Below are 449791 nucleotides of genomic sequence, written 5' to 3'. Positions count from 1 at the left end.
GACGGGACGATTTCGGCGGCGGCATCGATCGCCTGGAAGAACGGTATCGCACTAGGCGTCGTACCGGCCGGCACCATGAACCTCTTTGCCCGTTCGCTGCGCGTGCCGCTCGATATCTGGCAGGCTCTCGACGTGCTTGCATCAGGCGAGATCGACAATGTCGATATTGCCAGCGCCAACGGCCGCCCCTTCATTCATCAGTTTTCCGCCGGCTTGCATGCCCGCATGGTGCGCTATCGCAATTCCTACAGCTATCGCTCGCGGCTGGGCAAGATCAGGGCAAGCACGAAGGCGGCCCTCGGCGTTATCTTCAATCCGCCCGAATTCGAGGTTGAGTTCGAAGCGGCCGGCATGCGCGAGCGTCGCCGGGTTTCGGCAGTCTCGGTCTCCAACAACCCGTTTGGCGAAAATGCACTGCTGTATGCCGATAATCTGAGAAGCGGCGAACTCGGCTTCTATACGGCAAATCCGCTGAAACCGCTCGGTGTCGCCCGCCTCGCCTTCGATATGATGCGCGGCAAGGTCCGCGAGAACGCGGACGTCATGGTGATGCACCCGGCCGAGGTGCGCCTGCATTTCCCGAAGCTGCGCTCCAAGGCCAATTGCGTGATGGACGGGGAACTGCTGCCGCTCGAACGCGACGTCTTGATCCGTCTGCATCCGGGCGAACTGAAGGTTCTGGTCAAGCAGGGTCTGGCGGCTCAGATCGATGCGGACGAACGCCGCGAACCCGCGGCGTAACGGAAGGATTCAGAGACGCGGTAGGTAGGTGCGATAGTCGAAATCGGAGACCGTGCGAAGATGCGCCAGCGCTTCCTTGCGCTTGGTGTCCCCATAGAGCGCCTGATATCGGCTGCCGAAGATATCGGCGATGAAGGGCGAGGTGCGGAAGGTCTCGACCGCGCTCAGGAAATCATGCGTCAGTCGCCTCGTATCTGCGGGCGTGTGCGCGGGCGTCGTCTCCTCGCCGGGATCGAGCTCGCGGTCGAGACCGGTGAGCATGCCGCCGAGGATCGCCGCCAGCAGCAGATAAGGATTGGCATCGGCGCCGGCGACGCGGTGCTCGATGCGTGCGGCCGGCCCGTCCTTTTCGGGTATGCGGATTGCCGTGCCGCGATGGCCGTTGCCCCAGCTCAGATCGACGGGCGCGAAGGAGCCCGGCTGAAAGCGCCGGTAGGAATTGGCGAAGGGGGCGAAGATCAGTTGCGCCTCGCGCATGCTGTCGAGCATACCTGCCGTGACCGATTTCAGCAGCTTCGGCTCGCCGCCTTTGGCGTCGAGAATGTTGCGGCCCTGTTCGTCGATGACGCTTACATGCACATGCAGGCCGGAACCTGCATGGTCGGAATAGGGCTTGGCCATGCAGGTCGATTTCAGCCCGTGGCGGCGCGCCGCCTGTTCGGCGATGCGCTTCAAATAAAGGCAGTCGTCGGCTGCCGCCAGCGCACTGGGTCGGTGCATGAGATTGACCTCGAACTGGCCGGGTCCGAATTCCGCAGTCGTCGCGTCCGCCGGCAGCCCCTGCGCCTTGGCATAGGCCCTCAGCGTCCGCAGATAGCTGTCGAGCGCGTCGACGGCGCTCATGTCGTAGAGCTGGAAACCATTCGGCTCGCCGCGATAGGTGAGGCTTTCGGGCGGGGAAGGCCGTCCGGTCTCGCGCCAGTCTGCGGACATCACATAGAATTCCAGCTCGGTGGCGATGACGGGCGTCAGCCCGCGCAGCCTGTAGCGTTCGACCACCGAGGCGAGGATCGCGCGCGGATCCATGAAGCTCGGGGTGCCGTCGAATTCGCACATGGTGGCGAGGACCTGCATCGAGCCCTCCGGCGCCCAGGGCATTGGCGCGAGGCTGCGTCGGTCTGGAACGACCATCCCGTCGGGATCGCCGATGGTCAGCGACAGGCCGGTGATGTCGTCATTGTCGTCGCCCCAGATGTCGAGCGACTGTGTCGATGTCGGCAGGCGGATCTCACCGGCCCAGACTTTGCCTTCGGTGCCGGGCGGAAGCTGTTTGCCGCGGAGCTCGCCATTCATGCCGACGATCAGGATATCGAAACGTGGGTCTCCATCGGCCTTGCCGTCCATCCTGTCGCTCACCATGACCTTGAAAATCCTCCGGGACAAGGCCAAGCTCCTATCCCATCGACAGCAGCCTTTCAATCCGCGAGGATCTTTTGCCAGTCATGCCCGATACTTACCCGCCCTCCAACCTTGCTGCGGTAGACGCCGCGCACCATCTCCATCCCTTCGCCGACATGAAGAAGCTGAACGCCGAGGGAACGCGGATCATTCAGCGCGGCGAGGGCGTCTACATCTTCGATAGTCACGGCATAAAATATCTTGACGGCTTCGCCGGCCTTTGGTGCGTCAACATCGGCTACGGCCGCCGAGAGATCGCCGAAGCGGTTGCAAGGCAGATGAACGAGCTGCCCTATTACAACACTTTCTTCGGCACGACCTCCACGCCGACGGCGCTGCTGGCGCAGAAGGTGACGTTGCATGCGGGCGAACGGTTCAACCATATTTTCTTCACCGGCTCCGGTTCGGAAGCGAACGACACCTGGTTCCGCATGGCTCGCGTCTATTGGAGCGCCGTCGGCAAGCCGTCCAAGAAGATCGTGATCGCGAGGAAGAACGGCTATCACGGCTCGACCGTCGCCGGCGCCAGCCTCGGCGGCATGAAGTACATGCATGAGCAGGGCGATCTGCCGATATCAGGCATTGTCCATATCGGGCAGCCCTATTGGTACGGCGAGGGCGGCGATCTCTCACCCGCCGAATTCGGCCTGAAAGTCGCCCGCGAGCTCGAAGCCAAGATCGACGAACTCGGCGAGGAAAATGTCGCGGCCTTCGTCGCCGAACCGGTGCAGGGGGCTGCCGGCGTCATCATTCCGCCCGAGACTTACTGGCCTGAGATCGACCGCATCTGCAAGACGCGCAATATCCTGCTGGTAACCGACGAGGTGATCTGCGGTTTCGGCCGCCTGGGCGCCTGGTTCGGCCATCAGCATTTCGGCGTCGAACCCGATCTCGCGCCGATCGCCAAGGGGCTTTCCTCCGGCTATCTGCCGATCGGCGGCGTGCTCGTCAGCGGCCGCATCGCCGATGTGCTGATCAACGAGGTTGGCGATTTCAATCACGGCTTCACCTATTCCGGCCATCCGGTCTGCGCCGCCGCCGCACTCGAAAACCTGCGCATCATCGAGGAGGAAAAACTGGTCGAGCGCGTGCGCGACGATATCGGTCCCTACTTCGGCAAGGCCTGGGCAGCACTGGCCGAACACGATCTTGTCGGCGAGGCGGTCAGCATTGGCCTCATGGGCGGCCTGCAGCTTACTGCCGACAAGAGCGCGCGCACCCGTTACGAAAAGCCCGATCAGGTCGGCGCGCTCGTCCGCAATCACGCATTGGCGAACGGCCTGGTGCTGCGCGCCACCGGCGACCGCATGCTCGCCTCGCCACCACTCGTCATCAGCCACGCTGAGGTGGACCAGATGGCGAGAATCACCAGGCTGGCATTGGATGCGGCCTGGAAGGAGCTGAAATCATGAAGTCGTTCAGTTGGCCTGGTTGATCCAGGCATAACCGAAGCGATAACGGTCGTCGCCGCGCCCGTAGAGATATGGCACATCGATCACCGCGGCGTCGGGCGCGGATACGCCGAGATTGACCTGGAGCCATTGCGCCATGGCCGGCGGCAGCCCTTCGTTTTTCTCCCTCTGCAGCATGAGCCACACGAGGAGAAGCGGGCGGCTTCCCGAGACATCCGGCTTGAAGCCGGGATAATCGACCGAAAGCACGGGAATACCGGGAATGTCCTGTCTGAGATTGCCGGCGAGCAGGCTGTCGCCGGCAAGGATCGCCGCCGGTTCGGCCTGCCTGCGCAAGGTTTCCAGCATATCAGCATATGGCCTGTTCAGGCGCTCGTAGTGACCCGTGAAGCGCGCGCTCGCCACACTGCCGTAAAGGGCGGCCGGCACGCCGATCATGATGACGGCGACGATGAGCATGAAACGCCGCAAAGCCTTGTCGGTCTCCACCCCTGCCGCCTCGATCTTTAGGCAGAGATAAAGCGGCACTATGAACAGCATCGGCACCAGCCAGCGATCCTTGATGCCGGCCGCGCCGCCGAAGACGATCAACAGCAGGATGCCGATGACGAAGACGAGCATCATCCGCTCGAGGAGCCGTGTCCATTCCGATTGGGCAGTCAGCGCTGAGCGGAGCTTCTTGCCGAAGACGATCGCGAACACTGCGATGGTCAATCCGGCGAAGCTGATGACGGCGAGAGCGAGCGAGCCGATGCCCATGGCGACCTGCATCGGATAGCTCGCATGGCCGCTCGCCGTCATCTTCTCCAGCGTGCGCGCGGTTGCGAAATCGAGATTGTCCTTCAGCCAGAAGAGATGCGGCAGGATGATGACGAGGGCCACGATCACGGTCAGCGCCAGCCGCCGGTCGAAGATTCGCGGCCGCAGGCGTGTATCCGCCAGCGCGGCAATCAGGGCAGCGGCCGGTAGGATGGCGAAATTATACTTGGCAAGCAGACCGAAACCGATGCCGATGCCCGCGATCAGATAGGAGGCAAGGCTCGGCTGCTTCAGGCTGCGGATGAAACCGTAGAAGAAGATGCTGGCCGAGAAGAAGACCGCGACCGTGTGCGTCAGGTCACGCTGCATCTCGAAAACCATCTGCGGAATGGTGAGCAGCCCGAGTGTTGCGATTGCCACGAGCGCCTTGTCACGCAGGACGAGCCGCGCCGTCAGGCCATACAGCAGATAGGAGATAAAGAGCAGAAGGTTCTTGACGACGGACAGGGCGGCAAGCGAGACGCCGGCAAACTGGAAGACGGCATACTGCAGCCAATTGTAGAAGGGCGGCTGCGGGCCATAACCGGCGGCGAGCCATTGTGAGCGAAAGGCCTGTTCGGCCTCGTCGAGATCGAGCGAATGCGATGTCGCCAGCCTCACACCGATCTGAAGGGCGAAATAGGCGGCCAGCAGGATGAAAATCCACCTGACGTCGCGAAGGCTGGTCTCGCTCATCTATCTCGCTCCCGGCCGAACCCAGGCATAGCCGAGTGCGAAATTATCGCCCTGGCGACCGAAATGATAGGGAAGCGACAAGGCGCCGATCTCCTGCGGTGCGATATCGGCCGCCGCCAGCGCCGATGAAAATCGCTCCGGCATGACCGCATCGGCGGCCGTCGCCGTCTTCTTGCCGCGCCAGACGATGAGCACTGGTCCGTCCGATGTCGCATAGGCCGGGATGCCGGGTGCAGGGAAATCCGGGATCACCACGGGCACGCCGGGAAACTGCAGCCGCATGTTCCCGCCGACATAGGTATCCGAGGCGATCACCAGCGCAGGTTCGGCCTGTCGCGTCATTCCGCGGGCGAGATCGGCCATCGGCACATTCGGCCTGCTGTAGGTGTCGATCAGCCCGGCGCCGACGACGCGGAAGCCGAGCGCCACCAGGACGCAGGCCATCAGCACCGGCACGACGGGTCGGAAGCGGCGCAGTCCGGCGGAAAGGTCGAGCCCGGCCGCCTGCATCTTTGCCAGGAAATAGATCGGCAGCACCAGCAGGAATGGGTCGAGCCAGCGTTCACGCACCGTCGTGGAGCCGGTGAACAGAACAATCAGAAGGATTCCGGCGAGGCTGGCAAGCATCATCCGCTCCATCATCCCCGTCCAGCGGTTTCCGGATGCGAGCGCCCTGAAAAAGTTCCGGCGGAAGGCGGCGGCGAAAATGGCGATGGGCAGCGCCGCAAAGGCGATGATGGCGATGACAAAGGCGACAATGCCCTTGCCGATACGCAAGGCTCCGGCCGGTTCATTGCCGGCGGCCATTTTGACCAGAGTATCGGAGGAGGCGAATTCGAGGTTGCTCCGCAGCCAGATCGCGTGCGGCAGCACGATGATGAGCGCGACGGCGATCGCTGCCAGGATACGCCAGTCCAGCACCCTGCGCCGCCATTCGGCATTGGGCAGGACGGCGATCAGCGCCGCGACGGGCATCAGCGCGAAATTATATTTCGAGATCAGCCCTATGCCGGTCGCAAGCCCGAGCAGGAGGTAGCTGCCGATGCCGGGCCGCTCGAGCGTGCGGAAGAAGCCGTAGAGGAAGAGCGAACTGGCAAAGAGCAGCGCCGTCGTGTGGGTCAGATCCTGCTGCGCCATGTAGGAGACCTGGGGCAGGGTGATCAATGCCATCATTCCGACGGCGGCAAGCTTCTCGTCCTTCAGTGCCTCGCGTCCGGCAAGGCCGTAAAAGAGGTAACACAGGAAGAGCAGGATGTTCTTCGGGATGACAAGCGCGCCCATCGACAAGCCGGTCACCGAAACGATGGCATATTGCATCCAGTTGTAGAAGGGCGGCTGCGGGCCATAACCCGCCAGCAGATATTGCGAGAAGAAGGACTGCTCGGCCTCGTCGAGTTCCAGCGCGTGCGGAAGTACCAGCCTGAGCGCGATGTTCAGCACGAAATAGGCTGCAAGCAGCAGCGCCGCGGTTTTGATCGTCCTCGTCGCCCGGTTCAGCATCGTGCTGCCGGTTTATGCTTGGCTTTGATCGTCGAAGATCTCCCGGACGATGTAGTTCGGGGAGGCATCGTCACGATAGTAGGTGCGCGCGATCATTTCCGCCAGGATGCCGGTGGTGATCATCTGTACCGACGAAAGCAGGAGCACGACGCCGACCATCAGCATCGGACGTGTGCCGATATCGTTGCCCATGATGAACTTGTCGAACCCGAGATAGAGCAGGATCAAGATGGCAACCGCGCCGAGACCGAGACCGAGCGAGCCGAAGAAATGGCCGGGCCGCGCCTTGTAGCGCATGAAGAACATCACCGACAGCAGATCGAGGATAACGCGGAAGGTGCGCGAGATGCCGTATTTCGAAACACCGTGCTCGCGCGCATGGTGGGTGACGGCCATCTCGCCGATGCGCGAACTCGGGACGACGCCGGCGACCCAGGCTGGGATGAAGCGGTGCATCTCGCCCATCAGCTTCACCTGCTTGATGATCGAGGCCCGGTAGATCTTCAGGCTGCAGCCGTAGTCGTGCAGCTTGACGCCGGTGATGCGGCCGATCAGGTAGTTGGCGCACCAGGAGGGAATCTTGCGCAGGAACAGACCATCCTTGCGGTTCTTGCGCCAGCCGACCAGCAGGTCGAGTTCGCGCCGCTCGAGCTCCGAGACCATCGCAGGGATGTCCTTCGGGTCGTTCTGCAGGTCGCCGTCCATCGTCGCGATCAGCCGCCCCCGGGCGGTATCGATGCCGGCCTGCATGGCGGCGGTTTGGCCGAAATTACGCTGCAGCTCGACGATCCGGAGCGCCAGGCCCTTGCGGCCGACGAATTTTCGGGCGTTGACGAGCGTCGCATCCGTGCTGCCGTCGTCGACGAGGATCAGTTCCCAGCGATGAGGATACTCGGCCATCGCCGCAACGATGCGCTCGACCAGCGGGCCGACGCTTTCCTCTTCGTTGAAAACGGGCACGACCAGCGACAGCTCGAGCGATTGTACCGGATCATTCGTGCCGCGAATGGGCTCTACCGTTGTCTGCAACTTTGCATCTCCAAAAGGCCGGGCGGCCTTGCAATCTTACTGCCGCCACCGCGCTTGCGGAAGCCTACTACATGAAGTGTCCGCCCGTTGCCAGCGGGCAATGCCGCTTTCCCCGCAATCGGCCGACTTGCCGCAACCCTACTTCGCACCGCCTTCTACCCAGGAATAACCAATCGAGAACGTATGTTTGCCGTCACCGAAAAGATAGGGAAGGGTCAGCGTCTTCACCTCCTGCAGATGAATACCCGACTTCACGAGATCATCGGCAAAGTCGGGAGAAATGGTGGGGTCATTTGCGGTTTCTCCGCGCCAGACAACGAGCACAGGACCCTTCGCAGCCGCATATTCAGGCACCCCGTGGCCTGGAAAGAATGGGATCACGACGGGGACGTCGGGGAATTCCAGCTTCATGTTGCCGGCCACGAACTTGGTTCCCGCCACGATGAGAACCGGCTTGCGGGTCGCGGTCAGCTCGTCAACGAAATTCGCGAAGGGCACGTTCGTTCTCGTGTAAACGCCGGTATATTGCATGCCGACGATCCTGAGCAGAAGGATCGCCAGGATGGCGACCATGAAGACCGGCACCACAGGCCGGAAGCGTGCTAGGCCGGCGGAAAGATCGACGCCGGCGGTTTCGAGCTTCAGGAACAGATAGATCAACATGACGAGCAGGCACGGGTCGAGCCAGCGCTCGTGGATATCGCTCGCGCCGGCGACGATGACGACACCGACGAAGGCGAGCAGGCTCACGATCATCATTCGCTCGATGACCCGGATCATCGGACTGGACGCGGAAAGCGCACGGAAGAAATCCCGTCGGAAGGCTGCTGCGAAGAGAACGATGGGCAGTGCGACGAAGCCGAGGACGGCGATGACGAGGGACAACAGCCCCTGACCGATGCGGGGAAGGCCAGCGGCGGCCTCGTGTTCGGCGGTCATCCGCTCCATGGTCGGGGCCGAAGCGCTGATGAGATTATCGGGCAGCCATAGCGCATGCGGCAGAATGATCAGAATGGCGATTGCGAACGCCGGCAGCAGACGCCAGTCCAACAGACGGCTGCGCCACTTTCGGTCCACCAGGACCGCGACGAAGGCGGCAAACGGCAGGATGGCGAAATTGTATTTTGAGATGAGGCCGATGCCGGTGGCGATGCCGATGACGAGATAGCTCCCGATCGTCGGCTGCCGAAGTGTGCGAAAAAAGCCGAAGAGGAAGAGCGAGGTCGCAAACAGCAGGGCAACGGTATGGGTCAGTTCGCGCTGCGCCATCAGGCCGACCTGTGGCAGGGTAATCAGGCTCAGCATAGCGACGGGTGCGAGCAGACGGTTCTTCAGCACCTCGCGGGCAGCCAGCCCATAGAAAAGATAGCAGCCGAAGAGAATGATGTTCTTCGGAACCGAGAGCGCCCACATCGTGATTCCGGTGACCGAGACGATGGCGTATTGGATCCAGTTGTAGAAGGGAGGCTGCGGACCGTAGCCGGCCAGAAGATATTGCGAGTAGAACGATTGTTCCGCCTCGTCGAGATCAAGCGTATGGGGCAATGCGATGCGGAGCACGATGTTCAGCAGGAAATAGACTGCCAGAAAAATGCTCGCGCTCGTGATGTTTCTGGTAATGCGCTCCAACATCGATCTCCAAGTCAAGCCGGCAAGACGCCGTGATCTGTCGGTCTGCCGCGGCGGTGGTCGGCCTTAAAGCGATCTCGCCGCCGTCGCTTCAACTCCGCCGTTGTGCCCAACCTTCATTTCTCCTAAAACGCCTGGCAATGGAGCCGAGGCTCATGCCGACGCCAAGCGAGGAATGCCTACTACATGAAGAGTTCGATCGTTGAAAGCCAGCAGTCCTGGTTTATGCGCAATCGCATGACGGCGCTGACGGTCGTAATTGTCGCAGCCTATGCGCTCTTCGTACAATGGTTCTGGGGTTGGCCCGTCATCATCAGCCAATGGGCCGATGTCGGGGCAGGCCCGGTGATCGGCGCGCTCGTGGCGTTGACGAGCACCTATTTCCTGCGTACCTGGCGCATCTACGACTATTTTCCCAAGGAGACGGCGGGCCGCTTCGCGATTCTCTTTCGCGTTACGCAGATCCACAATCTCCTGAACATCATGCTGCCCTTCCGCACCGGCGAGACCAGCTTTCCCTTGCTGATGCGCACCGAGTTCGGCATTCCGCTGACCCGCGGAACCTCGGCGCTCCTGGTCATGCGGCTGCTCGACCTGCACGCGCTTCTGGCTGCCGCCGGTATCGGCTTTGCGCTTGCCGCGGCCGATGCATTCGTCGCATGGTCGCTTTGGGCAGTCTTCCTGCTGCTGCCGGTCGCAGCTTTCGCCGCGCGCAAGCCGCTGTTCCGGCTCGCTGCCAGGCTGTTGCCTGATAAGGCGCAGAAATTCGTCGTTGAGATCGAAAACGGGCTGCCGCTCGATGCCGCAGCCTTCGCGCGCGCCTGGGCGATGACCATCGTCAACTGGCTGGTGAAGGTGATCGTGCTCGCATGGGCGCTCGGCCTGATGGGCGTGCTGCCGATGGCGGCAAGCTTCGGCGGCGCGCTCGGCGGTGAACTCTCCTCCGTTCTGCCGGTGCACGCGCCGGGCGGCGTCGGCACCTATCCGGCCGGCATCACCGCCGGCGCCATTGCGCTCGGAGCCTCCAGCGAGCGGATGGCTCTGGCCGCGCTGGCGCAGGCAAGCGTCAATGCGCATCTCTTGATCATCGTCTCGGCGCTGACGGGCACCGCAATCTCACTGCCGCTCGGGCGCCGCGGCAAGCTCTGAAATCCGTTTCCGCAAAAAAGCCTGCTCCGGCTCCTGCCGACAGAGCGACAGTGCCGTCTGATAGGCGGCGATCGCCTCTTCGGTGCGGCCAAGCCTGCGCAGGAAATCGGCGCGCGCCGAATGGGCGAGGTGATAGGACCTGAGCTCCTGACGCCCTAAAATGGCATCGACCAGATCCAGTCCCTTCGCTGGCCCTTCCGCCATTGATATCGCAACGGCGCGGTTGAGTTCCACGATCGGGGAGGGCTGCGCCGCCAGCAGCAGATCATAGTAGAAGGCGATGCGCCGCCAGTCGGTCTCTTCGGCGGTCGGCGCCCTGGCATGCTCTGCAGCGATCGCCGCCTGCGCCGTATAGGCGCTGATCTCCGCCACCCGCATCGCCTCGGCGAGCAGCGCCAGGCCTTCCGCGATTTTTGCACGGTCCCAGAGCGACCGGTCCTGGTCGGCAAGCAGCACCAGCGATCCCTGCTCGTTGCTGCGTGCCAAGCGGCGGGAATCCTGCAGCAGCATCAGCGCCAGAAGACCGCGGGCGTCAGGATGCGGCAGCAGCGCCAGAAGCAGCCGCGCCAGCCTAATCGCCTCGGCGGTCAGGTCGGCGCGGACAACATCCTCGCCGGATGAGGCGGAATAACCTTCGTTGAAAACGAGATAGATGACGTGCAGCACCTGATCGAGCCGCTGAGGCAGTGCGTCGCGGCCCGGCACTTCGTAGGGGATATTCGCGGCGCGTATCCTGTTCTTGGCGCGCACGATCCGCTGGGCGACCGTCGGCGCCGGAACGATAAAGGCATGGGCGATCTCTTCGGTGGTCAATCCGCAGATTTCGCGGAGCGCCATCGCCGTCTGCGCATCGGATGGGATAGCAGGATGGCAGCAGGTGAAGATCAGCCGCAGCATGTCGTCCTCAATCGCTTCCATATCGCCGATCTCCGTTGTGTCGACGCTGTAGAGGCTGTCCTCGATGTGATGCTGCGAGGCGTCGAAGCGCGCTCGCCGCCGGATTGTGTCGATCGCCTTGAAACGTCCTGTCGAGACGAGCCAGGCGAACGGGTTGCCGGGAACGCCATCCGTCGGCCATGACCGGGCGGCCGCGGCAAAGGCATCCTGAAGCGCTTCCTCCGCTCGGTCGAAATCCCCGAGCAGGCGGATCAGCGTCGCCAGCACCCGGCGCGACTGGGTTCGATAAATCTCTTCGATCACGCTCTCCAGCGGCGCACCTCCTCAGTACGGCGCGGGGAGTGTCCGCACGGGCCTGAGCTCGACCGCGCCGAAACGCGCCGAAGGGATCCGTCCGGCAATCTCTTTCGCCTGCATGAGGTCGGGCGCCTCGATGACGTAGAAGCCGGCGAGATGTTCCTTCGTCTCGACATAGGGGCCATCGGTGGCGGAGAGCGTGTTGTTACGAACGCGCAGCACCGTCGCCTGGTCAGGCATCTCCAAGGCATCGGCGTGGATCATGATGCCGTCACGGCGTAGCTCCTCATCGAAGGCGAAATGCGCTTTGATGAGTTCATCGGTCTCACCAGGCGTCAGCCTGCCATCCGTGTCGGCGCTGTTGTAGATCAGGCAGATATAGCGCATGGCTATTTCCCATCCTGGATCGCGTAAGTCGGGCGCACTTCGATCGAGGAATATTTGAGGATCGGAAAACTCGACGCGATCGTTTTCGCCTCCTCGATACTGCTGGCTTCGATAAGCACAAAACCACCGAGGTGCTCCTTGATTTCGGCAAACGGGCCATCGGTCGCAGAAACTTCGCCATTGCGCAGGCGGACCGTGACCGCTGTTGACGGTTCATACAAGGCGAGCGCCACCTGGAGGTGACCGCTCTCGCGCCAGCGATTGTCGCTGATGATGCACTCCTGTGTGAGCGCATCCCATTCGCTCTGAGGGACCAGCTTGCTTTTTTCCGTGTCGAACCAGATCTGGCATAGAAATTTCATCGCTCTTTCCTCATTTGGTTCCGAATTCATGGATCGGCCGCACTTCGATTGCGCCGAGCTTCGCAAGCGGGATGCCGGCGGCAACGCGGATCGCATCGTTAAGGTCCTTTGCCTCGATCAGAATGAAGCCGCCGAGCGCTTCCTTCGTCTCGGCAAAAGGACCGTCTGTTACCGATGTCTCGTCGGCCCGCACACGGACCGTCACCGCCGATGTCGGCGGCTGTAGCGCCTGGGCAATGATCATATGCCCGCTTTTGATGAGATCCCGGTCATAGTTCAGGGAATTCGCGTCGAGGTCGGCCTTCTCCTCATTCGTCATGGCGTCGAGTATCGCGCCATCGAACCAGACCTGGCAGAGATATTTCATTGCGGGCAGCCTCCTTGCAGGGTTTCAATACCTCTGGACGAACGGGGTGCGGGCATTTCGACAGCGTCAGGAAAAATCTTTTGTGCCGGTCACCTGTCGAAATGACAAGTGAGCACTCGACAAGGCTTCGTCGAAACCTGTCGAGGAGAATGGCAATGAGTATTCTTGAAATCGCGCTGGCAAGCCAGATCTGGGCGCGCCGCCATGAGAAGCGCGGGCTGGTATTTGACGAAAGCGCTGGGCTGAAGGCCCTTCTGCGCGTCGCTTTCGTCTTCGTCGCCTTCACTCTGTTGATTGCAGGGCTGAACATCGCTGCCGGCAGGCCGCAGATGCTTGCGCAGAGTTCGGCGCCTATTGCGACCGGCCGATAAAGAAACGGCTTATTGGAATGCCGTCTCGAAGAAGCTGCGCAGTTTGCGCGAATGCAGCGCTTCCTTCGGCATGGCGGCCAGCTTCTGGACGGCTCGGATGCCGATCTGCAAATGCTGGTTCACTTGCGTGCGGTAGAAGGCGGTCGCCATACCCGGCAGCTTCAACTCGCCATGCAGCGGCTTGTCGGAGACGCAGAGGAGCGTCCCGTAGGGCACGCGGAAGCGGAAGCCATTGGCGGCGATCGTTGCCGATTCCATGTCGAGTGCGATGGCGCGCGCCTGCGAGAGCCGCTTCACCGGCCCGCGCTGGTCGCGCAGCTCCCAATTGCGGTTGTCGATCGTACCGACGGTGCCCGTGCGCATGATGCGCTTCAGCTCGAAACCTTCGTAACCGGTGATTTCGGCGACGGCCGCTTCCAGCGCCACCTGCACTTCAGCCAGCGCCGGAATCGGCACCCAGACCGGCAGGTCGTCGTCGAGAACATGGTCCTCGCGCATATAGGCATGGGCGAGAACGTAATCGCCGAGCCGCTGGCTATTGCGAAGCCCGGCGCAGTGGCCGAGCATCAGCCAGGCATGCGGGCGGAGCACGGCGACGTGGTCGGTTATCGTCTTGGCGTTGGAAGGGCCGACGCCGATATTGATCATGGTGATCCCGGCATGGCCCTTCTTCTTCAGATGATAGGCCGGCATCTGCGGCAGACGGGAAAGTGTCGCATCCGTTTCCGGCACGCTTGAGCCGGGCAGGGTTACGATGTTGCCGGGCTCGACGAAGGCGGTGTAGCCGTCGCCGCCCTCCGCCATCAGCTTGCGCGCCCAGCTGCAGAATTCATCGATATAGAACTGGTAGTTCGTAAACAGCACGAAGTTCTGGAAATGCTCGGCATGCGTCGCCGTATAATGCGACAGCCGGGCGAGCGAATAGTCGATGCGCTGGGCGGTGAACGGCGCAAGCGGCGAGGGCTCTCCTGGCGGCGGGATATATTCGCCGTTGGCGATTTCGTCGTCGGTGGTGTTGAGATCGGGCGTGTCGAAGATATCGCGCATTGGAAGGTCGACAAATGCTGAGGCCGATGCTTCGACATGGGCGCCCTCGCCGAAGGCGAAATGCAGCGGGATCGGCGTTGACGATTCCGAGACGACGATCGGAACATTATGGCTCTTGATCAGCAGCGACAACTGCTCCTTCAGGTAATGCCTGAAGAGCTTCGGCCGGGTGACCGTCGTCGTGTAGATGCCGGGCGCCGTGACATGGCCGTAGGAGAGGCGCGAATCGACATGGCCGAAGCTCGTCGTCTCGATGCTGACCTGCGGATAGAAGGCGCGGTAGCGCGAGGCGATCGGAGCACCCTGGGCAAGGTCGGTGAAGCTCTGGATCAGGAACGCCGTATTGCGTTCATAAAGCGCTGTCAGCGTCTCGACGGCCTTGGCCGGATCATCGAAGCTCTCGGGCTGGAAAGGGGGCGGAGAGGAAATGTCGAGGGGCGACAGAGGGGAGATTCGTTTGTTCATGACGCATTATAGAGAGTTGTTTTTGACAAGCAAACGACGCGCGCCGGCCGAATCCGATTTTTTATCCTCTTGCGAGCTTGTTGCCCTCACCGCACCGTGGGCGCGCAGAAGGTTCCGCTTCTCTCCAGGCAGGTATAGTTCGCACCGAAATGCGACTGCGTACCGCCCCCGCCATTGTGCACGACGACCGCCGAAAATGTGACGGCGAAGACCGCCGCAAACAGCGTGATGATGGTGAAACGTCTTGCCAGAATATAGAAGTTCATCCCAGGCCCCCGATACGCAACCTAACCGTGACATGAGTTTTGCCACACCTCGGCTGAACGAGTGCTGAGATGCCGGTTCATCCACCGTTCAGCTTGCGGGGCAGGGTCTGGCGATTGCAGTGACGATTGGCAAGTCGGGAAGACTTCGAGGGCATGCCGGCTTTTCGACCGGCATGATTATACGTTTGGGATGATTGTTGCGCCTGGTTTTATCTCGTCAGAGCCGCGTCCAGGTCTGCGTCTTGCAAAGGATCTTCATCACGCAGCCCTGCATCTTCAGTGAATTGCCGGAAATCTTTCCTGAGCCGCTATAGGTCTTGTCGGCGGCGGGGTCGGTGATTTCGCCGGCGTAGCTGCCGCCGGTCCCGGCAAGTGTGCCGATCTTGCGGCCGGTATATTTGCCAGTTTTCAGCGTCACGCAATAACTGCCGCCGCAGGCGGCAATCACCGCCGTTTCGCCGGAGGCGGTCTTCCAATTGCCGACGATAGGTTCCTCAGCATTCGCTGTGCCCGCCATCACGGCGATAGCGCCGGCAAGAATGAGACTGCGGATCATCTTTTCCTCCCTGATGTCCTCTGACCGACCGCGAAAATAACTGACGCGAACGTAAAGATAAATAGAGCCAGCTGCCGGTCGCTGAAAGCAGCCGAAAAGCCGACCGTAGAGCTTTTAAACTCGTCGCCTGCTGTTTTCATGATGAACGATCCGTTTATTTTCAAATCTGAATCTTTTGTAAAATTCGAACGAAAGTCCTTAAATCGCAGGCAATCCGATGTTTAACAAAAACCCAATTTTACCAAGCGTTTGCAGTTTGTTTGTCTCAAATTAATCATGCATTTTAGGCGTTTTTTGAAAGCAGTTTGGCATAGTCAAACCATCAGATGAGCGGGGTAAACCCGCCGGACCGGAAGGGCCGCAAAGCCGCGTAGACGGCAGGGTCCGAAGGTAAAACAGGGTAAGTCGTAAACAGGCTAACAGGGATAAAACCAATGGCACGCTTTGAAATGCACAATGCTGAAACGGCCACCATGGGTGGCGACAACAACAGCGCCGATGTCTTCTGCGAAATGGGTCTGATGTATGCGACCGGCCGCGGCTGCGCCGTCGATCTCGTTGCCGCCCACAAATGGCTGAACATCGCCGCGATCAAGGGCAACGACCGCGCCGCCGAGCTCCGCGCCGACGTGGCCGCCGCCATGAACAAGATGCAGCTCGTGGAAGCACTGCGCGCTGCCCGCGAATGGATGACGGTTCACTAACGCATCAACCGAAAATCCGAAACGATTCCGGACAGAACGATACCTCAACTCGACGTGTTGGAGCGCCGCGTGTCCAAGGACGCACGGCGCTCCAACAGACGTTCGAAATCGGAATGGCGATTTGAGCGGGTCCATGATTCAAATTTCTGAGGTTGTCGGTGTTGGGACGCCTCAGACGTCCTTCGTTAGACGAGGCAAGACCTCGTCGATTGCAACGACACCTTGGGGATCAAAACATGGCGCTCAAGCGAATGGACAATGTCGGAATCGTCGTCGAAGACCTCGGAGAGGCGATTGATTTCTTTCGCGAGCTCGGCCTCGAATTGGAAGGGCGGGCGACGGTCGAAGGCGAATGGGCCGGACGTATCACCGGACTGGGAGATCAGCGTGTCGAGATCGCCATGATGCGCACACCGGACGGCCACAGCCGGCTTGAGCTCTCCCGCTTTCTGGCGCCGCCTGTCGTCGCAGATCACCGGAACGCCCCGGTCAACGCCCTCGGCTACCTCCGCGTCATGTTCGCAGTCGATGACATTGACGAGACGCTTGAGAGACTGCGCGGGCGCGGCGCGCAGCTCGTAGGGGAAGTCGTTCAGTATAAGGATGCGTATCGGCTCTGCTACATTCGCGGACCTGAAGGGATTCTGATCGGCCTCGCCGAGGAACTCCGCTGAACGCAATACGCGGACAAAAGGGGAAGACCGACCAATGTCGGCGGACAGGGATAAAAACCTCAGGCGAGCGTCTTCAGGACCTGCGGCAGCGCTTCCTCGAACAGCGCCATCTCAGCCTCCGGTCCGACGCTGACGCGGATGCAGCGATTGAGCGGCGCGACGCCCGGCATGCGGATAAACACGCCATGCTCCATCAGGCCATCGACGATCGCCCGCGCATAGGCGCCGTCGCGACCGGTATCGATCGCCACGAAATTCGTCGCCGAGGGCAGCGGCTCAAGACCATTTGCCCGGGCGATGCGGCCGATCCGCTCGCGTGCCGCATGGATCTTCCCGACCACCTCGGCCAAATAGGCCTGGTCCTTGAGCGCCGCCAGCGCTGCAACCGTCGCCAGCCGGTTCATGCCGAAATGATTTCGGATCTTGTCGAAGGCCTGTGCCGTGCCCGAGGTCGAGATCGCGTAGCCGGTGCGTGAACCGGCGAGCCCGTAGGCCTTGGAAAAGGTGCGGGTGCGGACGATGTTCGGCAGATCGATGAGCGAGGGGATCGACGGCAATGAATTTGCCGGCCCCGTTTCGCTGTAGGCCTCGTCCAGCACCATCATCGTGGTCTCGGGCAGCGTCCGGGCGAATGCGACGATGCTGTCGGCGTCCCACCAGCTTCCCATCGGATTGTCAGGATTGGCGAAATAGACAAGCGGCGCATTCTCGCGCCTGACGGCATCGAGCAGCCCGTCCAGATCCTCGCGGTCGTTGACATAAGGGACGGTCACCAGCCGGCCGCCGAAACCGGCGACATGGAAGTTGAAGGTCGGATAGGCGCCGAGCGAGGTAACGACGGGCGACCCCGGCTCGATCACCAACCGGACGATGTGACCGAGCAGTTCGTCAATGCCGCCGCCGATGGCGATATTGGCGGGCGCCACACCGAGATGTGCGCCAAGTGCTTGCCGCAGCGCGAAATTGTCCGGGTCGTTGTATTTCCAGATATCGTGCGTCTCTTCGCGGATCGCGGCAAGCACGGAAGGGGCTGGGCCAAAGCCGTTCTCATTGGCGCCGATTCGCGCCAGGACGGCGCGACCGCGCTCGCGTTCGATGGCCTCGGGGCCAACGAAGGGAACTGTGGAGGGCAGGGCGCTGATGAGGGGTGTAAAGCGCGAGAAGGCGGACATGCGAAAGCGGTTTCCGGACATGTTGAGATCAGGCGCAACAATAGGCCCGGGCCCAGCCATGGCAAGCAAGATTATTCCGCAGCCACGGCGCTCCTGATGCGTCCCTTTCAATCGACAAGGCGACGAGTGATTTGAATTGCTGGACGATTTTTCCTCGGACAGTTTCCCATCCGGGGACTTATACCGGGCTGGCGGCAAGCCTCGTCTCGCGGAACATCGGTGCACGCCTGGCGTCGATCGCTTCCATATTGCCGACAAGGAAGTCGGCGCGGACGACGCGTCGCAGAACCTCTGGATCCAGGAGGTTGATGAACCTTACCCCGATGCGTTCCTTATGGCGGTAGACCTCGGCGCAACCGATGCGATAAGCCAGGCCGAGGATGTTCAGATAATAATGTTTCGGCAGACCGGCGGTTGTCGAGACGATGAACGTCGCACCGCCCTGCGATATGTCGATGATCTCGGCGCTTCGCATCGACACGCCGGTGAGGCACGGCCGCACGGCGACGATGCGGGCCGGCCGCTTGACGTGGAACTCTTCCCAGCGCAGGTCGTAAATGGCGGATTTGACCGTCGCAAGGTGTGTGGCGCGGAGCATAGTCATCTTACATTCTCCGTCAGACAGGGCACAGTTGGGGTTCTTGCTCTGAGCAAGCTGATCTTGCTCCAGTCACGGTCCCATGAATGTTTTGCACATTCGTCAAACATATGATGACAATTTTAACGAGTTTAAATTTTGATCCCAAGCGGGACTCCTGATGTTCACAATCGGCACGCAGGCTGTCATGCCAAGCTCGATGGCGGATTGCGCCGCGATCATTTCCGGCGCTGTTTTCTCGAACTCTTTCAATGGCCGGGCGTTCTGTCTAGATCGGCGAGCAAGGGGCGCGTCGATGACGACAGCGAGGAGTTGAAGATGACCGACGTCAGAATCCCCGGAAAATCATGGATCGTAGTCTGCAATGGAGCCAAGGCCCTGATCATGCAGAACGCCGGCGATGCCCAGCTGATGAACCTGAAGGTGTTGGAAACCCTGACGCAGCCGAACGAGCCCGATCGCGAACTCGGCGCCGACAAGCCCGGCCGCAGCCATGCCGCAGACGGATTGAGCCGCAGCGCTGTCGAAGAGACCAGCTGGCAGGAGCAGGCCGAAGCGCAATTTCTGAAACATGTGGCGGAGCGAATGGACGAGCTGACGCAGGCAAAGGATGCGCGCCGTATCGTCCTCATCGCACCGCCGAAGGCGCTCGGCACCTTGCGGCCGGCGCTGAGCGCCGAGACGCAGGCAGCGATATCGGCGGAATTGGCGAAAGACTATACCAATCTGCCGATCGACGAGATCGAGCGGCATCTCGCAGCATGATGAAACCGATCGATGAACTGACGCGGGCCTCTGGCCCGCATTTCTTGTTCGCTTCAGACCAACGGTCTCTCTCCGGCAAACAGATCCTCATGATCGGCAAACAGTGTGGCCAGGCGATCGATGACCGTCTTGACTTCCGGCCTTTGCCGCTCGTCGTCATGCGCGACGATCCACATCTCGTAGGTCAATTCATCGATGACAGGCCCGGCGCGGACGAGTTTGCGCTCCTGGTCGGCGATGAAACAGGGCAGCACGCCGCGGCCGGCGCCGCCTCGGATCAGGTAAAAGAGCATATGCGGCGTGTTCGTCCAGCTGGTGATCCAATAATCCGGCTGTTCGAAAGTCCACTTGTCCGCCGGTGTGATGGCGATGTCCGTTCCGAGTGAGATCCAGTTGCAATTGGTCTCGTCGTAATCGGCCGCCTGATAAACCGCATGCGCCACCTTGACTGAACGGCGGATCGCGACGTTGCCGCCGTCCGGCCGGCTGTGGCGAATGGCGATATGCGCCTCGCGATAGGTGAAATCGACACTCGCGTCACAAGTCTTGTAACACATGCGAAAACAGTCTTTCGGCGTCCAGACGCTGGCCAGGTGGTCGGCGATAAAGCGCGACGTCCAGCTGTCGACGACCGTCGACACAATCGGCAGCGTCAGCACTTCACCGCGCCAGTCGGAAATCGCCCGGGCCGCATCCTGCATCAGCCGGACGCGATCGAGCAGCTCCTGACCGTCCTTGGCAAGCAAGTAGCCTGTGGGACCGCGGTTGAACAGCGACCGGCCGGTCACACGTTCGAGCGCCAGCATACGCCGGCCGATCGTCGGCGCACTGAGCCCCGTCCGCGCCGCCGCCGCCGATAGACCGCCGCCGGTCGCGACATGGAAGAAAAGCTGCAGGTCGTCCCAGCTCGCCTCTTTCATGGATGAAAACCCCCTTTCCTCCATGCCTCTACATAACGGGGGCGTGAAGGCTTAGCTCAACTACTCCAGCAATAGATGGAGGATAGGCAATGCTTCTCAACTGGGTAGTTCTCTTCAACGAGGTCGCGTCCCGCAATTGCCGGATGCGCCGCGATCCCATGGCCGATCCGCTCGATGGCCCGGAATGGCGCGGACTTCTCTGGATCATAGCGATCATCGCGCATCTCTCGGCAACAAGAGGCGAGACGAGGAGGCCGCGCCGGGACCGGGCGGTGATTGGAAGACGCCTCAGTTTTCGAAGCTCAGTCGCAGCACGTGGTGCAGGAATTCCGGATTGAGCAGCATGTTGAAGCTGATCGTCACCAGTTCGTTTTCGCGCTTGACCAAGGTGGCGCCGATTTCGTCATGGATGCCGAGTATTTCGAGAAAGAAATGACTCGGCATCTCCAGGCTCGGACTGACTTCGAGCACGGCGCCGGCAAGTGTGATCGTGCGGATCAGGCAGCGTACCTGCGTCCCGGTGCTGAGATGGTGGCCGACGAAGATGATATTGCCCGGCCTGTCGAGATTGAATTCCCGGTAAGCACGTTCCGGCTTGGGGTGTTCTGTGTCGAGGTGCATCTGAAAGGCCCTTTTAGCCTCCGCTCATCGTAAGCAGAGAATAATGCAAGAGTGCTGACGATTGCTGAAGATTGTCGTTAAGTTTGAAGGTTTTTGCCGAGATCGGCTGAAAATCGCACCGATTCCGTCCAGATCTGCTCCAAATTCGCGCAATTCGGGGGGCAGCCGCGCCATTCTTGACATGCCGACAGCGATCGCGCATACAAAGCCCCGGTTCGAGGCACCAGCCGCTCGCGGATGAAAATCCATGGTGAAGCCCTCGCGATCATGGTCACGGCCCCTTGTGCATGCTGACTGACGGCAATGCGAGCTCCCATTGACAGTCGAAGAGCATGCCTTGCGAAGGCTCACTCCATGACGACCTATCCCGGCATTGAAGAACTGAAGGCCCAGGCCAAGCGCCTGCGCCAGGCGATGAACGATCGCGGCAGCGCGCTGACCCACAGTGCGGCCTTGGAAATGATCGCCCGCCAGCACGGCGCGCGTGACTGGAACACGCTGGCGGCTCTGGCGGCAAAACCCAATGCGGCTGCGAAGACGCCGCTCTTCGTCGGCGCCCATATTCGCGGCCGCTATCTCAATCAGCCGTTCACTGGCGAAATCCTCTCGCTTTCGGCTCTGCCGGGTGGCCTCTACCGGATCACCATCCATTTCGACGAAGCGGTTGACGTGGTCACCTTCGAGAGTTTTTCAGCCTTTCGGCGGCGCGTGAGTGCACAGATCGATGCCGACGGCGTCTCCCCCAGGAAGACCTCGAACGGCGTGCCTCATCTGGCGCTCGATCTCTGATTTGCTCCTCATCCTTTCCTGGCTGCCCGCATGCGCTTGTTCAAGCGCAGCGGATGTCGCCCGATATCACACGGATTTCTCCATGACCGATCCTTCCAAAGGCAATGACTTCCTCACCGGCTGGCTGCCGGGCGTATTCATCAGGACTGCGGCGCCGATCGTCGCGATCACTACCGTCAACGGCCTCTTTGCTGTCGTCGACGCCTATTTCCTGGGCGCCTATGTCGGCCCCGACGCGCTCTCAGCCGTCAGCCTGATCTTCCCGGGGTTGATGCTGCTGGTCGCCCTGCAATCGCTCGTCTCAAACGGCATGGGAAGCATCCTCGCCCGCCGGCTCGGTGCCGGCGATCGCCAGGGCGCGCGCCGGGTATTTTCCGGCGCCCATACGCTGGCGCTCGCCGTCGTCGTGATCCTCATCGTGATCTACTGGACCCTCGGCGAGCGGATCATCGATGCCGGCGCCGCCGAGAACACGGCCGTGGCCGACGGCGCCATGCTTTTCATGGGCGCGATGATCGCCGCGACGCCGGTGAGTTTTTTCCTGTCGCTGCATCTCGACGGTCTGCGCTGTGAAGGCAGGATCGGTTTCATGACGGCGGTCACGCTCTCGGCCTCGCTGCTCAACATCCTCGCCAACTGGCTGTTCATGGCGGTGATGCATTGGGGCGTGCTCGGTTCGGCCGCAGGCTCCATCGCTTCGCAATTCGTCTGTCTCGCCGCCGTGCTCGTCTATCGCTGGCGCCGGCCGGCGACGCTCAGGCCTTCTCCCGCATTCGCCCTTGTCGAATGGCGCGGCATTGTCGCCTTGGGCGCTCCCATGAGCCTCGGTTTCATCGGCATATCGCTTGCCTCGGCCGCGATTCTGGTCAACGTCTCGCTCTGGAGCACGCGTGATCATACCGCCACCATTGCCGCCTACGGCATCATCACCCGTATCCTGACCTTCGCCTATCTGCCGCTGCTTGGTCTCAGCATCGCCCTACAGACGATCGCCGGCAACAATCACGGAGCCGGCCTTGGGTTGCGCGTCGGCCGCAGCCTGCAGATCGCCATGCTCTCGGCGCTCGTCTATTGCAGCTTGGTGGAGATCACGGTGGAATTGCTGGCTGGCCGCATCGGCGCCGTCTTTGTTGGCGATCCCGCCATTATCGCCGAGGTCAGACGAATTCTGCCTTGGACGATCGGCGCCTATTTTCTCTTCGGGCAGATGCTGATCCTGTCGTCCTATTTCCAGTCGATCGGCGATGCGCCGCGCGCGGCGATCTTCGGTCTGTCGCGACCCTATCTTCTCACCCTGCCTCTCACATTCCTGCTGCCTTTCGTCTTCGGCGAGCAGGGAATCTGGATGGTGCCTATTTTTGCCGAGGCAGGCATGGTGGTGTTTGCCTTGCTGGTGCTGTCTGAGAATGCCAGGCGCCGCGGCTGGCGATACGGGCTTCTGCCCACCTGAGAGACGGAAGCCGCGCCTTCCTGCGCGGCTTCCGTCGATTGGCTTCTATTCCTTGCCGCTCTGAGCAGCCGATGTCGAAGCCTCCGCCTCGTTCAGTGCCTCGGCGCATTCCCGGCAGCAGACTTCGACGGTCTTGCCGCCGAGCTTGACGGTGATGGTCTCGGCGCCGAGTTCGCAGTCGCAGGCAGCGCATGTGGTCTTCTTCATCGGGTAATCCTCCATTGATCGTCTCCGGATCGGGACAGCATCATAAGAGCATCGAAGACCGCGTCATCGCTGTCGAAAACTTTAGCGATTATCAACTCGGAAAGGCTCTAAGGTCGGCGTCGAAGTTGCGCCGAGCGCTGGAATTCGGCCGGAGTCTGACCGAAGGCCTGTTTGAAGGAAGCGCTGAAATGACTGTGGCTGGAAAAGCCGAGATCGAGCCCGAGCGCGGTCAGATCCTCATACTGGCCGAGCAAATCGAGCGCCCGGGCAAGCCGCAGCCTCAGCTGATAGCGATAGAGCGGCGTGGCCTCGACCTGCTGGAAGACCTGGGTGAGGTAAACAGGGGAAACGCCGACTTCCGAGGCGATTTCCGCAAGCGTCCAGCGTCGCGCGAGATCGGAGGAAAGCACCAGCTTTGCCCGGTCGACGAGTTTCTGCCGGCCGAGGCTGGCGCCGGCCGCATGCGAGGTGCGCTCGCCGAGCGAGCGGCGAACCAGCGTCAGGGCCAGCGTTTCCGCCTCGAGCGTTTCGGCGACGTTGCGTCTGAGACCGTGGCGCAGCAGGGCGACCAGCGCTTGCGCGCGCGGGTCGATCCGCCGGCGCTGGCGGCGGAAGGAAAAGGCCGGGCCGGGCTGGGCCTGCTCCTTCGGCGCCAGCTCTTCCAGCATGGATTCGTCGATCGACAGGTCGATGCAGCCGTCGCCGCCCGCGATCGGATGGCTGATCCGATAGCCCTGACCGGCATTGAAGAACAGCACCTGATTGGCTTCAGCCACCGTATCCGTGCGGCCGACATGGCGCATAAAGACGCCGCGATAGGGATAGACGAGGCTTGTCTTGTGAGCACATTCCTCGTCGCTCTTGTGGCGGCACTCGCCATTGCAGACGACGTCACGAATGGTGACGGTCTTGGTTTTCAGGAGCAGAGCTGTTGAAAACTGCGACATTGTATCGTCCGGTTCAGGCAGGCAGCCGGACAAGGCTGCGCAGGGGCACAGTACCACAGTGAGTCTGATGTTTCAGTAGCGGCTGTAAACGTGCACGTCGCTTTCTGTCTGCCCCCGGGAGAGGCCGACATCCTTCAACTGATCGTCGGAAAGTTCCATCAGCGCATTGTAGTTGCGCCGTTCGCTGATCTTGCGCCCCAGCCAGCGGACTGCTGCGGCGGCTGCAGAACGAAGGCCGGGCCGCCGCGAAGAGCGGATATTGCTGGCCGGTATCGTGAAATGCGAGCTGTGCATGATGATCCTCCATCCTCATTGGATGGAGGCAGTGAACCATCACCGACAGTTTGGCGCTGTCAGATTATTTAGCGATCGAGCGCGGCCTTCATGCCTTCAGCAGCCATTCGTGCTCGGCGGCATTGTGGAATTTCCATATCCGCTTCGGCCCGGCCATGACGTTGAGATAATAAAGATCATAGCCGTGCGTTGCCGCGCAGGGATGATAGCCCTTCGGCACCAGCGTCACGTCGCCGTCCTCGATGGCCATCGCCTCGTCCAGCGAGCGGTCGTCGGTGTAGACGCGCTGGAAACCGAAACCCTGCGGCGGGTTGAGGCGGTGGTAGTAAGTCTCCTCCAGGAAGCTCTCGTTCGGGAGGTCGTCCTGATCGTGCTTGTGCGGCGGATAGGAGGAGGTATGGCCACCCGGTGTGATCACCTCGACGACGAGCAGCGAATGCGCCGAATTATCGTCCTCAGGCATGATGTTGTTGACGTAGCGCACATTCGTGCCCTTGCCGCGCGTCACCTGCGGATGCGTGCCGGGCGGGATCGCCTTTGCCTCATAGCCGCCGCCGCCGGGCGCCGAGCAGACAGCCAGTTCCAGATCGGTCTCCGCCGTGACCGACCACGTCGAGCCCATCGGGATATAAAGCGCATGCGGCGCCCCGTCGAAGGGATTCATCCGCTCGCCGAGCGTCCCGAAATCCTTCGCGCCGGCCGACGCCTTGCCTTTGCCTGTCACCCAGACCAGGCAGACTTCCCGATCGCCGGTCTCTCCCGAAACCGTCTCGCCCGGCTTGATGCGGTGCAGATCAAAGCCGACATAGGTCCAGCCGGCATTTTCCGGGGTGACATGCGTGACGCGGCCATGTGTGCCGGATGGTTTCACCTTGAGGTTTGGCATTGGTGTTTCTCCTCGTATGTTGGTGGGCGCAGCCCCCTCATCCGGCTACCGCCACCTTCTCCCCGAGGGGAGAAGGGATATGCCGCGCCGTCGCTTTTCGCTTCTCCCCTTACGGAGAAGGTGCCCGAAGGGCGGATGAGGGGGCCGCTTGCTCCAGCGGTCCGGTCAGTTCGTCCCTCTTGTGGGGTCTTTCGTCCCGTTACCCCTTCGGAAAGCCTTCCGTTTCCACAGTATAACCAGCCGCGGTCATGACGCGCATCAGTTCGGCATGGCCGATCTCGGCCATTTTCTGCGGCGGCGCCTTGCGCGGATCCTGTTCGGCCTCGACGACGAACCAGCCTTCATAGCCATGGTCGGCGAAGCGTTGGACGATGGCGCCGAAATCGAGCGAGCCGTCGCCCGGCACTGTGAAGGCGCCAAGCGCCACGGCGTCGAGGAAAGACTGCCGGCTGCGGTCGAGCCCATCCACGACGGATTGACGAATGTCCTTGACGTGGACGTGGTTGATGCGCGCGTGGTGATTGTCGATGGCGCGCAGCACATCGCCGCCGGCAAAGGCCAGATGCCCGGCGTCGAGCAACAGCGGAATACCTTCGCCCGAAGAGCGCATGAAGGCGTCGAGTTCCGGTTCGGTTTCGACGACGGCGGCCATGTGGTGGTGATAGGAGAGCGGCATGCCCTTCTCAGCGCACCATTCGCCGAATTCCGTGACGCGGCGCGCATAGGCCTTCATCTCGTCGTCGGAAAGGCGCGGCTTGGTCGCGAGCGGCTTGGAGCGGTCGCCCTGAATGGAGCGGCCAACTTCGCCATAGACGATGCAGGGCGCGTTGACGGCCTTGAACAGCTCGATCATCGGCGCAATGCGGTCCTTGTTGGCCGAGAGCTCCTCATTGACAAGCGTGCCGGAGAACCAGCCGCCGCACAGCGTCACGTCCGCGGCGCGCAGGATCGGCAGCATCTCTTCCGGGTTACTGGGGAAACGGCGGCCTTGCTCCATGCCGGTGAAACCGGCGCTGCGCGATTGCCGCAGGCATTCTTCGAGCGACACATCGTCACTAAGCTCAGGAAGGTCGTCGTTCCACCATGCTATGGGCGACATGCCGAGTTTGGCCTTCATCAATATTCTCCTTAAAGACATTGCGGAGGAGCGGGTCGGCTCCTCCGGAAAAACGGGTTAACCTGTTCAGCCAATGCGCTGGGAGCCGCGGGCTTCGACATAACCCTTGCGCGCCTGGTTGACTTCTTCGCGCGGGCTGACTTCCGGCACCGCGACATCCCACCAATGGCCGCCGGCCTCAGTGGTGATCAAGGGATCGGTGTCGATGACGAAGACGGATGTACGATCGTTCTTCTTAGAATCGACGATCGCCTGCTCGAGTTCGGCGATGGAACTAACCTTGACAGCGATGGCGCCCATGCTTTCGGCATGCGCGCGAAAATCGATCTCAGGCATCACCTCGTGATAGGAATCCTTGAGCAGATTGTTGAAGTTGGCGCCGCCGGTTCCCATCTGCAACCGGTTGATGCAGCCGTAGCCGCGATTGTCGAGCACGACGATGTTGAGTTTGACCCCAACCATGACCGAGGTCGCAATCTCGGAATTCATCATCATGTAGGAACCGTCGCCGACCATGACGACGACATCCCGTTCAGGGCGCGCCATCTTGGCGCCGAGCCCGCCGGCGATCTCGTAACCCATGCAGGAGAAGCCGTACTCCATATGATAGCTGCCCGGCGCCGTCGCCGGCCAGAGCTTGTGCAGTTCGCCGGGCAGACCGCCGGCGGCGCAAAGCACGGTCGTGTTCTCGCCGCCGAGCGTGCGGGCCACCGCGCCGATCACCTGCGCATCGGAAGGCAGGGCGGTGTTGGTCGCCGCCATAGCTTTGGTGGCAGCCTCCATCCAGACCTTCTTTTCCGCCGTTGCCTTCTCGGTAAGTGCCGCCGGCGCCTTCCAGCCGGAAAGGCCTGCCGAAAGCGCCTTCAGCCCTTCGCGCGCATCAGCCACCACAGGGTGGCTGTCGTGCTTCACCGCGTCATAGGCGGCGATGTTGAGGCCGACCATCTTCAGGCTGTCATTTTTGAACAGCGCCCAGGAGCCGGTCGTGAAATCCTGGCAGCGCGTGCCGACGGCGATGACGAGATCCGTCTCTTCGGCGATTGCGTTCGCCGCCGAGGTGCCGGTGACGCCGACCGAGCCGAGCGCCAGCGGATGGGTCTCGTTGATCGACGACTTGCCGGCCTGAGTGACAACGACGGGGATGGCGTGAGCTTCGGCAAAGGCGGCGAGTTCCTTCGTCGCCTGCGAATAGAGCACGCCGCCGCCGGCAACGATCACCGGCTTCTCAGACGCCTTGATCAGCGCGACAGCATTTGCCAGCTCGTCCGCATCCGGTTGCGGCCGCCGGGTCGTCCAGACTTTTTCTTCGAACAGGCTTTGCGGATAATCGAATGCCTCAGCCTGAACGTCCTGGCAGAGCGACAATGTCACCGGCCCGCAATCGAGCGGATCGGTCAGCACCTGCATGGCGCGCTTCAGCGCCGTGATGATCTGCTCCGGCCGGGTGATCCGATCGAAGTAGCGCGAAACCGGGCGGAATGCATCATTGGCTGATACGGTGCCGTCGCCGAAATCCTCGATCTGCTGCAGCACCGGATCCGGCGCGCGGTTGGCGAAGACGTCGCCGGGCAGGAAGAGAACGGGAATGCGGTTGACATGCGCGACACCCGCGGCCGTCACCATGTTCAGTGCGCCGGGACCGATCGAGGTCGTGCAGGCCATGAAGCGCGTGCGGAAGTTTGCCTTGGCATAGGCGATCGCGGCATGCGCCATGCCCTGCTCGTTATGGGCGCGGTAGGTCGTCAATTCCCCGCGCACCTGATAAAGCGCCTCGCCGATGCCGGCGACGTTGCCGTGGCCGAAGATCGCCCAGACGCCGCCGAAGATCGGCACTTTTTTGCCGTCGACAACAGTCATCTGTACTTTCAGGAAATGCGCGACGGCCTGCGCCATCGTCAACCGTATCGTCTTGCCCATCGGGGCCTCCCGCAATCTTCGTTCTAGTTGGTTTCCCCTCCCCAACCTCTCCCCACAAAGGGGAGGGGCCACTCGTTGGGCTCGCCGCATTTCACCGCAACCTTGCGTCCGCACCAGAGCTCGTTTGTGGTGTGAAGCGATGCCTCAACTTAAGTCCCTCCCCCTTGTGGGGAGGGGTTGGGGAGGGGTCTAATTCTCAGTGAAGCCCACGCGTCTTAAGCCAAGCCTCTGTCAATTGCCGGAAGCGGCCGGCCATGTCGGCGATTGCCGCCTCGTCGCTTATCTCGCCGGAGAGCCAGGCGCGCGCCGGATCGGCAAAGATTGTCCGGCCGACGGCGAAGCCCTTCACCGAGGGAGCCGCCAGCGTCGCCTCGAAACAGGAGATCAGTTCCTCTGCGGGCGCTTCGAGCCCGAGAAGGACGATACCACGGCACCATGGATCATTTTTGGCAATCACCGCATCGATCTTCTTCCAGGCTTCGCCGGAAGCCTGTGGCTCCAGCTTCCACCAGTCAGGCTTGATGCCGAGCGCGTAGAGTTCCTCCAGCGCGGTGGCGATCGTATCGTCGGTGAGCGGCCCGTTCTTGCCGGCGATGATTTCCACCAGAAGTTCGCGGCCGACCTTGCGTGCGGCCTCGAATAGCGTGCGCAGCTTCTCCTGCTGCTCCGTCTTCAATTCGGCTGGATCGTCGGGATGATAGAAGCACAGGCACTTGATGCAATGGCTGAGCGGCCATTCGACAAGCTGCGAGCCGATATCCTGGCTGAATTCGAAGCGCAGCGGCTTCGAGCCCGGCAGTTCGACAGGCCGGCCGATCCAGGAGAAATTCTTCGTCGCCGCATCGAAGAAGGCGTCGCGGCCGAATCGCTCGTCGATCAGCATGCCGTAGCCGTCGCGGCCGTTCGAAACGCGTGCTGCCGCCTCGACCGCCAGTCGCTTGAAGGCGACGATCTTCTTGTGGTCGACGCCGAGCTCGTCGGCGACGCTGACGAGCTGCGAGCGGTGGTCGATCGCAAGCGCCATCAGAAGCGGGATTTCGCCGCGGCGGGTGGATGCCCAGTGAATATGGTTGATCGACTCGTCCTTGCGCAGCGCCCGATGTTTGCTGCCGGTCTTCAGGAAGAAGTCGAGTTCGGCCCAGGTCGGATATTCCGGCGAGCATAGCAGGCGAGAGACCGCGAAGGCGCCGCAGGCATTGGCCCAGGTGGCGCAGGTCTGCAGCGGCTCGTCGCGCAGGAAGCCGCGCAGGAAGCCGGACATGAAGGCGTCGCCGGCGCCGAGAACGTTGAACACTTCGATGGGGAAGCCCTGGCCGACGATGCCGGCTTCGAGATCGTCGGCAATCGGCCCGTCATAGACGATGCAGCCCATGGCGCCGCGCTTGAGCACGATCGTCGCCGGCGTCAGCCGCCGGATCTCCTTCAGCGCGCCGAGCACGTCATCGGCGCCTGATGCGATGAGGATTTCCTCTTCAGTGCCGACAATGAGATCGCAATCGGGCAGCGTTTCCTTCATCTTCGAGGAGACTCGGTCGGATTTCACATAGCGTTCGAAGCCTTCCGCATGGCCGGCAAGGCCCCAGAGGTTCGGCCGGTAGTCGATGTCGAAGATAACCTTGCGGCCGTTCTCCTTAGCGATGCGGATTGCCTTGCGTTGCGCGGCTTCGGTGTTGGGCCGCGAAAAATGCGTGCCGGAAACGAGAACGGCGCGCGACGATTTGATGAAGTTCTCGTCGATATCGCCTTCCTCGAGCGCCATATCGGCGCAGTCGGAGCGATAAAAGATCATCGGCGACACGCCCTCGGCCTCGACCGCCAGCAGCACCAGCGCCGTCAGCCGTTCCTTGTCGGTGACAATGCCATCGGTCGCCACGCCCTCGCGTGCCGCCTGCTCGCGGATGAAGCGTCCCATCTGCTCGTCGCCGACGCGGGTGATGAGGCCGGACTTGAGGCCGAGCCGCGCCGTTCCGATGGCGATATTGGACGGGCAGCCGCCGACGGATTTGGCGAAGGAGGCGATGTCCTCCAGTCGCGAACCGATCTGCTGGCCGTAAAGATCGACCGAGGAGCGGCCGATGGTGATTACATCAAGCGCCGGCTCCGGCTGTGAACCCGGATTCGATTGTACCATGATGTCCTCCCACTAGATTTTGCGCGGCTTCCAGTGCCTGCGAATGTCGATAATGAAACATTGGTTCCGATATTTTGTCAATTCGGAATGTTTATTCCATTTTCTCTTTTCCAGCTTTGAGATGCTGACGCTTGCGGCGCCGCTCGGCAATTGCGACCGGCAGCGCCATGGTGAGCGCCATCGACGCTGAAAGCGAGCGGAACCCGGCGAAATCCGCTTCCGCCACCTCGAACCAATGCGTGGCGCAGGCGGCGAGCGGCGAAAAGGCCGAATCGGTAATCGCAATAACGGGGACGCCGCGATCGGCAAGCTCCTGGCTTTGGCTGAGGCTGTCGGCTGCATAGGGCGAGAAGCTCGCAGCGATCGCCGCATCCCTCGGCGATGCGAACTGCACCATTTCAGGATCGACTCCGTTCGGCGAGGCGACGATCTGGTGGCGGATGTTGAGCTTGGAAAATGCGTAGCTCATGTGCGCCGTCAGCGGATAGGAGCGGCGCTTGGCGATCAGGTAGATCGTTTCGGCGGTGGCGAGGATATCCACCGCCTTCGTGAACGTCTCGCTTTGAACCGTCGCAGCCAGTCGGTTGACCGACTGGTTCGCCGCGGCAATGAATCCGGAAAGCAGGTTGGCGTCTTCGTCGTCGCCGCTCGTTTGCTCCAGCGTGACGAGCCGCTCTTCATAGCTCAGCGTCCGGTCGCGCAGTCTTTCGCGGAAGATGCTCTGCAGATCGGAAAAGCCTTCATAACCGAGATGATGCGCGAGGCGTACCAGGGTCGAAGGCTGGACGTCGGAGGCGGCCGCGATGCTCGCCGTCGTGCCAAAGGCGATTTCGTCGGGATTGCCGAGCGCGAAGGCGGCGACCTGCGCCAGCCGCTTCGGCATGTTCGCCTTACGCTCGATGATGGTGCTGCGCAGGCTTTCGAAATCGCGCGGCACGCGCGCGTGCCTTTGGGGATCATTATCCATGCTTGCGGCTCACGGGATGAAACAAATATTCCATATCGCCGAGCATAGACGATTTCGAACGGCGCGCCTAATTGTTTTTAATCACCTGAAATTGAATGGGTTTTATACAATCGCACCGAGGAATGAAGGCCATATGCCTGCCGACGGTCTCTTGTCAAAATGATCCAAATATTCCAAAAATCCGCGCACACTTCTGGAGGAGACGGAAATGAAGCCACTTGGCATCGGTTTGATCGGCACGGGTTATATGGGCAAGTGCCACGCGCTGGCCTGGAATGCGGTGAAGACCGTGTTCGGCGATGTCGAGCGTCCGCGGCTCGTGCACCTGGCTGAAGCCAATGCCGGGCTTGCCGAGGCCCGTGCCGGCGAGTTCGGCTTCGAGAAGGCAACGGCCGACTGGCGGGCGCTGATCGCCGACCCCGAGGTCGACGTCGTTTCCGTCACCACGCCCAATCAGTTCCATGCCGAGATGGCGATTGCAGCCTTGGAAGCCGGCAAGCATGTCTGGTGTGAGAAGCCGATGGCGCCCGCCTATGCCGATGCCGAGCGCATGCTGGCGACGGCGGAGCGTTCCGGCAAGGTCGCCGTTCTCGGCTATAATTACATTCAGAATCCCGTCATGAGGCACATCAGGAAGCTTGTCGGCGACGGTGCCATCGGTACGGTCAATCATGTCCGAGTCGAAATGGACGAGGATTTCATGGCCGATCCCGACGTCTTCTTTTATTGGAAGAGCGAGCTTTCCGCCGGCTATGGTGCGCTTGACGATTTCGCCGTGCACCCGCTGTCGTTGCTCTGGTATCTTTTTGGCCACGTCGAGGCCGTCATAACAGACATGGTGAAGCCCTACGCCGACCGTCCGCTCTACGAGGGTGGCCGCCGTGCCGTCGAAAATCACGATGCCGCCAACGTGCTGATGCGGCTCGGCGGCGGCATCTCCGCGGTGTTGATGGCGAATCGCGCCGCCTGGGGTCGCAAGGGGCGGATCGCCCTGCAGATTTACGGCTCGAAAGGCTCGATCCTCTACGACCAGGAGCGCATGAACGAGTTCGAACTCTATCAGGCAGAAGGCCCCGGTTCGGAGCAGGGCTTCCGCAAGATACTGGCGGCGCCTGCCCATCGGCCCTATGATCGCTTCATCCCGGCTCCTGGCCATGGCCTCGGCTTCAATGATCTGAAGATCATCGAGTGCCGCGAGCTGATCCGGGCAATATCGGGCGAGCCGTCGTCGATCGTAACATTTAAAGACGGTCTCAGGATAGAAAAGTCGGTGCATGCCATGGCACAGTCCTTCCACGAGCGTCGCTGGATCGAAATCGGCTGAATGTAAGAAGCCGCTTTCCGTTGACGGCGCATGGGGCAGGGGATAGGCCTTGGCGTAAGTGTCGAGCCTAGTTTCAGGAGTGAGATCGTGACGGATAAAGTGGTGATCATCGGCGCGGGACAGGCGGGTTTCGCCTTGGCGGCCAAACTGCGTGCTTTGAAGGATACGCGCCCGATCACCCTCATCGGCGCCGAGGATGTAGCCCCCTATCAGCGCCCGCCGCTTTCGAAGAAATATCTGCTCGGCGAAATGAGCTTCGACCGCCTGCTGTTCCGCCCGGAACACTGGTATGCCGACAACGACGTCGATCTTCGCCTTTCGACCTGGGCCGAGCAGATCGAGCGGGACAGCAAGCAAGTTCTGCTGCAGGACGGCTCCGTTCTCGACTACGGCACGCTGGTGCTCGCCACCGGCTCGACGCCGCGCCGGCTGCCGGCGGCAATCGGCGGCGATCTCGAAGGCGTCTATGTCGCCCGCGACAAGCGCGATGCCGATCTGCTGGCCGATGAAATGCGCCCCGGCCGGCGCGTCCTCATCATTGGCGGCGGTTACATCGGCCTCGAGGCTGCGGCAGTCGCCCGCCATCGCGGCCTTGAGGTCACGGTCATCGAAATGGCCGATCGCATCCTGCAGCGTGTCGCGGCGAAGGAAACGGCCGACCTCATGCGCGCCATTCACGAGAGCCACGACGTGGTGATCCGCGAGAAGACCGGCCTGAAACATTTGATCGGCAAGGATGGCCGGGTTTCCGGCGCCGCCCTTTCCGACGGATCGGTCATCGACGTCGATTTCGTCGTCGTCGGCATTGGCGTGGTGCCGAACGACCAGCTTGCCAAGGAAGCCGGCCTCGAAGTCGCCAACGGCATCATCGTCGATGAATTCGCCCGCACCTCCGATCCGGCGATTTTTGCGGCCGGCGATTGCGCAGCACTTCCATGGCAGGGTGGGCGCATCAGGCTCGAATCGGTGCAGAACGCTGTCGACCAGGCTGAAGCTGCGGCAGCTCTCATCGCCGGCGGCGACGAGCCCTATCAGCCGAAGCCGTGGTTCTGGTCCGACCAGTACGACGTCAAACTCCAGATCGCCGGTTTCAATCTGGGTTATGACGACACGCTTTTGCGTCCGGGCGCCCGCGAAGGTGCTCATTCGATCTGGTACTTCAGGGAAGGTCAGCTGATCGCGGTCGACGCGATCAATGACGCAAAGGCTTATGTGACCGGCAAGAAGCTGCTGGAATCTGGCACCAATCCCGATCGAGCGATCCTCGCCGACCCCTCGGCCGATCTCAAGAGCCTATTGAGCTGAGTCCGCAAGCGGGCGCCGCCAGGCTCATGCGCTTGAAGGACGATCGGCCGAGCTCTCCGAGGAAGGGCGCAGACGAGCGATTGTTCTCGTCTGTCCGTCAAAAGCCGAAACGCCGGCCCCTGCATTTCTTCTGGTGAAAACTCAAAAAACCCTTGCATTCAAAGACCGCTCACCCTAGTTAGGCCGCACCGGAGAGGTGGCCGAGTGGTCGAAGGCGCTCCCCTGCTAAGGGAGTATACGTCAAAAGCGTATCGTGGGTTCGAATCCCATCTTCTCCGCCATAATTCCTTAGAAATCCCGAAATTGCTGGCTTTTCGGTCTTTGGCCGAAGGTTTTGTCGCCAACTGCTACACAAACGTGCTACACGCGCGGGCATGGACGACATGGCAAAACCTCCGGGCCTCGTGCAGCGTGGCCGCATCTGGTACTATCGCAAGCGTGTTCCGAAAGACCTTGTTGCGCGCTACGGCAAGCGTGAAATTCCCATCAGCCTCGATACCGAAGACTACAAGACTGCTCTTGGCCGCTTTCACGAGGAAGCCGCCAAGCTTGAAGCGGAGTTCGCCGAGATACGCCGCCGCCGCGAAATATTCACCACTCCCGTAGCGGCGGATGTTCCGGCAAACGTTTTGACCGTCAGCGAGGAGGAAGCGATTGCCGTCGCGAGGGCGCTCGTCGCGGAACGGCTCGCCAACTATGACAGGATCACCGCAAAAGAGAAAACACCGCCCTCGCAGGATGCGCTCGAAGACCTTCGGCACGAGATCAGCGGTGACATTGGTCATTTGCGGGATCGGGGCAGTGAGGAAGCCAATCAGCTTGTTTATGGTGCCACGATCGATGCACTTAAGAGGAGCGGCTACGTTGTCGCTGACCGTCAGCGCATCGATAGCCGCGTTCTGGATTTGGTTCGCCGAGCGCTGGTGGTTGCCAACGAGATCGAGTTGGCGCGGATCGACGGCGATTTCGCGGACGATCCCGGCGATGTGTTGTTTACAGGGTTGAGCAGCACCGATCTTTCAAAGGTCGCCGATGCGCGAAAGCTGAAGGTTTCCATATCCTCGGCCATCGAAACGTTCTGGGATCGAGTGATTTCCTTGGAGCCCAAAGCGCCGAAAACGGAGGTAAAATACAAGGCGATCTTAGGCGTCATCAAATCCTTTTTCGGCGCGGATACGGCGATTGAGACTGTTACCCGCGAGCAGTGTTTCGCCTTCCGGGATACCATTGCTAGATTGCCGCCGAATTACGCCAAGAAAAGGGATGCGCCACCCGAAGGAGCCTCGCTGGACGACGTTATCTTATATGCTCGCGTCAATGAGCTTCCTGTGATGTCTTACGGCACTCAGGCGCTCTATGTAGCCTTGATGGTACGCCTGTTCACGTGGGCGGGCCACGAGCGGCTGACCAAAGACTTGGTGGTGGTCGATATCAAACCGCGCGGCAAGCGCCCGGCCAAGGACGAATTAAGAGGTTCATTTGATGGAGACCAGCTTACAGCGATTTTCAATGCTCCGATTTACCGAGGCTGCAAGGACGACGGATACGGCTTCTCGACGCCGGGGCCAAACATATTCAAGCGCAGCCGCTACTGGCTGCCGCTGATCGCTCTTTTCGCGGGCATGCGTGAAGGCGAAATTCTGCGCCTCTCCGCAGATAATGTGCGCGTCAGCGAAAACGGCACCTCCTATTTCGACCTGAGCAAACACAAGGGGAAGAATACCTACAGCCGACGTGAAGTCCCGGTGCACTCCATGCTCATCAAGGCGGGTTTTCTGACGTTTGTGGAGGAAAAGCGCAAGTCCAAGGACCGCGCCCTTTTCCCGGACGTTCCTCCGGGAGCCGATGGCACCCAGACGGCCATTTTCTCCAAGCGCTTCGCCACCTTCCTGAAGGCATGCGGCATCAAGGATATGGATACGAAAACTTGTTTCCACATGTTGCGCCACACCCTCAAGGATGCTCTTGATAGAGGCCAAGTGCCGGAAAACTACAGCGAAGCCCTGCAGGGCTGGTCCCGCAGCATGAAGACCAGCCGCTCTTATGGACAAGGTTTTGAGGCAGAAACATTGAAGCCTTGGATCGAGAATGCCATTTTTCCGAAATTTGACCTGTCCCACATCACTGGGAAGGATTGATATCTCTGCGATGCCAATTAATGCGGCTCGACAAATCCGCTCGTGCCCCCATGAGGCTATTGGCGATGACGGCGTGGGTGAGGGGCAAGAGCCAGCTGTAATGACGCCGGCAGGATTTGGCATCGGCTGGCAACGCTCGGTTCCTTCGACCTCGCTTATCTTCTGGACATGTAGTCTTCGCCAGTAGAACCACATGCTACACCAATTGCGCGCGTGTATCTCGCAGACTATATGGTTGGTGAGTTGCATGGAGGGCACATGAGCAATCAGAAAAAGGTCATATCGGGGGAGAAGGCAACGACGGGTGCATGGGTCCTTCACCACGATCAAAAATTGACGGCAGTAAGGTCTTCAGATTTTGGGAATATCTCTCTTGCAGGCAGGGCTGGACGGCTTTTGTCAGTAATGTCTAAGGAGGATGAATGGGACATAAACAATGACAGGCTTACGGAACTTGCCAGAGTAAATGGCATCGAGAAGTTCGCTCTACCCGGCTTGTTAGATGAGTTGCGTAAAGCAGGATTGATAGACCGGGGGAAGGACGGTGTTTCCGTTTTGGGGGTCACCCAAGCAAGTCTCTTGGGGCATACGGCTGATTTATTTGAGGTGCAACAGCCGGAAAAACTCGAACGGGCGGTCATCGATCTTGCAGAGCGGGCCAGCCAATCACCCGTTGCTCGGTCAGACTGTGAAGAGGAAATATCTGACACCCACAAGCTCAGCAGAGCCGAACGTGACGATCTCTTCTCACTCTCCGAGCAGATTGGCTTCGTCGACTTCGAGAACGGCAAATTGGATAGGCTTTATTTTAACGGTTCGTTGTTCTCTCGCGAGAATGCTGAGAAGGCTAAAAGCGTACTAGAGGGCCTGAATTCTGAAGAACAAAAGCTTTTGCTGGAGGCTGACAACCTGCTTTCTAGGATGGGATGCGCGCCGGCAGAAACGCTGAAAAAGCTACTTGGCCCAATCCTGTGGAGCAAACTTCACCAGATAGCGTACTTCGAGGTGAGTGTTGTCGCAAATGAACAAGGTGCAACGGAGTTCGTCATGAAGCCCGCTTCGTTGGCAAAGTTCGTGCCGGGTGGATTGGCGGACATGCTGGATGACGCCAAGGCGCTTGCGAGTAGCCTGACCTATGGAATTGTGAAAAGCTCGCACGTCAGGGGTGCTATTCGCGATCCGGAGGTGCTGATAAAGGTTTTCATCAATCGTGGCTACGTGGAGGGGTGGGCCGAGGCGCTTCGCGAAGATTACAAATTGTTGGAGCGCAGAGGAGTTGTGACCGTAACCTCCTCCAGCAGAGGACACCGGTTGACGTTGAACAAGCCGGAAGTTGCAGAAATGGCGCGAGAGTTAATTCTAAAGGGGGACGCGACGCAGGCGGCAGTTCATGTTGCGGCAAGTCACTCAGCGGCACAATTTTATGGACCTAAACATACTCGGCAAGCGGAGCGGCTGAAAGACATCCCCGAAGCCAAGAGTGGCGCTGCTCGCGCCCTAAGCGTACTTCGAAAGACAAGATGATGAATGAGTTCGCGCAGAAAAACGTCGACAAAGGAGGAGCGCTTGAGGAAGCGCTACGTCATTACTTTCTCGGGATGGGAGCCTTTGTCATTAGGGGCGTTCCTTTTAAGCAAGGCAAGGAAGATATCACCGACATAGATCTCTGGGTCTACACAAGGGCTAACGTTCACGCCCGCCACGTTTCGATTGTTGACATAAAGAACAAAAAGCGCGCCAAGGCTTTTGAGCGCATTGTCTGGGTAAAAGGATTGCAGGCGGCGGTCGGGGCGGATGATGCGGTTGTCGCTACGACAAGTTCCGTCGATGCGGTTGCTCCTTTTGCCAAGCGCTTAGGGGTCAAGCTCCTTTCCAAGGGCTCCCTCGCGCCAATTCAAGCGAGATACGGCAATAGTGTTAGGCTGTCGAACGAAGATATTCTCGACCGTTGGCGCAATGTTAACATTCGAGGTGCCGAAACCCTGAAATCACGCTGGCTGACATCGCTGGCGGAGCTAAGCACAGGTATCACGTTCGCTGCGCTGAACATTTGGGTAGACGACGCTGCCGAGCTTTATGCACTGTCGATTGATCGAGAGCGAAAGCCCGGCGAGCTTGCTCGCGCAGCTTACTTTTTCTCTGCGCTGGTCGCGATTGCGGCGGATTTCCTCGGCAAGGGAGAGGTCTTCAGTGAGCATGAGGTGCGCCGCTCATTTTTCAAGAACGGATTGCTTTTTGGCCGCCCCGATCCCGATGCTAGCAAGAAATTTACAGATTTTGCCGAACAGCTAGTCACAGAATATTTGGACCAAAGCGGTGCCTCGGCGGCCCGAATACGAAGTGGGTTCGAGCGCTCACTTGAAAATCTCTCAATCAACAGCTTAGTAGAGTTCTTTTCTAAGCCCGCAGCGGGACGAGAACTTGTCGACGGAGCTATAGCTTTGGAGGCAGCCTCATTTCGCCCCGACCTTCCGCAGCCATCGGAACTCGGTCGTGAGGCCAGAACTATCATCGGATTGATCTTAGACTACGCAGGTCTTCCCCGCGCACATTTTCTTGGAGCTGGGAAAGAGGCGGACCGTGAGGTTAAGACCAACGTAAAGGACGGCGATAAATCCAGCACATTGGAATTTCCGTTTGATAAAACATCCACTTAAAAACAACAGAGCAGCTACTACCGTATAGATCCGGCAATTGAGGGGACGACATGCCGATAACCAAGGGGGCGGGAAATCCGGATTGGACGTGGGATGAAACGCTCTTAGCGCTCGACCTGTTCTACCGGCATGGCGGGCCAATTGATCGAAATCACGCGGACGTGCACGCGTTGTCAGCAGCATTAAGAGCAGCGGTGATTTTCCCAAAAGACGGACGCAAAGATAATTTTCGGAACCCCGATGGAGTGAGCCTTAAATTGCAAAACCTGCAATCGGCAATTGACCCGTCTCGCGGGTTATCCTCTTCAAAGCGGGATCGAGAAGTAGTTGCGGAATTTCCGCACTCAAGGCGGGAGGAATTAGCTCGGATTGCGGCGGCGATCTTACATTTGATATCAAATGAAGTGCAGCCGCTCGAATTGCCGGACGATGAAGTGTTCATCGAAGGGCAATTGATAACCGCTTCGCATAGGCGTCGCGACAGCCGCATTCGGCGCAAGCTCCTTGAGAAGAGTGGTGACAAACTGGTATGTCAGATCTGTGACTTCTCCCCGCCCACTCTGGCTCGGCCATTGCAAGAAAGCTTCTTTGACGCGCACCACATTGTACCTCTGTCGAATGCCTTGGGAGACGTTCGCACCCGTCTAGCGGACGTGGTCCTACTATGTGCCGGATGCCACAAGTTCGTCCACAAGCTCATTGCCAGCCAAAAGCGCTGGGTGAGTATTCCGGAGGCGCGGTCGGTGTTCTCCATTAAGGACGGACCAATTCGAAGCAGCCTCACGGGCGGGTGACCCGGGGACTTTCGATGCTGCTGCACACCCCGAGCCGGTCTGTCGACGAAGGGCCAGCGCTGGATTTTGGCCTAAGCGAAGACAATTGCCGGTCGCCGGAAATCTTGAGCATTCACAATTTTGGGTTGAAGCGCGCACAAAGTGTTCTGCTGATATTGTTCGCGAAAGAGGGCGCAGTGGCACATCGTTCACGACGAAGTTCCCGCCTCGCTCGGCCCGCGTTGCGCGAAGCGAGAGCGAGATGGCTGAAGGCATTGTCGCCGAGGTGAACGATTGAGATCGTGAACGTCCGATATCTCCTGCGACGCCTGAACGATCAGGAACCGGCCGCCTTACCTAAGGTGGAGACTATAGGATGTGCAGGCATTTGAGCAGTCCGCGGTGGATGCATAGGTTCTCTCGCAAATTTACAGATTTCTTGTGCGTATTATATGCAAAAACTTGATGATTTCCTGTGGTAACATTGCCAATCACGTTGAAATGATAAAGAAGTTTGAGTATTTCCACAGAAGAAAGTGGAGCTTTATTTCCATTACTATTGTACATCATCTCGTATGATGCATCAAATTCTTCTTTTGAGAAGATTGGCTTTCGCATTTCGGAAAACAGATCCAAAATCTCGGCGATATCGTCCACGATAGAATGCATTTCGTCGATTATCTCTCGACGCATATACTCAGACTGCAGTTCGTCAGCTTTCTTTATGATGTCAGCGTTGATCTTGTGAGAGCCCCGCTTCAGCGCCATTCCAGCGCATTCTCTGACATAGCTGATTGCATCGCGGGGTCGGTAGAATGTTGAGCGAAGCATATATTTGAACGCATCCTCAGAACGGCGATGGCGGTTATTCTGTCTGATCTCGGAAGTTTCAAACACCGTGTGCCACGCATCCTTGAACGATTGCACAGGCGCTTTTGAGTTAGTGGCTCGCGAAATACGAAATGCTATCAATGCCTCAAGTGAGTTTATGTCCCATTGGAGCTTCAACGATCTATCAAGCCACTTGTTCTTATCGGGGTCGCGACAGAGGTCAAAAATATCGTCACGTATAAAGATCACCGGAATGATTTTCGTGTTGGTTCGCGAAGCTGAATGGCGAACGTTTTGTGCGGCCTTGAACAGACCGACGAGCAATTCAAAGTATTTCTCGCGGCGATCTGGCTGTAGTATGTCTTTATAATCCTCGTCGAGAGCATCGAACATAATGTAGTACGTCGACTGGTCGATCTTATTTTCAATAAATTCGGCTATGGCGTCTGATTTTTCTTTCCACGTCGACGTTGTCTCGACCGGAACTCCCGCAGTCTTGTTAGCGCCCACACCAAAGATACTAAAGCCAAATCCCGGCGAGGTAATGGTTTTAATTGACTTTGAAAGCGCCTTTTCGATGTCAACATTCAATGCTTTTGCTAGGTCGAACTCGATTTTCGAACTAACAGCATGGTTTTCGGCCATCATAGAGCAAATGCATGTATTTATAACATATTCCCATATGGTGATGTACTGGTTTGGCGCTGTGTATGATGTGTCCTTTAGATCGTATAATATATTGAATGGGAAGCTGCCGAATGACAGTACTCTGGAGAAGTGATCGTGTGATTTCTTATTGCTAAGGTACTCAGCAATGGCTGTTTTCCCGGTGCCCTTTCTGCCGATAACGAAATTTTTCAGCCCGCGTTCGATTAGATTAACGTCATTGTAATGGTAGAAATACCTTTCGGTGTCCTCCTCCTTTGCCTCGATTGACCACGAAGCGATTTCGGACATAACGTCTTTGTTAACCACTTTATTTTTCCCCAAGCCCAGTTCCGTCGAGAAAATCAGAGGTATCACTTCCGGCCGCGACTAATCAATCATTCGTCCGGCGTCTCGAACAACCTTGCCCCAGTTGGACAGCGTCATGCATTTATCTTCCGTCTCACTGAAGTTATCCCTTGAGTTTTTGAGGCAATTTCTCATTATGTCTAAAAAGCATATGAGAAACAGAGGCTTATCTCATGATTATAGGCTACGCGAGAACCTCCACGGCGGAACAGGAAGCGGGGCTTCAGGCGCAAATCCGCGATCTCGGTGCAACGGGTTGCACTAAAATATTCAGCGAGCAGGTGTCTTCTGTCGCCGAACGGCAGCAGTTGAAAGCCGCCATGGAGTTCGTCCGGGAGGGCGACACGTTGTGCGTAACGAAGCTGGATCGTCTTGCCCGATCCACGGCTCATCTGCTGTCTCTGGTCGAGCAGTTGGAGAAGAAGGGCGTGGCGCTACGCATTCTCGATTTCGGCGGTGGCGAGGTCGATACAAAGTCCCCTTCCGGCAAGATGTTATTGACCGTGTTTGCGGCCATGGCCGAGTTCGAACGCAGCATCATGCTCGTTCGGCAGCGGGAGGGCATCGCGGCGGCAAAGGAAGCCGGAAAATACAAGGGTCGTGCTCCTACCGCCCGCCGCAAAGAAAAGGAAATCCTCTCCCTGAAGCACGCGGGTATTGGCGCGAGCGAGATTGCTCGTCAACTTCGGATCGGTCGGGCGTCGGTTTATCGTGTGTTGGCGACACCGACCTAACAGTATCGGCACCGTTGCAATTCTATTTGCGCTTCCGCCCACCCCTTAGAGGTTGAGGCGGAGCGTCGCCAGCGGCGGGCTCGCGGAAGAGTTCTTCCAAAGGCACAGCCAACGCCTCCGCGATTTTGTCAAGCAAATCCACAGTCGGATTTTCAGCCTGCCGCTCTAGTCCCCCAAGATATGCGCGATCAACGCCAGCGTCGGCCGCCAGCTTGTCTTGGGAGATAAGCTGATCCACCCGCAATCGTCGCAAGTTCCAAGCAACAAGAGCTCGACCATTCATCCTTGGAGCTGGACTATTTCTGTGCCTAAAAAACCACTGGCTATAGCCACATGAAATGTTTTCCTTTTTACCGGTTGTTGTATTGTCCTCGCTGTTCAAGTGCGCGTCGGAGGTAGTCTCCGATCATCAGAGAAAGACAGGGATTGCGAGCTTCGCAGGACGTACCGCGAGATCGCCCACCGGGGAGCCAGAATGTTTTCCAGAAGTCAGGCAGACTATGAAGAAGGCGCAGCGAGTAAACGTCACCGCCCGGTTGGGAGGGGCCTTTTAGCCATAGGCGCGGCAATCGGATTAACGGCATGTGATCTGGCCCACAGTCAAACTTCTGCAGAAAACGCAGTCACATCTGATGCGGCTGTTCCGAGTTTCGGGAAATGGAGCGTCTACAGCGAAACCGATCCAATGACAGACAAGAAGATCATCGCGATCCGACTTGCTGCCGAGAATGATGGGGGAGGTTCAGATGTGCTCCTGAGCGTCTATTGCAGCAAATTCAATGGCTGGTCCACTGTCAGATGGAACAAGTTTCTAGGCGGCGAGCGCGAAGGAGGCGTCGAGATGAAAGAAGTGACTTACCGGCTGGGCAATGCGCAGCCTGTGGTAGTCGAATGGCCTGTGTTGGAAAATCGGTCCACTACCCGGATTGCGGATGCTCCGAAGTTTATCACGCAAGTGCGCGAAACGGAGAAGCTTGTGCTCCGGATTGAGCCATATCAAGAGTTGGCCGTGACAGCCGTGTTTGACACAAAAGGGTTGAAGGCAGCCTTGCTGGCGAATTCGCCTGAGTGCGATTGGTATGTTCGCGATATTCGATGGGCGGAATATCAGGCTAAGCAAAAAGCGCAAGCTGGCAAGACGGGGTTGCAACAATGAGCGAAATCCTTTTCGCTCACATCGCCAGCTCCGTTGTCCCACCGCTTGAAAATCTGCTGGCACGACGGCAATAACGGCGAGCCCATGATCGGCTGTCCACACGATTTTGGTCTCACCTTGCCACCCTCGTTCTTGTCAGTGTTCAACTATGAGGCATTAGAGCAGCGGTGGTGAAAGGACTTCGGAGATGGGAATGGGGAGAGCTCCCCTCATATAATGGCTTCGTTCATCAGGAACGCGTGCGCGGCTGGCAACTACTTCATCTTTTGATCGACAATGGGTGGGCGCAGCGCGGGGCAACCTGTTGCATCTCTGGACAGACGACGCAGCTCAGGCTCCATAGCGAAAATTATTACGACTGGCACCCCTACACTTTGGCCCATTCCATCCATTTGGTCTTGCACGCGCGTTTCAGACAGCCGGTTGCTTGGCGCCGTATTGTCGATCGATATGCGGTCACAGGCGAGGAATGGTTTGCCCGGCTGTCTCTGGTCCCCGTCGAGCTCGCGGGCGAGTTACGGGCCAAACATGGGCCGCAGATTGCCGATATCTTTGCCCGCGCTCCGATCCCTGAAGGCATCAGCGTTCCGAGCCGTCAGATCTGCCGCACGGAGTGAACGGGGATCGGGAACCTAGAACTGTCTGTCTCTTGGAACCCGCTTTCCTCGGACCGGCTCGGATTTAATCTCTGGCTTCAAACATGAAGGGGCTCCCGGTGCTGGCAAGAGGGGCAACTCGCGGCCTCGCTGCCGTGCTTGCAGGTCGGATAGTCTGGTCAAACGGTGCCAGTCAGACCCTTCGAGATGAAGTCAAATCTGAGAGCAGCCCAGACATCGGAGATGCCCCAATACCTCTTCTTCGATCGGTCAATAGCTTCTCTTTTTTAAACTTCACTTCAATAGCTTTCTTCGAAACTGCAAAGTGGGTCGATAGAAGCGAAAGTAGCTCCTCATAGGGTTGGTAATTGCAGGGCTGGTCATCGACAAATATGTATCCATGGCCTCGATCTCTCATGTCTAGATCGCGTCGGAATAGCGCCGTCTTCCATAAGAAATTTTCATCTGGCAGGATAAGTTCGGCTGCGAAGGCATTCGCCTGATACTCGAGACGTTCATAATTGAAGCTGTTGGCTTTTTCGCGGGTGATGAAAAGATCTTTTTCAATGATCGTCTCGGATCGCAGATATCTTTCGTGCTCTAAGCAGAAATGACCAATCTCGTGGCCAATTGTAAAGCGCTCTCGCGTTTCCCGTGTATGGGTGTTTATTTGTATCGTCTTGCGCCCGAAGTTTGCCGAGCCCAAGACGGCGACGCCGTCAGTGTCAAACTTAGCGTGATCAACGAACTGCAAATCGATGGATAGCCTCCGGCAAATGGTTGAAAGGTCCACCGGTCCGGTCTTGTAGTCAGTGAGTTCAAGCACCTTCGCAGCTGAGGCTTTTATTTCACCGAGTGAAAGGAAAGGTACTGATAGACTGCGGCCTTCATTGTTGTGCCGAGCATGGTCTGGCGGCTCAGGATCGAGATTTGTTAAAAGCTCGTGGATCGAGCCGAAGTATTTCCCATCGTGATAGGCGGAAAATTTCAGCGATTTTGTAGGATCATCACTTCGGAAAATTTGAGAGCGGACGAAACCATGCTCAACGCAAGCCCCCCTGCGGTCGGCGATAATTTCCAGACCAAGCTCATCAAACTTGATAATACCCATTCGTGCATGTCTGGCGACCTTCTCGGCCCCAGACTGCAACCTCGAAGTTACGACGAGAATGCCCTTGACCGCATGCGGAAACATGCGACCAATTTTCGATGAGAAGTCATTTACGTGAACTTCGGAGATGTTCGCATCGTGGTTTTTGCACTCGAAAATGACATAGAGGTGAGGAGTATCTCTCCCAGTCCGATAGAGCTCTAAAACAATATCGAATTCGACATCCGCCTCTCGTTCTCGACAGTAATAACTTTTCTTCCTCTGAATTCTGCAGTTCCCCGGTGGGTACGCTCCAAACACGAGTTCTCCACGATCTTGTTGATCCACGAGATATTGATGGAAAGCGTCCTCCAGCCGGTCGCCTTTGCTTGTCGAACTCACCATTCGCCTCGACGCTGGAATTTTCAAAAACCATCTTCATTCTAGAGCGAAAACAGGTTTCGAGAAGCTAATATTCTAGGAAAATTGCATTCGTAAACAGTTTATCGCGCGAAAGATTGGGTTCTGCCAGAACTAACAGTTTTGCCGCCGGTGGCCGGGGTTGAGAAAACGGAACTGTTCTTGTAGCAAATTATGCTCATGAGTGTCGAAAGCGCCGGGGGATCATGTGCTTCCAATTTCATGCGAGAATGCGCGCGTAATCTTTGACAATATTTGCCGTAGCATAGACGGCAAGAAGGCCTCAGCTTGGACATCTCAGGCAGCTCCCTTCCTCGACTTAGAGACCATCGAGGCGTGGGCACAGGAAGCGAACAACGCCAAGAACGAAACGTCACGCACGGACGCGTTTCTATTTGGTTACACGCTTTTCACGGGCGGCAGGATACCAATGAAAGGCATCCAGTTTAGTGACGGGTACGTTAGGCCAGATGCGTGGGTTGTTGGAGCATTGCTAAAAACAGACCGGATTTTTTTCGATCCATCAGCCAAAATGTTCGAACTCACGGAACATGGGTGGGAGCGATTGTCCGGGCTCTCGAAAGAATTTGGGCATATTATTTATCAGGAAGGTGGAAGATAAGCCATTAGCTTCCCGCTGTGGAAGCAATTGCTGCGATTGATAAGAGGTATCTTTCCAAACTTGAGGCCGCACATATCCGCTGTCCCGCTGTCATCCCAATCTGCAACATGTTGCAAGGACGGTAATGTCGCATCAGTCACAGTCACTCCTAACGCAAACGCTCTTCCATCGTTTAGCATTGTAAAGATGGCCATCGAGAAGATCGAGACCATGGCCTTCCAGCGTCGTCGCAATGAAGTGCTGATCCTCGAAATCTCATCCGTCCGCGAAAAGGGCCGTCCGATCATGGGCATGCAGGGCCGTCCCGCTTCCGGTCCCGGCCCGCTCATGGGCGCTATCGCCTCCATCGCCAAGCTTCGCGATGCTGGCATGCAGCCGTGGCGCGCTGCCATGTACGCCGACCACTACGCCGACGAGTGCGTGCTCGTAGGCGGTGCCCGCCGTGCCGCTCGCATGGCGACGAAGCACTGGAAAGACAAGACCATCTTCGGCTTCATCGACCTGAAGCGCGGTGGCTTCCTCTGGTCCTCGAACAACTCAGTGGCTATCGATGACGAGTTCCGCGAGCGCGTCACCAAGGTCGTCAAGCTCATCGGCTCGCAGGACGCCCCCGGCTCTGTCGGCTATGCAACGATCCTTCGCGCTTCCGGTCAGATCGATGAATGGGACTTGCACGCCTACAAGGTTCTCTGCGAACTGGCGAAGGCCGCATACCACGACAAGACCGGCGAGCCCGGCCTCATCAACGTGGACAAGCTCACCCAGAAGAATGAGGGCGTTGCCTCCTACGTCGATGGCCTTTATGCCGAGGGCAACAAGTACGCTCCCGACGAAGACACCCGCAGGCTGATGGTCGAGATCGCAGAGGTGGTCATCACTCTCCGCTACACGATGATCACCAACCCATGCGGGGATCAAGCTATCCTCGTTTCCGAACTAGTTTAGGCAGTCAAATGGCCGTTGCCGCTGAAACATACATAACGACTACCCTGGGACCAAGGCGAGCTTCTAGCCTCATCGAGGCGTTCAGGGTTCATTCCGCTGATCTGGAGGTCACTCATCAGGCACTACGAGAAATTGAGGTTCCCTCATTGTTGAGAGTTGCCACCGATCGTGGCTACGAGATCACCCTTAGCCCCGATCAGGAGGTGCTTGTTGAGGTCGCAAGAGGCAGAGTGTCCGGAGGAGCTTCCGTAGGTCAAAAGGCATGGGTGCCAGCAAATTCGATAGGGGCGGGAACGGTGCTGGTGATGGCCAACAACCGGGATGCGATAAGTGAAATCAGCTCAAAAGATTTTGAGCGGGGCTGGTTGCTTGGGCAGGTAACAGGCAATGGCGGGCATAACCCACATAACAGTAGCGGCACGTATCTGCGGTTTTGGATGCCACATCATGCAGACCTAGCGGATCGCGCCGACCGTATCATACGCACCATGGGAGTTAGCAAAACCTATTCCGGCGGAGCCTACAATGATTTCCACCGCACACTCTCCATTCAGACAAGAGCGCTTGAGGATTTCGCCGCGCAGTTTCTGGAAAGCCAGACCAAGTTGATTAAGCCCCAACTTATCGAAGGGAATGCGTCTCTGGTCCGAGGGTTTCTGAGGGGTTTTTTTGATGCCGACGGAACTGTCGCTGGCAACAGGGAAAAGGGTCAATCCGTGCGCCTTAATCAATCTTCTCGGCCAAATTTGATAGCCGTTCAACGAATGCTTCTTCGTTTTGGGATTGCCTCAACCATTTACCTGCGCAGGAAAGCGGGAACCTCGCGGCTTCCGAACTCAAAGCGTGAGTACCGGGACTATCAGACGAAAGCGAACTACGAATTAATCATAAGCAAAGACAATATCGGTGTTTTCGAACACACGATCGGCTTCGAAGACAGTGAAAAGAAGGCGCGTCTGGCAGAATTCACGCGCACATCCGCGAGGAAGCCCTACGCGGAACGGTTCACCGCCAACGTGACTGCGATTGAAGCCATTGCACTACAGAGGGCTTATGAAGCGATCGGTCAGCGCAAGTCCGAAGTCGACGCCCACGGATTTCGGATAAGGCTGTGACCTCTGCTCACCTCCTTAGTGACCTCTGTTGCGTGCTCGCTGCGCTCGGGCTATTGCTACACATCACTGCTACACAAACCGAGCAGCGCGACGAGATAAAGACAGAGATTGCGGGGGTGCCGGGGATGTGAAGGGTTTTCCCATCTTCTCCGCCACTTTGATTTCCACCGCGTGTCTCTGGTCTCAACTTCCGTCGGCGAAACACGGCCGCTTAATCGGCTATCCCTGCCAGTCGCGGCAAGGGAGAATCGCTTCGAAGAGAGAGAATCGCTGGCGGGAATCAGGTCCCGCGCTTCAGCCCTCAGGCGGCAGCGAGAGCGGATCGGTGAACGTCCGGTTACGCTTTCGGAACTGCCATTTCTCCCGCAATAGCCCGAACTTGTCAAAAACGTGTCGCAAATGCGTCGGAAGAAGCATGTCCAGCTCTTTGTCGACTTCGGCTAAGCAGCGGCAAAATCAGGCTTTTCTTAACAAAGCATAAAGGAAATCGGGGCCGGTTGCCCGACTTGTGTCCTTTCGGCAACAGAATTTCGGGAAGGCTCCCGCAAACCACCCATTCGAGTAAGTTGGTGATTGCGTGACGGCCGCCGTCTTGTATTTTCACCCTCGGAAGCAAGGGCGACGGATCGTCCACTTCTTAAAACACGGGGATGGGGCAGGGAACGCTGCTCAGCGAAAGATCCCAAACCCGATCGAAACTTTGAATTGGAGGTCATTTATGAACATCAAGAGCCTACTTCTCGGCTCCGCTGCTGCTCTCGCAGTAGTTTCCGGTGCTCAGGCTGCTGACGCTATTGTTGCTGCCGAGCCGGAACCGGTTGAATATGTTCGCGTCTGCGACGCTTACGGCACCGGCTACTTCTACATCCCGGGCACCGAAACCTGCCTCAAGATCAACGGCTACATCCGTTTCCAGGTCAACGTTGGCGACCAGCCGGGTGGTGATAACGACTCTGATTGGGATGCAGTTACCCGCGGCCAGGTTCAGTTCACGGCCAAGAGCGACACCGAGTATGGTCCGCTGACCGGCGTCATCGTCATGCAGTTCAATGCTGACAACGCTACCGACCAGAGCGCCAAGCTCGACTCCGCTTACCTCGACATCGCAGGCTTCCGCGCTGGTCTGTTCTACAGCTGGTGGGACGATGGTCTCTCGGGCGAAACCGACGATATCGGTTCTCCGGTCACGCTGCATAACTCCATCCGTTATCAGTATGAAACCGACGCCTTCTACGCTGGTATCAGCGTCGACGAACTGGAAGACGGCTTCTTCAAGTCTGACGAAGATCCGAACAACGTCGGCGTTGCCGTCGGCCTCGGTGGCAAGGGTGGTATCTTCAGCTACCAGATCACTGCCGGCTACGACGTCGACAACGAAGAAGGCGCCGTCCGCGCTATGGGTACGGTTGACATCGGTCCCGGCACGCTCGGCCTCGCAGCCGTCTACGCCACCGGCCCGAGCTCCTACTACACCGCAGCTGAATGGGCTATCGCTGCCGAATACGCTATCAAGGCAACCGACAAGCTCAAGATCACCCCCGGCGTCCAGTACTACAGCGACTACGGTGTTGACGGCAACGACTTCGCCGACGGCGATGCCTGGAAGGTTGGTCTGACGGTTGATTACCAGATCGTCGACAACTTCTACGCCAAGGCTTCGGTTCAGTACCTCGATCCGGAAGACGGCGACGACTCCACCTCGGGCTACTTCCGCCTGCAGCGTTCGTTCTAATCTGGTCTGACTTCGGTCGATCAGGAAAGCCCGGCTCTCGAGCCGGGCTTTTTGCCTTGTGCAGGGTGGTGTTTGAATCTCCCGGCCCTTGGAAGCGAGACGATAGCACGATCGCGGAGCCCGCCACGCCGCGGTGGCTGGCGACAGATCACCTCAGGCATAGGCAAAACCCTTGGTTACACTCACCGCCGGAACATTTCGTGCCATGACTTTCAGATCCTCGCGGACCATCTCCGTAACCAGCTGATCAAGACTGGTCTCGTGTTTCCAACCAAGCTTCGTATGCGCCTTCGTCGGATCGCCGATTAGAAGGTCAACTTCAGTCGGGCGGAAATAAGCCGGATCAATCTCCACCACGCACCGACCGGATGTCTTGTCATACCCCTTTTCCTCGACCCCGTTGCCACGCCAATCAATCGGCATGCCCACCTTGGCAAAGGCTTTGTCGACAAAGGAGCGAACCGAGTGCGTTTCGCCGGTTGCAAGGACATAGTCCTCCGGTTCGTCCTGCTGCAGCATGAGCCACATCCCACGGACATATTCTCGCGCATGTCCCCAGTCGCGCTGTGCATCCAAATTGCCGAGATAGAGCCTCTCCTGCAGTCCAAGATGGATCGCAGCCGCCGCCCGGGTGATCTTACGGGTCACGAAGGTCTCGCCGCGGATCGGACTTTCATGATTGAACAAGATGCCGTTCGAGGCGTGCATGCCATATGCCTCGCGATAGTTGACCACGATCCAATAGGCGTAGAGCTTGGCCGCTGCGTAGGGTGATCGAGGGTAGAAAGGCGTCGTTTCGCTTTGCGGAACTTCCTGAACTTTGCCGTAGAGTTCCGAGGTGGACGCTTGATAGAAGCGCGTCTTCCTGGTCAGTCCCAGGAGGCGAATTGCTTCAAGCAGCCGAAGTGTGCCGGTTCCATCCGCGTTGGCCGTATATTCCGGCGTCTCGAAAGAGACTTGAACATGGCTCTGTGCTGCGAGGTTATAGATCTCGTCCGGCTGCGTTTCCTGAATGACACGGATGAGATTCGTTGAATCGGTCATGTCCCCGAAATGCAAGATGAACCGGGGATTCTCGACATGCGGATCCTCGTATAGATGCTCGATGCGGCTGGTGTTGAAGGACGATGAGCGTCGCTTGAGGCCGTGAACAATATAGCCCTTCTCCAGGAGAAACTCGGCCAGATACGCACCGTCCTGACCTGTTATACCCGTAATCAGCGCAACCTTGTTTTTATTCTTCACTACGGTCTCCGTAATTTGTTTCGGCGGAATCAGATGTGAATGCTGTCTCGGTTCAGGTGAATTCGTGGTATTTCCTCAATGATTTCACAAACAATTCCGAATCGCTGAAGTTGTACATGGCGTGTTGTTTCGGATTGACGTTGTTTATGGCAACGCAAAGCTCCGCGTTGCGCACGGTCCTCAGCTGATGTAAGCAAAATTCGACGGCGCGACGGCTCGTCTTACCCCATTTAACCACCACGAGCGTTCGTTCTGCTAAGGCCGTCAGATGCATCGTATCAGCCGAGGCGAGCACGGGTGCGCTGTCGAAGATGACGACTTGGCCCAGCGAGGCGGCCATCGAGACGATGTCAGCCGCATCCGTCATACGGGCGCGCCGATGGAGAGTGGCATTGCCGGCCGGAATGAAGTCGATGCCGCTCGGATGGTGATCGATGATGTCCCGGATTCCAGCCTGTCCACACAGGAATTCGTTCAATCCCTGCTGTAGCTCTGACTTGAAAAACGAGTCGAGATTTCCGTGTCTGAGGTCGCCATCAACAAGCAGCACGGGAATTCCGTTGGCGGCGAGATCGATTGCCAGTGATCTGGCGACAAGCGACTTGCCCTCTCCGCTGTGAGCCGACGTCACGACAATACTGTTAGGCAGCTTTCCACCGTTGGACTGTTTAAGCGAAGTTATGACAGAGCGAATTGCTTCGTCAAACATCCCGTCTTGAATGTACCCAAAGAGCATAGATGGATCCCCCCGGTCCTTCCGTTTCAGGCGCGGGATGAATCCGGCCGGCGCAACGCGAGGCATTCCGGCCATCTGATCGAAGCTGCGGACCGAGTTATCCAGCATCTCGACCACGAAAGCGGCTGTTACCGCGATCGATATCGAAGCCAGGAGGGCGCCGACCAGATAGAAAAGTCGTCCGCGCCCCTGCGGTGCCAGCGGTACTGCCGCCGGTGACAGAACTTCCAGTTCCGCTCCCGGCAGCATGGCTTGCGCAGCCAGGCCACGGCGCTGCTCCTCGAGCTTATCAAGCGCGGTCTGCTCCTTGTCAGCCATGCGCTGCAGTCGCGCCAGCTCCGTTTGCGCCAGGGCAGAGCGAGCGCGTTTCTCATGAGCAGCCGCCAAGGCCGACCGGACCGCGTCGCCTTCATGATCGAGCGCTGCAAGCTTGGAGCGGATGGATTGAAGGTATCGCTCGGCGGCAAGCTTGAGATCGCTGCGGGATTTGAGAATCTTCGCCCGCATATCGATCACGGCTTGGGCCGTGTTGCCATATGTCTCGAGAAGGCGTTCGAGATCTTGCTCCTGCGCACGAAGCTCCCGCTGCATTGCGCCAATGCTGTCGGGAATAACCATATTCTGCAGGGCAAACGAGAGGTCGTCGGCCGCTTCCAGTGCAGCTATCGTTGATCTTGCTTCAGTGCGGCTTTGTTCGATTTTCGTTTGCCGCTCGCCCAGCTCCATTATCGACTTGATCTGTTCAACCTGATCATTGTCATTCGAGACGACGTCCATCGTTTTCTGATACGCGTCGGCGGCATCGCGTGCTGCTGCAGCGCGCTCCTTCTGTTCGGCGATACGCTGCAGAAGCCATTCTTCTGCCGCGTCCAGGCGCCCCCGCAGACCGTCCTTCCGCTCTTCGAGATAGATGCTGATGAGTCGGTTCGGGACCGAGGCCGCCAGTTGGGGGTCGCTCGCATCGAATCCGATCTGAATAACGTCACCCTGGCCATCGCGCCATACGCGCAATGCCTTGTAGTATTTCGGGATGATCGGCTCGATGCTGTTTTGTATCGGCCGGGATTGTTTTTCATTGTCAACCAGACCGCGCAGCATTCCTTGGATCCTGTCGATAAACGACCTCTCCCGCAGCGCCGGATTGAATTCGGCCCACTGATCGAGACGCACGTCGCGGATTACCCGCTCTGCAATGCTTCTCGAAAGAAGCCGTTCGGTCTCCGATGTGGCGTCCAGCGGATCGTTGCGGCCGGATTCCTCCGGGCCGAGTTTCGTCGCCAGAGGCGTGTGGATAATCAGCCGGGACTCGGCATGAAAACTCGGCTTCAATCCCGAAACCATCATTGCGGCGATCGCCATAAACAGCGTGATGATAGCCACGATCATCACCATCCTTCGCCGGATAAGACGCAAGCCCGAAGTGAGGTCAAAGTCGTCCGACCTGGTTTCTACCTGAAACCGGGGATCGTAGCGCATCGACGATAGCGAGGTGTTGCGGTCTGGCGGGATAGTTGAAATGGTCATCATTCACCAACCGACGTTTGAGGTTGCGCGGAGACGGCGTCATAGAGTTTTTCCAGCGATCGCATGTAGGCCTTCATACTGAACTGATTGAGATAATGAGCCCGGGCCTTGGCTGAGAGGCGGTTGCGGATTTCCGGATCGCTGACGAGTTTCGCCAGCGCCGCAGCCAGGGCATCCTGGTCTCCGACAGGCACGAAGACGCCCGTTTCACCGTCGGAGATGACTTCGCCATGCGCGCCGACGCGCGTGGTAACGACCGCAAGCCCGTGGGCGAGCCCTTCGACCACAGCCATTGCCAAGCCCTCGGCATGCGAAGGTAGGACCAGGATATCTGCCCGTGCACACAAAGCTTGCGCCTCGTCGGCGCCGAGCCAGCCCGGCATTTTCACTAGATCTGAAAGGCCCAAGGCTGCGGCTTGGCGTCGGTAGTCTTCCACAGGTCCGTCGCCGGCCAGCACGGCCCGCCACTGGAGCGCCTTCATAATCGGATGACTTAAGGCAAGCAGAAGCTCCCCAACGCCCTTGCGTTCGCTCAGTCGGCCGAGAAAGACGATCAAGGGCATCTTGCCGACGTGAACACTGCGCGCCCCGGGATCGGGAACACAATTACGGATGACGGCCACGCGGCGCTCGTCTACGCCCAGAAGCGTCGTTAGCGTCATGCGGTCGCGCTGTCCCAGCGCTACGACCTGGTCGGCATGTTGGAACATCCGGCGTATGAGCATTTGTTGCCGTGGCGAGCGTGCGGCAAAGTCACTCGCATAATCGTAATCGTGCAGGTGTAATATATGAGAGCACCCGAGGAAGCGGGCAGCCTCAGTAAGGATCAGTTTTCTTGCGGTGCTGCCGCGACCGGCGATATGGATATGGTGAATGCGTGTCGGAGCAATTATCCGATCCTTGGCCATCATCAGGATGGCGCCGAGCAGGCGCATCGGCGACGTAACCAGGGACCAGCGAGGCCCTCTGGTGTCGGTGACGAGGTGCTTTTCGCCAGCCTCCTTCGCCGTGCTTGATATATAACCGACCAGCCTGCCAATTCCGCCGCCGTTCTCGCAACCACCCGGGACATAGTGGCGCACGGTTGCTGCGGCATTCCGCACCGCTATCCGATTCCCCTCCGTGAGCGTCGTCATTCGCATGCTCCGACCACCTCACGATAAACGGCCGCAGCCTGCGCCCCGACCTGTTCAGGCGAATTAGGACCTCTGGCCCAGGCGAGCGCGCTGGTTCCGAAGCTGCTTCTCAGTTCGTTGTTATCTGCTAGTGTTCGGATGGCGCTGGCGAGCTGTTCGACGTCCCCTGGCCGAACCACCATTCCCAGTCCGTTCGGCAGAACGGTGGCGCGCAATTCGCCGACATCGGTCACGATGACCGGTTTGCCAAATGCCGCGGCAAGGTTGAGTACACCGCTCTGCGAGGCTTCCGTGTAGGGAAGAACAACGATATCGGCGTCCAGAAAAAGCTGGGCGACCTCCATATCCTCGATAAAGTGGTTGCGAATATCATAGCGGCCGGCTTCGCCCATAAGAGGTTGGAAGATCCAGGGATCATCGCCGCGGCCGGCGACCGTGATCCGCAGATTGGGGAGCTGGTCCTTCAGCATCGCCTCGGCACGGATCAGTTGCTCCAACCCCTTATAAGCAAAAATCCGCCCGAAAAGCAGGACGCGCAAGGTTCCATCTGCGTGGCGCCGCGTCATCTTGTGCTGTCGAGCAAGTTCCGCGTAGCGATGAATGGCCGGATGCGACAGGACATGGACGCACTCGGGCGATTTTGAATATCGCTCGAGAACCATTCGTTTCAGCCCCTCGCCATGGACGACGACATGGCCCGATTGCCGCACGATCAAGCGCGGAGCCCAGGCCGGCAGCGTTCGGGTGTCGGAATCGCCGGGATGCACGTCAACATCATGGACGGTCGTCACGAGCGGGATCGGCCGCCAGAATGGCGCAGCAAAGTTCAGCCAGAGCGTGGAATTGCTCAGAAGGTGAATGACATTCGGCCGCTCGTGCCGGATGAGACGCGTGAGTTGGTGTAGGAACCAGGGATTGGAGAGCGAGCGGTGCCGTGGCCAGTCCAAAAGGTGCAGATCGACCGCCGGGTCGAAAGAGGAGACAAGGTTGGCGTAGCGCCGACGCGGGACTGCGAGCACGACTTGCAGGTGTTGCGCCACACCACTGGCGAAGGAGATTGTGTAGTCTTCGAGTTCGGAAACCAGCATCAGCGCCTTCATCGTGCTGACTCCGACAAGCTAACCGCCTGACCGCGTCGAGGAAGGTCGCGGGCTGTCCGCAATGCCTCACGCATACGCCTCAGCAAGTTTGGTTCTCCGGCGAAAAAAAGACCTTCCGCGGCAAGTCTGAACCGGGTGCGTGCATCTGCGCCCTCCAGCCTGGCTGAGGCGACCCGATACGGAAAGTGATCGGTCAGACGCAGCCTTCCGGCTAAACCGTGCGCGGAAAGAAACTGGTTCGTCGCGTCAACGACAGTCCGCCAATGGGCCATCCGCTTTCGCAGCATGGCGGCGTCATCGACTGGCCGATACCAGTTATTGTTGTGAATCCGGTAGAATCCGAGTGAATCCGACAGGGCGACAACATCCCCCAGAAATGGGTAGAGGCCCGTGAGCCAGGCATCGGCGGAAATGTGGAACTGCTCGGGAATATCTCCTGCCGCATCCCAGGCGCTGCGTCTTACAGCGATGGCTGACGTCAGTGGGAAGGGCCACCAGCCAGCCGATCTCGCAAGCCGCGACGACAAATCTCCCGAACACAAGGTCCGAGGAATTGGCTTGAAAGCTATTGAGCCATCGGTCTGCGTTGGCTGAAGTCGGTGATAAACAAGCGATGCATGAGGATTCGACTGGAACGCAGCGGCTGTTGCCGACAGCTTGCCAGGCGCCCACCAGTCATCGGCATCGAGAAAACAGAGGATGTCGCCACTGCTTGCTTTCACAGCGGCATTAATGGCGGCGGCCTGTCCCTGGTTCTCCTGGAAGAGCACCTTCACCTGCTTCTCATAACCTTCGAGAACCGAGCGCGACTGATCGCTCGAGCCGTCATCGACGACGATGATCTCGGCATCAGACGCTCTTTGGCGCAAGGCGCTGTCGATCGCCCGAGGAAGAAAACAACCATAGTTGTAGTTGTTGATGAGGACGCTGATCGTCGGTCGCTCCATGACACCCCCTCTCAAGCGCGTTGCTGCGCGACACATCGGTACGCCGGAGCTGCGAATGCTCGTTCGTTCGGCAACGCGAATTGATGGAAAGAAATGAGAGGCGGACAGGGATCATTCTGCGCGATCAGGCCTTCGCCCTGAGCTCGTAGGATCACCACCGCAACGCGTGACGCTTCCGTTATAGTGCATACGAAACCAGGACCATGACGCAGAACCATAAGAATCCCAACCCTTCCAAGCGTCACCTGCCAACAGCCAGCTGCGCCAGAATTATTGCCTCGCTTCACCACCAACTGCAGCTCAGCGCGATCTTCGCGGTATGTTTTCATAGCCAAGCTACCGGCGATTGGTCACGGGTGACATCTGCTCTTATGGGCAATGCCGTTGGTCCAAGCACCAACTTTTTGGGGGAGGGGTAGGCCGTGAGCTTTAACCCAACCAACGTCCTTGGACGGTGGGTATGCGCGTTAGGCTTAGCTGCGCCTTCGTTTGCGTCAGTTGACTGGGGAGGTGGCGGGATGTTCGTTGGTAAGCAGCGCAGCTGTGAAAGGGGACCCATGTCTTTCCAAATTGCCGCGATCAAAAGCCTCTCATCTGTCCAGGCAAATCGGGACCGATAATGAGAGCCGATACGCTTAGAGCCGCGAATGGGCCGACCGTCAGTTGGCGAGCGATAGAGTGCTGGGGCGCGGGCTTCTGCCTTTTCCTTCAGACGGGCGCCCTTTTCCCGCTCATGCTGGCGGACGCCGACGGATCCCTTGGCGATCACGCCAGGTCTATATTGCGTCTGCTTTGTCTACCCGTATACGGCTTTACATTGTTGATGCTGGTACGGAATTTTCCGCACTTTCTAACGGCGCTCAAGCGAAATTGGTTTGTCCCCATGATAGTCGCCATGCCGTTTGTGTCCGTCTTCTGGTCGGTGGGCCCATCAACGACATTCAGGCGCGCTATCGGCCTGCTCTTTACGGTGCTTCTGGCTTACGTGCTGGCGATACGCTTCACACCACGGCAGTTGCTTCTGCTGGCATTTGCCACCTTCGGAACATGCATAGTCCTCAGCCTGCTGGTCTTCGTGGCGTCGCCGGGTCTCGCTCGCATGCCGATGGACGGCGCCGTGCGTGGCATATTCATCCATAAGAACAGTCTCGGTTGGTATGCCGCGATGATGATACTGGTGTCAACGGCCGTTTTAATGGACGGTAGCCGGGGTTTACGGCGAACCGCTTTGCTTTTCTTGATCGCGGCTGGGGCCTGTCTCATGGGCTCCGGATCGATGACCGCGATCATTGCGACGGTATCGGCCTATTGCTTGATAGGGTTCTATTCCCTGTTGCGGCGGATCGGTGGCATCAGCCGCATCGTCCTCATCCTGTTTTTTGTCCAAATGTTCATGGGGCTCCTCCTTTTGCTTCACGAATTCCTGGTTCCATTCCTGGAGGCGCTTGGCAAGGATGCCACTTTGACGGGCCGAGTGCCCTTGTGGGAACTGGTCGATGGTCAGATTGCCGATCATCTGCTGCTCGGCTTCGGCTACCAGGCCTTTTGGACAGAGGCGAACCCCGAGGCCTGGATTATCTGGTCGAAGATCCAATGGATGGCTCCCCACGCCCATAGCGGATTCCGCGATACACTGCTGAACTTCGGAATAAGCGGAATGATTTTGTTCACTCTGATGCTTCTACAGGCATTGCGCCAAGGGGCGATCCTCCAATGCCGGGACCCGCACTATTGCTGGCTCTGGCTGAATGTCTTCACAGTCGTCATTTTGGTGATGAACATGACCGAGACCATCTTCCTGATCCAGAATGACGCGATTTTCGTTCTGTTTATGTCGGGCATCATCATGTTCTCTCTATACGAGCCCGTTGTTTCAACGAGTCCCGGCCAGAAAATGCGGGCATCGGCGCGCAGAAAAACGGCGGAGCTGCAGACTTGAGACTGCATTTCGCACCGATCTTGAGCATTCTGTTTGCGACGCTCTTTCCGCAGCCGAGCAACCTGGCCTCAGTGACCTCGGACGCAGATGCGCCCGATAAGCTGCAGACGGCGCTTAGGGAAGCGACTTGCGCGGAGGCGTCGCCGGCGACCTTTTCCGACAGGCTGAAGGGGACTTCACTGAGCAATGTACCAACGGGCACATCTGCGGCCCGGGCGGTATTCTATGTTTCTCCTGATGGCAAGGACGGTTGGAGTGGGCGTCTTCCCAAACCCAATCCTCAGCATACCGACGGTCCTTTTGTCAGTATCGAGAGAGCTCAGGATGCTGCGCGCAAGAAGGGCGGCGAAAACACGATCGCGTTGGGCGGCGGCGACTATTATCTCTCTGAACCGATAGTCTTCGACGCGCGCGACGCGGGTCTGGTCATCACGGCGAGGTGCAACGAAGCGCCGGTTCTGCACGGCGGCCCGCTTGTACGCAATTGGACGGCACAGGCCGATGGCCGCTGGACGGCATCACTGAAGCTGCCTCCAGGCAGGGCCGTGGGCGACCTTTTCGTCAAGGGCGCGCTGCAGACGCAGGCACGCTTTCCCAACGCCCCGTTTGATGGAGATCCGCGCAAAGGATGGCTTTTTGCGGCCAAGTGCACAGAGGATGACGACATATGGCATGGCAATACGCGCTTTTGCTTCCATGCCGGCGATCTTCCGATCTCGAAAAATACGGCGGGGCTTGTCGCCCATATTGTCGGTGGTTTTAGCCCCGGTAGCCAATGGGGCAGTGACACCCTCCCGGTAGTTTCAATCGACACCGGCAACCGGACCATCAACACCAGAGGCACTGCCTACTTCTTCACCGCGGAAGGCAGCCGCTATTTCCTGGCGGGGGCGGCGGCCCTGCTCGATGCTGCTGGCGAGTGGTGGTATGACCGCGCCAAGGAGCAACTCGTCTATATTCCGACCGATGGATTGCCAATCAGCTCTACGGCTGTGGCCGGCATCCTGCCGACATTCTTCAGGCTGGATGGAGCCGATGGAATGGTTGTATCCGGGCTCCAGTTCAGGGATGGGGATCCGCGCGGCAGCGGCAAGTTCGGTACCGACACCAGGAGCTTCGGTGCCATACGGCTCGACCGGGCGGACGGCGTCCGGCTGCTCGGCAATTCCATCGACAATGTCGGCGTAGGCATCCACGTTTCCGAGAGCAAAGATGTCCTGATTGCCGGTAACGTGATTGCGGATGTGGCCGGCAACGGGATTTATGTCGGCACGACCTATGGCACCTTCCTCAAATCGCACGGTGCGACCATCCTGTCGAACCACATCCATGACATCGGTAGGGTCTATTTCGAAACGGCTGGGATATGGTTCCAGGCTGCCGACAATGTCAGAATTGCTCATAATCTCATCGAAAACGCAGCCCAGTTCGGTATCGCCGGTGGCTCGCTATGGGGAGATCAGGACGCAGTTCATGACGCGATCATCGAACACAACGTGGTCCGCAACGCCAATCAGCAAACGGCAGACGGCGGCGCCATCAAGATGATGGGTGAACAGACCGACCCTTTGAACAGCAGCATTCGCTACAATCTCGTCACCGGAACAGGTCAGCTTATGAACAGGGTCGATGGGACATTCTGGCCCCCTGGATATGAAAATACCAGTGAATGGCCTTCTCCTATCAGTTGGGCGATCTATACGGACGGCAAGGCCAGTGGAGTGCGCATCGAAGGAAATACGCTTTCGGATAATATATCGGCGATCGGCATAAACGGCGGCTGGAGCAACCTGGTGACGGGGAACATCATTACCGGCGGATCTGGGGCTGCCTTTCGCGTCGATGACGGTACGGGCCGGGGGTGGCATCCGCCTTGGGCGGGCCCCAATCGCATCGAGGATAATATCGTGTCGGTCGACAGCGGCAATGGGTTGGCGGCATACATTTACGTGCCTGACCACAAGCTTGGATCGGTGCAATTTGCGCGTAATCGCTACAACGGCAATCTGAACGACAAGAGCTTCAGGATACACCCGGAGATCATGCCTTCGGGAGAGTTTGGCAGTCTAAGCGATCTTCAGAAGGCTGGGATCGACGTAGGCAGCGTAGCGTCGCGCTCCAATTGACAAGAACGGCAACGTGACGGGCTATATCGCTGCTGGCGGGAGTATTGCGCTCCACACGAAGCTCAGACCACTCGCCGGCGGTTGCTCGGCGCAATAGCGCCCCGATCGTGACGCGAAAATGACTACTGCCGGCAAGAGCTATGACGTCATGGCTTCGGCGAGCGTGCCCAGAGCGAAAATTCCAACGGATCCTGCGCCACGACGAATCCTGCGCCGACGCAGGTGCGCGCATCAAGTTCCCGGCGCGGAAGCCTGCTAGGGTTGGTTTGTCGGGCAGTTCTGACGGTTCGTCAGCCCAGTCATCTCGCCTGTTGGGTTAATCATCTCTCCCCCGCTTTATTCGCGCGCAGGTCCGCCCAGGCTTGGCGCGAGAGTGACTATCTTCTACGGCCTTGTGAAGGTCAAACCGCTCTTTCGGGGTCGCACTCATCAAAAAGAGCAACGCGGCAAGCCGTGGGGTACGCCGCCTTACTTCGAATATTGTAACTTATCTCGGCCGAAGGCGTAGGAATATGAAGTGTCTTCTACGTCCAATAGTTGGAACTGAAAGTATGGAGACAATCGCTCTGCCGGCTTATTCTGATGACAGTTTAAATCGCGAAAGCGTAGGTCATGGGAAAGCAACCGACAGACAGAAGCCAAACTTCAGTTCTTAAACAAAAGGACTCCCTGGAATGGACTAATGTTCTTGGTGTTCGCATTTCGGCAGTTAATCTTAAAAGCGCGACCGGTTTTATTCAAAAAGGGATTGAAGACGGCAGGAGGGAATATGTGTGTGTTCGCGACGCACACGGTGTCGTCCGATGTCAAGATGACCCAGAGCTCCGGTCGATACATAACCGGGCATTCCTCGTGACCCCCGACGGCATGCCGTTGGTATGGGCGTTGAAGCGTGCTGGCCATGTGGACAGCGACAGGGTGTACGGACCTGATCTGATGTTGTCTGTTTTCGAGGCCGGTACATCGAAGGGAATACGCCACTTCCTTTATGGCGCAACGCCCGAGACGCTGCAGCACTTGCAGGCGCAGCTTCTCGCGAAATTCCCGGAAGCTGAGATAGCCGGCTCCTATGCACCGCCGTTTCATAAACTGTCACCGCAAGAGGAAGCCGATATTGCGAACCGGCTCAATCGATCCGGCGCCGATATCATCTGGGTGGGGCTGAGCAGCCCCAAGCAGGAACTCTGGATGGCGCGCATGCGTGACCGTCTGGATGCATCGATGCTTATCGGCGTCGGAGCTGCATTCGATTTTCACGCCGGCCTCAAGCGGCAAGCTCCAAGGTTCATTCAAAGAAGCGGCTTCGAATGGGCCTTTCGTCTTTTGTGCGAGCCGCGACGGCTGTGGCGGCGGTATGCCCTCGTCGTGCCGACCTTCATCTCACTGACAGCATTCCAGAGACTGGGGCTTCGGAAGTTTCCGATCGAAGACGAGGTTTTTGGATCGAGTGCGCCAAAAGCAACAGCCGTAAAGGTGTGAAGCGATCATGTCCCTATTTGCGCCGTCAGCAATCACGTCCGACCTGCGGAAGACGAAACCTTTCGTGGCAAACCCCACACCGACCGCCGAATTCAGCAAGCGGGCAGAGCTGAAAATACCGGTTCCATTCAGGCGCAGGTTGCCTCGGCTCGCTACGTCGTCATTTCTGATTGCCGGCGACATCGCAAGCTACCTGATAGCCTATCTTCTTCTCCTGCCGTTCCTTTCGAACTCTTCGGAGAACATGGTGCTGGAGCGCGCTTTCGCCGTCGCAGCGCTGGCAGCAATCGTTCTTTATGCATCGAACGCGCTCTATCCCGGATATCGGCTTCACGACCACGAACATCTGCGCCGCCGCACGACAGCATCCTTCAAGGTGGTGGTCATCGCAGCGCTTGGGGCGATCCTTCTGCCGGAAGGACTAGGAGTGCTGCTTCCAATCATCGCCTTCATGGGCCTCGGATTGGTTGTTCAACCTCTTATGCGTGTGGCCGCACGAGGACTGTCCTGGAGGCTTGGTATATGGGGTGAGCGGGCAGTGATCGTCGGTGCCCGCAATCGCATCCCTGCGCTTGTGGCGTATTTCTCAGAGCATTGGCACTATGGCATTCGGCCGGAATTCTCTTCTCCCGATACCTCGGAAGTATCACCCGACGGCGGGCCGTCAATTGCCTTGATAGCTGACGATACGGGCTCATTTGTCGCCGACTTGGCAACGATGCGTCGCCAGTTCGCCGAAGTCATCCTCCTCTCCGACACGCCGAACTTCAAGATAACCGGTTTGCGACCGGCGGACGTCGGCGGAGAGATCGGTGTTCGCTTGGCCGTCGGTGGGAAATCGGCAAGCTCGAACCTGGTTCGTCGGGTCCTCGATCTCGTGATCGCTATCCCGGCAGCGCTGGTGCTGATGCCCTGCATTCTGGTTGCTGCCGCCGCTATCTATGCCATCGATCCGGGTCCAGTCTTCTTCAGACACGCCAGGGAAGGCTTGTCCGGCAAACCGGTGCGCGTCCTGAAACTGAGGACGATGTACAGAGATGCGGAACAGCGCCTCGAAACATTGTTCCGGGACAATCCGGACATACAAGCCGAGTGGTCGAACCACTTCAAGCTTCGGCAGGACCCGCGCATCCTGCCGGTGATCGGGCATGTCCTTCGCTCATCGAGTTTCGACGAACTCCCGCAGCTGGTGAACATCATTGCAGGAGAGATGTCCTTCGTGGGACCGCGTCCCTTCCCGGAATATCACCTTTCGGCGATGGATAGCGAGTTTCGTGCCAAGCGGCGCTCGGTAACGCCGGGGCTGACGGGGCTTTGGCAGATATCCGAACGAAGCAACGCGGATATCGAACTGCAGCAGCAACTCGATGAGTTCTACATCGACAATCGATCCTTGTGGTTCGACTGGCACATCCTTCTCAGCACAATTCCTGCGGTCCTGAAAGGCAAGGGAGCCTGCTGACATGTTCTCCATCCCTGTGGGCAAACATTAACAACGGAGCAAATCAATGCACGGACAGAAGCGAATTATGGTTACCGGCGGCACCGGATTTCTGGGATCATTCCTGTGCGAAAGGCTTTTGCGAGAGGGCAATGACGTCCTCTGCGTGGACAATTTCTATACCGGCTCGCGCGATAACGTACTGCACCTTCTTGACGATCCTCGTTTTGAAATACTCCGCCACGACATCACATTCCCGCTTTATGTGGAGGTCGATGAGATCTATAACCTCGCCTGCCCAGCATCTCCGGTCCACTACCAGCACGATCCGGTGCAGACCGTGAAGACCAATGTGCATGGGGCGATCAATATGCTCGGCCTGGCCAAGCGCACAAAGGCAAAGATCTTCCAGGCATCGACAAGCGAGGTCTATGGCGATCCGGCGGTTCACCCGCAGCCTGAGGAGTATCGCGGAAGCGTCAGTCCGATAGGCCCGCGGGCATGCTATGACGAAGGCAAGCGGTGCGCCGAGACACTGTTCTTCGACTATCACCGTCAATATGGCGTGGAAATCCGGGTGGCGCGGATCTTCAATACCTACGGGCCACGAATGCAGACCAATGACGGCCGCGTCGTCTCCAATTTCATTGTTCAGGCGCTTCGCAACGAGCCGATTACAATCTTCGGCGACGGCAGGCAGACACGGTCGTTCTGCTACGTGGACGACCTGATCGACGGTTTCATCCGATTGATGGCGGCGCCCGCCGGGGTTACAGGACCGATCAATCTCGGCAATCCAGGAGAATTCCAGGTTCGGGAATTGGCAGAAATGGTGGTGGAAATGACCGGATCGAAGTCGGGCATCGTCTTCAAGCCTCTGCCGATTGACGATCCGACACAACGCAAGCCCGACATCAGCCGCGCAACGCAACAACTGGGCTGGCAGCCGAAGGTGAACCTTCGTGAGGGGCTTGAGAGAACGATCGCTTATTTTGAGTGGAAGCTTTCCGGCGGAGTAAACAACAGGTTCAACGTCAAGTCCCGGCAAGTGCCCTATCCGCATCTGGCCTCTGCGAGCGTCGAAGTCAATGCTCCCGAAGCCATTCGATAAGGACATGAGCAGCAAGGCCGATCATCGGAAACCGCGGCTCGTTTTCTTTCAATGGGACCATCAGCCCAATGCGAACGCGGCCGGTTACCTGCTGCTGCACATGCAGCAGCAGGTCAAATGCCTCGCCACACATTTCGATGTCTTCGTCGTTAACCGCGACTGCGATTATGCCGAGATCTGCGACAGATACCAACCGGATCTGACGTTGTTTGAAAGCGGTTACCGATCGCATGGCTCACGTCGGATAAAAATCAGCAACACCAATACCCATCTCGCCGTTCCGAAACTTGGTCTTCATAACGCAGATGCATGGTGCGATCGACGCGCCGGCTTCCTTTCCGACATGGAGCAGTGGGGCATCGAGACGTATTTCGCGATCGCAACCATGGCGCCGGAGTATATGCCGGCGGTGAGGGAGAATCTGTTCGTCTGGCCAAATTTCATCGATCCCGAGGTCTATCACGACTACGGGCAGCAAAAGGTCATCCCGGTCACGCTCACGGGTCAGGCCTATGGCCTTTATCCCTGGCGACAGACAGTTTTTCCGATGATCCGCGACCGGTATCCCTGTCTGGTCTCGCCGCAACACGCCTATGAGAGCAAGCTGGCTGCCCAGCTCCTCTCTGGAGAAGCTTATGCGCGGGCGCTCAACGCGAGCTTTGTCGTCCCCACCTGCGGCACCATGGGCGGCGAGGTCGTACGCAAGCATTTTGAGATCCCCGGAGCAAAGGCCTGTCTCGTGACGGAGCGTACGGCAGCAGTGGAGGCAGCCGGCTTTGTCGACATGGAGAACTGCCTCTTTGTTGACGGCCGCAACGTGGTCGAGCGACTGGATTATCTTTTTGCCCATCCCGACGAAATAAGACGCATCACAACAGCCGGTTTCAACTTGATCCATTCACGTCATACGTTGAGCCACAGGCCGCAAATATATCAGTGGTTCATGCTGAACAGAGGCCTGCAATTCGGCGAAAAGATCATCCAGTCCGGCCCGTTCGGCGATCTTACAAAGGTCAGGCGTATCTCAAAGCAAGAGAGCGTCCATATCGTCGGGCAAGCAAGCGATCGTGTCTTGCTGAAGCAGGGGGACCTGCTTCTCCAACAGGGTAGGGTGGAGGAGGCCAAGCACTGCTACCTCAGCTGCCTCGACTATGTAACTTACCTGCCCGAAGCGAAATTGCGCCTTGCCGTCTGCGCATTGCAGGAGGGTGACGCCGATCGCGCCTATGACCTTCTGGTGGACCTGATCAAGGTGACCACCATCGAATATGGGGCACGCGATCCGGATCCGGTCGAGTGGGCCTACTTCCTTCTTGCTTTGATCTGCAGAGGCCAGTTTGAGCGGGCGCGGAGGCTGCAAAACTTCTATCCTTCTCTGTCGCATGACGAGTTCAGACGCGCGCGCCTCGTGATCGCTGAACTCGCTCGCTCAGCCGATGGGGTCGTCTCAGGACGGCATGGCATTGATCGGAAAAGCATTCATCAGCTTCCTGATCGAACCGATTCCGAGTGGCTTGCTTGGTTCGCCGATACTCTTGAACAGTGCCGGCAGCCAGATTTTGCAAGCGTTGTTCGTCAGGTTCGGGCTGGCGCAAGCGGTGGTGAGAAAGTAGCACCGCCACAGTTCAAACCTGATGCTGGTTGGCGCCTGCGAGTCTATTCGGGCATAGATGGCCTAATGATCAAGCTGCGCCTGAATGGGTTGAGGCCGAATGTGCCGCCTCTGCCGGAGTTCCGATATTTTTGGCATCTTGCGCGGCGTCTGGTCCCCCATTCGCAGAAAGCTCAGTTGAGCAAGATTCGGCTGGCGCTTTCCAAGCGTCCTTTGGGCACCGGCAATTAGCTGTGGGGAAATGCCACTGCGATAACAAGCACCTAAAGCGTGACACGCGAATCCGGAAGATCGCGGCACGCTTTAGATGATCGACTCGGTGGCGTATTTCCGTGCCGCCACCTCTAGAGAGAAAATGTGCTGGCGATGCGAAGCAAGGTCTATCGGCTGACCGCATCGGCACCGTCAGTTTGCTGCTAAGCCGCCCGAAAGATTACTTTGAAAAAGATCGTTGAGCTTGAACACGACTTCCGTTCTGTTAGTCGCCTTGACCTTTTTCATGATATTGCGGACATGCACTTTCACCGTGCTTTCTCTGAGATTGAGCTCGTAGGCGATGATCTTGTTCGCCTTTCCGCGTCGGAGCGCCTCCACCACTTCTGCCTGACGATCGGTGAAGATGCCGGAGAGCGGACGGGCGGTCGAGTTGCTCGAGTCTAGCAGGTGACGCATGGCGAACAAGGCGCTTGCAGGCACGAATATTCCTCCTGCCACCGACAGCGCGATCAGCTCCATGCAGACGCTGACGCTGACCGAGGCGGGTATGAACCCTTTGGCGCCGTACTCAAGAGCCCTAACGATTTGGCCGAAGTCGTCGCTATCGGCCAATACGATAAGGGGTGTAGACGCGAATTCCGAAGAAAGTTTGCGGATTTGCTCCGAAACGGCTGGTTCATCGACCTTTTTGCCGCCGATGTTCAAGAGGATTGCTGCAAGCGGAGCGTATTCGTCGCGCTTCTGCTTCCACTCCTCAATCGATCCAAACGCCAGAATCTGCAGGTCCGCTTTTTGCGCAGCCATGCATTGCGCCAGGCATTGGCGATCAAGTTCACGATTGTCGAGAATGACAAGCGAATGCGTTTGTCCCGCCGACAACGCGAGTGTGTGCGCGTTATTTTCTATCCTATGAAGAGGTACGTGTTCCTGCCTGAGGTCCAAATTCGGTATAAGTGCTGAATTCACAGCTTCACCCTCCCACTAACACGTTACGCTTCACTACGACCCGAGTACCGACCCCTCTCAATACGGGGGTTTGGGAAACTCTAAAGTAGGAATCGAATACCACAATTCGCGGAACGTTACAGTAGCTAATATAGGCTAAGTACAGCACAACTTACCGTATCGAATTTAAATCCGAAGATAAGCCTGAGTATAGACTTAGGTCTTACTACGATGTCTTCCAGATAGTCTATGTTATTATATTTCCGATTTGCCGCGGGCCACTAAACACATGGAAACAATCGCTGTCTTCGGCGTAGGCGCGGCGACGGGTAGGGAGGATGAGCCCGCCACCAATGCTGGTGCAGGGCATACACCAGGGCGTAAGTCGTCATAAGTAGATACGCCTTTAGGTGAGTAAGCTTAACCGTTTTGTTTCTTTACTCGGATGACGAAAACAATTCTCTTTGAAGTGTAGAGAAATATTTGTCCTGTTGGTTTGAAACCTTGGACGCAATCGCCCGATTGTTTGTTTTAACTGAAAATCGGGCCCTGTTAGGAGTAGTAGGGGTTTTCAGGGATGATTGCATCAAATGTCAAGCTGGGTGACGGTAGCGTCATCCACCATCGAGATCTCGTGAATCTGTATGGCTGCACGATCGGCGCAGGAACGCGCATCGGCACCTTTGTCGAAATTCAGAAGAATGTCGTAGTCGGGAGAGACTGCAAGATTTCCAGCCATTCCTTCCTCTGTGAGGGCGTGACACTGGAAGACGGCGTGTTCATCGGCCACGGGGTCATGTTTACGAACGACACCTACCCGCGCGCCATTAATCCGGACGGCAGCCTGCAGACGGAGACCGACTGGATACTCATCCCTACACTCGTCAAGCGCCACGCGTCGATCGGCAGCAACGCCACCATCCTGCCCGGCGTGACCATCGGAGAGGCTGCGCAGGTCGGCGCCGGAGCGGTTGTAACAAAGGACGTGCCAGACGGCGCCATCGTCGCGGGCGTTCCGGCCAGGGTAATCGGCCGCGTCAATGACGGACCGGTAGACATGTTTGCGTTGGGAGAAATGGAATGATCGGTATCGCTGTTGTCGGATACGGGTATTGGGGTCCAAATCTGGTTCGTAACATCTCTGAAGCGGCCGGCGCCCACCTTGTTTCAGTCTGTGATCTCAATGTCGAACGGTTGGGGGCCGTCAAAAGCCGGTACCCCGCAATAACGGTCACCGACAATTTCGAGGAAGTTTTGCGCGATCCGAGAGTCGACGCGATCGCCATCGCGACGCCGGTCTCGACGCATTTCAAGCTTTCAATGCAGGCGATGATGGCCGGAAAGCATGTTTTTGTCGAAAAGCCGATGGCAGCGACGGCGGACGAAGCGTCACGAATGGTCGACGAAGCTGCGCGCCGACGCCTCGTGCTGGCCGTGGATCATACCTTCGTCCACACCGGCGCCGTGCGGAAAATGCGCGAACTGGTCGAAAGCGGCCTTGGCGACATGTATTATTACGACTCGGTTCGGGTCAATCTCGGGCTCTTCCAGCATGATGTCAGCGTCATCTGGGACCTCGCGGTGCACGATCTTTCCATCCTGGACCACGTCCTGCAGGAAAAACCGGTGGCCGTTTCCGCGACGGGCATGAGCCACGTGCTCGGCGAGCCGGAGAACATCGCCTATCTGACGCTCTTTTTCGAGAGCAAGCTCATCGCGCACATCCACGTCAATTGGCTGGCGCCGGTCAAGGTGCGCCGCACGCTGATCGGCGGCAGCAACAAGATGATCGTCTATGACGATCTCGAGCCCAGCGAAAAGATCAAGGTCTATGACAAGGGCATCACCATGTGCCCCAATTCCGATGCGTACGGCGAGAAGGTGCATCAGATGCTGGTCGGCTACCGCAGCGGCGATATGTGGGCACCCAAGCTCGATATGACCGAGGCATTGAAGCGCGAACTGGATCACTTCGTCGAGTGCATCGAGCAGAATTCCCGGCCCATTACGGACGGGCATGCCGGGTTGCGTGTCGTTCGAGTCCTTGAAGCCGCAAGCCGTTCGCTCGCGCAGCGCGGTCGTATCATCGAGCTCGAAGAGGCGAGGCGCATCGCATGATCCCCTTTCTGGACCTCAGAGCACAATATCAATCCATCAAGAGCGAAATCGACGCCGCCGTGCTCGGCGTGCTCGCCTCTGGGCAATACATACTGGGCGAGGAAGTCATCCGCCTTGAGCAGGAATTTGCGGATTATTGCAACGTCAAACACGCGATCGCCGTCAACACCGGGACGAGTGCCCTGCATCTGTCCTTGCTTGCGGCGGGTATTGGTCCCGGCGATGAAGTCATCACCGTGCCGTTCACCTTTGTCGCGACTGTGTCGGCGATCTGCTATACGGGCGCAACACCGGTATTCGTCGATGTCGAGCCGGTGACGCTTACGATGGATCCCGCTCAGCTCGAGGCGAAGATTACCTCCCGGACCAAGGCGATCATTCCCGTCCATCTCTACGGCCAGATGGCGGATATGGATGGCATCATGGCGGTCGCCGATCGCCACCGGATCCCGGTCATCGAGGACGCCTGCCAGGCACATGGCGCCCGGTATAAGGGCGCGCGCGCCGGCAGCATCGGCGCGTCTGGCTGCTTCAGCTTCTATCCGGGCAAGAACCTCGGCGCCTGCGGCGAGGGCGGCATCGCCGTCACGAACAGCGATGAGCAGGCCAAGACAATGCGCATGCTGCGCGACTGGGGTCAGGAACAGCGCTATCACCATCTGCTGAAGGGCTTCAACTACCGCATGGATGCCATCCAGGGTGCAATCCTGCGCGTCAAGCTCCGGCATCTCGAAGCCTGGACCGAAGCTCGCCGTTCGCATGGCCGCCGCTACTCCTCGCTGCTTGCAGGATCGCCGCATTTGCGAACGCCTGTCGAGGCTGCCGAGCGGCGGCATGTCTACCATGTCTATGCCGTCAGAAGCAGCGATCGCGACGGCCTGCAGCGTGTGCTCACAGCAGAGGGCATTCCATCCGGTCTGCACTATCCTATTCCCGTTCATTTGCAAAAGGCCCATGCCGACCTCGGTTACCAAGCAGGGGACTTCCCGGTCTCGGAAGCCGCCGCACGCGAGGTTCTCTCCTTGCCGATCTACCCTGAAATGCCCGTACAGCACGTCGATCAGGTCGCGGCTGCGCTGGAGTATGCCTATGTCAGCTAGTCCACGCGAGGCTCGTGTCGTGCAGGCCGTCCACGGCCGCAGCCAGAAGCCGGCAGATCCAGCCTATCAAGCGGGGCTCGCCGAAGAGCTCAGGCAAGCATATGGGCGCGCCGGCCTGATCGAACTCTACGGCCGCTTCGCGACAGGCGACGGCGTCGTCGACGCGCTGATGCGCAAAGCCATCTGGCGGGCTATCACGCGCAGCTGCGGCGAAGGTCTGCAGGTCGCAGGCGGCGCCGGTTTCAAACATCCGGAAACCTTCGAAATCGGCAATGGCGTGTTCATCGGCGCTCAGGCCTACATCCAGGGACGTTACGATGGCACCTGCGTCATCGGCGACAATGTCTGGATCGGCCCGATGGCCTATTTCGACGCGCGCGAACTTGTGATCGAGGATTCTGTCGGGTGGGGGCCGGGCGCCAAGGTGCTTGGCTCGACCCACACCGCACTGCCGATAGACGTGCCGATCATCCGTACGGATCTTGAAATCAAGCCGGTCCGCATCTGTGCCGAGGCCGATATCGGAACGAATGCGACCATTCTTCCCGGCGTGACCATCGGGAAGGGGGCGATCGTTGGAGCGGGTGCAGTTGTCGTTTCCGACGTCGAGCCGTTCTCGGTTGCCGCCGGTGTACCGGCGAAATTCATACGTTGGCGTTCGGAGAATGATCCGATGACGAACATGTCGCGTAAGGAAAGATCATGAGAAACAAACGGGTGCTCATCACCGGCGGTGCCGGTCTGATCGGTTCGCATATTGCCGATCTTGTTGCATTGGAAAAACCTCGCGAGATCATCGTCCTCGACAATTTCGTGCGCGGGCGCCGGGACAATCTCAGCACGGCAATATCAAGCGGCTCCGTCAACATCATCGAAGGTGATATCCGCGACAGGGCACTGCTGGCGAAAACCTTCGAAGGCGTCGACGTCGTCTTTCACCAGGCGGCGATCCGCATCACGCAATGCGCGGAAGAACCGCGGCTCGCCTTCGATGTTCTGGCCGAGGGCACGTTCAACGTCCTCGAAGCTGCCGTGAAGGCAGGCGTGTCGAAGGTCGTTGCTGCTTCCTCCGCCTCGGTGCTGGGGCTGGCCGAAAGCTTCCCGACGACCGAGCAGCATCATCCCTACAATAACCGGACGATCTATGGTGCGGCGAAGACGTTCAATGAGGGGCTGCTGCGCAGCTTCGCGGAAATGTATGGCCTGCGCTATGTGGCGCTGCGTTATTTCAACGTCTACGGACCGCGAATGGACGTTTACGGCGCCTATACGGAAGTGCTGATCCGTTGGATGGAGCGCCTGGCGGCTGGAATGCCGCCGCTCATTTATGGAGATGGCAGCCAGACGATGGACTTCGTCGATGCACGCGACATCGCGCGCGCAAACATTCTCGCCGCAAAGAGCGACGTCACGGACGAAGTATTCAATGTCGCGAGCGGGCAGGAAATAAGCCTCCTGGAACTCGCTCAGATGCTGAGCAGCGTCATGGGCGTTTCACTCGAGCCACAGCACAAAGAAGCCCGGACCGTCAACGGCGTAACCCGTCGTCTCGCTGATATCAGCAAGGCCGAACGGCTCCTCGGTTTCAAGGCAGAGATATCAATGGAACAGGGGCTTCGCGATCTCGTTGCCTGGTGGCAGCAACAGACCGCCGCGGGAGGGGCGGCAGCATGAGCTCACCTCAATCCACAATTCCAGTCGCCAAACCCGTCCTCGGAGAGGAAGAGGCCGAGGCCGCACGCCGGGTCATCCTGTCGGGGTGGGTCACGCAGGGGCCGGAAGTCGCGGCATTTGAGAAGGAATTCGCGGCGTTCGTCGGCACTGAGCACGCCTGCGCCGTTTCCAACTGCACGACCGCGCTTCATCTCGCCTTGATGGCGGTTGGCGTAGGTTCCGGTGACGAAGTCATCACGGTCAGCCATTCGTTCATCGCCACCGCGAACGCTGTTCGATACTGCAATGCGGTGCCCGTCTTCGTCGATATCGAGCCGGATGGCTACAATATCGACCCCAGCTTGATCGAAGCGGCAATCACGCCCCGCACCAAAGCAATCCTGTGCGTGCATCAACTCGGCATGCCCTGCGATCTCCGTTCGATCGTGGAGATCGGCAAGCGCAATTCGATACCGGTTATCGAGGATGCGGCCTGTGCGACGGGAAGCGAAATCCTGTGGGAAGGGCGTTGCGAAAAGATCGGCAAACCGCATGGCGATATTGCCTGCTTCTCTTTCCATCCCCGAAAGGTCGTCACCACCGGTGATGGCGGCATGCTGACGACTCTGAATCCGGAATATGACCGAAAATTCCGGCTGTGGCGCCAACATGGCATGAGCGTCACCGACGCTGTCCGCCATGGCTCCAAACAGGTGATCTTCGAGGACTATGATGAGCTCGGCTATAACTACCGTATGACCGACCTACAGGCGGCGGTCGGACGGGTGCAACTGCGGCGGCTGCCGGAGCTGGTTGCACAGCGACGGCGATTTGCCTCGCAATATTGCGAGAGGCTATCCACGATCCCAGGTCTGTCGGTTCCGACCGAGCCCCGCTGGGCTCGCAGTAACTGGCAAAGCTTCTGCGTGAGATTGTCGGACGAAATCGACCAGCGAGCCGTCATGCAGGCGCTGCTCGATCAAGGAATATCGACGCGGCGCGGCGTGATGAACATTCATCTCGAGGGCGCCTATTCCGGTCAAAACTCCCATCGCATCGCCACCAACCTGCCGAGAAGCGTTTCTGCGCAGCAGCAAACCGTCATCCTGCCGCTTTATGCTCAGATGACGGAGGCGGATCTCGTCAGGGTCGTCGACACATTGCGCCGGGCCATCATCGACGTCAGCACCGGGCGCGCCGCCCATCAGCCCATTGAGCACGTCGTACCTGCCTGAAGTGACGCCTGCACGAGGCGGCATGTCGATACAACATCAGAAAAGCGCGCATCATCTGAAGCGCGCTTTTCTCATGCGAATTTCGTGATCCATCCTCTGACGATTGCGGGCACCGATTCCGGCGGAAGCAGTTTGACCAACATGCGTAGCGAGTAAAGCCCTGTCACGACTGCTGCGACGCAGCCGATCACCATCGCCGCCCATGACGGTAACAGGAAAAAGGCTGAGACGACCAGTCCCGATGCCGGCAGGAAGAGAAATGCGTGCCTGCGATTGGCGCGCGACCAACGAAAGCCGGTGAGGCGATACACGATCACGTAAATCAGAATACTATGCCAGACGTAGAGGCCGAAGAACGCCGCGCCGGCTCCTGTCGTGCCGAACTTTGATACGAAGAGCCACGCCAGCCCCACATGCACCAGCGTTGCTGCGACCTCGGTCCAGAAGAAGATCGTCTGCGCACCCTTCGCCAGGACGATGAAGCCCATCGGCCAAGCGACGATCCTGAGCATCATTCCAAGGCAGATCCATCGCAGAAGCTCCACGGCCCCATGAAACTCCGCGGAATAGAACATGCTCATCACGAGCGGGGCGAGGGTCAGGGTGGCGATCAGACCGGGGCCGGCCAGTAGCATGCTGATTTCCGCCTGCTCATTGACCAGCCGATTGCACTCGACATCGTTGTCCACGATTGCGGTCAAGCGCGGATAGAAGTCTGTCCCCATCGCCTGCAGGATGAAACCGGCGTAGAGGCCGCCAAGCGCCCAGGCTGCCTGGTACAACCCCGCCGCCACAACGCCTCCTTCATTCAGCACGATGATGCGGATAGCATAGGCCGCGCCGAAGGTCAGAAGTCCGCTTGCCATGAAAGCGACGCCGAGCCTGAACAGGGCTTTCGCTTCTCGGCCGAACTGGCGCGCCGACATCGGCGGTGGCTGCGTGGATATTTGTTTGCTGTACCACCAGGTGGGAAGAACCGAGACGGCCGCGATCGCCACGAGAGAGGGTACAATCGCCTTTTCGCCGAACAGATAAATCAACGGGATGCTGACAATCGTGCCGAAGAGTCCGGAGAGCACGTTGATGCGGGCAAGATTCGCAATGCCCCGCAAGCCCTGGATCAAAGCAGCCTGTCCGGCAGACACAATGCGAAAGAATACGGCGAGGGAGAGCAGCACAATGCCGCCGACGTGCTGGTAGTCGCCGAAGGTGAGATTGGAGACCGGAAAGGCCAGCACCGCAAGCAACAGCCCGCCGAACAACCCGAGCACCAGCGAGATGCGTCTGAGCGCTGTCGCCGACCGCGCGATCCTCTCTCCGTCGTCGGCGCCCGCCGCCTCGGCGACCCGGCGCACACCGCTGCTGCTCACGCCCAGACCAGCTATTGCCTGCGCGATATCGAGGATTGCCCCGTAAAGGCCGATAAGCCCCACTCCTTCCGGCCCGAGCAGAACAGCCAGGGCTTTGTTGCGAACGATGCTGAGAGCGACATTCACCAGCGAGGAACCGCCCATCAATATCGTCGACTTCAAGATTTGGGTATAAGACTGACCGCTGGGTGGGATCATGCGCAAGGTCATCAGATATCCCTAGCTTTTATCCTGTCGGGCAGCATCTCCGACGCTTTACCCCGGGCCCGGCGCCCAACGCAGCTTCGGAGATGCGCGGCGCGCGCGGTCTTCTTGAGACCGTCATATCGCTCATGATATTCGAGGCGGCGGGATCTCACATCTCTCGGTCTCACGGCCGCTTTCACCGTGATCGTGCTTTCGCCACAGGTCACTGGCTTGCCCGATTTGCAAGCGTCTCTGGCTCCATCTCCCCAGATTGATCGGAGGTGGGCTCGGACGGCTCGTCCGAAATTTGCGGCCGAACAACTCTCACGACGTCACCCGGCGCTAGCGTCGTCGTTTCTGAGGCTTGGAATTGATCGATTCGTCCTTCGTTACGCCGGCTGACGGTAAAAGTGATCGGGAGCTCCACGCTGCGGTTTTTCAAGCCGTCGTCGGCAGCAAGTTCATCGATAAGCAGCTTCTGCGTCATCTCACGCTTCATTTTGAGCTGATCGAGATTTGCCCGTTCCGCCTGCGCTTCGACCGCGACTTCGCTCCGACGCGTGTCGGACAGGCCCTCGAGGTTCCGCGTTGTCTCGCTAACTGCCTGACGACCCCGCATGATGGCGGTAACCAGGTCGAGCTTGTCGGAACGGTAGGTCGTCAGCAACCGTTCCAGGTCCAACTGCCTCGACGAGATCGTGAGGCCTTTCTGCACCAGGGACTTGACGCTGGTCAGCTGGTCCTCAACTGATTTGATATTATCGTCTGCGCCCACCAGTTTCTCTTCCAAAGTCGAGATTTCGGTGGTCAAAAGTTCGCGCAGTTCCGTGAGCGCCTTTGACTGCCGCTCCAGCGCATTTGCACGAGCTTGAAAAATGACCCTCTCCTCGCTGTATATCCCAGCGGAAAATTGCTGATCGGCGCCCGCCGCCTGATCGAAGGTAATTTCCTTCGCACCGGCCATCTCGGCCTGGAGTCGCGACAGTTTCGCCGTGCTGCGCAGGATGGAGTGATCGATTTCCCGCAATTCGCCGACGAGCTTGATCGACTCCGTTTGCAGCGGAGTTTTAGAGCGAAACGGGCCGCCGCTCATAGCCAGGGATTGCAGAACGGTAAGCCCGGGACGAAATTTATATTCTCCGGGCGTGGTGACGTCTCCCACAACATAGATTGGTGGATATTCGAGAATTTCGATCGTGACCGCGGGTGGCTGAACCAACCCGATTTTTTCCTGCAGGCGCTTGGCGATCTCGTTTATGAGATTGGTTTTTTCGAGATTGCCGACGGAAAGGGATCCGAGAAAAGGCAAGAAAAGCGTGCTCTCATCCGAGACCGTGTATTCGCCGCCAAGCGCATCCCATCGTTCATATTGGCCTTTGGATTGCACCCATTGGACGATCGTCAGACGGATTTTCGTTTGCGGAGGCAAGGACGCGCTATCGGCGAGAGCCGGCGACATCGCTCCGCCAAGAAAGGCGAGTGCGCCGATGGCAAACGTCGTGCGAAAGAGCAGCTGGAGGATGCGGTGCGATGAATTCATATACATATCTCGCCTGCGAAACATTCTTCAACGGATGCTGATCCAATCCCTTGACGCTGTTCGACCGCCGGCCGGCAGGTCCGAAGCCACATCGTTAGTGTGCAGTCTGGCGAAGGCTTGAGGAAGGTGAAGGTCGTTTGCTTTGCCTCATCACTATTGATGAGATAGGGTGGGTGCCTCAGTCTAAATCGAGCAGGAGCGTATATCTCGGAGAGGTATCATCCTGAAAAATCACGCGATCATGCACGCAGGAATAGGCGCACTCGCATCGAAGGATTGAGATCGCATGCTCGTGCCCGATTGTAGTCCCCAGATGCAGACGGCCTTTGTCATCGCTTGGTCGATCCGGTCCGTTGCTTCCTGCCCGGGCGTTTCCAGCGTCAGTGCCGCCATGTGGCGATGATGGACGAAGCCGTCGCCGCGGCTTGAGGCCCTGCACCGAGCGCAGCGAGCTTTGCGGCCCGTCGCACCCGTCATTAGTTCATGCAACACGGCTGTTGCCCAAAGGATGCCGCCCGTAGAGCGAAAGGCGTAGGATATACTCGCTTATTTTTCGACTATACTTCCCAGAGTCGTTTTAAACGATCCTCATAGATTTGATCCGATAAATATAGCGAGAGGTACCCGCCATGTATCGCAACGCTCGCCGGTGGATTTCGCACTCACTTCTGGTGGATTCGTTGGTGCCCCGATGGCTGACCGTCGGGGGAAAGGAAAGACCGCGCAAGCCGGCCGAAAAAAGTAAGGATAGAGCTCAACTTGCGGCATCGGCGCAAACCGCCGACGGACACAAGCAGGGCGCCCTTGTCGACGATCCCTATACGGATGCGGCCCTCAACGAGCATGATGGCGGGCAGAAAGCGCACGTGAACGGCGAGGCGGACAACAGCCTCGAAGAGCGGTCCTTGCCTGACACTTTCGCAAAGCCTGGCGAAATGGGAATTCGAAGCGGTGATGCGGCCACGCTGTCGGATCTTATGCCGGAGTTTGCGAATTTCCAGGGGCCCGCGAACGGAGTTGCGTTCGGGGGTGCAGCGTCCCTTCAGCGCACCTATACCGCAATGAGCTCCATGGGCGACGATCCTCTGGCTCCCTATCTGCCGCAAAGTCCTGCGTCGACAGATTCGGGGCAAGGTGCTCCTAAGGTGGCGGCCGGGCGTGCTCATTCGGGCAAGGTAGTCATTCTCGAATCGAGCCCGTCAGGGCAGACGACAGCGCACGACGCCGGCGCGAATTCGCTGGCCTTCGGCATGCCCTTTGGCGTGTGCGGGTGCGGCTACTTTACCTCCCCCACTCGGATTCTCGATTGGGCTCATGGCGGCGCCCTGCTTCAACAGGACGGTCAATTGCCGGGGACCAGGCTGACCGAAGGGCCGGACTATGTGGCTATTAAGCAGGCCATCGGCGCCTCGGTCAGCGATCCGCTTCTCGATCGTGACTTGTCCCCACTCTCGGGGTGGCCCGGCACTGCAACATGGTCGGACGCGGCGCTCACCAATGGAACCCTGCCAGGGGGGGGAGAGACGGGAACGGGAACAAAATCCAAGGATATCGGTATCCTGTCCGGCTCTGTGACGAAGCCACCTAAGCCTTCTACGCAGGGGTCATCGACAACGCAGAGCCTGGCGGCCGCGGCGGTGGCCAGCAACGCAATCGTGCTGGAAAACCAGAAGCAGGGCAATCCGGAGAGCGAGTGGGGCATCGTCGGTGCCGGTAGCTCCAACATCGAAGGCTTTGCGACTGACATCAGCGTCGACAACGGCAAGACGATCAGCTTCAAGATCAATACCAACTCAACCAACTACCGGATCGACATCTATCGGCTCGGCTATTATGGCGGCATGGGCGCCCGCAAGGTCGCGACCATGCAGCACACCGGGTTGCAGACTCAGCCCAGTCCGTTGCGCAATGCCACGACCGGCACAGTGGACGCCGGCAACTGGGCCGTCTCGGCGTCATGGACCGTACCTGATGATGCCGTCTCGGGCGTCTACATCGCCAAGCTCGTGCGTCAGGATGGCACCGCTGGCTCGAACCACATTCCGTTCATCGTGCGCGACGACGACAGCCACAGCGACGTCGTCTTCCAGACCGCGGATGAGACCTGGCAAGCTTACAACGGCTGGGGTGGCGCAAACTTGTATGGCGGCAACGGGCCGGCGACGGGGCAAGGTGCCGGTCGCGCCTATGCGGTCAGCTACAACAGGCCGATTGCCACCCGCGGCGGGGTCGGCACTTACGCCGGTCCCCAAGACTATCTGTTCGGCGCCGAATATGCGGGAATCTATTGGCTGGAACAGAACGGCTATGACGTCTCCTACTTGTCGGGTGTCGACGCCGACCGCTATGGCAGCCTCTTGCTCAATCACAAGACCTATATCGATGCCGGGCATGACGAATACTGGTCGGGACAGCAGAGAACCAATGTCGAGGCCGCGCGCGATGCGGGCGTCAACCTGATGTTCTGGAGCGGCAACGAAGTCTATTGGCGTACCCGCTGGGGCAACGCCTATAGCGCCGACGGCACGCCTTACCGCACCCTGATCACCTACAAGGAGACATGGGCCGGCGGCGATATCGATCCTTCCGACCAATGGACAGGCACCTTCCGCGATCCACGCTTCAGCCCACCGGCTATTGGCGGCGGCAATCCCGAGAATTCGCTGACCGGTCAATTGTTCAAGGTCGACGATGTCGGCAGCAACCTCGGCGCGATCACCGTTGGCTATGATGATGCCAACCTTCGCTTCTGGCGCAATACGAGCGTTGCCAATCTTCAGCCCGGGCAGACGGCGACGCTCACCAAGAACTATCTCGGTTACGAATGGGACGAGGCGCCCGATAACGGCTTCGATCCTGCCGGCCTGGTGAAGCTGTCGTCGACGACACTTCCGGTCAGCACCTACTTGCTCGATTACGGAAACACGACCGGCAATGCGACCGCGACCCACAATCTGACGCTCTATCGCGCCCCCAGCGGTGCGCTGGTGTTCGGCGCTGGCACGGTCTACTGGACATGGGGGCTCAGCGACAATCACGACCTCACAGCGACTCCGACGGATCCTCGCGTGCAGCAGGCAATGGTCAATTTGCTTGCCGACATGGGCATTCAGCCTGGAACACTGCAGTCGGGGCTCACCGCCGGGACCGCGTCGTTGGACCACACTGCGCCGACATCGGTCATCACGGTGCCCGCCACGGCGACCGTTGGATCCACCGTGACGATTACCGGCACCGCTGCCGATACCGGAGGCGGGGTTATCGCCGCGGTCGAGGTTTCGACCGACAACGGGGCGAGCTGGCATCCGGCGACGGGCGATGAGAACTGGACTTATACCTGGCAGCCGCAAACCACGGGCACCTATACCATCCGGTCTCGTGCAGTCGATGATAACGTCAACCTGGAAACGCCCTCGGCGGGACGAACGGTCACCGTCAGCGGGCCGAATTACACCTCTCTCTTCGGTTCGGCGACGCCGGCGGTTGTCAACACCAACGATACCTCGGCGGTTGAACTCGGCGTCAAATTCCAAACCTCCGTGGCAGGCACGGTCACCGGCATTCGTTTTTATAAGGGCAGCCAGGATACCGGCACGCATACAGGTTCATTATGGTCGAGTACCGGCACGCGTGTTGCGACCCTCACCTTCACAAGCGAGACCGCCAGCGGCTGGCAGACCGCCTATTTCACCAGTCCGGTATCGCTGACGGTCGGACAAACCTACACTGCATCTTACCATACCAATACCGGTCACTATTCGTCGACCACCGGCTACTTCACCTCAAATGTAACCAGCGGTCCGCTCACGGCGCCGGCCAGCGGAAATGGCGTCTATGCCTATGGCAGCAACAGCCTATTCCCCACGAGCACCTTCCAGTCGACGAATTATTTTGTCGATGTGATGTTTACCACGTCGAGCTCGAATACGACGCCGACGGCGGTTGCCGATACGGGGGATGCGACCGAGAAGGGCGGCGTGGCGAATGGCTCGGGCGGCGTGGCCGCCAGCGGCAACGTCCTGACCAACGACACCGATCCGGATGCCGGTGACACCAAGACCGTCACGGCGGTCCGCTTCGGGGCGACGTCAGGCACGCTCGGCTCGGCGCTCACCGGCGCCTATGGCAGTCTCGTGCTCAACGCATCGGGCGCCTATAGCTATGCCATCAACGAGAACAATGCGACCGTCCAGGCGCTGCGACAGTCGACCAACACGCTGAGCGATGTCTTCAGCTACACGATGCGCGACGCTGCCGGCGCCACGGCCACGGCGAACCTGACGATCACCATCCATGGCGCCAACGATGCGCCGGTGCTGGCCGTCCAGACGACGACCCAGAACGCCACTGTCGGCTCTGCCTTCTCCTTCACGCTGCCGACGACCACCTTCACCGATGTCGACAGCGGCGACACGCTCGCTTATGCGGCAACCGCTGCCGACGGCACGGCACTGCCTTCCTGGCTGAGCTTCAACGCCTCGACACGGACCTTCTCCGGCACGCCGACGACGTCAGGCACATACGGCGTCAAGGTCACGGCGACTGACCTCGGCGGCCTTGCCGCCAACGAGACCTTCAATATCGCCGTGTCGACATCAGGCAATACGACGCCGACGGCGGTTGCCGATACGGGGGATGCGACCGAGAAGGGCGGTGTGGCCAATGGTTCGGGCGGCGTGGCCGCCAGCGGCAACGTGCTGACCAACGACACCGATCCGGATACCGGTGACACCAAGACCGTCACGGCAGTCCGTTTCGGGACGACGTCAGGAACGCTCGGCTCGGCGCTGAACGGCACCTATGGCAGTCTCGTGCTCAATGCATCGGGTGCCTATAGCTATGCGGTCAACGAGAACAATGCGACCGTCCAGGCGCTGCGCCAGTCGACCAACACGCTGAGCGATGTCTTCAGCTACACGATGCGCGACAGCGCTGGCGCCACGGCCACGGCGAACCTGACGATCACCATCCATGGCGCCAACGATGCGCCGGTGCTGGCCGTCCAGACGACGACCCAGAACGCCACTGTCGGCTCTGCCTTCTCCTTCACGCTGCCGACGACCACCTTCACCGATGTCGACAGCGGCGACACGCTCGCTTATGCGGCAACGTCCGCCGATGGCACGGCGCTGCCTTCCTGGCTGAGCTTCAACGCCTCGACGCGCACCTTCTCCGGCACGCCGACGACATCTGGCACTTACGGCATCAAGGTGACGGCAACCGATCTCGGCAGCCTTGCCGCCAACGAGACCTTTAATATCGCCGTGTCGACGGCACCGACGACCTACAGCCTGTTCTCTGCTTCCAGCACGCCGAGCCGGACCTTCAACGATGGTCAGCAGCTCGAACTTGGCGTCAAGTTCACGTCGAACGTTGCCGGAGATGTCACCGGCATCAGGTTCTATCGCAGCGCCAATGACAACGGCCAGAATGTCGTCGACCTTTGGACCGCGACAGGCACCAAGCTTGCCACCGCCACCTTCACCACCACCACCGCGAGCGGCTGGCAGACGGTGAACTTCACAAACCCAGTCACCATCGCCGCCAATACCACCTATGTCGCCTCCTATCACACGACAGGCGCTTACGTGGCGACCAGCAATTTCTTTGCGGCCGCTGTCAGCAACGGTCCGTTGACGGCGCCGGCCAGCGGCAATGGCGTCTATGCCTATGGCGGTTCCGCCACCGCAGGTCTTTTCCCGACCAACAGCTACAATTCAACCAATTACTACGCCGACGTCGTCTTCCGGCCGCAACTGGTCGCGTGATGCAAAGGGGATCGGTTTCGAATGAGGCTGACACGACGCAAATGCGGATCGCAGAGAGGAACGCGGCCTCCGCTCCCATTCAAGCGACAGCGATGAACAAGGGCCGGCTCCCTGTGACAGTGCTCGCCGGCTTTCTCGGCGCCGGCAAGACGACGCTTCTCAGCCACGTGCTGACCAATCGTCAGGGCCTCAGGGTCGCTGTCATCGTCAACGATATGAGCGAAGTGAACATAGACGCCAGTCTCATTCGAGACGGCGGCTGCAACCTGTCGCATACGACGGAGGCATTGGTTGAACTCAGCAATGGCTGCATATGCTGTACCCTGCGCGATGACCTCCTGACGGAAGTGCGGCGACTGGCCGAAGAGGGGCGATACGACTATCTGCTGATAGAGGGAACCGGCATTGCCGAGCCGCGCCCCATCGCTGCCACCTTTTCCTTCCGCGACGAGAATGGTGTTTCGCTCTCCGATTTTGCCAAACTTGACACGATGGTGACTGTCGTCGACGCCGCCAGCCTCTTGGCTGATTACAGCAGCGCCGATCTGCTTCGCGATCGCGGCATGCAGCGGGACGGCGAGGACCGGCGGACCCTCATCGACCTCTTGGTGGACCAGATCGAGTTTGCCGACGTTGTCGTGATCAACAAGATCTCGGACGCGACCGAGGAAATCCGCGCAGAAGTTCGCAAGACGGTGGCTGCGCTCAACCCGGATGCGCACCAGGTGGAGACGGACTTCGGCAAGGTTTCTCTTGCAACCATTCTCAGTACGGGCCTCTTCGACGAAGCAAAGGCCGCCGCTCACCCGTTATGGCACAAGGAACTGTACAGCCCGGGTGCTCATGTTCCGGAGACGGAGGAATATGGGGTATCGAGCTTTGTCTATCGCACGAGGCGTCCCTTCGACCCGATACGGTTTCGGGCATTCCTGGACGAGCCCTGGCCAGGGGTCATCCGCGCCAAAGGTCATTTCTGGCTGGCCACGCGACCGCGTCACGTGGGTCTGATGTCGGCGGCCGGAGCGCAACGACGCTGTGAACCCATGGGGCTCTGGTGGGCGGCCGTTCCCCGGCAGGACTGGCCGAGCCACCACCAGTTTCGCCAGCATATCGAGCGCCGATGGGACAGCGCTTGGGGCGATCGTCGGCAGGAACTCGTGTTCATTGGTGTTGACATGGACGAGACAGGCGTCCGCAGCGCGTTGGACGACTGCCTGGCCAGCTCGGATCCGCGGGACTGGTCGGCTCTCGAAGATCCCTTTCCGGCCTGGTAGCACGGGGCGACGCCGGAGTTTGCCGGCTCGACCAGCCGGACCGGCAACACAAGACCGACCAGCTTCCTCTTACACAGCGTCCGCCGCTTAGCGGAAGCACCAGACGGCTCCAGAACCGGATATGCGGTGAGGATCATCATATCGGCGTATGGAGTACCACCCACATACCCAAGATTGCTGTCGTACGTTCCGCTCCGAAAGCTGGCAGGATGAAGCTATTCAATGCTGGTCGACGGGAATGGGGACGCCGCTCTTGCTGAGATTTCATGTGAGGAATCGCAAATACTTGACTGCTGCCGGCGGCACGCCGTGCATCAGTCACGCAACCTCGGCCTGGGCCGCGCTGCTTGGAACTCCGACCGTCGTGTCTTCGAGCACTCAGGGTTCTTCCGACTTTGCCAATCAAGGCAGCGCAACCGTTCAATCATCCCTCACCGGCACCGTTACATCTTCCTTGATATCATCAGGCGACATGCAGTCGTCGCCTGCATCGTCGACGCCGATGTCGGCGACTGCCGCCGATGGCGGCGCGCAGGACACATCCACGAAGACGGCGTCGGCTGCGACGATCTTCGACACGACTTCCTCGGCATCGCAAGACATCGTACTTGCCCCGGATCCCTATGAAGAGGCTGCTACACTGCCTGCCGCCCCCGTGCTGACGGGTATTGCCAGCGATGCTGACACCGGAAGCGCCACGACGGCGGCGCCGGTGACGTCTTCCAGCAGTCTCGACACGGCTTCGTTGCGGCTTCATACCTCGATAGCATCCCTCACGGTGGAGCCGAGCCAGGACGCTTCCGCCGATACGACCGCGGTCTCAGCGCTGGCCGCACCGGCGGCGGCTCCGGCTGCGGTCACGCTCAACAAGATCGCACTGGAAAACCTGAAACAGGGCAACCCGATCAGCGAGTGGGGCCTGGAGGGCGATGGCAAGGGCACCATCCAGGGCTTCGCCACTGAAATCAGCACAAATATCGGCCAGACGGTCGATTTCAAGATCGCCACCGATTCCACGCATTACCGCATCGATATCTACCGGATGGGTTATTACGGCGGGGCCGGTGCGCGCAAGGTCGACTCGATCGAGCAGCAGCTGACCACGGCGCAGATCCAGCCGCATCCGATCGTCGACATGTCGCTCGGTCTCATCGACTGCGGCAACTGGTTGGTCTCGGCGAGCTGGCAGATTCCGACTGATGCCGTCTCCGGGGTCTATTTCGCCAAGCTGGTGCGTGAGGACGGCACCGAGGATGCCAGCATCATCCCCTTCGTCGTGCGCGACGACTCCTCGCACAGCAATATCGTTTTCCAGACCTCGGATACCACGTGGCAGGCCTATAATGCCTGGGGCGGCGCCAGCCTCTATTACGGCGATGTCCCCGTCGATCCCGCTGACATGATTGGCTACTTGCCGCCGAACTGCAGCTGCGGCCTGACCGCAATCGGTCGCGCCTCGGCGATCAGCTACAACAGGCCGATCATCACCAATACGAGCCCGGTCGGCGGCTCGCACGACTTCATTTTTGGCGTCGAGCATTCAGCCATCCAGTGGCTGGAGCAGAACGGTTACGACGTCTCCTATATTTCCGGTGTCGATGCGACGCGTAGCGGTAGCCTGCTGCTGAACCATGATGCCTTCCTGTCGGTCGGCCATGACGAATACTGGTCGGCCGAGCAGCGCACCAATGTGGAGGCCGCGCGCGATGCCGGCGTAAACCTCGCCTTCTGGAGCGGCAACGAAGTCTATTGGAAGGTTCGCTGGGAAAGCAGCATCGATGGCAGCGGCCAAGCCTACCGCACCATGGTCTGCTACAAGGAGACCTACGGCACGAGCACGGACCCGAGCAATATCGGCACCGGAACCTGGCGCGATCCGCGTTACGCCGATCCGGGGCAGGAGCCGGAAAATTCGCTGACGGGCACGATGTTTCAGGTGGACGGCTACCGCCAGGATACGATCTCCATCCCCTACGACTATTCGAACCTTCGCTTCTGGCGCAATACCGATGTGGCAGAGCTGCAGCCGGGCGAGACTTACAATCTGGTGCAGAACCTGCTCGGCTATGAATGGGATTCGGATGTCGAGAATGGATTCCGTCCGGCTGGACTGATCAACCTGTCGCTCTCCTCGGTGGCGGTCAACACTTATCTGCGCGATTACGGTTCGACGGTCGGCGATGCGGTGGCGACCCACAGCCTGACCATGTACCGGGCGGCAAGCGGCGCACTCGTCTTCGGCGCCGGCACCGTATTCTGGTCCTGGGGGCTGAACGATCAGCATCAGGGGCCGGCAACGTCAACCGATCGCAACGTGCAGCAGGCGATGGTCAACATGTTCGCGGACATGGGCATCCAGCCGACGACGCTCGATGCGAGCCTGATCCTCGCGACCCAATCGACCGACACGCTGAAGCCCACCTCGTCGATTACCTCGCCCATCGTCGGCGCAAGCTTCCTCGAAGGGCAGCATGTGACGATATCAGGAACGGCGCAGGATTTCGGCGGAGGCATCATTGCCGGCGTCGAGGTCTCCACCGATGGCGGCCAGCACTGGTTCAAGGCCACGGGCCGCGAGAACTGGAGCTATAACTGGGTCGTCCAGGCGAGCGGCACCTATACGATCCTGTCACGCGCCGTCGACGACAGCGTCAATCTGGAGGCGCCATCGGCCGGCAAGCAGGTCACCGTCACGCTGCCGGGCACGCAGGGTCTGTGGACGCTGGCGGAAAAGCCCGCGACCGAAGTAGCGGTCGATCGCGATTCAGTCGAGCTCGGCCTGCGCTTCCAAGCGACGACGGCAGGCTCGGTGGAGGGCATCCGCTTCTACAAGGGCTTCTATAACATCGGCGAACACGTCGTCAGCCTCTGGAGCAGCACCGGAACGCTGCTGGCGACCGGCGTAGCGACAGGGGAATCGCTCTCAGGGTGGCAGACGGTGATGTTCTCCAGCCCGATCCAGATCGCGGCCGGCACGACCTATGTGGCCTCCTATCACAGCAATGGCTACTACTCGCTCACCCAGAACTATTTCAACGAGCCCTATGCCAGCGGCCAACTGAAGGCCGTCGATGGCGGCGGCGTCTTCGCCTACGGCACTACGCCCAGCACATTCCCCGGCCAGAACCCCGGCGGCAGCAATTACTGGGTGGACGTGGTCTTCGATGCCGGCCCCAACAGCCAGCCGGTCGCGACCGACGACAGCGGGCTGATCACCGGCCACAACGGAACGCTTGTTATCTCCATTGCCTCGCTCCTGGCAAACGATACCGATCCCAATGGCGATGCGATGACCATCACGGCCGTCGGCAATGCCGTCAATGGCACAGTCGCTCTCAACAAGCAGACCGGCGCCATCACCTTCACGCCGGCCAACGATTATTCAGGACCGGCGAGCTTCAGCTATACGCTGTCGGACGGGCGCGGCGGCACGGATCAAGGCAATGTCAGCCTGACCGTCCAGACGGGTTCGGCTGGCGAGACACTGTTTACGGCAAGTGAGGGACCGACCGGCGGCAGCTTCAACGACAATACGGCGTTGGAACTCGGCATGAAGTTCGTCGCTTCCTCGACCGGCACGATCTCGGGCATCCGCTATTACAAGGCTGCCGACGATACCAGCCTGCATACCGGCTCCATTTGGAGAGCCGACGGCACGCTCGTCGCAACGGTCACCTTCACCAACGAGTCGCTCTCCGGCTGGCAGACCGCGAACTTCGCCATGCCGCTGCAGATCACGGCGGGTGCGACCTATGTCGCCTCCTACCACACGACCGGCACCTATGTGGCGACGTCGAATTATTTCAACACGGCACATACCAATGGCTCGCTGACGGCGCTTGCAGGCAGCAATGGCGTCTACTCGGTCGGATCAAGCTCGATCTTCCCGACGTCAAGCTATCAGTCGACGAATTACTGGGTTGACGTCGTCTTCAATCAATCGACGGGCAATACGGTGCCGGTCGCCGCCAATGACAACGGCTATACGACTTATACCAATACGGCTCTGTCGATCGCCGCTGCAAATCTGCTCGCAAATGACAGCGATGCGGATGGCAACCCGCTTGTCATCACCGGCGTCAGCGGAGCGGTCAACGGTTCGGTGTCCTACGACAACCAGACGCAGACCGTCACCTTCACGCCGACGGCAGGATATACCGGGCCGGCGAGCTTCAGCTATTCCATCGCCGACGGTCAGGGCGGCACGGCATCCGCCCAGGTTGGGCTTACCGTCAACGCCCAGGGGAGCGAGCAGAACCTCTTCAGCGCCAATGAAACGCCTGCAGTCGTCTCGGTGAACGACAATCATCCGGTTAATCTCGGCATGAAATTTCAGGCGGACACGGCCGGCTGGGTCACAGGGATCCGCTTCTATAAGGGCGCCGACAATACCGGCCCGCATAATGGTTATCTCTGGACCGCCTCGGGCACGCTGCTTGCAACCGTCACCTTCAGCAACGAAACGGCAAGCGGCTGGCAGACTGCCACGCTCACCCAGCAGGTCGCGGTCGCAGCGGATACGACCTACGTCGTTTCCTACAGCACAAACGGCAATTACTCGGCGACGGGCAATTATTTCAGCACTGAGAAGACCAGCGGCGACCTCAGGGCGTTCAGCGGCGACAATGGCCTCTATGCCTATGGATCGAGCGGGTTGTTCCCGACCAGCAGTTACAACAGCACAAACTACTATGTGGACGTGGCGTTCAAACCGCAGCTCGCGGCGTAACGCCCACAAGGATGCAAGCCGACCATCGAGCAAAGAGTGAGAGTATCGATGATGCGTGCAGACAACAGATTGCCGGTTACGGTTCTCGCCGGGTTTCTCGGCGCAGGGAAGACGACTGTCCTCAATCATGTCCTGAGTAATCGGGAGGGCCGTCGGGTTGCGGTCATTGTCAACGATATGAGCGAGGTTAACATTGATGCGGATCTCGTGCGCGAGGGAGGTGCAGACCTTCTGCGCACCGATGAGACGCTGGTAGAGCTCACCAATGGATGCATCTGCTGCACGCTCCGCGAAGATCTCCTCAGCGAGGTGCGGCGGCTGGCGGCCGCCTGCCGTTTCGACTATCTGCTGATCGAGGGCACGGGGATCGCCGAGCCTCTGCCTGTAGCAGCGACATTCTCCTTCCGCGACGAGAGTGGAGCTGCCCTTTGCGACGTGGCAAGGCTCGACACCATGGTCTGCGTCGTCGACGCGGTCAATCTGCTTGCCGATTACCGCAGCGACGAGTTTCTTGCCGATCGCGGCGAAAGGCGTGACGGGGACGATGAGCGCAAGCTCGTGGAACTGCTCGTCGAGCAGATCGAATTTTCCGATGTCGTCATCATCAACAAGGCGGGCGACGTGCCCAGCGCCGATCTCGCCGAAGTTCGCCGGGTCGTCGCAGCACTCAATCCGGATGCCCGTGTCATCGAGGCGGTCTTCGGCCAGGTGCCGCTCGGCGCGATCCTGGATACCGGCTTTTTCAGCGAAGCCAAGGCCGCCCGCCATCCACTCTGGCACAAGGAGCTTTACGGCTGGGGCGATCATGTGCCGGAGACCGAGGAATACGGCATAACAAGCTTCGTCTATCGCAGCCGCCGCCCCTTCGATCCGGCGCGGCTGGGCCGCATGCTCAAGCAGCCATTGCCCGGCGTCATCAGGGCGAAAGGCCATTTCTGGCTGGCGACCCGGCCGGACGAGATCGGTCTGCTGTCGATTGCCGGTACGCAATGCCGCATCGACACCAGAGGGTTCTGGTGGGCCTCGGTGCCGCGGGCGCACTGGCCGCGCCATCCGCAATTCCGCCAGTTACTCGACCGGCATTGGGACGATGTCTGGGGCGACCGCCGTCAGGAGCTGGTCTTCATCGGCTCCGGCTTCGACGAGGGCGCCATCCGCATCGCGCTCGACGATTGCTTGACCGGTGACGAGACGGGTTTCGATCCTCAGACCGCCGTCGGTCTTCGCGATCCGTTTCCGCCATGGCGGCACGATACGCACGCATCGAACGGAAAAATGTGAAGCGAATTTCGGATAATCCGATGCGCCGACTCAAAGGTGAACAGGTTTTGATTATCAACCAGAGGAGAGAACAATGAGCAGCGAACTTTATGCAGACGGTATCGGCGAAATCACCGTCACAGGAACGATCGTGCGCATCGACCTGATGTCGCTCTCGGCCACCGATCGGGACGCCAACAACAATCCGAAGCCGGTTTTCCGCCAGCGCATCATCATGCCTGTCGACGCCTTCGCCAATGCGGTTGATCTCATGCAGAAGGCGCTTGGCGGCTTGGTCGAGGCGGGCGCGGTCCGTCGCATCGGTGACATGTCGGCTGCAGCCGCCACCGATATCCAGTCGGTGCAGGGCGCTTCAAACGCCTCGCCGAATTTCAACTGACAACAGGGACAGCCTCGGTCTCGTAGTGTTTCGGGTGGGCCATGAGTGGTTTTCTGCATACCAACCTGCATTGTCTTGCGCTCGTCGCGCGTCACCACGGCGTCGACCTTTCTCCTGAGCGATTGCAGCACGATTATTGCGTCGGCAACGATCCGGTGGCGGTGCGGCAAATGCTCAGAATGGCCAAGGATGCCGGTCTGAGGGCCAGGCATCTGGCCCTCGACTGGCGAAGCCTGTTCCAACTCGGCGAGGCTTTCCCGGTGCTTGCCGAACTTTCGAACGGCAACTGGGTGGTCATCGCCGGCGCTCTCGGAGAGGGCGAGGATGAGCGGATCCGCGTTCTCGACCCGCTCGCCACGCGCCCCGAAGTCATGCTGCTGAGCGAGGAGCAATTCGCCAAGGCCTGGCTCGGATCGGTGGTTCTGCTGAAGCGCAACTACCGCATGTCGGATGAGGACCGGCCCTTTGGCTTCCGCTGGTTTGTCCCCGAAATCATCCGGCAGCGCAGCTTCTTCCGCGATGTGGCGCTCGCAGCTTTCGTGCTCTACGGGCTGGGTCTGACGACGCCGATGTTCTTCCAGCTCGTCATCGACAAGGTGCTCGTGCATCAGAGCTATGCGACGCTGACGGTTCTGACGGTCGGCATCGCGGTGGCGCTCGTCTTCGACGCGACCTTCAGCTTCCTGCGCCGCTATCTGCTGCTCTACGCCACCAACAGGATCGACATTCGGGTGGCGACGCGCACCTTCGGCCATCTGCTCAACCTGCCGATCGCGCTCTTCGAGCAGGCATCGGCCGGCGTTCTCGTCAAACATATGCAGCAGACGGGACGGATCCGCGAATTCCTGACCGGCCGGTTGTTCCTGACGCTGCTCGACGGCGTATCGCTCTTCGTCTTCGTGCCGATCCTGCTCCTCTACAGCGTCAAGCTGACGCTCGTGGTGCTCGGCTTCGCAGCGCTCGTCGGGCTTGTCGTGATGATGCTCGTCGGGCCGTTCCAACGCCGTCTGCAGGCGCTCTACCAAGCCGAAGGCGACCGGCAGGCCCTGCTTGTCGAAACCGTGCACGGCATGCGCACGGTGAAATCACTGGCGCTGGAAGCGCGACAGCGCAAGGTCTGGGACGATTATTCGGCGCAGTCGATCTCGGTGCGTTTCCGGGTCGAAAAAATCTCCACCATCGCCCAGTCGATGACCGGGCTTCTGGAAAAGCTGATGAGCGTGGCGATCATCGGGCTCGGCGCGCTCGATGTCTTCAGCGGTTCCATGACGATCGGCGCGTTGGTCGCCTTCAATATGCTCGCCGGCCGCGTCTCGGGGCCGCTGGTGCAAATCGTCACCATGGTGCACGAATATCAGGAAGTGGCGCTTTCCGTGCGCATGCTCGGCGAGATCATGAACCAGCGGCCGGAACAGGCCGGACGCGGCCGAGGTGTGCGGCCGCATCTGCATGGCCGCATCGAATTCGACAGGGTCACCTTCCGCTATGCTCCCGATGCGGCGCCTGCGCTCGACAATGTGTCCTTCGCCATTCCGGCGGGCTGCGTCTTCGGCGTCGTCGGCAAGAGCGGCTCGGGCAAGACGACGATCACCCGACTGATCCAGGGCCTCTATCAGAGCCAGGAGGGGCTGGTGCGCATGGACGGCTACGACAGCCGCGAAATCGATCTCGTGCATCTGAGAACCAGCATCGGCGTCGTGCTGCAGGATAATTTCCTCTTCCGCGGCACGGTGCGCGACAATATCGCTGCCGCCAAACCGGATGCCAGCATCGAGGAAATCATGGAGGTCGCCCGCATCGCCGGCGCGGAGGAATTCATCGAGCGCCTGCCGCGCGGCTTCGACACGATGCTGGAAGAAAACGCCGCCAACCTCTCCGGCGGCCAAAGGCAGCGGCTTGCCATTGCGCGCGCGCTGATCACCGATCCGAAGCTCCTGATCTTCGACGAGGCGACGAGCGCGCTCGACCCCGACAGCGAGGCGATCATCCGCGAAAATCTGAGCCGGATCGCCGCCGGGCGCACCGTCGTCATCGTGTCGCACCGGCTTTCGACGCTTGTGGATGCCGATGCCATTCTCGTCATCGATCGGGGCAAGGTCGCCGATATCGGCCGGCACGACCAACTGGTGTCGCGCTGCATGACTTATCGCCACCTGTGGGCGCAGCAAATGAGGCAGGTCGCATGAACGCGCGTGTCAGAAAATCCAGCGAGAACCTGCCAATTTCATCAGACAAGGGCGCCTCGGACCATGGCCCCTCGAATAAGGGGCCAGACGGAAGGACCGGGTTGCTCGTCGCCCGCCCGCCGCTGCCGCCTGTTATCGCGGAATTTCAGTCCGATGCCGTCGAGCTCGAGGAACGTGCTCCGCCGCGCGTTGCGCGCATGACGCTCTATTGCGTAACGGCGCTGATCGCTGCGACCATCATCTGGGCCTCCGTCTCTGAGATCGACGAGGTGGTGATCGCGCCCGGCAAACTCGTCACCACGCAACCGACCATCGTCGTCCAGCCGCTGGAAACCTCGATCATCCGCACGATCGATGTGAAGGCCGGCGAGGTGGTGCGTGCCGGACAAACGCTCGCAACGCTCGACGCCACTTTCAGCCAGGCCGATGTCGACCAGCAGCAGGCGAAGTTCTCCGCACTCGACGCCCAAGTGAAGCGCATCGAGGCGGAACTTGCCGGCGATGACTACACAATGATGGCCGGATCGACGCCCGACGAGATGCTGCAGTTGCAGCTCTTCGGCCAGCGGCGGGCCTTCTACACGGCGCAGCTGCAGAATTTCGAGCAGCAGATCGCTGGCCAGTCGGCAGCGCTTGCCGCGGCCAAGAACCAGGAAGCCGTGCTCATCGACCGACGCGACACGCTCTCGCAGATCGAAGGCGCGCGCGAGCGGCTCTTTAACACGCAGAGCGGCTCGCTGATCACCATGCTCGGCTCGCGCGACGCCCGCCTCGACGTCGAGTCCGATCTGACGGCCGTGCGCGGCAAGGCCGACGAAGCCGCGCATACCTTTGCCAAGCTGAAAGCCGACCGGCAGGCCTTTATCGAGGATTTCCGCCGCGCCGCGATGGAACAGCTGGTCGAGCTGCGCGGCCAGCGCGACATGGCGGATGAAGAGCTGAAGAAGATGGAGCTGCGCCGCAACATGGTGTCGCTGACAGCACCTGCCGACGCCGTCGTGCTCGACCTCGCCCAGCGCTCCATCGGCTCCGTGGTACGCGAAGCCGAACCGATCGTCACACTGGTGCCGATCAACGTGCCGCTCGAAGCCGAAGTCTCGATCAACACCCGCGACATCGGCCGCATCGCCGTGGGTAAGGAGGCCCGCATCAAGCTGGACGCCTATCCATTCCAGAAATACGGCACCGCGTCGGGCGAGGTTCGCACCATCAGCCAGGACACGTTCATGACCGGCCAGCAGCAGGAACAGACCGCCACCCCGGGCCAGCCGGCCGCGCCCTTCTTCAAGGCTCGCATCCTGCTTGCCGATACGAGGCTGAACGTCTCGGACGTGCCGGTCAGGCTGCTGCCGGGCATGACCGTCTCCACAGAGATCAAGGTGGGCAACAGAACGGTGATCTCCTATTTCCTCTATCCGCTGCTGCGCGGCCTGGATGATGCCATCCGGGAACCGAACTGAGGGGGGCCGCAGACGAGGTGTGGGCGAGGGGCGTCCTACGCACGCCGGGGATGGAGGTGGCGCCAGGCCTCCAGGCGGCCGCCCCCAAAAGCGTCTGTGTATCAGCGGAAGCCGCATCCGTTTGCAGATACAGCCTACCGGCAAGTGGCCAGAAAAGCGCGAATTGCTGCAGAGATATTGCCGAGATGGAGGAGGGGCGCATGTCCTTGCCCTCCGGCGGTATGAAGGACCAATCCGGGATGCAGTCGGGCCATTTCGTTCACTGTTTCCTGCGACAGCAGCGGTGAATTTTCACCGCGGATCAACATCAGCGGAAAGCGGCTCAGGCTTTCGAATTGTGCCCACAGATCGGGTAGCGGCTGGCTGAAATCGATCGATCTCAGTGCCTCGGCGATAGCCGGATCGAAGTCGGCGACCGGCCTTCCGCCGACGTCGCGATATAGCGCAAGCGCCATTTCGCGCCAGTCCTCGCCCGTAAGCGCAGTAAACGAGGCGCCATGATTCACCCGCAATATATCGGCCGCCTCTTTCCAGTCGGCCGGCTTCCTGCCGCTGTTTAGGTAGTCACGAATGAGCGCCAGCCCTCCCGCCTCGATCGCCGGTCCGATATCGTTCAGGACCACGGCTTCGAGAAGATCCGGCCGTGCCGCCGCGATCAAGTGCAGGATCAGGCCGCCACGCGACGTGCCGATGAAAACCGCCCGCTCGATGCCGAATGCCGTGCAGGCGGCAATGATGTCGCCGGTCTCGACAGCGAGATTGTAATTGGCCTTGTTCTCATCCCATGCGGAATTTCCGCGCCCGCGCGAATCGAGGGCGATCACTCTACGCGGGCCAGTTCTGTCGCGGCTGAGAAGCAGCGCAAGCGGATGAAAGTCCCGGGCATTGCGGCTCAGACCGGGCAGGCAGATCACCGGCAACCGTTCGGCGGCTGCCGCCTCCTCGGGCCGGTAGTCGCGGGCATAAAGCCTCAGCCCATCGGAAGAAGCGTAAAATCGTTCCTGGAAACTGCCTGCATCCATGTCCGGCATCGCATCCTTCAAGACCGACGATGTAAATTGCCTTTCAAGCCGCGCCAACGACTTCAGGAGGCGCTGCGTCCGCCGATCAGATCGCGCTCGATATCCGTCGGCTGGCCGAGGCGAGCCTTGTAGACTTCATAATTCTCCATCACCCGCTGTACGTAATTGCGCGTCTCGGGGAAGGGGATGCGTTCGATCCAGTCGACGATTTCGTCGATCGGCCTGCCGCGTGGGTCGCCGTAGCGTCCGATCCATTCCGGCACGCGCTTCGGCCCGGCATTATAGGCGATGAAGGTGAGGATATAGGAGCCACCGAAGGCTTCGATCTGCTCGCCGAGATAATGCGCGCCGAGGGTCGCATTGTAGCCCGCATCGGCCGTCAGCTTGTCCTTCGAAAAGGTGATGTTGTGGCGCTTGGCCACCGCCTGAGCCGTGCCGGGCAGAAGCTGCAGCAGGCCGCGTGCATTCGCTGCCGAAACGGCGGCCGGATTGAAGGCGCTTTCCTGCCGGGCAATGGCATAGGCGAGCGCCTTGCCGGAGCCGGAGATATTGGCATTCGGCGGGATTACGCCGACGGGAAAGGCGAGCGCGGCGACATCGATGCCTCGGCCATAGGCGATTTTGCCGACCTGCAGTGACAGATGATGATTGCCTGATTGCTCGGCCTGCGCCGCAAGGATCGCCAGTTCACCGGGACTTTGCAGCTGATCGGCGAGTGCGAGATAGAGGATGTCGGCCCGCCAACCGTGGCCGGCTGCCTCAAGCCGGGCGATTGCCTGCACGGCCTCGCGCGCCTGGAAACGCTGGCGGTCGGCTGCGCTCGGCGTGGGATAGCTGACGTTGAGCGTCTTGCGTCCAAGCCTTTCGGCAGCGAGCTGTCCATAGAAGGTGCCGGGAAAATTCGCGGCCTTGCCGTAGAATTCGCCGGAACTGCCGGGGCCGCCGGCCTCGGCTGCTCGCCCGAGCCAGTACCAGGCGCGCGACACCGAGATGGGACCGTTCGAAGTCGCCAGAATCTTGCGGAAATGCTTTTCCGCCGTTGTCGGGTCCTGCAGTCCGCGCAGCGCATACCATCCGGCATGGAATTCGGCCTCGACGATATCAGTCGGGCTGGTTGCCGCGGAGCTTGCGACGACGCGATAGGCCGGTCTGAATTGTCCCTGGTCGAAGAGGCCGCGGCTGACGATCCGCTGCTCGTTCCACCATTCTCCGGAATTGACAAGTTCGCCCGGCTCGCGCGGCATCTTTTCCAGAAGCGCCGCCGCTTCGGCATATTTGTCCTGCCTGCGCAGATATTCGATGCGCGCGAACAGCAGGCCGGCATCGCCACGCCATTTCGCCTCGACGCTATTGAGCAGCGCGTCGGCATTGGCAGCTTTGGCGTCGACGGCGGCCCAGGCTTTGTAGAGGGACTGCGCCTCGCCCATGTCGCCGAAGCGCTTGGCCTGCGCCACCCGACCACGATACATCAGATAGTCCATCCGCGCCTTGTGGTCGGCTGGCGTCAGCAGGGCGGAAAACTCGAGGAGGATCTTGTCTTCGCTCGCCTTGTCGAGCGCCTCGGTGCGCCAGACCTTGCGGATATACTTTGCTGCCTGCGCCTGCTTGCCTGTCGCAATCAGCGCCCGCCCGAGAATGATGGCGCCCTGCATCGTCTCCGGCGCGGTGTCGCCGAAGGCGGCGAGCACGGCTGACGGGTCGGGGTTTTCGTCGTAGAGCGCGCGTTCGGAATAGGCGCGCAGCCTGGAAAGGCCAGGCCATCCCTTGAGCTCCTGCGCAGCACTGGCGATTTGATAGGAGGGAACGCCCTTCAAGCCGGAGACGGCGATCGCCCAGGTGAGGATATGGCGATCGAGCGTATCCTGGCGCATGCTGTCGCGGATTGACAGAGCCAGTTGCGGGTTCTTGGCAGAAAGCGCGTCGAGTCCGGTTTTCAGATCATTGGCGAGCGGCGCAACGGCCTGATTGCGCGGGATGGCGCCGGTTGTCAGCGCTTCCGGTATGGAGGTCTCTGGGACGAAGCCGATCGGCTTGACTTCAGGCGTCGGAATGCTTTCGCCGGGAAGCGGGGACGCAACGCTGCCCCACGCGGCGGCAACGAAGCCGAAGGCGGTCAGAATCAGGACAGCTTTCTTCATCCGGGATCTCGCAACGGAAAACACGCCCTGTTCATTTGGCTAGAGGCTTCTTAACGAAACCTTACCGTACCAGGTAAAATTCATTCACATCTGCTATCGGAATTTGCCCTAAACCGAACTCTCCGCGCTTGTCGCGATGATTTCAGCGCTTTATGGTGCGCAAAATATTCATGGAATGCGGCCGAAGCAAGGATTTGGTCGTGAGGAGCTTTGCATGTTCAATGGGTCCATTCCCGCCCTCGTCACCCCCTTCACCGATGCCGGACTGATCGACGAAGCGAGCTTCGCTGCCCATGTCGACTGGCAGATCAAGGAAGGCAGCAGCGGTCTCGTTCCGGTGGGAACGACCGGCGAATCTCCGACGCTGTCGCATGCCGAGCACAAGCAGGTCGTGGAACTCTGCATTGAAGTGGCGGCAAAACGCGTTCCGGTCATGGCCGGCGCCGGTTCGAACAATACGCGTGAGGCGGTCGAACTCGCCCAGCACGCCGAAAAGGTCGGCGCCGACGCCGTGCTCGTCGTCACGCCCTATTACAACAAGCCGACGCAGAAGGGGCTGATTGCGCATTTTTCTGCGATTGCCGAGGCCGTCGCCCTGCCGATCTATATCTACAATATTCCGGGCCGTTCGGTGATCGATATGACGCCCGAAACGATGGGTGCTCTCGTCAAGGCACACAGCAATATCGTCGGCGTCAAGGACGCGACGGGCAAGATCGAGCGTGTTTCCGAGCAACGCATCACCTGCGGCAAGGATTTCAGGCAATTGTCCGGCGAGGACGCGACAGCCCTCGGTTTCAACGCCCATGGCGGCGTCGGCTGCATCTCGGTGACGGCCAATGTCGCCCCGCGCCTCTGCGCCGATTTTCAGGCCGCGACGTTGGCCGGTGAATACGCCCGCGCGCTCGAATATCAGGACCGCCTGATGCCGCTGCACAAGGCAATTTTCCTTGAGCCGGGTCTCTGCGGCGCCAAATACGGTCTCTCCAAGCTCGGCCGCATGAGCCGTAACGTCCGCTCGCCGCTGCTTTCGACGCTGGAGCCGGCAACCGAAGCAGCGATCGATGCCGCCATGCGTCATGCAGGATTGCTGAACTGAGGAGACCGGCCGCCTTCACAAGGCCGGCTCGTTCCCTTACATAAGGGGTAAGCAATGAGGGCGCGGCTTTTCGCGCCCCGAAGGGAATATCGTCATGGCCCCCAAAGGCAGCCAGCGCGTGGTGAACAAGGTCGTGGCCGAAAACCGCAAGGCCCGCTTCAACTACGAGATCATCGATACTTATGAGGCAGGTCTGGTGCTGAAGGGCACGGAGGTCAAGTCGTTGCGCGAAGGCAAGGCCAATATCGCCGAATCCTACGCATCGGATGAGGACGGCGAGATCTGGCTGATCAATTCCTACCTGCCGGAATATCTGCAGGCGAACCGTTTCAATCATGAGCCGCGCCGGCGCCGCAAGCTGCTGCTGTCGGGCCGTGAAATCCATCGCCTGCGCTCCGCCGTCAACCGCGAAGGCATGACGCTGGTCCCGCTGAAGATCTATTTCAACGATCGGGGTCGGGCGAAGATGGAGCTGGCGCTCGCCAAGGGCAAAAAATTGCACGATAAGCGCGAATCCGAGAAGGAGCGCGACTGGAACCGGCAGAAGAGCCGCTTATTGAAGGATAACGGCTAACCCATCACGCCGCAGCCGATCGGCTCGCGACGCTTCGATTAGTCCCCGAAATCGCTGGCTGGGGCGACTTCGACCGGGCGCGGCGCCCGTTCCGCGGGATCGCGACCGATCTCAGCTTTCAGCGACAAGAGATCAATGAAATGATCGGCCTGCCGGCGCAGGTCGTCGGCGATCATCGGCGGCTGCGTCGCCATGGTCGAGATCACCGAGACTTTGCGGCCTCTGCGTTGCAGCGCTTCGACGAGGTTCGTGAAGTCGCCGTCGCCGGAGAAGATGACGAGATGGTCGACGGTTTCCGACTGCTCCATGGCGTCGATCGCCAGCTCGATGTCCATGTTGCCCTTGATCTTCCGCCGGCCCATGGAGTCGGTGAATTCCTTGGCGGGCTTGGTGACGACTTTGTAGCCGTTATAGTCGAGCCAGTCGATCAGAGGACGGATCGATGAATATTCTTGGTCCTCGATCAACGCCGTATAATAGTAGGCGCGCAGGAGGTAGCCGCGTTTCTGGAATGCCTTCAAGAGCTTGCGGTAATCTATGTCGAAACCGAGGCTCTTGGATGCAGCGTAGAGGTTGGCGCCGTCAATGAAGAGTGCAATTTTTTCGCGTGGGTCAAACATCGCTTATCAATTCCAATGAGAGAAATCGAAATTCGCAGGGCATCAAATTGCAATAAATACAATGGCTTATTGTGATCCTTGATCTGATGCTTACTTTACCATCTATTCATATAAGAGAGATTTAGGGCACGATTCCGCATATTCCAAGCAACCTTTGGTAGAATTGTCACATTCTCCATGGAAATTTAGCTCGGCACCGGATAAAGACGAGGGGAGCCGGAACGAAAAACTTGTATTTGCCCGGTTTTAATTGTATCGGGCGTGCTAATCCCGAAATGACGACCGTAAAGGACAGGCAATGGCCCGTGTCACAGTTGAAGATTGCATCGACAAGGTGGAGAACCGCTTCGAGCTGGTTCTGCTCGCCAGCCACCGCGCCCGGCTGATTTCCCAGGGTGCCTCGATCACCATCGATCGCGACAACGACAAGAATCCTGTCGTGGCGCTGCGCGAGATCGCCGACGAGACGCTTTCCCCCGATGATCTCAAGGAAGATCTGATCCATTCGCTGCAGAAGCACGTCGAAGTCGACGAGCCCGAGCCCGATCCGGCCAGCATGATCGCGGCCGGCGGCGCTGCTGCCGCCGATAGCGAGGAGCAGGATGACCTGCCGGAGACGATCACTTTCGACCAGATGTCGGAAGAAGAGCTGCTTGCCGGTATCGAGGGCCTGGTGCCGCCGGAAAAGAGCGACGATTATTAAGCGTCTCGACCGGATCTGAACCGGAAAAGAGCGACGATTACCAATCGTCAATCTTGCGCCTTTATTGCTTAGGCATATTATTGCCCATGTGTGCGCCAATCGTTGATTGGCGCGCTTTTATTTTTGTCGGAGTGGCTTTGGAATGATGCGGCAGTACGAGCTCGTGGAGCGGGTTCAGCAATACAAGCCCGATGCCAATGAAGCACTGCTGAACAAGGCCTATGTTTACGCCATGCAGAAACATGGCCAGCAGAAACGCGCGAGCGGCGACCCATATATTTCCCATCCGCTCGAGGTCGCTGCCATCCTGACCGATATGCATCTCGATGAATCGACGATCGCGGTCGCCCTTCTGCACGACACGATCGAGGATACGACGGCGACGCGCGCCGAAATCGACGAACTCTTCGGTGAGGACATCGGCCGCCTGGTCGAGGGGCTGACGAAGATCAAGAAGCTCGATCTGGTCACCAAGAAGGCCAAGCAGGCGGAGAACCTGCGCAAGCTGCTGCTCGCCATATCAGATGACGTGCGGGTGCTCCTCGTCAAGCTCGCCGACCGCCTGCACAATATGCGTACACTCGATCACATGTCGGCCGACAAGCGTGCCCGCATCTCCGAGGAGACGATGGAAATCTATGCGCCGCTCGCCGGCCGCATGGGCATGCAGGATATGCGCGAGGAACTCGAGGAGCTTTCCTTCCGGCACATGAACCCGGAGGCCTACGAGACCGTCACGAAAAGGCTGGAAGAGCTCTCCAAACGCAACGAAGGCATCGTCAAGAAGATCGAGGCCGAATTGCGCGACCTGCTGGTCGCAAGCGGCCTGACGAGCGCCTATGTCAAGGGCCGGCAGAAGAAGCCCTATTCGGTCTTTCGCAAAATGCAGTCGAAGTCGCTCTCCTTCGAACAGCTTTCCGATGTCTACGGCTTCCGTCTGATCGTCGAGGACATTCCATCCTGTTACCGGGCGCTCGGCATCGTCCATACGCGCTGGCGCGTCGTGCCCGGCCGGTTCAAAGATTATATCTCGACGCCGAAGCAGAACGATTACCGTTCGCTCCACACCACCATCGTCGGCCCCTCCAGCCAGCGCATCGAGTTGCAGATCCGCACGAAGCGCATGCACGAAATCGCCGAGTTCGGCATCGCCGCCCACACGCTCTACAAGGATGGCGCCACCAATGCCGATGGCGACATTCTTTCGCGCGAATCCAATGCCTATTCCTGGCTGCGCCATACGATCGAGGCGCTCGCCGAGGGTGACAGCCCGGAGGAATTCCTTGAGCACACCAAACTCGAACTCTTTCAGGATCAGGTCTTCTGCTTCACGCCGAAGGGCAAGCTGATTGCCCTGCCGCGTGGTGCCACCCCGATCGATTTCGCCTATGCGGTGCACACCAATATCGGTGACACGACGGTGGGCGCCAAGATCAACGGCCGCATCATGCCGCTGGTGACGCGGCTGGCGAATGGCGACGAGGTCGAGATTATCCGCTCCGGCGTGCAGGTTCCGCCGGCGGCGTGGGAAGAAATCGTTGTCACCGGCAAGGCGCGGGCTGCCATCCGCCGCGCCACCCGCATGGCGATCCGCAAGCAATATGCAGGCCTTGGCCACCGCATTCTCGAGCGCACCTTCAACCGGGCCGGCAAGATTTTCTCGCGCGAGGCGATGAAGCCGGCGCTGCACCGTCTGGGCCAGAAGGATGTCGAGGATGCAATCGCCGCCGTCGGTCGCGGCGAGATGTCCTCGCTCGACGTGCTGCGCGCCGTCTATCCTGATCACCAGGACGAGCGCGTCACCGTCAAGCCTTCCGGCGATGACGGCTGGTTCAACGTCCGCAGCGCCGCGGGCATGATCTTCAAGATTCCCGGAAAGGCTAAAACAGGGGCCGAAGGCGGCCATTCGGAACTCGATGCCGATGTCGATGTCGGCCCGATCCGCGGCCTGTCCGGCAATGTCGACGTCAAGTTCGCCTCGACCGGCGCCGTGCCCGGCGACCGCATCGTCGGCATCATGGATCAGAGCAAGGGCATTACCATCTATCCGATCCAGTCGCCGAGCCTGCAGCGTTTTGACGATCAGCCCGATCGCTGGATCGACGTGCGCTGGGATCTCGACGAGGCCAACAAATCGCGTTTCATGGCGCGTATCATGGTGAATGCATTGAATGAGCCCGGCACGCTTGCCAAGGTCGCCCAGACCGTGGCCGGGCTCGACGTCAATATTCGCATGCTGAACACGGTGCGCGTGGCAGCCGATTTCACCGAGATGATGCTCGAAGTCGAGGTGTGGGACCTGCGGCAGCTCAACCAGTTGCTCGCCCAGATGAAGGACCTGGATTGCATCGCCACGGTCCGGCGGCTCTATGAGTAGGCTTTTGTCAGGCCTGCCATGGAGCTGATCGACCAAAATGCACATTTTATCATCGGTCTCTACTCGCGACGGCGCAGCAATAAGGCAAGGAATGCGTTGAGCGCATAGCTGTGTCCATGTTGCGGCGGTGGTAATTAACCTTTGCCGGGACTATCTTCTGGTCATCGAAAACGTAAACAGAAGATGAGACAAGGTAATGTTTGATCCTATCAGGAAAATCGCTCGCGCCTTTCGCGCGCCGACGACGCAGGAACGTGAAATGGCCTATCTGAACGGCTCGCTGGATCGTATCGATCTCGAGTTTCGTCAGCGTCAGGTCGATCGCGGTCTGTTCCGCAATCGCTGACACCGCCTTTATACTTTGTCGAGTGAGGGACGTTACGTATAATGAGCGCCCCTCGGCATGAAGATGCTCCTTTGCAAGAAAGATAAGGGGGCTGTTTCGGGCGGTACCATTGCCGCTCTTGTCATGGTCCGGTGCACTGCACTAAATAGCGGCCATGTTGTTTCGCCGTCGCAAGCCTGCGGGTTTCAAGGAAAAGATGCGGGAGCTTCTATGGCCCCGAAAAGGTTTCCTTCGCCCGATCCGTTACCTGACAATGCGCATTCTGCGCCTGAGCGCTTCGCCGCATGCGGTTGCGGCCGGTGTTGCCGCCGGCGTCTTTGTCTCGTGGACGCCGTTCATTGGCGTGCATTTCGTCATGGCTTTCGTCATCACCTATTTCCTCTCCGGCAATATGGTGGCCGCGGCTCTCGGCTGCGCGGCCTTCGGCAATCCGCTGACCTATCCTTTCATCTGGGGTATCACCTGGGAAATCGGCCATCTGCTGCTCAGCCGTGAGGATCATCTGGCCGGTCAGGCGGTGGATCTCGCCGCGCTCTTTCACAAGCTCAACTTCACCGAATTGTGGAAGCCCGTGCTGGAGCCGATGTTGATCGGCGCCATCCCACCGGGAATCGTAACCGCCGTTGCGCTCTATGCGCTGACGTTCTACACCGTCAAAGGTTTTCAGGCCCGCCGCCGCACGCGACTGCTGGAGCGGGCACGTCTGCGCCTGGCGGGTACGGCCAGCGACATGCCGAGCGTATGAACCGGTACAGAATTCTTGAGCGACGGAAGGTTCCGGCATGATCATCGGCATTGGCAGCGATCTGATCGACATTCGTCGTGTCGAAAAATCGATCGAGCGCTTCGGCGAGCGCTTCACTCATCGCTGCTTCACCGAGATCGAGCGCGCCCGTTCCGACCGCCGGGCAAACCGCGCCGCATCCTATGCCAAGCGTTTCGCCGCCAAGGAGGCCTGTTCGAAGGCGCTCGGCACCGGCATAGCCCAGGGCGTCTTCTGGAAGGACATGGGCGTCGTCAACCTGCCGAGCGGCAAGCCGACCATGCAACTGACCGGTACCGCCGCCGCGCTCCTGGAAGCGATGCTGCCCGCGGGCCATAGACCCGCCATTCATTTGACAATAACCGATGATTATCCCTTGGCGCAGGCCTTCGTTATCATCGAGGCGTTGCCCGAAAGGCCATGATGGCGACCCCGGGGAGCGTTTCAACGCGACCCCGGGAGCGTTTGGTAGCGACCGCAGAAGCGTTTCAACGCGACCTCTCGTCGCTTTTCATGTTGTCGCCATTGCCGCAACCGGCCGAAGCCGCTAGAGAGAACGGCAGAAGGAATTGCGCCTTTACGGCGTCTTGAAGGAATAAGACTGCGTGTCCGAAAAAGTCGATACCAAGCCGAACGCCCTCTGGGAAAACATCAAGGTCATCATTCAGGCGCTGATTTTGGCGATGGTGATCAGAACCGTGCTGTTCCAGCCCTTTACCATTCCGTCCGGTTCAATGATGCCGACGCTGCTCGTCGGCGATTATATCTTCGTCAATAAGTTCGCTTACGGCTATTCGAAGTATTCGCTGCCCTTCTCGCCTGATCTCTTCAGCGGCCGCATCTTCGGCTCCGATCCGAAGCGCGGCGATATCGTCGTCTTCCGCTTCCCGCCGAATCCCGATGTCGATTATATCAAGCGCTGCATCGGCCTGCCCGGCGACCATATCCAGGTCACCGACGGCGTCCTCTACGTCAACGGCAAGCCGGTTCCGAAGGTGGCGGATGGCAGTTTCACCTCGGACTACAAGCTCGATCCGGGCGAGGACGTACCGGTCTTCCGCGAAACCCTTGATAACGGCAAGACTTACGACACGCTCGACCAGTCGCCGGTCTCGCGCGGCGACAACACCCGTGAGTTCATCGTGCCGGAAGGCCATTATTTCATGATGGGCGACAACCGCGACAACTCGCTCGACAGCCGCTTCGACGTCGGCTTCGTGCCGGCTGAAAATCTTGTCGGTCGCGCCAGCGTCATCTTCTTCTCGCTCGGCAACGACACGTCTTTCCGCGAAATCTGGAAGTGGCCGACCAACATGCGCTGGGACCGCCTTTTCAAGGTCGTTGAATGAGTAAGGCGCAGACGCTTTCTGCGGCGGACCGCGCAAAGCTCGAAAGCCTGATCGGCCATGACTTCGCCGAAAAGGCACGCCTGGACCGGGCACTGACCCATGCCAGCGCCCGTACCGAAAAGGGCGGCAACTACGAACGGCTGGAGTTTCTCGGCGACAGGGTCCTCGGGCTCTGCATCGCCGAGCTTCTGTTCCGCACCTTCGGCACGGCCGGGGAAGGCGAGCTCTCGGTTCGCCTCAACCAGCTCGTCAGCGCCGAAACCTGTGCAGCGGTCGCCGACGAACTCAATCTCCACCTTTATATCCGCACCGGCGCCGATGTGAAGAAATTGACCGGCAAGCGCATGATGAATGTGCGCGCCGATGTCGTCGAGAGCCTGATCGCCGCGATCTATCTCGATGGCGGTCTCGAAGTCGCCCGCCGGTTCATCCTGCGCTATTGGCAGGGCAGGGCGGTCAGGGCCGACGGCGCCAAGCGCGACGCCAAGACCGAGCTGCAGGAATGGTCACACGCGAAATTCGGCGTCACACCGATCTATCGGGTTGATGAACGCAGCGGACCGGATCATGATCCGCGCTTCAAGGTGACGGTAGAAGTTGCTGGCATAAAGCCGGAAACCGGCGTAGAGCGGTCGAAGCGTGCCGCCGAACAGGTTGCGGCGACCAAGATGCTCGAGCGTGAAGGCATTTGGCAGCAATCGTCTGCCGGAAACTGACGGGACAATGACACAAGAAGAAGATATCGCGGCCGAAGCTGCCGTAAAAGCCAATGGGCCGACACATTCGGGTTTCGTTGCGCTGATCGGGCCGACTAATGCCGGCAAGTCGACGCTGGTGAACCGCCTCGTCGGCGCCAAGGTGTCGATCGTCAGTCACAAGGTGCAGACGACGCGCGCGATCGTCCGCGGCATTGCCATTCATGACAATGCCCAGATCGTCTTCATGGATACGCCCGGCATCTTCAAGCCGCGCCGTCGGCTCGACCGGGCCATGGTGACTTCTGCCTGGGGCGGCGCCAAGGATGCCGATCTGATCATGCTGCTGATCGACAGCGAGCGCGGTTTGCGCGGCGACGCCGAAGCCATCCTCGAGGGCCTGAAGGAAGTCCAGCAGCCGAAGATCCTGGTGCTCAACAAGATCGACCGCGTCAACCGCGAGGATCTGCTGGCGCTGGCCGCCGCCGCCAATGAGAAGATTGCTTTCGATCGCACTTTCATGATCTCGGCCGAAACCGGTTCCGGTTGCGACGATGTCATGGACTATCTGGCCACCACCTTGCCGGAGGGGCCGTGGTACTATCCGGAAGACCAGATCTCCGATCTCCCCATGCGTCAGCTCGCCGCGGAGATTACCCGCGAAAAGCTGTTCCTGCGCCTGCACCAGGAGCTTCCCTATTCCTCGCATGTCGAAACGGAAAAGTGGGAAGAGCGTAAGGATGGCTCGGTTCGGATCGAGCAGGTGATCTATGTCGAGCGTGATAGCCAGAAGAAGATCGCCCTCGGCAAAGGTGGCGAAACCATCAAGGCGATCTCGACTGCCTCCCGCAAGGAATTGTCGGAAATATTAGAGCAGCCGGTCCATCTCTTCCTCTTCGTCAAGGTCCGCGAGAACTGGGGCGATGACCCCGAGCGCTTCCGCGAAATGGGCCTCGAATTCCCTAAATAAGGACGGCAACGATTTTATCGAGAAGCCTCCAGCCCCTTGTTTCTTAGGAAAAAATCCGTCTCGTTGCGGAACGAATCCGAGCTTTGCGCATTCCTCGGTCAACGGCGGCCAGACTGGCCGTCGTTTGCGCGACCGCGGGGCAGGCATGGCGACGTCGAGACGCATCCATTCATTCAAGACCCCTTGCGAATTATGTCCATTGCGGCCTCTGCCGCATTTCAGGGAGTTCAGCCGAGACGAGCTGGAATTCGTTTCACGTTTCAAACGCGGCGAGCTTGCCGTCGATGCCGGCTCCACCATTCTTGTCGAAGGCGCCCACAGCGCTCATCTTTTCACCGTGCTGTCCGGTTGGGGCTTCCGCTACAAGATGCTGGAGGACGGGCGCCGCCAGATTCTGAATTACATCATGCCGGGCGACCTGATCGGTCTTCAGGGAACGATCGCCGGCGAAATGCAGCATTCCATCGAAGCGCTGTCTCCCGTTTCCCTTTGCGTCTTCGAGCGCGACCGGCTGATGACGCTCTACAACAAACATCCTTCGCTCGCCTTCGACATCACGTGGATTGCCGCGCGCGAAGAACGAATATTGGATGAGCATCTCCTCTCCATCGGCCGTCGCACTGCATTGGAAAGAGCGGCCTATCTGATCGCTTTCTTGTATGAGCGCGGCAGGAAGCTCGATCTCTTCAACGGCCGCAAATTCATCCCCATCACTCAACAGCACATCGCCGACACTCTCGGTCTTTCCATCGTTCACACTAACAAGACGCTGAGAAAGCTTGGAGAACGCGGTTTGATCCGCTGGCAGGAACGCGGCTGCGAAGTTCAAAACGGTGAGGAGTTAATGGCGATCGCCGGTTGGGAAGGACTTGGAGAGGGCAAGCGTCCCTTCATTTAGCCCGATGGCCTATGTCTTTTTTAAATGCAGTTAAGCTTTTCGGAAAATAAGGTCGGTCGTCATCTTTCCTCCGATTTTGATTCTTATCGACCGGGCAGAAAAATGGTTTATTCAGAACTGGTGGCGCAATTCACCGATAGCGTGCCATGCGGGGCACCGGAGGGCAATGATGTTGGCGAAAGGGCCAGGGCGCTGCGAAAAGCGCCCGACGAGGGGCGCGGAAGCATGAACGCACTCCGTGTTTTGGTTCTCGAGGACAGTCTGATCATCGCGATGGAGGCGGAGGATATCCTGCGCATGGCCGGTGTCGAGAGCATCGATATTGTCGGCAGTCTCGATCAGGCAAGAGCCGCCATCGCTGCGGAGACGTATGATTTCGCTCTTCTCGACGTCAACCTCGGCGAGGGCATGAGTTTCGGATTTGCCCGCCATCTTCTCGATGCCGGCATACCCTTCGGTTTTGTCAGTGGCTATTCCGATATACGTGACTTCCCGTGCGACCTTCAGCACATACCGCTGCTGGTGAAGCCGTTCGACGAAAAGGCGATGCGCGAATTCCTGCAGAGGCTTCTGCCGGCTGCGGCCTAACATAGTCCGTGACGGACGCGGGATCTGCTTGAGAGCGCCTGATGCTATCACTTTGAAACTGCGGGCAATCCTTCGGGAAATCGATTCCGGTTTCCCGATTTATGCGCTACGATAAGGTAATCGGTCGCAGGAACTTCTTATGCAGTGGCAGGACCAGGCAATCATTCTGGGTGTCAAACGCCACGGCGAGACGAGCGTCATCGCCGAGGTTATGACGCGTGGTCGCGGCCGTCACCTCGGCCTGGTGCGTTCCGGCCGTTCGCGCGCCATGCAGCCGGTGCTGCAGCCGGGCAATGCCGTCGAGGTCGTCTGGCGCGCCCGGCTCGACGAACATCTCGGCGAATTCCGCCTCGAGCCTGTGACGCTGCGCGCCGCCCGTCTGATGGAAACGGCGACCGCCGTCTACGGGGTCCAGGCGATGGGCGCTCTGCTGCGGCTGCTGCCGGAGCGAGACCCGCATCCGCATCTCTTCGACGCGCTGGAGGTGATCCTCGATCATCTGCACAACCCGGCCGATGCCGGTGAGCTTTTCGTACGTTTCGAGCTGGCGGTGCTGAACGATCTCGGCTTCGGGCTCGATCTTGCCGAATGCGCGGCGACCGGCGCCCGCTCTGATCTCGTCTATGTCTCGCCGAAGTCCGGCCGCGCCGTGAGCCGTAGCGCCGGGGCGCCGTGGGCCGACAAGATGCTGGTCCTGCCGCCCTTCCTCGGTGTCGAAGGCAATCACGCGGCGGACTTCGACAGCCTTGCTGCCGCGTTCCGTCTGACCGGGTTCTTCCTGCATCGCCATGTTTACGAGCCGCGCGGCATCGAGGCTGCGGCAGCCCGTGACGGTTTCGTGCGGGCCGCGCTCAGGGCGCTTGATCCAGCCTCGCGGACGCTTTCCGATCCGAACGGCGTCCCCGCCTGACCTGATTTTTTACTGCTGCAAAATATCCTCCGGATTTGGCGGTTTACCCGCTGATCGGTGGCTCCTATCTCTTGATTGCCAATCAAGGAGGATTCCATGCTGACCAAGACCGCATCACCGACGACGATCACGCTCTGGAACGGTCGCGAAATCCCGCGCCTCGGCATGGGGTGCTGGGCAATCGGCGGCCCTTTCTTCGCTGGTGACACGCCGCTTGGTTGGGGCGAAGTCGACGACAATGAATCCGTCGAAGCGATCGATCGCGCCATCGCGCTCGGCATCCGCTTCTTCGATACTGCCTCGAACTACGGCGCCGGCCACTCGGAAGAGGTGCTCGGCCGGGCGGTCGGCAATCGTGACGACATCATAGTCGCCACCAAATTCGGCTTCGCGACCGATCCGGAGACGAAGCAGGCAATTGGCGCCTTCGCCGATGAGGCGTTCATTCGCAGCTCGGTCGAGACATCGCTGCGCCGTCTCAAGCGCGATCGACTTGATCTGCTACAGTTTCACATCAATGATTTTCCGCTGGAACAGTCGGATGCTGTCTTCGATACGCTGGAGGCGCTGCGAGCCGAAGGCAAGATCGACGCATTCGGCTGGAGCACCGATTTTCCCGATCGCGCCGCCCGCCATGCCGGCCGCGCCGGCTTTGTCTCGGTCCAGCATACGATGAACGTCTTCGATCCGGTGCCGGAGATGATCGCTGTGATCGAAGGGAAGGGCCTGATTTCCATCAATCGCGGTCCGCTGGCCATGGGGCTGCTCACCGGCAAGTTCACCTCCGACAAGGTAGTGGGCGCCAAGGATGTCCGCGGCGCGGCACTCCCCTGGATGGTCTATTTCAAGGACGGGCGCATGGCTCCGGAATTTGCCGCAAGGCTCGATGCCGTCCGCGATCTCCTGACGTCAGGCGGCCGCACGCTGACACAGGGGGCGCTCGCCTGGCTCCTGGCGAGGTCGCCGCGCACTTTCCCCATTCCGGGCTTCCGCACCATCAGCCAGGTGGAGGAAAATGCCGGCGCACTGGAAAAGGGACCGCTGTCGGCTGACGTCATGGCGGCTATCGACGCCGCACTCGGCATGGGTGAGAGACGGTGAAACTCTCCCCACGCTCCCTCATTCCTGTGCCTGTCACAGCAATGAGGGAGAATGTTGCGATGTATAAGGGACAAAGCGCCCTCAGCCCTTCCGCAATTCAACCTACTCTCGTGCGCGAACCTTCATCGCCCAGCCCTCCGGCCGCGCCTCGATGATCTTCACCTCGTCGCCGATGGCGATCCGTCCGCTGCCGCGAGGCGTGACGTTCCAGCCAAAGAGCGGCCCTGGCACACGCCGGTCGGCAGACATGCGGATGCGACCCATGGCCGGCATCGGGTTCGGCCCCTCGCGTGAACCGGTCAACTGGTCCTGCGTCGTCATGATGCAGCGGGAGCAAGGTTTGACGAGATCGAAACGAACGCCTGATATTTCGATCGCCGCCCAGCGATCCTCCGGCCATGCCCCATCGATGTCTATGACGATGTTCGGACGGAAACGTTCCATTCCGACGCTGCCTTCGCCATGCGCGGCGAGATCGGCATTCAGCGCCTTCAGTGAGCCCGTCGTAGTCACCAGGATCTGGTATCCGTCGGTAAAGGTGACGGGCGAGCCTTCGCCGGCCCATTCGGCGTTCGCCGTCCGCCGTGCCTGCCCGTCGAAGAAGACCAGCCGCACCTCGCGGCCGAGCCATTCGGAAAGCTGCCTGTTGCTGTCGGGATCGGCGACCGCGGCGCTGACGGTCGATTTCCATACGGTCACATCCATGCGGACTTCAGGCCGAGGCGGAGGCACCGCTAGCTCAGACTTTCCCTGCATCAGCAGCCGAAAGGCGCCGGGTTCCGGACGGATCTCGATGCGCGCGAGGTCCGGCAGTTCGCGCTGGGTGATGAAGTGACCGTTCAAATCGGTAATCATCGCCCGCCGGTCGCCGGCAAGCCCCTCGGCGCCAATATCGGCGGCGGGCAGCGCAATGGCGCGAGCGCTCTTGAGCGGGTATATGAAGAGGTCGCTGATGCGCATGCCGTTCTCCCTGGATATAGTTCTCTAGATTTCATCCATGAACGCCGCGAGAAAATCGCGCAGGCTCTTGTCGCGCGCGGCCGCAATCCGGCGGCCGGTCTCGGTCTGGAATCCCTCCGCCAGTTTGAACAGCTTCGTCTGGAAGTGGTCAATGGCATAACGCTTGTCGTCGAAGGGCCGGTTCGTTGCCGCGGGGTCGAGCGGATCGTAGAGCCCTGACCCCATTCGTCCGCCGATATAAAAGCAGCGTGCGACGCCGACCATGCCGATCGCGTCCAGCCGGTCGGCATCCTGCAGGATCTTCGCCTCGAGCGTCTGCGGCGCCACCCCGGCGGAAAAACTGTGAGCGGTGATGGCGTGGGCCGCGGCTTCGATATCCGCTTCGCTCCAGCCGAGTTCGGAAAGGATCACCGAAGCCTTTTCCGCCGCCAAGGCCGATGCTTTTGCCCGCAAGGGTGAGTTCTTCTCGACGGCGACGCAGTCGTGCAGCAGCACGGCGGCGGAAAGGATGCGCCCATCTCCGCCTTCTCCCGCATGGATGCGCATGGCGTTCCTGAAGACGCGCAAGATATGGGCAAGATCGTGTGAGCCGTCGTCGCCTTCGGCGGCGTGTGCGATCAGCGCCGCTGCGAGCGTTTCATGAGGGGAGAAGGCTTCGGCCTCGAACATTGTGCCACCTCTTGTCGGAAGAAAGACGTCGAAGAGCGCCGGCCGAAAGCAAAGGGAGCTTCACAGGAAGACGCCGCTACGAAAAACGGAGATCTCGAAGCCGGTTTGTAGCGGCTCAACGTGCGAGTCGCAATCGAGGGAGGTCAGCGCTCGAGCGTCTGAAAGGCTGTCGCGCCGCTGCTCTTCGGCGGCGGGGAGAGAAGATGGGGCACGTCACGGATCGGGCGCGGCGGACTGATGTGATAGCCCTGGATCTCGTCGCATTCCTCGCTTTCGAGCAGCGTCAGCTGGGCCGCCGTCTCGACGCCTTCGACGGTGACGCGCATGCCGAGCGCATCGCCGAGCAGGATGATCGCGCGCATGATCGCATGCGCTTCCTTGCTGTCGACGATGTCGTTGACGAAGGATTTGTCGATCTTGATCTTGTCGAAGGGAAAGCTGGAGAGATAGCTCAGCGAAGAATATCCGGTGCCGAAATCGTCCATCGAGATGCGGATGTCGCGGTCCTTCAGGGCATGCAGGATCGGCAGCACCTCGCTGAGGTTTTCCATCAGCACGCTCTCGGTGATTTCCAGTTCGAGCCGCGATGGCGACAGCCCGGCGGCGGCAAGCGCTTCGCTGACGTCCTGCGTCAGGTTGCCGCTGCGGAACTGGATCGCCGAAACATTGACTGCGACCTTGATGTTTTCCGGCCATTGGGCCGCATCCCTGCAGGCCTGGCGTAAAACCCAGCGTCCGATATCGACGACGAGGCCGACCTCCTCGGCAAGCGGAATGAAATCCATCGGCGGCACTCGGCCTCGGAACGGATGGTTCCAGCGGATCAACGCTTCGAAACCGCAGATCCGCCGCTCGGCAAGATCGTAAAGCGGCTGGTAATGCAGCTCGAATTCCCCGTTCTCGACGGCGGCTCGAAGATCTGCCTCCAGCGCATGGCGCAACTGCATTTGCGCTTCCATTTCGCCGGTGAAGAAGCGCTCGCGCTTGCGTCCGTCCGCCTTGGCATGCGACAGCGCCACGCCGGCATTTTTCAGCAGGATATCGGTTTCCCCGCCGTTCTCAGGAGCGATTGCAATACCCATGGAGACGCTGAGCGTCACCTGCTTCTCGCCGTTCAGGAATGGCTCGGAAAGCGCGCGGCGGATTTGGTCGGCCAGCGCCGTCACGTTTTTAGGCTGCTGCTTACCCGTCTGCAGGATAGCGAATTCGTCCGAACCGAGGCGCGCCAGCGTGTTTTCCGATCCAGCCGAAGCTCGGATGCGCTCCGCAACCTGCTGCAGGATCTTGTCGCCGACCGATACGCCGATCGTGTTGTTGATCGATTTGAAGCGGTCGAGATTGAGATGGACAAGGGCGATCTGCTCGTGCGGCTTGCGCTCGGCGAGCGTCGCATCGACCTGCTCGCGGAAATACATCCGATTGGGAAGACCCGTCAGGGGATCGTGATGGGCGAGATAGGTGATGCGCTGGGCGGCCTTTCGATCCTCGGTGATATCGGCATGAATGGCGATGCTGCTGCCGTCGGAGAGGATGGTCACCACGCTTTGAATGATGCGGCCATCATGCATCTGCCATTCGCGTCGGCGGATGCTGCTGCTTTCTGCCTTGGCGAGGGAAGGTCGTGCTGTCTGCCGGACGCTTTTGGAGGCGGTGCTTTCGTTGCCGCGCATTTTGCCGATGAGTTCGGCAATCGTCGCGCCCGCGGCGATATCTTCCGGCGTCAGTCCGAAGAGCTGAGGGAAGCGGATATTGTAAAGCGTCAGCCGCTGGCCGGCGTCGAAAACGCTGAGGCCGAGCGGCAGGTTGTTCAGGACGATCTCGAAGAGCTTTTTCTGTCCGTCGAACGCTTGACTGAGCGCCGACAGATTCCCTCTCAGCGTCTGGTTTTCCTTTTGAAGGGTTTCCGCACTTCTCTCGATTGCATCATAGTCGCTTTCATGGCCGCGGTAGGTTGCGATCACCAGCTCCATCAGACGCTGCGCGTCAATTGATCCGTCGGCCATGACAGCCTCTGTGCATTGCCGCCAGAAGAGCGCTTCAGCCTTCATGGGAAAGCATCTTGGCTGACGGCAATAGCAAGAGCCGTCCGCGTCTGATGGACGTGCCTCAAAATACCGGACATGAAAACCTTTCTCAGAGAAACCATTGAAATCAATTTTTATGAGTGACGTACGGGTAATGCCTGATTGACTATTTTGGAGCGGGCGGATTAATATTCGGTTGCAGTGCAGCAGAGGTGCACGTCGTCAGACAGGTTGCTTTCCATATTGGAAATTACTGGAATACCGGGGCGGGCAGCAGCGGAAACCCGGTTCGAGCGCGCTCCATTAATTTCTGTCAACCATTGTTAACGAGTAGTTAACAACTTATTGACGCACTGCGCAAATCAGTTTAACCACCGAGTCAACAGTGATTTCCCACCTCGTATTGCGTACAAACACCACCGGCAAAAGGCGGTGAATGGAGGTTTGTATGACCCGCACCACATTCGTTTCAGACACGTCATATGCGTATCTTGCGACACTTTCACGGCTAGATCTAAACGGCGACGGCGTATTGAGCCGCGGCGAACGTGCCGCCGATGAGAAGCCAGGCATCATCAAGGAACTCCTGGAGGAAGACATGGGCAGCGAGACTCAGCCCAAATTTTCCGGCAGTCTGATTGCGCTGATGATGGATACCCACGACAGCGGCACGACAAGCAGCATCGCCGTGCCCTATCCGCTGCAGCAGAGCGCGTCTGCGACCGGCAGCCAATCCGACGATCTCTACCGCAACACCTACGGCCAGTTCGATTTCGACGCCGTCGCCTGACGATAGCATCGTTCACGTGATCTGAAGCCGGCCCGTTGGTCGGCTTTTCTCATTGGATGCTCCGCAGAGGAACACCTTCCGGGCTGAGACGTTCAGAAGGACATCCGGACGGAAGGAGATCTCCATGAAAGCCATGCGCATCATCGCCGCCCTGAGCCTGCTGGCCCTTGCCTTGCCGGCAAGTGCCCAGGACAAGCAGACGGCGGTCGCCAATTTCGTCGGCGAGGACGGCAAGGAAAATGGTCGGGCCCAATTGACGGCCGCCGCCAATGGCGGCGTTCTAATCGAAGTGGAGATATCGGGGCTGCCGGCGAATAAATGGGTAGCCTTTCATGTCCACGAAACCGGCCGCTGCGACGCGGCAAGCCATTACGAATCGGCAGGCAGTCATTTCAACCCGGGCTCTGCCGAACACGGCATTCTCGCCGCCAAGGGGCCGCATGCCGGCGACATGCCCAACCAGTATGTTGGACAGGATGGCGTGCTCAGAGCTCAGATCTTCGATGGCATGGTCACGCTCGATGGCAAGAAAGATGGCATTCGCGGCCGCGCATTGATGGTGCACGCCAATTCCGACGATTATCGCAGTCAGCCTTCCGGTGGCGCCGGGGAAAGACTTGCTTGCGGCGTGGTCGAATAGGCCGACGATCGCCCCGCGCTGCAATGTTTCACTGCCGTGTTGGCTCTTCCGCCGCCGTGCCGTTAGACCTTTTTCCCAGCGCGGAATTTCCACCGTCCCGCACAGCGGCCGGATCGCCCTTTTCGTCAAAGGCAAGTTTTACCCGCTTCACCATGTCGCGGCTGACCTGCCACCAGTCACCGGTCTTTGCCCAGTAGCGTAGCGTTAGCGATATCGTGCTGTCACCGAGCGCGTCGATGAAAACGCTGGGTGCCGGTGACGGCAGCACCCTTGGGTTGCCTTTGGCAATGCCCATCAAGGTCTCCATTGCCTGATCGAGGTCGTCCTCACGAGAAATGCTGATTTTCAGGTCGTTCTGCCGCGTAGGCTCACGGCTGAAGTTGGTTATCGGCGTGTTCCACAGCGTTGAATTTGGCGCCAGCCGATAGAGCCCGTCGCCGGTTCTGAGTTCTGTCGCAAACAATCCGACCTCGCGCACCGTGCCGGCCACGCTGCTGGTTTCAATATATTCGCCGACCCGAAACGGCCTGAGGATCAGGAGCATGATGCCGGCCGCGATATTCTGCAGTGTCCCTTGCAGCGCCAGCCCAATCGCCAGGCCGGCTGCGCCGAGGGCGGCGATGATCGAGGCGGTCTGGACGCCGAATTGGCCGAGCACGGTGATGAACACCAGAATCAGAAGCGCATAACGCACCACATTGGTGAAGAATCGCGCCAGTGTCTCGTCGATGCCATGGATGCGTGACAGGCCCTCATAGGCCCAGCGGCTGACAAAGCCGGCCAGCGTCCAGCCGATGACGAGCAGGATCAACGCCCCGAGAATGGAGAAGGAATATTGGACTGCAAGTGCGCTTGCCTGGCTGAGTGCCGTGCGGGTGGCGAGAAGGACATCGGCTGCTTGTTGTTCCATGATCTGGCCCTGTGGCTATTGCGGGGTCGAGGCCAAGATGGAGCAGACGCCAGCAGCGTCAACCGCAGGCAGGGTTCCGGATCGCCAGCAGGAAGGGCGCATTGCCGTCCGCATCGGCGCCACGCCCGATCGCCCTTACCGCCGCAACCAGCCGGCCGCCGCGGCTAAGCAAGGTGTCACCGATCTCGATTAGCCGGGTGTTCGGAGTTGCGAAAGGTGAAGCGGCGCGCAGCCGACGGACAAGCTCTTCCTCGTCCTGATCCGGCGCGATCGACAGAGCGGCGATGAGTGCCGCGGCCGGTGATCGCGACACGCCCATCCAGCAATGGATGAGCAGCGGGGTCTCCTGCCGCCACGATGCGGCAAACTCGATGATCGCCTGTACATGCGTTTCGTCAGGCGCCACGAGACCGCCTGTGCCCTTGAAGGTGATGTCGTTCATCGAAAGCGTCAGGTGACGATCGGGCGCGATCACACCCGGCCGATGAAAGGCCTGTTCTTTGGCGATCAGGCTGATCATGTCACGCGCCTTGTGGCGCACCGCCATTTCGGCGATGCGCGAGAGCGGCGACACGACGATGAAGCTCACGATACCATCCCCCGCTCGGCCTCGATCGCCGCAAAGCGCTCGCAGAACAGCCGCTGGGCTTCCAGCGCCGGCAAGGGTTCGATCAGCAACATCTCCTTGCTGATGCCGCGCGGCTGGCCGAAGAATTTCTGCGCTTCGGCGGGCGTGAAGCCGGCAAGTACCGTCGCCTCGAAATAGGCCGCGATCGTGTCGGCCTTCTTGATCCGGTCCTTGAGATCGCGCGATGGGTGAGGCGGCAGGCCGAAGCGCAGGTGCACGGCGGCCTCCAGCCGCATTTCCACCGCCTTATAGCCGCCGCCGACCACGGATTTGAACGGTGAGATCATGTCGCCGATCACATATTCAGGCGCGTCATGGAGCAGCGCCATCAGACATTCCTCCGGCCGCGCATTGTTGAAACGGCGGAAAATATCTTCGACGACGAGGCTGTGCTGCGCCACCGAAAAGGCATGATCGCCCGATGTCTGGCCGTTCCAGCGTGCTACGCGCGCGAGACCATGGGCGATATCGGCGAGTTCGACATCGAGCGGCGAGGGGTCGAGCAGGTCGAGCCTGCGCCCGGACAGCATGCGTTGCCAGGCACGCGGAGCTTTGGCCGTCACGCGCTGGCCTCGTCTGCGCTGGTGGGAAAGACAAGGCCGGACCATTGCGGCAGGGCGAGAGAAACCGGCGTTTGGCCGGCAAGCAGCGGCGTGCCTTCCGCCATTGCAGCACCGGCGCGGTCGATTCGCACGATCGCAAGCCCGCTGCCGCCCTCGACCGAACCGAGTGTCCCCACCGGCTTGCCGGCGGCGGTGATCTCCGTGCCCGCTAGAGGCAAGGCCGTAGCGGCGGACACGGTGACAACGCGCCGGCGCGCAGTGCCGCGGTGCTGCATGCGCGAGACGACCTCCTGGCCGACATAGCAGCCTTTCTTGAAGGAGAGGCCGCCGTTCAGATCCATCAGCACGTCATGCGGGAAGGCGTCCTGCAGGGCAAAGTCGGATCCCGAGGTGACGATACCGTGGCGGATGCGCAAGCTCTCATAGAGTGACGGCGCATCATCGCCATGCTTTCCTGCCCGGCGGCGCAGCGGGACACCTGCCTTGGCGAAGCGGCTGTCTCGGGCACCTCCGATGCGATCGGCATCCTCGCCCCAGCAAACGGTAATGCCATTCTCAGGCTGAGGCGTAAGCGTAACGGCGGCCCGCAGCCTGTACATCGTCAGCCGCTTCGCCAGCCCTTCGAGCTGGGCCGCATCCGTTTCAATCAGGTAGCCGTTGCAGTCCCGCCAGACCATGAAGTCGAACAGGATCTTCCCCTGCGGCGTCAGCAGTGCTCCAGGCCGCGCCTCATCGGGCGCAAGCGAAACAATATCGGTGGTGATCAGGTTCTGCAGGAAAGATTGGGCGTCCGCGCCGCCGACGGAGAGCAGTGAGCGGTCTTTCAGGAATACGGCTGGCATGGCGGAACCTGTCGCGTTGGTCGTCGCTCAGAGGTATGACTTCGTGGAGTGGATCGCAAGGTCATGCGACATGCGGAAGGCGCATGCGAGGCGGCGTCAGTCGCCCGCTGTGAAGAACTTCCACTTGCCGTCAGGCGTAATGCCGAGGCGGTAGAAATTATAGCCACCGAATTCCTGCATGTCGGAAAGGTCGCCGGCGGTCACGATGCGCAACAGCTCGACCCGTTCCGGCGGTGTCAGCGACTTCAGATCCTTCTCGGCGAAATAGGGCCAGACATACATATCGTCGGCTGTGCCTTGGCCGACATGAACGAAACCGGTCGAGACGATATCGAGCATGATGGCTAGAATTTCATCTCCGTCGGGATCGCCGGAGAGATCTTTCAGCGTGCCGATCGGGTCGTCGGTTGCTTCACCCACCGTCACCTGCGTCTGGTCTTTGCCGGTGCCCATCAGCGGTCGCAACCGTTCGAGATCGCCGGAGGCGGCGGCCTCGACAATCTGTTGGCGCATTTTGCGAACCGGCTCGGGCGCCTTGTTGATGTCGTAAATTACCTCGACCGGCTTGGATGCGTCCTGGGCGCCCGGCGTCTTGTCGACGCCCTCACTGTTCTGGCTGTTGACCAGCGGCTCGGCCATGGGAACGCCGGGGGTGGTGCCCTGGGGCTGGTTCTGCCCCTCAGCACTTCCCTGTGCGGGCGGCGCCTCGTTGGGGGCTTGGCCGGGGATCTTATGGAGTTCGGAAAGCGCATAGGCCGAGGGCGCGAGGAAGGCGTTGCCGGCGGCAAGGCTGAACGCAAGCAACACCGGCGCGAGCCGAATTCGCGAAACTTTCTCTTTACCGATGGGCATCGAACTCTCTGAATATTTATTGCAGGGTGCGGTTGGCGGAGAATTCGCCGGCAAGCATACGGTCGCGCAGCGAATCGAGCAGAGCTTCGGCGCTGTTTTCCCCGTGCAATCGGATGGTTTCGCGCAGGGCATGCGCGATGGCGGCATCAGCTATGATCTCCGGCTCGATCCCATCGGCCATGCCGTCGGCCCAAGCCTCGTTCTGGTACTCCAGAGCCGCCTGCATCTTTTCGTGGACGATCATGTCGTCGATGTCGTTGAGGCTTGCTTCCATTGTCTTTTCCTCAGAACTTCTCATGTCTTACTGCACCGTTAATAACACTAACAGCCTTTTCCCAAAACGACACGTCCGCATGCGAAAACAGGTTAATTAAATGTCAATTTCCAAAGCGCGAGGTAATTTCTGTGGCGAGTGTTGCACCTTCGTTACGGTAGCGCTCTTCTGCCACGATGGCCGCCGGGGTGCAATCCGTATAGACGGAGGCGAAGGCGCGATACCCGCGATTGAAGGCCGCGGTCAACCTTTCCTTGCGCTGCGGCTCGTTACCCGTCTCCGAATCGAGCAGCTGCTTCATGCCTTCCCGCCACTCATCGCCGCCCGCCGCCTTGCAGAGCGTCCTCAGATAATGCACCGAACCCAGCACTTCGGCGAGCCGCGCCAGCTTGTCGTCATAGGGCACGGGCACGGCCGCGACCGGCGGCGCAATCTCCTCCTGCGCAGGCGCCGTATTTTTACCCTGAGCCATGGTGGGCCCGGCAAGCACGAGCAGGGACAGGACAACGCGTCGAACGGGAATCATGCTTCCACTTGATACGTTGAGCGTGACGGCAACAAGGCGCGTCTGAAAGTTTCCACTTCTATTCACCGCCCGCCAGCCGTTCCGCGCATTCGAGCACGCTTTGCGGCACAGGCAGTCGCCGGATCTCCTCTACCGTATACCAGCCGAGCGCCGCCGCATCGTCGGCGGCTTCCGCCACCATTTCCCGGTCGGCGTCGACGCAAAAGACTGACAGGAAGAAATGGCTCCTGATGCTGCCATCCGGCCCATGCGTCTTGAGATCATAGGTAGAGAACAGCCGCGGATTGTGCGCCGAGATGCCGGTTTCCTCGCGGAACTCGCGCAGCGCGGTCTGCTCCGGCGTTTCGCCCGGCTCGGCGCGGCCGCCGGGAAAGGCATACATGTCGGCAGAGGGCGGGTTGCGTCGCAATACCAGAAGGAATCGCCCGTCGCGTTCGAGAATGGCGGAGGAGGCGGCTTTAGCGGTGGAGGTCATGGCTGCTCTTGCTGTGACGGCCTATTCGATCTGACGGGCTGATGATTGCGGATCGCGGCTGCGGGACGGCCCGATTTTCCTGTGGGATAGCTCCCAAGACAAGCCCCAAAAAATTGCGCAGCGGTTCGCGAAATATCGACATCCGTGCAACAAGGAGGCAAAAAATATTCGAAAGGGCTTTGCGTGACCTATAGCATTTACGCGTTTGCCGCCGTTTTCGAGATCGCCGGCTGCTTCGCCTTCTGGGCGTGGCTCAAGCTTGAGAAGCCGATCTGGTGGCTGGCGCCGGGCATGATCTCGCTTGCGCTTTTCGCCTGGCTTCTAACGCTGGTGCCGAGCGATGCCGCCGGTCGAACCTTCGCAGCCTGTGGCGGCATCTACATTCTTGCTTCGCTCTCCTGGCTGTGGCTGATCGAAGGCCGGGTGCCCGATCGTTATGATATCGGCGGCGGACTGATCTGCCTTGCCGGGGCGAGCGTCATCCTCTTTGCGCCGCGCGCCTGAAACCGTCACGCAAAAGCATGCAACGCGCCTTGACCGGACTCGGGCCGGCTGCAAAGACAGGACAATGTGTGGACGTTTCGCCCTGACAAGTTCCAGCGCCGACCTGCGCGACTTCTTCTCCGGTCTCGATCTCGAGGACTTCCCGGCGCGCTACAACATCGCCCCGACGCAGCCGATCCTCGTGGTCATGGCAGGCGAGGGCCGGGAGCGGGGCAGCAATCTGCCCGATCGTCGCGCCGTTCTCGTGCGATGGGGCTTCACGCCGGGTTGGGTCAAGGATCCGAGGGATTTCCCGCTGCTGATCAACGCGCGCGCCGAGACCGCGATCGGCAAGGCCTCGTTTCGAGCGGCGATCCGTCATCGCCGCGTGCTTATTCCGGCCTCAGGTTTTTACGAATGGCATCGCCCCTCCAAGGAGAGCGGCGGCAAACCGCAGGCCTATTGGATCAGGCCGCGCCGGGGCGGGGTCGTCGCCTTTGCCGGGCTGATGGAGACATGGTCCTCGGCCGATGGCTCGGAGGTCGATACCGGTGCGATCCTGACGACGTCAGCCAATGCGGGCATCTCCGCGATCCACGATCGCATGCCTGTCGTCATCAAACCGGAGGACTTCTCGCGCTGGCTCGATTGCAAGACGCAGGAACCGCGCGAGGTGGTCGACCTGATGCAGCCTGCTCAGGGCGATTTCTTCGAGGCGATCCCGATTTCCGACAAGGTCAACAAGGTTGCCAATATGGGGCCGGACCTGCAAGAGCCGGTTGTCGTCGAAAGACCGCCTGAGGCGCCTGCGAAACAAAGGCCGGATCACGGCCAGCTGAGTTTTTTCTAAAACGACGTAGGCACTTCCGGTACTGCGGTCTGTTCGGCTCACCCGCAATGCCGGAGGCATGTCAACAAAGCATGCCGCAGTCTTGGGATGACGGCATGCCGCAAAACGTGAAGCGCGGATGTGCCGTTCGAAGCTCGGCGCCTCAAGCGGATTTCTTGACGCCGTCCGGCTTGTTCTTTGTCATCAGCGATGCCGCGGCAACGGCCTTCAAGCCGACCGGGCGATAGTTGGCGGCGAGGTCTGGCTTGGCCGCCTGTTGTTCGCCGGTAATGCTCTTCTTCGAAGTCACGATACTCTCCTTGCGTGTTGCTTCCCTGGGTATTTTGTATTTTGCTGTTTGGTCAGAAATAGCGACAAAACGGCGGCGTCGCTTATCAGGATTTGTGAACGCCCACCATAATTCGCGAGGCTTAACTGAAGCCTACGTTGGTTAATACTTACTGAAGGGAGCGGTTCCATAAAAACCGCAGAGCGGTTTTCCCCGGGAAAACGTGGGCGTATATCCGGGAACAGTTGACAACAGGGAGAGATGCAATTCCGTGGCCCGGAGAATCCGGAAGCGCGCGCAGGTCAGATGTGCCGGCCGATATCGTCGTCGCCGACGCCAGGTTCCTCGATCGTCAGGGTCCCGTATTTCCGCCGCCACCTGCGTGCGCCGAAGGGGAGCGATATGAGATAGGCGGCAACGGTAAAGACCATCACCTCCCAGGTGTAGCTCATCAGCAGAGCCACATAGAGCACGACGCCGAGCATCATCGGCAGCACCAGATCACGCCGCAAGCGGTTGCCTTCCGACTTGCCCGACCAGACCGGCAGCCGGCTGATCAGCAGGAAGGCGATGGCGACGGTGTAGATCGACGAGAGATAGGCGAAGGTGCGGTCCGTCGCCAGACCGAGGAAGCCGAGATAGACTGGCAGCAGCACCAGCATGGCGCCGGCCGGCGCTGGCACTCCGACGAAATATTCCGATTGCCAGCTCGCCTTGTTTTCGCGCTCGGCCATGACATTGAAGCGGGCAAGGCGAAGCCCGGCGGCAATCGCATAGATCAAGGCGGCGATCCAGCCGAGCGAACGAGCCTGATCGAGGGCAAAAACGTAAACGACGAGCGCGGGCGCGACGCCGAAATTGACGATATCGGCAAGCGAATCCATCTGCGCGCCGAATTTCGAGGTCGCCTTCATCAGCCGCGCCACGCGCCCGTCGATGCCGTCGAGGAAGGCGGCGAGCAGCACCATCGCGACGGCGAGCTCGTAACGGTTCTCGAAAGCGAGCCGGATGCCCGTCAACCCGGCGCAGATCGCCAAAATGGTGATGAGATTCGGAAAGACGAGGCGGAACGGAATCTCGCGCAGGCGCGGACCGCGGGCGGAATCATCCGGCCCGTTTGGCTCGAAAGGCGGAAAGGGTGTTTCCATGTCGCGTTCCAATCGTTCCTAGAGCAATTCCGGCAAGGGCTCGGAGGTTCCGCGCCTTAGCTGCGGCGGCTGATGACCGGACCCTTGGCCGAGGCGAATTCAGCGATGACCGTTTCCCCGGCAATCGCCGTCTGACCGAGCGAGACTCGTGGCGCCGCACCGGCAGGCAAGAATACGTCGAGCCGCGAACCGAAGCGGATCAGTCCGAAACGTTCGCCGGCGTCCAGCGGCTCGTTGGTGTTTGCCCAGCAGAGGATACGCCGCGCCACGAGGCCGGCGATCTGCACGACGCCGATCTGGCCGTGCCGTGTTTCGATCACCAGTCCGTTGCGCTCGTTGTCCTCGCTCGCCTTGTCGAGTTCGGCGTTAACGAAGCTGCCGGAGCGGTAATTGATGCTGACGATGCGACCACGCATCGGCGCCCGGTTCACATGGCAGTTGAAGACGTTCATGAAGACCGAGATGCGCAGCATCGGCTCGGAGCCGAGGTCGAGCTCTGCCGGCGGGGTCACCATCTGGATCGCCGAGACCTTGCCGTCGGCGGGAGAGATCACGAGATCGTCGTCCTGCGGCGTCACGCGCTCGGGATCACGGAAGAAATAGGCGCACCAGAGCGTGAAGATCATGCCGATCCAGAAGAGCGGCTTGAAGATCCAGCCCAGCACCAGCGATGCGACGAAGAAGGCGGCGACGAAGGGGTAACCCTCCTTGTGCACGGGCACGATCGTGTTGCGAACCGTGTTGAACAGGCTCATGGCTGCCGGTCTCCTTGCGTTGTCGTTTTTTGCTGGTTAGCGAAAAACCAGCTCCTGAGCAATGCTGCGACCCTGACCGTGGTTCCGCCGTCGTGGTTCTGAACAACAAAAGCCGGTAACGCTACCAGCAACAGAAAGCTGCCTCGAAGTAGCTTGCGAATCACATAAGTATGTGCTTATGTGTTCGCATGATCGAGAATGACTTCTTCCGAGCTTTGGCAGACCCGACCCGCCGTGCGATCTTTGAGAAGCTGGCGGGAGGGAGCATGAACGCTACTGCCTTGCGCGAGGGCATGGGGATTAGCCAGCCGGCAATGTCGCAACACCTCGCAGTTCTGCGCAGTGCAAAGCTCGTGAGGGAAGAGCGACAGGGACGTTTCGTGAATTACGAGGTCGATCCCGATGGGTTGGCTCTCATCGCCCAATGGCTCACAAAATACCGCGCCTATTGGCCGGAGCGTATCGCAGCACTCAAAGTCTTGCTGAAGGACATGGATCAATGAGCGAAGGGATGACCAAGGAGCAGGATAGCGGCGTCGAGTTGCAGTTTGACTTGCGCGATCCGCCGCAGAAGGTCTGGCGTGCCGTCACCATTCCCGAACTTCGGGAAAGGTGGTTGCCGAAGGCAGCATTGGCTGATCCCGATGCAATCACCGTCACCCCCGGCCACGAAGTTCGCTACAAGCTGCGTGACGATAACCCGCCATTCCTCGAAAGCACCGTTACGTTCACCATCACCCCGAATGCCACCGGCGGCACCTGCCTCCGGATCGTCCACGAACTGACAGACGCAAGATTCGGTGGAGTGGCAAGAGCGTCGGCGAACAGCAACAGCCCGCCCCTCATGCTCGCCGCCTGACACGGCGAGCCTCCCCCTTAAATTCTGAAAGTCAGGAGGATCGCCGATGCGTGAAGCGATGCAACTCGTCCCTATGGTCATAGAACAGTCCGGCCGGGGGGAGCGATCCTTTGACATCTATTCCAGGCTTCTGCGGGAGCGGATTATCTTCCTCAATGGCGAGGTGAACGATACCGTGTCGGCGCTCGTCTGTGCGCAACTGCTGTTTCTGGAAGCGGAAAACCCCAAAAAGCCCATTAACCTCTATATCAATTCGCCGGGCGGCGCCGTGACCAGCGGCCTGGCCATGTACGACACCATGCGCTTCATCCGTGCGCCGGTTCATACACTTTGCATGGGGACAGCCCGTTCAATGGGATCGTTCCTGCTGATGGCAGGCGAACCCGGCGAAAGAGCTGCATTGCCCAATGCCAGCATCCTCATTCACCAGCCCTCCGGCGGCTTTCAAGGGCAGGCTTCCGACATGCTGATTCATGCCGAGGAGATTCTAAAGACCAAGCAACGCATGACACGGCTCTACGCGGAGCATTGCGGACGTTCCTACGAAGACTTTGAACGCGGGATGGATCGCGATCGCTTCATGACGGCGGAGGAAGCGCTTGAATGGGGTCTTATAGACCGTATCCTGAAGGTTCGGAAAGACACGAGCAGCCTATAAAGCCTTGCCGCAAAAAAAACGATTGCTGGAGATCGTTTCAACAATTTCACCTTTACGTTAGTGGCTGGCAACGCTACCGCCTCCCGCTTCAGCTTGCCGGGGCAAGCCGGGTGATCACGCCCATCTCGTCGCTTTCGCGCACCTGCTTCAGATGCTCTTCGGCCTGCGTCGCCTCGCGCTGGCGGTTCCACATCGAAGCATAGAGGCCGTTCCTTTCGAGGAGGGCTGCATGGGTGCCGCGCTCGGCGATCTCGCCGCTTTTGAGCACGATGATCTCGTCGGCGCCGATGACGGTCGAGAGCCGGTGGGCGATGACCAAGGTCGTCCTATTCTTCGAAACCACGTCGAGGGCGGTCTGGATTTCCCGTTCGGTCGTCGTGTCGAGCGCCGACGTCGCCTCATCGAGGATCAGGATCGGCGGCGCCTTGAGGATGGTGCGGGCGATCGCCACACGCTGTTTCTCGCCGCCGGAAAGCTTGAGCCCGCGCTCGCCGACCTTGGTCTCGAAGCCTTCGGGCAGCGCCTCGATGAAATGGGCGATCTGCGCCACCTCGGCGGCTGCAAACACCTCGCCATCGCTCGCCGATGTGCGGCCGTAGCGGATATTGTAGGCGACCGTGTCGTTGAACAGCACGGTATCCTGCGGCACCATGCCGATCGCCGATCGCAGGCTTTTCTGCGTCACCGTGCGGATATCCTCGCCATCGATGGTGATAGCGCCGCTCTGGATATCGTAGAAACGATAGAGCAGGCGCGACAGCGTCGATTTGCCGGCGCCCGACGGCCCGACGACGGCGATCGTCTTGCCGGCCGGCACATCGAAAGAAATGCCTTTCAGGATCGGACGGGCCGGATCGTAAGCGAAGTGCACATCCTTGAAGGAGATCGCGCCCTGGCGGATTCGAAGCTCGGCAGCGTCGGGGGCGTCCTTGACCTCGGCCTTCACCTCGAGCAAATCGAACATCTGCTCGATATCGGTTAGGCCCTGCCGGATTTCCCGGTAGACGAAACCGATGAAATTGAGCGGCACGGAAAGCTGCAGCAGCATCGAATTGACGAAGACGAAGTCACCGACCGTCTGCTCGCCGCGCTGCACCGCCAGCGCCGAAAGCACCAGCATGATGGTCGTGCCGATGCCGAAAATGACGCCCTGGCCGAAGTTCAGCCAGCCGAGCGAGGTCCAGACATCGGTCGCCGCTTTCTCGTAGCGCTCCATCGACTTGTCGAAGCGTTTGGCCTCCATTTCCTCATTGCCGAAATATTTGACGGTTTCGAAATTGAGGAGAGAGTCGATCGCCTTGGTGTTGGCGTCGGTGTCGCTGTCGTTCATCGAGCGGCGGATGGCGATGCGCCAGTCGGATGCACGGATCGTGAACCAGATATAGGCCCAGACGGTGAAGGCGGTGACCGCAAGATAGGAAAAGCCGTAGCCCCACCAGAAGATAACCGCCGTCAGCAGGAATTCGATCACGGTCGGAACGGAATTGAGGATCGTGAAGCGCACGATCGTCTCGATGCCCTTGGTGCCGCGCTCGATGATGCGTGATAGGCCGCCGGTCTTTCGCTCCAGATGGAAGCGCAGCGACAGCTCGTGCATGTGCACGAAGGTCTTATAGGCGAGCTGGCGCACCGCATGTTGCCCGACGCTGGCAAAGAGCGCGTCGCGCAACTGGTTGAGGCCGAGCTGGATCAACCGGGTGACGTTATAGGCAATGACAAGGGCTACGGCGCCGGCAAGCAGCGGCGGTACCGTGCCGGCGAGGTCCATCCTGCCGTTCAGCGCATCGGTGGACCATTTGAAGAAGTAGGGGACGAGCAGCAGGACGAACTTGGAAATCAGCAGATAGACCGACGCCCAGACGACCCGCATCTTGAGGTCAGTTCGCCCGGCCGGCCACATATAGGGCCAGAGGTTGAAAAGCGTCCGCAGCAGGTGGGATTCCGAGACTGTCTTGCCGTTTGCCATGCCGTGTCTCCAGTCCGGATGATTTTCTTCGATGTCCGGCAAGGCGGGGGCAGGGGCGCACCTGAAGCGCTTACCTGAATCCCGAACCGCCACCGGCAGATAGGGCGTCGGGCCGAGGAATACAACACGTGCGGGGGCCGGGAAAAGTGAGGCCGGGCGTTTCTCCTGCCCGGCTTCATCAACTCGCGTTGCGCTTAAGGAGCGGCCTTTCAGAGGTGCTGCTTGGAGAGCCGCTTGCGGTGCAGCTCCTCGGCGTTCGGCAGCGCGTCCTTCGGCAGGCCGAAAATCTGCCCGGGACGGATACGATCCGGGTCGATGATCTTGTCCTCGTTGGCGATGTAGATCGTCGTATAACGCACGCCGAGCCCATAGGTCCGGCGGGAGATCTGCCACAACGTATCGCCGCGGCGGATGATGACCGCCGCATTGTTTGCCGTCAGCGGTGCCTGCTCGATCGTCTTCGGCTGATTGCTCGCAGTATCTTTTGCGGCGGGCGCGGCCGGTGCGGGCGTGTCGGTCAATTCACCGATGATTGCACCAAGTCCGTCGAGCCCGGCGCCGACCGATTTTGCGTCCTTCGGCAGATCCTGCAGCAGTTTCAGCGCCTTGGCGGCGGTCTGCGAGGAGGCGCCTGAGGCTTGCTTGAAGCTGTCGGACGCATCCGCCGCCGGGCGGAAGTCTGCGACAGAGCGCAGCGCGAATTCCGTTGCTGAGCGCGCCGCCGCCAGCTGTTCGGCGCCGGGCAGCTGGCCACCGGCAAACAGCCCCTTCAAGAGCCCGAACGCCTTGCCGGCTTCGGCCTTGAGCTTGCCGAGTTCACCCTCGTCGAGCGGCACCATCGAGGCAGCACCATTTGCATCGGCGGGGCCGGCTTGAGCGGCAACCCGCACCTGGTCGCCCGCCGGGCGATTGAAGTTCACTGCGGCCCGCACGATCACCTTGCCCGCGGGATCGACGACGTCGACGCGAATCCTATGATCGCCGACCGACAGCGCCGCGACGCCATCGATGACGAAATGGCCGTCGGGACCGGCCGTGTCCTGGCCGACAAGGCTGTCGTCGGCATAGCCGAGGACCTTGGCGTTGGCGCGCGCCGTGCCGGCAATGAAGATCTTGTTGCCCTCGATCTCGACGGCGTTGACCATCACATCGGGCGCGGTGGCCTTGTCGGTTTCGCCAGCACCTGGAACGGACGGTGTTGCATCTGTGCCGGCGGCGGATGCGTCGGCCAGACCAGGCGTCTGCAGCGCCAGCTCACCGGTCGGCGCTGCTGTTGCGGCAGGCGCGTCGGCTGCAGCGGTCTCGCCAGTTGACGGCTTGTCCGCAGCCGGCGCTAACGGATTGGAGGCGTCGGCGACTTCGGTGTCCCCTGTCGGCGCCGTGATGATGCGGCTCGCCGCGCCGGGCTTGGAGACCATGGCGAGCAGATTGGCGGCATTGCCGTCCTTCGGCACGGAAATGGTGGCGACTTCTTCGGAAAGCGCGGTCTTGCCATCCTTGTCCGTTACCTTGAGCACGAGCTGGTGGTCGCCGGCCGGGAGCGGATCGTCGAGGACGGCCGCGAAATCCCCGCTCGGACCGACGTTGGCCGTTGTCACTACCTTTTCGCCGTCGAGCACTTCGAGCTTGCCGTTCGGCTCGGCGGAGCCGGCGATGACGGTCGATCCATCAGGCTCGACGCGCAGGACGTCGAAGGCCGGAAGTTTCGGGCCGGCATTTGCGGCCGCCGGGGTCGCGGCAGAGGCTGGTTCGGGCGCACCGGTCAGCGCAGCTTCGGCCCTGGCAATCGCGGCAGGCGCATCCGCCATATTTTCCGGCAGCGATTGCACGATGGCAAGTGCCCTGGCGCCGCCTTCCTTAGCCTTGGCGGCAATGGCTTGTGTTGCGGGATCGATGCCCTCGGGAACGGTGAAGCCGACAAGTGCGGTGAGCGCGTTGACGGCCTTGGTCTTGGCGGCCGTGAAGACATCGATGGCCGGGCCTTTGCCGTCCGCAAACAGCGCCTTCAGCTCGCCGAGCGCCACGCCGGCGTCTGCCGAAAGGCGTCTGACCTGATCGACCACCCCAGCCGAGTCGGCCACGGCAGAGCGTGATGTTTTTGCCGCTTCGTTAACCGTGTTCTTGAGCTCCGTGCCCGCCTGGTTGATGGCGTCGCCGACTTTGGATGCATCGCTGCCGATGCGCGGCATGACGAAGAATACCATCAGTAGGATTGCGATTACGAGCACTGCAAGGGCCAGCAAGCCGGCACGGTTCTTCATCATTATGTCTCCCAAGGCGGCAATTTGCCGTAGTAACCGAAATTGCTAGCGATTTCCGATGCTTTTCACAAGCATTCAACGCAATTTCGCAAGCTCGGCACGCTGCTTTTCAGTCAATTTTCTTGACTGCATTGAAATGGAATAGTTGTTTTGCCGTATGACCGAACAATCTGTATCGATTCGATCCATCTGCGTTTACTGCGGCTCAAGGCCTGGACGCGATCCTTCCCATATGGCGGCCGGGCGGGCTCTCGGAAGAGAGATCGCCGAATACGGCCTGCGCCTCGTCTATGGCGGAGGTACCAAAGGCATCATGGGCGCGGTTGCAAGCGGGGTGCTTTCAGGCGGCGGTCAGGTCACGGGCATCATCCCGGAATTCCTGATCGATATGGAAGCGACTCGCCATTCGCTCGGTCAGCTCAACGAACTTATTGTAACCCCTGACATGCACGCGCGCAAACATACGATGTTCGAGCGTTCCGATGCCTTCGTCGCGCTGCCCGGCGGCATCGGCACGCTGGAGGAGATCGTCGAGATCATGACCTGGGCGCAGCTCGGCCGCCATGAAAAGCCGATGGTCTTTGCCAATATCAACGGTTTCTGGGATCCGATGATGGAACTGATGCGCCATATGACTGAAGAAGGCTTCCTGCACACCGCTCATCGGGTGCAGCCGCTCGTCGTCGACGACGTCGCCGGCATCATTCCGGCGATCATGGCCCAGGCAGCCCAGCTTGCGGCCGATCGCGACGGCGAGGACGAGGTAATTTCGAAGATGTAGGCGGCGGGCGCGTTTAGCGCCCGCGGCTTCCCTTCAGCATCGACCAGCTATAGAGGAACAGCCCCGCCCAGATCAGCGGGAAGGCGATCATCCGCGCCGTGCCGAGCGGCTCATGAAACGCGAAGACAGCGATCAGGAAGATCATCGTCGGCGCGATATACTGCATGATGCCGATCGTCGAGAGCTTCAGGAGCTTGGCGCCGTTGGCATAGATCATCAGCGGCACGGCGGTGATGACACCGCAGCCGAGAAGTAGGGTCGTATCGGCAAGGCCGGTACGGTAGAAATGGCCGAGTCCGTTGCCGTATTCGAGATAGAGGATGTAGACGAGGGCGGGGCCGCTGAGGATCAGAACCTCGAGGAAGAAGCCCTGATTGGGTCCGAGCGGCAGCGTCTTGCGCAGCAAGGCATAAAAACCCCAGCTGATCGCAAGCGTCAGCGCCACCCAGGGGATGCCGCCACTGTCCAGGGCCAGAATGGCGACGGCAAGTGCCGCAAGCGCGATCGCTGCCATCTGCAGCGGCTGCAGCTTTTCCTTGAGCAGCACCGCACCGAGGAAAATGCTGAACAGCGGATTGATGAAATAGCCTAGTGCTGCATCAAGCGAATGGCCGGCGCCGATCGCCCAGACATAGGTGCCCCAGTTGACGGTGATCAGCGATGCGGTCAGGGCCCCCATCGCCAGCATGCGCGGCGAGCGCAACGCTGCGCGGATGTCCGCCGTGCGTCCGAGCACGACCAACACGATGCCGGCCAACGGCAGCGACCAGACGATGCGGTGGGCAATGACTTCGGCCGGCGGAATATGCGCCACCGCCTTCATGTAGAAGGGCAGGAAGCCCCAGAGCAGATAGGCTGTCAGCGCGAAGGCGAAACCGCGTGGACTATCTTCGTTCTTGGCCAGTGGAACGGATGCATCGGTCGACATCGGGTGTTTCCATGTTTGTTCTTCTTCTGATCCGGCCTAGCTTAAGCACCGTGAATAGGCCAATTCATTTCGTTGAATGAAGGCTGAGAGGATTTGAAGCGAAAACCCGAGCGATAGACGAATCCCGGCGGCACAGACTTATTCCGCCGCGATCTTCCCCGCCAGCTGCCGGTTCTTCATCAGCTTGTAGATGACGGAATCCATCAGCGCCTGGAACGAAGCGTCGATGATGTTCTCGGAGACACCGACCGTCCACCAGCGCACACCGTCGCTGTCGGTGGATTCGATCAGCACGCGGGTGATTGCCGCCGTGCCGCCATTGAGGATGCGCACCTTGAAATCGGCGAGAACCAGATCGTCGATCTCGTGCTGGTACTTTCCGAAATCCTTGCGTAGCGCCAGGTCGAGCGCGTTGACCGGACCCTCGGCGTCGGCGACCGACATCAGCGTCTGGCCATCGATGGTGATTTTGACCACCGCCTCCGAGACGATCTTCACACGGCCAAGACTGTCGAAGCGGCGCTCGATCATCACGCGGAAGCCTTCGATGGTGAAAAATTCCGGGATCGTGCCGAGCGTGCGGTGCGCCAAGAGTTCGAAGCTCGCATCCGCGCCCTCATAGGCATAGCCGATCGATTCACGATCTTTGACGATCGAGATCAGGAGATCCAGCTTCGGATCGTCCTTGGCGACGATAATGCCGCGCCGCTTCAGCGCATTGATGAAGTTCGCCTTGCCGCCCTGGTCCGAGACCATGACCTTGCGGAAATTGCCCACGCTTTCCGGCGGCACGTGTTCGTAGGTGCGAGGATCTTTCAGCAGAGCGGAAGCATGAATGCCGGCCTTGGTGGCGAAGGCAGAGGCGCCGACATAAGGCATCTGGTGATCCGGCGAGCGGTTGAGGAGCTCATCGAAGGCGTGCGAGAGCCGGGTGAGGTTGAGCAGCCTCTCCTCGTCGATCGCCGTTTCGAAACGGGTGTTGTAGGCGCTCTTCAGCGCCAGGGTAGGGATCAGCGTCACCAGATTCGCATTGCCGCAGCGCTCGCCGATGCCGTTCAAGGTGCCCTGGATCTGCCGGACGCCGGCTTCAACGGCAGCAAGCGAATTAGCAACGGCCTGGCCGGTATCGTTGTGAGCGTGAATGCCGAGACAGCGGCCGGGCACGCCGGCCGCGATCACTGCCTCGACAATGGCGCGCACCTCCGGCGGCTGCGTCCCTCCATTGGTGTCGCAGAGCACGACCCAGCGAGCACCGCTTTCATAGGCCGTCTTCGCGCAGGCGATCGCATAGGCCGGATTGGCCTTGAAGCCGTCGAAGAAATGTTCGCAGTCGACGATCGCCTCCTTGCCTGCGCCGACCGCCGCCTTGACGCTTTCGGCGATGGATTCGAGATTTTCCTCGTTGGTGCAGCCGAGCGCCACGGCGACATGATAGTCCCAGCTCTTGGCGACGAAACAGATGGCGTCGCTTTTGGCCTGCAGCAGCCCGGCGATGCCGGGATCGTTCGAGACCGAAACGCCTGCCCGCTTCGTCATGCCGAAGGCGACGAAGGTTGCCTGACGGGTGCGCTTCTCGCTGAAGAAGGCGGTGTCCGTCGGGTTGGCGCCGGGATATCCGCCTTCGACGTAATCGAGGCCGAACTCGTCGAGCATGGCGGCGATCGCAATCTTGTCCTCGACGGAAAAGTCGATCCCGGGCGTCTGCTGCCCGTCCCGGAGGGTCGTGTCGAAGAGGTAGATGCGTTCTTTCATGTCGTTTCCTCCCGGCGAGCGGGTGTTGTTGTACTGCGGATGCTGCCCCTCATCCGGCTGCCGCCACCTTCTCCCCGTTCTGACGGGGAGAAGGGGAATGCCGCACCGTATCGCGGGGCACGTCCCGTCTCCCCGCGAGCGGGGAAAGGGCTAGGGTGAGGGGCTGCCCCAAATGATCAGTCCGGCTTCCCGGCGAACTTATCCGTCGCCCGAATCAGCCGATCGAGAATTCCCAGCTCCGAATAGGCATGGCCCGCACCTTCGATCAGGTGGAACTCCGCCTTCGGCCAGGCCTTGTGCAGCAGCCAGGCATATTTGGCAGGGCAGGGCATGTCGTAGCGCCCATGCACGATCACGCCCGGGATATCCCTGAGCCTGCCGGCATCGCGGATCAGTTGTCCCTCGTCCATCCAGCCGGCATTGACGAAGAAATGGTTCTCGATGCGGGCGAATGCATAAGCGAATTCCGGCTCTTCGAATTTGCCGCTGGTCGACGGTTCCGGCAGCAGCGTGATCGTTTCGCCTTCCCAGATGCTCCAGGCCTGCGCGGCTTGAAGGCGCACGTTCCTGTCCTCGTGAGTCAGACGGCGATGATAGGCATGCATCATCTCATGCCGCTCTTCCGGGGGAATGGGAGCGACGAAACGCTCCCACTTGTCGGGGAACATTTCCGACACGCCGAACTGGTAGTACCAATCGAGCTCCGCTTTGGTCAGCGTGTAGATGCCGCGCAGGATGAGCTCGGACACGCGCTCGGGATGGGTCTCGGCATAGGCGAGCGCCAGCGTCGAGCCCCAGGAGCCGCCGAACACCTGCCATTTCTCGACGCCGGCCATTTCGCGCAGGCGCTCGATATCGGCGACGAGGTGCCAGGTGGTGTTGGCATTCAGTTCGGCATGCGGTGTCGACTTGCCGCAGCCGCGTTGGTCGAACAGCATGACATCGTAGAGTGCGGGATCGAAAAGCCGGCGGTGGGAAGGCGAGATGCCGCCCCCCGGGCCGCCATGCAGGAAGACCGCGGGTTTGGCGCCGGGCGTTCCCGACCTTTCCCAGTAGATCACATGGCCGTCGCCGACATCGAGATGGCCGGAGGCATAGGCTTCGATTTCGGGATAGAGCGTGCGCAGGATTTCGGTCATATTTTCACGCCTTTTGCGGGCCAGGCCTGGGTGTCGTGATCGGGATGCTGAAAGGAGATAATCGCCTCCTGTCGGGCATAGAAATCCGGGTCTTTGTGCACGGGCGCATCGAATATCGTCTCGACCCATGGCAGTCGGGCGTCATAATTGACCTGGATCTGCGGTGCGAGATCGCTGCGGTCATCGAAGGTGCCGATCGCAAGCTCCAGTCCGCCCGGATGACGATAGGTCATCGGCGTGCCGCAATTGCTGCAGAAGCCGCGGTCGATATTGACCGAGGATTGAAAGTAGCTCGGTTCGCCGCGTGTCCACTCCATACCTTCTTCGGGTGCGGTGACGAGTGCGGAGAAGAAGCCGCCGAACTGCTTCTGGCACATGCGGCAATGGCAGATCGAGGGCCGTCCCAACTGGCCTGATATGCGGAAGCGCACGGCGCCGCATTGGCATCCGCCTGTCCTGATCTTATCCGTCATGGAATTCTCCGTGGCCAATGGGAAGTGTCGTGATCCGGGTGCTGATGATTGCTTGCGGCGATCGCGTTCTCGCGGTCGTGCGTATCTGGCTCGGCCTCCACCGGCAGCCCGTCGATGGCATGGAACCAGGACATCTTGCGGCCAGTGTTGGATTGCATAACGGGCCTGACCGCATCGGGATCATCAAGCGAGCCGAGCGCGATGTTGATGAAATCCTCTTCGGGAATATCGTAGAACAGCGGTGTGCCGCAATCGCCGCAGAAGCCGCGCCGGACGAGATCGGAGGAGCGGAACCACTTGGGATCGCCGCGCGTCAGTTCGAAATGCTCGCGCTTGGCCGCTGCAAGCGGCAGGAAATAATTGCCGGCCGCCTTCTGGCACATGCGGCAGTGACAGATATGGGGATAACCGAGTTCGCCCAGCGCGCGATAACGAACCGCGCCGCACTGGCACCCGCCGGTCTGTCTCGTCTCGTGCATCAAGTGCGCTCCTCCGGCGGCCAGACCTGCGTGTCGTGGTCGGGGTGCTGATAGGAAATCAGTTCGTGCAGGAAGGAGCCCGCCGTCAGATCCGCCTCGGTCCGTTCTCCCGGCAGTTCGTGCAGATGATCGACGAAGTCGATCTTGCCTTCCAAACCCCATTGAACGGTCGGCGGCAGCTGCGACGGATCGTCGAACGCGCCCGCCGCAATCGCCATCCCATCCGGGGCTTCATAGGTCAGTGGCGTGCCGCAATCGCCGCAGAAACCACGCTCGACGAAATTCGACGAGCGAAACCTTTTGCGCTCCCCCCGCGTCCATTCGAAATCGGCGACGCGCACCGAGACCAGCGGTGCATAATAGGCTCCGAACGCCTTCTGGCACATGCGGCAATGACAGATCGACGAATCCTTGAGGTCGCCGCTGACGCGAAAGCGGATCGCGCCGCACTGGCATCCGCCCGAGTAGGTGGTCATGGCAGGTCCTTTCCGATGGTGCGGATGATATGGCTGCATACATTGTCCAGATCCCGGAGAATATCGTCATTCCAGAAGCGCAGGACGGTCCAGCCATCTGCCTTCAGGCGCTCAGTCCTGATGTCGTCGTAGAAGGCATTTTCGGCAATGGCATGCTGCGAGCCGTCTACCTCCACGACAAGCCGATGGCTGGGGCATGCGAAATCGACGATATAGCCCGCAATCGGCAACTGCCTGCGAAAGCCAAGACCCATTAGGCGATGGGCGCGAAGTTCGTTCCAGAGCTTTAGTTCGGCATCAGTCATAGCCTTGCGCATACGCTTGGCATTCGCCCGCCGTTGCGGCGGGACTGGTGTATGCGACATATTTAGCCTCTCGCTCTGGGCTACACCCCCCTCTACCACCCAATCCATCCTACCGCTTGACCTCCCACGTCGTCACCCGCTCGCCCGTTGCCGGATCCTTGCCGTCCTTCAACTGGATGCCCTTTGCGGCCAAGTCGTCGCGTATTTTGTCGGCCTCGACGAAGTTCTTCGCCTTCAGCATTTCGAGGCGCATGGCGACCAGCGCATCGACCGCCGCTGCGAAGGCTTCGTCGATTTCGACTTTCTTCGGCTGCACCCCGAGGAGCGCCGCACTTGCGGCGAAGACGGTATCGTTGCCGGATTGCGCCAGCGCATGCAGCGCCTGCACGGCGGCGACGGTATTCAGGTCATCGGCCAGCGCGTTCAGCACGCTGTCATCGGCTGCGGCATCGCCGGCCTCCAAGGTCGGCCATTTGGCGAGCAGGCGTTCGGCCTCTTCCAACCGCTTGATCGAGAAATCGATTGGTTCGCGGTAGTGCGTCATCAGCATGGCAAGGCGCAGCACCTCGCCCGGCCATTTGCGGCCGCCGAAGGTTTCCGTGTGGAGCAGATCGTGGATGGTGACGAAATTGCCCTCCGACTTCGACATCTTGCGGCCTTCGACCTGAACGAAGCCGTTGTGCATCCAGACATTCGCCATCACCTCGGTCCCGTGGGCGCAGCGCGATTGGGCGATCTCGTTTTCATGATGCGGGAAGATCAGGTCCAGTCCGCCACCGTGAATGTCGAAGACATCGCCGAGATAACGCCTGCTCATCGCGGAGCACTCGATATGCCAGCCCGGCCGGCCGCGGCCCCAGGGGCTCTCCCAGCCGGGCTCGTTGTGGCTCGACAGTTTCCAGAGCACGAAATCGCCCGGATTCTTCTTGTGCGCGTCGACGGCGACGCGGGCGCCGGCCTGCTGCTCGTCGAGCGGCCGCTTCGAAAGCTGACCGTAATCGGCCATGGATTTGGTGTCGAACAGCACTTCGCCTGCCGCCACATAGGCGTGCCCGTTGCCGATCAGCTTGTCGATGAGTTGGATCATCTCCGCGATATTATCGGTGGCGCGCGGCTCGACATTCGGCTCCAGGCAGCCGAGTTCGGCGACATCGGCGTGAAACTGCGTCTCGGTCTTTTCGGTGACCGCGCGGATCGCATCGTTGAGCGGCAGGCCGGGATGATCTCTCAGCGCCCGCGCATTGATCTTGTCGTCGACGTCGGTGATGTTGCGGGCATAGGTGACTTGATCTTCGCCATAGAGATGGCGCAGCAGCCGGAACAGCACGTCGAAGACGATGACCGGGCGGGCATTGCCGATATGGGCGAAATCATAGACCGTCGGGCCGCACACATACATGCGGACGTTCTCGGCATCGATCGGCTTGAAAACCGATTTCTCCCGCGTCAGCGTGTTGTACAGCTTCAGTTCCGGCGTGCCGCCCATTTCACTCTCCCAAATGCACGATCAGAAAAATCGCGACCGGCAGGCCGGGGCGTTTCGCATCTTGACAATTGGGGAGACGAAAACGGCCAGGCCAGCGCGTGCGCTAGCGAATAATCTTTCCGCAGATAATGCAGATAACCGTTTTCATGCCGCGTTTTATGGCGCGGGAATGGCGTTTGGTCAAGAGGGGGAGGGGAGGATCGGCGGCAACTCGAGCGACCTATCCGGTGCGCTGCATCCCCTGAGGCTCGTCTGCCATTTTCGTGGCGCAAATCGCGTATAGCCGGTTCGGAAGCTGCTGAAAATACGGGAGGAATGAGTGGGAAGCGTTGTTCGAAGGACGATCGGTGCGGCTGCAATTCTGGTGGTCGCGGCCGCATATTTCGCATACGATTTCGGCATGCTTCGCTTCAACAATCCGACCTTGTCGCGTTATCCGATCCAAGGCATCGATGTCAGCCATCACCAGGGCGACATTGATTGGAAGACGGTGGCCGCCCAGCCGAACGTGCGTTTTGCAATCATGAAGGCGACCGAAGGCGGCGATCACAAGGATTCCAGGTTCGCCGAGAACTGGCAACGTGCCGGAGATGCAGGGCTGGTGAGAGGCGCCTACCATTTCTTCACCTTCTGCCGCCCGGGCAAGGACCAGGCGCAGAATGTCCTGGCGACGGTGCCGAAGGCGCCGCGAACACTTCCGATCGCCATCGATTTGGAATTCGTCGGCAATTGCAACAAGGTCCCGACGGTCGAGGAAATGGTGACGGAGGTCAAAGCCTTCGTTACCGAGCTGAAAGCGATCTTTCCGGAAAAGCCGATCTTCTACGTCACGCAGGAATTTTTCGATCAGTATCTGAAGGGCAACGAGGCTCGCTTCCCCGAGCATTACCTTTGGCTGCGAAGCGTGCTCAAGGAGCCGACGCAGGTAGGCTGCAGTCGTTGGTCGGTCTGGCAATTTGCCGACAACGGCGCTGTGAACGGCATCCGGGGAGCGGTGGACCTCAATGTCCTATGCCCCGCCGAAACAGGGTTCGCACATCTGTTCCCGGCTGTTGCCGCGAACTGAAGCGTCTGTTTATTCCGGCAGGCGGTAGTCGACGAGTTTGTTCTCGCGCAGGATGAACAGCTTGCCAGTCTCTGTCACACCGGGACCGACCAGCGGCAGGATCGCCTTGGCGACCTCGGAGGGATGCGGGAGCGTCTGCGGATCTTCGCCGGGCACAGCCTGCGCCCGCATCGCCGTGCGGGTCGCGCCCGGATCGACGCTGGTGATACGCAGTGGCGTCGACTGCGTCTCGCCGGCCCAGGTTCGGGCCAGCGCCTCAACAGCGGCTTTTGATGCGGAATAGGCGCCCCAGAAGGGACGGCATTTGTGGGCGGCGCCAGAAGACAGGATTACGGCGCGGCCGGCATCCGAGCGGGCGAGCAGCGGATCGACCGACCGGATCAGCCGCCATGTCGCCGTCACGTTGATCGTCATCACCTTCTCGAACACCTTCGCCTCGATATGGCCAATCGGCGAAATGACACCGAGCACGCCGGCATTGGCAACGAGGATATCGAGCTTGCCCCAGCGCTCGAAGATCGAGCCGCCGAGTGCGTCGATCGCATTCATATCGGCAAGGTCGAAGGGCACGAGCGTCGCACTGCCGCCGACGGCTTTGATCGCATCGTCGAGATCCTCGAGTCCGCCGACCGTGCGTGCGCAGGCGATCACATGGGCGCCGACTTTGGCAAGTTCCAGGGCTGTGAAGTAGCCGATGCCGCGCGACGCACCGGTGACGAGTGCGATCCTGCCCTCAAGATTGATGTTCATCTGTCCGGTTCCGGATTTGCTTGCAAAGGTGAGGGGCGCAATAGGCCCCTCGGAAGCGAAAGTCAAAGCGGCAGCGGCTCAGCCGTTGCTGGCAAGCATCGAAAGCTTGTTGCCCATGGACTCGCCGTTCTTGTCGAGCAGGCGGGTCGGATAGTCACCGGTGAAGTAGTGGTCCGTGAACTGCGGGCGGGCCGGATTGCGGTCCTCGCCGCCGACGGCGCGGTAAAGTCCGTTGATCGACAGGAAGGCAAGCGAATCCGCCCCGATATATTTGGCCATGGCTTCGACATCGGCGTACTGGTTTGCCAGCAGCTTGTCGGCGTCGGGGGTATCGATCCCGTAAAAATCCGGGAAGAAGATCATCGGGCTTGCGACGCGAATATGGACTTCGCGCGCACCGGCCTCGCGGATCATCTGCACGATCTTCAGCGACGTCGTGCCGCGCACGATGGAATCGTCGACCAGCACGACGCGCTTGCCTTCGATCATCGCCCGGTTGGCGGAATGCTTCAGCTTGACTCCAAAGGCGCGGATCTGCTGGGTCGGCTCGATGAAGGTGCGTCCGACATAGTGGTTGCGGATGATGCCGTATTCGAAGGGGATGCCGCTTTCCTGCGCATAGCCGAGAGCCGCGGGCGTGCCGCCATCCGGCACCGGCACGACGACATCGGCATCGACAGGCGATTCCTTGGCGAGGTTCATGCCCATGTTCTTGCGCGTCGTATAGACGTTGCGGCCGCCGACGACCGAATCGGGACGGGCGAAATAGACATATTCGAACAGGCAGAGGCGCTCCGGCTGCGGCTTGCTGGGCTTGCGGGCATCGATGCTGATCGAGCCGTCAGTCTGGATTTCGCAGATGATGACCTCGCCGTTTTCGACATCGCGGATGAACTTGGCGCCGATGATGTCGAGCGCGCAGGTTTCCGAGCAGAAGATCGGCTTGCCGTCGAGTTCGCCCATGACAAGCGGGCGGATGCCGGTGGGATCGCGCGCGGCAATCAGTTTCGTGCGGGTCATGGCAAGCATCGAATAGCCGCCTTCCATCTGGCGGATGGCGTCGATGAAGCGGTCGGATGTGGAAGCATGGCGCGAGCGGGCGATGAGATGCAGGACGACTTCGGTATCGGATGTCGACTGACAGATGGCGCCGGTGGCGATGATCTGGCGGCGCAGCGTCAGGCCATTGGTGAAATTGCCGTTATGGGCGATGGCGATGCCGCCTTCTTCCAGTTCAGCAAACAGCGGCTGCACGTTGCGCATCGCTACTTCGCCTGTCGTGGAATAGCGTGTGTGGCCGATCGCTATGCTGCCGGGCAGGCGGGCCAGCGTCATTGGATTGGTATAGTGGTCTCCCACCAGCCCCATATGGCGTTCCTGATAGAAGCGCTTGCCATCGAAGGAGACGATGCCGGCTGCCTCCTGTCCGCGGTGCTGCAGGGCGTGCAGGCCGAGAGCTGTGAGAGTTGCGGCATCGGGATGTCCCAGAATTCCGAAAACGCCGCATTCCTCATGCAGCGTATCTCCGTCGAGCGGATCGTCGATTGGGAAGGAATGGGACTGGTTCATTTCTGCGGGCCTCTGCTCTCACAAGAATGGATCGGCATTACCAATAGCACGATACCGGAAATCTCACAGGTTTCCGAGAGCTTCGTGCTGAACGACATCTGCTTTCAAAGCCCGTTCAGCGGGCTCTGAAACGGCTTAGGTCCGGCGGAGCTGGAATGCCCGGCCGGACCCTTATTTCACGTCCCGCTCAAATGGCAATTGCCGCGAGGCGAGTCAAGCTGCTGAACACTGTGTCAATTCGCCGGCTGCTGCGCGCCGCCTGCGGGCGCGTCGTCCGCCGGCGCTTGATCGGCCGCCGGCGGCGTGGCGCCTTCGCTGCCCTGTGCCGGCTGCATCTTATCACGGAAGCTTGCCTGTATCATCTGGGCAAACTGCTCCGGCAGCACCGCCTTCAGCTTCACGACCATCGAATCCAGGAAGGGCTTCGACTTGGCCTCGTTGACCCAGGCCGGCCGGTGGTCGACATCGACCAGCCAGTTCCAGAAGGCGACGGCAACGACCATCAGCAGCAGGCCGCGGGCCGCGCCGAACAGGAAGCCGAGGGTGCGGTCGAGAGCGCCGATGCGGCTGTCGATGATGAAATCGGCAATCTTCATGGTGATGAAGGAAATGACGATGAGCGCGATCAGGAAGACGACGGCGGCCGAACCGGCGATCGCGATGCGATCGTCATCGGTGTACTTCTTCGCATAGGGCAGCAGGTACGGATAGAGGTAGTAGGCGGCGGCGGCCGAACCGCCCCAGCTCGCGATCGAAAGGATCTCGCGCGAGAAACCGCGGACCATTGCCAGCACGGCGGAGAAGAGCACGACGCCGATGACAATACCGTCGAAAATCGTAATGGGCATGAAAATTCAACTCCAGGACTGCCGCTCGGCGGCCGTGTCGGCCTTATCGTGTGCCTCCTATAACATTACCATTCGCGGCAATGAAAGGATCAAACCTCGTCTTCCACACGCAGCGCTCCCTTGGACCCGGCGATGCGCGCAACCAGATCCGGCAGGCTTTCGACCTCGCTCCATCGCCCGCCGGAGCCCTTCGGCAGCTCGGCGGAGGCGGAAGGAAGCAGCGCAGCGGAAAAGCCCAGCTTCTCGGCTTCCTTGAGGCGCTGGGCGGTGTGCGCAACCGGCCGGATGGCGCCCGACAGGCTGACTTCGCCGAAATAGACGCAATCGGCGGGAAGGGCAATACCGGCAAGCGACGAAACCAGCGCCGAGGCGACGGCGAGATCGGCCGCCGGTTCGGAGATGCGGTAGCCGCCGGCAATGTTGAGATAGACGTCGTGCTGGCCGAGCCTGACGCCGCAATGGGCCTCCAGCACCGCCAGGATCATCGACAGCCGGGCTGAATCCCAGCCGACCACGGCGCGCCGCGGCGTTCCAAGCGATGTCGGCGCCACCAGCGCCTGCACTTCGACGAGCACCGGGCGGGTGCCCTCCATGCCCGCGAAGACGGCAGCGCCAGGTGATTTCTCGTTGCGCTCGCCGAGGAAGAGTTCGGAGGGATTGGCGACCTCGCGTAGCCCTCTGTCGGACATTTCGAAGACGCCGATTTCGTCGGTCGGGCCGAAGCGGTTCTTGACCGTGCGCAGGATTCGGTAGTGATGGCCGCGGTCGCCTTCGAAATAAAGCACGGCATCGACCATGTGTTCGACGACGCGCGGCCCGGCGATCTGCCCGTCCTTGGTCACATGCCCGACGAGCACCATGGCCGCACCCGTCTGCTTGGCGAAGCGGATCATCGACTGCACGCCGGTGCGCACCTGCGTCACCGTTCCCGGCGCGGACTCCGCCAGTTCGCTCCACAGGGTCTGGATTGAATCGATGATGACGAGATCGGGGCGTTTACCCTCGGCAAGCGTTGCCAGAATATCCTCGACATTGGTTTCGGCCGCCAGCATCACGTCGGTATCGGCGGCGGCAAGCCGCTGCGCTCGCAGGCGGACCTGCGCCACCGCCTCCTCGCCGGAGACATAGATGATCTTATGGCCGCGCCGGGCAAGGGCGGCGGCTGCCTGCATCAGCAGCGTCGATTTGCCGATGCCGGGATCGCCGCCGATCAGCACCGCCGAGCCGCGCACGAAACCGCCGCCAAGCGCGCGGTCGAGTTCCGACATGCCGGTATGGATGCGCGGCGCCTCCTCGATCTCACCCGACAGCGCCGTCAGAGCCACCGGCCGGCCCTTCTTCGGCGTCTTGCCGGGACCGGAGCCGATGCCGCCCATCGGGTCTTCCTCGACGATCGTATTCCACTCGCCGCAATTATCGCATTTGCCGGCCCAGCGGTTGTGAACCGCGCCGCAATTCTGGCAGATGAACTGTGTCCTCGCCTTCGCCATCAATCTTTCTTTCAGTCGCGTTCCACAAATGAAGCCGTCGAAAGCTTCACCGAATCATTGTCGTGTCCGAGATAATGGCTATCGCAATGGATCAAAACTAATGATTTCCCCATCAGCCCTAGCGGTGCCTATGCTTTTCGCCTCTGATCATCAGGAACGGTGAAGATGTTCGACTACTCGCTCGCGCACTGGCTTGCATTTCTGTCGGCGGCGATTTTGCTCAACCTCTCGCCAGGCCCGGACATCGCCTTCATCCTCGGCCATACGATGAGAGGCGGGAAACGCGCCGGTTTTTCCGCATTGTTCGGCGTCTGGTCAGGCGCCTGCCTGCACGTTCTGATGGCGGCACTGGGTCTTTCCGCCGTGCTCGCCGCCTCTGCCCTGGCGTTCTCTGCGGTCAAATGGCTCGGTGCTGCCTATCTCGTCTGGCTGGGTATTCAGGCTCTGCGCGGCGGCGACAACGGCCCGATGAACGCGACTGGTGAGGAAATGGCGGCCGCAAGGATCTATCGGCAAGGGATATTGGTGTCGCTGCTCAATCCGAAAGTGGCGATATTCTTCCTGGCATTCCTGCCGCAATTCGTCGTCGAGGGGGCAGGGCCGGCATGGGCGCAGCTGATGCTGCACGGCGGACTCATCATCGCCGTCGCCGCCTTCATAGAACCGCCGCTCGTGCTTCTCGGAGGACGCCTTGCCGATGCGCTCAGGCGTAATGCGAAAATCGGACGATGGCTCGATCGCAGCCTCGGCGCGCTTTTCGTGGCGCTCGGTGTGCGTCTTGCCCTCAGCAGTCGATGACCGTAGGCCTATTCCTCGGCGACGTAGCGCCGTTCGTGGCGCAGCCCCATGCTGGTGAGGATCTCGTAGCCAATCGTGCCCGCCGCCCGTGCCACGTCGTCGAGGGGCATGTTCGTTCCGAACAGCTCGACATAATCGCCGGCGCGCACGGCGTTCTCGGGCAGGTCGGTGATATCGAAGATCGTCAGGTCCATAGTGATCCGGCCGGCAACCGGCACCTTGTGTCCGGCGATGAAGCCTTGCCCGCCCTGCGGCAGAGCCTGGCGCAGCGGCACGCCGGCGCTCGATAGGCTGCGCATGTAACCGTCCGCATAACCGGCAGACGCGATTGCCAGCCGGCTTCTGCGGCAAAGCTGCAGTGCCCTGCCGTAGCTGACGGTCTCGCCGGCCTCGACGGTGCGCACCTGGATGATGCGTGCTTCCGCGGTCGCGACCGGCCGCATAGGGTTCGCCATGCCACTGACCGCCTCGCCGCCATAGAGCGCGATGCCCGGCCGGGTCAGGTCGAAATGATAATCCTCGCCGAGAAAGATGCCGGCCGAGGCGGCAAGACTTGAATCGATGCCTTCATAGACGGCCGTAACCCTACGGAATGATTCGAGTTGCTGTCGGTTCATCGCATGGCTGGGATCGTCGCCGCAGGCGAGGTGGCTCATGACCAGCACCGGCGCAAAACTGGCCGGCCGCGAGACGTCGTCGGCAAGCGCGATAGCGTCGTCGATGTGCAGCCCGAGCCGATTGAAGCCGGTATCGACATGCAGGGCGCAGGGGTAATCGCCGTAATCGGCAAGCACCGCCATCCAGAAGGCGAACTGCTCGTCGGAGGAAATCACCGGTACGAGATCATTGTCGAAGAACCGCCGTTCCGTGCCCGGCCATATGCCCGAGAGCACGAAGATGCGTGCCTCCGGCGCATAGAGGCGAAGGGTGACGCCCTCATCGACGGTCGCGACGAAGAAATCCCGGGCGCCTGCGAGATAGAGCGCTTCGCCGACGTCCTCGATGCCCGTGCCGTAGGCGTCCGCCTTGACGACGGCTGCGGCGCGCGCTGCACCCGAGCGGCGCGCCATGTCGCGCCAGTTTTCCGTGAGCGCACTGAGATCAACGGTCAGCCGCAGGCCTGCGGAAGTGAAAAGATCATCATCATCGGAGGGGATAGGAAAATCTGTCATGAATCGCCGTGAGGAAATGGAAGGAACCGTCCCGCTCAGTCTAGAGAGCATTGTGGCCAAGGAAAAGCGCAGGCGGTCACATATCACCCTTTGCTTCTTGTACGATCACTTTTGTTCAAGACGCATGCAGGCTTTCGCGCTAATTCTATTGGATGCAGAATGTATCGCAGAAAGAGGCGGCGGAAGCCATGCCGCTGGCCAATGTGGAATCGGCCCGCTTCTGGCGGGATAGCCGCTTCCGCGACATGGAATGCCTGAGCGCCACTTTTCTCACCCATGAATATGCGCCGCATGCGCATGATACGTTCAGCATCGGCGCGATAGAAAGCGGCACCCAGATCGCCACCCTCAGCGGCAGGCGGGAGGAAACCGGGCCCGGCGATCTTTATTTGATCGACCCCGGTGTCATCCATGACGGCGCTCCGGGCGGTAACGGCTACCGCTACCGCATGATCTATCCCGACACGAAGCTGTTCGTCGATATTCTGGAGGATGTCACCGGCAAGGCCTTCCATGCGACGCCCTCTTTTTCCGGCGCGCTTCCACGCGATCCCGAGCTCGCCAATGCCTTTCATGCCGCTCACCGAACGCTGGAGAGCGGCGCAGGCGCTCTCGAGTCAGATGAAGGAATGTTCTCGGTGCTGGCGGCGATCTTTGCGCGTCACGGCAGCACGATTGTCGTGCCTGTCGATACCAAGGAGCGAAGCGCCGTCGCCCGCGCTCGCGAATACCTGATCGAGAATTTCGACCTCGATGTTGGCCTCAAGGAACTGGCCGAAGTGGCGGGATTGAGCCGGGCTCATCTCATCCGCGCCTTCCGCAAGGAATATCACATCACACCGCACGCCTTCCTGACGGATCGGCGGGTGCAGGTGGCCCGGCGGCTGCTGCGGCAGGGTCGCATGCCAGCCGACATCGCGCTGGAATGCGGTTTTGCCGATCAGGCGCACTTTACTCGGCACTTCAAGGCACGCACGGGCGTGACGCCCGGCCAGTTCCGCCTGGGCTGATCACTTTCGTTCAATACAGCCGTGGCGGCCTGGGCTAACCCTCCGCGATCTTAATCAGGAGGTTGCCATGTTGCAGCACAGCCGGCCATCCGGCGAATTTCGTCTTGGCGAATTTTTTGCCGGAATGCGTGCCATCTTTCCGCTCGTCGTCGCCGTCTTGCCGATCGGCCTAGTCTTCGGTGCAGTCGCGGCCACGAAGGGCCTTTCCCCGCTGGAATCGACGCTGATGAGCGCACTTGTCTTTGCAGGCGGCTCGCAATTCGTGGCGATGGACATCTGGACACATCCGGCAAGCTGGATCGGCATTGGCTTCGCAGCCCTGCTGGTCAACATCCGCCACATGCTGATGAGCGCGTCGATCGGCACGAAGATGCAGTCCTTCTCGGGCATCAAACGCTATATCGCCATGCTCTTTCTTGCCGATGAGCTCTGGGCCATGGCGGAATTCCGGGCCGGCAGCACGCGGCTGAGGCCCGCCTGGTATGCCGGCATCGTCACGCCCTTTTACCTCGCTTGGGTCGGTTCCTCGCTGACAGGCGCACTGCTCGGCGTCTTTCTCGGCAATCCGGCCGTCATCGGCCTCGACTTCGCCTTTCCGGCCGTCTTCGTCGTGCTGGTCATGGGCTTCTGGAAAGGGCCGGAAACCGGCGCCGTGCTTGCCGCAAGCGGTGCCGCTTCCGTTGCTGTCCACCATTTCGTGCCAGGGGTCTGGTATATCGCCGCCGGGGCGCTGGCTGGGCTGGCAATGGCCCTCTGGCAGGGCAAGGCGCGGGAGCAGGCGGCATGACGCTGCATTTCGATATCCTCATCGCCATCCTCGCGATGGCAGCCGCAACAGTCTTTACCCGCATCAGCGGTCTCGTCCTGATCCGGCATGTCGAGATCGATGAGCGCCGGAGAACGGCAATCGAAGCCATTCCGCCGGCCGTGCTGATGGCCGTCATCGCCCCGACAGCCTTTGCGACCGGCTGGGCGGAGACGCTGGCATGCGCGGCAACCGCGATCGCCGCGCGCCGCCTGCCGATGCTTGCAAGCGTCGTGGTTGGCGTCGCAACGGTCGCACTGTTGCGGGCTGCTGGACTCTGAAGAAAATCGACGCGGGAAAGCGCGTCAATGTTCCTCATACTGGATGAAGGAAGGATCTGCGAGATCGGCAAAGCGGGTGAATTCCGCCTGGAAGGCGAGCTTCACCGTGCCTGTCGGCCCGTGGCGCTGCTTGGCGATGATGACGTCGGCCGTACCCTTCACCTTGTCGAACAGCGCTTCCCATTCCGGATATTTCGGGTCGTGAGGATCGCGCGGCTCCTGGTTCTTGACGTAATACTCCTCGCGGAACACGAAGAGCACGACGTCGGCATCCTGTTCGATCGAACCAGATTCGCGAAGGTCGGAGAGCTGCGGACGCTTGTCGTCGCGGCTTTCGACCTGACGCGAGAGCTGCGACAGCGCGATGATCGGAACATTGAGTTCCTTGCCGAGCGCCTTGAGGCCGGTGGTGATCTGGGTGATTTCCTGGACGCGGTTGTCGCTTGATTTGCCCGAGCCGGTCATCAGCTGCACGTAGTCGACCACGAGCACGTCGAGGCCGCGCTGGCGCTTGAGGCGGCGCGCCCGCGCTGAAAGCTGAGCGATGGAGATGCCGCCGGTCTGGTCGATATAGAGCGGCACCTTCTGCATCATCATCGAGCAGGCGACGAGCTTTTCGAAATCGGCATCGTTGATGTCGCCGCGGCGGATCTTCGAGGAGGAGACTTCCGTCTGCTCCGAGATGATACGGGTGGCGAGCTGTTCGGACGACATTTCGAGCGAGTAGAACCCGACGACGCCGCCGTTCTTGGCTTTCATGCTGCCGTCCGGCTGCACCTCGCCCTCATAGGCGGCAGCGATGTTATAGGCGATGTTGGTGGCAAGCGAGGTCTTGCCCATGCCGGGACGCCCGGCGAGAATGATCAAGTCCGAACGCTGCAGGCCGCCCATCTTCGCATCGAGCGAATGGATGCCGGTAGAAATACCGGAAAGGCCGCCGTCGCGTTCCTTGGCGACCGCCGCCATGTCGATGGCGAGCGCGACGGCGTCGTTGAAGGACTGGAAGCCGCCGTCGTAGCGGCCGTTTTCGGCGAGCTCGAACAGCCGGCGCTCGGTATCCTCGATCTGCGACTGCGGCGGCATGTCAAGCGGCGCGTCGTAGGCGATGTTGACGACATCCTCGCCGATTGTGATCAGCGCCCGGCGCAGGGCGAGATCATAGATCGCCCGGCCGTAATCCTCGGCATTGATGACAGTGACGGCATTGCTGACGAGGCTTGCCAGATATTGCGAAACCGTCATGTCGCCGACTTTCTCGTCGGCCTTCAGAAAGGTCTTAATCGTCACCGGATTGGCGATCTTGCCCATGCGGATGATGTCGCCGGCGACTTCGAAGATCTTCCTGTGCAGCGGTTCGTAAAGATGGATCGGCTTCAGAAAGTCCGACACCCGGTAATAGGCGTCGTTGTTCATCAGGATGGCGCCGAGAAGCGCCTGCTCGGCTTCGATATTGTTGGGTGCTTCGCGGTAGTGCTGCTCCGACGGAGCAACGGCTGCAATCTTTCGAGCGGCGTCGTTCATCATCATCCGTTCTGTCTTTTTCCACCTCCGGATTTGCAATTCCGGATGGAGAAAATCAAGGGGCTGCCAAAGGAGCGGGGCTCGTCTCGCCTAAATCCTGAACGCTGTGCCCATTGTTCGACTTCTCCACAGTCCCGGGCGCCACAAATGCGAAATACTGGCAGTGTCACCTGCAGGACACGGTACGGAGCCGACTCAGCTCATCCGTTCCGGAGAAGGATATGTTAGCCCGATGACATCGGGCACGCAGCAAAAACATCCGGGTAATCCCCCGCTAAAAAGGCGACCCGAGGGCTGCGCGGACCCGAAACGTACGAAAAGAAAAAGCCCGGCACGGTGGCCGGGCTCTCCCTATCGAGGAATATCCGTCGAGAATTATGCTTCGTCTTCGTCGAGGCCGTCGGCTTCCGGATCGAAGAAATCTTCCGGACGCAGTGCGTCTTCGTCGACGCCGTAGATCGCGTCGACCGAGGTGAGTTCTTCGCCCTTGGCCTGACGCTCTGCCTCTTCGGCAGAACGGGCAACGTTCAGCTCGATGTTGATTTCGACTTCGGCATGCAGTTGCAGCTCGACCTTGTGCAGGCCAATCGCCTTGATCGGCGTGTTGAGGTGAACCTGGTTGCGGCCGATGTTGAAGCCTTCCGCGGCGAGAACTTCGACAACGTCACGGGCAGCGACCGAGCCGTAGAGCTGGCCGGTTTCGCCGGCGGAGCGTACGACGATGAAGGACTTGCCGTCGAGGACGTCGGCGACCTTCTGGGCTTCCGACTTGCGCTCGAGGTTACGGGCTTCGAGCGTTGCACGCTCGGATTCGAAGCGGGCCTTGTTGGCGGCGTTGGCGCGCAGTGCCTTGCCGAGCGGCAGCAGGTAGTTGCGGGCAAAGCCGTCGCGAACCTTTACGGTTTCGCCCATCTGGCCGAGCTTGGAGATGCGTTCGAGAAGGATGACTTCCATTTTCTTGTTCCTTTCTTGTGTCTCAGATTTTCGTGTCGGATTGTTTGGAGGTATCGGCATCTTTCGTCGGGGTCAGAGCGATCGCTTTGCGCGTATCGCTAAGACCCACGACCAGGATGAGGAGAGCTGGCAGCAGCATGAGCATCGAAGCCAGGTAGCAGAGGATGAGGGCCGGTATCCGCCAGTCCTTGCCGCGTGAGCGGAAATGCAGCGAGGCGAAGCCGGAGAGCATGAAACCGGCGCCGAAGGTGCCGATCACGGTCGCGCCGACGAGCGCCGGAACGCCGCCGAAGAAGCAGGCGCCAAGCCCGGCCAGGAAGATGAAGATCGAATTGCGGTTCATGCGCAGCGACGAAGGAATATCCTCGCGCGGCCGAAGGCCGCGGCCGGATGCGGCGACGATGCGCACGGCGAAATAATAGGCGGCAAACAACATGCTGACCCACATGCAGCCCTGCACGGCCGGCAGCATCAGCAGGATCAGCGATTTGGTCTGCGCGGTTGCCGCCGGATCGGGCATGAATTCCGGCTGCTGCTGCTTGACCGAGGTGATCAGGAGATCGACGATCGGGTCGGTGATATCAGGCCCATAGCCGATCATCACGCCGATGACGATGACGGCAAGCGTCACCAGGCCGCACAGATGCAGCAGGATATCGGAGAGCGGATACCAGGCAAGCAGATGGTCTGGGCCGCCGAGTTCGGAGGCGGGACGCGCGAGATTGGCGAGATGGCTAAGCCAGCCGGCCGGCAGCAGCGTCACCAGCGTCATGATGAGCGCGAAAGACGGGGAGATGAGGACAGCACCAAGCGCCGCTCCCGTGACGACGGCTGAAATTGCGGCGGCATTGCCCCAGCCGAGCCCGACGAACAGGATCGGCAGCGCCGAGGCCGTATAGAGAAGCGCGCTGAAAAACGACGGCTGCATGCTCGCGCCCAGCACCAGCAGGGCGGCGGTCAATCCGGCGAGTGCGCCGATAAGCAGCGTTTTAAGATCGGGTCGTTTCAAGGTCGCTGTCCTGCTTCATCAAGCAGTTAGAGGCTGTTGCTGAATCAAATTCAGAAACATCTCAACATGGGTTTTAAGAATTCCGATCCGCGCCCATCGCGGAAGGGAGTAGGGAAGGCACGAATGCCTTCCCCTAAATGTCATCACATCGGCCGATTAAGCGACGACGTAAGGCAGCAGGCCGAGGAAACGAGCGCGCTTGATCGCCTGGGCGAGTTCGCGCTGCTTCTTCTGGGAAACGGCCGTGATGCGGGACGGAACGATCTTGCCGCGCTCGGAAATGTAGCGCTGCAACAGACGTACGTCCTTGTAGTCGATCCGCGGAGCGTTTGCGCCGGAGAACGGGCAGGTCTTGCGGCGGCGATGGAACGGACGGCGGACCGGAGCGGAGGAAGCTTCAGACATTCTTATATCTCCTTATGCACGGTCTTCGCGGGGAGCGCGGTCCGGACGAGGGGCGCGCTGGAACTCGCCGTCACGGCGCGGCGGACGGTCGCCGAATTCGCGGCGCGGGCCGCGGTCGCCGCCTTCGCGCGGGCCGCGGTCGTCGCGGTCACGCTTCTGCAGCATGGCAGATGGGCCTTCTTCGTGCTTTTCGACGGCGATGGTCATGTAGCGAAGAACGTCTTCGCTGATGCGCATCTGACGTTCCATTTCCTGGATCGCTGCTGCCGGTGCATCGATGTCCATCAGGGCGTAATGCGCCTTGCGGTTCTTCTTGATGCGATAGGTGAGGGACTTGAGGCCCCAGTTTTCGATGCGCCCGACCTTGCCGCCGTTAGCTTCGATCACACCCTTGTACTGTTCTACGAGGGCATCGACCTGCTGAGCGGAAATATCCTGCCGGGCAAGGAATACATGTTCATAAAGAGCCATGACAGCTTTGCCTTTCTTGCGTTTGGTTCAACCCGATATTCGGCGGCTAAGCCTCAACGACTGCTCCTGATTGGGCGGACCCAGGCAAGAAAAGCGTTTCCGAGACGGTCGAGAGCGGAGACACGGGAGGCTGGAACGCTTCCGTTCCGAACGATTTCCAGACAGGAAACCGGCCCTCCGTTCAGCCACCAGCCAGAAGACCGGGTTAACGAACAGCGCGGCTTATACGGATTTTTTGGCGAAAGGCAAGCGCAATCGGAGATTCGAACCCGACGCTGCCGATCGGCAGCGTCCGGACGATGCGGGGATAGATCAGAGCGTCAGCGGATACTGCCGGTGCACCTTGGCGATCTCCGTCAGGATATCATCCGAAAGCGTCAATTCGGCCGCGCTGATATCGAGTTTCAGCTGCTCCATCGACGTCGCGCCGATAATGATCGACGTCATGAAGGGCCTCGATCGGCAGAAGGCGAGCGCCATGACTGCCGGATTGATGCCGTACCGAGCCGCGAGCGCGAGATAGGCCTTGGTCGCCGGCTCCTGCAGCGGCTGCAGCCGGCCACCGATATCGGGATTGATCGACGCGCGCGAACCCTTCGGCCTCAGACCATCGACATATTTGCCGGTCAGAATGCCGCCGGCGAGCGGCGAATAGGCAAGCAGCCCGACATCCTCGTGATGCGAGAGTTCGGCAAGGTCAAGGTCGAAATGGCGGTAGAGCAGATTGTACTCGTTCTGGACGCTGGCAACGCGCGGCAGGCCCTTCTGTTCTGAGAGCGTCAGATATTTCTGGATGCCCCAGGTAGTCTCGTTGGAAAGGCCGATCGCCCGGATCTTGCCTTCCTTCACCAGTGCGCCCAGTGTTTCCAGGATTTCGAGCATATTGGCGACGGCCTGGTCTCGATCCTGGGTGAAGGGATTGTAGCTCCAGTTCTGGCGGAAGTGGAAATGGCCGCGGTTCGGCCAGTGGACCTGATAGAGGTCTATGTAATCGGTCCTCAACCGCTTCAGGCTGGCCTCGAGCGCCAGGCGGATGTTCTTTGCGTCCGCGCCTTCGCCGCCGCGCAGATAATCGCGGCCGCGGCCGGCGACCTTGGTCGCAAGCACGATATTTCGGCGCTTGCCGGATTTGCTGAACCAGCTACCGATATAGTCTTCAGTCCAGCCCTGCGTTTCGGGCGAAACCGGCGTGGTCGGGTAGAGTTCGGCGGTATCGAAGAAATTGACGCCCTTCTCGACGGCGTAGTCCATCTGCGCATGAGCGTCGGCTTCGCTGTTCTGCGAGCCCCAGGTCATGGTGCCAAGGCAGATTTCTGAAACGGAAATGTCGGTTCGGCCTAGGGAATTGTACTTCATGGAAAAACCTTGGGAGAGAGAGGGAAGCCTTGCAAGGGTCTGGGCGAATCTAGGCTGGATTTGACGGAGCGCAAGAGCAAAATCCGGGCTTTTGCGCGGGCGCGAAAGGCTTTGCGGAGAATGGAGCGCCACTTGACTCTGCCGGAAAGAATGTCAATTGGAGGCAAAACAGCCTTGAGGGGCACAGTCAGGGACATGAACATGACCATCGCTTTCACTTTTCCCGGCCAGGGCAGCCAGGCCGTCGGCATGGGCAAGGATCTCGCCGAGAATTTCGCCGAAGCCCGCGCCGTTTTCGAAGAGGTCGACGAAGCGCTCGGTGAAAAGCTTTCCGACGTCATGTTCAACGGTCCCGAGGACACGTTGACCTTGACGGCGAACGCCCAACCGGCGCTGATGGCGGTATCAATCGCTGTCGTCCGTGTTCTTCAGGCCAAGGGGGTGGATCTTAAGTCCAAGGTCGCCTATGTCGCCGGCCACTCGCTTGGCGAATATTCGGCGCTTTGCGCCGCCGGCACCTTTTCGCTCGCGGATACGGCGCGGCTGCTGCGTATTCGCGGCAATGCCATGCAGGCGGCCGTCCCAGTCGGCGTCGGCGCCATGGCCGCGATCATCGGCCTCGAACATGCCGACGTCGTTGCCGTCTGCGAGGAGGCCGCCGCTACCGGCGCCTGCCAGATCGCCAACGACAATGGCGGCGGCCAGATCGTCATCTCGGGCGAGAAGGCAGCCGTCGAAAAGGCCGCCGGCCTTGCGACCGACAAGGGCGCCAAGCGCGCCATTCTGCTGCCGGTCTCCGCTCCTTTCCATTCCAAGCTGATGGCGCCTGCGGCCGAGGCCATGCGCGCGGCGCTGGCAGCGGTCGCCAAGTCCGATCCCGCCGTGCCCCTGATCGCCAATGTCCGCGCGGCGCCAGTGACCGGCGCCGACGAGATCGCCAGCCTCCTGGTCGAGCAGGTGACAGGTCAGGTCCGCTGGCGCGAGACGGTGGAATGGTTTGCGTCAAACGGCGTCACGACGCATTACGAGCTTGGTTCCGGCAAAGTGCTGACCGGCCTTGCCCGCCGCATCGACAAGACAATCAACGGCGTCTCGGTCAATGGTCCTTCGGATATCGACGCGACCGTCGCCGCCCTCATGGCCTGATTGATATCTCCAGATATAAGGAACCTTTCCATGCTCGATCTTTCCGGCCGCAAGGCTCTCGTCACCGGCGCATCGGGTGGTATCGGCGAGGAAATCGCCCGCCTTCTTCATAAGCAGGGCGCCATCGTCGGTCTGCACGGCACCCGTGTCGACAAGCTGGAAACGCTGGCGGCCGAGCTCGGCGAGCGCGTCAAGATCTTCCCGGCCAACTTGTCGGACCGTGACGAGGTCAAGGCGCTCGGCCAGAAGGCCGAGGCCGATCTCGAGGGTGTCGATATTCTCGTCAACAATGCTGGCATCACCAAGGACGGTCTGTTCGTGCGCATGAGCGACGAGGACTGGGATGCGGTCCTCGAAGTCAATCTGACGGCGACCTTCCGCCTGACGCGCGAGTTGACGCATCCGATGATGCGCCGCCGCTATGGCCGTATCATCAACATCACCTCCGTCGTCGGCGTCACCGGCAATCCGGGGCAGGCCAATTACTGCGCCTCCAAGGCCGGCATGATCGGCTTCACCAAGTCCTTGGCGCAGGAAATTGCCACCCGTAACGTGACGGTCAACTGCGTCGCGCCCGGCTTCATCGAAAGCGCCATGACCGGCAAGCTGAACGACAAGCAGAAGGAAGCGATCATGGGGGCGATCCCGATGAAGCGCATGGGCACGGGCGGCGAGGTCGCTTCGGCTGTTGCTTACCTTGCATCCTCCGAAGCCGCCTACATGACCGGCCAGACGCTGCACGTAAACGGCGGCATGGCGATGATCTGAAACGACAAACTGTCGGCACGGAGATATTTCCCGCAATAGCATGTTGAGCAATCACGAAGCGTTGATTTTCTGGCTTTGCGGCAGACTTAAACCATGTTAAGCGGGCCAATGACTGTGAACAGTCGTCCCGAGAAAGCAGACGGACCGGCGGGCTTTTCGCAAGCCTGGGACATCTCTGAAGCCGGGTAAACGAGTTTGCCGAGGATGTCTGAAAACATCGCAGGCTGAAACAGGGTAAGGGTGCCGCAACGGCACTCCGATCAGGACATAAGGTCGAGGAAACCGACATGAGCGATATCGCAGAACGCGTAAAGAAAATTGTTATTGATCATCTTGGCGTCGATGCCGACAAGGTCGTCGAGAGCGCCAGCTTTATCGACGATCTGGGCGCTGACTCGCTCGACACGGTCGAACTTGTCATGGCTTTCGAAGAAGAATTCGGCGTTGAAATCCCCGACGACGCTGCCGACTCGATCCTGACGGTCGGCGATGCGGTGAAATTTATTGAGAAGGCCCAGGCCTGATCCTATATATTTGAGAAAGGGCGGGCCTGGAGTCCGCCCTTTTCTTTTCGGCATATTTCTCCATAGAACATAAGAGACGGGGGAAAGCACGCGATGAGACGTGTCGTCATCACCGGTACCGGCATGGTATCACCCTTGGGATGCGGAACTGAGGTGACGTGGTCGCGGCTGCTTGCTGGCCAGAACGGCGCCCGTCTGGTCACCGAATTCGAAGTCGACGACCTTCCCGCCAAGATCGCCTGCCGTATCCCGATCGGTGACGGTACCGACGGCACCTTCAATGCCGATCAGTGGATGGAGCCGAAAGAACAGCGCAAGGTCGATCCCTTCATCATCTTCGGCATGGCCGCCGCCGATATGGCGCTTGCCGATGCCGGCTGGCATCCCGAGACGGATGAGGATCAGATTGCCACCGGCGTTTTGATCGGTTCCGGCATCGGCGGCATCGAAGGCATCGTCGAGGCGGGTTACACCCTGCGCGACAAGGGCCCGCGCCGCATCTCGCCCTTCTTCATTCCGGGGCGTCTGATCAATCTCGCCTCCGGTCAGGTTTCCATCCGCCACAAGCTGCGCGGACCCAATCATTCGGTCGTCACCGCCTGCTCGACAGGTGCGCATGCGATCGGCGATGCCGCGCGGCTGATCGCGCTTGGTGACGCCGACGTCATGGTCGCCGGCGGCACGGAATCTCCCGTCAGCCGTATTTCGCTGGCAGGATTTGCCGCCTGCAAGGCGCTGTCGACCCAGCACAATGACGATCCGCAGAAGGCTTCGCGCCCCTATGACCGTGATCGTGACGGATTCGTCATGGGCGAGGGTGCCGGCATTGTCGTGCTCGAAGAGCTGGAGCATGCCAAGGCGCGCGGCGCCAAGATCTACGCCGAGATCGTCGGCTATGGCCTGTCGGGCGACGCCTACCATATTACCGCGCCTTCCGAAGACGGCGAGGGTGCCGGCCGCTGCATGGCGATGGCGCTGAAGCGCGCCGGATTGACGCCGGCCGATATCGATTACATCAACGCCCACGGTACTTCGACTATGGCCGACACGATCGAGCTCGGGGCGGTCGAGCGCCTGGTCGGCAACGCGGCGTCGAAGATCTCCATGTCCTCGACCAAGTCGGCGACGGGACACCTCCTCGGAGCTGCCGGCGCGATCGAGGCGATCTTCGCGACACTTGCAATCCGTGACAACATTGCGCCGCCGACGCTCAATCTCGACAATCCCGAACGCGAGACAGCGATCGATCTTGTTCCGCACAAGGCTCGTGAGCGAGAAATCGATGTGGCGCTGTCGAACTCGTTCGGATTCGGCGGTACGAACGCATCGCTCGTGCTGCGCCGCTACGCACAGTAAGGGTCCCGTCGTAGCAGGCCGTGTGAAAGCACAGGGACCGGCAGCGGCTTCGTTGAACGGTGGCAGAACCTGCTTTTTGCCGCATTGCTTCGCGAGATAGCGAAATGACGGCCGAGTTATAGAGGATTGCCGGTGAGCGATACGACGAACCAGAGCAACGATACCCAGGCGCAGAAGGGACCGATCATCCCGAAGTCGCCGAGCGAAGCCCTGCGTCCGGAACGTGTTCCCGAGCCGCCGAAACGCTCCAAGAACGCTCGCAGCCAGATCGTCCTTTTCCTGAACTTCATCATGACGATGACTGTGCTGGTCTGCGTCCTCGCCGTCATCGGCTTCTACTACGCGACCTCGACCTATCAGAGCCCGGGCCCGCTGCAGACCAACACCAATTTCATCGTCCGCAACGGTGCGGGTCTCGCCGAAATCGCCTCGAACCTGGAGCGCAACGCGATCATCTCCGATGCACGCATCTTTCGATATCTAACGGCGACTCATCTTTCCGCCGGCGAGAGCTTGAAGGCCGGCGAATATGAGATCAAGGCGAGAGCCTCCATGAGCGATATCATGGAGCTGCTGAAATCGGGCAAGTCCATCCTCTATTCGGTGTCCTTTCCGGAAGGCCTGACGGTCCGCCAGATGTTCGACCGCATGCTGCAGGATCCGGTTCTGGAAGGCGACTTGCCGGCCGCACTACCGGCCGAAGGCAGCCTGCGTCCGGACACCTACAAATTCTCGCGCGGCACCAAGCGCTCGGAAATCATCGAACAGATGGCGGCTGCACAGCAGAAGCTGGTCGATCAGATCTGGGATAAGCGCGACGCTTCGTTGCCGCTCCGATCCAAAGAAGAATTTGTGACGCTCGCTTCAATCGTCGAAAAGGAGACCGGCATTCCCGACGAACGTGCCCATGTCGCTTCGGTGTTCCTGAACCGGCTTGGCAAGGGCATGCGCCTGCAGTCCGATCCGACGATCATCTATGGGCTGTTCGGTGGCGAGGGAAAACCGGCCGACCGGCCGATCTACCAATCGGACCTGAAACGGGACACGCCTTACAATACCTATGTCATCAAGGGCCTGCCGCCGACGCCGATCGCCAATCCCGGCAAGGATGCGCTGGAAGCCGTCGCCAACCCTTGGAAAACCCAAGATCTCTATTTTGTGGCCGACGGCACCGGCGGCCACGTCTTTGCCGCTACGCTCGAGGAGCATAATGCCAACGTCAAGCGCTGGCGCAAGCTCGAGGCCGACAAGGGCTCGGACCCGAACATCGCAGTCGATGGCCAGCCGGAAGAACAGCCGGGCGACAATGGCGCGACCGTCGTGCCGCCGAAGAAAAAGAAGATCAACTGACAGTTTCGGGAGGCTCGCATGGCTTTGCAGTCGATGACCGGTTTTGCGCGGCGCGAGGGAACGAGCGGCCGCTGGCGTTGGGCGTGGGAACTGCGCTCGGTCAACGGCAAGGGTTTCGACCTGCGCCTGCGCCTGCCGCCCGGTCTCGAACGCATGGAGGCGGAGGTACGCCGCCTTGCCGGCGAAACCTTCAGCCGCGGCAACCTGCAGGCATCGCTGTCGGTCACCGCCGACGAGAACCGTTTCGAGGCAGTTCTGAACAAAGAGGCGCTCGCTGCCGTGCTCGCCATGCGCGAGCAACTGGTTGATGTGATCGATCCGGCGCCTTTGAAGCTCGATACGCTGCTTCTCGTGCGCGGCATCGTGGAGTTCCGTGAAGGCGAGGATGGCGAGGAGGCGCTTGCCGCCCGTGATACCGATATTGTCGCCGGCCTGCTCGCCGCGCTTGCCGATCTCAAGGCAATGCGCGCACAGGAAGGGGCGGCGCTTTCCCGCATCCTTCTCGATCATGTCGCGACGATAGAGAGCCTGACGCGGACGATCGAGATGGATCCCTCACGTTCGCCGGCGGAGATCTCGGCCCGGCTTGCGGCACAGGTTGCCTTGCTCATGGACGGCATGGCCGCCCTCGACCGTGACAGGCTGCACGCGGAGGCCGCTTTGTTGGCGACCAAGGCGGATCTGCGCGAAGAAATCGATCGTCTGAAGGCGCATATCGCCGCCGCGCGCGATCTCCTGGCGAAAGGCGGGCCTGCCGGGCGCCGACTGGACTTCCTTGCACAGGAATTTAACCGCGAATCGAATACCATCTGCTCGAAGTCGAATGCCTCGGCGGTCACCGCCGCCGGCATCGAGCTGAAAGTCGTGATCGACCAGTTCCGCGAGCAGGTCCAGAATTTGGAGTAGGACATGAAACCGGCGAAATCCTCGCCCGTGCAGATCGCCCGCCGCGGTCTGATGCTTGTCATTTCGTCGCCGTCGGGCGCCGGCAAGTCCACCATTGCGCGCACGCTTTTGGAGACCGACAAGCATATCGGCCTCTCCGTCAGCGTCACCACGCGCCAGCGCCGCCCGAGCGAAGTCGAAGGTGTGCATTACCATTTCAAGAGTGTGCGCGAGTTTGAGCGGTTGCGCGATAGCGACGCACTGCTCGAATGGGCCGAAGTGCATGGCAATTTCTACGGCACGCCGCGCGAGCCGGTCGAGCAGGCCATGGCCGAAGGCCGCGACATGCTCTTCGATATTGATTGGCAGGGCGCCCAGCAGTTGCAGGAGAAGATGTCGGCTGACGTCGTCTCGATCTTTGTACTGCCGCCGACCATGACGGAGCTCCAGTCGCGGCTGCATCGCCGTGCCGAGGATTCCGAGGAGGTGATTCAGACGCGTCTGGCCAACAGCCGCGCCGAGATCGCCCACTGGCGCGAATATGATTATGTCATCGTCAATGACGATCTCAACACCGCCTTCGACGCCGTCCAGTCGATCGTCAAGGCCGAACGCCTGCGCCGCGACCGCCGCCATGGCATGTTCGATTTCGTCCGAGAGCTGCTGGAAGAGACGCCGTCGCTCTGAGGCGCGTCCTCTGTGCTTCCATAAGGAAATGTGGCGCTAAAGGCTATTTGCGAGAAGGCAGAATTCTTCGACTGAGAGGGTCTCCGCCCGCCGCGCCGGATCGATTCCCGCCTTGATGAGCAGGCTCTCGCCGCCGAGTGGCTTCAGGCTCTGGCGCAGCATCTTGCGGCGCTGGCCGAAGGCGGCCTGCGTTACTTTTTCCAGATTGGCGATGGCGCACGGGATGGGGTTCGCCCTGGGGACAAGATGCACTACCGTCGAAGTCACCTTCGGCGGCGGCGTGAAGGCTTGCGGCGACACGTCGAAGGCCATGCGCGCCTCGGTCCGCCAGCCGCAGAGCACGCCGAGACGACCGTAATGGTCATCGTCCTCGCCGGCAACGATCCGGGCGCCGACTTCCTTCTGGAACATCAGCGTCATCGATTGCCAGAATGGCGGCCAGGCCCTCGGCAGCAGCCAGTTGACCAGCAGCTGCGTACCGACATTGTAGGGCAGGTTGGCGACGATCTTGACGGGTCCTTCCGGCGCCAGTGCTTCGAAATCCGTCTTCAGCGCATCGCCTTCAATCACCTCCAGTCGGCCGGGATAGTGGTCGGCGATCTCGGCAAGCGCCGGCAGGCAGCGCGCGTCCCGCTCGATGGCGATGACCTTCTTGGCGCCGAGCGCCAGAATCGCCCGGGTCAGCCCGCCGGGGCCGGGGCCGACCTCGAAAACGGTGGTCTCTTCGAGCGCGCCTGCGGTGCGGGCGACCTTCTGCGTGAGGTTGAGGTCGAGCAGGAAGTTCTGCCCGAGCGCCTTGCGCGCATCGAGGCCGTGACGCTGAATGACGTCGCGAAGCGGCGGCAGGCCATCGAGTGCTGCCATCAGCGGCGGCCTTCGGCGGTGCGGCCGAGCTGGGCGGCAAGCTTCAGTGCTGCAACCAGGCTCTGCTCGCGCGCCAGTCCCTTGCCGGCAATGCCGAAAGCGGTGCCGTGGTCCGGCGAGGTTCGCACGAAGGGAAGTCCGAGGGTCACGTTGACGCTGTCGTCGAAACCGAGTGCCTTGGCGGGGATCAGCGCTTGGTCGTGGTACATGCAGATGGCGACATCATATCGCGCCCGCGCCTCGTCATGGAACATCGTATCGGCCGGCAGGGGGCCGATCGCGTCGATACCCTCGTCACGCAGTTGCTCGATCGATGGGCGGATGATGTCCTCATCCTCCGTGCCGATCGCTCCGCCTTCACCAGCATGCGGGTTGAGGCCGGCGACGGCAAGGCGCGGCGCGTCGATACCGAAGCGCTGCCTGAGATCCGCATCGGCGATCCGGCAGGTTTCGATCATCAGTTCGCCGGTCAGTGCTTGCGGCACATCGCGGACAGGAATGTGGATGGTAACTGGAATGGCCCTCAGTTTCGGTCCCGACAACATCATGACCGGCGTCACCGGCCTGCCGGTCGCCCTGGCGGCAAGATCGGCGAGAAATTCGGTATGGCCGGGAAACCGGAAACCCGCCTCGTAGAGCACGCCCTTGGCGATCGGATTGGTGACGACTGCGAGTGCCTCGCCGCCGATGACAAGCGAGACTGCTTTCTCGATCGCCGCGATCGTGCCCTTCGCCGTTGCCGCATGCGGCTCGCCGGCCACCACCTCAATGCCGGCCGGCACGCTCATGACGGGCAGAGCATCGGCAAATATGCCGGTGGCCTCGCCGGCCGTGTCGATCTCACGTATGGAAACCGCCAGATTGAGCTGGCGGGCCCGTAGAGCCAAAACATCCGGATCGCCGATCAGGAAAAAAGGCGGAAGCCCGAGTTCACGCCGCTGGAGCCAGGCCGTCAGGGTGATATCCGGTCCGATGCCGGCGGGATCGCCCTGGCTCAGCGCAAGCGGTCGTGAGAAGGGTATCGCCATCGTCGGTCAGCGATAGGCGATCTGCGCCTTCTTGCGCAGTTCGTCCAGGTATTTCTTGCTGTTTTCGTTTTCCGGTGGGCCGCTCTTGCCGGCCTTGGACTTGTCGAGATCCTCCTGGCGGAAGACCATTTCGGCGGCCTGGTCGTCGGAGACCTGGCGCTGGCTGCAGATCGCCAGATATTCGACGCCCTTCTCGGTAACGCGGGTGCCTGTCGTGTTGCCCTTGGCCTGCTCGACCAGAGGTTTCCAATCCGGCGGGATCTCGGGAGCAAGCATGCGGCCGAGATCGCGCACGGAAACATCGCGCATCGTTGCGGCAAAGGTCTTTGCCTGATCGCAGCCGGGGAATTTCGAGCGCGATGCCTCGGCCTCGCCCTTGCGCTTACCGGTGATGGCGCCGCGCTTGGCCTCAGGAATGACGAAGATGATCTGCTGCAGCATATATTCCGTTGTCACCGGCTTTTGCTTGTTGTTCTGCATCATGCGCGAGACGAGATCATAATTCGACAGCCGCGAGGTCGAGCCGTAGCGCGCGTTGACGACGCGCGGCCAGCTCATCTGCACGGCGATGAAGCCTTTGAAATGGTCGACGCCGACGCCGGCGCGATCGAGGATCTGCGACATCTGCTCGACGGAAAGTTTGTTGCCGGCCGAAAAGCGTGCGAAAGACGCATCGACGTCCTGCTGCGAAACCGACATATGGACGCGGGCGACCTCCTGGCGCTTGAGCGTCTCGTCGATCAATTGCTCCGTGGCGGTCTTGGCGTCGGCCTTGGTATGCTGCAGGCGCAGGAAGGCCTGACGCTTGGCGACGTCGCCGCTGGTAATGGCTGTACCGTTCACCACGGCCTGGACTCCGCTTGCAGCAAGCGCCGGGCCGGCAAGGCCCGTCAGCAAAGCGATCGCTGCGCCGGCGAGAAAGGCGGTTATAGCTTTTTTCGCGTCAATCATCTGTTGACCTCCCAATAGCGCCGCGAGACTTTGATCGCGGCGTCCTTACCACAGTGCGAGACACGCGGAAATCGCTTCCATCGCGGTGCGAAACTCCTATGCCTCGGATATCGACTGGCGGCAATGTCCTGCACAGGCTTACGGCGAAAGAATGACTTGAGGCCATGTTTACGCCGTCCGCCGGCTAGTTGGAGAGAGTGTCGGAGCCGATCTTGATGTCGCCGAGCGTGCGGAACGTCAGCCGCGCGCCGATCGTCCAGTCGCTTGCCGACTCGTCGTCGGAATCCCTGCTATCCGTATAGGCGATCGTGAAGATCGTGCATTCGTCCTCATACGAAAGGCCGAGTGTCCGGCGGCTGATCACATCGTTGTTCAGATCCCAGGCGATGCCGCCGAAGATCGACCAATAGTCCTTGAACTTGACCTTGCTGCTGGTCTGGATCTCGTCGTTGTCCTCGGCGAAGCCATAGGCCGGCTGAGCGCTGAGATGCGTGTAAGTCACCTGCGTCTGGAAGGTGTCGTTCTGGTAGGCTGTCGTCAGGTCGCCACGGCGAAATTCGAAATCCTTCTCGTCGAGCCGGTAGGAGGCCGCAACGGAAACACCGTACGGCGTTTCGACGCCGCCGAGGCCGACATAATCGGAGCGGTCGGTTTCGAGGCCCGAATCCGCGCCGACATTGACGAGGTCATCGGTCGCGAACGAGTTCTGGCCGGCGATCTGATAAGACTGGCCGAAAATGCCGTGCAGCTTGTAACCGCTGTCGAACGTCCCGGTATACTGGAAGCCGACATTGGCGCGGGTGCCGCCTTCGACGCGGTCGTAACCAGAGAATTTATCGCGGTCGAAGAGCGAGGTGGCATCGAAAACGAAACTCTGTGCATCCTCGTTCGGCAGCCGGCCGGCGAGCTGCTCGTCGGGGCGCGCATAGATCTGGACGATCGGCTCCAGAATATGCGTGCTGTTATCAGTCGTCATCAGGATCGGATACCGCATCTCCAGCCCGGCGGTGAACATCGAGCGAGTGGCGGATTCGTCGTCAAGATAATTGCCGGCGTAACCGGTCGGGTCGTTCATGTTCAACGCGAAAGCGTCGCCGCGCGCGGCCAGAAGCGGCGTGATCACCAGACCGGTCGGCGTGACATAGGTGCGTTTCCATTGAAGTTCGGCCGTCAGACGCGAAGTCTGGCCCTTCAGGCCACGGAACCGGTCGAATCCGTCGACGGTATAGAAGTCGTCGTGTGTGCGCGAAATATTCGTCAGGTTGACGTCCGCAGAAAGTTCACCGCCTGCAAGCGGCTGAGGCGCGACATAGTGATAATCAAGCGCGGGATAGACGATGGCCTGCTGCTTTTCGGCCGTGTTCGTCCGATCGGCATCCTGGACGTCGAAATAAAACGCCCGCATGTCGAAATAATTCCGTTTCCCGAGCCCCGTCAGGTAGATCTGGTTCGTGCGATCGGTGCTGCTCAAGCCGCGCAGCTTGTAGGTTTTCGAGAAATTGTTGTCGCTCTGCACCATGACGTCCCAGCCGAACGTCCAGCGCGGATTGATGCGGAACTCCGCCTTTGACGCCACCATGCCGCGCTGCTCGGCTTCGGCATCGCTGGTGCCCGAGCTGAAATTGTCCGGCTTTGCCTGGTCGATGCCGGCGACGCGCAGGATATGCGTGCCGTTTTCGAATCGCTGACGGAATTCGCCTTCGACCAGGAAGCCCTGGGCCGTGTAGCCGGTCGCCGTGACCGTCGCATCCATGCTCGGCGAGATCACGTAATAATAAGGAATGGAAAGGCCGAAGCCGAGGTTCTGCGACAGGCTCATCGTCGGGAACAGGAAGCCGGACTTGCGCTTCACCGTATTGTCGGGAACCTCGATGAACGGCACGAAGGCAATCGGGTAACCAAGCAGCTCGAAACGCGCCCGCTCCAGGCGGATCGTATGGGTTTCGCCATTCTGGATCACGCGCTTGGCCTTGACCTGCCAGAACGGTGCGCGCTTCGGATCTTCGGCGCAGGGAAGGCAGGCGGTATAGACGCCCTTGTTGAGAATCATCTTCGTGCCGCCGACCCGCTCGCCGCTTTCGGCGACGATACGCGTATTGTCGGAAGTTTCGATGCGCAGCGAGTTCAGGAACCCGTCGGCGAAATTGTCGGTCACGTCTAGGTTGTCGGCATAGATGCGGTTGCCGTCCGGACTGACGAGCTCGACATTGCCGAGCGCCATCATCCGGCCGGTCTTCTGGTTGTACTCGACCTTCTGCGCGACCATTTTGTAGCCGCCATAGTTGATCTGCACGCCGCCGATCGCCGACACGAGTTCGGCGTCACGGTTATAGACGAGTTCATTGGCCGAAAGCAGAAGCTTGGCCCCTTCGGGAATCTTATTCTCGATATTTTGTTCAGGCGTGTTGGCCTGGCCATAGGAGGCCGGGGCGCTGCCGAAATAGGAACATAGAGCCGCACCGACAAGCAGGGCAACCAACTGTTTACTAAAATACTTGCGGTCGCCTACCGCCACTAGCCGTCCTCCTGATGAAGCAAAATAGTCGCGCCCAAGGCCAACGCGACGACAACCGGTATCCAGGTCGCCACGAAGGGAGGCACGACTCCACTGCTTCCGAATGCTTTAACAAGCACGGTGACGACATAAAGCATGAAGCCTGACAGGATTCCACCCAGAATCACGGAGCGGGATTGGTTGAACCGGCTAAATTTTAGGGACACTGTTGCAGCAATGAGAGTCATGGCCACCAGCAGCAATGGCTGAGACAACAGGGAGTTGAATTGCGTCTCCAAGGCCTTGGTCGAGATGCCGAAGGATTTGGCCGCCGCAATGCGATTGGAAAGGTCAAAGAAACCAATTGTTTCCGGCGCTGTCAGCCGCTCCTGAACGAAATCCTGTTTCAGATTGGTGCGAAGTTGGACCGAAGCTTTGCGCAGTGGGATTTCGCCAGGCTTGCGCTCGACGACGCCGTTAAGCTGCCAGTAACCATCTTCCAACTTTGCCGTGGCGGCATCCTGTCTCAGAATGACTCGGCCGCTTGAATCGAAATGGATCAATACGGCGTCGATCAGCTTGGTTCCGTTCTCCTGGACCGTCTGGGCGCCGATGATGACATCGTCGCGGCCGCTGATCTGGCGCAGCCACGGAATCTGCGGCGCCTTGCGCAAAACCGCGTTTTCACCACGCCAGTCGGACTCGACCAGCAGCGCCTGGCGCTGTCCCCAGGCGGCAAGCGGGTTGAGCGCCGTCATCGTCAGCACGCCGAGTGCAATTGAGCCGGCGATGAACGGAAACATGAATTGCCAGACCGAGATGCCGGCCGCGCGCGTGACCACGAGCTCATATTTCCGGTTGAGCCCGATCAGCACCGTCATGCCGACGAAGAGGGCGACGAAGGGGATTGTCTGCTGCAGGATGAGCGGCAGGCGCACGGCGGTCATCACGATGCCGCCGCCGATCGTGTAGCCGGGCAGGCCGGACATGCGCCCAGCCGTCTCGCTGAAATCAAGCAGGAAGGCGATCGCCGATACGCCGATCAGAAACCAGCAGGTCGTCGCCAGATAACGGCGAAAGAAATAACGCGACAATGTCCCGAACATCATTGGGCCGCGCCCCCGCCGGACCTGCTGGTCGCGGTAAGCAGTCTTTCCTGCATGCGTCTCCAGGAAACCGATATCCGGTCCCAGACGAACGAAGGCATGACCAGTCGCTTGTGCAGGCCGAGGAAGATGATCGAGATGATGCTGCTGACGATCGGGATGGCGTAGAGAACCGCGATATATTCCGGATCGGTGTCGATTTGGTTTGCCGCGTAGAAAGCAGCCCATCGTAGCGCGAAAGCATAGCCGAGCGCGCTCACCATCGGATGCAGCCGAGCCTCCCGGTGCGAGCGCGCGTCGCCGGCGATCGCCAGTGAGAACAATGCAAAGACGACGGGCAGGATCCAGTCCGTCAGCCGTCGATGCAATTCGGCGCGGTAGCTCTGGGGGCGGATCGTATAGTCCTTGTCGTTCGGATCCGGATTGAACAGGAACCACAGGTCACGGTCGCTGGCTTTCAGCGTCGCCTGACCGCGGCTCTCCGTCATGTCGGAGAGGTCGAAGGAATAGGAATCGAAATTGATGACCGAGACGTTGCCGTCGGGCGTTTTGCGATGCACCTCGCCGTCGTGCATGATCAGCGTCGTGCCGGTATCGTCGACGGCGCCCTCCTTGGCGTAATAGATGAGCTCGTAGGCCGGGTCCCGCTCGTCGGCGACGAATAGGCCCTTCAGCATCCGCCCCGCCAGGCGTTGTGAGATCTGCACATAGAGACCTTCGTCGAGCTTGCGGAAGGTCTTTTCTTCGATAACCGAGGAGAGGAGATCGGCGTAGGTTTCGGCGATCATCTGACGCGCCACCGTCTTTGCCCGTGGCTCGACGATGTTGTCGACGAAAAAGGAAAAGACGCTGATGACGGCGGCAAGCAGCAGGATCGGCCGGACCAGAATGGTTCGCCGTGCCCCGGCCGCGTCGATGACGGTCAGCTCGGAATCGTTGTTCATCGTCGTCAGCGTCTGGGTGATGGCGATGACGAGCGCGAAGGGCAGCACCACGGGAATGATCGACGGCAGGATCATCGTCGCCAGCTTGGCAAACGAGCCGATCGACTGGCCGCTGTCGGTGACGAGATTGATGCGCTGCAGGACCTGTGTCGTCCAGATGATTGCCAACACGGGCAGGAGCGCCACGAGAAACATCTGGCCGACGCGCCGCAATATGTATGTCTCGAGTAGTTTCATGCCGGCCCTTGAAAGCACCTGCACGCCAAAACGGCTTGCAGGAGAATCCCTCTACGCTCTTTGTCGCGCTTTTGCGACAAGCAGGTGTCAAAAATTCATTCAATTTTCAGAATTTTTTTGGCCCTGTTGCGACTCAGTTAACGCCAGCAGCGCTGCGAAGATGACAAGCGAGGAGAGCCATCCGAGCGTCACGTCGGAAAGATAATGCGCGCCGAAGGATAGCCGCATGGCGGGCGTCAGGAGCGAGATCGCGGCGACCGGTGGCCCCAGCGCATAACGCAGCGATTTCGGGACGAAGAGCAGAAGGCAGAACAGCCATCCAGCGCTCGCCGCCTCGCCGGACACGAAGGAGCAGTTCGAGACGCATTTGCCGGCAAGTGAGCCGGCCTCGACAAAATGCAGGCTCCCGCCGAAAATATCCGTCTGCACCGGCCGCGGCCGGCCCCAATGTTCCTTCAGGATAACATTGACGAGCAGCACCGGCCCGATCAGCAGCGTTCCGAGCGCGACCTTGAGCTTACGCGCCCGCTCGGCGTTGAAGGTCGCGCCGTGCTGCTGGTAGCATTCGATCAGCTTCCACGCCATGACGATCGCCACGACGTAAGGCAGGCGGAAGAAGATGGTTCGCAGCAGGTCGAAATTCCCCGAGTCGCGATAGGGAAAGCCGCCGCAGATGCTCCCGGCAGCGGCAGTCGCGTCACAATCTGCGCCCACAAAAAAAAGCTGGGAAAAATAAATGTCTATTCCAGGGAAGGCGCGAAAGATGGCAAGCAGCGCCCACCACGCCCAGAACAGAAACAGGAATGCACCGAAAGTCGTCTTCGGCAGGCGGATCACAGGGCCCTGCCATCGATTTTTCGAAAAAACTGTCAACGCGAATATCTACGAAACTGACGAAAACACGAGAGCCTGGACGGCCGCGGGCGACCATAACAATAGTCGCGAGCCATTGACAGACCCGCCAAACGCGAAATTATCCGCCAGGGACGGATTTCAAGAATCCCAGCGGAGAAGACATGTCAGTAAAGTTCGAAATTTCATTCTCGAAGTCGGTAAAGCTCAATGGCGGGCTCGCGATCCTGCTGAAAACTGCGGAGGCCGACAGCGCCGCAGGCACCGAAACGGCTGATCCGGCAGGCGTGATCGCCAAGGCTGCCAAGATCGCTCGATTCTCCGCTAAATCAATGGCCGCGCTCGATATTGTCGCCCCGGAAGGAGCCCCCGTCGAGCGCATCGTTGTCGTCGGGCTTGGCAAGGCCAGCGAACTCACCGCTCACGACTGGCTGAAAGCCGGCGGCGCCGCGGCGTCGAAAATCAAGAATACCGACAAGGCCGCCATCTTCGTCGACGTGCCCGGCCTTGAGACGAACGCGCGCGCCGCCGCTGATTTCGCGCTTGGCATGCTGCTGCGCGCCTACAGCTTCGATACCTATAAGACAAAGAAGAATGATGACGAGGAAAAGCCGGCAAAACCCGTTAAGGTGACGATCGTCACCGGCGACGCGAACGGCGCCAGGAAGGCGTTTTCCGATTCCGAAGCGATCGCAGGCGGTGTCAATCTCGCCCGTGACCTTGTCAACGAACCGCCGAACGCGCTTGGACCTGTCGAATTCGCCGCCAAGGCGAAGGAACTGGAAAAGCTGGGCGTCGAGGTGGAGATCCTAACAGAGAAGGAAATGCGCCGTCTCGGCATGGGTGCGTTGCTCGGCGTTGCGCAGGGCTCCGTGCGTCCGCCGCGTCTGGCGGTCATGCAGTGGAAGGGCGGCAAGAGCAAGGACCGTCCGGTCGCCTTCATCGGCAAGGGCGTCGTTTTCGATACCGGCGGCATTTCGATCAAGCCGGCCGCCGGCATGGAGGATATGAAGGGGGATATGGGCGGTGCCGCCGCCGTGACCGGCCTGATGCACGTGCTTGCCGCCCGCAAAGCCGCCGTCAACGCGGTCGGCATCATCGGCCTGGTCGAGAACATGCCCGATGGCAACGCCCAGCGCCCGGGCGACATCGTCACCTCCATGTCCGGCCAGACGATCGAGGTGATCAACACCGATGCCGAAGGCCGCCTCGTGCTCTGCGATGCGCTCTGGTATTGCAATGATCGCTTCAAGCCACAGTGCATGATCAATCTGGCCACCCTGACCGGTGCAATCGTGGTGGCGCTTGGCAACGTGCACGCGGGCCTGTTCTCCAATGACGACGAGCTTTCGGCACAGCTGACGGCGGCCGGCCTTTCCACAAACGAGAAACTCTGGCGCCTGCCGCTCGGCAAGGATTATGACAAGCTGATCGACAGCAAATTCGCCGACATGAAGAACACCGGCGGCCGTCAGGCCGGCTCGATCACCGCGGCGCATTTCCTCAAACGCTTCGTCCAGGAGACGCCTTGGGCGCATCTCGATATCGCCGGCACGGCGATGGGCTCGCCGCAGGATGAGATTAACCAGTCCTGGGGTTCCGGTTTCGGCGTGCGCCTGCTCGACGAGCTCGTTCGCGCGCATCATGAATCCCGATGACCGACGTTCTCTTCTATCATCTGACCGAAACCAGGCTGGAAGACGCGCTTCCACCGCTCCTCGACAAAAGTGTCGAGCGCGGCTGGCGCGTCGTCGTCCAGACGCGCGAGGCGGCGCGGCGCGATGCACTCGATGCGCATCTTTGGACGTTCCGGGAGGAGAGTTTCCTGCCGCATGGGACCGACGAAGGCGATTTTGCCGAAAGCCAGCCGGTGCTTTTGACGGTGACGGGGGACAATGCCAATGCGGCGACGGTTCGTTTCGTTGTCGACGGTGCCGAGCCGCCGCCGGCCGATGCCTATGAGCGCGTCGTCTTCATGTTCGACGGTCACGATCAGGAGCAGTTGGAAACTGCCCGCGCGCAATGGAAGAAGCTGAAAGGCGAGGGGCATAACCTCACCTATTGGCAGCAGACACCGGAAGGGCGGTGGGAGAAGAAGGCTTGAGCGGGTCCTTGCCGTCGGAGCCGACAGGCAAGGACCTCAAATGGCTCAGTCGTGGAACGCCTCGACGAATTTTCGCTTGCCGAGCATGAAAGCATCGGCGACGTGGCGCAGGGGTGCGAGATCGACATCCGATTTGCCCGCCTTGATGATCTCAGCGAAGCGGCGATAGAGCGAAGGATATTCCTGTTCCGGTTCGGCGAATGTCAGCGTGCCGTCGATGGAAAGCTTGGCGCCGCCCTCGGAGAGGACCATCTGGCCGGCTGCCGTTTCCGCAACGATGTCCCAGCTCTGCTTGCCAGTCTGGCGCCAGTCGAATTCGGCATGAACCGGCAGGCCGTCTGCATCGCGGAAGTGAATGTCGGCGGCGATCGGCGCATCACGATTTTCTGGGAATTCCAGCACAGCCCCGGTGATGAAGACCTGCCGCGGCAGGATATGGGTGACGATCGACAGCGCATTGATGCCGGGATCGAAAACGCCGAGGCCGCCGGCCTGCCAGATCCAGTCCTGGTTCGGATGCCAGTGGCGGACATCCTCTTTCCAGATCACATGCACGCTTTTGATCGTCGTCGAAGCAAGAAAAGCCTTGGTGGATTCGACGGCCGGCGCATAACGCGAATGCCAGCTGGCAAACAGCGACGCACCCTGCTTGTTCGCCAGCGCCTCGAGGTCGGCCACTTCGCTCAGCGTTGCACCCGGCGGCTTTTCCAGGAAGACATGCTTGCCGGCAACGAGCGCCTTGTAGGCGGCTTCATAGCGGTATTGCGGCGGCATGCAGAGCGACACGGCATCGATCGAAGGCTCGGCGTCGAGCATCGCGTCGATCGTGGTGTAGCTGTTGATGCCTTCGACCGTGCCGTGACGGCTTGCCGTGGCGACGAGCTTGAAGTCCGGGTTCTTGGCGATGGAAGGGAGGTGCTGGTCGCGGACGATCTTGCCGACGCCGACGATGGCGAGGTTGATAGGGGACATGTGTTTCGCTCGTGCCTGTATGAAAAGTATGATTTATTGGGCGTGTTGTAGCAGAAAGAAGAGCGCCGACAAGCTCTGCTCCTCCATTCCTTTCCATCCTAACGCATGATGGTCTCGCGAAGGAAGCTGTAACCCATCGCCGCGCGGGCGGCGCGCTCCTCGGAACTGCCGTCGCCGCCATGCCCGCCCAAACCGAATTCGTGGAAGAGCAGCTTGTGTCCTTCTGCCTCCAGTTTCGCAGCAAAACGGCGTGCATGCGAGGGGTGCACGCGGTCGTCATTGCTGGAGCTTTCAATGTAGATCGGCGGATAAGTGACCTCGCCGGCCGGCCTGATATTGTGAAGAGGCGAATAGCCGAGCATGAATTCCCGGTCCGCCGGCGTCTCCGGATCGCCATATTCATCCATCCACGCCTGGCCGGCGCTGAACAGGTGGAAGCGTGTCATGTCGAGCACCGGCACCTGGCACCAGACCGCGCCGAAATCATGCGGGTAGCGCGTCAGCATCACGCCCGTCAGCAGGCCGCCATTGCTGCCGCCCTGGCAGGCAATTCGGGATGGCATGGTGTAACCGCGAGCGACGAGATCGCGGGCGATGGCGACGAAATCGGCAAAGGCCCGGTCTCGCCCCTGCCGTTTGGCGCTGCGATACCAGTCAGGCCCGAATTCACCGCCGCCGCGGATATAGGCCTGCACATAGGCGCCACCTTGCTCCAGCCAACGGCCGGTTACGCCGGAATAATTCGGCGACAGCGCAACGTCGAATCCGCCATAGCCGTAGATCAGCACCGGCAGTGCGCCCTTGGTCCACTGTCGCGGCAGCACCAGCCGGTAGGCGACCCTGGTCCCGTCCTCGGACACAGCCTCCAGCAACTCAGACGACATACCGGTCGCATCGAAATAGCTCGGCGCCGCCGCTGTGAAGATCGGCTCGGGCTCTCTGCTGCGATCGGAGAGTTCGAGACGGTAACAGGTCGGCGGCTGCAGGAAACCCTGGCCGACGATGTGGAGTGTGTCGTCGCCATGATGCAGATCCGCATAGAGGGGCCTGACATAAGCCGTCTGCATCTCCGCCGGCAGCGCGATTTCCCGCTGTTCGGCATTTACCTTTGTCAGGTCGAGCACCATAAGACGTGGGCGCAGCCGGTCGGAAACGATGAACACGCACCATTCGCGCATCAGCATCATCTGCGCGACGGACTGACCTTCGTCGGGCTGAAACAGGATTCGCTCCGGCCCCAGCAGCATCGTCTCCGAACTGGGGTCGAAGCGTTGGAGCACCAGGCTGCCGGTCGCAACGCGCTCCTCCGTCTTAGCCCGCCAGAGGCAATGATTATGATTGAACTGAAAATCGGCTTCCTTGGGCAGATCGATGCGCCGTTGCGCGCCATCATCGGCAATGAGGAAAGCGCTGGCCACGCCGATTTCATGGCTGGCGACGAAAATGTCGATCAGCCCGGTATCTGTCGAACCGCCCGATAGGGCAGGGTCGATGACGAGATTGAAGCCATAGACATCCTCATCAGCGGCTTCGAACATGATGGCGGCTTCTTCCGGCCGCTGCCCGCGCTTCAACCGCCGCCCGACGCGCGGCCATCCCGAGCGGGTCGCCGAAAATCGGTCGATCGAACCGAAGTAACAGATCTCGTCGCGGCTGAGCCACGTGGCATGCGACCGCGCGGCGGGCGTGTCGAAACCGCCCTTCACGACCTGTTTGCGTTCGGCGTCGAATTCGAGCAGGCGGATGAGGTCGGAACCGCCGTCCGAAAGCATGAGCAGGATGCGGGTCGGTTCCCACGGGCAGGTGACGGCGCCGCGCCAGTTCCAGCGCTTGCCTTCGCCGGCGCAGAAGGCATCGAGATCGAAGACCGGCTCCCAGGCTGCATCGGGCAGGGGAGCCTGGTCCGCCGGCAGGCGGAGCCAGACGCCGAGCGGATTGTCCTTGCTCTGCCGGAAATCGAACAGCCAGCCCCCGCGGCGCATCGGCACGATCAGCCTGTCCTGCCGCTCGATAAGCGCTTTGATCGCGTCGCGATCTTCGGCAAATTGCTGCGTTCTCAATGTCGCGTCGGAGAGCGCATTGTGTTCAGCGATGAACTGGCGGGTCCGCGGATCTTCGTCCGTTTCGAGATGAAGGTTCATATCTGAGCTGCCGCTTGCATTGACGTCGCCCCAGATCTAGGCAGCCGGCTCCGCCTTGGCAAGGCGCGTTAGCGGGTCATCACCATATCGGCCGAGGCGACGAGATCGTTCGGTACCTGCGGCTTCTTGAACTTCAGCGTCACGACTTTGTAGCCTTCGGCTTCGAGTTTCGAAAGCAGGGTCGGCAACATCCTCGCGGTGCGCTTGTGGATGTCGTGCATCAGAACGATGCCGCGGCCGCGCTTGTGCAGCAGGTTCATCGTCCGTTGCGTCACGGACAGGGGTGTGCTGGTGAAATAGTCCTTGCTGTCGATGTCGACATCCATGACGACCATGTCGCGCATGGCGATAGCGGCGCGCAGCCTCTGGCTCTCGGCGAGATAGGGGAAGCGGAAGAAGGAGACGTCTGTTCCCGTCGCCTTGGTCACCGCCAGCTCGCCCTTGAGCACCTCGTCCATTGCCGCATCGAAGCTCAGCGAGGTCAAGTTGGCATGGTCATAGGTGTGACTGCCGACCGCATTGCCCTCCATTGCCACCTTGCGCGCCAGCGCCGGATGCATCTCGGCCATCTCGCCGACCATCATGAAGGCGCCCTTGACGCCGAACTGGTCGAGAATCGCCAGCACTTTGTCCGTCCGGCCGGGGATCGGGCCATCGTCGAAGCTCAGGATCACTTCCTTGTCGTTGAGCTTGAAATCGGCAAGCGAAGAGACCTCCAGCGTCCTCCCGGAAAGGTGATGCGGGCCGACAAAGAGCGGCGTTGCATCATCATTGGCGGGCTTGCCGGAAGGCATTCGTCCCTCGGGCGCAACCACCGAAGCTGTTTTGATCGAGGTGTCGGGAGCTTGTCTGGTCGTGCTGCAGGCGGAGAGGGCGGCCGCAAGGGCGATGCAGGAAAGGACGAAAAATCGATGCATAGAAAGGGCTCAACAAATCAGTAATGAATGTTGAGACAACCTTTCGAATTATGGTTAACGATCGGTTGAGCTCGGCAGGAATTCTCGTAACGCGTGGCAGCCGCGGCGTTTCCTAAAAGACTGTGGCTATCCTGCCATTGCCTCTTCATATTCGGACGACAGCATCAGCCACTCTTCCTCGGCAGCAGTGAGTTTTGCCGCGGCCTCGCCGCGCTGTTTTGCCTTTTCGGCGGCTTTGGCGGGCGTCTTCTCATAAAGAGTCGGATCCGCAAGCTCCGCATCAAGAGCCCGAATCTGTTTCTCCAGCTTCGCCGTCAAGGATTCGATTTCGTTGATCTTTTTCTTCAGCGGCGTCAGCGAGGCGCGCTTTTCCGCGTTGAGCTTGCGCTGGTCGGCCTTCGAAGTCGTATCGTCGCTGGTCTGCGGCCTGTCTTCCTTCTTTTTACCGGAACTGACGATGAGGTCGCGATACTCGTCCATATCGCCTTCGAAGGTGGTGACAGTGCCGCCGTTGACCAGCCACAGCCGGTCGACGGTCGCCTCGATGAGGTGGCGGTCGTGCGAGATCAGGATCACGGCGCCGTTGTAATCGTTCAGCGCCTCGATCAGCGCACGGCGGCTGTCGATGTCGAGATGGTTGGTCGGCTCGTCGAGAATGAGCAGGTTCGGCGCATGGAAGGCGGCGAGCCCCATCAGCAGGCGTGCCTTCTCGCCGCCGGAAAGATCCTTGGCGGCGGTAGCCATCTTTTCGGTCGCAAGCCCCATCTGCGCAACGCGGGCGCGCACCTTGGCCTCCGGTTCGGCTGGCATCAGCCGGCGCACATGTTCCACCGCCGACTGCTCGGGGATCAGATCGTCGAGCTGATGCTGGGCGAAAAAGCCGATCTTCAGGCTCGGCGCGAGCTTCACTTCGCCACTCTCCGGCGACAGTCGCCCTGAGATGAATTTGGCGAAGGTCGACTTGCCGTTGCCGTTCGAACCGAGCAGGGCGATGCGATCGTCATTGTCAATGCGCAGGTTGAGGTTCTTCAGGATGGGCTTGCCGGGCTCGTAGCCGACGGCGCCGCCCTGGATTGCGACGATCGGCGAGGCCGGCTGCTTCTCCGGCTCGGGGAAGGTGATCGGCTGCACATGATCCTCGATGACGGCTGCGACCGTCCCCATCCGCTCGAGCGCCTTGACGCGCGATTGCGCCTGCCGGGCCTTGGAAGCCTTGGCCTTGAAGCGATCAATGAAGCTCTGCAGATGTTTGCGCGCTGCCTCGTTCTTCGCCTTGGCCTTCGTCTGCAGCTCGTCGGCTTCCGCCTTCTGCCGCTCGAACTGGTCATAATTGCCGCGGTAGAAGGTGAGCTTCTTCTGGTCGAGATGGACAATGGAATTGACCGCATTGTTCAGGAGATCGCGGTCGTGGCTGATAATGATGACCGTGTGCGGATAGCGGCGGATATAGTCCTCCAGCCACATCGTGCCTTCGAGGTCGAGGTAGTTGGTCGGCTCGTCGAGCAGAAGCAGGTCCGGCTCGGCAAACAGCACGGCGGCGAGCGCTACGCGCATGCGCCAGCCGCCGGAGAAGGAGGAGGCGGGGCGGGCTTGCGCCGCCTGGTCGAAGCCGAGGCCGGCGAGGATGCTCGCAGCCCGCGCCTCGGCCGAATGGGCATCGATATCGATGAGGCGCATCTGGATTTCGGCGATGCGGTGCGGGTCGCTTGCCGTTTCTGCTTCGGCAAGCAGGGCCGCGCGTTCCTTGTCAGCGGCAAGCACGATCTCGATCAGGGAATCCTCGGTTCCCGGCGCTTCCTGGGCCACCTGACCGATACGCGCCGCCTTCGGAATCGACACCGAGCCGGTCTCCGAGCCGAGCTCGCCGGTGATGACGCGAAACAGCGTGGATTTGCCGGCGCCATTGCGCCCGACCAGCCCCGCTTTCGTACCTGAAGGCAGCGAAACGCTGGCATTGTCGAGAAGCAGGCGTCCGGCGATGCGGGCGGAAATATCGGTAATCGTGATCATGGCCGGCGTTTTGGCCGAAACCGCCCGCCAAGGCAAGACCGCTTATCCCCCGACGAGCTCGTCCGGCGGCGAGCTTGCTCGTCCGGCCGCGAGCTTGCTCGCCCGCACCGACAGCGGTCATACGCCTCAGCGGCCGAAAGCTTGTACCGGCAGGCGGGGGTTCGATTTCGCGGCAAGCAGCGCGACCCGGGCGTTGGCCTGGAGATGTCCCGGTGTCGCCGCATCGGCGCTGAGCGCCACGCCGACCGAGATGGTCAGCCTGCCGCTGTCACCTTTGTCTGAGGTGGCGAAGACAAGATTTTCTTCGACCGAGGCGCGCAGGCGCTCGGCGATAGCGATCGCATCCTGCATGCCGACATTGGCAAACAGCAAGGCGAATTCGTCGGCCTCTGTGCGCGCGACGAAGTCGTTCTTCTTCACCGATTTCCGAAACAGCGCGGCAAGCTTCTTCAAGAGCTTGTTGCCTGCCTGAGTGCCGTATCTGTCGTTGAGCTCGGTGAAATCGTCGATATCCACCATGATCAGCGCGCTGCCGGCGGCACCCTCTTCACGTTCGTAGAGTTCGGTGATCTGCCGGTTCAGCGCGATGCGGTTCGCAAGGCCGGTGATCTTGTCGGCGACGGTGGCCGATTGCATCGCCGAAATGCCGCGCTCCAGCGTGTCCAGCCTGTTGATGTCGTCCTGCAGTCTGGCGCTGATTTCCATCTCCGCCGACATTACAGTTGCAAGCGAGGCGGAGAGGTAATCGACCTCGCCGATGAAGGCGGCAAGGCTCTGGTCCTCATGACCGTCGACAGATCTCAGGATCATGCCGCAGGCGCGGGCAAAGGCGTCTCTGTGCCGCAATCCTTCGGCAAGCCTTTCCGCCACCGCGCGCAGCGTTAGGCTGGCCTCGTTGCGCGACGTCTCGCCCGCCAGTCCGCAATGGCCGACAAGCCGGTATTTCAGTCCGAGTTCGTCGAGCATCGCCTGTTGCGGCTGCGGTCCGAGCGCGGCGATATCCTGCGCAAGACCAGGATTGTGCCCGATGATGGCCTCATGAAAGAGTTCGTAGTTGCGCGGCAGCGCGGCAACGTTGAGCCGCGCCATGTGATGCGCGATCTTTTGGATATCCGTCATTGGCCCTGGGCGTACAGCCTCGCGCGCCACCAGTGCGTTTGTGCTTGCATTCTGCATGACGATCCCTCGCGCCCGGCCTGATTTGTCACTTCCGCTATGCTCTCAAGCTTTTAAAAGAAGCTGAACTTGCGAAGGGAAGCGCCGGATTGGCGATGGGAACCGGCGAAGGCGGTTAATTCAGTCTTGATGAAGCCGTTGCCTCACAGCCACTCGCGCCTTCGCTGCGCAGAAAATAAATAAGGTCCAGCCCGAGGCTCGGTTTGCCCAGCGCCGTCAGCGTCATGTGGCACTGGCCGCGGTGATGCGTCTGGTGATTGAAGAGATGCGCGAGCGCGCTCGACAGCGGCTGAGTGATCTGGATCGGCTGCGTCACCGGGACATACGTGAAGTTGCCGGCGAGGCTCGCCTCATCGAGACTACCCGTCCAGGCAATGATGCGCTCGTCCTCCGCCTTGCGCGCGGCTGCAAGCGCGTCCAGCTTTTCGAAAAGCACGGCATCGAGGGTCACCGGCGCTTCGCCGATGCCGGTGAAGCGCTTCATCCATATGCGGTCGGCGACGAGCAGGTGATTGAGCGTGCGATGCAGCGAGCCGAAAAACGCGCCGCTGTCGCTGCGGAACTCCGCCTCGCTCAGTTCGGCCGCAGCCGTATAGACTTGGGCATTGGCCCAGCGGTTATAGGCCGCGAGCATCCTGAAATGTCTAAGCATATGGTCCCCTGGCGTTGTTGGCGAAGTCTAGCCGCTTTCCCGAGAAATCCGAGTGATGGCGCCATGAAAATTCCTGATTTGATCGCGTTCGCTTTCTGTCGTCGAATGCAGGCAGATAAGACCTCGAAAGGATTGTCATGACTAGAGCCCTCTATTCCCTCTGCGGCGCCGATGAACGGCGCTTCTTTTCGCCCCATTGCTGGAAGGCGGTGATGGCGCTCGCGCATAAGGGGCTCGATTTCAAGGAGATCCCGACGACCTACGCCCGCATCCGCGACATCGGCGGCGGCGTATCATCGACCCTGCCCGTGCTCGACGATGATGGCCGGCTGATCTCGGACAGTTTTGCTATCGCCCTCTATCTCGAAGAGGCATATCCGGAGCGGCCGTCGCTGTTCAATGGCGAGGGCGGCAAGGCGCTGTCGCGCATGGTTGAGGGCTATTCGCAGATGATCATCCACCCGGCGATCATGCGGATCGCCCTTCTCGATATCCACGCGATCCTCGACGAAGGCGACAAAGCCTACTTTCGTCAGAGCCGCGAGGTCAGGCTCGGCAAGCCGCTGGAAGTCTTTGCCGCCGACAGCGAGGCGGAGAAGGCTGCCTTCGGCGCCAAGCTGGAGCCGCTCCGTCACATGCTGAGGTTTCAGCCCTTCATCGGCGGGCAATCGCCGCTCTTTGCCGATTATATCGTCTTCGGCGCGCTGCAATGGCTGCGGGTGTCCGCAGGACTGGCCATGCTTGCCGCCGACGATCCCGTGATGGCCTGGTTCGAACGCTGCCTCGATCTCCACGAAAGCCGCGGCAGGACTGTGACAGCGGCGTGAAATTGCCGCCAGCCTCTTGTTTTCGGCCGTTGGGGCGGGTAAAGACCGCCCACTTTTCCCGAGAAAACAGAGGATTTGACTATGGCGATTGAACGCACCTTCTCGATGATCAAGCCTGACGCAACCAAGCGCAACCTGACGGGCGCCATCACCAAGATGCTCGAAGATGCCGGCCTGCGCGTCGTCGCCTCCAAGCGCGTCTGGATGAGCCGCCGCGAAGCTGAAGGCTTTTACGCCGTTCACAAGGACCGTCCCTTCTTCGGCGAACTCGTCGAAGGCATGACCTCCGGCCCGACCGTCGTTCAGGTCCTGGAAGGCGAAGGCGCGATCCTCAAGAACCGCGAAATCATGGGCGCGACCAACCCGGCAAACGCTGCCGAAGGCACGATCCGCAAGGTTCACGCCCTGTCGATCGGCGAAAATTCCGTTCATGGCTCCGACGCTCCGGAAACGGCTGCCCAGGAAATCAAGTACTGGTTCTCCGACACCGAAATCGTCGGCTGAGGCCGCGCTTCGGCATTGCTGCGCAATGCGTTGAATTGACTCTCGAAAGCCGGGCCTCGCCCCGGCTTTTTCTATGATGGGCACTTGTCGATGTTCGAGAAATCGACGCTGCCGTCAGGCTTGAAGACCTCCGGGTTCTTGTCGTAAAGCGCGCCGACGACGAGCGGCTTGCTCGGCAGCACCGTCTGGTCGAGGTCGGAGCGGAACTCCGTCTTCAATTGCTGCAGCACCTTGCCGTCCTTGTCGACCAGCCGAACATTCACCGAATAGGGGCGGTCCTTGCGCACGCAGTGCAGGTTTTCGCTCTGCAGCGCGATCTTGTCGTCGATCGGGTAGATTTTCTGGTTCAGCACCAGCGGGTCGCCGCCTTGCGGGTTCTCGAATTCGGCGATGATGACCGAACCGTCGGGGATTGGACCTGTCTTCTTCAGCGTCAGCAGATAGGTGGCGCTCGCGACGCGATAATTGAAGACAAAAAGATGGCCGGTGACTTCGACGAGATTTTCGGCCTGGCGCTGGCAGGCGGACAGCAGAAGGCTTGTTGCCGCCGCTGTTACGATTAGACGTTTTCTCATGGCGTCTCCTCCTTCTTACGGCGATAGTGACGGTTCGCCTTGGCGCGGTTGCCGCAGATCGCCATGTCGCACCAGGCGCGGCTCTTGTTCTTGCTGCGGTCGATGAACAGCCAGCCGCAATTGCCGCAGATCTTCATGCGCTCGGGATCCGGCATGGCAATCAGCCTGAGCACCGAATGGGCGGTCGCCGCCGCCAAGCTTGCCGGGCTTGCCTGGCGCAAGATCTTCGCTAGCGCCTCCAGCAATTCGGCCAGCAATTGGTCGTCGCCGCCATCCAGTATACGCTTGCGGAAATAGCGGTCGATCGCCTCGCGCAGCGCGATAAAGTCGACTTCGTCTTGCGGCGCCACCGGCGCGATCTCACCAAACAAGGCCCGTTCGGCGCAGAATTCGGCGGCGGCGCGCGGGAAGTTGCGCATCTGCTCGCGGCTCGCGAAGCGGTCGACCCTCCGCTTTGGGTCGTCGCGAAGAACGACGCTGTTGGCGACATCGAGCGCCAGTGCGCCGCCGGCAAAACGGTGAGGGGTCCAGGAAAAGCTCATGAGGAAATTATAACTGGTGAAATAGGTTTTACCAGTTATAATTTGCCGACGCGGAGTCTTCGGAATGGCCTATCTTCTGCAACAACTGGCGAATGCGGTGCCGCTTGCCGCCCTCTATGCCGCGCTCGCCTTCGGTTATGCGGTTGCCTTCGGTGTGACCAAGCGGGCTGACATCACCTATGGGGCGATCTTCGCCTTCTCCGGCCAGATCCTGCTGCTTTTTACCGAGCTCGCCTATGTCAGGTTCTGGCTGGTGCTGCCGGCCGCCCTTGCGATCGGCGCGTGCGCTGCGCTTGTATATTCACTGGCCGCGGGCATCTGGATCGGCCGCTCCATCATGCTGCCGCTGGCCAGCAAATCGCCGAATACCGTCATCGTTGCCGCGCTCGGCATCATGATCGTGCTGATGGAAACCGCCCGCCTTGCCGCCGATACAAGAGCGATCTGGCTGCCGCCGTTCCTGAACCAGGTTGTTGTCTTCTGGAGTGATGGTCCATTCAAAGTGACTCTCACCTATATCCAGCTGATCGACACGGCGCTGATGTCAGCCATTGTCGCGTTCGGTGCGCTGATCCTCAATCGCACGGCCTGGGGTCGCCTCTGGCGAGCCGTCACCGATGATCCGCTGGCCGCCGAGCTCTGCGGTACCAGCGCCAGCCGTGTCTTCCTTGTCGCCTATGCGGCAGCTGCTCTCGTCGCCACCCTCTGCGGCATTCTCGCCACCTTTTATTACGGTTCGATGGATTTCGGCGCGGGACTGATGTTCGGGCTCAAGGTGCTGCTGATCGCAGCCGTCGGCGGCTATTCCGATCCGCTGCGTTCGGCTGGCGGCGCTGCCGGGCTTGCCGTTGTCGAAACCTTGTGGGGCGCCTATGGCGCATTCGTCTGGCGAGATCTGGTGGTCTTCTCGCTGCTCGTCCTGCTTCTGGTTATGAGCCGCAGGGAGCGTGTGGTGCTTTAGAAATGGCGCATGGTGTTATCCGAAAACCGCGCACACTTTTCGGCATCATGCTCTGATCATTTCCACTTGTCGCGCGCCGCGTCGTCGGCGTCTTTCGCCGCGACCCAGTCGCCCCTGGCGCCGTCCTTGCCGTGCTCCTTCTTCCAGAAGGGCGCTGCGGTCTTGAGGAAATCCATGACGAGATTGGCGCCGTCGAAGGCGGCCTGCCGGTGAGGGGCGGCTGCAACAACGAGCACGATGTTCTCGCCAGGAGCGATCTTGCCGTAGCGGTGGATGGCGGTCAGCCCGAGCAGCCCGAAACGGGTGATGGCGAGTTCGCCGATGCGAGTCATCTCGGCTTCGGCCATGCCGGGATAATGCTCGAGTTCAAGCGCCGCCAGCCTCCCGCCTTCATCGCGGCAGAGGCCGGAGAAGGTAACGACGGCGCCGATGTCGCCTTTGCCTTTCGAGAGGAGATCGACTTCGGCCTGCAGGTCGAAGTCTTCGCGCTGGACGCGGATGGTGGGGGTGATGGTCACAGCGAAATCCTCCGCTGCTTTGAAGCCGCTATGAAGAATGCGGAAAGGCTGTGCCGTGTGGGGAGATCACAAGTGGCACGCTCTTCTTGACCATTTACCGCTTCGCCGGGCTGAAACGCCAATTGTTTGAGGAAGCCCGTGCGCCCAGCCAATCTCCCACCGTGTGGGGGAGATGCCCGGCAGGGCAGAGGGGGGTAGCGACACGGCACCGCCGTCACCGTCTCATCCCCCCGTCATCGGCGGAAAAATCCCGATCTCACGGGGCGCGCCAATCGGCTCGTCATGCTCGACATGCTCCATGTCGAGCGCCACGCGGATCACCTCAGGATATTGAAGTGCGGCTTCATATTCCTCGCCCAGCGTCTTCAAATGATTCAGAAGATCGGCGACGGTGACGACGGAGGAGGGGAGGTCGATCTCCTCCTCGCCCTTGCCGATGCGCTCACGCACCCAGGCGAAATAGACAAGCCGCGTCATTCCTCGTCATCCACGATATGTTTCAGCCCGGCACGGAAATAGTCATAGCCGGTATAGATGGTCAGCAGTGCTGCGATCCACAAGAGCGCAATGCCCGTCTGCGTCGTATAGGGGAAAATCTCGTCGCCGGCAGGTCCCGCGAGCAGGAAGGCGATGGCAACGAGCTGCAGCGTCGTCTTCCACTTGGCGATCCGTGTCACCGGCACGCTGACCTTCAGCGCCGCCAGATATTCACGCAGGCCGGAAACCAGGATCTCACGGCAGAGAATGATGATTGCCGCCCAGATCGACCAGCCGGCGATGGTCTGGTCGGCCGCGACCAGGAGAAGGATCGAGGCGACCAGCAGCTTGTCGGCGATCGGATCGAGCATCCGACCGATATTCGAGGTCTGGTTCCAGATGCGTGCGAGATAGCCGTCGAGAAAATCGGTGATCGAGGCGATGACGAAGATCCACAGCGCCACCCAGCGCGCCGTATTGCTGATCGACAGCCTGCCCTCGACGAAGAAGCAGAGAACGATCAGTGGCACGGCGAGGATGCGGCCGTAAGTCAAAAGGTTGGGAAGGCTGTACGCACGCGATGCCATGGATCGTTTCTCTGAATTGATGCGCCGCTGCAGCGCCGCGTCTTTACGAAAACCTATTTCGATTTTCGGGTCGATGTAGATGACGGCTTTGGCCAGGAACCGTCAACATTCTTTCTGTCTTTTCACCGCCATTGCGTGGAATTTGCGACGGCCGCCGCTTATTTCGCGGCGTCGTCGTGGAAATGGTTATAGACCTGCTTTGCCACGGCTTCCGAAATACCTTCCACCGCCATCAGGTCGGAAAGGGCGGCGCGGGAAACCGCCTTCGCCGTGCCGAAATGCTGGAGCAGCGCGCGCTTGCGCGACGGGCCGATACCGCCGATCTCGTCGAGTGGGTTCTTGACCATCTCCTTCTTGCGCCGAACCCGGTGCGAGCCGATCGCGAACCGGTGCGCCTCGTCGCGCATGCGCTGGATGAAATAGAGCACAGGATCGCGCGGCGGCAATGTGAAACTCTCGCGTCCCGGCGCAAAGAAGCGCTCGCGTCCGGCGTCGCGGTCGACACCCTTGGCGACGCCGATCGCCGTCACGCTGTCGGTGATGCCGAGCTCGGCCAGGATGGCCCGCACCGCCGTCATCTGCCCCTGGCCGCCGTCGATGAGGATCACGTCGGGCCAGGCAGGGAAGGGCATGTCGGCAGCGTCGGCAGCTGCTGTCTGCGCCGTCCGGTCGGGAATACCTTCCTCCTTGATCAGCCGCGAGAACCGCCGGGTCATCACCTCCTTCATCATTCCGAAGTCGTCGCCGGGGGTGATGTCGGTCGATTTGATGTTGAACTTGCGGTATTGGTTCTTCACGAAGCCTTCCGGCCCCGCCACCACCATGCCGCCGACGGCGTTAGTGCCCATGATATGCGAGTTGTCGTAGATCTCGATGCGCTGCGGCGCATAGGCGAGCCCGAAGGTTTCTTTGAATCCTTCGAGCAGCCGCGATTGCGACGCCGTCTCAGCAAGCTTTCGCCCATGCGCTTCCCGCGCATTGCCGACCACATGCTCGACGAGATCGCGCTTCTCGCCGCGCTGCGGCACGAGGATGGAGACCTTGTGGCCGGCCTTTTCGCTGAGCGCTGCGGCGAGCAGCTCCAATTCCTCGACCGTCTCCGACAGCATGATCTGTTTCGGCACCGGCTTGTCGTCGTAGAATTGCGCGAGAAAGGCATTCAGAACTTCGGCGCTGGATAGTTGCGGGTCGGCCTTCGGAAAATAGGCGCGGTTGCCCCAGTTCTGCCCGGTGCGGAAGAAGAACACCTGGATGCAGGAGACGCCGCCTTCGTGTTGGATTGCGAAAACGTCAGCCTCCTCGACACCGGCCGGGTTGATGCCCTGGTGGCTTTGGACATGGGAAAGTGCCGCAAGGCGGTCGCGATAAATCGCCGCCCGTTCGAAATCGAGGTCCTGGGCCGCCTGGTTCATGGCTTCCGCCATATGCGACTTCACCTTCTGGCTCTTGCCGGACAGGAAATCTTTCGCCTCCTGCACCAGCTCGGCATACCCCTCGTCGCTGACCTCGTGCGTGCAGGGCCCGGAACAGCGCTTGATCTGGTAAAGCAGGCAGGGTCGCGTGCGCGTTTCGAAGACACTGTCGGTGCAGGTGCGGATCAGGAAGGCGCGCTGCAGCGAATTGATCGTGCGCCCGACCGCGCCGGCCGAAGCGAAAGGCCCGAAATAATCGCCTTTCCGCGCCCTGGCGCCGCGATGCTTGAAAATCGCCGGCGCCCGGTGATCCCCGGTGATGAGGATATAGGGAAACGACTTGTCGTCGCGCAGCAGCACGTTAAAGCGCGGCCGCAAGCGCTTGATCAGATTCGCTTCCAGGAGTAGCGCTTCGGTTTCCGTGCGCGTCGTCACGAATTCCATGTTCGCCGTCTGGCGCACCATCTGGGCGATGCGGTTGGAATGCACACGGCCGACGGCGTAATTGCCGACGCGCTTCTTCAGGCTGCGCGCCTTGCCGACATAGAGCACGTCGCCCTCGGCATTGAACATGCGGTAGACGCCGGGGCTGTTCGGCAGGCGCTTGACGAATTCGCCGATCAGTTCGGCGCCGATGAGCCCGGTTTCGTTGAGGCTGCCGGCGTTCCAGTCGACAGCTGCCGCAACAGGCGAGGCGGAAACGTCGCCTTCCACCTCGATTTCGTCTTCGCTCTCATCCGTATCATCGTAGAGAACGCCGCCATCCGGCAGCTTTCGTCCGTTCATTCCTTAATCTCCGCCACATCGGGCGTCTGCCAGGCAAGGTGCTGGCCGCCGTCGAGGGCAATCATCTGGCCGGTGATCGAGGGGGTGTCGTAAAGGAAACGAATCGTTTGTCCGAATTCCTCCAGTGCCGGCCCTCGCTGCAGGATAAGGGCTGAGACCTGCGCTTGGAAGTCCTCCAACGACTGCCGCTCGCTCGGCATTGATGGCCCGGGGCCGATCGCATTAACGCGGATGCGGGGCGCCAAAGCCTGGGCAAGCGTCTGCGTCGCCGTCCACAGCGCGGACTTGGAGAGCGTGTAGGAATAGAAGCTCGGTCTCAGTGCCCAGACGCGCTGGTCGATAATGTTGACAATGAGTCCCGCCGCCTCGGCAGACAGCTGCTGCGCAAAGGTCGCCGCGAGGATCGACGGCGCACGCACGTGCAGATCGAAGTGCAGCGCCCATGTGGCGGCGTTAAAACTGCGCGCGGAATCATGCTGGAAAACCGACGCATTGTTGACGAGCAGATCGAGCGGCCCGAGCGCTTCCGACGCCTTCGCGACCAGTTCAGCCGTTTCGCCGATATCGGTAAGGTCGGCCTGCAACGCGACCGCTCTTTGTCCCTTTCGCCGCAATTCCGCCGCCAGCTCTTCGGCTTCGCCGAGGGAGCTGTTGGCGTGGATCGCGACGGAAAAGCCATTTGCAGCAAGGTCTTCGGCGATTGCCCTGCCTATTCTCTTGGCCGCCCCTGTTATCAGGGCTGAGCGAAGTCTTCTGTGGTTCAAAATCTTGCCTTCTGATCCCGCGAGTCTGTGTGCAACCTATATAAGGGCGGGCGGAGATTATATAAATAGGCGGCCACAGTTGCATCCATGGCCGGGATATTCTATGTATTATTTAATAATGTTGTTTCTTAAAATAAGTATTTTAAGTTTAACCATTCGGTAGGGTTAATGAATCCTATGTTGCTCTCAAGCAACATCGAATTTCCGCCATGCGGCAGCCACAATGATATCACAATTTGGCTCTTTCAAATCCGCATTTCAGTTCCAATTTCAGTCTCGATCCGGAAGGGACATCTGGCAATTTCCCCGCCAATGCTTCGCTGATAGACAGATGAAAGCGGCGCGGGACTGAAAGGAGAAAAGTATGCGTGTACTCATTGCTGGCCTCATGGCCTCTGCTTTTGCAATCGCGGGCGTTTCGGCAGCTCAGGCGGCTGATGCCGTCGACCAGGTTCCGGAAGCACCGGTTGCCCAGGACGCCCCGGTCAAGCCGGCCGGCAACTGGGAAGGCTTCTATCTCGGCGGCGCCGGCACCTACAACATGGGTGACTTCGGTTCCGACCGCCACACCTATGGTTTCGGCGGCCAGGTCTTCACCGGTTACAACTGGCAAGCAGGCCAGATCGTTTACGGCGTTGAATCGGATCTTGGCTACAGCGGCGATGACGTCTCCTCGGGCGGCGTCAAGAACAAGTATGGTTGGAACGGCTCCGTCCGCGGCCGCGTCGGCTACGACATGAATCCCTTCCTGCTCTACGGTACGGCTGGTCTTGCCCTCGGCAACGTCAAGGTTTCCGACGGCACCTCGGACGAAAGCAAGACGAACTACGGTTACACGGTCGGCGCCGGTGTCGAAGCCTTCGTGACAAACAACATCACGACGCGCTTGGAATATCGCTACACCGACTACCAGAGCAAGGACTACGACCTCGACTCCGGCAGCTTCTCGCGCGGTTACGACGAGAACAGCGTCAAGCTCGGTATCGGCGTGAAGTTCTAAGCCGATTGAACATCCCAATATGCAGAAGCCGGGCTCATCGCCCGGCTTTTTGCTGTCTACTGTCCGGTGCTCCGTTTCAGCTCCGGATCAGGCGCTGGCTTTGAGCTCGCGATGAGCAGGGAATTTCTTTTCGAACTGCGCCAGCCAGTCGACCAGCGTCGCGTGATCGGCTTCCCACTGGTCCTTGAAGCGTAGGTCGAGATAGTCGAGCGTGGCGGCCAGGGCGAAATGTCCGCCATTGAGCTTCTTGCCGAGTTTCGGCGGCCTGGCGCTGAGATGAGCAAGCCCGGCCGTCACCTTCTTCCATTGCCGGTCGATCCAGGGCTGGTGAACCTTCTCCTCGTCACGGAAGCGGCGCTCGTAGACGATGGTAAGCAGGCAGTCGCAGATACCGTCGCAGAGCGCCTCAAGCACTTCCGCATCCGTGCGTTTGCCGTCTTTGGACGGATAGAGGCCACCCTTCGTCAGGCGGTCGAAATAATGCATGATCGCCACGCTGTCGAAGATCGAAGCGCCTTCCTCCGTCAGAAGCGTCGGAATTTTACCGAGTGGATTGTTGTCCACCAGGATCGCCGGCCCGGTATTGGTATCGACCCGGATGGCGTTCAACTCGATTCCCAGAAAATGTGCGGCCATCCGCACCTTGCTGGAATAGGGCGAGGCCGGTGAGCAGAGGAGCTTCATGGAACACCTGGTGAGACTATGGGGCGGTGGGACGGACTATTCCCGAAGCAGCTTGCCCGGTCAATCGCTCTTGATCGTCTTGTTTTCGCCGCGCAGCCAGAAGGCGCGGTGGGAGGCGAAGCGGTCCTGGGCAAGATGATCCTTCAACGCCGGAAGCATCTGGTGCAACTCATCCTTTAGTGTGAATGGCGGATTGACGATGACGAGGCCGGAGCCGGTCAGTCCGGTCATGCCGCGGTCGCTGCGCACGGTGAGTTCGGCGCAAAGCATCTTCGGGATGTCGAGTGCCTGCAGAGCCTCGTGGAATTCCTTGATCGGCGCGCCCTTCTTTAACGGGTACCAAAGGCAGTAGGTACCGCCGGGAAAGCGGCGATAGGCCTTTTGGAGTCCCTTGGCCAGGCGTTCATACTCGTCCTCTTCCTCGAAGGGCGGGTCGACGAGCACGATGCCGCGCTTTTCCTTCGGCGGCAGATGCGCGCCGAGCGCCAGCCAGCCGTCGAGTTCGGTGATGCGGACGTGGTGATCGCCCTCGAACAGCCGGTGCAGCCTGATATAATCCTCGGGATGCAGCTCCATCGCCGACAGCCGGTCCTGCGGTCGGAACAGCATGCGCGCAAGTTTCGGCGATCCGGGATAGAAACGGATGCCGCCGTCGGGATTGAGTTCGCGGATCGCCGAGAGGTAGGGCTCCAGCAACTCGGAGACCTGAGGCCCGAGTTCGGCCTCCATCAGTTTGCCGATGCCGGCCTGCCACTCGCCGGTTTTCTGCGCTTCCTCGGAAGAGAGGTCGTAGAGGCCGATGCCGGCATGCGTGTCGAGCACGCGGAAGGCGCCCTCCTTCTTCTGCATGTAGCGGATCAGCCGCGCCAGCACGGCATGTTTCAGCACATCGGCAAAATTGCCCGCGTGGTAGATGTGGCGGTAGTTCATTTTCGCTGATGTCCGTATGAATTCACGTCATGGGGAGTTTTTCTGGCTTTTGGCCATGCAGGCCTTGGCATATACAAATGCCATGAACATTGCGACCCCCATTGACGCCAAATCCCCGAAGCTGGACAGCAAGATCGGCCACACGGCCTGTCCGCATGACTGTCCCTCCACCTGCGCGCTGGAGGTTGAGATATCGGAGGACGGCCGCATCGGACGCGTGCGCGGCGCCGGCGACCATTCCTACACCTCGGGCGTCATCTGCGCCAAAGTCGCCCGTTATGCCGAACGGCTCTATCATCCCGACCGGCTGCTGCATCCCCTGCGCCGCGCCGGCGCCAAGGGGGCAGGGCAGTGGCAGCAGATTTCCTGGGACGATGCGCTTGACGAAATCGCCGAAGCCTTCGTGAAGGCCGAGGCAAGGGACGGCAGCGAGGCCATCTGGCCCTATTTCTATGCCGGCACGATGGGCTGGGTGCAGCGCGATTCGATCGATCGGCTGCGCCACGCCAAGCGCTATTCCGGCTTCTTCTCGTCGATCTGCACCAATCCGGCCTGGACCGGCTTCACCATGGCAACCGGCACGCTCCGTGGGCCTGATCCGCGCGAGATGGGCCGCACCGATTGCGTCGTCATCTGGGGCACCAATGCGGTCTCGACCCAGGTCAACGTCATGACCCACGCCGTCAAATCACGCAAAGAGCGTGGCGCCAGGATTGTCGTCATCGACATTTATGACAATCCGACGATGAAGCAGGCCGACATGGCGTTGATCGTCAAGCCTGGCACCGATGCTGCGCTCGCCTGCGCCACCATGCACATCGCCTTCCGGGATGGCTATGCCGATCGTGACTACATGGCGAGATATGCCGACGATCCCCAGGGTCTCGAAGCGCATCTGAAGACGAAGACGCCGCAATGGGCCGCTGCGATCACCGGTCTGTCGGTCGAGGAGATCGAAGCCTTTGCCCGCCTCGTCGGCACGACGAAGAAGACCTTCTTCCGCTTGGGCTACGGTTTCACCCGCCAGCGCAACGGCGCGGTCGCCATGCATGCGGCCGCGTCGGTCGCCACCGTTCTCGGCTCCTGGCAATATGAGGGCGGCGGCGCCTTCCATTCGAACAGCGATATCTTCCGCATGAATAATGCGGAACTGACCGGCCGGTCGATGAAGGACGACGATATCCGCATGCTCGACCAGTCGCAGATCGGCCGGGTGCTGACCGGAGATCCGGTGGCGCTGCGCCATCGTGGTCCGGTGACGGCGATGCTGATCCAGAACACCAATCCCGCCAACATCGCTCCCGAGCAGCGTCTCGTGAGGCGCGGCTTTGCCCGCGACGATCTCTTCGTCGCCGTCCACGAGCAGTTCATGACCGAAACGGCCGACATCGCCGATATCGTCATTCCTGCGACCATGTTCGTTGAGCACGACGATATCTACCGCGCCGGCGGCCAGAACCACATCCTGCTGGGACCGAAGCTGGTCGAGCCGCCGCCGACCGTGCGCACCAATCTCTTCGTCATCGAGGAACTGGCAAAACGCCTCGGCGTCGCCGATCGTCCCGGCTTCGGCTTTACCGCCCGCGAGATGATCGACCGCATCCTCCGATCGAGCGACCTGCCGGATTACGATCATTTCCTCGAACACAAATGGTTCGATCGCCAGCCGGCTTTCGAGGACGCCCATTTCCTGAACGGCTTTGCTCATGCCGACAGCAAGTTCCATTTCCGCCCCGACTGGATCAACCAGCCCGCACCGAACAAGCCGCCGGCCGCCATCGGCGCGCTCGGGCCGCATGCCGAGCTTCCGGCCTTCCCCGATCAGGTCGATATCATCGAAGTTGCCGATCCAGAGCATCCCTTCCGTCTCGCCACGTCGCCGGCGCGCAACTTCCTGAATTCGAGCTTTTCGGAGACCAAGACGTCTCGTCAGAAAGAGGGCCGTCCCGAGGTGATGATCAATCCTGTCGATGCCGAAGCCAACGGTGTCGCCCACGGCGATCTCGTCCGCATCGGCAACAGCCGCGGCGATCTCCGCATCCACGCCCGTATCACCACGGAGGTGAAACCGGGCGTTCTGATTGCCGAGGGTCTCTGGCCGAACAAGGCGCATGTCGACGGCGAGGGCATCAACGTCCTGACGGGCGCCGATCCGGTCGCGCCTTATGGCGGAGCGGCGGTACACGACAACAAGGTCTGGCTTCGCAAGGACGCAGCATGATGCAGCCGAAATCACGGGTGAAGATCGTCGGCGAGGAAATACTGTCGAATGGGTGGACGCGGTTGAGCAGCTATCTGCTCGACTATATCGACCGTAACGGCGCGACCCAGCGGTTGAAGCGGGAGGTCTACCACCGCACGCCGGCCGCCTGCATTCTGCTTTATGATCCGAAACGCGATCTGGTCGTCCTTGTCCGCCAGTTCCGTCTTGCCGTGCATCTGAACGGCGATCCCGCCTGGGTTATCGAAGTGCCGGCCGGCCTTCTCGATAACGATCATCCCGAGACGGCGATACGCCGCGAGGCGATGGAGGAGACCGGCTATCGCCTGCGCGAGGCGCGCTTCCTCTTTAAATGCTACATGTCGCCGGGCGCCATTAGCGAAGTCGTCCACTTCTTCGCAGCCCTGATCGACACCGCCGATCGCGTCGCCGAAGGCGGCGGTCTGGACGAGGAGCATGAGGATATCGAGGTTCTGGAAATCCCGCTCGACGACGCTGCAGGGATGATCGAGACCGGCGAGATTTTCGACGCCAAGACGATCATGCTTTTGCAATGGGCCGCGTTGAACCGGGATAGGATCAGATAGCGAGTCGGATGTCTTGGGGGATCGTTCGATCACCCACGTCGGCTCCGGCATTAAATTGCCGGCGCGCGTAAATTCATACGTTTGTCACGAAGCGGTTCTATCCGCTGCGGTTTGTCGATCATCGGATGCGGTCAGGAGAAAGCCCATGTGGCTCAGCAATTTCACCCTCGTTCTCCCGGGCGAGGTGGTGAGCAAAGGTTCCGTGCGTGTTGAGGACGGCGCCATCGCCGAGATCCGGCCGGAGCCGGTTGCCGGCGCTGCGATCGATGGCCGCGGGCGGCTGCTGATGCCGGGCTTCGTTGACCTGCACGGCGACATGATCGAGCGCGAGATCGCGCCGCGGCCGAACGCGACCATGCCGATCGACTTTGGCATCCACGAACTCGACAAGAAGCTTGCCGCTGCCGGTGTGACCACAGCTTTTGCCGCGGTCTCTTTCGCCACGGAAAGCGTTTATGGCCACGTCCGCTCGCTTGAGACGACGTCGGCGGTGATCGAGGGCATCAACCGGCTGCGTGATGACCTCCTGATCGACCACCGCGTTCATGCCCGCTATGAAATCACCAATGTCGGCGCCGCTCCCGCACTCGAGCGGCTGCTGAATGCCGATCAGATCGACATGGTGTCGCTGACCGACCACACGCCCGGCCAGGGCCAGTACAACAACCTGCAGAGCTACATCCTCAGCATTTCCGAGCGCCGCGCCATCTCCGAGGAAATGGCCGCCGAGATCGTCGCCAAGCGTATCGCCATGCGCAACAATCCCGAGATCGAAGCGAAGCTGAAGGAGATTGTCGCGCTGTCGCTGAAGCACGAGCTGTCGCTCGCCTCCCACGATGACGACAGCGTCGAGAAAGTTGCCGAAATGCACCATCTCGGCGTCACCATCAGCGAGTTTCCGGTCACCGCTCCTGCAGCGGAAGAGGCGCGACGCCGCGGCCTCTGGACGCTGATGGGCGCGCCGAACGCCCTGCGCGGCCAGTCGATGTCAGGCAATCTCAGCGCCCTCGACGCTGCAAGGACCGGGCTGCTCAGCATCATCGCCGCAGACTATCATCCGGCCGCCTTCGTCCCCGGCATATTCAAGCTTGCCGATACGGTGGAAGGGGGCCTGCCAGCAGCCGTCGCCATGGCGACCGGCAACGCCGCCCGCTCCGCTGGCCTGATGGATCGCGGCGAGATCGCCATCGGTCAGCGCGCCGATTTGGTGGCGGTCGAACCCGGCGACATCAACCGCATCCGCGCCACCTTCCGCGCCGGCCGCTTCGTCTACAGCGACGGCACGCTGCATCCGCTGCAGGCGCTGGCGGCTTAAAGCATTTTCCCAAAACTGCGGTTCGTGCCGATGGTTGCCCCTCACCCTAACCCTCTCCCCGTAAACGGGGCGAGGGGACGTGCCCTGCGAGAGCGAGTGGGACCGGAGAGGGTGCGGCATATCCCCTTCCCCCCGCGAGCGGGGAGAAGGTGGCGGCAGCCGGATGAGGGGCAGCTTTCGAAATGGCAGGACTAAGACAAGTCCGAGCATAGCGACGTGCCGGGCTTTGTTAGCAATCTGAGCCGCGTGGCATGAAAATGCCTTTTATGCGCGGTCGCCGATCAGAGAAATCAGTTGCCCCTTCGGCACGGCAAGCGAAACCTCAGCACCCACCGCCTTGCCGCCTTCCATCGTCACCAGACCCCCGGCAAAGAGCCGCAGCGCTTGCGGATAGATCTGGTGTTCAACGGTCAGCACCCGCGCGGCAAGGCTCTCGGCCGTGTCGCCCGAGAGAACCGGGACGGCCGCCTGACCGATCGTCGGCCCTTCGTCCATGCCTTCGGTGACGAAATGCACGGTGCAGCCGGCGATGCGCATGCCGGCGTCGATGGCGCGCTGATGGGTATGCAGGCCCGGAAACAGCGGCAGCAGGGAAGGGTGGATGTTGAGCATCCGGCCTTCATACCGCTGGATGAAGGTCGCCGTCAGCAGCCGCATGTAGCCGGCCAGGCAGAGGATGTCCGGCGAAAGTTCATCGAGCGCAGAAAAAATCGCCGCCTCGTGCGCCTCCTTGCTGGCATAGTCCTTGCGAGGAAAGGCGAAGGTGGCAATGCCCTCGGCCGCTGCCTTCGCGAGCCCGCCGGCGTCCGGCTTATCGGAAATGACGCCGACGATTTCGGCCGGATAGTCGGCCGCTTTCGCCGCCGCGACCAGCGCCATCATGTTGGAGCCGCCGCCGGAGATGAGGACGACGACGCGTTTGCGCGGCGCGCTCATATGGCAAGCGTACCCTTGTAGACCGTGCCGGCAGCGCCTTCGGCGCGGGCAATCATGCGGCCGAGCATGATGACGCTCTCGCCTTCGGCTTCGAGCGCCTGCGATACCGCGGCGGCATTCTCTTTGGCGACGACGACGATCATACCGACGCCGCAATTGAAGGTGCGCAGCATTTCCTTGGCCTCGACCCCGCCCATCTTGGCGAGCCACGAGAAGACCGGCGGGACCTTGACGGCGCCAAGATCGATCTCCGCGGCCAGATGTTTCGGCAGCACGCGCGGAATGTTTTCCGGGAAGCCGCCGCCGGTGATGTGGGCGAGCGCCTTCAGCGCCCCCGTCTCGCGGATCGCCTTCAGGAGCGGCTTCACATAGATGCGGGTCGGTTCGAGCAGCGCTTCGCCGAGCTTCTTGCCTTCGGCGAACGGCGCCGGCGCATCCCAGCCGAGGCCGGAGAGTTCGACGATCTTGCGCACCAGCGAGAAGCCGTTGGAATGGACGCCGGAGGAGGCAAGGCCGAGGATCACGTCGCCCTCGGCGATATCGCCTGAGGGCAGCAGCTTGCCGCGTTCGGCAGCACCGACGGCAAAGCCGGCGAGATCGTAATCGCCGGAGGAATACATGCCGGGCATCTCGGCCGTCTCGCCGCCGATCAGCGCGCAGCCCGCCTCGCGGCAGCCCGCCGCAATGCCGCCGACGATTGCAGCACCCTGGTCGGGGTCGAGCTTGCCGGTCGCGAAGTAATCGAGGAAGAACAGCGGCTCGGCGCCCTGGACCACGAGATCGTTGACGCACATGGCGACGAGGTCGATGCCGACGGTGTCGTGGTAGTCGGCGTCGATCGCGATCTTCAGCTTGGTGCCGACGCCGTCATTGGCGGCGACGAGAACCGGGTCGGTGAAGCCCGCCGCCTTGAGATCGAAGAGCCCGCCGAAGCCGCCGATCTCGCCGTCGGCGCCCGGCCGGCGCGTCGAGCGCACCGCCGGCTTGATCTTCTCGACGAGGAGGTTGCCGGCATCGATGTCGACGCCCGCATCGCTATAGGTCAGGCCGTTTTTTCCAGACTGGCTCATGCTGGTCTCCGATGGCTATTTCCGGGCGGCAGACGCGCCGCGTCATCTGCCGGTCGCAATTGCATGACAGGGGCCTTTATGCAAGCGTCGCATGGCAAAAGCCCCCAATTTCCCACGTCTCCCCCGAGGCTTTCCGGGATTTGATGTGACAGGGTTGACCATCTTTGCGCCTGCATCCTATGTGCTTGATGGCCGCGCCGGATCGGGCGCGGCGTTTGGGCGGCGGCGAGCGATCAGCGGGGAAGCGATGCCACAGCATGTCAGCGGCAATAGTCTGAAGCGCCAGATATTCTTCTGGCTGGCCGTGCTCGTCTTCTTCATCGCCTTCCTCTATGTCTTCAGCTCGATCCTGCTGCCCTTCGTCGCCGGCATGGCGATTGCCTATTTCCTGGATCCGGTGGCGGACAGGCTGCAGCGGCTCGGCCTGAGCCGTATGATGGCGACCATCGTCATCCTCATTGCCTTTGTTGTCGTCTTCGCTTTGGCGCTGATGATCCTCATTCCCGTGCTCATCAGCCAGTTCAATGATTTCGCCGAGCGGTTGCCGGGTTATATCAGCCAATTGCAGCAGTTCGTCACCCAGACGCAGAATTCGCTGCTGCCGGACTGGGTCAAGAGCCAGGCCGGCACGATCAAGGACAATCTCTCCGGCATCCTCTCCGAAGGCATGGGCTTCCTTACGGGGCTTTTCGCGCAGCTCTGGAATTCCGGCAAAGCGATCGTCGACGTCATATCGCTGCTCGTCGTCACCCCCGTCGTCGCCTTCTATATCCTGCTCGATTGGGACCGCATGGTTGCCAAGGTCGACCAGTGGATCCCGCGCGATTATGTCGGCGACGTCCGCCAGATTGCCAAGGAAGTCGATCAGGCGATCGCCGGCTTCATTCGCGGCCAGGGTTCGCTCTGCCTCATCCTTGGCGTCTATTATGCCGCCGGCCTCTCCCTGGTCGGGCTGAATTTCGGCCTGCTGATCGGCCTCTTCGCCGGCATGATCAGCTTCATTCCCTATGTCGGCTCGCTAGTCGGCCTCATTCTCGCTGTGGGCGTGGCACTCGTGCAGTTCTGGCCGGATTATCCTTGGATCGGGCTGGTGCTCGCCGTCTTCTTCAGCGGCCAGTTCCTCGAAGGCAACATCCTGCAGCCGAAGCTCGTCGGCTCCAGCGTCGGCCTGCATCCGGTCTGGTTGATGTTTGCGCTGTTTGCCTTCGGCGCGCTCTTCGGATTCGTCGGGCTTCTGGTCGCCGTGCCGGCCGCCGCGGCCGTCGGCGTTCTTGTCCGCTTCGCGCTTTCACGCTACCTTCAGAGCGATCTTTATTTTGGCGGGTCATCAGGCGGCCGCGCCCGGAAGACGAAATCAGTACCCAATGAATGACGTGAAGAACGCTGATCCGAAGCGCAAGGCCGGAGAGCAGCTTCCCCTGGCCTTTTCACATGATGTTGCAACCGGCCGCGACGATCTCTTGATCTCGGAGCGTCTCGCCGCCGCCGTTTCGATCGTCGATGCATGGCCGAACTGGCCGTCACCGGTCGTTGTCCTCGCCGGTCCGGTAGGATCCGGAAAATCGCACCTGGCCGGGATCTGGAAAGAACACAGCGGAGCGGAGATCATTCACCCCAAGGTCGGCTCCAATGCCGCGGTCACGGCGGCGAACGGCCCTGTCTTGTTCGAGGATGCCGATCGTCTCGGCTTCGACGACAACACGCTCTTCCACGTCATCAACAGCGTGCGCGAAAACGGCACCAGCCTGCTGATGACAAGCCGTCTATGGCCGATGTCGTGGCCGGTCCTGCTGCCGGATCTGCGCTCTCGCCTCAAGGCCGCCACCGTCGTCGAGATCGGTGAGCCGGATGAAGCCCTGTTGTCGCAGGTGATCGTCAAGCTCTTCGCCGACCGGCAGCTTTATATAGATGACAAACTCGTGCTCTATATCGTCAACCGGATGGAGCGGTCGCTGAACGCGGCCCAGATGATCGTCGAAAGGCTCGACCGGCTGGCCCTGTCGCGGGGCACGAAAATCACCCGGTCTCTTGCTGCCGAGGTATTGAATGAATTGGGAAATTCGGAACTGGCCGATTGACTGTCACAGATCCGTCGTGAAACTGATATAATTGCCGTCGCGATTGAAAACGGGGTAAGCGGACCATGGACAGCGCAGTCGCAGAACATCAGGAACTCACTCCGGAAACCAACGACAATGTCCCCCCGCTGGAAGAACTGCTGGCGAGCCCCGAGCGCTTCATCAATCGCGAATTCTCCTGGCTGCAGTTCAACCGGCGCGTCCTGGAAGAGACGCTGAATACCGAGCATCCGCTGCTCGAGCGCGTTCGCTTCCTGTCGATTTCGGCAGCCAACCTCGACGAGTTCTTCATGGTGCGCGTTGCCGGCCTCGAGGGCCAGGTGCGCCAGAACATCGCCATCCGCAGCCCCGACGGCAAGACACCGGCCGAACAGCTCGATTCGATCCTGCAGGAGATCGACCATCTGCAGATGGAGCAGCAGGCTTCGCTCGCCGTGCTGCAGCAGTATCTCGCCAAGGAAGACATTCTGATCGTGCGCCCGGGCGCCCTGAGTGATGCAGACCGCCAGTGGCTGGCGGCCGAATTCGAACAGGCGATCTTCCCGGTGCTGACGCCGCTGTCCATCGATCCGGCTCATCCGTTCCCCTTCATTCCCAATCTCGGTTTTTCGATCGGGCTGCAGCTCGTCAGCAAGAATGGCCGCGAGCCGATGACGGCGCTGCTGCGCCTGCCGGTGGCGCTCGACCGCTTCGTCCGGCTGCCCGATGATGGGAACACGATCCGCTACATCACGCTGGAAGACGTCGCCAACATCTTCATTCACCGTCTCTATCCGGGCTACGAGGTGCAGGGTTCCGGTACGTTCCGCGTCATCCGCGACAGCGATATCGAAGTCGAGGAAGAGGCCGAGGATCTCGTGCGCTTTTTCGAAACGGCACTGAAGCGACGCCGCCGCGGCAAGGTCATCCGCATCGAGACCGATTCGGAAATGCCGGCCTCGCTGCGTCAGTTCGTCGTGCAGGCACTCAGCATCCCTGACAATCGCGTCGCCGTTCTGCCGGGGCTCCTGGCGCTGAACACTCTGTCGGAGATCACCAAGGCGCCGCGCGACGATCTCAGGTTTCAGCCCTACAATGCGCGATTTCCCGAGCGCGTCCGCGAACATGCCGGCGACTGCTTCGCCGCCATCCGCGAGAAGGACATGGTCGTCCATCACCCCTATGAATCCTTCGATGTGGTGGTCCAGTTCCTTCTCCAGGCTGCGCGCGATCCTGACGTTCTGGCGATAAAGCAGACGCTTTACCGCACCTCGAACGACAGCCCGATCGTCCGCGCTCTGGTCGATGCCGCTGAAGCCGGCAAGTCGGTGACAGCGCTGGTGGAGCTCAAGGCCCGCTTCGACGAAGAGGCGAATATCCGCTGGGCACGCGATCTCGAACGCGCCGGCGTGCAGGTCGTTTTCGGTTTCATCGAGCTCAAGACCCACGCCAAGATGTCTATGATCGTCCGCCGCGAGGAAGGCAAGCTCAGAACCTACTGTCACTTGGGAACCGGTAACTACCACCCGATCACCGCCAAGATCTATACGGATCTCTCCTATTTCACCTGCAATTCCGTCATCGCCCACGACATGGCGAACATCTTCAACTTCATCACCGGCTACGGCGAACCTGAAGAAGGAATGCAGATCGCCGTCTCTCCCAATGCCTTGCGCCCGCGCATCCTGCGTCACATCGATGAAGAGATTCAACACGCCAGGAACGGCAGGCCGGCGGCGATCTGGATGAAGATGAACGCGCTCGTCGACCCCGACATTATCGATGCGCTCTATCGCGCCAGCCACGCGGGCGTCGAGATCGATCTCGTCGTGCGCGGCATCTGCTGCCTGCGTCCCCAAGTGCCCGGTCTCTCGGAGAAGATCCGCGTCAAGTCGATCATCGGCCGCTTCCTCGAGCATAGCCGCATCTTCTGCTTCGGCAACGGCCATGGCCTGCCTTCCGACAAGGCGCTGGTCTACATCGGCTCGGCCGACATGATGCCGAGAAATCTCGACCGCCGCGTCGAGACCATGGTTCCGCTGACGAATCCGACTGTTCATGAGCAGGTCTTGTCACAGATTATGCTCGGCAACGTGATTGACAATCAACAAAGCTACGAGATATTGCCCGACGGTACGTCGCGGCGCATGGAAGTGCGCAGGGGCGAGGAGCCGTTCAATGCGCAACAGTATTTCATGACTAATCCGAGCCTGTCAGGCCGTGGTGAAGCTCTGAAATCAAGCGCGCCGAAACTGATCGCCGGCCTGCTCGAAGGCCGCAACAACAAGTAAAACTGGACCATATGGTTGAATCTGAAGCCCAGGGGCGCCTTCCAGGGATCGCCCCGGTCTCCGTCGTCGACATCGGATCGAATTCCATTCGTCTTGTCGTCTACGAAGGCCTGTCCCGTTCGCCTACGATCCTCTTCAACGAAAAGGTCCTCTGCGGCCTCGGCAAAGGCATAGCCGTCACCGGCAAGATGGATGAAGAGGGCGTCGCTCGGGCTCTGGCGGCGCTCCACCGTTTCAAGGCCCTATCCGATCAGGCGCGGGCCGCCACCATGTATGTGCTGGCGACGGCCGCCGCCCGTGAGGCGAGCAACGGCCCCGATTTCATCCATCAGGCCGAGACGATCCTGCAGCGCCACGTCCGGGTGCTCTCGGGCGAGGAGGAGGCTCGTTTCGCCTCGCTCGGCATCATCAGCGGTTTCTTCAATCCTGACGGCATTGCCGGCGACCTCGGCGGCGGCTCTCTTGAATTGATCGACATCAAGGGCAAGGAGGTCGGCAAGGGCATTACGCTGCCGCTCGGCGGTTTGCGCCTGTCGGAATATGCCGGCGGTTCTCTTTCCAAAGCGCGTGACTTCGCCCGTAAGCAGCTGAAGACGGCAAAGCTTTTGACGAACGGCGAGGGGCGCACCTTCTACGCCGTCGGCGGCACCTGGCGAAACATCGCCAAGCTGCACATGGAGATCACCAATTATCCGCTGCATATGATGCAGGGCTATGAGGTATCGCTTGAAGCGATGATGCTGTTCCTCGAACAGGTGATGACCGCGCGCGATTCGCGCGAGCCGGCGCTGCAGGCCGTTTCCAAGCACCGCCGCTCGCTGCTGCCCTTCGGCGCCGTCGCCATGAAGGAGGTGCTGAGCGCGATGAAGCCGTCGGTGATTTCCTTCTCGGCGCAGGGCGTGCGCGAGGGATATCTTTATTCGCTGCTGTCTGAGGCCGAGCGCCGCGCCGATCCGCTGTTGGCCGCTGCAGGCGAACTGGCGATCCTGCGTGCCCGTTCGCCGGAGCACGCCCGCGAACTGGCGGAATGGACCGGCCGTATGATGCCTTTCTTCGACGTTCAGGAAACCGAAGAGGAAAGCCGCTATCGCCAGGCCGCCTGTCTGCTCGCCGATATCAGCTGGCGCGCCCATCCTGATTACCGTGGCCTGCAGGCGCTAAACGTCATTGCCCACTCGTCCTTCGTCGGCATCAGCCATCCCGGTCGCGCCTTCATCGCGCTCACCAATTATTACCGTTTCGAGGGGCTGCATGACGACGGCGCCACCGGCCCGCTGGCGCAGATCGCCACCCCGCAGTTCATCGAGCGCGCCAAGTTGCTCGGCGGCATGCTGCGCGTCGTCTACCTCTTCTCGGCCTCCATGCCCGGCGTCGTCAAGAACCTGACCTTCCGCAAATCGTCGAACCCGGACTTCGACCTCGAATTCGTGGTGCCGCCGGAATACCGCGATTTCGCCGGCGAACGCCTGGACGGTCGCCTGCAGCAGCTGTCGAGGCTGACGAACAAGAGGCTGGCGTTCCGGTTCGAGTAGGTTGATTTGCGGCACGCCCTCAACAACAAAGGCGGCACTGATGCGCCGCCCTCTCAATCTCACATTAGAGCCCAAATTACTTCGCGTTCAAAAACTCACCAACCTCAAGCAGGCTGAACTCATTATTGTCGGCCTTGTCGACGGCGCGGCCGGCCGAGAAGGGCAGGTTGTTGTCGTTACCGATGATGATGTGCGTGGCGTCGACGCGGTCGACGTTTTCGATCGTGACGAACGGCATGTCGTAGACGCCGTCCTTGTTGCCGGCCTTCTTCTTGTTGTCGGGGTCGTGGATGTTCAGGAGGTCGATATAGCCGATCTTGCGGACGGCCTTGCCGACATTGGCGTCGTTGAACTCGATCTTGTAGACGCGCTTCAGCACCGCCGGAGCTTCGAAGCAATCCGGCTTCGGCTGCTTCGGGTCGGCGCAGGCCTTATCGCTGGTGCCGGCGCCGCTGTCGCGCTCGATGACGAGAGCGGTGGAGTCGTCGAGCATGTTGAAATCACCGATCGATACACCCTTGTCTTCGAACGGATAAAGCCAGCTGCGGCCGGTCCACTTCTTGGAGGCAGCGTCGAATTCAATGACGCGGATGGCCGTATGGCCGTCAGCCGTTTCCATTGTGCCGTCATCCTTGTAGATGGCGCCTTCGAGCAGGCCGTAGAGCTTGGATCCGTCCTTCGACATGGCAAGGCCTTCGAAGCCGCCCGAGCGCTTCAGGTTGAAGACCGGCATCTTGGCGGCCGGATTGCCCGGCAGCTGGATCAGCGGGTTGTCGGGCGAAAGCACCGCCTTGCCGTCGAGCGTCGTCGGGATCACGTCCGTCAGGCGACCTTCGGTATCGACTTTGAGGATATAGGGACCGAACTCGTCGCCCAGCCAGAAGCCGTCGGCAACCGGCTGGATCGATTCGATGTCGAAGTCGGCACCGGTGAGGTAACGCTTTTCTGTGCCTTCGAGCACGATCGGGAACGGCGCGATCTTGTTTGGATCGGAGAGGAAGAGGTTCTTGACGACCTCAGCTTTGTTGGCAGTCCAGTCGAACTTCATCTGATGCAGGAACAACATGGAGTCGGAAGAGTTGGCTTTGGAACCGAATCCGTTGTCCGAGAGCGTCCAAAAGGTCCCGTCGGCCAGCGTCTTGATGCCCGAGAAACCCTGGATCGGCTGGCCGTCGAACGGAAGCTTGAGGTCCGTCACGCGCGCGCCGTCCTTGCCGGGAACGCTGCCGAGTGCTTCGGTGCGCTTGCGGTCCGGCGTCGTGAACTTGCCGGAATGCTTGAGGAATTCGGGGGCGTCGGCCGGAGCAGGAACCATGGTATTGGCTGGCAGGATCGCCTGGCCGGCGAGATTGGCCGGGAACTGCTGCTGGTCGGCCGAAACGGGGCCGGCAATCAGGATGAAAAGCGATACGGAAGCAAAAAGGACGTCCTTCATAATATCCCCATGGAACGGATGCGAATGGCTTCCGCTTAACAGGGCTTCCGTGTCAGCGAATTGACGGTTGGGTGAAGCTTTGGTGACGGGTGATAAATGGACTTGCTCAGCCGTGCAGAACGACTGCGGGCGTGTTCAGGACGGTCACCGCACGCGAGGACAGCGCCATGACGCCGAGTGCCTGGCCGCGTCCCTTGACGGCATGGATCCCGAGATCTTCGCAGGAAATGTCGTCGGGAAAAGTCATGCGCCGGGCCAGCTCCGCGGAGATCAGCACCTGCCGGTTCAGGCTGCGGCAGAGCGTCTCCAGCCGGGCGGTCGTATTCACTGTATCGCCGAAATAGCTGATTTTGTGGTGGTCGACGCCGACTTCCGCCGTGATGATCTCGCCGCCATGAAGGGCTACGCGAAGCTTCGGCACCTGGCCGTAATTTTTCCGCCAGCCGGCGGCATTGGCTTCGATATCGGCGAGGATATCGAAGATGCAGCGAACGCAGCGCGCATCCTTGACGCCGCGGGCAAGCGGCCAGGTAATGATCGCCGCATCACCGACATAGTCGTTGATCATGCCCTTGTGGCGCCGGACCGGCTCCGCGAAGGTCGCAAACAGCGAGCTCAGCAACTGCTGTGCCCTGAGGTCGCCGTGCTTTTCCGCAAAAGCTGTCGAATCGACGAGATCGATGAAGAGGAAGACACGCTCTTCCTTGACCGGATTACGATAGCGGCTGATGAGCATGCTGACGAATACTTCGCGGCCGAGCAATTCCCGCACGCGCAGGATGAAGATCAGTGCCGAGCAGACGGCAAGCGCATAGAGGAAGACCTCGAACGGCATGACGACGAGATCAAGGAACGACGACGGCTTCAGCATGCCGAGCGACCAGAGCAGGAGGCCGGCGCAGGCGAAGCCGATGCTCATCAGGATCTCGTAGATCACCAGCTCCGTGATGATGAACACGAAGGTCGGCAGCCTCTGGATCCGTCGGTAGAGGGTGCGAAACAGCACCTTGCGCTCGAAGGCGAGAATCGGCATGCCGATAAAGAGCGCGAAGATCGCCCCGATGACCGGCGTCTGATTGGAGTAGAACATCAGATCGTAGATGACGCCGCTCGCAGCCAGCACGATCGCGATCAAGATCCAGTTCTGCGTTGGAGATATTTCTCGCATGCCGCCTCTTCGCCTGAGGTTTCCTCCAGCCATTGTTTCAGCTGGGAAAAAAGCGTCAAGCGAATTCAGTTTGGTTTCAGAGGCTGACGGTTTCAACCTTCCTTCCAGCGAAACGCAATCCGATCTGCCCCTGGATCAGCTGCAGTGCGGGCTCGCCGAAAAGATCGCGCCGCCAGCCATGCAGGGCAGCGACATCGGCGTTCTCGCCATCGGCGGCAATCTTGTCGAGATCCTCGCTGTTGGCGATCACCTTTGGCGCCACGCCATGTTTTTCGGAGATCAGCTTCAGCAGCACCTTCAAGAGTTCGACGGCGGCAGCTGCGCCCTCCGGGGCCTGTGCCTGACGAGGCACATGCGGCATCTCGGCTTTCGGTAGGGCAAGCGCAGCGTTGACCGCTTCGACGACCGCCGTCCCGGCGGCCGAGCGCTCCCAGCCCTTCGGAATCGTGCGCAAGCGGCCGAGCGCTTCGGAATCCTTAGGCTGCTGCTGGGCGACCTCATAGATCGCATCGTCCTTCAAGACGCGCGAACGCGGTACATTGCGGGCCCGTGCCTCGCGCTCACGCCAGGCGGCGACGTATTTCAGGACCGCCAACTCCTGCGGCTTGCGCAGGCGCATCTTCAGACGCTGCCAGGCGTCGTCGGGATGCATGTCGTAAGTTTCGCGCGCTTCGAGAATGTCCATTTCCTCGCGCAGCCACGACGTGCGGCCTTCGCGGTCGAGTTCTGCGCTCAGCGACAGGTAGACGTCGCGCAAATGGGTGACGTCGGCCAGCGCATATTCCAGCTGCTTTTCGGAGAGCGGCCGGCGGCTCCAGTCGGTGAAACGCGACGACTTGTCGATATGGACGTTCTTGATGCGGCTGACCAGCTGGTCGTAGGAGACGCTGTCGCCGAAACCGCAGACCATGGCCGCGACCTGCGTGTCGAAGATCGGATGCGGAATGAGATTGCCGCGGTTGAAGATGATTTCGATGTCCTGGCGCGCCGCGTGAAAGACCTTCAACACTTTCGTGTCCGCCATCAGGTCAAAGAAGGGAGCGAGGTCGATGCCCTTCGCCAGCGGATCGACGAGAACCTCCAATGTCGGGCTTGCCATCTGGATCAGGCAAAGCTCCGGCCAAAAGGTCGTCTCACGCAGGAATTCGGTATCGATGGTGATGAAGTCGGACTTGGCCAGCTCTTTGCAGGCGGCCGCCAATTCGGCGGTGGTTTCGATCATATCATTTCATTCGCAAGGAAAAGGTCGGTTGAACCTTCCTTCTCCTTTCGCTTCGATATGTCAATACAACAGCATAAGCTTCGAGCATTGCTGAAGAAGAATCACGTCCAAACTGAGGCAAGGCGAATGCTTCAGCTCACTCTGATATAGCTGGTCATTCCTGTCTTCTGATGTTCGATGATATGGCAATGCAGCACCCAGTCGCCGGGATTGTCGGCGACGAGGGCCAATTGCACCTTCTCATCCGGCTGGACGAGGTAGGTGTCGGACACCAGTGGCATCACCTCCCGCGTCGAGGAGGAGATCACCGTGAAACTCATTCCGTGCAGGTGGATCGGATGCGCGTGCGGCGTGGTGTTCTCAAGGTTGAAGACATAGCTCCTGCCGAGCTTCAGTTCCGCCAGCGGCGCCGTCGGATCGGGCGTGTCCCCGGGCCAGGGCACCTTGTTGATCGCCCAGAAGCTGTAGCCGAGCGTGCCGCAGATGCTCTCCACGGCGGCATTTTCCGCAGTGGCGCTCAACACCAGCGGGATCTGTTCGGCAGCGGAAAGATCGGCCTTCGGGACAGGATTTCGGAAAAGAGGCCCGAGATCGCCGATGTCGCGCTTCAGCGATGCTCCGACGGCACGCAGGCTGGCGATCATCTTCGGTGCCGTGCCGCGAATATCTTCCAGTGTCACGACGGCGCCTTCGCCATCCGGCATGCGGACGGCGAGATCGAGCCGCTGGCCCGGCCCGATCTGCAGGAGGTCGAGGGGGAAGCGTTTCGGCACCGGATTGCCGTCGATTGCGATGACGGTCGCATTTGCGCCCGCCATCTTCAGCGAGAAGATGCGCGTCACGTCGGTGATGGCAATGCGCAGCCGCACCAACCCGCCGGCCGGCGCATCATATTGCGGCTCCTGGCGCCAGTTGGCCGTGCGCACTGTGCCGTAGGTGCCGCTCTTGGCAGCGTCGCGCGGCCGGAAGGGCGCGATGAACTGCCCGTCGCCTCCGAGACGCCAGTCGCGCAGATTGAGCAGCACTTCCGCATCGAACTCCGGATCGGCCGGATCCTCGACGACGAGCATGCCGGTCATGCCGTGTCCCATCTGCGTCAGCGTGTTGCAATGCGGATGATACCAGAAGGTACCGGCATCCGGCGGCGTGAAGGCATAATCGAAGCTGTCGCCGGTATAGATATAGGGCTGCGTCACGAACGGCACGCCATCCATGCGGTTGTCGATGCGAAGCCCGTGCCAATGGATCGTCGTCGGCTCGTCGAGCCCGTTTTTCAGTCTTGCCGAGTAGGGCCGCCCCTTGGTCATCCGCAGAACCGGCGGCATGCCGTCATGGCCCCAGCTCATGATGTCCCTGGTCGGACCCGCCTCGGTCAGCATGGCCTCGGTTTTCACAGCCATCAGCAGCTGCGGTTCCGGCGCCGCCTCGGCAAGCCCGAATTTGCCCGCAACGGCGACGCCGGCGCCATAGGCGCCCGCGACGGCGGATGCCTTCAGAAGGTTGCGGCGGGTCAGCAGAGGCATGCGGCGGCTCCAGGATGGGAATGCCGATCCTTTTAAAGTTGAGCCGCACCTTCATCAATACGTGAAACGCGGCCAAACTGCCGCAGCCTGTGGGTCGCAGCCTCGCCATAAACGCATGCCAAACCCAGGGGCGGGGCGCGCCAAGCCTTGACAAATCGGAGCGTCCATGCGCTTTTCCGCCCGATTTTCTTGTCGGCGCGGGAGGGTCTTCGAACCCCTGCTGCCGTCTTCAGCCACATGCCAGGATTTGAGATTATGCATCGCTACCGCAGCCACACATGTGCCGCCCTCCGCAAGACGGATGTCGGCTCGACCGTCCGCATCGCCGGCTGGGTCCATCGCGTTCGCGACCATGGCGGCGTTCTCTTCATCGACCTTCGCGACCATTACGGCATCACCCAAGTGGTCGCCGACCCGGATAGCCCGGCCTTCAAGACAGCGGAAACGGTGCGTGGCGAATGGGTCATCCGCATCGACGGCCTCGTCAAGGCTCGTACCGAAGACACCGTCAACAAGAACATGGCGACCGGCGAGATCGAGCTCTACGCCCAGGAGATCGAAGTGCTCTCCGCCGCCAAGGAGTTGCCGCTACCAGTCTTCGGCGAACCTGATTATCCGGAAGACGTTCGCCTCAAGTATCGCTTCCTCGATCTTCGCCGCGAAACCCTGCACAAGAACATCGTCAAGCGCACCCAGGTGATTTCGGCCGTGCGCCGTGAAATGGGCAGCGCTGGCTTCACCGAATATACCACGCCGATCCTGACTGCCTCCTCGCCGGAAGGTGCGCGCGACTTCCTCGTGCCGAGCCGTATTCATCCCGGCACCTTCTACGCTCTGCCGCAGGCGCCGCAGCAGTACAAGCAGCTGCTGATGGTCGCAGGCTTCGACCGCTACTTCCAAATCGCGCCGTGCTTCCGCGACGAAGATCCGCGCGCCGATCGCCTGCCGGGCGAATTCTACCAGCTCGACCTCGAAATGAGCTTCGTCACCCAGGAAGACGTCTGGAACACAATGGGTCCGCTGATGACCAAGGTGTTCGAGGAGTTTGCCGAAGGCAAGCCGGTCACCAAGGAATGGCCGCGCATCCCCTATGACGAGGCGATCCGCAAATACGGTTCCGACAAGCCTGATCTGCGCAACCCGATCGTCATGGAAGCGGTGACCGAGCATTTCGCCGGCTCCGGCTTCAAGGTCTTCGCCGGCATGATCGCCTCCAACCCGAAGGTCCAGATCTGGGCGATCCCTGCCAAAACAGGCGGCTCGCGTGCTTTCTGCGACCGCATGAACGCCTGGGCGCAGAGCCAGGGCCAGCCGGGCCTCGGCTACATCTTCTGGCGCAAGGAAGGCGATAAGCTCGAAGGCGCCGGACCGCTTGCCAAGAACATCGGCGAGGAGCGCACCGATGCGATCCGCACTCAGCTCGGCCTCGATGACGGCGACGCCTGTTTCTTCGTCGCCGGAGAGCCGGAAAAATTCTATAAGTTTGCGGGCGAGGCCCGCACCAAGGCCGGCGAAGAACTCAACCTCGTCGACCGCGACCGATTCGAGCTCTGCTGGATCGTCGACTTCCCCTTCTTCGAATGGAGCGAGGAAGAAAAGAAGGTCGATTTCGCTCATAACCCGTTCTCGATGCCGCAGGGTGGCCTCGACGCGCTGCAGAACCAGGATCCTTTGACGATCAAGGCCTTCCAATATGACGCCGTCTGCAACGGCTTCGAGATCGCCTCGGGTTCGATCCGCAACCAGTCGCCGGAAACCATGGTTGCCGCCTTCGAGAAGGTCGGCCTCAGCCAGCAGGACGTCGAGGACCGTTTCGGCGGCCTCTACCGCGCCTTCCAGTATGGCGCACCTCCGCATGGCGGCGCCGCCTTCGGCATCGACCGCATCATCATGCTGCTCGTCGGCGCGAAGAACCTGCGCGAAATCTCGCTCTTCCCGATGAATCAGCAGGCTCAGGACCTGCTGATGGGCGCCCCAAGCCCGGCGACGCCTACGCAGTTGCGAGAACTCGCGATCCGGCCGATCCCGCCGGTCAAGAAGGACTGAGTTCGGCTCATCGTCGAATGGAAAAGCCCGGCGGCCGCAGTCGCCGGGCCTTTTGTTTGCGCGGATCGTCTGATTTGAAACAAGAAAGGGCCCGGCAGCGGAACTGCCGGGCCCTTTCTTGAGATTTGAGCGATCAGTCGTTGGCCGAAACCTTGACGCCGAGCACCTGCGGCAGCGTGTTCGGAGCGCCCATGGCGGCACCCACGATCGTCGGGAACGGCACCGGCTTTTCGGGAGCGGCCTTGACCGTCAGGCTTTTCGGGTCGTCGAGGAAGGTATTGACGGCGGCCGAAACGGCGTTCTGCAGTTCCGGGATATTAAGCTGCGCCAGCATGATCGGCGTCATCGTCTTCAGCGAATCCGCCATGAGCTTGCCCGAGATATTCTGCTGCGCGCCGGCATAATCGAGAGCGCGCTTGGTGATCGAGGCATCTTCGAAGCGCACCTTTGCACCCTCGAAGGACAATTGCTGCATCAGGCCGAGCATGGCAAGGCCGAGCGCCTGCTGCGCCTGTTCCTTGTTCGAATTCGCTTCGGATTCCTTTATCGCATCCTGCATCGATTTCATGAAGGCCATCGTGTAGCCCGAGATCTTGAAGCCGAAGCTTAGTTTGCCGATGTTGGTGAAGTCGAAGGCCACTTCAGAAATGTCGATCGTGCCGGGCGCGAGTTCCCAGGCCCCCTTCATGGTGATGTCACCCTGGACATGCTGTAGCGCAAGCTTCTCGATCGCATCCTTGCTCTTCGGATCGTCGGCCTTGGTGAGGTCGGCCTTCATGCTTTTGAAGGCGCCGTCGAAATCGAAGCCGGATTCGTCCTCGCGCAGCGTCAGGTTCATGTTGCTTTCGAGCACGGAGAACACTTCCGCGCCGTCCTTGACCACCTTCAGCGGGCCGGTATGGGCTGTTTCGTAGAGCATCATCGTATCGAGCGAGTCGCCGCCGGGCGTTGACGGGATCGAAATGCCGCCAAGCGTCAGCTGCTGCGCCGTCACAGTGACGCCATCTTCGGTCTTGTTGATGTCGGGGAAGGTCGCTTCTTCGATATAGTAACCGCCGTCCTCGTCTTCCTCGACACCGGAAAGAGTGACTTCGCCGATAGGCAGGCTTTCGCCGCCGGTCGGTTTGAGGCTGACGTTCTTCAAGGTCACCGTCGTGCCGTCGATATCGATGCCGTCGGCCGAAATCGTTCCGCCCTGCGCGGCATAGGCGGCATTGAGCTTCTTCAGCAGATCGGCGCCGTCGAGAGCGAAAGCCGAGCCTGCGAGCGAGAAAAAGGCTGCGCCCGACAGCATCAGCCGCGTTGTCCGGTAAAAGTTCATAGGGTGATTCCTCTGGTGGCGTGTGACGGTTGGAAATCTGCAGTTACGCTACTACGGATTGGGCCTGCTTTATATTGCGGCCCACTAATTTTTTGTTGAAGGGAAGGGCAAACGAAATCCAAATTGCAGCGATGAGCTTGTCTCGTCCTTTGATATCAGCCGGAAGACTTCATCCACAGCTGCAATGACCTGGATTCCTTGCCCGCCAGCCTCTTCTGGGCTAGTCAGGACCTATGGGACAAGAGATTTTGCCGCCTTCCGGCGGAGACGACGACAACATCCAACCGGTCGACCTGAAGGCGGCGCTTGAGCAGCGCTATCTCGCCTATGCGTTATCGACCATCATGCACCGCGCCCTGCCTGACGTGCGCGATGGGCTGAAGCCTGTCCATCGCCGCATCGTCTACGCGATGAACGAGATGGGGCTGAGGCCGACTTCAGCCTTCAGAAAATGCGCCAAGATCGTCGGCGAGGTGATGGGTAACTACCATCCGCACGGCGACCAGTCGATCTACGACGCGCTGGCTCGTCTCGCGCAGGATTTCTCGCAGCGTTATACGCTGGTGAACGGCCAGGGCAATTTCGGCAATATCGACGGCGACAGCCCCGCCGCCATGCGTTACACCGAATCGAAGATGACGGCGGTCTCCGAACTGCTGCTCGAAGGGATCGATCAGGATGCGGTAGATTTCCGCGACACCTACGACGAATCGAATTCCGAGCCGGTCGTGCTTCCCGGCGCCTTCCCGAACCTGCTCGCCAATGGCTCCTCCGGCATCGCCGTCGGCATGGCGACCTCGATCCCATCTCACAATGCCCATGAGCTATGCGATGCCGCCCTGCATCTGATCAAGTATCCCGATGCGACGGTTGAAAAGCTCGTCGAGTTCATTCCCGGCCCGGATTTCCCCACCGGCGGCATCATCATCGACAGCCGCGACAGCATCATCGAGAGCTACCGCACCGGCCGCGGCGGTTTCCGCGTGCGGGCGAAATGGCAGACGGAGGATCTGGGGCGCGGCGGCTATCAGATCGTCGTCACCGAAATTCCCTTTCAGGTGCAGAAATCGCGGCTGATCGAGAAGATCGCCGAGTTGCTGATTGCCCGCAAGCTGCCGCTGCTGGAAGACATCCGCGATGAATCGGCCGAGGACATCCGCATCGTCCTGGTGCCGAAGTCCCGGAGCGTCGATCCGACGATCCTGATGGAATCGATGTTCAAGCTGACGGAGCTCGAAAGCCGCTTCCCGCTCAACATGAACGTCCTGTCCATGGGGCGCATCCCCAAGGTCATGGCGCTGAACGAAGTGCTGAAGGAGTGGCTGGACCACCGTCGCGAGGTCCTGCAGCGGCGGTCGCGCTTCCGTCTGGCCGCGATCGACAAGCGTCTCGAAATCCTCGGCGGCCTTCTGATCGCCTATCTCAATATCGACGAGGTGATCCGGATCATCCGCGAGGAAGACGAGCCGAAGCCGGTCATGATGGCGCGATGGGACCTGACGGACAATCAGGTCGAAGCGATCCTCAACATGCGGTTGCGCGCCCTGCGCAAGCTGGAAGAATTCGAGATCCGCAAGGAGTTCGACGAACTCACCAAGGAAAAGAGCGAGATTGAGGCGTTGCTTGCCTCCGACGACAAGCAGTGGCAGACGGTCGCCTGGGAAATCGGCGAAGTGAAGAAGAAATTCGCCAAGGCGACCGAGGTCGGCCGTCGACGCACCCAGTTCGCCGATGCGCCCGAAGCCGACGAGGAAGCGATCCAGCAGGCGATGATCGAGAAGGAACCGATCACCGTCGTCATTTCCGAAAAGGGCTGGATCCGCGCCCTGAAGGGCCACATCGCCGACACGGCGACGCTGACCTTCAAGGAGGGCGACGGCTTGAAAGTGGCCTTCCCGGCGCAGACGACGGACAAGATCCTGATCGTTACGACAGGCGGCAAGGCCTTCACGCTCGGTGGCGACAAGCTGCCGGGCGGTCGCGGCCACGGCGAACCTTTGCGTATCATGGTCGACATGGATAACGACCAGGCTGTGCTGACCGCCTTCGTCCACGATCCCTCGCGCAAGCAGCTGATCGTCTCGACGGCTGGGAACGGCTTCGTCGTGCCAGAGGCGGAACTGGTCGCCAATACGCGCAAAGGCAAGCAGATCATGAATGTCGCGCTGCCGGAGGAAACGCAGCTGCTGGTGCCCGTCAGCGGCGATCACGTCGCCGTCGTCGGCGAGAACCGCAAGCTGCTGGTCTTCCCGCTCGCGCAGGTGCCGGAAATGTCGCGTGGCAAGGGCGTGCGCCTGCAGCGCTACAAGGACGGCGGCATTTCCGACGTCCGATGCTTCGCGATATCAGACGGCCTCGTCTGGGAGGACAGCGCCGGCCGCACCTTCACGAAGAACAAGGACGAACTCGCCGAATGGCTGGGCGATCGCGCCAGCGCCGGACGGACCGTGCCGAAGGGCTTCCCGCGCAGTGGCAAATTCGCTGGCTGAGGCTTTACAGCGCCGCGCGCTGTTCAGGCGCGCAAAGGACGCCGTAAGGCCTTGATTTTTTGTCGAACTAAATTCCGCTCTCGGCTCTTGGCGGGCGCTGGAACTTCTCTATCTCATTGCTGTTATCAAAGTGAAGAGAAGGCCGGTTGCGTGGGCGGACGGAGCGGCTGCGGTTCGTTGCGCCTCGGGAAGGCGCGCGTGCCCTACCGGAGGAAAATCGATGCCCGCCAGCACCATCAAATTGCATGTCAGCCACACATACAAGGCGCCGCCGGCGGCCGTCTACGACGCTTGGCTCAATCCGGAAATTGCCCGCCGCTTCCTGTTTGCGACTGATGATGGTCACGTCATCCGTGCCGACATCGATCCGCGCGTCGGCGGACGTTTCTTCGTTGTCGACCGCCGCCCGACCGGCGACGCCTTTCATCAGGGCGTCTTCCTGGAATTGAAGCGCCCGCAACGCATGGTCTTCAGCTTTTCCGTCGAAGAGCACGACCACAATTGCGATCGCGTCGAAATCGACATCGAGCCTCTCGGCGGCGGCAGCCGCCTGACATTAACCCACGAAATGTGCGCCGAATGGGCCGCGCACGAGGAGAAAACACGGCAAGGCTGGGCGCATGTCGTCGAAGCGCTCGGCAGGGAACTGGAACAGCAACAGTTGAAGGCTACCGGTTAAGCGGCACGCTGAAGTCCCGAAGGAAGCGTGTCGCGCCTTCCTCGTCAATCTCGCCGGCGGCGATGGCAAGGACGAAAGCGTAGAGGTTGGCGTCGGTGGTCTCGATCTCGTAGCCATTTTCGAGAAGGAATACACCGGCGGACGGTCGCGATGCGTTTGTTGCCGTCGACGAGTGCATAGTTGCGGGCAAGGCCGAAAAGATACGCTGCGGCGAGTTCGATGACATCGTCGCAACCGTAATTGGCCTTATGCATCGGTCGGCCGAGGGCGGATTCCAAAGCGCCTTCGTCACGCAACCCGGCAAGCCCGCCGAAGCGCTCGATCTGCATTGTCTGCAGAGTCTCCACCATTGGCCTTGTCAGGAATTTGAAGGCCATTATTCGGCCAGCTTCTTCAAAGCAACCTTATGCTTGTTCATGAAATGTCGTGCCACCTCGAGCTGACGAGACAAATCTTCCTCAGCCGGCCTCAAATTGATGCCGCCATTTTCCATTTGCAGTTCCAGCGAGTCGCCTGTTTTTAAACCGAGGCGATCGAGGATCTCTTTGGGAATGATGACACCCTCGGAATTTCCGATCTTACGGATCGTGACGTTCATCGCTCTGTCCTCTGTTTTAACGCCGTTATACACGGTGCCGAGCGGGCGACAACGTCACATCACGAGACTTGCCTGACGCTCTTCCGCCGCGCCAATCCAGAGGGAATGCGCGGCGATTGTCGCCGTCAGGACGCCGCCGCCGACGAGCGTCGTCGTTACGGGCGTTTCGGCAAAGATCAGCCAGACCCAGATCGGGGCAAGCACCGTTTCCAGTAGATAGAACATGCCGACTTCAGGTGCGGAGAGGTAGCGCGGCCCGGTTGCAAGACACCAGAAGGCGACCGGCATCATGACGGCGCCGTTGAGGAGGATCCAGCCGGGATGGGCGATTGCAAACGCTGAGGGCAGAGCTTGCGCGAGGCCGAGCGCGGCCGGCAGGATGGCGGCAAGCAGCGGCACGAAGCCCATTTGCCGGCGCGAGGCACGCCCGAGTGTAATGGCTGCGGCAAGAATGAGCGCGCTGAGAAGCGCCATAGCGTCGCCAAAGATATGGCCGCTGGCAAGTCCTTCGCTTACAATCAGTCCGACGCCTGATATCATGAACAGCATGGCGATCAGCGTCGCGGCCGGGGGCTTCTCCTTGAGGAAAATCCAGGAAAGCAGCGCCCCGAACATCGGATTGAAGGCGACGATGAAGACGACATTGGCCGTGGCCGCATTGAAGACGGCCAGCACGAAAGTTAGGGAAGAGAGACCGTAGAGCAGACCGGCGATAAGACCAGGTCGCCCCGGAACGAGGACCGGCCACTTGCCCGAAACAAGGCGCATTGCTCCTAATATCACGAGCGTGGCGACAACCGTTGCTGCGCTCCGCATTCCGAGAACCCACCAGATGTCACCGTCGCCAAGGCGGACGAGCGGGATATCCATGGAAAGTGCCAGCCCGCCGATCGCCGTCAGCAGCAGGCCTTTCCGATGATCGGAAAGAGCGGTGGGGAACATTCAGTCGCGCGTGCTTTCGGGCATGGAGGAGGGGTCGAAACGTTCCCAGCCGCGCGGGGTCAGATGCTCCTGCGGCTGGAAACGGGTCTTATAGTCCATTTTCCGTGACCCCTGAACCCAATAGCCGAGGTAGACATGCGGCAGACCGAGCGCTTTCGTGCGCCTGACATGGTCGAGAATCATGAACGTGCCGAGCGAACGCCGCTCGAGCGCCGGATTGAAATAGGAATAGACCATCGACAGCCCGTCGCTCATCGTGTCGGTCAGTGCGGCGGCAAGCAGTTCGCCCTTCGGCCGCTCCTCCAGCCCGGAGCCTTCCTCGCGCCGGCGGTATTCGATGATTCGCGTGTTCACATGCGTGTCCTCTACCATGATCGCATAATCGAGCACGGTCATATCGGACATGCCGCCTTGCTGGTGGCGGAAATCGAGATAGCGCCGGAAGAGTGAATATTGCTCGCTGGAAGGCTGGGCTGCGAATTCCGTGGCGATGACATCGGAATTGGCGGCAAGCACCCGTTTCATCGATTTCGTCGGTTCGAATTCCTGGGCGAGAATCCGCACGGAAACGCAGGCGCGACAGGATTCGCAGGCCGGGCGGTAAGCGATGTTCTGCGAGCGGCGGAACCCGCCCTGGGTGAGGATGTCGTTCATCTCGGCGGCCCGCGGGCCGACCAGATGGGTGAAGACCTTGCGCTCCATCTCATGCGGCAGATACGGACACGCAGCCGGAGCCGTCAGATAAAACTGCGGGGATGGCGTCGTCTGCGTATTCATTTGTCGCGGAAGTTTCCTTGTCGAGACAGTGCCGTTTTCTGACAGCATGACCTAAGAATAGAAAACGTCAACAGCGCGGCGGTCTCCGCCCTTCATTTCAGTCTTCTAATTTTTGGATATGGAGCGTCATGATGCCGGATGCAGGGAAGGCGGGGAGTTTTTTCGTCTCCGCCGCCAAGATCTCAGGCAACTGTCAGGCAGTGCGCACCGTCACCGTGCCGACCAGGAGGTCGTGGATGAGACGGCTGCGCTCGATAAACAGGCCGGCAAGCAGGATGAGGGGCGTCAGCACCGAGTTGAGGATCCAGAACAGCGCCAGATGCACGATCGCCGTCAGAAAATCCATCGGCCGTCCGTCGACGCGCACGATCGCGATCCCCATTGCCCGCATGCCGAGCGAAGCCTGGGTCGGCCCGCCGACGGTCAGGCCGAAATAAAGGCCGGCGACGATCACGAAGAGGGCAGGGTAGAGGAAGAAGCCGAGGCCGAGCGTGACGATCGACAGGAAGAACAGAACGATCGCCGCGGGAATGCACAGCAGCGCCACGATGAGGTAATCGAGGATGAAGGCAAAGACACGGCGGCTCAACACGCCGCTATAGGCGCGCCAGTCCTCCGGTGCCGCATAAAGCGGATTGGGGTTGTAGCTCATCTCAATCTCCTCTCGCAAAAGCGACGCCGCTGATATGGTGTCGGCGGGGCGAAATACAATCATTCGCCCCGAAATCACCGTTTGCTGAGAATTTTCGCCACCTCGACTGCGAAATAGGTGAGGATGCCGTCGCATCCCGCCCGCTTGAACGACAGCAGCGTTTCGAGCATCGCCCGCTCGCCGTCGATCCAGCCGTTCATCGCTGCGGCCTTGATCTGCGTATATTCACCGGAAACCTGGTAGGCGAAGGTCGGCAGGCCGAAGGCCTCCTTCATCCGCCAGCAGATGTCGAGATAGGGCAGGCCGGGCTTGACCATCAGCATGTCGGCGCCTTCCTCGACGTCGAGGGCGGCGTCGCGGATCGCCTCGGTGCCGTTGGCCGGGTCGATATAATAGGTCTTCTTGTCGCCCTTCAGCAGCCCGCCGGTCGAGATCGCTTCGCGATAGGGGCCGTAGAAGGCGGAGGCGAATTTCGTCGCATAGCTCATGATGCCGACGCTCTGGTGGCCGGCGGCATCGAGCGCCCTGCGGATCGCGCCGACGCGCCCGTCCATCATCTCCGATGGGGCGATGATGTCGGCGCCGGCATTGGCCTGCATCACGGCGGCGCGCGCCACCTGATCGACCGTCTCGTCGTTGACGATCTCGCCGTCTCTCAGAATGCCGTCATGGCCGTGGCTGGTGAAGGGGTCGAGCGCGACATCGGTGATGACGCCGATATTGGGCACCGCCTTCTTGATCGCCGCCGTGGCCTGATTGATCAGATTGTTGGCCTCGAGGCTGTTCGAACCTGTCTCGTCGCGCAGCTCCATCTCGATATTGGGAAAGGTCGCCAGCGCCGGAATGCCGAGGCCGGCCGCTTCGCGCGCGGCCTCGACTGCTTTGTCGATGCTCATACGGTTGACGCCGGGCATGGCCCGGATCGGATCGATGATACCGGAGCCCGGCACGACGAAGATCGGCCAGATCAGGTCGTCGACCGTCAGCCGGTTTTCCTGCACCAGCCGGCGCGTCCAGTCTGCCTTGCGATTGCGCCGCATGCGGCGATGGCCGGTGATGTCGTCGACGAGATGCGTCTTGTCCTGCATGATATCTGTCCCTGGCCCATTCCATTTATCGCAGCGCTCATTATCATGGCGCCCGGAAAATCCAAACCGGACGATTGGCCGCGGCGGAAAAACCGCTTGTAACGACCCGATACCGAACCGATGTTTGCGCTATGGAAACCGATTCCCCGACATTACCGAAACGCACGCTGGCGGATCTTCTCTTCATCCTGTTCCTGAGGCTGGTGGCCGTATCGTGCTTCTGGTTCGGGCTGCAATATTGGGCGATGCTCGTCGGTTATTCGCTGGTCGGGGCCGGCCGCTTCGATCTTTTGAGCCTGCCGTGGAAGGTGGCAAGCACCAGCCTTGCCGTGCTTTTCCCCGTCGCCTCCCTCGGCCTCTGGCTCACCGTCTCCTGGGGGCCGGTTATCTGGGTGCTGGCAGCGGGCGGCCAGATTATGATGTATGGTCTGCTGCCTGATATTTTCGGGCCCAATAAGCTGATCATCCTGCTGCATCTCATGGTCGCCGCGGTCTACTGCATTTTCCGCCTGTTGCTCTGGCTGGAAAAGCGCCGGCACCGCCGCCAGGTAAGTGTTGATTTACCCTGAGACAACGTGGGGTTTCCGGTAAGGCTCCATTAAGCGTGCGGTTTAAGTCGAATTTTATATGTATTCGATAGGGTCTCACTCAAGGCGGGAAGAAAACGACACCGCCAAACAAAACAGTGAGGCAGTCAATATGAACACGAAAATCAAGCCGCAGGCGGTATCCAACTTCCGTGACCAGCAGGATCAGGGCATCCGTGATCTTTACATGGAATCCCTTCATCTTGTCGAACGTCTTCATCGCCGTCTTCTCGACGTCATCAAGGACGAGTTCGACCGTCAGGGTCGCAGTGACGTCAACGCCATCCAGGCGCTGCTCCTTTTCAACATCGGCAATTCCGAGCTGACCGCCGGCGAGCTGCGCTCGCGAGGTTACTATCTCGGCTCCAACGTATCCTACAACGTCAAGAAGCTGGTCGACCTCGGTTTCATCAACCACCAGCGCTCCCGCATCGACCGCCGTTCGGTCCGCATCAGCCTGACCGAAACCGGCCAGGACATCGCCGAAACGGTCGCCAAGCTCTACGAACGCCACATCGCCTCGATTGATAAAGTCGGCGGCATCGGCACCGACGAGTTCACCCAGATGAACAAGCTGCTCCAGCGCCTGGATCGCTTCTGGAACGACTCGATCATGTATCGCCTCTAAGACCCTCGACCTCCTTTCAGGGTTGAAGAAAACCGGATGCGTTCCCTGCGCGTCCGGTTTTGTTGTTTGCACCCGTGGCATCTTTGCAACGCATGGCAGGCAAGCGTAAGAGCCGGTATTCAAGCCGTTTTTTAGCCGTTATTAACCGGCACGATTTACCTCGTCACATGGTTCGTTGCGTGATGACTCGGCCATCGACAGCTATCTGCGGTCCAGGCAACACGAATTGGCCATATTGGTGTGGCAGCGGAAGGTTAACAACCGGCGCTTTCAATGGACCAGGAACATTCAGCCTTCCGCATCGCAATCTTGTGATGCGGTGGGCAGGATTTTCCGATGTGCCGGGAGAACGAATGGATAGGGATCTGCGTTACGGCGCAGTGATATCGCAAAGCGCCGCGCTTCCTTGCATGCGGCATTCAGTGGTTGGGACTATGTCGAAGAAAAACGGAAATGAAGCTCTCTCGCGCCGCGCTTTCCTTGCGTCCGCGGCAACGATAGGCGCCAGCGCGATGGCCGCGCCGGCATTGGCGCAGTCGGCGCTCGATACGCTGATCAACGCACCGCGCCGCGGCAACTGGGATGACCAGTTCGATGCCAAGGCGGCTTCGCGCACGGCGACGGCCGTCGTTTCCAACACGCCGATCCTCGGTCCCCAATCGGTCGCGAGTGCCCAGCAGGCGATCATGCAGTATCAGCAGATTGCGGCAGCCGGCGGCTGGCCCGAAGTCAATCCCGGTGATCAGCGCCTGCAGCTCGGCGTTTCCTCTCCCGCCGTCCAGGCGCTGCGCCAGCGCCTTGCTATCACCGGCGACCTGCCGCGCGAGGCAGGCATGTCGAACTCCTTCGATTCCTATGTCGACGGCGCCGTCAAACGCTTCCAAGCGCGTCACGGCCTGCCGTCCGACGGCGTTCTCGGCGAGTTCACGCTGAAGGCGATGAATATTCCGGCCGATGTCCGCCTGCAGCAGTTGAACACCAACCTGGTCCGCCTGCAGACCTTCCCGGAAGATCTCGGCCGGCGCCATCTGATGGTCAATATTCCGGCCGCCTATGTCGAGGCCGTCGAAGACGGCAGCGTCGCGACGCGCCACACCGCGGTCGTTGGCCGTCTGAGCCGCCCGACGCATCTCGTCAATTCGAAGATCTACGAAGTCATCCTCAACCCTTACTGGACCGCGCCGCGCTCGATCGTCGAAAAGGACATCATGCCGCTGATGCGCAAGGATCCAACCTATCTCGAAAAGAACGCGATCCGCCTGATCGACGGCAAGGGCAATGAGGTTCCTCCGGAGACTGTCGATTGGAACGGCGAGGCGCCGAACCTGATGTTCCGCCAGGACCCGGGTAAGATCAACGCCATGGCATCGACGAAGATCAACTTCTACAACAAGAACGGCGAGTACATGCACGACACGCCGCAGCAGGGCCTGTTCAACAAGCTCATGCGTTTTGAATCGTCGGGCTGCGTCCGTGTTCAGAACGTGCGTGACCTGTCGACCTGGCTGTTGCGCGAGACGCCGGGCTGGAGCCGCCAGCAGATGGAGCAGGTGATCGCAAGCGGCGTCAACACGCCGATCAAGCTCGCCACCGAAGTTCCGGTTTATTTCGTCTACATCTCCGCCTGGGGCATGCCCGACGGCATCGTCCAGTTCCGCGACGACATCTATCAGATGGACGGCAATGCCGAGCTCGCGCTCGACACGACGGCCGGCATGGAGCAGCCGGTTCAATAAGCGGCGCCCTCTGCGTCGTGATTTTGAGAACCGCGCCTTCGGGCGCGGTTTTTTATGCCGGGGAGGGCGCTGTTTGACGCGTCCTGCCGAGGGGTGCTCACAAAAGAGCTGCAGCGCGCGCTTTGCCCAGCAAATGTCGTTCTTCGTATTGCCCTTGCCCCGGCGGAAGGCTAATACCTCAGCGCATTCCAGTTGAGGAGCCCGCCCATGACCAATGCTTCCACCGAATCCTTCTTCAATCGCTCGCTTGCGGACGTCGATCCGGAAATCTTCGGCGCGATCGGAAAGGAACTCGGTCGCCAACGGCACGAGATCGAACTGATCGCTTCCGAGAACATCGTCTCCCGCGCCGTGCTGGAAGCCCAGGGCTCCATCATGACCAACAAATATGCCGAGGGTTACCCCGGCAAGCGCTATTACGGCGGCTGCCAGTTCGTCGACATCGCCGAGGAGTTGGCGATCGAGCGCGCCAAGAAGCTGTTCGGCGTCAATTTCGCCAACGTCCAGCCGAATTCCGGCTCGCAGATGAACCAGGCCGTGTTCCTGGCGCTGCTGCAGCCCGGCGACACATTCATGGGTCTCGACCTGAATTCGGGCGGCCACCTGACGCATGGTTCGCCGGTCAACATGTCCGGCAAGTGGTTCAACGTCGTGTCCTATGGCGTGCGCGAAGGCGACAACCTTCTCGACATGGATGAAGTCGCCCGCAAGGCCGAAGAACACAAGCCGAAGCTGATCATCGCCGGCGGCACCGCCTATTCCCGCATCTGGGACTGGAAGCGCTTCCGCGAGATCGCCGACAGCGTCGGCGCCTATCTGATGGTCGACATGGCCCATATCGCCGGCCTCGTTGCCGGCGGCCAGCATCCGTCGCCGTTCCCGCATTGCCATGTCGCGACGACGACAACGCACAAGTCGCTGCGCGGCCCGCGCGGCGGCGTCATCCTCACCAATGAGGAGGATCTCGCCAAGAAGTTTAATTCGGCCGTCTTCCCCGGCCTGCAGGGCGGTCCGCTGATGCACATCATCGCTGCCAAGGCGGTCGCCTTCGGCGAGGCGCTGCAGCCGGAATTCAAGGAATACGCCGCTCAGATCGTCAAGAACGCCCGGGCGCTGGCCGAAACGCTGATTGCAGGCGGCCTCGACGTCGTCTCCGGCGGCACCGACAACCACCTGATGCTGGTCGACCTACGCAAGAAGAACGCCACCGGCAAGCGCGCCGAGGCAGCGCTCGGCCGCGCCTATATCACCTGCAACAAGAACGGCATCCCCTTCGACCCAGAAAAGCCCTTCGTCACATCAGGCGTGCGTTTGGGCGCACCGGCCGGCACGACGCGTGGCTTCAAGGAAGCCGAATTCCGCGAGATCGGCAATCTGATCGTCGAGGTTCTCGACGGCCTAAAGGTCGCCAATTCCGATGACGGCAACGCCGCCGTTGAAGCCGCCGTGCGCGGCAAGGTGGTCAACCTCACAGACCGCTTCCCCATGTATGGCTACATGGGGTAAGGAGTAGCGATGCGCTGCCCCTATTGCGGTTCGGAAGATACCCAGGTCAAGGATTCGCGTCCGGCGGAGGACAATACGTCCATCCGCCGGCGGCGTATCTGTCCGGATTGCGGGGGGCGTTTCACCACCTTCGAGCGTGTGCAGCTGCGCGAACTGATGGTCATCAAGAAGACCGGCCGCAAGGTACCGTTCGATCGTGACAAGCTGGTGCGCTCCTTCGAAGTCGCGTTGCGTAAGCGCCCTGTCGAGCGGGATCGCATTGAGCGTGCCGTCTCCGGCATCGTCCGCCGGCTCGAAAGTTCCGGCGAGACGGAAATCTCCTCCGAGCAGATCGGCCTGCAGGTGCTGGAAGCCATGAAGAGCCTCGATGATGTCGGCTTCGTGCGCTACGCCTCGGTCTATCGGGATTTCTCGCTTGCCGAGGATTTCGAGAAGGTCATTTCCGAAATCAACGCCAAGATCGCCCGCGACCCGCTGGACAGATGAGCCATGAGCGTCACGGCGGATGACGAAGGTTTCATGGCGTCGGCGATCCGCCTGTCGCGCCGGCATCTCGGCCGCACCGCCACCAACCCTTCCGTCGGCTGCCTGATCGTTCGTAATGGCGTCGTCGTCGGCAGTGCGGTCACGGCGCTCGGCGGCCGTCCGCATGCCGAGCCGCAGGCGCTCGCCGAAGCCGGCGAACGCGCCCGCGGCGCCACCGCTTATGTGACGCTCGAACCCTGCTCGCATCACGGCAAGACACCGCCCTGCGCCGAGGCGCTGATCGCCTATGGCGTGGCTCGCGTAGTCATCAGCGTCACCGATCCCGATCCGCGCGTCTCCGGCCGAGGCATCGCCATGCTGCGCCAAGCCGGCATCGAGGTGGATGCCGGCGTACTGGAGACGGAGGGCCGGCGTTCGCTGGCCGGCTATCTCACCCGCCAGACGAAGAACCGCCCCTATGTGACTCTCAAACTTGCCGTTTCCGCCGATGGCATGATCGGCCGGGAGGGGGAGGGCCAAGTGGCGATCACAGGTCCGGAGGCCCGCGCCGAGGTTCAGGCGCTGCGCGCCGAAACCGACGCGATCCTCGTCGGCATCGGCACCGCGATAGCGGATGACCCGCTTCTGACGGTGCGCACGCCAGGCCTCGAAGCCCAGTCGCCGATCCGCATCGTCCTTGATCCGTCTCTTGCGTTGCCGCTGACGAGTAAGCTGGTTCAGACGGCGCGGGAGGTGCCGGTCATCGTGGTGGCGAGCGAGAAAGTTTCGCCGTTGGCGGCGGATGCTGAAGGATTACCCCCCTCTGTCCTGCCGGACATCTCCCCCACTGACTCCGCCGACATAGACTCCCGCCGCACCGCGCTCGAAACCGCCGGCGTCGAAGTCGTCTACTGCAATCCCTATCACCCCGAGGTCCTGCTGCCGGCGCTTGCGACGCGGGGCATTTCCTCGCTTCTGGTCGAGGGGGGCGCAAAGACAGCGCGGCTTTTCCTCGAGGCCGGCCTCGTCGATCGAATCCAGATTTACCAGGCGCCCGGCGTCATCGGTGAGGGCGGTATTGAATCCCCGTTGCAGGCAACCGACATACCATCCGGTTTCATGCATATGAGCACGCGAATGTTTGGCGACGATCGCCTGGACGAATACGAAAGAGGGCTTTGATGTTCACCGGAATAGTCACCGATGTCGGCATAGTCGAATCCGTTTCCCCCCTGAAGGAGGGCATCAAGCTGCGCGTCGCAACAAGTTACGATCCTGCGACCATCGATATGGGGGCGTCCATCTCCCATTCCGGCATCTGCCTCACCGTGACCGGCCTGCCTGATGAAGGCAGCAATGGCCGCTGGTTCGAAGTGGAAGCTTGGGAAGAGGCGCTGCGGCTGACGACGATCGGCACCTGGCAGCAGGGCAGCCGCATCAATCTCGAACGGTCGCTGAAGATCGGAGATGAACTCGGCGGCCACATCGTTTCCGGCCATGTCGACGGCAGGGCGGAAATCCTCTCGGTGACATCGGAGGGCGATGCCACCCGCTTTCGACTGCGTGCACCCGAGCATCTGGCGAGATTCGTCGCCCCCAAGGGGTCGATTGCACTCGATGGCACTTCGCTGACCGTCAATGCGGTCGACGGCACCGATTTCGACGTCCTGCTCATCCGCCACACGCTCGACGTCACCACGTGGGGTGAGCGCAAAGCCGGCGATTTCGTCAATTTCGAAGTCGATACAATGGCGCGTTACGCTGCCAGGCTGGCGGAATTCCCGAGCGCCTGAATTACAAACCTGTACTGCTTTCCGGTGTCGCGCCACGACTGGCATGCCGGGCGCGAGGAACATCATCTGCGCGCCTGAGACGTCCAACTACCGTCTATGAGGCGGCGCCAGCCAGATGGTTCACCAATCCGGGGATAGCTTCCTCAGATACTGGCCGTAGGCACTCTTGCCGAGCTTCTCCGCGAGCTTGGCGAGTTCGGCCGGCGAGATGTAACCCATGCGCCAGGCGACTTCCTCGGGACAAGCGATCTTGAAACCCTGGCGTTTCTCCAGCGTGCTGACGAAACCCGCGGCATCGTGCAGGCTGTCCGGCGTGCCGGTGTCGAGCCAGGCATAGCCCCGGCCCATCAACTCCACGAAAAGCTGGCCGCGCTCGAGATAGGTACGGTTGACATCGGTGATTTCCAATTCGCCGCGCGGTGACGGCTTCAGGTTGGCGGCGATATCGACCACCTGCTGGTCGTAGAAATAGAGGCCGGTCACCGCCCAGTTCGATTTTGGCTCCTTCGGCTTCTCCTCGATCGACAGCGCATTCATCTTTTCGTCGAAGCCGACGACGCCATAGCGTTCCGGATCGGTGACGTGATAGGCGAAGACCGTCGCGCCTTCGCGACGACTCGTGCCGGATTTCATGATTTCCGGCAGGCCGTGCCCGTAGAAGATGTTGTCGCCGAGAACGAGTGCCGAGCTGTCGCCGTGCACGAAGTCGGCGCCGATGATGAACGCCTGGGCGAGGCCGTCCGGGCTCGGCTGTACGGCATAGGTCAGCGAAATTCCCCATTGCGAGCCATCGCCGAGAAGGCGCTTGAAAGCTTCGACGTCGTGAGGCGTGGTGATGATCAGCAACTCTCTGATGCCGGCGAGCATAAGCGTCGTCAGCGGATAGTAGATCATCGGCTTGTCGTAGACCGGCATCAACTGTTTCGAGACAGCCTCTGTGATCGGATGCAGACGTGTGCCTGTGCCGCCGGCGAGAATAATTCCCTTCATGCCCATCTCCTTAAAGACCTTTATTCAAAAGGTCTTGCATGACCACCATCATGGACTGCTTCCACTCCGGGAGCCGGATTCCATATGTTTTGGCGAGCTTGTCGCCGTTGAGACGTGAATTGGCGGGACGCCTCGCCGGTGTCGGATAGTCCGCCGTCGGGATGCGTTCGACCTCGACCTTTTTGCCGCCGGATTTAAGAAGCTCCGCGAATATCTCTTCGGCGAAGTCCGCCCAGCTTGCTTGGCCGCTGCCGGTCAGGTGAAAAGTGCCGCGCAGCGATGGCGCAGGATCCGCTACGATGCGGGTTGCGATCACAAGAATCGCGTCGGCGATTTCGAGTGCCGAGGTCGGGCATCCTGTCTGATCGGCGACAACGCGAAGATGATCGCGCGTCTCGGAAAGCCGCAGCATCGTTTTCAGGAAATTGCTGCCAAAGGGCGAATAGACCCAGGCTGTGCGCAAGATGACGTGGTTCGGGTTCACCGCCGCGACGGCCTTCTCGCCCGCAAGCTTCGAACGCCCATAGACCGAGATCGGCGCCGTCGCATCCTCTTCGGAATAGGCGGAGGCCTTGTCGCCGCTGAAGACGTAGTCGGTCGAAATGTGGATGACCGGAGCCCCGATCCGCGCGGCAGCCTCGGCAACCGCCCCGGCGCCCGCCGCGTTGACAGAAAAAGCAAGCTCGGCTTCGCTCTCGGCCTTGTCGACCGCCGTATAGGCCGCCGCCGAGACGATCACATCCGGGCGCAGAGCCGAGAAAGCTGCGGCGATGCTTGCGGGATTTGCGAGGTCCATTTCCGGGCGGCCGACCGCACTGATTTCAACGCCCGTTTCGGCGCCGCGTCTGAGCAGCGACTGAACGATCTGGCCCTGTTTGCCGGTGACGGCAATGCGCATCGCTTATCGTCCCTTGAAAACGCCGAGGCGTTCGCCGGAGTAGACGTTTTCGCGTAGCGGCCTCCACCACCATTCGTTTTCCAAGTACCAGTGCACGGTCTTCTCGATACCGGTTTCGAAGGTCTCTTGCGCCTTCCAGCCGAGTTCGCTTTCGAGCTTCGAGGCATCGATCGCATAGCGTGCGTCGTGCCCGGGCCTGTCCGTGACGTTGGTAATCAGACGCGCATGCGGTGCCTTGTCAGTGTAGACGCCGTCGAGGATCGCGCAGATGCGATGAACGACATCGATGTTCCTGCGCTCATTGCGGCCGCCGACATTGTATTTTTCGCCGGGGCGTCCTCCGGATGCGATCGCAAAGAGCGCGCGGGCGTGGTCTTCGACATAGAGCCAGTCGCGAACATTCGCGCCGTTGCCGTAAACCGGAAGAGGCTTGCCCTCTAATGCGTTCAGGATCATCAGCGGAATGAGCTTTTCCGGGAAATGGAACGGACCGTAATTGTTGGAGCAATTGGAGACGACGACGGGCAGGCCGTAGGTGCGGTGCCAGGCGATCGCCAGATGGTCGCTCGCGGCCTTGGATGCGGAGTAGGGCGATGACGGATCGTAAGGCGTCGTCTCCTCGAAGAGGCCCTGGCCGCCGAGCGAGCCGTACACCTCGTCCGTCGAGACATGCAGAAAGCGGAAGGCGCTCTTGCTGCGCGCGTCAAGCCCGTCCCAATAGTGCCGTGCGGCGTCCAGCAGGCTGAATGTACCGACGATGTTGGTCTGAATGAAATCGGCCGCGCCCGAGATAGAGCGATCGACATGGCTCTCTGCTGCCAGATGCATGAGGATATCAGGGCGGAAGGATGCGAATGCTTCCTGCATTCTGGCATGGTCGCAGATGTCGGCGCGCAGGAATTGATAGTTCGGCGCCGATTCGACGGATTTCAGCGATGCCAGATTGCCGGCATAGGTCAGCGCGTCGACATTCAGCACCTCCGCGCCGATCTCGCTGACAAGATGGCGCACCAATGCCGATCCGATGAAGCCCGCTCCGCCCGTGACCAGTATGCGCATCGACGATCAATCCTTGGGTTGTTGTGCTGAATAGGAAAAATGGCTTGGCAGATCGGCGAGCCGCGGCAGCGTCTTGTCCTTGTCGGACGACACCATCTCTCTCTCATCGAACGGCCAGCGAATGCCGATCATCGGATCGTTCCACGCGATGCCCCGATCATGCTGCGGGCTGTAGGGTGCGGTTACCTTGTAGCTGACGACGCTGTTCGGCTCGATCGTAACGAATCCGTGTGCGAAACCGGCCGGTATCCAGAGCTGCTTGCCGGTTTCCGGCGAGAGCTCCTGAGAGAGCCATCTGCCGAAGCTCGGCGATCCCTCGCGGATATCGACGACGACATCCATGATCCGACCGGCAAGGCAGCGCACCAGCTTGCCCTGTGCAAAGGGCGGGATCTGGAAATGCAGCCCCCGGACGGTTCCAGCCTGCGCCGAAAGCGACTCATTGTCCTGGATGAACGTGACGTCGGCCACATTTTCCCGGAACCAGGCATCTTTGAATACCTCGGAGAAGTAGCCGCGGTGATCGCCGAAGCGTGGCGGCGTGATTGCAACAATGCCCTCGATGGCCGCGGTCTCAATGCGCATGACTTACCTTTTCTGCGGCCTTCATGACGTTCATCAGCATCTCCGCCTGCGAGCGGCTCCGCATGGCCGCAAAGCCCGTCGCGGCAATGACATCGCGCTCGTCTGCATCTGCGATCAGCTTGTAGCAGCGCTCGATCATGTCGTCATAGCGCTCAATTGCCAACCCGCCGATGAAGGGCTGGAGGTCTGGATCGCGGATGTCGCCTTCCGTCAGCACGCAAACGCGATTGGCGAGCAGATAGGAAATGCGCACGATCTCGAAAACGCCGCTCGCATAATGATGGATGTTTATGACGATCTTGGCGCGGGCAATCGCCGCATCGCGTTCCGCACCATAGATGTTGAAGAGGTGCGCGACCTTGAGCCCGCTGTCGTTCAACGTCTTCAGGATATGGTGGCGGCGTTCGTTCATCGAGCCATAGAAGAGGACGTCGATATCCTTGACGGGGTTGTGCTGGATCTGGCTCAGGCAACCGCTGTAACCGATTTCGAGCACACCGGCATGATCGATGCCCTTGGCGGCAAGGTTTTCGCGGTTGCGCGGGCTGTAGTCGAGCACCGGCATCGCCCTCAGAATCGACGTATAGCGCGAATTGATCCAGCTGCTTTCCTCGGACACCTGCTCGAGGTTGATGATGACGCTGTCCTTCGGCAGATGGCCGACGATTTCGGCGGGGAGAAGATTGCCGCCGTAGATGATCGGCGCACGGCCGGCGAATGCATTCATGTCGCGGACGATCGGTGCCGAGCCGCCGAGTTCCTCGAAGGCGCCTTGCATGCCGAGTGCGACTTCGTCGAAGGCGTGGCTGTGATTGTAGTTTTCGGGCGTCACGATCCAGATGCAATGACGATCCTTGTGTGCCTGCCATCCGCCGGCGAAAGGCTGCAGCGGGTTGCGGAGCGGCTGCTCGATTTTCGGCGCAGCTGGTATAGCGGGCCTTTCCGTCCGCACCGGCTGCTGCGGCATCGGGGAGGCTCCTGCGGCCTGCGGAGCATAGGCGCGCATCAATTCGCGGCCGCCGATGAACTGGCCGCGCGGCATCCAGCCCGGCGGATCGTCAGCCATCCAGATCAGATGCGGCTGCTTGATGAGCGGCTGGCGGCCCTCCTGCCACGAGGTCAGCAGAGCCTCGTCACGGGTCTTCAGAAAGGCTTCCTTGGCGGCAAAGAGGCCATGCAGCATCCGGCCGAGGCGGGTACCGAACTTCCATTCGAAATCGGCAAGAGCCGGTACGAAGGCGGCGATTTTCAATCCGGAGGCGGCAGCCTGCTGGACATAGAGCCCGAGCAGGCGCTCGATCACGAAGGGGCGCATCTTCGCGTTGGCATCGCGCGAATAGTGGGCTGTACCGGCATAGGCGGTGCCCGCCGGCGTGCCGGCGCGCGCCTGGTGTTCCAGCGATTCGAGAATGCGTTCGCAAAAGGCGAAATACTCGGACCAGAATTTCCGGTTTCCGCAGAAATAATTGCAGAACGCGAAGGAAGTCTTGTCTTGCGGCGGCGCAATCGGATAGCCGAGGTCCTGGATGTGCAGGAAAATCGGGTCCATACCGGGATGACCGCCAAGCAGCGAATGTTCCCAAACGTTGCTGTAGATCGCCGCGTGGCCGATCAGGGGATTGTAAAGATAGGCGTCCGCACCTTCTGCCCTGGCCTTTTCCGCCTCCGTGACAAAGGACGGGAAGCTCGTCACCGACTTCATCTCGAATTTGCTGGAGAGCAGTCCCCAGAATACGTCCTCGCCGAGGCCGATCGCCTCGTGATGCTGATGCAGGGTGCGGAAGAGTTCATATTCGCGGGTCGTGGCCTGCGTATTGAACGAGATGTCGAGCGGCATGGCCGCCGCGTCGATTTGGCTGCGCTGCGAAGGGTCGAGATAAGGCTGATAGATGATGACGGATCCCGTCCCGGCAGCTTTCTCCGTGAGAAGCGCCAGATCGGGAAGACCGGCCGGCAAAGAAGAAATGGGCTGATTGATCGTCAAGGCGTTGTCCTTCGCGAATGGCTGCCGTCTTCGTGATTCACGATGCGGCATTCGTATGGGTGCCGACTATTGGACGTGAAGCTTGCGCCACACTGTTGGCATGAATTTCGCTGGTCAGCTTCGCAACAGGTTAAGCCGTGATGTTCGTACCAGGCCCAAATCCGTGATAGGGCCCAACCCTGGACGGCGTCATGAAAAACGAAAAGATCTATGTAACAAAGCCCAGCCTGCCGCCGCTTGAAGAATTCATTCCTTCGCTGGAAGCGATCTGGAACAATCGCATCCTGACCAATGGCGGGCCATTCCACGGGCAACTGGAGCAGGAGCTCTGCAACCATCTCGGCGTGAAGCACATCAGCCTCTTTTCGAACGCCACCATTGCGCTGCTGACGGCGCTTCAGGCACTCCGCGTCACGGGCGAAGTCATCACCACGCCTTATTCCTTCGTGGCCACTTCGCACTCGCTTCTCTGGAACGGCTTAAAACCCGTCTTCGTTGACATCGACCCGGTGACGCTCAATCTCGATCCAGCGAAGATCGAGGCGGCGATCACGCAGCAGACGACGGCGATCATGCCGGTGCATTGCTACGGCCACCCTTGCGACGTCGATGCGATCCAGAAGATCGCCGATCTCTACAATCTCAAGGTCATCTATGATGCCGCCCATGCCTTCGGCGTGGAGGACGAACGGGGAAGTGTTCTCAATCACGGCGACCTTTCCATCCTGAGCTTCCATGCGACGAAAGTTTTCAACACATTCGAAGGCGGCGCCATCATCTGCCCGGACATCAAGACGAAGACCCGCATCGACCAGCTGAAGAACTTCGGTTACGTCGATGAAGTGACCGTGGTGGCGCCAGGCACGAACGGCAAGATGAGCGAGTTCAACGCTGCGCTCGGCCTGTTGCAGCTGAAATACATCAAGTTTGCCTTGGAAAGGCGTGAGCTCATCGACCGTGCATACCGCGAGCGGCTCCGCGGCGTCGCGAGCATTGAATGCCTGGACCGTTCCGGTGAGACCGTCTCCAACTTCTCTTATTTCCCGATCCTCGTCCGCCCCGGCTATCCCATTTCACGAGACGGGCTCTATGAGTTATTGAAGGAAAACGGCATTCATCCGCGCCGCTATTTCTATCCGCTGATTTCAAGCTTCTCGATGTATCGCAGCCTGCCTTCCGCCCAGCTGTCGAACCTGCCGGTCGCAAACGAAGCAGCACTACAGGTGCTCTGCCTTCCCATCTACCCTGATATGGAGATGGAGATCGTCGAGAAGGTCTGCGGGCTGATCAAGTCGGCCTGAACCACGGTATCCCCGTACTGTCATCTCACCGCAGAGCTGAAAGTATCTGCGGTGTGAGATCATGCCACGAGCATCGGGCCGCTGCGGTGGGACTCTGCGCTATGTTGACCGCTTGGCGGAATTTCTAGCGTGAAAACTGAATGACTTCGCCGTTGTACTGCGTGCGCACCGTCTCGCGAAACCCGAGCTTGGCAGCGACCCTGAGCGAGGCCTGGTTCTCGGGGCTGATGATGCAGCTCATCGGCTTTCCCGGGAAGTGCGTTTCCGCCCAGCCGATCAGGGCGGTCAGCGCCTCTGTGGCATAACCGCGGCCGTGAGCCGCGGGCATCAGCGCCCAGCCGATCTCCATCGTTCCCTCGATCGACGGTTCCATATCGCGCCGCGCTTCGAGGAAACCAGCTTCGCCGATGAACCTACCGCTTTCCCTTTCCACGATCGCCAGAAAGCCGAAACCCATATGGTGCCACATGCCGGCGATGCGCAGCATGCGGCCCCAGCTCTGCTCGCGCGTCGAGGCCACGCCGCTGATGAAGCGCACGACGCCCTCGTCCGCCCATAGCGCCGCATGCGCATCGAAATCGTCGAGGCGGTGAGGGCGAAGCGTCAGCCGCTCCGTTTCCAGGCTCGGAATATCGGTCATATCTGATCCTTGTGGAATCGCGCCCTCAGGCGCCGGGTTCGCCGTCCCAATAGTCGAGGCCGCCTTCCGGCCGTCCGATATGACGGAAGCGCCCGGCCTTCCGATTGGTCTTGGCGAGGAACTTTCCGGAATCGGGATATTCGACGATTTCGGTCTTCGCCATCGTCGAGATGCCGAGATAGACGAGGGTGGCCGTGCCGGTGTTGATGATCTGGTGCGCCGTTTCCGGTCCGCCCGCCGGTGCGCCGAGCACGTCGCCTGCCTTGATCGGCTGGCGCTCGTCACCGAAACGGTATTCGCCGGTGCCTGCGATTACGTAGAACAGCTCGTCTTCGACATGGTGATTGTGGAAGGGGCAGCTCGATTTTCCGGATGGCACCTCATTGTAGCTGATGCCGAGGCCCCTCAGGCCGAGCAGCGCTCCGAAGGAGACGTCGGCGCCTTCGTAGAGTTCGCCCTGTTTCCAGTGGTCGAGCTTGAGATCAGCGATATTGATCACCGCTTTCGATTCCGCCGCCATGATGTTCTCCTGTTGCAGGAAGAGAAACTATCATCTTGCCGGAAAATTCAATGGCAATCGCGCGCTGATCCGGGAAAATCCTCGGCATGGGCGGAGAGGAGAACGCCTCCCATGCTTCGAGCGCCGCGCTTCGGATGGATGCGCCGGACGCTCTGTTGCTGTCGTGACCTCAGCGGACGTAGAAGGTCACGCTTCCGTCCGCCGCCTGTTCGGCATTGACGATGTTGCGGACATCAACCCCCTCGTTGTTCAGACGGTGTGCAAGCGATCTGTTGGCATCGATCGAGGCCTGGATGCCGCGTATGGCCTGGCCGGAGCGTTCCGGGGCCGAGCGCGGACCTGTCGTCTCATCGTCGAGATTGTGCCAGTTGCGGACCTGCTCGACATTGAAGTTATTGCCCCGGAAGGTCCTGAGCGTCTGCTCGATGCCTTGGGCGGAGTTCATTCCGAAGCTCTCGGCCCGGCTGACGCCGGCAAATGCGAGAGAGGAGAGGGCTGCGGCGATGGTGATTGTGACAACGCGGTTCATGATTTAATCCTTTCATCTGCTTTGACGGTCGGCTGTCGTGCAGGGGATCGTCGTGCGTCACGATAAGGAGTTGGCGTCGCCGTTTTCGCCATTCAATAGGTTAAGTCACTGAAAGCGCATTAAAAATTCTTCATGAAAACGGCCTTCGAATTGCCGTTTTCCGCGCTTCCGGAAAAGCGGATTTCGGAGGCTTGGCCGGCTCGGCAGGGATGGTGCGGCTATCCCCTTGTCGATATTTCCTCTTTCGCAGTTGCGGCACCGGCCGAAAGTGCTTGCCATTCCGATGAAGGCATGTTTTGACCGCGGGCTGTCGAGTGGAAAAAGTGCCGCCAACCGAAGGTAAACAATGTCGAGAGAGACCGCTCCCCATATTTTGATCGTCGAGGCCCGCTTCTATGACGACATGGCCGATGCGCTGCTCGAAGGCGCGACCTTTGCGCTCGAGCAGGCCGGCGCCACCTATGAGGTCGTCACCGTTCCCGGCGCGTTGGAAATTCCAGCGGCGATTGCCATGGCGCTCGATGGGGACGACAATGGCGGCACGCATTATGACGGCTATGTCGCTCTCGGCATGGTCATTCGCGGCGAGACCTACCATTTCGATATCGTATCGAACGAATCCTCGCGCGCTCTGATGGACCTCGCGGTTAGTGAATCCCTTGCCATCGGCAACGGCATTCTGACCGTAGAAAATGACGAACAGGCTTGGGCGCGCGCCCGCCGTTCGGACAAGGACAAGGGCGGGTTTGCCGCTCGTGCCGCTCTGACGATGATCGCGCTGAAGCAGAAACTGGGTGCATAACGAATGAACGACGACAAGACGGAACGGCCGGTCAAGACTGCGAACCAGCGGGGCGCTGCCCGCCTGGCGGCCGTTCAGGCGCTTTATCAGATGGATGTCGGTGGCACCGGCGTTCTGGAAATCGTCGCTGAATACGAGGCGCACCGCCTCGGCCAGGAACTCGACGGCGCGACCTATCTGAAGGCTGATGCCGCCTGGTTCCGCTCGATCGTCTCCGGCGTCGTGCGTGATCAGGTCCGTCTAGATCCGCTAATTGCTGCAGCGCTGCAGGATGATTGGGCGCTGTCGCGCCTCGACAGCACGGTTCGCGCCATCCTGCGCGCCGGCGTCTTCGAGCTCCTCGATCGCAAGGACGTCCCGGTGGCGGTCATCGTCACTGAATATGTCGAGATCGCTCGAGCCTTTTTTGATGACGACGAGCCGAAGCTCGTCAACGCCGTACTCGACCGCATCGCCAAGCAGGTCCGCGGCGAAGCGAAGAAGTAACTCTTTAGCCGCCGAACAATCTCACCTACGTCTTTCTTCGTACCGCAATGGTTTTCGGCCTTTGCGGACTTGACGCCACGTAATCGACCACGCAATCTCCCCACCGCTTAGCTGTGCATTTCTGTGGAGAGGAAGGCGAGTCGGCGGCGTATCTGCCGGAAAAGGAGTGAGTTCCGGCCTATGGAGGAAAGAGCGAAATGACCATTCTTTTATGCGTAATCGCATGCGGTCTGCTCTCGGTGGTCTATGCCGCCTGGGCAACCCGGTCGGTGCTTGCCGCCGATCAGGGCAACAGCCGGATGCAGGAGATCGCGGGCTACATACGCGAGGGTGCCCAAGCCTACCTGACGCGCCAGTATAGAACCATTGCCATTGTCGGCGTCGTTGTTTTCATCGCAGCCTGGCTGCTTCTCTCCGCCACCGCCGCCATCGGCTTCCTGATCGGCGCAGTGCTATCCGGTGCCGCCGGTTTCATCGGCATGCACGTTTCCGTCCGTGCCAACGTGCGCACCGCGCAGGCGGCTTCTGCCAGCCTTTCCGCCGGTCTCGACATCGCCTTCAAGTCGGGTGCGATCACCGGTATGCTGGTCGCTGGCCTGGCACTGCTCGGCGTGTCCATCTATTACACAATATTGACGGTCGGGCTCGGACATGAGAGCGGCTCGCGCGAAGTCATTGACGCGCTGGTGGCGCTCGGTTTCGGCGCCTCGCTGATCTCGATTTTCGCCCGTCTCGGGGGCGGCATCTTCACCAAGGGCGCCGATGTCGGCGGCGACCTCGTCGGCAAGGTGGAGGCCGGTATCCCTGAAGACGATCCGCGCAATCCGGCAACGATCGCCGATAACGTCGGCGACAATGTCGGCGACTGCGCCGGCATGGCCGCCGACCTTTTCGAGACCTATGCGGTTTCAGTCGTCGCCACCATGGTTCTCGCAGCGATCTTCTTTGCCGGCGCGCCGATCCTCCAGTCTGCAATGGTCTATCCGCTGGCGATCTGTGGTGCCTGCATCATCACCTCGATCATCGGCACCTTCTTCGTCAAGCTCGGCTCGAACGGCTCGATCATGGGCGCACTCTATAAGGGCCTGATCGTCACCGGCCTGCTTTCCATCATCGGTCTCGGCGCGGCCACTTCGCTGACGGTCGGCTGGGGTTCGCTCGGGACCGTCGCTGGCGCCGACATATCCGGTACGAACCTCTTCATCTGCGGTCTCGTCGGCCTCGTCGTCACCGCTCTGATCGTCGTCATCACCGAATATTATACCGGCACCGGCAAGCGCCCGGTTGTTTCGATCGCCCAGTCATCAGTGACCGGCCACGGCACCAACGTCATCCAGGGTCTGGCGGTCTCGCTAGAATCGACCGCCCTGCCGGCGATCGTCATTGTCGGCGGCATTCTCGCCACTTACCAGCTCGGCGGCCTCTTCGGCACCGGCATCGCCGTCACCGCCATGCTCGGCCTTGCCGGCATGATCGTTGCGCTGGATGCTTTCGGCCCAGTCACCGACAATGCCGGCGGCATCGCCGAAATGTCGCATCTGCCGCCGGAAGTCCGCAAGTCGACCGACGCGCTCGACGCCGTCGGCAACACCACCAAAGCGGTCACTAAGGGTTACGCGATCGGTTCTGCCGGTCTCGGCGCGCTGGTGCTCTTTGCCGCCTACGCCAACGACCTGCAGTATTTTGCGGCCCACGGCGACCAGTATCCCTACTTCGCCAATATCGGCACGATCTCGTTCGAACTGTCGAACCCTTACGTCGTCGCCGGCCTGCTTTTCGGCGGCTTGATTCCCTATCTGTTCGGCGGCATCGCCATGACAGCCGTCGGCCGCGCCGCCGGTTCGATCGTCGAGGAGGTTCGCCGGCAGTTCAAGATGAAGCCCGGTATCATGCAAGGCACGGAAAAACCGGATTACGGCAAGGCCGTCGACCTGCTGACCAAGGCCGCCATCCGCGAGATGATCGTGCCTTCGCTGCTGCCGGTGCTCGCTCCCGTCGTCGTTTATTTCGGCGTGCTTCTGATTTCCGGCTCCAAGGCCTCGGCCTTTGCCGCCCTCGGCGCATCGCTGCTCGGCGTCATCATCAACGGCCTCTTCGTCGCCATCTCGATGACCTCGGGCGGCGGCGCCTGGGACAATGCCAAGAAGAGCTTCGAGGACGGGTTCGTCGACAAAGACGGCGTGCGTCACATGAAGGGCTCGGATGCGCACAAGGCCTCTGTTACCGGCGATACCGTCGGTGATCCCTACAAGGATACCGCCGGCCCCGCCGTCAACCCGGCGATCAAGATCACCAACATTGTTGCGCTGCTGTTGCTTGCCATTCTCGCGGGCTGATGCCGCAACGGCGATGTGTGCAACCGGCTAGATAGTTGACCAAACACTGCCCCTCACCCTAACCCTCTCCCCGTAAAAACGGGGAGAGGGTACGTGCCATGCGAGAGGTTTGCGGGGGGTCGAGACGGTGCGGCATATCACCTTCTCCCAGTCAAAACGGGGAGAAGGTGCCGGCAGGCGGATGAGGGGCAGGCCTCGACAAATTTACTGGGCCGAGATGCGCGCCCCGGCCGAGATGACATCCACTAAAAAACCCGCCGGATCGCTCCGGCGGGTTTTTCATTGAAAGCGTGTCGATCAGCGCAGGCTGCTCGGATTTTGCGGCGTGCCACCGGCGCCGCCGCCGAACAGGCTGCGGGCAGCACTTGCTGCGCTGCCGCCGGAGAGCATCTGCTGCAGGAAGGTGAGTTCCTTGCCGCCGGTCGGCGTGACGCGCGAGATCGTATCGAAGACCTTGCCGTCCTGCAGTGTGTAATTGGCACGGCGGGTGACGACGCCGTTCTTGTCGAAGTAAATGGCCAGAACGGTCTGGTCGACGACCTTCAGCTTCTGGAAGGCGACGGCGCGCGTGCGCCGCTGCGAAATATAATAGAAGACCTCACCGTCGAAGGTCGCCGTCGTCGATGGCGTGCCGAGCGAAAGCAGGACCTGTTCGCGGCTGGAACCTTCCGGAACGAGATTGAGCGACTGCTGATCGACAACATAGCCGCCGTTGAGCACTGTGCCGGTCTGGCAGCCTGAAAGAACTGATGTGGAGGCGATTATGAAGGCAATGGCCGCGCTGCTGAAGAGTTTCATGTCAGACTTGAAATACCGTTTCTTCAACGACATCTACTCCCTTGGGTGTCGATAGCAGCCATTTTGGGCCTTGCACGCTTTCCTCCTGCAAAACCATTGTGGCCATTCCGAGTCGAGTTTCCCGAATTCGCTTCGCTGGCGCCTCGAAGGCGTCGTCCCGAAGCTGGCCACGAACGGCATTGCAATTCGCGCCTGCTTCGGTAAACCAGCTTTCGAAATCATGCAACAAGGCCGGACGCCAGCCGGCGTGAAGAATGAGGCATTTCCGGAAAAAACAATGATCCTCGGGCTCTTCCGCAAGAAAAACAACAATCAGGTGATCGTCGACAGGCAATATGCGGCGCTGACCGCAGCCGCGCGCATGCCCGATCTCTATGAGCGGCTCAATGTACCGGATACGGTCATGGGCCGCTTCGAAATGCTGTCGATCGTGATGATTCTGTTTTTTCGCCGCACGCGCGCCTCGGCCGTCAGCGGCCAGGAGATTGCCCAGGAGATCGTCGATGCCTTCTTTCAGGACATCGATTATTCGATCCGCGAGCTCGGCATCGGCGACAACAGCGTGCCGAAACGCATGAAGAAGCTCGCCGGCATGTTCTACGGCCGGCTCGAAACCTATTCGAAGGCGATGGACGCCGGCGATGCCGAAGCGCTGGCTCTTGCATTAACGCGCAATATCTATCCGGAAACCGAGACACCGGCCGATATGTCCGGCCTTGCCAGCTGGATGATCGCCGCAGAATCTCATCTGTCCGCCGTTCCGGAAGAGCTGATCGCGAGTGGTTCGGCAACGCTGCCGCCGGTCGCCTGAAGGAGGAAACGATGAAGAACGATCGGGACGATGTTCCCTTCTCCTATCACGTCAAGGTCGGCCACATCTCGGCCAATCCCGTCGAGGTTCATATCGAGGCTGATACCAGCGAGTTGAAGGCGCTTGCCGAGGCCTGGAGCGTCGTCTCCGTCGACGATCTCAGCGCCGATCTGCAGATCGCCCGCTGGAAACGCGACGGCGTGCGTGTCAAGGGTCGCGTACAGGCGAAGATCGTCCAGTCCTGCGTCGTGACGCTGGAACCGGTCGAAGCCGTGATCGACGAAAGTTTCGAGCAGATTTTCGTGCCTGAGGGTTCCAAGCTTGCACGCCAGCCCGGTAACGACGCCGGCGAGATGCTGCTCGATCCCGATGGTCCCGATCTGCCCGAGACCTTTGTCGGCGACACGATCGATGCCGGCGAGGTGGTTGCCGAATTCGCCGCTCTCGCGATCGATCCCTATCCCCGCAAGCAGGGTGTCGAGTTCAAGGGCCATATCGAGGATAGCGGCGAAAACGACAAAAAACCCTCCGCTTTCGCGGTCCTCAAGGACTGGAAAAAGGACTGAAGCATCTCTGGCATTTGACATAATTCAGTTGTATGCGACGCCAAAACCGGTATTTTGGCCCAAATTTCGCGCCTCGGCGAAAAGAAGGATCAGGGACGCGTGATCAGAATATCTCTCGACCTCATGGGTGGCGACTTTGGTCCCCAGGTTGTCATCCCCGGCGCCGCAAAGGCACTGGATCGGCATCCGGATATTTCCTTCGTTTTCTACGGTCTTAAAGAACAGTGCGATCCCTTTCTCGCCAAGTTCCCGAAACTCAAGGAAAAATCGGTCTTTCACGACTGTGAGCTTGCTGTCAGCATGGAAGAGAAGCCGAGCCAGGCGCTGCGCCGCGGCCGCTATGTCTCGACCATGTGGCGCTCGATCGAGGCGGTGAAGACGGGCGATGCCGATGTCGCTGTCTCTGCCGGCAACACCGGCGCACTGATGGCGATGGCGAAATTCTGTCTTCGCACGATGGCCAATATCGAGCGCCCGGCGATCGCGGCGATCTGGCCGACGCTGAAGGGGGAGAGCATCGTGCTCGATGTCGGTGCGACGATCGGCGCCGATGCGCAGCAACTGATGGATTTTGCGCTGATGGGCGGCGCCATGGCGCGCGCGCTTTTCGAGATCGAACGCCCGACGATAGGCCTTCTGAACGTCGGTGTCGAGGAGGTGAAAGGCCAGGAAGAGGTCAAGGAGGCCGGCCGCCTGTTGCGCGAGGCGAATATTGATTCGCTCGAATATTCCGGCTTCGTCGAGGGCAACGATCTCGGCAAGGGCACGGTCGACGTTGTCGTCACCGAAGGCTTCTCCGGCAACATCGCGCTCAAGACCGCCGAAGGTACCGCCAAGCAGATCGCCGAATATCTGCGTGCTGCCATGTCGCGCACGTTGCTCGCCCGTATCGGCTATCTCTTCGCCAAGAGCGCCTTCGATATGCTGCGCGAGAAGCTCGATCCGAGCAAGGTCAATGGCGGAGTGTTTCTCGGGCTGAACGGCATCGTCATCAAGAGCCATGGCGGCGCCAACGCCGAAGGCATCGCTGCTGCCATCGAGGTCGGTTACGACATGGCTAAGAACGGCCTCAATCAGAAAATAGAAAACGATCTTAAGAAATATCATGCCAAGCGGCTGCCTCCCATAGGCCCGGAAGCGGCATGAGCTATGGGGTTCAATCGAATATGATCCGTTCAGTGGTTCGCGGATTCGGAGCCGCACTTCCGAAGCGCGTGATGACCAATCGTGATATGGAGGCCATCGTCGATACGTCGGACGAATGGATCGTCCAGCGCACCGGCATCCGCCAGCGTTACGTAGCCGGCGACGACGAGACGACGGCCTCGCTTGGCGAAGCCGCCGCGCGTGCGGCGCTTGCCAATGGCGGCCTGACGCCTGCCGATATCGATCTTATCATCTGTGCCACCTCGACGCCGGATAACACCTTTCCGGCAACCTCGGTCAACATCCAGAGCCGTCTCGGCATGAGCCACGGTTTTGCCTTCGACGTCCAAGCCGTCTGCACCGGCTTCGTCTATGCGGTCACGACCGCCGACGCTTATATCCGCGGCGGCCTTGCAAAGCGCGTTCTCGTCATCGGTGCCGAAACTTTTTCGCGCATTCTCGACTGGAACGATCGCACCACCTGCGTGCTTTTCGGCGATGGCGCCGGCGCAATCGTGCTCGAGGCGGCAGAAGGCGAGGGGACGTCTGCCGATCGCGGTGTGCTGACCGCGCATCTGCGATCCGACGGTTCGCACAAGGACAAGCTTTATGTCGATGGCGGACCGTCGACGACGGGCAGCGTCGGCAAGCTGCGCATGGAAGGCCGCGAGGTCTTCAAATATGCAGTCGGCATGATCACCGATGTCATTCAGGCCGCTTTCGATTCGACCGGGACAACTGCCGAAGACCTCGACTGGCTGGTGCCGCACCAGGCCAATCGACGCATCATCGACGGTTCGGCGAAGAAGCTGAACATCGATGCGGACAAGGTCGTCGTCACCGTCGACCTGCATGGCAATACCTCAGCCGCCTCGATCCCGCTCGCGCTTGCGACCGCTGCCGGCGACGGCCGCATCAAAAAGGGCGACCTCGTGATGCTCGAAGCGATGGGCGGCGGCTTCACCTGGGGCGCTGTTCTGATCCGCTGGTAAGCACGAATCCTAAAAAACTGGCGGCGAACAAGAGCTTGACCGTGAGGCGCAAGACAAATACTCTTCGTTCGCTTTCAAAAAATATTTTCTAATGGGCGGGGAAACCATGACCGGAAAAACAGTGACGCGAGCAGACCTGGCGGAATCCGTTTTCCGCAAGGTTGGTCTTTCCCGGACCGAATCCGCTGAACTTGTGGAAACCGTCATCGACGAAATCTGCAACGCCATTGTGCGGGGCGAAACCGTCAAGCTTTCCTCCTTCGCCACCTTCCAGGTTCGCGATAAGAACGAGCGGATCGGCCGCAATCCGAAAACCGGCGAGGAGGTTCCGATCTCTCCGCGCCGGGTGATGACCTTCAAGGCTTCGAACGTGCTGAAGACGCGCATCCTCAAAGCGCATGTCGCCCGCAAGATCAAGCTGAAGCCGCAGAATCCGGCTCTCTGAGATCGGACTTCCTCTTCCTGGTGCAGTGTTTTTTTCTCGCGCTGATCGATCCCCTGTGCGCAACGTCGAGACATGACTTGAATTGTCGACGCCAAACCTTTGAAATATGGTGAGTCGCAGTTGGATTGAGCCTGTGAGGTTGCGTAGCATATGACGTTGGACAAGAGCCCCGATGCCTTTCGCACCATCAGCGAAGTCGCAGACGATCTTGATCTGCCGCAGCATGTGCTGCGCTTTTGGGAGACACGGTTTCCCCAGATAAAGCCGATGAAGCGCGGCGGCGGCCGTCGCTACTACCGGCCGGAGGACGTCGACCTCCTCAAGGGCATCCGGCATTTGCTCTATGATCACGGCTATACGATCAAGGGCGTGCAGAAGCTTCTGAAGACCAACGGCAACAAGTTCGTCATCTCCGTTGGCCACGGCGATCTCGCCAGTGTCGAGGCGCTTGCCTCGGGTGCGCAGGAGGCGGGCGCCGGGGAACCGCGTGTGGGCATGGCGGAGGAGGATCAGATTGTCGGCCGTGCCAAGCCGCCGATCACCCGCCGGTTCTTCAATTTCGTCGCCGGAGACGACGAGCAGCCGGAAGTCTCGATCGGCAAATCGAGCGTCGGCAAGGAAGATAGGGCGCTGCTTCAGGAGGCTCTCTACGACCTCCTGGAATGCAAGCGTCTGCTCGATCAGGTGCGCTGATTAGGTTCCGCAAAGCTGCTTCATCGCCTGTTCGAGCTCACTGAGCTGGAACGGCTTTCGCAGCACCGGGAGCGCGCTGGGGCTGCTGCCTTCCGGGGCGCTGCCATATCCCGTTGCGTAGAGATAGGGCTTGCCGCGTTCGTCAAGCAGCTTTGCGACCGGCAGCGAGCTACGGCCGGCGAGGGAGACGTCGAGGATTGCAGCGTCGAACTCCGCGTCCCTGGCGGTTGCGAGCGCCCGTTCCAGATCCGGCGCGCTCGCACGAACCCGATAGCCGAGATCGCTCAGCATGTCCTCGAGCAACATGGCGATCAGCGCATCGTCCTCGACAATGAATATGTCTTTCATGATCCCGTCCCCCCATTCCCCTGCCGGGGCACGAAGATTTATGTGGACCGCTCGCGAAGCCCGTCAAGACGCCACGCGCAGTGGTGGAAAACTTGTCGCACAAAACAGTGCAGCCGTTTTGAGACGCCGATATGTGTAAACATAAAAATCCAAGGTGCGGCAAGCGAATCTGAAAGATCGCGCCGCGCTTTGGAAACAGCATATTGCCCGGCGAAATTCGATGTGCAAAAGCTGGGATGCCGTTTCCGCGACGGCCGAGAAGGGGTGTGGAATGGATTTGTTGAGTGCCACGGATTGGCTGCGTCACAGGCCGGGCTATACCTATCCGCTGGCCGTTGCCTTCGTCGGTCTGACCTTTCTTCTAAGACTTGCCGCCAGTGATTACCTCTCCGGATTTCCTTTCCTGAGCTTCCTTCCGGCGATCCTGCTCGCAAGTTTCATGGGCGGCGCCGGGCCTGGCTTCGTGGCGGCCATGCTCGCCGGTTTCCTCGTCCAGCAGTTTTTCGTCGAGCCGCACGATGCCTTCTGGCCGGTGAGCGCCGGCCAATGGATCGGTCTTGCGACCTTTCTCATCAATGCGGTGATCATAATCGGTCTGATGGAAACGATTATTGTCGCCTATGGCAGGCAGAGTCGCCTCCGCAGCGAGCTCAACAGCTTCAATGCGCGCCTTGAGGAAACGGTGGTGCAGCGCACTGCCGAACTCAGGCATGAGATGGAAGAGAATGCCGCCGCCCAGGCGCAGGTGCGACAGTTGCAGAAGATGGAGACGATCGGTCAGCTCACGGGCGGGGTCGCCCATGATTTCAACAATATGCTGGCAATCATCATCGGCAATCTCGATCTCGCTCAGCGGCGGATGACCGGACACGAGGATCCGCGCCTGCTGAACTCCCTTCAGAACGCCAGAGACGGCGCCCAGCGAGCCGCGGTATTGACCGCACGTCTTCTGGCCTTCTCTCGTCAGCAGCCGCTGGCCCCGGAGATGATCGACGTCAACAAGCTGGTTGGCGGCATGTCGGAGTTGCTGCGGCGCACGCTCGGCGAACATATCCGAATCGAGACCGTGCTTGCCGGTGGCCTCTGGCCGACGTTCGCCGATCTCAGCCAACTCGAAAACGCCATGCTGAACCTTGCCGTTAATGCGCGCGACGCCATGCCCGGCGGCGGTCATCTGACGATCGAGACCGCCAACACCGAACTTGACGAGCGATATTCGCGCATGCATTCGGAGGTCGAGGCGGGCCAGTATGTGATGATCAGTATCACCGACACCGGCATCGGGATGTCGGCCGATGTAATCGACCGTGCCTTCGACCCGTTTTACACCACCAAAGGACCCGGCAAGGGAACTGGTCTCGGGCTGAGCCAAGTCTACGGCTACATCAAACAGAGCGGCGGCCACATCAAGATCTATTCGGAGATCGACCGGGGGACGACGGTGAAGATCTATCTGCCGCGTCATGTCGGCAAGGCGGATGCTCGCCTGGCCGCCGTCGGCGCCCAGCCGATTCCTCAGGGAAGCGTTAACGATACTGTCCTGGTGGTGGAAGACGACGAACATGTCCGCACCATGACCGCCGAAAGCCTCCACGAACTCGGTTACAGCGTATTGCAGGCGGCAAGCGGCGTGGAGGCGCTTCTCCTTTTGGAGGAGAACCCCGACGTCGATCTGATCTTCACCGATATTGTTATGCCGCAGATGAGCGGACGTCAGCTTGCTGATGCCGTTCAAGAAAAATGGCCGGCGATCCGGATTCTTTACACCACGGGTTACACGCGCAATGCCATCGTCCACAATGGCGTGCTCGACCACGGCGTCTCGCTGCTCGCCAAGCCATTCAGCCTGGAGCAACTCGCCCATAAGATCCGTGAACTCTTGAACGTGCCGGTGAGCGCGGGAGATGAGGGGACGTGAAGTCGTACAGGACTATGCGTCTCCAGCCCCAATCCCTTATTCGAGAACCTGGATCACGCGGTGTGTCTTCGGCTCGACGATCACGCGCCGCTCGTTGACAACGGTGTAGGCATAGCCGTCGACATTGGGCACGGTATGGACTTCAATAGTATCCGGCAGCGTCGCGCCAACCGTGATTTCGCCGTCATAGACGACGGATGGCGTGTTTTGCTCCATGACATAGGTGCGCACCTCGCCGGGTAGGACGACGGAACCGGTTGGTGCGGGATCGGTGACAACCACCGTGCTCTGTGCGAAGGCGGCCGAGCAGATGGTCAGCATGGCGGCCGTAGCCAGTATGATCTTACGCATGGGATAATCTCCTTTTTGAACTCTGGACATCAAGGCAACGCCGGCCATACCGCATAGTTCCGCTACCGCCTTGGCGTCGTGGGAGAAGAAGCCGGCGCGCCGATTGTTTGTTGCTAAACCGGTTTATGCACCATACGGTTGAGCTGTCCGAATCACGTTCAATACGAGTCGTCTGGTGGCATCAGGGTCGGGCTCTTTACTCTTCGTTAACCGTGTTGGCGATTTATGTCAGGTGAACGGCCGGGTGGCCGTTGATTCGACGGTCCGTCGCGTTTCGGTCTGCGAATGGATATCTGGAAAGACGATTACGGCGGCTCGAGACATGCGCTTGGGGAAGACGATATCGCTGCTGGCCGTGGCGGGTCTGATGGCCGGCTGCACGTCGACAGGCGGTGTGCGACAGCCTTCCGGACCGGAGACCGTGGCGCCTGAAAAGGCGCTGGTCCTCCCGCCGCCGGGCGGGCCGTCGATTGTCAACGTCGTCGAGCGCAAGCGCGGCAATGGCGTCGAGCAGACGATCTCGCTGTTGACCTCATCTTCCGTACCCGGCCAGAATTTTCTGAAAGCCGAGTTCTTCGGTGCTTCCGGGGCCAATCCCGGGATGGGCAATGCCAGCTTCAGCATGATCAACGAGAGCGGCATTGCCCGCGAGGTGGCCCGTTCAGCTCCCGGCGTGCCGATGGCGACATCGGCGACCTTCCTGCAGAACGCCTATGGCCCCTTCGGCTATGCTTCCGGCCGCAGCCGCGCCGGCGATACCTGCATCTATGCCTGGCAGCAGATCCGCTCGAGCGCGGCCGCCAATACCCAGGCGCGCAATTTCGGCATGATCCAGCTGCGCCTGCGCCTGTGCGATGCTCGCGCAACCGAGCGCCAACTGCTCGGAATCGTCTACGGCTATACCATCACCGGCACCTTCGACGGCCCGACCTGGAATCCGTACGGTAACCCGCCCCCCGCCAGCGCGGCGCTCGGTCGTACCGGTGAACCGATCTATCCCGATGAGGGCGGATATCGCGCCAGCCCGATGCCGATCGGCTATGAGCCGGCGCCTGCCGTAGTCCGCCTGCCGCGGACAGCTCCGGTTCGCAGCACCCCAAGCCAGCAACCGGCGCAGGACGCCGCGCCCTTGCCGACGCCGATCGGTCCGCGCGTGCCGCTGCCGAACGAGGCGCCACAGACGAGTGCCGCGCCGGATCCGGCCGCCGCGCCGCTGGAACAATCGGCAAGTGCGATCGGCGTCACGGTGCCCTCGCCGGATTGCATAGGCGACGCGGCCATGACGACCGCCTGCCGGAGATAATGAGTGCCCGGAGCGCCGGGTGGCGCCCCGGTTGAGCAATTTCGAAGGAACGTCGATGCGCAAAGCCCGCAGTGTCTTCATATGGGCCGTTGTTTCGCTCTGCATGATCGTGCTGATCACTCTGCCGGTTAATCTGCAGACCCAGCTCATCACCAGCATTACGGTCGTCTCGGTGATGGCGCTCATTAAGATTCTGAAGGGCGAGGGGACATGGCGCTTGGTGGCGCTTGCCTTCGGAACGTCGATCGTGCTGCGCTACGTCTATTGGCGCACCACCAACACCCTGCCGCCGCTGAACCAGCCTGAGAATTTCATTCCCGGCTTGCTGCTCTACCTTGCCGAAATGTACAGCGTCGCGATGCTGGCGCTCAGCCTTTTCATCGTCGCCACACCGCTTCCGTCGCGCCCATCGCGAGCCGCCAATCCTGGGCGTTTGCCCCATGTCGATGTGTTCGTGCCTTCTTATAACGAGGATGCCGGCCTTCTCGGAAACACGCTGGCTGCCGCCAAGGCGATGGACTATCCGGCCGACAAGCTGCATGTCTGGCTGCTCGACGACGGCGGCACCATGCAGAAGCGCAATTCCGGCAAGTTGCTCGAGGCCCAGGCGGCGGCGGCCCGCCATGTCGAGCTGAAGCAGCTCTGCCAGGATCTTGACGTCACCTATCTCACGCGCGACCGCAACGAACATGCCAAGGCCGGCAATCTCAACAACGGCATGAAACATTCGACCGGCGAACTCATCGCCGTCTTCGACGCGGACCACGCGCCGGCTCGCGATTTCCTGCTCGAGACGGTCGGCTATTTCGAAGACGACCCGAAGCTCTTTCTCGTCCAGACCCCGCATTTCTTCATCAATCCCGATCCGCTCGAACGCAATCTCCGCACTTTCGAAAAAATGCCGAGCGAGAATGAGATGTTCTACGGCATCATTCAGCGCGGCCTCGACAAATGGAATGCCGCCTTTTTCTGCGGCTCGGCTGCAGTCTTGAGCCGCAAGGCGCTCGAATCCCAGAACGGTTTTTCGGGCATCAGCATTACCGAGGATTGCGAGACGGCGCTGGCTCTCCATGGCAGCGGCTGGAACAGCATCTATGTCGACAAGCCGCTGATCGCCGGGCTGCAACCGGCCACCTTCGCAAGCTTCATCGGCCAGCGCAGCCGGTGGGCGCAGGGCATGATGCAGATCCTGCGCTTCCGCTTCCCGCTTCTGAAGCGCGGCCTGTCGATCCCGCAGCGCCTGTGCTACATGTCATCCACGCTTTTCTGGCTCTTCCCGTTCCCGCGCACGATCTTCCTGTTTGCGCCGCTCTTCTACCTGTTCTTCGACCTGGAAATTTTCACGGCCTCCGGCGGCGAATTCCTTGCCTATACGCTTGCCTTTATGCTCGTGAATCTGATGATGCAGAACTACCTCTACGGATCCTTCCGCTGGCCTTGGATTTCCGAGCTTTACGAATATGTCCAGACGGTACATCTGCTGCCGGCCGTCGTCTCGGTCATGCTCAATCCGCGGAAGCCGACCTTCAAGGTTACCGCCAAGGATGAATCGATCGCCGTCAGCCGCCTGTCTGAGATCAGCCGTCCTTTCTTCGTAATCTTTGCGGTACAGATCATCGCGCTCGTCATCACCTTCTACAGGATTTATGCCGAGCCCTATAAGGCCGACGTTACGCTTGTCGTCGGCGGGTGGAACATTATCAATCTGATCATGGCCGGCTGCGCACTCGGCGTCGTATCGGAACGTGGCGAGCGCGCTTTGTCCCGCCGCGTTCGCGTCAACCGGCGCTGCGAGTTTTACGCCAACGGCAAGTGGTATGCGGCCTCGATCGAGGACGTCTCCGTCCATGGCGCAAGGCTGCATATCTTCAACAAGCATCTCGATGAACTGCTCGTCGGCGCCCCCGGCGAGATGCGCTTCCGGCCCTATAGCGGTGCAGATCTGGAAACCCTGCCGCTGATCGTCCGCAACATCGAGCCATCAGGCGATATCAGCAATGTCGGCTGCCAGTACGTGCCGAAAAGCGCGCTTGATCATCGCCTGATCGCCGATCTGATGTTTGCCAATTCCGATCAGTGGACCCAGTTCCAGGAATCTCGGCGCCGCAATCCGGGCCTCATTCGCGGCACCATCTGGTTTCTCGGCCTGTCCCTCTATCAGACCAGCCGCGGCCTGGTTTACCTCTTCCGCAGCATGCGGCCGGAGCGGGAGGCGCAGCAGCGAGCGGCAAAGGTCAATGCCGGATGAGAAAGATCGTCGCCGCCGCGCTCCTCCTGTTGCATACCCCCGCTGTCACCCAGGCGCAGACGGCGCCCTTCGACATGTCCGGCGAGCGGCCGCCCGGCGCGTCCACCGCCCCGAGATTGACGCCGCCCGCTCCGCCTGCAGCAACGTCGCCGGCACCCGTCACGCCACCCATTTCCGTAGCGCCCGCGCCCGCTCCTGCGCCGATCACTGTCGTGCCGCAGCCGGCGACGGCGGCGCCCCGGCCCGGGGCGGCGGCGAATGCCGCTTCGCAGCCGCGCCACCGCGATATCAGGCGTTATCTAGTGCCCTTTTCGAAATTCAGCCTCAGCGGCGAATATGACCGCCGGTCATGGTCTGTCTATCTGACGCCCGAGCAGGCGGCGGCCAAGGCAAGTTTCACCTTCGCCTATCAGAATTCGATCGTCGTCGCGCCGGAAGCCTCCGCGCTGACCGTCTATCTCAACAATCGTCCGATCGGGCAGCAGCGGGTCAGCTCGGCGGACGGCTCTTCCGCCGTCACTTTCGAAGTTCCCTCCGGCCTGTTGCAGCCGGGCGCCAATCTCGTGACCTTCCAGGCAGAGCAGCGCCATCGCACCGACTGCAGCATCCAGTCCACCTATGAATTATGGTCGAATATCGATCCGGCCGGAACCTATCTGAGCTTTGCCGGCGGGAATGCCGCGGAGCTTTCGAGCGCCGACGCGATCCGCGCCATCGGCGTCGATGGCGCGGGCAGGACGGAGTTCGATATCGTCGTCCCGGCGCTGGAGCAGCCGGGGACGACCAAGCCGTTGTTGCGGCTGGCACAGGGCCTGTCAGTGCTGAGCAGCATGCCGAACCAGATATTTGCCTTCAGCACCGCCTCCCTTCCGGCCGCCGGTCCTGGCAAGCTCGGTGTGCTCGTCGGGACCGCCGCGGAGCTGCGGCCGTTCTTTCCCGGCCTGCCGCCCGGGGCCGAAAGCGCGCCGCTCGCCGCTTTCGTGGCCGATCCGCGCAGCGGCTCGCCGGTGCTTCTGATCAGCGGCCCCTCGTGGCAAGCAGTCTCTTCCGCGATCGATACCATCGTTTCGCCGACTGACAGGTCCGCGGACGTCCGCCGCGATGAGCTGACCACCGAGCGCTGGAGCGCGCCGAATGCGCCACTGGTCTTTTCCGACACCAGCATCGCCCTCTCGCAACTCGGCGTGAAGACCACGGAATTTTCCGGCCGGCGGTTCCGCACCAGCTTCAATGTCGCCGTGCCGGCCGACTTCTATGCCAATGCCTATGGCGAGGCCAAGGTGCTGCTCGACGCCGCCTATACTGACAATGTGCTTCCCGGCAGCCATATCGATATCTACGTCAACGACAACATCGCCTCCACCGTGCCGCTTGCTTCAACCACCGGCGGCATTCTCCGTCATCTGCCGATCCGCGTGACGATGCGCCACTTCAAACCCGGCCTCAATACGATTGCGATCGAGACGATCCTGATGACGAAGGACGATGCCGCTTGTGCTCCGGGTGCTACCGCCGGTGCCAATCCCCGTTTTGCCCTGTTCGATACCTCCGAAGTGCACATTCCGGATTTTGCCCGCGTCGGGCAGCGTCCGAACTTGGCCGCAATGTCCGGCACAGCTTATCCCTATGGCCGGGCGACGGAACCGACGCCGCTCTTCATCGATCGCGTCGATGCCGATACGCTTTCGGCCGCCGCTACGCTGCTCGGTCAGATGGCGGTGATGGCCGGTCATCCGATCGCCGTCGAAACCGTGGCCTCGCCGAATACGATCGGCGATCGGGACGCCATCTTCATCGGCTCGATTTCGCAGATGCCGGCAACCGCGTTGACGCAGGCCAACATCTCGACGGCGAGCCAAGCCTCGTGGCGTCCGGTGGCCGACACGCAGCCAGGCGTCGTTGATACCGGCACGGCCTTCGAGGAGTGGAATTCCAAGGTGAGCGGCGGTATCTTGCGCAGCCGCATCACTGCCTTCCGTGAATGGCTGGGGCGCAATTTCGACATCACCCGCAGTTCGCTGCAGTTCATCCCCGGGGCCGAGACGGTCTTCACCCCCTCCAACGCCGACACGCTCGTGGTTGCGCAAGGCCACAGCCCCCTGGGAGAGGGTTCGTGGACCGTGGTGGCGGCACCCTCGGCAAGGGATCTGCGCGAAGGGCTCGAAGTGCTGACCGGTCAGTTGAACTGGCCGCAGATGTCAGGCCATATCACCACCTATTCGAGCAAGACGGGCAAGATCGAGGCGGTGCCCGTCACCCGCTTCGATTTCGTCCCATCCACGCCTTGGTCGATCGCCAATTGCCGCTTGATCGCCGCCAATTGGTTGTCGACGAATATCCTCTCCTATGCTTCGCTGCTCGTCGTCTTCGTGCTGCTGATCGGCGTCGCTACCTCGCGCATGCTCAAAACGCTGGGCCGGTCCAAATGAGGTGGTGGCGCGTGCTTCTGCTTGCGGCGACGGTTACATTCGCCCCCGCAAGCCCATCCGCCGCTGCACAGCAGGCGATGATCAATGCCGATGCGTGGTCTGCCTATAAGGCGAAGTTTCTCGATGCGAGTGGCCGGATCATCGATAACGGCAACGGCAATATCAGCCATAGCGAAGGACAGGGCTATGGCATGCTGCTCGCTTATCTCTCGGCGAGCCCCGCGGATTTCGAGCAGATCTGGTATTTTACCCGTACCGAGCTGCTGTTGCGCGACGATGGCTTGGCCGTCTGGAAATGGGATCCGAACGTCAAGCCGCACGTGACCGACACCAATAATGCCACGGATGGCGACATGCTGATCGCCTATGCCCTGGCGCTTGCCGGCACCGCATGGAAGCGCAACGACTATATCCTCGCCGCCTCCCGCATGGCGCAGGCGCTGCTTGCGAAGGCCATCGTCCACTCGGCGGGCCGGACGCTGCTGATGCCGGGCAGCGAAGGTTTTGGCGCCGCCGATCGTGACGACGGCCCCGTCGTCAATCCTTCCTACTGGATTTACGAGGCAATGCCTGTCATGGCAGCGCTTGCTCCCTCCGATGCCTGGAAAGAGCTGTCGGACGATGGCGTGGCGCTGTTGAAGACGATGCAATTCGGTCCGCGCAAGCTTCCTGCCGAATGGGTCAGCCTTAGTGGCCCACCGCGACCGGCAGAAGGTTTCGACGCCGAATTTGCCTATAATGCCCTTCGCATCCCGCTCTATCTCGCGCGCGGCGGCATCACAGACAAGGCGCTGTTGAACCGCATGCGAATGGGGATGTCGCAGAATGGCATTCCGGCCACGATCGATCTGACCACAGGCCGGCCGAAGACCGTGTTGCTGGATCCGGGTTATAGAATTGTTAACGATGTTGTGGCCTGTGTAGTCGACGGGACCAGGCTGCCGGTCTCGGCTCTGCAATTTGCACCCACGCTCTATTATCCGGCCACGCTTCAATTGCTGGGGCTGGCCTTTATCGGGGAGAAGCATCCGGAGTGTCTGTGAAAGCTTCTCTCGTGGCGATGTCAGCGGCAGTCGTGGTGGCGACCCTCGTCACCGGACTGAAGGATCGTGGCGCCCTGCAGCAAAAGCTCGGGCTTGGCTCCGCAGACAGGCCGGGGCCGGAGCTGTTGATGATGGGCCGCATTAAGCCGGATGAAGCTCCCGCGGGCAATTCCGAATTCAATCCCGAGACCGTCGCCGACAGGATCGAAGCGATCACTTCGTCACCGGCACCGGGCAGCGGTGAGTCGAATGTCGCTGCAGAGCAGCCGGCAGCACCGCAACCCGATGCGCCTCAGACAGCTGCGGAGCCGGCCCCGGTCGCGCCGCCGATCGTTTCCGAACCGCCGGCGCCTCAAAAGGCCGCGGCGTCCGCGCCGCCTGCCGTCGATGAAAGCGCGCTTCGTTATTTTGCCAGCCGGGGCGACAAAGTGCGCCTGCAGGCCGAAATCTCTCGGCTTCAGGCGCTTTATCCCAACTGGGTTCCGCCGGCCGATCCGCTCGCGGTGCCGCAAAACGGCGACAAGCAGCTCGAGGCCATGTGGAAGCTTTATTCCGATGGCCGCTATGCCGAGTTGCGCAAAGCGATCGCTGACCGTCAGGCCGCCGACGCCGGATGGCAGCCGCCGGCCGATCTGCTCGAGCGGCTTGGTGTCGCCGAGGCCCGCTCCCGCCTCATCAACGCTTCGGATCTCAGGCAATATGCGACCGTGGTCGATATCGCCGCGGCGACGCCGAGCCTGCTCACCTGCAGCGAGGTCGACGTGCTGTGGCGTGTCGCCGAGGCCTTCATCCGGACGGAGAGGGCGCAGCGCGGGCAGGATGGTTATGCCTATATCCTGAAGAACTGCACCGACGCTGCCGAACGGCAGGCGACGGTCGAAAAAGCCTCGACCCTGCTCGACTACCAGCTGATGCAGGCGCTGCTGGCGCTGGAAAAACCCGCTGTCGACGGCAGCAGGGAATTCGATGCAATCCGCGACAACCTTGCCCGACGTTTCGTCGCTGAAAGCAACGACGATCCGAAGCTCGCCATTGCGCCGAATTATATCGCTCACCTCGAAAAGCTCGCCGAAAGCCAGGGGCTGGCCTCCGATGCGCTGCTGCTCGGCTGGCACCAGCTTCGCCGCAACAACCTTGCCGACGCCGAAAAGTGGTTTCGTGCCGCCCGAGACAGGGAGGATACGGCGGCCGCCTCGCAGGGGTTGGCGCTGGCGCTGATCGCCCGCAAGGCGCCGCGGGAAGCCGAGGACGTGATGTTCCGCTGGCGCGCCGATTCCGATGACGCGACCGCAACCTATCTTGCCGCCACTGCCAACCTGATGGCGCTGCAACCGCCGGCCGATCTGACCGAGGACGTGCTTCATCGGATCGCAGCCGAAGTCATCGCCCGGAAATATGTGCCGACGGCGCAGCAGTTCGGCTGGTATGCCCGTTCTCTCAACCAGTTCCAGACCGCCGCGCGCTGGTTCGAGACCGCGCTGGCCTGGAAACCCGACGATGAACCGTCCGCCTATGGCCTTGCCGTCACGCGTGAGCAGCTGAACGACCGCAAGGGTGTCCTCGACCTCCAGCGCGGCTGGGCCGGCAGGTCGGCGCGAATCGCCAATCTTCAGGACACTTCCTTGCCGGGGTCGAGCGCCGATACGCAGCCCGCAAAGGCGCCGCTCGCGGCGCAGCAGCCGGGCCAGCCGGTAGAGCCGCCGCCGCGTCCGGCCGCTTCACCGGCGCCGCTTCCGGCCGAGCCGCGAACTGTGCGGCAGCCGGAACCGGAAGTCGCCATCCGCGCCGCAAGGCCGGCGTTGCAGACGGTGACTGTCGAGCGCGGTCCGCGCCAGGCGCGGGACTGCTCGACGACCATCGACGCGGGACGATTGGGGCCGGGCGAGGCGCTGTCGCGCGGCTGGTGCCTGATGGATATCAACCGGCCGATGGAGGCGGTCTCGGCCTTCGAGACGGCGTTGCAGAGCCCGGTCCGCAAGATCCGCGAAGACGCGGCCTATGGTCAGAGCCTCGCCTATCTGCGCGCCGGTCTTTCTAGCAATGCCGCCGTTGCGGCAACCAAGGCACCGCAGAGCCGCCAGCGCGCTGCCGAACTGCAGGTGGCGATCCTCGCCGATCGTGCCTTGTCGGCCTTCGACGCCGGACGTTACCGTGAAACCCTCATCTATCTCGATCAACGCGCCCAGTTGCAGCAGGAGCGCATCGATCTGATGGTTCTGCGGGGCTACTGCTATCTCAATCTGAAAATGTATGATGACGCGATGCGGATCTTCGAAGCCGCCGCCGCGACCGGCAATCGCGACGCCGCACGTGGTCTGGCCGATGTTCGCAACGTCACGCATCCCGATGTCAACGACTGACGTTGACGCCGTCGCCGCTCTCGGCTACTCGCCTGCCGGAGAGGCCCCGGCTGCCTCGTGCTCGCAAGGAAACACCCGTGCCCGGTCACCACGACGTCCTCGATAGATCCTATGACGCCTTCCTCTTCGATATGGACGGAACGCTGCTGAATTCCATTGCCGTCGTCGAGCGCGTCTGGAGTGAATGGGCAAGACGCCATGGTTTCGAGCCGGAGGTTTTCCTGAAAACGATTCACGGCATCCGTGCCTCCGACGTGATCCGCGGCCTCGGCTTGCCGGGTGTCGATCCGGCGCACGAGGCGGATCTGCTGCTGGCCGAGGAGATGGAGGACGTCGCCGGCATCGTCGAAATCCCCGACGCCGTCCGCTTCCTCAACGCTATCCCCGACGGCAGATGGGCGATCGTCACCTCGGCGCCGATCGAACTCGCCAGGCGCCGCATGGCTGCAGCCGGCATTCCGATGCCGAGGGTGATCGTCAGTGGCGAAACGGTCAAATCGGGCAAGCCGAGCCCCGAGGGTTATCTGCTCGGTGCACATCGACTCGGGGTCGACCCAGCGAACTGCCTGGTCTTCGAAGATGCCGTTGCCGGCATTCTCGCTGGCGAGGCCGCCGGCGCCGATGTCACCGTCGTCACCGAAACCCACGCCACGCCTTTCGAAACTCCGCATTTTTCGGTTGCCAATTATCGGGCGTGGCAGCCTCGCCAGACCGCCGAAGGCCGGCTGAAGGTCGTCGCAATCTGAACGTTACCGGACGAACTGATGTCAGTGGAATCATATTGACATAAGAGACTTCCGCCAGATTGATTTGCAACGGCGCGTTGAGTTCGTTTAAAAAGTTGGTCGCAAGCCCCACCAGGGTGGTCGTGCGCGGCCCTCGGCGCTGTGCTCCATGTTAACGTCGATCAGCACCCCAGCTACCGGCGTCGCTTCGAAGCGAAGGGCAGTATCCGGTCGGCGGGATTGCCAATCATGCCGAGTACGCCGACGTCCTATTTCTCAGCGCGGTTGAGGAGAATGCGCATTTCGTCGAAGCGGCGCTTGCGGTCACCGTCATCGGCGTTCGGTGAATAGCACGTGCTCGACACGCAGAAGCGAGCCAGGTTGTGCGGCTTGTCCGCCTTGTCGAACTCGCATTCGAATATGTCGGTCATTTCGGCCGGCGCGGCTCCCTGCCGCGTCGAATAGGACATGCGGACACCCGGCGGCTTCAACTCGGGAAAGGATTGCACGGTGCCGATAGCGAGCTGATCGGTCATAAAGAAGCTCTTTGCCACGGATTTGCAGGTATCCTCGAGCTCAGGCGACTGCGCCATCGCATCAGCGGGTAAGGCGAACGCGGCAAAGGCAAACAATATGATCGGCTTACGCACTGTGACTTCCTCCACTGTCTCTGTCGATTGAGGTAGAGCGGTGAGACCAAAAGCAAATGGTGGTCTGACTGCGGTGAATCAAACAACCCCACCATGTCCGCTTGTGGTGACATCGGACTTCAGTCTCGGGTTCGCGATTGTTTTCCAACATCAAGTGTCTGTTGGCGATCAATAGCCTTTAGCCGAGCCATTATCTGCAAACAGCTTCTTCCTGGCATACCACTCGCATTCGAAGTTTTGCGAACCGGCGAGAAACACGTGCACATGATGCTCCTCACCGCCGGTTTCCACCTCGACACCTCGCGTTGGATTTTAGAATGTAACTCCGGTAGGCGCATCAGTCGCACGACACAAGCGCGAGCATCGGTTGGCGGTAGTCAAAGCCATCGCTGATGAAAAGAAAGCTGCAATCGCCAAAGGTCGGGCGCAGATTGCAAATGAGCTCGCTTCTACTGCAGACGACGAGACTCCGTCATTGAAGGCTGAGCACGCCTTGCGTTTCAAATGGAAAGGATGGTCAACGAATTCGCCATCGGAAACATCGCGTGGAACTTTCGGGGGACTGTTTGCGCCGATCTGTGCTTTTCGACGGCTTCCGTTCTATTTTTATTCCACGACCCTCATTTTCCCCTTGCGCTATGAAGGCCGATTTCATAAAGCAATCAAGCCGTTTCGGCAGGTCGGGGCGTAGCGCAGCCCGGTAGCGCACTTGACTGGGGGTCAAGGGGTCGCTGGTTCGAGTCCAGTCGCCCCGACCATTTATCCCCTTGAAATCCCAGTCAGAACACCACGATAAATGTGAGTGCAGCGCGTGCGTGGCTGCGGTAGAGAACGGGCCGTCAGTGCGGTTTCTGCGCGATTGCAATCATCGATTTTGCCAGAAGCGGAATTCTTCCGACATACTCGAAGTCGACGTCTTCGAAACCTGTGTCGAGCAGCAGCGTGCTGAGCGTCCCCGGGGACCAGAATTTGATATGGCCATGCTCTTTGAGCGGCATGAAATGGTCATCCATCTTTCCGCTTACGGCCAAAGCCAGATTTTTCCAGTAACCGTGAAAAGGCGTCGAGACGACCGCAATGCCGCCCGGTTTCACCAGATCGTACATGGTTGCCGAGAAAGCCTTCGGGTCGTAAACATGCTCCACCACCTCTATGCTGATCACCGCATCGAAGGTCCCGTAGCGGCTGGAAAGATCGTCGTAGCCGGAACCGATTTCCAGCGGAAGATCGGGATGGACCGCTTTCGCTTTCGCAATACCGTCCTCCGACGGATCGACGCCCACGACGTCGTAGCCTTTCTCCACAAGCACCGAGGCAGCGCCGCCGGTGCCGCAGCCGAGATCAAAGACCGCCGTTTCGCTAGCCTCGTGGAAAGTGTTTTCAAGAACATCGACAACGGTCGGCAGGATATAGGAATGAGCAGTCGTCGGCTTGGCGTGAACATAGGTAGTAGCGTCCAGTTCGATAGACATTTTACCTCCTGAAAAAATAAAACGAGCCGAGGCAATGGTACGGCGGACTTTGACGGCAGTGTGGTGCCGTTATGGTAATAAGGTGATCAACGCCGGTCGGCATTCGCCACATCCTCCGATGCCCATCGGTCGAACCGCTTTAAGCTCCTCTTCACCACGATGCGAGCGATGGTCATGCTCGCGGCGGGAATATCCCGAAGCCGATTGACAGGGGGGTGCGAAGATGCTGAAAACAGCCGGACTTCGGATCCATGTCATCAGGTGGAGAAAATCGTCAGTCTATCTGGTTCGATTTTGACCATTTGAAGTAAATCATCTGATGAAGTGCTCCCTTGACGGGAGTGGTCGAAAAATAGCTCTCTAGTTCTTTTTGGGAATCCATCAAAGATGGACGAGCAGTTGTCTATTTTGTTAGGGCTATACAGAGTTTTAGGCCAAATGGCTTGGTTTTGAATTTCAGAGAACCTTTTAACGTTTCGCATTTTTGCGAACACGTGTAGATTAGGACTGTTCCTCTCAGAGATTGCCTGGTGCGAGCGCATGGTGGATATGAACCAGACTCTAACTTGCAGGCAGGCCCTTGCCGGTGCTTTCCAAGCTCTGTCGGACGAGGCGGTCAAGGCCGGTTGGTCGGAGGGCGACGTCGCCCTCGCGCTTGCCGAACTTGCCGAGGAACGAGTGATCGAGCTGACCGCCAAGGTGATCACCGAAGGCTTCATCGATCCGCCGTTCATCGCCGCTGGCGGCCGCCGCAACGGCTGAAGCGCGTTGCGGCAACGCCGGGATCAGGATCAAGCCGCGAACGGCGAATCCGAAAAAACGCAACACGCCTGAGCCGCTCTCACACCGGTAATCCTGTGGCCTTCGCCGCTGTGACAAAGGAAACTCCGTGTGCCGTGCGGGCTGCGCAGCCGATCGAGCGCATCAGGACAATGTTGGAGCGCAACGCGATAATCGCCCCTCGGCTTGCCCGGCCATCGGTTCAGATATTCGACGGCGTCGCGGGCGGTGGAAACGATCAGCTGCTGGATGGAGAGTAGACTTGGACGGGGAGGGAAAGTGTTTTTTACTCAGCGTTGCATTCGCAGATACCTCCTGCAAAACGCGCTGCATGCGCGGGGAGGAAATTTTGTTTGCGCAGTTGCTAAAGTTAGGACCGTCACGCATAATAACTTCATTGTCGGTTGCGGAGGGCGGCCGGCGATGCAAGCGTGTAGGCGTTTGCCCTCGGAGGGAAGTGCGGCGTGATGTTACGGTCATCAATTCATCCGCATGATTTACCGCTCTTTTCGGAAGATCTCGATCTGCTTTCGCAAGTGCTCGGCAAGGTCTGCGACGAACGCGGCCTGGTCAGAACGACGCCGGAAGCCGAGAGGATCGGTGCGGTTATCATTCAGCTTTACAGGCAGGGCGTGAGAGACGGCGGCAAACTCGCCGACCTTGCCAAGACCTATCTCTGACACGCGGTTCCCGCAATAAAGGATGAGACCGCGGAACCTGACGGATGGGTCTGGTCAGTCATCATTGGCGGCATTGAGGTTTTCCGGCCGGATGCCGTCATCGGTTGATGTGCGTGCCCGCAACCGGATGCCGGGGCCGCCTTCATCTTGATTGCCGCTCGACAGGAAGATGATGCCGTGCGCCTCGAGGGTGCTGCGCACGTCGAACAGCGCATGCGGCTCACCCTCAAACTCGCCCTTTTCCAACGCCGTCACGATCTCGACCGGCAGGCCGCTTGCGGCGGCGAGCTCTTCGATGCTCATTCCGATCATGGCGCGCGCGCCGCGTATCTGCGTTGCTGTGATCATGGTGCAAAATCTAGCGCATTTGCCGCGCTTCGCAAGTGGCGCAGCGGCTGATTGCGACCTGCCATAATGTTCAAGCGTCCCGCAATTTTACACCGAACAGATCGTCATGCATGCGCTCGACGGCGATCCCCATGCCTCCCATGAGGGCGGCGCGGTTGCCGAAGCGGCTGATCTCTATGCGCGGCGGGTAGGGGGTGCAACGCGGCAGAAAACCTCGGATGGCGTTTACGAGCTCCGGCCTTGCACCGATGCTGCCGCCGGTGATCACCAACTCGGGGTCGAGAGTTGCTCCGATGGCGGCAATAGCGATGGCCACCAGCCTCGCCGTTTCTTCGATTGCGGCGATGGCGCTCGTTTCGCCTGCGTTGAACGCAGCGAAGAGGTCGGCCACAGTAGAGGCGTTGCGCCCGCCGAAACCGGTATAGCGCCGCAGCATCGCAACGCTGCCGACCGCGCTCTCAAAGGTGCCGAGCGTAAATCCGCCGGGATCAAAAGCATCGCCGCCGAGCGGAAGATAGGCGATTTCGCCGGCCGCGCCACGGGCGCCACGCAACAGCGCGCCATTGGCGATAATGCCCATGCCAACGCCGGTGCCAAGCGCCACGAAAGCAAAATTGCCGACCTCGACGCCGTGTCCCCGCCATCTCTCCCCTTGCGCGGCGAGGTTGACGTCATTTTCGATGATCACCGGTATGCCCATCTTGTCGCTGAACGCTTGCCGCAGATCCATCGCGTCCACGCCGGGAATATTCGGCGCTACATTGATATGTCCGGTAGCCGGATCGAGGACGCCGGGACTGCCGAGAACGACGAGACGCAGCTTGTCGGCAGTCGTCCCTGCCGCAAGCGCGAGTTGAGTGATCAGGTCGCTGAACTGGTTGACGAGATGCGGTCCACCGCGTGGGTCGGTGGGCACTTTGGTTTCTGCAACGACGTTACCTAGCAGATCGCAGATAGCCGCAGCGATCTTGGTGCCTCCGAGATCGATGGAGACAGCCAGGCCCGCGCTTGCGTTGATTTCATAGATGATCGCATTCCGGCCGGGACGACCATCGGTCTGCCCGACAGCTTTTAGCCACCCATCATCCTCAAGATCGCGCACGACATCGGAAATCGTCTGTTTCGATAAGCCGGTCAGCTTGGCAATATCGGCGCGAGAAATCTTCCGCTTGGCTAACACGGCCCGGATCACCGCGTTGGTCGAGATTTTTCGTGCGATGGGAGTCTGTACGATAGAAGAGTTCGTTGCCATCCGGCTGCTCGTTCCAATTAGTTCGAGGTGTATCCCTAATGTAAGGTCGGTCCGGTTCTCAACCACCGCGAAATGGCGCGTTTAGTCCTCCACCCTCGTCTCGTTAGCCGAGTTCAGTACACGGAAGCCGACAATTTGTCTACGTCCTTGACAAAAGAGGAGCCGCCTGTAGGCTGGGGATCAACGCGTAATCAAATGCGCGATTGAAGAGGGTGTGGACAAGTATGCACCATACATATTGTCTGGGTCAGCGCGCACGCGCCAAGATCGCCCAAAGAAGAATCGGCTCAGGCTGGTTCGGCTGTTTCTCCGTTTCGCATCCTGCGGGTTCCTCAACGCGGCTGTCGGGGACCAGTGTATGATAAAGCCCTCGACCGATGGACAGCTTTCAGCCGACGCCGGCGTCTTGCTGCCTATAATGGCGCCACGCCTTCAGGCGGATGTTCACCCGGACGGATATGCCGATCTTGCCCTTTGGGGTGCCGGCAGCTTGGGGCGCGTGCGGTTTTCTCCGATCACCGGCCCCTATAGCTACGCTCCGAACCGGCTCGTCTCGAAACAGGGCGGCGTTTTCGTCGCGCAGTCGCTGCCGGTGATGCTGATCAAAGGAGTGCGCCTGCAGGGCGTCTATCCAGCGCGCCGTTGCGCGTGGTGGCACGAGCCGGATGGGCGAGACGCGAAAGCGAAGGTGTCCCGCAGCGGCCAACGGCAGATTTTCGAAATGGGCTGGGGCGCGCTTATCGTGGAAGCTCAAGATTCCGATCTGCGGATTGCCGGCGGCGCTTCGAGAGACGAAGCCGAGAAAGCCCTCGATCTCGCCAGCGAAGCCATTATCACCGAAGCCGCGGATTATGTGTTGCGTTGCGATGTGACGCCTGACGCCGACCCGCTGATGCGCAGCATGGTCTGTCAGGGGATACATGCGGCTCTTTCCAGCATAAGGCGCGACGAAAATGGCGCCTTCGCCGGCCTTGCCGCCGGACAGGCCTATAGCGCTCCGGCGCGGACCTATTACCGCGATGGCTATTGGACGATGCAGCCTCTTCTGATGCTTGCTCCGGAGGCGGTGCGCGACGAGATCCGGCTGCTCGCCAAGGGAATACAGCCCGACGGAGAGGCCCCGAGCGGCGTTATCCTGACGGGACCGGCGCAGTCGGATGCCTGGCAGCGCTTCGTCGCCGACTGCAAGGTCAACCCCAAAAATCACAAAAGAGCAGTTCCCGAGTATCATAATCGTCCGCAAGATTGGTGGAGCGACCACTTCGACAGTCCGCTTTTCTTCATTCTTTTTCTGGATGACTATTTCGGCGTTACGAAAGACGCGGCCGAGGTGCAGCTTCATTGGCCCACGGTGAGGGCGATCATGGATCGCTATGTCAGTCTGGCCGGTCCCGACAGCGTTCTGCCGCTGAAGCCGCGCAACGATCGGGATTGGGCGGACAACGTCTTCCGTGACGGTCTTGTCTCCTATGACCTCGGTCTCTTCGTCGGCGCGCTGGATGCGGTGGCAAGACTGGGCGAAGGACACGATCCGACCCTTGCCGAACATGCACGCAAGACCGCAATGCTTGCCCGCCGGGAAATCGAAGCCAGGCTCTTCGTGCCAGCAACGGGAGGATATCTCGACTACGGAACGCCTGGCTTGTTTGTCGAGGATCATCTGGCTCTCGACAGCCTGACCTTGTCGCGATTTAGTGCTATTTCAGAGGAGAAGGCTGTCGGCCTCCTGAGAGCGTTCGAAACCAGACTGGAAACGCGCAACAATCAGGAACAGCCCTATGGCAGTTGGGGTGTAATGTGCGCCTATCCACCATTCAAGCGGCAAAGCGATTTGCGATCCAAGACCGCCTTTCCCTACCGCTACCATAACGGCTCGGACTGGCCTTATTGGGACGGCGCCTACGCCGAAGAACGCCTTCGCCACGGACTTGGAGGCGCGCGCTACGCGCTGACGCGCTGGTGGGAAACCTGCCTCGACAACGGCTGGATCGGCGCGGTGGAATATTTCTCGCCGCCTTACGGGCGCGGCTCGCTGCTTCAGGGCTGGAGCGCCATGCCGGCGGCGGTGGTTCTCAAATATGGGCTGGACGCCGCAAATGCGGAGCCGATGTCATGAACTCTACGGCGTCGTCGGCTTTAGCCAAATCCCTATTCGATCCGCATTGCGAAGGCGACGCCGCCATCCCGTTCGAATTCCGAAAAGCCGAGGTGGCGGTAGAAGCCCCTGGCGCGTTCGTTGTTCGGATCGACGCCGAGATGTACGGCTCCGACCCCATGATCCTTGAGCGCCTGAAGCTCGGTGCTGATCATCCTGCGTCCCCAGCCCGCGGCCTGACGCCCGGGAAGAATATTGATGTGGAGATGCGCGGGGTACTGGTCTTGAAGCCACGCCGTTCCGCTGCGAGGATTGTGAATTCGCTCGATCACGTCGGCGTCGCGCGGACGGGCGGGCGTCAGTCCCGCGATCTCCCGGCGCACGAACGGCCACCAATTCGCCTGCAAGTCTCTGTCGAACGCGCTGGTATCCGGCGTGCCGACGACATAGCCGACCGCTCGGTCGTTCTGAACGAGAACAAAGGCGAAGTCTTTGGCGAATTTGAGATAGGGTACCGACCAGATGTAGCCGGGCAGATGCGGGTCGCTGTAAAGCGCGCTCGCATCGTCTCCGCCATTCGCCGTTTTCAGGCAGATCTCGAAAAGGGCGTCGATATCCGCATCAATCGCCGGACGAATGAAGCAATTGGTGTCCATCACGTTGCCACCTCCTGCGTGGCTTTGTCATTTCAGGCCGCGAGAAGGCTGATGCATTGACGATTACCTCAGATTCGCCAGCCCGGCAAAGCTCTGAGGGAAGAAAACGTTCGGCCGGTGCGTGGCGCCCGGCCTGAACGGGGAGTGGAGAATAAACCGAATAAAGGTGGAACAGAGGAGAAGTAGCGTGAAATCGATCAACATTCTGTCGGCAAGCCAATGGAAGGCAGCTGTCGCGCTGACCGGCGCTGCGCTTGTAAGCTTCAGCCTTTCGGCGGCGGCGCGCGCTGACGATCTGGCTGTATGGGACGACCAGACCTATGAAGGTCAGAGTGCGGTCATCGAGCAATTGAACAAGGACTTCGAGGCTGCGCATCCCGGCGTTACGATCAAGCGTACCGCCCGCACCTTCGATGACATGAAGTTGACGCTGAAGCTTGCGGTCTCGGCAGGCAACGGCCCGGTCGTCACGAAAGTCAACCAGGGCGCCGGCGATATGGGCGCGATGGTCAAGGAAGGACTGCTCCTGCCGGTTGACGACTACATCAAGAAATACAGCTGGGATAAGCGGCAGTCCGATTCCGTGCTGGCGCGAGATCGCTGGGATGGGCCAAAGTTTGGCGTCGGTAAGACCTACGGCATATCAGGCCTCGCCGAGATCGTCGGCCTCTACTACAACAAGAAGATCCTCGACGATGCCGGCATAGCGCTCCCGAAGACCTTCGAGGAACTCCTGGCCGATCTCGACAAGCTGAAGGAAAAGGGCGTTGCGCCCTTCATGATGGGCAGCGCAAAGCAGCATCTGGCCCTGCACATGATCGGCGCCATCGATCAAGCCCATATCGACGCAAGCAATCGCGCCGAACTTGACGATTTGATCTATGGCAGGGGCGGCTCCTGGAACACCAAGGGCAACATCGAATCCGCAAAACTGGTGCAGAAGTGGGCGCAGGGCGGCTATTTCTATCCCGGTTTCGAGGGCATTTCGGGTGACGACGCCGTCCAGCTTTTCATATCAGGGCAGGGCGCCTTCCTGATCTCGGGAACCTGGTATTTCGGTGATATGCAGCACAACCAGGATATCGGCTTCATGGCCATTCCTGCCCCGAAAGGCATTACCAAGCCGCTGAGCGTCGGAGGCGTGGATCTTGCCTGGGCGATAACGAGCCTTGCCAAAGATCAGAAAACGAAGGACCTGGCCGGTGAATATATCGACTACATGGTTTCGGAAAAGGCTGCCGAAACCTGGGCCAATGCCAGCTACCTTCCGGCAACGTCGCTTGCGGCGGATGCAAAGCCCAAGCTCACGCCGCTGCTGAGCTCCGGCATCGAGATGTGGAAGACGCTCAACGCCAACGACGCTCTCGGCCACTATCCCGATTGGTCGAGCCCGACGATGCTGAAGACAATCGACGATAACACGCCGCTTCTCCTGTCCGGCAAGATCACGCCTGAAGCCTTTGTCGACGCTATGGACAAGGATTATCAGGCTTACCTGAAGGGTCAGAAATAAATGGCGCGGACGCAGGCCGCGACCGTCCGCGGCCTGCGTTCCGTCGACATCATTTCAAGAAATCAGCGCCGCGATCTCAGGCTTGCTGCACGACGACCATAGCTTTGGCTTCATGGAGTACCGGAATGAAGCGCTCCCCACTTGATGGCTCCGAACATATCAATTCGATCTATCTCTTCCCCGGATTGCTGCTTTACGCGGCTTTTGTCTTCGGGCCGATTGTCGCGGCTTTGGGGTTGAGTCTGACCAGTTGGGACGGCTTGACCGTGCCCAAATGGGTTGGCCTCGGCAATTACATCGATCTCTTTTCAGATGATCGTTTTTACATCGCCTTGCGCAACAATGCCGAGCTGATGATATTCTACTGCGTCCTGCCGCTCGGGCTCGGCATAGGTCTTGCCGCCTGCGTCTGGAATCTGAAGCAACGGGAACAGCTCGCTCTGCGGACATTCCTGTTCCTCCCATATATCATGCCGACTGCCGTGTTGGGCATCATCTGGGCATGGCTCTACAATCCTGCATTCGGCCCGTTCAACCAGTTTCTGAGAGCGGTGGGGCTAGGCATGTTCGCACTCCCTTGGCTGGGAGATTTCAACTTCGTGCTTCCCGCGGTCGGGATCGTTGCCACCTGGTATTTCTTCGGCTTCTGCATGGTCATCTTCCTCACGGGAATCCAGCGCATCGATCCATCGCTGTTTGATGCTGCAAAGGTCGATGGCGCGTCGGCGCGAAAGACGTTTTTCTGGATAACCCTGCCGCTTCTCATGCCGGAGATCAGGGTGGTTTTGCTGCTGACGGTCATCGCCTCGATCAAGAGTTTCGACCTGATTTTTACAATGACCCGCGGCGGACCCGCCAACGCCACGCTCGTGCCGAATATCTACATGTACCAGCTCGGTTTCGAGCTCAATAGGTTCGGCGCGGCGGCGGCCATCGCCATTGTCGGCGCGCTGCTGACATTCGCCATCAATTTTGCAATTCACCGGTTGGTGGGCTCAAGAAGTAAAGGAATGGCTTGATGAGCCGCAAGTCCAACATTCCCGCCGCCCCGCTCTTCCTTCGCCTTGTCCTCTGGCTTCTTGCATTCGTAACGATTACGCCGTTCCTGCTTCTGCTGCTCACTTCGATCAAGAGCAAGGCCGACGTTCTGCAGGGCGCATTCGCGCTGCCGGCATATCCGCATTTCGAAAATTACCTCGATGCCTGGAACGCCGGCCATTTCAACATCTACTTCTGGAATTCGATCATCGTTGTCATTCCTGTCGTTGCGGCAAGCGTCCTTCTGGGCCTGCTGACGGGTTTTGCCTTCGCTTATCTGTCCTTTCCGCTCAGGCGCACGCTGTTCGCGATCCTGACACTCGGCATGATGGTGCCGGCGGAGGCCTTCATCATCCCGCTTTATTATGAAATGCGGTATCTTGGGCTGATCAACACCTATGCGGCCGTCATCGTGCCGCAGATCGCGATGTCGATACCATTCTCTACGATCTTTCTTGCTAGCGCGATGCAGCAATTGCCGGAAGAAATTCTGGAAGCGGCTGTTCTCGATGGCGCGGGGCGCTTCTATATTTTGCGCAAGATCGTCGTTCCGCTGATGGTGCCGGCAATGTCGACGCTGGCGTTGTTCCTGTTCATTTGGACCTGGAACGAGTTTCTGATTCCCTTCATTCTGGTGAATGACGATGCCTATCGGACACTGCCCCTCGGCATGCTGTTTTTCCAGGGACGTTACACCGTCAACACGCCGGTTCTGACCGCCGGTGCCGTGATCGTCATTGCCCCGCTAATCCTGACCTATCTCGTTTTCCAGCGGCGGTTTATTGCCGGCTTGACGGCAGGCGCGACGAAATAGCCCCGTGATCAGGCGGCAGACTACGCCGTTCCCTTGGGAATTCGGCCTCGCCTGTGGCGCACTTCCAGCGCCGCGCAGCCCCAGACCGTGCCGAAGAGCAGATAGACATGGCGCCAGTGGTCGATGTCGATGACGTTGCCGATCGCCGCGTGGCCGAGAACGGAGATCCAGGCAATCATCAGGAAGGGTTGCCAGGGCCGGTCGTGAAGCAGGTTCCGGAAACCGAGGATGAGCGTCCAGAGGAGCATTCCGACATAGCTGACGAAGCCGAGCCAGCCATAGGAGGTGAGCGACTTCAGCCAGATGTTATGCTCGTCCTCGGGAAACATCGTGCCGAACACGAGCGGGCCGATGCCGAGCGGGCGCTCCATCATCATGGTGAAACCGATCCTGTGGCGCTCGAAACGGCCGAGATGTTCGCCGTCATACTGCTGCACAAGCTGGGCGCGTGTCGAAAACAACTCTGCGACCTTTGGGATCTGCAGCGCCACGAGCAGCGATGCGACCAGCAACATGATCGCCGCCAGCGACAGGATCAGCACTCGCAAGCGGAAGGCGCCGCTGCGCTCCTTCAGCAGCATGATGAAAATCAACAGCATGACGCCGAGCGCAAAGAGACCCCAGGCGGCGCGGGAAAAGGAGAGAAATATGCCGAGGGCAATCACGAGAAGGGCGGCCGCCTTCAACGGCGATTTCTTCAGATCGCCGACCAGAATGCCGTGGACGAGATGGAGCGACGGCGGCACCAGGAACGGGCCGAAGACGTTCGGATCCTGGAACGCGCCTTTGGCGCGATCATAAAGAGTAAATACTTCCGAGCCCGGAAAGGCGTGGAAATAGCCGAGCACGCCGAGCGCCGACGTGACGACGGCAGCCAGGGTCCAGGCGTTGAAGATTAGCGGCAGCCGCTTATGGCTGTCCTCGATGATCGCCCCGTAGAAAACCGCGGTCAGCGCCAGGAAGGTCGAGACGGCAATATACATCGGTGCCGTTGCGAGGTCCTTCATCTGGGTCAGCGACAGCATGCCGCCGATATTGAAAGTGAGCAGCAGGGCAAGCAACGGCGCAACGCTGCGCGAAATTCTGAGGCCCAGGATGAACCAGAGGCCAATCAGCCCCGCCATCCAGAGTTCATAAGGCGCCGGCTCATCGATGACAAAGCCGGAGAGGAAAACGCCAAAGGCGACGAAGGCCGAGCCGATGAGCCGCAGCGCCGCCCGTTGCGGCTGGGCGACACGCGAATATGTCGCCTCGACCGCGCTCAATAGGCGTTTTCCGTATTGAGCAGCCGGATCGGCGTCAGGAATAGGATTTTGAGATCGAACCAGAGCGACCAGTTCTCGATGTAATAGAGGTCGTAGGCGGTGCGGAACTTGATCTTCTCGTCATTGTCGACCTCGCCGCGCCAGCCGTTGATCTGCGCCCAACCGGTAACGCCCGGCTTGACGCGGTGGCGGGCGAAATAACCTTCGACGACATCGGCGAAGGCGCGGTCGCGCGCCTGGGCAAGAACCGCATGCGGACGCGGACCGATCAGCGAGAGATCTCCCCGCAGCACGTTGAAAAGCTGCGGCAGCTCGTCGATCGAGGTTTTGCGGATGAACCTTCCGACGCGAGTGACACGCGGATCGCCCTTGGTCACCGCGGCCTTGCCCGTAGGATCGGCCATGTTTGTGTACATCGAGCGGAACTTGAAGACGTTGATGACTTCGTTGTTGAAGCCGTGACGCTTCTGCATGAAGAAGACGGGGCCTTCCGAGGTCGCCTTGATGGCGATCGCGGTTGCGGCCATCAGCGGCCAGAGCAGCGCAAGCGCGACCAGAGTGAAAAAGATGTCGAAGCCGCGTTTGGCGACGGAATCCCAGTCGCGTATCGGCATCTTGAAAATGTCGAGCATCGGAACAGCGCCGACATGCGAATAGGCGCGTGGCCGGAAGCGCAGCCGGTTGGCGTGCGCCGCAAGCCGAATATCGACCGGCAGGACCCAGAGCTTCTTCAGGAGATCGAAGATACGTGCCTCAGCCGAAAGCGGCAGGGCGATGATCAGCATGTCGATGCGCGTAAGCCGCACGAATTCGACGAGTTCCGCCACTGTGCCGAGCTTCGGGTAACCGGCGACCATGATCGGCGAGCGTTTTTCGCCGCGGTCGTCGAAGATGCCGCAGATGCGGATGTCGTTGTCGGCCTGTTGTTCGAGGATGCGGATCAGCTCCTTGGCCGGTTCGCCGCCGCCGACGATGACGGCGCGCCGCTCCATGATGCCGTTGCGCGCCCAATTGCGGATGCCGTAGGCGACAAGGAAACGCTCGGCAGAGAGAAACAGCACCCCGGCGGCAAACCAGGGAACATAGGCATCGGCCATCGCCCATGTCGTGCCACGAATGAGCGCGAACAGGCCGATGGTCAGCACAAGCGCGATCGTCCATGAAGCAAGAATGCGGGGCATCAGCCGCAGCTTCGCCCGGAGTGCGGGAATGGTATAGGTGTCGGCAAGCTGCAGGGCGATGACGGTCGAGGCCGAAGCGATCGCGGCCATGCCTGCCCGCACCAGCAGGGGATCGCTGCCGTCGCCCGGCCAGAAGTAGTGGACGATCAGGGCAATCAAAAAGAGCGCCAGGAATTCCAGCAGCCGCAATTGACCGATAATAATGACAGGCGAACGGGTACCGTCGCGGAACTGTTCGGCGATCTGCCGGGCATAAGGATTGATTTCGACCGGTTCGGCGGAGTGCGCCTGACCTGCGTTGCGGCGCGCCTCGATGTCGGAAATTTGCTTGCGCAGCGCTTCCACGTCGAATTGATCGCTTTTTTCCAATTTGTTCATGGGGTTTATCGCTCGTTGTCAGCAAGCGAATACCAGAAAGCCCCTAAGAAATATTTACAGGGCGACGGACACTGCCTGTCCGGCGGGATTGACGAGTTCATGGTACAGCTTCAGCACATCCTGAGCCATCACTGTGGAGGAAAACACGGCCTTTACCGCCTCATGCGACGGCATTGTTCTGGCGTGCCAGCCGGGCGTGCTGAGCGCTTCCGCCATGACGCGGGCGAGATCGTCGGAATTGCCTGGCTCGACAAGAGCCGGACTGTCCTTGCCGAGCACTTCGGGAATGCCGCCGACGCGGCTGGCGATGATCGTCTTGCCGGCTCCCAGCCCTTCGAGCACGATATAGGGCATTGCTTCGGCGCGAGAGGGGACGACGAGATTTTGCGCCATGGCAAAGGCTTCGTGGATGCGCATTGCCGGCAGCATGCCGATCCGTTTGCCGAGGCCGCGCTCGATCATCATCTCGCGGTAGCGGTCCCGGTCAGGTCCGTCGCCGATCATCAGCGCCGAAAGGGGCCTGCCGAGCAGCCGCTCGGTCTTGGCGAAGGCATCGACAAACAGATCGGGACCCTTGAGGTCCCGAAGCATTCCGACATAAATGAAATGCACGGCATCCGACCGGGTGTGGATCGGCTCGAATTCGCGCTCTCCGATGCCGTTATAGATCAGTTTCGTCTTCGTCCGCGGCTTGCCCACCTTACGGGTATAGGTGTCGCGCTCGTATTCGCAGATGAAGACCAGCGCATCGGTGAAATATTCCTGCAGGCGCTCCATCCTGAGGACGAACTGTCCTGTGAATGAGGAGCGCGAATAATGCAGGCTTCCGCCATGCGCGGTATAGAGGCGGGCTACGCGATACCTGTTCACCCGCAGGGCTGAGCCGGCAAGTCGCGCGAGCACGCCGCCCTTGGCGCCGTGCCCGTGCAGCACATCCGGCCGCAAACTTTTAATCTTCTTGTACGTATCCCACATCGTCGCGATATCGGACGGGCTGACCGAGCGGCGGATCGGCACGCGCGTCAGGCCGAGCGACAGATATGGGCGGATATCGTCGAACAGTCTGTCCTCGTGCTCGCCGCCGGTCGAGCTGTCGCAAAGGATGCCGATGTGATGGCCCGCCTTGCTGTGCTCCTCGACCAGATCGCGGACATGGCGGAAAATTCCGCCGACCGGCGACCTGAAGCAGTGGAGAATGCGGAGCGGCCTCTCTCTTGTCATTGCTCAGAAGAGCCGTTCGCGAACGTAGATCGTGTCGCCGGCGATGATCGGGCCGGATATGTTGATGCGCCCGGTCAGGACCTGTCCGTTTATCTTGCGGGTGACGTCGACCATGCTTTGGTTGGCGCGACTGGAGAAGCCGCCGGCAACGGCGATGGCATTCTGTACGGTCATGCCCGGAACATAGGCATATTGGCCAGGCTGCCCGACTTCGCCCATAATGAAGATCGAGCGGTAGCGGTCGACGTCGATGGTGACATCGGGATCGCGAAGATAGCCCTGCTGCAGTTTCTGGGCGATCTGCCCTGAAAGTTGCTGCAGGGTTCGGCCGCGGGCAGGGACCTGACCGATGAGGGGGAAGGCGATATAACCGGCCTGATCGACGGTGTAGGTATTGGTCAGGCTCTGCTGGTCGAACACGGTGATGCGCAGCCGGTCGCCGCTATCAAGCGTATAGGGCTGGATGGTCGCCTCGTTGAAGGCTTTTGGGGCCGGCTTATACGTCGTGCATCCGCCCAATGCTGCCGTGATGGCTGCAAGGCTCAGGGCCAAAAGGATCTTGGGCGGGGCGACAGACATCCGCTTGTGCTCACAGAAAATGAACTCGGTGCAGCCGTTATCGATCCGTTAGGGTTAATGCCCGGTAAAAGGCGTATGACAATTCGCCAGTTCTTTGCCGATCGCCGCTATTTCTTGGCAGGATCACCATTAACCGTTGCGTTACCATGGTCGTTTACGCTTGCGGCGATTTTGTTGTGGAGTAAGAGCATGTCCGGCGTAGTGCGTGATCAGGATGTGGACATCGACCTCGGCCAGCTGGTTCGCGCCGTTTGGGCGCGCCGGGTAAGGATTTTGACGATCACGCTCGCGGCGGCCGGCGTCGCCTTTGCCGGCGCCAAGATCATCTCGCCGCAATATCGCAGCGAAACACGCATCCTCATCGAACCCCGCGCGCCGGCCTTCGCGAGTACCCAGCAAGCGAGCGACGCCGGCGCCGGGCCGCTGATGGACGAGCTGAATATCGCCAGCCAGGTGCAGCTCCTGCAATCGGCTGATCTCCTCAAGAAGGTGATCAACGACCTGAAACTCTACAATCTGCCGGAATTCGACGATGCCGCCAACGGCTCGGCGATGAGCAGCATCCTGGTGAAGCTGCATCTGAAGAAGAATCCGATCGAGAACCCGCCGGAAGAACGGGTAATCGACGCTTTCGTCGAGCGGCTGCAGGTCTACCAAGTGCCGGGTTCGCGCGTCATCGGCATCAATTTCACGTCGAAGGATCCGAAGCTCGCCGCCGCCATCCCGAACGCCATGGCGAACGTCTACCTTTCCACCCAGAGCGGCGCCAAGCTCGCCTCCAATTCGGAAGCGACGCGCTGGCTCGAGCCGGAGATCGAAAACCTGCGGCAGAAGGTCAGCGAGGCCGAGAAGAAGGTCGCCGAATATCGCACCAACCACGGTCTGCTGCAAACGAACGGCACGACCACATTCCCCACCCAGCAGCTTAATGACATCTCCGCAGAACTCACCCGGGTGCGGGGCGACAAGGCCAATGCCGAGGCGAGGGCGCAGGCGGTGCGCAATGCGCTGTCATCGGGCGAAGCCTCCGATACGCTGCCTGACATCATGTCTTCCCAGGCGATCCAGCGGCTGAAGGCGACGGAATCGGGCCTGCAGTCGCAAATATCGGATCTGCAAACCAGCCTCCTCAACAGTCATCCGAAGCTGAAGAGCCTGCGCGCCCAGCTCTCCGATATTCGCGGCCAAATCCGCCAGGAGACGCAGAAGATCCTGGCAAGCATCGAAAATGAGGCCAAGGTTGCCGACCTCCGCGCAAGCGAACTCGAGCGCCAGAAGGACGCGGTTCAGGCCAACAGCGCCCGTGCCGGCGAAGACGAGGTTGGCCTCAACGCGCTGGAGCGCGAGGCAAACGCCCAGCGCCAGCTGCTCGAAACCTATCTGGTGCGTTACCGCGAGGCCGCCTCGCGCGCCGACAGCAATTCCAGCCCGGCGGACGCCCGTATCGTGTCCCGGGCAATCGAGCCGGTCGATCCCTATTTCCCGAAGGTGGTGCCGATCGTTGTCGTCGCCGCCGTCGCGACGCTGATCCTGAGCGCCATCGTCACCATGCTCGCCGAACTCTTCAGCGGTCGGGCGCTTCGTGCCGTCGATACGTCCCGTGACGCAGTCAAGGCGGAAATGGTCGCGGAAGACAGGGAAGTGCCGCAGGCCGCCCCGGCCGCCAGAAGGCCCGTCCAGCCGAGCATGCTCGCCGTTGTCACGGAGGATGACGGAAAGGACGTGATCGAAGAAACGGCGGCCGCCGAAGAGGCGCCGGAGGACGATAATGAATTTTCCATTGAGTCCGTTGCGGACTACCTCACGGGCAGCCGCGCGCCGCTGGCAATCGCCATATCTCCGACTGGTGACAACGGTTCGGCGGCGACTGTTGCGTTGACGCGCATGCTCGCTGATGCCGGCCGCCGCGTCATTCTGATTGATATGACCGGCTCCGGCTATCCCACAGAACTGATGGCCGAGGACCAGGCAGCTCTTGGTGTCACCGATCTGCTGTGCGGCGAGGCCGCCTTCGGCGACACGATCCATGGCGATCGGCTTTCCGATGCCCATCTGATCCCGCAGGGCCAGAGCGACGTGCGCCGTGCCATGCGCGGTGTCGAACGGCTGTCGCTGCTGCTCGATGCGCTCGCCGCCGCCTACGACGTCGTGGTGGTCGAATGCGGTGCGGCCGATGTCGCCGGCGTCTCGCGGCTGACGCGCAGCCGGGATGTTGAAATTATCCTCTCCCTGCCGCAGCTAGAGGAGACGATCTTCGTTACCCTGATGACGGAGTTCCAGGCGGCGGGCTATCAGCGCGTCGTGCTGATGTCGGGCGGCCAAGCGGACGAGCAGGAGCTCGGGCAGGCTGCCTAAGCATGTCGCGCGAAAGTGTTCAGCGATTTCAGCCGATCCGTGCGCGGATGCCCTGGGCCAATTTATAGAGTTTGGGACGCGCCTTGATATGCGCCTTGCTACGGGTGACGATCCGGTGCGCGGCGCCTGCGGCGACTCCGAACGGCGAGACCGGCACGACCACGTCATAATGCGCGGTCTCCACTGGTGCCCAGGAACGCTTATAGGTCTGGTCGCCGAGGCCGAAATCGAACAGCGCGACACCTCTGCCATGCAGCCCTGCGATCGCCTGCCAATATAGGAACTCGCCGGGGCTTGTATCCGGTACAAGGTCTTCGTCGATCGCCCCGAACTGGCATATGACATGGTCGCCCTTGCGCGAAATCCCTGATATCGCGGCGATCCCGTCTTTATTCTCGCCCTTCAGCCGCAGCGCATGCATCTGCAGGGCGAAATACCGTCTCGCATCATCTCGCTTGTCGATGAGGCCGTGCAGGAAGGCCTGAGTTTCGGGATCGGCGAAGACGTCGGGCAGGCCAAGGCTCGCGAAGCGGGCACTCTTCAAACGGAAGAAGATGTCGAGCAGGTGGTGTTGCTCTTGGGATGTTTGTGGAATGACGTAGTCGACGCCCCCGGCTGCTTCCAGACGCCTCGACTGAACGCGGAATTTCTTACGTCGGCTCTTGGCGTTGAGCTGCTTCAGCGTTTCCTCGAAATTGGAGAGTAACGGCAATTGATAGGCGTGGTTCTGGTTCTGCACCATCGGCAGTCCGGTGAGCGGGGTCTGCCGCCCGCGCCATTCCAGCGGGACGTTTTGCAGCAGCAGCAGATCTGCATGGCCCTTCAAGGCCTGCCGAAGCTGCGCCGCGAACTTCTGCGCGTCGATGCTGCCGCCACTTTCGGCGAAATTGCCGGAGAACAGACCGGTATTGATATTGCTGTGATCGGCAGCGATGAACTTTGCGACGGTCAATCCACGGAATTTGACAATCTCGATCGGCAGAATGAAGGCTGTCTCGCCGGCATAGGTGCCCTTGAGAATTGCCAGCGGCCGCTGAAAGGCATTGACCCAGGCGGCGCACCAATCATAGCTTTGATGAAGCGAATGGAGATCATCGACCTCCAGAGCCCGCCAATCATCCTCCAGTGGCTGCATCGCGTCGAAAACCGAGATGTCGATTTTTGCCATGGCAAGTTTCATACTCACCTGGCGTAGGCGTGAGATCGCCATATCGGCCAGCGCGCCATCATCTGACGACTGTTCATCAATATCGAGCTTTTGCGTCTGCACGGGAACTCTCCGGTCAAAATGCTGAACGGGAAGGTAGGTGTGCAGGACATATATTTGGTTTAACCGCCGCCCATCCGCGGGGTTTTCCGCCGATCACGGTTATTCGGCCGTTAATGGCCTACTGTTGCCGCGGCCCGGCCACCCACTTGATGATCACCATTGCCGGCAATACCCAAAGCAGGCCGGTCAGAAGGAAGTAGAGCAGGTGCCCCCACCAGGGGGCGTTGCCGAGCGTCGCCACCGCGATCGTGTTCGCTACCAGCGCATAGATGAGCACAAGCACGATGATAAGGATCGTGCCGATGAATTTGCGAAGGCGGACGGGCATTGTTTATCTCTTGTATGGGTAGCGCGGAGCGGCGCGACGGCATGCCGCAAAGCTTCGGGGCTTGTTTTGCATGAGCCGGTGGGGCAAATCAACTGCCGGATAGAAGGAGACATCATGACCGTCGCGAACCTCACCACGGAACAGGCGATCCTGAGCGAAGTATGCAAGCAGAACCGCAACCGCCGTGCCTTGCGGCTGTGGCTCGGCTTTGTGCTTTTGGCGCTCTTTTGTCTCGTGCTCGTCGGAGGGGCAACGCGGCTGACCAATTCCGGCCTCTCGATCACCGAGTGGAAGCCGATCCATGGCGTCGTTCCGCCGCTGTCGGCCGCGGAATGGGAAGAGGAGTTCCGCCTCTACCAGCGCATTCCCGAATTTCAGCAATTGAACAGTTCCATGACCGTCGACGAATTCAAGAGCATCTTCTGGTGGGAATGGGCGCACCGGCTGATCGCTCGCGGCATCGGCGTGATCTTCGCGCTGCCGCTTCTTTTTTTCTGGCTGACGGGGCGGATCGAGAAACGCCTGCGCTGGCCGCTCGTCGGCATCCTGGCGCTCGGCGGCCTGCAGGGTTTCATCGGCTGGTGGATGGTGTCCTCAGGCCTTTCCGTTCGCACTGATGTCAGTCAGTACCGGCTGGCGACGCATCTCGTCATGGCCTGCCTAATCTTTGCCGGCTGCATGTGGATCATGCGCGGGCTGTCGCCGCACTCCAGCGATCCGGCGCCGGCACGCAGCTCGCGCGGCTTCGCTGCCGTAATCGCTGTTTTCGCGCTGTTCCAGATCTATCTCGGTGCTCTGGTGGCGGGACTCGATGCCGGTTTTTCCTACAATACCTGGCCATTGATGGATGGCGCCGTCATTCCCTCCGATCTGCTCATTCAGCAGCCCTTCTGGATCAATGCCTTCGAGAACCCGAAGACAGTGCAGTTCATCCACCGCATCGGCGCCTATACGCTCTTCGCACTGGTGCTGATCAACATGGTGATCGCCCTTCGCGCCGCACCCTGGACCACCCATGCCCGCCGCGCCGTCGTGCTTTTCGCGCTGGTGACCGTTCAGGCGGCGATCGGCATTGCCACGCTGCTGATGCAGGTGCCGCTTCACTGGGGCCTGCTGCATCAGGCCGGCGCGCTTGTTGTATTCGGTTTCGCCGTCGCCAACTGGCGTGGCTTTTACGGCGAATACCCGCACGAGACGATGATCACCGAACGCGATTGAAAGCGGGAGGCTGTCATTCGTTCTAACGCAGCACGCCGTCGAGCAGCGGCATGCCGATGATGGCTGCCGCTGCGATCAGCATGTAGCAGGCGATGCGGAAGGTCCGCTCCTCGGCAAGCCCGAACAGTTTCGAGCCGCCATAGAGACCCAGCGCATAACTCGGCAGGATAACGACGGTGAGGGCGAAGACAGCGGGCACGAACAGACCGCCGATATAATAGCTGATGGTGCTGAAGACGGACGAGATCGAAAAATACAGCACGACATTCGCTCTGACGCGCGCGAAGTCGCTCTTGCCGCCGAGCCAGTAGGCAACGACAGGCGGTCCGCCGAGCTGCGCGGCGCCGCTGAAAAGTCCGGCGATCAGGCCGACGCCGCTGCTGAGCGGCGTTGACGGCGCGCCTTGGTAGCGCCATCCCGATACGAGAAGCGCGAGCAGGCTGATGGCGATGATCGTGATGCTCCAGCGCAGCAGCGCCGGGTCGAGCAGCGCCAGCAGCGCCGTGCCGGCCGGGACGCCGAGTGCCGCACCAGCCGCCATGACGAAAACTTCGGACCGGTTGGCGTCGCGCCAGGCGGGTGGGATCATCCCAAGTGTGGCGATGCCGTCGATGACGAGCAGGATCGGCGAGACCAGCTTCGGGCCAACGATGGCGCCGCCGAGCGGGACTAAGATCAACGCTGCGCCGAAACCGGAAAAGCCGCGGGCTAGCCCCGCGATCAAGGCAAACGCCATCAGCGCATAAATGCCGTGACCGGGCAGGGCGGCGGCAAACCACGTCTGCATGTCGGCGACAAGCCTATCCAGCATCATGGCCTCAGCTGGCGAGCATCAGGTCCATGTTCTGCACGGCAGCACCCGAGGCACCCTTGCCGAGGTTGTCGAGCAGCGCCACCAGATTGACCTGGGAACCACCCGGCGTACCGAAGACGAAGAGTTTCATCGTGTCCTTGCCCTCGAGCTCGACGGCATTGACGCGGGGGAGCGCCTTACTTTCGGCGAGCGGCACGACGGTGACGATGCCCTGTCCCACATAATGGGCAACCAGTGCCGCGTGAATGCTTTCCATCGTCGCGCCCTCGGCGAGATCGTCGAGATGCAGCGGCACCTGTACGATCATGCCCTGCGCGAACTTGCCGACCGACGGCGAGAAGATCGGTGCGCGGTCGAGCAGGCCATGCACGGTCATTTCGGGCACATGTTTGTGAGTGAGCGGCAGGCCATAGAGGAAATGCGGCGCGGTGATCGCGTCCGGATGATCCGGATTTTCCATCTGAGCAATCAGCTGCTTGCCTCCACCGGTGTAACCTGAAACCGCATTGACCGTCACCGGATAGCCATCCGGCAGAATGCCGGCGGCGCGCATCGGCCGAATGAGGCCGATCGCGCCTGTCGGATAGCAGCCGGGATTGGAGACGAAACGGGCGGCCTTGATCTTGTCGGCCTGTGCACCGTCCATTTCGGCAAAGCCATAGGCCCAGCCGGAATTGACGCGGAAGGCCGTCGAGGTGTCGATAACGCGGACGTTGTTGTTGCCCGAAACCATCTGAACCGCTTCCTTCGACGCGTCGTCGGGCAGGCACAGAATGGCGATATCGGCGGTGTTCAGCATGTCCTCGCGCATGGCGGCGTTGCGCCGCTCGTCCTCGGGAATGGACAGAAGCTCGACATCGCGGCGGCCGGCCATGCGCGTACGGATCTGCAGACCCGTTGTGCCGTGTTCGCCATCGATGAAGATTTTCGGTGCCATGTTAGACCTGCGCTTTCAATGGGTTCTGAGGATTTCCGGATTCAATTTGAACGATGATAAATCAGCCTTGTGACGCCGCAATGGCGCGCCGCTCGGCATGAAGGCCAAGCATATACATTGCCACCGTTGCCCCCGCAATGGCGGTGATATCGGCATGGTCGTAAGGCGGCGACACTTCGACCACGTCGGCGCCGCGGATATCGAGTTGGTGCAGACGCTGCAGCACCGAGAGGATCTTGGCGCTCGACGGACCGCCGGCAACCGGCGTGCCGGTGCCTGGCGCAAAGGCAGGATCCAGGCAATCGATATCGAAGGTGAGATAGGCGGGGGCGCCGCGTGTATGAGAGATGATCGCCGAGGCGATGTCGCCGCCGCTCATCTCCTCGACCTGATGACCATAAAGAATATTGAGGCCGCAATCCTCCGGCGCATGGGTACGGATGCCGATCTGAATCGAGCGGTCGGGATCGATGATGCCTTCACGCACGGCCCGCGCCACGAAGGAGCCATGGTCGATGCGCCGCTCTTCGTCGAACCAGGTGTCCTGGTGAGCGTCGAACTGCACCAGCGCGAGAGGCCCGTGCTTTGCGGCATGGGCTTTCAGCAGCGGCCAAGTGACGTAATGATCGCCGCCGAGCGTCAGCAGAAAGGCGCCGCTGTCGAGGATGGCGCTGGCCTGGCGTTCGATGGCGCCGGGCGTGTCCTGATGGTTGCCGTAGTCGAGCAGGCAATCTCCATAGTCGATCACGGCCATCTCGGCAAACAGTTCGCGGTTGAAAGGATATTGCGCATCGTTGTCGAATATCGCCGAGGCGCGCCGGATCGCCTGCGGGCCGAAGCGCGTGCCCGGTCTGTTCGATGTGGCGGCGTCGAAGGGGATGCCCCAGACGGCGACATCGACGCCGGCAAGTTCTTTGGTGAAGCGGCGGCGCATGAAGGACAGAGCGCCGGCAAAGGTGGGATCGCTGGCGGCCGAAGTGAGGTTGGTCGCTGTGAAGGCATGATCTATGGTCTTGTTCGCCAAGGGGGGCTCCTTCTCTGTCCGCGCGAGCATAATCGCATTCGATGTCGACCTTATATCGCCTGGCCACCGGTCACGACTGATCCCCGAAAGGAATGGATGTTTCCTTTCGGGGCAGGTAAGGGGTAGGCGAGGTGCGCCGAGATTTCAAGCGATCCCCGCTTGACGGTCGCTCTGCGGTTGGCGCTGCCGCAATTCTGCGGCATCAGACGGCCTTCCGGGCAAGCTGGCGCAATCCAGCCAGGGTTATCAGCGCTGCCGCCCCGGTATAGGCCGCCAGCGGCCAGGCTGTGTCGCCGTCGAGCAGAATCACGAACAATGTGCCTGCAGCACCGACCAGCAGGCTTTCGACGCAGAAGTAGAGCGCCACGGCCGTTCCCGCGCTATTGCCGAATGCGGCAAGCGCACCATTGGCCGTAACGGCTGTCGCAAAGACAATGCCGATGGCGATGATCCACATCGGCAGAATGAGGCGGACAAGCGGTTCCTGCAAAAACATCTCTCCCATGGCAAGCATCACCGCACCGACAAGCAGCAGCGCCATGCCTCTTGCGAGGCTGCCTGCGATGCCCCAGCGTGCGACGAAGCGCTTGGCAAGGCGCGCCGTCACAATCATCACCAATGCCACTGAAGCAAAGATGAAGCTGAAGCTGATGCCGGAAAAACCGGCCCGATCGATCAGGATGCGGGGCGCGGTCGAGAAGAAGACGAAGAAGGCTCCCATCGCTGCGCTGAAGCCGGTCGTGTAGATCCAGAAGGGAAAGCTCGCGAGGATCGGACCTATTGCGATGGTTGTCGCCGACGTAACCGGGCGGGTTTCATGCCACCGCATGCCGGCATTGAGAGTTGCAATGATCGACAGCAGGCCGATGACGAGAAAGATGGCTCGCCACCCATAGTGGTCGGCAATCACCGCGCCGACGACCGGCCCGAACGCAGGCACAAGCGATAGCAGCGAACCGAGCAGGCTATAGATCACGCTGCTTTCCGGCCGCTCAGCATAGACGTCGCGCACTGTTGCAAAGGTGGCGACAAGAGCCGCCGAGGCGCCGATCGCCTGCAACAATCGCAAGGCCACGAAGAGAAGTGCGGATGAGGCCCCGGCAAGCAGAAAGGACGCAAGGGCAAATAGTGCCGCCCCGCCGATCAGCACGGGTCGTCGCCCGACCATATCGGAGATCGGACCAAAGACAATCTGGCCGACGCCGAGCACAAGCATATAGAGGCTGAGGGTCAACTGGATGACTTCAGGCGAGGTGCCGAGCGCCTGGGGCATCGTCGGCACAACCGGTAGATAGATGTCCATGGCAAGCGACGCCAGGATGTCGAAAGGAGCCATCAGCAACAAGCTTGCCGGCACGGAATAATTCCACGACGGAATTTTCGGATAAGACATTGGGTAAGATCCGCTCAAATGATTTTCATTCGGCGGCGATCTGTCTTTCATCAGTATCGGATTTGCTGGGACAGATGCCGCAACAACAGCGCAAAGTTGTTGCGGCTTAGTTGTCTGCGGACTTGGTTGTTCCCATGATGCGACCTTGATTGCGGCTCCGCTCGTTTGCGAAGCGTTCTGTCGGATTTCTACCAGCAGAACCGGAGTGCGGCAATGGCGACCGGCGAGGCGATTCCGGAATTCCTCAAACGCCCAAACAAAAAGGCCGGGTTTCCCCGGCCTTCGTAATTCCGTCTGTCCGAAACGATTAACGCTTGGAGAACTGGAAGGAGCGGCGGGCCTTTGCCTTGCCGTACTTTTTGCGCTCGACGACGCGGCTGTCACGGGTCAGGAAGCCGCCCTTCTTCAGTACCGAGCGCAGGCCCGGTTCGAAGTAGGTCAGCGCCTTGGACAGGCCGTGGCGAACAGCGCCGGCCTGGCCGGAAAGACCGCCGCCGGCAACGGTTGCGATGATGTCGAACTGGCCGTCACGGGCAGCTGCGACAATCGGCTGGCGCAGGATCATCTGCAGCACCGGACGGGCGAAGTAAGCCGTGAAGTCCTTGCCGTTGACGATGATCTTGCCGGAGCCGGCCTTGACCCAAACGCGGGCGACGGCGTCCTTGCGCTTGCCGGTCGCGTAGGAGCGGCCGAGCGAATCGACCTTGCGGACGTGGGCCGGAGCGGCAGCTTCGGAAGACGTGCCGAGATCCTTCAGGGAGGAGAGGTCAGCCATGATCAGGCGCTCCTTACGTTCTTTTTGTTGAGCGCGGCAACGTCGAGGGCGACCGGCTGCTGGGCTTCATGGGGATGGTTGGGACCGGCGTAAACGCGAAGGTTCTTCATCTGGCGACGGCCGAGCGGGCCGCGCGGAACCATGCGTTCGACGGCCTTTTCGAGGACGCGCTCGGGGAAGCGGCCTTCAATGATCTGACGTGCGGTGCGCTCCTTGATGCCGCCGGCATAACCGGTGTGCCAGTAGTACACCTTGTCGGAATACTTCTTGCCGGTGAAAACCACCTTGTCGGCATTGATGACGATGACGTTGTCGCCGTCGTCAACATGGGGCGTGAAGGTTGCCTTGTGCTTGCCGCGCAGGCGCATAGCGATGATGGAAGCGAGACGGCCAACGACCAGCCCTTCGGCGTCGATGATCACCCACTTCTTCTCCACCTCTGCAGGCTTCTGTGAGAAGGTTGCCATGTCAATACTCTCTTTTAGGACCCTTGGCCCGAGGGCTTTAAGGGCGTTTCTTGTTGCTTGGATTGGCAAGCGCGAACCTGCCAAAAAGAAAGCAGCCCGGACAGGCTGCGTTCTGTCGCGGTGTATAAAGGCAATGTGACACAGGGTCAATATCGGCTTTCGCGACGGCCGGAAAAAAGAACAAGTGAAAACAAACGTTTAGCAATGTGGTGTTGTGATACCCCACAATCGGGCTGAATATTTGCCCGTTTAACGTTTTCAGCGTTGCCCCGCCGTCGGTCGAAAACCATCGCTAATCCTCAAAGGAACGCAGGCTTTTTATCATTTCCCGGAGGCCGCGTGTCAGATGTTTGTCCCGGCGAAGAACCATGGCGAGGCGGCGTGTCAGCTTCGGCTGCAGCGACGATGTCGTCAGCAGACCGGCGCGGTCGCGCTTCACCGCTAACCCCGGCAGGATCGACCAGCCGAGTCCGACGGCCACCAGTTCCTTGATCGCTTCGATACTGCCGAACTCCATCGCCGGTCGGATCCTGATATCCGGGGCGGCGAGCCACGCGTCGATTGCCCGCCTCGTATTGCCGCCCTCGTAAAGCAGCAGCGTCCTGTCGCGCATGAAGGCCGGGTCCGGTCCACCCTTGGGCACGGGGCTGCCCGCGGGGGCGACAGCCAGCAATTCCTCTTCGTAGAAGGGTTCGATCTCGAAGTTCCGTCCCGATGCCGGCAGGGCCACAACGGCAATGTCGAGGCTGTTGGCTTCCAGATCGCGCAGGATATCGTCGGCATTGCCGATCGAGACGGTGATTTCGAGGCCAGGCATGGACTGCCGGGCGGCGGCGATGGCGCGGGGAAGCAGATGGATCGATGCCGTGCCGCCGCTGCCGATGCGCACCCGGCCGCTGGCGCCATCCCTGTGGGGCATCATCGCTTCTTCCGCCGCGGCTGCCTGCTGAAGCAGACGCCTTGCATGCGAAAGCAGGTCGATGCCCGCCGCCGTCGGTTGCGCCCGCCGCCCGACTCGCTCGATCAGCCTGACACCGAGCCGCTGTTCGAGCCCCTTGATCTGCAGGCTGACGGCCGGCTGCGTCACGCCTTCCTTGTCGGCCGCAGCCGTAAAGCTGCCGAGGTCGGCGACATTGATGAAGGTCGAAAGCTGATCGAGATTGAGGAGCATGCCAAAGAAATCCTTATGCATATAATAATACCCATAAGCTTCTTTCGCTGCGTCTTACAGCGCATCTTTCGTCCGTCAGGAAAGGATGAAGGATGACCGTGGAATTCGACGAAAGCTTGGAGATACCTCTCAGCGCCCTTCGGCTGAAACGCCGCGAGAGGGCGCGCTGGGGCAGGCGGCTGCTGGCGGCCATAGAGTGTCGGCTCGAAAAGCGTCGCAGCCGCCGCAAGCTGTCGGAACTCACGGATGACGAGCTTCGCGATATCGGTCTGACCCCTGCGCAGGCGAAGGCAGAGCGATCGAAATCATGGTTCTGGTTTTGACTGCGACGGCGTATCCTGCTCGAAATGGCCGGCGCCGTGTGGCAGAACGGCTGTGTGGAAATCGAGCGCAGGGAGCAGCATCATGGCTGAAATCGTATCCTTCCGAAAGGAAGCGGACAGGACCGACGGATTGTTGCTCCGCTCGTTGCGCGACGGCGTGCTGCGGCTCATTCTTAACGACCCGCCGGCTAATGCGCTGTCGATCGCGCTTCTCCAAGCGCTGATGGCCGAGCTCGAAAAGGCGGAGGCGGATCTGGATGTGCGCGTCGTCGTCATCGCCTCGACCGGCGCCGTTTTTTCCGCCGGCCACGACCTTAAGGAACTCACGGCTCATCGCGTCGACGAAGATCAGGGCGCTGCTTTCTTCGAGAAAAGCTTCAGGCTCTGCGCCGATTTGATGCTGAAGATCGCGCATCTGCCAAAACCTGTCATCGCCGAGGTCGATGGGCTTGCAACGGCTGCGGGCTGTCAGCTCGTCGCATCCTGCGATCTGGCGATCTGCACCGACACTTCGACGTTCTGCACGCCGGGCGTCAATATCGGCCTGTTCTGTTCGACGCCGATGGTGGCCGTTTCCCGTGCCGCGCATCGTAAGCAGGCTATGGAGATGCTCTTGACCGGTGAGACGATCGACGCCTCGACCGCCAAGGATTTCGGCCTCGTCAACCGCATCGTGCCGAAGCAGTATCTTGCGCAGGTCGTTTCCAAATATGCCGCCGTGATTGCCGGCAAATCGCCACTGATCCTGAAAATCGGCAAGGAAGCGTTTTATCGGCAGCTCGAACTGCCGGTGGAGGCGGCCTATGATTATGCCGCTATGGTGATGGTGGACAACATGCTGACGCAGGACGCGCAGGAAGGGATCGGCGCCTTTCTCGGCAAGCGCAAGCCGGAATGGAAGGGCGAATGATTAGGCGAGTTTCAGAACCAGCACGCCGACCGCGATGACGACGCCGGCGACGTAACGCCAGATGCCGGCTTTTTCCTTGAAGACGGCAACGGAGAGCACCAGCGCAAAGAGGATCGAAGTTTCCCGCAGTGCGGCAACGGTCGCTACCGGCGCCTTCGTCATCGCCCAAAGTGCCAGCCCATAGGATGCAATCGATCCCGCGCCGCCGATCAGGCCGCGCCACCAGTTGCGGCGAACGTGATGCAACACCGTCAAGCTGCCGCGCTGGGATGCCGCCCAGGCAAACAGCAGTATCGGCGGCAGCAGCGACATCCACAACGTATAGGAAACCGCATTGCTTGAAAGGCGTGCGCCGATGCCGTCGACAAAAGTATAGCTGGCGATGACGAACGCATTGGCAATCGAGAAGGCGACCGCATGGCCGCTGCTGCGCCGAGTCTCCAGGGCGAGCGTCAGGACGCCGGCTGAAATCGTCATGATGCCGGCAAGAGCGGCGCCGGAAAGATGTTCGCGCAGGACGATGCCGCTTGTCGCGGCGACCAGCAACGGTGCGCAACCACGCATCAGCGGATAGACGAGGCCGATATCACCGGCTCGGTAAGCGGCGGCAACCAGCTGGAAATAGGCGAACTGCAGGATGGCCGAGGCGCCGATGAACGGCCAAGCCGCGCTTTGCGGCAACGGCAGAAATGCCAGAAACGGCAACGCGGACACTGCGCCGCCGGCCGAAATCAACGCCGCATCCAGGGATTTATCGCTGCCCGCTTTGACAATCGCGTTCCATGTCGCATGCAGCAACGCACCGAACAGAACGAGCAGGATGACGTCGAGAGGCAAGGGATAAATCCGGTGCTGCGGAAGAAGGCGAAGCGCCTCGCCCCGACGGGGCAGAATTCTGGAAAGACAACTGATATTTGCACGAAAATGCATTGCCGCGGTCGCGGATGCGTTCTCGGCTCCATTATCATCCTTTCAATATGCAAACAATGGCAGGGTATGACGACAAGTTTTACGTGCGCGCGATATGCGTTCAATCCACGCGATCTTCTCAACTATGAGATGTTTCTAATGGACGAGAGAACATATAGTGACCTTATGGGGAATGGAAAGGGAAAACAATTGAGGGAATTCCATGGCGGATCTTTCTATGCTGCTGAAATACAGATATTCTTCTATAACTTTGATATACGCGAAAAAAGAAGCTTCAGATTGTATGTTCTCGGAGAAATCGCATCGCGCGATTGAACTGGAAGCCTGGTTGCAAGCGCGGAAGGCGATCGACGCCTGCAAGGGTTGCGGCGGCGGGGAGGTCAGAGCTGATGATGCGGAACGAAGAGCATCCCGTCAAGGTTGTCTAGGCTTTGGCAGTTCAGAACCGGGCAGCGTGGATCGTCCTTTGTCGGGATATGGGTCCATTCCGCATAATCGGTCGCGTCACAAATAATTGCTGTTGCGCACGTAGCGATCATAAAGCGGCAGCCCGCGGGGAGATTGGTAGCGGAAGATCACGGCGCCCTGATTGTGGATGGCCGCCCGCACGCCGGCGCAGCTCATGCTGAGTGGATTGTAGCGCGAGATCGCTGCTGCCGGTGATGCGGCGAGCACAAGCATGAGGGCAAGAGCAATTTTTCTCATTGAATCATCCTCAGAGCCATTCAACTCCTATATACGCAAACACCTGCAGCCGGTTCTGCCGAAATGCAAAAAATGCCGGCAGGCTCGAAGGCGCTGCCGGAATGGAGAAACGGAAATGGATCACGACGCCTACACGGATGATTATCTCGCCGGAATCCTGCAGTCGGTAAAGACCATCGCGCTGACCGGTGCCTCGCCCAATCCGGCCCGGCCGAGCAACGGCGTCATGGGCTATCTGCTGTCGCGCGGCTATGAGGTCATACCGGTCAATCCGGGGCAGGCGGGCAAACAGATCCACGGCCGCACCGTCTACGCCCGGCTTGCCGACGTTCCGGTGCCGATCGATATGATTGATGTCTTTCGCGCCGCCGAATATCTCGATGGGGTCGTTGAGGAGGCGTTGGTGCTGAGGCCGTTGCCGAAGGTGATCTGGGCTCAGCTTGGCGTCCGCAACGATACCGCGGCGGCAAAGGCGGAGGCTGCCGGCATTAAAGTGGTGATGAACCGCTGCCCGGCGATCGAATATCCTCGTCTCATTGCCTGAGCTGGGCTGTCCTGAGACCGATTTTTCCCCGAACGCCCAAGGGTTGAAACGGATCGCGATTAACTTTCGTCGGCGACAAGCTATGATCCTGCCCCGTGAGCAACAATTCGGAGGGCGACATGGCTAAGAACGATCCTGGATTCAACACCTTGGCGGTCCACGCAGGCGCACAGCCGGATCCGGCGACCGGCGCACGAGTGACGCCGATCTACCAGACGACCGCTTTTGTCTTCAACGATTCCGATCATGCCGCCGCCCTCTTCGGCCTGCAGGATTTTGGTAATATCTACACCCGCATCATGAACCCGACGCAGGCCGTGCTCGAGGAACGCGTCGCCGCGCTCGAGGGCGGTACGGCGGCCCTTGCCGTCGCCTCCGGCCACGCGGCGCAGATGATCGTCTTCCACACCATCATGCGCCCGGGCGAAAATTTCATCGCCGCCCGCAAGCTCTATGGCGGCTCGATCAATCAGTTCGGCCATGCTTTCGAGAATTTCGGCTGGCAGGTGCGATGGGCCGATTCCGCCGATCCGGCGAGCTTCGAAAGTCAGATCGACGACAAGACCCGCGGCATCTTTATCGAAAGCCTTGCCAATCCGGGCGGCACCTTCGTCGATATCGCCGCCATTGCCGACGTCGCGCATCGCCACGGCCTGCCGCTGATCGTCGACAACACGCTGGCAACGCCCTATCTCATCCGTCCGATCGAGCACGGCGCCGATATCGTCGTGCACTCGTTGACCAAATTTCTCGGCGGCCACGGCAATTCCATGGGCGGCCTTATCGTCGACGGCGGGACCTTCGACTGGTCGAAGTCAGGCAATTACCCGATGCTGTCGAGCCCGCGGCCGGAATATAACGGCATGGTTCTGCACGCGACTTTCGGCAATTTCGCCTTCGCGATCGCTGCCCGCGTGCTCGGCCTGCGCGACCTCGGCCCGGCGATTTCGCCCTTCAATGCCTTCCTGATCCTCACCGGCATCGAAACACTGCCGCTCAGGATGCAGCGCCACAGCGACAATGCCATCGCCGTCGCCCGGTGGCTGAAGGCGCACAGCAAGATCGCCTGGGTGAATTATGCCGGCCTCGAAGACGATCCGAACCATGCCATGCAGCAGCGTTATTCGCCGAAGGGCGCAGGCTCTGTCTTCACCTTCGGCGTCCGGGGCGGTTATGAGGCTGGTAAGGCGCTGGTCGAAGGAGTTGAGCTCTTCTCCCATCTTGCCAATATCGGCGACACCCGCTCGCTCGTCATTCATCCGGCCTCGACGACGCACCGGCAACTGAGCGACGAGCAGAAGATCGCCGCCGGTGCCGGACCCGACGTGGTGCGGCTTTCCATAGGCATTGAAGACGTCAAGGACATCATCGCCGATCTAGAGCAGGCGCTCTCGAAGATCTGATTGTCCTGGCTGCCGTGGCCTCGCTTTTGCGCGTCAGTCGACATCACCGACACCCCGGAATAGCTGGCGCAGGGGCTGGCCGATCTGCTGCGCGATGTGAGACCAATCGCCCTCAGGGCAGCAGCCCGCAACTACTCGTTTCCTCCAACAAGGCCTGGTCAATCAGTCTGATTGTGGTCACAAACGCTTTCAACTATGCCTTCCCGAACACAAGGGCGGAAGCGTTGAGATTACGCCGGCCATGGAAGGACCAGACATAATTATTGCAATGGAGGACAATGGGGCGGGCTGCCCAGCAACGGAAAGCAAAGCCGCTCCAGAACTTCGCTTTCGGAATATCGATCCGCAAAGTCGCTTCCCGATAGGATATGGACAGTAACGTGGTATTGGGTGCCGTTACTCTCTTTTTCGTATTCGAAATGACCCACTGGCTTCGTGACCGCCGAGCCAATTATTCCGGCTTCTTCGAAAGCTTCGCGCTCGGCGGTCTGAGCACTGGCCTCGCCATCCTCGATCGTGCCTTTGGGAATCCCCCAGTCACCTGTGTGTTTGCTCCGCACAAGCACTAGAGGCGTTTCGTCCGCCCTAGCCATCAGGCAAACTCCCGCAGCCTGGTACACGGTCCGCCGCGGCGCCGTTGTACGTACCGTTGTTTCGCGCTCAAGCAATATAGTGTCAGCCGATTTCCTGCGTCGCGGTGATGGGACAGCTCTACGTCACAAACATGTCATATAGCAAGGCGGATAAGCGGCGGCGAACCGGCGGTGACCACAATACCGGTCGGAAAGTTCCCGCTTGGTGACGCGTTACCCGTTCATCTCTTCCCGGTCCTGCATCCTATCACGCACGTTCTCCGGGCCCGCGATCAAAGCGGCGATCGCCGTCGCCTTCTCCCGATCACCGTAGCCGGCCACATAGCCCTCCAACAGGACGCTTCTGCCGACCATGCTTACAGAGATGGACGAGCTTTCCAGGTCTGGTTCCGCTGACACCGCGGCCTGCACGCTCGCAAGCTGATCGTAGGCTAGGCTTTCAGGCTCAAAGCTCATGGCAGTCCTCCTTCGTGATACGAAGGAAACAGCGAACTGGTAATTTGGTTCGCGATAGGGACTTAGGTCCGAGAAGCCATGCCGGAAGGCGTACCGCCATCATGAAGGTAGGTCTCGACAGCTTCTGGAAAGGCAGCGCAGGAGCGGAACATCGCCCCTGTTATGCCGGTTAGCCCCGCAAACATTGGCGCTAGCTATCGTTCGTACTGGGTCTTCGACCTGCCCAATAACGGCCCTGTCGCTTACGTCGGTCCCACCAGCCGGCCTCGACGACAGGTTGGATGAACGTACATCATCTATAACTTCGCACCTGCGGTAATTGTCATACGATTTAAAACGCTAAATAAATACAAAAATCAGTTGCTTACTTGAAATTTCTCGACTACGTTTTTTGGCGAGAAGTTCCGAAATATCGGCGCTTGTTGCCGCTGCGCAGCGATCGTTTGACCTCGCTTGAGGGAGGATCATGACTTTGTTTGTCCGACTTCGTTTCTTCGCGGTGGTGCAGCGAATGCGTGATCTCGTCTCGATCCGATACCGACCTACGACGACAATCTGACGCGTCGTAAACCCTTTGTTCCACTTTTCTAAGATGGTGCTCCCGTGTGGCGCGCCCGAGGTTTGTTATGCAAAAGCAAGCTGTCGTATTCAATGGTCAGGAAGTCGGGATCGCGGTCCCCGTGGAAAACCGCCTCAAATTCATCGCTGTCCGCTTCAATGTCATCGATTTGGACAACAGGCTCTTCGACACGGTTACTGAAATCCGGCGCGCCATTACACAGCATCTGGCCTCCAGCGGTCGTGCGATCATCTCGCACTGAATGGCAGGAGATATTCTTCAACGTCACGGCACAAATGGGATTGCAGGCTCACTTGTAAAGCCCTGCAAAGCTGCCGCGTTTCAACTTGTGAGGAGATGAGGAATGTTGATCACGAGCGTCCAAGAAACAGAATGGGCCGTGCTCTCGCTGTCCGTTCAATCTTGGTTTAGGCACTACAAGGCCAAACCGGACGACAAGACATCGGAAATGATCTGCAGCGCGGCAATCGACCTTTTCAATCGCGGCCATCGCACCCAGGAGGAACTCACCAGTATATTAATCGCGCGGTTCCCCCTGATCGCGCCTGCGCCCGCAGCCCTTCATTAATCGCTCCGAGGCAATGGGAACATCGCGAATCTCAGCGCACTCGAAATCCGATACGAGGCCAGTGACAAAGTCTAATAGGCGATAGATGGTGCTTCTCTGATTGGCGGAGTTAGGTCACGCGACTTGTTCGTATTTTGGCGGGTCGCCTCAGTTCTTGACCGAGGGCCTCCAGCGCCTGCTCACGTGACGATGGTGCTGCGGTAGTCCCAGAGTTCGCGCAATAGCCTCGCGACCGAAGACGCCGGCGCGCTCGATGAACGATCTAAGGCGTTTCGCCTTTGAAGTGCCGCGTCCGTTGAAGAGGCGGCTCTCGCTCGCCTTCGCGGCGGACGTCGTAATGTCGGCCCGACGATCTTTGGAATACGACCGACGCTACCTTGCTCATACCTTTTGCTGACTGCGGTGAATGGAGCAATCATGCCTCTCGTCATTCTCACTGGCGCATCGGGGGCCGGAAAAACGACAATCGCCGAAGCTATTGAGCGGCTGCATGGGCAAGAGATCGACGTCTTTTACCAGGACCGCATCGGCGTTCCGCCCGTCGAGGAGATGGTTGATCAATTCGGCTCTGTAGAAGGATGGCAGAGAGAGGCCACTTTCGCATGGATGGCGCGACTGTCGCCGCTCCTGGCAGAAGGGAGTAGCGTCCTATTCGAGGGGCAGTCGCGTTTTTCCTTTCTGGCCGAAGCCGCCGAACGTGCCGGGATCGGTTCGCATTCCTTTATCTTGATCGATTGCGACGACGAGACCCGAGCCAGGCGCCTTTCGATTGATCGAGGCCAGCCTGATCTGTCAAATCCGGATATGATGAACTGGGCCGCCTTCCTACGGCATGAAGCACAGACATACGGATGCGAAATTCTCGACACATCGAACCTGACGGTGGAACAGGGAGTTGAACGTGTCCTTTGCGAATTGCGGCGGCAGCGTGTTTGATCTGGACCAGGCAGTTGAAGTTTGGCCGTTCCAGTGCGGCGTTCGTCCGCTTGTTCTGCTAAAAGCATAGAGAGGGAGGCCCAGTTGCACCTGACTTTGGAGTTGTTTGTCCAAACGCCTCAGACATCGATTGATTTCTACCAGCGAGTTCTGGGCTTTGAAGTCGAGGGCTCGACGAGCACGGAATATACGATGTTGAGAAACGGCGACGCCGTCATCGCGATCAATTCCCGAAGCGTCCTTTCGAGCGATCATCCGTTACGCGGCGAAATCGGCGACAGGGTCGGCCTCGGCGTCGAGATCGTCTTGAAGGTTACTGATGTCGAGGATGCCTATCGCAAGGCGAAAGAGAGCGGCTGGCCACTTTCCGCCCTCGCCATGCGGCCTTGGGGACTGCGCGACTTTCGCCTTGTCGATCCCGACGGCTATTATGTCAGAGTGACCAGCACCCACAGGAACTGCCTGGAATATCATGGCGGTTATGGGCTTCGTGCCAAACGCTGAGCGGCTGCGCTTCGGTGGCGACCAGTTGCAAATCGGTCGGATCAATTGCTGCCCTCGTGATCAGCGCGTCTCATGTCGCCGAGCCTCAGGGCGCTCGGATAGGAGGTCCTTGAGACCCCTTTTCTTTAGTTCCAGCTACTTCACGTTGAAGCAGTTTTATTGCTCAGTTTTCAATTCCAAATTTCAGAAAACAAGCGTATGTTGCGCGGTTAGGATTGCAGTAACCATGCCTTGAGGGGTCGGGGACGATGTGCTGGAATACATCATCGGCATTCACGCCGGTCGCGCTTGCTTTGCGCGGTCCGGCAACACGCAAGATCGTCCGGACGCTCGGCGACGCGGCACATCTCCTGATCAACGATTGGCCTTCTGATGACGGCGAGGAATACGTCGCTGCCGTAAAAGCCTGTGTCGATGCAATTACCGGCAAAATTAGCCCGGAACGATTCCGCGAGGCGCTTCTGCTTGCAGCCGATGAAGCGGGTATCGCTGCTCTGACAATTGTCCCCCTCGGGGTGACAGAGCGGCGACCGGACCTGCGCTCGGCCGCGCCAAGATAGCCCCTCTTTCAAGCGGCTCCTATCATTGCGTCAGATACGACCGCTGCCAAGGCAGGCAAAATTCTGACAAACTGAAAGCACCGCCGCCAATTCCAACCCGCCATCTTCACAAATGCCGCTCAAGGTGATGGGCAAAGGGCTCAGTTCCCAAGCGCAGTCAATGCCCTGTGCGACGAGAGACAAATTGCAAAGATTTCGAACATTCGCGCGCAGACGTTTGCCGCGAAAGACACTGACGGCGGAGGATTCATGATGGTTGCGGCGAATTTCATCACCTTCAACATCGATGGCGTCGAACCCGAGTTCGGCGCCCCGGAGCCCGCTCGGGTCGTCTCCGGCGATCCGCAATTTCGCACCTGGAATCTGGAAGAGACCGACGGCGGTCTTTATTCCGGCATCTGGGAGGCAACACCCGGCAAATGGCGGATCGTCTACGAGGAGTGGGAATATTTCAGCCTGCTGTCAGGCTATTCGATCGTCACGCAGGACGGCGGGGAGCCGGTGCATCTGAAGCCGGGCGACCGGATGATCTTGAGGCCGGGCTTCAAGGGAACCTGGGAAGTCGTTGAAACGACTCGCAAGGACTATGTAATCAAAGTCTGAACAGCGGCTGCGAGCCGGCTTTGGCGATGACGTTCTGTCCCGGTTTGCGGCGAGTATCGTGCATTTCCCCCGAAATAACCGCTTCCCTTTTGCGGATAGAAGGCATTTGATCTTTCCCGTTAAGGGGACCTACATCGTCAAATGCTAGACCTTATCTGCAGCGCATTGCGGACATGATGTCTCCTGCAGTCACCTCAGACATGGCCCTTGCAGTTCATCTTTTCGGGATTGGCATGTCGAATTTTGCGGGTAGGCACGTTCGAACCCAAACGTCTTCCATCATTGCGACAACTGTTTTCTTCCTCGTCGTCGCGCTCGTCTTGACCGGCCTCATGGCGCATGTCGTCGCCACGATGACGCGGTCGGCGAACGAAATCGACGATGCCAGGGCCAACCGCGCCGCCCGCGCGGCGATCGCAGCCTTTGTCAGCCGCCTGAGCGCGACGACGACTGATAACGCCGTATGGGATGATGCCTTTAAGGCGATCACATCTCCCGGCGCCGCGGATTGGGCTTATGAGAACTGGGGTAAAACCAGCGAGGATTATCCGCTCTACGATGGCGCCATCGTGACCGGTCCCGACCGCTCGTCGATCGTCTCCGCCTATGCCAAAGGCAAGCCCTTCCAGCCGAGCGCCTTTTTTGGCGAAGCCTTTTACCGGCAGATCAATACAGCCACCGATTTCGGACAGGCGCCGGTAGTAAATTTCATCAAGACGGAAACCGGCATCGCCCTCATCGCGTCACAGCCGATCCAGCCTTATCAAGCGGAAGGCGAGCTTCCGACGAAGCTCAGCGTGCTGAGCTTCTACAAGGATTTCAACTCCGACGTTCTCAGCACGCTTTCGAACGAACACGAACTCGAGGGCTTGCGCCTTGCCGCCGCGCCCGAGCCGGGTCTGCTGAACACCCCGATCACGGATATGAAGGGTGGCGTCATCGGCCATCTCGTCTGGCCGAGCAAAGCGCCGGGAAGCGCCGTGTTCCGACAGGTCTACCCTTTCGTTGCAGCCGCCATCATCATCCTCGTGCTATTCCTGGCCGGCGTTCTGCTGGTGGGCGCAGCCGAAGCGCGGCGTCTTCGTCAACTGGCGCAAGCAGCGATTTTCGAAGCGAACCACGATAGTCTGAGCGGCCTCCTGAACAGGCATGGGCTTCTCGCCCTGCTGGAGGACCTAGAAGGCTCGGAGCTTTCGCCGCCTCGGCTCTACCTGGTCGATCTCGATGGTTTCAAGGCGGTCAATGACGCCTGGGGGCACGCGGTCGGGGATGATCTGATCCGGATCGTCTCGAACGCGCTGATCGCCTGCCACCCGGAAGTCGTTGCCGTGGCCCGGTTGGGGGGCGACGAGTTCGCTCTGGTCCAGGTCGGAACTGCCGCGCGTCACGAGATAGAAGAGACGATTCTGGCGCTGTTTGCCGAACCCTTCAAAATCGACGGACGAACGATTGAAGTTGGTGCGAGCATCGGCGCTGCTGCGCGTGACGCAGACATTGAGCCTCTAGAGCTTTTGCGCAGGGCTGATATGGCGCTCTACCGCGCCAAGGAAAATGGCAGAGGCCGAGCAATCGAATACGACCCCGAGCTGGATCGGGAGCGCCAAAGGGTCGCTGAACTGGAAACTCTGTTGAAAGACGCCATCGGCAATGGTGCGATCGAAGCTGTTTTCCAACCTCTCGTTTCTGCGACGACGGGCGCTGTGACCGGTCTCGAAGCGCTGGCCCGCTGGCGGACTGCGACAGGAAATATCAGTCCGGAAATTTTCATTCCGCTTGCCGAAAGATGCGGCCTCATCGATGCGCTCGGCGGTCACATGCTGAAAACATCGATCGAGCACGCTAAGAACTGGCCCGGTCTGGCCCTGTCCGTCAACGTTTCGCCGGTCCAGCTCTGCAATCCGGAATTTGCCGCCGAAGTGATCTCCCTCCTGCAGGAACTCGATTTCGATCCGAGGCGCCTCACATTGGAGATCACCGAAGGCGTCCTCATGACCAATCCGGATCAGGCGCGTCGGTCGATAGATCACCTCAAGCAGGTCGGTATCAAATTCGCGCTCGACGACTTCGGCTGCGGCTATGCAAGCATCGGCGCATTGCGGCAGTTCGGCTTTGATCGGATGAAGATCGACCGCTCGCTGGTCTCCGCTCTCGACCAGGCGTCGAATGGCGCCGATGTTCTCAAGGCGACCATCTCTTTGGCGACCGCTCTGCAGATTCCCGTCACCGCCGAAGGCATCGAGAATATCCGCCAGGCGGCGATCTTGCGGGAGGCCGGCTGCGACCAGCTGCAAGGATATTTGATCGGAAAACCCATGTCGGCGCTCGACATATCCAGCAAGCTTCAAGAACAGGCAGCGTAATGCCGCGAGATCGCGCCAGCAGGCTGCGCAGAGCGTCCGCTAATCTGCCGTCCTGAGCGGATCACCACCGGAGATCCAGTCGGTCGAGCCCGTGGAAATGATAAACGTCCTTGACGACGGGCGTCTTCGCCAGCCTGAGGCCGGCAAGCCGGTCGAACAGGATCGGCAGCACGACGTTGAGCTCCAGCCGCGCCAATGGCGCGCCGATGCAAAAATGGATGCCGGCGCCGAAGGAGAGGTTCGGCGCCTCGTTGCGGTCGGGCCGGAAGGCGAGGGGATCGGTGAATTTCGCCGGGTCGAGATTGGCGGCGGCGAGGATGATGCTTACCTTGTCGCCGCGCTTGAACGAAACGCCGTCGATCTCCGCGGGCTCGAGCGCCCAGCGCTGGAAGATGTGGACGGGCGCGCAGATGCGCAGGGTCTCCTCGACGGTGCGCTCCGTCGCCGCTTCGTCCCGGAAGAGCTCTCCCGGATCGCAGCCGCTGTCGAGGATGGTGTGCACGGAGTTGCCGATCTGGTGCACGGTCGCTTCATGGCCGGCATTGAGCAGCACGATCGTCGTCGAAATGAGCTCTTCTTCGCTGAGATACTGGCCCTTGTGCTCCGTGTGGATCATGTGGGTCAGCAGGTCATCGCGCGGTTCGGCCCGCCGTTCCGCGATTACCCCCCTGACATAGTCGGAAAATTCCCTGGCCGCCCGTTCGGCCTCTTCTTCTTGCTGGCGCGTGCGGCCGAACATGTACATGCGCACATAGGCATGCGACCAGGCGAGCAGCTGCGGCCCCATCTCCTCGGGGATGCCGATCATGCGGGCGATCATCGTCACCGGGATGATGTCGGCAAAGGCCGAGAGCAGCTCGACCTCGCCCTTCTCCGCAAAGCCGTCGATCAGCCGATTGGCAAGCTCGACAAGCTCCGGCTTCATCTTCTCGACATGGCGGGAGACGAAGGCGCGGTTGACGAGCGTGCGCAGCCGCGTGTGCTCGGGCGGTTCCAGCTCGAGCAGGGAATAACGTTCCGAGAGATCGAAACTTTCAAGATGCGGCATCGGATCGGCAAGGCCGAGTTCCTCCCGGCTGGCGATATGCAAGATCTGCCGGCCGAAGCGGCGGTCGCGCAACAGTCCGTTCACATGGTCGTAGCCGGTGAAGAACCACTGCTTCTGCTCCTCCCAGTAAAAGGTCGGGCAGTGGGCGTGAAGAGCCGCATAGACGGCGTTCGGATTGCCATAGAAGGCCGGGTTGCGAGCATCCAGTGAGACATGGCGGCTGGCGCGATCGATCGAGAGAAAGGGCGGTATGGTCATGCGTTGAGGCTTAACGGATTTGTTCGGCCTGTAAAAGATGCGGGAGAGAAAGGCCGGCGGAAGCCGGGCACGCCCGATCAGACGCGCTGACAATATCGAGATTTTTGTCTGAGCCTGGGGATTGAATCTGTTTTCAGACTTGCGGCTAGCCGGCCCGTGACAGCGCGCCCATGCGCCGCAGCGCCTCGACCTGGTCGTCGACCGTCGGCACGAGCTCGCCGGCGGTGGTGCTCGGCGTGACTGGCGCTGGAGCCGCCGCTTCCTTTTCGCCGAAGGTGACCGTGCAATTGCGGCCGGCGGCCTTGGCCGCATAGAGAGCCCGGTCGGCGGCTGAGATCAGTTTGTCGATATTGGCTTCGATCGAGGAGGCGAGCGCGATGCCGATGCTCACCGTGACCGGAACGATTGCTTCGCCAGTGCTGACGGGAAAGCGGCAGAATTCGGTACGGATCGCTTCGGCGATCGCCTCGGCTTCCGTCTGATCCGCGACAGCTGCGAAGGCGGCGAATTCTTCCCCGCCCATGCGGCCGAAAATGTTGCTTGGAATATATTGCCGGGCCATGCGCGCGAAGGCGGTGAGCACCGCGTCGCCGGATTGATGGCCGAAACGGTCGTTGACGCGCTTGAAATGATCGAGGTCGAAAAGGATCACCGCGACCTGCCGCTGCTCGCTATGGGCTCTCTCCTGGATGGACTCGAAATAGCCGAGCAGGCCACGGCGGTTGAGCACGCCGGTCAGGGAATCGGTCAGCGTCATAGCGCGCAGATGCCGTTCGGAGCGCTCCATCACCAGTCGACAGGTGAGCGCGAAGGCGATAGTGAGCAGGAAGGCGCTTGCCATGGCCGAGACGCCACCGAGATTGGTGGCCTCGATATCGCTTGGCAGCGTCACCGCCATCGTCAGCGCCGAGCCGAAACACAGGCAGCCCTGGATGACGAACACCCCCATAAGCTTAGTGCGGGTGCGCTCGCGGCGGATGTCGCCGGCGGCGACCGCCATGGCCAATGCCGTGGCGCCCGTCGCCGAAGCGAGATTATAGAGCACGACGCGGTTGGAATAATCAGTGTTGACCCACGGCAGAAAGACCCCGGCCAGCCAGATTGCCGGCGGCAGCAGAGCCCACCATTCGATCTTCTTGCGGTCGAGTGCGAGAAAACCCGCCACCCAGGCGCTCTGGCCGAGCAGCGCGATGGCATTGCCCACCTCGATGGAAAACAGGCTGGGGATTTCGCTGCGCAGCGAGATCATCGCGAAGCCTATGGCGGTCAGAAAGAAGCCCAGGCCCCAATAGAGATAGGCTTCATTTCTGACATTGTGGCGCCAGGCGACGAAGAGCACCAGAGCGAGCGTCATGGCCTCCGAACACCAGATGGCGAGACCTGTAGCGATATTGAACACGGCAGCAACCCCTTGCCCGTCGACCTTGTCTGTTGGCCCGCATCCTTGCGGAGGAAGCTCGCCAGTTCCTTAATGTCGTTGCACTGCGGCATGATTTTCGGCCGGTATCTGGCGATAGGCTTTCCGTTGGGTAAACGTGCTTGAGCGCTGTCGAATGGAGTAACCTTTCCTTCATTCTGTCATGTAGAAAAGCGGGGGGAGACGACATCGAGGGCTCGCGGCCGACAGGCGTTTGCGAGAAAGAGGCTGTCGGCGCCCAAGCATTGTGGCCTTGCCGCGTCTTCTTAACGTTATCCCAATGCGTGTCTTGAAGAGGAGGGCAGGGACACTCTATGTAGGGATAAGACATTTTCTTTGATTCCCGGCGTGCCGGCATGACGTTGACAAAGGACGCACATGAGAAACCCAGTTGATACCGCAATGGCCCTCGTGCCGATGGTCGTGGAACAGACCAATCGCGGTGAACGCTCCTACGACATCTATTCCCGCCTGTTGAAGGAACGCATCATCTTTCTGACCGGCGCCGTCGAGGATCACATGGCGACGCTCGTCTGCGCCCAGCTTCTCTTCCTCGAGGCGGAAAACCCGAAGAAGGAAATCGCTCTCTACATCAATTCTCCCGGTGGCGTCGTCACCGCGGGCATGGCGATCTACGACACGATGCAGTTTATCAAACCCGCGGTTTCGACGCTCTGCATCGGCCAGGCCGCGTCCATGGGTTCGCTGCTGCTGGCGGCCGGCCACAAAGACATGCGCTTCGCCACGCCGAATTCCCGCATCATGGTTCACCAGCCCTCGGGCGGCTTCCAGGGCCAGGCCTCGGACATCGAGCGCCACGCCCGCGACATCCTGAAGATGAAGCGCCGGCTGAACGAGGTCTATGTCAAGCACACCGGCCGCAGCTACGAGGAAGTTGAAAAGACGCTCGATCGTGACCATTTCATGGATGCGGACGAGGCCCAAGGCTGGGGCGTGATCGACAAGGTTCTGACATCGCGCCTCGAGATGGAAGGCGAGCAGGCCTAGTAATTAATTGGGATGGTGTTTTCCTCGCCACAGTTCTATCTCATTTGTGATCGAACAAGGCTTTCAACTGGCGACGAAGACGCTAATAGTAACTATTAATGCTATGTTGAATTTTTATGACATAGCATTCGGCATTCGAAGGGGAATTCGTTGCCGCCGGGACCCTGACATGGTTGATTGGGACCGGTTTGTAGCCCCTGAAGCCCTTCTCGGCAAAGGCTCCGGAAACGGAGTGCCGCCAGGAGCTGATAGAGTGGACCGCGATTTCGCCTTGAAATGCGGCGTGCTGGAAGGAAAGTGATATGAGCAAGGTCAGCGGCAGCAACGGCGGCGACTCCAAGAACACCCTCTATTGTTCGTTCTGCGGAAAGAGCCAGCACGAAGTCCGGAAACTGATTGCCGGACCGACCGTCTTCATCTGCGATGAATGCGTCGAATTGTGCATGGACATCATCCGCGAGGAGAACAAGTCCTCGATGGTCAAGTCCCGCGACGGCGTCCCGACGCCTCAGGACATCATCAAGGTCCTCGACGAATACGTCATCGGCCAGCGGCAGGCGAAGAAGATCCTGTCGGTCGCCGTTCACAACCATTACAAGCGCCTGGCGCACGCCTCCAAGAACGGCGAAGTCGAGCTGGCGAAGTCGAACATCATGCTCGTCGGACCCACAGGCTGCGGCAAGACCTATCTGGCCCAGACGCTCGCCCGCATCATCGACGTTCCCTTCACCATGGCGGATGCGACGACGCTGACGGAAGCCGGCTATGTCGGCGAGGATGTCGAAAACATCATTCTGAAGCTCCTGCAGGCGGCCGACTACAATGTAGAACGCGCGCAGCGTGGCATCGTCTACATCGACGAAGTCGACAAGATTTCGCGCAAGTCCGACAATCCGTCGATCACCCGCGACGTCTCGGGCGAGGGCGTGCAGCAGGCGCTGTTGAAGATCATGGAAGGCACGGTCGCTTCCGTTCCGCCGCAGGGCGGCCGCAAGCACCCGCAGCAGGAATTCCTGCAGGTCGACACGACGAACATCCTGTTCATCTGCGGCGGCGCCTTCGCCGGCCTCGACAAGATCATCTCCGCCCGCGGCGAGAAGACTTCGATCGGCTTCGGCGCGACTGTGAAAGCTCAGGACGACCGCCGCGTCGGCGAAGTCCTGCGCGAACTGGAGCCGGAAGATCTGGTCAAGTTCGGCCTCATTCCCGAGTTCATCGGCCGTCTGCCGGTTTTGGCGACGCTCGAGGATCTCGACGAGGACGCGCTGATCCAGATCCTATCCGAGCCGAAGAACGCGCTGATCAAGCAGTATCAGCGGCTGTTCGAGATGGAAGATGTGGAACTCACCTTCCACGAGGATGCATTGCGCGAAATCGCCCGCAAGGCGATCGTGCGCAAGACGGGCGCCCGCGGCCTTCGTTCGATCATGGAGAAGATCCTGCTCGACACGATGTTCGAACTGCCGACGCTGGAAGGCGTGCGCGAGGTGGTCATCTCGGAGGAGGTGGTGCGCGGCTCGGCTCGTCCGCTCTACATCTATGCCGATCGTCAGGAAGAAAAAGCCAACGCTTCCGCGTAATCTTATGGTTTTCGCACCGTTATTTTAAGGGGCTTGCCATAGGCGAGCCCCTTTCTATTTGAAAAACCATGCGAGGCGCTGTTAGTATTTTGCCGGTGGGAACTGGAGCTTGCCTTTGCCGATGTTGCGCAAGGGGCGATGCTTGGCAATGATGCAGTGATTCCGTGAGTGTATTGCTGGCGTTGTATATAGCCGGGTCGGAAGTGGTAAGCGCCGGTCCAGCCACGCGTTTCATAGTGCTGGTGTTCCGTTGTAACGAAGCTGTCATATGCGGGGAACGAGGGCGTTAGCGTGGCTTGAAAAGAATAGTAAGAACCTCCACTTGTAGGCCAAGTGAGAGTGCCGGCTGATCCCAAGCGGCCGTGCAAAGAGCCCGGCAACGGGACGATGGAAAGGATAAAAAATGACGAAGAAAACGTCTGTAGCGAGCAGCACTGCCTACCCTGTTCTGCCTTTGCGTGACATCGTGGTTTTCCCGCATATGATCGTGCCGCTGTTTGTCGGACGGGAAAAGTCGATCCGTGCGCTCGAGGAGGTCATGGGCTCGGACAAGCAGATCATGTTGGTGACGCAGATCAACGCCAGCGACGATGATCCGGACCCTTCGGCGATCCACAATGTCGGCACCGTGGCAAACGTGCTGCAGCTGCTGAAGCTGCCTGATGGCACCGTCAAGGTTCTGGTCGAAGGCCGCGCCCGCGCCGAGATCGACACTTATACGAGCCGTGAGGATTTCTATGAGGCGCTCGGCCATGTGCTCGAGGAGCCCCATGACGATCCGGTCGAACTGGAAGCCTTGTCGCGCTCGGTCGTTTCCGAATTCGAAAGCTATGTGAAGCTGAACAAGAAGATTTCGCCGGAAGTGGTCGGTGCCGCCAGCCAGATCGACGACTATTCCAAGCTCGCCGATACGGTCGCCTCGCATCTGTCGATCAAGATCACCGAGAAGCAGGAGATGCTGGAGACGACGAGCGTCAAGCAGCGTCTCGAAAAGGCTCTCGGCTTCATGGAAGGCGAGATCTCGGTGCTGCAGGTCGAAAAGCGCATCCGCTCGCGCGTCAAGCGCCAGATGGAGAAGACCCAGCGCGAATATTATCTCAACGAGCAGATGAAAGCGATCCAGAAGGAGCTCGGAGACGGCGAGGAAGGCCGTGACGAGATGAGCGAACTGGAAGAGCGCATCTCCAAGACCAAGCTGTCCAAGGAGGCCCGTGAAAAGGCCGAGGCGGAGCTGAAGAAGCTGCGCCAGATGAGCCCGATGTCGGCGGAAGCCACGGTCGTGCGCAATTATCTGGATTGGCTGCTCGGCATTCCGTGGGGCAAGAAGTCGAAGATCAAGGCCGACCTCAACAATGCCGAGAAGATCCTCGAGGCCGATCACTTCGGTCTGGACAAGGTCAAGGAACGCATTGTCGAATATCTCGCCGTGCAGGCTCGCGCCACCAAGATCAAGGGCCCGATCCTCTGCCTCGTCGGCCCTCCGGGCGTCGGCAAGACCTCGCTCGCCCAGTCGATCGCCAAGGCGACCGGCCGTGAGTATGTCCGCATGGCGCTCGGCGGCGTTCGCGACGAAGCCGAAATCCGCGGTCACCGCCGCACCTATATCGGCTCGATGCCCGGCAAGGTCATCCAGTCGATGAAGAAGGCGAAGAAGTCCAACCCGCTCTTCCTGCTCGACGAGATCGACAAGATGGGCATGGATTTCCGCGGCGACCCGTCCTCGGCCTTGCTCGAAGTGCTCGATCCGGCGCAGAACTCGACCTTCATGGACCACTATCTGGAAGTCGAATACGACCTGTCGGACGTGATGTTCATCACGACGGCGAACACGCTGAACATTCCGGCGCCCTTGATGGACCGCATGGAGATCATCCGTATCGCCGGCTACACCGAGGACGAAAAGCGTGAGATCGCCAAGCGGCACCTGCTGCCGAAGGCCATCAAGGAACATGCGTTGCAGCCGGAAGAGTTCTCGGTCAGTGACGACGCCCTGATGGCGATCAGTCAGCAATACACCCGTGAAGCCGGTGTCCGTAGCTTCGAACGCGAACTGATGAAGCTCGCCCGCAAGGCGGTCACCGAGATCATCAAGGGCAAGACGAAGTCCGTTCACGTGACGGCCGCCAACATCGCCGACTATCTGGGCGTCCCGCGCTTCCGCCATGGCGAAGCCGAGGGCGAGGATCAGGTCGGCGTCGTGACCGGTCTTGCCTGGACGGAAGTCGGCGGCGAGCTGCTGACCATCGAAGGCGTGATGATGCCGGGCAAGGGCCGCATGACGGTTACCGGCAATCTGAAGGACGTCATGAAGGAATCGATCTCGGCGGCGGCTTCCTACGTCCGCTCGCGCGCTGTCGATTTCGGCATCGAACCGCCGATGTTCGAAAAGAACGACATCCACGTGCACGTGCCGGAAGGTGCGACGCCGAAGGATGGCCCGTCGGCCGGCGTCGCCATGGCAACCGCCATCGTTTCGATCATGACCGGCATCCCGGTCAACAAGCATGTGGCCATGACCGGTGAAATCACCCTTCGCGGCCGGGTGCTGCCGATCGGCGGTCTCAAGGAAAAGCTGCTTGCGGCGCTTCGCGGCGGCATCAAGAAAGTGCTGATTCCGGAAGAAAACGCCAAGGACCTGGCGGAGATTCCGGATAACGTGAAGAACAGCATGGAGATCATCCCGGTCTCGCGGATGGGCGAGGTGATCAAGCATGCGCTGATCCGTCGGCCGGAGCCGATCGAGTGGGATGGCACGGTGGAAACGCCGGTCATCACGTCGGTCGAAGGTCTCGACGATTCGGGCGCGACCATAGCGCATTGAGCGGCATTTGCCACATTTGAGCCCTATTCGCGCAAAAGACGAGAAAAGGCTGGCGGAAACGCCAGCCTTTTTTGTGAAAACGTCATGGAGACGCTTGCTTTTCCTTGATTTGCAGGGCTTTTGGGTTTTCGGCGGGCCTGATGAAACCTATTCTGCGCCTAGCTTAGATTTGAGTCGTTTCATACCATTTAGAAAGGGGTGGAAACATGAACAAGAATGAACTCGTGTCCGCAGTGGCCGAAAAGGCAGGACTGACGAAGTCTGACGCGGCTTCCGCTGTTGACGCGGTTTTCGACGTTGTCCAGGCCGAACTCAAGAACAAGGGCGATATCCGCCTCGCTGGTTTCGGCAGCTTCACCGTTTCTCATCGCGCTGCAACGAAGGGCCGCAACCCGTCGACCGGCGCTGAAGTCGACATTCCGGCCCGCAACGTGCCGAAGTTCACGCCCGGCAAGGGCCTGAAGGACGCCGTCAACGGCTGATTCATCATCCGCCGGCCGTAAACGAGAACGGCTGAGCAGGTTTTCGAGGGGTTCGGCGCTGCCGGACCCCTTTTGTTTTGCCGCTTGCCGTATGCAGCGCTTTGTCTTACCAACAATGCTGTTCTCAGGGCGGGGTGAAAGTCCCCACCGGCGGTAAGGGCTGTGGCCCGAGCCCGCGAGCGCCTTCTCAAGCTTCGGCCGGGGAAGGGTCAGCAGATCCGGTGCGATTCCGGAGCCGACGGTATAGTCCGGAAGAAAGAGAATGAGCATGGCCGTGAGCGGGCAGGGGACTGCCGGCCCCTGCGCGCCGTCGCCTCATGCGTCCTGATTTATGTTGGTCGCCTGCATAATTCCTTAAATCGGAATCGATTTAAGGATGAATTATGCAGCAATTAAAAGCGCTACAGCGTCCTTTGCGCGTCTGGAAAGACGCGCGGCGCTGTAGTTCTGGATGGAAGACATGAATCAGATTTCCCTTACAATGCCGCGTTCTCGCGCCTTTGCCGGCGCTGCTTTCATGGTGCTTGGAGGCGTGGCCTTCTCGCTGCTCAACGTCGTCACCCAGTGGCTAACCATGAAACTCGCCTTTCCGCCAGCCTCCGCAGCCTTCTGGCAATATGCAATCGCCTTCCTCTTCTCCTTGCCTTTCCTGCGCAAATCAGGCCTTGCGGCGATGCGTACCGACTATCCCCGGCGGCACGTCGTGCGCGTCCTCTTTGCCGCGCTTGGTGTCGAAGCCTGGGTTTCCGGTCTTGCCTCAGTGCCGATCTGGCAGGCGATCGCGCTGGTCATGACCTCACCCTTCTTCATCATTCTCGGCGCCCGCCTGTTCCTCGGTGAGCGCGTCGGCCCGGCCCGCTGGGCAGCGACCGGTGTCGGCTTTGCCGGCGCGATGATCATCCTCCAGCCATGGTCTGATAGTTTCACCTGGGCAGCGCTCCTGCCGGTGCTCTCGGCACTGCTGTGGGGTGCCTCCTCGCTCATCACCAAGGGCCTGACCGGTATCGAGAGGCCAGAGACCATCACCGTCTGGCTGTTGGTGCTGCTGACGCCGATCAACGGCGGTCTGGCACTTGCGGCGGGCTTCGCCGTACCGACAGGCACGACACTCGCGCTCTTCCTTGTGGCGGGCCTCCTGACGGTCGTGGCGCAATATCTGCTGACCCTAGCCTATGCCAGTGCTGACGCCGCCTATGTCCAGCCATTCGATGATCTGAAGCTGCCGCTGAACGTGCTCGCCGGCTGGCTGTTTTTCGGTTATGCGCCGGCCGGTTATCTGTGGCTGGGCGCCGCGCTCATTCTTTCAGCGTCGCTCTTCATCATGCAAAACGAGATGCGCCGGGAAAGGCAGCCGGCCTGACGCCGACCTCTGAAAACTCGCGGACTGTCATGTCTCTGTCATGGCAGTCCCGCAAAACCCCTCTATTCGATCTTTCGACATTGGGGGATTTCATGACAATTTTATCGCGCAAGGCAGCGCTCGCTGCCGTGCTTCTCGCATCCGTTGCCGTCCCGGCCGCGGCCGAGCCGGTTTTCAACCGCATCGCCTCCTTCCCGGTCGCCCAGAACCTGCCTGCTGACAAGGACAAGCTGTCGCCGACATCCGCGGAAATCATCACCGCGACCGACGACGGCAACACACTGATCTATAGCGACAGTCCGCTCGGCGCGATCGGCTTCATCGACATTACCGACGCCAAGGCCCCGAAAGCCGCCGGCGCGCTGATGATGGATGGCGAGCCGACATCGGTTACCTCGAGCGCCGGCAAGGCGCTGGTTGCCGTCAACACCTCCGAAAGCAAGGCCAAGCCCTCAGGCCGTCTCGCAATCGTCGACGTGGCGACGAAGAAGATCGAGAACATCTGCGATCTCGGTGGCCAGCCGGATTCGATTGCCCTCAACAAGGACAAGACGCTCGGCGCCATCGCGATCGAAAACGAACGCGACGAAGAGGTCAATGACGGCAAGATCCCGCAGATGCCGGCCGGCGAGCTCGCCGTTTTCCAGGTCAACAACGGCACCGTCGACTGCGGCGCCATCAAGCATGTGGCGCTGAACGGTCTCGCCGGTGTTGCCCCTGAAGATCCGGAGCCGGAATTCGTGGCCTTCAACGGGCAGAACGAGATTGCGCTCACGCTGCAGGAAAATAACGAGATCGTCATCATCGATGCCAACACGGCTCAGGTGAAGACCCACTTTACCGCCGGCAGCGTCGATCTCTCCGGCATCGACACGAAGCGCGACGGCGCCCTGAAATTCTCGAGCGAATCGAAAGGCGTCCTGCGCGAGCCGGATGCCGTGAAGTGGCTGGACGACAACCGCCTCGTCGTCGCCAATGAAGGCGACTATCAGGGCGGCTCGCGCGGCTTCACCATCTTCGACAAGACGGGCAAGGTCCTCTACGAATCGGGCGCATCCTTCGAACGCGCCGTCGCCCATATCGGCCATTATCCGGAAAGCCGTTCGGGATCGAAGGGCGTCGAGCCGGAAGGCCTCGAAGCCGCCAAGTTCGGCGATGACCAGTATTTCTTCCTGCTTGCCGAGCGCGCCTCGGTCGTCGGCGTCTATAAGGATACCGGCGCCGACCCCGAACTCGTGCAGCTTCTGCCGTCGGGCATTTCGCCGGAAGGCGGGGTCGCTATCCCCCAGCGTAATCTCTTTGCGACCGCAAATGAACTCGATCTCGGCAAGGACGGCGGGGTGCGCTCGCACGTGATGATATACGAGCGCTCGGAAGGCGAAAAAGCCTATCCACAGATCGTCTCCGCCGAGAAGGACGGCGACCCGATCGGTTTCGCAGCGCTTTCGGGTCTTGCCGCCGTTCCCGGCAAACCGGGCATGCTCTACGCCGTCAGCGACAGCTTTCTGGGCTCGCAGCCGACGATCTACACGATCGACGCCACCAAGAAACCGGCTGTCATCACCGACGCCCTCGTCGTCAAGCGTGACGGCGCTCCGGCCCAGAAGCTCGATATCGAAGGCATTGCGGTCGCAGCCGACGGCTCCTTCTGGCTCGCCTCGGAGGGCTATAGCGAACGCCTCATCCCGCACGCCCTCTACAACGTCAATGCCAAGGGCGACATCAAGGCCGAGATCGCCCTGCCTAGGGAACTCGCCGCCAACGAAATCCGCTACGGCTTCGAGGGTGTCACCATTGTCGGCACCGGCGACGATGCCACGCTCTGGATGGCCGTCCAGCGCGAGTGGGGTGACGACGAGAAGGGCTTCGTCAAGCTCGTCTCCTACAATCCGAAGAAGAAGGAATGGGGCGCAGTGCGCTATCCGCTCGACAAGACGGAAAGCGGTTGGGTTGGCCTGTCTGAGATCTCCGCCGACGGCGACAGCGTTTACATCATCGAGCGCGATAATCTGGTCGGCGACGCCGCCAAGTTGAAGAAGCTTTACAAGGTGGCGATCTCGGAACTGAAGCCAGCCAAGCTCGGGGGCGAGCTGCCGGTCGTGAAGAAGACCGAAGCGCACGACTTCCTCGGCGAACTCAAGGCCGCGACGAACGGCTATGTGCTCGACAAGCTCGAAGGCTTCACCTTCGACGCCTCCGGCAAGCCATACGCTGTCACCGACAATGACGGTGTGAGCGACTCTTCCGGCGAGACCTTGTTCTTTCCGGTCGAGCTGAGTGCCACGAACTGAAGGTTGCCCCTCACCTAACCCTCTCCCCGTTAAAACGGGGCGAGGGGACGTGCCAAGCGCAACGTCGAGGTGAAGGAAGCACGTGCGGCATATCCCTTCGCCCCGCTTGCGGGGAGACGGTGGCGGCAGCCGGATGACGGGCCGCTCTCGGCTCGCTGCAGCCTTCAAAAAAAAGCGACTCGCTCCAGCCTCACCAGCGCTGATGCACATGCGGCGCGATCAGCCGATTGTATATCTCGCGCGTCGCCACCATGACATCGGGCGAGAGCGGCGCGAGATCGGCTGCGGCCGCATTGGCTCTCGCCTGTTCGGCATTGCGGGCGCCGGGGATGACGACAGTAACGGCTTCAGCCATCAGGATCCAACGCAACGCGAAGGCGGCCATGGTGGCGCCGGCCGGCACCAGCTTGCGCACTTCCTCGACCGCCTGCAGCCCGACCTCGAAGGGTACGCCGGCAAAGGTCTCGCCGACATCGAAAGCTTCGCCGTGGCGGTTGAAATTGCGATGGTCGTCGCTGGCAAACTGCGTCTCGCGGCTGATCTTGCCGGAGAGAAGACCACTTGCCAGCGGCACGCGCGCGATGATCGCCACATTCCTGCGACGTGCTTCCTCGAAGAACAGATGGTCGGGGCGCTGACGGAAAATGTTGTAGATGATCTGGACGCTGACGACGCCGGGATATTCGATGGCCTTCAGCCCGTCCTCGACTTTTTCGACGCTAACGCCATAACCCTTGATCTTTCCGGCCTTCTGCAGTGCGTCGAGGCCCTCGAAGACCTCAGGCAGGTAAAGCACCTCGCGCGGCGGGCAGTGCAACTGCACGAGATCGAGGCTGTCGACCGCGAGGTTTTTGAGGCTGCGGTCGATGAAGCCTTGGAGATTGGCCTTGGTATATCCTTCCGCGACATGTGGGTTGAGGCGGCGGCCTGCCTTGGTTGCGACCATCGGGCGCTCGCCGCCGCGCGTCTTCAGAACATCGGCAATGATCTTTTCCGAGCGGCCGTCGCCGTAAACATCCGCCGTGTCGATGAACGTCATACCGGCATCGAGCGCGGCGTTCAGCGCCGCCCGCCCGTCCGCCTCGCTGATATTGCCCCAGGAGCCGCCGATTTGCCAGGCGCCGAAGCCGACATTGGTGACGGTGAACGGCATGCGGCCAAAAGCATGGTGTTTCATGAACATCTCCTAGGTTATGAAAGACACTGGCCTATCAGGCGGGCAACTGTGCGGCAATTGCCGATCCGGTCTTGATCGGTCGCCTCGATCAAATATCGTCCGGAGACAAGGCTTCAACGCTATTGGATGGAAAGGAACGATCATGGAGATCAAACCCGCTGGCTCCAGCCCCTCGACGAAGCCGCCGGCCGACTATTTTACCGGCGCCGTCCGCCAGGATCCGCTGATCGAGCCGCCGGCCCCGGCCCGGGTGAGGGCAACCTCCGTCACCTTCGAACCCGGCGCCCGCACGGCCTGGCACACGCATCCGCTCGGCCAGACGCTGATCGTCACCTCAGGCAAGGGCCTTGCCCAGAGCTGGGGCGGGGAGATTCGCGAGATCCGCGCCGGCGACACCGTCTGGTTTGCGCCGGGCGAAAAACACTGGCACGGCGCCGGCCCGGAGACGGCGATGACGCATATTGCCATTCACGAGGCATTGGACGGCAGCCATGTCGACTGGATGGAAAAGGTCAGCGACGAACAATATTCCGGCAAGGCGTGAACTGATCAAAGGCGCTTCAGGCAATAGGAAAAATGCGCGTGTGATTCGACCGTCAGGAATTCGAATTGCCAGCCATAATCCTTGCAGAATTTCGTAACCGCCTCGACGACACCGTAGACGATCGGTTTGACGGTGTTGCCGGTGCAGAAATCATGGCCGGCAATGCGTCCTGTGCGCTTCACCTTCCTCTCGCAGAGCAGGAGCTCCTGCCAGGTGAGCTCGAAAGAATGATCGGTGTCGATATAGGCCCAGTCGAGGAAGTCATCCTCGAATTCGGCGAGCTTGTCGAGCGATGTGCCTTGCATCAGGTGCAGCCGGCCAGCCTCGATCTCGGCCGCGAAATTCGTGTGAATCGCGTCGAGCCCGGAGCTGTAGCGATCCATCGACCAGGGATCGATGAGATAAAGCTGGGCCGGGCGATTCTTTTCCAGGATCTCCGCCGTATACTCGCCGAAGGCCGCCCCCACCTCGACGCCGATGCCGCCATTCGGGATTCGGTAGAGCAGTTCGCCCCGATCCGGCAGCAGCCGGGCGTTTTCTATATGATGGGCGCTGAGCGGGGTGCGCGGCATGCTCGCCCGCAGCGCCTGCCTTTCTTCACGTGTCTTCATCTTTGATCTCGGGATTGGGGCGGCTGACGGCCCTGGTGCGGTTCGAAGGGAACGTAGGAGCAGCCGAGGCGGATGACAACGGCATGACAAGAATTTGCTTCTTGCGGACAAAAGGTTAAGTTTCACCTGTGAATGACGAAAGAGCCCTGGGAGGAGCGACTTCATGAGACGGATGTGGCCCGAAGAGTTCAATGCCATCATTGCCCATGCCGAAGAAGTGATGCTGGAATCATCCGCAGAAGCAGGCGCCGGCGAGCCGCTGCACCGGAAAGCGCTGAAGGCGCGCATCGCCATGGAAGATTACGAGCGAATCTGGCCGCTCGCCGAGATGCGCTTCCGCTTGGGCGAGGGGCCGTTCGCCGGCAAGGCCATCACGCTCATCACCACCAACCCTCATTATCATCCCTGGCATCCAAAGGATGGCGGCAGCGTCGAATCCGTCTCGGACAGCGGCCGTCACTACAAGACGGATTATCTCGTCGTCCATTTCCTACTCGATGACGTACGGGAAACCTCGCCCGCTTGACGGGCTATCCCGGTGTCGCCAAACGGCGACGCCGGGATGCTGACGCCGAGTTGATCTTCACCCTGATGACAATGACGGCGATATTGCTAAGCTCCCGGAACGATCCGTGCCAATTGGAGGTTCCCATGACGGGCAATGTGCTGGATATTCCGGTCAAGACGGTGGATGGTCGACAGACCACGCTGAATGAATACAAGGGCAGGGTGCTTCTGATTGTCAACGTCGCCTCGAAATGCGGGCTCACGCCGCAATATGAGGGGCTCGAAAGACTCTATGGCGAAAAGCGCGGGCGCGGCTTCGTCATCGCCGCTTTCCCCGCCAACGACTTCAAGGGCCAGGAACCAGGCACGGACGCCGAGATCCTCGATTTCTGCACCACCACCTATGACGTCACCTTCCCGATCTTTTCTAAGATCTCGGTCAAGGGCGAGGCCCAGCACCCGCTCTACCGGCAGCTGACCAAATCAGGCGTGAAGACGACGGGCGAGGGTCCGATGCGCGAACGCCTGAATGCCCACGGCATATCAGGCGGCGACGAGGACGACATTCTCTGGAATTTCGAAAAATTCCTGATCGGCCGCGACGGCAAAGTCGCCGCCCGCTTCGCGCCCGATGTGACGGCAGATGATTCGCGGCTGGTTTCGGCGGTGGATCAGGAGTTGGCGAAGGGATGATTTGCCGGCAGCCGAGCAGGATCTTCAGATCCCGAGGACGGTCACAAGCGGAGGCGTAAAGTCCTTGAAGCCCAGTATCGGCTGGTCGCACCTTCTGTCAAACTTCGTCTTCGGTACGTGGCGCTGGCATTTCGGATTCGTCTTGAAGGCGTATCCGGGCAGGCTGACATAGATGGAGCTTGGCGTGCAAAGGGCAATCGCAATGCACAGCGTCAATGCGGAGCATAGAGTTCTCATGGCACCCCCCGGCGCGGTAAGCCTTCAAGCGCGGAGACTTCCGGGCGACGAATAGTCTCATTTTCGCCCGCCCTCATCCATTCGCCCAATAGGAGGTGCGCGGAGGCTGGAGTAGTCCGTTTTGGTGGAACCTGGCTTCCCAGACGGCGCCGCATTTGACCTGCCGGACAGCTATACTGTGCCGGAATGTCTTGCCGAATGTCGGTTCGCGTTCATGTAAGACAGCTTCTGCAGAGGCAGATAGCTGCATTGAGCCAATCCGCGGCAGATCACTGCGGCTCGACATTACTCTTCGAAACTCAAGAGGAAAAATGGTGGGCGATGAGAGACTCGAAAACTCGAAACTCTCACCGGCGCAATAGATAAGCCTCTGAAAGATATTGATATAATCACTATTAGTATATGCTAATTTGTGACCTTGTGACCGGCGCTATTTTGTGATTTTTTTCGCAAAATTAGGCCTCCATGTGCGCTATCGGAACACTCGATTTAACAATTTCACTATTCCGGCTTGAACTATCTCGCGTGTCAGTGCTGTGAGTGGGTATTCGCCAGCGGGGCCTGACATGCTGGGAGTGCTTTCGAGGAACCGAACTTTCTTGCTATGGACTTCCGCAAATATGGTGAAGGACGGATTCTTCTGAGAGTGTCGGGGCTCGTCTTTCGTGATAATCACGAGGCTTACGCTGGCGGGCGTGGTCTGGCCAGTTCTCTGATTTTCCACCCGTTCGGCCTTGCGGTCTATCCGGAAATCGTAGCCCTGCGATTTGATATATTCGCCAATCTCATTCATGACTGGTTGGATAATGCTGTCGATTGCCTCCGCGAACTCGGCCTTGAATTTGGCTTCGGCACTTACCACCGCTTCTTTCTGAACCTGACGCGCCTGCTCCGCCTCGCGATGGCGATTGAAAATGTCGTCCAAAGACTTCTTTACATTGTCTTCCATGGTAGTCTCCAATGAGGTTGCCATCGTGGACCTTCACACGCACGAATCAGCGCGGCAGGCTTTCAATTAACCTATTCCCTGCCTGCTACCGCAAGGTCATCTATGTTCCTATTTTGTCCCAGTTTTCTTGGAGTGAATGCAACATTGTGGTTATGAGGGTGGATCTACCCGGAATACACTCGTTCCAGAACACGAATCAGGGATTGAAGCCATGGACATTATGGGGGCGCTCGCCCTTGCCGGTCAGAGTGTGAAGCTCGTCAAAGACCTTAGAGACTTGGAACGGGGTCTGGATGCCGCCAGTTACAAGTCGAAGATGGCTGATCTCTACGGCAACTTAGCCGATATCAAGATGGCACTGTCTGATGCAAAGGAAGCGCTGCACGAGAAAGAAGCCGAGATCAAAAAGCTCAAGGACGACATACGGGCATTAAAATCTGGGGAAACGTGTCCTTTATGCCAGACCGGCAAGATGAAAGTCATAGCGGTCGTCGACGATCCACTATTCGGTGTTTTCGGCGCGAAACAACATACTCTACTTTGTCAGAACGCAGACTGCGCGCACCGAGAAACGCGCCAGATTGATCCAGGGAGTTAAAATGAGCACGCAGTATTTTTACTACACATATTTGTCCGACGCTGGACCAGTGACATTGTTGCCCGAGGGTTCGGGATACACGGTCATAATCAATCGAGAAAAGCTTGGCAGCTACAGAAGCCTTGAAGAGGCCTTCTTGGCGGCCGTAACGGGCAATACCTCCGAGGCATGGTCTGGCGGTCGTCTAATCGACCTCGATCTACCAGGCGACATTGACCTTTGGCAGAAGAGGCTTTTCGCGACAATTTCGAGATTGCGCGCGGCGCCTTAATAACTCGCGAGGGGAACCGATCAGCCAGATTTTCGTTTACACCACGCAGCATTACCTATATAAAGTATAGGTCAGACTATAAAAAGGCGCTGCATGGGAACGGTGGTTCGTATGGACGCTGGACGGCCTAGGAAGCTGTCACGCGACCAGTTTAAGGATGAAGTGGTGCAGATGGTAAAAGCGGGGCGATTCTCCGTTTCCACCCATCTGAAACGAGATCATCCGGAGCGAAACATCTCGCATGCAGCGATCGCAAAGTGTCTGGAATCGGGGACTGTCCAGTGTGATCCTTATTTGAACATAAGGGGAAACTGGCAGGCTGAAGTATACCGGCATGGGGCTGGAGAGGCCCTAACAGTGGTTGCCGTGATTGAATGGGAAAAGCGCGTCATCGTTATTACTGCTTACTGACGCGATGCTTGGGAAGGTGCAGAATGCCTTATCACTACACGGAGTCCGGGCTCGACAACGTGGTGCTTGTGAATGGTTACGAAGTCGAAAATCACCCGGAATATGGAGAACTTGTTTCGATCAACAATATCCGCGGATTGCATGACGCAATTGGCTTGGAGATTGTAAACCTCACTCGACCGCTTAATGGCGCAGAATTTCGGTATCTGCGACTTGAGCTAGACCTGTCTCAACGCGCTCTGGCGACTGTGCTTGGGACCAATGAACAATCTATTGCTAAATGGGAGAAAGCCAGGACCAAAGCCGTAGCTAACAAGGCAGCCGAGCGTTTCTTGCGCGTCATGTATCTGGAGCATTGCGATGCTGAATCGAAGGTTGGGATCATGATCAAGCGTTTGGCGGAGCTGGACTCGCATATCGGCGACATGGAAATGCGTTTAGAAATGCATGGATCTGACTGGTCGAAAGCAGCGTAATAAAAAAGCCCGCCAACCGGCGGGCTTTTAACTTTCAGGCGGGGCTGTTCCGTGTCGCCGCCTTTAGATGCACAATCAGTCGCCCAAGCGATCCATAATGATCTTGTCGGTCGCGAGTAGCTCAGTCGCGAATTCCCTCGGAGCAATCCGCTTCTCAACTGACCGCGCAATCAGTTCGGCCCGCTGTTTCTTCCAGCTCCCAATTATGGCGTTGACCTTCGGCTGCACCCGTCGCCGGGCTTCCTTGCGATCGATCCCGACTAGAAGCATCTGGTCATAGTCAGTCATGTAATGGCGAAGCACGTTCTGCATGGTGATGCCTACGGCCATACCAAGGGTTGCGCCTTTCCAGTTCTTCTTCGCGATCTCGGCGACGAAAAACGCAATTGCAAAGTCGGGGCATCCTGGGTGCTGGCAGCGGAAGTGCTTTTCAATGTCTTCCGGCTTAAACTTGGTCATGGCGCACCTTTGCGTCGGTTCTCGACCACATCAAAAATCGCACTTGCGATGCTGTGAGACCATTCAAGGATATCGCGCTCTTCCCACTCGGCGGGCGTCATTCTTCGAGCGGTGGCGAGTTCCGCGCAAACAGTAACCCCGAGAAGGCCAATCATAAGGTCGTCGGCTTCTTTTGGCGTGAGCCCGTCGTATTTAATGGTCATGGTAGCTCCTGAACGGGATAGACCCGCCACCGTCGGCGGGCCCACTACTTTGGAGACGCACGTCTTTTAATCGAGCGGTTGCGCGGCACGATAGGCGAGAAAGCCAGCCTTCAGATGCTCAAGGTTTTCAGCCACGGTGCGGAACCGTTCGATGGCCAAATCAAGTTCCGCTACTGGCTCTGGCTCTGCCGTGATGATGGCGCGTGCCAAGCTGGCGAGGACTTCGTCAATGTCGAAGTAGTCGTATCCGTCGAGGTATGCCGCTTCCACCGTCTCGCCTTCGACTTTCGTGCGGAGATACTCGCGGAACAGTTCCTTATCGGTCTTGCTCATGGCCATTTCCTTATGCGGCGAGGGGCGCATGCTCGAAAGCTTGTTCAGTCAAACAGGTGATCGGCCAGAGGCCGAGATTACCGAGCACTTCAACTATACGAGAGCGGAGATCGTCAGGCGCTGCCGGTTCGAACGTCCGGGCAATCGCTTCGAGGCCGGCGAGGGCGAGATTGTAGCGGTCGAGGTCAATAAATTGCTCCTGCATGGTGGAGTCTCCTTGGTGCTTGCTAACAGCAACACGGATGATTCAACGTTAATGATTTGGCAAGCATGTTTCGGTTTAACTATTTGAATTCAAATTAGAATAAGTAAATACTTACTTACTCCTTCCACAAAAACACCCCTACGCCATGCAAACGTAGGGGTGTCCAGGGTGAGATGTTAGCAAACACCCTTTGTCAGCCGCAACGCCAATAATGACTGACATTCGTGGTTATATAGCAGGCTCGCAGCGGGAGCGCGTCGGGTAGCGCCCTAAAGTTAGAAAATGGCCTTGTCTTGAAGCGCCTTCACGGCCATTTCCTTATTTTCCCTGCGCTTGTTACGCTTCCGCTCTGCCTCTTTGTCGCGGATTGCTTGCTGCTCGTCCGGCGACAATAGAGCAAATTCCTTCTGCTTGCGGCTCTTGTAATCGCGTTTCGCCGCCGCGTGGGCTTGCTGGCTATCGTCCTGCGTCTCGTGACGCTTCCGGGGGGTGATGGTCCGGCCCTCTGCTTCGGCGATCTTGCGTCGCTTCATCCGGCGATTGGCGTTGTAGTCGGCGCGGCCTTCAGGAGTTTTGCGATGCTCATCAATGGCGTCTAGCCCCTGTGCAATGTGGCCACCGCGCCGGTTGCGCTCGATATCTGCTCGATGCTTCTCCTGCCAAGCCTCAAATGCCGCCTTGTGTCGCGAACGCTGGCGCTGCTCGTCATAAGCCGCGATTTCGGCGATGTCGTCTTCGGTGAGATCGAAGCCGCCTGCCAATTTCGGATCAACCGGGCTGCTTGCCATGAAATTGGCCGTAACGTCGCCGGTCGCGTCCGGCTGGTCATTGTTCAGTAATTGTTGACTATGATCGTTTATCTTGCTATTCATTGTGAACAATCTGTCAATTGATTGTGGCATACAAACCCCGGCGCTAAGCACTCGCCGGGGTTTTCTTTATTCTGCGGCCTTTTCAATCTGCTCGGCAAGATCAATCGCAAGGTCGCCAGTCATGCTGACTTCGGGGCCGGGCATCGGTGCGGTGAGCTTGAATCCCCTGCCAAGGCGAATGAAACTATACCCATGCTGAACGCTGAAAACGCCAGCCTCACCGGCAACGGTTCCTCGAAGGGTGGAAGCGAGCGCTCGCGCGCTTTCCACGCTATAGGTCTTAGAGGGGCCGTCATCGATCTGGATCAAAATGCCATCTGCTACCCTGTGGACATTGAAGCCCGGAATTGCTGCCGGGATCGTGCCAGCGGCGATTTCGCGGCGGATCAAATGGGTGACGGCTTCAGTCACTGACAGGTCAAGCGCATTCGCGATGGCGTGAAGCTGTTCCAGGCGGCGCGGAGAGAGGCGAAGGGAATCGGGTTTAGACAAGAAAACGCTCCAAATAAGATTCAATAATCCAATATTGGAGTATTAAAGAGGCAGAAATAAGGCTGAGTGTCCGGCGACGTTACGGCAAGCTTGGAGGGGGAATGTCCGGCGACGTTATTGCCCGTATGTTATGGACGTAGATACGTAGATATTAGATACAAATAAAAGACAAGGAATCCGCCATAACGTCGCCGGACACTCGCCGCCTGCGGCGGCTCCCTGCGCGGCCTTCGGCCTTGCCAGCGCCTTGCGGCGCTGTCGCTTGAAACTCCCGCCCGGAAGGTTCTCTAATCCTGCGGGCGGAAGCTTCGGGCGGGAAGCACCCCACTTCGATCTGAGAGGGTCCCGGCCCGGTCGCTCCGCTCCCGGTCGCGGAACCGATCTCCGATCGGGTAGGGGCAGTTCCGCGATTCCGCCGTAGCGAGTCACTGAGAGGCGTTCCGGGCATCGAACGAGGAAAGACGCGTCCGGGCGAACGAAACGCGCCAGCGAGTCAAAACGCTGCTATCCATTCCTGTCCTAAGGTGCGCCGGACGGCCTTTACGGCAAAATTGTTGTATCGCAACTTGTGCTCGACAACGATTCGACTCGGAGACGACATGGATATTCCCAAGCATTGGACGTTTGTGTTCGAAGGCATGGGTGAGACCGACACGGGTGACGTGATCACTGTTGCCGATGGGGAGATCATCGGCACTTGGTCCATCTTAGATGGTGCCTTCTATACCTTCACCCCGTTAGGCGCGAGCGAACACATCTTTCTCGATCCATTTCTAGGGCGGATGTGCGTAGAAATGAGAGAGTGGCAGGAAGCTCGCGGGATTGAGGGCATTTAGCCTTTTCATCGGCTCCTAGTGTTGCCGAACGCGCCGGGCCGGCTCTGGCGACGGAGTTCATCGGCAACAGTCGATCGAACAGCAGTTTCGTATTCCCTCGCCATTTTCTTCGCGAGGTCATTGTTCTGTTCCGGCGTTCCCGCGCTACCATTGACGGTGATGTTTGAAGAGACGGTGATAGTCTGTGACGGCGCGCTGTTCGCGTTTGCGGGCTTCAGGTCCGGCTTGCGAAGTGCCGGGGCGTTACCGACATAGCCGCCTTCGGCGTAGCCGGGCACCCGGCCATAGTTCATGGCATTGAGCGCCTGGACGCCGATCCGGCGCGTTGCCTCCTTCGTCATGACGAATTCGCCACCGTGAACGATCCCCTTCGGCTCATACTTCCCGCCGTCGCCGGTATATCCACCTCCTGAGAAACCGAGCAGGGAACCGATGACGCCGAACAGGCCACCCCCGGCGCTTCCGGTGCCGGTGAAGTTCTTCAGGTCGAACACCTTGTCGAGAAGGTTATTCAAGATCGCATCGCCGATCTTGGCGAGCGCATTCGACAGGGCTTCCGCGCCGCTCTTGCCGCTGGCGAGATCGGTAATAAGCCCCTTCGTCACGTCGCGGGCGGTTCCAAGGGCTTCTTCTGCCGAGCGCCTTACCTTGTCCTGCTGCTCCTGAAGCTGTTCAGCCGCTGCCGTCGCCCGCCCATACGCCTGCGCCGCCGCATCGATCTGGGCGGCCATCTCCGGCGTTACGGTTTTATTCTGCTGCTGGGCAGCGTTCAAAAGCTGCTGCTTGGCTTGCGCCGTCGCTAGCGCCGCGCCGTAGTCATCAATCAACGGGTTCAGCGCCGCCTGCGCTGCCGTCGCCGATTGAATGGCCTGGGTGCGAGACTGAAGCTCTTGAAGGTCGCGGGCGAAGTCGCCACGGGATCGACCACCGCTACCGGCGCCGCTCCCGCCACTGCCACCGCTCGCCGGAACCGGATACTCGGCAAGGCTAACGGGCTTAATATCGCTAACGGGGTTTGGCTGTATGCCGGGTAGCCTTTGAAGCAGGCGGTCAGTCTTCGAAGCAGCGGGCGCACGCGGTGCGGGTCGTCCGGAAGCCGCACGCTGGATAGCTTCAGGCGTCAAGCCGCCCGCGTCCGTGGGGGTAACGGCATGTGCGTCGTCAATGCGGCCTTCAATCAAATCGCTCTGCTTGATAACAAGCGAGCCACCGAGATACGACTTGACAGTCGTGTCACCGGGGAGCGCCCGAACAATTAACTGCCCGAGGTTCTCCAATCCGGTGATATTGCCGATAGCAGTAGCCCAATTTTGAGCGGTCGCAATACTGCTCTGAATGGTTGCCGTGACAGCTTCGATCTTAGAAATAAAGCTATCGAAATCGACGCTGTTGATCTCAGCCGCTACGGTATTGATGATGCTGCCGAAGTCGTCTGCGGCCTTAGCCGAAGTGTTGAAACGCTTCGCTGCATCAAGAAGCACGTTCTGAAGGCGCACAAAGCTAGAGGAAATCGTAGCTTCCGAATTGGATACCTTAGCCTGAATAGTCGGCAAGCCCTGCAAGAATGCTCGAAAGAAGGCCTCAGAAGAAACCTTACCGTCCTTAACAAGCCGCGTGAGGGCTGAAACGGAACCGCCCGCGTCCTTCATGCCAGCGGCTACGGCTTCAAGGATCGGACGGCCTGCATCCAGGAGGCTGTTGTATTCTTCGGCCTGCACCACCCCATTTCCGAGCGCCTGTGAAAGCTGAAGCAACGCGCCCGCACTTTCGGATGCCGACTGCCCGGAAACGCGCATGGCAAGCGCCACGCCATCGGTGAACCTGAGCAAGTCCTGTTGATTCGCGCCCAAATCCTTCGCCGCGCCGGACGTGCGGCTATAAAGCGTTACGAGGGCTTCAAGGGGCGTGGCGTTCTTCTGAGCGCTGGCGAAAAGCTGGTCGTAAATGCCAGTCAATTCCTTGCCAATAAGGCCGGTCGTCTTGAGCTGGTTCTGGATCTTGATGGAACTATCAATGAGATCCTTCGCGGCCTTTGCCGAAACGATGCCGGCGAAGACGTTGCCGATCGAACTGAAAGTGTTGCGAATACCGTTGCCAGCCTTCGCGAAGGCGCTTTCCATGCGGTCGCTAGACTGCTTAGCGCGCTGTTCCATTGCCCGAAAGCGCCGGTCGGTCTGCTGCTGCGCCCGCTCGAAGTTGCGAAGATACCGTTCAAACTTGGCGTCGAAAGTAAGAAGAAGCTGCTGGCCATCATCTGCCATGCGGGAAATCCTTATGCTGCTTCGGCTTCGTCAAAAAGCCGATCGTAATCTTCGGGCGGGCGGTCATGAATTGAGCGCTGGTTATCGTTCGCTGCGGCCCGGAAGACGGCGAGCGCAGACGCGATAGCGCCGTCGATATGGTTGCTGTGGCGGGTGCCCTTGTGCATCGTGGTCAATTCGCTTGCGCTGGTTGCGCGCTTCACCACGACGCTTTCGAAATGATTGCGAAGGATCGGGTGCGCGCCGTGCCGAATGCGACGACCATTCACCACGCGCTCGAGGTCGCAAATCGGGCCGTGCATATGCTTAGCCGTCTGCGGAAGCTGAAGCACGTTGATGCCGTAATCTATAAGCTTCGCCATGAGAGGCCCAGCGAGCGAGGGATCGAAAATGACTTCCTTCACGTCATAGGTGCCGCAAAGGTCGACGATCCGATCAGCGATCACGTCGGGTTCTATCACCGGCCCGTCAATCACGTTCAACAAGCCATCGTCGCGCCACCTGGGGTAGGGGACCTGTTCGACCTTTGCCTTTTCTTCCAAGCCTTCGGACGGCAGGAAGAACCACGGGTGAAGCGAAATCCGGCCATCCTCATGACGAAATGCGGCCACGATAGCCGTCAAGTCACCGGAGCGTGACAAGTCCACGCCAAGCCAGCAAGGCAAGCCCTCAAGATCGGCAAGGTCGAAGTTCGGATCGCGCCCGGCGTCATAGACGGCCATATCGAAGAGCGGATCGCGGGAAGCGGCCTGCCAGATATTCAGGTTCAACTGCTGGAACTGGTAACGGGCAGGCGGGCTATTCTCCGCTTCCTTCAACTTATTCCGCAAGCCGACGATGTTGGGGAAACCGTAAGGCAGGCCGGGGTTCGCCTTCGGCCATGTCTCTTCGTCGCGCCAGTCGTCACCGGGTTCGAGCTGGAACAGGATCGGCAACACGGTCGGGTCGTCGTGTGCGCCGGTTGCGACCTTGAAGGCATAATCATACTGTTCGAAACCGAGGTTATCCTGTCCACGTCCTGCCGTGGTGCAGATGATGGTGAGCGGGTCGGCAACCTTCGTCGTGCCGGAATCGAGGGCTTCCCAAAGATCGCGGCCCTTCCACTGGTGGATTTCGTCAACAAGAATGAAGTTCGGCGTGGTGCCGTGCTGCGCCTTACCGTCGCTGGAAATCGCCTTCAGGGTCGCGCCGTTCCGCCGGTTCAAAATCTGCTTGGCGGAATTGAAGGCGTCGTTGATCTTCGTCGCGGCGACAAGCCGGCGATCCATGCGAACGATGTTCGCGGCCTCGCGGAAGCCTATGCCGGCCTGTTCGCGGTCGCAAGCGGCAAAGATCACCTGTCCGGCCGGGACTGCTTCAGGGCCAAGCAGGTGCAATAGCGACCATGCGGCGGCATGGCTGGTCTTACGATTACCACGACCGAGCATGAGAAAAACCTTTTTCACAACGCGGGTGCCGTCCGGGTTGCGCGGGCCATAGATGCGCTGTGTCATGCGTTCAAACGGGGTGTAAAGCTGGAATGCGTGCTTCGGCGCGGTGCTGGCCGGGTGACGCAAGGCACGAAGGAAACGCACTGCACGATCGCCGTAGCCGAGCGGATCATCAATGGGGCTGTTGTCGAAAACCCATGCCGGAAAGGCGCTCTTGCTCATCAGTGCACCATGAGCGGGTTATCGCTGTCGTCATCGTCGGTCGCCGCGCTGCCAACACGGGCGCGCGACGTGGGGGAAAGCCCATATTCCGCGGCAAGCTGCCGGGCCGTCTGCAAAGCGCGGTTCTGCATCCCGAACAAAACCTTATCCATCGGTGCCGCGCGCCGGGCATCTTCAACTTCTCGGGCGAAGCCGCGCGCCATGCACAAATCTTCGATGCCGCCGAGATCGCCACGAGTGATAATGCCGCGTTCAATGAGGCCGGGCATAATCCGCTTCCATTCGGCGCGCGCATACATCGAAAGGTGTTTCGGCGCTGCCGGTGCCTTCGTCAGGGCGTTGCTATCGCGTGAGATGGGCGGCTTAACGCCGCGATTATGCGTCACTTCAGGGCCTCGCCGCGAAGTTCGAGGGCGTCACGCCTGCCGAGTTCCTTGATTTCCTTGATGCCGTAGGCCATGCCGTCATAAGTCACGCGGTCGGCGGTCGTGATGCCAGGCCGATAACGGACGCGGAAAATCACGGTGCCGGTTTCGGCCTCGCCGTAGCCGGTGAAGAATTCGCTCACCGTCTGCCGAAGGACTTCGGCCCATATAGTTGCCACGGGCACCCACGCCTTAACGACACTGCCGGACGGCTTCACGGTCTCGGTTTCGCGTTCAATGGTGATGCGGCGATCCATATTTCCGATGTTGAGCATCAGACAATCCACCGAATGAAGGCTTCGACGGACAGGACGCCGTGCCCATAAGCGGGGTCAGGGTCGCGCGGAAAGGTCGAGCGCGTGACGCGGAAATGGTCGCAGTCGCACCCCTCAAAATTCAGGGGCTTGTCGAGGGCTGCGATAACCGTGCCCGCTATTTCCTTTACTGCGTCCTGTCCTGCGTCCAGGATCCAGATATGAAGGTCGAGGTAAACCCATGCCGCGCGCTGGGCGGTGTAGTCGCGACCGTGCAACGCGGTGTTGCCGTCGCTCATGATGATACACGGGGTCTTGTCGGGCCGGGTGCTGCCGGAACGGACACACGTGGAATCGTCTTTAAGCAAAGCCATCACTTCCGGCCTGCCAATAAGCCGACTGCGGATGGCGGTCTGAAGGGCTAAGGTCGGTTCAATCACTTGCGGTTCCACTCCTTGCGAGCGGCGCGGCCGTATGCGCTGGCAACCGAGCGCTTCACCCTGTCGGATGACAGGCGGTAGCCGGGGAAAAAGAACGGCTGCGCTTCAGCCTGCGAGGTTCCATGTTCGACAAGATGGGCATACCGAACGTGCGCGTTGCCAGCGGTGATGACGACCTGATTTTCACCAACCACGCGGGAACCGCCCGGCTGCGAATAAGGCGGGGTCGTGTGACCGGGCAGCGTCACGGCGATGCTGTCGGCGAGTGCGCCGGTATCTTCCGGAGCAAGCTGCCTCTGCACGTCGGCAACGCTGTTCGCGCTCTTGATAAGCTGCTTCATGGCCGCTTGTTTCGCGGCCAGCTTCACGCGCTCCATTGCGGCGAGCGTCTCTTTCAAGCCGTTACTCGCCATCGGTGAACCACTTTTCTCGGTAGCTATCGAGGATCGAGGTCACGCCCTGCGGTGCCAAATCGACGGAAAGACCGAAAGTTGCGAAGCTACGCACCTCAAAATAGAAGGAAATGAGCTTCAAAATCGCGATTTTCACGTCTGCCGGAACGGGGTTGAGATCGGTAATCGGCTTGCCGATGTAATTCCCGCACCACTTCTCTGCGGCCTCAAGATACAGGGAAATAAGCTCATCCTGCGCGGGATCATCCACTTTCATGTGGGCCTTAGCGAGTTCAATCGATACTGCGGTCATACGTCATTTCCTGAAAAAGTTATATTCGGGCTCTCTTGTGCGGTGCTCCCTGCGCCGGTCCCCTCTGAAGACGGAAAGTTGGAAGGCACCCCCGGTGTGTCACTGGTCGGGCGAGTGCTACCCTTTGGAAGGGTCAAGGCCGCTTCGATGGGCCACCCGCTGGTGATCCGGGTGTAAGCCACTGAGCCAGAGATGCCCGCGAGCTTCGCCCACTGTGACACGCTGCGCGTCACGCCATTGATGGTGTATTCCTTGCCGCGCCGTCCGAAGTGTCCAATCGTTTCCGTGACGGCCCGTTCAACCGGCCAGTTAAAGACGTTGATCCGGGTATTGAGGGTAGTGATTGAAATGCCGGTGATTTCGCTCCACTCCCTCAAGGTGTGCTCTTCACCACAGGCTTCGTATAAGCGCGCAAGGCCACGCGTCATGTCCTTCGGATTCGAAGGGCGCTGCGATGCAAGCCAATCATAGGCACGCTGCCGGATGGCTGCGCATTCGGCGGCGAATTCTTCCTTATCGATCTGGCGGGCGCGTTCGGCGGGCGTCATGGGTTAGAACGTCACCACGTCAACCGGCATGTCTTCATCGGGCATAAGGTGAATGCGAACGATCGTGTCAGTCGGAACCGCAAAGGGCTTCAGGTCGAATTCCTGAGTGAAGAAATAAAGGTCGGTGTCGGGTTCCGGCGCGGGATCATCGTAGGAGCTGTAGTGAATACGAACGCCCGACTGGCTAGACTTCGACTGAATGAGGCGAGCGGCTTGAACCTCAGTCCAAACGCCCGGCTGAAGGGTGATCTTTCGCATTAGAGGTTCCTTTCCAAGCGCTGCTTGATTGAGTTGTGACAGGGCGCGCAAAGCGGTTGCCAATTGGCGCGGTGCCAAAAGAGATTCTTGTCGCCACGGTGCGGGATGATGTGATCCACGACCGTCGCAAGACGGGTGACGCCGTGATTGCTGCACTCCCGGCAATGCGGGTGCGTGGCGAGATATTCAGCGCGTGCCTTCCGCCATTCGTGGTTATAGCCGCGCGCACGGGCTGAAGGGCGGCGGGCGTCATGACGAGCACCACGTTCCTGCCGGGCCTTCTTCTGGCAGGCGCAAAGTTCGCCAGAAGGCACGACGTTTCCACAAGAGCAGATGCGGGGTGGCAAGCTCATGCGCAGGCTCCAGCAATCTTGGCCTTCAGGGCGCGAAGTCCGGCGCGGTCAAATTCGGGGTCAAGGCCAATGGCTTCGTTGCGCGCGGCCTGTTCGAGGTCAGGTGCCTTTACGTTCGCCTTGTCCCCCACGAGAACGCCCGTCGTCACGAGGCGGTCGAAGTGCGCGGACATGGCGCGGGTGATTTCGGTAGGGGTCGCGTTCCAGGTGGTTTCAGGCGTCCAGTCAAGCCAACCGGTCGCGCTGTCATAGAGGGTTGCGAATACTTCGAACCACGGCATAGGCTTTCCGGTGCCGGTCGAGGGCTGGGCCTTCGGGTCGGGCGCGGGCATGAACATGGTCACGAGGTCGGCGAGCGGCTGACGCACGGTCATGAAGAAGGGGAAGAGCGGCTTTCCTGAGAGAGAGGACAAGAAAGCCGCTGCATCATGACCGGAGCGGCAGGCAGTCAAGATGACGTCGGAAATGATCGTCAGATTGAGGTCGTCAAACGCCCGGAACAGCGCCGGGAAGCCGTGACGTGCCTCAAGAGTAGCGGCGGCCCGCAAAGTAGGGCGAAGCGCCACGGTGCTGCCACCGTGCGTTATCGTCACTTCCTCATATGCGGGGCGCTGAGGATTCATGACTTTAGGCGGCCTTCAGCTTCAGCTTCGTCAGGGCTTCGCCCATGACGACCTTGCCGCCGACGCGGCGACGGCCGACGAACTGCACGAGGTCATTTTCGGAAAACTTGGCGTAATCAACGGACGGTTCGAACGCGATGCGGTCGGTGATCAGATAGCCGCGATAGAAGTCGCCGAAGATGATCGGCGCGTTCCCGGCTGCCGGGTCCGGCATGTCGTCGGCCATGTAGACCGGCTGGCCGAGGATGCGCCCCGGCTCACCTGCCTGAAGGCTGCGCTCCCAAATCAGGTTGCCATCGCTGTCCTTCATGCCGCGAATAATACGCGCGGTCTTGCGGTTCATAACCCATGCGCCGGCGTTGGCGTAGCTGGCCTTGACCGAATATAGAAGGTCAAGCAGGTCATCCAGCTTCAGCTCGGTTGCGCCGGACGTGATTTCCTGCACTTCGGTCGAGGTCATGACGCCTTCGGCCTGGGTGGTGCCGTTGCCTTTCACGAACCATGCCGACTCAAGTTCGCCGAACTTGTTCGCGATATGGCTTGAGATCCACGAGACGAGATTGACGGCGCTGTCTTCGAGCTGCGAGCGCGAAACCAGCACCTGCGCGCCCATCATGAACGGTTCGATGCTGATCTGTTCGAAGGTCGGCGTGCTTTCGGGCTTCGTTGCAGTTTCCGTGACGCTGCCCGGCGCAATGCCGTCCAGAAGTCGCGGAATCTTCAGAAGGCCAGTGTCGAGCTGGATAGAGTTGGCGAGCTGGCGAATGGGGTTGCTCTTGCCGAGCTTCTCCAAAATCTGCGTCATGAGCGTGTCATTGACGAGATTGCCGCCCGTGCCCGGAAGCGAGATCGTGAGCGCCTTCTGTTCCAGAAGGGTGCGCTTCAGTTCGGTGTCGAGCGCCTTCAGCTCGTTATCGTTGGCCGCTGCCGGATGGTTGTTGTTCGCGGCGGTCGGACGATTGAGCTTCGCCTTCAGCTTGTCCACGTCGCCGCGGAGAGCCTTGATTTCGGCAAGTTCTTCCGGCGTCACAACCGGATCGTTCTTCATTTCGAGTTCTGCTTCATTTTCCAAGATGATTTCCTTCTGATCTGCCGTGCCATCGGCGGCCTTTACTGACGTGATTTGCGCGCCGGGATGGCTGGGAACGGCGACGACTGAGATTTCGTGAAGGTCGAGGGCGGTAATCGTGCGCCCGCGTTGGCGGGGCTTAGCCGCCTTGGTGCGGAAGCCGATAGACAGGCCGGACACGGCTTTGTTGCGGATCATGGCGCGGACTTCGCGGGCGCGTTCAACGTCGTCCACGAGCAAACGGCCCTTGACGGCGAGCCCATCCGGCGTTTCTTCGATCTGGTCCCAAACGCCGACAACCTGCCCCTGATCGTGGGCGAACAGCATCGGCAGGACTTCCGGCGAGGCAAACGCACCCTTTTCGATCACGTCGCCGACGCGATCCGGGGAACCGAACGGCCATGCAATGCCGGTGATGGTGCCGGCTTCGTCAACCGTGAGTGCGGCCTTGAATTCGAGGCGTTCGCTCATTCGGCAACATCTCGATAGGCGGCGGTGATTGCTGCGGCGAGATCGCCGGTAGCTGCAGCCTGTTGCTTCTCGTCCTGGGGAAAGCCGAAATCATCGTCGTCGTCAGAAGACTCTTCAGCGCCAAGAAACAGCGCCGTGACGATACCGAGCGCGACAAGGAAGCTTTCGGTCAGCGGTCGAGCAATGGAATAGACCTTCACAAGGCGATCGGCGTCTGCGGGTGAAGCGCCACCACCGACAAGGCCAAGGCGGATAACTTCGGTCAGGTCAGAGAAAGAAAATTCATGGTTCTGGAACCGGCGAAAGAGCCCGCCGATCGGCTGGCCGGTCTTCTGCTCAAGTTCTTCGATAAGTTCGCGGGTCGGGAAGGCGAAAATCTTTTCGCTGTCGCCGAAGAAGGCGCGGTGTTCGGTCATGCGGGTTCCTTCGCCGGGGCCGGAACCGGCGCGGCGTTGCTGGTCGTGTGCGGATTGATAAGTTCATCGCCGCCCGCAAGCGGCTGAAGGTTCAGGATCGCCCGAACTTCGTTCGGGGTCATGATCCGGTTCGTCACAAGGGCGGTCATGTTTGCGGTGCGGCTTGCCGCATCCGCGCGCATGAGATCGTCCACGACGAATTCGAAATAATGGTCGTCCTGTTCGTCCTCGCTGAGAAGGACGGTCGTATAGGCGTCCTGCCAGTGATCAAGCCAAGGGCGAAGGCAGAGCTGAAGGAATTGCGCGCCCATCTGTTCCGTGTTCGACCACGTTCCGCGCGTCAGTTCGAAAAGCATGGTCGGCGGGACGCCGAAGATGCGCGCAATCTCGCGGACCTGTTCAAGTCGATGCTCAAGGAACTGTGCATCGGTCGAGGTCATGGCAGGCTGATCTACTTCCGTTTCAGGCGGAAGGATCAACGGTTCTGAAGGGTCACTGCGCCAGCGCCGGAAGTCGGCGCGGATGTTCTTCCACTTGTTTGCGCCCGCGTCGTTGTCGGCGATCCTCGTTTTGATGACGATGGACGGACGTGCGCCGGAACCGAAGAACTGCGCGCCGTGGCGCTCAAGGATTACCGCTAGGCCGATTCCTTCCTTGCCGAACGAGATCGGCGAGGTTCCAAGGAACGACGGGATATGAAGGATTTCGGTATGGGGATAATCGCGGGTGCCCGACCTTTCCGACACGCGATAGACCGGTGCGCCAGTCACGTCATCCTCAAGAAGCGTCACCTTTGAAGGCTTCAGCCGGTGAAGCTCGAAAAGGCGTCCGTCTTCGAAGCGCACGACACGAGCATAGCCGTTGCCGTGAATTAAGGCGTCGGCGGTCAGGCGGGTGCGGAGGTCGCCCGCGCCGGTCCACTCGTTCGCCCGCTTGTGGACGATGCGGTAGGCTGAATGATCCTTAGCCGCTTCCTTACCTTCTGCGGTTTCCCGATAGACCTTGCAGGGAAGAGAGCCGATAGTTTCAGAGATCAACCGGATAGCCTGGAGAACAGCCGGAACATAAAGCGCCGTCTGTCCGCCGATGTTCACGCCAGAGTAAATAGGGCGGGTGCCGATTAAGTCGGTGAATTCAGGACTGTTGAGGGAATACGCCTTCTGTTCCACCCGAAAGCCGAACGCCTTCTTTGCGTTTGAAACAATTCCGGCGAAACTCATGCAATCGGTCCTCGATTAACTTGAGGAGAGAATCTCACATTAGGATTCACTTGTGAATCCCAAAATAGGAAAATTTTCCTATAATAGGAATAAAAGCGTGACACCCTACAAAGTTGTTAAAGGTGTTGATGGGAGCAAATGATACGGTATGATAAAAATGAGAGCCCGATGGCTGCTCTCAAGTTGGCCCCGCTCAAGGCAGGGGTCGCCATGCCGAAACGGCACTATGTGCGAGACAGTGGTTACGGTGTTGCGAGCACCTAGCCGCTGTCTCCCATCGATCCGGCCCGCACATCAAGACAGGATCAAATGGCAAGATCAACGATGAATTTTACGCAAAATTAAGAAGTTGGCCTTGTGTGCCCATAGTTGTGGACAGTGGGGATTGCGTGAATCTGGTCCATGGCAGCGGCCAGACCGGGAAGCATCACCTCGCTGCGCCCATATTGCTCCTGCGAGCCACCATCTGTTCGCCCGGTAATATAGTTGCGAGCGTCTTCCGGCACGTGGTCGCGGCGGCACAGGTCTTCGAACAAGTGACGCCAGCCGTGATTAGGGGAGAGTTCAGGGCGTTCTTCAAACGGAATGATGCCGCGAACCCATGTGCTGATTCGGGGCTGGACTAGAACGGAATCCTTTGTATCGCCCCTAAACAATCGGCCTGGCTTCGCCGCATTCACAAAATCAATCAAGCCTTCATCGGCTAGAGCTTTGTGAACTGGAATTCGGCGCTCACTGCTGGCCGTCTTCAGGGAGCGGTTCCCGACCGTGGTCACTTTCCAGAACCACCGGCCATTGACTTCGAAGAAGTCTTCCTTGCGGAGGCTTCCGGCCTCGCTAACCCGCATGCCGGAATAGGCGCATAGCCACGGTATCCACCGGAACATAGGCTTTTCCTCCCTCCGAGCTGTAGTCAGCACGAGTTTCGCTTCGTCCATCGTGAAAGCGCGGAGATAAGAGGGGAGGGTTGTGTAGTCCGGGGCCTTGATGCCGTTAAGTGGATTGCCAGAGGGGAAGAAATTTGCGGGGTCGTTCTGGCGTCCCCAATTCATGACCGTCCGGACGTTCTGGAGCATGGCTTTTACCGTGCGGTTGCCGAGTTCGCCCGCGTCCTGCAATGATTCGATCCAGCCCTTGCCCTCTGCGGCGGTAACGGTGAGCGCGTTCTTGCTCTTTCGCCACTTGCCAAAAGCCGCGCAATGATCGCGATATTTTTTCACGGTGAGGGCGGGCAGAGGCTTCGCGTTCTTCCCGCGAGCCCGGCGCTTAACTTCGTCGTCTATTATATTGTCGAAGGTGATGGGGTCGGGTTCGTCATTATATATCGGCGGGGCTTCAGCAAGCAGCGGGTGAGTCGGCTTGCCGGCGAAGTCACCTTCGTTTCTTTCGTCCTCACGAGCCATGGCCTCATAGGAGGCCACGCATAGCGCCTGCGCCAGCGCTCGCCATTTATCGGTGCCCTTCACGGCATCGGTGTTCCCGGCCAATCGGGCACGAGCGAGGCGAGCACCGACAAGTTCCTCTAGTTCGTCATCGGAAAGCTTGCCCGCGAAGCCGTCGCGGAACCGCTGCGCCTCGTCGGGGTCAACGCCGAACTGAGCATAGCGGGAATCGTTCGCCCGTAGCTCCGCGTCAAAGTCGATTTGGCTGTGGTAATCGCGAAGGGCGATCTGCTGTGCTGTGAGCGGATATGCCGGCGCCTTCGGCTGCTGGCCGGTCGCGGCGTCATGCTTCTGCCGGGCGATACCGATTTGCCTCTGGATAGAGGCGACGGCTGCGGCATGATTGCGAATGGCTGCTCGCCGGTCGCCGCCTAGCTGAATCTCTAGTTCGGCTTTGTCGTCGAGGTAGGGGCGGAGATAAGGCGGGATGACGACGCGCGCGGAGTATCGCCCGTTGCGCTCTTTCCAGTGCCGGAGTTTGCCAGCCATTCGAAACCCATTTTGTGACGCAGTTTGTGACGTCAATATGGGGGAAAGCCTTTATAACGCAAGGGCTTCCAGCGATTTCAATGAGATAGAATGGTGGGCGATGAGAGACTCGAACTCCCGACATCCTCGGTGTAAACGAGGCGCTCTACCAACTGAGCTAATCGCCCATCGCTGGCGAAGCCGATCGGCCTGCTGCGTTGGTGGCCGTGATCTATGCGGATCGCGGCAAAACCGCAAGAGTGTTTGTGAAGAATTTTTGATTTTTTTGGCGGTGGTCTGCTCGTCTGCGCTGCCGAACGGGCTCGGTCGGCCTGTGGATAAAGGGGAGGGGGAGCCGCGGGCTTATGCATTTTGCCTGCGCTGTCGGCTCCGATCGTGCCTCGCTACGGCTGCGGAGGTTGGAATTGCCGGCTTTCCGTTCTTCCTGCAGCGGCTTTGCCGAAACAATTCAACGACTGTCATGGTTTTGTCTCCAAACCTGCTTGACACTAAAAGGCGAACCCCGTAGTTAGCCGCTCATCGAAACGGCCAGCCGTTTTGGTGAGGGTGCGAAGGCATCCGGATTGCTTGAAATGAAGTGCGGGTGTAGCTCAGTCGGTTAGAGTGCCGGCCTGTCACGCCGGAGGTCGCGGGTTCGAGCCCCGTCACTCGCGCCATTTCAAAGCAGGCGTTCAGTCGCCGCCGTCCGGCTCTTCCGTCCGTCATGCGCGGGTGTAGCTCAGTCGGTTAGAGTGCCGGCCTGTCACGCCGGAGGTCGCGGGTTCGAGCCCCGTCACTCGCGCCATTCTCTTCCGAAAGCCATGCAGTTTCCAGGGGTCAGGCATGCAGCTTGAATCGACTTCTGCGGATTTGTCGCGACATCGTTGCATCTGCTTGATAATGTCCGCCCGCGGCGCGTCGAATTGCCTCTGTAAAAGTCTTGCGCCGCGGCGTCGGCTGCGCTAACCACGGCTTGTTGCAACGCACGTTCGCTTGTCGGGCAATTGCCCAAATGCGCCGCCTGGCGCCTCCGGCAAGCAAGGATGAACATGATGACTGAACTGCTCAGTTCCTATATTCCGATCGCTATCTTCATCGCCATTGCGCTCGTTATCGGCCTGGCGCTGCTCATTGCGCCGTTCGCCGTGGCTTTCAAAGCGCCCGATTCGGAAAAGCTCTCGGCTTACGAATGCGGTTTCAACGCTTTCGACGACGCCCGCATGAAGTTCGACATCCGCTTCTACCTCGTGTCGATCCTCTTCATCATCTTCGACCTCGAGGTTGCCTTCCTCTTCCCCTGGGCCGTTTCCTTCGGCGCCATCGGCTGGTTCGGCTTCTGGTCCATGATGGTCTTCCTCCTCGTGCTGACCATCGGCTTTATCTATGAATGGAAGAAGGGAGCCCTGGAATGGGAGTGACCCCTGTGAGCAACCAGCCGCTCGTCGCGCCGCAGCCGAAGGGGATCATCGATCCGTCGACCGGCAAGCCGATCGGCAGCAACGACGCATTTTTCGGCGAGATCAACAACGAACTCGCCGACAAGGGTTTCCTCGTCACCTCGACGGACGAGTTGATCAACTGGGCCCGTACCGGCTCGCTGATGTGGATGACCTTTGGTCTTGCCTGTTGCGCTGTCGAAATGATGCAGCTCTCCATGCCGCGTTATGACGTCGAGCGCTTTGGTTTTGCGCCGCGCGCTTCGCCGCGCCAGTCCGACGTGATGATCGTCGCCGGCACGCTGACTAACAAGATGGCGCCGGCTCTGCGCAAGGTTTACGACCAGATGCCTGAGCCGCGCTATGTCATCTCGATGGGCTCCTGTGCTAATGGTGGCGGCTACTATCACTATTCCTATTCGGTTGTTCGCGGCTGCGACCGTGTCGTGCCGATCGATATTTACGTGCCGGGCTGTCCCCCCACGGCGGAGGCACTGCTTTACGGCGTGCTTCTGCTGCAGAAGAAGATCCGGCGCACCGGCACGATCGAACGCTAAGGGTTAAGGACAAGGCATATGAGTGAAGCCCTGACTGAGCTTGCCTCCTATCTTGGCGAAGCGCGCGGCAACCTGATCGTCGCCTCGCAGATGAAGTACGGCGAGCTGACGCTGACGGCGACGGGTGAAAACCTGATCCCGCTCCTGACCTTCCTGCGTGACGACGCCAAGTGCGGTTTCGTCAACCTGATCGACATTTGCGGCGTCGACTGGCCGCAGCGCGAACTGCGTTTCGACGTCGTCTATCATCTGCTGTCGCCGAAGAAGAACCTGCGCATCCGCGTCAAGGTCGCGACCGACGAGGATACGCCGGTTCCGTCTGCTTGCCCCATCTATCCCGGCGCCGACTGGTTCGAGCGTGAGACTTGGGACATGTACGGTGTGCTCTTCACCGGCCATCCGGACCTGCGCCGCATCCTGACCGACTATGGTTTCGAAGGTCATCCTTTGCGCAAGGACTTCCCGACCACTGGTTTCGTCGAAGTTCGTTATGACGACGCCGCGAAGCGCGTCGTTTACGAGCCGGTGGAACTCAAGCAGGAATTCCGAAACTTTGACTTTATGTCGCCCTGGGAAGGCACCGAATACGTGCTGCCGGGTGATGAAAAAGCGAAGCAATAATTCAAGGCGGCTGGTGGGATTGCGCCCGCCTTTCACCGACTATCTGAGAACGCGAGCCCGATCGCCATGACAGAACATAACGTCCGCAACTTCAACATCAATTTCGGACCGCAGCATCCGGCGGCGCACGGCGTTCTTCGTCTTGTCCTGGAGCTTGACGGCGAAATTGTGGAGCGGGTCGATCCGCATATCGGCTTGCTTCATCGCGGCACCGAGAAGCTGATCGAGACCAAGACCTATCTTCAGGCGGTGCCCTATTTCGATCGCCTCGACTATGTCGCGCCAATGAACCAGGAGCATGCCTATGCGCTGGCCGTGGAAAAGCTGCTCGGTATCCAGATCCCGATCCGTGGTCAGCTGATCCGCGTTCTCTACTCGGAAATTGGCCGCATCCTCTCACATCTCTTGAACGTTACGACGCAGGCCATGGACGTCGGCGCGCTGACACCGCCGCTCTGGGGCTTCGAAGAGCGTGAAAAGCTGATGGTGTTCTATGAACGCGCCAGCGGCTCGCGCATGCATGCGGCTTATTTCCGTCCGGGCGGCGTCCACCAGGATCTGCCGGAAAAGCTCGTGCAGGACATCGGCGACTGGTGCGATCCGTTCCTGAAGGCGCTCGACGACATCGACGACCTTTTGACCGGCAACCGTATCTTCAAGCAGCGCAACGTCGACATCGGCGTCGTCTCTCTGGAAGATTGCTGGGCCTGGGGCTTCTCCGGCGTCATGGTGCGCGGTTCGGGCGCTGCCTGGGACCTGCGTCGCGCCCAGCCTTACGAATGTTATTCCGATCTCGAATTCGACATCCCGATCGGCAAGAACGGCGACAATTACGACCGCTACCTGATCCGCATGATCGAGATGCGCCAATCGGTCCGCATCATGAAGCAGTGCGTCAATCGCCTGCTCTCGGATGCGAAGACCGGTCCTTTCTCGTCGATCGACGGCAAGGTCGTGCCGCCGAAGCGTGGCGAGATGAAGCGCTCGATGGAGGCGCTGATCCACCATTTCAAGCTCTACACCGAAGGCTACCACGTGCCTGCCGGCGAGGTTTATGCCGCCGTCGAGGCGCCGAAGGGCGAGTTCGGCGTCTATCTCGTCTCCGACGGCTCGAACAAGCCGTATCGCTGCAAGATCCGCGCTCCGGGTTACGCCCATCTGCAGGCGATGGACTTCATGTGCCGCGGCCATCAGCTCGCCGACGTCGCTGCTGTCCTTGGCTCGCTCGATATCGTCTTCGGCGAGGTGGACCGCTGATGCAGCTTCTGCCGCTGGCCGTCGCAATTCTTCTTGCGGCATCCGGGGTTTCGGCCCAGGAGGCCGACACCCTCGGCACGCCGCTGGGTCATAAGGAAGTGACGCCGCCGGGGCAGCAATCGTCCATGGGCGAGCTTTTGTCCAAGGGCTATCAGATCAAGGCCGCCATTCCGAATGGCAGCAAATTCGTCGTATTTATGCAGAAAGACCAGTCGGCCTATGCCTGCGAAATGCAGTCTTTGACCGCTTCGCGGTGTGGAACCCTAAACTGACAAGGCGTGAGGAAGAATGTCCGTTCGTCGATTAGCCGAAGATCAATTTCAGCCTGCCGCATTCGCCTTCAGCGATGAAAATGCGGTCTGGGCGGACAAGACGATCCAGAAATACCCCGCCGGCCGCCAGCAGTCGGCGGTCATTCCGCTGCTGATGCGGGCGCAGGAACAGGACGGCTGGGTCACGCGCGCGGCGATCGAAAAGATCGCCGACATGCTCGACATGGCCTATATCAGAGTGCTCGAGGTCGCGACCTTCTATACGCAGTTCCAGTTACATCCTGTCGGCACGCGCGCCCATGTCCAGGTCTGCGGCACGACGCCCTGCATGCTGCGCGGCTCGGAAGCGCTGATGTCGGTCTGCAAGAGCAAGATCCACGCGCACCCCTTCGAGCGCAATGCCGAAGGCACGCTCTCCTGGGAAGAAGTCGAATGTCTTGGCGCCTGCGTCAACGCCCCGATGGTGATGATCGGCAAGGACACTTACGAAGACCTGACGCCGGAGCGCCTCGAAGAGATCATCGACACCTTTGCCGCCGGCAATGGCGCGAGCATCAAGCCGGGCACGCAGATCGACCGGATATTCTCAGCACCTGAAGGCGGCCCGACCTCGCTGACGACGGAAGAGCCGAAGGCAAGGACACGCGCCAAGAAGGCCGATACCGAAACCGTGTCGGCGCCGGTCGACGGCGCGCCGGTCCCGCCCTCCGAGGCTGGCCGCCCAAAGAGCACCGATGCCGAGACCAATGCCGCCTTGAAGACGCCGGCGACGGCGCCGAAGGCAGCAGCGAAGAATGCCAAGGCAGCCGCGCAGCAGCCGGTTTCCGGCACGGCGCCTGCCGAGCCGGCGCTTGCTGCGGCCAAGGCCGAAACCGCTCCGGCGGCCAAGCCCAGCCTGGCCGACAAGAACCGTCCAGCCGGCATCGAAAAGCCCGCCGCACCGGATGACCTGAAGATGATCTCCGGCGTCGGTCCGAAGATCGAGGCGACATTGAATGAAATCGGCATCTTCACCTTCTCGCAGGTCGCAGGCTGGAAGAAGGCCGAGCGCGAATGGGTCGATGGCTACCTGAATTTCCGCGGCCGCATCGAGCGTGACGACTGGGTCAAGCAGGCCAAGGCGCTCGCCAAGGGCGGCGAAGCGGAATATATCAAGGTCTTCGGCAAGAAGCCGCGGTAAGAGGTGAAGCATGTTACAAGATAAAGACCGCATCTTTACCAACATCTACGGCCTCAAGGACAAGTCCCTGAAGGGCGCGATGAGCCGCGGCCATTGGGATGGCACCAAGCAGATCCTCGAAAAGGGCCGCGATTGGATCATCAACGAGATGAAGGCCTCTGGCCTTCGCGGCCGCGGCGGCGCCGGCTTCCCCACGGGTCTCAAATGGTCCTTCATGCCGAAGGAAAGCGACGGCCGCCCGCATTACCTGGTCGTCAATGCCGACGAATCGGAGCCCGGCACCTGCAAGGACCGCGACATCATGCGCCACGATCCGCACACGCTGATCGAAGGCTGCGTCGTCGCGAGCTTCGCCATGGGCGCCAATACCGCCTATATCTATGTGCGCGGCGAATATATCCGCGAGCGTGAAGCGCTGCAGGCTGCAATCGACGAATGTTATGATTACGGCCTGCTTGGCAAGAACAACAAGCTCGGCTGGGACATGGACATCTTTGTCCATCACGGCGCCGGCGCCTATATCTGCGGTGAGGAAACCGCGCTGCTCGAGAGCCTCGAGGGCAAGAAGGGCCAGCCGCGGCTCAAGCCGCCGTTCCCCGCCAATATGGGTCTCTACGGCTGCCCGACGACCGTCAACAACGTCGAATCGATCGCTGTCGCGCCGACGATCCTGCGCCGCGGCGCCGGCTGGTTCTCGTCTATCGGCCGTCCGAACAATGTCGGCACCAAGCTGTTCATGCTCTCCGGCCACGTCAATAAGCCGTGCACCGTCGAAGAGGAAATGGGCATCACATTCCGCGAACTAGTCGACCGCCACGCGGGCGGCATCCGCGGCGGCTGGGACAACCTGCTCGCCGTCATTCCGGGCGGCGCATCCTGCCCGATCGTTCCGGCCAAGGACATCATCGATTGCCCGATGGATTTCGACGGCCTGCGCGGTGTCGGCTCCTCCTTCGGCACGGCCGCCGCGATCGTCATGGACAAGTCCACCGACGTCATCAAGGCGATTGCCCGCATCTCCGCGTTCTTCAAGCATGAGAGCTGTGGCCAGTGCACGCCCTGCCGCGAAGGCACTGGCTGGATGTGGCGCGTGATGGAGCGCATGGCCAAGGGCAATGCCCAGAAGCGCGAAATCGACATGCTGTTCCAGGTGACGAAGCAAATCGAAGGCCACACCATCTGTGCGCTCGGCGACGCCGCCGCATGGCCGGTGCAGGGCCTGATCCGTAACTTCCGCCCCGAGATCGAAAAGCGCATCGACCAGTATACGGCAAGTGCGCTCGACCACGGGGCGGTTTTGGAGGCGGCTGAGTAATCATGACGGACAAGGCATCCAAGAGTGGGAAGAAGGAAGAGACCGCTGATTTCGCGGCCGGCTTCGGCCGTCTTGCCGCCGAGATGCTGGAAAACGCGCAGGCAATGCCTGTGCATCCGCTGATGGCGCACCCTGCCGCAGCCTTTGCCGCCGCAACGGCAATCGGTTTCGGCCTCTCGACGCAGATGGCGAGCGCCTTTTTCGGAGCCTTCCAGGGCGCTCTGGAAACGACGGGCAAACTCGCCGCAGCCCTTGATGACACGCCGCCCGACGAACCGGCGCCCGCAGTCGATATCCGCCCGGAAAATATCCGCCCGGCCGTCAAGGCTTTCAGCAAGCCAGCGGCCGACAATCCTACGGTCGAGCGGAAGGCTGGGCCGAGGCTGACAGTCGTCAAGCCGGCTGCCGAACCGGTGCCGGCGAGCCGGCCAAAGCCGGCTGTGAATGCAAAAGCCGCTCAGCGGACTGCAAAGGCCGACGATCTCAAGCTGATCGCCGGCATCGGCCCGAAGCTGGAGCAGGTGTTGAACACCAAAGGCATTCGCGGCTTCGCCGATATTGCCGCCTGGACCGACGAGGATATCGCCCGGCTCGACGCCGAGCTCGGCCTTAGCGGCCGCATCGCGCGTGATGACTGGATTGGGCAGGCGAAGGTTCTGGCCGGGCGGGGCCGCAGAAGGAAATGAACTGTCCGGCCGTGCAAACCGGCCGGAGATAGGGCGGATCGGCGCAGGGGCGGGGCCTCACGCTGCAGCTGCCGGTGCGGGTTCCGCGTCTGGAACGCGCGACAGACAATTTGGGCGACATCGGCTGCCAGCAGGACGAAAGATCCGGCTCGGCAAAGAGAATGTTGCAAAACAGGTTTGTTTGCCGCCTTCAGGCAAACGGGAAACAGGACTGAGCGACGATGGCAAAACTGAAGATTGACGGCAACGAGATCGAAGTTCCGGATCATTTCACGCTATTGCAGGCGTGTGAGGATGCCGGCGCCGAAGTTCCGCGCTTCTGCTTCCACGAACGCCTGTCGGTTGCCGGCAACTGCCGCATGTGCCTTGTCGAGGTGAAGGGCGGCCCGCCGAAGCCGCAGGCTTCCTGCGCCATGAGCGTGCGCGACATCCGCGGCGGCCCGAATGGCGAACTGCCCGAGGTCTTCACCAACACGCCGATGGTCAAGAAGGCCCGCGAAGGCGTGATGGAATTCCTGCTGATCAACCATCCGCTCGATTGCCCGATCTGCGACCAGGGCGGCGAATGCGACCTGCAGGATCAGGCGATGGCCTTCGGCATCGACACCTCCCGCTACCAGGAAGACAAGCGCGCCGTCGAGGACAAGTATATCGGCCCGCTCGTCAAGACGGTGATGAACCGCTGCATCCATTGCACGCGCTGTGTCCGCTTCACCACTGAGGTTGCCGGCATTTCCGAGCTCGGCCTGATCGGCCGCGGCGAGGATGCCGAGATCACCACCTATCTCGAACAGGCGATGACCTCAGAACTGCAGGGCAACGTCGTCGACCTATGCCCGGTCGGCGCGCTCACCTCCAAGCCCTTCGCCTTCACCGCGCGCCCCTGGGAATTGAACAAGACCGAGTCGATCGACGTCATGGATGCCGTCGGTTCGGCGATCCGCGTCGACACCCGTGGCCGTGAAGTGATGCGCATCCTGCCGCGTGTCAACGAGGCGATCAACGAAGAGTGGATTTCCGACAAGAGCCGCTTCATCTGGGATGGTTTGAAGACGCAGCGCCTCGACCGGCCTTACGTCCGCCGCGACGGCCGCCTGCAGCCGGCGAGCTGGGCCGAAGCCTTCGGCGCCATCAAGGCTGCTGTCAGCGCCACCTCGGGTGACAAGATCGGTGCGATCGCGGGCGACCTCGCTTCCGTCGAAGAAATGTATGCGCTCTCCGAACTGGTGAAGTCGCTGGGATCGGCCAATCTCGACTGTCGCCAGGATGGGACGGCACTCGATCCGTCGCTCGGCCGCGCCAGCTACCTTTTCAACCCGACAATTGCTGGCATCGACCAGGCCGACGCGCTGCTGATCATCGGCGCCAATCCACGTTTCGAGGCGGCTATCCTCAATGCCCGCATCCGCAAGCGCTGGCGCCGCGGCAAGTTCCCGATCGGCGTGATCGGCGAGCCCGGTGAACTGCGTTACAGCTATGACTATCTCGGCGGCGGACCCGACACACTGAAGGATCTGGTCGACGGCGCTCATGCCTTCGCGGACGTCCTGAAGAACGCCGCCAAGCCGATGATCATCATCGGCCAGGGCGCGCTGTCGCGCAGCGATGGCGCCGGCGTACTCGCAAGTGCCGCCAAGCTTGCCGGTTCGGTCGGTGCGGTCGTCGACGGCTGGAACGGCTTTGCCGTCCTCCACACTGCCGCTTCGCGCGTCGGAGGACTCGACCTCGGCTTCGTACCCGGTGCCAAGGGCGTCAGCGCCGCCGAGATGCTGACGGCAATGGACGTGCTCTTCCTGCTTGGCGCCGACGAACTCGACTTCACCGCCAAGAAGGCCAAGCTCACCGTCTATATCGGCTCGCACGGCGATAATGGCGCCCACCATGCCGACGTGATCCTGCCGGCCGCAGCCTATACCGAAAAGTCCGGCACCTGGGTCAATACCGAAGGCCGTGTCCAGATGGGCTACCGCGCAGGCTTTGCGCCGGGTGATGCCCGCGAGGACTGGGCGATCATTCGCGCCCTGTCGGACGTGCTCGGCAAGAAGCTTCCCTTCGATTCGCTGAGCGAGCTGCGCGGCCGGCTCTATGCCGCTTTCCCGCATTTCGCCGCCATCGACGAGATCGCCGAAACCGATAGCGCCCAAATTGCCGCAGTCGCGAAAAAAGCCGGCAAGATGAACAAGTCAGGGTTTGCGTCGCCGGTCAAAGACTTCTATTTGACGAACCCGATAGCGCGCGCCTCGGCTGTCATGGCCGAGTGCTCGGCATTGGCCCGCAACAATTTCAAAGTCGCGGCAGAGTAAGGGCAGGAACTCATGGATTCTTTCTTCTCAACCTATGTCTGGCCGGGGATCATCATGATCGGTCAGTCGCTGCTGCTTCTCGTCTGCCTGCTCGTCTTCATCGCTTACGTGCTGCTTGCCGACCGCAAGATCTGGGCGGCGGTGCAGCTGCGCCGCGGTCCGAACGTCGTCGGTCCCTTCGGCCTGTTCCAGTCCTTTGCCGACCTTCTGAAGTTCGTCTTCAAGGAGCCGATCATTCCGGCCGGCGCCAACAAGGCGGTGTTCCTGCTGGCCCCGCTGGTTACGGTGCTTCTGGCGCTGTCGACCTGGGCGGTGGTGCCGCTCGCCGACGGCTGGGTGATCGCCAACATCAATGTCGGCATCCTCTATATTTTCGCGATCTCCTCTCTCGAAGTCTACGGCATCATCATGGGCGGCTGGGCTTCGAATTCGAAATACCCATTCCTCGGCGCGCTGCGCTCGGCCGCACAGATGGTGTCCTATGAAGTCTCGATCGGCTTCGTCATCGTCACCGTTCTGCTCTGCGTCGGCTCGCTCAACCTGACCGACATCGTCAATGCGCAGCACAATGGCCTCGGCACCATGCTCGGCCTGCCGGCCTCGTTCCTCGACTGGCACTGGCTGTCGCTGTTCCCGATGTTCATCGTCTTCTTTATCTCGGCGCTCGCCGAGACGAACCGCCCGCCTTTCGACCTTCCGGAAGCGGAGTCGGAACTTGTCGCCGGCTTCATGGTCGAATACGGCTCCTCGCCATACATGATGTTCATGCTAGGCGAATATGCCGCCGTCTGCCTGATGTGCTCGCTGACGACGATCCTCTTCCTCGGCGGCTGGCTGCCTCCGGTCGATATCTGGATCCTCAACTGGGTCCCTGGCATCATCTGGTTCATGCTGAAGGCATGCTTCGTGTTCTTCATGTTCGCGATGGTCAAAGCCTTCGTCCCGCGCTACCGCTACGACCAGCTCATGCGTCTCGGCTGGAAAGTCTTCCTCCCGCTGTCGCTCGCTATGGTGATTATCGTTGCATTCGTGCTGAAACTGATGGGATGGGCGTAATGATGCCTGCTCTCGTTTCCGGCAAAATTGGAGGTTGAAGATGGCAAGGTTGTCCAGCTCCATCAACTCGCTGTTCCTCAAGGAATTCTTCGGCGCGTTCTTTCTGTCGATGCGCTATTTCTTCCGCCAGAAGGCGACGATCAATTACCCCTTCGAAAAGGGCCCGGTCTCCCCGCGATTCCGCGGCGAGCACGCGCTGCGCCGTTATCCGAACGGCGAGGAACGCTGCATCGCCTGCAAGCTCTGCGAGGCGATCTGTCCTGCCCAGGCCATCACCATCGAGGCCGGTCCGCGCCGCAACGACGGCACACGCCGCACGGTGCGCTATGACATCGACATGGTGAAGTGCATCTATTGCGGCTTCTGCCAGGAAGCCTGCCCGGTCGATGCGATCGTCGAAGGTCCGAATTTCGAATTTGCGACGGAAACCCGCGAAGAGCTCTATTTCGACAAGGCGCGCCTTCTCGATAACGGAGACCGGTGGGAGCGTGAAATCGCCCGCAACATCGCGATCGACTCGCCGTATCGCTGATTGATATCTGAAATGCTGTGATGGAGCCGCTCGCTCCTGTCGCGGTCAATATGTACAGGAGCTTTGTCGGCGAGTGCCGCGAAGCTTCATCGGGCAGGGAAACTCCCGGCTGCCCGGGGGAAGATGAAAAAGGCACCAACATGGGTCTGCAGGCTCTATTTTTCTATCTTTTCGCCTTTGTCGCTGTGGCGTCGGCGTTCATGGTCATCTGGGCGAAGAACCCGGTTCACTCGGTTCTGTTCCTGATCCTGGTGTTCTTCAACGCGGCCGGCCTGTTCCTGCTGCTCGGCGCCGAGTTCCTGGCGATGATCCTGCTCGTCGTTTATGTCGGCGCCGTCGCCGTCCTCTTCCTCTTTGTGGTGATGATGCTCGACATTGACTTCACCGAATTGAGGGCAGGCGTGCTCGAATATGCGCCGATCGGCGGGTTGATTGGGATCATCCTGGCGGCCGAGTTGATCGTCGTGATCGGCGGCAGTGTCATCTCGCCTGATATCGCCAAGTCAGTCGCCATGCCGATCCCGGCGCTCAGCGAGCGTACGAATACGGCCGCTCTCGGCGACGTGCTTTACACCAACTACGTCTATTTCTTCCAGATTGCCGGCCTGGTGCTGCTGGTCGCCATGATCGGCGCGATCGTGCTGACGCTGAGGCATCGCACCAACATCAAGCGGCAGAATATCTCAAGGCAGGTTGCCCGCACGCCCGCCACCGCCGTCGAGGTGGTGTCGGTCAAGCCCGGGCAGGGCGCCTAAAGGCAGGTCAAGGAACAAAGAACATGGTCATCGGACTTTCCCATTACCTGACGGTCAGCGCCATCCTCTTCACGCTCGGCGTCTTCGGCATCTTCCTCAACCGGAAGAACGTCATCGTCATCCTTATGTCGGTCGAACTGATCCTGCTTGCCGTCAACATCAACATGGTCGCCTTCTCTCACTTCCTGAACGACATCGTCGGTCAGGTCTTCGCGCTGTTCATTCTGACGGTCGCGGCTGCCGAAGCGGCGATCGGTCTTGCAATTCTCGTTGTCTTCTACCGCAACCGCGGCTCGATCGCGGTCGAAGACGTCAATATGATGAAGGGCTGAGTGGCTCATGTTCCTCTATAAGGCTATCGTCTTTCTTCCCTTGATCGGCGCGATCGTCGCCGGCCTTTTCGGCCGCGCCATCGGCGCCAAGGCTTCGGAATATGTCACCAGCGGCCTGATGATCATTGCCGGCATCCTGTCCTGGATCGTCTTCTTTAACGTCGGCATGGGCCATCTTGAAGGCGGACCGATCAAGGTCGAGGTGCTGCGCTGGATCCAGTCCGGCGGCATCGACGTCTCCTGGTCGCTGCGCGTGGATACGCTCACCTCCGTCATGCTGATCGTGGTCAACACGGTCTCGACGCTGGTGCATATCTATTCGATCGGCTACATGCATACCGATCCGCATCGCCCGCGCTTCTTTGCCTATCTGTCGCTCTTCACCTTCGCCATGCTGATGCTGGTGACAGCCGACAATCTTGCCCAGATGTTCTTCGGCTGGGAAGGCGTCGGTCTCGCCTCCTATCTACTGATCGGCTTCTGGTTCAAGAAGCCTTCGGCGACGGCCGCGGCGATGAAGGCTTTCATCGTCAACCGCGTCGGCGACTTCGGTTTCGTGCTCGGCATTGCCGGCGTCTTCGTGCTGTTCGGCTCGATCAACCTCGATACGATCTTCGCTAATGCATCGAATTTCGCCCCGCATGAAGGCGGCGGCGAGACGAGCGAAGTGATCCTCAACCTTTTCGGCATGCAGCTCGACAAGGCGCATGCGCTGACCGGCATCTGCCTGCTGCTATTCATGGGCGCGATGGGCAAGTCGGCGCAGTTCCTGCTGCACACCTGGCTGCCGGACGCGATGGAAGGCCCGACCCCGGTCTCGGCCCTCATCCATGCCGCCACCATGGTCACCGCCGGCGTCTTCCTCGTCGCCCGCATGTCGCCGCTCTTCGAATTGTCGCCCGACGCACTGACCGTCGTTACCGTCATCGGCGCGATCACCGCCTTCTTCGCGGCAACTGTCGGCCTGGTCCAGAACGACATCAAGCGCGTCATCGCCTATTCCACCTGCTCGCAGCTCGGCTACATGTTCGTGGCGCTCGGGGTAGGGGCCTATGGCGCGGCGATCTTCCATCTCTTTACGCACGCCTTCTTCAAGGCGCTGCTCTTCCTCTGCGCCGGCTCGGTCATCCACGCCGTCGATGGCGAGCAGGACATGCGCTACATGGGTGGCCTGCGGCCACACATCAAGGTAACGTTCTGGATGATGATCATCGGCACGCTGGCGATCACCGGCGTCGGCATTCCCTTCACGCCGATCGGCTTTGCCGGCTTCTTCTCCAAGGACGTGATCATCGAGGCGACCTATGCCTCGCATTCGCCGGTCGCGGGCTTTGCCTTCTCGTTGCTCGTCATTGCCGCTCTGTTCACCAGCTTCTACTCCTGGCGTCTGATCTTCATGACCTTCTTCGGCAAGCCGCGCGCTTCGCACGAGGTCATGCACCACGTCCACGAATCGCCGCAGGTCATGCTGGTGCCGCTTTATCTCCTGGCGATCGGCGCGGTGCTGGCGGGCGTGATCTTCGAAGGCCGGTTTTACGGCGAGGAATATGCCGAGTTCTGGAAGGGCGCGCTGTTTACCGGCGCCGAGAACGAACTGGTCGAGGAGTTCCACCATGTGCCGGCGCTCGTGGGCCTGAGCCCGTTCATCGCCATGCTGATCGGCTTCGTCATAGCCTGGTACATGTATATCCGCTCGCCGCAGACGCCGCGCGTCCTCGCCAAGCAGCACCGGGTGCTCTACCACTTCCTGCTCAACAAGTGGTATTTCGACGAACTCTACGACTTCCTCTTCGTCCGCACGGCAAGGGCGCTTGGCCGCTTCCTGTGGAAGAAGGGTGACGTCGGCGTCATCGATACCTATGGCCCGAACGGCGTGGCAGCCCGCGTTGTCGCCGTCACCGACCGCGTCGTCCGCCTGCAGACCGGTTACCTCTATCACTATGCATTCGCCATGCTGCTCGGCATTGCGGCGCTCGTTACCTGGATGATGCTCGGGAGTTCCTTCTGATGACCGATTGGCCTATTCTTTCAACGGTCACCTTCCTGCCGCTCGTCGGTGTGGTGCTCCTGCTCTTGATGAATGGCGACAGCGAAAGCGGCCGGAAGAACGTGCTGTGGATCTCGCTGATCACCACCGTCTTCACTTTCGTCGTCTCGCTCTTCATCTGGATCGGCTTCGACAATGCCAATCCCGGCTTCCAGATGCTCGAAAAGCATGATTGGCTCGGCACCGGCATCGGCTATCACGTCGGCGTCGACGGCATTTCCATGCTGTTCGTCATTCTGTCGACCTTCCTCATGCCCTTCTGCGTGCTCGCGAGCTGGCTCTCGATCGAGAAGCGCCTGAAGGAATACATGATCGCCTTCCTCATCCTCGAAACGATGATGGTCGGCGTCTTCGTCTCGCTCGATATCGTGCTCTTCTACGTCTTCTTCGAAGCGGGCCTCATCCCGATGTTCCTGATCATCGGCGTCTGGGGCGGCAAGGACCGTGTCTATGCGAGCTACAAGTTCTTCCTCTATACGCTGCTCGGCTCGGTGCTGATGCTGCTCGCCATCATGGCGATGTACTGGCAGGCCGGCACGACCGACATCACCGCGCTGCTCGCCTACAAGTTCCCGCCGGCGCTGCAGACATGGCTCTGGCTTGCCTTCTTCGCCTCGTTCGCGGTGAAGATGCCGATGTGGCCGGTCCATACGTGGCTTCCGGACGCCCACGTTCAGGCGCCGACGGCAGGTTCGGTGATCCTGGCCGGTGTGCTCTTGAAGCTCGGCGGCTACGGTCTCATCCGCTTCTCGCTCGGCATGTTCCCGGTCGCCTCCGACTATTTCGCGCCGCTCGTCTTCGCCATGTCGGTCATCGCCATCATCTACACCTCGCTGGTGGCAATGATGCAGGATGATATCAAGAAGCTGATCGCCTATTCCTCGGTGGCGCATATGGGCTACGTGACCATGGGCATCTTCGCCGCTAACATGCAGGGTGTTCAGGGGTCGATCTTCCAGATGCTCTCGCACGGCATCGTCTCCGGCGCGCTCTTCCTCTGCGTCGGCGTCGTCTACGACCGTACCCACACCCGCGAGATCAACGCCTATGGCGGCCTCGTCAACAACATGCCGAAATATGCCGTGGCGATGATGGTCTTCACCATGGCCAATGTCGGGCTTCCCGGCACGTCTGGCTTCATCGGCGAATTCCTGACGCTGATCGGCGTCTTCCGGGTCAACACCTGGGTCGCGCTCTTTGCCGCCACTGGCGTCATTCTCTCGGCCGCTTATGCGCTCTGGCTCTATCGCCGGGTAATCTTCGGCGCCCTCGAGAAGGAAAAGCTGAAGGCGCTGCTCGATCTTTCGAGACGCGAACAGCTTATTCTCTATCCGCTGGTCGCGCTGACCATTTTCTTCGGCGTTTATCCGGCTCCGGTCTTCGATGCGACGGCCGCCTCGGTGGATCTGCTGGTCAACAACTACACGGCCGCCGTGCACGCAGCGCAGAATGTTGCGCTGTCTATGAAATGATGACGGGACTTATCGGACATGACCGCTGAAACAATTCTCCTCAGTCTGCATCTTTCCGCGCCGGAGCTCATCCTCGCGGTCGGCGCCCTGGTCCTGTTGATGGTCGGCGTCTTCTCAGGCGAGCGGTCGGGCCTTGCCGTCACCGGCCTTGCCATCGTCCTGCTGCTCGCATCCGGTCTGTGGCTGCTCTTTGTGCCGGCGGAAGGCCTCGCCTTCGGCGGCGTCTATATGGCTGACGGCTTCTCGCGCTTCATGAAGCTGGTGGCGCTCATCGGTTCGCTGGTCGCCCTGTTCATGACCATGGGGCATGCCCGCGAAAATCAGCTCGACAAGTTCGAGTTCCCGGTTCTGCTGGTGCTTGCGACCCTCGGCATCCTGCTGATGATCTCGGCCAACGACCTGATCTCGCTCTATCTCGCGCTGGAACTGCAGTCGCTGGCGCTTTACGTCGTCGCCGCGATCAACCGCGACAGCCTGAAGTCGACCGAAGCCGGCCTCAAATATTTCGTCCTCGGCGCGCTGTCCTCCGGCATGCTGCTCTACGGCATGTCGCTGGTCTACGGCTTCACCGGCCATACCCATTTCGCCGAGATCGCCCAGGCGCTTTCGGTTGAAGGCGCGCGTTCGCTCGGCCTCATCTTCGGCCTGGTCTTCATCCTCGCCGGCATCGCCTTTAAGATCTCGGCCGTTCCCTTCCACATGTGGACGCCGGACGTTTATGAAGGCGCGCCGACGCCGGTTACCGCCTTCCTCGCCGCAGCCCCCAAGGTTGCCGCTATGGCGATGATGACACGCATGGTCATCACCGCCTTTCAGCCGGTCCTGGCTGACTGGCAGCAGGTCGTCGTCTTCATCTCGATCGCCTCGATGCTGCTCGGCTCCTTTGCCGCGATCGGCCAAAAGAACATCAAGCGGCTGATGGCCTATTCCTCGATCGGCCACATGGGCTATGCGCTGGTCGGCCTTGCCGCCGGCAACCAGACCGGCGTTTCCGGCGTCATGCTTTACATGGTCATTTACATGATCATGACGCTCGGCACCTTCGCGATCATCATGTCGATGCGCCGCAAGGACGGCACCGTCGTCGAAAACGTCAACGATCTCGCCGGCCTTTCCACAACCAGCCCGTTCATGGCTGTGGTGCTGACGGCGCTGATGTTCTCGCTCGCCGGCATTCCGCCGCTCGCCGGCTTCTTCGCCAAATACTTCGTCTTCGTTGCTGCGATCGAAGCCAAGCTTTATGCGCTTGCCATCATCGGCGTTCTCGCCTCGGTCGTCGGCGCCTATTATTATCTGCGTGTCATCAAGCTGATGTGGTTCGATGAAGCGACCGGCGAATTCGCCCGTGTCTCCAGCGCCCTGCGTCTGGTCTTCGGTCTCTCCGGTCTCTTCGTCACCGCCTATGTGCTCATCGGCGGCCCGATCGGCGGCGCGGCAGAGCTTGCCGCTGCGACGCTCTTCTGATGGCCTCCGACGGACGACGCCGGATATCGCTCGGCGATATCAGGCATGAGGCTCTGTCGGAAACATCGTCCACCAACAGCGAATGCCTCGCCCGAGCCCGGGCGGGGGATCCCGGCAATCTCTGGGTGACGGCCGAGAGGCAGACCGGCGGCCGCGGCCGTCGCGGCAGGCTCTGGGTTTCCGAACGCGGCAATCTCTACGCGTCTCTTCTGCTGATCGACCCGGCGCCGATGGAGCGCCTCGGCTCGCTGCCGCTGGCGGTTGCCGTTGCCGTTCACCAGGCCATCCGCAGGGTACTGCCCCCCGGCGGCGAACCGCTTGAGGTCAAATGGCCGAACGATATTCTCATCGGCAGAAAGAAGACCTGCGGCATCCTGGTCGAAGGCGAGGGGCTGCCGGATGGCCGTTATGCGCTGATCGTTGGCATCGGCATCAATGTCTCGGTCATGCCGGACAATCCGCTCTATCCCGTCACCTGCCTGCGCCAGCATGCGAGCGCGGCTTCGCCGGAGGAACTTTTCGCTCATCTTTTCGCGGCGATGGCGGATGTGCTCGAAATATGGGATCAGGGCCGCGGCATTGCCGAGATCACCGCGCTCTGGCGCGCCATTGCCTGTGGCATCGGGGAAAAGATCACGGTCAATTTACCGGACCGGTCGATTTCCGGACAATTCGCCGGGATTGATGATAATGGCTTGTTGATGCTCGATACCGGCGCTGGCACGATCATGTCTATTGCCGCCGGTGATGTGTTTTTTAGATAGCGGAAAAAACGAAAATTATGGCGAAACAGGACGAATTGGTATTCCTGCCTCTGGGCGGCGTCGGCGAGATCGGGATGAATCTTGCCCTTTACGGCTACGGCCCGCCCGAGCATCGCCAGTGGATCATGGTCGACTGCGGCGTCACTTTTCCCGGACCTGACTTGCCGGGTGTCGACCTCGTGCTGCCCGATATCCGCTTCCTTGCCAGCGAGCGAAAGAATCTCAAGGCAATCATCATCACCCACGCCCATGAAGACCATTACGGGGCACTCGCCGATCTCTGGCCGGGCCTCAACGTTCCGGTTTTCGCTTCGGCCTTTACATCGGGACTGCTTGAAGCCAAACGCAACTTCGAGAAGGCGACGATCGGCGAAGTGCCGGTGACGCCGTTCAAGGCGGGCGATACTATCAATGTCGGTCCGTTCAGCATCGAAGGTGTGGCCGTCAACCATTCGATCCCCGAGCCGATGTCGCTGATGATCCGCACGCCGGCCGGCAACATCATCCATACGGGGGACTGGAAGATCGACCACGAGCCTTCGCTCGGGCCTCTGACCGATGAGACACGCTTCCGCCAGCTTGGCGACGAGGGCGTGCTGGCGCTGATGTGCGATTCCACCAACGCCCTGCGCGACGGTGTTTCACCCTCCGAGAAGGATGTGTCGGAAAGCCTGCGCAAGATCATCGAGGATGCCGAGGGCCGGGTGGCGATCACGACCTTCTCGTCCAATGTCGGGCGTATCCGCACCGTAGCCGAGGCTGCCGAGGCGGCCGGCCGCGAAGTGCTGCTGCTCGGCAGTTCGCTGAAGCGCGTCGTCGATGTCGCTAGTGACATCGGCCTGATGGAAGGGGTTAAACCTTTCATTTCCGAGGAGGAGTACGGCTATATCCCGCGCGACAAGGTCGTCGTCATCTTGACCGGTAGCCAGGGTGAGGCGCGGGCGGCCCTTGCCAAGCTCTCCCGTGACGAGATGCGCAATGTGGCCTTTGCGGCAGGTGATATCGTCGTCTTTTCTTCGCGTGCCATTCCCGGCAACGAGAAGGCGATCCAGGACATCAAGAACGGCCTTGTCGAGCAGGGCGTGCATATCATCACCGATACTGAGGCGCTCGTCCACGTCTCCGGCCATCCGCGCCGCAACGAGTTGCAGAGGATGTATGAGTGGACCCGGCCGAAAATCGTCGTGCCGGTACATGGCGAGGCGACACATCTGACGGCGCATAAGGAACTTGCCGAGCAATCCGGCATCGCGATTGTTCCGCGGGTACGCAACGGCGATATCCTGCGGCTGGCGCCGGGGCCGGTCGAGGTGATCGGCGAAGCGCCGCATGGCCGGATCTACAAGGACGGCCTGCTGATCGGCGATTTCGACGAAATGGGCATTGGCGAGCGCAAGAAACTCTCCTATGTCGGCCATGTCGCGGTCAACGTCGTGCTCGACGCCCGTTATGACATTCTCGGCGATCCCGATCTCGTCTCGATCGGTCTGCCGGTTTATGATGACGAAGGCGAGGAGATGGAGGATACGCTCTACGATGCGGCGATCAGCGCCATCGAAAGCATTCCGCGCGCCCGCCGCAAGGATATCGACATGCTGCAGGAGGCCGTGCGCCGTGCCATCCGCGCGGCCGCAAATCACGCCTGGGGCAAAAAACCCGTTGTTACCGCCTTCGTAACCAAGGTCTGACCATGCTCGGACGGGTGAACCACATCGCCATCGCCGTTCCCGACCTCGCAGCGGCGACGGCCGCTTATCGCGACACGCTGGGGGCCGCGGTATCTGAGCCGCAGCCTCTGCCGGAACACGGGGTCACCGTCGTCTTCGTCGAGTTGCCGAACACCAAGGTCGAATTGCTGCAGCCGCTCGGGCAGGACTCGCCAATCGCAACCTTCCTCGAAAAGAACCCGTCCGGCGGCATGCATCATATCTGTTACGAGGTGGACGATATCATCCTCGCCCGTGATCGACTGGTCGCCGCCGGCGCGCGGGTGCTTGGCGATATCAAGCCGAAGACCGGCGCGCATGGCAAGCCGGTGCTCTTTTTGCACCCCAAGGATTTCTTCGGCACGCTGATCGAACTCGAACAGGCCTAAATCAAATACAATCGGACCCGGTTTCGCTGCGGCAGAGTGACCCGAAGACGACGAAATGTTTCCTTCGCTTTGAGTTGGACGCTATTCCACCGTATAAGTGCGCCAGTTCCACGCGACACAGCGCTTGATGCGTACTGTCGGCAAGACACCACCGGGAAAGCTAATGCTCCAGACCTTCCTCCAGGGATTCGCCGTCTACTTTATCATCTGGTGGATGACGCTGTTCGCCGTTCTGCCGATCGGCCTGCGCACCCAGGCGGAAGACGACGATATCGTGCTCGGCACCGTGCCAAGCGCGCCCACCCGCTTTCGCGCCGCCTTCGTCTTTTCGCTGACGACGCTGATCTCGGCGCTGATCTATGGCATTTGGTATGTCTGCGACACCTATTTCGGATGGGGCTTCGACGCCCTTCCACAACTCGGGCCTAGCTTCTATTGAGATAGCTTTTGCTCAAAGTTTGAGCAGATGCAGAATTCAGGAAAAAAGCCGTTTTGCGTCATACTGGCGTCGTGCTGCTACGGCAAAGAGCTCGCCTAACGGAATGAGAGGCTTCCCTTACGGGAGCCGTCTGGAGTTTGAATGGGAGGAGAGGGCGAAAAGCCAAAAAAAAACAAGGCCAGAAGCCTTGTTTTAAGTATCGCGTGATCTGTAACCGTTGCCGGGGCTGCGACGAGCGCGCCTAAGATCTGATCCTCCCAAGACTTGACCGCGAGTACAGCAAGAATTTAGCTTCTTGCCTGTTTTGTGAGCTAAAGCTAGCTCAAAGATTGGGCTTTGTCATTAGCTTTTTTTGCATTTTTGCTACACCCTAGCAAAATTTTTCTGTTGACAAGATTTTCGTTCAAGTCCTTATAAACACGCGCTTTTTTACGCCCGTTCATTTTGCGGGTGCGAACATGCGTGTCCGGGAGGCGGCCGACAGCAGTTGCGGGTTTCCTTCCCGCCGCGAAGCGGCTATGAACGCTCCCACATTCACAAGTATCTTCGATTCCGCTCGCCAGTGGGATCTCAACTGCTCCGGAATCGCCATGCGTCTGTCTCGCTACTTCTTGCCCATCCTTAAGGAAAACCCCAAGGAGGCGGAAATCGTCTCCCATCGGTTGATGCTGCGCGCCGGCATGATCCGCCAGCAGTCTCAGGGCATCTATTCCTGGTTGCCGCTCGGCAAGCGTGTGCTCGACAAAGTCAACGCCATTATCCGCGAGGAGCAGAACCGCGCCGGCGCCATTGAGCTTTCGATGCCGACCCTGCAATCGGCCGAGCTCTGGCAGGAAAGCGGCCGTTATGATGCCTATGGCAAGGAGATGCTGCGCATCAAGGATCGCCAGGACCGGCCGATGCTCTACGGCCCCACCAACGAGGAGATGGTGACGGATATTTTCCGCTCCTCCGTCAAATCCTACAAGGACCTGCCGCTCAATCTCTATCACATCCAGCTGAAGTTCCGTGACGAGATCCGGCCTCGCTTCGGCACCATGCGCTCGCGCGAATTCATGATGAAAGACGCTTATTCCTTCGATCTGACGCGCGAAGGGGCGGAGCATTCCTATAATAAGATGTTCGCCGCCTATCTCAGAACATTCGATCGGCTTGGCCTTCGCGCCATCCCTATGCGCGCGGATACCGGCCCGATCGGCGGCAATCTCAGCCATGAATTCATCATCCTCGCCGATACCGGCGAATCCGAAGTCTTCTGCCATAAGGACTTCGTCGGTTTCGATATTCCCGGCGAAAACACTGATTTCGACAGCGTCGAAGGCCTGAAGGCGATCTTCGACAAGTGGACCTCGCTCTACGCGGCCACCTCGGAAATGCACGACGAGGCTGCCTTCAACGCCGTTCCCGAAGCCGAGCGCCTTTCCGCCCGCGGCATCGAGGTTGGCCATATCTTCTACTTCGGCACGAAATATTCCGAGCCGATGGGCGCGAAAGTCCAGGGGCCCGACGGCAAGGAACACTTCGTCCACATGGGTTCCTACGGTATCGGTCCGACACGCCTTGTTCCCGCCATCATCGAAGCATCGCATGATGACAACGGAATCATCTGGCCGGCATCGGTCGCACCCTTCGATGTCGTCGTCATCAACATGAAGGCGGGCGATGAGGCCTGCGACGATACTTGTGAGCTGATCTACGCCGCGCTGAAAAAGGCCGGCAAGGATGTGCTCTATGACGACACCGACGACCGGGCCGGCACGAAGTTCGCGACCGCCGACCTGATCGGCGTACCTGTCCAGATCATCGCCGGCCCGCGTGCGGTCGCGAACGGCGAGGTCGAAGTGAAGGACCGCAAGACCGGCGCCCGTGAAACGATGACCATCGAAGCGGCCATCAACAGGTTCGTGGCTTAAGGAAACGGAGGCGAAATGGCAGAGGCAGCAGTGGACCGGAGTTCAAAATCCGGCTTGGGTCCGGCTGGCAAGCCATTTTCCACCTTTGAGCGCCTCGTGGCGTGGCGCTATCTGCGCGCCCGCCGCAAGGAGGCCTTCATTTCGGTGATCGCCGGCTTCTCCTTCGTCGGCATCATGCTCGGCGTTGCGACGCTGATCATCGTCATGGCCGTCATGAACGGCTTTCGCACCGAACTCGTCTCGCGCATCCTCGGCATCAACGGTCATATGATCGTGCAGCCGGTCGATGGCCCCTTTACCGATTACCCCGACCTGACCGCCAAACTCGCGGCGGTGCCGGGCGTCAAGATGGCGCTGCCCCTGGTCGAAGGGCAGGTGCTTGCTTCCGCTCAGGCTGGCGGCAGCACCGGCGCTTTGGTGCGCGGCGCCCGCGCCGAAGACCTGACGAAACTCAAGACAATCTCCGACAACATCAAATCCGGCGACATGGTGGGCTATGCCTCTGGCGAGGGCGTGCTGATCGGCACCCGCATGGCCGATCAGCTGGGTCTGCGCGTCGGCGACCTCATTACCCTGACCTCGCCGGAAGGCGACATCACGCCGATGGGCGTCAATCCGCGCGTCAAATCCTATAAGATTTCCGGCCTGTTCGAGATCGGCATGTCCGAATACGATTCCTCGATCATCTTCATGCCGCTCGAGGAAGCGCAGCTCTACTTCAATGCCGCCGGGCTTGTGCAGTCGATCGAACTCTTCGTCGATCATCCCGATGATATCGACGCCCTGAGGCCGAAGGTGGAAGAGGCGGCCGGCCGCCAGATCAACCTTACCGACTGGCGTCAGCGCAACCAGACCTTCTTCTCCGCACTCCAGGTCGAGCGCAACGTCATGTTCATGATCCTGACGCTGATCGTGCTCGTGGCGGCGCTCAACATCATCTCCGGCCTCATCATGCTCGTGAAGGACAAGGGCAGCGATATCGCCATCCTGCGCACCATGGGCGCCAGCGCCGGCGCCATCATGCGCATCTTCTTCATGACCGGGGCGGCGATCGGCATCGTCGGTACCCTTGCCGGTGTGCTGCTCGGCGTTCTCGTCTGCGTCAATATCGAATCCATCCGCCAGTTCTTCTCCTGGATCTCCGGCACGGTGATCTTCAATCCGCAGGTCTATTTCCTCAGCCAGCTGCCGGCCGAGATGGATATCAGCGAAACGATCTCGGTGGTCGTCATGGCGCTCAGCCTCTCCTTCATCGCCACCATCTTCCCGGCATGGCGCGCCTCCAGGCTCGATCCGGTGCAGGCCCTGCGCTACGAATAAGGAATGCCGCATTCATGAACCGCAACGTCGTCCTCAAGCTTACCGGCGTCGAGCGCCATTACGGGCAGGGCGATACGCTGCTCACGATCCTGAAGGGTGCGGATTTCTCGCTGTCTAAAGGGGAAATCGTCGCCCTTGTCGCCCCCTCCGGCACAGGCAAGTCGACCCTGCTGCATGTCGCAGGCCTGCTCGAGCATCCCGACGGCGGCGAGGTTACCATTAACGGCCTTGCCTGCGATGGCCTTTCCGATGAGAAGCGCACGGCGATCCGCCGACGCGAGATCGGCTTCGTCTATCAGTTCCATCACCTCCTGCCGGAATTTTCCGCGCTTGAGAACATCATGATGCCGCAGCTGATCGCCGGCCTGTCCTGGAAGGAGGCCCGGGAGCGAGCCGGCCAGCTTCTCGATTATATGCGCATCGGCCATCGCGGTTCGCATCGCCCGGCTGAACTTTCCGGCGGCGAACAGCAGCGCGTCGCGATCGCCCGCGCCGTCGCTAATGCGCCGACGCTGCTTCTTGCCGACGAGCCGACCGGCAATCTGGATCCGGAAACGGCAAGCTACGTCTTCGATGCGCTAGAGGCGCTGGTGCGCCAATCCGGCCTTGCCGCCCTTATCGCCACCCACAACCATGAACTTGCCGGCCGCATGGATCGGCGCGTCACGATTTCGGACGGCAAGATCGTCGACTTTTGAGACGGCTATCCATGGCTGTTTGGTTGACCACCTGCCCCTCACCCTAACCCTCTCCCCGTAAACGGGGCGAGGGGACTTGCCCAGCGAGAGGTAGGTGGGGAACGGAGGGGTCGCGGCCATCTCTCCCTTCGCCCCGCAAGCGGGGAAAGGGTGCCGGCATGCGGATGAGGGGCTGATCTCGCCGACCTCCTGGTCGGACATCAGGGAATAACCAGCCCACCGCGATACTCGAGCACATAGGCCTTCCGCTCCTCGACCATGATGCATTCCTGGCCGCTGAATCCCTCGCAGCCGCCTTCGCTGCGGTCGACATAGCGGCCGAACGGATGATCGAATTCCATTCCGCCAAGAAAGCGGCCCTCCCGATACATTGCCGACAGCGCCGCCTTGATCACCGTTCCGGCGGCACTGCCGTCGATCAGATCGGACGCGACGACGCGGCCGAAATAATTCATCACCCAGACGGGTTCGCCGGCCAACCACACCACTTCCTGGCCGGCGAAATCGGTGCCGCCGAAGTAGCTGTCGAGATAGGACCAGTCGCCGCGCTCGTAGCCGATATCGTGAGCGCCCGGCCGGCAGGGCGGGCGAGGCACACCACCGCCGACATAGGTCGCGGCCTTCGCCTCTACGATGAAGTCGTTCAGCATCACGGTGTCGAGCATTATCATCTTCCTCCTGCCTCATCTGATACGGATATAGCAGAACGGTGAGAACATAAGAAGAACAAAAGAGTGCATCGCTCGATCGCCTTGGGGCAGGTTCATCAGACATCGAATGCGCTGTACGGATCCGTTCGGCAGGCGATATCGAGCCGGTCGCGGAGCATGTTCAAAGCCAGCGCCGAAAGCGAGGTTCGATTCGCAGTCCCGAGCCGGCATTTTCAAACGCAAGCGCAAAGGAAAAGATTCCTGTTGACATAGGAACATAGATGGAACAGATTGAAAACATAACGAGTAAAGGAGAGCCAGATGACTGACATGATCCGTGATATCGCAGCATTCACCTCCATCGCAATGTTCGTTGCCAGCTTCTCGCTGATCGTCATCGCGATCTAAAGTTTTCAGGGGATCGCATGGCAGTCATGCGGTTCGCAAGCGGGTCTTCTTCTGGACATCATTGCCCTCAATGCCGACAATGCATCCGATTCATTTCGGCTGATTGGGAAGGCATATCATGGCGGAGACGGAAAAGGGTTCAATGGGTGAGGCGACCGGCGGCACGCCGGGCTTCATCCACCTGAGGGTCCACTCCGCCTATTCGCTTCTTGAGGGTGCGCTGCCTCTGAAGAAGATCCTCTACAAGGCGACCAGCGACAGTCAGCCTGCGATCGCCATTACCGACACCAACAATCTGTTCGTCGCCCTTGAATTCTCCCAGAAGGCAATGGACGAGGGCCTGCAGCCGATCATCGGCTGTCAGGTCTCCATCGACATGGAAGACGGATTGGAAAGTGAGAAGCGCGGCGGTCAGCAGGCCCTGATCAAGCTGCCATCGATCGTTCTACTTGCCGCGACGGAGGCCGGTTATGAAAGGCTGGTCGATCTCGTCAGCCGCGCCTATCTCGGCGGCGATAGCAACCAGGCCATACATGTCAGAGCCTCCTGGCTGGAAGAGGCAGGCACGGAAGGTCTGATCGCCTTGACCGGCGCCCTGACCGGACCGGTCGACGCGGCTGTCAGGGAAGGTCATCCCGGCCAGGCGGAAGCCCGGCTGCTCACGCTGAAGCGTCTCTTCGGCGACAGACTCTATGTCGAACTGCAGCGGCACGGCACCTACGACAAGCGGCACGAGCAGAAGATCGTCAGGCTTGCCTACACGCATGACCTGCCGCTCGTCGCCACGAACGAGGCCTTCTTTCCGACCCGCGACGATTACGACGCACATGATGCGCTGATGGCGGTTGCGCATAACGCCATCGTCTCGGACGACAGCCGCTTTCGCCTGACGCCGGATCACTATCTGAAGAGCCGGGCCGAAATGGCCAAGCTCTTTGCCGACCTGCCGGAAGCGCTTGAGAACACGATCGAGATCGCCAGGCGCTGCTCCTTCGTGTTGAAGACAAGAAAGCCGATCCTGCCGCGCTTCACTGGCGCCACCGACGATGCCGAGGAGGCCGAACGCGCCGAGGCGGGCGAATTGCGCCGCCAGGCGGTGGAAGGGCTGGACATGCGGCTTGCCACGCTCGGCATGTCGCGGGGTTACGAGGAAAAGGATTATCGTGAGCGGTTGGAGTTCGAGCTCAGCGTTATCGAGCGCATGCGCTTCCCGGGTTACTTCCTGATCGTTTCCGACTTCATCAAGTGGGCCAAGCAGCATGATATTCCCGTCGGTCCTGGTCGCGGTTCGGGCGCCGGTTCGCTGGTCGCCTATGCATTGACCATCACCGACGTCGACCCGCTGCGCTTCTCGCTGCTCTTCGAGCGCTTCCTCAATCCGGAACGCGTCTCAATGCCTGACTTCGACATCGACTTCTGCCAGGACCGTCGCGAAGAGGTGATCCGTTACGTTCAGGCGAAATATGGGCGCGAGCAGGTGGCGCAGATCATCACCTTCGGTTCGCTGCAGGCGCGCGCCGCACTTCGCGACGTCGGCCGCGTGCTGGAAATGCCCTACGGTCAGGTAGACAAGATCTGCAAACTCGTGCCGAACAATCCGGCCAATCCGACGCCGCTCTCTAAAGCGATCGAAGAGGAGCCGAAGCTGCAGGAGGAGGCGGCGAAGGAACCGGTGGTGGCGCGCCTGCTCGACATTGCCCAGAAGATCGAAGGGCTTTATCGCCACGCCTCGACGCATGCTGCCGGTATTGTCATCGGCGATCGGCCGTTATCCAAGCTGGTGCCGATGTATCGCGATCCGCGCTCCGACATGCCGGTCACCCAGTTCAACATGAAGTGGGTGGAGCAGGCCGGCCTCGTCAAGTTTGACTTTCTCGGCCTGAAGACTCTGACGGTGCTGAAGGTCGCCGTCGATTTCGTCGCCAAGCGCGGCATCAAAGTCGATCTTGCGGCCATTCCTCTCGACGACAAACCGACCTACGAGATGCTGTCGCGCGGCGAGACGGTCGGCGTGTTCCAGGTGGAAAGTGCCGGCATGCGCAAGGCGCTGATCGGCATGAAACCGGATTGCATCGAGGACATCATCGCGCTGGTGGCGCTCTACCGCCCGGGCCCGATGGAGAACATCCCGACCTACAATGCTCGCAAGCATGGCGACGAAGAGCTGGAATCGATCCATCCGATGATCGACCACCTGCTCAAGGAAACGCAGGGCGTTATCGTCTATCAGGAACAGGTGATGCAGATCGCCCAGGTCCTGTCGGGCTATTCGCTTGGCGAAGCCGACCTTCTGCGCCGCGCCATGGGTAAGAAGATCAAGGCGGAGATGGACCAGCAGCGCGAACGCTTCGTCGTCGGCGCGGTCAAGAACGGCGTCTCGAAGCCGCAGGCCGACAACATCTTCGAACTCTTGGCGAAGTTTGCGAACTACGGCTTCAACAAGTCGCACGCCGCCGCCTACGCCATCGTCTCCTACCAGACGGCCTATATGAAGGCGCATTATCCGGTCGAGTTCCTCGCCGCCTCGATGACGCTCGACATGTCCAATACGGAAAAGGTCAATGATTTCCGGCAGGACGCCAAGCGCTTGGGCATTGAGGTGATTGCGCCCTCGGTGCAGACATCCTTCCGACATTTCGAGACCGGCGATAACCGCATCTATTATGCGCTCGCCGCTTTGAAGGGCGTCGGCGAATCCGCCGTCGACCACATCGTCGAGGTGCGTGGCGATAAACCTTTTGCCAGCATCGAGGATTTCTGTCTGCGCATCGATCCGCGCCAGGTGAATCGCCGCGTGCTCGAAAGCCTGATCTATGCCGGCGCCTTCGATTGTTTCGGCACCGACCGCGCCCAGCTTTCCGCCGGCCTCGACCGCATCCTCGGTTATGCCCAGCGCGCCCAGGAAAATAAGCTGAGCGGCCAAGCGGACATTTTCGGCAGCGCACTAAACTCGGGCCCGGAGAAGATCTCCTTGCCGCCCTATTCACCCTGGCTGGCATCGGAGCGGCTGCTCAAGGAGTTCCAGGTGCTGGGCTTCTATCTGACGGCCCACCCGCTCGATTCCTACAACAACATCCTGCAGAAGATGCGTGTGCAGACTTTCGCCGAGTTTTCAGCGGCCATCAAACAGGGCGCCGCCAATGCACGCCTTGCCGGAACCGTCATCTCCAAGCAGGAGCGCAAGACCCGCACCGGCAACAAGATGGGCATCATCGTCTTTTCCGATTCTTCAGGCCAGTTCGAGGCGGTGCTGTTTTCGGAGATGCTGAACCAATATCGCGACGTGCTCGAGTCCGGAAAATCCTTCCTGCTGACAGCGACCGGTGAGGAGCGGCCGGAGGGTATCGGTCTTCGCATCCAGACGATCCAGTCGCTTGAGGAAAAGTCGCTGCAGATGCAGAAGGCGCTGCGCGTTTATGTCCGCGATTCCGGGCCGCTGAAGATGGTTGCCGGCCATCTGAATGCTAAGGGTGACGGTCTGGTTTCCTTCATTGTCATCAAGGAGGAGGGCAAACGCGAGGTGGAAGTGGCGCTGCCGGAGAAATACCGCATCACCCCCGAGATTGCTGCCGCACTTCGCGCCGCCCCCGGCGTCGTTGACGTCGAGCTTGTCTGATCGACACAGTTGATGATCGACCCCGTTGATCTCGTCACCCACGGGTGATCGTGATGAAATCCGTGCCTTCGCCGGTTTCCCGGCCAAGGCCGGTGTCGGAGATCGTCAGCGTCGAGCCGGGCGCGATCAGTGCGTCGATCCTGCGGCGGGCCTCGTCGGGGATCGTGATGCGGCTCAGCGAAAGGGCAATCGGCTTGCCCATGACAATGGAGCTTTCCTGGCTGGTGATGCCGAGTCGTTTCATCGTCTCGCGGGAGAGGTTGTTGCTAAGTGTGACGCCGAACCAGTCCGCCGTTCCGGCCTGTTCATCGACCGCATGCAGCGTGAAAAAATGCGTGCCGAGCGCCAATCCCGGATCGGCGATCGTTACCGGCGCTTCGAAAATCGGCTTGAAGGCCTGCCGCACCATGATGACGGCGTTTGGAGGCTCGCCCTTGCCGGCTGCGGAATAGACCGATGTGAGAAGTCTGTCGGAGACCAGGCTCCTGTCGCCGGCAAATTCCGTCGGCCGCAGCATCTTGAAGGCGTTGATCGCCTGCACGGTCGACGGACCGAGCAGCCCGTCCGGACTGCCGGCGGAAAAGCCGAGCTGATTGAGTATCGTTTGAATGTCGATCACCGTTTCGCGCAGCGTTCGCCGCGTGACGAGCATGCTGATCGGCTCGGACGGCGGCCGGACCTCCGGCGCGGTAACCGGCGATGCCGCCGGCATCGGCATTGCGGCGGTGTCGTTCATCGCCACCTGCACCGGTGTCCCGGGACTGACGGGGATGGAGGGCCGCAGCTCGACATCCGAAAGGAGCGGCATCGCTGCCGGGGCATCGGGGCGGAAAAGGTTCGGATGGTCGATCGGCTGCGGCACCAATTCGTCGTCGCTGATGATGACGGGAATGCCGGGCTCGGTCATTCGGTAGAGCATTTTTGCGAAGGCGCCGGGCATGCGTACGCAGCCGTGCGAGGCGGGATAACGCGGCACGGAATTGGATTCGTGCAGCGCGATGCCGGACCATGTCAGCCGTTGCATGAACGGCATCGGGGCGGCCGAATAGAGGTTGGATTCGTGGTATTTCTGCTTTTCGAGCACCGAGAAAATGCCGCTCGGAGTCGTATGGCCGTCCTTGCCGGTCGAGACCTTCGAGGTCGCGACGACGTCGGTGCCGTCATAAACCACAAGCGACTGCTTGTTCTTCGAGACGAAGATCTGCAGCGTTCGTGCATCCGCGGCAAGAGCAGGGTGCACGAGTGCGGTGGCCGACAGCAAGCCGAGGCCGAAGACGAGACGCGAGAACATGATACCCAACCATACGCAATACTGGCCCGGCACATTATGAGACGAAGTTTAAGGAAGATTTTAAACCCCGGACTCATCGGCTAGCCCGGAACGGTGCAGCGGATCCGCGCTGACGACACGCATACATAAAAGGCAAAGCATGCCGGATGAATCAAAGTTTGATCTGTTTGGTCTAAGGTATTGCTTTTATTTTGCATCTCTAACAAGCGCGCACCGCGAGATGTTCTAGTGATCGCGCTTGCCGCTGCCGAAGGTGTAGCCGGTTTCGACCGTATTCTTGCCGAACTTGTCGCGCAGCTTGTCCATCGCCGCTTCGGCCGCCGCCCGCCGGCCTGACTGCCGGTCGATCAGATCGGGCGGATCGGCGCGGGTGGCATCGCCGAGATCGGTGACGCCGATGCCGATCAGGCGGAATTTCGTACCGTCCGTTTCCTTTTCGAGAAGTTCGAGCCCGATGCGGAAGATCCTGTCGGCAAGCTGGGTCGGGTCCTCGAGCTTGCGGTTGCGGGTGCGCGTCTTGAAGTCGGCGCTCTTCATCTTCAGCACCACGGTCCGGCCGGCAATATCGTTTTTCTTCAGCCTCCAGGAAACCTTTTCGGAAAGGTTGCGCAGGATCGGCACCAGATCGTCGTGGCGCGAGATGTCGTCGAAGAAGGTCGTTTCGGCCGAAACGCTCTTGGCGGCGTCGTTGAGATGCACCTCGCGGTCGTCGATGCCGCGCGAGAGCCGTGCAAGGCGCTGGCCGATGCTGCCGTAGCGGCGCATCAAGTCGTTCTCCTCCATCTGCTGCAACTGGCCGATGGTGCGGATGCCATCGGCCTCCAGCGTCGCTGCAAAGGCCTTGCCGACACCCCAGATCGTGGTGACGGGACGCGGCGCCAGGAATTGGACCGCTTCCTCGCGTCCGATGACGGAAAAGCCGCGTGGCTTCTGCAGGTCGGAAGCAACCTTGGCGAGGAACTTGCAATAGGAAAGCCCGACGGAGACGGTGATGCCGATCTCCCTTTCGACGCGGCGGGCGAATTTGGCGAGCGTGCGGGCCGGCGGATCGTGATGCAGCCTCTCGGTGCCGCCAAGTTCCAGGAAAGCCTCGTCGATCGACAGCGGCTGCACCAGCGGTGTCAGATCCTGCATCAGTGCGCGCACCAGGCGCCCGACCCGGACATATTTTTCCATGTCCGGGCGTATGACGACGGCCTGGGGGCATGCCTCCAGCGCCTTGAACATCGGCATCGCCGAACGCACGCCGTGGATACGGGCGATATAGCAGGCAGTGGAGACGACACCGCGTTTGCCGCCGCCGATGATGACCGGCTTGTCGGCAAGTTCGGGATTGTCACGCTTCTCGACCGCCGCGTAGAAGGCGTCGCAATCGATATGCGCAAGCGTCAGTCCATAGAGCTCGCGATGGCGCACCAGACGCGGGCTGCCGCAGGATAGGCAACGACGCGCCTCACCCTTCTGCTCGGCAAGGCAGTCGCGACAGAAGCCGGGTGTCTTGTCAGGCGCGGGCGTCATGGTGAGAACAAAGGTTGAACGGCGCGACACTACGCCTTAAGCTTATGAGTCACAAGAGAGGACGGGAGCTTTGCCTTTGGATAAAGATCTTCGTGTCGAGCCGGTGACGGCAGACCGGTGGGGCGACTTCGAGACTCTGTTCGGCCCGCAGGGCGCTTTTTATAATTGCTGGTGTGTCGCGCTGCGCTTGCCGCATGCGGTGAGGACGACGATGATGGCCGACGAGCGCAAGGCGCATATGCGCGAACGGATCGGGGCCGGGCCGCCGCCGGGGATCATCTGTTATGGCGATGGCGGACCGGTCGCCTGGGTGCAGGTCGGGCCGCGCCACGACGTGCCGCAGTTCAATTCACCGCGCACCGTCTCGCGGCCGCTGGAGGAGGATGATGCGCGTGATTCCTCTATCTGGGCTGTCAGCTGCTTCTTCCTGCTGCCGAAACTGCGCGGCAGGGGATTAAGTCATCGCCTGCTCGCCGGCGCGATCGACCATGCCCGGCGCCAGGGCGCGCGGCTGCTCGAAGCCTGCCCGATCGATCATGCGAAGCAGTCGAAATCGGTGACGCTCTGCATCGGCTCGACGGCAATCTTCGAGGCAGCCGGTTTCGAGACGATTGCCAGACGCAAGGACGGCCGTCCGCTCATGCGGCTGGAACTGCGCGGTTGATTGTGCCGGAAAGGAAGTGGGCCTCGATCAGCTCGGCCGCATGCGCCCAATCGGTGGCGCGGGTGATGTCGTCGGCTGCCGCCGGAGCGAAACGATGGACGGGCGAATCCGGCATCAGGTGAATGAGCAGGCAATTGGGGACGTGATCCCTGACGGAATGCAGATTGCGCGCCATATCGTCGATAAAGACAACGGGAAGGGAGCGGCTGGCATGCAAGGCGTGGACGATCGGCCCCTTGGGCTCTTCGCTGGCAAGCAGCGGAAAGAGCAGGCCCATCTTGTCGAGCAGGCGACGGCGCTGCTCCTGGAACCGCGGCTGCATGGCCGTCAGAAACAGGACATCGGCCTCGCGCGAAAGCCGGTCGAGCGTTTCGACTACGCGGTCGAGCGGCGTCTGCCACAGCTCCTGCGCCTCGAAGAATTCCTCGATCAACCGGCTGACCTGCTGGTCCCCGATCTCCGTGCCGTCCACTTTCGAGACGATGTTGCCGTGAAGCTTGAACGAGCGCGGCAGAAACGCGTGACCCTGGCTCTGAAGAAAAAGCTGGAAGGGGTCGATGAACCGCAGGACGACATCGTCGACGTCGCAGACGATCAGCGGCCGCTCGCCGAGCCGGATGTGCGAAACATCGAACTCTGTCACGCTCAGTATTCTCCCGAATCGAGCCCCGGCGAGGAGAAATGCCGCCAGGCGGCCGTCACCGTCTCCGGGCTGAGGCCACTCGCCGTGCAGAAGGCCATCGCCGTCGGTTCGTGGTTCATCAGGAAGTCCATCATGCCTGAGAGGAAGCCCGGATCGTTGACTGCGTTGCGCACCTGCTCGGGCGCCACGCCGGTGAGTGCGAGGAAGCGGCCGAACATGTCGGGATCGGCGGCAAGCCAGCCGAGCACGGCGATCGCCGTCTCGTGCGGGTCGGCCGCCTGTTGTTTCGAAGTCTTGAAGTTGCTTTGCATTTCGAGGGGTAAGTTACCTTTTCTTCAACCAAATACCGCTAGCGTGCGCTATCGGTTTCACGGAGCTATTCATCCGCATGTGCATTTCTCATGGGACGAACGACTGCGCGAACGGACGTAGGGACAGCTTGTCATGCCCAAACAGGTAATGATTGTAGAAGATAACGAGCTCAACATGAAGCTCTTTCGCGACCTGATCGAGGCGTCCGGCTATACCACGATTCAGACGAGAAACGGCATGGAGGCGCTCGATCTGGCGCGCAAGCATCGCCCCGACCTCATCCTCATGGATATCCAGCTTCCCGAGGTCTCCGGCCTCGAAGTCACCAAATGGCTGAAGGAAGACGACGAGCTGCATGTGATTCCCGTGATCGCCGTCACGGCTTTCGCGATGAAGGGCGACGAGGAGCGGATCCGCCAGGGTGGCTGCGAGGCCTATGTTTCCAAACCTATCTCGGTTCCGAAATTCATCGAGACGATCAAGACCTATCTGGGCGATGCCTGACGCATCGGAAAGACCGTTATGACCGCGCGAATACTGGTGGTTGACGATATTCCAGCCAACGTGAAGCTGCTTGAAGCGCGGCTGCTCGCGGAGTATTTCGACGTGATGACCGCGGCCGACGGTCACGAAGCGCTGGCGATCTGCGAGCGCAATCAGGTCGACCTGATCCTGCTCGACATCATGATGCCCGGTATTGATGGCTTCGAGGTCTGCGAGCGGCTGAAGGCCAGTCAGAAAACCGCCCATATTCCAGTCGTCATGGTCACCGCACTCGACCAGCCGGCCGATCGGGTACGCGGTCTGAAGGCCGGCGCCGACGATTTTCTCACCAAGCCGGTCAATGATCTGCAGTTGATCTCGCGGGTGAAGAGCCTGCTGCGGCTGAAGACGTTGAGCGACGAACTGCGCATCCGCGCCGACACCGCTCATACGATGGGCATGGGCGACCTCATGCGGGCAGCCGAAGGCCGTGGCGACGAGGCCGGCCAGGTGCTATTGGTCGACGGCCGCGCCAATTCTCAAGAGCGCATCGTCAGGGCGCTGAAGCCCATCGCCGATGTGCTTGCGCTCTCCGATCCGCAGGCCGCCCTCTTCGAGGCGGCCGAGAACGCGTTCGATCTCGTCATCGTCAATGCCAATTTCGACGATTACGATCCGCTTCGGCTCTGCTCGCAACTGCGCTCGTTGGAGCGCACACGCTTCCTCCCGATCCTGATCATCACCGAGCAGGGCACCGACGACATGGTCGTCCGCGCGCTTGATCTCGGCGTCAACGACTACATCATCCGCCCCGTCGATCCCAACGAACTCGTCGCCCGCAGCCTGACGCAGATCCGTCGCAAGCGTTATAACGATCGTCTGCGCGCCAGCGTCAAGCAGACGATCGAGCTTGCCGTGACCGATCCACTGACTGGTCTTTACAACAGACGTTATCTCGACAATCACCTGAACGTGCTCTTCAACCGGTCGATGGCGCGGGGCCGGCCGCTTTCGGTGCTGATCACCGATATCGACCGTTTCAAGCAGGTGAACGACACATACGGCCATGACGGTGGCGACGAAGTGCTGCGCGAATTCGCAAACCGCGTCCGTTCAACCATCCGCGGCGCCGACCTCGCCTGCCGCTACGGCGGGGAGGAATTCGTCGTGGTGATGCCGGACACCTCGCCTGCAGTTGCCGCAGCCGTCGCCGAGCGCCTGCGTGCGGCTGTCGAAAGCGCTCCCTTCATGCTGAAGCGCTCAAGTGAGGCCCTGAGCGTCACCGCGTCCTTCGGCATCGCCTCGCGCATCGGCGCGGTGTTGACCCCCGACCAGTTGATGAAGCAGGCCGATCTTGCTCTTTACGAGGCCAAGAATACCGGCCGCAATCGCGTGGTCGCAGCGGCTGCCTGACGAATCACTTCGGACGCCATACGCGCCATTTGCGGTTTTCCACAGCGGTAAGCGATTTGTTACCGATTTTTAACTTTCGCCTGTGCGACGCAGGCCCAAATTTAGCAGCCCGGTAGCCCAAAAATGGACTCCCGGCGTTGCTGTGGATATGGTGCGGCGCGACAGTCTCCTGAATGCCGCGGCCCAGCCAAAAATGAAATGAAGACTATAAAAAACGCCCGCCTCCAACAGGGTCAAATAAAGTGGGGCGGCATCACCTCACGTAGGGGGAGGGGCTGCTTAAGTTATTAAGTTATATTGTCGAACTTCTTCGAGCCCTACGTCATTAGGCTTAGCCGGCAAGCAGAGCCGTCAAATCTTTGTATGTTCCAAAACTGGACTTTTAACCATAGAATCAAGCTCAGAAAATTCATCATTAAGAATTTGTTGATTTTCTTTCATTTCTGCGCAAATTATCGGCTCATAAAAGAAACGCTCCGCAGAGGAGCTGTCGATACCCCATGATGCTCAGGTCCGCCGCATCTCCTGGGTCGTGGGGTCGGTCGGCTAGTAGGCAAGTCATAACGGTTCCTCGTGCCGTTTTGCATGCTGGCCGACCCCCTTTCAAGAAAGCGCCGCACTTCCCGAAGATGGAAGGGCGGCGTTTGTCTGTTTGCGCTATCATTTTCCAAGGCGGCCCCAGGACAATAAAAAACGCGCAACCCGAAGGCGCGCGCTTTTTGAAATCCGTCAGGCCAAGTTATTACTTGATCTTGGTTTCCTTGAACTCGACATGCTTCTTAGCAATCGGGTCATACTTCGTCTTCGTCATCTTGTCCGTCATCGTACGGCTATTCTTCGTCGTGACGTAGAAGAAACCGGTGTCGGCTGTCGACAGCAGCTTGATCTTGATTGTTGTAGCCTTGGCCATGGTCGTCCTGCCTTTAAGAAAATGAAAGCCGTGGAAGCCGGATGGGCTCCACGGCAAATTCTGGCGCGAAACTACGAATCCCGCCCGAAAAGTCAAGTCCGTTTTCGAACGAACATCAATCTGATGCCGGAAAGTAGGGCATAAAGACCGAAGAAAGCGGCAATCGCCCAGGCAAAACCATTATTTCCGGCGACGTCGATTGCTGCGCCGATCACCTGTGGCCCAGCCACGGTTCCCACCGCATAACAGAAGACGAAGGCGGCATTGGCCGCAGCCAGATCGGAGCCCGTCAGCCGCGAACCGAGATGGCTGAGGCCGACCGTGTAGAGGCCGGAGACGCAGCCGCCCCAGAAGAGCAGGATCCCGGCCATCAGCAGCCAGTTGTTGACCAGGATCGGCAGCGTCATCGAGCCGACAAAGCCCATCAGCGCCATCCCTGCCAGAAGCGGTCGCTTGTCGCGGATCCGGTCGGAGAGCAGGCCGAGCGGAATCTGGAAGATGACGTTGCCGACGCCCATCATCGTGAGCAGCAGCGCCGCCTGGGATTCGGTGAAATGGGCGCGCACGGCAAAAATCGGAAAAAGTGACAGCCCGCCAGCTTCGACCGCACCGAAGATGAAGACGGCAGCCGTCGCTGTCGGCACCAGCAGGACGTAGCGCATGAAATGCAATTCCGGCTTTTCCTCGAGCACCGGGCTTTCGTCACGGGCGATGAAAATCGGAATGGCGGCAAGCAGGATGGCCCCCGCGCCGACCAGGAAGGGAAAGATGCCGTCGCTGCCGAGTATCGAAAAGAGCAGGGGTCCTGCGGCGAACCCAATGGAAAGCACGGTTGCATATATGCCGAGCACAAAGCCGCGCTTGGATGGCGGCGAGGCGGCGTTGATCCAGAACTCGGAGAGGATGAACAGCGTCGTCGTTGCGCCATGGAAGGCGAAACGCAGCGGAAACCACATCCAGAAATCCTGGGCATAATAGAAGCCGAGTGCACTCAGCGCCGAAATCAGCACCGCCCAGAGCATCGTCGGCGCAACGCCGTATTTATGAGCGAGCTTTGTGGTAACAGGGGCCGCGGCCATCGCCGAAATCCCGGCCATCGCCGTGTTGAGCCCGATCAGCGTAGACGAGATGCCGCGTTTTTCGAGGATGATGCTGAGAAGCGGGAGTCCGAGACCGATTGCTATGCCGACGGCTGAAATGGACGAGATGGCTGCCACCAGAGAAGGCCAATGGATTTCTTCGACATCGCCCGGTGTGCCGGTTCTCGGCTGAGACATTTATCCATCCTTAGAAAGCTGCGCGAGCGAATCGACCTCTCGTCTCACAGAGAAGGGACACAGATGTGCCAAATCCAGGTGACGGGCGGCGTTTCGCAGTATTTCCGATGTGATCTGCGGAATGTAAAGCCTGTTCAGACAAGAAAAGCTTACCATGTCAAGTCGTTGAAAGATCGTTGACTCCCGCGTGTCGGTAGTGGTCGGTGGAGCGCTGGCACTACACGCTAAATATGTCTGGAAGGTGAAGGCGCTCAATCCGGCCGGCGGGGAAGCTCGTAATCATCGGGACTTTCGCTCTCGCCGCCGAAACCATGCATGCGCAGCGCCCATTGCAGGCCGATGACGCCGCCCTTGATCGGCTGGATCGAGGCGAGCGCGGCGATGACCGTGATCGGCGCCCATATGGCAAGATGGACCCATACCGGCAACACGAAGGTCAGATCGGTCAGCATGTAGCCGCCGACGATGACGTGGCCGAGGACCAGGATGACGATATAGGGCGGCAGGTCGTCGGAGCGATGGTGATGGATCGCCTCGCCGCAGGCGGCGCAATGATCGACCGGTTTCAAAAAGGCGCGGAAGAGCTTGCCTTTGCCGCAGGCCGGGCAGCGGTTCATCAGCCCGCGCATAATGGAACGCCCGAGCGGACGCTCGGCTTCGGCTCCGTTCCCGTAGCGGGCGACCGGATCGGTCGGTGTGTTCATTGCATCTTCCTCTTTCAGGCAGAAAGCATGAAGCGTCGCAATAGGACCATTGCTGCTTTCGGCACAGCGGCTTAGCGGCGTCCGCGCGGGGGACGCGTTCCCGGTTTCTTGCGGACCTGGCCGCTGTTGCGGCGGCCGGCCTTATGAAAGGAACGCACTGCCGTCGGCATCTCGCGTCCTTCGCTCAGCATCTCGAAGCGCAAGGCCCCGGCAAGCGGGATTGCTTCCGCAAGCTTCACGGTGACGCTGTCGCCAAGACGATAGCCGAGGCCCGTCTTTTCACCCGACAGTGCCTGATGCGCCTCGTCATAGATGAAATAATCGGTGCCGAGCGTAGATATAGGGACGAAACCGTCGGCGCCATAGTCCGGCAAGGTGATAAAGAGGCCGGACTTCGTAACTCCGGAGACGCGGCCGGCAAACTCCTCGCCGACGCGGGTGCTCAAATGATGGGCGATCAGCCGGTCGATGGTCTCGCGCTCGGCCGCCATCGCCCGGCGCTCGAAGGTCGAGATTTCGGCGGCGATATCGTCGAGCGAGGCTTCTTCGTCGGGAGTGATGCCGCCTTCGCCGAAACCGAGCGAACCGACGAGCGCGCGATGCACGATGAGATCGGCGTAGCGGCGGATCGGCGAGGTGAAGTGGGCGTATTTCATCAGATTGAGGCCGAAATGTCCGATATTCTCGGGACTGTAGATCGCCTGGCTCTGCGAGCGCAGCACCATCTCATTGACCATGGTCTGATGCGCCGTACCTTCCGCTTTCGCCAGAATACCGTTGAAGCTGTTGGCGCGCACATTGCCGCCCTTGGCGAGCGAGATGCCGAGTGTCGCCAGGAACTCGCGCAAAACTTCCTGCTTGGCAAGCGTTGGACCATCATGGATGCGGTAGACCAACGGCTGGCGCTTCTTCTCGAGCGTTTCGGCGGCGCAGACATTCGCCTGAATCATCATCTCTTCGATCAGCTTGTGCGCATCGAGCCGGGGCGGCACGAAGACCCGGTCGACGGTGCCGTCTGATTTCAGCAGAATCTTGCGCTCCGGCATGTCGAGTTCCAGCGGCTGGCGCCGGTCGCGTCCGCGCTTCATCACCCCATATGCATGCCAGAGCGGTTTCAGGATCGCCTCGAGCATCGGTCCGGTCTTGTCGTCCGGACTTCCGTCGATCGCCGCCTGCGCCTGCTGATAGGAGAGCTTAGCGGCACTCTTCATCATGATGCGATGAAAAGTATGGCCGATCTTGCGGCCTTCGCCCGAGAAGCTCATGCGCACCGCGAGCGCCGGCCGGTCGACGCCTTCCTTCAGCGAGCAGAGATCATTGGAGATGCGCTCCGGCAGCATCGGCACGACGCGATCGGGGAAATAGACCGAGTTGCCGCGCTTCAGCGCTTCGCGGTCGAGCGGCGAATTGGGCCGGACATACCAGGAGACGTCGGCAATCGCGACGGTGACGATGACGCCGCCAGGATTGTCGGGCGAGGGATCGAGTTCGGCGTAAACTGCGTCGTCATGGTCCTTGGCGTCGGCCGGATCGATGGTGATCAGCGGCATGTTACGCCAGTCTTCACGATGCGCCATCGTCGCTGGTTTTGCGGCTTCTGCCTCCGCGATCACGGCTGGCGGGAAGACATGCGGGATGCCGTGCGCATGGATCGCGATCATCGAGATCGCCTTTTCCGAGCCGACCGAGCCGACGACGGAAAGGACCTTGGCCCGCGGCAGGCCGAAGCGTCCGAGGCGCGCGACTTCGATCTCAACCAGGTCGCCGTCCTTGGCGCCGCCGGTGAAGTCGGGATCGATCACCATCTCTTCGCCGCGCCGTTCGATCGGCAACAAGCGGCCGCCACCGCCCGGCGCGCTGCGGAAAACGCCCATCGCCGCACCGCGGCGCCTGTCGATCACCTTGATGATACGCGCCGTATAAGCCGGTCCGCCGCGATCGACGGCCGGGAAGATCTTCGCCAGGATTCGGTCGCCGAGGCCGGCGACGGGTGCCTTGCCCTTACCCTGGCGGCCTGCGGGCGATTGCTGGCGGATGGCGACGGCAGGCGCCACACCCTGCTCCTCCGGCCATTCCGCCGGCCGGCCGATCAAGTCGCCGTCCTTGTCGCGCGTCGTGATGTCGAGAACGGTGACGGGCGGAAGAGCGCCGGGACGAATGAGCGACTTGCGGCTCTTTTGGAGCATGCCTTCCTGCTCGAGTTCCTGCAGCATGTGCTTGAGCTCGACGCGGCTGTCGCCTTTCAGCCCGAACGCCTTGGCGAGTTCACGCTTGGAAGCCTTCTGCGGATGATCGGCGATGAAACGCAGGATCACTTCGCGCGAGGGCAGCGTGCCATGGACGATGTTCAGCGGTTCGACAGCGGAAGCATCCCTGCCGGCGCGGCCGATCTTGCCCGGGCGCCTGCCCGCGAGGTTCGTTCTGTCGCGCGGTGTCCTGCTCACGTCAGCTCTTTTTCGATTTCGCGGGCGCCTTGGCCTTCGCTGCCTTCGGCTTGGCGGCCGTCTTGGTTGTCTTGGCTTCGGCGGCAGCCGCCTTCGGCTTGGCTTTCCCCTTGGCCGCCTTGCCGGCGGGAGCCTTGCCGGCCTTTTCCGTGATCAGCGCAAGCGCCTCCTCGATGGTAATCGCCTGCGGATCCTTGCCCTTCGGCAGCGTGGCGTTGACCTTGCCCCAGTTGACATAGGGGCCGTATTTACCGTCACGAACAGTGATGGCGCCGCCGTCGGGATGATCGCCGAGAGTCTTCAGCGCCGCCGGCGTACCGCGCGCACCCCGGCCCGGCGCCTTGTTGGCTTTTTCGGCAATCAGCGTCACGGCGCGGTTGAGGCCGACCGAGAAGACGTCCTCGACGGTTTCCAGATTGGCATAGGAACCGTCATGCAGGAGGAACGGCCCGTAGCGGCCGATGCCCGACGAGATCATCTTGCCCGTTTCGGGATGTTTGCCGATATCGCGCGGCAGCGAGATCAGCGCCATCGCCTTTTCGTAGTCGATATCCTCAGGCTTCCAGCCCTTCGGCAACGAGGCGCGTTTGGCATCCTTGCCGTCGCCGCGTTGGATATAGGGGCCGAAGCGACCGGAACGGAGCGTCAGTTCCTCGCCTGTCGTCGGGTCGGTGCCGAGGCTCTTCGGTTCGTTGAGCGAGACACCCTCCGCTTCTCCGCCATTTTCGGAGGAGAGCTGGCGGGTGTAGTTGCATTCCGGATAGTTCGAGCAGCCAACAAAGGCGCCGTATCTGCCAAGCTTCAGCGAAAGGTTGCCGGTGCCGCAGACCTGACAGATTCTGGGGTCGCCGCCATCTTCGCGTTTCGTGAAGACGAGCGGCGCCAGCGCTTCGTTCAGCGAATCGAGGACGTTGGTGACGCGCAGTTCCTTCGTGTCTTCGATCTGCGCGAAGAAGTCCTTCCAGAAATCGCGCAGCACCTGCTTCCAGTTCAATTCGCCGGCGGAAATCCGGTCGAGCTTCTCCTCGAGGTCGGCGGTGAAATCATATTCGACATATTTGGTGAAGAAGCTTTCGAGGAAAGCCGTCACCAGCCGGCCCTTGGCCTGCGGGATGAGTTTACGTTTGTCGATTGTCACATAGTCGCGGTCGCGCAGTGTCGCCAGTGTGGCGGCATAGGTCGAGGGACGGCCGATGCCGAGCTCTTCCATCTTCTTGATCAGCGAGGCTTCCGAATAGCGCGGCGGCGGCTCGGTGAAATGCTGGGTCGAATTAATCTTCTGCTTGGCGAGCGTCTCGCGCGCATTGATCTCCGGCAGACGGCCATCCTCGTCGCCGTCATCGCTCTGCTCGCCGTCCTCCTTCTGGTCGGTATAGGCGGCGATGAAGCCGTCGAAGCGGATGACCGAACCGACGGCGCGCAGGCCGGCCTTCTCGCCCTTATTGTCGGCGGTGATTTCGGCCGTGGTGCGCTCGATCTCGGCCGACGCCATCTGGCTGGCGATGCCGCGCTTCCATATCAGCTCGTAGAGCCGGATCTGGTCGGCATCGAGGAATTTGCGCACGCGGTCAGGAGAGCGGTAGAAATCGGTCGGACGGATCGCCTCGTGCGCCTCCTGGGCGTTCTTCGCTTTGGTGGAATAGAGGCGCGCCTTCTCAGGCAGGTAACGCTCGCCGAACTGGTCGAGGATGGCGCTGCGCGCAGCACCGATCGCTTCCGGGGCCATCTGTACGCCGTCGGTTCGCATATAGGTGATGAGACCGACCGTCTCGCCGCCGATATCAACACCCTCATAGAGCTTCTGGGCGATCTGCATGGTGCGTGAGGCGGAGAAGCCGAGATTGGAGGAGGCGGCCTGCTGCAGCGTCGAGGTGGTGAACGGCGGTCCCGGATTGCGCTTGACCGGTTTTGCCTCGACCGTATCGACGATATAGCTGGCGCCTTCGAGCAATGCCTTCAGCCGGGCCGCATCCTCGCCGTTGCCGATCGCCCGCGGCTGCAGCCGCTTGCCATGCGCCGAAACCAGCCTTGCCTCAAATTCGTCGCCGCGCGGCGTCTTCAGCAGCGCCGAGATATTCCAGTACTCTTCCGAAATGAAGCGCTCGATTTCGGATTCGCGATCGCAGACCAGACGAAGCGCGACCGACTGGACGCGGCCGGCCGAACGCGCGCCCGGCAGCTTGCGCCACAGAACCGGCGAAAGATTGAAACCGACGAGATAGTCGAGCGCGCGGCGCGCGAGATAAGCGTCGACCAGCGGCACGTCGATATCACGCGGATCGGCCATCGCATCGAGGACGGCCTTCTTGGTGATTGCATTGAAGACGACGCGCTTGACGGACTTGCCGTTCAGCACCCGCTTCTTGTTCAGCATGTCAAGGACGTGCCATGAAATCGCTTCGCCTTCGCGGTCAGGGTCGGTCGCGAGAAAGAGCCCGTCGGAGGACTTCACCGCATCAGCGATGTCCTTCATCCGCTTGGCCGAAGCACCGTCGACCTCCCAGAGCATTTCGAAATCCTGATCGGGAAGAACGGAGCCGTCCTTGGCAGGCAGATCGCGCACATGGCCGAAGGAGGCGAGCACTTTGTATCCCGAACCCAGATACTTGTTGATCGTCTTGGCCTTGGCAGGCGATTCCACCACTACAACATTCATCATGATTCTCTAAAAAACAGCCACGCCGGCGTGGGAGCCAGCGCAACACGCAGCGCAACTTGGATACTGGCCCTCCGACATGGACAGGGAAATCGCTGCGGTCAAGGGGTTTGCTACAATTTTACCTCTTGCATCTGGTGCAATCAGAACACGATTCGCAACGAAATTTAACTTCTGGCTGTAGAGCTATCGTTTTCGACAGGCGGTTCCTGCGTTTGCAAGCCGCCCCCTCGTACCGCGCAAGCGTCAATTGGAAAGCGAGACGAAACCGCCCTGATGCCGGTGCAGCCTGCCTGATATGTCGAGTTCGAGGAGAATGAGATAAACCGCGGATGCCGATAGGCCGGTGTGGCGGATGACGTCGTCGATCTCGACAGGCGTCGCTCCGAGCGCGCCGATGACACGCATCCGGTCCGAATCGCCGGGCGGCATCGTTATTGCCCTGCTCTCGCGTGCCGGCTCCTCCACCGTCGACAAAGGGAAGAGGTCGAGTTGCGCAAGCGGCGCCAAGGCCTCGATGACATCGGCAGGTTCTGTAACGATCGAGGCGCCGTCCTTGAGCAGGCCGTTGGTGCCGTGACAGCGCGGATCGAGCGGCGAGCCCGGCACGGCAAACACCAGGCGGCCGAACTCGCCGGCGAGGCGTGCCGTAATCAGCGAGCCCGAGCGCATCGCCGCTTCGACGATCACCACGCCGAGCGCAATGCCGGCAATCAGCCGGTTCCGGCGCGGGAAATCGCGGGCGCGGGGCTCCCAGCCGAAAGGCATTTCGCTCACCGCCAGGCCGTCGCCGGCGGTTATCTCTTCGATCAGACGGATATTCTCCGGCGGGTAGGGCTTGTCCAGGCCGCCGGCAAGGGCGGCGATCGTGCCGGTGCCGAGGCTTGCCCGATGCGCTGCCGTGTCGATGCCGCGCGCCAGACCGGAGACCACGGTATAACCCGCCCGGCCACAGTCGTGCGCCAACATCGCCGCGAATTTGGCGCCTGCGGCCGAGGCGTTGCGGGAACCGACGATGCCGACGGCCGATCGTTTGGCGGCGGCAAGCGCGCCCTTGACGGCAAGGAGCGGCGGTGCACCGTCGATCTGTTTCAGCGCCTGCGGATAGTCCGGCTCGCCGATGCCGACAAAGCGGGCGCCGAAACGATGCGCCGCCTCCAGTTCCCGGTGCGCCTCGGCTTCGCTGGCAATGCGGATGCCCCGTGTCGCGCCGCCGCGCGCCGAAAGCTCTGGCAGCGCCGCGAGTGCCGCTTCGGCCGAACCGAAATGATTGATGAGATCGCGAAAAGTTGCAGGGCCGACATTGTCGGAACGAATCAGGCGCAGCCAGGCAAGCCTCTGCCTTTCGCTCAGCACCGTGCCTGTGGATCCCGCGCTCCGCGCATCCATTATCACTTCGCCCCGATCTTGCTTTCCGTTCCGCCCATCAGGCGCGAAATATTCGCCTTGTGCTTCCAGTAGGAGATGAGCGTCATGACCGCCATGACGGCCGCGACCTTTTCATTGCCCAATATCAACAGGGCAACGGGAATGACGAGCATGGCGACAAGGGCCGACAGCGAGGAATAGCGGGTGGTGACGGCGACCGCCAGCCAGATGGCGGCGAAGAGCACCACCATAATCGGCGCGACGCCGAGCAGCGTGCCGATATAGGTGGCGACACCCTTGCCGCCCTTGAAGCCGATCCAGACGGGGAAGAGATGGCCGATGAAGGCGAAGAAGCCGGCGATGACGGCGGCCTCTTCACCGAGGAAATAGCCGACGATCCAGGCTGCCGCCGATGCCTTCAAGGCGTCGAGCAGCAGGGTTGCCGCGGCGAGCTTGCGATTTCCGGTTCTGAGCACATTTGTCGCACCGATATTGCCGGAGCCGATGCTGCGCACATCGCCAAGGCCGGCGGCGCGGGTGAGAATCAGGCCGAAGGGGATTGAGCCGAGGAGATAACCGATGACGGCAGCCGCAAGTGCGATCGGCAGCGTGATCTGCCATGACATGAGATTGGATAACATGTGCCCCCTCAGCCCTCCGTGGCTATCCTCAAGTCCGGCCCTTTTCCCCCTGGGGATGAATGGCGATGGTGTCGATTCTTAAACTGCGTGGACAAGCTTTCCGGAGACGTAGGTCGCAACCGCTCGCCCGCTGAAGCGTGCATCCTCGAAAGGCGTATTCTTCGAGCGGGAGAGAAGCATGTCTTTAGCGACAAGCCAAGGCTCATCGAGATCGATCAGCGTGATATCGGCCGCAGCACCCGGCTTCAGCGTGCCGGCCTCAAGGCCGAAGATTTGTGCCGGGCGGGTGGACATGGCGTCGATCAGCCGCATCAGGCCGACCTGGCCGCCATGGTGAAGCCTGAGGGCCGCTGCCAGCATCGTTTCCAATCCGACTGCGCCATCGGCCGCTTCTGCGAACGGCAGGCGCTTCGTGTCGACGTCCTGCGGGTCGTGCGAGGAGACGATGATGTCGATCGCGCCACTCGCAAGCGCTTCGGCCATGGCGACCCGGTCATCCTCCGGGCGCAACGGCGGATAGAGCTTGAAGAAGGTGCGGTATTCGCCGATGTCGTTCTCGTTGAGCGCCAGATTGTTGATCGAGATGCCCGAGGTCACCTTGGCGCCACGGCCCCGGGCGCGTTCAATGGCTTCGACCGATTCCGGCACGGAGATCATCGCGGCGTGATAACGGCCGCGCGTCAGCTCTGCCACCCTGAGATCGCGTTCGAGTGGGATCAGCTCGGCTTCCTTCGGAATGCCGGAGAGCCCCAGCCAGCTGGCGAAAAGTCCCTCATGCATGACGCCATTGGCGCCGAGATATTTGTCGCGGGTCTCGCAGGAGATGACGGCGCCGAACTCGCGCGCATAGGTCATGATTCGGCGCAGCACCTGTGTGTTAGGGACGCTGGAATGGGCGTCGGTGAAGGCGACAGCGCCCGCCTGCATCAAAAGGCCGATCTCCGTCATCTCCTCGCCGGCAAGACCCTTGGTGAGGGCGGCTGCCGGATAGACGTTGACGCTGGCCGTGTCCCGCGCCGTCTTCCTGACGAATTCCACCAGCGCGATGTCGTCAATGACGGGATCGGTGTCCGGCATCATGATGATCGAGGTGATTCCGCCGGCTGCCGCCGCCCTGCTCGCCGACGCGATCGTCTCGCGGTGCTCGCCGCCGGGCTCGCCGATATGGACGCGTGCATCGACGAGGCCGGGGGTCGCGACCAGGCCGGTGCAGTCGCGCACGACGGCGCCTTCCGGCGCGCCCTGGTTCTGCGCCCCGCTGCCGGCCGCAAGAATCATGCCATTCTTAGCGATGATCGTTCCAATCTCGTCGAGATCGCGCGAGGGATCGACGATGCGGACATTCTTGAGGACGATCGAGTTGCTCATGCCATCATTCCGTCGGTTCGGGGACCTTGGTTCTGCGAGACGAGCAGCGTCTCCATGACGGCCATGCGCACGGCGACCCCCATTTCCACTTGTTCGGCGATGACGCTCTGCGGACCATCGGCCACCTCGGAGGCGATCTCGACGCCGCGGTTCATCGGCCCGGGGTGCATGACCAGCGCATCGTCCTTCGCTGCTTTCAGCGTTTCGGCGTCGAGTCCGTAGAAGTGATAATACTCGCGCACCGACGGCACAAAGGCGCCGGACATGCGTTCGCGCTGCAGTCGCAGCATCATCACGACGTCGGCGTCCTTCAATCCTTCCTTCATCGAGTGGAACACCTCGACACCCATCTCGGCGATGCCGGCGGGCAGCAGCGTGGCGGGCGCGACGACGCGCACGCGTGCGCCCATCGCGTTCAGCAGCAGGATATTGGAGCGCGCCACGCGCGAGTGCAGCACGTCGCCGCAGATCGCTACAGTGATCCGCGAAAGCTTGCCCTTGGCGCGGCGGATCGTCAGCGCGTCGAGCAGCGCCTGGGTCGGATGTTCGTGCTGCCCGTCGCCGGCATTGACGACCGAGCAGGAGACTTTCTGAGCTAGAAGCGCGGCCGCACCGGCGCTTGAATGGCGGATCACCAGCACGTCCGGACGCATTGCATTCAGCGTCATCGCCGTATCGATCAGCGTTTCGCCTTTCTTCACCGAGGAATTGCCGACCGACATGTTCATCACGTCGGCGCCAAGCCGCTTGCCGGCAAGCTCGAAGGAGGCCTGTGTGCGGGTCGATGCCTCGAAGAAGAGGTTGATCTGTGTCAGTCCGCGCAGCGTGGACGTCTTCTTTTCTCGCTGGCGGCTGATCTTGACGGCTTCGTCCGCCTTGTCGAGAAGATAGGTGATATCCTGCTCGGTGAGGCCCTTGATGCCAATGAGGTGGCGGTGGGGGAAAAAGACCATGACCCTGCCTCTTGCTGTCTCTTGCGGGTCTATAATGAGTGCCGCCCGCCGGGGCAAGCACGCGCTGTGGGCAAAGGCTTATGTCCCCATGCATTTTCGCCCGAATTCCGATAGAGCAGAATGAAGCGAATCATAACTTCCGGTTTTCCTTGCCGGGTTCTTGCACTAGAAGCGAACAATGACCTCCGCAAACCGGACTGACGACAAACTCGCAGAACTCAACCAGCCGAGCCTGTGGTCCGGCATCAATGCCTATCGATCCGATCCTCTGATTGTCGATCTGACGGCGGCCCTGCCGCGCGGCATCCGTGAAGACCTGGAAAATATCGGCCGCTACGTCACCTCGCCGGAGGCACAGGAGCTGGCGCGCATGGCAAACCAGGGGGCGCCACAGCTGCGCACCCATGGTCCGCGCGGCGAACGTCTCGATGTCGTCGAATTCCATCCCGCCTGGCACGCGCTGATGCGTCGCTCCATGTCGGTCGGCCTGCATTCCTCCGTCTGGGATCCGCAGGCCGATATCGAGGCGAAGGACGCAGGCCACAAGGTCCGCGCCGCGCGATTTTACCTGACGGCACAGCTGGAATCTGGCCATCTCTGCCCGCTGACGATGACGAGCGCTTCGGTGGCCGCGCTGTCGGCGTCGCCTGCGGTGCAGAAGGACTGGGCGCCGAAGATCCTGTCGCGCAAATATGATTCGTCCAACCGGCCCGCTATGCAGAAGTCTGCGGTGACGATCGGCATGGGCATGACCGAAAAGCAGGGCGGCACCGATGTCAGGGCCAACCGCAGCGCTGCCGAAAAGGTCAGTGAAGGCATCTACCGGCTTTCCGGCCATAAATGGTTCATGTCGGCTCCGATGAGCGATGCCTTCATCATGCTGGCGCAGACGAAGGAGGGCATGGGCTGCTTCCTCGTGCCTCGCCTGCTGGAGGACGGGTCAGCGAACGGACTGCAGTTCCAGCGACTGAAGGATAAGGTCGGTAACCGGTCCAACGCCTCTTCAGAGGTGGAGTTCACCGATACCTTCGGTTTCCTGCTCGGCGGCCCGGATGCCGGCATCCGCACCATCCTCGACATGGTGACGTTGACGCGGCTTGATTGCGCACTTGCCTCCTCCGGCATCATGCGCGCCTCGCTGGCTGAGGCCGTGCATCACACGCGCGGCCGCAGCGTCTTCGGCAGGATGCTCGTCAATCAGCCGATCATGACGCGCGTGCTGGCCGACATGGCGCTCGATGTCGCGGCCGCCACCGCGCTGTCCTTCCGTCTTGCCGATGCTTTCGACAAGGCCCGCGGCAATGCCGAAGAAGCGGCCTATGCCCGCGTCATGACTCCCGTCGCCAAATACTGGTGCTGCAAGATCGCACCCGCGCTGATCTACGAGGCGATGGAATGCATCGGCGGCAACGGTTACATCGAGGAGCGGCCGATCGCCCGTCATTACCGGGAGGCTCCCGTCAATGCCATCTGGGAGGGCTCCGGCAACGTCATGGCGCTGGATGTGCTGCGCGTGCTCAACCGTGGCAAGGATCTGTTCGAAACGGTTTTTGCGGGCCTCGCGCGCGATCTCGGCCCTGCCGGGAAGAAAACGATCGACGTGCTACGCGCCGCAATCGCCCTCTGCGAACAGGACGAGGGCGCGGCACGCCTGCTCGTCGAGCAGCTGGCTCTTGCCGCCGGCGCCGCCGAGCTCTACCGGCTCGGAGCAGGGCGCATTGCCGATGCCTTCATAGAGACGCGCCTGGCCGGCGGCTGGCGCTCCACCTACGGCATGCTCGACTCCCGCTTCGACGCCAGCTACATCGTCGATCTGCTCTACCCCCCGGCCGCCTGATTGTCAGCGGGGATTGACGTATCTCGTCGAGGTCGCCTTCACAGCCGATCCCTGCGAGATCTGCGGTCGCATTCTTCTGACGGTGCCTGTCGACGAGGCTTCGCAAGGCCTGTTCGATCGTGGCCTTTTTCGTCGCCAATCCCGTGGCTGCCATTGCCGCTTCAAGCAAGCCCCTATCGATATCCAGAGCCGTTCGCACGGTCGCATCCATATGTGTGATCTCAATAATACACGTACTCGCGCTGCCTTGCTGCAAATCGATGCTGATGCCGCCGCCATAAACAAAAATCCGGCCGCGTCGCCGCAGCCGGATCTCATCATTTACGTCCGAAAATCAGCGTTCAAAAGAAGCCACGGCGCTGCCACCAGCCGGCTTTCTTCGGCTTGCCTTCGTCGCTTTCGCCATTTTCGGTACGGGTGGATTTCACCGTCGGCTCTGAGGAAGAAATATTGGATTCGCGGTTGGCGCGAACCGGCTTTGCTTCTTCCTGGGCGGGCGTTGCGAGATCGGCGGAGGCTTCGACCACCTCCGGTTCGGCTTCAACGGCGGGTGTTGCTTCCGCTACTGGTTCTTCGACCGGCGCTGCGGCGGGCTTGCGGCGGCCGCGGCCACGGGCAGGCTTTACCTCTTCGGCGATGACGGCCATATCCTCGACGGCAGCCGTTACAGCTTGGCTCTCGCCGGCCTGTTCGGGAACCGTCTCGACAATTGCGGCTTCACCTGGAGCGACGTCATCCGAAATGCCGTCGTCTTCATCCTCGCTGCCGCTGCCTTCGCCGGCTTCATTGGCCGTCAGCTCGGAGCCGTCCTCCCGATTGCGGCGACCGCCGCGCTTGCCGCGGCGACGGCGCTTGCGGCGCTGCGATTCCTCGTTTTCGGCGCGGCTCTCGGGTGCAGCGGCGGCGGTTTCGTCGCCCTCAGCGCCCTCAGCGCCCTCATCGTCGCCATCTTCCTCTTCGTCGCCAGCTTCGCCTGCAGCGGCTGCCGGCTGCTCGGCATTGCCGTTGCGGCCACGACGGCGGCGGCGACGCTTGCGCTTACGGTTGCCTTCACCTTCGCCTTCCGAACGCGCCGCAGCGGGACGTTCGGTCGCGGCAGCCTTTTCCTCGAGTTCTTCGTCTTCGTCCTCATCAGCCTCGATGACGATGTCGTCGTCCTCATCCTCGGGGATGGCTGCGAAGTTGAAGAGGCTTTCGATCTTGACTGGATTTTCGACAGGCTCGCCGCGGTCGATCGCAAAGTGCTGTGCGCCGACCGAACCGTCGGCATCGATGATGATCGCTACGCCAAAGCGCGCTTCGTAATCGACGATCGTCTGGCGCTTGTGGTTGAGCAGGTAGAGCGCGATGTCGGGCGTGGTGCGCACGGTGATGTTGTGCGTCGTATTCTTCAGCAGATATTCCTCGATGCCGCGCAGCACATGCAGGGCGACGGAGGACTGCGAACGGACGTGGCCGGTGCCGCCGCAATGCGAGCAGACCTGGGTCGTCGATTCGAGAACCGAAGCGCGGATGCGCTGGCGTGACATTTCGAGCAGGCCGAAATGCGAGATCCGGCCGACCTGGATGCGGGCGCGGTCGTTCTTCAGGCATTCCTTCAGCTTCTTCTCGACGGCGCGGTTGTTGCGCTTCTCTTCCATGTCGATGAAGTCGATGACGATCAGGCCGGCGAGGTCGCGCAGGCGAAGCTGGCGGGCGATTTCTTCCGCGGCTTCGAGGTTCGTCTGCAGCGCGGTGTCCTCGATCGAGTGTTCGCGCGTCGAGCGGCCGGAGTTGACGTCGATCGAAACCAACGCTTCCGTCTGATTCATGATCAGGTAGCCGCCGGAACGCAGCGTCACCTGCGGCTGCAGCATGCGGTCGAGCTGGGCCTCGATGCCGGAGCGCGAGAAGATCGGGTGGATATCGCGGTAGGGCTGAACCACCTTGGCATGGCTCGGCATCAGCATCTTCATGAAGTCTTTCGCTTCACGATAGCCTTCCTCGCCGGCAACGATGATTTCGCCGATATCCTTGTTGTAGAGGTCGCGGATCGAGCGCTTGATCAGCGAGCCCTCTTCATAGACGAGGCAGGGAGCGGTCGACGCCAGCGTCAGAGTGCGGACATTTTCCCACAGGCGCATCAGATATTCGAAATCGCGCTTGACCTCGACCTTGGTGCGGTTCGCACCGGCGGTGCGAAGGATGACGCCCATGCCCTGCGGCACTTCGAGCATGCGGGCGATTTCCTTCAGGCGCTTGCGGTCCTGCGGATTGGTGATCTTGCGGGAAATGCCGCCGCCGCGCGCCGTGTTCGGCATCAGAACCGAATAGCGGCCTGCAAGCGAGAGATAGGTGGTGAGAGCGGCACCCTTGTTACCGCGTTCTTCCTTGGCGACCTGCACCAGCAGGATCTGGCGGCGCTTGATGACTTCCTGGATGCGGTACTGCTTGCGCGGCTTGCGCTGCACGCGGTCCGGAACTTCTTCCATCGCGTCTTCGGCGCCGACGGATTCGATGACTTCCTCTTCACCGTGATCATCGTCGTCATCGTCGTCATCGTGGCGACGCTTGCTGGTGTCGATGTCCTCGGAGATCGTGTCGGTTTCCACCATCGCGGCCATCGTGCCGCCGGCAGGGGCGTCATCGTCGTTGTCGACGCTTGCAGCGCCTTCGGCTTCGACGTCTGTCGGAACGGCATCCTCGGTCGCGGTCGTTTCGGCAACCTTCTTGCGGCTCCGGCGCGGCCTTGCCTTCTTGGCTGGCGCTTCCTCGGCGACTTCAGGCGATGCTGCCACCTCTGCCGTTACGGCAACGTTTTCCGCCGCGGCCTCTTCCGTTACGGCAGCCGGTGCCTCCGTGGGCACGATGCCGACATCCGGCTGGTCCTGGGTCGAAAGATCGACGACCGGTGCGGTTTCGACGTGTTCGACGTCTTCATCGCGGCGATGCTCCTCGGCTTCGGCCCGAAGCAGTGCCTGACGGTCGGCGAGCGGTATCTGATAATAATCGGGATGGATTTCGGCGAAGGCCAGGAAGCCGTGCCGGTTGCCGCCGTAATCGACGAAGGCGGCCTGCAGCGAGGGCTCGACCCTCGTTACCTTTGCAAGATAGATATTGCCGCGGATCTGCTTCTTGTGCTGCGACTCGAAGTCAAATTCTTCTATGCGGTTCCCGCGAACGACAACGACGCGCGTCTCTTCCTCGTGAGACGCATCGATAAGCATTTTGTCTGCCATGTAAGCTGTGCTCCTCGGCGTGGCCGCGAGAGCGCATTCCCGACTGCTGTTGAAACAGAAAGAATGCGGTCCACCGTGGCCGCGCCGGATATTGAAAGTCGCGCTTGACGCGAAGGGAAGAGCAGCAGCCAGACCGCAGCCGGAACCGTTTCGGTCCGGGGCCTGTACACTTCAGATAAAACCTGCTGCGAAACCATCAACAACCAAGCGTGATCGACAAATACGAAGACCCGGTTCGGGTCCGATGAGGGTTGCTCCCTGAGAGCGTGGTGGCTGATCCACCAATGAAGTTCCGACAGAAGTCGGAAAATCAGGATCCAGTTCCCGGGTTGAAGCGCATGAGACGGCGGACGATGACCGATGTGGCGCCAGGTCCAGATCTGGCTGGCAGCCCTTGCGGCGACTCTATCCCGTCAACACTTCTACCCTAAAATGCGTTGTATGTTTTCTCTGTCACAATAGCAAGGGAAAAGCCAAATGTGCCATAATATTGATGGATTTCGAATCGCATAGAAACTGGGGGCAGGTGACCGCGATTCGGCAGGTCGCAAGGCGTCTCCCCTATCGAGCGTCGATCCGGCCATATCAGGTCCATCGCGGTTACAAATAGGGTGTGACGGTTTATTGTTTAAGAGGGCTCGGATCGCGGCGCAGTCCGCAACGCGGCGATCGACATTCGCAAGGCGGGTTCAGACGGCGGTGCTCATTGCAGGTTGCCTCCTGCCTGGCCTCGCGGGTTCGGCCGAGACGAAGGATCCGCTGCTCGCTTATGGGGCGCGCATCATCGGCGATGACGCCAGGACGCGCATCGTCATCGATTTCGACCGCGAACCGCGTTTCTCCGTCCATTATATCGCCAATCCGGAGCGCATCGTCGTCGATCTGCCGGCCACCGCCTTCGGTTTCCCGGGGAAGGATTTGGCCGCTCGCGGCCTCTTCAAGGATATCCGCTACGGCAAGATGGATGAGGAGAGCGCCCGCATCGTGCTGACAGCGGCAAGGCCGGTGAAGCTCTCGCTCGCCAAGGTGCAGGCCGACGAGGCGGGCAGGGGTCATCGCCTGGTGCTCGACGCCGAAATGATCGATAAGGAGGCCTTTGCCGAACTGGTGAAGACACAATCGTGGGATGATCGGACCGATGCGGCTCAGACGACGAGCGCCATTCCGGCGCCGGAGAAAGCCGCCCCCGGCGATTTCGTCATTGCCGTCGACGCCGGCCATGGCGGCATCGACACCGGCGCAATCGGCGTCGATACGAAGACCGAGGAAAAGCAGGTGACGCTTGCTTTCGCCAGGGCACTGGCCGACCGGCTGAACAAGGAGCCGGGCATCAAGGCGTTCCTGACGCGCAGCGACGACGAGTTCCTGTCGCTTTCCCAGCGCGTGCTGATCGCCCGCCAGAACCATGCCGGCCTGTTCATTTCACTGCATGCCGATACGCTGAAACAGAAGGATATCCGCGGCGCAACGGTCTATACGATTTCGGACAAGGCCTCCGACAAGCTCGCAGCCGATCTTGCCGAGCGCGAAAACCTTTCCGACCAGATCGCCGGCAAGGAGGTAGTCGCCGAGCCGCCCGAGGTCGCCGACATCCTGCTCGATCTGACGCGGCGCGAGACGCAGGCCTTTTCGATCTCGCTGGCCGAGAGCGTGCTGAATTCCTTCAAGGACCAAGTCGGCACCATCAACAATCCGCACCGCCACGCCGGCTTCCGCGTGCTGCAGGCCCCCGACGTGCCGTCGATCCTGCTCGAGCTCGGATTCCTGTCGAATGCCGAAGACGAAAAACTGCTGCTCGACGAAACCTGGCGCACCAGGATCGCCGATCTCCTGACCGAGGCGGTGAAGCGATACCGTACCGGCGTTGTGGCGAATGGCGGATAAGAGCGTCGCCCGAAGATTCTAATAGTTCGCTCAAGCGAAATCCATGAAAACAGAGACTTGGACGCCATCAGATGAATCACGTTCTGAACGCCGTGCTTCGGCTTGTCGGCGGGCAAGGGCGTTGCTTGGATGTGACAGTCCCGGTGAAACGCTGCCGCGGCGGTGATTGCGGCGGGCAGAGCCCTATTTTGCTCACATTCGCGCCGTTACTCCGGCTTATGTTTCCTAGCTTGAGGCGCGGAATCGGCTTGTGGCGGTAGCGCTCATGGAGTAAGCCGCGCGCAACGTGCAAATTGTCTCGATCTGTGCAATCGTTGCGTCTGCGCCGATTGCGGATCGAAGAGACCGGTAGCTGAAAATATGCTTAGACTTCTTGGATATTTCTTCGGAATGGCCTGCGTCCTGTTTCTGGTCGCTGCGGCGGGTATTGCTATCTATCTCGCCAATGTCGCCAGGGATCTTCCGGACTATGCCGTTCTGAACAGCTACGCGCCGCCGGTGACGACCCGCGTCCATGCCGGCAACGGCGCTCTCATGGCCGAATATGCTAAAGAAAAGCGTCTTTTCCTGCCGATCCAGGCCATTCCCGACCGCGTGAAGGCCGCTTTCCTGTCGGCCGAGGACAAGAATTTCTACAACCATCCGGGCGTCGACCTCACCGGTCTCGGCCGCGCAATCCTCGTCAACCTGCAGAATTTCGGTTCGGGCCGCCGTCCCGTCGGTGCTTCCACAATCACCCAGCAGGTGGCTAAGAACTTCCTTTTGAGCTCGGACCAGACGATCGACCGCAAGATCAAGGAAGCAATCCTCTCCTTTCGTATCGAGCAGGCCTACAGCAAGGACAAGATTCTCGAACTCTACCTGAACGAGATTTTCTTCGGGATGAATTCCTATGGCATCGCCGGCGCGGCGCTGACCTATTTCAATAAGTCGGTTACCGAGCTGACTGTCGCCGAGGCCGCCTATTTGGCATCGCTTCCGAAGGGCCCGGCCAATTATCATCCGTTCCGCCATCCTGAGGCGGCGCTCGAGCGTCGCAACTGGGTTATCGATCGCATGGTCGAGAACGGCTATGTCAGCCAGAGCGACGGCGCGGAAGCCAAAAAGCAGCCGCTCGGCGTCACCGCCCGCAGCAACGGTCCCTCGCTCTTCGCGTCCGATTACTTCGCCGAAGCCGTGCGCCGCCAGCTGATCGATCAATATGGCGAGAAGGTTCTTTACGAGGGCGGCCTTTCCGTGCGCACTTCGCTCGATCCACAGATGCAGCTCGCCGCCCGCAAGGCGCTGCAGGATGGCCTCGTGACCTATGACGAGCGCCGTGGATTCCATGGGGCCATTAAGCAGATCGACTCCAGCGGCGATTGGGGCAAGGCGCTTGCCGATATTCCCGCGCTAACCGACGTTCCGGAATGGCGGCTCGCCGTCGTCCTCGCCGTGTCCGATAACAATGTCGATATCGGCCTGCAGCCGGCCAAGGACGGGAGCGGCAAGGTTGCGGCGGACCGTCAGCGCGGCACCATCGACGCCAAGAACATGCAATGGGCCTACCGTTCGGCGGATGGCTCCCGAAAGACGGCGAAATCGCCGGCCGGTGTCTTGAGCCCGGGCGATGTCGTCTATGTCGAGAAGCTCGGTGACGACGCGTCGACCTCCTACCGTCTGCGCCAGCCGCCGAAGGTACAGGGCGGGCTTGTCGCCATGGATCCGAAGACCGGCCGCGTGCTCGCCATGGTCGGCGGCTTCTCCTATGGCCAGTCCGAATTCAACCGCGCCACTCAGGCGATGCGCCAGCCGGGCTCCTCGTTCAAGCCTTTCGTCTACGCCGCGGCGATGGACAACGGTTATACGCCGGCCTCCGTCATCATGGACGCGCCGATCGAGATCGTCTCGGGCGGCCAGGTTTGGAAGCCCGAAAACTACGGCGGCGAAGTCGGCGGCCCGTCGACGCTGCGCTCAGGCATCGAGCATTCGCGCAACCTGATGACGGTGAGACTCGCCAACGATCTCGGCATGAATATCGTTGCCGAATATGCCGAACGCTTCGGTATCTACGATCACATGCTGCCGGTTCTCTCGATGTCGCTCGGCGCGGGCGACACGACAGTGCTGCGCATGGTCTCGGCCTATTCGGTCATTGCCAATGGCGGCAAGCAGATTAAGCCGACCCTGATCGACCGTATCCAGGACCGTTATGGCAAGACGATCTTCAAGCATGAGGAGCGCCTCTGCGAGGGCTGCAATGCCGGCGACTGGCAGAACCAGGAAGAACCGAATGTCGTCGACAACCGCGAAACCGTCCTTGACCCGATGACCGCCTACCAGATCACCTCGATGATGCAGGGCGTCATCCAGCGCGGCACCGCCGCCGGCAAGATTGATCTCGGCGGTCGCGACGTCGCCGGAAAGACCGGCACCACCAATGACGAAAAGGATGCCTGGTTCGTCGGTTTCACGCCGGATCTCGTCGCCGGCCTCTATATGGGCTTCGATACGCCGGCCCCGCTCGGCCGCGGCGGTACCGGCGGCGGTCTATCCGCCCCGATTTTCAACGAATTCATGCAGGCCGCCGTCAAGGACATGCCGGAATCGAAGTTCGTCATTCCACAGGGCATGAACCTGATCCCGATCGACCGCAAGACCGGCATGGCCGCCGCCGACGGAGATCCGAACACGATCGTCGAGGCCTTCAAACCCGGCACCGGACCTGCCGACAGCTTCTCCGTCATCGGCATGGACAGCACCATGGCGCCGGAGGAGATCCTGAAGACCTCGCCGCAAGCCAACCAGGCCGTTCAGACCGGCACGCCAGGACTCTTCTGAGTCTTCACCCAATTTTGGAAACCCGCCCCGGCTCTTTACATCCGCGGCGGGCGTCTCTATGTCACCAGCACTTGAAGAAGACCGTTACAGAGAAGCAGGAAAATGCGAGCGGAAATCGAAAACGTGGTCGATGAAACCAAGCAGGCTATCACCCTGCTGAGGAGGCATCTTTGACTGGGACCAGGCAATAAGACGACTGGACTGGTTGAACAACAAGGCAGAGGATCCGAACCTCTGGAACGATGCGCAGGAAGCCCAGAAGCTGATGCGCGAGCGTCAGCAGCTCGATGACGGCATTAACGGCGTCCGGCAGCTGGAACAGCAGCTGAAAGACAATGTCGAGCTGGTCGAACTCGGCGAGGAAGAGGGCGACGAAGGCATCGTCAAAGAGGCCGAGGACGCCTTGAAGGCACTGAAGGCTGAGGCCGCGCGCCGTCAGGTGGAGGCGATGCTCTCCGGGGAGGCCGACAGCAACGACACCTATCTCGAAGTCCATTCCGGCGCCGGCGGCACCGAAAGCCAGGACTGGGCCAACATGCTGTTGCGCATGTACACCCGCTGGGCGGAACGCCAGCGCTTCAAGGTCGAGCTTCTCGAAGTCCATGACGGCGAAGAGGCGGGCATCAAGTCCGCGACCCTGCTCGTCAAGGGCCACAATGCCTATGGCTGGCTGAAGACAGAATCGGGCGTACATCGTCTGGTGCGCATTTCCCCCTACGATAGCAATGCGCGGCGCCATACGTCCTTCTCGTCGATCTGGGTCTATCCGGTCGTCGACGACTCGATCAACATCGACATCAACGAAAGCGATTGCCGCATCGATACCTATCGTTCGTCGGGCGCCGGCGGCCAGCACGTCAACACGACGGACTCGGCCGTGCGCATCACCCATATCCCGACCGGGATCGTGGTGGCCTGCCAGCAGGAACGTTCGCAGCACAAGAACCGTGCCAAGGCCTGGGAAATGCTGCGTGCCCGGATGTACGAAGCAGAGTTGAAGAAGCGCGAAGAGGCTGCCAACGCCGAAGCCGCTTCCAAGACGGATATCGGCTGGGGTCATCAGATCCGCTCCTACGTGCTGCAACCCTACCAGTTGGTCAAGGACCTGCGCACAGGCGTCGCCAGCACCGCTCCGGATGACGTGCTCGACGGCGATCTGAACGAATTCATGGAAGCGGCCCTTGCCCATCGCATCAGCGGCGCCGCCGATGCGGTCGTCGAGGATGTCGACTGACAATCAGCATCATGGAAATCAAAGCCCCGGAAACGGGGCTTTCTTTGTTCTGCCTATCGCGCCGCCATCGCCGTCATGAAACAGCGCTGCGGAAAGAGCGGCAATCTCGTCATGAACGGCCCCCCGCTCGATGCCCGGCGGATCGGTGAAGAGCTCGGCGGCAAAGGCCATGCCGAGCCCCGTGCCCTCCGGCACAAAGACATAATGCCCGAGGCCGCCGCCGAAGATTTTTAGCGCGCTGCGTGTCAGGCGCTCATGCAGCCAGCAAGAACATTCCTCAGCCGGTGCCGCCTTGTCGGCATCGCCGACAAGGATAAGAGCGGGCGCCACGACAGCTTTCAGGCTTTCCGCGCCGAAGCTGAGAACGGAGCGACCCGGCGCGCAGAGGACCGCCGCTGCGATCCTGTCGTCCCGATAGGATCGCGACATGCGGGACCATGATTCGCGAAAAACATCGCTGGTGCGAAGCAGTGAGGGAATATGATCGGCGAGGTCGGGAAATTCCCTCGGGCCGCGTGGACCACCCGGCTTCAGCCGTGACGGCTCGAACTGCGAGAACTGGGTGACGGCGCCGAGAAGCAACATGACGCTATAGGCTCCGGCCGAAAATCCGACCGCGAATACACGGTCCGCATCGATCCGACCGGCAAGATGGCCAAGCCAGCCGCGACAGCGGTCGAGCATCAAGCTCAGATCTGGCGCCCGTTCCCAGAGGCAGGCAAAACCTTCGGGGCGGTAAGGCTCACTGCCCGTATTGCCGTGATGATCGACGCCGAGCGCTGTAAATCCGCGATCGACCAGGCGTCGCGCCAGCCATTCCAGTCCGGCCGCAGATCCACCCGTGCCATGTGACAGCAGGACGAGGGGATAAGGCCTGTCCGAGGGCCGAATCGGTGCGTCGCGAGCGACCGCCGCCTTCCGAAACCAGCTTCTCTCCTGGATCTCGCATTCCTGCGCGTTATCGGCAGCCGGATACCATAGCGACCAGCGGACGGGCCTTGGACCGGCTGCGTCCCAGTCTAGTCTCCGGTCGTCATAGAGGATGCCCTCGCGAAAGCCGAGTTTCATCTTCCTCGCCTGTGCGAACAGCGTCTCGCTGCTCAATTGGTCGCTTTCTCGATGGTGATGTCGCCGAGTTCGTCAATCAGCACGGTCCAGCCGTCCGGCTCGGCTGCGGGATCGGTCTTCAGATAGATCGTAGCGAAGAGGCCGGGTTGCTTGATGATGCCGCTCGAGTTTTCGGGGCGGATATCGGTCACGTATGGCTTCAGGTCGCTGATCTCCTGCAGCTCGATGGTCGAGGCAATCGCCGGACCGGTCTCGGTCTGGGCAATCTGCTGAAGATAGACTTTCGATGTCCTGTCCGGCTGACGCACGGCAAAGAGCTTGTAATAGCCGTGGCGCTTTTGCTGAGGGGCGGACACGCTTTCGGCAGCGGTGGGCGCCCGCTCGACATCAGGTGCGTTGCCGTCATCCTCCCAGTAGCCGGTGCTGGTCGCGAAAATCACAGAAGCCGGCAGGATGACGTCCTGCGCGGGAGCGGCGATCGCGGCCGAGCATCCAGCGAGGAAAACCGTGGCCATCAATGTCAGGCGCATTGCCATGATTTCAATCCTTGAACTGCTCGGCGAGAATGCGGTCGGACCAGGAGCGGTCCGGATCGGAGAGGATACGCGCCGTCATATGCTCCGACTGGGCGATGCGGACATGCAGCACCGATTTGACCTCCGTATTGTCTGCCACCGCATTCACCGGCCGCTTCACCGGTTCGAGCACGTCGATATCGACAGTCACCTTGTTCGGAAGCAGGGCGCCCCTCCAGCGCCGCGGCCTGAAAGCGCTGACCGGCGTCATGGCGAGCAGTGGCGCCTCGAGCGGCAGGATGGGGCCATGGGCGGAAAGGTTATAGGCCGTCGATCCCGCTGGGGTGGCCACCATCAGCCCGTCGCAGATCAGCTCCTCCAGCCGTACGCGCCCGTCGACCACCACCCTCAGATTGGCGGCCTGATAAGACTGACGGAAAAGATAAACCTCGTTGATGGCGAGCGCTGTCGAATTCGTGCCGTCGGCATTGGCCGTCGTCATCTTCAACGGGCGGAAGGCGTTTTCGACGGCGACGCAGATACGTTCCTGAAGCCGTTCCGTGCTGTAATCATTCATCAGAAAGCCGACCGAGCCGCGATTCATGCCGTAGACCAGCTTGCCCGAATTCATGGTGCTGTGCAGCGTCTGCAGCATGAAGCCATCGCCGCCCAGTGCGACGATGACATCAGCCTCGTCCTGAGGCACGTCGCCATAGATGCGAATCAGCTCTTCGCGCGCTGCGAGCGCCTCCATCGTCGGCGAGGCGATAAAGGAAAGCGTCTGGAATGAACGGCCCATACAATGCCCTTTGTGAAGCTGCTCTAGCTAAAGGATAAATGGCAGTTGCGACAAGGCCGTTTTGCAAGACAAGGCGTTTTGAATACACGCAGACTTGTCGGCGCTCGCACGGATTTTCCTTTACAGGATCGCAGAATCTGTTAGTTGGGCAGCTATTGCCCTTGTAGCTCAGTTGGTAGAGCACCTGATTTGTAATCAGGGGGTCGCGGGTTCGAACCCTGCCGGGGGCACCAGCCTACGCTCGTGAGCTTCGGCTCGGCGAGCCGAAGAGAGCGGCCAAGCGAAGGCTGTCGCGTCGTAGTTTCGTTGAGAACGAAGGCAGACTGGTTTCGATAATGCTCCGGCGCGTTTTTCCTTAATGAACCCCGTCCGAAGGACTGTTTCAGCGGCAATTCAGCCGCGACGGCGCAGTGTCTCCCCATCCTCAATGAGGAACCAGCCATGAAGTTCGCGCATATTTGCTGACCGCAGCCATTTCCCTCGAGTGGTGCCATATGATCGCGACATGCCCTGGTTCTATTGCAGCTGAAGACAGTCGGTCTCAGCTACCCGTCGTTCCGGTTCAATGCGCGAGGGGTTCGTTGATTTTGGCCTCGATCCTGTCGCCATTACCGGTCTGTCCGGCACCGGAAGGTGACATCATCGCGATGCTCAGCACCGAGGCGACCATGACGGCGACGATGGCGATCATTATGCGCATAAGCGTTCAATCCTCGTTCGATCGGGGATTAACGCGCGATTGCCGTCCGCGTTCCTCTCGGCCTATTGCACCGGCCCCGGCGTCGCGGGGCCAGGCGCCGTCGGCGACAAGGGATCGGCCTGGTGAACGGGATGCGACGTGTCCACCCAAATGATGCTGAGAATGATTCCCACAAAGGCCGCGATGAAGAGGATACCGAAAATCAGCGGTCGAATGGCCATGATGGGAATCGCTCCTTCTTGCTTATGACCGGTCGCTACGGATCGATCGCCGCCCGATCATAATGCTCCAGAAGGTCATTCCAAGGCAAAAAGTGGATTTCTCCGGCTCGAGCCATGCGCCGGGATCAGTGGCGCACGAGCGAAAGTGGCTTGCCGCCTTCTTCTCTGGACTTGTCGAAATTGCCGTCGGCGCGCATGTCGAAGCTGAGCGACGAACCGTCATGGCTCATCAGCGTCAGCCCGAAACCGTCGATATCCCATATGGCGAGCTTGAGCCCGGCGACATTGGCGGCGCAGTCTCCGGAAAGCGATAGGGGTGCGTGGCCGTCCGTATCGACGGTGCCGTCGAGTGTCACGCTGCAGAGCTTTTCGCCGCCCGGTCTTTGCATTGCCCATGTCCCGGCAAGGCTCCTGAAGGTCGGCAAGTGATCGACACCATCGGGTGCCGAGATCAGCAGGAGCGGTGTTTCGTCTTCCGTTTTCATCGCTGAACCCTCGTTCTCGACGAAACGGGCGATGACCTTGCGCATCGCATCGATCAGAATGAGGCCGCCATTGCCGTCGAAATTCCAGGCATAGGACTCGGCGAGCGCCGGCAGTGGCGTAGTGCAAGACTCCTGGCCAGAGAGCGAATAGCCGCCGATCGCCGTACCGGTTTCAAGCGTCATCCGGCATCCCGCGCGGCCGTCTTGCGGGGCAAAGAGATAGGTCCCGGCCTGCGCTTTAACAATATCGGCATCGATCTCCTGGCCCTGGGCCAGGCCACAAGCAAGGAGGGCTGCTGCCGCAGCCGAAAGCCGGACGACGAAACGGATCATGACACTTCCCCCTGGCGCGATGACTGCAGTCGCTTGAATTGAGCTGGTCGCTTGTTGGCCCACCTATGGCTTCAGATAGAGCCGCGCCGCATAAAGCGCGATCGCCGCTGCATTCGAGACGTTCAGCGATTTGATTGCGCCCGGCATGTCGAGGCGGGCAAGCGCGTTGACGGTTTCGCGCGTCTTCTGCCTGAGCCCCTTGCCCTCCGAGCCGAGCACCAGCGCCACCTTATCGCCTGAGAAGGTGCCTTCGAGCGGCGCCGGCCCTTCCGAATCGAGGCCGATGGTGGAGAAGCCGAGCCTGTGCAATTCGCCGAGTGCATCGGCGAGATTGGTGATCTGTATATAAGGTATCAGTTCCAGGGCGCCGGAGGCGGACTTGGCGAGCACGCCTGACTCGGTCGGGCTATGTCTCTGGGTGGTGATAACGGCCCCGGCATTGAAGGCGACGGCCGAGCGCATGATCGCGCCGACATTGTGCGGATCGGTGACCTGATCGAGCACGAGCAGGAGAGGGCTGTCCTTTAGCGCTTCGAGCCGGCGCATCGGTAGCGGCCGCGTTTCCAGCATGAAGCCCTGATGGATCGCCTCGGGACCCAGCACCTTGTCGATCTCGTGCGGCGAGACGATTTCGAAGGGAATGCCGAGCGTCTCGACGTTGATTTCCAGGCGCGCGAGCGCATTCTGTGTCGTAAACAGCTTGATCTTCTTGCGCTCCGGATTGTCGAGAGCGGCGCGCACTGTATGGAGGCCATAGAGATATACCTGGTCGGGCGCGAGCGCCGGCGGCTTCCAGTCCTCAGCTCCACGCCGGCGCTTCTGTGGCTGGGGTGTCGGGATCTCGCCGCGTTCGCGCTTGGCGTCACGGTGGGCGCGCCTCAGATTGGCGTAGTGCGTATCCTTGGCGGATGGCTCTGTCGCGGCCTTGCCGCCGGATTTGTTGTCTTTGCTCATGCGGCTTTATAGCCATGGCGTTCGCTGCCGCATAGGCTTTCTTTCATATGCCGGCTTTCGGCGGCGAATGAAATTTTTCGTGTTTTTTCCATTGTCATCGTGTTGACAGACGGAAATGCTCCGGTCATATACGCGGCGCAGACGACGGGCGGCAACGCTTCGAAGTCTGACGAACTTGGTCTTCAAGATCCGGACGAAAAACTGGAGAGATGCCCGAGTGGTTAAAGGGGACGGACTGTAAATCCGTTGGCTCAGCCTACGTTGGTTCAAATCCAACTCTCTCCACCATTCGTCATCGGATCTGACCATCCCGCGGGTATAGCTCAATGGTAGAGCAGCAGCCTTCCAAGCTGAATACGCGGGTTCGATTCCCGCTACCCGCTCCAGTCTCCCTTAAAGCCAGTTGACGCGATCGCAGTCGCGATCGTCACGCGCGCTGTTTCCAGCCGTGGCGGAGACGCCGGCCGCCATTGCCGCAGGCGAGGGATGTCAATGCCGGCGGCCGCGGCTCATCCTTGGTGATCCGTGCGATTTTCTGTTAGATTCCAGCGATTTTTGGAGGGGCCGCGGCGAATCGCCTTGCAGGCGGCGAATTGTCTCCCATATGCGCTGTCACGCCAAGATTGGCGTCTGCAATTAAGTCTTGCGCAATTTCGCCGAAAGCCTTAAACGGCGGCACTAAACCGGTTCGCCGGGGCCACCATTTCGTTCACAGGAAGCATTCAAATGGCAAAGAGTAAGTTTGAGCGCAACAAGCCGCACGTCAACATCGGCACGATCGGCCACGTTGACCACGGCAAGACGTCTCTGACGGCAGCGATCACGAAGTACTTCGGTGAGTTCAAGGCGTACGACCAGATCGACGCGGCTCCGGAAGAGAAGGCGCGCGGCATCACGATCTCGACGGCGCACGTCGAGTATGAGACGCCGGCCCGCCACTACGCGCACGTCGACTGCCCCGGCCATGCCGACTACGTGAAGAACATGATCACCGGTGCGGCGCAGATGGACGGCGCGATCCTGGTTTGCTCGGCTGCTGACGGCCCGATGCCGCAGACGCGCGAACACATCCTGCTCGCCCGCCAGGTCGGCGTTCCGGCGATCGTTGTGTTCCTGAACAAGGTCGACCAGGTTGACGACGCCGAGCTTCTCGAGCTGGTCGAGCTCGAAGTTCGCGAACTTCTGTCGTCCTACGACTTCCCGGGCGACGACATTCCGGTTGTCAAGGGTTCGGCGCTTGCTGCTCTTGAAGATTCCGACAAGAAGATCGGCGAAGACGCGATCCGCGAGCTGATGGCAGCGGTTGACTCCTACATCCCGACGCCGGAGCGTCCGGTTGACCAGCCGTTCCTGATGCCGATCGAAGACGTATTCTCGATCTCGGGCCGTGGTACGGTCGTGACCGGCCGCGTCGAGCGTGGCATCATCAAGGTTGGTGAAGAAGTCGAGATCGTCGGCATCCGCCCGACCTCGAAGACGACGGTGACCGGCGTTGAAATGTTCCGCAAGCTGCTCGACCAGGGCCAGGCCGGCGACAACATCGGCGCGCTGATCCGCGGTGTGAACCGTGACGGCGTCGAGCGTGGTCAGATCCTGTGCAAGCCGGGTTCGGTCAAGCCGCACAAGAAGTTCAAGGCAGAAGCCTACATCCTGACGAAGGAAGAGGGCGGCCGTCATACGCCGTTCTTCACCAACTACCGTCCGCAGTTCTACTTCCGCACGACCGACGTGACCGGCATCGTCACGCTGCCGGAAGGCACGGAAATGGTCATGCCGGGCGACAACGTCACGGTTGACGTCGAGCTGATCGTTCCGATCGCGATGGAAGAAAAGCTGCGCTTCGCTATCCGCGAAGGCGGCCGCACCGTCGGCGCCGGTATCGTCGCTTCGATCGTCGAGTAACCTTTCAGGTTATCCACAATCAGGAAGGCCCCGCTGGAAACAGCGGGGTTTTTCGTTTTTGATGCATACGAGCTGTTTAACAGGTGTTGTAAAAATATCGTTAAAGATGCTCGTCACAGTATTTTGTTCATCTCACGTTCAGAAAGCAGTTGTGATTGGCTCATTTTAGTCCAGACTCCTCCCTGTAAAGAGGAGAGTCGGGATGATTCCAAAGGCCACATTCGTTGCGACGATATTCGCAATGTATGTTTTCACGATGTTTTTCATCGCTGCGATTCCGCAAGAGGTTGTTCAATCGGCCGGAGTGCAGATCAATGAGGTAAGCGTCGTCAAGTGACGACCTTTCCAGTTCATCGCACGGGGCTGCGGTGACAGGGCAGTAAATGGCCAGGTGCTCCCGGATAGGGTGCTCCTGGCGCGGCGGGGTGAAATACCTCGCAGAACGCTCGCTTGCTCTTCGCGCGGAAGCGTCTAACTATGCCTCCGGTTTCATGATGCGGAGGACATTTCCATGAAAAAGCGGATTCTGTTCACAGGCGGTTCCGGCAAGGCAGGTCGCCATGCCGTGCCATGGCTCGTCAATGCAGGCTACGAGGTTCACAACCTCGATCTCGTGCCTCTGGACAGCCCCGGCGTCACCAATCTCATCGCCGACATCACCGATAGCGGCCAGGTCTTCAACGCGCTGTCGATGCATCGCGATTTTCCCGATCTCGACGCGGGCAGGGGTGTTCAGCCCTTTGATGCCGTCGTGCATTTCGCTGCCATTCCGCGCATTTTGATCAAGCCCGACAACGAGACCTTCCGCATCAACGTGATGGGCACCTACAATGTCATCGAAGCGGCGGTGAAGCTCGGGATCCGGAAGATCATCGTCGCATCGAGCGAGACGACCTACGGCGTCTGTTTCGCCGAAGGCCATCGCGACTTCCACCAATTTCCGCTGGAGGAAGATTACGATGTGAACCCGATGGATTCCTACGGCCTTTCCAAGGTCGTCAACGAAAAGACCGCGCGCGCCTTTGCCGAACGATCGGGCTTCGACATCTATGCGCTGCGTATCGGCAATGTTATCGAGCCGCACGAATATGAGCGGTTTCCCACCTACTTTGCCCATCCCGAGATGCGCAAGCGCATCACCTGGAGCTACATCGATGCTCGCGACCTCGGGCAGATCTGCCACCTCTGCATCGAGAAGGACGGGCTCGGCTATCAGGTCTTCAATGCCGCTAACGATACGGTTTCGGCCAATACGCCATCGAAGGAGCTGGCGAAGCGATTCTTCCCCAACGTGCCGTTCACCCGCGAGATCGGTGAATATGAGGGGCTGCTTTCCAACCGCAAGATTCGCGAGGTGCTGGGCTTCAAGGAAGAACACGACTGGCGCAAATATGTGAAGGTCTGAATGCTTTCGGGTTACGCGCTCGAAAAGCGGACGCTCGCAAATGAGCAGAAGGCTTTGAAAATCGAAAATCGTGCTTGCCAATCTGCTGCCGCCGTCTTAAAGGGAGCGCCATGCATTTCAGCAGCGATTTGCGGGTCTTCGCCCGGGCGCTGAAGGACAGGCATGAAGGGGTATAGCTCAGTTGGTAGAGCGGCGGTCTCCAAAACCGCAGGTCGGGGGTTCGAGCCCCTCTGCCCCTGCCATTTTTCCTGGTACGGACAGCGCGGCGCTGCTCGCGGCATACCGGGCTCGGGATCAATTGGTGGTAACTAATTTCGTTAAACTTCGGTTTCCCTCTTGTGCATTTGGAAATCGGTGTTTATTTAGGGTTCAACAGACACGCGGTGCGTGGGGCTGATAGTTTCAGCTTTACGCGCCGTAATTGCGTGGGCAGTCGATGGCATCCAAATCCAATCCATTTGCGTTTCTGCAGCAGGTTCGCTCCGAGACGTCCAAGGTCACATGGCCGTCGCGCCGCGAGACGATGATCTCGACGGTCATGGTGCTGGTGATGGTGGTATTTGCCGCGCTGTTTTTCTTTGCCGCTGACCAGCTGATCGGCTGGGTCCTGAGCTTCGTGCTCAATACCGGCAACTGATACGGGTGGAGATGAAAATGGCGGCACGTTGGTACATCGTCCACGCGTACTCGAATTTTGAAAAGAAGGTAGCTGAAGACATCGAGAACAAGGCTCGCCAGAAGGGGCTTGAGCACCTGTTCGAGAAGATCCTCGTGCCGACCGAAAAGGTTGTGGAAGTGCGTCGCGGCCGCAAGGTCGATAGCGAGCGCAAGTTCTTCCCGGGTTATGTCCTGGTTCGCGCCAATCTGACGGACGAGGCCTACCACCTGATCAAGAATACGCCGAAGGTCACGGGTTTCCTCGGCTCCGACAATAAGCCCGTTCCGATTCCGGATTATGAAGCCGAGCGTATTCTCGGCCAGGTTCAGGAAGGTGTCGAGCGGCCGAAGGCATCCGTTACCTTCGAGATCGGCGAGCAGGTCCGCGTTTCCGATGGTCCCTTCGCCTCGTTCAACGGCACGGTTCAGGATGTGGACGAAGAGCGTTCGCGCCTGAAGGTGGAAGTGTCGATCTTCGGCCGCGCAACACCGGTCGAGCTGGAATACGCTCAGGTCGAGAAGGTCTGATTGCAGAATTGGAGGCTGGCCTTTGAGGTCTGTTTCCGGCGGACCTAGTCCGCATCCGCGTGGAAGGTGAGGGGTCTTAGCCGGGCCCTATTGATCCGCACCACGCAACCGCAGCCGCCGGAGCGATCCGGCATCACGGGCCGGGCAACCGGCCGTTCATGAAAGGCAGAGAGATATGGCTAAGAAAGTTGCAGGCCAGCTCAAGCTTCAGGTCAAGGCAGGATCGGCGAACCCGTCCCCGCCGATCGGCCCGGCGCTTGGTCAGCGTGGCATTAACATCATGGAATTCTGCAAGGCGTTCAACGCCGCCACGCAGGAAATGGAAAAGGGTATGCCGATTCCGGTCGTCATCACCTATTACCAGGACAAGTCCTTCACCTTCGCGATGAAGCAGCCTCCGGTCAGCTACTGGCTGAAGAAGGAAGCGAAGATCACCTCCGGTTCCAAGACCCCGGGTAAGGGCGCAAAGGCCGGTACCCTCACCAAGGCTCAGATCAAGACGATCGCGGAAGCTAAGATGAAGGACCTGAACGCAGCGGATATCGAAGGCGCAATGGCGATGATCGAGGGCTCTGCCCGCGCCATGGGCCTGGAAGTGGTGGGTTAAGACCATGGCAGGCAAGCGCACACGCAAGATCAACGAAGGTGTTGATCCCACCAAGCTCTACGCTCTGACGACCGCCATCGGCATGGTCAAGGAACGGGCTGTCGCAAAGTTCGACGAAACCATCGAAGTCTCGATGAACCTCGGCGTTGACCCGCGTCATGCGGACCAGATGGTTCGCGGCGTCGTCAACCTGCCGAACGGCACCGGCCGTACGGTTCGCGTCGCCGTCTTCGCTCGTGGCGCCAAGGCTGACGAAGCCAAGGCTGCCGGTGCCGATGTCGTTGGCGCCGAAGACCTCGTCGAAATCGTCCAGGGCGGCAAGATCGAATTCGATCGCTGCATCGCCACCCCCGACATGATGCCGCTCGTCGGCCGTCTCGGTAAGGTTCTTGGCCCGCGCGGCATGATGCCGAACCCGAAGGTCGGAACCGTCACCATGGACGTCGCCGGAGCCGTCAAGGCTTCCAAGGGCGGCGCCGTCGAGTTCCGCGTCGAGAAGGCTGGTATCGTCCATGCCGGCATTGGCAAGGCCTCTTTCGACGCCAAGGCTCTGGAAGAAAACATCCGCGCCTTTGCCGACGCCGTCATCAAGGCGAAGCCGGCTGGCGCCAAGGGCAATTACGTCAAGCGCGTGGCGATTTCCTCGACCATGGGGCCGGGCGTCAAGATCGAAGTCGGCTCGGTCACCGCGGCTCCGACTGCATAAGTTTATGGCCGGGCTTCGGCCCGGTCGCTGAATTTCCGGCCTCGCAAGGGGCCGGAATATTCCGGAGAAATCCGGAATCCTGTCCGAGATTGCAGGTGGTTTTCCCTTAATCACTTGGCCTGCATGAGACGGGTAAGACCCGAATTGCATGAAGTTCGCTTCTTGGAACTCGGTTCGAGCCTTGGATGCCTTGTGCCTCTTCAGCCTTGATTGGCGCGGAGCGCGAGGGGACAGGATCCTCAAGCGTCGCTTGGGATTTCTTTTGATCCCAGGGGGCAAAAGGCAACCCGGTGGGTCCGTTTCAAACGGTCCCGCCAACTGGAGATAGGCAGTGGAAAGAGCGGAAAAACGCGAATTCGTCACGGAACTGAACGAAGTCTTCAAGGCTTCGGGCTCGGTTGTCGTGGCCCACTATGCTGGTGCTACAGTCGCACAGATGAACGATTTTCGTTCGAAGATGCGCGCTGCTGGCGGCACCGTCAAAGTCGCGAAGAACCGCCTGGCCAAAATTGCCCTTCAGGGTACGGAAGCGGAAGGGATTTCCAATCTCTTCAAGGGTCAGACCCTCATTGCTTACAGCAATGATCCGATCATCGCTCCGAAGGTCGTCATGGATTTCGCCAAGACCAACGACAAGATCGTGGTTCTCGGCGGCGCCATGGGTACGACAACGCTGAACGCCGAAGGTGTCAAGTCGCTTGCGACCCTGCCTTCGCTGGACGAACTGCGTGCGAAGCTGCTGGGCATGATCCAGACCCCGGCTACCCGCATTGCAGGCGTTGTTGCAGCACCGGCAAGCCAGCTTGCTCGCGTGTTCTCGGCCTACGCCAAGAAGGACGAAGCCGCTTAAGGCGGTTTTTCGCTGTACATACTCAACAGTTCGAACCGAACAAAAGGAACTAGAAAATGGCTGATCTCGCAAAGATCGTTGAAGACCTCTCCTCGCTGACCGTTCTGGAAGCTGCAGAACTGTCGAAGCTTCTTGAAGAAAAGTGGGGCGTTTCCGCCGCTGCTCCGGTAGCTGTTGCTGCCGTTGGCGGCGCTGCAGGCGGCGCAGCTGCTCCGGCTGAAGAAGAAAAGACCGAGTTCGACGTCATCCTCACGGATGCCGGCGCCAACAAGATCAACGTCATCAAGGAAGTCCGCGCCATCACCGGCCTCGGCCTCAAGGAAGCCAAGGACCTCGTCGAAGGCGCTCCGAAGGCTGTCAAGGAAGGCGTTTCCAAGGCTGAAGCCGCCGACATCAAGAAGAAGCTTGAAGACGCAGGCGCAAAGGCCGACGTCAAGTAATCTTGAACTGCACGTGGGAGGCGGCATTTACTGCCTCCCATTTGCCGTTTTCCTGAACGAATTACCCAAAAGCCGCGTGAAAACGGCTTTTGGGTAATGGGTTCTTCAAGAGCATGGTCTCGAACCGAAGCGCCAAGGCAATCCGGCCTGGCTATTTCGGGAGGTGGGACGAGGTTGAACTACTCATTGATCGGCGGGGTCGACTGGCCATCGGTTCCCGTCCGTTGCAGGCCCGGATGCAATTTTTGAAGGAGCGACGATGGCTCAGACCCTTTCGTTCAATGGTCGCAGGCGCGTACGCAAGTTTTTTGGTAAGATCCCCGAAGTCGCAGAAATGCCGAACCTCATCGAGGTTCAGAAGGCGTCCTACGACCAGTTTCTGATGGTTGAAGAGCCGAAGGGCGGTCGCCCTGACGAAGGCCTTCAGGCCGTCTTCAAGTCCGTTTTCCCGATCACCGACTTCTCCGGCGCCTCGATGCTGGAGTTCGTATCTTACGAATTCGAACCACCGAAGTTCGACGTTGACGAGTGCCGCCAGCGCGACCTGACCTATGCCGCGCCGCTGAAGGTCACTCTCCGTCTCATCGTGTTCGACATCGACGAGGATACCGGCGCAAAGTCGATCAAGGACATCAAGGAACAGTCCGTTTACATGGGCGACATGCCGCTCATGACGAACAACGGCACGTTCATCGTCAACGGCACCGAGCGCGTCATCGTCTCGCAGATGCACCGTTCGCCGGGCGTCTTCTTCGACCACGACAAGGGCAAGAGCCATTCTTCCGGCAAGCTGCTCTTCGCCGCCCGCGTCATTCCTTATCGCGGCTCCTGGCTCGATATCGAATTCGATGCCAAGGACATCGTCTACGCCCGCATTGACCGCCGCCGCAAGATCCCCGTCACGTCGCTGCTGATGGCGCTCGGCATGGACGGCGAGGAAATCCTCGACACCTTCTACACGAAGTCGCTCTACAAGCGCGATGGCGAAGGCTGGCGCATTCCCTTCAAGCCGGAAACGCTGAAGGGCGCCAAGGCAATCACCGAGATGGTCGACGCCGATACCGGCGAAGTCGTCGTGGAAGCCGGCAAGAAGCTGACGCCGCGCCTGCTGCGCCAGCTTTCCGATAAGGGCCTGAAGGCGCTGAAGGCCGGCGACGACGATCTCTACGGCAACTATCTTGCCGAGGATATCGTCAACTACTCGACGGGTGAGATCTATCTCGAGGCCGGCGACGAGATCGACGAGAAGACGCTTGCCGTCATCCTCGCAAACGGTTTTGACGAGATCCCGGTTCTCGGCATCGACCACATTAATGTCGGCGCCTATATCCGCAACACGCTTTCGGCTGACAAGAACGAGAACCGTCAGGACGCTCTGTTCGACATCTATCGCGTCATGCGCCCGGGTGAACCGCCGACCATGGAATCGGCCGAAGCCATGTTCAACTCGCTGTTCTTCGATGCGGAGCGTTACGACCTCTCTGCCGTCGGCCGCGTCAAGATGAACATGCGCCTCGACCTCTCCGTCGAGGACACCGTTCGCATCCTGCGCAAGGACGACATCCTGGCGGTGGTCAAGATGCTGGTCGAACTGCGCGACGGCAAGGGCGAGATCGACGACATCGACAACCTCGGCAACCGTCGCGTCCGCTCGGTCGGCGAGCTGATGGAGAACCAGTACCGTCTCGGCCTGCTGCGCATGGAGCGTGCGATCAAGGAACGCATGTCCTCGATCGAAATCGACACGGTCATGCCGCAGGACCTGATCAACGCCAAGCCGGCTGCCGCAGCCGTCCGCGAATTCTTCGGCTCCTCGCAGCTCTCGCAGTTCATGGACCAGGTCAACCCGCTGTCGGAAATCACCCACAAGCGCCGCCTTTCGGCCCTTGGTCCGGGCGGTCTGACCCGCGAGCGCGCGGGCTTCGAAGTCCGCGACGTGCACCCGACCCACTATGGCCGCATCTGCCCGATCGAAACGCCGGAAGGCCCGAACATCGGTCTGATCAACTCGCTTGCAACCTTTGCCCGCGTCAACAAATACGGCTTCATCGAGAGCCCGTACAGGCGTATCGTCGACGGCAAGGTGACGAACGACGTGCTCTACCTCTCCGCCATGGAAGAGGCGAAGTACTACGTCGCGCAGGCCAACGCCGAACTGAACGCTGACGGTTCCTTCGTCGACGAATTCGTTGTCTGCCGTCACGCGGGTGAAGTTATGCTCGCGCCCCGCGACAGCATGAACCTGATGGACGTTTCGCCGAAGCAGGTCGTTTCGGTTGCTGCGGCACTCATCCCGTTCCTGGAAAACGACGACGCCAACCGCGCCCTCATGGGCTCGAACATGCAGCGTCAGGCCGTGCCGCTGTTACGTGCCGAAGCTCCGTTCGTCGGCACCGGCATGGAGCCGGTCGTCGCGCGTGACTCCGGTGCCGCCATCGGCGCCCGCCGCGGCGGCGTCGTCGACCAGGTCGACGCGACGCGTATCGTTATCCGCGCCACGGAGGACCTCGAAGCCGGCAAGTCCGGCGTCGATATCTACCGCCTGCAGAAGTTCCAGCGTTCGAACCAGAACACCTGCGTCAACCAGCGTCCGCTGGTCACCGTTGGTGACGTCGTCAACCGCGGCGATATTCTCGCCGACGGTCCGTCGACCGATCTCGGCGACCTGGCGCTCGGCCGCAACGCGCTCGTCGCGTTCATGCCCTGGAACGGCTACAACTACGAAGACTCGATCCTGCTCTCCGAGCGCATCGTTGCCGACGACGTGTTCACCTCCATCCACATCGAGGAATTCGAAGTGATGGCGCGCGACACCAAGCTCGGCCCCGAGGAAATCACCCGCGATATTCCGAACGTCTCGGAAGAAGCGCTGAAGAACCTCGACGAAGCCGGCATCGTCTATATCGGCGCCGAGGTTCAGCCGGGCGATATCCTCGTCGGCAAGATCACGCCGAAGGGCGAAAGCCCGATGACGCCGGAAGAAAAGCTTCTGCGCGCCATCTTCGGCGAAAAAGCCTCCGATGTGCGCGACACCTCCATGCGCATGCCGCCCGGCACCTATGGCACGATCGTCGAAGTTCGCGTCTTCAACCGCCATGGCGTCGAGAAGGACGAGCGCGCGATGGCGATCGAACGCGAAGAGATCGAGCGTCTCGCCAAGGACCGTGACGACGAGCAGGCGATCCTCGACCGTAACGTCTATGGTCGTCTGATCGACATGCTGCGCGGCCAGGTCTCGATTGCCGGTCCGAAGGGCTTCAAGAAGGGCACCGAGCTTTCGAACGCCGTCGTCTCCGAATATCCCCGCTCGCAGTGGTGGATGTTCGCCGTCGAGGACGAGAAGGTGCAGAGCGAACTCGAAGCGCTCCGCGGCCAGTACGACGAGTCCAAGTCGCGCCTCGAACAGCGCTTCATGGATAAGGTCGAGAAGGTCCAGCGCGGCGATGAAATGCCTCCGGGCGTCATGAAGATGGTCAAGGTCTTCGTCGCCGTGAAGCGCAAGATCCAGCCGGGCGACAAGATGGCCGGCCGTCACGGGAACAAGGGCGTGGTGTCGCGCATTGTGCCTGTCGAGGACATGCCGTTCCTCGAAGACGGTACGCATGTCGACGTCGTTCTGAACCCGCTCGGCGTGCCTTCGCGCATGAACGTCGGCCAGATCCTGGAAACGCACCTGGGCTGGGCTTGCGCCGGCATGGGTCGCCAGATCGGCGAACTGATCGAAGCGTATAAAGCCAATGGCAACATCGAGCCACTGCGCAAGACCATTGGCGATGTCGTGGGCGACGGTCCCAAGGCCGAACAGGTCCAGGACTTCGACGATGAGTCCGTTCTGCGTCTCGCCGACCAGTGGAAGCGCGGCGTTTCGATCGCAACGCCGGTCTTCGACGGCGCCAACGAAGGTGACGTCAACGACATGCTGCGTCTGGCGGGTCTCAAGGACACCGGCCAGTCGACACTTTATGACGGCCGTACCGGCGAGCAGTTCGACCGCCAGGTGACTGTGGGCTACATCTACATGCTGAAGCTCAACCACCTGGTCGACGACAAAATCCATGCCCGTTCGATCGGCCCTTACTCGCTCGTGACCCAGCAGCCGCTGGGCGGCAAGGCGCAGTTCGGCGGTCAGCGCTTCGGCGAAATGGAAGTCTGGGCGCTCGAAGCCTATGGCGCCGCCTATACGCTGCAGGAAATGCTGACGGTGAAGTCGGACGACGTCGCCGGCCGCACCAAGGTCTACGAAGCCATTGTCCGCGGAGACGACACGTTCGAAGCCGGTATTCCGGAAAGCTTCAACGTTCTCGTCAAGGAAATGCGCTCGCTGGGCCTCAGCGTCGAGCTCGAGAACACCAAGCTCGACGAAGCGCAGGCAACCCAGCTGCCGGACGCGGCCGAGTAAACATTGATAGGGCGTGCGCTGCCAATGCGGCGCACGCCGGTCCCGCCGGGAGCCGCATCTGTCGGCCCGGAAGGGAAGTTTCGCCGCATCTTGCGGTTATTCTCGTTTAAGCGAGGGAGGCGGCTCCCGGGAATTGCCGCCGGCCATCGCATTTTGAGGGCGCTTTAGCCCATGAAGGAGACAGGCATGAACCAAGAGGTCATGAATCTTTTCAATCCGCAGGTGCCTGCACAGAATTTCGATTCCATTCGGATTTCGATCGCGTCTCCGGAGAAGATCCTCTCCTGGTCCTACGGTGAGATCAAGAAGCCGGAAACCATCAACTACCGTACGTTCAAGCCGGAACGCGACGGTCTGTTCTGCGCACGCATCTTTGGCCCGATCAAGGATTACGAATGCTTGTGCGGCAAGTACAAGCGCATGAAGTACAAGGGCATCATCTGCGAAAAGTGCGGCGTCGAAGTCACGCTGTCGCGTGTTCGCCGTGAGCGCATGGGCCATATCGAGCTCGCCGCTCCCGTTGCCCACATCTGGTTCCTGAAGTCGCTGCCGTCGCGCATCTCGACCCTGCTCGACATGACGCTGAAGGATGTCGAGCGCGTTCTCTACTTCGAAAACTACATCGTCACCGAGCCCGGCCTGACCGCGCTCAAGGAGCACCAGCTCCTGACGGAAGAAGAGTACATGCTCGCCGTCGACGAATACGGCGAAGACCAGTTCACCGCGATGATCGGCGCTGAGGCGATCTACGAGATGCTGGCCTCGATGAACCTCGAAAAGATCGCCGGCGATCTGCGCTCCGAGCTTGCCGACACGACGTCGGATCTCAAGCAGAAGAAGCTGATGAAGCGCCTGAAGATCGTCGAGAACTTCATGGAGTCAGGCAATCGTCCGGAATGGATGATCATGAAGGTCGTCCCGGTCATCCCGCCGGATCTGCGCCCGCTCGTTCCGCTCGACGGCGGCCGTTTCGCGACCTCGGATCTGAACGATCTCTATCGCCGCGTCATCAACCGTAACAACCGTCTGAAGCGCCTGATCGAACTGCGCGCTCCGGGCATCATCATCCGCAACGAAAAGCGCATGCTGCAGGAATCTGTCGACGCGCTCTTCGATAACGGCCGCCGCGGCCGCGTCATCACCGGCGCCAACAAGCGCCCGCTGAAGTCGCTGTCCGACATGCTGAAGGGTAAGCAGGGCCGCTTCCGTCAGAACCTGCTCGGCAAGCGCGTCGACTATTCCGGCCGTTCGGTCATCGTCACCGGTCCGGAACTGAAGCTGCATCAGTGCGGTCTTCCGAAGAAGATGGCGCTCGAGCTCTTCAAGCCGTTCATCTATGCCCGCCTGGACGCCAAGGGTTACTCCTCGACCGTCAAGCAGGCGAAGAAGCTGGTTGAAAAGGAAAAGCCGGAAGTTTGGGATATCCTCGACGAGGTCATCCGCGAACATCCGGTTCTCCTGAACCGCGCACCGACGCTGCACCGTCTGGGCATCCAGGCCTTCGAACCCACCCTGGTCGAAGGCAAGGCAATCCAGCTGCACCCGCTCGTCTGCACGGCCTTCAACGCCGACTTCGACGGTGACCAGATGGCTGTTCACGTGCCGCTGTCGCTCGAAGCCCAGCTCGAAGCCCGCGTGCTGATGATGTCGACCAACAACATCCTGCACCCGGCAAACGGCGCGCCGATCATCGTTCCCTCGCAGGACATGGTTCTCGGCCTCTACTATCTGTCGATCCTGAACCAGAACGAACCGGGCGAAGGTATGGCTTTCTCCGATCTCGGCGAGCTGCATCACGCGCTGGAAAACAAGGTCGTCACCCTGCACACCAAGATCCGCGGCCGCTTCAAGTCGATCGGCGAGGATGGCAAGCCCTACTCGAAGATCTATGAGACGACGCCCGGCCGTCTGCTTATCGGCGAACTGCTGCCGAAGAACGGCAAGGTGCCCTTCGACATCTGCAACCAGGAAATGACCAAGAAGAACATCTCCAAGATGATCGACACGGTCTATCGCCATTGCGGCCAGAAGGACACGGTCATCTTCTGTGACCGCATCATGCAGCTCGGCTTCGCCCATGCCTGCCGCGCCGGCATTTCGTTCGGCAAGGACGACATGGTCATCCCGGCCACCAAGGCGAAGATCGTTGCCGACACCGAAAACCTGGTGAAGGAATACGAGCAGCAGTACAATGACGGCCTGATCACCCAGGGCGAAAAGTACAACAAGGTTGTCGACGCCTGGGGCAAGGCGACCGAAAAGGTCGCCGAAGAAATGATGGCGCGCATCAAGGCGGTCGAATTCGACGAAAACACCGGCCGTCAGAAGCCGATGAACTCGATCTACATGATGAGCCACTCCGGCGCCCGCGGTTCTCCGAACCAGATGCGCCAGCTGGGCGGCATGCGCGGCCTGATGGCCAAGCCGTCGGGTGAAATCATCGAGACGCCGATCATCTCCAACTTCAAGGAAGGCCTGACCGTCAACGAGTACTTCAACTCGACGCACGGCGCCCGTAAGGGTCTGGCAGACACCGCCTTGAAGACCGCGAACTCCGGTTACCTGACCCGCCGTCTTGTCGACGTCGCGCAGGATTGCATCGTCACGCACGTCGATTGCGGCACCGAAACCGGCCTGACCATGACCGCCATCGTCGATGCCGGCCAGGTCGTCGCCTCGCTCGGCGCCCGTATCCTCGGCCGCACGGCGCTTGACGACATCGATCATCCGGTGACGGGCGAGCGCATCGTCGATGCCGGCAAGATGATCCTCGAGCCCGATGTCATCGAGATCGAGAAGGCTGGCATCCAGTCGATCCGCATCCGCTCGGCGCTGACCTGCGAAATCCAGACGGGCGTCTGCTCGGTCTGCTATGGCCGCGACCTCGCGCGCGGTACGCCGGTCAATATGGGCGAAGCCGTCGGCGTCATCGCCGCTCAGTCGATCGGCGAGCCGGGAACCCAGCTCACCATGCGTACTTTCCACCTTGGCGGTACGGCAACCGTGGTCGACCAGTCGTTCCTGGAAGCCTCGTACGAAGGTACGGTGCAGATCAAGAACCGCAACGTGCTGCGCAACTCCGAAGGCAGCCTCGTTGCCATGGGCCGCAACATGACCGTCCAGATCCTGGACGAGCGTGGCGTCGAGCGCTCTTCGCAACGTGTCGCCTACGGTTCGAAGCTGCACGTTGACGAAGGTGACAAGGTCAAGCGCGGGCAGCGCTTGGCGGAGTGGGATCCTTACACCCGTCCGATGATGACGGAAGTTGCCGGTACCGTTCAGTTCGAAGACCTCGTCGATGGTCTCTCGGTTCTGGAAGCGACCGACGAATCCACCGGCATCACCAAGCGTCAGGTCATTGACTGGCGTTCGACCCCGCGCGGTTCGGACCTCAAGCCGGCGATCGTCATCAAGGACGCCAGCGGCAATGTCGCGAAGCTGTCCCGCGGTGGTGACGCCCGCTTCCTGCTCTCGGTCGACGCCATTCTGTCGGTCGAGCCGGGCACGAAAGTCTCCCAGGGTGACGTTCTCGCCCGTTCGCCGCTCGAAAGCGCCAAGACCAAGGACATCACCGGTGGTCTGCCGCGTGTTGCCGAACTGTTCGAAGCGCGCCGTCCGAAGGACCACGCCATCATCGCAGAGATCGATGGTACGATCCGCCTCGGCCGCGACTACAAGAACAAGCGTCGCGTCATCATCGAACCGGCGGAAGACGGTGTCGAGCCTGTCGAATACCTGATCCCGAAGGGCAAGCCCTTCCACCTTCAGGACGGCGACTATATCGAAAAGGGTGACTACATCCTCGACGGTAACCCGGCTCCGCACGACATCCTGGCGATCAAGGGCGTGGAGGCTCTCGCTTCCTACCTGGTCAACGAAATCCAGGAAGTCTATCGTCTGCAGGGCGTTGTCATCAACGACAAGCACATCGAAGTGATCGTCCGTCAGATGCTGCAGAAGGTGGAGATCACCGATGCAGGCGACTCGACCTACATCGTCGGCGACAACGTCGACCGGATCGAGCTGGAGGACGTCAACGACCACCTGATCGAGCAGGGCAAGAAGCCCGCCAGCGGCGAGCCGGTCCTTCTCGGCATCACCAAGGCGTCGCTGCAGACCCCGTCCTTCATCTCGGCCGCGTCCTTCCAGGAAACGACCAAGGTGCTGACGGAAGCTGCAATCGCCGGCAAGACCGACGGCCTGCAGGGGCTGAAGGAAAACGTCATCGTCGGCCGCCTCATCCCGGCCGGCACCGGCGGCACCATGACCCAGATCCGCCGCATCGCCACGTCGCGCGACGAGCTCATTCTCGAAGAGCGCCGCAAGGGCACTGGGGCAGCGGTCGCCACCCCGATGCTGCAGGACATGGCCGAAAACGCCCCGGCTGCGGAATAATCCGCAGCTGAGGTCCACGAATTGAAAACCGCCCGGAGCGATCCGGGCGGTTTTCGTTTGTGCTAGCCTCTAATTGATCGGGGGAGGGAGGGCGTTCCCGTCAGTTGAACCGGATGATCGCGACCTCGCCATCAACCGCACCCTGATACGCCGAGGCGTGCGGCTCTTCCGCCGGAATTTCGGTCAGCATGCCGATCTGGTCGAGGTCGGCCTCGATGAAACCCTCCTCGGCAAGAGCGTTCAAGGCTTCGCGCACGGCGGTGTCGTCATCGGGCGCCTTCAGCAGGATGTGCAGGTCGATGCCTTCGCTGGCCTCGGACTCATAGCCTTTGCCGATGATGATGAAGATCATCGGCCCGTCGAAATTATTGTCGTTATCAGGTGTCGTGATCATCGCCTGTCCTCGGTTCCTGGAGATTCGCATTGTCGAATCCGCTGAGAGGACCTAACGCCGCAATCGCTGATTCCTTAACCGCTTTTGCTGCAAGGCCCAAGTTTTTATCTTGGCGCACGTCCCTGAATGCGTCTAGAAGGATGAAAACAGGGCGTTCGGCCCGCATATCAAGGTGATGCGGCCAAGTTTATTTCTTAACTGGCCTTGACGGAACGGGTGGAAACCAGTAGTACCCCGCCCATCGGATCCCATGTGAGGCTTGGCTGTTCGGGGCGACGCGCCCTGAAATTCACCTCAAACAAGGTTCTAAACGCACGTTGAAGTCATGATGCTGCACGCATGACGCAGGTTTTTATGCGTCCTCTGCTCCTTGTGGTCCATCTGCGGAAGCGGATCGGGCCATATTTTGCGCATTGACGGAAAGCATGCGTCATTGCCGGAGACGGCGTGAGTTCAAGCCCGCAAGGGTACTGAGATAAACGTAAGGGATGGTTGAATGCCTACCGTAAACCAGCTGATCCGCAAGCCTCGCCAGGCGAACGTAAAGCGTAATAAGGTTCCCGCTCTCCAGGAGAACCCGCAGAAGCGCGGCGTTTGCACGCGCGTCTACACGACCACGCCGAAGAAGCCGAACTCGGCTCTGCGTAAGGTCGCAAAGATCCGCCTGACCAACGGCTTCGAAGTCATTGGTTACATCCCCGGCGAAGGTCACAACCTTCAGGAACACTCCGTCGTCATGATCCGTGGCGGCCGCGTAAAGGACCTTCCGGGTGTCCGTTATCACATCATCCGCGGCGTTCTCGATACCCAGGGTGTCAAGAACCGCAAGCAGCGTCGCTCCAAGTACGGTGCGAAGCGTCCGAAGTAATTCGGATTTTGAATAATCCGGCGCTGCGCGAGGTCCTCCGCGTGATAAAGCGCCTTAACGGTTGAAGAGACGAAAAGTATGTCCAGACGTCATAAAGCAGAAAAGCGCGAGATCAATCCGGATCCGAAGTTCGGTGACCTCGTCGTGACCAAGTTCATGAATGCCATCATGCTCGATGGTAAGAAGTCCGTTGCTGAAAACATCGTCTACGGTGCGTTCGACGCCGTCCAGGGCAAGTCCAAGCAGGAGCCGCTTTCGGTTTTTCATTCTGCGCTCGACAACATTGCCCCGCACGTTGAAGTCCGCTCGCGCCGCGTCGGTGGTGCGACCTACCAGGTTCCGGTCGACGTCCGTCCGGAGCGCCGCCAGGCTCTCGCCATTCGCTGGCTGATTGCCGCTGCCCGCAAGCGCAACGAAACCACCATGATCGACCGTCTGTCCGGCGAACTGCTCGATGCGTCCAACAACCGCGGCTCCGCCGTCAAGAAGCGCGAAGACACGCACAAGATGGCTGACGCCAACCGCGCGTTCTCGCACTATCGCTGGTAATTCCGAACGGTATCGAAAGGCAGTCCACAATGGCTCGCGAATATAAGATCGAAGACTACCGCAATTTCGGTATCATGGCGCATATCGACGCCGGCAAGACCACGACTACCGAGCGTATCCTTTACTACACCGGCAAGTCGCACAAGATCGGCGAAGTCCACGACGGCGCAGCCACCATGGACTGGATGGAGCAGGAGCAGGAGCGTGGCATCACGATCACCTCTGCCGCCACCACGACCTTCTGGAAGGGCCGTGACGGCAAGATGCGCCGCTTCAACATCATCGACACTCCCGGCCACGTCGACTTCACCATCGAAGTCGAGCGTTCGCTGCGCGTTCTCGACGGTGCTATCGCGCTGCTCGACGCCAACGCCGGCGTTGAGCCGCAGACGGAAACCGTCTGGCGCCAGGCTGAGAAGTATCATGTTCCGCGGATGATCTTCTGCAACAAGATGGACAAGACCGGCGCTGACTTCTACCGCTCGGTTGAGATGATCAAAACCCGCCTCGGCGCCACCGCCGTCGTCATGCAGCTGCCGATCGGCGCTGAAAGCGACTTCAAGGGCGTTGTCGACCTGGTCGAGATGAACGCCCTGATCTGGCGCGACGAATCGCTCGGCGCCCAGTGGGACGTCGTCGAAATCCCGGATGACCTGAAGGCCAAGGCTGAAGAATATCGCGAAAAGCTGATCGAGACGGTTGTCGAGATCGACGAAGCTGCGATGGAAGCCTACCTTGAAGGCAACATGCCCGACAACGACAAGATCCGCGAACTCGTTCGCCGCGGCACCATCGACGTCAAGTTCCATCCGATGTTCTGCGGCACCGCCTTCAAGAACAAGGGCGTTCAGCCGCTGCTCGACGCCGTCGTCGACTACCTGCCGTCGCCGCTCGACATCCCGGCGATCAAGGGCATCGACTTCAAGACCGAAGCTGATATCGAGCGTCACGCAGACGACGCCGAGCCGCTTTCGATGCTGGCATTCAAGATCATGAACGACCCCTTCGTCGGTTCGCTCACCTTCGCACGCATCTATTCCGGCAAGCTCGAAAAGGGCTCTTCGGTTCTGAACACGGTCAAGGACAAGCGCGAGCGCGTCGGCCGCATGCTGCAGATGCACTCCAACTCGCGTGAAGACATCGAAGAAGCCTTCGCAGGCGACATCGTTGCTCTCGCCGGCCTCAAGGAAACCACCACTGGCGATACGCTCTGCGATCCGCTGAAGCCGGTTATCCTCGAGCGCATGGAATTCCCCGAGCCGGTCATCCAGATCGCCATCGAGCCGAAGTCCAAGGGCGACCAGGAAAAGATGGGCCTCGCGCTCAACCGCCTGGCAGCTGAAGACCCGTCCTTCCGCGTAAAGACGGACCAGGAATCCGGCCAGACGATCATCGCCGGCATGGGCGAATTGCATCTCGACATCATCGTCGACCGCATGCGCCGCGAGTTCAAGGTCGAAGCAAACGTCGGTGCGCCGCAGGTTGCTTACCGCGAAACCATCACGCGCCAGACCGAAGAAGACTACACGCACAAGAAACAGACCGGTGGTACCGGCCAGTTCGCACGCGTCAAGATCATCTTCGAACCGAACCCGGAAGGCGAAGACTTCAAGTTCGAATCCAAGATCGTCGGCGGTGCCGTTCCGAAGGAATACATCCCGGGCGTTCAGAAGGGCATCGAAAGCGTTCTGTCTTCCGGTCCGCTGGCTGGCTTCCCGATGCTGGGCGTCAAGGCGACGCTTATCGACGGCGCCTTCCACGACGTCGACTCCTCGGTCCTGGCGTTCGAAATCGCTGCTCGCGCTTGCTTCCGTGAAGCAGCCAAGAAGGCCGGCGCTCAGCTCCTCGAGCCGATGATGAAGGTCGAGGTCGTCACCCCGGAAGATTATGTCGGTGATGTTATCGGCGACCTCAACTCCCGCCGTGGCCAGATCCAGGGTCAGGAAAGCCGTGGTATTGCGGTTGTCATCAGCGCCAACGTTCCGCTGGCCAACATGTTCAAGTACGTCGACAACCTGCGCTCCATGTCGCAGGGCCGTGCTCAGTACACGATGACCTTCGATCACTACGCGCCGGTCCCGTCGAACGTCGCAACCGAAATCCAGGCAAAGTATTCCGGTCAGAAGTGACCGGAATACCAATTGACCGATAACAAGAATTAGCTCCCCTCGGGGACTAGCAAAACGGAGAGCCGAAAATGGCAAAGAGTAAGTTTGAGCGCAACAAGCCGCACGTCAACATCGGCACGATCGGCCACGTTGACCACGGCAAGACGTCTCTGACGGCAGCGATCACGAAGTACTTCGGTGAGTTCAAGGCGTACGACCAGATCGACGCGGCTCCGGAAGAGAAGGCGCGCGGCATCACGATCTCGACGGCGCACGTCGAGTATGAGACGCCGGCCCGCCACTACGCGCACGTCGACTGCCCCGGCCATGCCGACTACGTGAAGAACATGATCACCGGTGCGGCGCAGATGGACGGCGCGATCCTGGTTTGCTCGGCTGCTGACGGCCCGATGCCGCAGACGCGCGAACACATCCTGCTCGCCCGCCAGGTCGGCGTTCCGGCGATCGTTGTGTTCCTGAACAAGGTCGACCAGGTTGACGACGCCGAGCTTCTCGAGCTGGTCGAGCTCGAAGTTCGCGAACTTCTGTCGTCCTACGACTTCCCGGGCGACGACATTCCGGTTGTCAAGGGTTCGGCGCTTGCTGCTCTTGAAGATTCCGACAAGAAGATCGGCGAAGACGCGATCCGCGAGCTGATGGCAGCGGTTGACTCCTACATCCCGACGCCGGAGCGTCCGGTTGACCAGCCGTTCCTGATGCCGATCGAAGACGTGTTCTCGATCTCGGGCCGTGGTACGGTCGTGACCGGCCGCGTCGAGCGTGGCATCATCAAGGTTGGTGAAGAAGTCGAGATCGTCGGCATCCGTCCGACCTCGAAGACGACGGTGACCGGCGTTGAAATGTTCCGCAAGCTGCTCGACCAGGGCCAGGCCGGCGACAACATCGGCGCGCTGATCCGCGGTGTGAACCGTGACGGCGTCGAGCGTGGTCAGATCCTGTGCAAGCCGGGCTCGGTCAAGCCGCACAAGAAGTTCAAGGCAGAAGCCTACATCCTGACGAAGGAAGAGGGCGGCCGTCATACGCCGTTCTTCACCAACTACCGTCCGCAGTTCTACTTCCGCACGACCGACGTGACCGGCATCGTCACGCTGCCGGAAGGCACGGAAATGGTCATGCCGGGCGACAACGTCACGGTTGACGTCGAGCTGATCGTTCCGATCGCGATGGAAGAAAAGCTGCGCTTCGCTATCCGCGAAGGCGGCCGCACCGTCGGCGCCGGTATCGTCGCTTCGATCGTCGAGTAATTCATTCGGCCACTCCGGTGGGGTGGCCGATTCGATGACAATATTATGATGCAGGCGGCGTAAGCCGCTTGCTTATTACGCAGAAATGTAGCAAATGGCGCGCGAGCGCGATTTGCGTGCCGCTTTGGACGACGAAGCGGTGACTGAACAAGCAAATAAGGTGGGCTAGAAGGCCCTGAAGACTGGATAGGGACGCCGGCATCGGCGCCCTCTCGATCTTTGAAACCGGTGGTCCGCCTTAGGAAGAAAGAACAACCCGTGTCTTGTTGAGAGACATGTGGAAAACAAACACAAGGATAACGTCGAATGAACGGCCAAAATATCCGCATTCGCCTGAAGGCGTTCGATCACCGGATTCTCGATGCTTCCACGCGCGAGATCGTGTCGACGGCGAAGCGCACCGGTGCAAGCGTCCGGGGCCCCGTTCCGCTTCCGACCCGCATCGAGAAGTTTACGGTCAACCGGTCCCCGCACATCGACAAGAAGAGCCGCGAACAGTTCGAGATGCGCACGCATAAGCGCCTGCTCGACATCGTAGACCCGACCCCGCAGACGGTAGACGCGCTGATGAAGCTCGATCTCGCCGCCGGTGTCGATGTTGAGATCAAGCTCTGAGCTTGCTCGAGCTGAGTTGGAAGGATTGAACCGATGCGTTCAGGTGTGATTGCACAGAAGGTGGGAATGACCCGCGTCTACAACGACGCCGGCGAGCATGTCCCGGTAACGGTACTGCGTATGGACGGCTGCCAGGTCGTTGCCACGCGCACTGTCGAAAAGAATGGCTATACCGCAGTTCAGCTCGGTGCCGGCCAGGCGAAGGTAAAGAACACGTCGAAGGCGATGCGCGGCAACTTTGCCGTTGCCAACGTCGAGCCGAAGGCCAAGCTCGCAGAATTCCGCGTGTCGGAAGACAATCTGCTGGAGATCGGCACGGAGCTCAAGGCGGGTCACTTTGCCGCCGGTCAGCTCGTCGATGTGACGGGTACGACCATCGGTAAGGGTTTTGCCGGCGCCATGAAGCGCCACGGTTTCGGCGGTCTGCGCGCCACGCACGGTGTGTCGGTTTCGCACCGTTCGCACGGTTCGACCGGCTCGCGCCAGGATCCGGGCAAGGTTTTCAAGAACAAGAAGATGGCTGGTCACATGGGCCAGACGCGCGTCACGACGCAGAACCTGGAAGTGGTTTCGACCGACGAAGATCGCGGTCTGATCCTGATCAAGGGTGCTGTTCCCGGTTCCAAGGGTGCCTGGATCATCGTGCGCGACGCCGTCAAGTCGGCCGCGAAGTAAGGGAGCCAGATCAATGGAATTGAACGTCAAGACCCTCGAGGGAAAAGACGCCGGGAAGGTCTCCCTTTCGGACGAGATTTTCGGCCTCGAGCCCCGCGAAGACATTCTCGCCCGCGTTATCCGCTGGCAGCTTGCCAAGAAGCAGCAGGGCACGCACAAGGCAAAGGGCCGCGCTGAAGTTTCGCGCACCGGCGCCAAGATGTACAAGCAGAAGGGTACGGGCCGCGCCCGTCACCATTCGGCTCGCGCTCCGCAGTTCCGCGGCGGCGGCAAGGCCCATGGCCCGGTCGTTCGCAGCCACGAGCACGACCTTCCGAAGAAGGTTCGCGCACTCGGCCTTCGCCATGCCCTTTCGGCCAAGATTAAGGCCGATGACGTCATCGTCATCGACAACCTGGTCGCAGCTGAAGCCAAGACCAAGGCTCTCGCGTCTGCTTTCGAGACGCTCGGCCTGACCAACGCCCTCTTCATCGGCGGTGCAGAGCTTGACGGCAACTTCAAGCTTGCAGCGCAGAACATCCCGAACATCGATGTTCTGCCGATCCAGGGCATCAATGTTTACGACATCGTGCGCCGCGGCAAGCTCGTGCTTTCCAAGGCTGCGGTTGAAGCGCTAGAGGAGCGATTCAAGTGACCGATCTTCGCCACTACGATGTGATCGTCTCTCCGGCGATCACCGAAAAGTCCACGCTGGTATCTGAAAACAACCAGGTTGTTTTCAATGTCGCCAAGCAGGCGACAAAGCCGGAAATCAAGGCTGCTGTCGAGGCGCTGTTCGGCGTCAAGGTTACGGCCGTCAACACTCTGCTGCGTAAGGGCAAGACCAAGCGGTTCCGCGGTTTCGTCGGCAAGCAGAAGGACGTGAAGAAGGCTGTCGTGACGCTGGCTGAAGGCCAGACGATCGACGTCTCCACCGGTCTCTGAGGAATAAGAAAATGGCATTGAAAACATTCAATCCGACGACCCCGAGCCAGCGTCAGCTGGTCATCGTGGACCGCTCCTCGCTCTACAAGGGCAAGCCGGTCAAGGCGCTGACGGAAGGTCTGACCAAGAGCGGTGGTCGTAACAACCTCGGCCGCATCACGGCTCGCTTCATCGGTGGCGGTCATAAGCGCAGCTACCGACTGGTCGACTTCAAGCGTCGCAAGTTCGATGTCGAAGGCACGGTCGAACGTATCGAATACGATCCGAACCGCACGGCTTTCATCGCGCTGGTGACCTATTCTGATGGCGAGCAGGCCTACATCATCGCTCCGCAGCGTCTCGCTGCCGGCGACAAGGTCATCGCTTCGGAGAAGGCTGTCGACGTCAAGCCCGGCAACACCATGCCGCTGCAGTACATCCCGGTCGGCTCCATCATCCACAATGTGGAAATGAAGCCGGGCAAGGGCGGTCAGATCGCCCGTTCCGCCGGTTCCTACGCGCAGCTCGTCGGTCGTGACCAGGGTATGGCGATCCTTCGCCTGAACTCCGGTGAGCAGCGCCTCGTAAGCGGCATCTGCCTTGCTTCGATCGGCGCCGTCTCGAACCCCGACCACGCCAACATCAACGACGGCAAGGCCGGTCGTACCGTCTGGCGCGGCAAGCGTCCCCATAACCGCGGTGTTGTCATGAACCCGGTCGACCATCCGCACGGCGGTGGTGAAGGCCGCACCTCCGGTGGTCGCCATCCGGTGACACCGTGGGGCAAGCCGACCAAGGGCAAGCGCACCCGGTCGAACAAGTCGACCGACAAGATGATCATGCGCTCGCGTCATCAGCGTAAGAAGTAAGAGAGGAAGTCTCCAATGGCTCGTTCAGTATGGAAAGGTCCGTTCGTTGACGGCTATCTTCTCAAGAAGGCTGAGAAGGTTCGTGAAGGCGGACGTGCAGAAGTGATCAAGATCTGGAGCCGTCGCTCCACGATCCTGCCGCAGTTCGTCGGACTTACCTTCGGCGTCTACAACGGCAGCAAACATGTCCCGGTCAGTGTCAATGAAGACATGGTCGGTCACAAATTCGGTGAATTCTCTCCGACCCGCACCTACTACGGTCACGGCGCGGACAAGAAGGCGAAGAGGAAGTAACAATGGGCAAGGCAAAAGCCGAACGCCGGCTGAAGGACAACGAGGCGCAAGCAGTCGCCCGCACGCTCCGTGTCAGCCCCCAGAAGCTCAACCTGGTTGCTGCGGCCATCCGCGGCAAGAAGGTAGAGCGTGCACTCGCTGAGCTGGAGTTCTCCCGCAAGCGCATCGCGGGCGCCGTCAAGAAGACGCTCGAATCCGCGATCGCCAACGCCGAGAACAACCACGATCTTGACGTCGACGCGCTCGTCGTCGCCGAAGCCTACGTCGGCAAGTCGATCGTCATGAAGCGTTTCCACGCTCGTGGCCGCGGTCGCGCGTCGCGCATCGAAAAGCCCTTCGCGCACCTGACGATCGTCGTTCGTGAAGTGCAGGCAGCAGAGGAGGCCGCATAATGGGTCAGAAAATCAATCCGATCGGTTTCCGTCTCGGCATCAACCGTACTTGGGATAGCCGCTGGTTCGCGGACAATGCCGAGTATGGCCAGCTGCTGCACGAAGACCTGAAGATGCGCAAGTTCGTCATGAGCGAACTGAAGCAGGCAGGCATCTCCAAAGTGGTCATCGAGCGTCCGCACAAGAAGTGCCGCGTCACGATCCACTCGGCTCGTCCGGGCCTGATCATCGGCCGTAAGGGCGCCGACATCGACAAGCTCCGCAAGAAGCTGTCGGACATGACCAATTCGGAAACGCACCTCAACATCGTCGAAGTGCGCAAGCCCGAAGTCGACGCGACGCTGGTCGCTCAGTCGATCGCCCAGCAGCTCGAGCGCCGCGTGGCTTTCCGCCGCGCCATGAAGCGCGCCGTTCAGTCGGCAATGCGTCTTGGAGCCGAAGGCATCAAGATCACCTGCGCCGGTCGTCTCGGCGGTGCTGAAATCGCCCGTACTGAATGGTACCGTGAAGGTCGTGTGCCGCTGCACACGCTGCGCGCCGACATCGATTACGGCACGGCAGAAGCCGAAACCGCATTCGGTATCTGCGGCATCAAGGTCTGGATCTTCAAGGGCGAAATCCTTGAGCACGATCCGATGGCTTCCGAACGTCGCGCGCTGGAAGGCGACGCACAGGGTCCGGCAAGCCGCGAACGCGACCGTGGCGATCGTCGCCGCGAACGCGACAACGCGTAATTAGCGCTGGCGAAAGATAAGCTCGGAGAAGTAAGAAAATGTTGCAGCCAAAGCGTACTAAGTACCGCAAGCAGTTCAAGGGCCGCATCAAGGGCGTTGCCAAGGGCGGTTCTGACCTGGCATTCGGCGAATTCGGCCTGAAGGCTCAGGAGCCCAACCGCGTCAACGCACGCGAGATCGAAGCGGCCCGCCGCGCGATCACGCGTTACATGAAGCGCGCCGGCCGCGTATGGATCCGCGTGTTCCCGGACGTTCCGGTAACCGCAAAGCCGACCGAAGTCCGCATGGGTAAAGGTAAGGGCTCCGTTGAGTACTGGGCATGCAAGGTCAAGCCCGGTCGTATGATGTTCGAGATCGACGGCGTCAGCGAAGAGATCGCCCGCGAGGCGCTTCGCCTCGGCTCTGCCAAGCTCTCGGTCAAGACGCGCTTCGTACAGCGCATTGCAGAGTAAGGGATTGAGCTCATGAAAGCCTCAGACGTTCGCGCGCTCAGCGCCGACCAACTCAAGGACGAGCTTGCCAAGCTGAAGAAGGAGCAGTTCAACCTGCGCTTCCAGAAGGCGACCGGCCAGCTCGAAAAGTCCTCGCGCATCAACGAAGTCCGCAAGGACATCGCCCGCGTCAAAACCATTGCCCGCCAGAAGGCGGCAGAAGTTAAGGCCTAAAGGAAGAAAAACATGCCGAAGCGCATCCTGCAGGGCGTCGTCGTTGGCGACAAGAACGAGAAGACGGTAGTGGTTCGCGTTGAGCGTCGTTTCGCTCACCCGCTGCTCCAGAAGACCGTTCGTCGTTCCAAGAAGTACAAGGCCCACGACGAAAACAACCAGTACAAGATCGGCGATACCGTATCCATCGAGGAATGCGCGCCGATCTCCAAGGACAAGCGCTGGACGGTCATTGCCGCCCAGGGCAAGTAACAGAATTTTGCGCGAGGCCTTGCGTCTCGCCGAAATATCTGTATGAAGCAGCGTCAGAACGCTCGAATGCCGGGCGTTCTTTTGCTTTGAGCGCACGGAAGGTCCCGTTCGGGAAACCACCCTGGCACGATCGACCCCGCGCTATTCAGCTATGCCGTGTTTTTGCCTGCCGTTACGGTGGGTTGGCCGGCGAACATTTTCATAAGCCGGGGTAGGGGGCTTAGGCCCAACCATTCCGGTAAACCAAGAAGGCGACCTGATATGATTCAGATGCAAACAAACCTCGACGTCGCGGATAATTCCGGCGCACGTCGTGTCATGTGCATCAAGGTGCTGGGCGGCTCGAAGCGCAAGTATGCCTCGATCGGCGACGTCATCGTCGTTTCGATCAAGGAAGCGATCCCGCGCGGCCGCGTGAAGAAGGGTGACGTGATGAAGGCGGTTGTCGTTCGCACCGCCAAGGACATCCGTCGTCCGGATGGCTCCGTCATCCGCTTCGACACCAACGCAGCAGTCCTCATCGACAACAAGAAAGAGCCGATCGGTACCCGTATCTTCGGACCGGTTCCGCGCGAACTTCGCGCCAAGAACCACATGAAGATCATCTCGCTGGCTCCCGAAGTACTGTAAGGAGCGGAAGCGATGCAGAAGATTCGTAAAGGCGACAAGGTCGTCATGCTCGCTGGCAAGGACAAGGGCCGCACCGGCGAAGTCGTTCAGGTCATGCCGAAGGAAGATCGTGCCGTCGTCCGTGGCGTCAACGTCGTGAAGCGCCACCAGCGCCAGACGCAGACCCAGGAAGCCGGCATCATCAACAAGGAAGCCCCGGTTCACCTGTCGAACATTGCAATCGTCGACAAGGACGGTAAGCCGACCCGCGTCGGTTTCAAGGTCGTTGACGGCAAGAAGGTCCGCGTGGCCAAGCGTTCTGGAGAAGTGATCGATGGCTGAGGCAAAATACGAGCCGCGGCTCAAGAAGGAATATGTCGAGCGCATCCGCAAGGCGATGCAGGAGAAGTTCTCCTACGCCAACGAGATGATGATCCCGAAGCTCGACAAGATCGTGATCAACATGGGTGTCGGTGAAGCGACCGCTGATTCGAAGAAGCCGACGGTTGCTGCCGCCGACCTCGCAGCGATCGCCGGTCAGAAGCCGGTCATCACCCGCGCACGCAACTCTATCGCAGGCTTCAAGGTCCGCGAAAACATGCCGATCGGCGCAAAGGTCACCCTGCGCGGCGCCCGCATGTACGAGTTCCTGGATCGCCTGGTCAACATCGCGCTTCCGCGCGTTCGCGACTTCCGCGGCCTGAACCCGAAGAGCTTTGACGGCCGTGGCAACTTCGCCATGGGCATCAAGGAGCACATTGTGTTCCCTGAAATCAACTACGACAAGGTTGATCAGATGTGGGGCATGGACATCATCGTTTGCACGACGGCGACGACCGACGACGAAGCACGGACTCTCCTGAAGGAGTTCAGCTTCCCGTTCCGTCAATAACCGTAACGACGAGCGTAGAAAAGGAACCTGACATGGCGAAGACAAGCGCAGTTGAAAAGAACAAGCGCCGCCGTAATACGGTCGCCAACCAGGCCGCAAAGCGGGCTGCGTTGAAGGCGATCATCATGAACCAGGCTCTTCCGATCGAAGAGCGGTTCAAGGCCTCGATCAAGCTGGCATCCCTGCCGCGCGATGGATCGAAGACCCGCATTCGCAACCGTTGCGAAGTATCGGGCCGTCCGCGCGCATACTACCGCAAACTGCGCATGTCGCGTATCGCGCTGCGTGAACTCGGCAATCTCGGCAAGGTGCCGGGCATCGTCAAGTCGAGCTGGTAAGGAGCAGGTTAGATGACAATGACTGATCCGTTGGGCGATATGCTCACCCGCATCCGCAACGGCGCTTCCCGCCGCAAGTCGTCGGTTTCGACGCCTGCATCCAAGCTCCGTGCGCGTGTTCTCGATGTCCTGCAGTCCGAAGGCTACATCCGTGGCTATTCCGTTGTCGATTTCGGCAATGGCAAGTCGGAGCTCAACATCGAGCTGAAGTACTATGAAGGCGCATCGGTGATCCGTGAGATCGGCCGTGTGTCGAAGCCGGGCCGCCGGGTTTATGTCTCGGTCAAGTCCATTCCGCAGGTCGCGAACGGCCTCGGCATCACCATCCTTTCGACTCCGAAGGGCGTGATGGCCGATCACCAGGCTCGCGAACAGAACGTTGGTGGCGAGGTTCTTTGCTCGGTCTTCTAAGATCGGGCAGGGATCTCCATAGCGAACAGACAGGATTGAAACATGTCTCGTATCGGTAAGAAGCCCGTTCAGGTGCCTGCTGGGATCACGGCTACGGTCGAAGGCCAGAAGGTTACCGCAAAGGGCCCGAAGGGCGAGCTGTTCTTCGTCGCTAACGACGAAATCAGCCTCAAGCTCGAAAACAACGCGGTCGTCGTGACGCCCGTAAACCAGTCCAAGGATGCGCGTTCGAAGTGGGGCATGTCCCGCACGATGATCGAAGGCATCTTCAAGGGCGTCAAGGACGGTTACGAGCGCAAGCTCGAAATCAACGGCGTCGGTTACCGCGCCGCCATGCAGGGCAAGAACCTGCAGCTGGCCCTCGGTTTCAGCCACGACGTGGTCTATGAACCGCCGGTCGGCATCTCGATCGCTGTTCCGAAGCCGACTGAAATCATCGTCAGCGGCATCAACAAGCAGCAGGTCGGTCAAGTTGCGGCCGAAATCCGCGAATATCGCGGTCCCGAGCCGTACAAGGGCAAGGGTGTCAAGTATGCCGACGAGCGGATCGTCCGCAAAGAAGGCAAGAAGAAGTAAGGATCACGCGAAATGGCTAGCAGGAAAGAAGCACTTGCACGTCGTGCCAACCGCGTGCGCCGTCATATCAAGTCGGTGGCCAATGGCCGTCCGCGCCTGTCGGTTCATCGCTCCTCGAAGAACATCTATGCCCAGATCATCGATGACGTGGCCGGCAAGACGCTTGCGTCCGCCTCCACCCTCGACAAGGATCTGCGCGGTTCTCTGAAGACCGGTGCCGATACCGCCGCCGCCGCCGCCGTAGGCAAGCTCGTCGCCGAGCGCGCCTCCAAGGCCGGCGTTACGGACGTCGTATTCGACCGTGGCGCCTTCATCTATCACGGCCGCATCAAGGCTCTCGCCGAAGCGGCCCGCGAAGGCGGTCTGACCTTCTGATCAGTTTCCGGCCGGGCGCTGTCGCTCCGGCCGGATTTTCGCCGGACCGCAGGCACTCCCTGGCAAGAGGGGAGGCTAATGCGGTCCACATTCATTTGCCGATTGCACCCGGAAAAGAAAAAGGAAGAGGACAATGGCACAGGAAAGAAGGCCGCAGCGGGAAGACCGCCAGAGCCGTGAAGAGCGCGATAGCGAATTCGTCGACAAGCTGGTCGCGATCAACCGCGTCGCCAAGGTCGTCAAGGGCGGCCGTCGTTTTGGTTTCGCAGCACTCGTCGTCGTCGGCGACCAGAAGGGCCGCGTCGGCTTCGGCCACGGCAAGGCACGCGAAGTGCCGGAAGCCATCCGCAAGGCAACCGAAGCCGCCAAGCGGGAGCTGATCTTCGTACCGCTGCGTGATGGCCGCACGCTGCATCACGACGTCCATGGCCGCCACGGCGCCGGCAAGGTTCTGCTGCGCTCGGCCAAGGTCGGTACCGGCATCATCGCCGGCGGTCCGATGCGCGCCGTATTCGAAACGCTCGGCATGCACGACGTCGTCGCCAAGTCGACCGGTTCGTCGAACCCCTACAACATGGTTCGCGCCACCTTCGACGCTCTGAAGCACCAGGTTCACCCGAAGGACATCGCAGCTCAGCGCGGCATCAAGTATGCAACGCTGCAGGCTCGTCGTAGCGCCTCCGGCAACGCCTCTGAAGAATAAGAGGAGCTGACCAATGGCCAAGGCTACCAAGAAGGCTGAAGCGAAGACTGTCACGATCGAACAGATCGGCAGCCCGATTCGCCGTCCGGACGTTCAGCAGCGCACGCTGATCGGTCTCGGACTGAACAAGATGCACCGTCGCCGCACGCTGGAGGATACTCCTTCCGTTCGCGGCATGATCCGTGCTGTCCAGCATCTCGTTCGCATCGTCGACGAGAAGTGAGACGGAGGAAACGCTCATGAAACTCAATGAAATCAAGGACAACGAAGGCTCGACCCACAGCCGCAAGCGCCTCGGCCGCGGTATCGGTTCGGGCTCCGGCAAGACGGCTGGTCGCGGTGTCAAGGGTCAGAAGTCCCGTTCCGGCGTCGCCATCAACGGCTTCGAAGGCGGCCAGATGCCGATCTATCGTCGCCTGCCGAAGCGCGGCTTCAATAACATTTTCGCTTCCGACTTTGTTGTCGTGTCGCTCGGCCGCATTCAGGCGGCAGTCGACGCCGGCAAGCTCGACGCCAAGGCGACTGTTGACGCAGCTGCCCTGAAGGCTGCCGGGGTTATCCGCCGCGCCAAGGACGGCGTTCGCGTTCTCGCCGACGGCGAGCTCAAGGCCAAGATCACCATCGTCGTCGCGGGCGCTTCCAAGCCCGCCGTCGAGAAGATCGAAAAGGCCGGCGGTACGGTGACGCTGCTTTCGGCTCCGGCTGCAGCGGAATAATATCTGATGATATATCGCCCGGGGTGCTTCACACCGGGCGATTTTGCTCCCATATGTGGGCCTCACAAAGACTTGGCTGGCGCGCCCGCGTCACGCCGGTAAAACTGGAAAACAAGGGTGAGGCATGGGGTTGCGCTGCAATCCGTCCAAAACCCGGTTTTGAATTATTTTCATACTGATTCCGGGGCCGGCATTTCCCCAGAGACGCCGGAATTGGTAGGGCGGAGAATCGCATGGCTTCTGCAGCGGAACAATTGGCATCCAACCTCAATTTTTCGACCTTTGCCAAAGCCGAGGATTTGAAGAAGCGCCTGTGGTTCACACTGGCAGCTCTCCTCGTCTACAGGCTCGGCACCCATATCCCGCTTCCGGGTCTCAATCCCGAAGCCTATGCCCAGGCGTTCCGCGGCCAGGCAGGCGGCATTCTCGGCCTTTTCAACATGTTCTCGGGCGGCGCCGTTCAGCGCATGGCGATCTTTGCGCTCGGCATCATGCCCTATATCTCCGCTTCGATCATCGTGCAGCTGATGACGTCGGTCGTGCCGACGCTTGAAAACCTGAAGAAGGAAGGCGAGCAGGGTCGCAAGATCATCAACCAGTACACCCGCTACGGCACCGTCATTCTGGGTGCGCTTCAGGCTTACGGCATTGCGGCCGGCCTGGAGAGCGGCCAGGGCCTTGTCGTCGATCCGGGCTGGTTCTTCCGTATTTCCACCGTTCTGACGCTGCTCGGCGGCACGATGTTCCTGATGTGGCTGGGCGAGCAGATCACCTCGCGCGGTATCGGCAACGGCATTTCGCTGATCATCTTCGCCGGTATCGCAGCCGGCCTGCCGAGCGCTCTTGCCGGCACGCTTGAACTCGGCCGCACCGGGGCGCTGTCGACCGGCCTCATCCTGCTCGTCATCATTGTCGCAATCGCCGTCATCGGTGTCATCGTTTTCGTGGAGCGCGCCCAGCGCCGGCTGCTGATCCAGTATCCGAAGCGCCAGGTCGGCAACCGCATGTTCCAGGGCGATACGTCGCACCTGCCGCTGAAACTGAACACCTCGGGCGTGATCCCGGCGATTTTTGCCTCTTCGCTGCTGCTGCTGCCGGCGACAGTCGCGGGCTTTGCCAACACCACGGCCATGCCTGCCTGGGCGACGTCGATCGTTGCCGCCCTCGGCCATGGCCAGCCGCTCTACATGGTGCTCTATGCGGCGCTGATCGCCTTCTTCGCCTTCTTCTATACGGCCATCGTCTTCAATCCGAAGGACACGGCCGACAATCTGAAGAAGCATGGCGGCTTTATTCCCGGCATCCGTCCCGGTGAGCGCACCGCCGAATACATCGACTACGTGCTGACCCGTATCACGGTGATCGGCGCCATATATCTCGTCTTCGTCTGCATCCTCCCGGAGATTCTGGTGTCGCAAACCGGCATTCCATTATCCCTTGGTGGGACTTCGCTTTTGATCGTGGTTAGCGTAACTCTTGATACGGTTGCACAGATCCAGGGTCACCTGATCGCGCAGCAATACGAAGGCCTGATCAAGAAATCGAAGTTGCGAGGAGGAAAGAGGGGGCGATGAGACTTATCCTTTTGGGGCCGCCGGGCGCGGGCAAGGGAACCCAGGCCCAGCGGATCGTGGAAAAGCACGGCATTCCGCAGCTTTCCACGGGAGATATGCTGCGTGCGGCGGTCAACGCCGGCACGGAGATCGGCAAGCGCGCCAAGGCGGTCATGGACGCCGGTAAGCTGGTCTCGGATGAGATCGTTATCGCCATCGTCTCGGAGCGAATCGATCAGCCCGATTGCGCCAACGGTTTCATTCTCGATGGCTTCCCCAGGACGCTCGTTCAGGCGGACGCCACCGAAGCGATGCTGAGAGCAAAGGGTCTTGGTCTCTCCGTCGTCATCGAATTCCGTGTCGATGATGCCGAATTGGTCCGTCGTGTTGCCGGCCGCTACTCCTGCGCCCAGTGCGGTAGCGTCTATCACGACACGGACAAGGTCCCGGCCAATGAGGGTGTGTGCGACAAGTGCGGCTCTACCCACTTCAAGCGCCGTCCCGACGACACTCCGGAGACCATGACGGCCCGGTTGCAGGTCTACTACAAGGAGACCTCACCGCTGATCGGTTACTACCATGCCAAGGGCAAGCTCAGATCTGTCGACGGCATGGCTGAAATCGACCAGGTGACTGCTGAGGTCGAAGCCATTCTTTCCAAGCTTTAAGGCTTGAAAATAAACTTGGCGGAAACGGTTGCTTTTCAGCAGTGATTCCGCTAAACACCGCGCCAACTCGCGACATTCCCTGCGATCGGCGCGGATTTCCCTGGGAAGTCCGGGTGCGGTCGTTTTGACATGTTACGGACATTAAATCTGAACGGGCGGCCCTGAGGGTCGCATAACGAAGCCCACTTGCCGGATGGCAACTGGAATGCAAGGAGAACAGGCGTGGCACGTATCGCTGGCGTCAACATCCCGACTGCAAAGCGCGTAGTCATCGCGCTGACCTACATTCACGGGATCGGTCCGAAATTCGCACAGGAAATCGTCGAGAAGGTCGGTATTCCGGCTGAGCGTCGTGTGCATCAGCTGACGGACGCTGAAGTCCTTCAGATCCGCGAAACCATCGACCGTGACTATCAGGTCGAGGGTGATCTTCGTCGCGAAACCGCGATGAACATCAAGCGTCTGATGGATCTCGGCTGCTACCGCGGCCTGCGTCATCGTCGCGGCCTTCCGGTCCGCGGTCAGCGCACGCACACCAATGCCCGCACCCGTAAGGGTCCGGCAAAGGCAATCGCTGGCAAGAAGAAGTAATTTCCGGGAAACCGGGGTGGGGAGGCTGGCGGTCCGCGCCGGCCTCTTTTGAGTTTGGAGCGGGACCATGTAGGCGCCGTTCCGGTGTAGCCGCTGGTATTACGGCGGTGAAGAGATCAAAGAAAGGAATAGCATGGCTAAGGAAGCCGTCCGCGTTCGCCGTCGCGAGCGCAAGAATATCTCGTCGGGTGTCGCGCACGTTAACTCGACCTTCAACAACACGATGATCACCATCACCGATGCGCAGGGCAATGCGATCGCTTGGTCGTCGGCTGGCGCCAAGGGCTTCAAGGGTTCGCGCAAGTCGACCCCCTTTGCTGCCCAGATCGCTGCCGAAGACTGCGCCAAGAAGGCCCAGGAACACGGCATGAAGTCGCTGGAAGTCGAAGTCTGCGGTCCGGGTTCGGGTCGTGAATCGGCTCTGCGTGCGCTCCAGGCTGCAGGTTTCATGATCACGTCCATCCGCGACGTGACGCCGATCCCGCACAATGGCTGCCGTCCGCGCAAGAAGCGCCGCGTCTGATCATCGCTCTCGTCACCGGTGAGCGCCTTGGCGCTCCCGGTGGTTTTCAAGCTCGGTTGTCACGATTGGATGGTGGCAACGAACGGAAGGCAAACTCATGATTCAGAAGAACTGGCAGGAACTGATCAAGCCGAACAAGGTGGAGTTCTCCTCGAGCTCGCGCACCAGGGCGACGCTCGTCGCCGAACCGCTGGAGCGCGGCTTCGGCCTCACCCTCGGCAACGCGCTTCGCCGCGTTCTGCTCTCCTCGCTGCGCGGTGCTGCCGTTACGGCGGTGCAGATCGATGGCGTGCTGCATGAATTCTCCTCGATTCCCGGCGTCCGCGAAGATGTCACGGATATCGTGCTCAACATCAAGGAAATCGCCATCAAGATGGATGGCGACGACGCAAAACGCATGGTCGTGCGCAAGCAGGGCCCGGGCGTTGTCACGGCTGGCGACATTCAGACGGTCGGCGATATCGAAATCCTCAACCCCGAGCATGTGATCTGCACGCTCGACGAGGGCGCCGAGATCCGGATGGAGTTCACCGTCAATAACGGCAAGGGTTATGTTCCGGCCGAGCGTAATCGTGCGGAAGATGCTCCGATCGGCCTTATCCCGGTCGACAGCCTCTATTCGCCGGTCAAGAAGGTGTCCTACAAGGTTGAAAATACCCGCGAAGGGCAGGTTCTCGACTACGACAAGCTGAACATGACCATCGAAACAGATGGCTCGATCACCGGCGAAGACGCCGTCGCTTTTGCGGCGCGCATCCTCCAGGATCAGCTTGGCGTCTTCGTCAACTTCGACGAGCCGCAGAAGGAAACCGAAGAGGAAGCAGTCACCGAACTTGCTTTCAACCCGGCTCTCCTCAAGAAGGTGGACGAACTAGAACTGTCGGTCCGTTCGGCAAACTGCCTGAAGAACGACAACATCGTCTACATCGGTGACCTGATTCAGAAGACCGAAGCAGAAATGCTCCGCACGCCGAATTTTGGTCGCAAGTCGCTGAACGAAATCAAGGAAGTTCTCGCTTCCATGGGCCTGCACCTCGGCATGGAAGTGCCGGCATGGCCGCCCGAGAACATCGAAGATCTCGCCAAGCGCTACGAAGACCAATATTAAGAAAACAAAAGGCAGGCTCTTTCGACTGCCTTTCCCCGTCAAACAGCAGGCATATCGCCTGCATGTGCCAGGAAACGGCAGGCCCGGTAACGAAGTAAGGGCACTGCATTAAAGGAGAATAGCAATGCGCCATGGTAAAGCCGGCCGCAAGCTGAATAGAACTGCAAGCCACCGCAAGGCGATGTTCGCCAATATGGCGGCTTCGCTGATTACCCACGAGCAGATCGTCACGACCCTGCCGAAGGCCAAGGAAATCCGTCCGATCGTCGAAAAGCTCGTCACGCTCGGCAAGCGCGGCGACCTGCACGCTCGCCGTCAGGCGATCTCGCAGATCCGCGATGCTGCCGTCGTCTCGAAGCTGTTCGACACGATCGCAACGCGTTACGCCACCCGCAACGGCGGCTACCTGCGCATCATGAAGGCCGGCTTCCGCCAGGGCGACAACGCCGCCATGGCCGTGATCGAGTTCGTCGACCGCGACACTTACGCCAAGGGCGCAGCCGACAAGGCCCGCGTCGCTGCCGAAGAGCAGGCCGTCGCCGCCTAAGTCTTCCGTTTCGGCGGATAGAAAACAGCCGGGCTGCGAAGCCCGGCTGTTTTCATTTGTGCATCGGCCGAAAACGGAAGCGGCGCAGCTTCTTCGGTGACGGAGCGATGTCTGTCCCGAGCTCCAAACTGTGGAGATTAAGATGGAAGGTTCTATGCGCGAAGCGCATTCTCGAGCGCAGCTCCTCCGTCTCGGGGCTGTGCTTGTGGTGATTGCGGCCGGCCTGGCGCTCAGGCGCTTCGGCTACGCGGTCGATCTGCCTTTCGTCGTCGTCAAATATGGCGGGTCGGCGCTGTGGGGGGCGATGGTCTATCTGCTGGTGGCGCTCGTTCTCGGAAAGTCACCGCGGGCAGTCATTGCGGTCATGGCGCTGTTCATGGCAATCGCAGTCGAATTCTTCCGACTTTATCATACACCCTGGTTGGACGCGTTTCGGTTGACGACTGCAGGCGCCTTGTTGCTTGGCCGGATATTTTCCCTTTGGAACATAGCGGCCTATGCGATCGGCATCGCTGTGGTCTGTGCCTTTGATCCCGCGCGCCGTTGACGGCTGGCTTCAGGAAACCGACGCCACCGCACGATTGCGCTGCCGCCCCTGGCTTTTCTTCCGACTGCGCGCGATCGGCCGCCAGGAGCGGTAAAGGATGAGCGCGATGATCAACCCCACATAAATAAACTGCTCGAGATCGAGGATCTTGGTCGAAAGGGCAAAATGCAGAGCCCCGCAGGCGGCAATGATGGTGACGAGGCGGTGTAACCAGATCCAGGTCGTACCGAGGTGACGAATCGAGAAATTATTGGATGTCACCGCCAGGGGAATAAGCATGGCAAGGCCAGCCATGCCGAACATGATGAACGGGCGCTTCAGCACGTCGTTGACGACGGCCTGAATATCCATCGCCTGGTCGAGCACCATGTAAACGGTGAAATGCATCAGCGCATAGTAGAAGGTCAAAAGGCCGAGAGCGCGGCGGTAGCGCAGATAATTCCAGCCGAACAACTCGCGGGCAGGGGACACTGCAAGTGTTGCGATCAGGAAGCGGATTGTCCAGATGCCGAGGAAGAGCTCAAAGGTCTTGACCGGATCGGCGCCGAGCTGATCGGTCGCGCCGAGATAGAAGGTCCAGGCGGCGGGCACGAACCCGACGACATAAAGCAGCCAGACGGAAGCGGGCTGCCAGCGCTTCGGGATGGCGAGCGACAGTTCCGCCATCAGAAATTCGCCTTCAGATCCATGCCGGCATAAAGGCTCGCCACCTCGTCGGCATAGCCGTTGAAGGGCAGGGTGGGGTGACGGCTGGCGCCGAAGAAGCCGCTTTCGCCGATGCGCCTCTCGCTCGCCTGGCTCCAGCGCGGATGGTCGACGGCTGGATTGACGTTGGCGTAGAAACCGTATTCCTGCGGATTGGTCACCTGCCAGGTGTTCTTCGGCTGCTGGTCGGTGAGCGTGATCCTGACGATCGACTTGATGCCCTTGAAGCCGTATTTCCACGGCACGACGAGGCGGATCGGCGCACCGTTCTGGTTCGGCAGCGTTTCGCCATAAAGCCCGACGGCAAGCAGCGTCAGCGGGTGGCGCGCCTCGTCCAGCCGCAGGCCCTCGACATAGGGCCAGTCGAGCGACTGGAAGAAGCCCTTCTGCCCGGGCATCTCCTCCGGTCGCACGACGGTTTCGAAGGCGATATATTTGGCGCTGCCGAGCGGCTCCACCTTGTCGAGCAGCGCCGCCAGCGGAAACCCGTTCCATGGAATGACCATCGACCATGCCTCGACGCAGCGCATCCGATAGGTGCGCTCCTCGATCGGGAATTCCTTCATCAGCGCCTCGACGTCGAAGGTACCTGGCTTGTTGACCATGCCGTCGACCTTGACCGTCCAGGGCAGCGGCTTGAAATCGCCGGAGAGAGCGGCGGGGTCGCCCTTGTCGAGACCGAACTCATAGAAATTATTGTAGGTCGTGACGTCCTTGATCGGCGTCGTCTTCTCATCGACCTTGTACTTGCTCTCGACGGCGGAAAGGGCGGCCGCGCTGGCCTTTCCAGCGCCATAGAGCGCCATGGCGCCAAGCGTCGCTGCGCCCAGGAATTCACGGCGGCGCAGATAGATCTGGCGCGGCGTGATCTCCGACGACGCGATCTTTGGGGGGCGATAGTTTGGCATGTCGAAACCTCCAGGGCGGATATTCCGAATATAGTCCTTAAACGAACCGCCCGCATGTTCGGATCAATTTCTATGCCTTGAATATTGCTGACAGGAAGCCAATTTTTTGTGTTCTGCTGTGATGGGATAGGGTGTAACCAAAGGCCCGCCGAACCGTATATATTCGAATGGCGCTCAACGCGCTTCTCCTGGCGGCGTACCGGATTTGGCCTTGCCGGTAGTGACAGCCCCCATCGATTGGATTAGGACAATTCCAAAAAGCGGCGTTCGCCCGGCCCGCAGGCTTCATTGCCGCCCCGGCTTCGCCTGATGTTTCCGACATGTCGAGGAAGACCCCGATGCCAGCTTACCGTTCCAGAACCACGACCCACGGCCGCAACATGGCGGGCGCGCGCGGCCTTTGGCGCGCCACGGGCATGAAGGACTCGGATTTTGGCAAGCCGATCATCGCGGTGGTGAATTCCTTCACCCAGTTCGTGCCGGGCCACGTCCATCTGAAGGATCTCGGCCAGCTCGTCGCCCGCGAAATCGAGGCGGCCGGCGGCGTCGCCAAGGAGTTCAATACGATCGCCGTCGACGACGGCATCGCCATGGGCCATGATGGCATGCTCTATTCGCTGCCCTCGCGCGAGTTGATCGCCGACAGCGTCGAATACATGGTCAATGCCCATTGCGCTGATGCAATGGTCTGCATTTCCAACTGCGACAAGATCACTCCCGGCATGCTGATGGCATCGCTGCGCCTCAACATCCCCACCGTCTTCGTGTCCGGCGGTCCGATGGAAGCGGGCAAGGTCGTGCTGCATGGCAAGCAACATGCGCTCGACCTCGTCGACGCCATGGTCGCGGCTGCCGACGACAAGATCTCTGATGACGACGTCAAGGTGATCGAGCGTTCAGCCTGTCCGACCTGCGGCTCGTGCTCCGGCATGTTCACCGCAAACTCCATGAATTGCCTGACGGAGGCGCTCGGCCTGTCGCTGCCCGGCAATGGTTCGACGCTTGCCACCCATGCCGATCGTAAGCGCCTCTTCGTCGAGGCCGGCCACCTGATCGTTGATCTCGCCCGCCGCTACTACGAGCAGGACGACGTCAAGGCGCTGCCGCGCACCATTGCCTCCAAGCAGGCTTTCGAGAATGCGATGGCGCTCGATATCGCCATGGGCGGTTCGACCAATACGGTCCTGCACATCCTGGCAGCAGCCCATGAAGGCGAAGTCGATTTCACTATGGCCGATATCGACGCCCTGTCGCGCCGGGTGCCATGCCTGTCGAAGGTCGCGCCTGCCAAGAGCGATGTACACATGGAAGATGTCCATCGCGCTGGCGGCATCATGTCGATCCTCGGAGAGCTCGATAAGGGTGGCCTGCTGAACCGCGATTGCCCGACCGTCCATGCCGAGACGCTCGGCGATGCAATCGATCGCTGGGACATCACCCGCACCAGCAGCGACACCGTCCGCAACTTCTATCGCGCCGCTCCCGGCGGCATCCCGACCCAGGTCGCCTTCAGCCAGGAGGCCCGCTGGGACGAGCTCGACACCGATCGCCAAAACGGCGTCATCCGTTCGGTCGAACATCCCTTCTCGAGGGATGGCGGTCTTGCCGTGCTGAAGGGTAATCTCGCGGTCGACGGCTGCATCGTCAAGACGGCCGGCGTCGATGAATCGATCCTGAAATTCTCAGGCCCGGCCCGCGTCTTCGAAAGTCAGGATGCGTCGGTCAAGGCGATCCTCGCCAACGAGATCAAGGCTGGCGACGTCGTCGTCATCCGCTACGAAGGCCCGAAGGGCGGTCCCGGCATGCAGGAAATGCTCTATCCGACGAGCTATCTGAAGTCGAAAGGCCTCGGCAAGGCCTGTGCGCTCATCACCGACGGCCGCTTCTCCGGCGGCACCTCGGGTCTCTCGATCGGCCATGTCTCGCCGGAAGCGGCAAATGGCGGCACGATCGGCCTGGTGCGCGAAGGCGACATGATCGATATCGATATCCCCAACCGTACGATCAGCCTGCGTGTCAGCGAGCCCGAGCTCGCCGCCCGCCGCGCCGAGCAAGACGGCAAGGGCTGGCGGCCGACCGAGGTTCGCAAGCGCAACGTCACCACCGCGCTCAAAGCTTACGCTGCCTTCGCGACGAGCGCCGATCGCGGCGCCGTGCGGGATCTGAACGCTCGTTGAGTAGCCTCGAACCTACGGCCCGCTGATTAAGAGTCAGCTGCTTTGTCAACCGGTCGCTGTCAAAGCGGCCGGTTGATGTTTTTATAGGTCTCGCCGAGCTGCTTCATCCGCTCGTCGTAGGCAGCCTTGATGCAGGCGGCATCGGCGCCGCATTCCTGCCGCTTCTTCAGCCAGGCGGTCTGCTCGTCCTGCAACGTGCCGCGCGAGCCCATGGCCAGCAGCCCGGAGAGCAGCTCGAAGGTCGTTACCATCTTGACGTCGGCGTCGTTGAGGGCGCGGTTGTCGCAGATCGCCTTTTCGTCCGGCTTCAATTCCTTCGCATCACAATCGAAGCTCGCCGACCATGCAGGATCCGATGGGAAAATCAGGATCGCCAAACCGAGCGCGGCCGACATTCGCCATGTCATCATCATCTTCCTTTACTGCCGATCAAATCAGCTTGCGCACTGCCAGAGCCAGAAAGATGATGCAGGCGAGCCAGACGACAAGGATGAAGATCAGTCCGGCCCCGCCGGAGGGGCGCTCAGTCCGCCTTGAGGCCTCCTGGCGAAGCGCAGCCATCACCTCTGCCGGCACAAGCCGCGTCGCCAGCAGGATGCCGAGCGGCACGATGACGAGATCGTCGACATAGCCGAGCACAGGAATGAAATCGGGGATCAGATCGATCGGCGAAAGCGCATAAGCTGCGACAGCGCCAGCGACCGCTTTCGCATACCAGGGCACGCGAGGATCGCGGGCGGCAAGCCACAGCGCCACGATGTCACGCTTCAGTGACTTTGCCCAGATTTTGGCTTTTGATATCAGTTGCATGGTGGATCTTCCCGGATCAAATTCGCAGCGCCTTCAGGGCACTTCCTTGCCTTATTCTTCCATGCTTCCGCCCTCTTTCCTTTCTAGCGTCGGACGCTACAACGTTGCTTAAGAGGATTCAAAAGGGATACCCATGCAAGGCCTGTTCAAGCGCGCCTCCGTTTCGCTCTTCGCTCTCATGCTCGTTCTGCCGGCTGCGGCCCAGGCGCAGACGGCAAAGACGGTGCCCGAGAGCCAGATGCAGATGCAGCTCTCATTTGCGCCGCTGGTCAAACAGACCTCGGGCGCCGTCGTCAACGTCTATGCGGAAAAGATCATCCAGCGCCAGTCGCCCTTTGCCGGCGATCCCTTCTTCGAGCAGTTCTTCGGTCAGCAGATGCCGAATCGATCCGAGAAGCAGTCCTCGCTCGGGTCCGGCGTCATCGTCGAGGCGAACGGCACTGTCGTCACCAACAATCACGTCGTCGAAGGCGCCGATGACATCAAGGTGGCGCTGCCGGATGGCCGCGAATTCCCCTGCAAGGTGGTGTTGCGCGATGACCGCGTCGACCTCGCCGTGCTGAAGATCGACACCAAGGAGAGCTTCCCGACGCTGCCGATCGGCAATTCCGATACTGTCGAAGTCGGCGATCTGGTGCTGGCGATCGGCAATCCCTTCGGCGTCGGCCAGACGGTGACGAGCGGTATCGTCTCCGCACTTGCCCGTAACCAGGTGGTCAAGAACGAGTTCGGCTTCTTCATCCAGACCGACGCCTCGATCAATCCGGGCAACTCGGGCGGCGCATTGATGAACATGAAGGGCGAGCTGATCGGCATCAACACCGCGATCTTCTCGCGCGGCGGCGGCTCGAACGGCATCGGCTTCGCCATTCCTGCCAATCTCGTCAAAGTCTTCCTCGCTTCCGCCGATGCCGGCGTCAAATCCTTCGAGCGGCCCTATGTCGGCGCAAGCTTCGATGCCGTGACGTCGGAAGTCGCCGAAGCGCTTGGGCTCAACAAAGTACGCGGCGCACTCGTCGTCAAGGTTTCGGAAGGCAGCCCGGCGGCGAAGGCCGGGCTGAAGGCCGGCCAGATCGTCACATCAGTCAACGGCATTTCCGTCGAGCATCCGGATGCGTTGCTCTATCGCCTGACGACAGCCGGCCTCGGCAAAACGGTCAATCTGACCGTCATTGACAACGGTCACGAGGAGCAGTTGTCGCTGGCGCTCGACCGCGCGCCGGAGACCTCGCCGCGCGACCAGCGCGTCATCGGCGGGCGCACTCCCTTTACCGGCGCCGTCGTCGAAAACCTGTCGCCGCGCGTCGCAGATGAATTGCGCATGCCCTCGGAATCGGCGGGTGTCGTCGTTGCCGATGTCAAGGAAGATTCCCCGGCAGCCCGCCTGGGTTTTGAGCCCAAGGATATCATCGTTTCGATCAACGGAACGGAAGTAAAATCGACCAAAGAACTGGCCGAGATAGCCAGCAGCGATCCGGGTCTCTGGCGGGTCGAGATCGAGCGCGATGGCCAGCGTATCAGGCAGTTCTTTCGATGAGCAATGATCTCTTCGCGCCGCGTATTCCGGAGGAGGTTGCCGCCAGGCGGCCGCTTGCCGACCGGTTGCGGCCGAAGACGCTTGCCGATGTCACCGGCCAGGAACATCTGACCGGTGAGGACGGCGTGCTGAAGAGGATGATCGAAAGCGGTTCGCTCGGATCGATGATCTTCTGGGGTCCGCCAGGCACCGGCAAAACGACCGTGGCGCGGCTGCTTTCCGGTGAGGCGGGGCTGGCCTTCGAGCAGATTTCGGCGATCTTTTCCGGCGTCGCCGATCTGAAGAAAGTGTTCGAGGCGGCTCGCATGCGCCGCATGGACGGCCGCCAGACGCTGCTGTTCGTCGATGAGATTCATCGTTTCAACCGCGCCCAGCAGGACAGTTTCCTGCCGGTCATGGAGGACGGCACCGTCATCCTCGTCGGCGCCACCACCGAAAATCCCTCCTTCGAGCTCAACGCCGCTCTGTTGTCGCGCGCCCGCGTCCTCACCTTCAAGTCACATGACGAAGAGAGCCTGGAGGAATTGCTGACGCGCGCCGAGGCGATCGAGCAGAGGCCGCTGCCCCTGACCGAGGAGGCGCGCGCCAGCCTGATCCGCATGGCCGATGGCGACGGCCGCGCGGTGCTGACGCTTGCCGAAGAGGTCTGGCGCGCGGCGCGCGAGGGGGAGAGTTTCGACACCGAAGCGTTGGCGCATATCGTCCAGCGCCGCGCCCCTGTCTACGACAAGGCGCAGGACGGCCACTACAATCTGATTTCGGCATTGCATAAATCGGTGCGCGGCTCGGATCCGGATGCTGCGCTCTATTATCTCGCCCGCATGTTCGATGCCGGCGAAGATCCACTCTATCTCGGCCGGCGTCTGGTGCGCATGGCAGTGGAGGATATCGGCCTTGCCGATCCGCAGGCGCTGGTGATCTGCAACGCCGCCAAGGATGCTTATGACTACCTGGGGTCGCCGGAGGGGGAGCTGGCGCTTGCCCAAGCCTGCGTTTATCTCGCCACCGCTCCGAAATCGAATGCCGTCTATACCGCCTTCAAGGCGGCAAGCCAGGCCGCGAAGCAGAACGGCTCGCTGTTGCCGCCCAAACATATCCTCAATGCGCCGACCAAATTGATGAAAGGCGAGGGCTATGGTGAAGGTTATCGCTACGACCATGACGAGCCGGACGCCTTTTCCGGCCAGGATTATTTCCCGGAGAAAATGGGCCGCCAGACCTTCTACGATCCGCCGGAGCGCGGCTTCGAGCGGGATATCCGTAAGCGGCTGGAATGGTGGGCGAAGCTGCGCAAAGAGCGCAATCCGCGCTGACGCGTGGGCGGGGTTAACCGCCAAGAGCGACCGCTATGGCGACCAGAAGCAATCCGAGGCAAGTCATCGTCATCCCCGCATAAAAGGGCCTGCCTCCCGAAAATTTCGCCCACGCATAACCCGTCACGAACAGCAGCATGATGAGAAACAGGTTGCTGACTCTCAGAGCGAGGTGGGCGCTGTCGATGAGAAACAAAGGGGTCACGGCCGGTATGGACGTGACCGAGACGAGAAAAACGACCGCGAGGGCGGCAAGGAGATCATTTTTCGAGAGGGACGCCCTCACAGGATCGGCCCTGCGTGCGAGCGTCAGCAGTGATCTGTAAAGCGGGTCCGCATCGGCAGCCTTTGCAGAAAACGGTGCTTCTTCGATCGGGAATTCTTGCGCGAGCATGTTGAGCGCCGCGGTCTCGCTTCCGGCGGCTTTGATTTGCCGAAAAAGGCGCAGCCGCCTGCTCTTGTAAAACGTCGTCCCCAGAACGAACAAAACGGCGTCAATGATCCCCCAGGCGACGTTGCATCCGACTGTTGCGACGATCAACTCCTGAGCATCCAACCCCTCTTCTTCAAAAACAAGTCTCGAGCCGACCGTCAAAGTCAGCGCCATGATCAGTCCGAAAAGGACTTCACCGAGTGCATCGCCGGGATCGATGATATCGGTAACACGATCAATCGGGTTCGAAGTCATGGGCTGCCCCAGGTGATTAGATCTTCGTCTGCCGTTCCTCTCTCCGCGATCCGAGCATGAATGGGAGCCGACTCCAGCTGGCGGCGTGGTGGAAGCCCCGCGACTGAGAATTGTGAACGACGACTCGGGATGATTCATTGATCGTGATCAAGATCAGTACGATTGGCCGTCTCGTGATCAGGTCTGTCGACAAAACACGTCCGTGCCTGTCCCGGCGCGTCAGAAAAGATGCCGGTGCTGCAAAGCTCAGGAGGGGCGTGGCGTCTTCTGATTGACAGGCGCGGCGATCACCTTGACGGCGGATTCCGCGAGCCCGTGGTGGCCTTCCATATCGACGACAACGTGCCAGTGGCCGCTTTCCGGAACGGCGAGCTTGACCGGCGACTTGCGCGCCACGCCGCCGATATATTTGAAATCGAGAACCTCGGTGAAACGCTGGAAGTTCGGCGCCGTCATCAGACGAACATTGTTCACCGCATTCAGAGACACCTCGACGATCGTTCCGGCTCGCTGTTCCTTGAGATCGTAATGGGTGAAGCGGAAATTCGGTTTCTGCATCGTCTCGCGGCGTCTGATAACTTGGCGAGATTTTACCAGCATGCCGGTTAACGAAAAGTTGGAAATCGGCGCGGTGTCGGGAAAGGGATGATCGACCCCGATGGCCGCCGCTCTCCTCGTTGTCAGTTGCCGCGCCGGTTTTCCCGATCCAGCTGCGTTACCAGCGCCAGGATCGTCTCCGATACCGGGGTCGGCACGGCGATCAGGCGTCCAAGCGCCACCAGCATGCCCACAAGCGGGGTAATTTCGAGCGCCTTGCCGCCGATCAAGTCTTGCAACATCGAGGTTCGAACCCCGCCGATGTGGCGCGATTGCTCCAGCCGCTGCTCGACTGACATGGCAAAATGCGCGCCGACCGCGTCGCCGACGGCGCGCACTTCCTTCATGACCTTGCTGATCAGATCCATGAGCGACGGATCCGCCATAATGTCGGTCATCAGCGCCCGCGTCAGAGCGCTGATCGGGTTGAAGGCGGCATTGCCCATCAACTTGCTCCAGATTTCGCTGCGGATGTCCGCCGTGGTCGTAATGCTGAGGCCGGCGCCGGTCAGCACCGCTGCTATGGTCGAAAGATCGGCAGACATTTCGCCGGAGGGCTCGCCAAGCACGAAGCGGCCGTTGTGAGAAAGCCGGATCTCGCCCGGGCTGGCAACTTCCGCACCTTGATAAGCGACGCAGCCAATCACGCGGTCGGGGCCGATCAGCCGCCAGAGCCTGCCGCCGGGATCGAGCTCGTCGAATTGCAGCTCCGCATATCCGCTCCTGGTATCGCGATGAAAATACCACCACGGAATGCCGTTGAGGATCATAACGACGCGGGTGCCTTGCTTGAGCAGACCGGCGATCCCCTCGGCGGCAGGCGGCAGCTGATGTCCCTTCAGGCCGGTGATGACGAGATCCTGTCGCGGCAATGTCTTCGGATCGTCGGTTGCCGTCACGCGCACCTTGAGCGGGGTTTCCGCATCGGCCCCGCGCAGGCTGAGACCGTGGCTGCGGATCGTATCGAGATGCGCCCCACGCGCGACGACGGAGACGTCGATGTCGTTATCTTCCTTGCCTGCGAGCTTGGCGGCGATAGCGCCGCCAAGGGCGCCGGCGCCATAAATACAGATGGTCTTGATGGACATGCGTTGCCTCTTCACGGGTCACGGTCTGACTTACATCTAGGCCAACCTCAGCGAGAGGCGAATGCCAATTCGCCGCAAGGCTTCTTTGCATCAATTCCAAGGCGCTGCCGCCGCATGCCCAAATCCGAATGCGGCGGCATTGGTCTTGGCTGCTCAGACCCCAGCGGTTGCGTGGCTTTCAAAATCCGTGGAGACGGCAAGCTCGCGCCAGTCGGCCAGTTCCTTTTCGACACTCGCATGCTGCGCCTCGATCATAGCGACCGTATCGCTGCCGAATGGCATGCGCAGTGGCGGGTTGGCGGAGTCGACCATCGTCATGATGCCGGCAGCGAGCTTGGCGGGGTTGCCAGGCTGGGCGTGATGGGCGTCGGCGGCGAAACTACGCATGTTTCCGGCCGGCGTGCCTTCGTAATCGGCGATCGAGGCCGGGCTTATTGCAAGCGAGCTGTCGGCGAGGAAGTCCGTGCGGAAGAAGCCGGGCTCGACGATCGTCACCTTGATGCCGAGAGGTTCGAGTTCGGCGGCCATGGATTCCGACAGTCCCTCGACGGCGAATTTGGTCGAGCCGTAGACGCCCCAGCCGGGATAGCCGAAATAGCCGCCGATCGAGGAGAAGTTCAGGATGTGGCCGGAACGCTGGCGGCGCATATATGGCAGCACGGCGCGTGTCACCTTCAGGAGACCGAAGACATTGGTGGCATAGATCTTTTCGATCTCTTCGGCTGTGGCTTCCTCGACGGCGCCGAGCAGGCCGTAGCCGGCATTGTTGGCAAGCACGTCGATGCGGCTGAAGCGGGCGATGCCGGCGGCTGCAGCCTCCTTCGCCTGCGTCTCGTTGGTGACGTCGAGGGCGACGGCCAGCAGGTTCGGATGATCCCCGAACTGCTCGATAATGGTCTTGGCGTTGCGGGCGGTGGCGATGACGGCATCGCCCGCTGCAAGTGCTTCCTTGGTCATCAACGCGCCGAAACCGCGGGATGCACCAGTAATAAACCAGACTTTCATGACGAATTCCCTTTGTTGGCGTCGCATCTTTGTGCTGACGGGCTGAATTTGACCGAAATTCCGATGCTGTATAAGATTTGTTATTATTGAAGCTATGATGAGCGGAATTCAGCAATGCGTGCGACGGAACTTTCCGAACTGGCCGCCTTCGCGGCCGTGGCGCGGCACAAGAGCTTCCGCAAGGCGGGGGAGGAGCGGGGCGTCACAGCCTCTGCCGTTAGCCATGCCGTGCTAAATCTGGAAGACAGAGTGGGCATTCGACTGCTCAACCGCACAACCCGCAGCGTTTCGCTGACGGAAGCCGGCGAACTCCTGGTCTCACATCTCGCCCCGGCGTTCGGGGAGATGGCGACCGCACTCGATGCGCTGAACCGCTACCGCGACACGCCATTCGGCAGGGTGAGGATCAACGTGCCGAATTCGATCGGTTCCTTCGTCATCGGCCGTGTCATCGCCCCTTTGATTGAACGTAATCCCAATTTGCAGCTGGAAATTAACGCGACCGATCGGCTGGTCGACATCGTCGAGGAAGGTTTTGATGCCGGCATCCGTTTCGGCGAGCGCGTCACGGAAGGCATGATCGCCCTGCGCATCAAGCCGCGCATCCGCCTGGTCGTTGTCGGTTCACCGGCCTACTTCGCAAGGCGTCCGAAGCCGCAAACGCCTTACGAGCTCAAGCGCCACCTCTGCATCCAGAACATGTTTCCCTCCGGTGCACGTTATGCCTGGGAATTCGAGAAGGACGGCCAGACGGTGAGCTTTCAGCCGACCGGACCGCTTTCGCTCGACGATCACGAACTGATGATGCAGGCAGCGCTCGGCGGCGTCGGCCTTGCCTATATCTGGGAGCCTCGCGTCGCAAAGGCCATTGCCGACGGAGAGCTCGTCCAGGTGCTCGATGATTGGTGTCAGCCGGAGGAACCGCTCTATCTCTATTATCCCAGCCGCCGACACATGTCTGCGGGCTTCAGGGCGGTGATCGACGCGATCAGGGCAGAGTAAAAGCTTCAATTCCTACCCACGCAGACCAGCGATCGTCTGAAGCGCCTGAAGATAAATCGTCAGGTCGCGTGCAGGATCCGCCGGCAGAGCGGTCGCACGGAATACCTTGCCTCCCGTCGCCTCGACGCCTCCGTCGATCATCAGGTTGTCGGCCATGCCGTGATTTTCAATCGCGATGCCGTCAGGCCCGCGCGGGCGTCCGCTCGTCTCGTCGATCCCCATTCCCGCATACCAGATCGAGCGGACGCGCAGCCCATAGTCGTCGGGGTGGTTGGTATAGGCGAAGACCGATTTCCCGAGAGCAATCATGAAGCCGATCTCGTAGACCGTGCCCGGGTCGGCGCTGACGCCCCGAAAGGGAGTGATGTTGGCGAGGCAGATTTCGGCCCGGCGCATGGCGACGTCATTGCGGGCGTAGATCTCCGCAGCCGTCCGCTTTATCGGCGTCTGGTTCTCGTCACTGCCGGGCCCCGTCGGTTCGAAGCCGAACTGACGCGCCAACCGGCGCTTCTCGGCCATGATGGGCAGTGCATCGGGAAGAAAGACTTCCGGGCCGGCAAGATAAATGGTGGTCATCGGTATCCTTCATTCCTAAGCGAGCCGAAGCACGGAAGTTGAGGGCAGGGCGGGAGCCTATTTCCGACGGTAGCCTGCCAGATGGCAAGCCGCGCTGGCGGTGATTGTCGATTTTTTCCGGTCTCCGTTGGAGACTTGAAAAAGCGGAAGGTTGCACTCGTCACCCTTTTGACTCCGCTGGGCAAAGCGGCCAAAGATACGGCCATCGGCAGCATCATCGGGAGAGATTGATGAAGGGGCGGATTTTGTCGAATGCTGATCGAGGAGGGTCGAAGCGGCCCAGATATCTCTTTCCCGCCTTGGTCGTGCTGATTCTATCGTCTCCACTGGCGCTGGGACAGGAAATCGGGCCGCAAAGCCAGTCCTCGCATGCGCAGGTCGAAAAGCTGCTCGGCCTCTGGAAGGAGCATTTTGCCGGCGCCGACAGTCTGCAAGAGCGCAGGGCTGCTTTCGCCAGGCTGATGGAAACAATGCCCGGGCCGACGCGCATCCAGGTTAGGCAGGTCGATGCCGACGGCGTGGATGGCGAGCTGATGTGGCCCGCCCGGCTCCATCACCCGATCGGCAAAAGGGTGATTCTCTACATTCATGGCGGCGGCTTTTCCGGCGGTTCCATCCGCACGCACAGCCTCTTCGCCGGTTCGCTCGCCAAGGCCGCATCCAGCGACGTGCTTCTGATCAATTATCGGTTGATGCCGGAGTATGCCTATCCCGCCCAGATCAACGACGCGCTGACGGCCTACCGCTGGCTTCTCGATAACGGCTATCGCAACGAGAATGTCATCGTGGCGGGAGACGGCGCCGGTGGCAATATCGCGCTCGAGGCTGTGCTGCGGCAGAAGCAGGCAGCAAAGCCCCTGCCGGCGGCGGTGATTGCGCTGAGCCCGATCACCGATCTCGCCGCGACGGGCGGAACGATGACGGCAAATGCCGGCAGCGACCCGCTGGTCGATAAGGCGTGGCTCGAGACTTTGCGTAAGACCTATCTCGGCAGCCGGCCTGCCACCGATCCTCAGGCCTCACCGCTTTATGCCGACATGACGGGATTCCCGCCGCTATTGCTGCAGGTCGGTTCCGGCGAAGCCCTGCTTGACGACACGCTGCGCCTCGCCGACAAAGCGCGCGAGGAGGGCGTGGATGTGACCACCGAGGTCTGGCCGGGCATGCCGCATCAGTGGCAGCTATTTCCCGCCATGCTCGACGATGCCGATCGCTCGAGCCAGACTATTGCCGAGTTTGCGATCCGGCATTTTGCCGACAAACCGGAAGAATAGGGGCCACAGCCGCCGGCGTCAGCCGACACTGCATCAATGCGATGTGCCGCCCGAGGGTGTGGGCGCCAGAGGCCGCTCGACTTCCCGGCCGACACTGAGCGCCTTTCGCACATTCGGCTCCAGCCGCTCGATATAGGCGTGATCGGGCGCAGCGCCGAGCGCATCCAGCATTTTCGAAAAGAAACAGCGGGCCGCTGTGGCGGCCGTGACGTCGAAGATTTCGGCGTCACTCAGCCCGTGTTTCTTCAATCCGTCTATATCCTGCTGCGTGACCGATGTCGCATCACGCGCCACCTTGGCTGCAAAGGTCATGATCGCGCGTTCGCCGGCATCGATCGGCGCCTTTTCGGTCTCGTTGACAACCGCCGTCAGCCCGTCGCTGGTAAATCCCTCGCGCAGCAGCACGGAGCCGTGCGCCAGCATGCAATAGGAGGATTTGAGTTCTTTGGCCGCCGCCAGCGTTACCAGTTCGTAGCGCCTGAGGCTCATATGGCCGCGAATGCTCGAAAGCAGCCCGGCCCAGCTCTCCATTACCTCCGGCCGGTGGCCGAAGGCACGATACATGTTCGGCAGATAACCATAATTCGCCTCGGCCGACGCGTACATCGACGTCGTCTTCTCGCTGGCGGATGCATCCGGGGTGTGAATGAAAGCCATGGCATGATCCTCCTCTATTGCGAGAAGGATAGGGTAGATATGCCGGACAGCAATCCCGCTCCGGCAGTTCGGGAACGAGCCATCGGCCATAGGCTGAATGATCAGGCAACATCGTTGCTCGCCAGTACGTCAGCGGCTCTCTTGATTGGAAGAGTGACGGTGAAGGTGGACCCGCACCCTCTTGCACTCCGCACCTCTATCGAGCCTTGATGCAGTTCGATGATCTGCTTCACAAGATTGAGGCCGATACCGGTTCCGGCAATCCCGGTCGACGTCCGCGCGCGGAAATAGCGCTGAAACAACCGGGGCACGTCTTCAGCATCGATCCCCACGCCATCGTCGCTGACCGAAACCTTGATATTGCCCGTCTCCTCCCATGCCGTGACACGAATTTCGGAGGTTCCTGGCGCGTATTTCACCGCATTCGACAGCAGATTGGTAAAGACCTGGCTTAAGCTGCGGGGATCGGCATCGATGAATTCCGGCAACCCGTCTATGTCAAGCACGAAACCATGCGTCTTCGAGATCGCCGACTGCCGCTCGCAGCATGTTCTGATCAACGTTCCCACGGCGCAGGCGTCATAACTGATATCGATCTTGCCGGTATCGAGGCGTCCGGCCGCCAGGATGCTCTCGATGAGATCGACGATCCGGTTCACCGATGCACGGATCTGTTCGACCTTGTCGTTGAGAAATTCGGCCTCGACCGTGCCGCCTTTCCGGAGCAGCCGCTGGGCGGCAGCATCGATGATTGCAAGCGGGGTGCGGAATTCATGTGATGCCATCGCCACGAACTGCCGCTGCAATTCGTTGATGCTCCGCTCCTGGGCGAGCATCCGCTCAAGTTCGCGCGCCTGCCGTTCGACCTCTGCCGTTCGGCTTTGCACCGTAATTTCGAGTTGATCATGATGGCGGCGCAGTTCTTCCGCCAGCCGCACGGTCTTGGTGACGTCCTCGTGGGTCGCCACATATCCGCCGTTCTGCATCGGATTGTGGGTGATTTTGATGATGCGCCCGTCGGTAAGCGCGATGTTCTGGCTCGCCGGCGCACCGAGTGCCGTCGCTTCGAAGACGACGTCAAAATAGGTGGCGGTATCGGCCGGACCATTTCCCTGCCGACATCGATAGGCGAGAATGTCCACCAGCGGCGTTCCGGGCTGCGTCAGAAAGTCCGGAAGATCGTACATCCGCGCATAGGACGCATTGGACAATATCAGCTTCTTCGTCGAATCGAACATGCAGAGCCCATGCGGCATATTGCTGAGGGCTGCATCGAACCGGTGATGCTGTTCCGTCAGATTGTCTTTTACGCGGATATGCGTCGAGATGTCTTCATAGCTTAGGATCCAGCTTCCCTCTCTCGAGGGAGCGCAGGTCAGTGAGATCATCCGTCCGTCGGACAGTGCAAACTGCGAGGTGTGCGGTCCGCCGATCGTCAACCCTGAACAAGCGGCTGCCTTGCAGTCAGCGGTGCCGGGCAAGCTGTGGATGTTCATTCCTCTGCGCAGAGCGCCATTGGGAAGGCCCAGAATATCAAGCGCGCGGGCATTGAAAGCCGTCACCATATTGGCAGAGTCAAGGAGAACAATGCCCTGCGGCAGGTTCTCCAGCATGGCTTCAAATGAATGCGGCATCTCCGGCCCCACTTTGGATCTGGCACGTTCCCGATCCCCAGAATTGGCCACAAACGATAAAGTTTCGCTAATGCCTCTGGACAGGAGTTCCTTGAGGGCAGTCCATGCCTCGCAATTAAATCGTTCCAAACAAACAATCTCGCCCTGCGGTGTCAGGACGACGGAGTAATGTCCATACGACGCCACTTTAACGGAAATACCTCTTGACATGTTTGGAACGTTCCAAATAAATATGCATTAGACGACGGTGGCGTCGGGAGGGCGAAATGACAAAAAACCGGGTGACCGTGATCGACATTGCGAAGGCCGCTGGCGTCTCCAAGTCGACGGTGTCGCTGGTGTTGCAGGGCTCCTCCCTCGTCAACGAGGGAACGCGCGCAAAGGTCAATGCCGTGATGCGGGAGCTTGGCTATGTCTACAATCGCGGCGCGGCCAATCTACGGCAGGCGGGTGCAAAATCGAGGATCATCGGCGTGGTCGTGAACGACCTGACGAACAGCTTCTTTGCCGAGCTGGCGGTGGGTGTCGATATGGTCGTTCAGTCGGCTGGTTTCGTGCAGTTCCTGGCGAATACCGGTGAGAGCATCGACAGGCAGCGCGAAGTTGTCGCATCTATGCGCGAACATGGCATTTCGGGCCTGATCGTCTCGCCGGCGCGCGCCACCGATGCCGCCGACTTCAAGCCACTGGTCGCGGCAGGGATTCCCGTCGTGGTAGTCGTTCGAAACCTGCCCGGCGCTAAGGTGTCGTCCATAGTCTCCGACAACCGGTCCGGCATGATGTCAGCCGTTCAGCATCTGGTGGGTCTCGGTCATAAGCGTGTCGCTTTTCTCGGCGGTTTTCCCGATACCGCTGTCTTCGACGATCGCCTTGCCGGTTACCGCAGCGGAATGGAAGCGGCCGGACTCGGCTACGACGAGGCACTCGTGATCTCGTCTGCCCCGTCGCGAGCGGGCGGCGTCGAGGCGATCGGAAAAGCGATTGCTTATGGCGATAGGCCCACTGCAGCCGTCTGCTTCAACGATGCAGTCGCCTTCGGAGTCTGCGACGGATTACGTGCGCGCCGTCTGGAGCCGGGCGCCGACTTTGCCGTCGTCGGTTTCGACGACGTCATCGAGGCTCAGGCGGCGGTTCCGGCGCTGACGACGGTCTCGGTCGATCCACAAGGCATCGGGCGCCGCGGCGCGCTGATGCTCCTCAAGCAGATCAATGCCGGCAAGGCCGAAGCGGAGACGGTGACGACAGCCGTTCGGCTCGTCGTCCGCGAAAGTTGCGGCGCCGGCACAGCCTCGCAGGCGAGGGCTGGCGGAGCGGCAAATTGAAACGGGGTTCGAAGTGACGCACATGAAGAAGCATCTGACACCAGCCGAAGCGGCGGCACTGATCCCGGACGGCGCCGTTGTCACAGTGTCCTCGTCGAGCGGTCTCGGCTGCCCCGACCTGATGCTGAAGGCGATCGGCGAGCGTTTCGATGCGACCGGCCATCCCCGTCACATTACAACCCTTCACCCGATTGCCGCCGGGGATATGAGTGGCATCAAGGGCGTCGACTGTATCGCCAAGAAGGGACTGCTCAAATGCGTCATCGGCGGCTCTTATCCCTCCGGCCCGTCGACGGCCGAACCGCCGCTGATCTGGCAGATGATCACCAACAATGAGATTCCGGCCTATAACATTCCCTCCGGTATTCTCTTCGACATTCACCGCGAGGCCGCCGCCAAGCGGCCGGGCGTCCTGACCAAGATCGGCATCGACACCTTCGTCGATCCCCGGCGGCAGGGCTGCGCGATGAACGAACTGGCTTCGAACGATCCGGTGGTCAAGCGCGTCAGCTTCGAGGGCGACGATTGGCTGTTCTTTCCCTCGATCGTTCCTCAGGTCGCCATCATTCGCGCTACGACGGCCGACGAACGCGGCAACCTCACATATGAACATGAAGGCGCCTATCTCGGCGGTCTCGATCAGGCCCTTGCCGCCCGCAATAATGGCGGGATCGTCATCGCGCAGGTCAAGCGGATCACCAAGGAAGGCTCGCTGAAACCGCATGACGTCCGGGTTCCGGGAATGCTGGTCGACTATGTCATCGTCGATCCCGAACAGAAGCAGACGACTCAGACGCAGTACGATCCGGCGATATCAGGGGAGATCTTCCGCCCGCTCGATAGCTTCAGCGTTCCGGAGTTCAATGTTCAGAAGGTCATTGCGCGTCGCGTCGCGCAGGAACTTCAAGCGGGAAGCTGCGTCAATCTTGGCTTCGGCATCTCGGCCAATGTGCCGCGCATTCTGCTGGAGGAGGGGCTCCACGGCGCGGTCACCTGGGTCATCGAGCAGGGCGCGGTCGGCGGCGTGCCGCTGCTTGACTTTGCCTTCGGCTGCGCCTCCAACGCCGATGCCTATATGCCGTCTCCCTATCAGTTCACCTATTTCCAAGGGGCAGGCTTCGATGCATCGCTGCTCTCCTTCCTCGAGATCGGCAGGGACGGTTCGGTCAATGTCTCCAAGCTCTCCTTCCGGCCGCATGTGACGGCGGGTGCCGGAGGCTTCGTCGACATCACGGCGCGGGCGAAGAAGATCGTCTTCTCCGGCATGTTCAACGCCGGAGCGAAGCTTTCGATCGCCGATGGAACTCTGCTCATCGAGAGGGAAGGCAAGCTGAAGAAGCTGGTGAACGAGGTCGAACACGTCACCTTCAGCGGCAGGCGGGCGATCGAGCAGCGGCAGGACATCACCTATGTCACCGAGCGGTGTGTGATGAAGCTGACGCCCGACGGCATCGTGTTGACCGAGATCGCTCCTGGGGTCGATCTGCAGGCTCATATCCTCGACCAGTCCGAGTTCCCGCTGATCGTCGCGCCTGATCTCAAGGTTATGGACGCCGCACTGTTCCTTGAGGCTGAGATCGGCCTCTCGCTTCCCGCAAAGAAGGCGCGGACATTGGAGGGCACCTTTCATGGCTAGCGGAACGGTCAAGGTCGATATCGAAGGCCACGTGGCAACGCTGACGATCTCCCGGCCGGAGAAGCTGAACGCGCTCGATCTCGACATGCTGAAGGCTTTGGCGGAGGCGGCCGACGCGGTGGAGGCGAACCCGGACGTTCGCGCAGCCGTTCTCACTGGCGAAGGAAAGGGCTTTTCTGCCGGCGGCGATATCAAGGCCTGGGGCGGAATGCTGCCGCAGGAATTCGGTCATTCCTGGGTTCGCCACGGCCACCGTATCTTCGAAAGACTGGCGACGCTCAGGGTGCCGCTGGTCGCGGCCCTGAACGGCCATGCCCTCGGAGGCGGGCTTGAGCTTGCAGGTGTCGCCGACATTCGCCTCGCCGAGCAACACATCAAGATCGGCCTGCCGGAGACCGGCCTTGGAATGGTGCCGGGCTGGTCCGGGACCCAGCGTCTCGTGCGCCGCTTCGGCGCCCAGGCCGTCCGGCGCATGGCGCTCGGCGGCGAGATTTTCACCGCCGAGGAGGCGCGCCTGCTCGGAATCGTCGATGCGGTAGTTCCAACCGGAAACGCGCTGGCCGCCGCCAGGGACTATGCTGAACGGATCGCCGCAAGGGGGCCGGCGGCCATCGAGATCGCCAAGTTGATGATCGCATCGGCGAACGGTGAAGACAATGGAACCGCGGTCGAAGCCCTGGGCTCGATCCTCGCCGCCAAGACCGGCGATCTGAAGGAGGGCGTCGCATCATTCAGCGAGAAGCGCCCGGCAACGTTCAAGGGAGAATGGTAATGACGGTCCTGGTCAACCCCACCGCGCTGAGCGATCACAAAGCGCGCGATTTCCAGATGCTGATCGACGGCAGATGGGAGGCCGGCAGCGCCGATCCGATCGAGCGTATCGCGCCGAGCCACGGGGTCGTGGTCAGCCGCTTCCCCACAGGCAGCAAGACGGATGCCGAGCGCGCCATTGCTGCCGCACGCAAGGCATTCGATCTCGGGCCGTGGCCGCGGATGACCGCTTCCGAACGGTCCGCCATCCTGCTCAAGGCTGCCGATCTGATCGCGGCGCGGGCAGAGGAGCTGGCGTTTCTCGATGCGATCGAGGCGGGGAAACCGATCACCCAGGTGCGGGGTGAAATTGCCGGTTCGGTCGACATCTGGCGTTACGCGGCGGCGCTTGCGCGCGACCTTCACGGGGAAAGCTATAACACGCTCGGCGATGGTACGCTCGGCGTCGTGCTGCGCGAAGCGATCGGCGTGGTGTCGATCATCACGCCCTGGAATTTTCCGTTCCTCATCGTCGGCCAGAAGCTGCCTTTCGCCCTGGCAGCGGGCTGCACGACCGTCGTCAAGCCCTCGGAACTGACATCGGGATCGACGCTCGTGCTCGGAGAAATCCTGCAGGAAGCAGGTGTTCCGGATGGCGTCGTCAACATTGTCACCGGTACGGGACCTGAGGTCGGCTCGGTCATGACGTCGCATCTGGACGTCGATATGGTGTCCTTCACCGGCTCGACCGGAGTCGGCAAGTTGACGATGTCGAATGCGGCGCAGACGCTGAAGAAGGTCTCGTTGGAACTCGGCGGCAAGAACCCGCAGATCGTATTCCCGGACGCCGATCTCGATGCCTTCGTCGATGCCGCTGTCTTCGGAGCCTATTTCAATGCCGGCGAGTGCTGCAACGCCGGCTCGCGGCTGATCCTCCATAAATCAACCGCCTCCGACATCGTCAGGCGGATTGCCGAGCTGTCGAAGGGAGTGAGGGTCGGTGATCCCCTAGATCCCTCGACGCAAGTCGGCGCGATCATCACGCCGCAGCATCTGGAAAAGATCTCGGGATATGTCGCCGGTGCGAGGGGCAGCGGCGCTCGCGTCGCCCATGGTGGCGAGACACTCGATCTCGGCATGGGGCAGTTCATGTCGCCGACGATCCTCGAAGCGGTGACACCCGATATGGCGGTGGCGCGCGAGGAAGTCTTCGGCCCGGTCCTGTCGGTTCTGACGTTCGAGACGACTGCCGAAGCGATCCGGATTGCAAATTCGATCGACTACGGCCTGTCGGCTGGCGTCTGGAGCCGCGATTTCGACACCTGCCTGACGATCGGCCGGTCGGTGCGGGCGGGCACGGTCTGGATGAACACTTTCATGGACGGCGCCTCAGAGCTTCCCTTCGGCGGTTACAAGCAGAGCGGCCTCGGCCGCGAGCTCGGCCGCCATGCGGTCGAGGAATACACGGAAACCAAGACGCTGAACATGCATATCGGCAAGCGCACCAATTGGTGGATGCCGCGAAGCTAAGGCCGGCTTGGCCGGCAGCGAAGCTACGCCTGAGGAGGGCGGGTGACCGGATGCGGGAATGGTTCCGCATCCTCCAAACTGAACTGGGAGGTTCTTTGATGCGTAAGTTTCTGACAACGACTGCGGTGATCGCATTGGCTCTGGCCGGCGCCGGCGTGCCCGCCCGCGCTGCCGACGTGAAGGAAGTGCAGATGCTGCACTGGTGGACGTCTGGCGGCGAGGCGGCCGCGTTGAACGTCCTGAAGGAGGATTTGTCGAAGGAAGGC

Annotated in this window: 432 protein-coding genes, 9 tRNA genes, 3 pseudogenes and 1 riboswitch (1 of these 445 cut by a window edge); of the genes and pseudogenes, 239 read left to right on the top strand and 205 right to left on the bottom strand. The window is 60.4% G+C overall.

Translation table 11 applies throughout. The annotated features are described in order from the left end of the window. A protein-coding gene (locus ACQ7C1_RS07715) for a diacylglycerol/lipid kinase family protein (protein ID WP_285193113.1) crosses the window boundary here: on the top strand, window positions 1–741 show its 3' portion. The gene continues 204 nt to the left of window position 1, outside the view; 741 of the gene's 945 nt are visible here — the last part of the coding sequence; its start codon lies beyond the left edge, outside the window; it ends in the stop codon at window positions 739–741. Between the two features lie 9 nt (window positions 742–750). Here ACQ7C1_RS07715 and ACQ7C1_RS07710 read toward each other — a convergent pair whose 3' ends face one another. Beyond that, a complete protein-coding gene (locus tag ACQ7C1_RS07710) occupies window positions 751–2100 on the bottom strand; it encodes a glutamine synthetase family protein (RefSeq protein WP_430957880.1) in 1350 nt (449 codons plus the stop codon). An 83-nt stretch (window positions 2101–2183) separates the two neighbouring features. Here ACQ7C1_RS07710 and ACQ7C1_RS07705 point away from each other — a divergent pair, with 83 nt between their 5' ends. Next, window positions 2184–3551 (top strand): aspartate aminotransferase family protein, encoded by a 1368-nt coding sequence (locus ACQ7C1_RS07705; RefSeq protein ID WP_430957853.1) that lies wholly within the window; start codon window positions 2184–2186, stop codon window positions 3549–3551. A 6-nt stretch (window positions 3552–3557) separates the two neighbouring features. Here ACQ7C1_RS07705 and ACQ7C1_RS07700 read toward each other — a convergent pair whose 3' ends face one another. The 4 genes from ACQ7C1_RS07700 to ACQ7C1_RS07685 all read right to left on the bottom strand — a co-directional run bounded on the left by ACQ7C1_RS07700 (window position 3558) and on the right by ACQ7C1_RS07685 (window position 9206). Beyond that, on the bottom strand, window positions 3558–5045 hold the full coding sequence (locus tag ACQ7C1_RS07700; RefSeq protein WP_430957852.1) for an ArnT family glycosyltransferase: 1488 nt from the start codon (window positions 5043–5045) through the stop codon (window positions 3558–3560). Beyond that, window positions 5046–6545, bottom strand: a complete 1500-nt coding sequence (locus tag ACQ7C1_RS07695; RefSeq protein WP_430957851.1) for a glycosyltransferase family 39 protein — start codon at window positions 6543–6545, stop codon at window positions 5046–5048. It lies immediately after the preceding gene. 12 nt (window positions 6546–6557) lie between these two features. Next, window positions 6558–7574, bottom strand: coding sequence for a glycosyltransferase family 2 protein (locus ACQ7C1_RS07690; protein ID WP_085777531.1), 1017 nt, complete (start codon window positions 7572–7574; stop codon window positions 6558–6560). A gap of 138 nt (window positions 7575–7712) precedes the next feature. Beyond that, window positions 7713–9206, bottom strand: a complete 1494-nt coding sequence (locus tag ACQ7C1_RS07685; protein ID WP_430957850.1) for an ArnT family glycosyltransferase — start codon at window positions 9204–9206, stop codon at window positions 7713–7715. A 183-nt stretch (window positions 9207–9389) separates the two neighbouring features. Between ACQ7C1_RS07685 and ACQ7C1_RS07680 the strand changes: the two genes are divergently transcribed. After that, the gene (locus tag ACQ7C1_RS07680) at window positions 9390–10352 is read left to right on the top strand and encodes a lysylphosphatidylglycerol synthase domain-containing protein (RefSeq protein WP_285193118.1); all 963 of its coding nucleotides are present in this window, start codon (window positions 9390–9392) and stop codon (window positions 10350–10352) included. Here ACQ7C1_RS07680 and ACQ7C1_RS07675 read toward each other — a convergent pair. The 4 genes from ACQ7C1_RS07675 to ACQ7C1_RS07660 are packed head-to-tail and all read right to left on the bottom strand — an operon-like array spanning window position 10320 to window position 12662. Further along, complete coding sequence (locus ACQ7C1_RS07675; protein ID WP_430957879.1) at window positions 10320–11561, bottom strand: RNA polymerase sigma factor; 1242 nt, start codon at window positions 11559–11561, stop codon at window positions 10320–10322. The two genes, ACQ7C1_RS07680 and ACQ7C1_RS07675, sit on opposite strands and share 33 nt — an antisense overlap. A 12-nt stretch (window positions 11562–11573) precedes the next feature. Continuing rightward, window positions 11574–11933, bottom strand: coding sequence for a YciI family protein (locus ACQ7C1_RS07670; protein WP_085777535.1), 360 nt, complete (start codon window positions 11931–11933; stop codon window positions 11574–11576). Between the two features lie 2 nt (window positions 11934–11935). Then, entirely contained in the window at window positions 11936–12295 is a 360-nt protein-coding gene (locus tag ACQ7C1_RS07665) for a YciI family protein (RefSeq protein ID WP_430957849.1), read from the bottom strand. A gap of 10 nt (window positions 12296–12305) precedes the next feature. Then, window positions 12306–12662, bottom strand: coding sequence for a YciI family protein (locus tag ACQ7C1_RS07660; RefSeq protein ID WP_430957848.1), 357 nt, complete (start codon window positions 12660–12662; stop codon window positions 12306–12308). Between the two features lie 155 nt (window positions 12663–12817). Here ACQ7C1_RS07660 and ACQ7C1_RS07655 point away from each other — a divergent pair, with 155 nt between their 5' ends. After that, window positions 12818–13033, top strand: coding sequence for a hypothetical protein (locus ACQ7C1_RS07655; RefSeq protein ID WP_430957847.1), 216 nt, complete (start codon window positions 12818–12820; stop codon window positions 13031–13033). Between the two features lie 9 nt (window positions 13034–13042). Here ACQ7C1_RS07655 and amn read toward each other — a convergent pair whose 3' ends face one another. The 3 genes from amn to ACQ7C1_RS07640 all read right to left on the bottom strand — a co-directional run bounded on the left by amn (window position 13043) and on the right by ACQ7C1_RS07640 (window position 15367). After that, entirely contained in the window at window positions 13043–14545 is a 1503-nt protein-coding gene (gene amn / locus ACQ7C1_RS07650) for an AMP nucleosidase (protein WP_430957846.1), read from the bottom strand. A gap of 86 nt (window positions 14546–14631) precedes the next feature. Beyond that, a complete protein-coding gene (locus ACQ7C1_RS07645; protein ID WP_085777540.1) occupies window positions 14632–14811 on the bottom strand; it encodes a hypothetical protein in 180 nt (59 codons plus the stop codon). 217 nt (window positions 14812–15028) lie between these two features. Beyond that, window positions 15029–15367, bottom strand: coding sequence for a DUF2147 domain-containing protein (locus ACQ7C1_RS07640; RefSeq protein ID WP_097599784.1), 339 nt, complete (start codon window positions 15365–15367; stop codon window positions 15029–15031). A 434-nt stretch (window positions 15368–15801) separates the two neighbouring features. On the opposite strand from ACQ7C1_RS07640, the gene ACQ7C1_RS07635 reads away from it, so the two are divergent. Next, window positions 15802–16071, top strand: coding sequence for a sel1 repeat family protein (locus ACQ7C1_RS07635; RefSeq protein WP_011424668.1), 270 nt, complete (start codon window positions 15802–15804; stop codon window positions 16069–16071). A gap of 236 nt (window positions 16072–16307) precedes the next feature. Next, complete coding sequence (locus ACQ7C1_RS07630; RefSeq protein ID WP_183703858.1) at window positions 16308–16745, top strand: VOC family protein; 438 nt, start codon at window positions 16308–16310, stop codon at window positions 16743–16745. A gap of 59 nt (window positions 16746–16804) precedes the next feature. Here ACQ7C1_RS07630 and ACQ7C1_RS07625 read toward each other — a convergent pair whose 3' ends face one another. Together ACQ7C1_RS07625 and ACQ7C1_RS07620 are read right to left on the bottom strand one after the other, a co-directional pair. Next, window positions 16805–17917 carry a pyridoxal phosphate-dependent aminotransferase gene (locus tag ACQ7C1_RS07625; protein WP_430957845.1) on the bottom strand — a complete coding sequence of 371 codons (1113 nt, stop codon included), beginning with the start codon at window positions 17915–17917 and terminating at the stop codon, window positions 16805–16807. Window positions 17918–18095: 178 nt separating this feature from the next. Beyond that, entirely contained in the window at window positions 18096–18521 is a 426-nt protein-coding gene (locus tag ACQ7C1_RS07620; protein WP_183703864.1) for a PilZ domain-containing protein, read from the bottom strand. A 312-nt stretch (window positions 18522–18833) separates the two neighbouring features. On the opposite strand from ACQ7C1_RS07620, the gene ACQ7C1_RS07615 reads away from it, so the two are divergent. Next, window positions 18834–19280, top strand: a complete 447-nt coding sequence (locus ACQ7C1_RS07615) for a host attachment protein (protein ID WP_085780021.1) — start codon at window positions 18834–18836, stop codon at window positions 19278–19280. A 53-nt stretch (window positions 19281–19333) separates the two neighbouring features. Here the strand turns inward: ACQ7C1_RS07615 and ACQ7C1_RS07610 are convergent, their stop codons facing one another. Then, the gene (locus ACQ7C1_RS07610) at window positions 19334–20200 is read right to left on the bottom strand and encodes a LysR family transcriptional regulator (protein WP_430957844.1); all 867 of its coding nucleotides are present in this window, start codon (window positions 20198–20200) and stop codon (window positions 19334–19336) included. Between the two features lie 89 nt (window positions 20201–20289). Between ACQ7C1_RS07610 and ACQ7C1_RS07605 the strand changes: the two genes are divergently transcribed. After that, window positions 20290–20538 (top strand): hypothetical protein, encoded by a 249-nt coding sequence (locus tag ACQ7C1_RS07605; protein ID WP_085777545.1) that lies wholly within the window; start codon window positions 20290–20292, stop codon window positions 20536–20538. Here ACQ7C1_RS07605 and ACQ7C1_RS07600 read toward each other — a convergent pair. Continuing rightward, window positions 20489–20821 (bottom strand): hypothetical protein, encoded by a 333-nt coding sequence (locus ACQ7C1_RS07600; protein WP_097599778.1) that lies wholly within the window; start codon window positions 20819–20821, stop codon window positions 20489–20491. The genes ACQ7C1_RS07605 and ACQ7C1_RS07600 overlap by 50 nt on opposite strands. Before the next feature lie 354 nt (window positions 20822–21175). Here ACQ7C1_RS07600 and ACQ7C1_RS07595 point away from each other — a divergent pair, with 354 nt between their 5' ends. Both ACQ7C1_RS07595 and ACQ7C1_RS07590 read left to right on the top strand, forming a co-directional pair. Beyond that, window positions 21176–21610, top strand: a complete 435-nt coding sequence (locus ACQ7C1_RS07595) for a glyoxalase superfamily protein (protein ID WP_176536306.1) — start codon at window positions 21176–21178, stop codon at window positions 21608–21610. Window positions 21611–21692: 82 nt separating this feature from the next. Then, the gene (locus tag ACQ7C1_RS07590) at window positions 21693–23060 is read left to right on the top strand and encodes an MATE family efflux transporter (protein WP_430957842.1); all 1368 of its coding nucleotides are present in this window, start codon (window positions 21693–21695) and stop codon (window positions 23058–23060) included. A 45-nt stretch (window positions 23061–23105) separates the two neighbouring features. Here ACQ7C1_RS07590 and ACQ7C1_RS07585 read toward each other — a convergent pair whose 3' ends face one another. From ACQ7C1_RS07585 to ACQ7C1_RS07550, 8 genes are all read right to left on the bottom strand, one after another. Continuing rightward, window positions 23106–23267, bottom strand: coding sequence for a hypothetical protein (locus tag ACQ7C1_RS07585; RefSeq protein WP_176536305.1), 162 nt, complete (start codon window positions 23265–23267; stop codon window positions 23106–23108). A 107-nt stretch (window positions 23268–23374) separates the two neighbouring features. Next, a complete protein-coding gene (locus ACQ7C1_RS07580; protein ID WP_221127625.1) occupies window positions 23375–24214 on the bottom strand; it encodes a helix-turn-helix transcriptional regulator in 840 nt (279 codons plus the stop codon). Window positions 24215–24286: 72 nt separating this feature from the next. Beyond that, on the bottom strand, window positions 24287–24508 hold the full coding sequence (locus ACQ7C1_RS07575; RefSeq protein WP_430957841.1) for a DUF1127 domain-containing protein: 222 nt from the start codon (window positions 24506–24508) through the stop codon (window positions 24287–24289). Between the two features lie 88 nt (window positions 24509–24596). Further along, on the bottom strand, window positions 24597–25394 hold the full coding sequence (gene iolB, locus ACQ7C1_RS07570; RefSeq protein ID WP_097599772.1) for a 5-deoxy-glucuronate isomerase: 798 nt from the start codon (window positions 25392–25394) through the stop codon (window positions 24597–24599). A 199-nt stretch (window positions 25395–25593) separates the two neighbouring features. Continuing rightward, entirely contained in the window at window positions 25594–26511 is a 918-nt protein-coding gene (gene iolE / locus ACQ7C1_RS07565; protein WP_285193128.1) for a myo-inosose-2 dehydratase, read from the bottom strand. A 66-nt stretch (window positions 26512–26577) separates the two neighbouring features. Continuing rightward, the gene (gene iolD / locus ACQ7C1_RS07560; RefSeq protein WP_430957840.1) at window positions 26578–28428 is read right to left on the bottom strand and encodes a 3D-(3,5/4)-trihydroxycyclohexane-1,2-dione acylhydrolase (decyclizing); all 1851 of its coding nucleotides are present in this window, start codon (window positions 28426–28428) and stop codon (window positions 26578–26580) included. 196 nt (window positions 28429–28624) lie between these two features. After that, window positions 28625–30559 (bottom strand): bifunctional 5-dehydro-2-deoxygluconokinase/5-dehydro-2-deoxyphosphogluconate aldolase, encoded by a 1935-nt coding sequence (locus tag ACQ7C1_RS07555; RefSeq protein WP_430957839.1) that lies wholly within the window; start codon window positions 30557–30559, stop codon window positions 28625–28627. Between the two features lie 91 nt (window positions 30560–30650). Next, window positions 30651–31526, bottom strand: coding sequence for a MurR/RpiR family transcriptional regulator (locus ACQ7C1_RS07550; protein ID WP_430957838.1), 876 nt, complete (start codon window positions 31524–31526; stop codon window positions 30651–30653). Window positions 31527–31734: 208 nt separating this feature from the next. Here ACQ7C1_RS07550 and ACQ7C1_RS07545 point away from each other — a divergent pair, with 208 nt between their 5' ends. The 7 genes from ACQ7C1_RS07545 (at window position 31735) to ACQ7C1_RS07515 (ending at window position 39744) form a co-directional block, all read left to right on the top strand. Further along, entirely contained in the window at window positions 31735–32850 is a 1116-nt protein-coding gene (locus ACQ7C1_RS07545) for a Gfo/Idh/MocA family protein (protein ID WP_430957837.1), read from the top strand. Between the two features lie 87 nt (window positions 32851–32937). Further along, entirely contained in the window at window positions 32938–34155 is a 1218-nt protein-coding gene (locus ACQ7C1_RS07540) for an NAD(P)/FAD-dependent oxidoreductase (RefSeq protein ID WP_430957836.1), read from the top strand. A 190-nt stretch (window positions 34156–34345) separates the two neighbouring features. Continuing rightward, window positions 34346–34436 (top strand) — tRNA-Ser (locus ACQ7C1_RS07535). 93 nt (window positions 34437–34529) lie between these two features. Then, window positions 34530–36293, top strand: coding sequence for a DUF6538 domain-containing protein (locus tag ACQ7C1_RS07530; protein ID WP_430957835.1), 1764 nt, complete (start codon window positions 34530–34532; stop codon window positions 36291–36293). 258 nt (window positions 36294–36551) lie between these two features. Then, complete coding sequence (locus ACQ7C1_RS07525; RefSeq protein WP_430957834.1) at window positions 36552–37817, top strand: hypothetical protein; 1266 nt, start codon at window positions 36552–36554, stop codon at window positions 37815–37817. Continuing rightward, on the top strand, window positions 37814–38950 hold the full coding sequence (locus ACQ7C1_RS07520; RefSeq protein ID WP_430957833.1) for a hypothetical protein: 1137 nt from the start codon (window positions 37814–37816) through the stop codon (window positions 38948–38950). The genes ACQ7C1_RS07525 and ACQ7C1_RS07520 overlap by 4 nt, the downstream gene beginning before the upstream one ends. 50 nt (window positions 38951–39000) lie before the next feature. Further along, the gene (locus ACQ7C1_RS07515; RefSeq protein WP_430957832.1) at window positions 39001–39744 is read left to right on the top strand and encodes an HNH endonuclease; all 744 of its coding nucleotides are present in this window, start codon (window positions 39001–39003) and stop codon (window positions 39742–39744) included. A gap of 348 nt (window positions 39745–40092) precedes the next feature. On the opposite strand, the gene ACQ7C1_RS07510 is transcribed toward ACQ7C1_RS07515, so the two are convergent. Continuing rightward, window positions 40093–41529 (bottom strand): P-loop ATPase, Sll1717 family, encoded by a 1437-nt coding sequence (locus tag ACQ7C1_RS07510; RefSeq protein ID WP_430957831.1) that lies wholly within the window; start codon window positions 41527–41529, stop codon window positions 40093–40095. A gap of 212 nt (window positions 41530–41741) precedes the next feature. Between ACQ7C1_RS07510 and ACQ7C1_RS07505 the strand changes: the two genes are divergently transcribed. Next, window positions 41742–42302, top strand: coding sequence for a recombinase family protein (locus ACQ7C1_RS07505; RefSeq protein ID WP_430957830.1), 561 nt, complete (start codon window positions 41742–41744; stop codon window positions 42300–42302). 22 nt (window positions 42303–42324) lie between these two features. Here the strand turns inward: ACQ7C1_RS07505 and ACQ7C1_RS07500 are convergent, their stop codons facing one another. Further along, the gene (locus ACQ7C1_RS07500; protein WP_430957878.1) at window positions 42325–42585 is read right to left on the bottom strand and encodes a helix-turn-helix domain-containing protein; all 261 of its coding nucleotides are present in this window, start codon (window positions 42583–42585) and stop codon (window positions 42325–42327) included. 192 nt (window positions 42586–42777) lie between these two features. Here ACQ7C1_RS07500 and ACQ7C1_RS07495 point away from each other — a divergent pair, with 192 nt between their 5' ends. Together ACQ7C1_RS07495 and ACQ7C1_RS07490 are read left to right on the top strand one after the other, a co-directional pair. Continuing rightward, window positions 42778–43458, top strand: a complete 681-nt coding sequence (locus tag ACQ7C1_RS07495) for a hypothetical protein (RefSeq protein ID WP_430957829.1) — start codon at window positions 42778–42780, stop codon at window positions 43456–43458. A gap of 167 nt (window positions 43459–43625) precedes the next feature. Then, window positions 43626–44075: a hypothetical protein gene (locus ACQ7C1_RS07490; protein WP_430957828.1), complete on the top strand. Its 450-nt coding sequence runs from the start codon at window positions 43626–43628 to the stop codon at window positions 44073–44075. A gap of 172 nt (window positions 44076–44247) precedes the next feature. Here ACQ7C1_RS07490 and ACQ7C1_RS07485 read toward each other — a convergent pair whose 3' ends face one another. After that, window positions 44248–45546: an ImmA/IrrE family metallo-endopeptidase gene (locus tag ACQ7C1_RS07485; protein ID WP_430957877.1), complete on the bottom strand. Its 1299-nt coding sequence runs from the start codon at window positions 45544–45546 to the stop codon at window positions 44248–44250. Window positions 45547–45772: 226 nt separating this feature from the next. Between ACQ7C1_RS07485 and ACQ7C1_RS07480 the strand changes: the two genes are divergently transcribed. The 4 genes from ACQ7C1_RS07480 to ACQ7C1_RS07465 all read left to right on the top strand — a co-directional run bounded on the left by ACQ7C1_RS07480 (window position 45773) and on the right by ACQ7C1_RS07465 (window position 49978). After that, window positions 45773–46186, top strand: coding sequence for a hypothetical protein (locus tag ACQ7C1_RS07480; RefSeq protein WP_430957827.1), 414 nt, complete (start codon window positions 45773–45775; stop codon window positions 46184–46186). Window positions 46187–46372: 186 nt separating this feature from the next. Next, window positions 46373–47131, top strand: coding sequence for a hypothetical protein (locus ACQ7C1_RS07475; protein ID WP_430957826.1), 759 nt, complete (start codon window positions 46373–46375; stop codon window positions 47129–47131). Window positions 47132–47139: 8 nt separating this feature from the next. Beyond that, window positions 47140–48246 (top strand): LAGLIDADG family homing endonuclease, encoded by a 1107-nt coding sequence (locus ACQ7C1_RS07470; RefSeq protein WP_430957825.1) that lies wholly within the window; start codon window positions 47140–47142, stop codon window positions 48244–48246. A gap of 718 nt (window positions 48247–48964) precedes the next feature. Further along, window positions 48965–49978 carry a porin gene (locus tag ACQ7C1_RS07465; RefSeq protein ID WP_430957824.1) on the top strand — a complete coding sequence of 338 codons (1014 nt, stop codon included), beginning with the start codon at window positions 48965–48967 and terminating at the stop codon, window positions 49976–49978. Between the two features lie 153 nt (window positions 49979–50131). On the opposite strand, the gene gmd is transcribed toward ACQ7C1_RS07465, so the two are convergent. Genes gmd through ACQ7C1_RS07440 form a run of 5 tightly spaced genes read right to left on the bottom strand, consistent with a single transcriptional unit; the run spans window position 50132 to window position 56666 of the window. Continuing rightward, window positions 50132–51223, bottom strand: a complete 1092-nt coding sequence (gene gmd / locus ACQ7C1_RS07460; RefSeq protein WP_430957823.1) for a GDP-mannose 4,6-dehydratase — start codon at window positions 51221–51223, stop codon at window positions 50132–50134. A gap of 52 nt (window positions 51224–51275) precedes the next feature. Beyond that, window positions 51276–53483: a GumC family protein gene (locus tag ACQ7C1_RS07455; protein ID WP_430957876.1), complete on the bottom strand. Its 2208-nt coding sequence runs from the start codon at window positions 53481–53483 to the stop codon at window positions 51276–51278. Beyond that, window positions 53483–54625 (bottom strand): glycosyltransferase family 4 protein, encoded by a 1143-nt coding sequence (locus ACQ7C1_RS07450; protein WP_183699696.1) that lies wholly within the window; start codon window positions 54623–54625, stop codon window positions 53483–53485. The genes ACQ7C1_RS07455 and ACQ7C1_RS07450 overlap by 1 nt, the downstream gene beginning before the upstream one ends. Continuing rightward, window positions 54616–55719 (bottom strand): glycosyltransferase family 4 protein, encoded by a 1104-nt coding sequence (locus ACQ7C1_RS07445; RefSeq protein WP_097601709.1) that lies wholly within the window; start codon window positions 55717–55719, stop codon window positions 54616–54618. Before ACQ7C1_RS07445 ends, ACQ7C1_RS07450 begins: the two co-directional genes overlap by 10 nt. Beyond that, window positions 55716–56666 (bottom strand): glycosyltransferase family 2 protein, encoded by a 951-nt coding sequence (locus ACQ7C1_RS07440; RefSeq protein ID WP_430957822.1) that lies wholly within the window; start codon window positions 56664–56666, stop codon window positions 55716–55718. Before ACQ7C1_RS07440 ends, ACQ7C1_RS07445 begins: the two co-directional genes overlap by 4 nt. Window positions 56667–57285: 619 nt before the next feature. On the opposite strand from ACQ7C1_RS07440, the gene ACQ7C1_RS07435 reads away from it, so the two are divergent. The 6 genes from ACQ7C1_RS07435 to ACQ7C1_RS07410 all read left to right on the top strand — a co-directional run bounded on the left by ACQ7C1_RS07435 (window position 57286) and on the right by ACQ7C1_RS07410 (window position 66605). After that, window positions 57286–58605: an O-antigen ligase family protein gene (locus ACQ7C1_RS07435; protein ID WP_430957821.1), complete on the top strand. Its 1320-nt coding sequence runs from the start codon at window positions 57286–57288 to the stop codon at window positions 58603–58605. Next, window positions 58602–60731: a right-handed parallel beta-helix repeat-containing protein gene (locus tag ACQ7C1_RS07430; RefSeq protein ID WP_430957820.1), complete on the top strand. Its 2130-nt coding sequence runs from the start codon at window positions 58602–58604 to the stop codon at window positions 60729–60731. Before ACQ7C1_RS07435 ends, ACQ7C1_RS07430 begins: the two co-directional genes overlap by 4 nt. A gap of 612 nt (window positions 60732–61343) precedes the next feature. After that, window positions 61344–62210, top strand: a complete 867-nt coding sequence (locus ACQ7C1_RS07425) for a WecB/TagA/CpsF family glycosyltransferase (RefSeq protein WP_430957819.1) — start codon at window positions 61344–61346, stop codon at window positions 62208–62210. Between the two features lie 7 nt (window positions 62211–62217). Further along, on the top strand, window positions 62218–63672 hold the full coding sequence (locus tag ACQ7C1_RS07420) for a sugar transferase (protein WP_430957818.1): 1455 nt from the start codon (window positions 62218–62220) through the stop codon (window positions 63670–63672). A 46-nt stretch (window positions 63673–63718) separates the two neighbouring features. After that, a complete protein-coding gene (locus ACQ7C1_RS07415) occupies window positions 63719–64762 on the top strand; it encodes a UDP-glucuronic acid decarboxylase family protein (RefSeq protein WP_430957817.1) in 1044 nt (347 codons plus the stop codon). Window positions 64763–64766: 4 nt separating this feature from the next. Then, window positions 64767–66605 carry a glycosyltransferase family protein gene (locus ACQ7C1_RS07410; protein WP_430957816.1) on the top strand — a complete coding sequence of 613 codons (1839 nt, stop codon included), beginning with the start codon at window positions 64767–64769 and terminating at the stop codon, window positions 66603–66605. Window positions 66606–66779: 174 nt separating this feature from the next. On the opposite strand, the gene ACQ7C1_RS07405 is transcribed toward ACQ7C1_RS07410, so the two are convergent. Further along, window positions 66780–67556, bottom strand: coding sequence for a response regulator transcription factor (locus ACQ7C1_RS07405; RefSeq protein WP_097601716.1), 777 nt, complete (start codon window positions 67554–67556; stop codon window positions 66780–66782). A gap of 556 nt (window positions 67557–68112) precedes the next feature. Between ACQ7C1_RS07405 and ACQ7C1_RS07400 the strand changes: the two genes are divergently transcribed. Genes ACQ7C1_RS07400 through ACQ7C1_RS07375 form a run of 6 tightly spaced genes read left to right on the top strand, consistent with a single transcriptional unit; the run spans window position 68113 to window position 73641 of the window. After that, window positions 68113–68619: an acyltransferase gene (locus tag ACQ7C1_RS07400; protein WP_085777572.1), complete on the top strand. Its 507-nt coding sequence runs from the start codon at window positions 68113–68115 to the stop codon at window positions 68617–68619. Continuing rightward, window positions 68616–69653 carry a Gfo/Idh/MocA family protein gene (locus ACQ7C1_RS07395; RefSeq protein ID WP_430957815.1) on the top strand — a complete coding sequence of 346 codons (1038 nt, stop codon included), beginning with the start codon at window positions 68616–68618 and terminating at the stop codon, window positions 69651–69653. Before ACQ7C1_RS07400 ends, ACQ7C1_RS07395 begins: the two co-directional genes overlap by 4 nt. Further along, the gene (locus tag ACQ7C1_RS07390; protein ID WP_430957814.1) at window positions 69650–70753 is read left to right on the top strand and encodes a DegT/DnrJ/EryC1/StrS family aminotransferase; all 1104 of its coding nucleotides are present in this window, start codon (window positions 69650–69652) and stop codon (window positions 70751–70753) included. The genes ACQ7C1_RS07395 and ACQ7C1_RS07390 overlap by 4 nt, the downstream gene beginning before the upstream one ends. Further along, a complete protein-coding gene (locus tag ACQ7C1_RS07385) occupies window positions 70743–71459 on the top strand; it encodes an acyltransferase (RefSeq protein WP_097601719.1) in 717 nt (238 codons plus the stop codon). The genes ACQ7C1_RS07390 and ACQ7C1_RS07385 overlap by 11 nt, the downstream gene beginning before the upstream one ends. Next, window positions 71456–72427, top strand: coding sequence for an NAD-dependent epimerase/dehydratase family protein (locus tag ACQ7C1_RS07380; RefSeq protein WP_097601720.1), 972 nt, complete (start codon window positions 71456–71458; stop codon window positions 72425–72427). Before ACQ7C1_RS07385 ends, ACQ7C1_RS07380 begins: the two co-directional genes overlap by 4 nt. Beyond that, entirely contained in the window at window positions 72424–73641 is a 1218-nt protein-coding gene (locus ACQ7C1_RS07375) for a DegT/DnrJ/EryC1/StrS family aminotransferase (RefSeq protein WP_430957813.1), read from the top strand. The genes ACQ7C1_RS07380 and ACQ7C1_RS07375 overlap by 4 nt, the downstream gene beginning before the upstream one ends. 71 nt (window positions 73642–73712) lie before the next feature. Here ACQ7C1_RS07375 and ACQ7C1_RS07370 read toward each other — a convergent pair whose 3' ends face one another. Together ACQ7C1_RS07370 and ACQ7C1_RS07365 are read right to left on the bottom strand one after the other, a co-directional pair. Next, a complete protein-coding gene (locus tag ACQ7C1_RS07370; protein WP_097601722.1) occupies window positions 73713–75221 on the bottom strand; it encodes an O-antigen translocase in 1509 nt (502 codons plus the stop codon). Between the two features lie 199 nt (window positions 75222–75420). Beyond that, a complete protein-coding gene (locus ACQ7C1_RS07365; protein WP_176536413.1) occupies window positions 75421–76737 on the bottom strand; it encodes an SLBB domain-containing protein in 1317 nt (438 codons plus the stop codon). 629 nt (window positions 76738–77366) lie between these two features. Between ACQ7C1_RS07365 and ACQ7C1_RS07360 the strand changes: the two genes are divergently transcribed. The 7 genes from ACQ7C1_RS07360 to ACQ7C1_RS07330 all read left to right on the top strand — a co-directional run bounded on the left by ACQ7C1_RS07360 (window position 77367) and on the right by ACQ7C1_RS07330 (window position 93814). Next, a complete protein-coding gene (locus ACQ7C1_RS07360) occupies window positions 77367–82505 on the top strand; it encodes a DUF4082 domain-containing protein (RefSeq protein ID WP_430957812.1) in 5139 nt (1712 codons plus the stop codon). Between the two features lie 92 nt (window positions 82506–82597). After that, window positions 82598–83779 carry a GTP-binding protein gene (locus ACQ7C1_RS07355; protein ID WP_430957811.1) on the top strand — a complete coding sequence of 394 codons (1182 nt, stop codon included), beginning with the start codon at window positions 82598–82600 and terminating at the stop codon, window positions 83777–83779. Window positions 83780–84017: 238 nt separating this feature from the next. Beyond that, window positions 84018–88508, top strand: a complete 4491-nt coding sequence (locus tag ACQ7C1_RS07350; protein WP_430957810.1) for a DUF4082 domain-containing protein — start codon at window positions 84018–84020, stop codon at window positions 88506–88508. Window positions 88509–88556: 48 nt separating this feature from the next. After that, a complete protein-coding gene (locus tag ACQ7C1_RS07345; RefSeq protein ID WP_430957809.1) occupies window positions 88557–89789 on the top strand; it encodes a GTP-binding protein in 1233 nt (410 codons plus the stop codon). A gap of 73 nt (window positions 89790–89862) precedes the next feature. Continuing rightward, complete coding sequence (locus ACQ7C1_RS07340; RefSeq protein WP_183699664.1) at window positions 89863–90168, top strand: hypothetical protein; 306 nt, start codon at window positions 89863–89865, stop codon at window positions 90166–90168. A gap of 41 nt (window positions 90169–90209) precedes the next feature. Further along, window positions 90210–92354, top strand: a complete 2145-nt coding sequence (locus tag ACQ7C1_RS07335) for a peptidase domain-containing ABC transporter (RefSeq protein WP_430957808.1) — start codon at window positions 90210–90212, stop codon at window positions 92352–92354. Then, complete coding sequence (locus ACQ7C1_RS07330) at window positions 92351–93814, top strand: HlyD family type I secretion periplasmic adaptor subunit (protein WP_221112300.1); 1464 nt, start codon at window positions 92351–92353, stop codon at window positions 93812–93814. Before ACQ7C1_RS07335 ends, ACQ7C1_RS07330 begins: the two co-directional genes overlap by 4 nt. Window positions 93815–93948: 134 nt before the next feature. Here ACQ7C1_RS07330 and ACQ7C1_RS07325 read toward each other — a convergent pair whose 3' ends face one another. Then, the gene (locus ACQ7C1_RS07325) at window positions 93949–94845 is read right to left on the bottom strand and encodes an alpha/beta fold hydrolase (RefSeq protein WP_430957807.1); all 897 of its coding nucleotides are present in this window, start codon (window positions 94843–94845) and stop codon (window positions 93949–93951) included. A gap of 53 nt (window positions 94846–94898) precedes the next feature. Continuing rightward, on the bottom strand, window positions 94899–96974 hold the full coding sequence (locus tag ACQ7C1_RS07320; RefSeq protein ID WP_430957806.1) for a lytic transglycosylase domain-containing protein: 2076 nt from the start codon (window positions 96972–96974) through the stop codon (window positions 94899–94901). Window positions 96975–97188: 214 nt separating this feature from the next. Here ACQ7C1_RS07320 and dapA point away from each other — a divergent pair, with 214 nt between their 5' ends. Together dapA and smpB are read left to right on the top strand one after the other, a co-directional pair. Next, a complete protein-coding gene (gene dapA / locus ACQ7C1_RS07315) occupies window positions 97189–98073 on the top strand; it encodes a 4-hydroxy-tetrahydrodipicolinate synthase (protein WP_085777587.1) in 885 nt (294 codons plus the stop codon). 94 nt (window positions 98074–98167) lie between these two features. After that, window positions 98168–98647: an SsrA-binding protein SmpB gene (gene smpB, locus ACQ7C1_RS07310; RefSeq protein ID WP_004675044.1), complete on the top strand. Its 480-nt coding sequence runs from the start codon at window positions 98168–98170 to the stop codon at window positions 98645–98647. 38 nt (window positions 98648–98685) lie between these two features. Here the strand turns inward: smpB and ACQ7C1_RS07305 are convergent, their stop codons facing one another. Next, window positions 98686–99267 carry an NYN domain-containing protein gene (locus ACQ7C1_RS07305; RefSeq protein ID WP_085777588.1) on the bottom strand — a complete coding sequence of 194 codons (582 nt, stop codon included), beginning with the start codon at window positions 99265–99267 and terminating at the stop codon, window positions 98686–98688. 298 nt (window positions 99268–99565) lie between these two features. Here ACQ7C1_RS07305 and rpoZ point away from each other — a divergent pair, with 298 nt between their 5' ends. The 12 genes from rpoZ to ACQ7C1_RS07245 all read left to right on the top strand — a co-directional run bounded on the left by rpoZ (window position 99566) and on the right by ACQ7C1_RS07245 (window position 109967). Further along, window positions 99566–99970 (top strand): DNA-directed RNA polymerase subunit omega, encoded by a 405-nt coding sequence (gene rpoZ, locus ACQ7C1_RS07300; RefSeq protein ID WP_011424719.1) that lies wholly within the window; start codon window positions 99566–99568, stop codon window positions 99968–99970. Between the two features lie 142 nt (window positions 99971–100112). Further along, complete coding sequence (locus ACQ7C1_RS07295) at window positions 100113–102347, top strand: RelA/SpoT family protein (RefSeq protein ID WP_085777589.1); 2235 nt, start codon at window positions 100113–100115, stop codon at window positions 102345–102347. A 196-nt stretch (window positions 102348–102543) separates the two neighbouring features. Continuing rightward, the gene (locus tag ACQ7C1_RS07290) at window positions 102544–102693 is read left to right on the top strand and encodes a DUF3563 family protein (protein ID WP_064706756.1); all 150 of its coding nucleotides are present in this window, start codon (window positions 102544–102546) and stop codon (window positions 102691–102693) included. Window positions 102694–102847: 154 nt separating this feature from the next. Further along, window positions 102848–103438, top strand: coding sequence for a DUF2062 domain-containing protein (locus ACQ7C1_RS07285; RefSeq protein WP_183699653.1), 591 nt, complete (start codon window positions 102848–102850; stop codon window positions 103436–103438). 37 nt (window positions 103439–103475) lie between these two features. Next, the gene (gene acpS / locus ACQ7C1_RS07280) at window positions 103476–103880 is read left to right on the top strand and encodes a holo-ACP synthase (RefSeq protein WP_285192722.1); all 405 of its coding nucleotides are present in this window, start codon (window positions 103476–103478) and stop codon (window positions 103878–103880) included. Between the two features lie 181 nt (window positions 103881–104061). After that, window positions 104062–104805, top strand: coding sequence for a signal peptidase I (gene lepB, locus ACQ7C1_RS07275; RefSeq protein ID WP_064801523.1), 744 nt, complete (start codon window positions 104062–104064; stop codon window positions 104803–104805). Next, window positions 104802–105521, top strand: a complete 720-nt coding sequence (rnc, locus tag ACQ7C1_RS07270) for a ribonuclease III (protein WP_085777592.1) — start codon at window positions 104802–104804, stop codon at window positions 105519–105521. The genes lepB and rnc overlap by 4 nt, the downstream gene beginning before the upstream one ends. Window positions 105522–105528: 7 nt before the next feature. After that, window positions 105529–106470 carry a GTPase Era gene (gene era, locus ACQ7C1_RS07265; RefSeq protein ID WP_430957805.1) on the top strand — a complete coding sequence of 314 codons (942 nt, stop codon included), beginning with the start codon at window positions 105529–105531 and terminating at the stop codon, window positions 106468–106470. A gap of 145 nt (window positions 106471–106615) precedes the next feature. Continuing rightward, the gene (locus ACQ7C1_RS07260; protein ID WP_085777594.1) at window positions 106616–107368 is read left to right on the top strand and encodes a Crp/Fnr family transcriptional regulator; all 753 of its coding nucleotides are present in this window, start codon (window positions 106616–106618) and stop codon (window positions 107366–107368) included. A 102-nt stretch (window positions 107369–107470) separates the two neighbouring features. Beyond that, window positions 107471–107956 carry a hypothetical protein gene (locus ACQ7C1_RS07255; protein ID WP_183699649.1) on the top strand — a complete coding sequence of 162 codons (486 nt, stop codon included), beginning with the start codon at window positions 107471–107473 and terminating at the stop codon, window positions 107954–107956. Between the two features lie 139 nt (window positions 107957–108095). Next, window positions 108096–108866, top strand: coding sequence for a DNA repair protein RecO (gene recO / locus ACQ7C1_RS07250; RefSeq protein WP_097598518.1), 771 nt, complete (start codon window positions 108096–108098; stop codon window positions 108864–108866). A gap of 96 nt (window positions 108867–108962) precedes the next feature. Further along, window positions 108963–109967, top strand: a complete 1005-nt coding sequence (locus ACQ7C1_RS07245; protein WP_183699646.1) for an aldo/keto reductase — start codon at window positions 108963–108965, stop codon at window positions 109965–109967. A 102-nt stretch (window positions 109968–110069) separates the two neighbouring features. Here ACQ7C1_RS07245 and ACQ7C1_RS07240 read toward each other — a convergent pair whose 3' ends face one another. The 3 genes from ACQ7C1_RS07240 to ACQ7C1_RS07230 all read right to left on the bottom strand — a co-directional run bounded on the left by ACQ7C1_RS07240 (window position 110070) and on the right by ACQ7C1_RS07230 (window position 113644). After that, window positions 110070–110927 (bottom strand): MOSC domain-containing protein, encoded by an 858-nt coding sequence (locus ACQ7C1_RS07240; protein WP_430957804.1) that lies wholly within the window; start codon window positions 110925–110927, stop codon window positions 110070–110072. A gap of 24 nt (window positions 110928–110951) precedes the next feature. After that, the gene (locus ACQ7C1_RS07235) at window positions 110952–111596 is read right to left on the bottom strand and encodes an HD domain-containing protein (RefSeq protein ID WP_430957803.1); all 645 of its coding nucleotides are present in this window, start codon (window positions 111594–111596) and stop codon (window positions 110952–110954) included. A gap of 143 nt (window positions 111597–111739) precedes the next feature. Further along, window positions 111740–113644 (bottom strand): putative bifunctional diguanylate cyclase/phosphodiesterase, encoded by a 1905-nt coding sequence (locus tag ACQ7C1_RS07230; RefSeq protein ID WP_430957802.1) that lies wholly within the window; start codon window positions 113642–113644, stop codon window positions 111740–111742. Window positions 113645–114068: 424 nt separating this feature from the next. Between ACQ7C1_RS07230 and ACQ7C1_RS07225 the strand changes: the two genes are divergently transcribed. Next, window positions 114069–114410 (top strand): hypothetical protein, encoded by a 342-nt coding sequence (locus tag ACQ7C1_RS07225; RefSeq protein ID WP_430957801.1) that lies wholly within the window; start codon window positions 114069–114071, stop codon window positions 114408–114410. 124 nt (window positions 114411–114534) lie between these two features. Beyond that, on the top strand, window positions 114535–115050 hold the full coding sequence (locus tag ACQ7C1_RS07220; RefSeq protein WP_430957800.1) for a superoxide dismutase family protein: 516 nt from the start codon (window positions 114535–114537) through the stop codon (window positions 115048–115050). 28 nt (window positions 115051–115078) lie between these two features. On the opposite strand, the gene ACQ7C1_RS07215 is transcribed toward ACQ7C1_RS07220, so the two are convergent. From ACQ7C1_RS07215 to ACQ7C1_RS07180, 8 genes are all read right to left on the bottom strand, one after another. Beyond that, the gene (locus ACQ7C1_RS07215; RefSeq protein ID WP_097598512.1) at window positions 115079–115960 is read right to left on the bottom strand and encodes a mechanosensitive ion channel family protein; all 882 of its coding nucleotides are present in this window, start codon (window positions 115958–115960) and stop codon (window positions 115079–115081) included. Window positions 115961–116018: 58 nt separating this feature from the next. Beyond that, on the bottom strand, window positions 116019–116549 hold the full coding sequence (locus ACQ7C1_RS07210) for a tyrosine phosphatase family protein (RefSeq protein WP_430957799.1): 531 nt from the start codon (window positions 116547–116549) through the stop codon (window positions 116019–116021). Beyond that, complete coding sequence (locus tag ACQ7C1_RS07205) at window positions 116546–117118, bottom strand: HD family hydrolase (RefSeq protein ID WP_085780026.1); 573 nt, start codon at window positions 117116–117118, stop codon at window positions 116546–116548. The genes ACQ7C1_RS07210 and ACQ7C1_RS07205 overlap by 4 nt, the downstream gene beginning before the upstream one ends. Window positions 117119–117147: 29 nt before the next feature. After that, window positions 117148–117993 carry a YgfZ/GcvT domain-containing protein gene (locus ACQ7C1_RS07200; RefSeq protein ID WP_430957798.1) on the bottom strand — a complete coding sequence of 282 codons (846 nt, stop codon included), beginning with the start codon at window positions 117991–117993 and terminating at the stop codon, window positions 117148–117150. Between the two features lie 96 nt (window positions 117994–118089). Next, the gene (locus ACQ7C1_RS07195) at window positions 118090–118845 is read right to left on the bottom strand and encodes a hypothetical protein (RefSeq protein ID WP_097598509.1); all 756 of its coding nucleotides are present in this window, start codon (window positions 118843–118845) and stop codon (window positions 118090–118092) included. A gap of 16 nt (window positions 118846–118861) precedes the next feature. Continuing rightward, window positions 118862–119119 (bottom strand): hypothetical protein, encoded by a 258-nt coding sequence (locus tag ACQ7C1_RS07190; RefSeq protein WP_020920882.1) that lies wholly within the window; start codon window positions 119117–119119, stop codon window positions 118862–118864. 103 nt (window positions 119120–119222) lie between these two features. Next, entirely contained in the window at window positions 119223–119645 is a 423-nt protein-coding gene (locus ACQ7C1_RS07185; protein ID WP_085777606.1) for a TIGR02301 family protein, read from the bottom strand. 58 nt (window positions 119646–119703) lie between these two features. Continuing rightward, window positions 119704–120120, bottom strand: coding sequence for an NUDIX hydrolase (locus ACQ7C1_RS07180; protein WP_085859061.1), 417 nt, complete (start codon window positions 120118–120120; stop codon window positions 119704–119706). Window positions 120121–120303: 183 nt separating this feature from the next. Between ACQ7C1_RS07180 and ACQ7C1_RS07175 the strand changes: the two genes are divergently transcribed. Beyond that, window positions 120304–120624: a YnfA family protein gene (locus tag ACQ7C1_RS07175; protein ID WP_430957797.1), complete on the top strand. Its 321-nt coding sequence runs from the start codon at window positions 120304–120306 to the stop codon at window positions 120622–120624. A 64-nt stretch (window positions 120625–120688) separates the two neighbouring features. After that, window positions 120689–121453, top strand: a complete 765-nt coding sequence (locus tag ACQ7C1_RS07170; protein ID WP_430957796.1) for an SOS response-associated peptidase — start codon at window positions 120689–120691, stop codon at window positions 121451–121453. A 142-nt stretch (window positions 121454–121595) separates the two neighbouring features. Here ACQ7C1_RS07170 and ACQ7C1_RS07165 read toward each other — a convergent pair whose 3' ends face one another. The 3 genes from ACQ7C1_RS07165 to ACQ7C1_RS07155 all read right to left on the bottom strand — a co-directional run bounded on the left by ACQ7C1_RS07165 (window position 121596) and on the right by ACQ7C1_RS07155 (window position 123624). Next, window positions 121596–121742 carry a hypothetical protein gene (locus tag ACQ7C1_RS07165; protein ID WP_430957795.1) on the bottom strand — a complete coding sequence of 49 codons (147 nt, stop codon included), beginning with the start codon at window positions 121740–121742 and terminating at the stop codon, window positions 121596–121598. 281 nt (window positions 121743–122023) lie between these two features. Beyond that, window positions 122024–122869 carry a CDP-diacylglycerol--serine O-phosphatidyltransferase gene (gene pssA / locus ACQ7C1_RS07160; protein WP_430957794.1) on the bottom strand — a complete coding sequence of 282 codons (846 nt, stop codon included), beginning with the start codon at window positions 122867–122869 and terminating at the stop codon, window positions 122024–122026. 56 nt (window positions 122870–122925) lie between these two features. Then, window positions 122926–123624 carry a phosphatidylserine decarboxylase gene (locus ACQ7C1_RS07155; protein WP_020920887.1) on the bottom strand — a complete coding sequence of 233 codons (699 nt, stop codon included), beginning with the start codon at window positions 123622–123624 and terminating at the stop codon, window positions 122926–122928. 170 nt (window positions 123625–123794) lie between these two features. Between ACQ7C1_RS07155 and ACQ7C1_RS07150 the strand changes: the two genes are divergently transcribed. Genes ACQ7C1_RS07150 through ACQ7C1_RS07140 form a run of 3 tightly spaced genes read left to right on the top strand, consistent with a single transcriptional unit; the run spans window position 123795 to window position 125141 of the window. Then, window positions 123795–124127, top strand: coding sequence for an ArsR/SmtB family transcription factor (locus ACQ7C1_RS07150; protein ID WP_430957793.1), 333 nt, complete (start codon window positions 123795–123797; stop codon window positions 124125–124127). After that, window positions 124124–124483, top strand: coding sequence for an SRPBCC family protein (locus tag ACQ7C1_RS07145; protein ID WP_430957792.1), 360 nt, complete (start codon window positions 124124–124126; stop codon window positions 124481–124483). Before ACQ7C1_RS07150 ends, ACQ7C1_RS07145 begins: the two co-directional genes overlap by 4 nt. A gap of 46 nt (window positions 124484–124529) precedes the next feature. After that, complete coding sequence (locus ACQ7C1_RS07140) at window positions 124530–125141, top strand: ATP-dependent Clp protease proteolytic subunit (protein ID WP_430957791.1); 612 nt, start codon at window positions 124530–124532, stop codon at window positions 125139–125141. Window positions 125142–125229: 88 nt separating this feature from the next. On the opposite strand, the gene ACQ7C1_RS07135 is transcribed toward ACQ7C1_RS07140, so the two are convergent. Continuing rightward, on the bottom strand, window positions 125230–127107 hold the full coding sequence (locus ACQ7C1_RS07135) for an ABCB family ABC transporter ATP-binding protein/permease (protein ID WP_430957790.1): 1878 nt from the start codon (window positions 127105–127107) through the stop codon (window positions 125230–125232). Between the two features lie 209 nt (window positions 127108–127316). Then, window positions 127317–129371 (bottom strand): LysM peptidoglycan-binding domain-containing protein, encoded by a 2055-nt coding sequence (locus ACQ7C1_RS07130; protein WP_430957789.1) that lies wholly within the window; start codon window positions 129369–129371, stop codon window positions 127317–127319. A 154-nt stretch (window positions 129372–129525) separates the two neighbouring features. Here ACQ7C1_RS07130 and ACQ7C1_RS07125 point away from each other — a divergent pair, with 154 nt between their 5' ends. Beyond that, window positions 129526–130149, top strand: coding sequence for a TIGR00730 family Rossman fold protein (locus ACQ7C1_RS07125; protein WP_430957788.1), 624 nt, complete (start codon window positions 129526–129528; stop codon window positions 130147–130149). A gap of 13 nt (window positions 130150–130162) precedes the next feature. On the opposite strand, the gene rarD is transcribed toward ACQ7C1_RS07125, so the two are convergent. The 8 genes from rarD to cysS all read right to left on the bottom strand — a co-directional run bounded on the left by rarD (window position 130163) and on the right by cysS (window position 137187). Further along, the gene (rarD, locus tag ACQ7C1_RS07120; protein WP_430957787.1) at window positions 130163–131077 is read right to left on the bottom strand and encodes an EamA family transporter RarD; all 915 of its coding nucleotides are present in this window, start codon (window positions 131075–131077) and stop codon (window positions 130163–130165) included. A gap of 138 nt (window positions 131078–131215) precedes the next feature. Next, the gene (gene cimA / locus ACQ7C1_RS07115) at window positions 131216–132829 is read right to left on the bottom strand and encodes a citramalate synthase (protein ID WP_183699614.1); all 1614 of its coding nucleotides are present in this window, start codon (window positions 132827–132829) and stop codon (window positions 131216–131218) included. Between the two features lie 176 nt (window positions 132830–133005). Continuing rightward, window positions 133006–133968, bottom strand: coding sequence for a prolyl aminopeptidase (gene pip, locus ACQ7C1_RS07110; RefSeq protein WP_430957785.1), 963 nt, complete (start codon window positions 133966–133968; stop codon window positions 133006–133008). Further along, window positions 133965–134441, bottom strand: coding sequence for a GFA family protein (locus ACQ7C1_RS07105; protein WP_430957784.1), 477 nt, complete (start codon window positions 134439–134441; stop codon window positions 133965–133967). Before ACQ7C1_RS07105 ends, pip begins: the two co-directional genes overlap by 4 nt. Then, a complete protein-coding gene (locus ACQ7C1_RS07100) occupies window positions 134438–134920 on the bottom strand; it encodes a GFA family protein (protein WP_430957783.1) in 483 nt (160 codons plus the stop codon). The genes ACQ7C1_RS07105 and ACQ7C1_RS07100 overlap by 4 nt, the downstream gene beginning before the upstream one ends. Then, window positions 134920–135396, bottom strand: coding sequence for a GFA family protein (locus ACQ7C1_RS07095; protein WP_430957782.1), 477 nt, complete (start codon window positions 135394–135396; stop codon window positions 134920–134922). The genes ACQ7C1_RS07100 and ACQ7C1_RS07095 overlap by 1 nt, the downstream gene beginning before the upstream one ends. Beyond that, a complete protein-coding gene (locus ACQ7C1_RS07090; protein ID WP_430957781.1) occupies window positions 135393–135761 on the bottom strand; it encodes an endonuclease domain-containing protein in 369 nt (122 codons plus the stop codon). The genes ACQ7C1_RS07095 and ACQ7C1_RS07090 overlap by 4 nt, the downstream gene beginning before the upstream one ends. Window positions 135762–135810: 49 nt before the next feature. Beyond that, window positions 135811–137187: a cysteine--tRNA ligase gene (gene cysS / locus ACQ7C1_RS07085; RefSeq protein WP_430957780.1), complete on the bottom strand. Its 1377-nt coding sequence runs from the start codon at window positions 137185–137187 to the stop codon at window positions 135811–135813. Window positions 137188–137506: 319 nt separating this feature from the next. Between cysS and ACQ7C1_RS07080 the strand changes: the two genes are divergently transcribed. After that, window positions 137507–138253: a glycoside hydrolase family 25 protein gene (locus tag ACQ7C1_RS07080; protein ID WP_430957779.1), complete on the top strand. Its 747-nt coding sequence runs from the start codon at window positions 137507–137509 to the stop codon at window positions 138251–138253. Between the two features lie 9 nt (window positions 138254–138262). Here ACQ7C1_RS07080 and ACQ7C1_RS07075 read toward each other — a convergent pair whose 3' ends face one another. The 4 genes from ACQ7C1_RS07075 to radA all read right to left on the bottom strand — a co-directional run bounded on the left by ACQ7C1_RS07075 (window position 138263) and on the right by radA (window position 142910). Then, complete coding sequence (locus ACQ7C1_RS07075; RefSeq protein ID WP_430957778.1) at window positions 138263–139003, bottom strand: SDR family NAD(P)-dependent oxidoreductase; 741 nt, start codon at window positions 139001–139003, stop codon at window positions 138263–138265. 78 nt (window positions 139004–139081) lie between these two features. After that, window positions 139082–140572 carry an amidophosphoribosyltransferase gene (purF, locus tag ACQ7C1_RS07070; RefSeq protein WP_430957777.1) on the bottom strand — a complete coding sequence of 497 codons (1491 nt, stop codon included), beginning with the start codon at window positions 140570–140572 and terminating at the stop codon, window positions 139082–139084. A 233-nt stretch (window positions 140573–140805) separates the two neighbouring features. Beyond that, window positions 140806–141420, bottom strand: coding sequence for a CvpA family protein (locus tag ACQ7C1_RS07065; protein ID WP_085777628.1), 615 nt, complete (start codon window positions 141418–141420; stop codon window positions 140806–140808). An 89-nt stretch (window positions 141421–141509) separates the two neighbouring features. After that, entirely contained in the window at window positions 141510–142910 is a 1401-nt protein-coding gene (radA, locus tag ACQ7C1_RS07060; RefSeq protein WP_097598486.1) for a DNA repair protein RadA, read from the bottom strand. 165 nt (window positions 142911–143075) lie between these two features. On the opposite strand from radA, the gene ACQ7C1_RS07055 reads away from it, so the two are divergent. Continuing rightward, window positions 143076–143708, top strand: a complete 633-nt coding sequence (locus ACQ7C1_RS07055; RefSeq protein ID WP_430957776.1) for a LysE family translocator — start codon at window positions 143076–143078, stop codon at window positions 143706–143708. Between the two features lie 8 nt (window positions 143709–143716). Here the strand turns inward: ACQ7C1_RS07055 and alr are convergent, their stop codons facing one another. Continuing rightward, the gene (alr, locus tag ACQ7C1_RS07050; protein ID WP_097598484.1) at window positions 143717–144880 is read right to left on the bottom strand and encodes an alanine racemase; all 1164 of its coding nucleotides are present in this window, start codon (window positions 144878–144880) and stop codon (window positions 143717–143719) included. A gap of 188 nt (window positions 144881–145068) precedes the next feature. Here alr and ACQ7C1_RS07045 point away from each other — a divergent pair, with 188 nt between their 5' ends. The 3 genes from ACQ7C1_RS07045 (at window position 145069) to ACQ7C1_RS07035 (ending at window position 146976) form a co-directional block, all read left to right on the top strand. Next, the gene (locus ACQ7C1_RS07045; protein ID WP_097598541.1) at window positions 145069–145890 is read left to right on the top strand and encodes an AraC family transcriptional regulator; all 822 of its coding nucleotides are present in this window, start codon (window positions 145069–145071) and stop codon (window positions 145888–145890) included. Between the two features lie 67 nt (window positions 145891–145957). Next, on the top strand, window positions 145958–146677 hold the full coding sequence (locus ACQ7C1_RS07040) for an AzlC family ABC transporter permease (RefSeq protein ID WP_430957775.1): 720 nt from the start codon (window positions 145958–145960) through the stop codon (window positions 146675–146677). Further along, window positions 146674–146976 (top strand): AzlD family protein, encoded by a 303-nt coding sequence (locus tag ACQ7C1_RS07035; protein WP_097598482.1) that lies wholly within the window; start codon window positions 146674–146676, stop codon window positions 146974–146976. Before ACQ7C1_RS07040 ends, ACQ7C1_RS07035 begins: the two co-directional genes overlap by 4 nt. Window positions 146977–147000: 24 nt before the next feature. On the opposite strand, the gene ACQ7C1_RS07030 is transcribed toward ACQ7C1_RS07035, so the two are convergent. The 6 genes from ACQ7C1_RS07030 to ACQ7C1_RS07005 all read right to left on the bottom strand — a co-directional run bounded on the left by ACQ7C1_RS07030 (window position 147001) and on the right by ACQ7C1_RS07005 (window position 152692). Then, entirely contained in the window at window positions 147001–148497 is a 1497-nt protein-coding gene (locus ACQ7C1_RS07030) for a replicative DNA helicase (RefSeq protein ID WP_011424771.1), read from the bottom strand. A gap of 375 nt (window positions 148498–148872) precedes the next feature. After that, the gene (rplI, locus tag ACQ7C1_RS07025) at window positions 148873–149451 is read right to left on the bottom strand and encodes a 50S ribosomal protein L9 (protein ID WP_085777634.1); all 579 of its coding nucleotides are present in this window, start codon (window positions 149449–149451) and stop codon (window positions 148873–148875) included. Window positions 149452–149473: 22 nt separating this feature from the next. Further along, a complete protein-coding gene (locus tag ACQ7C1_RS07020; RefSeq protein WP_430957774.1) occupies window positions 149474–150460 on the bottom strand; it encodes a DUF2232 domain-containing protein in 987 nt (328 codons plus the stop codon). A 156-nt stretch (window positions 150461–150616) separates the two neighbouring features. Continuing rightward, complete coding sequence (rpsR, locus tag ACQ7C1_RS07015; RefSeq protein WP_004680498.1) at window positions 150617–150865, bottom strand: 30S ribosomal protein S18; 249 nt, start codon at window positions 150863–150865, stop codon at window positions 150617–150619. A gap of 12 nt (window positions 150866–150877) precedes the next feature. Further along, window positions 150878–151336 carry a 30S ribosomal protein S6 gene (gene rpsF / locus ACQ7C1_RS07010; RefSeq protein WP_085777636.1) on the bottom strand — a complete coding sequence of 153 codons (459 nt, stop codon included), beginning with the start codon at window positions 151334–151336 and terminating at the stop codon, window positions 150878–150880. Between the two features lie 312 nt (window positions 151337–151648). Next, window positions 151649–152692: an aldo/keto reductase gene (locus tag ACQ7C1_RS07005; protein ID WP_097598480.1), complete on the bottom strand. Its 1044-nt coding sequence runs from the start codon at window positions 152690–152692 to the stop codon at window positions 151649–151651. Window positions 152693–152893: 201 nt separating this feature from the next. On the opposite strand from ACQ7C1_RS07005, the gene fabD reads away from it, so the two are divergent. The 7 genes from fabD (at window position 152894) to gmk (ending at window position 159408) form a co-directional block, all read left to right on the top strand. Continuing rightward, entirely contained in the window at window positions 152894–153838 is a 945-nt protein-coding gene (fabD, locus tag ACQ7C1_RS07000; RefSeq protein ID WP_430957773.1) for an ACP S-malonyltransferase, read from the top strand. 30 nt (window positions 153839–153868) lie between these two features. Beyond that, the gene (gene fabG / locus ACQ7C1_RS06995) at window positions 153869–154606 is read left to right on the top strand and encodes a 3-oxoacyl-[acyl-carrier-protein] reductase (RefSeq protein ID WP_430957772.1); all 738 of its coding nucleotides are present in this window, start codon (window positions 153869–153871) and stop codon (window positions 154604–154606) included. A 287-nt stretch (window positions 154607–154893) separates the two neighbouring features. Further along, window positions 154894–155130 carry an acyl carrier protein gene (locus ACQ7C1_RS06990; RefSeq protein ID WP_003547058.1) on the top strand — a complete coding sequence of 79 codons (237 nt, stop codon included), beginning with the start codon at window positions 154894–154896 and terminating at the stop codon, window positions 155128–155130. Between the two features lie 93 nt (window positions 155131–155223). Beyond that, entirely contained in the window at window positions 155224–156486 is a 1263-nt protein-coding gene (gene fabF, locus ACQ7C1_RS06985; protein ID WP_430957771.1) for a beta-ketoacyl-ACP synthase II, read from the top strand. 132 nt (window positions 156487–156618) lie between these two features. Next, window positions 156619–157836: an endolytic transglycosylase MltG gene (gene mltG, locus ACQ7C1_RS06980; RefSeq protein ID WP_430957770.1), complete on the top strand. Its 1218-nt coding sequence runs from the start codon at window positions 156619–156621 to the stop codon at window positions 157834–157836. 18 nt (window positions 157837–157854) lie between these two features. Then, window positions 157855–158742, top strand: a complete 888-nt coding sequence (locus tag ACQ7C1_RS06975) for a YicC/YloC family endoribonuclease (protein ID WP_430957769.1) — start codon at window positions 157855–157857, stop codon at window positions 158740–158742. Between the two features lie 3 nt (window positions 158743–158745). After that, entirely contained in the window at window positions 158746–159408 is a 663-nt protein-coding gene (gmk, locus tag ACQ7C1_RS06970) for a guanylate kinase (RefSeq protein ID WP_064810043.1), read from the top strand. A 36-nt stretch (window positions 159409–159444) separates the two neighbouring features. Here the strand turns inward: gmk and rsmA are convergent, their stop codons facing one another. The 7 genes from rsmA to ACQ7C1_RS06935 form a co-directional block, all read right to left on the bottom strand. Beyond that, window positions 159445–160272, bottom strand: a complete 828-nt coding sequence (gene rsmA, locus ACQ7C1_RS06965; RefSeq protein WP_430957768.1) for a 16S rRNA (adenine(1518)-N(6)/adenine(1519)-N(6))-dimethyltransferase RsmA — start codon at window positions 160270–160272, stop codon at window positions 159445–159447. Beyond that, on the bottom strand, window positions 160272–161300 hold the full coding sequence (pdxA, locus tag ACQ7C1_RS06960) for a 4-hydroxythreonine-4-phosphate dehydrogenase PdxA (RefSeq protein WP_430957767.1): 1029 nt from the start codon (window positions 161298–161300) through the stop codon (window positions 160272–160274). The genes rsmA and pdxA overlap by 1 nt, the downstream gene beginning before the upstream one ends. Before the next feature lie 6 nt (window positions 161301–161306). Continuing rightward, window positions 161307–162251 carry a peptidylprolyl isomerase gene (locus ACQ7C1_RS06955; RefSeq protein ID WP_221112307.1) on the bottom strand — a complete coding sequence of 315 codons (945 nt, stop codon included), beginning with the start codon at window positions 162249–162251 and terminating at the stop codon, window positions 161307–161309. 184 nt (window positions 162252–162435) lie between these two features. Beyond that, entirely contained in the window at window positions 162436–164766 is a 2331-nt protein-coding gene (locus ACQ7C1_RS06950) for an LPS-assembly protein LptD (protein WP_285192779.1), read from the bottom strand. Beyond that, window positions 164766–165854 carry an LPS export ABC transporter permease LptG gene (lptG, locus tag ACQ7C1_RS06945; RefSeq protein ID WP_085777661.1) on the bottom strand — a complete coding sequence of 363 codons (1089 nt, stop codon included), beginning with the start codon at window positions 165852–165854 and terminating at the stop codon, window positions 164766–164768. Before lptG ends, ACQ7C1_RS06950 begins: the two co-directional genes overlap by 1 nt. After that, window positions 165851–167032 carry an LPS export ABC transporter permease LptF gene (gene lptF / locus ACQ7C1_RS06940; RefSeq protein WP_085777662.1) on the bottom strand — a complete coding sequence of 394 codons (1182 nt, stop codon included), beginning with the start codon at window positions 167030–167032 and terminating at the stop codon, window positions 165851–165853. The genes lptG and lptF overlap by 4 nt, the downstream gene beginning before the upstream one ends. Window positions 167033–167131: 99 nt before the next feature. After that, complete coding sequence (locus tag ACQ7C1_RS06935) at window positions 167132–167905, bottom strand: phosphatase PAP2 family protein (protein WP_430957766.1); 774 nt, start codon at window positions 167903–167905, stop codon at window positions 167132–167134. A 143-nt stretch (window positions 167906–168048) separates the two neighbouring features. Here ACQ7C1_RS06935 and ACQ7C1_RS06930 point away from each other — a divergent pair, with 143 nt between their 5' ends. Then, on the top strand, window positions 168049–169542 hold the full coding sequence (locus ACQ7C1_RS06930) for a leucyl aminopeptidase (RefSeq protein ID WP_430957765.1): 1494 nt from the start codon (window positions 168049–168051) through the stop codon (window positions 169540–169542). After that, window positions 169539–169988, top strand: coding sequence for a DNA polymerase III subunit chi (locus ACQ7C1_RS06925; RefSeq protein WP_430957764.1), 450 nt, complete (start codon window positions 169539–169541; stop codon window positions 169986–169988). Before ACQ7C1_RS06930 ends, ACQ7C1_RS06925 begins: the two co-directional genes overlap by 4 nt. 45 nt (window positions 169989–170033) lie before the next feature. Here ACQ7C1_RS06925 and ACQ7C1_RS06920 read toward each other — a convergent pair whose 3' ends face one another. From ACQ7C1_RS06920 to ACQ7C1_RS06895, 6 genes are all read right to left on the bottom strand, one after another. Beyond that, window positions 170034–170960: a Gfo/Idh/MocA family protein gene (locus ACQ7C1_RS06920; protein WP_430957763.1), complete on the bottom strand. Its 927-nt coding sequence runs from the start codon at window positions 170958–170960 to the stop codon at window positions 170034–170036. A gap of 98 nt (window positions 170961–171058) precedes the next feature. Next, window positions 171059–173101: a prolyl oligopeptidase family serine peptidase gene (locus ACQ7C1_RS06915; protein WP_430957762.1), complete on the bottom strand. Its 2043-nt coding sequence runs from the start codon at window positions 173099–173101 to the stop codon at window positions 171059–171061. A 68-nt stretch (window positions 173102–173169) separates the two neighbouring features. Beyond that, complete coding sequence (locus tag ACQ7C1_RS06910; protein WP_430957761.1) at window positions 173170–174018, bottom strand: polysaccharide deacetylase family protein; 849 nt, start codon at window positions 174016–174018, stop codon at window positions 173170–173172. 126 nt (window positions 174019–174144) lie between these two features. Beyond that, window positions 174145–176028, bottom strand: coding sequence for an ABC-F family ATP-binding cassette domain-containing protein (locus tag ACQ7C1_RS06905; RefSeq protein WP_430957760.1), 1884 nt, complete (start codon window positions 176026–176028; stop codon window positions 174145–174147). A gap of 126 nt (window positions 176029–176154) precedes the next feature. Then, window positions 176155–177204 carry a GGDEF domain-containing protein gene (locus ACQ7C1_RS06900; RefSeq protein WP_430957759.1) on the bottom strand — a complete coding sequence of 350 codons (1050 nt, stop codon included), beginning with the start codon at window positions 177202–177204 and terminating at the stop codon, window positions 176155–176157. 115 nt (window positions 177205–177319) lie between these two features. Beyond that, window positions 177320–177856 carry a DinB family protein gene (locus ACQ7C1_RS06895; protein WP_430957758.1) on the bottom strand — a complete coding sequence of 179 codons (537 nt, stop codon included), beginning with the start codon at window positions 177854–177856 and terminating at the stop codon, window positions 177320–177322. A gap of 137 nt (window positions 177857–177993) precedes the next feature. Between ACQ7C1_RS06895 and ACQ7C1_RS06890 the strand changes: the two genes are divergently transcribed. Together ACQ7C1_RS06890 and ndk are read left to right on the top strand one after the other, a co-directional pair. After that, window positions 177994–178683, top strand: a complete 690-nt coding sequence (locus ACQ7C1_RS06890; protein ID WP_430957757.1) for a glutathione S-transferase family protein — start codon at window positions 177994–177996, stop codon at window positions 178681–178683. Window positions 178684–178764: 81 nt separating this feature from the next. Beyond that, complete coding sequence (gene ndk / locus ACQ7C1_RS06885; protein ID WP_011424805.1) at window positions 178765–179187, top strand: nucleoside-diphosphate kinase; 423 nt, start codon at window positions 178765–178767, stop codon at window positions 179185–179187. Between the two features lie 71 nt (window positions 179188–179258). Here ndk and ACQ7C1_RS06880 read toward each other — a convergent pair whose 3' ends face one another. Both ACQ7C1_RS06880 and ACQ7C1_RS06875 read right to left on the bottom strand, forming a co-directional pair. Beyond that, entirely contained in the window at window positions 179259–179762 is a 504-nt protein-coding gene (locus tag ACQ7C1_RS06880; RefSeq protein ID WP_430957756.1) for a hypothetical protein, read from the bottom strand. After that, window positions 179759–180304, bottom strand: a complete 546-nt coding sequence (locus ACQ7C1_RS06875; protein WP_183699561.1) for a CGNR zinc finger domain-containing protein — start codon at window positions 180302–180304, stop codon at window positions 179759–179761. Before ACQ7C1_RS06875 ends, ACQ7C1_RS06880 begins: the two co-directional genes overlap by 4 nt. Window positions 180305–180368: 64 nt before the next feature. Here ACQ7C1_RS06875 and ACQ7C1_RS06870 point away from each other — a divergent pair, with 64 nt between their 5' ends. Continuing rightward, window positions 180369–181265: an ABC transporter permease subunit gene (locus ACQ7C1_RS06870; protein ID WP_430957755.1), complete on the top strand. Its 897-nt coding sequence runs from the start codon at window positions 180369–180371 to the stop codon at window positions 181263–181265. Between the two features lie 56 nt (window positions 181266–181321). On the opposite strand, the gene ACQ7C1_RS06865 is transcribed toward ACQ7C1_RS06870, so the two are convergent. From ACQ7C1_RS06865 to ACQ7C1_RS06845, 5 genes are all read right to left on the bottom strand, one after another. After that, on the bottom strand, window positions 181322–181783 hold the full coding sequence (locus ACQ7C1_RS06865; protein ID WP_430957754.1) for a molybdenum cofactor biosynthesis protein MoaE: 462 nt from the start codon (window positions 181781–181783) through the stop codon (window positions 181322–181324). 222 nt (window positions 181784–182005) lie between these two features. Next, window positions 182006–182260 (bottom strand): molybdopterin converting factor subunit 1, encoded by a 255-nt coding sequence (moaD, locus tag ACQ7C1_RS06860; RefSeq protein ID WP_064801643.1) that lies wholly within the window; start codon window positions 182258–182260, stop codon window positions 182006–182008. After that, window positions 182257–182847 (bottom strand): CDP-diacylglycerol--glycerol-3-phosphate 3-phosphatidyltransferase, encoded by a 591-nt coding sequence (gene pgsA / locus ACQ7C1_RS06855; protein ID WP_097598457.1) that lies wholly within the window; start codon window positions 182845–182847, stop codon window positions 182257–182259. Before pgsA ends, moaD begins: the two co-directional genes overlap by 4 nt. 158 nt (window positions 182848–183005) lie before the next feature. Beyond that, window positions 183006–185045: an excinuclease ABC subunit UvrC gene (uvrC, locus tag ACQ7C1_RS06850; RefSeq protein ID WP_430957753.1), complete on the bottom strand. Its 2040-nt coding sequence runs from the start codon at window positions 185043–185045 to the stop codon at window positions 183006–183008. Beyond that, window positions 185042–185809, bottom strand: a complete 768-nt coding sequence (locus ACQ7C1_RS06845; protein WP_097598455.1) for an SDR family oxidoreductase — start codon at window positions 185807–185809, stop codon at window positions 185042–185044. The genes uvrC and ACQ7C1_RS06845 overlap by 4 nt, the downstream gene beginning before the upstream one ends. 364 nt (window positions 185810–186173) lie before the next feature. Between ACQ7C1_RS06845 and ACQ7C1_RS06840 the strand changes: the two genes are divergently transcribed. Beyond that, window positions 186174–186809 carry an outer membrane protein gene (locus ACQ7C1_RS06840; RefSeq protein WP_011424814.1) on the top strand — a complete coding sequence of 212 codons (636 nt, stop codon included), beginning with the start codon at window positions 186174–186176 and terminating at the stop codon, window positions 186807–186809. An 87-nt stretch (window positions 186810–186896) separates the two neighbouring features. On the opposite strand, the gene ACQ7C1_RS06835 is transcribed toward ACQ7C1_RS06840, so the two are convergent. Further along, window positions 186897–187493, bottom strand: coding sequence for a glutathione S-transferase (locus ACQ7C1_RS06835; protein ID WP_430957752.1), 597 nt, complete (start codon window positions 187491–187493; stop codon window positions 186897–186899). 60 nt (window positions 187494–187553) lie between these two features. Next, window positions 187554–188423 carry a 23S rRNA (adenine(2030)-N(6))-methyltransferase RlmJ gene (locus tag ACQ7C1_RS06830; RefSeq protein WP_430957751.1) on the bottom strand — a complete coding sequence of 290 codons (870 nt, stop codon included), beginning with the start codon at window positions 188421–188423 and terminating at the stop codon, window positions 187554–187556. Window positions 188424–188439: 16 nt separating this feature from the next. Between ACQ7C1_RS06830 and ACQ7C1_RS06825 the strand changes: the two genes are divergently transcribed. The 3 genes from ACQ7C1_RS06825 (at window position 188440) to ACQ7C1_RS06815 (ending at window position 192546) form a co-directional block, all read left to right on the top strand. After that, entirely contained in the window at window positions 188440–190644 is a 2205-nt protein-coding gene (locus ACQ7C1_RS06825) for a molybdopterin oxidoreductase family protein (RefSeq protein ID WP_430957750.1), read from the top strand. Beyond that, a complete protein-coding gene (locus ACQ7C1_RS06820) occupies window positions 190641–191231 on the top strand; it encodes an NUDIX domain-containing protein (protein WP_430957749.1) in 591 nt (196 codons plus the stop codon). Before ACQ7C1_RS06825 ends, ACQ7C1_RS06820 begins: the two co-directional genes overlap by 4 nt. Before the next feature lie 145 nt (window positions 191232–191376). Next, on the top strand, window positions 191377–192546 hold the full coding sequence (locus ACQ7C1_RS06815; protein ID WP_430957748.1) for an alpha-D-ribose 1-methylphosphonate 5-triphosphate diphosphatase: 1170 nt from the start codon (window positions 191377–191379) through the stop codon (window positions 192544–192546). Window positions 192547–192810: 264 nt separating this feature from the next. Here ACQ7C1_RS06815 and purN read toward each other — a convergent pair whose 3' ends face one another. Next, window positions 192811–193482, bottom strand: coding sequence for a phosphoribosylglycinamide formyltransferase (purN, locus tag ACQ7C1_RS06810; RefSeq protein ID WP_430957747.1), 672 nt, complete (start codon window positions 193480–193482; stop codon window positions 192811–192813). Further along, on the bottom strand, window positions 193479–194552 hold the full coding sequence (gene purM / locus ACQ7C1_RS06805) for a phosphoribosylformylglycinamidine cyclo-ligase (protein WP_430957746.1): 1074 nt from the start codon (window positions 194550–194552) through the stop codon (window positions 193479–193481). The genes purN and purM overlap by 4 nt, the downstream gene beginning before the upstream one ends. A gap of 247 nt (window positions 194553–194799) precedes the next feature. Here purM and ACQ7C1_RS06800 point away from each other — a divergent pair, with 247 nt between their 5' ends. The 4 genes from ACQ7C1_RS06800 (at window position 194800) to ppx (ending at window position 200432) form a co-directional block, all read left to right on the top strand. Beyond that, entirely contained in the window at window positions 194800–195924 is a 1125-nt protein-coding gene (locus ACQ7C1_RS06800; RefSeq protein ID WP_085780030.1) for an AI-2E family transporter, read from the top strand. After that, window positions 195917–196630 (top strand): DnaA regulatory inactivator HdaA, encoded by a 714-nt coding sequence (gene hdaA / locus ACQ7C1_RS06795; protein ID WP_430957745.1) that lies wholly within the window; start codon window positions 195917–195919, stop codon window positions 196628–196630. The genes ACQ7C1_RS06800 and hdaA overlap by 8 nt, the downstream gene beginning before the upstream one ends. A gap of 65 nt (window positions 196631–196695) precedes the next feature. Next, a complete protein-coding gene (locus ACQ7C1_RS06790; RefSeq protein ID WP_430957744.1) occupies window positions 196696–198900 on the top strand; it encodes an RNA degradosome polyphosphate kinase in 2205 nt (734 codons plus the stop codon). Window positions 198901–198911: 11 nt separating this feature from the next. Continuing rightward, window positions 198912–200432: an exopolyphosphatase gene (gene ppx, locus ACQ7C1_RS06785; RefSeq protein WP_430957743.1), complete on the top strand. Its 1521-nt coding sequence runs from the start codon at window positions 198912–198914 to the stop codon at window positions 200430–200432. A 76-nt stretch (window positions 200433–200508) separates the two neighbouring features. On the opposite strand, the gene ACQ7C1_RS06780 is transcribed toward ppx, so the two are convergent. The 4 genes from ACQ7C1_RS06780 to ACQ7C1_RS06765 all read right to left on the bottom strand — a co-directional run bounded on the left by ACQ7C1_RS06780 (window position 200509) and on the right by ACQ7C1_RS06765 (window position 205780). Further along, entirely contained in the window at window positions 200509–201867 is a 1359-nt protein-coding gene (locus ACQ7C1_RS06780) for an esterase-like activity of phytase family protein (protein WP_430957742.1), read from the bottom strand. 106 nt (window positions 201868–201973) lie between these two features. Next, a complete protein-coding gene (locus ACQ7C1_RS06775) occupies window positions 201974–203035 on the bottom strand; it encodes an adenylate/guanylate cyclase domain-containing protein (RefSeq protein WP_430957741.1) in 1062 nt (353 codons plus the stop codon). A 76-nt stretch (window positions 203036–203111) separates the two neighbouring features. Next, entirely contained in the window at window positions 203112–204257 is a 1146-nt protein-coding gene (gene rnd, locus ACQ7C1_RS06770) for a ribonuclease D (protein ID WP_430957740.1), read from the bottom strand. 131 nt (window positions 204258–204388) lie between these two features. Then, window positions 204389–205780, bottom strand: coding sequence for a multicopper oxidase family protein (locus tag ACQ7C1_RS06765; RefSeq protein WP_430957739.1), 1392 nt, complete (start codon window positions 205778–205780; stop codon window positions 204389–204391). 255 nt (window positions 205781–206035) lie between these two features. Here ACQ7C1_RS06765 and aspS point away from each other — a divergent pair, with 255 nt between their 5' ends. Continuing rightward, window positions 206036–207826, top strand: coding sequence for an aspartate--tRNA ligase (gene aspS / locus ACQ7C1_RS06760; protein WP_430957738.1), 1791 nt, complete (start codon window positions 206036–206038; stop codon window positions 207824–207826). A 133-nt stretch (window positions 207827–207959) separates the two neighbouring features. On the opposite strand, the gene ACQ7C1_RS06755 is transcribed toward aspS, so the two are convergent. Next, window positions 207960–209147, bottom strand: coding sequence for a hypothetical protein (locus ACQ7C1_RS06755; RefSeq protein ID WP_430957737.1), 1188 nt, complete (start codon window positions 209145–209147; stop codon window positions 207960–207962). 233 nt (window positions 209148–209380) lie between these two features. On the opposite strand from ACQ7C1_RS06755, the gene parC reads away from it, so the two are divergent. Both parC and ACQ7C1_RS06745 read left to right on the top strand, forming a co-directional pair. After that, a complete protein-coding gene (parC, locus tag ACQ7C1_RS06750; protein WP_085777696.1) occupies window positions 209381–211636 on the top strand; it encodes a DNA topoisomerase IV subunit A in 2256 nt (751 codons plus the stop codon). A gap of 220 nt (window positions 211637–211856) precedes the next feature. Next, complete coding sequence (locus ACQ7C1_RS06745; protein WP_430957736.1) at window positions 211857–212315, top strand: SRPBCC family protein; 459 nt, start codon at window positions 211857–211859, stop codon at window positions 212313–212315. On the opposite strand, the pseudogene ACQ7C1_RS06740 reads toward ACQ7C1_RS06745, so the two are convergent. The 6 genes and pseudogenes from ACQ7C1_RS06740 to hemB all read right to left on the bottom strand — a co-directional run bounded on the left by ACQ7C1_RS06740 (window position 212305) and on the right by hemB (window position 216372). Continuing rightward, window positions 212305–212692, bottom strand: a pseudogene (locus tag ACQ7C1_RS06740) (type II toxin-antitoxin system death-on-curing family toxin). The gene ACQ7C1_RS06745 and the pseudogene ACQ7C1_RS06740 sit on opposite strands and share 11 nt — an antisense overlap. After that, the gene (locus ACQ7C1_RS06735) at window positions 212692–212913 is read right to left on the bottom strand and encodes an AbrB/MazE/SpoVT family DNA-binding domain-containing protein (RefSeq protein WP_430957735.1); all 222 of its coding nucleotides are present in this window, start codon (window positions 212911–212913) and stop codon (window positions 212692–212694) included. Before ACQ7C1_RS06735 ends, ACQ7C1_RS06740 begins: the two are co-directional and overlap by 1 nt. 54 nt (window positions 212914–212967) lie before the next feature. Continuing rightward, entirely contained in the window at window positions 212968–213855 is an 888-nt protein-coding gene (locus tag ACQ7C1_RS06730) for a DMT family transporter (RefSeq protein WP_430957734.1), read from the bottom strand. After that, entirely contained in the window at window positions 213856–214632 is a 777-nt protein-coding gene (locus tag ACQ7C1_RS06725) for an arginyltransferase (RefSeq protein WP_085777700.1), read from the bottom strand. 193 nt (window positions 214633–214825) lie between these two features. After that, complete coding sequence (locus ACQ7C1_RS06720) at window positions 214826–215284, bottom strand: RDD family protein (protein ID WP_221112326.1); 459 nt, start codon at window positions 215282–215284, stop codon at window positions 214826–214828. A 74-nt stretch (window positions 215285–215358) separates the two neighbouring features. Further along, window positions 215359–216372 carry a porphobilinogen synthase gene (hemB, locus tag ACQ7C1_RS06715; RefSeq protein ID WP_430957733.1) on the bottom strand — a complete coding sequence of 338 codons (1014 nt, stop codon included), beginning with the start codon at window positions 216370–216372 and terminating at the stop codon, window positions 215359–215361. Between the two features lie 131 nt (window positions 216373–216503). On the opposite strand from hemB, the gene ACQ7C1_RS06710 reads away from it, so the two are divergent. From ACQ7C1_RS06710 to ACQ7C1_RS06680, 7 genes are all read left to right on the top strand, one after another. Further along, window positions 216504–216941, top strand: a complete 438-nt coding sequence (locus ACQ7C1_RS06710) for a DUF6163 family protein (protein WP_430957732.1) — start codon at window positions 216504–216506, stop codon at window positions 216939–216941. A gap of 130 nt (window positions 216942–217071) precedes the next feature. Beyond that, entirely contained in the window at window positions 217072–217587 is a 516-nt protein-coding gene (gene ldtR, locus ACQ7C1_RS06705; RefSeq protein WP_004673822.1) for a transcriptional regulator LdtR, read from the top strand. A 434-nt stretch (window positions 217588–218021) separates the two neighbouring features. Beyond that, window positions 218022–219323 carry a L,D-transpeptidase family protein gene (locus ACQ7C1_RS06700; protein ID WP_221156608.1) on the top strand — a complete coding sequence of 434 codons (1302 nt, stop codon included), beginning with the start codon at window positions 218022–218024 and terminating at the stop codon, window positions 219321–219323. 207 nt (window positions 219324–219530) lie between these two features. Continuing rightward, window positions 219531–220829 carry a serine hydroxymethyltransferase gene (gene glyA, locus ACQ7C1_RS06695; protein WP_085777703.1) on the top strand — a complete coding sequence of 433 codons (1299 nt, stop codon included), beginning with the start codon at window positions 219531–219533 and terminating at the stop codon, window positions 220827–220829. Between the two features lie 9 nt (window positions 220830–220838). Then, window positions 220839–221315 (top strand): transcriptional regulator NrdR, encoded by a 477-nt coding sequence (nrdR, locus tag ACQ7C1_RS06690; RefSeq protein WP_003547190.1) that lies wholly within the window; start codon window positions 220839–220841, stop codon window positions 221313–221315. A 3-nt stretch (window positions 221316–221318) separates the two neighbouring features. After that, complete coding sequence (gene ribD / locus ACQ7C1_RS06685) at window positions 221319–222476, top strand: bifunctional diaminohydroxyphosphoribosylaminopyrimidine deaminase/5-amino-6-(5-phosphoribosylamino)uracil reductase RibD (protein ID WP_430957731.1); 1158 nt, start codon at window positions 221319–221321, stop codon at window positions 222474–222476. Beyond that, window positions 222476–223087: a riboflavin synthase gene (locus ACQ7C1_RS06680; RefSeq protein WP_183699523.1), complete on the top strand. Its 612-nt coding sequence runs from the start codon at window positions 222476–222478 to the stop codon at window positions 223085–223087. Before ribD ends, ACQ7C1_RS06680 begins: the two co-directional genes overlap by 1 nt. Window positions 223088–223207: 120 nt before the next feature. Here the strand turns inward: ACQ7C1_RS06680 and rfbA are convergent, their stop codons facing one another. The 5 genes from rfbA to ACQ7C1_RS06655 are packed head-to-tail and all read right to left on the bottom strand — an operon-like array spanning window position 223208 to window position 228603. Further along, a complete protein-coding gene (rfbA, locus tag ACQ7C1_RS06675; RefSeq protein ID WP_430957730.1) occupies window positions 223208–224077 on the bottom strand; it encodes a glucose-1-phosphate thymidylyltransferase RfbA in 870 nt (289 codons plus the stop codon). A 10-nt stretch (window positions 224078–224087) separates the two neighbouring features. Then, window positions 224088–224975 (bottom strand): dTDP-4-dehydrorhamnose reductase, encoded by an 888-nt coding sequence (rfbD, locus tag ACQ7C1_RS06670; RefSeq protein WP_430957729.1) that lies wholly within the window; start codon window positions 224973–224975, stop codon window positions 224088–224090. Between the two features lie 3 nt (window positions 224976–224978). Then, window positions 224979–226034 carry a dTDP-glucose 4,6-dehydratase gene (gene rfbB / locus ACQ7C1_RS06665; protein WP_430957728.1) on the bottom strand — a complete coding sequence of 352 codons (1056 nt, stop codon included), beginning with the start codon at window positions 226032–226034 and terminating at the stop codon, window positions 224979–224981. A gap of 6 nt (window positions 226035–226040) precedes the next feature. Further along, entirely contained in the window at window positions 226041–226619 is a 579-nt protein-coding gene (gene rfbC, locus ACQ7C1_RS06660) for a dTDP-4-dehydrorhamnose 3,5-epimerase (RefSeq protein WP_097598430.1), read from the bottom strand. Next, on the bottom strand, window positions 226609–228603 hold the full coding sequence (locus ACQ7C1_RS06655; protein WP_430957727.1) for a glycosyltransferase family 1 protein: 1995 nt from the start codon (window positions 228601–228603) through the stop codon (window positions 226609–226611). Before ACQ7C1_RS06655 ends, rfbC begins: the two co-directional genes overlap by 11 nt. A 191-nt stretch (window positions 228604–228794) precedes the next feature. On the opposite strand from ACQ7C1_RS06655, the gene ACQ7C1_RS06650 reads away from it, so the two are divergent. Next, complete coding sequence (locus tag ACQ7C1_RS06650) at window positions 228795–229904, top strand: DegT/DnrJ/EryC1/StrS family aminotransferase (protein ID WP_430957726.1); 1110 nt, start codon at window positions 228795–228797, stop codon at window positions 229902–229904. Window positions 229905–230028: 124 nt separating this feature from the next. Here the strand turns inward: ACQ7C1_RS06650 and ACQ7C1_RS06645 are convergent, their stop codons facing one another. The 3 genes from ACQ7C1_RS06645 to ACQ7C1_RS06635 form a co-directional block, all read right to left on the bottom strand. Beyond that, entirely contained in the window at window positions 230029–230544 is a 516-nt protein-coding gene (locus tag ACQ7C1_RS06645) for a GNAT family N-acetyltransferase (RefSeq protein WP_430957725.1), read from the bottom strand. Window positions 230545–230569: 25 nt separating this feature from the next. Further along, window positions 230570–231064 (bottom strand): cupin domain-containing protein, encoded by a 495-nt coding sequence (locus ACQ7C1_RS06640; protein WP_430957724.1) that lies wholly within the window; start codon window positions 231062–231064, stop codon window positions 230570–230572. Between the two features lie 169 nt (window positions 231065–231233). Continuing rightward, a complete protein-coding gene (locus ACQ7C1_RS06635; RefSeq protein WP_430957723.1) occupies window positions 231234–231593 on the bottom strand; it encodes a hypothetical protein in 360 nt (119 codons plus the stop codon). A 346-nt stretch (window positions 231594–231939) separates the two neighbouring features. Here ACQ7C1_RS06635 and ACQ7C1_RS06630 point away from each other — a divergent pair, with 346 nt between their 5' ends. The 3 genes from ACQ7C1_RS06630 to ACQ7C1_RS06620 all read left to right on the top strand — a co-directional run bounded on the left by ACQ7C1_RS06630 (window position 231940) and on the right by ACQ7C1_RS06620 (window position 235217). Next, window positions 231940–232395: a 6,7-dimethyl-8-ribityllumazine synthase gene (locus ACQ7C1_RS06630; protein ID WP_011424856.1), complete on the top strand. Its 456-nt coding sequence runs from the start codon at window positions 231940–231942 to the stop codon at window positions 232393–232395. A 3-nt stretch (window positions 232396–232398) separates the two neighbouring features. Continuing rightward, window positions 232399–232881, top strand: coding sequence for a transcription antitermination factor NusB (nusB, locus tag ACQ7C1_RS06625; RefSeq protein WP_064706868.1), 483 nt, complete (start codon window positions 232399–232401; stop codon window positions 232879–232881). 197 nt (window positions 232882–233078) lie between these two features. Continuing rightward, window positions 233079–235217: a sodium-translocating pyrophosphatase gene (locus ACQ7C1_RS06620; protein WP_430957722.1), complete on the top strand. Its 2139-nt coding sequence runs from the start codon at window positions 233079–233081 to the stop codon at window positions 235215–235217. Between the two features lie 297 nt (window positions 235218–235514). On the opposite strand, the gene ACQ7C1_RS06615 is transcribed toward ACQ7C1_RS06620, so the two are convergent. Further along, on the bottom strand, window positions 235515–236048 hold the full coding sequence (locus ACQ7C1_RS06615; RefSeq protein ID WP_085777720.1) for an outer membrane protein assembly factor BamE: 534 nt from the start codon (window positions 236046–236048) through the stop codon (window positions 235515–235517). A gap of 187 nt (window positions 236049–236235) precedes the next feature. Between ACQ7C1_RS06615 and ACQ7C1_RS06610 the strand changes: the two genes are divergently transcribed. From ACQ7C1_RS06610 to ACQ7C1_RS06585, 6 genes are all read left to right on the top strand, one after another. Continuing rightward, complete coding sequence (locus tag ACQ7C1_RS06610) at window positions 236236–236826, top strand: ubiquinol-cytochrome C chaperone family protein (protein ID WP_430957721.1); 591 nt, start codon at window positions 236236–236238, stop codon at window positions 236824–236826. An 11-nt stretch (window positions 236827–236837) separates the two neighbouring features. Continuing rightward, window positions 236838–237392: a YceD family protein gene (locus ACQ7C1_RS06605; protein ID WP_430957720.1), complete on the top strand. Its 555-nt coding sequence runs from the start codon at window positions 236838–236840 to the stop codon at window positions 237390–237392. 99 nt (window positions 237393–237491) lie between these two features. After that, window positions 237492–238538, top strand: coding sequence for a phosphate acyltransferase PlsX (gene plsX, locus ACQ7C1_RS06600; protein ID WP_020920961.1), 1047 nt, complete (start codon window positions 237492–237494; stop codon window positions 238536–238538). A gap of 20 nt (window positions 238539–238558) precedes the next feature. Continuing rightward, complete coding sequence (locus tag ACQ7C1_RS06595) at window positions 238559–239530, top strand: beta-ketoacyl-ACP synthase III (protein ID WP_430957875.1); 972 nt, start codon at window positions 238559–238561, stop codon at window positions 239528–239530. A 106-nt stretch (window positions 239531–239636) separates the two neighbouring features. After that, window positions 239637–239975, top strand: a complete 339-nt coding sequence (locus ACQ7C1_RS06590) for an integration host factor subunit alpha (RefSeq protein WP_085780035.1) — start codon at window positions 239637–239639, stop codon at window positions 239973–239975. Window positions 239976–240125: 150 nt separating this feature from the next. Next, window positions 240126–240668, top strand: a complete 543-nt coding sequence (locus ACQ7C1_RS06585; RefSeq protein WP_011424865.1) for a MerR family transcriptional regulator — start codon at window positions 240126–240128, stop codon at window positions 240666–240668. Here ACQ7C1_RS06585 and ACQ7C1_RS06580 read toward each other — a convergent pair whose 3' ends face one another. Then, window positions 240669–241016, bottom strand: coding sequence for a response regulator (locus ACQ7C1_RS06580; protein WP_097598419.1), 348 nt, complete (start codon window positions 241014–241016; stop codon window positions 240669–240671). A gap of 271 nt (window positions 241017–241287) precedes the next feature. Between ACQ7C1_RS06580 and ACQ7C1_RS06575 the strand changes: the two genes are divergently transcribed. Continuing rightward, the gene (locus tag ACQ7C1_RS06575) at window positions 241288–242934 is read left to right on the top strand and encodes an ATP-binding protein (RefSeq protein ID WP_430957719.1); all 1647 of its coding nucleotides are present in this window, start codon (window positions 241288–241290) and stop codon (window positions 242932–242934) included. A 36-nt stretch (window positions 242935–242970) separates the two neighbouring features. Here ACQ7C1_RS06575 and ACQ7C1_RS06570 read toward each other — a convergent pair whose 3' ends face one another. Beyond that, the gene (locus tag ACQ7C1_RS06570) at window positions 242971–243285 is read right to left on the bottom strand and encodes a DUF1236 domain-containing protein (protein WP_430957718.1); all 315 of its coding nucleotides are present in this window, start codon (window positions 243283–243285) and stop codon (window positions 242971–242973) included. Window positions 243286–243607: 322 nt separating this feature from the next. On the opposite strand from ACQ7C1_RS06570, the gene bcsN reads away from it, so the two are divergent. The 6 genes from bcsN to ACQ7C1_RS06540 all read left to right on the top strand — a co-directional run bounded on the left by bcsN (window position 243608) and on the right by ACQ7C1_RS06540 (window position 253414). After that, a complete protein-coding gene (bcsN, locus tag ACQ7C1_RS06565; RefSeq protein WP_430957717.1) occupies window positions 243608–244588 on the top strand; it encodes a cellulose biosynthesis protein BcsN in 981 nt (326 codons plus the stop codon). A gap of 55 nt (window positions 244589–244643) precedes the next feature. Further along, window positions 244644–246836 (top strand): UDP-forming cellulose synthase catalytic subunit, encoded by a 2193-nt coding sequence (gene bcsA, locus ACQ7C1_RS06560; RefSeq protein ID WP_430957716.1) that lies wholly within the window; start codon window positions 244644–244646, stop codon window positions 246834–246836. Further along, window positions 246833–249265 carry a cellulose biosynthesis cyclic di-GMP-binding regulatory protein BcsB gene (locus ACQ7C1_RS06555; protein WP_430957715.1) on the top strand — a complete coding sequence of 811 codons (2433 nt, stop codon included), beginning with the start codon at window positions 246833–246835 and terminating at the stop codon, window positions 249263–249265. The genes bcsA and ACQ7C1_RS06555 overlap by 4 nt, the downstream gene beginning before the upstream one ends. Beyond that, on the top strand, window positions 249262–250308 hold the full coding sequence (locus tag ACQ7C1_RS06550; protein WP_430957714.1) for a glycosyl hydrolase family 8: 1047 nt from the start codon (window positions 249262–249264) through the stop codon (window positions 250306–250308). Before ACQ7C1_RS06555 ends, ACQ7C1_RS06550 begins: the two co-directional genes overlap by 4 nt. Next, a complete protein-coding gene (locus tag ACQ7C1_RS06545) occupies window positions 250305–252668 on the top strand; it encodes a cellulose synthase (protein ID WP_430957713.1) in 2364 nt (787 codons plus the stop codon). The genes ACQ7C1_RS06550 and ACQ7C1_RS06545 overlap by 4 nt, the downstream gene beginning before the upstream one ends. Before the next feature lie 77 nt (window positions 252669–252745). Beyond that, on the top strand, window positions 252746–253414 hold the full coding sequence (locus tag ACQ7C1_RS06540) for an HAD family hydrolase (protein ID WP_430957712.1): 669 nt from the start codon (window positions 252746–252748) through the stop codon (window positions 253412–253414). Between the two features lie 248 nt (window positions 253415–253662). Here ACQ7C1_RS06540 and ACQ7C1_RS06535 read toward each other — a convergent pair whose 3' ends face one another. After that, the gene (locus ACQ7C1_RS06535; protein WP_430957711.1) at window positions 253663–254043 is read right to left on the bottom strand and encodes a hypothetical protein; all 381 of its coding nucleotides are present in this window, start codon (window positions 254041–254043) and stop codon (window positions 253663–253665) included. Window positions 254044–254410: 367 nt separating this feature from the next. Between ACQ7C1_RS06535 and ACQ7C1_RS06530 the strand changes: the two genes are divergently transcribed. Further along, complete coding sequence (locus ACQ7C1_RS06530) at window positions 254411–254734, top strand: hypothetical protein (protein WP_176536257.1); 324 nt, start codon at window positions 254411–254413, stop codon at window positions 254732–254734. Continuing rightward, window positions 254725–254801 (top strand) — tRNA-Pro (locus ACQ7C1_RS06525). The genes ACQ7C1_RS06530 and ACQ7C1_RS06525 overlap by 10 nt, the downstream gene beginning before the upstream one ends. 81 nt (window positions 254802–254882) lie before the next feature. Here the strand turns inward: ACQ7C1_RS06525 and ACQ7C1_RS06520 are convergent. Continuing rightward, window positions 254883–255515, bottom strand: a complete 633-nt coding sequence (locus ACQ7C1_RS06520; protein WP_085777731.1) for a class I SAM-dependent methyltransferase — start codon at window positions 255513–255515, stop codon at window positions 254883–254885. A 540-nt stretch (window positions 255516–256055) separates the two neighbouring features. Here ACQ7C1_RS06520 and ACQ7C1_RS06515 point away from each other — a divergent pair. After that, entirely contained in the window at window positions 256056–256277 is a 222-nt protein-coding gene (locus ACQ7C1_RS06515) for a hypothetical protein (protein WP_430957710.1), read from the top strand. A gap of 29 nt (window positions 256278–256306) precedes the next feature. Here the strand turns inward: ACQ7C1_RS06515 and ACQ7C1_RS06510 are convergent, their stop codons facing one another. Continuing rightward, complete coding sequence (locus ACQ7C1_RS06510; protein ID WP_430957874.1) at window positions 256307–256501, bottom strand: hypothetical protein; 195 nt, start codon at window positions 256499–256501, stop codon at window positions 256307–256309. A 261-nt stretch (window positions 256502–256762) separates the two neighbouring features. On the opposite strand from ACQ7C1_RS06510, the gene ACQ7C1_RS06505 reads away from it, so the two are divergent. Beyond that, a complete protein-coding gene (locus ACQ7C1_RS06505) occupies window positions 256763–256975 on the top strand; it encodes a hypothetical protein (RefSeq protein WP_430957709.1) in 213 nt (70 codons plus the stop codon). 54 nt (window positions 256976–257029) lie between these two features. Here the strand turns inward: ACQ7C1_RS06505 and ACQ7C1_RS06500 are convergent, their stop codons facing one another. After that, complete coding sequence (locus ACQ7C1_RS06500) at window positions 257030–257323, bottom strand: helix-turn-helix domain-containing protein (protein ID WP_097598408.1); 294 nt, start codon at window positions 257321–257323, stop codon at window positions 257030–257032. 70 nt (window positions 257324–257393) lie between these two features. Next, the gene (locus ACQ7C1_RS06495; protein WP_430957708.1) at window positions 257394–258575 is read right to left on the bottom strand and encodes an ROK family transcriptional regulator; all 1182 of its coding nucleotides are present in this window, start codon (window positions 258573–258575) and stop codon (window positions 257394–257396) included. Window positions 258576–258933: 358 nt separating this feature from the next. On the opposite strand from ACQ7C1_RS06495, the gene ACQ7C1_RS06490 reads away from it, so the two are divergent. After that, window positions 258934–260691 (top strand): glycogen debranching protein, encoded by a 1758-nt coding sequence (locus ACQ7C1_RS06490; RefSeq protein WP_430957707.1) that lies wholly within the window; start codon window positions 258934–258936, stop codon window positions 260689–260691. A 32-nt stretch (window positions 260692–260723) separates the two neighbouring features. Here ACQ7C1_RS06490 and ACQ7C1_RS06485 read toward each other — a convergent pair whose 3' ends face one another. Continuing rightward, entirely contained in the window at window positions 260724–261326 is a 603-nt protein-coding gene (locus ACQ7C1_RS06485; RefSeq protein ID WP_430957873.1) for a GNAT family N-acetyltransferase, read from the bottom strand. A gap of 166 nt (window positions 261327–261492) precedes the next feature. On the opposite strand from ACQ7C1_RS06485, the gene ACQ7C1_RS06480 reads away from it, so the two are divergent. The 3 genes from ACQ7C1_RS06480 to ACQ7C1_RS06470 all read left to right on the top strand — a co-directional run bounded on the left by ACQ7C1_RS06480 (window position 261493) and on the right by ACQ7C1_RS06470 (window position 264691). Further along, on the top strand, window positions 261493–262839 hold the full coding sequence (locus ACQ7C1_RS06480) for an extracellular solute-binding protein (protein WP_430957706.1): 1347 nt from the start codon (window positions 261493–261495) through the stop codon (window positions 262837–262839). A gap of 125 nt (window positions 262840–262964) precedes the next feature. After that, window positions 262965–263858: a carbohydrate ABC transporter permease gene (locus ACQ7C1_RS06475; RefSeq protein ID WP_430957705.1), complete on the top strand. Its 894-nt coding sequence runs from the start codon at window positions 262965–262967 to the stop codon at window positions 263856–263858. Then, window positions 263858–264691, top strand: coding sequence for a carbohydrate ABC transporter permease (locus tag ACQ7C1_RS06470; RefSeq protein WP_430957704.1), 834 nt, complete (start codon window positions 263858–263860; stop codon window positions 264689–264691). Before ACQ7C1_RS06475 ends, ACQ7C1_RS06470 begins: the two co-directional genes overlap by 1 nt. A gap of 20 nt (window positions 264692–264711) precedes the next feature. On the opposite strand, the gene ACQ7C1_RS06465 is transcribed toward ACQ7C1_RS06470, so the two are convergent. From ACQ7C1_RS06465 to ACQ7C1_RS06450, 4 genes are read right to left on the bottom strand one after another with little or no spacing between them, the layout of a single operon-like run. After that, on the bottom strand, window positions 264712–265956 hold the full coding sequence (locus tag ACQ7C1_RS06465) for an O-antigen ligase family protein (RefSeq protein ID WP_430957703.1): 1245 nt from the start codon (window positions 265954–265956) through the stop codon (window positions 264712–264714). Further along, the gene (locus tag ACQ7C1_RS06460) at window positions 265953–267515 is read right to left on the bottom strand and encodes an undecaprenyl-phosphate glucose phosphotransferase (protein ID WP_430957702.1); all 1563 of its coding nucleotides are present in this window, start codon (window positions 267513–267515) and stop codon (window positions 265953–265955) included. The genes ACQ7C1_RS06465 and ACQ7C1_RS06460 overlap by 4 nt, the downstream gene beginning before the upstream one ends. Before the next feature lie 54 nt (window positions 267516–267569). Beyond that, window positions 267570–268736, bottom strand: coding sequence for a glycosyltransferase family 4 protein (locus ACQ7C1_RS06455; protein ID WP_085777742.1), 1167 nt, complete (start codon window positions 268734–268736; stop codon window positions 267570–267572). Between the two features lie 3 nt (window positions 268737–268739). After that, window positions 268740–269315: a polysaccharide biosynthesis/export family protein gene (locus ACQ7C1_RS06450; protein WP_085777743.1), complete on the bottom strand. Its 576-nt coding sequence runs from the start codon at window positions 269313–269315 to the stop codon at window positions 268740–268742. 189 nt (window positions 269316–269504) lie between these two features. Between ACQ7C1_RS06450 and ACQ7C1_RS06445 the strand changes: the two genes are divergently transcribed. Then, the gene (locus tag ACQ7C1_RS06445; protein ID WP_430957701.1) at window positions 269505–271670 is read left to right on the top strand and encodes a GumC family protein; all 2166 of its coding nucleotides are present in this window, start codon (window positions 269505–269507) and stop codon (window positions 271668–271670) included. A gap of 28 nt (window positions 271671–271698) precedes the next feature. Here ACQ7C1_RS06445 and ACQ7C1_RS06440 read toward each other — a convergent pair whose 3' ends face one another. Beyond that, window positions 271699–272940 (bottom strand): GNAT family N-acetyltransferase, encoded by a 1242-nt coding sequence (locus ACQ7C1_RS06440; RefSeq protein ID WP_430957700.1) that lies wholly within the window; start codon window positions 272938–272940, stop codon window positions 271699–271701. A gap of 118 nt (window positions 272941–273058) precedes the next feature. Further along, on the bottom strand, window positions 273059–273268 hold the full coding sequence (locus ACQ7C1_RS06435) for a DUF2842 domain-containing protein (protein WP_430957699.1): 210 nt from the start codon (window positions 273266–273268) through the stop codon (window positions 273059–273061). A gap of 114 nt (window positions 273269–273382) precedes the next feature. Here ACQ7C1_RS06435 and ACQ7C1_RS06430 point away from each other — a divergent pair, with 114 nt between their 5' ends. Further along, entirely contained in the window at window positions 273383–274486 is a 1104-nt protein-coding gene (locus ACQ7C1_RS06430) for a COX15/CtaA family protein (protein ID WP_430957698.1), read from the top strand. A gap of 22 nt (window positions 274487–274508) precedes the next feature. On the opposite strand, the gene ACQ7C1_RS06425 is transcribed toward ACQ7C1_RS06430, so the two are convergent. The 7 genes from ACQ7C1_RS06425 to ACQ7C1_RS06395 form a co-directional block, all read right to left on the bottom strand. Beyond that, window positions 274509–275300 carry a sulfite exporter TauE/SafE family protein gene (locus tag ACQ7C1_RS06425; RefSeq protein WP_085777747.1) on the bottom strand — a complete coding sequence of 264 codons (792 nt, stop codon included), beginning with the start codon at window positions 275298–275300 and terminating at the stop codon, window positions 274509–274511. 4 nt (window positions 275301–275304) lie between these two features. After that, on the bottom strand, window positions 275305–276237 hold the full coding sequence (gene argC / locus ACQ7C1_RS06420) for an N-acetyl-gamma-glutamyl-phosphate reductase (RefSeq protein WP_430957697.1): 933 nt from the start codon (window positions 276235–276237) through the stop codon (window positions 275305–275307). 61 nt (window positions 276238–276298) lie between these two features. Continuing rightward, entirely contained in the window at window positions 276299–277261 is a 963-nt protein-coding gene (speB, locus tag ACQ7C1_RS06415; protein ID WP_430957696.1) for an agmatinase, read from the bottom strand. A gap of 202 nt (window positions 277262–277463) precedes the next feature. Beyond that, on the bottom strand, window positions 277464–278654 hold the full coding sequence (cml, locus tag ACQ7C1_RS06410; RefSeq protein ID WP_430957695.1) for a CmlA/FloR family chloramphenicol efflux MFS transporter: 1191 nt from the start codon (window positions 278652–278654) through the stop codon (window positions 277464–277466). A 307-nt stretch (window positions 278655–278961) separates the two neighbouring features. Further along, window positions 278962–279429: a 30S ribosomal protein S9 gene (rpsI, locus tag ACQ7C1_RS06405; RefSeq protein WP_011424897.1), complete on the bottom strand. Its 468-nt coding sequence runs from the start codon at window positions 279427–279429 to the stop codon at window positions 278962–278964. 2 nt (window positions 279430–279431) lie between these two features. Further along, window positions 279432–279896 carry a 50S ribosomal protein L13 gene (gene rplM / locus ACQ7C1_RS06400; RefSeq protein ID WP_011424898.1) on the bottom strand — a complete coding sequence of 155 codons (465 nt, stop codon included), beginning with the start codon at window positions 279894–279896 and terminating at the stop codon, window positions 279432–279434. 292 nt (window positions 279897–280188) lie between these two features. Then, complete coding sequence (locus ACQ7C1_RS06395) at window positions 280189–281067, bottom strand: LysR family transcriptional regulator (protein WP_430957694.1); 879 nt, start codon at window positions 281065–281067, stop codon at window positions 280189–280191. A 92-nt stretch (window positions 281068–281159) separates the two neighbouring features. Between ACQ7C1_RS06395 and ACQ7C1_RS06390 the strand changes: the two genes are divergently transcribed. After that, window positions 281160–281390, top strand: a complete 231-nt coding sequence (locus tag ACQ7C1_RS06390; RefSeq protein ID WP_085777752.1) for a DUF1127 domain-containing protein — start codon at window positions 281160–281162, stop codon at window positions 281388–281390. A gap of 82 nt (window positions 281391–281472) precedes the next feature. After that, entirely contained in the window at window positions 281473–282300 is an 828-nt protein-coding gene (locus ACQ7C1_RS06385; protein ID WP_097598390.1) for an enoyl-CoA hydratase, read from the top strand. On the opposite strand, the gene ACQ7C1_RS06380 is transcribed toward ACQ7C1_RS06385, so the two are convergent. Both ACQ7C1_RS06380 and ACQ7C1_RS06375 read right to left on the bottom strand, forming a co-directional pair. After that, window positions 282301–283137: an EamA family transporter gene (locus ACQ7C1_RS06380; RefSeq protein ID WP_430957693.1), complete on the bottom strand. Its 837-nt coding sequence runs from the start codon at window positions 283135–283137 to the stop codon at window positions 282301–282303. A gap of 473 nt (window positions 283138–283610) precedes the next feature. After that, window positions 283611–283935 (bottom strand): annotated as a pseudogene (locus tag ACQ7C1_RS06375) (hypothetical protein). Window positions 283936–284050: 115 nt separating this feature from the next. Between ACQ7C1_RS06375 and ACQ7C1_RS06370 the strand changes: the two are divergent. Next, window positions 284051–284479 carry a CoA-binding protein gene (locus ACQ7C1_RS06370; RefSeq protein WP_430957692.1) on the top strand — a complete coding sequence of 143 codons (429 nt, stop codon included), beginning with the start codon at window positions 284051–284053 and terminating at the stop codon, window positions 284477–284479. Window positions 284480–284598: 119 nt separating this feature from the next. Then, the gene (locus tag ACQ7C1_RS06365; protein ID WP_430957691.1) at window positions 284599–285882 is read left to right on the top strand and encodes an O-acetylhomoserine aminocarboxypropyltransferase; all 1284 of its coding nucleotides are present in this window, start codon (window positions 284599–284601) and stop codon (window positions 285880–285882) included. A 260-nt stretch (window positions 285883–286142) separates the two neighbouring features. Here the strand turns inward: ACQ7C1_RS06365 and ACQ7C1_RS06360 are convergent, their stop codons facing one another. After that, window positions 286143–286502 carry an NUDIX hydrolase gene (locus ACQ7C1_RS06360; protein WP_430957872.1) on the bottom strand — a complete coding sequence of 120 codons (360 nt, stop codon included), beginning with the start codon at window positions 286500–286502 and terminating at the stop codon, window positions 286143–286145. A 186-nt stretch (window positions 286503–286688) separates the two neighbouring features. Then, the gene (locus ACQ7C1_RS06355) at window positions 286689–286931 is read right to left on the bottom strand and encodes a BON domain-containing protein (RefSeq protein ID WP_430957690.1); all 243 of its coding nucleotides are present in this window, start codon (window positions 286929–286931) and stop codon (window positions 286689–286691) included. A 626-nt stretch (window positions 286932–287557) separates the two neighbouring features. On the opposite strand from ACQ7C1_RS06355, the gene ACQ7C1_RS06350 reads away from it, so the two are divergent. The 7 genes from ACQ7C1_RS06350 (at window position 287558) to ACQ7C1_RS06320 (ending at window position 293042) form a co-directional block, all read left to right on the top strand. Beyond that, window positions 287558–287752 carry a hypothetical protein gene (locus ACQ7C1_RS06350; protein WP_064711990.1) on the top strand — a complete coding sequence of 65 codons (195 nt, stop codon included), beginning with the start codon at window positions 287558–287560 and terminating at the stop codon, window positions 287750–287752. Between the two features lie 102 nt (window positions 287753–287854). Continuing rightward, a complete protein-coding gene (locus ACQ7C1_RS06345; protein ID WP_085777758.1) occupies window positions 287855–288079 on the top strand; it encodes a hypothetical protein in 225 nt (74 codons plus the stop codon). A 417-nt stretch (window positions 288080–288496) separates the two neighbouring features. Next, window positions 288497–289015 (top strand): AAA family ATPase, encoded by a 519-nt coding sequence (locus ACQ7C1_RS06340; RefSeq protein ID WP_430957689.1) that lies wholly within the window; start codon window positions 288497–288499, stop codon window positions 289013–289015. Window positions 289016–289099: 84 nt separating this feature from the next. Continuing rightward, entirely contained in the window at window positions 289100–289519 is a 420-nt protein-coding gene (locus tag ACQ7C1_RS06335) for a VOC family protein (RefSeq protein ID WP_430957688.1), read from the top strand. 248 nt (window positions 289520–289767) lie between these two features. Continuing rightward, the gene (locus ACQ7C1_RS06330; RefSeq protein ID WP_430957687.1) at window positions 289768–290079 is read left to right on the top strand and encodes a DUF982 domain-containing protein; all 312 of its coding nucleotides are present in this window, start codon (window positions 289768–289770) and stop codon (window positions 290077–290079) included. 249 nt (window positions 290080–290328) lie between these two features. After that, window positions 290329–290682 carry a cupin domain-containing protein gene (locus tag ACQ7C1_RS06325; RefSeq protein ID WP_430957686.1) on the top strand — a complete coding sequence of 118 codons (354 nt, stop codon included), beginning with the start codon at window positions 290329–290331 and terminating at the stop codon, window positions 290680–290682. 233 nt (window positions 290683–290915) lie between these two features. Next, the gene (locus ACQ7C1_RS06320; RefSeq protein WP_430957685.1) at window positions 290916–293042 is read left to right on the top strand and encodes a bifunctional diguanylate cyclase/phosphodiesterase; all 2127 of its coding nucleotides are present in this window, start codon (window positions 290916–290918) and stop codon (window positions 293040–293042) included. Between the two features lie 61 nt (window positions 293043–293103). Here the strand turns inward: ACQ7C1_RS06320 and ACQ7C1_RS06315 are convergent, their stop codons facing one another. Together ACQ7C1_RS06315 and ACQ7C1_RS06310 are read right to left on the bottom strand one after the other, a co-directional pair. Then, on the bottom strand, window positions 293104–294348 hold the full coding sequence (locus tag ACQ7C1_RS06315) for a cytochrome P450 (protein ID WP_430957684.1): 1245 nt from the start codon (window positions 294346–294348) through the stop codon (window positions 293104–293106). 145 nt (window positions 294349–294493) lie between these two features. After that, complete coding sequence (locus tag ACQ7C1_RS06310) at window positions 294494–295747, bottom strand: GGDEF domain-containing protein (protein ID WP_430957683.1); 1254 nt, start codon at window positions 295745–295747, stop codon at window positions 294494–294496. Between the two features lie 396 nt (window positions 295748–296143). On the opposite strand from ACQ7C1_RS06310, the gene clpP reads away from it, so the two are divergent. The 6 genes from clpP (at window position 296144) to ACQ7C1_RS06280 (ending at window position 305307) form a co-directional block, all read left to right on the top strand. Further along, entirely contained in the window at window positions 296144–296773 is a 630-nt protein-coding gene (gene clpP, locus ACQ7C1_RS06305; RefSeq protein WP_038688182.1) for an ATP-dependent Clp endopeptidase proteolytic subunit ClpP, read from the top strand. 302 nt (window positions 296774–297075) lie between these two features. Beyond that, window positions 297076–298353, top strand: a complete 1278-nt coding sequence (gene clpX / locus ACQ7C1_RS06300) for an ATP-dependent Clp protease ATP-binding subunit ClpX (RefSeq protein ID WP_004680013.1) — start codon at window positions 297076–297078, stop codon at window positions 298351–298353. A gap of 403 nt (window positions 298354–298756) precedes the next feature. Beyond that, the gene (gene lon, locus ACQ7C1_RS06295; protein ID WP_221127960.1) at window positions 298757–301174 is read left to right on the top strand and encodes an endopeptidase La; all 2418 of its coding nucleotides are present in this window, start codon (window positions 298757–298759) and stop codon (window positions 301172–301174) included. A gap of 206 nt (window positions 301175–301380) precedes the next feature. Next, window positions 301381–301656, top strand: coding sequence for a DNA-binding protein HupB (gene hupB, locus ACQ7C1_RS06290; RefSeq protein WP_003558438.1), 276 nt, complete (start codon window positions 301381–301383; stop codon window positions 301654–301656). A 116-nt stretch (window positions 301657–301772) separates the two neighbouring features. Next, window positions 301773–301924: riboswitch (FMN riboswitch) on the top strand. Between the two features lie 183 nt (window positions 301925–302107). Then, window positions 302108–303016, top strand: coding sequence for a DMT family transporter (locus ACQ7C1_RS06285; RefSeq protein ID WP_430957682.1), 909 nt, complete (start codon window positions 302108–302110; stop codon window positions 303014–303016). Window positions 303017–303108: 92 nt separating this feature from the next. Continuing rightward, a complete protein-coding gene (locus ACQ7C1_RS06280; RefSeq protein WP_430957681.1) occupies window positions 303109–305307 on the top strand; it encodes an esterase-like activity of phytase family protein in 2199 nt (732 codons plus the stop codon). Window positions 305308–305497: 190 nt separating this feature from the next. On the opposite strand, the gene ACQ7C1_RS06275 is transcribed toward ACQ7C1_RS06280, so the two are convergent. Further along, window positions 305498–306484, bottom strand: a complete 987-nt coding sequence (locus ACQ7C1_RS06275) for an aldo/keto reductase (RefSeq protein WP_430957680.1) — start codon at window positions 306482–306484, stop codon at window positions 305498–305500. Between the two features lie 142 nt (window positions 306485–306626). Between ACQ7C1_RS06275 and ACQ7C1_RS06270 the strand changes: the two genes are divergently transcribed. Continuing rightward, on the top strand, window positions 306627–307028 hold the full coding sequence (locus ACQ7C1_RS06270; protein ID WP_430957679.1) for a (R)-mandelonitrile lyase: 402 nt from the start codon (window positions 306627–306629) through the stop codon (window positions 307026–307028). Between the two features lie 5 nt (window positions 307029–307033). Here ACQ7C1_RS06270 and ACQ7C1_RS06265 read toward each other — a convergent pair whose 3' ends face one another. Next, window positions 307034–307639 carry a class I SAM-dependent methyltransferase gene (locus ACQ7C1_RS06265; RefSeq protein ID WP_085777769.1) on the bottom strand — a complete coding sequence of 202 codons (606 nt, stop codon included), beginning with the start codon at window positions 307637–307639 and terminating at the stop codon, window positions 307034–307036. Window positions 307640–307802: 163 nt separating this feature from the next. On the opposite strand from ACQ7C1_RS06265, the gene ACQ7C1_RS06260 reads away from it, so the two are divergent. Both ACQ7C1_RS06260 and ACQ7C1_RS06255 read left to right on the top strand, forming a co-directional pair. Further along, the gene (locus ACQ7C1_RS06260; RefSeq protein WP_085777770.1) at window positions 307803–308165 is read left to right on the top strand and encodes a hypothetical protein; all 363 of its coding nucleotides are present in this window, start codon (window positions 307803–307805) and stop codon (window positions 308163–308165) included. A gap of 125 nt (window positions 308166–308290) precedes the next feature. Continuing rightward, a complete protein-coding gene (locus ACQ7C1_RS06255) occupies window positions 308291–308839 on the top strand; it encodes a glutathione peroxidase (protein WP_221112345.1) in 549 nt (182 codons plus the stop codon). Between the two features lie 24 nt (window positions 308840–308863). Here ACQ7C1_RS06255 and ACQ7C1_RS06250 read toward each other — a convergent pair whose 3' ends face one another. Together ACQ7C1_RS06250 and ACQ7C1_RS06245 are read right to left on the bottom strand one after the other, a co-directional pair. Continuing rightward, window positions 308864–309076, bottom strand: a complete 213-nt coding sequence (locus ACQ7C1_RS06250) for a hypothetical protein (protein WP_085777772.1) — start codon at window positions 309074–309076, stop codon at window positions 308864–308866. Window positions 309077–309548: 472 nt separating this feature from the next. After that, window positions 309549–310025, bottom strand: coding sequence for a hypothetical protein (locus ACQ7C1_RS06245; RefSeq protein WP_430957678.1), 477 nt, complete (start codon window positions 310023–310025; stop codon window positions 309549–309551). 211 nt (window positions 310026–310236) lie between these two features. Between ACQ7C1_RS06245 and ACQ7C1_RS06240 the strand changes: the two genes are divergently transcribed. Together ACQ7C1_RS06240 and ACQ7C1_RS06235 are read left to right on the top strand one after the other, a co-directional pair. Beyond that, on the top strand, window positions 310237–310623 hold the full coding sequence (locus tag ACQ7C1_RS06240) for a hypothetical protein (RefSeq protein ID WP_430957677.1): 387 nt from the start codon (window positions 310237–310239) through the stop codon (window positions 310621–310623). Window positions 310624–311328: 705 nt separating this feature from the next. Further along, the gene (locus ACQ7C1_RS06235) at window positions 311329–311781 is read left to right on the top strand and encodes a helix-turn-helix domain-containing protein (RefSeq protein ID WP_430957676.1); all 453 of its coding nucleotides are present in this window, start codon (window positions 311329–311331) and stop codon (window positions 311779–311781) included. A 75-nt stretch (window positions 311782–311856) separates the two neighbouring features. Here ACQ7C1_RS06235 and ACQ7C1_RS06230 read toward each other — a convergent pair whose 3' ends face one another. The 6 genes from ACQ7C1_RS06230 to ACQ7C1_RS06205 form a co-directional block, all read right to left on the bottom strand. Then, window positions 311857–312240: a DUF2293 domain-containing protein gene (locus ACQ7C1_RS06230; RefSeq protein ID WP_430957675.1), complete on the bottom strand. Its 384-nt coding sequence runs from the start codon at window positions 312238–312240 to the stop codon at window positions 311857–311859. Beyond that, complete coding sequence (locus ACQ7C1_RS06225) at window positions 312237–312443, bottom strand: hypothetical protein (protein WP_430957674.1); 207 nt, start codon at window positions 312441–312443, stop codon at window positions 312237–312239. The genes ACQ7C1_RS06230 and ACQ7C1_RS06225 overlap by 4 nt, the downstream gene beginning before the upstream one ends. Window positions 312444–312509: 66 nt before the next feature. Continuing rightward, a complete protein-coding gene (locus tag ACQ7C1_RS06220) occupies window positions 312510–312776 on the bottom strand; it encodes a hypothetical protein (protein ID WP_430957673.1) in 267 nt (88 codons plus the stop codon). Window positions 312777–312786: 10 nt separating this feature from the next. Next, the gene (locus tag ACQ7C1_RS06215; protein WP_430957672.1) at window positions 312787–312981 is read right to left on the bottom strand and encodes a hypothetical protein; all 195 of its coding nucleotides are present in this window, start codon (window positions 312979–312981) and stop codon (window positions 312787–312789) included. A gap of 275 nt (window positions 312982–313256) precedes the next feature. After that, the gene (locus tag ACQ7C1_RS06210) at window positions 313257–313853 is read right to left on the bottom strand and encodes a hypothetical protein (RefSeq protein WP_430957671.1); all 597 of its coding nucleotides are present in this window, start codon (window positions 313851–313853) and stop codon (window positions 313257–313259) included. Between the two features lie 66 nt (window positions 313854–313919). Next, a complete protein-coding gene (locus ACQ7C1_RS06205) occupies window positions 313920–314369 on the bottom strand; it encodes a hypothetical protein (protein ID WP_430957670.1) in 450 nt (149 codons plus the stop codon). A 575-nt stretch (window positions 314370–314944) separates the two neighbouring features. Between ACQ7C1_RS06205 and ACQ7C1_RS06200 the strand changes: the two genes are divergently transcribed. Further along, complete coding sequence (locus tag ACQ7C1_RS06200; RefSeq protein WP_430957669.1) at window positions 314945–315181, top strand: hypothetical protein; 237 nt, start codon at window positions 314945–314947, stop codon at window positions 315179–315181. Window positions 315182–315186: 5 nt separating this feature from the next. Here the strand turns inward: ACQ7C1_RS06200 and ACQ7C1_RS06195 are convergent, their stop codons facing one another. The 16 genes from ACQ7C1_RS06195 to ACQ7C1_RS06120 form a co-directional block, all read right to left on the bottom strand. Further along, a complete protein-coding gene (locus ACQ7C1_RS06195; RefSeq protein ID WP_430957668.1) occupies window positions 315187–317442 on the bottom strand; it encodes a tape measure protein in 2256 nt (751 codons plus the stop codon). An 11-nt stretch (window positions 317443–317453) separates the two neighbouring features. Continuing rightward, on the bottom strand, window positions 317454–319094 hold the full coding sequence (locus ACQ7C1_RS06190; protein ID WP_430957667.1) for a terminase large subunit: 1641 nt from the start codon (window positions 319092–319094) through the stop codon (window positions 317454–317456). Continuing rightward, complete coding sequence (locus ACQ7C1_RS06185) at window positions 319094–319480, bottom strand: P27 family phage terminase small subunit (protein ID WP_430957666.1); 387 nt, start codon at window positions 319478–319480, stop codon at window positions 319094–319096. Before ACQ7C1_RS06185 ends, ACQ7C1_RS06190 begins: the two co-directional genes overlap by 1 nt. After that, on the bottom strand, window positions 319477–319794 hold the full coding sequence (locus ACQ7C1_RS06180) for a phage head closure protein (RefSeq protein WP_430957665.1): 318 nt from the start codon (window positions 319792–319794) through the stop codon (window positions 319477–319479). Before ACQ7C1_RS06180 ends, ACQ7C1_RS06185 begins: the two co-directional genes overlap by 4 nt. After that, window positions 319794–320213 carry a DUF3168 domain-containing protein gene (locus ACQ7C1_RS06175; protein WP_430957664.1) on the bottom strand — a complete coding sequence of 140 codons (420 nt, stop codon included), beginning with the start codon at window positions 320211–320213 and terminating at the stop codon, window positions 319794–319796. Before ACQ7C1_RS06175 ends, ACQ7C1_RS06180 begins: the two co-directional genes overlap by 1 nt. Then, window positions 320210–320611 (bottom strand): HK97-gp10 family putative phage morphogenesis protein, encoded by a 402-nt coding sequence (locus ACQ7C1_RS06170; protein ID WP_430957663.1) that lies wholly within the window; start codon window positions 320609–320611, stop codon window positions 320210–320212. Before ACQ7C1_RS06170 ends, ACQ7C1_RS06175 begins: the two co-directional genes overlap by 4 nt. A 4-nt stretch (window positions 320612–320615) precedes the next feature. Next, a complete protein-coding gene (locus ACQ7C1_RS06165; RefSeq protein WP_430957662.1) occupies window positions 320616–320918 on the bottom strand; it encodes a head-tail connector protein in 303 nt (100 codons plus the stop codon). Further along, on the bottom strand, window positions 320915–321466 hold the full coding sequence (locus tag ACQ7C1_RS06160) for a hypothetical protein (protein ID WP_430957661.1): 552 nt from the start codon (window positions 321464–321466) through the stop codon (window positions 320915–320917). Before ACQ7C1_RS06160 ends, ACQ7C1_RS06165 begins: the two co-directional genes overlap by 4 nt. 3 nt (window positions 321467–321469) lie before the next feature. Beyond that, entirely contained in the window at window positions 321470–321724 is a 255-nt protein-coding gene (locus ACQ7C1_RS06155; protein WP_430957660.1) for a hypothetical protein, read from the bottom strand. Then, on the bottom strand, window positions 321724–322077 hold the full coding sequence (locus ACQ7C1_RS06150; protein ID WP_430957658.1) for an HNH endonuclease: 354 nt from the start codon (window positions 322075–322077) through the stop codon (window positions 321724–321726). Before ACQ7C1_RS06150 ends, ACQ7C1_RS06155 begins: the two co-directional genes overlap by 1 nt. Next, the gene (locus ACQ7C1_RS06145) at window positions 322074–322670 is read right to left on the bottom strand and encodes a hypothetical protein (RefSeq protein ID WP_430957657.1); all 597 of its coding nucleotides are present in this window, start codon (window positions 322668–322670) and stop codon (window positions 322074–322076) included. The genes ACQ7C1_RS06150 and ACQ7C1_RS06145 overlap by 4 nt, the downstream gene beginning before the upstream one ends. Before the next feature lie 34 nt (window positions 322671–322704). Next, window positions 322705–324240 (bottom strand): phage major capsid protein, encoded by a 1536-nt coding sequence (locus ACQ7C1_RS06140; protein ID WP_430957656.1) that lies wholly within the window; start codon window positions 324238–324240, stop codon window positions 322705–322707. Beyond that, window positions 324237–324656, bottom strand: a complete 420-nt coding sequence (locus tag ACQ7C1_RS06135; RefSeq protein ID WP_430957655.1) for a gene transfer agent family protein — start codon at window positions 324654–324656, stop codon at window positions 324237–324239. The genes ACQ7C1_RS06140 and ACQ7C1_RS06135 overlap by 4 nt, the downstream gene beginning before the upstream one ends. Continuing rightward, entirely contained in the window at window positions 324653–325876 is a 1224-nt protein-coding gene (locus ACQ7C1_RS06130) for a phage portal protein (protein ID WP_430957654.1), read from the bottom strand. Before ACQ7C1_RS06130 ends, ACQ7C1_RS06135 begins: the two co-directional genes overlap by 4 nt. Before the next feature lie 341 nt (window positions 325877–326217). Beyond that, entirely contained in the window at window positions 326218–327807 is a 1590-nt protein-coding gene (locus ACQ7C1_RS06125) for an integrase (RefSeq protein WP_430957653.1), read from the bottom strand. Window positions 327808–327898: 91 nt separating this feature from the next. Further along, window positions 327899–327974 (bottom strand) — tRNA-Val (locus ACQ7C1_RS06120). Between the two features lie 412 nt (window positions 327975–328386). Here ACQ7C1_RS06120 and ACQ7C1_RS06115 point away from each other — a divergent pair. The 25 genes from ACQ7C1_RS06115 (at window position 328387) to ACQ7C1_RS05995 (ending at window position 352300) form a co-directional block, all read left to right on the top strand. Continuing rightward, window positions 328387–328463: transfer RNA gene (locus ACQ7C1_RS06115), tRNA-Asp, on the top strand. Window positions 328464–328514: 51 nt separating this feature from the next. Then, window positions 328515–328591: transfer RNA gene (locus ACQ7C1_RS06110), tRNA-Asp, on the top strand. Window positions 328592–328838: 247 nt separating this feature from the next. After that, window positions 328839–329204, top strand: coding sequence for an NADH-quinone oxidoreductase subunit A (locus ACQ7C1_RS06105; RefSeq protein ID WP_010055493.1), 366 nt, complete (start codon window positions 328839–328841; stop codon window positions 329202–329204). Then, complete coding sequence (locus tag ACQ7C1_RS06100) at window positions 329195–329779, top strand: NuoB/complex I 20 kDa subunit family protein (protein ID WP_064801815.1); 585 nt, start codon at window positions 329195–329197, stop codon at window positions 329777–329779. The genes ACQ7C1_RS06105 and ACQ7C1_RS06100 overlap by 10 nt, the downstream gene beginning before the upstream one ends. Window positions 329780–329797: 18 nt before the next feature. After that, window positions 329798–330400, top strand: a complete 603-nt coding sequence (locus ACQ7C1_RS06095) for an NADH-quinone oxidoreductase subunit C (RefSeq protein ID WP_097598372.1) — start codon at window positions 329798–329800, stop codon at window positions 330398–330400. Window positions 330401–330466: 66 nt separating this feature from the next. Then, window positions 330467–331657 (top strand): NADH-quinone oxidoreductase subunit D, encoded by a 1191-nt coding sequence (locus ACQ7C1_RS06090; protein ID WP_097598371.1) that lies wholly within the window; start codon window positions 330467–330469, stop codon window positions 331655–331657. Further along, the gene (locus ACQ7C1_RS06085) at window positions 331657–331929 is read left to right on the top strand and encodes a hypothetical protein (RefSeq protein WP_085777776.1); all 273 of its coding nucleotides are present in this window, start codon (window positions 331657–331659) and stop codon (window positions 331927–331929) included. Before ACQ7C1_RS06090 ends, ACQ7C1_RS06085 begins: the two co-directional genes overlap by 1 nt. Window positions 331930–331945: 16 nt before the next feature. Continuing rightward, entirely contained in the window at window positions 331946–333109 is a 1164-nt protein-coding gene (locus tag ACQ7C1_RS06080) for an NADH-quinone oxidoreductase subunit E (RefSeq protein WP_430957652.1), read from the top strand. A gap of 10 nt (window positions 333110–333119) precedes the next feature. After that, on the top strand, window positions 333120–334424 hold the full coding sequence (gene nuoF / locus ACQ7C1_RS06075; RefSeq protein ID WP_064801825.1) for an NADH-quinone oxidoreductase subunit NuoF: 1305 nt from the start codon (window positions 333120–333122) through the stop codon (window positions 334422–334424). 2 nt (window positions 334425–334426) lie between these two features. After that, the gene (locus ACQ7C1_RS06070; RefSeq protein ID WP_430957651.1) at window positions 334427–335110 is read left to right on the top strand and encodes a 5' DNA nuclease; all 684 of its coding nucleotides are present in this window, start codon (window positions 334427–334429) and stop codon (window positions 335108–335110) included. A gap of 221 nt (window positions 335111–335331) precedes the next feature. Then, window positions 335332–337413, top strand: a complete 2082-nt coding sequence (gene nuoG / locus ACQ7C1_RS06065) for an NADH-quinone oxidoreductase subunit NuoG (protein ID WP_430957650.1) — start codon at window positions 335332–335334, stop codon at window positions 337411–337413. Between the two features lie 12 nt (window positions 337414–337425). Next, on the top strand, window positions 337426–338469 hold the full coding sequence (gene nuoH, locus ACQ7C1_RS06060) for an NADH-quinone oxidoreductase subunit NuoH (protein ID WP_064801830.1): 1044 nt from the start codon (window positions 337426–337428) through the stop codon (window positions 338467–338469). A gap of 40 nt (window positions 338470–338509) precedes the next feature. After that, window positions 338510–339001 (top strand): NADH-quinone oxidoreductase subunit NuoI, encoded by a 492-nt coding sequence (gene nuoI, locus ACQ7C1_RS06055; RefSeq protein WP_430957649.1) that lies wholly within the window; start codon window positions 338510–338512, stop codon window positions 338999–339001. Window positions 339002–339141: 140 nt separating this feature from the next. Beyond that, window positions 339142–339756 carry an NADH-quinone oxidoreductase subunit J gene (locus tag ACQ7C1_RS06050; protein WP_183699702.1) on the top strand — a complete coding sequence of 205 codons (615 nt, stop codon included), beginning with the start codon at window positions 339142–339144 and terminating at the stop codon, window positions 339754–339756. 23 nt (window positions 339757–339779) lie between these two features. Further along, a complete protein-coding gene (nuoK, locus tag ACQ7C1_RS06045) occupies window positions 339780–340088 on the top strand; it encodes an NADH-quinone oxidoreductase subunit NuoK (protein WP_010066755.1) in 309 nt (102 codons plus the stop codon). A 7-nt stretch (window positions 340089–340095) separates the two neighbouring features. Further along, window positions 340096–342096: an NADH-quinone oxidoreductase subunit L gene (nuoL, locus tag ACQ7C1_RS06040; protein ID WP_430957648.1), complete on the top strand. Its 2001-nt coding sequence runs from the start codon at window positions 340096–340098 to the stop codon at window positions 342094–342096. Continuing rightward, window positions 342096–343607, top strand: coding sequence for an NADH-quinone oxidoreductase subunit M (locus tag ACQ7C1_RS06035; RefSeq protein ID WP_097598366.1), 1512 nt, complete (start codon window positions 342096–342098; stop codon window positions 343605–343607). The genes nuoL and ACQ7C1_RS06035 overlap by 1 nt, the downstream gene beginning before the upstream one ends. An 18-nt stretch (window positions 343608–343625) precedes the next feature. Continuing rightward, on the top strand, window positions 343626–345071 hold the full coding sequence (gene nuoN / locus ACQ7C1_RS06030; RefSeq protein WP_183699440.1) for an NADH-quinone oxidoreductase subunit NuoN: 1446 nt from the start codon (window positions 343626–343628) through the stop codon (window positions 345069–345071). Next, entirely contained in the window at window positions 345071–345835 is a 765-nt protein-coding gene (locus ACQ7C1_RS06025) for a biotin--[acetyl-CoA-carboxylase] ligase (protein WP_430957647.1), read from the top strand. Before nuoN ends, ACQ7C1_RS06025 begins: the two co-directional genes overlap by 1 nt. A gap of 17 nt (window positions 345836–345852) precedes the next feature. Further along, a complete protein-coding gene (locus ACQ7C1_RS06020; RefSeq protein WP_430957646.1) occupies window positions 345853–347523 on the top strand; it encodes a ribonuclease J in 1671 nt (556 codons plus the stop codon). A 2-nt stretch (window positions 347524–347525) separates the two neighbouring features. After that, window positions 347526–347930 carry a methylmalonyl-CoA epimerase gene (mce, locus tag ACQ7C1_RS06015; protein WP_430957645.1) on the top strand — a complete coding sequence of 135 codons (405 nt, stop codon included), beginning with the start codon at window positions 347526–347528 and terminating at the stop codon, window positions 347928–347930. A 163-nt stretch (window positions 347931–348093) separates the two neighbouring features. Continuing rightward, window positions 348094–348369 carry a DUF1467 family protein gene (locus ACQ7C1_RS06010; protein WP_020921013.1) on the top strand — a complete coding sequence of 92 codons (276 nt, stop codon included), beginning with the start codon at window positions 348094–348096 and terminating at the stop codon, window positions 348367–348369. 590 nt (window positions 348370–348959) lie between these two features. Next, entirely contained in the window at window positions 348960–350282 is a 1323-nt protein-coding gene (proS, locus tag ACQ7C1_RS06005; protein WP_097598361.1) for a proline--tRNA ligase, read from the top strand. Window positions 350283–350297: 15 nt separating this feature from the next. Next, window positions 350298–351602 (top strand): lipoprotein-releasing ABC transporter permease subunit, encoded by a 1305-nt coding sequence (locus tag ACQ7C1_RS06000; protein WP_430957644.1) that lies wholly within the window; start codon window positions 350298–350300, stop codon window positions 351600–351602. Between the two features lie 14 nt (window positions 351603–351616). Further along, entirely contained in the window at window positions 351617–352300 is a 684-nt protein-coding gene (locus tag ACQ7C1_RS05995; RefSeq protein ID WP_097598359.1) for an ABC transporter ATP-binding protein, read from the top strand. Window positions 352301–352500: 200 nt separating this feature from the next. Here ACQ7C1_RS05995 and ACQ7C1_RS05990 read toward each other — a convergent pair whose 3' ends face one another. Next, a complete protein-coding gene (locus ACQ7C1_RS05990) occupies window positions 352501–352965 on the bottom strand; it encodes a DUF5680 domain-containing protein (protein WP_430957643.1) in 465 nt (154 codons plus the stop codon). 511 nt (window positions 352966–353476) lie between these two features. Between ACQ7C1_RS05990 and dnaE the strand changes: the two genes are divergently transcribed. After that, entirely contained in the window at window positions 353477–356974 is a 3498-nt protein-coding gene (gene dnaE, locus ACQ7C1_RS05985; protein WP_430957642.1) for a DNA polymerase III subunit alpha, read from the top strand. 34 nt (window positions 356975–357008) lie between these two features. Here the strand turns inward: dnaE and ACQ7C1_RS05980 are convergent, their stop codons facing one another. Beyond that, window positions 357009–358265 (bottom strand): L,D-transpeptidase family protein, encoded by a 1257-nt coding sequence (locus ACQ7C1_RS05980; protein WP_430957641.1) that lies wholly within the window; start codon window positions 358263–358265, stop codon window positions 357009–357011. Window positions 358266–358490: 225 nt separating this feature from the next. Continuing rightward, on the bottom strand, window positions 358491–359783 hold the full coding sequence (locus ACQ7C1_RS05975) for a DNA polymerase IV (RefSeq protein ID WP_430957640.1): 1293 nt from the start codon (window positions 359781–359783) through the stop codon (window positions 358491–358493). 76 nt (window positions 359784–359859) lie between these two features. Between ACQ7C1_RS05975 and ACQ7C1_RS05970 the strand changes: the two genes are divergently transcribed. Continuing rightward, window positions 359860–360447, top strand: a complete 588-nt coding sequence (locus tag ACQ7C1_RS05970; protein WP_430957639.1) for a GNAT family N-acetyltransferase — start codon at window positions 359860–359862, stop codon at window positions 360445–360447. Here ACQ7C1_RS05970 and ACQ7C1_RS05965 read toward each other — a convergent pair. Next, on the bottom strand, window positions 360422–361096 hold the full coding sequence (locus tag ACQ7C1_RS05965; RefSeq protein ID WP_430957871.1) for a hypothetical protein: 675 nt from the start codon (window positions 361094–361096) through the stop codon (window positions 360422–360424). The two genes, ACQ7C1_RS05970 and ACQ7C1_RS05965, sit on opposite strands and share 26 nt — an antisense overlap. Beyond that, window positions 361093–361401, bottom strand: a complete 309-nt coding sequence (locus ACQ7C1_RS05960; RefSeq protein WP_064706948.1) for a DUF3572 domain-containing protein — start codon at window positions 361399–361401, stop codon at window positions 361093–361095. Before ACQ7C1_RS05960 ends, ACQ7C1_RS05965 begins: the two co-directional genes overlap by 4 nt. A 133-nt stretch (window positions 361402–361534) precedes the next feature. On the opposite strand from ACQ7C1_RS05960, the gene ACQ7C1_RS05955 reads away from it, so the two are divergent. Both ACQ7C1_RS05955 and ACQ7C1_RS05950 read left to right on the top strand, forming a co-directional pair. Beyond that, window positions 361535–361906, top strand: a complete 372-nt coding sequence (locus tag ACQ7C1_RS05955; RefSeq protein WP_003547430.1) for a response regulator — start codon at window positions 361535–361537, stop codon at window positions 361904–361906. An 18-nt stretch (window positions 361907–361924) separates the two neighbouring features. Then, window positions 361925–363298: a PleD family two-component system response regulator gene (locus ACQ7C1_RS05950; RefSeq protein ID WP_430957638.1), complete on the top strand. Its 1374-nt coding sequence runs from the start codon at window positions 361925–361927 to the stop codon at window positions 363296–363298. A 742-nt stretch (window positions 363299–364040) separates the two neighbouring features. Here the strand turns inward: ACQ7C1_RS05950 and rpmG are convergent. The 9 genes from rpmG to ACQ7C1_RS05905 form a co-directional block, all read right to left on the bottom strand. Then, a complete protein-coding gene (gene rpmG, locus ACQ7C1_RS05945; protein ID WP_003587245.1) occupies window positions 364041–364208 on the bottom strand; it encodes a 50S ribosomal protein L33 in 168 nt (55 codons plus the stop codon). Window positions 364209–364300: 92 nt separating this feature from the next. Next, the gene (locus tag ACQ7C1_RS05940) at window positions 364301–365485 is read right to left on the bottom strand and encodes an MFS transporter (protein ID WP_097598350.1); all 1185 of its coding nucleotides are present in this window, start codon (window positions 365483–365485) and stop codon (window positions 364301–364303) included. A gap of 251 nt (window positions 365486–365736) precedes the next feature. Beyond that, on the bottom strand, window positions 365737–366189 hold the full coding sequence (locus ACQ7C1_RS05935) for a DUF983 domain-containing protein (protein ID WP_430957637.1): 453 nt from the start codon (window positions 366187–366189) through the stop codon (window positions 365737–365739). Window positions 366190–366260: 71 nt separating this feature from the next. Beyond that, window positions 366261–368633, bottom strand: coding sequence for a ribonuclease R (rnr, locus tag ACQ7C1_RS05930; protein WP_430957636.1), 2373 nt, complete (start codon window positions 368631–368633; stop codon window positions 366261–366263). Between the two features lies 1 nt (window position 368634). Beyond that, window positions 368635–371289, bottom strand: a complete 2655-nt coding sequence (topA, locus tag ACQ7C1_RS05925) for a type I DNA topoisomerase (RefSeq protein ID WP_430957870.1) — start codon at window positions 371287–371289, stop codon at window positions 368635–368637. A gap of 246 nt (window positions 371290–371535) precedes the next feature. Beyond that, window positions 371536–372678 carry a DNA-processing protein DprA gene (dprA, locus tag ACQ7C1_RS05920; protein ID WP_430957635.1) on the bottom strand — a complete coding sequence of 381 codons (1143 nt, stop codon included), beginning with the start codon at window positions 372676–372678 and terminating at the stop codon, window positions 371536–371538. A 2-nt stretch (window positions 372679–372680) separates the two neighbouring features. Then, complete coding sequence (plsY, locus tag ACQ7C1_RS05915; RefSeq protein WP_430957634.1) at window positions 372681–373298, bottom strand: glycerol-3-phosphate 1-O-acyltransferase PlsY; 618 nt, start codon at window positions 373296–373298, stop codon at window positions 372681–372683. A 78-nt stretch (window positions 373299–373376) separates the two neighbouring features. Then, the gene (locus tag ACQ7C1_RS05910; RefSeq protein ID WP_430957633.1) at window positions 373377–374666 is read right to left on the bottom strand and encodes a dihydroorotase; all 1290 of its coding nucleotides are present in this window, start codon (window positions 374664–374666) and stop codon (window positions 373377–373379) included. Next, entirely contained in the window at window positions 374663–375619 is a 957-nt protein-coding gene (locus ACQ7C1_RS05905; protein WP_085777805.1) for an aspartate carbamoyltransferase catalytic subunit, read from the bottom strand. The genes ACQ7C1_RS05910 and ACQ7C1_RS05905 overlap by 4 nt, the downstream gene beginning before the upstream one ends. Window positions 375620–375797: 178 nt before the next feature. Between ACQ7C1_RS05905 and ACQ7C1_RS05900 the strand changes: the two genes are divergently transcribed. After that, a complete protein-coding gene (locus tag ACQ7C1_RS05900; protein ID WP_430957632.1) occupies window positions 375798–377456 on the top strand; it encodes an acyl-CoA dehydrogenase family protein in 1659 nt (552 codons plus the stop codon). Here the strand turns inward: ACQ7C1_RS05900 and ACQ7C1_RS05895 are convergent. Beyond that, on the bottom strand, window positions 377350–377667 hold the full coding sequence (locus tag ACQ7C1_RS05895) for a type II toxin-antitoxin system VapB family antitoxin (RefSeq protein WP_430957631.1): 318 nt from the start codon (window positions 377665–377667) through the stop codon (window positions 377350–377352). The genes ACQ7C1_RS05900 and ACQ7C1_RS05895 overlap by 107 nt on opposite strands. Window positions 377668–377797: 130 nt before the next feature. Then, window positions 377798–380674 carry a ribonuclease E/G gene (locus tag ACQ7C1_RS05890; RefSeq protein ID WP_430957630.1) on the bottom strand — a complete coding sequence of 959 codons (2877 nt, stop codon included), beginning with the start codon at window positions 380672–380674 and terminating at the stop codon, window positions 377798–377800. A 624-nt stretch (window positions 380675–381298) separates the two neighbouring features. On the opposite strand from ACQ7C1_RS05890, the gene ACQ7C1_RS05885 reads away from it, so the two are divergent. The 3 genes from ACQ7C1_RS05885 to prfB all read left to right on the top strand — a co-directional run bounded on the left by ACQ7C1_RS05885 (window position 381299) and on the right by prfB (window position 386612). Next, on the top strand, window positions 381299–382558 hold the full coding sequence (locus tag ACQ7C1_RS05885) for an N-acetylmuramoyl-L-alanine amidase (RefSeq protein ID WP_430957629.1): 1260 nt from the start codon (window positions 381299–381301) through the stop codon (window positions 382556–382558). Window positions 382559–382918: 360 nt separating this feature from the next. Beyond that, a complete protein-coding gene (locus ACQ7C1_RS05880) occupies window positions 382919–385378 on the top strand; it encodes a penicillin-binding protein 1A (protein WP_097598340.1) in 2460 nt (819 codons plus the stop codon). Between the two features lie 102 nt (window positions 385379–385480). Further along, a protein-coding gene (gene prfB / locus ACQ7C1_RS05875) for a peptide chain release factor 2 (RefSeq protein WP_176536255.1) occupies window positions 385481–386612 on the top strand; the annotation gives its coding sequence in 2 pieces (ribosomal slippage) (window positions 385481–385549 and window positions 385551–386612; 1131 coding nt in all). A gap of 18 nt (window positions 386613–386630) precedes the next feature. Here prfB and ACQ7C1_RS05870 read toward each other — a convergent pair. The 3 genes from ACQ7C1_RS05870 to ACQ7C1_RS05860 are packed head-to-tail and all read right to left on the bottom strand — an operon-like array spanning window position 386631 to window position 388994. Next, entirely contained in the window at window positions 386631–387680 is a 1050-nt protein-coding gene (locus ACQ7C1_RS05870; protein WP_430957628.1) for an alpha/beta hydrolase family protein, read from the bottom strand. A gap of 32 nt (window positions 387681–387712) precedes the next feature. Next, window positions 387713–388216, bottom strand: coding sequence for a hypothetical protein (locus ACQ7C1_RS05865; protein ID WP_285192907.1), 504 nt, complete (start codon window positions 388214–388216; stop codon window positions 387713–387715). 4 nt (window positions 388217–388220) lie between these two features. Next, window positions 388221–388994, bottom strand: coding sequence for an NAD kinase (locus tag ACQ7C1_RS05860; protein WP_430957627.1), 774 nt, complete (start codon window positions 388992–388994; stop codon window positions 388221–388223). Between the two features lie 157 nt (window positions 388995–389151). Here ACQ7C1_RS05860 and ACQ7C1_RS05855 point away from each other — a divergent pair. Next, window positions 389152–389227, top strand: a tRNA-Thr gene (locus ACQ7C1_RS05855). A gap of 329 nt (window positions 389228–389556) precedes the next feature. Here the strand turns inward: ACQ7C1_RS05855 and ACQ7C1_RS05850 are convergent. The 4 genes from ACQ7C1_RS05850 to rlmB all read right to left on the bottom strand — a co-directional run bounded on the left by ACQ7C1_RS05850 (window position 389557) and on the right by rlmB (window position 391687). Further along, window positions 389557–389694: a hypothetical protein gene (locus ACQ7C1_RS05850; protein WP_198175514.1), complete on the bottom strand. Its 138-nt coding sequence runs from the start codon at window positions 389692–389694 to the stop codon at window positions 389557–389559. 62 nt (window positions 389695–389756) lie between these two features. Then, window positions 389757–389915, bottom strand: coding sequence for a hypothetical protein (locus ACQ7C1_RS05845; RefSeq protein ID WP_176536253.1), 159 nt, complete (start codon window positions 389913–389915; stop codon window positions 389757–389759). A gap of 125 nt (window positions 389916–390040) precedes the next feature. Then, entirely contained in the window at window positions 390041–390733 is a 693-nt protein-coding gene (locus tag ACQ7C1_RS05840; RefSeq protein WP_430957626.1) for an AprI/Inh family metalloprotease inhibitor, read from the bottom strand. Between the two features lie 63 nt (window positions 390734–390796). Continuing rightward, the gene (rlmB, locus tag ACQ7C1_RS05835) at window positions 390797–391687 is read right to left on the bottom strand and encodes a 23S rRNA (guanosine(2251)-2'-O)-methyltransferase RlmB (protein WP_430957625.1); all 891 of its coding nucleotides are present in this window, start codon (window positions 391685–391687) and stop codon (window positions 390797–390799) included. A gap of 203 nt (window positions 391688–391890) precedes the next feature. Between rlmB and ACQ7C1_RS05830 the strand changes: the two genes are divergently transcribed. From ACQ7C1_RS05830 to rpoC, 13 genes are all read left to right on the top strand, one after another. Next, window positions 391891–391975, top strand: a tRNA-Tyr gene (locus ACQ7C1_RS05830). A 24-nt stretch (window positions 391976–391999) separates the two neighbouring features. Beyond that, window positions 392000–392073, top strand: a tRNA-Gly gene (locus ACQ7C1_RS05825). A 340-nt stretch (window positions 392074–392413) separates the two neighbouring features. Continuing rightward, window positions 392414–393589: an elongation factor Tu gene (gene tuf / locus ACQ7C1_RS05820; RefSeq protein ID WP_011424970.1), complete on the top strand. Its 1176-nt coding sequence runs from the start codon at window positions 392414–392416 to the stop codon at window positions 393587–393589. Window positions 393590–394100: 511 nt separating this feature from the next. Continuing rightward, window positions 394101–394994: an NAD-dependent epimerase/dehydratase family protein gene (locus ACQ7C1_RS05815; protein WP_430957624.1), complete on the top strand. Its 894-nt coding sequence runs from the start codon at window positions 394101–394103 to the stop codon at window positions 394992–394994. 166 nt (window positions 394995–395160) lie between these two features. Next, window positions 395161–395236, top strand: a tRNA-Trp gene (locus ACQ7C1_RS05810). Window positions 395237–395430: 194 nt separating this feature from the next. Then, on the top strand, window positions 395431–395631 hold the full coding sequence (gene secE, locus ACQ7C1_RS05805; protein ID WP_003573826.1) for a preprotein translocase subunit SecE: 201 nt from the start codon (window positions 395431–395433) through the stop codon (window positions 395629–395631). Between the two features lie 17 nt (window positions 395632–395648). Continuing rightward, complete coding sequence (gene nusG / locus ACQ7C1_RS05800) at window positions 395649–396179, top strand: transcription termination/antitermination protein NusG (protein WP_007791989.1); 531 nt, start codon at window positions 395649–395651, stop codon at window positions 396177–396179. 175 nt (window positions 396180–396354) lie between these two features. Continuing rightward, a complete protein-coding gene (gene rplK / locus ACQ7C1_RS05795; RefSeq protein WP_009985507.1) occupies window positions 396355–396786 on the top strand; it encodes a 50S ribosomal protein L11 in 432 nt (143 codons plus the stop codon). Between the two features lie 4 nt (window positions 396787–396790). Further along, on the top strand, window positions 396791–397492 hold the full coding sequence (gene rplA / locus ACQ7C1_RS05790) for a 50S ribosomal protein L1 (protein WP_011424973.1): 702 nt from the start codon (window positions 396791–396793) through the stop codon (window positions 397490–397492). A gap of 331 nt (window positions 397493–397823) precedes the next feature. Next, window positions 397824–398342: a 50S ribosomal protein L10 gene (gene rplJ, locus ACQ7C1_RS05785; RefSeq protein ID WP_183706679.1), complete on the top strand. Its 519-nt coding sequence runs from the start codon at window positions 397824–397826 to the stop codon at window positions 398340–398342. A 56-nt stretch (window positions 398343–398398) separates the two neighbouring features. Continuing rightward, entirely contained in the window at window positions 398399–398782 is a 384-nt protein-coding gene (gene rplL / locus ACQ7C1_RS05780; RefSeq protein WP_011424974.1) for a 50S ribosomal protein L7/L12, read from the top strand. A 259-nt stretch (window positions 398783–399041) separates the two neighbouring features. Next, the gene (gene rpoB, locus ACQ7C1_RS05775; RefSeq protein WP_085777817.1) at window positions 399042–403181 is read left to right on the top strand and encodes a DNA-directed RNA polymerase subunit beta; all 4140 of its coding nucleotides are present in this window, start codon (window positions 399042–399044) and stop codon (window positions 403179–403181) included. 186 nt (window positions 403182–403367) lie between these two features. Further along, window positions 403368–407576: a DNA-directed RNA polymerase subunit beta' gene (gene rpoC / locus ACQ7C1_RS05770; RefSeq protein WP_085777818.1), complete on the top strand. Its 4209-nt coding sequence runs from the start codon at window positions 403368–403370 to the stop codon at window positions 407574–407576. A gap of 100 nt (window positions 407577–407676) precedes the next feature. Here rpoC and ACQ7C1_RS05765 read toward each other — a convergent pair whose 3' ends face one another. Then, complete coding sequence (locus ACQ7C1_RS05765; protein ID WP_085777819.1) at window positions 407677–407970, bottom strand: transcriptional regulator; 294 nt, start codon at window positions 407968–407970, stop codon at window positions 407677–407679. A gap of 496 nt (window positions 407971–408466) precedes the next feature. Here ACQ7C1_RS05765 and rpsL point away from each other — a divergent pair, with 496 nt between their 5' ends. The 32 genes from rpsL to ACQ7C1_RS05605 all read left to right on the top strand — a co-directional run bounded on the left by rpsL (window position 408467) and on the right by ACQ7C1_RS05605 (window position 428316). Beyond that, window positions 408467–408838, top strand: coding sequence for a 30S ribosomal protein S12 (rpsL, locus tag ACQ7C1_RS05760; protein ID WP_003547537.1), 372 nt, complete (start codon window positions 408467–408469; stop codon window positions 408836–408838). A gap of 78 nt (window positions 408839–408916) precedes the next feature. Beyond that, a complete protein-coding gene (rpsG, locus tag ACQ7C1_RS05755) occupies window positions 408917–409387 on the top strand; it encodes a 30S ribosomal protein S7 (RefSeq protein WP_004669085.1) in 471 nt (156 codons plus the stop codon). A 29-nt stretch (window positions 409388–409416) separates the two neighbouring features. Continuing rightward, window positions 409417–411516, top strand: a complete 2100-nt coding sequence (gene fusA, locus ACQ7C1_RS05750) for an elongation factor G (protein WP_085777820.1) — start codon at window positions 409417–409419, stop codon at window positions 411514–411516. Between the two features lie 68 nt (window positions 411517–411584). After that, a complete protein-coding gene (gene tuf, locus ACQ7C1_RS05745; RefSeq protein WP_011424970.1) occupies window positions 411585–412760 on the top strand; it encodes an elongation factor Tu in 1176 nt (391 codons plus the stop codon). Between the two features lie 306 nt (window positions 412761–413066). After that, window positions 413067–413375: a 30S ribosomal protein S10 gene (rpsJ, locus tag ACQ7C1_RS05740; protein ID WP_003547547.1), complete on the top strand. Its 309-nt coding sequence runs from the start codon at window positions 413067–413069 to the stop codon at window positions 413373–413375. A gap of 33 nt (window positions 413376–413408) precedes the next feature. Further along, window positions 413409–414050 carry a 50S ribosomal protein L3 gene (gene rplC / locus ACQ7C1_RS05735; protein ID WP_004674916.1) on the top strand — a complete coding sequence of 214 codons (642 nt, stop codon included), beginning with the start codon at window positions 413409–413411 and terminating at the stop codon, window positions 414048–414050. A 13-nt stretch (window positions 414051–414063) separates the two neighbouring features. Further along, window positions 414064–414684 (top strand): 50S ribosomal protein L4, encoded by a 621-nt coding sequence (gene rplD / locus ACQ7C1_RS05730; RefSeq protein WP_004674918.1) that lies wholly within the window; start codon window positions 414064–414066, stop codon window positions 414682–414684. Continuing rightward, window positions 414681–414974, top strand: coding sequence for a 50S ribosomal protein L23 (locus ACQ7C1_RS05725; RefSeq protein ID WP_003547550.1), 294 nt, complete (start codon window positions 414681–414683; stop codon window positions 414972–414974). Before rplD ends, ACQ7C1_RS05725 begins: the two co-directional genes overlap by 4 nt. Before the next feature lie 11 nt (window positions 414975–414985). Then, a complete protein-coding gene (gene rplB / locus ACQ7C1_RS05720; RefSeq protein WP_064801905.1) occupies window positions 414986–415822 on the top strand; it encodes a 50S ribosomal protein L2 in 837 nt (278 codons plus the stop codon). 15 nt (window positions 415823–415837) lie between these two features. Next, window positions 415838–416116 carry a 30S ribosomal protein S19 gene (gene rpsS / locus ACQ7C1_RS05715; protein WP_007531666.1) on the top strand — a complete coding sequence of 93 codons (279 nt, stop codon included), beginning with the start codon at window positions 415838–415840 and terminating at the stop codon, window positions 416114–416116. Between the two features lie 2 nt (window positions 416117–416118). Next, window positions 416119–416508: a 50S ribosomal protein L22 gene (gene rplV / locus ACQ7C1_RS05710; protein WP_004674922.1), complete on the top strand. Its 390-nt coding sequence runs from the start codon at window positions 416119–416121 to the stop codon at window positions 416506–416508. Next, window positions 416508–417242, top strand: a complete 735-nt coding sequence (rpsC, locus tag ACQ7C1_RS05705; protein ID WP_003573793.1) for a 30S ribosomal protein S3 — start codon at window positions 416508–416510, stop codon at window positions 417240–417242. The genes rplV and rpsC overlap by 1 nt, the downstream gene beginning before the upstream one ends. Window positions 417243–417280: 38 nt before the next feature. Further along, complete coding sequence (gene rplP / locus ACQ7C1_RS05700; protein ID WP_003573792.1) at window positions 417281–417694, top strand: 50S ribosomal protein L16; 414 nt, start codon at window positions 417281–417283, stop codon at window positions 417692–417694. Between the two features lie 12 nt (window positions 417695–417706). Beyond that, window positions 417707–417907 (top strand): 50S ribosomal protein L29, encoded by a 201-nt coding sequence (rpmC, locus tag ACQ7C1_RS05695; protein WP_008521335.1) that lies wholly within the window; start codon window positions 417707–417709, stop codon window positions 417905–417907. A 12-nt stretch (window positions 417908–417919) separates the two neighbouring features. After that, entirely contained in the window at window positions 417920–418159 is a 240-nt protein-coding gene (gene rpsQ / locus ACQ7C1_RS05690) for a 30S ribosomal protein S17 (protein WP_004674926.1), read from the top strand. 261 nt (window positions 418160–418420) lie between these two features. Next, the gene (gene rplN / locus ACQ7C1_RS05685; protein WP_003573790.1) at window positions 418421–418789 is read left to right on the top strand and encodes a 50S ribosomal protein L14; all 369 of its coding nucleotides are present in this window, start codon (window positions 418421–418423) and stop codon (window positions 418787–418789) included. A gap of 12 nt (window positions 418790–418801) precedes the next feature. Beyond that, window positions 418802–419110 carry a 50S ribosomal protein L24 gene (gene rplX / locus ACQ7C1_RS05680; RefSeq protein WP_004674929.1) on the top strand — a complete coding sequence of 103 codons (309 nt, stop codon included), beginning with the start codon at window positions 418802–418804 and terminating at the stop codon, window positions 419108–419110. After that, window positions 419103–419660 (top strand): 50S ribosomal protein L5, encoded by a 558-nt coding sequence (gene rplE / locus ACQ7C1_RS05675; protein WP_011424985.1) that lies wholly within the window; start codon window positions 419103–419105, stop codon window positions 419658–419660. Before rplX ends, rplE begins: the two co-directional genes overlap by 8 nt. Before the next feature lie 32 nt (window positions 419661–419692). Continuing rightward, a complete protein-coding gene (gene rpsN, locus ACQ7C1_RS05670) occupies window positions 419693–419998 on the top strand; it encodes a 30S ribosomal protein S14 (RefSeq protein ID WP_018115514.1) in 306 nt (101 codons plus the stop codon). Between the two features lie 12 nt (window positions 419999–420010). Continuing rightward, entirely contained in the window at window positions 420011–420409 is a 399-nt protein-coding gene (gene rpsH / locus ACQ7C1_RS05665) for a 30S ribosomal protein S8 (RefSeq protein ID WP_004674934.1), read from the top strand. A 42-nt stretch (window positions 420410–420451) separates the two neighbouring features. Continuing rightward, the gene (rplF, locus tag ACQ7C1_RS05660) at window positions 420452–420985 is read left to right on the top strand and encodes a 50S ribosomal protein L6 (protein WP_011424986.1); all 534 of its coding nucleotides are present in this window, start codon (window positions 420452–420454) and stop codon (window positions 420983–420985) included. 12 nt (window positions 420986–420997) lie between these two features. Further along, the gene (gene rplR / locus ACQ7C1_RS05655; RefSeq protein ID WP_011424987.1) at window positions 420998–421360 is read left to right on the top strand and encodes a 50S ribosomal protein L18; all 363 of its coding nucleotides are present in this window, start codon (window positions 420998–421000) and stop codon (window positions 421358–421360) included. Window positions 421361–421493: 133 nt separating this feature from the next. Continuing rightward, window positions 421494–422063, top strand: a complete 570-nt coding sequence (gene rpsE / locus ACQ7C1_RS05650; protein ID WP_003573784.1) for a 30S ribosomal protein S5 — start codon at window positions 421494–421496, stop codon at window positions 422061–422063. A 13-nt stretch (window positions 422064–422076) separates the two neighbouring features. Next, window positions 422077–422286, top strand: coding sequence for a 50S ribosomal protein L30 (gene rpmD / locus ACQ7C1_RS05645; protein ID WP_011424988.1), 210 nt, complete (start codon window positions 422077–422079; stop codon window positions 422284–422286). A 16-nt stretch (window positions 422287–422302) separates the two neighbouring features. Next, entirely contained in the window at window positions 422303–422779 is a 477-nt protein-coding gene (rplO, locus tag ACQ7C1_RS05640; RefSeq protein WP_085777821.1) for a 50S ribosomal protein L15, read from the top strand. Window positions 422780–423012: 233 nt separating this feature from the next. Further along, window positions 423013–424353, top strand: a complete 1341-nt coding sequence (gene secY / locus ACQ7C1_RS05635) for a preprotein translocase subunit SecY (RefSeq protein ID WP_085777822.1) — start codon at window positions 423013–423015, stop codon at window positions 424351–424353. Continuing rightward, window positions 424350–425000 carry an adenylate kinase gene (locus ACQ7C1_RS05630; protein ID WP_085777823.1) on the top strand — a complete coding sequence of 217 codons (651 nt, stop codon included), beginning with the start codon at window positions 424350–424352 and terminating at the stop codon, window positions 424998–425000. The genes secY and ACQ7C1_RS05630 overlap by 4 nt, the downstream gene beginning before the upstream one ends. A gap of 222 nt (window positions 425001–425222) precedes the next feature. Next, window positions 425223–425591 carry a 30S ribosomal protein S13 gene (gene rpsM, locus ACQ7C1_RS05625; RefSeq protein WP_011424992.1) on the top strand — a complete coding sequence of 123 codons (369 nt, stop codon included), beginning with the start codon at window positions 425223–425225 and terminating at the stop codon, window positions 425589–425591. Between the two features lie 133 nt (window positions 425592–425724). Next, a complete protein-coding gene (gene rpsK, locus ACQ7C1_RS05620) occupies window positions 425725–426114 on the top strand; it encodes a 30S ribosomal protein S11 (RefSeq protein ID WP_003547577.1) in 390 nt (129 codons plus the stop codon). A gap of 97 nt (window positions 426115–426211) precedes the next feature. Then, on the top strand, window positions 426212–427222 hold the full coding sequence (locus tag ACQ7C1_RS05615; RefSeq protein WP_003547579.1) for a DNA-directed RNA polymerase subunit alpha: 1011 nt from the start codon (window positions 426212–426214) through the stop codon (window positions 427220–427222). A 124-nt stretch (window positions 427223–427346) separates the two neighbouring features. Further along, window positions 427347–427769: a 50S ribosomal protein L17 gene (gene rplQ, locus ACQ7C1_RS05610; RefSeq protein WP_011424993.1), complete on the top strand. Its 423-nt coding sequence runs from the start codon at window positions 427347–427349 to the stop codon at window positions 427767–427769. 142 nt (window positions 427770–427911) lie between these two features. After that, window positions 427912–428316: a DUF2809 domain-containing protein gene (locus tag ACQ7C1_RS05605; RefSeq protein WP_430957623.1), complete on the top strand. Its 405-nt coding sequence runs from the start codon at window positions 427912–427914 to the stop codon at window positions 428314–428316. A 9-nt stretch (window positions 428317–428325) separates the two neighbouring features. Here ACQ7C1_RS05605 and msrQ read toward each other — a convergent pair whose 3' ends face one another. Together msrQ and msrP are read right to left on the bottom strand one after the other, a co-directional pair. Next, window positions 428326–428982 (bottom strand): protein-methionine-sulfoxide reductase heme-binding subunit MsrQ, encoded by a 657-nt coding sequence (msrQ, locus tag ACQ7C1_RS05600; RefSeq protein ID WP_430957622.1) that lies wholly within the window; start codon window positions 428980–428982, stop codon window positions 428326–428328. Then, the gene (gene msrP, locus ACQ7C1_RS05595) at window positions 428982–429929 is read right to left on the bottom strand and encodes a protein-methionine-sulfoxide reductase catalytic subunit MsrP (RefSeq protein ID WP_430957621.1); all 948 of its coding nucleotides are present in this window, start codon (window positions 429927–429929) and stop codon (window positions 428982–428984) included. Before msrP ends, msrQ begins: the two co-directional genes overlap by 1 nt. Before the next feature lie 338 nt (window positions 429930–430267). Between msrP and ilvD the strand changes: the two genes are divergently transcribed. Then, window positions 430268–432106, top strand: a complete 1839-nt coding sequence (gene ilvD, locus ACQ7C1_RS05590; RefSeq protein WP_085777826.1) for a dihydroxy-acid dehydratase — start codon at window positions 430268–430270, stop codon at window positions 432104–432106. A 59-nt stretch (window positions 432107–432165) separates the two neighbouring features. Here the strand turns inward: ilvD and ACQ7C1_RS05585 are convergent, their stop codons facing one another. Together ACQ7C1_RS05585 and ACQ7C1_RS05580 are read right to left on the bottom strand one after the other, a co-directional pair. Next, on the bottom strand, window positions 432166–432516 hold the full coding sequence (locus ACQ7C1_RS05585; RefSeq protein WP_086005019.1) for a lysozyme inhibitor LprI family protein: 351 nt from the start codon (window positions 432514–432516) through the stop codon (window positions 432166–432168). A 19-nt stretch (window positions 432517–432535) separates the two neighbouring features. Next, entirely contained in the window at window positions 432536–432916 is a 381-nt protein-coding gene (locus ACQ7C1_RS05580) for a YkvA family protein (RefSeq protein WP_097601656.1), read from the bottom strand. 133 nt (window positions 432917–433049) lie between these two features. On the opposite strand from ACQ7C1_RS05580, the gene ACQ7C1_RS05575 reads away from it, so the two are divergent. Next, on the top strand, window positions 433050–434453 hold the full coding sequence (locus tag ACQ7C1_RS05575; protein WP_183706378.1) for a DegQ family serine endoprotease: 1404 nt from the start codon (window positions 433050–433052) through the stop codon (window positions 434451–434453). Beyond that, complete coding sequence (locus tag ACQ7C1_RS05570) at window positions 434450–435766, top strand: replication-associated recombination protein A (RefSeq protein ID WP_430957620.1); 1317 nt, start codon at window positions 434450–434452, stop codon at window positions 435764–435766. The genes ACQ7C1_RS05575 and ACQ7C1_RS05570 overlap by 4 nt, the downstream gene beginning before the upstream one ends. Before the next feature lie 13 nt (window positions 435767–435779). Here the strand turns inward: ACQ7C1_RS05570 and ACQ7C1_RS05565 are convergent, their stop codons facing one another. The 4 genes from ACQ7C1_RS05565 to ACQ7C1_RS05550 all read right to left on the bottom strand — a co-directional run bounded on the left by ACQ7C1_RS05565 (window position 435780) and on the right by ACQ7C1_RS05550 (window position 439144). After that, window positions 435780–436454 (bottom strand): VIT1/CCC1 transporter family protein, encoded by a 675-nt coding sequence (locus ACQ7C1_RS05565; RefSeq protein WP_430957869.1) that lies wholly within the window; start codon window positions 436452–436454, stop codon window positions 435780–435782. A 246-nt stretch (window positions 436455–436700) separates the two neighbouring features. Beyond that, complete coding sequence (locus ACQ7C1_RS05560) at window positions 436701–437012, bottom strand: DUF1883 domain-containing protein (protein WP_085777832.1); 312 nt, start codon at window positions 437010–437012, stop codon at window positions 436701–436703. 122 nt (window positions 437013–437134) lie between these two features. Next, window positions 437135–438139, bottom strand: coding sequence for a ketopantoate reductase family protein (locus ACQ7C1_RS05555; protein ID WP_430957619.1), 1005 nt, complete (start codon window positions 438137–438139; stop codon window positions 437135–437137). 153 nt (window positions 438140–438292) lie between these two features. After that, window positions 438293–439144 carry an oxidoreductase gene (locus ACQ7C1_RS05550; protein ID WP_430957618.1) on the bottom strand — a complete coding sequence of 284 codons (852 nt, stop codon included), beginning with the start codon at window positions 439142–439144 and terminating at the stop codon, window positions 438293–438295. Between the two features lie 114 nt (window positions 439145–439258). Here ACQ7C1_RS05550 and ACQ7C1_RS05545 point away from each other — a divergent pair, with 114 nt between their 5' ends. Then, complete coding sequence (locus ACQ7C1_RS05545) at window positions 439259–440146, top strand: LysR family transcriptional regulator (protein WP_430957617.1); 888 nt, start codon at window positions 439259–439261, stop codon at window positions 440144–440146. A 12-nt stretch (window positions 440147–440158) separates the two neighbouring features. On the opposite strand, the gene ACQ7C1_RS05540 is transcribed toward ACQ7C1_RS05545, so the two are convergent. Next, window positions 440159–440722, bottom strand: a complete 564-nt coding sequence (locus ACQ7C1_RS05540; protein WP_430957616.1) for a nucleoside 2-deoxyribosyltransferase — start codon at window positions 440720–440722, stop codon at window positions 440159–440161. Window positions 440723–440952: 230 nt separating this feature from the next. Here ACQ7C1_RS05540 and ACQ7C1_RS05535 point away from each other — a divergent pair, with 230 nt between their 5' ends. Beyond that, window positions 440953–441996: an alpha/beta hydrolase gene (locus ACQ7C1_RS05535; protein WP_430957615.1), complete on the top strand. Its 1044-nt coding sequence runs from the start codon at window positions 440953–440955 to the stop codon at window positions 441994–441996. A gap of 33 nt (window positions 441997–442029) precedes the next feature. On the opposite strand, the gene ACQ7C1_RS05530 is transcribed toward ACQ7C1_RS05535, so the two are convergent. Next, the gene (locus ACQ7C1_RS05530) at window positions 442030–442653 is read right to left on the bottom strand and encodes a carboxymuconolactone decarboxylase family protein (RefSeq protein WP_085777838.1); all 624 of its coding nucleotides are present in this window, start codon (window positions 442651–442653) and stop codon (window positions 442030–442032) included. Window positions 442654–442754: 101 nt separating this feature from the next. Beyond that, window positions 442755–444287: a PAS-domain containing protein gene (locus ACQ7C1_RS05525; protein WP_430957614.1), complete on the bottom strand. Its 1533-nt coding sequence runs from the start codon at window positions 444285–444287 to the stop codon at window positions 442755–442757. Between the two features lie 266 nt (window positions 444288–444553). Here ACQ7C1_RS05525 and ACQ7C1_RS05520 point away from each other — a divergent pair, with 266 nt between their 5' ends. From ACQ7C1_RS05520 to ACQ7C1_RS05500, 5 genes and pseudogenes are all read left to right on the top strand, one after another. After that, window positions 444554–445609, top strand: coding sequence for a LacI family DNA-binding transcriptional regulator (locus ACQ7C1_RS05520; RefSeq protein WP_430957613.1), 1056 nt, complete (start codon window positions 444554–444556; stop codon window positions 445607–445609). Window positions 445610–445631: 22 nt separating this feature from the next. Then, on the top strand, window positions 445632–447245 hold the full coding sequence (locus tag ACQ7C1_RS05515) for an acyl CoA:acetate/3-ketoacid CoA transferase (RefSeq protein ID WP_430957612.1): 1614 nt from the start codon (window positions 445632–445634) through the stop codon (window positions 447243–447245). After that, window positions 447238–448017, top strand: a complete 780-nt coding sequence (locus ACQ7C1_RS05510; protein ID WP_430957611.1) for an enoyl-CoA hydratase/isomerase family protein — start codon at window positions 447238–447240, stop codon at window positions 448015–448017. Before ACQ7C1_RS05515 ends, ACQ7C1_RS05510 begins: the two co-directional genes overlap by 8 nt. Beyond that, the gene (locus ACQ7C1_RS05505; protein ID WP_430957610.1) at window positions 448017–449525 is read left to right on the top strand and encodes an aldehyde dehydrogenase family protein; all 1509 of its coding nucleotides are present in this window, start codon (window positions 448017–448019) and stop codon (window positions 449523–449525) included. The genes ACQ7C1_RS05510 and ACQ7C1_RS05505 overlap by 1 nt, the downstream gene beginning before the upstream one ends. 98 nt (window positions 449526–449623) lie before the next feature. Continuing rightward, window positions 449624–449791: pseudogene (locus tag ACQ7C1_RS05500) on the top strand (sugar ABC transporter substrate-binding protein); the annotation flags it as partial.

Source organism: Rhizobium sp. Nf11,1 (assembly GCF_050587665.1).
Classification (GTDB): Bacteria; Pseudomonadota; Alphaproteobacteria; order Rhizobiales; family Rhizobiaceae; genus Rhizobium.
This window is presented reverse-complemented; position numbering and strand designations above follow the sequence as displayed.

What these genes read in the sequence shown, in the direction of transcription:
- ACQ7C1_RS07710 (WP_430957880.1), bottom strand. Translation starts at nt 2,100, where the DNA reads ATGGTGAGCGACAGGATGGACGGCAAGGCCGATGGAGACCCACGTTTC.
- ACQ7C1_RS07705 (WP_430957853.1), top strand. Translation starts at nt 2,184, where the DNA reads ATGCCCGATACTTACCCGCCCTCCAACCTTGCTGCGGTAGACGCCGCG.
- ACQ7C1_RS07700 (WP_430957852.1), bottom strand. Translation starts at nt 5,045, where the DNA reads ATGAGCGAGACCAGCCTTCGCGACGTCAGGTGGATTTTCATCCTGCTG.
- ACQ7C1_RS07695 (WP_430957851.1), bottom strand. Translation starts at nt 6,545, where the DNA reads ATGCTGAACCGGGCGACGAGGACGATCAAAACCGCGGCGCTGCTGCTT.
- ACQ7C1_RS07685 (WP_430957850.1), bottom strand. Translation starts at nt 9,206, where the DNA reads ATGTTGGAGCGCATTACCAGAAACATCACGAGCGCGAGCATTTTTCTG.
- ACQ7C1_RS07680 (WP_285193118.1), top strand. Translation starts at nt 9,390, where the DNA reads ATGAAGAGTTCGATCGTTGAAAGCCAGCAGTCCTGGTTTATGCGCAAT.
- ACQ7C1_RS07670 (WP_085777535.1), bottom strand. Translation starts at nt 11,933, where the DNA reads ATGCGCTATATCTGCCTGATCTACAACAGCGCCGACACGGATGGCAGG.
- ACQ7C1_RS07665 (WP_430957849.1), bottom strand. Translation starts at nt 12,295, where the DNA reads ATGAAATTTCTATGCCAGATCTGGTTCGACACGGAAAAAAGCAAGCTG.
- ACQ7C1_RS07660 (WP_430957848.1), bottom strand. Translation starts at nt 12,662, where the DNA reads ATGAAATATCTCTGCCAGGTCTGGTTCGATGGCGCGATACTCGACGCC.
- ACQ7C1_RS07655 (WP_430957847.1), top strand. Translation starts at nt 12,818, where the DNA reads ATGAGTATTCTTGAAATCGCGCTGGCAAGCCAGATCTGGGCGCGCCGC.
- amn (WP_430957846.1), bottom strand. Translation starts at nt 14,545, where the DNA reads ATGAACAAACGAATCTCCCCTCTGTCGCCCCTCGACATTTCCTCTCCG.
- ACQ7C1_RS07645 (WP_085777540.1), bottom strand. Translation starts at nt 14,811, where the DNA reads ATGAACTTCTATATTCTGGCAAGACGTTTCACCATCATCACGCTGTTT.
- ACQ7C1_RS07640 (WP_097599784.1), bottom strand. Translation starts at nt 15,367, where the DNA reads ATGATCCGCAGTCTCATTCTTGCCGGCGCTATCGCCGTGATGGCGGGC.
- ACQ7C1_RS07635 (WP_011424668.1), top strand. Translation starts at nt 15,802, where the DNA reads ATGGCACGCTTTGAAATGCACAATGCTGAAACGGCCACCATGGGTGGC.
- ACQ7C1_RS07630 (WP_183703858.1), top strand. Translation starts at nt 16,308, where the DNA reads ATGGCGCTCAAGCGAATGGACAATGTCGGAATCGTCGTCGAAGACCTC.
- ACQ7C1_RS07625 (WP_430957845.1), bottom strand. Translation starts at nt 17,917, where the DNA reads ATGTCCGCCTTCTCGCGCTTTACACCCCTCATCAGCGCCCTGCCCTCC.
- ACQ7C1_RS07620 (WP_183703864.1), bottom strand. Translation starts at nt 18,521, where the DNA reads ATGACTATGCTCCGCGCCACACACCTTGCGACGGTCAAATCCGCCATT.
- ACQ7C1_RS07615 (WP_085780021.1), top strand. Translation starts at nt 18,834, where the DNA reads ATGACCGACGTCAGAATCCCCGGAAAATCATGGATCGTAGTCTGCAAT.
- ACQ7C1_RS07610 (WP_430957844.1), bottom strand. Translation starts at nt 20,200, where the DNA reads ATGAAAGAGGCGAGCTGGGACGACCTGCAGCTTTTCTTCCATGTCGCG.
- ACQ7C1_RS07605 (WP_085777545.1), top strand. Translation starts at nt 20,290, where the DNA reads ATGCTTCTCAACTGGGTAGTTCTCTTCAACGAGGTCGCGTCCCGCAAT.
- ACQ7C1_RS07600 (WP_097599778.1), bottom strand. Translation starts at nt 20,821, where the DNA reads ATGCACCTCGACACAGAACACCCCAAGCCGGAACGTGCTTACCGGGAA.
- ACQ7C1_RS07595 (WP_176536306.1), top strand. Translation starts at nt 21,176, where the DNA reads ATGACGACCTATCCCGGCATTGAAGAACTGAAGGCCCAGGCCAAGCGC.
- ACQ7C1_RS07590 (WP_430957842.1), top strand. Translation starts at nt 21,693, where the DNA reads ATGACCGATCCTTCCAAAGGCAATGACTTCCTCACCGGCTGGCTGCCG.
- ACQ7C1_RS07585 (WP_176536305.1), bottom strand. Translation starts at nt 23,267, where the DNA reads ATGAAGAAGACCACATGCGCTGCCTGCGACTGCGAACTCGGCGCCGAG.
- ACQ7C1_RS07580 (WP_221127625.1), bottom strand. Translation starts at nt 24,214, where the DNA reads ATGTCGCAGTTTTCAACAGCTCTGCTCCTGAAAACCAAGACCGTCACC.
- ACQ7C1_RS07575 (WP_430957841.1), bottom strand. Translation starts at nt 24,508, where the DNA reads ATGCACAGCTCGCATTTCACGATACCGGCCAGCAATATCCGCTCTTCG.
- iolB (WP_097599772.1), bottom strand. Translation starts at nt 25,394, where the DNA reads ATGCCAAACCTCAAGGTGAAACCATCCGGCACACATGGCCGCGTCACG.
- iolE (WP_285193128.1), bottom strand. Translation starts at nt 26,511, where the DNA reads ATGAAGGCCAAACTCGGCATGTCGCCCATAGCATGGTGGAACGACGAC.
- iolD (WP_430957840.1), bottom strand. Translation starts at nt 28,428, where the DNA reads ATGGGCAAGACGATACGGTTGACGATGGCGCAGGCCGTCGCGCATTTC.
- ACQ7C1_RS07555 (WP_430957839.1), bottom strand. Translation starts at nt 30,559, where the DNA reads ATGGTACAATCGAATCCGGGTTCACAGCCGGAGCCGGCGCTTGATGTA.
- ACQ7C1_RS07550 (WP_430957838.1), bottom strand. Translation starts at nt 31,526, where the DNA reads ATGGATAATGATCCCCAAAGGCACGCGCGCGTGCCGCGCGATTTCGAA.
- ACQ7C1_RS07545 (WP_430957837.1), top strand. Translation starts at nt 31,735, where the DNA reads ATGAAGCCACTTGGCATCGGTTTGATCGGCACGGGTTATATGGGCAAG.
- ACQ7C1_RS07530 (WP_430957835.1), top strand. Translation starts at nt 34,530, where the DNA reads ATGGACGACATGGCAAAACCTCCGGGCCTCGTGCAGCGTGGCCGCATC.
- ACQ7C1_RS07525 (WP_430957834.1), top strand. Translation starts at nt 36,552, where the DNA reads ATGAGCAATCAGAAAAAGGTCATATCGGGGGAGAAGGCAACGACGGGT.
- ACQ7C1_RS07520 (WP_430957833.1), top strand. Translation starts at nt 37,814, where the DNA reads ATGATGAATGAGTTCGCGCAGAAAAACGTCGACAAAGGAGGAGCGCTT.
- ACQ7C1_RS07515 (WP_430957832.1), top strand. Translation starts at nt 39,001, where the DNA reads ATGCCGATAACCAAGGGGGCGGGAAATCCGGATTGGACGTGGGATGAA.
- ACQ7C1_RS07505 (WP_430957830.1), top strand. Translation starts at nt 41,742, where the DNA reads ATGATTATAGGCTACGCGAGAACCTCCACGGCGGAACAGGAAGCGGGG.
- ACQ7C1_RS07500 (WP_430957878.1), bottom strand. Translation starts at nt 42,585, where the DNA reads ATGAATGGTCGAGCTCTTGTTGCTTGGAACTTGCGACGATTGCGGGTG.
- ACQ7C1_RS07495 (WP_430957829.1), top strand. Translation starts at nt 42,778, where the DNA reads ATGTTTTCCAGAAGTCAGGCAGACTATGAAGAAGGCGCAGCGAGTAAA.
- ACQ7C1_RS07475 (WP_430957826.1), top strand. Translation starts at nt 46,373, where the DNA reads ATGGCCATCGAGAAGATCGAGACCATGGCCTTCCAGCGTCGTCGCAAT.
- ACQ7C1_RS07470 (WP_430957825.1), top strand. Translation starts at nt 47,140, where the DNA reads ATGGCCGTTGCCGCTGAAACATACATAACGACTACCCTGGGACCAAGG.
- ACQ7C1_RS07465 (WP_430957824.1), top strand. Translation starts at nt 48,965, where the DNA reads ATGAACATCAAGAGCCTACTTCTCGGCTCCGCTGCTGCTCTCGCAGTA.
- ACQ7C1_RS07455 (WP_430957876.1), bottom strand. Translation starts at nt 53,483, where the DNA reads ATGACCATTTCAACTATCCCGCCAGACCGCAACACCTCGCTATCGTCG.
- ACQ7C1_RS07450 (WP_183699696.1), bottom strand. Translation starts at nt 54,625, where the DNA reads ATGCGAATGACGACGCTCACGGAGGGGAATCGGATAGCGGTGCGGAAT.
- ACQ7C1_RS07445 (WP_097601709.1), bottom strand. Translation starts at nt 55,719, where the DNA reads ATGAAGGCGCTGATGCTGGTTTCCGAACTCGAAGACTACACAATCTCC.
- ACQ7C1_RS07440 (WP_430957822.1), bottom strand. Translation starts at nt 56,666, where the DNA reads ATGGAGCGACCGACGATCAGCGTCCTCATCAACAACTACAACTATGGT.
- ACQ7C1_RS07435 (WP_430957821.1), top strand. Translation starts at nt 57,286, where the DNA reads ATGAGAGCCGATACGCTTAGAGCCGCGAATGGGCCGACCGTCAGTTGG.
- ACQ7C1_RS07425 (WP_430957819.1), top strand. Translation starts at nt 61,344, where the DNA reads ATGGGAAAGCAACCGACAGACAGAAGCCAAACTTCAGTTCTTAAACAA.
- ACQ7C1_RS07420 (WP_430957818.1), top strand. Translation starts at nt 62,218, where the DNA reads ATGTCCCTATTTGCGCCGTCAGCAATCACGTCCGACCTGCGGAAGACG.
- ACQ7C1_RS07415 (WP_430957817.1), top strand. Translation starts at nt 63,719, where the DNA reads ATGCACGGACAGAAGCGAATTATGGTTACCGGCGGCACCGGATTTCTG.
- ACQ7C1_RS07410 (WP_430957816.1), top strand. Translation starts at nt 64,767, where the DNA reads ATGAGCAGCAAGGCCGATCATCGGAAACCGCGGCTCGTTTTCTTTCAA.
- ACQ7C1_RS07400 (WP_085777572.1), top strand. Translation starts at nt 68,113, where the DNA reads ATGATTGCATCAAATGTCAAGCTGGGTGACGGTAGCGTCATCCACCAT.
- ACQ7C1_RS07395 (WP_430957815.1), top strand. Translation starts at nt 68,616, where the DNA reads ATGATCGGTATCGCTGTTGTCGGATACGGGTATTGGGGTCCAAATCTG.
- ACQ7C1_RS07390 (WP_430957814.1), top strand. Translation starts at nt 69,650, where the DNA reads ATGATCCCCTTTCTGGACCTCAGAGCACAATATCAATCCATCAAGAGC.
- ACQ7C1_RS07385 (WP_097601719.1), top strand. Translation starts at nt 70,743, where the DNA reads ATGTCAGCTAGTCCACGCGAGGCTCGTGTCGTGCAGGCCGTCCACGGC.
- ACQ7C1_RS07380 (WP_097601720.1), top strand. Translation starts at nt 71,456, where the DNA reads ATGAGAAACAAACGGGTGCTCATCACCGGCGGTGCCGGTCTGATCGGT.
- ACQ7C1_RS07375 (WP_430957813.1), top strand. Translation starts at nt 72,424, where the DNA reads ATGAGCTCACCTCAATCCACAATTCCAGTCGCCAAACCCGTCCTCGGA.
- ACQ7C1_RS07370 (WP_097601722.1), bottom strand. Translation starts at nt 75,221, where the DNA reads ATGACCTTGCGCATGATCCCACCCAGCGGTCAGTCTTATACCCAAATC.
- ACQ7C1_RS07365 (WP_176536413.1), bottom strand. Translation starts at nt 76,737, where the DNA reads ATGAATTCATCGCACCGCATCCTCCAGCTGCTCTTTCGCACGACGTTT.
- ACQ7C1_RS07360 (WP_430957812.1), top strand. Translation starts at nt 77,367, where the DNA reads ATGTATCGCAACGCTCGCCGGTGGATTTCGCACTCACTTCTGGTGGAT.
- ACQ7C1_RS07355 (WP_430957811.1), top strand. Translation starts at nt 82,598, where the DNA reads ATGAACAAGGGCCGGCTCCCTGTGACAGTGCTCGCCGGCTTTCTCGGC.
- ACQ7C1_RS07350 (WP_430957810.1), top strand. Translation starts at nt 84,018, where the DNA reads ATGGGGACGCCGCTCTTGCTGAGATTTCATGTGAGGAATCGCAAATAC.
- ACQ7C1_RS07345 (WP_430957809.1), top strand. Translation starts at nt 88,557, where the DNA reads ATGATGCGTGCAGACAACAGATTGCCGGTTACGGTTCTCGCCGGGTTT.
- ACQ7C1_RS07340 (WP_183699664.1), top strand. Translation starts at nt 89,863, where the DNA reads ATGAGCAGCGAACTTTATGCAGACGGTATCGGCGAAATCACCGTCACA.
- ACQ7C1_RS07335 (WP_430957808.1), top strand. Translation starts at nt 90,210, where the DNA reads ATGAGTGGTTTTCTGCATACCAACCTGCATTGTCTTGCGCTCGTCGCG.
- ACQ7C1_RS07330 (WP_221112300.1), top strand. Translation starts at nt 92,351, where the DNA reads ATGAACGCGCGTGTCAGAAAATCCAGCGAGAACCTGCCAATTTCATCA.
- ACQ7C1_RS07325 (WP_430957807.1), bottom strand. Translation starts at nt 94,845, where the DNA reads ATGCCGGACATGGATGCAGGCAGTTTCCAGGAACGATTTTACGCTTCT.
- ACQ7C1_RS07320 (WP_430957806.1), bottom strand. Translation starts at nt 96,974, where the DNA reads ATGAAGAAAGCTGTCCTGATTCTGACCGCCTTCGGCTTCGTTGCCGCC.
- dapA (WP_085777587.1), top strand. Translation starts at nt 97,189, where the DNA reads ATGTTCAATGGGTCCATTCCCGCCCTCGTCACCCCCTTCACCGATGCC.
- smpB (WP_004675044.1), top strand. Translation starts at nt 98,168, where the DNA reads ATGGCCCCCAAAGGCAGCCAGCGCGTGGTGAACAAGGTCGTGGCCGAA.
- ACQ7C1_RS07305 (WP_085777588.1), bottom strand. Translation starts at nt 99,267, where the DNA reads ATGTTTGACCCACGCGAAAAAATTGCACTCTTCATTGACGGCGCCAAC.
- rpoZ (WP_011424719.1), top strand. Translation starts at nt 99,566, where the DNA reads ATGGCCCGTGTCACAGTTGAAGATTGCATCGACAAGGTGGAGAACCGC.
- ACQ7C1_RS07295 (WP_085777589.1), top strand. Translation starts at nt 100,113, where the DNA reads ATGATGCGGCAGTACGAGCTCGTGGAGCGGGTTCAGCAATACAAGCCC.
- ACQ7C1_RS07290 (WP_064706756.1), top strand. Translation starts at nt 102,544, where the DNA reads ATGTTTGATCCTATCAGGAAAATCGCTCGCGCCTTTCGCGCGCCGACG.
- ACQ7C1_RS07285 (WP_183699653.1), top strand. Translation starts at nt 102,848, where the DNA reads ATGTTGTTTCGCCGTCGCAAGCCTGCGGGTTTCAAGGAAAAGATGCGG.
- acpS (WP_285192722.1), top strand. Translation starts at nt 103,476, where the DNA reads ATGATCATCGGCATTGGCAGCGATCTGATCGACATTCGTCGTGTCGAA.
- rnc (WP_085777592.1), top strand. Translation starts at nt 104,802, where the DNA reads ATGAGTAAGGCGCAGACGCTTTCTGCGGCGGACCGCGCAAAGCTCGAA.
- era (WP_430957805.1), top strand. Translation starts at nt 105,529, where the DNA reads ATGACACAAGAAGAAGATATCGCGGCCGAAGCTGCCGTAAAAGCCAAT.
- ACQ7C1_RS07260 (WP_085777594.1), top strand. Translation starts at nt 106,616, where the DNA reads ATGGCGACGTCGAGACGCATCCATTCATTCAAGACCCCTTGCGAATTA.
- ACQ7C1_RS07255 (WP_183699649.1), top strand. Translation starts at nt 107,471, where the DNA reads ATGGTTTATTCAGAACTGGTGGCGCAATTCACCGATAGCGTGCCATGC.
- recO (WP_097598518.1), top strand. Translation starts at nt 108,096, where the DNA reads ATGCAGTGGCAGGACCAGGCAATCATTCTGGGTGTCAAACGCCACGGC.
- ACQ7C1_RS07245 (WP_183699646.1), top strand. Translation starts at nt 108,963, where the DNA reads ATGCTGACCAAGACCGCATCACCGACGACGATCACGCTCTGGAACGGT.
- ACQ7C1_RS07240 (WP_430957804.1), bottom strand. Translation starts at nt 110,927, where the DNA reads ATGCGCATCAGCGACCTCTTCATATACCCGCTCAAGAGCGCTCGCGCC.
- ACQ7C1_RS07235 (WP_430957803.1), bottom strand. Translation starts at nt 111,596, where the DNA reads ATGTTCGAGGCCGAAGCCTTCTCCCCTCATGAAACGCTCGCAGCGGCG.
- ACQ7C1_RS07230 (WP_430957802.1), bottom strand. Translation starts at nt 113,644, where the DNA reads ATGAAGGCTGAAGCGCTCTTCTGGCGGCAATGCACAGAGGCTGTCATG.
- ACQ7C1_RS07225 (WP_430957801.1), top strand. Translation starts at nt 114,069, where the DNA reads ATGACCCGCACCACATTCGTTTCAGACACGTCATATGCGTATCTTGCG.
- ACQ7C1_RS07220 (WP_430957800.1), top strand. Translation starts at nt 114,535, where the DNA reads ATGAAAGCCATGCGCATCATCGCCGCCCTGAGCCTGCTGGCCCTTGCC.
- ACQ7C1_RS07215 (WP_097598512.1), bottom strand. Translation starts at nt 115,960, where the DNA reads ATGGAACAACAAGCAGCCGATGTCCTTCTCGCCACCCGCACGGCACTC.
- ACQ7C1_RS07205 (WP_085780026.1), bottom strand. Translation starts at nt 117,118, where the DNA reads ATGCTGTCCGGGCGCAGGCTCGACCTGCTCGACCCCTCGCCGCTCGAT.
- ACQ7C1_RS07200 (WP_430957798.1), bottom strand. Translation starts at nt 117,993, where the DNA reads ATGCCAGCCGTATTCCTGAAAGACCGCTCACTGCTCTCCGTCGGCGGC.
- ACQ7C1_RS07195 (WP_097598509.1), bottom strand. Translation starts at nt 118,845, where the DNA reads ATGCCCATCGGTAAAGAGAAAGTTTCGCGAATTCGGCTCGCGCCGGTG.
- ACQ7C1_RS07190 (WP_020920882.1), bottom strand. Translation starts at nt 119,119, where the DNA reads ATGGAAGCAAGCCTCAACGACATCGACGACATGATCGTCCACGAAAAG.
- ACQ7C1_RS07185 (WP_085777606.1), bottom strand. Translation starts at nt 119,645, where the DNA reads ATGATTCCCGTTCGACGCGTTGTCCTGTCCCTGCTCGTGCTTGCCGGG.
- ACQ7C1_RS07180 (WP_085859061.1), bottom strand. Translation starts at nt 120,120, where the DNA reads ATGACCTCCACCGCTAAAGCCGCCTCCTCCGCCATTCTCGAACGCGAC.
- ACQ7C1_RS07170 (WP_430957796.1), top strand. Translation starts at nt 120,689, where the DNA reads ATGTGTGGACGTTTCGCCCTGACAAGTTCCAGCGCCGACCTGCGCGAC.
- pssA (WP_430957794.1), bottom strand. Translation starts at nt 122,869, where the DNA reads ATGGAAACACCCTTTCCGCCTTTCGAGCCAAACGGGCCGGATGATTCC.
- ACQ7C1_RS07155 (WP_020920887.1), bottom strand. Translation starts at nt 123,624, where the DNA reads ATGAGCCTGTTCAACACGGTTCGCAACACGATCGTGCCCGTGCACAAG.
- ACQ7C1_RS07150 (WP_430957793.1), top strand. Translation starts at nt 123,795, where the DNA reads ATGTGCTTATGTGTTCGCATGATCGAGAATGACTTCTTCCGAGCTTTG.
- ACQ7C1_RS07145 (WP_430957792.1), top strand. Translation starts at nt 124,124, where the DNA reads ATGAGCGAAGGGATGACCAAGGAGCAGGATAGCGGCGTCGAGTTGCAG.
- ACQ7C1_RS07140 (WP_430957791.1), top strand. Translation starts at nt 124,530, where the DNA reads ATGCGTGAAGCGATGCAACTCGTCCCTATGGTCATAGAACAGTCCGGC.
- ACQ7C1_RS07135 (WP_430957790.1), bottom strand. Translation starts at nt 127,107, where the DNA reads ATGGCAAACGGCAAGACAGTCTCGGAATCCCACCTGCTGCGGACGCTT.
- ACQ7C1_RS07130 (WP_430957789.1), bottom strand. Translation starts at nt 129,371, where the DNA reads ATGATGAAGAACCGTGCCGGCTTGCTGGCCCTTGCAGTGCTCGTAATC.
- ACQ7C1_RS07125 (WP_430957788.1), top strand. Translation starts at nt 129,526, where the DNA reads ATGACCGAACAATCTGTATCGATTCGATCCATCTGCGTTTACTGCGGC.
- rarD (WP_430957787.1), bottom strand. Translation starts at nt 131,077, where the DNA reads ATGTCGACCGATGCATCCGTTCCACTGGCCAAGAACGAAGATAGTCCA.
- cimA (WP_183699614.1), bottom strand. Translation starts at nt 132,829, where the DNA reads ATGAAAGAACGCATCTACCTCTTCGACACGACCCTCCGGGACGGGCAG.
- pip (WP_430957785.1), bottom strand. Translation starts at nt 133,968, where the DNA reads ATGACCGAAATCCTGCGCACGCTCTATCCCGAAATCGAAGCCTATGCC.
- ACQ7C1_RS07105 (WP_430957784.1), bottom strand. Translation starts at nt 134,441, where the DNA reads ATGACGGATAAGATCAGGACAGGCGGATGCCAATGCGGCGCCGTGCGC.
- ACQ7C1_RS07100 (WP_430957783.1), bottom strand. Translation starts at nt 134,920, where the DNA reads ATGCACGAGACGAGACAGACCGGCGGGTGCCAGTGCGGCGCGGTTCGT.
- ACQ7C1_RS07095 (WP_430957782.1), bottom strand. Translation starts at nt 135,396, where the DNA reads ATGACCACCTACTCGGGCGGATGCCAGTGCGGCGCGATCCGCTTTCGC.
- ACQ7C1_RS07090 (WP_430957781.1), bottom strand. Translation starts at nt 135,761, where the DNA reads ATGTCGCATACACCAGTCCCGCCGCAACGGCGGGCGAATGCCAAGCGT.
- cysS (WP_430957780.1), bottom strand. Translation starts at nt 137,187, where the DNA reads ATGGGCGGCACGCCGGAACTGAAGCTGTACAACACGCTGACGCGGGAG.
- ACQ7C1_RS07075 (WP_430957778.1), bottom strand. Translation starts at nt 139,003, where the DNA reads ATGAACATCAATCTTGAGGGCAGGATCGCACTCGTCACCGGTGCGTCG.
- purF (WP_430957777.1), bottom strand. Translation starts at nt 140,572, where the DNA reads ATGAACCAGTCCCATTCCTTCCCAATCGACGATCCGCTCGACGGAGAT.
- ACQ7C1_RS07065 (WP_085777628.1), bottom strand. Translation starts at nt 141,420, where the DNA reads ATGCCCATTACGATTTTCGACGGTATTGTCATCGGCGTCGTGCTCTTC.
- radA (WP_097598486.1), bottom strand. Translation starts at nt 142,910, where the DNA reads ATGGCGAAGGCGAGGACACAGTTCATCTGCCAGAATTGCGGCGCGGTT.
- ACQ7C1_RS07055 (WP_430957776.1), top strand. Translation starts at nt 143,076, where the DNA reads ATGTTCGACTACTCGCTCGCGCACTGGCTTGCATTTCTGTCGGCGGCG.
- alr (WP_097598484.1), bottom strand. Translation starts at nt 144,880, where the DNA reads ATGACAGATTTTCCTATCCCCTCCGATGATGATGATCTTTTCACTTCC.
- ACQ7C1_RS07045 (WP_097598541.1), top strand. Translation starts at nt 145,069, where the DNA reads ATGCCGCTGGCCAATGTGGAATCGGCCCGCTTCTGGCGGGATAGCCGC.
- ACQ7C1_RS07040 (WP_430957775.1), top strand. Translation starts at nt 145,958, where the DNA reads ATGTTGCAGCACAGCCGGCCATCCGGCGAATTTCGTCTTGGCGAATTT.
- ACQ7C1_RS07035 (WP_097598482.1), top strand. Translation starts at nt 146,674, where the DNA reads ATGACGCTGCATTTCGATATCCTCATCGCCATCCTCGCGATGGCAGCC.
- ACQ7C1_RS07030 (WP_011424771.1), bottom strand. Translation starts at nt 148,497, where the DNA reads ATGAACGACGCCGCTCGAAAGATTGCAGCCGTTGCTCCGTCGGAGCAG.
- rplI (WP_085777634.1), bottom strand. Translation starts at nt 149,451, where the DNA reads ATGGAAGTCATCCTTCTCGAACGCATCTCCAAGCTCGGCCAGATGGGC.
- rpsR (WP_004680498.1), bottom strand. Translation starts at nt 150,865, where the DNA reads ATGTCTGAAGCTTCCTCCGCTCCGGTCCGCCGTCCGTTCCATCGCCGC.
- rpsF (WP_085777636.1), bottom strand. Translation starts at nt 151,336, where the DNA reads ATGGCTCTTTATGAACATGTATTCCTTGCCCGGCAGGATATTTCCGCT.
- ACQ7C1_RS07005 (WP_097598480.1), bottom strand. Translation starts at nt 152,692, where the DNA reads ATGAAGTACAATTCCCTAGGCCGAACCGACATTTCCGTTTCAGAAATC.
- fabD (WP_430957773.1), top strand. Translation starts at nt 152,894, where the DNA reads ATGACCATCGCTTTCACTTTTCCCGGCCAGGGCAGCCAGGCCGTCGGC.
- fabG (WP_430957772.1), top strand. Translation starts at nt 153,869, where the DNA reads ATGCTCGATCTTTCCGGCCGCAAGGCTCTCGTCACCGGCGCATCGGGT.
- ACQ7C1_RS06990 (WP_003547058.1), top strand. Translation starts at nt 154,894, where the DNA reads ATGAGCGATATCGCAGAACGCGTAAAGAAAATTGTTATTGATCATCTT.
- fabF (WP_430957771.1), top strand. Translation starts at nt 155,224, where the DNA reads ATGAGACGTGTCGTCATCACCGGTACCGGCATGGTATCACCCTTGGGA.
- ACQ7C1_RS06975 (WP_430957769.1), top strand. Translation starts at nt 157,855, where the DNA reads ATGGCTTTGCAGTCGATGACCGGTTTTGCGCGGCGCGAGGGAACGAGC.
- gmk (WP_064810043.1), top strand. Translation starts at nt 158,746, where the DNA reads ATGAAACCGGCGAAATCCTCGCCCGTGCAGATCGCCCGCCGCGGTCTG.
- rsmA (WP_430957768.1), bottom strand. Translation starts at nt 160,272, where the DNA reads ATGGCAGCACTCGATGGCCTGCCGCCGCTTCGCGACGTCATTCAGCGT.
- pdxA (WP_430957767.1), bottom strand. Translation starts at nt 161,300, where the DNA reads ATGGCGATACCCTTCTCACGACCGCTTGCGCTGAGCCAGGGCGATCCC.
- ACQ7C1_RS06955 (WP_221112307.1), bottom strand. Translation starts at nt 162,251, where the DNA reads ATGATTGACGCGAAAAAAGCTATAACCGCCTTTCTCGCCGGCGCAGCG.
- lptG (WP_085777661.1), bottom strand. Translation starts at nt 165,854, where the DNA reads ATGATGTTCGGGACATTGTCGCGTTATTTCTTTCGCCGTTATCTGGCG.
- lptF (WP_085777662.1), bottom strand. Translation starts at nt 167,032, where the DNA reads ATGAAACTACTCGAGACATACATATTGCGGCGCGTCGGCCAGATGTTT.
- ACQ7C1_RS06930 (WP_430957765.1), top strand. Translation starts at nt 168,049, where the DNA reads ATGTCAGTAAAGTTCGAAATTTCATTCTCGAAGTCGGTAAAGCTCAAT.
- ACQ7C1_RS06925 (WP_430957764.1), top strand. Translation starts at nt 169,539, where the DNA reads ATGACCGACGTTCTCTTCTATCATCTGACCGAAACCAGGCTGGAAGAC.
- ACQ7C1_RS06920 (WP_430957763.1), bottom strand. Translation starts at nt 170,960, where the DNA reads ATGTCCCCTATCAACCTCGCCATCGTCGGCGTCGGCAAGATCGTCCGC.
- ACQ7C1_RS06915 (WP_430957762.1), bottom strand. Translation starts at nt 173,101, where the DNA reads ATGAACCTTCATCTCGAAACGGACGAAGATCCGCGGACCCGCCAGTTC.
- ACQ7C1_RS06910 (WP_430957761.1), bottom strand. Translation starts at nt 174,018, where the DNA reads ATGCATCGATTTTTCGTCCTTTCCTGCATCGCCCTTGCGGCCGCCCTC.
- ACQ7C1_RS06905 (WP_430957760.1), bottom strand. Translation starts at nt 176,028, where the DNA reads ATGATCACGATTACCGATATTTCCGCCCGCATCGCCGGACGCCTGCTT.
- ACQ7C1_RS06900 (WP_430957759.1), bottom strand. Translation starts at nt 177,204, where the DNA reads ATGCAGAATGCAAGCACAAACGCACTGGTGGCGCGCGAGGCTGTACGC.
- ACQ7C1_RS06895 (WP_430957758.1), bottom strand. Translation starts at nt 177,856, where the DNA reads ATGCTTAGACATTTCAGGATGCTCGCGGCCTATAACCGCTGGGCCAAT.
- ACQ7C1_RS06890 (WP_430957757.1), top strand. Translation starts at nt 177,994, where the DNA reads ATGACTAGAGCCCTCTATTCCCTCTGCGGCGCCGATGAACGGCGCTTC.
- ndk (WP_011424805.1), top strand. Translation starts at nt 178,765, where the DNA reads ATGGCGATTGAACGCACCTTCTCGATGATCAAGCCTGACGCAACCAAG.
- ACQ7C1_RS06880 (WP_430957756.1), bottom strand. Translation starts at nt 179,762, where the DNA reads ATGAGAAAACGTCTAATCGTAACAGCGGCGGCAACAAGCCTTCTGCTG.
- ACQ7C1_RS06875 (WP_183699561.1), bottom strand. Translation starts at nt 180,304, where the DNA reads ATGAGCTTTTCCTGGACCCCTCACCGTTTTGCCGGCGGCGCACTGGCG.
- ACQ7C1_RS06870 (WP_430957755.1), top strand. Translation starts at nt 180,369, where the DNA reads ATGGCCTATCTTCTGCAACAACTGGCGAATGCGGTGCCGCTTGCCGCC.
- moaD (WP_064801643.1), bottom strand. Translation starts at nt 182,260, where the DNA reads ATGACGCGGCTTGTCTATTTCGCCTGGGTGCGTGAGCGCATCGGCAAG.
- pgsA (WP_097598457.1), bottom strand. Translation starts at nt 182,847, where the DNA reads ATGGCATCGCGTGCGTACAGCCTTCCCAACCTTTTGACTTACGGCCGC.
- uvrC (WP_430957753.1), bottom strand. Translation starts at nt 185,045, where the DNA reads ATGAACGGACGAAAGCTGCCGGATGGCGGCGTTCTCTACGATGATACG.
- ACQ7C1_RS06840 (WP_011424814.1), top strand. Translation starts at nt 186,174, where the DNA reads ATGCGTGTACTCATTGCTGGCCTCATGGCCTCTGCTTTTGCAATCGCG.
- ACQ7C1_RS06835 (WP_430957752.1), bottom strand. Translation starts at nt 187,493, where the DNA reads ATGAAGCTCCTCTGCTCACCGGCCTCGCCCTATTCCAGCAAGGTGCGG.
- ACQ7C1_RS06830 (WP_430957751.1), bottom strand. Translation starts at nt 188,423, where the DNA reads ATGAACTACCGCCACATCTACCACGCGGGCAATTTTGCCGATGTGCTG.
- ACQ7C1_RS06825 (WP_430957750.1), top strand. Translation starts at nt 188,440, where the DNA reads ATGAATTCACGTCATGGGGAGTTTTTCTGGCTTTTGGCCATGCAGGCC.
- ACQ7C1_RS06820 (WP_430957749.1), top strand. Translation starts at nt 190,641, where the DNA reads ATGATGCAGCCGAAATCACGGGTGAAGATCGTCGGCGAGGAAATACTG.
- ACQ7C1_RS06815 (WP_430957748.1), top strand. Translation starts at nt 191,377, where the DNA reads ATGTGGCTCAGCAATTTCACCCTCGTTCTCCCGGGCGAGGTGGTGAGC.
- purN (WP_430957747.1), bottom strand. Translation starts at nt 193,482, where the DNA reads ATGAGCGCGCCGCGCAAACGCGTCGTCGTCCTCATCTCCGGCGGCGGC.
- purM (WP_430957746.1), bottom strand. Translation starts at nt 194,552, where the DNA reads ATGAGCCAGTCTGGAAAAAACGGCCTGACCTATAGCGATGCGGGCGTC.
- ACQ7C1_RS06800 (WP_085780030.1), top strand. Translation starts at nt 194,800, where the DNA reads ATGCCACAGCATGTCAGCGGCAATAGTCTGAAGCGCCAGATATTCTTC.
- hdaA (WP_430957745.1), top strand. Translation starts at nt 195,917, where the DNA reads ATGAATGACGTGAAGAACGCTGATCCGAAGCGCAAGGCCGGAGAGCAG.
- ACQ7C1_RS06790 (WP_430957744.1), top strand. Translation starts at nt 196,696, where the DNA reads ATGGACAGCGCAGTCGCAGAACATCAGGAACTCACTCCGGAAACCAAC.
- ppx (WP_430957743.1), top strand. Translation starts at nt 198,912, where the DNA reads ATGGTTGAATCTGAAGCCCAGGGGCGCCTTCCAGGGATCGCCCCGGTC.
- ACQ7C1_RS06780 (WP_430957742.1), bottom strand. Translation starts at nt 201,867, where the DNA reads ATGAAGGACGTCCTTTTTGCTTCCGTATCGCTTTTCATCCTGATTGCC.
- ACQ7C1_RS06775 (WP_430957741.1), bottom strand. Translation starts at nt 203,035, where the DNA reads ATGCGAGAAATATCTCCAACGCAGAACTGGATCTTGATCGCGATCGTG.
- rnd (WP_430957740.1), bottom strand. Translation starts at nt 204,257, where the DNA reads ATGATCGAAACCACCGCCGAATTGGCGGCCGCCTGCAAAGAGCTGGCC.
- ACQ7C1_RS06765 (WP_430957739.1), bottom strand. Translation starts at nt 205,780, where the DNA reads ATGCCTCTGCTGACCCGCCGCAACCTTCTGAAGGCATCCGCCGTCGCG.
- aspS (WP_430957738.1), top strand. Translation starts at nt 206,036, where the DNA reads ATGCATCGCTACCGCAGCCACACATGTGCCGCCCTCCGCAAGACGGAT.
- ACQ7C1_RS06755 (WP_430957737.1), bottom strand. Translation starts at nt 209,147, where the DNA reads ATGAACTTTTACCGGACAACGCGGCTGATGCTGTCGGGCGCAGCCTTT.
- parC (WP_085777696.1), top strand. Translation starts at nt 209,381, where the DNA reads ATGGGACAAGAGATTTTGCCGCCTTCCGGCGGAGACGACGACAACATC.
- ACQ7C1_RS06745 (WP_430957736.1), top strand. Translation starts at nt 211,857, where the DNA reads ATGCCCGCCAGCACCATCAAATTGCATGTCAGCCACACATACAAGGCG.
- ACQ7C1_RS06735 (WP_430957735.1), bottom strand. Translation starts at nt 212,913, where the DNA reads ATGAACGTCACGATCCGTAAGATCGGAAATTCCGAGGGTGTCATCATT.
- ACQ7C1_RS06730 (WP_430957734.1), bottom strand. Translation starts at nt 213,855, where the DNA reads ATGTTCCCCACCGCTCTTTCCGATCATCGGAAAGGCCTGCTGCTGACG.
- ACQ7C1_RS06725 (WP_085777700.1), bottom strand. Translation starts at nt 214,632, where the DNA reads ATGAATACGCAGACGACGCCATCCCCGCAGTTTTATCTGACGGCTCCG.
- ACQ7C1_RS06720 (WP_221112326.1), bottom strand. Translation starts at nt 215,284, where the DNA reads ATGAGCTACAACCCCAATCCGCTTTATGCGGCACCGGAGGACTGGCGC.
- hemB (WP_430957733.1), bottom strand. Translation starts at nt 216,372, where the DNA reads ATGCAGGACAAGACGCATCTCGTCGACGACATCACCGGCCATCGCCGC.
- ACQ7C1_RS06710 (WP_430957732.1), top strand. Translation starts at nt 216,504, where the DNA reads ATGGAAACCGATTCCCCGACATTACCGAAACGCACGCTGGCGGATCTT.
- ldtR (WP_004673822.1), top strand. Translation starts at nt 217,072, where the DNA reads ATGAACACGAAAATCAAGCCGCAGGCGGTATCCAACTTCCGTGACCAG.
- ACQ7C1_RS06700 (WP_221156608.1), top strand. Translation starts at nt 218,022, where the DNA reads ATGTCGAAGAAAAACGGAAATGAAGCTCTCTCGCGCCGCGCTTTCCTT.
- glyA (WP_085777703.1), top strand. Translation starts at nt 219,531, where the DNA reads ATGACCAATGCTTCCACCGAATCCTTCTTCAATCGCTCGCTTGCGGAC.
- nrdR (WP_003547190.1), top strand. Translation starts at nt 220,839, where the DNA reads ATGCGCTGCCCCTATTGCGGTTCGGAAGATACCCAGGTCAAGGATTCG.
- ribD (WP_430957731.1), top strand. Translation starts at nt 221,319, where the DNA reads ATGAGCGTCACGGCGGATGACGAAGGTTTCATGGCGTCGGCGATCCGC.
- ACQ7C1_RS06680 (WP_183699523.1), top strand. Translation starts at nt 222,476, where the DNA reads ATGTTCACCGGAATAGTCACCGATGTCGGCATAGTCGAATCCGTTTCC.
- rfbA (WP_430957730.1), bottom strand. Translation starts at nt 224,077, where the DNA reads ATGAAGGGAATTATTCTCGCCGGCGGCACAGGCACACGTCTGCATCCG.
- rfbD (WP_430957729.1), bottom strand. Translation starts at nt 224,975, where the DNA reads ATGCGCATTGCCGTCACCGGCAAACAGGGCCAGATCGTTCAGTCGCTG.
- rfbB (WP_430957728.1), bottom strand. Translation starts at nt 226,034, where the DNA reads ATGCGCATACTGGTCACGGGCGGAGCGGGCTTCATCGGATCGGCATTG.
- rfbC (WP_097598430.1), bottom strand. Translation starts at nt 226,619, where the DNA reads ATGCGCATTGAGACCGCGGCCATCGAGGGCATTGTTGCAATCACGCCG.
- ACQ7C1_RS06650 (WP_430957726.1), top strand. Translation starts at nt 228,795, where the DNA reads ATGAAAAACGAAAAGATCTATGTAACAAAGCCCAGCCTGCCGCCGCTT.
- ACQ7C1_RS06645 (WP_430957725.1), bottom strand. Translation starts at nt 230,544, where the DNA reads ATGACCGATATTCCGAGCCTGGAAACGGAGCGGCTGACGCTTCGCCCT.
- ACQ7C1_RS06640 (WP_430957724.1), bottom strand. Translation starts at nt 231,064, where the DNA reads ATGGCGGCGGAATCGAAAGCGGTGATCAATATCGCTGATCTCAAGCTC.
- ACQ7C1_RS06635 (WP_430957723.1), bottom strand. Translation starts at nt 231,593, where the DNA reads ATGAACCGCGTTGTCACAATCACCATCGCCGCAGCCCTCTCCTCTCTC.
- ACQ7C1_RS06630 (WP_011424856.1), top strand. Translation starts at nt 231,940, where the DNA reads ATGTCGAGAGAGACCGCTCCCCATATTTTGATCGTCGAGGCCCGCTTC.
- nusB (WP_064706868.1), top strand. Translation starts at nt 232,399, where the DNA reads ATGAACGACGACAAGACGGAACGGCCGGTCAAGACTGCGAACCAGCGG.
- ACQ7C1_RS06620 (WP_430957722.1), top strand. Translation starts at nt 233,079, where the DNA reads ATGACCATTCTTTTATGCGTAATCGCATGCGGTCTGCTCTCGGTGGTC.
- ACQ7C1_RS06615 (WP_085777720.1), bottom strand. Translation starts at nt 236,048, where the DNA reads ATGTCGTTGAAGAAACGGTATTTCAAGTCTGACATGAAACTCTTCAGC.
- ACQ7C1_RS06610 (WP_430957721.1), top strand. Translation starts at nt 236,236, where the DNA reads ATGCAACAAGGCCGGACGCCAGCCGGCGTGAAGAATGAGGCATTTCCG.
- ACQ7C1_RS06605 (WP_430957720.1), top strand. Translation starts at nt 236,838, where the DNA reads ATGAAGAACGATCGGGACGATGTTCCCTTCTCCTATCACGTCAAGGTC.
- ACQ7C1_RS06595 (WP_430957875.1), top strand. Translation starts at nt 238,559, where the DNA reads ATGATCCGTTCAGTGGTTCGCGGATTCGGAGCCGCACTTCCGAAGCGC.
- ACQ7C1_RS06590 (WP_085780035.1), top strand. Translation starts at nt 239,637, where the DNA reads ATGACCGGAAAAACAGTGACGCGAGCAGACCTGGCGGAATCCGTTTTC.
- ACQ7C1_RS06585 (WP_011424865.1), top strand. Translation starts at nt 240,126, where the DNA reads ATGACGTTGGACAAGAGCCCCGATGCCTTTCGCACCATCAGCGAAGTC.
- ACQ7C1_RS06580 (WP_097598419.1), bottom strand. Translation starts at nt 241,016, where the DNA reads ATGAAAGACATATTCATTGTCGAGGACGATGCGCTGATCGCCATGTTG.
- ACQ7C1_RS06575 (WP_430957719.1), top strand. Translation starts at nt 241,288, where the DNA reads ATGGATTTGTTGAGTGCCACGGATTGGCTGCGTCACAGGCCGGGCTAT.
- ACQ7C1_RS06570 (WP_430957718.1), bottom strand. Translation starts at nt 243,285, where the DNA reads ATGCGTAAGATCATACTGGCTACGGCCGCCATGCTGACCATCTGCTCG.
- bcsN (WP_430957717.1), top strand. Translation starts at nt 243,608, where the DNA reads ATGCGCTTGGGGAAGACGATATCGCTGCTGGCCGTGGCGGGTCTGATG.
- bcsA (WP_430957716.1), top strand. Translation starts at nt 244,644, where the DNA reads ATGCGCAAAGCCCGCAGTGTCTTCATATGGGCCGTTGTTTCGCTCTGC.
- ACQ7C1_RS06555 (WP_430957715.1), top strand. Translation starts at nt 246,833, where the DNA reads ATGAGAAAGATCGTCGCCGCCGCGCTCCTCCTGTTGCATACCCCCGCT.
- ACQ7C1_RS06550 (WP_430957714.1), top strand. Translation starts at nt 249,262, where the DNA reads ATGAGGTGGTGGCGCGTGCTTCTGCTTGCGGCGACGGTTACATTCGCC.
- ACQ7C1_RS06520 (WP_085777731.1), bottom strand. Translation starts at nt 255,515, where the DNA reads ATGTCTATCGAACTGGACGCTACTACCTATGTTCACGCCAAGCCGACG.
- ACQ7C1_RS06515 (WP_430957710.1), top strand. Translation starts at nt 256,056, where the DNA reads ATGGTGGATATGAACCAGACTCTAACTTGCAGGCAGGCCCTTGCCGGT.
- ACQ7C1_RS06505 (WP_430957709.1), top strand. Translation starts at nt 256,763, where the DNA reads ATGTTACGGTCATCAATTCATCCGCATGATTTACCGCTCTTTTCGGAA.
- ACQ7C1_RS06500 (WP_097598408.1), bottom strand. Translation starts at nt 257,323, where the DNA reads ATGATCACAGCAACGCAGATACGCGGCGCGCGCGCCATGATCGGAATG.
- ACQ7C1_RS06495 (WP_430957708.1), bottom strand. Translation starts at nt 258,575, where the DNA reads ATGGCAACGAACTCTTCTATCGTACAGACTCCCATCGCACGAAAAATC.
- ACQ7C1_RS06490 (WP_430957707.1), top strand. Translation starts at nt 258,934, where the DNA reads ATGATAAAGCCCTCGACCGATGGACAGCTTTCAGCCGACGCCGGCGTC.
- ACQ7C1_RS06485 (WP_430957873.1), bottom strand. Translation starts at nt 261,326, where the DNA reads ATGGACACCAATTGCTTCATTCGTCCGGCGATTGATGCGGATATCGAC.
- ACQ7C1_RS06475 (WP_430957705.1), top strand. Translation starts at nt 262,965, where the DNA reads ATGAAGCGCTCCCCACTTGATGGCTCCGAACATATCAATTCGATCTAT.
- ACQ7C1_RS06470 (WP_430957704.1), top strand. Translation starts at nt 263,858, where the DNA reads ATGAGCCGCAAGTCCAACATTCCCGCCGCCCCGCTCTTCCTTCGCCTT.
- ACQ7C1_RS06460 (WP_430957702.1), bottom strand. Translation starts at nt 267,515, where the DNA reads ATGAACAAATTGGAAAAAAGCGATCAATTCGACGTGGAAGCGCTGCGC.
- ACQ7C1_RS06455 (WP_085777742.1), bottom strand. Translation starts at nt 268,736, where the DNA reads ATGACAAGAGAGAGGCCGCTCCGCATTCTCCACTGCTTCAGGTCGCCG.
- ACQ7C1_RS06450 (WP_085777743.1), bottom strand. Translation starts at nt 269,315, where the DNA reads ATGTCTGTCGCCCCGCCCAAGATCCTTTTGGCCCTGAGCCTTGCAGCC.
- ACQ7C1_RS06445 (WP_430957701.1), top strand. Translation starts at nt 269,505, where the DNA reads ATGTCCGGCGTAGTGCGTGATCAGGATGTGGACATCGACCTCGGCCAG.
- ACQ7C1_RS06435 (WP_430957699.1), bottom strand. Translation starts at nt 273,268, where the DNA reads ATGCCCGTCCGCCTTCGCAAATTCATCGGCACGATCCTTATCATCGTG.
- ACQ7C1_RS06430 (WP_430957698.1), top strand. Translation starts at nt 273,383, where the DNA reads ATGACCGTCGCGAACCTCACCACGGAACAGGCGATCCTGAGCGAAGTA.
- ACQ7C1_RS06425 (WP_085777747.1), bottom strand. Translation starts at nt 275,300, where the DNA reads ATGATGCTGGATAGGCTTGTCGCCGACATGCAGACGTGGTTTGCCGCC.
- argC (WP_430957697.1), bottom strand. Translation starts at nt 276,237, where the DNA reads ATGGCACCGAAAATCTTCATCGATGGCGAACACGGCACAACGGGTCTG.
- cml (WP_430957695.1), bottom strand. Translation starts at nt 278,654, where the DNA reads ATGTCTTATCCGAAAATTCCGTCGTGGAATTATTCCGTGCCGGCAAGC.
- rpsI (WP_011424897.1), bottom strand. Translation starts at nt 279,429, where the DNA reads ATGGCTGACCTCTCCTCCCTGAAGGATCTCGGCACGTCTTCCGAAGCT.
- rplM (WP_011424898.1), bottom strand. Translation starts at nt 279,896, where the DNA reads ATGGCAACCTTCTCACAGAAGCCTGCAGAGGTGGAGAAGAAGTGGGTG.
- ACQ7C1_RS06395 (WP_430957694.1), bottom strand. Translation starts at nt 281,067, where the DNA reads ATGCTCCTCAATCTCGATCAGCTTTCGACCTTCATCAATGTCGCCGAC.
- ACQ7C1_RS06390 (WP_085777752.1), top strand. Translation starts at nt 281,160, where the DNA reads ATGACCGTGGAATTCGACGAAAGCTTGGAGATACCTCTCAGCGCCCTT.
- ACQ7C1_RS06385 (WP_097598390.1), top strand. Translation starts at nt 281,473, where the DNA reads ATGGCTGAAATCGTATCCTTCCGAAAGGAAGCGGACAGGACCGACGGA.
- ACQ7C1_RS06370 (WP_430957692.1), top strand. Translation starts at nt 284,051, where the DNA reads ATGGATCACGACGCCTACACGGATGATTATCTCGCCGGAATCCTGCAG.
- ACQ7C1_RS06365 (WP_430957691.1), top strand. Translation starts at nt 284,599, where the DNA reads ATGGCTAAGAACGATCCTGGATTCAACACCTTGGCGGTCCACGCAGGC.
- ACQ7C1_RS06355 (WP_430957690.1), bottom strand. Translation starts at nt 286,931, where the DNA reads ATGAGCTTTGAGCCTGAAAGCCTAGCCTACGATCAGCTTGCGAGCGTG.
- ACQ7C1_RS06350 (WP_064711990.1), top strand. Translation starts at nt 287,558, where the DNA reads ATGCAAAAGCAAGCTGTCGTATTCAATGGTCAGGAAGTCGGGATCGCG.
- ACQ7C1_RS06345 (WP_085777758.1), top strand. Translation starts at nt 287,855, where the DNA reads ATGTTGATCACGAGCGTCCAAGAAACAGAATGGGCCGTGCTCTCGCTG.
- ACQ7C1_RS06340 (WP_430957689.1), top strand. Translation starts at nt 288,497, where the DNA reads ATGCCTCTCGTCATTCTCACTGGCGCATCGGGGGCCGGAAAAACGACA.
- ACQ7C1_RS06330 (WP_430957687.1), top strand. Translation starts at nt 289,768, where the DNA reads ATGTGCTGGAATACATCATCGGCATTCACGCCGGTCGCGCTTGCTTTG.
- ACQ7C1_RS06325 (WP_430957686.1), top strand. Translation starts at nt 290,329, where the DNA reads ATGATGGTTGCGGCGAATTTCATCACCTTCAACATCGATGGCGTCGAA.
- ACQ7C1_RS06320 (WP_430957685.1), top strand. Translation starts at nt 290,916, where the DNA reads ATGTCGAATTTTGCGGGTAGGCACGTTCGAACCCAAACGTCTTCCATC.
- ACQ7C1_RS06315 (WP_430957684.1), bottom strand. Translation starts at nt 294,348, where the DNA reads ATGACCATACCGCCCTTTCTCTCGATCGATCGCGCCAGCCGCCATGTC.
- clpP (WP_038688182.1), top strand. Translation starts at nt 296,144, where the DNA reads ATGAGAAACCCAGTTGATACCGCAATGGCCCTCGTGCCGATGGTCGTG.
- clpX (WP_004680013.1), top strand. Translation starts at nt 297,076, where the DNA reads ATGAGCAAGGTCAGCGGCAGCAACGGCGGCGACTCCAAGAACACCCTC.
- lon (WP_221127960.1), top strand. Translation starts at nt 298,757, where the DNA reads ATGACGAAGAAAACGTCTGTAGCGAGCAGCACTGCCTACCCTGTTCTG.
- hupB (WP_003558438.1), top strand. Translation starts at nt 301,381, where the DNA reads ATGAACAAGAATGAACTCGTGTCCGCAGTGGCCGAAAAGGCAGGACTG.
- ACQ7C1_RS06285 (WP_430957682.1), top strand. Translation starts at nt 302,108, where the DNA reads ATGGAAGACATGAATCAGATTTCCCTTACAATGCCGCGTTCTCGCGCC.
- ACQ7C1_RS06280 (WP_430957681.1), top strand. Translation starts at nt 303,109, where the DNA reads ATGACAATTTTATCGCGCAAGGCAGCGCTCGCTGCCGTGCTTCTCGCA.
- ACQ7C1_RS06275 (WP_430957680.1), bottom strand. Translation starts at nt 306,484, where the DNA reads ATGAAACACCATGCTTTTGGCCGCATGCCGTTCACCGTCACCAATGTC.
- ACQ7C1_RS06270 (WP_430957679.1), top strand. Translation starts at nt 306,627, where the DNA reads ATGGAGATCAAACCCGCTGGCTCCAGCCCCTCGACGAAGCCGCCGGCC.
- ACQ7C1_RS06265 (WP_085777769.1), bottom strand. Translation starts at nt 307,639, where the DNA reads ATGAAGACACGTGAAGAAAGGCAGGCGCTGCGGGCGAGCATGCCGCGC.
- ACQ7C1_RS06260 (WP_085777770.1), top strand. Translation starts at nt 307,803, where the DNA reads ATGAGACGGATGTGGCCCGAAGAGTTCAATGCCATCATTGCCCATGCC.
- ACQ7C1_RS06255 (WP_221112345.1), top strand. Translation starts at nt 308,291, where the DNA reads ATGACGGGCAATGTGCTGGATATTCCGGTCAAGACGGTGGATGGTCGA.
- ACQ7C1_RS06250 (WP_085777772.1), bottom strand. Translation starts at nt 309,076, where the DNA reads ATGAGAACTCTATGCTCCGCATTGACGCTGTGCATTGCGATTGCCCTT.
- ACQ7C1_RS06245 (WP_430957678.1), bottom strand. Translation starts at nt 310,025, where the DNA reads ATGGAAGACAATGTAAAGAAGTCTTTGGACGACATTTTCAATCGCCAT.
- ACQ7C1_RS06240 (WP_430957677.1), top strand. Translation starts at nt 310,237, where the DNA reads ATGGACATTATGGGGGCGCTCGCCCTTGCCGGTCAGAGTGTGAAGCTC.
- ACQ7C1_RS06235 (WP_430957676.1), top strand. Translation starts at nt 311,329, where the DNA reads ATGCCTTATCACTACACGGAGTCCGGGCTCGACAACGTGGTGCTTGTG.
- ACQ7C1_RS06230 (WP_430957675.1), bottom strand. Translation starts at nt 312,240, where the DNA reads ATGACCAAGTTTAAGCCGGAAGACATTGAAAAGCACTTCCGCTGCCAG.
- ACQ7C1_RS06225 (WP_430957674.1), bottom strand. Translation starts at nt 312,443, where the DNA reads ATGACCATTAAATACGACGGGCTCACGCCAAAAGAAGCCGACGACCTT.
- ACQ7C1_RS06220 (WP_430957673.1), bottom strand. Translation starts at nt 312,776, where the DNA reads ATGAGCAAGACCGATAAGGAACTGTTCCGCGAGTATCTCCGCACGAAA.
- ACQ7C1_RS06215 (WP_430957672.1), bottom strand. Translation starts at nt 312,981, where the DNA reads ATGCAGGAGCAATTTATTGACCTCGACCGCTACAATCTCGCCCTCGCC.
- ACQ7C1_RS06210 (WP_430957671.1), bottom strand. Translation starts at nt 313,853, where the DNA reads ATGAATAGCAAGATAAACGATCATAGTCAACAATTACTGAACAATGAC.
- ACQ7C1_RS06200 (WP_430957669.1), top strand. Translation starts at nt 314,945, where the DNA reads ATGGATATTCCCAAGCATTGGACGTTTGTGTTCGAAGGCATGGGTGAG.
- ACQ7C1_RS06195 (WP_430957668.1), bottom strand. Translation starts at nt 317,442, where the DNA reads ATGGCAGATGATGGCCAGCAGCTTCTTCTTACTTTCGACGCCAAGTTT.
- ACQ7C1_RS06190 (WP_430957667.1), bottom strand. Translation starts at nt 319,094, where the DNA reads ATGAGCAAGAGCGCCTTTCCGGCATGGGTTTTCGACAACAGCCCCATT.
- ACQ7C1_RS06180 (WP_430957665.1), bottom strand. Translation starts at nt 319,794, where the DNA reads ATGCTCAACATCGGAAATATGGATCGCCGCATCACCATTGAACGCGAA.
- ACQ7C1_RS06165 (WP_430957662.1), bottom strand. Translation starts at nt 320,918, where the DNA reads ATGACCGCAGTATCGATTGAACTCGCTAAGGCCCACATGAAAGTGGAT.
- ACQ7C1_RS06160 (WP_430957661.1), bottom strand. Translation starts at nt 321,466, where the DNA reads ATGACGCCCGCCGAACGCGCCCGCCAGATCGATAAGGAAGAATTCGCC.
- ACQ7C1_RS06155 (WP_430957660.1), bottom strand. Translation starts at nt 321,724, where the DNA reads ATGCGAAAGATCACCCTTCAGCCGGGCGTTTGGACTGAGGTTCAAGCC.
- ACQ7C1_RS06150 (WP_430957658.1), bottom strand. Translation starts at nt 322,077, where the DNA reads ATGAGCTTGCCACCCCGCATCTGCTCTTGTGGAAACGTCGTGCCTTCT.
- ACQ7C1_RS06140 (WP_430957656.1), bottom strand. Translation starts at nt 324,240, where the DNA reads ATGAGCGAACGCCTCGAATTCAAGGCCGCACTCACGGTTGACGAAGCC.
- ACQ7C1_RS06135 (WP_430957655.1), bottom strand. Translation starts at nt 324,656, where the DNA reads ATGACCGAACACCGCGCCTTCTTCGGCGACAGCGAAAAGATTTTCGCC.
- ACQ7C1_RS06130 (WP_430957654.1), bottom strand. Translation starts at nt 325,876, where the DNA reads ATGAGTTTCGCCGGAATTGTTTCAAACGCAAAGAAGGCGTTCGGCTTT.
- ACQ7C1_RS06125 (WP_430957653.1), bottom strand. Translation starts at nt 327,807, where the DNA reads ATGGCTGGCAAACTCCGGCACTGGAAAGAGCGCAACGGGCGATACTCC.
- ACQ7C1_RS06105 (WP_010055493.1), top strand. Translation starts at nt 328,839, where the DNA reads ATGACTGAACTGCTCAGTTCCTATATTCCGATCGCTATCTTCATCGCC.
- ACQ7C1_RS06100 (WP_064801815.1), top strand. Translation starts at nt 329,195, where the DNA reads ATGGGAGTGACCCCTGTGAGCAACCAGCCGCTCGTCGCGCCGCAGCCG.
- ACQ7C1_RS06095 (WP_097598372.1), top strand. Translation starts at nt 329,798, where the DNA reads ATGAGTGAAGCCCTGACTGAGCTTGCCTCCTATCTTGGCGAAGCGCGC.
- ACQ7C1_RS06090 (WP_097598371.1), top strand. Translation starts at nt 330,467, where the DNA reads ATGACAGAACATAACGTCCGCAACTTCAACATCAATTTCGGACCGCAG.
- ACQ7C1_RS06085 (WP_085777776.1), top strand. Translation starts at nt 331,657, where the DNA reads ATGCAGCTTCTGCCGCTGGCCGTCGCAATTCTTCTTGCGGCATCCGGG.
- ACQ7C1_RS06080 (WP_430957652.1), top strand. Translation starts at nt 331,946, where the DNA reads ATGTCCGTTCGTCGATTAGCCGAAGATCAATTTCAGCCTGCCGCATTC.
- nuoF (WP_064801825.1), top strand. Translation starts at nt 333,120, where the DNA reads ATGTTACAAGATAAAGACCGCATCTTTACCAACATCTACGGCCTCAAG.
- ACQ7C1_RS06070 (WP_430957651.1), top strand. Translation starts at nt 334,427, where the DNA reads ATGACGGACAAGGCATCCAAGAGTGGGAAGAAGGAAGAGACCGCTGAT.
- nuoG (WP_430957650.1), top strand. Translation starts at nt 335,332, where the DNA reads ATGGCAAAACTGAAGATTGACGGCAACGAGATCGAAGTTCCGGATCAT.
- nuoH (WP_064801830.1), top strand. Translation starts at nt 337,426, where the DNA reads ATGGATTCTTTCTTCTCAACCTATGTCTGGCCGGGGATCATCATGATC.
- nuoI (WP_430957649.1), top strand. Translation starts at nt 338,510, where the DNA reads ATGGCAAGGTTGTCCAGCTCCATCAACTCGCTGTTCCTCAAGGAATTC.
- ACQ7C1_RS06050 (WP_183699702.1), top strand. Translation starts at nt 339,142, where the DNA reads ATGGGTCTGCAGGCTCTATTTTTCTATCTTTTCGCCTTTGTCGCTGTG.
- nuoK (WP_010066755.1), top strand. Translation starts at nt 339,780, where the DNA reads ATGGTCATCGGACTTTCCCATTACCTGACGGTCAGCGCCATCCTCTTC.
- nuoL (WP_430957648.1), top strand. Translation starts at nt 340,096, where the DNA reads ATGTTCCTCTATAAGGCTATCGTCTTTCTTCCCTTGATCGGCGCGATC.
- ACQ7C1_RS06035 (WP_097598366.1), top strand. Translation starts at nt 342,096, where the DNA reads ATGACCGATTGGCCTATTCTTTCAACGGTCACCTTCCTGCCGCTCGTC.
- nuoN (WP_183699440.1), top strand. Translation starts at nt 343,626, where the DNA reads ATGACCGCTGAAACAATTCTCCTCAGTCTGCATCTTTCCGCGCCGGAG.
- ACQ7C1_RS06025 (WP_430957647.1), top strand. Translation starts at nt 345,071, where the DNA reads ATGGCCTCCGACGGACGACGCCGGATATCGCTCGGCGATATCAGGCAT.
- ACQ7C1_RS06020 (WP_430957646.1), top strand. Translation starts at nt 345,853, where the DNA reads ATGGCGAAACAGGACGAATTGGTATTCCTGCCTCTGGGCGGCGTCGGC.
- mce (WP_430957645.1), top strand. Translation starts at nt 347,526, where the DNA reads ATGCTCGGACGGGTGAACCACATCGCCATCGCCGTTCCCGACCTCGCA.
- ACQ7C1_RS06010 (WP_020921013.1), top strand. Translation starts at nt 348,094, where the DNA reads ATGCTCCAGACCTTCCTCCAGGGATTCGCCGTCTACTTTATCATCTGG.
- proS (WP_097598361.1), top strand. Translation starts at nt 348,960, where the DNA reads ATGCGTCTGTCTCGCTACTTCTTGCCCATCCTTAAGGAAAACCCCAAG.
- ACQ7C1_RS06000 (WP_430957644.1), top strand. Translation starts at nt 350,298, where the DNA reads ATGGCAGAGGCAGCAGTGGACCGGAGTTCAAAATCCGGCTTGGGTCCG.
- ACQ7C1_RS05995 (WP_097598359.1), top strand. Translation starts at nt 351,617, where the DNA reads ATGAACCGCAACGTCGTCCTCAAGCTTACCGGCGTCGAGCGCCATTAC.
- ACQ7C1_RS05990 (WP_430957643.1), bottom strand. Translation starts at nt 352,965, where the DNA reads ATGCTCGACACCGTGATGCTGAACGACTTCATCGTAGAGGCGAAGGCC.
- dnaE (WP_430957642.1), top strand. Translation starts at nt 353,477, where the DNA reads ATGGCGGAGACGGAAAAGGGTTCAATGGGTGAGGCGACCGGCGGCACG.
- ACQ7C1_RS05980 (WP_430957641.1), bottom strand. Translation starts at nt 358,265, where the DNA reads ATGTTCTCGCGTCTCGTCTTCGGCCTCGGCTTGCTGTCGGCCACCGCA.
- ACQ7C1_RS05975 (WP_430957640.1), bottom strand. Translation starts at nt 359,783, where the DNA reads ATGACGCCCGCGCCTGACAAGACACCCGGCTTCTGTCGCGACTGCCTT.
- ACQ7C1_RS05960 (WP_064706948.1), bottom strand. Translation starts at nt 361,401, where the DNA reads ATGCAAAGCAACTTCAAGACTTCGAAACAACAGGCGGCCGACCCGCAC.
- ACQ7C1_RS05955 (WP_003547430.1), top strand. Translation starts at nt 361,535, where the DNA reads ATGCCCAAACAGGTAATGATTGTAGAAGATAACGAGCTCAACATGAAG.
- ACQ7C1_RS05950 (WP_430957638.1), top strand. Translation starts at nt 361,925, where the DNA reads ATGACCGCGCGAATACTGGTGGTTGACGATATTCCAGCCAACGTGAAG.
- rpmG (WP_003587245.1), bottom strand. Translation starts at nt 364,208, where the DNA reads ATGGCCAAGGCTACAACAATCAAGATCAAGCTGCTGTCGACAGCCGAC.
- ACQ7C1_RS05940 (WP_097598350.1), bottom strand. Translation starts at nt 365,485, where the DNA reads ATGTCTCAGCCGAGAACCGGCACACCGGGCGATGTCGAAGAAATCCAT.
- ACQ7C1_RS05935 (WP_430957637.1), bottom strand. Translation starts at nt 366,189, where the DNA reads ATGAACACACCGACCGATCCGGTCGCCCGCTACGGGAACGGAGCCGAA.
- topA (WP_430957870.1), bottom strand. Translation starts at nt 371,289, where the DNA reads ATGAATGTTGTAGTGGTGGAATCGCCTGCCAAGGCCAAGACGATCAAC.
- dprA (WP_430957635.1), bottom strand. Translation starts at nt 372,678, where the DNA reads ATGGATGCGCGGAGCGCGGGATCCACAGGCACGGTGCTGAGCGAAAGG.
- plsY (WP_430957634.1), bottom strand. Translation starts at nt 373,298, where the DNA reads ATGTTATCCAATCTCATGTCATGGCAGATCACGCTGCCGATCGCACTT.
- ACQ7C1_RS05910 (WP_430957633.1), bottom strand. Translation starts at nt 374,666, where the DNA reads ATGAGCAACTCGATCGTCCTCAAGAATGTCCGCATCGTCGATCCCTCG.
- ACQ7C1_RS05905 (WP_085777805.1), bottom strand. Translation starts at nt 375,619, where the DNA reads ATGGTCTTTTTCCCCCACCGCCACCTCATTGGCATCAAGGGCCTCACC.
- ACQ7C1_RS05900 (WP_430957632.1), top strand. Translation starts at nt 375,798, where the DNA reads ATGACCTCCGCAAACCGGACTGACGACAAACTCGCAGAACTCAACCAG.
- ACQ7C1_RS05895 (WP_430957631.1), bottom strand. Translation starts at nt 377,667, where the DNA reads ATGGATGCGACCGTGCGAACGGCTCTGGATATCGATAGGGGCTTGCTT.
- ACQ7C1_RS05890 (WP_430957630.1), bottom strand. Translation starts at nt 380,674, where the DNA reads ATGGCAGACAAAATGCTTATCGATGCGTCTCACGAGGAAGAGACGCGC.
- ACQ7C1_RS05880 (WP_097598340.1), top strand. Translation starts at nt 382,919, where the DNA reads ATGCTTAGACTTCTTGGATATTTCTTCGGAATGGCCTGCGTCCTGTTT.
- ACQ7C1_RS05870 (WP_430957628.1), bottom strand. Translation starts at nt 387,680, where the DNA reads ATGAAACTCGGCTTTCGCGAGGGCATCCTCTATGACGACCGGAGACTA.
- ACQ7C1_RS05865 (WP_285192907.1), bottom strand. Translation starts at nt 388,216, where the DNA reads ATGGCAATGCGCCTGACATTGATGGCCACGGTTTTCCTCGCTGGATGC.
- ACQ7C1_RS05860 (WP_430957627.1), bottom strand. Translation starts at nt 388,994, where the DNA reads ATGGGCCGTTCATTCCAGACGCTTTCCTTTATCGCCTCGCCGACGATG.
- ACQ7C1_RS05850 (WP_198175514.1), bottom strand. Translation starts at nt 389,694, where the DNA reads ATGCGCATAATGATCGCCATCGTCGCCGTCATGGTCGCCTCGGTGCTG.
- ACQ7C1_RS05845 (WP_176536253.1), bottom strand. Translation starts at nt 389,915, where the DNA reads ATGGCCATTCGACCGCTGATTTTCGGTATCCTCTTCATCGCGGCCTTT.
- ACQ7C1_RS05840 (WP_430957626.1), bottom strand. Translation starts at nt 390,733, where the DNA reads ATGATCCGTTTCGTCGTCCGGCTTTCGGCTGCGGCAGCAGCCCTCCTT.
- rlmB (WP_430957625.1), bottom strand. Translation starts at nt 391,687, where the DNA reads ATGAGCAAAGACAACAAATCCGGCGGCAAGGCCGCGACAGAGCCATCC.
- tuf (WP_011424970.1), top strand. Translation starts at nt 392,414, where the DNA reads ATGGCAAAGAGTAAGTTTGAGCGCAACAAGCCGCACGTCAACATCGGC.
- ACQ7C1_RS05815 (WP_430957624.1), top strand. Translation starts at nt 394,101, where the DNA reads ATGAAAAAGCGGATTCTGTTCACAGGCGGTTCCGGCAAGGCAGGTCGC.
- secE (WP_003573826.1), top strand. Translation starts at nt 395,431, where the DNA reads ATGGCATCCAAATCCAATCCATTTGCGTTTCTGCAGCAGGTTCGCTCC.
- nusG (WP_007791989.1), top strand. Translation starts at nt 395,649, where the DNA reads ATGGCGGCACGTTGGTACATCGTCCACGCGTACTCGAATTTTGAAAAG.
- rplK (WP_009985507.1), top strand. Translation starts at nt 396,355, where the DNA reads ATGGCTAAGAAAGTTGCAGGCCAGCTCAAGCTTCAGGTCAAGGCAGGA.
- rplA (WP_011424973.1), top strand. Translation starts at nt 396,791, where the DNA reads ATGGCAGGCAAGCGCACACGCAAGATCAACGAAGGTGTTGATCCCACC.
- rplL (WP_011424974.1), top strand. Translation starts at nt 398,399, where the DNA reads ATGGCTGATCTCGCAAAGATCGTTGAAGACCTCTCCTCGCTGACCGTT.
- rpoB (WP_085777817.1), top strand. Translation starts at nt 399,042, where the DNA reads ATGGCTCAGACCCTTTCGTTCAATGGTCGCAGGCGCGTACGCAAGTTT.
- rpoC (WP_085777818.1), top strand. Translation starts at nt 403,368, where the DNA reads ATGAACCAAGAGGTCATGAATCTTTTCAATCCGCAGGTGCCTGCACAG.
- ACQ7C1_RS05765 (WP_085777819.1), bottom strand. Translation starts at nt 407,970, where the DNA reads ATGATCACGACACCTGATAACGACAATAATTTCGACGGGCCGATGATC.
- rpsL (WP_003547537.1), top strand. Translation starts at nt 408,467, where the DNA reads ATGCCTACCGTAAACCAGCTGATCCGCAAGCCTCGCCAGGCGAACGTA.
- rpsG (WP_004669085.1), top strand. Translation starts at nt 408,917, where the DNA reads ATGTCCAGACGTCATAAAGCAGAAAAGCGCGAGATCAATCCGGATCCG.
- fusA (WP_085777820.1), top strand. Translation starts at nt 409,417, where the DNA reads ATGGCTCGCGAATATAAGATCGAAGACTACCGCAATTTCGGTATCATG.
- tuf (WP_011424970.1), top strand. Translation starts at nt 411,585, where the DNA reads ATGGCAAAGAGTAAGTTTGAGCGCAACAAGCCGCACGTCAACATCGGC.
- rpsJ (WP_003547547.1), top strand. Translation starts at nt 413,067, where the DNA reads ATGAACGGCCAAAATATCCGCATTCGCCTGAAGGCGTTCGATCACCGG.
- rplC (WP_004674916.1), top strand. Translation starts at nt 413,409, where the DNA reads ATGCGTTCAGGTGTGATTGCACAGAAGGTGGGAATGACCCGCGTCTAC.
- rplD (WP_004674918.1), top strand. Translation starts at nt 414,064, where the DNA reads ATGGAATTGAACGTCAAGACCCTCGAGGGAAAAGACGCCGGGAAGGTC.
- rplB (WP_064801905.1), top strand. Translation starts at nt 414,986, where the DNA reads ATGGCATTGAAAACATTCAATCCGACGACCCCGAGCCAGCGTCAGCTG.
- rpsS (WP_007531666.1), top strand. Translation starts at nt 415,838, where the DNA reads ATGGCTCGTTCAGTATGGAAAGGTCCGTTCGTTGACGGCTATCTTCTC.
- rplV (WP_004674922.1), top strand. Translation starts at nt 416,119, where the DNA reads ATGGGCAAGGCAAAAGCCGAACGCCGGCTGAAGGACAACGAGGCGCAA.
- rpsC (WP_003573793.1), top strand. Translation starts at nt 416,508, where the DNA reads ATGGGTCAGAAAATCAATCCGATCGGTTTCCGTCTCGGCATCAACCGT.
- rplP (WP_003573792.1), top strand. Translation starts at nt 417,281, where the DNA reads ATGTTGCAGCCAAAGCGTACTAAGTACCGCAAGCAGTTCAAGGGCCGC.
- rpmC (WP_008521335.1), top strand. Translation starts at nt 417,707, where the DNA reads ATGAAAGCCTCAGACGTTCGCGCGCTCAGCGCCGACCAACTCAAGGAC.
- rpsQ (WP_004674926.1), top strand. Translation starts at nt 417,920, where the DNA reads ATGCCGAAGCGCATCCTGCAGGGCGTCGTCGTTGGCGACAAGAACGAG.
- rplN (WP_003573790.1), top strand. Translation starts at nt 418,421, where the DNA reads ATGATTCAGATGCAAACAAACCTCGACGTCGCGGATAATTCCGGCGCA.
- rplX (WP_004674929.1), top strand. Translation starts at nt 418,802, where the DNA reads ATGCAGAAGATTCGTAAAGGCGACAAGGTCGTCATGCTCGCTGGCAAG.
- rplE (WP_011424985.1), top strand. Translation starts at nt 419,103, where the DNA reads ATGGCTGAGGCAAAATACGAGCCGCGGCTCAAGAAGGAATATGTCGAG.
- rpsN (WP_018115514.1), top strand. Translation starts at nt 419,693, where the DNA reads ATGGCGAAGACAAGCGCAGTTGAAAAGAACAAGCGCCGCCGTAATACG.
- rpsH (WP_004674934.1), top strand. Translation starts at nt 420,011, where the DNA reads ATGACAATGACTGATCCGTTGGGCGATATGCTCACCCGCATCCGCAAC.
- rplF (WP_011424986.1), top strand. Translation starts at nt 420,452, where the DNA reads ATGTCTCGTATCGGTAAGAAGCCCGTTCAGGTGCCTGCTGGGATCACG.
- rplR (WP_011424987.1), top strand. Translation starts at nt 420,998, where the DNA reads ATGGCTAGCAGGAAAGAAGCACTTGCACGTCGTGCCAACCGCGTGCGC.
- rpsE (WP_003573784.1), top strand. Translation starts at nt 421,494, where the DNA reads ATGGCACAGGAAAGAAGGCCGCAGCGGGAAGACCGCCAGAGCCGTGAA.
- rpmD (WP_011424988.1), top strand. Translation starts at nt 422,077, where the DNA reads ATGGCCAAGGCTACCAAGAAGGCTGAAGCGAAGACTGTCACGATCGAA.
- rplO (WP_085777821.1), top strand. Translation starts at nt 422,303, where the DNA reads ATGAAACTCAATGAAATCAAGGACAACGAAGGCTCGACCCACAGCCGC.
- secY (WP_085777822.1), top strand. Translation starts at nt 423,013, where the DNA reads ATGGCTTCTGCAGCGGAACAATTGGCATCCAACCTCAATTTTTCGACC.
- ACQ7C1_RS05630 (WP_085777823.1), top strand. Translation starts at nt 424,350, where the DNA reads ATGAGACTTATCCTTTTGGGGCCGCCGGGCGCGGGCAAGGGAACCCAG.
- rpsK (WP_003547577.1), top strand. Translation starts at nt 425,725, where the DNA reads ATGGCTAAGGAAGCCGTCCGCGTTCGCCGTCGCGAGCGCAAGAATATC.
- ACQ7C1_RS05615 (WP_003547579.1), top strand. Translation starts at nt 426,212, where the DNA reads ATGATTCAGAAGAACTGGCAGGAACTGATCAAGCCGAACAAGGTGGAG.
- rplQ (WP_011424993.1), top strand. Translation starts at nt 427,347, where the DNA reads ATGCGCCATGGTAAAGCCGGCCGCAAGCTGAATAGAACTGCAAGCCAC.
- ACQ7C1_RS05605 (WP_430957623.1), top strand. Translation starts at nt 427,912, where the DNA reads ATGGAAGGTTCTATGCGCGAAGCGCATTCTCGAGCGCAGCTCCTCCGT.
- msrQ (WP_430957622.1), bottom strand. Translation starts at nt 428,982, where the DNA reads ATGGCGGAACTGTCGCTCGCCATCCCGAAGCGCTGGCAGCCCGCTTCC.
- msrP (WP_430957621.1), bottom strand. Translation starts at nt 429,929, where the DNA reads ATGCCAAACTATCGCCCCCCAAAGATCGCGTCGTCGGAGATCACGCCG.
- ilvD (WP_085777826.1), top strand. Translation starts at nt 430,268, where the DNA reads ATGCCAGCTTACCGTTCCAGAACCACGACCCACGGCCGCAACATGGCG.
- ACQ7C1_RS05585 (WP_086005019.1), bottom strand. Translation starts at nt 432,516, where the DNA reads ATGATGACATGGCGAATGTCGGCCGCGCTCGGTTTGGCGATCCTGATT.
- ACQ7C1_RS05580 (WP_097601656.1), bottom strand. Translation starts at nt 432,916, where the DNA reads ATGCAACTGATATCAAAAGCCAAAATCTGGGCAAAGTCACTGAAGCGT.
- ACQ7C1_RS05575 (WP_183706378.1), top strand. Translation starts at nt 433,050, where the DNA reads ATGCAAGGCCTGTTCAAGCGCGCCTCCGTTTCGCTCTTCGCTCTCATG.
- ACQ7C1_RS05570 (WP_430957620.1), top strand. Translation starts at nt 434,450, where the DNA reads ATGAGCAATGATCTCTTCGCGCCGCGTATTCCGGAGGAGGTTGCCGCC.
- ACQ7C1_RS05565 (WP_430957869.1), bottom strand. Translation starts at nt 436,454, where the DNA reads ATGACTTCGAACCCGATTGATCGTGTTACCGATATCATCGATCCCGGC.
- ACQ7C1_RS05560 (WP_085777832.1), bottom strand. Translation starts at nt 437,012, where the DNA reads ATGCAGAAACCGAATTTCCGCTTCACCCATTACGATCTCAAGGAACAG.
- ACQ7C1_RS05555 (WP_430957619.1), bottom strand. Translation starts at nt 438,139, where the DNA reads ATGTCCATCAAGACCATCTGTATTTATGGCGCCGGCGCCCTTGGCGGC.
- ACQ7C1_RS05550 (WP_430957618.1), bottom strand. Translation starts at nt 439,144, where the DNA reads ATGAAAGTCTGGTTTATTACTGGTGCATCCCGCGGTTTCGGCGCGTTG.
- ACQ7C1_RS05545 (WP_430957617.1), top strand. Translation starts at nt 439,259, where the DNA reads ATGCGTGCGACGGAACTTTCCGAACTGGCCGCCTTCGCGGCCGTGGCG.
- ACQ7C1_RS05540 (WP_430957616.1), bottom strand. Translation starts at nt 440,722, where the DNA reads ATGACCACCATTTATCTTGCCGGCCCGGAAGTCTTTCTTCCCGATGCA.
- ACQ7C1_RS05535 (WP_430957615.1), top strand. Translation starts at nt 440,953, where the DNA reads ATGAAGGGGCGGATTTTGTCGAATGCTGATCGAGGAGGGTCGAAGCGG.
- ACQ7C1_RS05530 (WP_085777838.1), bottom strand. Translation starts at nt 442,653, where the DNA reads ATGGCTTTCATTCACACCCCGGATGCATCCGCCAGCGAGAAGACGACG.
- ACQ7C1_RS05525 (WP_430957614.1), bottom strand. Translation starts at nt 444,287, where the DNA reads ATGCCGCATTCATTTGAAGCCATGCTGGAGAACCTGCCGCAGGGCATT.
- ACQ7C1_RS05520 (WP_430957613.1), top strand. Translation starts at nt 444,554, where the DNA reads ATGACAAAAAACCGGGTGACCGTGATCGACATTGCGAAGGCCGCTGGC.
- ACQ7C1_RS05515 (WP_430957612.1), top strand. Translation starts at nt 445,632, where the DNA reads ATGAAGAAGCATCTGACACCAGCCGAAGCGGCGGCACTGATCCCGGAC.
- ACQ7C1_RS05510 (WP_430957611.1), top strand. Translation starts at nt 447,238, where the DNA reads ATGGCTAGCGGAACGGTCAAGGTCGATATCGAAGGCCACGTGGCAACG.
- ACQ7C1_RS05505 (WP_430957610.1), top strand. Translation starts at nt 448,017, where the DNA reads ATGACGGTCCTGGTCAACCCCACCGCGCTGAGCGATCACAAAGCGCGC.